The 456073-nt window shown below is 70.1% G+C and carries 390 protein-coding genes, 1 tRNA gene, 11 pseudogenes and 1 riboswitch (2 of these 403 only partly in view); of the genes and pseudogenes, 186 read left to right on the top strand and 216 right to left on the bottom strand.

The genetic code is table 11. The features are described from left to right. The 13 genes from ACT3UF_RS09345 to ACT3UF_RS09285 all read left to right on the top strand — a co-directional run. Positions 1-171, top strand: partial view of an SDR family NAD(P)-dependent oxidoreductase gene (locus ACT3UF_RS09345; RefSeq protein ID WP_442332161.1) — the final stretch only. It extends 591 nt beyond the left edge of the window; only the last 171 of its 762 coding nucleotides appear in the window; its start codon lies off the left edge, out of view; its stop codon occupies positions 169-171. A gap of 171 nt (positions 172-342) precedes the next feature. Beyond that, complete coding sequence (locus ACT3UF_RS09340) at positions 343-1368, top strand: LacI family DNA-binding transcriptional regulator (RefSeq protein WP_444599101.1); 1026 nt, start codon at positions 343-345, stop codon at positions 1366-1368. A 246-nt stretch (positions 1369-1614) separates the two neighbouring features. Continuing rightward, positions 1615-2925 (top strand): ABC transporter substrate-binding protein, encoded by a 1311-nt coding sequence (locus ACT3UF_RS09335; protein WP_442332159.1) that lies wholly within the window; start codon positions 1615-1617, stop codon positions 2923-2925. Between the two features lie 74 nt (positions 2926-2999). Further along, positions 3000-3977, top strand: coding sequence for a carbohydrate ABC transporter permease (locus ACT3UF_RS09330; protein WP_442332158.1), 978 nt, complete (start codon positions 3000-3002; stop codon positions 3975-3977). After that, positions 3970-4809: a carbohydrate ABC transporter permease gene (locus tag ACT3UF_RS09325; RefSeq protein WP_345081801.1), complete on the top strand. Its 840-nt coding sequence runs from the start codon at positions 3970-3972 to the stop codon at positions 4807-4809. The genes ACT3UF_RS09330 and ACT3UF_RS09325 overlap by 8 nt, the downstream gene beginning before the upstream one ends. A gap of 57 nt (positions 4810-4866) precedes the next feature. Continuing rightward, complete coding sequence (locus ACT3UF_RS09320; RefSeq protein ID WP_441446297.1) at positions 4867-5601, top strand: sugar phosphate isomerase/epimerase family protein; 735 nt, start codon at positions 4867-4869, stop codon at positions 5599-5601. Positions 5602-5689: 88 nt separating this feature from the next. Beyond that, positions 5690-6826 carry a Gfo/Idh/MocA family protein gene (locus ACT3UF_RS09315; RefSeq protein WP_441446298.1) on the top strand — a complete coding sequence of 379 codons (1137 nt, stop codon included), beginning with the start codon at positions 5690-5692 and terminating at the stop codon, positions 6824-6826. A 76-nt stretch (positions 6827-6902) separates the two neighbouring features. Then, a complete protein-coding gene (locus ACT3UF_RS09310; protein WP_441446299.1) occupies positions 6903-7355 on the top strand; it encodes an ArsR/SmtB family transcription factor in 453 nt (150 codons plus the stop codon). A gap of 155 nt (positions 7356-7510) precedes the next feature. Next, positions 7511-8632 carry a FecCD family ABC transporter permease gene (locus ACT3UF_RS09305; protein ID WP_441446300.1) on the top strand — a complete coding sequence of 374 codons (1122 nt, stop codon included), beginning with the start codon at positions 7511-7513 and terminating at the stop codon, positions 8630-8632. A 50-nt stretch (positions 8633-8682) separates the two neighbouring features. Next, positions 8683-9741, top strand: coding sequence for an ABC transporter substrate-binding protein (locus ACT3UF_RS09300; protein WP_441446301.1), 1059 nt, complete (start codon positions 8683-8685; stop codon positions 9739-9741). After that, positions 9738-10559, top strand: a complete 822-nt coding sequence (locus ACT3UF_RS09295; RefSeq protein WP_442332157.1) for an ABC transporter ATP-binding protein — start codon at positions 9738-9740, stop codon at positions 10557-10559. The genes ACT3UF_RS09300 and ACT3UF_RS09295 overlap by 4 nt, the downstream gene beginning before the upstream one ends. Positions 10560-10638: 79 nt before the next feature. Then, positions 10639-10986: a PadR family transcriptional regulator gene (locus ACT3UF_RS09290; protein WP_441446352.1), complete on the top strand. Its 348-nt coding sequence runs from the start codon at positions 10639-10641 to the stop codon at positions 10984-10986. A gap of 1 nt (position 10987) precedes the next feature. Continuing rightward, positions 10988-11980 (top strand): permease prefix domain 1-containing protein, encoded by a 993-nt coding sequence (locus ACT3UF_RS09285; protein ID WP_444601029.1) that lies wholly within the window; start codon positions 10988-10990, stop codon positions 11978-11980. 18 nt (positions 11981-11998) lie between these two features. On the opposite strand, the gene ACT3UF_RS09280 is transcribed toward ACT3UF_RS09285, so the two are convergent. Together ACT3UF_RS09280 and ACT3UF_RS09275 are read right to left on the bottom strand one after the other, a co-directional pair. Continuing rightward, positions 11999-12337, bottom strand: a complete 339-nt coding sequence (locus ACT3UF_RS09280; RefSeq protein WP_444601030.1) for a biopolymer transporter Tol — start codon at positions 12335-12337, stop codon at positions 11999-12001. Between the two features lie 11 nt (positions 12338-12348). Continuing rightward, positions 12349-12831, bottom strand: coding sequence for a pyridoxamine 5'-phosphate oxidase family protein (locus ACT3UF_RS09275; protein WP_444601031.1), 483 nt, complete (start codon positions 12829-12831; stop codon positions 12349-12351). 261 nt (positions 12832-13092) lie between these two features. On the opposite strand from ACT3UF_RS09275, the gene sbnA reads away from it, so the two are divergent. The 3 genes from sbnA to ACT3UF_RS09260 are packed head-to-tail and all read left to right on the top strand — an operon-like array spanning position 13093 to position 17569. Next, a complete protein-coding gene (sbnA, locus tag ACT3UF_RS09270) occupies positions 13093-14202 on the top strand; it encodes a 2,3-diaminopropionate biosynthesis protein SbnA (RefSeq protein WP_444601032.1) in 1110 nt (369 codons plus the stop codon). After that, entirely contained in the window at positions 14199-16091 is a 1893-nt protein-coding gene (locus ACT3UF_RS09265) for an FAD/NAD(P)-binding protein (RefSeq protein WP_444591951.1), read from the top strand. Before sbnA ends, ACT3UF_RS09265 begins: the two co-directional genes overlap by 4 nt. Then, positions 16088-17569 carry a Y4yA family PLP-dependent enzyme gene (locus ACT3UF_RS09260; protein WP_441445363.1) on the top strand — a complete coding sequence of 494 codons (1482 nt, stop codon included), beginning with the start codon at positions 16088-16090 and terminating at the stop codon, positions 17567-17569. The genes ACT3UF_RS09265 and ACT3UF_RS09260 overlap by 4 nt, the downstream gene beginning before the upstream one ends. A 19-nt stretch (positions 17570-17588) precedes the next feature. Here the strand turns inward: ACT3UF_RS09260 and ACT3UF_RS09255 are convergent, their stop codons facing one another. Then, positions 17589-18500, bottom strand: coding sequence for a TolB family protein (locus ACT3UF_RS09255; protein WP_444601033.1), 912 nt, complete (start codon positions 18498-18500; stop codon positions 17589-17591). A gap of 105 nt (positions 18501-18605) precedes the next feature. Next, positions 18606-19556, bottom strand: a complete 951-nt coding sequence (locus ACT3UF_RS09250; RefSeq protein WP_444601034.1) for a helix-turn-helix domain-containing protein — start codon at positions 19554-19556, stop codon at positions 18606-18608. Between the two features lie 9 nt (positions 19557-19565). Here ACT3UF_RS09250 and ACT3UF_RS09245 point away from each other — a divergent pair. Then, a pseudogene (locus tag ACT3UF_RS09245) lies at positions 19566-20315 on the top strand (zinc-binding dehydrogenase); the annotation flags it as partial. Between the two features lie 62 nt (positions 20316-20377). Next, positions 20378-21589, top strand: coding sequence for an MFS transporter (locus tag ACT3UF_RS09240; protein WP_444601035.1), 1212 nt, complete (start codon positions 20378-20380; stop codon positions 21587-21589). 218 nt (positions 21590-21807) lie between these two features. On the opposite strand, the gene ACT3UF_RS09235 is transcribed toward ACT3UF_RS09240, so the two are convergent. Further along, positions 21808-22857 (bottom strand): NAD(P)/FAD-dependent oxidoreductase, encoded by a 1050-nt coding sequence (locus tag ACT3UF_RS09235; protein ID WP_444601036.1) that lies wholly within the window; start codon positions 22855-22857, stop codon positions 21808-21810. A 48-nt stretch (positions 22858-22905) separates the two neighbouring features. Here ACT3UF_RS09235 and ACT3UF_RS09230 point away from each other — a divergent pair, with 48 nt between their 5' ends. The 3 genes from ACT3UF_RS09230 (at position 22906) to ACT3UF_RS09220 (ending at position 25209) form a co-directional block, all read left to right on the top strand. After that, positions 22906-23472, top strand: coding sequence for a helix-turn-helix domain-containing protein (locus ACT3UF_RS09230; RefSeq protein ID WP_441445358.1), 567 nt, complete (start codon positions 22906-22908; stop codon positions 23470-23472). Between the two features lie 165 nt (positions 23473-23637). Continuing rightward, on the top strand, positions 23638-24504 hold the full coding sequence (locus ACT3UF_RS09225) for a PrsW family intramembrane metalloprotease (RefSeq protein ID WP_444599103.1): 867 nt from the start codon (positions 23638-23640) through the stop codon (positions 24502-24504). 459 nt (positions 24505-24963) lie between these two features. After that, the gene (locus ACT3UF_RS09220; protein WP_441445356.1) at positions 24964-25209 is read left to right on the top strand and encodes a hypothetical protein; all 246 of its coding nucleotides are present in this window, start codon (positions 24964-24966) and stop codon (positions 25207-25209) included. Between the two features lie 279 nt (positions 25210-25488). On the opposite strand, the gene ACT3UF_RS09215 is transcribed toward ACT3UF_RS09220, so the two are convergent. Beyond that, complete coding sequence (locus tag ACT3UF_RS09215; protein WP_444608281.1) at positions 25489-25854, bottom strand: hypothetical protein; 366 nt, start codon at positions 25852-25854, stop codon at positions 25489-25491. Positions 25855-25935: 81 nt separating this feature from the next. On the opposite strand from ACT3UF_RS09215, the gene ACT3UF_RS09210 reads away from it, so the two are divergent. Both ACT3UF_RS09210 and ACT3UF_RS09205 read left to right on the top strand, forming a co-directional pair. After that, positions 25936-27594, top strand: coding sequence for an FAD-dependent monooxygenase (locus tag ACT3UF_RS09210; protein ID WP_444601037.1), 1659 nt, complete (start codon positions 25936-25938; stop codon positions 27592-27594). A gap of 190 nt (positions 27595-27784) precedes the next feature. Continuing rightward, positions 27785-28057 carry a type B 50S ribosomal protein L31 gene (locus ACT3UF_RS09205; RefSeq protein ID WP_441445353.1) on the top strand — a complete coding sequence of 91 codons (273 nt, stop codon included), beginning with the start codon at positions 27785-27787 and terminating at the stop codon, positions 28055-28057. Positions 28058-28082: 25 nt separating this feature from the next. On the opposite strand, the gene ACT3UF_RS09200 is transcribed toward ACT3UF_RS09205, so the two are convergent. From ACT3UF_RS09200 to ACT3UF_RS09160, 9 genes are all read right to left on the bottom strand, one after another. After that, positions 28083-28865 (bottom strand): NAD-dependent epimerase/dehydratase family protein, encoded by a 783-nt coding sequence (locus ACT3UF_RS09200; protein WP_441445352.1) that lies wholly within the window; start codon positions 28863-28865, stop codon positions 28083-28085. 94 nt (positions 28866-28959) lie between these two features. After that, positions 28960-29976, bottom strand: coding sequence for a GDSL-type esterase/lipase family protein (locus ACT3UF_RS09195; RefSeq protein WP_441445351.1), 1017 nt, complete (start codon positions 29974-29976; stop codon positions 28960-28962). 145 nt (positions 29977-30121) lie between these two features. Further along, the gene (locus tag ACT3UF_RS09190; RefSeq protein WP_441445350.1) at positions 30122-31294 is read right to left on the bottom strand and encodes a Gfo/Idh/MocA family protein; all 1173 of its coding nucleotides are present in this window, start codon (positions 31292-31294) and stop codon (positions 30122-30124) included. A gap of 181 nt (positions 31295-31475) precedes the next feature. Then, complete coding sequence (locus ACT3UF_RS09185) at positions 31476-33431, bottom strand: glycoside hydrolase family 35 protein (RefSeq protein WP_441445349.1); 1956 nt, start codon at positions 33429-33431, stop codon at positions 31476-31478. Positions 33432-33520: 89 nt separating this feature from the next. Beyond that, positions 33521-35536 (bottom strand): beta-galactosidase, encoded by a 2016-nt coding sequence (locus tag ACT3UF_RS09180; protein WP_441445348.1) that lies wholly within the window; start codon positions 35534-35536, stop codon positions 33521-33523. A gap of 80 nt (positions 35537-35616) precedes the next feature. Next, positions 35617-36966 (bottom strand): serpin family protein, encoded by a 1350-nt coding sequence (locus ACT3UF_RS09175; protein WP_441445347.1) that lies wholly within the window; start codon positions 36964-36966, stop codon positions 35617-35619. A 146-nt stretch (positions 36967-37112) separates the two neighbouring features. Further along, positions 37113-38045 (bottom strand): carbohydrate ABC transporter permease, encoded by a 933-nt coding sequence (locus ACT3UF_RS09170; RefSeq protein WP_441445346.1) that lies wholly within the window; start codon positions 38043-38045, stop codon positions 37113-37115. Next, on the bottom strand, positions 38042-38926 hold the full coding sequence (locus tag ACT3UF_RS09165) for a carbohydrate ABC transporter permease (protein ID WP_441445345.1): 885 nt from the start codon (positions 38924-38926) through the stop codon (positions 38042-38044). The genes ACT3UF_RS09170 and ACT3UF_RS09165 overlap by 4 nt, the downstream gene beginning before the upstream one ends. Next, complete coding sequence (locus ACT3UF_RS09160) at positions 38923-40161, bottom strand: ABC transporter substrate-binding protein (RefSeq protein WP_444599110.1); 1239 nt, start codon at positions 40159-40161, stop codon at positions 38923-38925. Before ACT3UF_RS09160 ends, ACT3UF_RS09165 begins: the two co-directional genes overlap by 4 nt. 459 nt (positions 40162-40620) lie before the next feature. Between ACT3UF_RS09160 and ACT3UF_RS09155 the strand changes: the two genes are divergently transcribed. From ACT3UF_RS09155 to ACT3UF_RS09145, 3 genes are all read left to right on the top strand, one after another. Beyond that, positions 40621-42318 carry a sodium:solute symporter family protein gene (locus ACT3UF_RS09155; protein WP_441445343.1) on the top strand — a complete coding sequence of 566 codons (1698 nt, stop codon included), beginning with the start codon at positions 40621-40623 and terminating at the stop codon, positions 42316-42318. Positions 42319-42340: 22 nt separating this feature from the next. Next, positions 42341-42679: a hypothetical protein gene (locus ACT3UF_RS09150; RefSeq protein WP_441445342.1), complete on the top strand. Its 339-nt coding sequence runs from the start codon at positions 42341-42343 to the stop codon at positions 42677-42679. A 347-nt stretch (positions 42680-43026) separates the two neighbouring features. After that, positions 43027-44574 (top strand): S10 family peptidase, encoded by a 1548-nt coding sequence (locus tag ACT3UF_RS09145; protein ID WP_441445341.1) that lies wholly within the window; start codon positions 43027-43029, stop codon positions 44572-44574. Positions 44575-44763: 189 nt separating this feature from the next. Here the strand turns inward: ACT3UF_RS09145 and ACT3UF_RS09140 are convergent, their stop codons facing one another. Beyond that, complete coding sequence (locus ACT3UF_RS09140) at positions 44764-46257, bottom strand: dihydrolipoyl dehydrogenase family protein (RefSeq protein ID WP_441445340.1); 1494 nt, start codon at positions 46255-46257, stop codon at positions 44764-44766. Between the two features lie 51 nt (positions 46258-46308). On the opposite strand from ACT3UF_RS09140, the pseudogene ACT3UF_RS09135 reads away from it, so the two are divergent. The 3 genes and pseudogenes from ACT3UF_RS09135 to ACT3UF_RS09125 all read left to right on the top strand — a co-directional run bounded on the left by ACT3UF_RS09135 (position 46309) and on the right by ACT3UF_RS09125 (position 50984). Beyond that, a pseudogene (locus ACT3UF_RS09135) lies at positions 46309-48280 on the top strand (glycoside hydrolase family 15 protein). A 90-nt stretch (positions 48281-48370) separates the two neighbouring features. Then, a complete protein-coding gene (locus ACT3UF_RS09130) occupies positions 48371-49849 on the top strand; it encodes an NAD-dependent succinate-semialdehyde dehydrogenase (protein ID WP_444599111.1) in 1479 nt (492 codons plus the stop codon). A gap of 157 nt (positions 49850-50006) precedes the next feature. Further along, positions 50007-50984 (top strand): hypothetical protein, encoded by a 978-nt coding sequence (locus ACT3UF_RS09125; protein ID WP_441445338.1) that lies wholly within the window; start codon positions 50007-50009, stop codon positions 50982-50984. Between the two features lie 50 nt (positions 50985-51034). Here ACT3UF_RS09125 and ACT3UF_RS09120 read toward each other — a convergent pair whose 3' ends face one another. From ACT3UF_RS09120 to ACT3UF_RS09105, 4 genes are all read right to left on the bottom strand, one after another. Beyond that, positions 51035-51622: a PTS sugar transporter subunit IIA gene (locus tag ACT3UF_RS09120; protein ID WP_441445337.1), complete on the bottom strand. Its 588-nt coding sequence runs from the start codon at positions 51620-51622 to the stop codon at positions 51035-51037. A gap of 167 nt (positions 51623-51789) precedes the next feature. Next, positions 51790-52638 (bottom strand): aldo/keto reductase, encoded by an 849-nt coding sequence (locus tag ACT3UF_RS09115; protein ID WP_441445336.1) that lies wholly within the window; start codon positions 52636-52638, stop codon positions 51790-51792. Positions 52639-52701: 63 nt separating this feature from the next. Next, positions 52702-53175, bottom strand: a complete 474-nt coding sequence (locus tag ACT3UF_RS09110; RefSeq protein WP_441445335.1) for an NUDIX domain-containing protein — start codon at positions 53173-53175, stop codon at positions 52702-52704. Beyond that, entirely contained in the window at positions 53172-53723 is a 552-nt protein-coding gene (locus ACT3UF_RS09105; protein WP_441445334.1) for a PTS sugar transporter subunit IIA, read from the bottom strand. The genes ACT3UF_RS09110 and ACT3UF_RS09105 overlap by 4 nt, the downstream gene beginning before the upstream one ends. A 124-nt stretch (positions 53724-53847) precedes the next feature. Here ACT3UF_RS09105 and ACT3UF_RS09100 point away from each other — a divergent pair, with 124 nt between their 5' ends. Beyond that, on the top strand, positions 53848-54804 hold the full coding sequence (locus tag ACT3UF_RS09100; RefSeq protein WP_441445333.1) for a sugar-binding transcriptional regulator: 957 nt from the start codon (positions 53848-53850) through the stop codon (positions 54802-54804). Positions 54805-54984: 180 nt separating this feature from the next. Here ACT3UF_RS09100 and ACT3UF_RS09095 read toward each other — a convergent pair whose 3' ends face one another. The 8 genes from ACT3UF_RS09095 to ACT3UF_RS09060 form a co-directional block, all read right to left on the bottom strand. Then, the gene (locus ACT3UF_RS09095; protein WP_441445332.1) at positions 54985-55881 is read right to left on the bottom strand and encodes an aminodeoxychorismate lyase; all 897 of its coding nucleotides are present in this window, start codon (positions 55879-55881) and stop codon (positions 54985-54987) included. A 153-nt stretch (positions 55882-56034) separates the two neighbouring features. Continuing rightward, positions 56035-57099 (bottom strand): hypothetical protein, encoded by a 1065-nt coding sequence (locus ACT3UF_RS09090; RefSeq protein WP_441445331.1) that lies wholly within the window; start codon positions 57097-57099, stop codon positions 56035-56037. A gap of 169 nt (positions 57100-57268) precedes the next feature. After that, positions 57269-57751, bottom strand: a complete 483-nt coding sequence (locus tag ACT3UF_RS09085) for a hypothetical protein (RefSeq protein ID WP_441445330.1) — start codon at positions 57749-57751, stop codon at positions 57269-57271. A 62-nt stretch (positions 57752-57813) separates the two neighbouring features. After that, the gene (locus ACT3UF_RS09080; protein ID WP_441445329.1) at positions 57814-59151 is read right to left on the bottom strand and encodes a DNA/RNA non-specific endonuclease; all 1338 of its coding nucleotides are present in this window, start codon (positions 59149-59151) and stop codon (positions 57814-57816) included. Between the two features lie 152 nt (positions 59152-59303). Next, positions 59304-60098, bottom strand: coding sequence for a hypothetical protein (locus tag ACT3UF_RS09075; RefSeq protein ID WP_441445328.1), 795 nt, complete (start codon positions 60096-60098; stop codon positions 59304-59306). Between the two features lie 115 nt (positions 60099-60213). Continuing rightward, complete coding sequence (locus ACT3UF_RS09070; RefSeq protein ID WP_441444022.1) at positions 60214-61500, bottom strand: galactokinase family protein; 1287 nt, start codon at positions 61498-61500, stop codon at positions 60214-60216. Next, positions 61497-62336 (bottom strand): nucleotidyltransferase family protein, encoded by an 840-nt coding sequence (locus tag ACT3UF_RS09065; protein WP_441444021.1) that lies wholly within the window; start codon positions 62334-62336, stop codon positions 61497-61499. The genes ACT3UF_RS09070 and ACT3UF_RS09065 overlap by 4 nt, the downstream gene beginning before the upstream one ends. A gap of 33 nt (positions 62337-62369) precedes the next feature. Then, on the bottom strand, positions 62370-63602 hold the full coding sequence (locus ACT3UF_RS09060) for an NAD(P)/FAD-dependent oxidoreductase (protein ID WP_441444020.1): 1233 nt from the start codon (positions 63600-63602) through the stop codon (positions 62370-62372). A gap of 159 nt (positions 63603-63761) precedes the next feature. Between ACT3UF_RS09060 and ACT3UF_RS09055 the strand changes: the two genes are divergently transcribed. The 6 genes from ACT3UF_RS09055 (at position 63762) to ACT3UF_RS09030 (ending at position 69430) form a co-directional block, all read left to right on the top strand. After that, the gene (locus tag ACT3UF_RS09055; protein ID WP_441444019.1) at positions 63762-64175 is read left to right on the top strand and encodes a DUF2695 domain-containing protein; all 414 of its coding nucleotides are present in this window, start codon (positions 63762-63764) and stop codon (positions 64173-64175) included. 93 nt (positions 64176-64268) lie between these two features. Beyond that, positions 64269-65771 carry a glutamate--cysteine ligase gene (locus ACT3UF_RS09050; RefSeq protein WP_441444018.1) on the top strand — a complete coding sequence of 501 codons (1503 nt, stop codon included), beginning with the start codon at positions 64269-64271 and terminating at the stop codon, positions 65769-65771. A gap of 17 nt (positions 65772-65788) precedes the next feature. After that, complete coding sequence (locus ACT3UF_RS09045; RefSeq protein WP_441444017.1) at positions 65789-66679, top strand: WXG100 family type VII secretion target; 891 nt, start codon at positions 65789-65791, stop codon at positions 66677-66679. A 54-nt stretch (positions 66680-66733) separates the two neighbouring features. Next, positions 66734-67609, top strand: a complete 876-nt coding sequence (locus ACT3UF_RS09040; RefSeq protein WP_441444016.1) for a hypothetical protein — start codon at positions 66734-66736, stop codon at positions 67607-67609. A 35-nt stretch (positions 67610-67644) separates the two neighbouring features. Further along, the gene (locus tag ACT3UF_RS09035; RefSeq protein ID WP_441444015.1) at positions 67645-68313 is read left to right on the top strand and encodes a hypothetical protein; all 669 of its coding nucleotides are present in this window, start codon (positions 67645-67647) and stop codon (positions 68311-68313) included. Positions 68314-68425: 112 nt separating this feature from the next. Then, on the top strand, positions 68426-69430 hold the full coding sequence (locus tag ACT3UF_RS09030) for a bile acid:sodium symporter family protein (RefSeq protein WP_441444014.1): 1005 nt from the start codon (positions 68426-68428) through the stop codon (positions 69428-69430). Between the two features lie 93 nt (positions 69431-69523). Here the strand turns inward: ACT3UF_RS09030 and ACT3UF_RS09025 are convergent, their stop codons facing one another. Continuing rightward, positions 69524-71326 (bottom strand): BCCT family transporter, encoded by a 1803-nt coding sequence (locus tag ACT3UF_RS09025; RefSeq protein WP_441444013.1) that lies wholly within the window; start codon positions 71324-71326, stop codon positions 69524-69526. Between the two features lie 212 nt (positions 71327-71538). On the opposite strand from ACT3UF_RS09025, the gene ACT3UF_RS09020 reads away from it, so the two are divergent. Continuing rightward, entirely contained in the window at positions 71539-72204 is a 666-nt protein-coding gene (locus tag ACT3UF_RS09020) for a DUF4352 domain-containing protein (RefSeq protein ID WP_441444012.1), read from the top strand. A 340-nt stretch (positions 72205-72544) separates the two neighbouring features. On the opposite strand, the gene ACT3UF_RS09015 is transcribed toward ACT3UF_RS09020, so the two are convergent. Beyond that, a complete protein-coding gene (locus tag ACT3UF_RS09015) occupies positions 72545-73042 on the bottom strand; it encodes a DUF2306 domain-containing protein (RefSeq protein WP_441444011.1) in 498 nt (165 codons plus the stop codon). Positions 73043-73145: 103 nt separating this feature from the next. Here ACT3UF_RS09015 and ACT3UF_RS09010 point away from each other — a divergent pair, with 103 nt between their 5' ends. Then, a complete protein-coding gene (locus tag ACT3UF_RS09010) occupies positions 73146-73802 on the top strand; it encodes a MerR family transcriptional regulator (RefSeq protein ID WP_441444010.1) in 657 nt (218 codons plus the stop codon). Positions 73803-73809: 7 nt separating this feature from the next. On the opposite strand, the gene ACT3UF_RS09005 is transcribed toward ACT3UF_RS09010, so the two are convergent. Further along, complete coding sequence (locus tag ACT3UF_RS09005; protein WP_444599115.1) at positions 73810-74613, bottom strand: hypothetical protein; 804 nt, start codon at positions 74611-74613, stop codon at positions 73810-73812. Positions 74614-74686: 73 nt separating this feature from the next. Between ACT3UF_RS09005 and ACT3UF_RS09000 the strand changes: the two genes are divergently transcribed. Beyond that, the gene (locus ACT3UF_RS09000) at positions 74687-75220 is read left to right on the top strand and encodes a hypothetical protein (RefSeq protein WP_444608280.1); all 534 of its coding nucleotides are present in this window, start codon (positions 74687-74689) and stop codon (positions 75218-75220) included. A gap of 36 nt (positions 75221-75256) precedes the next feature. Here the strand turns inward: ACT3UF_RS09000 and ACT3UF_RS08995 are convergent, their stop codons facing one another. Next, a complete protein-coding gene (locus ACT3UF_RS08995) occupies positions 75257-77812 on the bottom strand; it encodes a lamin tail domain-containing protein (RefSeq protein ID WP_444608279.1) in 2556 nt (851 codons plus the stop codon). A gap of 156 nt (positions 77813-77968) precedes the next feature. Between ACT3UF_RS08995 and hrpB the strand changes: the two genes are divergently transcribed. Next, complete coding sequence (gene hrpB / locus ACT3UF_RS08990) at positions 77969-80620, top strand: ATP-dependent helicase HrpB (protein ID WP_444608278.1); 2652 nt, start codon at positions 77969-77971, stop codon at positions 80618-80620. Positions 80621-80626: 6 nt separating this feature from the next. Here the strand turns inward: hrpB and ACT3UF_RS08985 are convergent, their stop codons facing one another. Further along, positions 80627-81274, bottom strand: coding sequence for a GOLPH3/VPS74 family protein (locus ACT3UF_RS08985; protein WP_444608277.1), 648 nt, complete (start codon positions 81272-81274; stop codon positions 80627-80629). 119 nt (positions 81275-81393) lie between these two features. Here ACT3UF_RS08985 and ACT3UF_RS08980 point away from each other — a divergent pair, with 119 nt between their 5' ends. Continuing rightward, the gene (locus tag ACT3UF_RS08980) at positions 81394-81861 is read left to right on the top strand and encodes a DUF3817 domain-containing protein (RefSeq protein WP_441444004.1); all 468 of its coding nucleotides are present in this window, start codon (positions 81394-81396) and stop codon (positions 81859-81861) included. Positions 81862-81972: 111 nt separating this feature from the next. Here the strand turns inward: ACT3UF_RS08980 and ACT3UF_RS08975 are convergent, their stop codons facing one another. Beyond that, positions 81973-83064 carry a hypothetical protein gene (locus tag ACT3UF_RS08975; protein WP_444608276.1) on the bottom strand — a complete coding sequence of 364 codons (1092 nt, stop codon included), beginning with the start codon at positions 83062-83064 and terminating at the stop codon, positions 81973-81975. Positions 83065-83093: 29 nt separating this feature from the next. Continuing rightward, a riboswitch (SAM riboswitch) is annotated at positions 83094-83210 on the bottom strand. A gap of 83 nt (positions 83211-83293) precedes the next feature. Between ACT3UF_RS08975 and rlmC the strand changes: the two genes are divergently transcribed. The 3 genes from rlmC (at position 83294) to ACT3UF_RS08960 (ending at position 86322) form a co-directional block, all read left to right on the top strand. Then, entirely contained in the window at positions 83294-84460 is a 1167-nt protein-coding gene (gene rlmC, locus ACT3UF_RS08970; protein WP_444599118.1) for a 23S rRNA (uracil(747)-C(5))-methyltransferase RlmC, read from the top strand. 63 nt (positions 84461-84523) lie between these two features. After that, positions 84524-85222 carry an SRPBCC domain-containing protein gene (locus tag ACT3UF_RS08965; protein ID WP_441444001.1) on the top strand — a complete coding sequence of 233 codons (699 nt, stop codon included), beginning with the start codon at positions 84524-84526 and terminating at the stop codon, positions 85220-85222. Beyond that, entirely contained in the window at positions 85219-86322 is a 1104-nt protein-coding gene (locus tag ACT3UF_RS08960) for an asparaginase (RefSeq protein WP_441444000.1), read from the top strand. The genes ACT3UF_RS08965 and ACT3UF_RS08960 overlap by 4 nt, the downstream gene beginning before the upstream one ends. 36 nt (positions 86323-86358) lie before the next feature. Here ACT3UF_RS08960 and ACT3UF_RS08955 read toward each other — a convergent pair whose 3' ends face one another. Both ACT3UF_RS08955 and ACT3UF_RS08950 read right to left on the bottom strand, forming a co-directional pair. After that, positions 86359-87705, bottom strand: a complete 1347-nt coding sequence (locus tag ACT3UF_RS08955) for an alkaline phosphatase family protein (protein ID WP_441443999.1) — start codon at positions 87703-87705, stop codon at positions 86359-86361. A 259-nt stretch (positions 87706-87964) separates the two neighbouring features. Continuing rightward, the gene (locus ACT3UF_RS08950; protein WP_441443998.1) at positions 87965-88387 is read right to left on the bottom strand and encodes a VOC family protein; all 423 of its coding nucleotides are present in this window, start codon (positions 88385-88387) and stop codon (positions 87965-87967) included. A gap of 214 nt (positions 88388-88601) precedes the next feature. Here ACT3UF_RS08950 and ACT3UF_RS08945 point away from each other — a divergent pair, with 214 nt between their 5' ends. Both ACT3UF_RS08945 and ACT3UF_RS08940 read left to right on the top strand, forming a co-directional pair. After that, a complete protein-coding gene (locus ACT3UF_RS08945) occupies positions 88602-89516 on the top strand; it encodes a sulfurtransferase (protein WP_441443997.1) in 915 nt (304 codons plus the stop codon). Beyond that, a complete protein-coding gene (locus tag ACT3UF_RS08940; RefSeq protein ID WP_441443996.1) occupies positions 89513-89992 on the top strand; it encodes a SufE family protein in 480 nt (159 codons plus the stop codon). The genes ACT3UF_RS08945 and ACT3UF_RS08940 overlap by 4 nt, the downstream gene beginning before the upstream one ends. A 24-nt stretch (positions 89993-90016) precedes the next feature. On the opposite strand, the gene ACT3UF_RS08935 is transcribed toward ACT3UF_RS08940, so the two are convergent. Further along, positions 90017-90886: a hypothetical protein gene (locus ACT3UF_RS08935; RefSeq protein WP_441443995.1), complete on the bottom strand. Its 870-nt coding sequence runs from the start codon at positions 90884-90886 to the stop codon at positions 90017-90019. 187 nt (positions 90887-91073) lie between these two features. On the opposite strand from ACT3UF_RS08935, the gene ACT3UF_RS08930 reads away from it, so the two are divergent. Then, positions 91074-92432 carry a M20/M25/M40 family metallo-hydrolase gene (locus ACT3UF_RS08930; RefSeq protein ID WP_441443994.1) on the top strand — a complete coding sequence of 453 codons (1359 nt, stop codon included), beginning with the start codon at positions 91074-91076 and terminating at the stop codon, positions 92430-92432. A 17-nt stretch (positions 92433-92449) separates the two neighbouring features. Here the strand turns inward: ACT3UF_RS08930 and ACT3UF_RS08925 are convergent, their stop codons facing one another. Continuing rightward, on the bottom strand, positions 92450-93133 hold the full coding sequence (locus ACT3UF_RS08925) for a TetR/AcrR family transcriptional regulator (protein WP_444608275.1): 684 nt from the start codon (positions 93131-93133) through the stop codon (positions 92450-92452). A 72-nt stretch (positions 93134-93205) separates the two neighbouring features. Here ACT3UF_RS08925 and ACT3UF_RS08920 point away from each other — a divergent pair, with 72 nt between their 5' ends. Together ACT3UF_RS08920 and ACT3UF_RS08915 are read left to right on the top strand one after the other, a co-directional pair. Beyond that, positions 93206-94060 (top strand): hypothetical protein, encoded by an 855-nt coding sequence (locus ACT3UF_RS08920; RefSeq protein WP_441443992.1) that lies wholly within the window; start codon positions 93206-93208, stop codon positions 94058-94060. 314 nt (positions 94061-94374) lie between these two features. Further along, positions 94375-94656 carry an HPr family phosphocarrier protein gene (locus tag ACT3UF_RS08915; RefSeq protein WP_441443991.1) on the top strand — a complete coding sequence of 94 codons (282 nt, stop codon included), beginning with the start codon at positions 94375-94377 and terminating at the stop codon, positions 94654-94656. 113 nt (positions 94657-94769) lie between these two features. Here the strand turns inward: ACT3UF_RS08915 and ACT3UF_RS08910 are convergent. The 3 genes from ACT3UF_RS08910 to ACT3UF_RS08900 form a co-directional block, all read right to left on the bottom strand. After that, a tRNA-Ser gene (locus ACT3UF_RS08910) sits at positions 94770-94855 on the bottom strand. A gap of 64 nt (positions 94856-94919) precedes the next feature. After that, complete coding sequence (locus ACT3UF_RS08905; RefSeq protein ID WP_441443990.1) at positions 94920-95780, bottom strand: universal stress protein; 861 nt, start codon at positions 95778-95780, stop codon at positions 94920-94922. A gap of 160 nt (positions 95781-95940) precedes the next feature. Continuing rightward, complete coding sequence (locus ACT3UF_RS08900; RefSeq protein WP_441443989.1) at positions 95941-96861, bottom strand: helix-turn-helix domain-containing protein; 921 nt, start codon at positions 96859-96861, stop codon at positions 95941-95943. Between the two features lie 522 nt (positions 96862-97383). Between ACT3UF_RS08900 and ACT3UF_RS08895 the strand changes: the two genes are divergently transcribed. Together ACT3UF_RS08895 and ACT3UF_RS08890 are read left to right on the top strand one after the other, a co-directional pair. Further along, entirely contained in the window at positions 97384-99516 is a 2133-nt protein-coding gene (locus ACT3UF_RS08895; protein ID WP_441443988.1) for a prolyl oligopeptidase family serine peptidase, read from the top strand. Continuing rightward, on the top strand, positions 99513-101639 hold the full coding sequence (locus tag ACT3UF_RS08890; protein ID WP_441443987.1) for a S9 family peptidase: 2127 nt from the start codon (positions 99513-99515) through the stop codon (positions 101637-101639). The genes ACT3UF_RS08895 and ACT3UF_RS08890 overlap by 4 nt, the downstream gene beginning before the upstream one ends. Here the strand turns inward: ACT3UF_RS08890 and ACT3UF_RS08885 are convergent. The 4 genes from ACT3UF_RS08885 to ACT3UF_RS08870 all read right to left on the bottom strand — a co-directional run bounded on the left by ACT3UF_RS08885 (position 101632) and on the right by ACT3UF_RS08870 (position 105066). Beyond that, positions 101632-102408, bottom strand: coding sequence for an SDR family NAD(P)-dependent oxidoreductase (locus ACT3UF_RS08885; protein WP_441443986.1), 777 nt, complete (start codon positions 102406-102408; stop codon positions 101632-101634). The two genes, ACT3UF_RS08890 and ACT3UF_RS08885, sit on opposite strands and share 8 nt — an antisense overlap. Positions 102409-102479: 71 nt before the next feature. Beyond that, positions 102480-103319, bottom strand: coding sequence for a MetQ/NlpA family ABC transporter substrate-binding protein (locus tag ACT3UF_RS08880; RefSeq protein WP_441443985.1), 840 nt, complete (start codon positions 103317-103319; stop codon positions 102480-102482). Between the two features lie 32 nt (positions 103320-103351). Continuing rightward, on the bottom strand, positions 103352-104053 hold the full coding sequence (locus ACT3UF_RS08875) for a methionine ABC transporter permease (protein WP_442332041.1): 702 nt from the start codon (positions 104051-104053) through the stop codon (positions 103352-103354). Then, positions 104050-105066 carry a methionine ABC transporter ATP-binding protein gene (locus ACT3UF_RS08870; protein ID WP_441443983.1) on the bottom strand — a complete coding sequence of 339 codons (1017 nt, stop codon included), beginning with the start codon at positions 105064-105066 and terminating at the stop codon, positions 104050-104052. The genes ACT3UF_RS08875 and ACT3UF_RS08870 overlap by 4 nt, the downstream gene beginning before the upstream one ends. A gap of 227 nt (positions 105067-105293) precedes the next feature. On the opposite strand from ACT3UF_RS08870, the gene ACT3UF_RS08865 reads away from it, so the two are divergent. The 6 genes from ACT3UF_RS08865 (at position 105294) to ACT3UF_RS08840 (ending at position 109999) form a co-directional block, all read left to right on the top strand. Next, entirely contained in the window at positions 105294-105584 is a 291-nt protein-coding gene (locus ACT3UF_RS08865) for a hypothetical protein (protein WP_441443982.1), read from the top strand. Position 105585: 1 nt separating this feature from the next. Further along, the gene (locus ACT3UF_RS08860) at positions 105586-106620 is read left to right on the top strand and encodes an ABC transporter ATP-binding protein (protein ID WP_441443981.1); all 1035 of its coding nucleotides are present in this window, start codon (positions 105586-105588) and stop codon (positions 106618-106620) included. 2 nt (positions 106621-106622) lie between these two features. Continuing rightward, positions 106623-107471: an ABC transporter permease gene (locus ACT3UF_RS08855; RefSeq protein WP_441443980.1), complete on the top strand. Its 849-nt coding sequence runs from the start codon at positions 106623-106625 to the stop codon at positions 107469-107471. A gap of 72 nt (positions 107472-107543) precedes the next feature. Then, positions 107544-108095: a hypothetical protein gene (locus ACT3UF_RS08850; RefSeq protein ID WP_441443979.1), complete on the top strand. Its 552-nt coding sequence runs from the start codon at positions 107544-107546 to the stop codon at positions 108093-108095. A gap of 66 nt (positions 108096-108161) precedes the next feature. Continuing rightward, the gene (locus tag ACT3UF_RS08845; RefSeq protein WP_441443978.1) at positions 108162-109331 is read left to right on the top strand and encodes a sensor histidine kinase; all 1170 of its coding nucleotides are present in this window, start codon (positions 108162-108164) and stop codon (positions 109329-109331) included. After that, on the top strand, positions 109328-109999 hold the full coding sequence (locus ACT3UF_RS08840) for a response regulator transcription factor (RefSeq protein ID WP_345081495.1): 672 nt from the start codon (positions 109328-109330) through the stop codon (positions 109997-109999). Before ACT3UF_RS08845 ends, ACT3UF_RS08840 begins: the two co-directional genes overlap by 4 nt. A gap of 93 nt (positions 110000-110092) precedes the next feature. Here the strand turns inward: ACT3UF_RS08840 and ACT3UF_RS08835 are convergent, their stop codons facing one another. The 5 genes from ACT3UF_RS08835 to ACT3UF_RS08815 all read right to left on the bottom strand — a co-directional run bounded on the left by ACT3UF_RS08835 (position 110093) and on the right by ACT3UF_RS08815 (position 114118). Next, positions 110093-111124, bottom strand: coding sequence for an ABC transporter substrate-binding protein (locus ACT3UF_RS08835; protein WP_441443977.1), 1032 nt, complete (start codon positions 111122-111124; stop codon positions 110093-110095). Between the two features lie 111 nt (positions 111125-111235). Continuing rightward, positions 111236-112081 (bottom strand): ABC transporter permease, encoded by an 846-nt coding sequence (locus tag ACT3UF_RS08830; RefSeq protein ID WP_441443976.1) that lies wholly within the window; start codon positions 112079-112081, stop codon positions 111236-111238. Then, positions 112078-112866, bottom strand: a complete 789-nt coding sequence (locus tag ACT3UF_RS08825) for an ABC transporter ATP-binding protein (protein ID WP_441443975.1) — start codon at positions 112864-112866, stop codon at positions 112078-112080. Before ACT3UF_RS08825 ends, ACT3UF_RS08830 begins: the two co-directional genes overlap by 4 nt. Before the next feature lie 181 nt (positions 112867-113047). Next, positions 113048-113539 carry a tRNA adenosine(34) deaminase TadA gene (tadA, locus tag ACT3UF_RS08820; protein ID WP_441443974.1) on the bottom strand — a complete coding sequence of 164 codons (492 nt, stop codon included), beginning with the start codon at positions 113537-113539 and terminating at the stop codon, positions 113048-113050. Between the two features lie 21 nt (positions 113540-113560). Next, positions 113561-114118, bottom strand: coding sequence for a dihydrofolate reductase family protein (locus ACT3UF_RS08815; RefSeq protein WP_441443973.1), 558 nt, complete (start codon positions 114116-114118; stop codon positions 113561-113563). A 158-nt stretch (positions 114119-114276) separates the two neighbouring features. On the opposite strand from ACT3UF_RS08815, the gene upp reads away from it, so the two are divergent. Together upp and ACT3UF_RS08805 are read left to right on the top strand one after the other, a co-directional pair. After that, positions 114277-114915 carry a uracil phosphoribosyltransferase gene (gene upp / locus ACT3UF_RS08810; RefSeq protein WP_441443972.1) on the top strand — a complete coding sequence of 213 codons (639 nt, stop codon included), beginning with the start codon at positions 114277-114279 and terminating at the stop codon, positions 114913-114915. Between the two features lie 591 nt (positions 114916-115506). Further along, positions 115507-116268 (top strand): winged helix-turn-helix domain-containing protein, encoded by a 762-nt coding sequence (locus tag ACT3UF_RS08805; RefSeq protein ID WP_441443971.1) that lies wholly within the window; start codon positions 115507-115509, stop codon positions 116266-116268. Positions 116269-117141: 873 nt separating this feature from the next. On the opposite strand, the gene ACT3UF_RS08800 is transcribed toward ACT3UF_RS08805, so the two are convergent. Continuing rightward, positions 117142-117897 (bottom strand): protein phosphatase 2C domain-containing protein, encoded by a 756-nt coding sequence (locus ACT3UF_RS08800; protein WP_444501852.1) that lies wholly within the window; start codon positions 117895-117897, stop codon positions 117142-117144. Between the two features lie 116 nt (positions 117898-118013). On the opposite strand from ACT3UF_RS08800, the gene ACT3UF_RS08795 reads away from it, so the two are divergent. From ACT3UF_RS08795 to ACT3UF_RS08780, 4 genes are all read left to right on the top strand, one after another. Then, a complete protein-coding gene (locus ACT3UF_RS08795) occupies positions 118014-119804 on the top strand; it encodes a MinD/ParA family ATP-binding protein (RefSeq protein ID WP_444608274.1) in 1791 nt (596 codons plus the stop codon). 63 nt (positions 119805-119867) lie between these two features. Then, a complete protein-coding gene (locus tag ACT3UF_RS08790; RefSeq protein WP_441443968.1) occupies positions 119868-122990 on the top strand; it encodes a DEAD/DEAH box helicase in 3123 nt (1040 codons plus the stop codon). Then, positions 122987-123823 (top strand): SWIM zinc finger family protein, encoded by an 837-nt coding sequence (locus tag ACT3UF_RS08785; RefSeq protein ID WP_441443967.1) that lies wholly within the window; start codon positions 122987-122989, stop codon positions 123821-123823. The genes ACT3UF_RS08790 and ACT3UF_RS08785 overlap by 4 nt, the downstream gene beginning before the upstream one ends. Before the next feature lie 5 nt (positions 123824-123828). Continuing rightward, a complete protein-coding gene (locus ACT3UF_RS08780) occupies positions 123829-125472 on the top strand; it encodes a serine hydrolase domain-containing protein (protein ID WP_441443966.1) in 1644 nt (547 codons plus the stop codon). Between the two features lie 294 nt (positions 125473-125766). On the opposite strand, the gene ACT3UF_RS08775 is transcribed toward ACT3UF_RS08780, so the two are convergent. Further along, positions 125767-127137 (bottom strand): serine/threonine protein kinase, encoded by a 1371-nt coding sequence (locus ACT3UF_RS08775; RefSeq protein ID WP_441443965.1) that lies wholly within the window; start codon positions 127135-127137, stop codon positions 125767-125769. 108 nt (positions 127138-127245) lie between these two features. Between ACT3UF_RS08775 and ACT3UF_RS08770 the strand changes: the two genes are divergently transcribed. The 3 genes from ACT3UF_RS08770 to ACT3UF_RS08760 all read left to right on the top strand — a co-directional run bounded on the left by ACT3UF_RS08770 (position 127246) and on the right by ACT3UF_RS08760 (position 129812). Then, positions 127246-127527 (top strand): hypothetical protein, encoded by a 282-nt coding sequence (locus ACT3UF_RS08770; RefSeq protein ID WP_441443964.1) that lies wholly within the window; start codon positions 127246-127248, stop codon positions 127525-127527. Between the two features lie 29 nt (positions 127528-127556). Next, positions 127557-128399: a hypothetical protein gene (locus tag ACT3UF_RS08765; RefSeq protein ID WP_441443963.1), complete on the top strand. Its 843-nt coding sequence runs from the start codon at positions 127557-127559 to the stop codon at positions 128397-128399. Between the two features lie 117 nt (positions 128400-128516). Continuing rightward, positions 128517-129812: an alkaline phosphatase family protein gene (locus ACT3UF_RS08760; RefSeq protein WP_441443962.1), complete on the top strand. Its 1296-nt coding sequence runs from the start codon at positions 128517-128519 to the stop codon at positions 129810-129812. 60 nt (positions 129813-129872) lie between these two features. On the opposite strand, the gene ACT3UF_RS08755 is transcribed toward ACT3UF_RS08760, so the two are convergent. The 3 genes and pseudogenes from ACT3UF_RS08755 to ACT3UF_RS08745 form a co-directional block, all read right to left on the bottom strand. Further along, positions 129873-130406 (bottom strand): hypothetical protein, encoded by a 534-nt coding sequence (locus tag ACT3UF_RS08755; RefSeq protein WP_441443961.1) that lies wholly within the window; start codon positions 130404-130406, stop codon positions 129873-129875. Between the two features lie 140 nt (positions 130407-130546). Continuing rightward, positions 130547-131365: pseudogene (locus ACT3UF_RS08750) on the bottom strand (alpha/beta hydrolase). A 45-nt stretch (positions 131366-131410) separates the two neighbouring features. Next, on the bottom strand, positions 131411-132721 hold the full coding sequence (locus tag ACT3UF_RS08745) for an MFS transporter (protein WP_444608273.1): 1311 nt from the start codon (positions 132719-132721) through the stop codon (positions 131411-131413). Between the two features lie 299 nt (positions 132722-133020). On the opposite strand from ACT3UF_RS08745, the gene ACT3UF_RS08740 reads away from it, so the two are divergent. Continuing rightward, on the top strand, positions 133021-134955 hold the full coding sequence (locus ACT3UF_RS08740) for a solute carrier family 23 protein (protein WP_444608272.1): 1935 nt from the start codon (positions 133021-133023) through the stop codon (positions 134953-134955). 267 nt (positions 134956-135222) lie between these two features. Beyond that, a complete protein-coding gene (locus ACT3UF_RS08735) occupies positions 135223-135660 on the top strand; it encodes an OsmC family peroxiredoxin (protein WP_444608271.1) in 438 nt (145 codons plus the stop codon). A 135-nt stretch (positions 135661-135795) separates the two neighbouring features. On the opposite strand, the gene ACT3UF_RS08730 is transcribed toward ACT3UF_RS08735, so the two are convergent. Continuing rightward, entirely contained in the window at positions 135796-136359 is a 564-nt protein-coding gene (locus ACT3UF_RS08730; RefSeq protein WP_441443956.1) for a DUF421 domain-containing protein, read from the bottom strand. A 59-nt stretch (positions 136360-136418) separates the two neighbouring features. On the opposite strand from ACT3UF_RS08730, the gene ACT3UF_RS08725 reads away from it, so the two are divergent. After that, the gene (locus ACT3UF_RS08725; protein WP_441443955.1) at positions 136419-137351 is read left to right on the top strand and encodes a hypothetical protein; all 933 of its coding nucleotides are present in this window, start codon (positions 136419-136421) and stop codon (positions 137349-137351) included. A 265-nt stretch (positions 137352-137616) separates the two neighbouring features. On the opposite strand, the gene ACT3UF_RS08720 is transcribed toward ACT3UF_RS08725, so the two are convergent. Continuing rightward, the gene (locus ACT3UF_RS08720) at positions 137617-139203 is read right to left on the bottom strand and encodes a solute symporter family protein (RefSeq protein ID WP_441443954.1); all 1587 of its coding nucleotides are present in this window, start codon (positions 139201-139203) and stop codon (positions 137617-137619) included. Beyond that, on the bottom strand, positions 139203-139574 hold the full coding sequence (locus tag ACT3UF_RS08715) for a DUF485 domain-containing protein (RefSeq protein ID WP_441443953.1): 372 nt from the start codon (positions 139572-139574) through the stop codon (positions 139203-139205). Before ACT3UF_RS08715 ends, ACT3UF_RS08720 begins: the two co-directional genes overlap by 1 nt. A 355-nt stretch (positions 139575-139929) precedes the next feature. Here ACT3UF_RS08715 and ACT3UF_RS08710 point away from each other — a divergent pair, with 355 nt between their 5' ends. Continuing rightward, positions 139930-141162, top strand: a complete 1233-nt coding sequence (locus ACT3UF_RS08710) for an XdhC family protein (RefSeq protein ID WP_441443952.1) — start codon at positions 139930-139932, stop codon at positions 141160-141162. 34 nt (positions 141163-141196) lie between these two features. On the opposite strand, the gene ACT3UF_RS08705 is transcribed toward ACT3UF_RS08710, so the two are convergent. Genes ACT3UF_RS08705 through ACT3UF_RS08690 form a run of 4 tightly spaced genes read right to left on the bottom strand, consistent with a single transcriptional unit; the run spans position 141197 to position 145650 of the window. Beyond that, positions 141197-141844 (bottom strand): nucleotidyltransferase family protein, encoded by a 648-nt coding sequence (locus tag ACT3UF_RS08705; RefSeq protein WP_442331995.1) that lies wholly within the window; start codon positions 141842-141844, stop codon positions 141197-141199. A gap of 20 nt (positions 141845-141864) precedes the next feature. Then, on the bottom strand, positions 141865-143937 hold the full coding sequence (locus tag ACT3UF_RS08700) for a xanthine dehydrogenase family protein molybdopterin-binding subunit (protein ID WP_442331994.1): 2073 nt from the start codon (positions 143935-143937) through the stop codon (positions 141865-141867). Then, on the bottom strand, positions 143930-145009 hold the full coding sequence (locus ACT3UF_RS08695) for an FAD binding domain-containing protein (RefSeq protein WP_444606244.1): 1080 nt from the start codon (positions 145007-145009) through the stop codon (positions 143930-143932). The genes ACT3UF_RS08700 and ACT3UF_RS08695 overlap by 8 nt, the downstream gene beginning before the upstream one ends. Next, entirely contained in the window at positions 145006-145650 is a 645-nt protein-coding gene (locus ACT3UF_RS08690; protein ID WP_444606245.1) for a (2Fe-2S)-binding protein, read from the bottom strand. The genes ACT3UF_RS08695 and ACT3UF_RS08690 overlap by 4 nt, the downstream gene beginning before the upstream one ends. A 143-nt stretch (positions 145651-145793) precedes the next feature. Here ACT3UF_RS08690 and ACT3UF_RS08685 point away from each other — a divergent pair, with 143 nt between their 5' ends. The 3 genes from ACT3UF_RS08685 to ACT3UF_RS08675 all read left to right on the top strand — a co-directional run bounded on the left by ACT3UF_RS08685 (position 145794) and on the right by ACT3UF_RS08675 (position 151018). Beyond that, positions 145794-146786, top strand: a complete 993-nt coding sequence (locus tag ACT3UF_RS08685) for a DNA topoisomerase IB (protein WP_444608270.1) — start codon at positions 145794-145796, stop codon at positions 146784-146786. Positions 146787-146840: 54 nt separating this feature from the next. Next, a complete protein-coding gene (locus ACT3UF_RS08680) occupies positions 146841-149429 on the top strand; it encodes an excinuclease ABC subunit A (protein ID WP_441443946.1) in 2589 nt (862 codons plus the stop codon). An 806-nt stretch (positions 149430-150235) separates the two neighbouring features. Continuing rightward, positions 150236-151018 (top strand): hypothetical protein, encoded by a 783-nt coding sequence (locus tag ACT3UF_RS08675; RefSeq protein WP_441443945.1) that lies wholly within the window; start codon positions 150236-150238, stop codon positions 151016-151018. 23 nt (positions 151019-151041) lie between these two features. Here the strand turns inward: ACT3UF_RS08675 and dnaB are convergent, their stop codons facing one another. Further along, on the bottom strand, positions 151042-152421 hold the full coding sequence (gene dnaB / locus ACT3UF_RS08670; RefSeq protein WP_345081390.1) for a replicative DNA helicase: 1380 nt from the start codon (positions 152419-152421) through the stop codon (positions 151042-151044). Positions 152422-152681: 260 nt separating this feature from the next. On the opposite strand from dnaB, the gene ACT3UF_RS08665 reads away from it, so the two are divergent. Continuing rightward, positions 152682-153152 (top strand): hypothetical protein, encoded by a 471-nt coding sequence (locus ACT3UF_RS08665; RefSeq protein WP_441443944.1) that lies wholly within the window; start codon positions 152682-152684, stop codon positions 153150-153152. Beyond that, a complete protein-coding gene (locus ACT3UF_RS08660) occupies positions 153149-153496 on the top strand; it encodes a PadR family transcriptional regulator (RefSeq protein ID WP_441443943.1) in 348 nt (115 codons plus the stop codon). The genes ACT3UF_RS08665 and ACT3UF_RS08660 overlap by 4 nt, the downstream gene beginning before the upstream one ends. A 171-nt stretch (positions 153497-153667) precedes the next feature. Here the strand turns inward: ACT3UF_RS08660 and ACT3UF_RS08655 are convergent, their stop codons facing one another. Both ACT3UF_RS08655 and ACT3UF_RS08650 read right to left on the bottom strand, forming a co-directional pair. Beyond that, positions 153668-154177, bottom strand: a complete 510-nt coding sequence (locus ACT3UF_RS08655) for a mycothiol transferase (RefSeq protein WP_441443942.1) — start codon at positions 154175-154177, stop codon at positions 153668-153670. 370 nt (positions 154178-154547) lie between these two features. Next, positions 154548-154904, bottom strand: a complete 357-nt coding sequence (locus tag ACT3UF_RS08650) for a GNAT family N-acetyltransferase (protein ID WP_444601023.1) — start codon at positions 154902-154904, stop codon at positions 154548-154550. An 87-nt stretch (positions 154905-154991) separates the two neighbouring features. Here ACT3UF_RS08650 and ACT3UF_RS08645 point away from each other — a divergent pair, with 87 nt between their 5' ends. After that, entirely contained in the window at positions 154992-156548 is a 1557-nt protein-coding gene (locus ACT3UF_RS08645; protein WP_441443940.1) for a pyridoxal phosphate-dependent decarboxylase family protein, read from the top strand. A gap of 76 nt (positions 156549-156624) precedes the next feature. Here ACT3UF_RS08645 and ACT3UF_RS08640 read toward each other — a convergent pair whose 3' ends face one another. Then, positions 156625-158394 carry a hypothetical protein gene (locus ACT3UF_RS08640; protein ID WP_441443939.1) on the bottom strand — a complete coding sequence of 590 codons (1770 nt, stop codon included), beginning with the start codon at positions 158392-158394 and terminating at the stop codon, positions 156625-156627. A gap of 102 nt (positions 158395-158496) precedes the next feature. Between ACT3UF_RS08640 and ACT3UF_RS08635 the strand changes: the two genes are divergently transcribed. Both ACT3UF_RS08635 and ACT3UF_RS08630 read left to right on the top strand, forming a co-directional pair. Further along, complete coding sequence (locus tag ACT3UF_RS08635) at positions 158497-159438, top strand: hypothetical protein (RefSeq protein ID WP_441443938.1); 942 nt, start codon at positions 158497-158499, stop codon at positions 159436-159438. 1 nt (position 159439) lies between these two features. Continuing rightward, complete coding sequence (locus ACT3UF_RS08630; RefSeq protein WP_441443937.1) at positions 159440-160228, top strand: ferritin-like domain-containing protein; 789 nt, start codon at positions 159440-159442, stop codon at positions 160226-160228. Positions 160229-160352: 124 nt separating this feature from the next. Here the strand turns inward: ACT3UF_RS08630 and ACT3UF_RS08625 are convergent, their stop codons facing one another. The 4 genes from ACT3UF_RS08625 to ACT3UF_RS08610 form a co-directional block, all read right to left on the bottom strand. Continuing rightward, positions 160353-160880: a hypothetical protein gene (locus ACT3UF_RS08625; protein WP_442332408.1), complete on the bottom strand. Its 528-nt coding sequence runs from the start codon at positions 160878-160880 to the stop codon at positions 160353-160355. A gap of 88 nt (positions 160881-160968) precedes the next feature. After that, complete coding sequence (locus ACT3UF_RS08620; RefSeq protein WP_441443935.1) at positions 160969-161658, bottom strand: response regulator transcription factor; 690 nt, start codon at positions 161656-161658, stop codon at positions 160969-160971. Beyond that, positions 161655-163232 carry a sensor histidine kinase gene (locus ACT3UF_RS08615; RefSeq protein ID WP_441443934.1) on the bottom strand — a complete coding sequence of 526 codons (1578 nt, stop codon included), beginning with the start codon at positions 163230-163232 and terminating at the stop codon, positions 161655-161657. The genes ACT3UF_RS08620 and ACT3UF_RS08615 overlap by 4 nt, the downstream gene beginning before the upstream one ends. 50 nt (positions 163233-163282) lie before the next feature. Beyond that, the gene (locus ACT3UF_RS08610) at positions 163283-166789 is read right to left on the bottom strand and encodes an efflux RND transporter permease subunit (RefSeq protein ID WP_444608269.1); all 3507 of its coding nucleotides are present in this window, start codon (positions 166787-166789) and stop codon (positions 163283-163285) included. Between the two features lie 149 nt (positions 166790-166938). Here ACT3UF_RS08610 and ACT3UF_RS08605 point away from each other — a divergent pair, with 149 nt between their 5' ends. Beyond that, entirely contained in the window at positions 166939-168300 is a 1362-nt protein-coding gene (locus ACT3UF_RS08605; protein ID WP_444608268.1) for an MATE family efflux transporter, read from the top strand. 65 nt (positions 168301-168365) lie between these two features. On the opposite strand, the gene ACT3UF_RS08600 is transcribed toward ACT3UF_RS08605, so the two are convergent. From ACT3UF_RS08600 to ACT3UF_RS08585, 4 genes are all read right to left on the bottom strand, one after another. Then, positions 168366-169580, bottom strand: a complete 1215-nt coding sequence (locus ACT3UF_RS08600) for a glycine C-acetyltransferase (RefSeq protein WP_444608267.1) — start codon at positions 169578-169580, stop codon at positions 168366-168368. Positions 169581-169731: 151 nt separating this feature from the next. Then, positions 169732-170799 carry an L-threonine 3-dehydrogenase gene (gene tdh, locus ACT3UF_RS08595; RefSeq protein WP_444608266.1) on the bottom strand — a complete coding sequence of 356 codons (1068 nt, stop codon included), beginning with the start codon at positions 170797-170799 and terminating at the stop codon, positions 169732-169734. 55 nt (positions 170800-170854) lie between these two features. Continuing rightward, the gene (locus ACT3UF_RS08590; RefSeq protein WP_444608265.1) at positions 170855-173008 is read right to left on the bottom strand and encodes an FAD/NAD(P)-binding protein; all 2154 of its coding nucleotides are present in this window, start codon (positions 173006-173008) and stop codon (positions 170855-170857) included. Between the two features lie 92 nt (positions 173009-173100). Next, entirely contained in the window at positions 173101-173808 is a 708-nt protein-coding gene (locus ACT3UF_RS08585) for a GntR family transcriptional regulator (RefSeq protein WP_444608264.1), read from the bottom strand. A gap of 192 nt (positions 173809-174000) precedes the next feature. On the opposite strand from ACT3UF_RS08585, the gene ACT3UF_RS08580 reads away from it, so the two are divergent. The 4 genes from ACT3UF_RS08580 to ACT3UF_RS08565 all read left to right on the top strand — a co-directional run bounded on the left by ACT3UF_RS08580 (position 174001) and on the right by ACT3UF_RS08565 (position 178524). Beyond that, entirely contained in the window at positions 174001-175023 is a 1023-nt protein-coding gene (locus ACT3UF_RS08580) for an NAD/NADP octopine/nopaline dehydrogenase family protein (RefSeq protein WP_444608263.1), read from the top strand. Between the two features lie 68 nt (positions 175024-175091). Beyond that, positions 175092-176570 (top strand): ABC transporter substrate-binding protein, encoded by a 1479-nt coding sequence (locus ACT3UF_RS08575; protein WP_444608262.1) that lies wholly within the window; start codon positions 175092-175094, stop codon positions 176568-176570. A 39-nt stretch (positions 176571-176609) separates the two neighbouring features. Then, positions 176610-177518: a carbohydrate ABC transporter permease gene (locus tag ACT3UF_RS08570; RefSeq protein WP_444608261.1), complete on the top strand. Its 909-nt coding sequence runs from the start codon at positions 176610-176612 to the stop codon at positions 177516-177518. Positions 177519-177522: 4 nt separating this feature from the next. After that, on the top strand, positions 177523-178524 hold the full coding sequence (locus tag ACT3UF_RS08565; protein ID WP_444608260.1) for a carbohydrate ABC transporter permease: 1002 nt from the start codon (positions 177523-177525) through the stop codon (positions 178522-178524). 188 nt (positions 178525-178712) lie between these two features. On the opposite strand, the gene ACT3UF_RS08560 is transcribed toward ACT3UF_RS08565, so the two are convergent. Further along, complete coding sequence (locus ACT3UF_RS08560) at positions 178713-181355, bottom strand: hypothetical protein (RefSeq protein WP_444608259.1); 2643 nt, start codon at positions 181353-181355, stop codon at positions 178713-178715. An 857-nt stretch (positions 181356-182212) separates the two neighbouring features. On the opposite strand from ACT3UF_RS08560, the gene ACT3UF_RS08555 reads away from it, so the two are divergent. The 3 genes from ACT3UF_RS08555 to ACT3UF_RS08545 are packed head-to-tail and all read left to right on the top strand — an operon-like array spanning position 182213 to position 185105. Then, positions 182213-183280, top strand: coding sequence for an ABC transporter substrate-binding protein (locus ACT3UF_RS08555; RefSeq protein ID WP_444601015.1), 1068 nt, complete (start codon positions 182213-182215; stop codon positions 183278-183280). After that, the gene (locus ACT3UF_RS08550; RefSeq protein WP_444601014.1) at positions 183277-184332 is read left to right on the top strand and encodes a FecCD family ABC transporter permease; all 1056 of its coding nucleotides are present in this window, start codon (positions 183277-183279) and stop codon (positions 184330-184332) included. The genes ACT3UF_RS08555 and ACT3UF_RS08550 overlap by 4 nt, the downstream gene beginning before the upstream one ends. Further along, a complete protein-coding gene (locus ACT3UF_RS08545) occupies positions 184329-185105 on the top strand; it encodes a heme ABC transporter ATP-binding protein (RefSeq protein ID WP_444601013.1) in 777 nt (258 codons plus the stop codon). Before ACT3UF_RS08550 ends, ACT3UF_RS08545 begins: the two co-directional genes overlap by 4 nt. Positions 185106-185142: 37 nt before the next feature. On the opposite strand, the gene ACT3UF_RS08540 is transcribed toward ACT3UF_RS08545, so the two are convergent. The 6 genes from ACT3UF_RS08540 to ACT3UF_RS08515 all read right to left on the bottom strand — a co-directional run bounded on the left by ACT3UF_RS08540 (position 185143) and on the right by ACT3UF_RS08515 (position 192844). Next, on the bottom strand, positions 185143-185997 hold the full coding sequence (locus ACT3UF_RS08540; protein WP_444601012.1) for a PHP domain-containing protein: 855 nt from the start codon (positions 185995-185997) through the stop codon (positions 185143-185145). Between the two features lie 61 nt (positions 185998-186058). Then, positions 186059-187477, bottom strand: a complete 1419-nt coding sequence (locus ACT3UF_RS08535; protein ID WP_444601011.1) for a sugar nucleotide-binding protein — start codon at positions 187475-187477, stop codon at positions 186059-186061. Positions 187478-187521: 44 nt separating this feature from the next. After that, complete coding sequence (gene rfbB / locus ACT3UF_RS08530) at positions 187522-188526, bottom strand: dTDP-glucose 4,6-dehydratase (RefSeq protein ID WP_444601010.1); 1005 nt, start codon at positions 188524-188526, stop codon at positions 187522-187524. After that, a complete protein-coding gene (gene rfbA, locus ACT3UF_RS08525; RefSeq protein WP_444601009.1) occupies positions 188523-189446 on the bottom strand; it encodes a glucose-1-phosphate thymidylyltransferase RfbA in 924 nt (307 codons plus the stop codon). The genes rfbB (ACT3UF_RS08530) and rfbA (ACT3UF_RS08525) overlap by 4 nt, the downstream gene beginning before the upstream one ends. Positions 189447-189575: 129 nt before the next feature. Next, a complete protein-coding gene (gene metE, locus ACT3UF_RS08520; protein ID WP_444606277.1) occupies positions 189576-191909 on the bottom strand; it encodes a 5-methyltetrahydropteroyltriglutamate--homocysteine S-methyltransferase in 2334 nt (777 codons plus the stop codon). Further along, on the bottom strand, positions 191906-192844 hold the full coding sequence (locus ACT3UF_RS08515; protein WP_193115767.1) for a methylenetetrahydrofolate reductase: 939 nt from the start codon (positions 192842-192844) through the stop codon (positions 191906-191908). Before ACT3UF_RS08515 ends, metE begins: the two co-directional genes overlap by 4 nt. Positions 192845-193123: 279 nt before the next feature. Here ACT3UF_RS08515 and ACT3UF_RS08510 point away from each other — a divergent pair, with 279 nt between their 5' ends. After that, positions 193124-193570 carry an adenylyltransferase/cytidyltransferase family protein gene (locus ACT3UF_RS08510; RefSeq protein ID WP_193115768.1) on the top strand — a complete coding sequence of 149 codons (447 nt, stop codon included), beginning with the start codon at positions 193124-193126 and terminating at the stop codon, positions 193568-193570. A gap of 225 nt (positions 193571-193795) precedes the next feature. On the opposite strand, the gene ACT3UF_RS08505 is transcribed toward ACT3UF_RS08510, so the two are convergent. The 7 genes from ACT3UF_RS08505 to ACT3UF_RS08475 form a co-directional block, all read right to left on the bottom strand. Beyond that, positions 193796-195319 (bottom strand): sugar transferase, encoded by a 1524-nt coding sequence (locus ACT3UF_RS08505; RefSeq protein WP_319021458.1) that lies wholly within the window; start codon positions 195317-195319, stop codon positions 193796-193798. Between the two features lie 322 nt (positions 195320-195641). Continuing rightward, on the bottom strand, positions 195642-196718 hold the full coding sequence (locus ACT3UF_RS08500) for a transglycosylase family protein (protein WP_193115769.1): 1077 nt from the start codon (positions 196716-196718) through the stop codon (positions 195642-195644). Positions 196719-196902: 184 nt separating this feature from the next. Further along, positions 196903-197694 carry an ABC transporter ATP-binding protein gene (locus tag ACT3UF_RS08495; protein ID WP_441446241.1) on the bottom strand — a complete coding sequence of 264 codons (792 nt, stop codon included), beginning with the start codon at positions 197692-197694 and terminating at the stop codon, positions 196903-196905. Between the two features lie 4 nt (positions 197695-197698). Further along, entirely contained in the window at positions 197699-199645 is a 1947-nt protein-coding gene (locus tag ACT3UF_RS08490; RefSeq protein ID WP_319021459.1) for an SIP domain-containing protein, read from the bottom strand. 74 nt (positions 199646-199719) lie between these two features. After that, complete coding sequence (locus tag ACT3UF_RS08485; protein WP_319021460.1) at positions 199720-200793, bottom strand: FecCD family ABC transporter permease; 1074 nt, start codon at positions 200791-200793, stop codon at positions 199720-199722. Beyond that, on the bottom strand, positions 200790-201869 hold the full coding sequence (locus tag ACT3UF_RS08480) for a FecCD family ABC transporter permease (RefSeq protein WP_193115771.1): 1080 nt from the start codon (positions 201867-201869) through the stop codon (positions 200790-200792). Before ACT3UF_RS08480 ends, ACT3UF_RS08485 begins: the two co-directional genes overlap by 4 nt. Continuing rightward, positions 201866-202936, bottom strand: a complete 1071-nt coding sequence (locus ACT3UF_RS08475; protein ID WP_441446239.1) for an ABC transporter substrate-binding protein — start codon at positions 202934-202936, stop codon at positions 201866-201868. Before ACT3UF_RS08475 ends, ACT3UF_RS08480 begins: the two co-directional genes overlap by 4 nt. Before the next feature lie 284 nt (positions 202937-203220). Between ACT3UF_RS08475 and ACT3UF_RS08470 the strand changes: the two genes are divergently transcribed. The 4 genes from ACT3UF_RS08470 to ACT3UF_RS08455 are packed head-to-tail and all read left to right on the top strand — an operon-like array spanning position 203221 to position 207020. Beyond that, positions 203221-204324, top strand: coding sequence for a helix-turn-helix domain-containing protein (locus tag ACT3UF_RS08470; protein ID WP_441446238.1), 1104 nt, complete (start codon positions 203221-203223; stop codon positions 204322-204324). After that, a complete protein-coding gene (locus tag ACT3UF_RS08465; protein ID WP_193115774.1) occupies positions 204321-205613 on the top strand; it encodes an alpha/beta hydrolase-fold protein in 1293 nt (430 codons plus the stop codon). Before ACT3UF_RS08470 ends, ACT3UF_RS08465 begins: the two co-directional genes overlap by 4 nt. Positions 205614-205644: 31 nt before the next feature. After that, positions 205645-206097, top strand: a complete 453-nt coding sequence (locus tag ACT3UF_RS08460; protein ID WP_193115775.1) for a hypothetical protein — start codon at positions 205645-205647, stop codon at positions 206095-206097. Beyond that, positions 206094-207020 carry a hypothetical protein gene (locus tag ACT3UF_RS08455; RefSeq protein ID WP_444608258.1) on the top strand — a complete coding sequence of 309 codons (927 nt, stop codon included), beginning with the start codon at positions 206094-206096 and terminating at the stop codon, positions 207018-207020. The genes ACT3UF_RS08460 and ACT3UF_RS08455 overlap by 4 nt, the downstream gene beginning before the upstream one ends. A gap of 15 nt (positions 207021-207035) precedes the next feature. Here ACT3UF_RS08455 and ACT3UF_RS08450 read toward each other — a convergent pair whose 3' ends face one another. From ACT3UF_RS08450 to ACT3UF_RS08410, 9 genes are all read right to left on the bottom strand, one after another. Beyond that, complete coding sequence (locus ACT3UF_RS08450; RefSeq protein ID WP_193115777.1) at positions 207036-208355, bottom strand: hypothetical protein; 1320 nt, start codon at positions 208353-208355, stop codon at positions 207036-207038. A 130-nt stretch (positions 208356-208485) separates the two neighbouring features. Then, positions 208486-208872, bottom strand: coding sequence for a hypothetical protein (locus ACT3UF_RS08445; protein ID WP_193115778.1), 387 nt, complete (start codon positions 208870-208872; stop codon positions 208486-208488). Beyond that, positions 208808-209839, bottom strand: coding sequence for a hypothetical protein (locus ACT3UF_RS08440; RefSeq protein WP_193115779.1), 1032 nt, complete (start codon positions 209837-209839; stop codon positions 208808-208810). The genes ACT3UF_RS08445 and ACT3UF_RS08440 overlap by 65 nt, the downstream gene beginning before the upstream one ends. Before the next feature lie 130 nt (positions 209840-209969). After that, positions 209970-211268: a hypothetical protein gene (locus tag ACT3UF_RS08435; protein ID WP_193115780.1), complete on the bottom strand. Its 1299-nt coding sequence runs from the start codon at positions 211266-211268 to the stop codon at positions 209970-209972. A 40-nt stretch (positions 211269-211308) separates the two neighbouring features. After that, the gene (locus ACT3UF_RS08430; RefSeq protein WP_441445929.1) at positions 211309-212739 is read right to left on the bottom strand and encodes an MFS transporter; all 1431 of its coding nucleotides are present in this window, start codon (positions 212737-212739) and stop codon (positions 211309-211311) included. Between the two features lie 89 nt (positions 212740-212828). Next, complete coding sequence (locus ACT3UF_RS08425; protein WP_441445928.1) at positions 212829-214130, bottom strand: M48 family metallopeptidase; 1302 nt, start codon at positions 214128-214130, stop codon at positions 212829-212831. 229 nt (positions 214131-214359) lie between these two features. After that, positions 214360-215397, bottom strand: a complete 1038-nt coding sequence (locus tag ACT3UF_RS08420; protein WP_441445927.1) for a hypothetical protein — start codon at positions 215395-215397, stop codon at positions 214360-214362. A 257-nt stretch (positions 215398-215654) separates the two neighbouring features. Continuing rightward, positions 215655-216308 (bottom strand): hypothetical protein, encoded by a 654-nt coding sequence (locus tag ACT3UF_RS08415; RefSeq protein ID WP_441445926.1) that lies wholly within the window; start codon positions 216306-216308, stop codon positions 215655-215657. A 139-nt stretch (positions 216309-216447) separates the two neighbouring features. Further along, complete coding sequence (locus tag ACT3UF_RS08410; RefSeq protein ID WP_441445925.1) at positions 216448-217881, bottom strand: aldehyde dehydrogenase family protein; 1434 nt, start codon at positions 217879-217881, stop codon at positions 216448-216450. A 138-nt stretch (positions 217882-218019) separates the two neighbouring features. Between ACT3UF_RS08410 and ACT3UF_RS08405 the strand changes: the two genes are divergently transcribed. Next, on the top strand, positions 218020-219075 hold the full coding sequence (locus ACT3UF_RS08405; protein WP_441445924.1) for a TlpA family protein disulfide reductase: 1056 nt from the start codon (positions 218020-218022) through the stop codon (positions 219073-219075). 15 nt (positions 219076-219090) lie between these two features. Here the strand turns inward: ACT3UF_RS08405 and ACT3UF_RS08400 are convergent, their stop codons facing one another. Further along, a complete protein-coding gene (locus tag ACT3UF_RS08400) occupies positions 219091-220593 on the bottom strand; it encodes a choice-of-anchor G family protein (RefSeq protein WP_441445923.1) in 1503 nt (500 codons plus the stop codon). Between the two features lie 374 nt (positions 220594-220967). Between ACT3UF_RS08400 and ACT3UF_RS08395 the strand changes: the two genes are divergently transcribed. After that, the gene (locus ACT3UF_RS08395; RefSeq protein ID WP_441445922.1) at positions 220968-221474 is read left to right on the top strand and encodes an arsenate reductase/protein-tyrosine-phosphatase family protein; all 507 of its coding nucleotides are present in this window, start codon (positions 220968-220970) and stop codon (positions 221472-221474) included. Here ACT3UF_RS08395 and ACT3UF_RS08390 read toward each other — a convergent pair whose 3' ends face one another. Genes ACT3UF_RS08390 through manA form a run of 3 tightly spaced genes read right to left on the bottom strand, consistent with a single transcriptional unit; the run spans position 221475 to position 224115 of the window. Continuing rightward, positions 221475-222620, bottom strand: coding sequence for a hypothetical protein (locus tag ACT3UF_RS08390; RefSeq protein WP_443420875.1), 1146 nt, complete (start codon positions 222618-222620; stop codon positions 221475-221477). After that, positions 222617-222904: a PqqD family peptide modification chaperone gene (locus tag ACT3UF_RS08385; RefSeq protein ID WP_443420876.1), complete on the bottom strand. Its 288-nt coding sequence runs from the start codon at positions 222902-222904 to the stop codon at positions 222617-222619. The genes ACT3UF_RS08390 and ACT3UF_RS08385 overlap by 4 nt, the downstream gene beginning before the upstream one ends. Further along, positions 222901-224115, bottom strand: a complete 1215-nt coding sequence (gene manA, locus ACT3UF_RS08380; protein ID WP_444608257.1) for a mannose-6-phosphate isomerase, class I — start codon at positions 224113-224115, stop codon at positions 222901-222903. The genes ACT3UF_RS08385 and manA overlap by 4 nt, the downstream gene beginning before the upstream one ends. Before the next feature lie 121 nt (positions 224116-224236). Between manA and ACT3UF_RS08375 the strand changes: the two genes are divergently transcribed. After that, complete coding sequence (locus ACT3UF_RS08375) at positions 224237-225070, top strand: nucleotidyltransferase family protein (RefSeq protein ID WP_441445918.1); 834 nt, start codon at positions 224237-224239, stop codon at positions 225068-225070. Here ACT3UF_RS08375 and ACT3UF_RS08370 read toward each other — a convergent pair. From ACT3UF_RS08370 to ACT3UF_RS08355, 4 genes and pseudogenes are all read right to left on the bottom strand, one after another. Next, positions 224970-225581, bottom strand: coding sequence for a VanZ family protein (locus ACT3UF_RS08370; protein WP_444608256.1), 612 nt, complete (start codon positions 225579-225581; stop codon positions 224970-224972). The genes ACT3UF_RS08375 and ACT3UF_RS08370 overlap by 101 nt on opposite strands. A 2-nt stretch (positions 225582-225583) precedes the next feature. Continuing rightward, on the bottom strand, positions 225584-227104 hold the full coding sequence (locus tag ACT3UF_RS08365; protein ID WP_444608255.1) for a sugar transferase: 1521 nt from the start codon (positions 227102-227104) through the stop codon (positions 225584-225586). A gap of 190 nt (positions 227105-227294) precedes the next feature. After that, positions 227295-227444, bottom strand: coding sequence for a hypothetical protein (locus tag ACT3UF_RS08360; protein WP_441445915.1), 150 nt, complete (start codon positions 227442-227444; stop codon positions 227295-227297). A gap of 277 nt (positions 227445-227721) precedes the next feature. After that, a pseudogene (locus ACT3UF_RS08355) lies at positions 227722-228039 on the bottom strand (IS3 family transposase); the annotation flags it as partial. Between the two features lie 4 nt (positions 228040-228043). Between ACT3UF_RS08355 and ACT3UF_RS08350 the strand changes: the two are divergent. The 7 genes and pseudogenes from ACT3UF_RS08350 to ACT3UF_RS08320 all read left to right on the top strand — a co-directional run. Then, a pseudogene (locus ACT3UF_RS08350) lies at positions 228044-228361 on the top strand (transposase); the annotation flags it as partial. A 121-nt stretch (positions 228362-228482) separates the two neighbouring features. Further along, on the top strand, positions 228483-229895 hold the full coding sequence (locus ACT3UF_RS08345; protein WP_444502887.1) for an IS1380 family transposase: 1413 nt from the start codon (positions 228483-228485) through the stop codon (positions 229893-229895). 543 nt (positions 229896-230438) lie between these two features. Next, positions 230439-231725, top strand: a complete 1287-nt coding sequence (locus ACT3UF_RS08340) for an ISL3 family transposase (RefSeq protein WP_444608114.1) — start codon at positions 230439-230441, stop codon at positions 231723-231725. Beyond that, positions 231726-232952, top strand: a complete 1227-nt coding sequence (locus ACT3UF_RS08335) for an acyltransferase family protein (RefSeq protein ID WP_444608412.1) — start codon at positions 231726-231728, stop codon at positions 232950-232952. Between the two features lie 58 nt (positions 232953-233010). After that, positions 233011-234312 (top strand): IS256 family transposase, encoded by a 1302-nt coding sequence (locus ACT3UF_RS08330; RefSeq protein WP_444607969.1) that lies wholly within the window; start codon positions 233011-233013, stop codon positions 234310-234312. A gap of 195 nt (positions 234313-234507) precedes the next feature. Continuing rightward, positions 234508-234636: a hypothetical protein gene (locus ACT3UF_RS08325; protein WP_443335418.1), complete on the top strand. Its 129-nt coding sequence runs from the start codon at positions 234508-234510 to the stop codon at positions 234634-234636. 31 nt (positions 234637-234667) lie between these two features. Beyond that, a complete protein-coding gene (locus ACT3UF_RS08320) occupies positions 234668-235165 on the top strand; it encodes a hypothetical protein (protein WP_429179881.1) in 498 nt (165 codons plus the stop codon). A 46-nt stretch (positions 235166-235211) separates the two neighbouring features. Here ACT3UF_RS08320 and ACT3UF_RS08315 read toward each other — a convergent pair whose 3' ends face one another. Next, positions 235212-236498 carry an ISL3 family transposase gene (locus ACT3UF_RS08315; protein ID WP_073884858.1) on the bottom strand — a complete coding sequence of 429 codons (1287 nt, stop codon included), beginning with the start codon at positions 236496-236498 and terminating at the stop codon, positions 235212-235214. 451 nt (positions 236499-236949) lie between these two features. On the opposite strand from ACT3UF_RS08315, the gene ACT3UF_RS08310 reads away from it, so the two are divergent. From ACT3UF_RS08310 to ACT3UF_RS08300, 3 genes are all read left to right on the top strand, one after another. Beyond that, positions 236950-237534: a phospholipase A2 gene (locus ACT3UF_RS08310; protein WP_114359131.1), complete on the top strand. Its 585-nt coding sequence runs from the start codon at positions 236950-236952 to the stop codon at positions 237532-237534. Between the two features lie 487 nt (positions 237535-238021). Next, positions 238022-238255 (top strand): hypothetical protein, encoded by a 234-nt coding sequence (locus tag ACT3UF_RS08305; protein ID WP_114359129.1) that lies wholly within the window; start codon positions 238022-238024, stop codon positions 238253-238255. Positions 238256-238546: 291 nt separating this feature from the next. Then, positions 238547-238780 (top strand): helix-turn-helix domain-containing protein, encoded by a 234-nt coding sequence (locus ACT3UF_RS08300; RefSeq protein ID WP_444608254.1) that lies wholly within the window; start codon positions 238547-238549, stop codon positions 238778-238780. A 5-nt stretch (positions 238781-238785) separates the two neighbouring features. Here ACT3UF_RS08300 and ACT3UF_RS08295 read toward each other — a convergent pair whose 3' ends face one another. Together ACT3UF_RS08295 and ACT3UF_RS08290 are read right to left on the bottom strand one after the other, a co-directional pair. After that, a complete protein-coding gene (locus ACT3UF_RS08295) occupies positions 238786-239496 on the bottom strand; it encodes an SOS response-associated peptidase (RefSeq protein ID WP_444592672.1) in 711 nt (236 codons plus the stop codon). 265 nt (positions 239497-239761) lie between these two features. Then, on the bottom strand, positions 239762-241174 hold the full coding sequence (locus ACT3UF_RS08290; RefSeq protein WP_444502887.1) for an IS1380 family transposase: 1413 nt from the start codon (positions 241172-241174) through the stop codon (positions 239762-239764). Between the two features lie 345 nt (positions 241175-241519). Here ACT3UF_RS08290 and ACT3UF_RS08285 point away from each other — a divergent pair, with 345 nt between their 5' ends. After that, complete coding sequence (locus ACT3UF_RS08285) at positions 241520-241897, top strand: hypothetical protein (RefSeq protein WP_143277994.1); 378 nt, start codon at positions 241520-241522, stop codon at positions 241895-241897. Between the two features lie 5 nt (positions 241898-241902). Here the strand turns inward: ACT3UF_RS08285 and ACT3UF_RS08280 are convergent. The 3 genes and pseudogenes from ACT3UF_RS08280 to ACT3UF_RS08270 form a co-directional block, all read right to left on the bottom strand. Further along, positions 241903-242709, bottom strand: a pseudogene (locus tag ACT3UF_RS08280) (IS30 family transposase); the annotation flags it as partial. Between the two features lie 53 nt (positions 242710-242762). Continuing rightward, positions 242763-244025: an IS256 family transposase gene (locus ACT3UF_RS08275; protein ID WP_193119625.1), complete on the bottom strand. Its 1263-nt coding sequence runs from the start codon at positions 244023-244025 to the stop codon at positions 242763-242765. 85 nt (positions 244026-244110) lie between these two features. Beyond that, positions 244111-244449 (bottom strand): annotated as a pseudogene (locus tag ACT3UF_RS08270) (helix-turn-helix domain-containing protein); the annotation flags it as partial. A 136-nt stretch (positions 244450-244585) separates the two neighbouring features. On the opposite strand from ACT3UF_RS08270, the gene ACT3UF_RS08265 reads away from it, so the two are divergent. Both ACT3UF_RS08265 and ACT3UF_RS08260 read left to right on the top strand, forming a co-directional pair. Next, positions 244586-244894 (top strand): MazG nucleotide pyrophosphohydrolase domain-containing protein, encoded by a 309-nt coding sequence (locus tag ACT3UF_RS08265; protein WP_444592690.1) that lies wholly within the window; start codon positions 244586-244588, stop codon positions 244892-244894. A gap of 396 nt (positions 244895-245290) precedes the next feature. After that, complete coding sequence (locus tag ACT3UF_RS08260) at positions 245291-245971, top strand: metal-dependent transcriptional regulator (protein WP_102237455.1); 681 nt, start codon at positions 245291-245293, stop codon at positions 245969-245971. Here the strand turns inward: ACT3UF_RS08260 and ACT3UF_RS08255 are convergent. From ACT3UF_RS08255 to ACT3UF_RS08245, 3 genes are read right to left on the bottom strand one after another with little or no spacing between them, the layout of a single operon-like run. Further along, on the bottom strand, positions 245947-246849 hold the full coding sequence (locus ACT3UF_RS08255; RefSeq protein WP_193107385.1) for a metal ABC transporter permease: 903 nt from the start codon (positions 246847-246849) through the stop codon (positions 245947-245949). The two genes, ACT3UF_RS08260 and ACT3UF_RS08255, sit on opposite strands and share 25 nt — an antisense overlap. Then, positions 246846-247589 carry a metal ABC transporter ATP-binding protein gene (locus ACT3UF_RS08250; protein WP_193107386.1) on the bottom strand — a complete coding sequence of 248 codons (744 nt, stop codon included), beginning with the start codon at positions 247587-247589 and terminating at the stop codon, positions 246846-246848. Before ACT3UF_RS08250 ends, ACT3UF_RS08255 begins: the two co-directional genes overlap by 4 nt. After that, positions 247586-248518, bottom strand: coding sequence for a metal ABC transporter substrate-binding protein (locus ACT3UF_RS08245; RefSeq protein WP_443336955.1), 933 nt, complete (start codon positions 248516-248518; stop codon positions 247586-247588). The genes ACT3UF_RS08250 and ACT3UF_RS08245 overlap by 4 nt, the downstream gene beginning before the upstream one ends. A gap of 212 nt (positions 248519-248730) precedes the next feature. Between ACT3UF_RS08245 and nrdI the strand changes: the two genes are divergently transcribed. From nrdI to ACT3UF_RS08230, 3 genes are all read left to right on the top strand, one after another. After that, the gene (gene nrdI / locus ACT3UF_RS08240) at positions 248731-249240 is read left to right on the top strand and encodes a class Ib ribonucleoside-diphosphate reductase assembly flavoprotein NrdI (protein ID WP_102237451.1); all 510 of its coding nucleotides are present in this window, start codon (positions 248731-248733) and stop codon (positions 249238-249240) included. Beyond that, complete coding sequence (gene nrdF / locus ACT3UF_RS08235; RefSeq protein WP_441446639.1) at positions 249237-250247, top strand: class 1b ribonucleoside-diphosphate reductase subunit beta; 1011 nt, start codon at positions 249237-249239, stop codon at positions 250245-250247. The genes nrdI and nrdF overlap by 4 nt, the downstream gene beginning before the upstream one ends. 300 nt (positions 250248-250547) lie before the next feature. Beyond that, positions 250548-250868: a histone-like nucleoid-structuring protein Lsr2 gene (locus tag ACT3UF_RS08230; RefSeq protein ID WP_193107389.1), complete on the top strand. Its 321-nt coding sequence runs from the start codon at positions 250548-250550 to the stop codon at positions 250866-250868. Between the two features lie 40 nt (positions 250869-250908). Here ACT3UF_RS08230 and ACT3UF_RS08225 read toward each other — a convergent pair whose 3' ends face one another. The 4 genes from ACT3UF_RS08225 to ACT3UF_RS08210 form a co-directional block, all read right to left on the bottom strand. Then, the gene (locus ACT3UF_RS08225; RefSeq protein WP_444608253.1) at positions 250909-251784 is read right to left on the bottom strand and encodes a tyrosine-type recombinase/integrase; all 876 of its coding nucleotides are present in this window, start codon (positions 251782-251784) and stop codon (positions 250909-250911) included. A gap of 58 nt (positions 251785-251842) precedes the next feature. Then, the gene (locus ACT3UF_RS08220; RefSeq protein ID WP_193119625.1) at positions 251843-253105 is read right to left on the bottom strand and encodes an IS256 family transposase; all 1263 of its coding nucleotides are present in this window, start codon (positions 253103-253105) and stop codon (positions 251843-251845) included. A gap of 314 nt (positions 253106-253419) precedes the next feature. Continuing rightward, positions 253420-253659 (bottom strand): hypothetical protein, encoded by a 240-nt coding sequence (locus ACT3UF_RS08215; RefSeq protein WP_193107391.1) that lies wholly within the window; start codon positions 253657-253659, stop codon positions 253420-253422. Next, complete coding sequence (locus ACT3UF_RS08210; RefSeq protein ID WP_193107392.1) at positions 253656-253907, bottom strand: ribbon-helix-helix protein, CopG family; 252 nt, start codon at positions 253905-253907, stop codon at positions 253656-253658. The genes ACT3UF_RS08215 and ACT3UF_RS08210 overlap by 4 nt, the downstream gene beginning before the upstream one ends. A gap of 277 nt (positions 253908-254184) precedes the next feature. Here ACT3UF_RS08210 and ACT3UF_RS08205 point away from each other — a divergent pair, with 277 nt between their 5' ends. The 6 genes from ACT3UF_RS08205 to ACT3UF_RS08180 all read left to right on the top strand — a co-directional run bounded on the left by ACT3UF_RS08205 (position 254185) and on the right by ACT3UF_RS08180 (position 259960). Continuing rightward, positions 254185-254616 (top strand): Hsp20/alpha crystallin family protein, encoded by a 432-nt coding sequence (locus tag ACT3UF_RS08205; protein ID WP_193107393.1) that lies wholly within the window; start codon positions 254185-254187, stop codon positions 254614-254616. Between the two features lie 350 nt (positions 254617-254966). After that, on the top strand, positions 254967-255974 hold the full coding sequence (locus ACT3UF_RS08200) for an ABC transporter substrate-binding protein (protein ID WP_193107394.1): 1008 nt from the start codon (positions 254967-254969) through the stop codon (positions 255972-255974). Between the two features lie 104 nt (positions 255975-256078). Continuing rightward, positions 256079-256744 (top strand): class I SAM-dependent methyltransferase, encoded by a 666-nt coding sequence (locus ACT3UF_RS08195; protein WP_193107395.1) that lies wholly within the window; start codon positions 256079-256081, stop codon positions 256742-256744. Beyond that, a complete protein-coding gene (locus ACT3UF_RS08190; protein ID WP_443337272.1) occupies positions 256716-257753 on the top strand; it encodes a FecCD family ABC transporter permease in 1038 nt (345 codons plus the stop codon). Before ACT3UF_RS08195 ends, ACT3UF_RS08190 begins: the two co-directional genes overlap by 29 nt. 106 nt (positions 257754-257859) lie before the next feature. Beyond that, positions 257860-259122 (top strand): IS256 family transposase, encoded by a 1263-nt coding sequence (locus ACT3UF_RS08185; protein WP_193119625.1) that lies wholly within the window; start codon positions 257860-257862, stop codon positions 259120-259122. Between the two features lie 91 nt (positions 259123-259213). Next, positions 259214-259960, top strand: coding sequence for an ABC transporter ATP-binding protein (locus ACT3UF_RS08180; RefSeq protein WP_444608411.1), 747 nt, complete (start codon positions 259214-259216; stop codon positions 259958-259960). 182 nt (positions 259961-260142) lie between these two features. On the opposite strand, the gene ACT3UF_RS08175 is transcribed toward ACT3UF_RS08180, so the two are convergent. From ACT3UF_RS08175 to ACT3UF_RS08160, 4 genes are read right to left on the bottom strand one after another with little or no spacing between them, the layout of a single operon-like run. Beyond that, complete coding sequence (locus tag ACT3UF_RS08175) at positions 260143-260922, bottom strand: ABC transporter ATP-binding protein (protein ID WP_193107400.1); 780 nt, start codon at positions 260920-260922, stop codon at positions 260143-260145. After that, positions 260919-262025, bottom strand: a complete 1107-nt coding sequence (locus ACT3UF_RS08170; protein ID WP_193119510.1) for a FecCD family ABC transporter permease — start codon at positions 262023-262025, stop codon at positions 260919-260921. The genes ACT3UF_RS08175 and ACT3UF_RS08170 overlap by 4 nt, the downstream gene beginning before the upstream one ends. Continuing rightward, the gene (locus ACT3UF_RS08165) at positions 262022-263107 is read right to left on the bottom strand and encodes an iron chelate uptake ABC transporter family permease subunit (protein ID WP_441446632.1); all 1086 of its coding nucleotides are present in this window, start codon (positions 263105-263107) and stop codon (positions 262022-262024) included. The genes ACT3UF_RS08170 and ACT3UF_RS08165 overlap by 4 nt, the downstream gene beginning before the upstream one ends. After that, the gene (locus ACT3UF_RS08160) at positions 263104-264078 is read right to left on the bottom strand and encodes an ABC transporter substrate-binding protein (RefSeq protein ID WP_193119511.1); all 975 of its coding nucleotides are present in this window, start codon (positions 264076-264078) and stop codon (positions 263104-263106) included. Before ACT3UF_RS08160 ends, ACT3UF_RS08165 begins: the two co-directional genes overlap by 4 nt. 197 nt (positions 264079-264275) lie before the next feature. Between ACT3UF_RS08160 and ACT3UF_RS08155 the strand changes: the two genes are divergently transcribed. The 3 genes from ACT3UF_RS08155 (at position 264276) to ACT3UF_RS08145 (ending at position 267502) form a co-directional block, all read left to right on the top strand. Then, positions 264276-265265 (top strand): siderophore-interacting protein, encoded by a 990-nt coding sequence (locus ACT3UF_RS08155; protein WP_193107403.1) that lies wholly within the window; start codon positions 264276-264278, stop codon positions 265263-265265. A gap of 247 nt (positions 265266-265512) precedes the next feature. After that, positions 265513-265806 (top strand): hypothetical protein, encoded by a 294-nt coding sequence (locus ACT3UF_RS08150; protein ID WP_193107404.1) that lies wholly within the window; start codon positions 265513-265515, stop codon positions 265804-265806. A 293-nt stretch (positions 265807-266099) separates the two neighbouring features. Next, positions 266100-267502 (top strand): IS3 family transposase gene (locus ACT3UF_RS08145; RefSeq protein WP_420866756.1). Its coding sequence is split into 2 segments (ribosomal slippage): positions 266100-266463 and positions 266463-267502, totalling 1404 coding nucleotides; the frame shifts between segments, so codons are not numbered across the junction. A gap of 144 nt (positions 267503-267646) precedes the next feature. Here ACT3UF_RS08145 and ACT3UF_RS08140 read toward each other — a convergent pair. After that, on the bottom strand, positions 267647-267847 hold the full coding sequence (locus tag ACT3UF_RS08140; protein WP_193119512.1) for a hypothetical protein: 201 nt from the start codon (positions 267845-267847) through the stop codon (positions 267647-267649). A 456-nt stretch (positions 267848-268303) separates the two neighbouring features. On the opposite strand from ACT3UF_RS08140, the gene ACT3UF_RS08135 reads away from it, so the two are divergent. Continuing rightward, positions 268304-269446, top strand: coding sequence for an AAA family ATPase (locus ACT3UF_RS08135; RefSeq protein WP_193107454.1), 1143 nt, complete (start codon positions 268304-268306; stop codon positions 269444-269446). Between the two features lie 273 nt (positions 269447-269719). Here the strand turns inward: ACT3UF_RS08135 and ACT3UF_RS08130 are convergent, their stop codons facing one another. Beyond that, the gene (locus ACT3UF_RS08130) at positions 269720-271132 is read right to left on the bottom strand and encodes an IS1380 family transposase (protein ID WP_444502887.1); all 1413 of its coding nucleotides are present in this window, start codon (positions 271130-271132) and stop codon (positions 269720-269722) included. A 176-nt stretch (positions 271133-271308) separates the two neighbouring features. Next, complete coding sequence (locus tag ACT3UF_RS08125) at positions 271309-272265, bottom strand: DUF6414 family protein (protein ID WP_444502774.1); 957 nt, start codon at positions 272263-272265, stop codon at positions 271309-271311. A gap of 82 nt (positions 272266-272347) precedes the next feature. Between ACT3UF_RS08125 and ACT3UF_RS08120 the strand changes: the two genes are divergently transcribed. Together ACT3UF_RS08120 and ACT3UF_RS08115 are read left to right on the top strand one after the other, a co-directional pair. Beyond that, the gene (locus ACT3UF_RS08120) at positions 272348-273502 is read left to right on the top strand and encodes a type IIL restriction-modification enzyme MmeI (protein WP_444592664.1); all 1155 of its coding nucleotides are present in this window, start codon (positions 272348-272350) and stop codon (positions 273500-273502) included. Positions 273503-273879: 377 nt separating this feature from the next. Continuing rightward, a complete protein-coding gene (locus ACT3UF_RS08115; protein ID WP_301470347.1) occupies positions 273880-275184 on the top strand; it encodes an IS256 family transposase in 1305 nt (434 codons plus the stop codon). A 262-nt stretch (positions 275185-275446) separates the two neighbouring features. Here the strand turns inward: ACT3UF_RS08115 and ACT3UF_RS08110 are convergent, their stop codons facing one another. The 4 genes and pseudogenes from ACT3UF_RS08110 to ACT3UF_RS08095 all read right to left on the bottom strand — a co-directional run bounded on the left by ACT3UF_RS08110 (position 275447) and on the right by ACT3UF_RS08095 (position 279041). Continuing rightward, entirely contained in the window at positions 275447-276733 is a 1287-nt protein-coding gene (locus ACT3UF_RS08110) for an ISL3 family transposase (RefSeq protein WP_073884858.1), read from the bottom strand. A gap of 43 nt (positions 276734-276776) precedes the next feature. After that, positions 276777-277196 carry a VanZ family protein gene (locus tag ACT3UF_RS08105; RefSeq protein WP_444608252.1) on the bottom strand — a complete coding sequence of 140 codons (420 nt, stop codon included), beginning with the start codon at positions 277194-277196 and terminating at the stop codon, positions 276777-276779. A gap of 90 nt (positions 277197-277286) precedes the next feature. Continuing rightward, positions 277287-277835, bottom strand: a pseudogene (locus ACT3UF_RS08100) (sugar transferase); the annotation flags it as partial. A 171-nt stretch (positions 277836-278006) separates the two neighbouring features. Next, positions 278007-279041 (bottom strand): IS30 family transposase, encoded by a 1035-nt coding sequence (locus tag ACT3UF_RS08095; protein ID WP_444608251.1) that lies wholly within the window; start codon positions 279039-279041, stop codon positions 278007-278009. A gap of 117 nt (positions 279042-279158) precedes the next feature. Here ACT3UF_RS08095 and ACT3UF_RS08090 point away from each other — a divergent pair, with 117 nt between their 5' ends. Genes ACT3UF_RS08090 through ACT3UF_RS08080 form a run of 3 tightly spaced genes read left to right on the top strand, consistent with a single transcriptional unit; the run spans position 279159 to position 281970 of the window. Next, positions 279159-280112 (top strand): glycosyltransferase family A protein, encoded by a 954-nt coding sequence (locus ACT3UF_RS08090; RefSeq protein WP_010550882.1) that lies wholly within the window; start codon positions 279159-279161, stop codon positions 280110-280112. 2 nt (positions 280113-280114) lie between these two features. Further along, positions 280115-280945 carry an alpha-1,2-fucosyltransferase gene (locus ACT3UF_RS08085; RefSeq protein WP_444608250.1) on the top strand — a complete coding sequence of 277 codons (831 nt, stop codon included), beginning with the start codon at positions 280115-280117 and terminating at the stop codon, positions 280943-280945. Beyond that, a complete protein-coding gene (locus ACT3UF_RS08080) occupies positions 280942-281970 on the top strand; it encodes a glycosyltransferase family 2 protein (RefSeq protein ID WP_010550884.1) in 1029 nt (342 codons plus the stop codon). The genes ACT3UF_RS08085 and ACT3UF_RS08080 overlap by 4 nt, the downstream gene beginning before the upstream one ends. A 62-nt stretch (positions 281971-282032) precedes the next feature. Here ACT3UF_RS08080 and ACT3UF_RS08075 read toward each other — a convergent pair whose 3' ends face one another. From ACT3UF_RS08075 to ACT3UF_RS07950, 26 genes and pseudogenes are all read right to left on the bottom strand, one after another. After that, positions 282033-282458: a polysaccharide pyruvyl transferase family protein gene (locus ACT3UF_RS08075; RefSeq protein WP_444608249.1), complete on the bottom strand. Its 426-nt coding sequence runs from the start codon at positions 282456-282458 to the stop codon at positions 282033-282035. Between the two features lie 45 nt (positions 282459-282503). Further along, positions 282504-283508 (bottom strand): annotated as a pseudogene (locus tag ACT3UF_RS08070) (IS256 family transposase); the annotation flags it as partial. Between the two features lie 48 nt (positions 283509-283556). Beyond that, positions 283557-284843: an ISL3 family transposase gene (locus ACT3UF_RS08065; protein WP_073884858.1), complete on the bottom strand. Its 1287-nt coding sequence runs from the start codon at positions 284841-284843 to the stop codon at positions 283557-283559. Positions 284844-284886: 43 nt separating this feature from the next. Continuing rightward, on the bottom strand, positions 284887-285219 hold the full coding sequence (locus ACT3UF_RS08060) for a transposase (protein WP_444608248.1): 333 nt from the start codon (positions 285217-285219) through the stop codon (positions 284887-284889). 33 nt (positions 285220-285252) lie between these two features. Then, positions 285253-285819: a hypothetical protein gene (locus tag ACT3UF_RS08055; protein ID WP_444608247.1), complete on the bottom strand. Its 567-nt coding sequence runs from the start codon at positions 285817-285819 to the stop codon at positions 285253-285255. A 99-nt stretch (positions 285820-285918) separates the two neighbouring features. Beyond that, positions 285919-287061 carry a glycosyltransferase gene (locus ACT3UF_RS08050; protein WP_138983781.1) on the bottom strand — a complete coding sequence of 381 codons (1143 nt, stop codon included), beginning with the start codon at positions 287059-287061 and terminating at the stop codon, positions 285919-285921. Continuing rightward, complete coding sequence (locus ACT3UF_RS08045; RefSeq protein WP_444608246.1) at positions 287054-288895, bottom strand: ABC transporter ATP-binding protein; 1842 nt, start codon at positions 288893-288895, stop codon at positions 287054-287056. The genes ACT3UF_RS08050 and ACT3UF_RS08045 overlap by 8 nt, the downstream gene beginning before the upstream one ends. Continuing rightward, entirely contained in the window at positions 288892-290055 is a 1164-nt protein-coding gene (locus ACT3UF_RS08040) for a glycosyltransferase (RefSeq protein WP_444608245.1), read from the bottom strand. The genes ACT3UF_RS08045 and ACT3UF_RS08040 overlap by 4 nt, the downstream gene beginning before the upstream one ends. A 1-nt stretch (position 290056) precedes the next feature. Then, positions 290057-291004 (bottom strand): glycosyltransferase family 2 protein, encoded by a 948-nt coding sequence (locus ACT3UF_RS08035; RefSeq protein WP_444608244.1) that lies wholly within the window; start codon positions 291002-291004, stop codon positions 290057-290059. Further along, a complete protein-coding gene (locus tag ACT3UF_RS08030) occupies positions 291001-292134 on the bottom strand; it encodes a glycosyltransferase (RefSeq protein ID WP_444608243.1) in 1134 nt (377 codons plus the stop codon). Before ACT3UF_RS08030 ends, ACT3UF_RS08035 begins: the two co-directional genes overlap by 4 nt. Next, positions 292127-293041 carry a glycosyltransferase family 2 protein gene (locus tag ACT3UF_RS08025; protein WP_010550891.1) on the bottom strand — a complete coding sequence of 305 codons (915 nt, stop codon included), beginning with the start codon at positions 293039-293041 and terminating at the stop codon, positions 292127-292129. The genes ACT3UF_RS08030 and ACT3UF_RS08025 overlap by 8 nt, the downstream gene beginning before the upstream one ends. Then, positions 293038-294315, bottom strand: coding sequence for an ABC transporter permease (locus ACT3UF_RS08020; RefSeq protein WP_444608242.1), 1278 nt, complete (start codon positions 294313-294315; stop codon positions 293038-293040). The genes ACT3UF_RS08025 and ACT3UF_RS08020 overlap by 4 nt, the downstream gene beginning before the upstream one ends. Before the next feature lie 8 nt (positions 294316-294323). Further along, the gene (locus tag ACT3UF_RS08015; RefSeq protein ID WP_444608241.1) at positions 294324-295484 is read right to left on the bottom strand and encodes a glycosyltransferase family 4 protein; all 1161 of its coding nucleotides are present in this window, start codon (positions 295482-295484) and stop codon (positions 294324-294326) included. Beyond that, a complete protein-coding gene (locus ACT3UF_RS08010; RefSeq protein ID WP_444608240.1) occupies positions 295475-297724 on the bottom strand; it encodes an N-acetylneuraminate synthase family protein in 2250 nt (749 codons plus the stop codon). The genes ACT3UF_RS08015 and ACT3UF_RS08010 overlap by 10 nt, the downstream gene beginning before the upstream one ends. Next, positions 297721-298428, bottom strand: coding sequence for an acylneuraminate cytidylyltransferase family protein (locus ACT3UF_RS08005; RefSeq protein ID WP_441444825.1), 708 nt, complete (start codon positions 298426-298428; stop codon positions 297721-297723). Before ACT3UF_RS08005 ends, ACT3UF_RS08010 begins: the two co-directional genes overlap by 4 nt. Next, positions 298425-299486: a hypothetical protein gene (locus ACT3UF_RS08000; RefSeq protein WP_441444826.1), complete on the bottom strand. Its 1062-nt coding sequence runs from the start codon at positions 299484-299486 to the stop codon at positions 298425-298427. The genes ACT3UF_RS08005 and ACT3UF_RS08000 overlap by 4 nt, the downstream gene beginning before the upstream one ends. Then, positions 299477-300490: a CgeB family protein gene (locus ACT3UF_RS07995; RefSeq protein ID WP_444592165.1), complete on the bottom strand. Its 1014-nt coding sequence runs from the start codon at positions 300488-300490 to the stop codon at positions 299477-299479. Before ACT3UF_RS07995 ends, ACT3UF_RS08000 begins: the two co-directional genes overlap by 10 nt. Further along, entirely contained in the window at positions 300487-301434 is a 948-nt protein-coding gene (locus ACT3UF_RS07990; protein ID WP_442332834.1) for a glycosyltransferase family 2 protein, read from the bottom strand. The genes ACT3UF_RS07995 and ACT3UF_RS07990 overlap by 4 nt, the downstream gene beginning before the upstream one ends. Continuing rightward, positions 301431-302996: a polysaccharide biosynthesis tyrosine autokinase gene (locus tag ACT3UF_RS07985; RefSeq protein WP_444592164.1), complete on the bottom strand. Its 1566-nt coding sequence runs from the start codon at positions 302994-302996 to the stop codon at positions 301431-301433. Before ACT3UF_RS07985 ends, ACT3UF_RS07990 begins: the two co-directional genes overlap by 4 nt. A 151-nt stretch (positions 302997-303147) precedes the next feature. Continuing rightward, positions 303148-304545, bottom strand: a pseudogene (locus ACT3UF_RS07980) (sugar nucleotide-binding protein). A 40-nt stretch (positions 304546-304585) separates the two neighbouring features. Next, on the bottom strand, positions 304586-305587 hold the full coding sequence (gene rfbB, locus ACT3UF_RS07975) for a dTDP-glucose 4,6-dehydratase (protein WP_444599215.1): 1002 nt from the start codon (positions 305585-305587) through the stop codon (positions 304586-304588). A gap of 29 nt (positions 305588-305616) precedes the next feature. Beyond that, complete coding sequence (gene rfbA, locus ACT3UF_RS07970; RefSeq protein ID WP_444502390.1) at positions 305617-306507, bottom strand: glucose-1-phosphate thymidylyltransferase RfbA; 891 nt, start codon at positions 306505-306507, stop codon at positions 305617-305619. Positions 306508-306559: 52 nt separating this feature from the next. Then, positions 306560-308311: a pyruvate dehydrogenase gene (locus ACT3UF_RS07965; protein WP_441444833.1), complete on the bottom strand. Its 1752-nt coding sequence runs from the start codon at positions 308309-308311 to the stop codon at positions 306560-306562. Positions 308312-308428: 117 nt separating this feature from the next. After that, positions 308429-308944 (bottom strand): hypothetical protein, encoded by a 516-nt coding sequence (locus ACT3UF_RS07960; protein ID WP_441444834.1) that lies wholly within the window; start codon positions 308942-308944, stop codon positions 308429-308431. A 65-nt stretch (positions 308945-309009) separates the two neighbouring features. Further along, entirely contained in the window at positions 309010-310344 is a 1335-nt protein-coding gene (locus tag ACT3UF_RS07955) for a hemolysin family protein (RefSeq protein ID WP_441444835.1), read from the bottom strand. An 81-nt stretch (positions 310345-310425) separates the two neighbouring features. Further along, positions 310426-311418, bottom strand: a complete 993-nt coding sequence (locus ACT3UF_RS07950) for a serine hydrolase domain-containing protein (RefSeq protein WP_441444836.1) — start codon at positions 311416-311418, stop codon at positions 310426-310428. A 195-nt stretch (positions 311419-311613) separates the two neighbouring features. On the opposite strand from ACT3UF_RS07950, the gene ACT3UF_RS07945 reads away from it, so the two are divergent. From ACT3UF_RS07945 to ACT3UF_RS07935, 3 genes are read left to right on the top strand one after another with little or no spacing between them, the layout of a single operon-like run. Further along, positions 311614-312702 carry a hypothetical protein gene (locus ACT3UF_RS07945; RefSeq protein ID WP_444599214.1) on the top strand — a complete coding sequence of 363 codons (1089 nt, stop codon included), beginning with the start codon at positions 311614-311616 and terminating at the stop codon, positions 312700-312702. Then, on the top strand, positions 312699-313454 hold the full coding sequence (locus ACT3UF_RS07940) for an ABC transporter ATP-binding protein (RefSeq protein WP_444592160.1): 756 nt from the start codon (positions 312699-312701) through the stop codon (positions 313452-313454). The genes ACT3UF_RS07945 and ACT3UF_RS07940 overlap by 4 nt, the downstream gene beginning before the upstream one ends. After that, positions 313451-314656: an ABC transporter permease gene (locus tag ACT3UF_RS07935; RefSeq protein ID WP_442332768.1), complete on the top strand. Its 1206-nt coding sequence runs from the start codon at positions 313451-313453 to the stop codon at positions 314654-314656. The genes ACT3UF_RS07940 and ACT3UF_RS07935 overlap by 4 nt, the downstream gene beginning before the upstream one ends. Positions 314657-314714: 58 nt before the next feature. Here the strand turns inward: ACT3UF_RS07935 and ACT3UF_RS07930 are convergent, their stop codons facing one another. Continuing rightward, a complete protein-coding gene (locus tag ACT3UF_RS07930; protein ID WP_444606290.1) occupies positions 314715-315797 on the bottom strand; it encodes a CAAX protease in 1083 nt (360 codons plus the stop codon). Beyond that, complete coding sequence (locus tag ACT3UF_RS07925) at positions 315794-316852, bottom strand: class II glutamine amidotransferase (protein ID WP_444608239.1); 1059 nt, start codon at positions 316850-316852, stop codon at positions 315794-315796. Before ACT3UF_RS07925 ends, ACT3UF_RS07930 begins: the two co-directional genes overlap by 4 nt. Positions 316853-317071: 219 nt before the next feature. Between ACT3UF_RS07925 and ACT3UF_RS07920 the strand changes: the two genes are divergently transcribed. Both ACT3UF_RS07920 and ACT3UF_RS07915 read left to right on the top strand, forming a co-directional pair. After that, the gene (locus tag ACT3UF_RS07920; RefSeq protein WP_444608238.1) at positions 317072-317494 is read left to right on the top strand and encodes a VOC family protein; all 423 of its coding nucleotides are present in this window, start codon (positions 317072-317074) and stop codon (positions 317492-317494) included. Positions 317495-317623: 129 nt separating this feature from the next. Then, positions 317624-318310: an NADPH-dependent F420 reductase gene (locus ACT3UF_RS07915; protein WP_441444843.1), complete on the top strand. Its 687-nt coding sequence runs from the start codon at positions 317624-317626 to the stop codon at positions 318308-318310. Between the two features lie 26 nt (positions 318311-318336). On the opposite strand, the gene ACT3UF_RS07910 is transcribed toward ACT3UF_RS07915, so the two are convergent. Then, positions 318337-319392: a lysostaphin resistance A-like protein gene (locus ACT3UF_RS07910; protein ID WP_444608237.1), complete on the bottom strand. Its 1056-nt coding sequence runs from the start codon at positions 319390-319392 to the stop codon at positions 318337-318339. A gap of 141 nt (positions 319393-319533) precedes the next feature. Between ACT3UF_RS07910 and ACT3UF_RS07905 the strand changes: the two genes are divergently transcribed. Together ACT3UF_RS07905 and ACT3UF_RS07900 are read left to right on the top strand one after the other, a co-directional pair. After that, positions 319534-320817 carry a sensor histidine kinase gene (locus ACT3UF_RS07905; RefSeq protein ID WP_444600891.1) on the top strand — a complete coding sequence of 428 codons (1284 nt, stop codon included), beginning with the start codon at positions 319534-319536 and terminating at the stop codon, positions 320815-320817. Further along, the gene (locus ACT3UF_RS07900; protein WP_444608236.1) at positions 320811-321524 is read left to right on the top strand and encodes a response regulator transcription factor; all 714 of its coding nucleotides are present in this window, start codon (positions 320811-320813) and stop codon (positions 321522-321524) included. Before ACT3UF_RS07905 ends, ACT3UF_RS07900 begins: the two co-directional genes overlap by 7 nt. Before the next feature lie 109 nt (positions 321525-321633). Here the strand turns inward: ACT3UF_RS07900 and ACT3UF_RS07895 are convergent, their stop codons facing one another. After that, complete coding sequence (locus tag ACT3UF_RS07895) at positions 321634-322929, bottom strand: mannose-1-phosphate guanylyltransferase (RefSeq protein ID WP_444592155.1); 1296 nt, start codon at positions 322927-322929, stop codon at positions 321634-321636. A gap of 29 nt (positions 322930-322958) precedes the next feature. Beyond that, positions 322959-323135 (bottom strand): hypothetical protein, encoded by a 177-nt coding sequence (locus ACT3UF_RS07890; protein ID WP_441444848.1) that lies wholly within the window; start codon positions 323133-323135, stop codon positions 322959-322961. A gap of 414 nt (positions 323136-323549) precedes the next feature. On the opposite strand from ACT3UF_RS07890, the gene ACT3UF_RS07885 reads away from it, so the two are divergent. From ACT3UF_RS07885 to ACT3UF_RS07875, 3 genes are read left to right on the top strand one after another with little or no spacing between them, the layout of a single operon-like run. Continuing rightward, positions 323550-324851 (top strand): hypothetical protein, encoded by a 1302-nt coding sequence (locus ACT3UF_RS07885; protein ID WP_444592154.1) that lies wholly within the window; start codon positions 323550-323552, stop codon positions 324849-324851. 37 nt (positions 324852-324888) lie between these two features. Next, positions 324889-325647 carry a glycosyltransferase family 2 protein gene (locus ACT3UF_RS07880; protein WP_444592153.1) on the top strand — a complete coding sequence of 253 codons (759 nt, stop codon included), beginning with the start codon at positions 324889-324891 and terminating at the stop codon, positions 325645-325647. Then, positions 325644-326174, top strand: coding sequence for a hypothetical protein (locus ACT3UF_RS07875; protein WP_444592152.1), 531 nt, complete (start codon positions 325644-325646; stop codon positions 326172-326174). The genes ACT3UF_RS07880 and ACT3UF_RS07875 overlap by 4 nt, the downstream gene beginning before the upstream one ends. An 18-nt stretch (positions 326175-326192) precedes the next feature. Here the strand turns inward: ACT3UF_RS07875 and ACT3UF_RS07870 are convergent, their stop codons facing one another. The 4 genes from ACT3UF_RS07870 to ACT3UF_RS07855 form a co-directional block, all read right to left on the bottom strand. Further along, the gene (locus ACT3UF_RS07870) at positions 326193-326615 is read right to left on the bottom strand and encodes an organic hydroperoxide resistance protein (RefSeq protein WP_441444852.1); all 423 of its coding nucleotides are present in this window, start codon (positions 326613-326615) and stop codon (positions 326193-326195) included. Positions 326616-326625: 10 nt separating this feature from the next. Further along, positions 326626-327111 (bottom strand): MarR family winged helix-turn-helix transcriptional regulator, encoded by a 486-nt coding sequence (locus ACT3UF_RS07865; RefSeq protein ID WP_441444853.1) that lies wholly within the window; start codon positions 327109-327111, stop codon positions 326626-326628. Between the two features lie 144 nt (positions 327112-327255). After that, the gene (locus tag ACT3UF_RS07860; RefSeq protein ID WP_441444854.1) at positions 327256-328281 is read right to left on the bottom strand and encodes an aldo/keto reductase; all 1026 of its coding nucleotides are present in this window, start codon (positions 328279-328281) and stop codon (positions 327256-327258) included. A 75-nt stretch (positions 328282-328356) separates the two neighbouring features. Next, the gene (locus tag ACT3UF_RS07855; protein ID WP_441444855.1) at positions 328357-329667 is read right to left on the bottom strand and encodes a thermonuclease family protein; all 1311 of its coding nucleotides are present in this window, start codon (positions 329665-329667) and stop codon (positions 328357-328359) included. 157 nt (positions 329668-329824) lie between these two features. Between ACT3UF_RS07855 and ACT3UF_RS07850 the strand changes: the two genes are divergently transcribed. After that, positions 329825-330313: a DUF2087 domain-containing protein gene (locus tag ACT3UF_RS07850; RefSeq protein WP_441444856.1), complete on the top strand. Its 489-nt coding sequence runs from the start codon at positions 329825-329827 to the stop codon at positions 330311-330313. A gap of 21 nt (positions 330314-330334) precedes the next feature. On the opposite strand, the gene ACT3UF_RS07845 is transcribed toward ACT3UF_RS07850, so the two are convergent. Beyond that, positions 330335-330496: a hypothetical protein gene (locus ACT3UF_RS07845; protein ID WP_441444857.1), complete on the bottom strand. Its 162-nt coding sequence runs from the start codon at positions 330494-330496 to the stop codon at positions 330335-330337. 454 nt (positions 330497-330950) lie between these two features. Between ACT3UF_RS07845 and ACT3UF_RS07840 the strand changes: the two genes are divergently transcribed. The 3 genes from ACT3UF_RS07840 (at position 330951) to ACT3UF_RS07830 (ending at position 333020) form a co-directional block, all read left to right on the top strand. Beyond that, on the top strand, positions 330951-331847 hold the full coding sequence (locus tag ACT3UF_RS07840) for an ornithine cyclodeaminase (protein ID WP_441444858.1): 897 nt from the start codon (positions 330951-330953) through the stop codon (positions 331845-331847). After that, a complete protein-coding gene (locus tag ACT3UF_RS07835) occupies positions 331844-332302 on the top strand; it encodes a GNAT family N-acetyltransferase (RefSeq protein WP_441444859.1) in 459 nt (152 codons plus the stop codon). Before ACT3UF_RS07840 ends, ACT3UF_RS07835 begins: the two co-directional genes overlap by 4 nt. 229 nt (positions 332303-332531) lie before the next feature. After that, positions 332532-333020, top strand: a complete 489-nt coding sequence (locus ACT3UF_RS07830) for a DUF4383 domain-containing protein (protein WP_444592151.1) — start codon at positions 332532-332534, stop codon at positions 333018-333020. Between the two features lie 40 nt (positions 333021-333060). On the opposite strand, the gene ACT3UF_RS07825 is transcribed toward ACT3UF_RS07830, so the two are convergent. Continuing rightward, positions 333061-334134, bottom strand: coding sequence for an erythromycin esterase family protein (locus tag ACT3UF_RS07825; RefSeq protein WP_441444862.1), 1074 nt, complete (start codon positions 334132-334134; stop codon positions 333061-333063). 72 nt (positions 334135-334206) lie between these two features. Between ACT3UF_RS07825 and ACT3UF_RS07820 the strand changes: the two genes are divergently transcribed. Both ACT3UF_RS07820 and ACT3UF_RS07815 read left to right on the top strand, forming a co-directional pair. Then, positions 334207-334575, top strand: coding sequence for an ArsR/SmtB family transcription factor (locus tag ACT3UF_RS07820; RefSeq protein WP_441444863.1), 369 nt, complete (start codon positions 334207-334209; stop codon positions 334573-334575). Next, positions 334572-336281 carry a SulP family inorganic anion transporter gene (locus ACT3UF_RS07815; protein ID WP_441444864.1) on the top strand — a complete coding sequence of 570 codons (1710 nt, stop codon included), beginning with the start codon at positions 334572-334574 and terminating at the stop codon, positions 336279-336281. The genes ACT3UF_RS07820 and ACT3UF_RS07815 overlap by 4 nt, the downstream gene beginning before the upstream one ends. Before the next feature lie 12 nt (positions 336282-336293). Here ACT3UF_RS07815 and ACT3UF_RS07810 read toward each other — a convergent pair whose 3' ends face one another. Continuing rightward, positions 336294-338930, bottom strand: coding sequence for an FAD/NAD(P)-binding protein (locus ACT3UF_RS07810; RefSeq protein WP_441444865.1), 2637 nt, complete (start codon positions 338928-338930; stop codon positions 336294-336296). A 147-nt stretch (positions 338931-339077) separates the two neighbouring features. On the opposite strand from ACT3UF_RS07810, the gene ACT3UF_RS07805 reads away from it, so the two are divergent. The 8 genes from ACT3UF_RS07805 to ACT3UF_RS07770 all read left to right on the top strand — a co-directional run bounded on the left by ACT3UF_RS07805 (position 339078) and on the right by ACT3UF_RS07770 (position 347814). Next, on the top strand, positions 339078-340115 hold the full coding sequence (locus ACT3UF_RS07805) for an amino acid ABC transporter permease (RefSeq protein WP_442332130.1): 1038 nt from the start codon (positions 339078-339080) through the stop codon (positions 340113-340115). Continuing rightward, positions 340112-341164 carry an amino acid ABC transporter ATP-binding protein gene (locus tag ACT3UF_RS07800; RefSeq protein ID WP_442332129.1) on the top strand — a complete coding sequence of 351 codons (1053 nt, stop codon included), beginning with the start codon at positions 340112-340114 and terminating at the stop codon, positions 341162-341164. Before ACT3UF_RS07805 ends, ACT3UF_RS07800 begins: the two co-directional genes overlap by 4 nt. Further along, on the top strand, positions 341161-342219 hold the full coding sequence (locus ACT3UF_RS07795; RefSeq protein WP_441444868.1) for a transporter substrate-binding domain-containing protein: 1059 nt from the start codon (positions 341161-341163) through the stop codon (positions 342217-342219). Before ACT3UF_RS07800 ends, ACT3UF_RS07795 begins: the two co-directional genes overlap by 4 nt. Continuing rightward, on the top strand, positions 342216-343187 hold the full coding sequence (locus ACT3UF_RS07790) for an LLM class flavin-dependent oxidoreductase (protein WP_442332128.1): 972 nt from the start codon (positions 342216-342218) through the stop codon (positions 343185-343187). Before ACT3UF_RS07795 ends, ACT3UF_RS07790 begins: the two co-directional genes overlap by 4 nt. Then, positions 343184-344560, top strand: coding sequence for an LLM class flavin-dependent oxidoreductase (locus ACT3UF_RS07785; RefSeq protein ID WP_441444870.1), 1377 nt, complete (start codon positions 343184-343186; stop codon positions 344558-344560). Before ACT3UF_RS07790 ends, ACT3UF_RS07785 begins: the two co-directional genes overlap by 4 nt. A gap of 345 nt (positions 344561-344905) precedes the next feature. After that, the gene (locus tag ACT3UF_RS07780; protein WP_442332127.1) at positions 344906-346186 is read left to right on the top strand and encodes a hypothetical protein; all 1281 of its coding nucleotides are present in this window, start codon (positions 344906-344908) and stop codon (positions 346184-346186) included. Positions 346187-346411: 225 nt separating this feature from the next. Beyond that, positions 346412-347326 (top strand): LysR family transcriptional regulator, encoded by a 915-nt coding sequence (locus ACT3UF_RS07775; RefSeq protein ID WP_441446277.1) that lies wholly within the window; start codon positions 346412-346414, stop codon positions 347324-347326. A 53-nt stretch (positions 347327-347379) separates the two neighbouring features. Further along, positions 347380-347814 (top strand): hypothetical protein, encoded by a 435-nt coding sequence (locus ACT3UF_RS07770; RefSeq protein ID WP_441446278.1) that lies wholly within the window; start codon positions 347380-347382, stop codon positions 347812-347814. A 1-nt stretch (position 347815) separates the two neighbouring features. Here ACT3UF_RS07770 and ACT3UF_RS07765 read toward each other — a convergent pair whose 3' ends face one another. Continuing rightward, entirely contained in the window at positions 347816-348100 is a 285-nt protein-coding gene (locus ACT3UF_RS07765) for a YciI family protein (protein WP_345076171.1), read from the bottom strand. Between the two features lie 369 nt (positions 348101-348469). Here ACT3UF_RS07765 and ACT3UF_RS07760 point away from each other — a divergent pair, with 369 nt between their 5' ends. Genes ACT3UF_RS07760 through ACT3UF_RS07750 form a run of 3 tightly spaced genes read left to right on the top strand, consistent with a single transcriptional unit; the run spans position 348470 to position 350387 of the window. Continuing rightward, positions 348470-348817, top strand: a complete 348-nt coding sequence (locus tag ACT3UF_RS07760) for an ArsR/SmtB family transcription factor (protein ID WP_345076170.1) — start codon at positions 348470-348472, stop codon at positions 348815-348817. Positions 348818-348819: 2 nt separating this feature from the next. After that, the gene (locus ACT3UF_RS07755; RefSeq protein WP_441446279.1) at positions 348820-350019 is read left to right on the top strand and encodes a serine hydrolase domain-containing protein; all 1200 of its coding nucleotides are present in this window, start codon (positions 348820-348822) and stop codon (positions 350017-350019) included. Further along, positions 350019-350387: a hypothetical protein gene (locus ACT3UF_RS07750; protein WP_442332126.1), complete on the top strand. Its 369-nt coding sequence runs from the start codon at positions 350019-350021 to the stop codon at positions 350385-350387. Before ACT3UF_RS07755 ends, ACT3UF_RS07750 begins: the two co-directional genes overlap by 1 nt. Before the next feature lie 9 nt (positions 350388-350396). Here the strand turns inward: ACT3UF_RS07750 and ACT3UF_RS07745 are convergent, their stop codons facing one another. Then, the gene (locus tag ACT3UF_RS07745) at positions 350397-351182 is read right to left on the bottom strand and encodes an alpha/beta hydrolase (protein ID WP_444502376.1); all 786 of its coding nucleotides are present in this window, start codon (positions 351180-351182) and stop codon (positions 350397-350399) included. Positions 351183-351268: 86 nt separating this feature from the next. Here ACT3UF_RS07745 and ACT3UF_RS07740 point away from each other — a divergent pair, with 86 nt between their 5' ends. The 5 genes from ACT3UF_RS07740 (at position 351269) to ACT3UF_RS07720 (ending at position 357740) form a co-directional block, all read left to right on the top strand. Beyond that, positions 351269-352711, top strand: coding sequence for an alpha-amylase family glycosyl hydrolase (locus tag ACT3UF_RS07740; RefSeq protein WP_345076166.1), 1443 nt, complete (start codon positions 351269-351271; stop codon positions 352709-352711). Between the two features lie 82 nt (positions 352712-352793). Next, a complete protein-coding gene (locus ACT3UF_RS07735) occupies positions 352794-353180 on the top strand; it encodes a hypothetical protein (protein ID WP_345076165.1) in 387 nt (128 codons plus the stop codon). Between the two features lie 69 nt (positions 353181-353249). Then, positions 353250-353609 (top strand): hypothetical protein, encoded by a 360-nt coding sequence (locus tag ACT3UF_RS07730; protein WP_442332123.1) that lies wholly within the window; start codon positions 353250-353252, stop codon positions 353607-353609. Positions 353610-354090: 481 nt separating this feature from the next. Beyond that, positions 354091-355917, top strand: a complete 1827-nt coding sequence (locus tag ACT3UF_RS07725) for an ABC transporter ATP-binding protein (RefSeq protein ID WP_444606591.1) — start codon at positions 354091-354093, stop codon at positions 355915-355917. Then, a complete protein-coding gene (locus ACT3UF_RS07720) occupies positions 355914-357740 on the top strand; it encodes an ABC transporter ATP-binding protein (RefSeq protein ID WP_442332727.1) in 1827 nt (608 codons plus the stop codon). Before ACT3UF_RS07725 ends, ACT3UF_RS07720 begins: the two co-directional genes overlap by 4 nt. Positions 357741-358032: 292 nt before the next feature. On the opposite strand, the gene ACT3UF_RS07715 is transcribed toward ACT3UF_RS07720, so the two are convergent. Next, the gene (locus ACT3UF_RS07715; protein WP_442332726.1) at positions 358033-358692 is read right to left on the bottom strand and encodes a GNAT family N-acetyltransferase; all 660 of its coding nucleotides are present in this window, start codon (positions 358690-358692) and stop codon (positions 358033-358035) included. Positions 358693-358750: 58 nt separating this feature from the next. On the opposite strand from ACT3UF_RS07715, the gene ACT3UF_RS07710 reads away from it, so the two are divergent. Beyond that, on the top strand, positions 358751-359380 hold the full coding sequence (locus tag ACT3UF_RS07710) for a pyroglutamyl-peptidase I (protein ID WP_442332725.1): 630 nt from the start codon (positions 358751-358753) through the stop codon (positions 359378-359380). A 390-nt stretch (positions 359381-359770) separates the two neighbouring features. On the opposite strand, the gene ACT3UF_RS07705 is transcribed toward ACT3UF_RS07710, so the two are convergent. The 3 genes from ACT3UF_RS07705 to ACT3UF_RS07695 all read right to left on the bottom strand — a co-directional run bounded on the left by ACT3UF_RS07705 (position 359771) and on the right by ACT3UF_RS07695 (position 361914). Further along, entirely contained in the window at positions 359771-359956 is a 186-nt protein-coding gene (locus ACT3UF_RS07705; protein ID WP_442332724.1) for a hypothetical protein, read from the bottom strand. A gap of 221 nt (positions 359957-360177) precedes the next feature. Then, a complete protein-coding gene (locus tag ACT3UF_RS07700; RefSeq protein WP_442332723.1) occupies positions 360178-361095 on the bottom strand; it encodes a rhomboid family intramembrane serine protease in 918 nt (305 codons plus the stop codon). A 90-nt stretch (positions 361096-361185) separates the two neighbouring features. Beyond that, the gene (locus ACT3UF_RS07695) at positions 361186-361914 is read right to left on the bottom strand and encodes a DNA glycosylase AlkZ-like family protein (RefSeq protein WP_442332722.1); all 729 of its coding nucleotides are present in this window, start codon (positions 361912-361914) and stop codon (positions 361186-361188) included. 49 nt (positions 361915-361963) lie between these two features. On the opposite strand from ACT3UF_RS07695, the pseudogene ACT3UF_RS07690 reads away from it, so the two are divergent. Both ACT3UF_RS07690 and ACT3UF_RS07685 read left to right on the top strand, forming a co-directional pair. Continuing rightward, positions 361964-362371, top strand: a pseudogene (locus tag ACT3UF_RS07690) (MMPL family transporter); the annotation flags it as partial. A gap of 139 nt (positions 362372-362510) precedes the next feature. Further along, positions 362511-363707, top strand: coding sequence for a hypothetical protein (locus tag ACT3UF_RS07685; RefSeq protein ID WP_442332721.1), 1197 nt, complete (start codon positions 362511-362513; stop codon positions 363705-363707). Positions 363708-363737: 30 nt separating this feature from the next. On the opposite strand, the gene ACT3UF_RS07680 is transcribed toward ACT3UF_RS07685, so the two are convergent. Both ACT3UF_RS07680 and ACT3UF_RS07675 read right to left on the bottom strand, forming a co-directional pair. Then, entirely contained in the window at positions 363738-364226 is a 489-nt protein-coding gene (locus ACT3UF_RS07680; RefSeq protein ID WP_442332720.1) for a lipoprotein LpqH, read from the bottom strand. 4 nt (positions 364227-364230) lie between these two features. Beyond that, complete coding sequence (locus ACT3UF_RS07675; protein ID WP_444608235.1) at positions 364231-364767, bottom strand: peptidylprolyl isomerase; 537 nt, start codon at positions 364765-364767, stop codon at positions 364231-364233. A 200-nt stretch (positions 364768-364967) separates the two neighbouring features. Here ACT3UF_RS07675 and ACT3UF_RS07670 point away from each other — a divergent pair, with 200 nt between their 5' ends. The 5 genes from ACT3UF_RS07670 (at position 364968) to ACT3UF_RS07650 (ending at position 371696) form a co-directional block, all read left to right on the top strand. After that, positions 364968-365762, top strand: a complete 795-nt coding sequence (locus tag ACT3UF_RS07670; RefSeq protein WP_444592141.1) for a hypothetical protein — start codon at positions 364968-364970, stop codon at positions 365760-365762. 46 nt (positions 365763-365808) lie between these two features. Continuing rightward, positions 365809-366456: a GNAT family N-acetyltransferase gene (locus ACT3UF_RS07665; RefSeq protein ID WP_442332583.1), complete on the top strand. Its 648-nt coding sequence runs from the start codon at positions 365809-365811 to the stop codon at positions 366454-366456. Between the two features lie 10 nt (positions 366457-366466). Then, positions 366467-367387 (top strand): tRNA glutamyl-Q(34) synthetase GluQRS, encoded by a 921-nt coding sequence (gluQRS, locus tag ACT3UF_RS07660; RefSeq protein WP_442332582.1) that lies wholly within the window; start codon positions 366467-366469, stop codon positions 367385-367387. Positions 367388-367476: 89 nt separating this feature from the next. Continuing rightward, complete coding sequence (locus tag ACT3UF_RS07655) at positions 367477-370614, top strand: YhgE/Pip family protein (protein WP_444608410.1); 3138 nt, start codon at positions 367477-367479, stop codon at positions 370612-370614. A 257-nt stretch (positions 370615-370871) separates the two neighbouring features. After that, on the top strand, positions 370872-371696 hold the full coding sequence (locus ACT3UF_RS07650) for an endonuclease domain-containing protein (protein WP_442332581.1): 825 nt from the start codon (positions 370872-370874) through the stop codon (positions 371694-371696). A 270-nt stretch (positions 371697-371966) separates the two neighbouring features. On the opposite strand, the gene ACT3UF_RS07645 is transcribed toward ACT3UF_RS07650, so the two are convergent. The 8 genes from ACT3UF_RS07645 to ACT3UF_RS07610 all read right to left on the bottom strand — a co-directional run bounded on the left by ACT3UF_RS07645 (position 371967) and on the right by ACT3UF_RS07610 (position 386071). Then, positions 371967-373352 carry a UDP-glucose dehydrogenase family protein gene (locus tag ACT3UF_RS07645; RefSeq protein ID WP_444599208.1) on the bottom strand — a complete coding sequence of 462 codons (1386 nt, stop codon included), beginning with the start codon at positions 373350-373352 and terminating at the stop codon, positions 371967-371969. Then, entirely contained in the window at positions 373349-375790 is a 2442-nt protein-coding gene (locus ACT3UF_RS07640) for a phosphotransferase (RefSeq protein WP_444599207.1), read from the bottom strand. The genes ACT3UF_RS07645 and ACT3UF_RS07640 overlap by 4 nt, the downstream gene beginning before the upstream one ends. Next, positions 375790-377766, bottom strand: a complete 1977-nt coding sequence (locus tag ACT3UF_RS07635; protein ID WP_444599206.1) for an ABC transporter ATP-binding protein — start codon at positions 377764-377766, stop codon at positions 375790-375792. The genes ACT3UF_RS07640 and ACT3UF_RS07635 overlap by 1 nt, the downstream gene beginning before the upstream one ends. Continuing rightward, positions 377766-379031, bottom strand: coding sequence for a glycosyltransferase family 4 protein (locus tag ACT3UF_RS07630; RefSeq protein ID WP_444599205.1), 1266 nt, complete (start codon positions 379029-379031; stop codon positions 377766-377768). Before ACT3UF_RS07630 ends, ACT3UF_RS07635 begins: the two co-directional genes overlap by 1 nt. Next, entirely contained in the window at positions 379028-380371 is a 1344-nt protein-coding gene (locus ACT3UF_RS07625) for a glycosyltransferase family 4 protein (RefSeq protein ID WP_444599204.1), read from the bottom strand. The genes ACT3UF_RS07630 and ACT3UF_RS07625 overlap by 4 nt, the downstream gene beginning before the upstream one ends. Further along, entirely contained in the window at positions 380361-381599 is a 1239-nt protein-coding gene (locus ACT3UF_RS07620) for a glycosyltransferase family protein (protein WP_441444635.1), read from the bottom strand. The genes ACT3UF_RS07625 and ACT3UF_RS07620 overlap by 11 nt, the downstream gene beginning before the upstream one ends. A 214-nt stretch (positions 381600-381813) precedes the next feature. After that, on the bottom strand, positions 381814-383196 hold the full coding sequence (locus tag ACT3UF_RS07615) for a UDP-glucose dehydrogenase family protein (RefSeq protein ID WP_444599203.1): 1383 nt from the start codon (positions 383194-383196) through the stop codon (positions 381814-381816). A gap of 112 nt (positions 383197-383308) precedes the next feature. Then, positions 383309-386071, bottom strand: coding sequence for an ABC transporter transmembrane domain-containing protein (locus ACT3UF_RS07610; RefSeq protein ID WP_444608234.1), 2763 nt, complete (start codon positions 386069-386071; stop codon positions 383309-383311). Between the two features lie 363 nt (positions 386072-386434). On the opposite strand from ACT3UF_RS07610, the gene ACT3UF_RS07605 reads away from it, so the two are divergent. Together ACT3UF_RS07605 and ACT3UF_RS07600 are read left to right on the top strand one after the other, a co-directional pair. Beyond that, the gene (locus tag ACT3UF_RS07605; RefSeq protein ID WP_442332610.1) at positions 386435-387151 is read left to right on the top strand and encodes a DsbA family oxidoreductase; all 717 of its coding nucleotides are present in this window, start codon (positions 386435-386437) and stop codon (positions 387149-387151) included. Continuing rightward, a complete protein-coding gene (locus ACT3UF_RS07600; RefSeq protein WP_444600885.1) occupies positions 387148-387354 on the top strand; it encodes a hypothetical protein in 207 nt (68 codons plus the stop codon). Before ACT3UF_RS07605 ends, ACT3UF_RS07600 begins: the two co-directional genes overlap by 4 nt. 120 nt (positions 387355-387474) lie before the next feature. Here the strand turns inward: ACT3UF_RS07600 and ACT3UF_RS07595 are convergent, their stop codons facing one another. The 7 genes from ACT3UF_RS07595 to ACT3UF_RS07565 form a co-directional block, all read right to left on the bottom strand. Further along, complete coding sequence (locus tag ACT3UF_RS07595) at positions 387475-388425, bottom strand: VOC family protein (RefSeq protein WP_444600884.1); 951 nt, start codon at positions 388423-388425, stop codon at positions 387475-387477. Between the two features lie 477 nt (positions 388426-388902). After that, positions 388903-390144 carry an amidohydrolase gene (locus tag ACT3UF_RS07590; protein WP_441444641.1) on the bottom strand — a complete coding sequence of 414 codons (1242 nt, stop codon included), beginning with the start codon at positions 390142-390144 and terminating at the stop codon, positions 388903-388905. A 245-nt stretch (positions 390145-390389) separates the two neighbouring features. After that, entirely contained in the window at positions 390390-391079 is a 690-nt protein-coding gene (locus ACT3UF_RS07585) for an NUDIX hydrolase (protein WP_441444642.1), read from the bottom strand. Positions 391080-391195: 116 nt separating this feature from the next. After that, on the bottom strand, positions 391196-392182 hold the full coding sequence (glpX, locus tag ACT3UF_RS07580; protein ID WP_441444643.1) for a class II fructose-bisphosphatase: 987 nt from the start codon (positions 392180-392182) through the stop codon (positions 391196-391198). A gap of 137 nt (positions 392183-392319) precedes the next feature. Beyond that, positions 392320-392769: a DUF2871 domain-containing protein gene (locus ACT3UF_RS07575; protein ID WP_441444644.1), complete on the bottom strand. Its 450-nt coding sequence runs from the start codon at positions 392767-392769 to the stop codon at positions 392320-392322. Positions 392770-392923: 154 nt separating this feature from the next. Then, complete coding sequence (locus ACT3UF_RS07570; protein ID WP_345076133.1) at positions 392924-393052, bottom strand: putative transporter small subunit; 129 nt, start codon at positions 393050-393052, stop codon at positions 392924-392926. 136 nt (positions 393053-393188) lie between these two features. After that, positions 393189-394922 carry a sodium:solute symporter family protein gene (locus tag ACT3UF_RS07565; RefSeq protein ID WP_345076132.1) on the bottom strand — a complete coding sequence of 578 codons (1734 nt, stop codon included), beginning with the start codon at positions 394920-394922 and terminating at the stop codon, positions 393189-393191. A gap of 545 nt (positions 394923-395467) precedes the next feature. On the opposite strand from ACT3UF_RS07565, the gene ACT3UF_RS07560 reads away from it, so the two are divergent. Next, positions 395468-396493, top strand: coding sequence for a Gfo/Idh/MocA family protein (locus tag ACT3UF_RS07560; protein WP_444600883.1), 1026 nt, complete (start codon positions 395468-395470; stop codon positions 396491-396493). A 248-nt stretch (positions 396494-396741) separates the two neighbouring features. On the opposite strand, the gene ACT3UF_RS07555 is transcribed toward ACT3UF_RS07560, so the two are convergent. From ACT3UF_RS07555 to ACT3UF_RS07535, 5 genes are all read right to left on the bottom strand, one after another. Next, positions 396742-397083 carry a hypothetical protein gene (locus ACT3UF_RS07555; RefSeq protein WP_444600882.1) on the bottom strand — a complete coding sequence of 114 codons (342 nt, stop codon included), beginning with the start codon at positions 397081-397083 and terminating at the stop codon, positions 396742-396744. Positions 397084-397105: 22 nt separating this feature from the next. Beyond that, entirely contained in the window at positions 397106-399532 is a 2427-nt protein-coding gene (locus tag ACT3UF_RS07550) for a glycoside hydrolase family 3 protein (protein WP_444600881.1), read from the bottom strand. A gap of 107 nt (positions 399533-399639) precedes the next feature. Next, positions 399640-400581, bottom strand: a complete 942-nt coding sequence (locus ACT3UF_RS07545) for a carbohydrate ABC transporter permease (RefSeq protein ID WP_345076128.1) — start codon at positions 400579-400581, stop codon at positions 399640-399642. Then, the gene (locus ACT3UF_RS07540) at positions 400581-401597 is read right to left on the bottom strand and encodes an ABC transporter permease (RefSeq protein ID WP_345076127.1); all 1017 of its coding nucleotides are present in this window, start codon (positions 401595-401597) and stop codon (positions 400581-400583) included. The genes ACT3UF_RS07545 and ACT3UF_RS07540 overlap by 1 nt, the downstream gene beginning before the upstream one ends. After that, a complete protein-coding gene (locus tag ACT3UF_RS07535; protein ID WP_444600880.1) occupies positions 401594-402784 on the bottom strand; it encodes a glycoside hydrolase family 5 protein in 1191 nt (396 codons plus the stop codon). The genes ACT3UF_RS07540 and ACT3UF_RS07535 overlap by 4 nt, the downstream gene beginning before the upstream one ends. 50 nt (positions 402785-402834) lie before the next feature. Between ACT3UF_RS07535 and ACT3UF_RS07530 the strand changes: the two genes are divergently transcribed. After that, positions 402835-403485: a TetR/AcrR family transcriptional regulator gene (locus ACT3UF_RS07530; RefSeq protein WP_345076125.1), complete on the top strand. Its 651-nt coding sequence runs from the start codon at positions 402835-402837 to the stop codon at positions 403483-403485. A 6-nt stretch (positions 403486-403491) separates the two neighbouring features. Here ACT3UF_RS07530 and ACT3UF_RS07525 read toward each other — a convergent pair whose 3' ends face one another. Further along, entirely contained in the window at positions 403492-405174 is a 1683-nt protein-coding gene (locus ACT3UF_RS07525; RefSeq protein WP_345076123.1) for an extracellular solute-binding protein, read from the bottom strand. A gap of 357 nt (positions 405175-405531) precedes the next feature. Here ACT3UF_RS07525 and ACT3UF_RS07520 point away from each other — a divergent pair, with 357 nt between their 5' ends. From ACT3UF_RS07520 to ACT3UF_RS07510, 3 genes are all read left to right on the top strand, one after another. Continuing rightward, the gene (locus tag ACT3UF_RS07520; RefSeq protein WP_444606571.1) at positions 405532-407127 is read left to right on the top strand and encodes a glycoside hydrolase family 30 protein; all 1596 of its coding nucleotides are present in this window, start codon (positions 405532-405534) and stop codon (positions 407125-407127) included. 70 nt (positions 407128-407197) lie between these two features. Beyond that, the gene (locus ACT3UF_RS07515) at positions 407198-407482 is read left to right on the top strand and encodes a hypothetical protein (RefSeq protein WP_444600878.1); all 285 of its coding nucleotides are present in this window, start codon (positions 407198-407200) and stop codon (positions 407480-407482) included. A 36-nt stretch (positions 407483-407518) separates the two neighbouring features. Beyond that, entirely contained in the window at positions 407519-408478 is a 960-nt protein-coding gene (locus tag ACT3UF_RS07510) for an ankyrin repeat domain-containing protein (RefSeq protein WP_345076119.1), read from the top strand. Between the two features lie 100 nt (positions 408479-408578). Here ACT3UF_RS07510 and xylB read toward each other — a convergent pair whose 3' ends face one another. Together xylB and xylA are read right to left on the bottom strand one after the other, a co-directional pair. Continuing rightward, positions 408579-409970 (bottom strand): xylulokinase, encoded by a 1392-nt coding sequence (gene xylB, locus ACT3UF_RS07505; RefSeq protein WP_444600877.1) that lies wholly within the window; start codon positions 409968-409970, stop codon positions 408579-408581. Positions 409971-410366: 396 nt separating this feature from the next. Further along, entirely contained in the window at positions 410367-411560 is a 1194-nt protein-coding gene (xylA, locus tag ACT3UF_RS07500) for a xylose isomerase (RefSeq protein WP_444608233.1), read from the bottom strand. Between the two features lie 165 nt (positions 411561-411725). On the opposite strand from xylA, the gene ACT3UF_RS07495 reads away from it, so the two are divergent. Together ACT3UF_RS07495 and ACT3UF_RS07490 are read left to right on the top strand one after the other, a co-directional pair. Then, a complete protein-coding gene (locus tag ACT3UF_RS07495) occupies positions 411726-412910 on the top strand; it encodes an ROK family protein (protein ID WP_444608232.1) in 1185 nt (394 codons plus the stop codon). A 493-nt stretch (positions 412911-413403) separates the two neighbouring features. After that, positions 413404-415071 (top strand): ABC transporter substrate-binding protein, encoded by a 1668-nt coding sequence (locus tag ACT3UF_RS07490; RefSeq protein WP_444608231.1) that lies wholly within the window; start codon positions 413404-413406, stop codon positions 415069-415071. Positions 415072-415227: 156 nt separating this feature from the next. Here ACT3UF_RS07490 and ACT3UF_RS07485 read toward each other — a convergent pair whose 3' ends face one another. Further along, positions 415228-416274: a LacI family DNA-binding transcriptional regulator gene (locus tag ACT3UF_RS07485; protein ID WP_345076112.1), complete on the bottom strand. Its 1047-nt coding sequence runs from the start codon at positions 416272-416274 to the stop codon at positions 415228-415230. 211 nt (positions 416275-416485) lie between these two features. Here ACT3UF_RS07485 and ACT3UF_RS07480 point away from each other — a divergent pair, with 211 nt between their 5' ends. Together ACT3UF_RS07480 and ACT3UF_RS07475 are read left to right on the top strand one after the other, a co-directional pair. Beyond that, complete coding sequence (locus ACT3UF_RS07480) at positions 416486-417469, top strand: acetylxylan esterase (protein WP_345076110.1); 984 nt, start codon at positions 416486-416488, stop codon at positions 417467-417469. After that, positions 417466-419625, top strand: a complete 2160-nt coding sequence (locus tag ACT3UF_RS07475) for an alpha-glucuronidase (protein WP_444608230.1) — start codon at positions 417466-417468, stop codon at positions 419623-419625. The genes ACT3UF_RS07480 and ACT3UF_RS07475 overlap by 4 nt, the downstream gene beginning before the upstream one ends. 18 nt (positions 419626-419643) lie before the next feature. Here ACT3UF_RS07475 and ACT3UF_RS07470 read toward each other — a convergent pair whose 3' ends face one another. The 9 genes from ACT3UF_RS07470 to ACT3UF_RS07430 all read right to left on the bottom strand — a co-directional run bounded on the left by ACT3UF_RS07470 (position 419644) and on the right by ACT3UF_RS07430 (position 431278). Then, positions 419644-421332: an immunoglobulin-like domain-containing protein gene (locus ACT3UF_RS07470; RefSeq protein WP_444608229.1), complete on the bottom strand. Its 1689-nt coding sequence runs from the start codon at positions 421330-421332 to the stop codon at positions 419644-419646. Beyond that, positions 421332-422084 (bottom strand): hypothetical protein, encoded by a 753-nt coding sequence (locus ACT3UF_RS07465; protein WP_444608228.1) that lies wholly within the window; start codon positions 422082-422084, stop codon positions 421332-421334. The genes ACT3UF_RS07470 and ACT3UF_RS07465 overlap by 1 nt, the downstream gene beginning before the upstream one ends. Before the next feature lie 70 nt (positions 422085-422154). After that, entirely contained in the window at positions 422155-423780 is a 1626-nt protein-coding gene (locus ACT3UF_RS07460) for an ABC transporter substrate-binding protein (RefSeq protein WP_345076106.1), read from the bottom strand. A gap of 130 nt (positions 423781-423910) precedes the next feature. After that, a complete protein-coding gene (locus ACT3UF_RS07455; protein ID WP_345076105.1) occupies positions 423911-424783 on the bottom strand; it encodes a carbohydrate ABC transporter permease in 873 nt (290 codons plus the stop codon). A gap of 10 nt (positions 424784-424793) precedes the next feature. Further along, positions 424794-425786: an ABC transporter permease gene (locus tag ACT3UF_RS07450; protein ID WP_444608227.1), complete on the bottom strand. Its 993-nt coding sequence runs from the start codon at positions 425784-425786 to the stop codon at positions 424794-424796. A 615-nt stretch (positions 425787-426401) separates the two neighbouring features. Continuing rightward, positions 426402-427562: an endo-1,4-beta-xylanase gene (locus tag ACT3UF_RS07445; protein ID WP_444608226.1), complete on the bottom strand. Its 1161-nt coding sequence runs from the start codon at positions 427560-427562 to the stop codon at positions 426402-426404. A gap of 89 nt (positions 427563-427651) precedes the next feature. Beyond that, positions 427652-428587 carry a carbohydrate ABC transporter permease gene (locus ACT3UF_RS07440; RefSeq protein ID WP_444600898.1) on the bottom strand — a complete coding sequence of 312 codons (936 nt, stop codon included), beginning with the start codon at positions 428585-428587 and terminating at the stop codon, positions 427652-427654. Between the two features lie 8 nt (positions 428588-428595). Then, a complete protein-coding gene (locus tag ACT3UF_RS07435) occupies positions 428596-429570 on the bottom strand; it encodes an ABC transporter permease (protein ID WP_441444280.1) in 975 nt (324 codons plus the stop codon). Positions 429571-429604: 34 nt separating this feature from the next. Then, positions 429605-431278 (bottom strand): ABC transporter substrate-binding protein, encoded by a 1674-nt coding sequence (locus tag ACT3UF_RS07430; RefSeq protein WP_444608225.1) that lies wholly within the window; start codon positions 431276-431278, stop codon positions 429605-429607. Positions 431279-431814: 536 nt separating this feature from the next. Between ACT3UF_RS07430 and ACT3UF_RS07425 the strand changes: the two genes are divergently transcribed. Continuing rightward, complete coding sequence (locus tag ACT3UF_RS07425; RefSeq protein ID WP_441444278.1) at positions 431815-432591, top strand: DUF624 domain-containing protein; 777 nt, start codon at positions 431815-431817, stop codon at positions 432589-432591. On the opposite strand, the gene ACT3UF_RS07420 is transcribed toward ACT3UF_RS07425, so the two are convergent. Then, on the bottom strand, positions 432560-433798 hold the full coding sequence (locus ACT3UF_RS07420) for an endo-1,4-beta-xylanase (RefSeq protein ID WP_444608224.1): 1239 nt from the start codon (positions 433796-433798) through the stop codon (positions 432560-432562). The two genes, ACT3UF_RS07425 and ACT3UF_RS07420, sit on opposite strands and share 32 nt — an antisense overlap. After that, positions 433798-436230, bottom strand: coding sequence for a beta-glucosidase (locus ACT3UF_RS07415; protein WP_441444276.1), 2433 nt, complete (start codon positions 436228-436230; stop codon positions 433798-433800). Before ACT3UF_RS07415 ends, ACT3UF_RS07420 begins: the two co-directional genes overlap by 1 nt. A 359-nt stretch (positions 436231-436589) precedes the next feature. Here ACT3UF_RS07415 and ACT3UF_RS07410 point away from each other — a divergent pair, with 359 nt between their 5' ends. From ACT3UF_RS07410 to ACT3UF_RS07395, 4 genes are all read left to right on the top strand, one after another. Further along, positions 436590-437828 (top strand): Gfo/Idh/MocA family protein, encoded by a 1239-nt coding sequence (locus tag ACT3UF_RS07410; protein WP_441444275.1) that lies wholly within the window; start codon positions 436590-436592, stop codon positions 437826-437828. Next, complete coding sequence (locus ACT3UF_RS07405; protein WP_441444274.1) at positions 437828-438574, top strand: ThuA domain-containing protein; 747 nt, start codon at positions 437828-437830, stop codon at positions 438572-438574. Before ACT3UF_RS07410 ends, ACT3UF_RS07405 begins: the two co-directional genes overlap by 1 nt. After that, entirely contained in the window at positions 438571-439653 is a 1083-nt protein-coding gene (locus ACT3UF_RS07400) for a Gfo/Idh/MocA family protein (protein ID WP_441444273.1), read from the top strand. The genes ACT3UF_RS07405 and ACT3UF_RS07400 overlap by 4 nt, the downstream gene beginning before the upstream one ends. Positions 439654-439771: 118 nt before the next feature. Then, on the top strand, positions 439772-440938 hold the full coding sequence (locus ACT3UF_RS07395) for a Gfo/Idh/MocA family protein (protein WP_441444272.1): 1167 nt from the start codon (positions 439772-439774) through the stop codon (positions 440936-440938). A 76-nt stretch (positions 440939-441014) separates the two neighbouring features. Here ACT3UF_RS07395 and ACT3UF_RS07390 read toward each other — a convergent pair whose 3' ends face one another. From ACT3UF_RS07390 to ACT3UF_RS07380, 3 genes are all read right to left on the bottom strand, one after another. Continuing rightward, positions 441015-442586, bottom strand: a complete 1572-nt coding sequence (locus tag ACT3UF_RS07390) for an aspartate:alanine exchanger family transporter (RefSeq protein WP_441444271.1) — start codon at positions 442584-442586, stop codon at positions 441015-441017. Positions 442587-442750: 164 nt separating this feature from the next. Beyond that, entirely contained in the window at positions 442751-443452 is a 702-nt protein-coding gene (locus ACT3UF_RS07385; RefSeq protein ID WP_441444270.1) for a maleylpyruvate isomerase N-terminal domain-containing protein, read from the bottom strand. Positions 443453-443529: 77 nt separating this feature from the next. Next, complete coding sequence (locus tag ACT3UF_RS07380) at positions 443530-444903, bottom strand: S-layer homology domain-containing protein (RefSeq protein WP_441444269.1); 1374 nt, start codon at positions 444901-444903, stop codon at positions 443530-443532. 443 nt (positions 444904-445346) lie between these two features. Here ACT3UF_RS07380 and ACT3UF_RS07375 point away from each other — a divergent pair, with 443 nt between their 5' ends. The 4 genes from ACT3UF_RS07375 to ACT3UF_RS07360 all read left to right on the top strand — a co-directional run bounded on the left by ACT3UF_RS07375 (position 445347) and on the right by ACT3UF_RS07360 (position 450052). Beyond that, on the top strand, positions 445347-446432 hold the full coding sequence (locus ACT3UF_RS07375) for a Gfo/Idh/MocA family protein (protein ID WP_441444268.1): 1086 nt from the start codon (positions 445347-445349) through the stop codon (positions 446430-446432). Positions 446433-446902: 470 nt separating this feature from the next. Beyond that, entirely contained in the window at positions 446903-448219 is a 1317-nt protein-coding gene (locus ACT3UF_RS07370; protein WP_444608223.1) for an extracellular solute-binding protein, read from the top strand. Then, complete coding sequence (locus tag ACT3UF_RS07365) at positions 448216-449220, top strand: carbohydrate ABC transporter permease (protein ID WP_444608222.1); 1005 nt, start codon at positions 448216-448218, stop codon at positions 449218-449220. The genes ACT3UF_RS07370 and ACT3UF_RS07365 overlap by 4 nt, the downstream gene beginning before the upstream one ends. A gap of 1 nt (position 449221) precedes the next feature. Further along, positions 449222-450052 (top strand): carbohydrate ABC transporter permease, encoded by an 831-nt coding sequence (locus tag ACT3UF_RS07360; RefSeq protein ID WP_444608221.1) that lies wholly within the window; start codon positions 449222-449224, stop codon positions 450050-450052. 54 nt (positions 450053-450106) lie between these two features. Here ACT3UF_RS07360 and ACT3UF_RS07355 read toward each other — a convergent pair whose 3' ends face one another. Beyond that, entirely contained in the window at positions 450107-451699 is a 1593-nt protein-coding gene (locus tag ACT3UF_RS07355; protein ID WP_444608220.1) for a DUF222 domain-containing protein, read from the bottom strand. Positions 451700-451908: 209 nt separating this feature from the next. Next, complete coding sequence (gene galB, locus ACT3UF_RS07350; RefSeq protein ID WP_444608219.1) at positions 451909-454635, bottom strand: beta-galactosidase GalB; 2727 nt, start codon at positions 454633-454635, stop codon at positions 451909-451911. Between the two features lie 183 nt (positions 454636-454818). On the opposite strand from galB, the gene ACT3UF_RS07345 reads away from it, so the two are divergent. Then, positions 454819-455592: an isocitrate lyase/PEP mutase family protein gene (locus ACT3UF_RS07345; RefSeq protein ID WP_444608218.1), complete on the top strand. Its 774-nt coding sequence runs from the start codon at positions 454819-454821 to the stop codon at positions 455590-455592. A 291-nt stretch (positions 455593-455883) separates the two neighbouring features. Here ACT3UF_RS07345 and ACT3UF_RS07340 read toward each other — a convergent pair whose 3' ends face one another. Continuing rightward, on the bottom strand, positions 455884-456073 hold the 3' end of the coding sequence (locus ACT3UF_RS07340; protein WP_345076085.1) for an NUDIX hydrolase. The gene runs 245 nt beyond the window's last position; the window shows 190 of its 435 coding nt (coding positions 246-435); its start codon lies beyond the right edge, outside the window; its stop codon occupies positions 455884-455886.

The following is a 456073-nucleotide window of genomic DNA, read 5'->3' as shown; positions in this document are numbered from 1 at the left end:
GCGAAGCTCGAGGGCCCAGCCGGGGAGGCGCTGCGGGCCCAGAGCCCGTTCGGACGGGTGGGGACGGCCGAGGAGGTCGCCGCCGCGATCCTCTACCTCACCTCCCCCGCCGCGCAGTGGGCCTCGGGCACGATCCTGGACCTCAACGGCGCCTCGCACCTGCGCACCTGAGTTCTGCCCACTGACCGTGCAGACCGGCCTTGCTGACTGACCGTGCTGACAGGAGGTGCAGACCTGGGATCTATCATGTGCGAATCCAGCGTCCCCGCCACCCGAGGCACCCTCCGCGCTGGCGATCCCCTCCGGCCCGGCCCGCACGCCGTCAGAACTGGAAGCATCCCTATGCCGCGGAAGTCCACTCGCCCGACAGTCGCCACCATCGCCGGTGACCTCGGCATCTCTGCCGCCACAGTGAGTTACGCGCTCAATGACAAGCCGGGAGTCAGCGCCGCATTGCGCGAGCGGGTCCTCGAGCACGCCCGCACCGTCGGCTGGACCCCGCACTCCGGCGCTCAGGCGCTGCGCCGCGGGCGCAGCGGAAACATCGGACTGGTGCTGGTCAGGGATCCCGAGGAAGTCTCCCGCGAACCGTTCTACTCCTCGGTCACCGCAGGCATCGAATCTGCGACGTCCGCCCATGGCTATGAGCTGATGGTCCGCTTCGTGACAGGCGGCGGCAGCCAGGAGGCCGAGGTGTTCCGCACCTGGGCACGCCAACGCCGAGTCGACGGGGTGGTGCTGCTCGACCTCGCCCAGGACGACCCTCGCCCGGCGCTGCTGGAATCCCTGAACCTCGCATTCGGCCTGCTCGGCCACTATCAGGGCCCCGAGAATTTCGTGAGGGTGGAATCTGCCGAGTGGCCGGACGCCCGCACGGTGATCGATCATCTCCTCGAGCGCGGTTACGACGGCTGCATCCAGCTCACGGGTCCGGCCGGCTACGCCCACGAGGAGCGCCGTCGCACCCGGATCCAGGAGCTGTGCGCCGAGCACGGGCTTCCCCACAGCTGGGCCTCCGGTCGCTACACGATCGACGGCGGGCGCTCCGCCTTCGCGCAGGCGGATTGCGCCGTGAGCGCCCGGCCGGCGATCATCGCCTCGAGCGACCTGCTCGCGATCGGCGCGCTGCGCAGCGCCCAGGAGGCCGGCATCGACGTGCCCCGCCAGCTGGGACTGATCAGCTGGGACGACTCGCTGATCGCTGAGGTGACCTCGCCTGCGATCACCGCCCTCTCCCGGCGCCCCTTCGAGATGGGGCACAGCGTCGGAGACCTGCTGGTGCGCCAGATCGAAGGCCAGGACGACATCGAGAAGGTGCTGGAGGTCGCTGAGGCGACGCTGATTCCCCGCGCCTCCACCGGCAGCTGAGTCCCGGCCCAGAGCCCCGCTCTGCTGTCGCCCCCGGCGGACACCAGCCTGCCGTCACCACCCGTCGGCACCACCCTGTTGACACACGATGCGTCTCGTGGCGATACTGACCGAATCGATTAAGTACTGAATCGATTCGGCAGCCACTCCGGCCACCGATCCAGCGAGCGACCTGCCGGCGATCCAGCGGGCGGTCCGCAACCCATCCGACCCGTCACAGCCGACGGTGCACCAAGGAGAACTCCGATGCGACGACGCACACTTCTGTCCGCAGCCCCGCTCGCCGCCGTGACCGCCGCGGGCCTCGCCGCCTGCGGCTCCGGCTCCGGCTCGGGCGGCTCGAACGACAGCCCGGACAAGCTCACCTACTGGGCCTCCAACCAGGGCACCAGCCTCGAGAACGACAAGGAGGTGCTCACCCCCGTCCTGGAGAAGTTCACCGAGGAGACCGGCATCGAGGTGTCCCTCGAGGTGATCGGCTGGGCGGACCTCCAGACCCGCATCCAGACTGCGATCACGTCCGGCCAGGGTCCCGACGTGCTGAACATCGGCAACACCTGGGGAGTCAGCCTCCAAGCCACCGGCGGTCTGCTCGAGCTGGGTGATGCCGAGTTCGAGGCGCTCGGCGGCCGCGACCGCTACGTCCCGGCCGCGCTCGCCACCGGCGGTGCGGTCGACACCGACCCCACCTCGATCCCGCTCTACGGCCTCGCCTACGGCATGTACTACAACGTGAAGATGTTCGAGGATGCCGGCATCGAGCCGCCCACCACCTGGGAGGAGATGGTCGAGGCCGCCAAGGCCCTGACCGATGAGGCCAACGGCGTGTACGGCATGTCCCTCGCCGCGGGCTCGTACACGGAGAACAACCACTTCGCGTTCATCAACGCCACCCAGAACGGCGCCGCCCTGAACACCGCGGACGGCAAGCCCTCCTTCACCGAGGACGGCGTGGTCGACGGCATCATGCGCTACCTGGATCTGATGCAGGAGCACAAGGTCGTCAACCCCTCCAACGCCCAGTTCGACAACGGCACGATGTCCGTCACCGCCTTCGCCAATCTCGAGGCCGCGATGATCATCAACCAGAACAATGCCAACGCGACCATCGAATCCAACGGGATGGCCCCGGAACAGTTCGCCGCGGTCCCCTTCCCCGCCCCGGCCGATGCCCCCAGCGACTGCGCCTCGCACCTGGCCGGCATCAACCTCGCGATCATGCAGGACACCGAGAACGTGGAGGGCGCCCTGAAGTTCCTGAACTTCATGACCTCCACGGAGACGCAGGCCGAGCTGGGCAAGCCCTTCGCCTCCCTGCCCGTGCTCGCAGACGGTGAGCCCACCTTCACCGAGGACACCGAGCAGGCCGCCATGTTCATGGAGATCTACGGCGAGCGCGCCGAGCCGCTGCCGCTGGTGCCGTGGGAGGACCAGTTCGAGACCTCCGTGGGCCAGGCGATGAACAACATGTTCGCCACCATCGCCACCGGCGGCACCGTCAGCCGCGAGGACGTCGTCACCGCCATGCAGACCGCGCAGGACTCGATCCGCATCTGAGGCTCCGAGGGGCCGACGGGGGCACGCTCCCCCGTCGGCCGCCGCGCGCCCGCCACCCCGACGAAGAGAGTCCCATGACCAGCCTGATCGCCCCGAAGGGCACCAAGGCGCCGCCGGAGCGTCCCGACCGGCCCAGCCCCCGACGCCCCCGCCATCACCTGTTCCCGTACCTGATCATCGCGCCCGCGATGCTGCTCGAGCTGCTGATCCACATCGTTCCGATGGCCACCGGGTTCTGGATGAGCTTCATCGAGCTGACCAAGTTCTTCATCCGCCGCTGGACCGAGGCCCCGTTCGCCGGGCTGGAGAACTACCAGATCGCGGTGGATCTGAACACCCCCGTCGGTCAGGAGCTGCTGAACTCCTTCCTGGTCACCCTCGCCTTCACGGCGCTGGTGGTGGGCATCAGCTGGGGACTGGGGATGGCCGCAGCCGTGGCCCTGCAGCGTCCCTTCCGTGGCCGCGGCATCTTCCGCACCCTGTTCCTGATCCCCTACGCCCTGCCGCTCTACGCCGCGGTGATCACCTGGAACTTCATGCTCCAGCGGGACACCGGCGCGGTGAACCATCTGCTGGTGGACCAGCTGGGCCTGATGGACCAGGCCCCGTTCTGGCTGATCGGCGACAACGCCTTCATCTCCGTCGTGGTGGTCGCGATCTGGCGCATGTGGCCCTTCGCGTTCCTCATGTTCATGGCCGGTCTGCAGTCGGTCCCCGGCGAGCTGTACGAGGCCTCCGCGATGGACGGCGCGAGCCCGCTGCGGCAGTGGCGCTCGGTGACTCTGCCGATGCTGGGCCCGGTCAACCAGACCCTGCTGCTGGTGATGTTCCTGTGGGTGTTCAACGACTTCAACACCCCCTATGTGCTGTTCGGCACCGCGCAGCCTCCGGCCGGTGACCTCATCAGCTTCCACATCTACAACGCCTCGTTCCTGTCCTGGGACTTCGGCGTGGGCAGCGCGATGAGCGTGCTGCTGCTGCTGTTCCTGCTGGCGGTGTCGCTGGTGTACCTCTACTTCACCCAGTGGAAGAAGGAGAAGCGCAATGCGTGAGACCGTCGGAGAGAAGATCTTCCGGATCATCGTGCTGATCGGGCTGACCGTGTTCGTCGCGGTGCCGCTGTGGGTCATGGTCACCACCTCGATGAAGCCGCTGGGCGATGTGCAGTCCGGGTTCTCCTGGATCCCCTCCACCATCACCTTCGCACCGTTCGTCGAGATGTGGTCGACGGTGCCGCTGGCCCGCTACTTCATGAACTCGCTGATCGTCACGACGGTCGCCACCGCGTTCAGCGTGGTCGTGGCGACCCTCGCCGCCTACGCCGTCTCCCGCTGGCGGTTCCGCGGCCGGGGCCCGTTCATGACCACGGTGCTGTCCACCCAGATGTTCCCCGGTGTGCTGTTCCTGCTGCCGCTGTACCTGATCTTCGTGAACATCGATGCGACCTTCGGGATCCCGCTGGTGGGCACCCGCATCGGGCTGATCATCACCTACCTGACGTTCTCGCTGCCGTTCGCGATCTGGATGCTGGTGGGCTACTTCGACGGCATCCCGCGGGAGCTGGACCAGGCCGGCAAGGTGGACGGCGCCGGCAACCTCACCATCCTGCTGCGCATCATCCTGCCCGCCGCCCGCCCGGGCATCGTGGCCGTGGCGATCTACGCCTTCATGACCGCCTGGGGAGAAGTGCTGTTCGCCTCCGTGCTGACCACGGAGGACACCCGCACCCTGGCCGTGGGCCTACGGCAGTACGCCACGCAGACCAACGTCTACTGGAACCAGGTTCTCGCCGCCTCGCTCGCGGTGTCGATCCCGGTGGTCGTGGGCTTCCTGATGATGCAGAAGAACTTCGTCGCCGGGCTCACCGCCGGCGCCGTCAAGTAGCCCCGCCTCTCCCCACCATCCATCCCCACCGCTCTTCCCGACCCCGAGAGGATCCCCATGGAGATCTCCGTCCAGATGTACAGCGTGCGCGAGGCCCTCGCGATCGACTTCCCCGGCACCGTCGCCCGCCTGGTCGAGCTCGGCCTCACGCACGCCGAGCCCTACCACCTGCTGGAATACCGCGATGAGCTGGTGCGCGCCCGGGAGCAGTTCCCGATCGACTTCCCCAGCGCCCACCAGTCCTTCCTGGGCGAGGTGGACTTCCCCGAGGTCCTCGAGGCCGCCCAGGCAGTCGGCGTGAAGTACCTGATCGACCCGTTCTGGAACCCTGAGGACTGGACCGACGCCGGCAAGGTGCGGGCGCTCGCCGAGACGCTCAACCGGCGCGCCACCGCTGCGGCCGAAGCAGGGATCCGCGTCGGCTATCACAACCACCATTTCGAGCTCGCCTCCCAGCTCGAGGGCCGCAGCGCCCTGGAGCTCTTCGCCGACGAGCTGGACCCGCAGGTCATCCTCGAGATCGACACCTACTGGGCGGCGGTGGGCGGCGCAGACCTCCCCACCCTGCTGGGCACCCTCGGCGAGCGCGTGCAGCTGGTGCACCTCAAGGACGGCGACCTCTCCGAGGACCCCGCCGCACAGCTGCCGCTGGGCTCCGGGAAGATGCCGCTGGCCCAGACCCTGGACGCCTCCGCACAGGTCGCCTACGGCGTGATCGAGTTCGATGACTTCGCAGGGGACATGTTCGAGGGCATCGCCGACTCGATCGCGCACCTGCGCACCGCCGTCTGACCGGGGCCACCACCCCAGCACTCCTGCGGTCCTGACCGCTCTGCTCATGCACGCCACACGCTTCTCTGCACCACGAAGGAATCCATTCATGACCGTTCAGCACGCCACCGGACCTGTCGGCGTCGGCCTCATCGGCGCCGGCACCATCTCCACCCAGTACCTCGAGCACCTCACCTCCTTCCCAGACGTGATCGTGCACATCATCGGTGATCTGATCCCCGAGGCCGCTGCACAGCGCGCCAAGGAATTCAGCATCCCCGCCTCCGGCACCACGCAGGACGTGCTGAGCCATCCGGAGGTCGAGATCGTCATCAACCTGACGATCCCCACCGCGCATGCGGAGGTCTCCCAGGCGATCGTGGCCGCGGGCAAGCATGTGTGGACCGAGAAGCCGATCACCACGGTTCCGGCCGACGCGAAGGCCCTGCTCGAGGCGGCGGAGCAGGCGGGCGTGCGGGTGGGGGGCGCCCCCGACACCGTGCTCGGTGCCGGCATCCAGACCGGTCTGCGCACTCTGCGCGACGGCTCGATCGGCACCCCGGCCAGCGCCCTGACCCTGTTCCAGTCCCCCGGGCCCGAGTCCTGGCACCCCAACCCCGCCTTCCTGTTCCAGGAGGGTGCCGGGCCGCTCTACGACATCGCCCCGTATTACGCGACCACCCTCGTGCTCGCCCTCGGCCCGGTCACCTCGGTCAGCGCCGTCGGCTCCAAAGCCCGTGAGCAGCGCACCATCGGCTCCGGCCCCAAGGCCGGAGAGGTCTTCGATGTCACCGTCCCCACCCAGGTCGCAGCGCTGCTGAGCTTCGCCTCGGGCCAGAATGCGACCGTGCTGCTGAGCTTCGACTCCCCGCACTCCCGCACCGGGTTCGTCGAGGTGTACGGCACCGAGGCGACCCTCGCCTTCCCCGACCCCAACGTCTTCGACGGCGACTCTGCGCTGACTCAGTACCGCGGCGAGGCGCCGACCCCGATCCCCGCCACCGGTGCCACCACCGGGCGCGGCCTGGGCGTGCTGGAGATGGCCCGCGCGATCCGCGCCGGAGTCCCGCACCGTGCGCAGGGCGAGATCGCCGCGCATGTGCTGGACATCATGGTGGGCATCGAAACCGCCATCGCCGAGGGCTCGATCGTGGAGATCAGCTCGACCTTCGCCGAGGTCGAGCCGATGCCCGCCGACTTCGACCCCTTCGCCGCGACGCTGGCGCGGGTTCCCGCCGACGCCTGAGGCGCCGGGCCCCACCCCGGCGTGCGCAGCGCGCCGGGGTAGGGCGGAGGTCGCGGCGATCGCTTACGTTGGTCCCATGACCTCCGAGCACCCCCTGCACGTCCGGGCCGACGACGTCGCCCCCGTCGATGAGGATCTCGTCGAGGAGCTGCGTGGCCTCCTCGGCGAGGTCAGCGGGTTCGTGCAGCTCGCCGAGAGGTTGGCGCTGCTGTCGGACCCCCGCCGCCTGCAGATCCTGTTCTGCCTGCACGCCCATCCCGGGGTCCGTAGCTCGGACCTCGCTCGGGCGATCCAGGCGCATGATTCGACCACCTCCCATGCGCTCGCGCTGCTGCGGGAGGCGGGCTGGGTGCGGGCGCAGCGCTCCGGGCGCGAGGTGCGCTACGAGCTGGCCGACGATCTCGCCCACGAGATCCTGCACGCCCTGGGCTCCGACCACCTGCCCGGCGTCGACCATGCCCACACCCATCCTCACGGCACTCCGGGTGGTGCACCGGACCACCCGAAGCGGGCTGCCGGGGGCCGCTGAACTGCCCTCAGCAGTCCCGGCGAGCCACCCTCCGCGGCGGGACCGCGCTGGGCTCCCGGTGCGGACCCCGGCAATCTCCGGCACGGCCCCTCGCGCGACCCTCCGATAGTTGTAAGGTCGTGCAAGTGATTCGGCTAGCGGAGGGAGGGTGCATCGTGCATGCAGCCCTCGGGAACCTGGAGATGGCGGACCCCTCCCTGTCCGACCAGCCACCTCACTCCCCCGATGTGCTCGGGGTGCGCTCTCGTGCTCGCCGGTCCGCCCTGGTGCTGGTAGGTCTGTTCATTGCTGGCGCGCTCAGCCTGCTGATCTGCCTCGGCGTCGGCCCGGTGTCGATCTCCCCCGGGATCACCGCGCAGGTGATCGCCCAGCACCTCGGGCTGCCGGTGACGGTCTCGTGGGAGGCCGCGACGGATTCCATCGTCTGGAATGTGCGTCTTCCGCGGGTGCTGATGGGGGCTGCCGTCGGCGCGTGCCTCGCGATCAGCGGCGCCGCCCTGCAGGCGATGGTGCGCAATATGCTCGCCGACCCCTACATCCTCGGGGTCTCCGGCGGCGCCTCCACGGGCGCCGCCGCCGCGATCCTCTTCGGAGTCGGCGCAGCGTTCGGGGAGTACGCGCAGTCCGTCCTCGCCTTCCTGGGTGCGCTCGCAGCGGCGCTGCTGGTCTTCGTCATCGCCCGGGCCGGCGGGCGGGTCACCTCGCTGCGGCTGCTGCTCTCCGGGGTGGCCGTCGGCTACGCGCTCACGGCCGTGACGAACCTGCTGATCTTCTCCTCAGACTCCGCCGAGGGCTCGCGTTCGGTGATGTTCTGGATGCTGGGCTCGCTGTCCCTGGCCCGTTGGAACGCTTTCCTGCTGATCGCGGTGCTCGCCGCCGTGCTCGGTGTGCTCGTGATGGTCTTCGGCGCCCGGGTGCTCGATGCGCTGAGCGCCGGGGACGAGATCGCGCATGGCCTGGGGATCTCGCCGGACCGCGCCCGGATCGGCTTCCTGCTGGTGGTCTCGCTGTGCACCGCGGCCGCGGTCTCCGGCGCAGGAGCGATCGGCTTCGTGGGCCTGGTGATCCCGCACCTGGCACGGCGCCTGGTCGGGGCGCGGCACCGGGTGCTGATCCCGGCGAGCGCTCTGCTGGGCTCCCTGTTCCTGCTGTGGGCCGACGCCTTCGCCCGCGTGGTCATGCAGCCCCGCGAGCTGCCGATCGGTGTCCTCACCGCGGCGATCGGTGCCCCTTTCCTGCTCCTGCTGGTCCGGCGCCTCTATTCGCGCCAGGGATGAGCGACGTGCTCCGTCCCCTACCCCGTCGCCCGTCCCGCAGAAGGAATCTCATGGAACGCACCGCCCGCCGCACCGCCGTCGGCCCCCTGAACCGGCGCACCGCACTGGCCGGACTGACCGGGCTGGTAGGGCTGGTCGGGCTCACCACCGCCTGCAGCTCCGATGCGGGAGACGCCGGCTCCCCCTCGGACGGCGCCTCCGGGAGTGACGCCGCAGGAGGCTTCCCGCTCGAACTCACGAACTGCGAGGCGACGCTGACCTTCGAGACCCCGCCGGAGCGGATCGTGCTGCTGGAATCCGCGCCGGTGACCACGCTGGACGGCATCGGGGTGCTGGACAAGGTCGTCTCCCGTGCCGGGGCCTTCCCGCTCGGCTACTACGGGGAGGATCTCACCGCCCGCATCGAGGCGATCCCGGCCCTGTCCGAGGACATCGACGCCTCCGGCCATCTGCTGATCTCCCAGGAGCTGGTGATCGCGCAAGACCCAGATATCGTCTTCGGTCTACCCGACGGGGTGACCCGAGAGGTGATGGCCGATGCAGGCGCCGGGGTCGTCGTCCAGGACATCTTCTGCGGCGGCGGGAGCGAACGAGCGAGCTTCGAGACGCTGTACTCGACGATCGGCACCTACGGCCGGATCTTCGATCGCGCCACGGAGGCCGACTCCCTGACCACCTCGCTGCAGGAGCGCGTCGCCGAGGTCTCCGATTCCGCACAGACCCTCACCACCACGACTGCTGCGGTGCTCTACCCCTCCCTCGGCGGCGGGCCGCTGTTCACCTACGGCGCCGGCTCGATGGTCACGGCGCAGCTGGACGCCCTGGGCATCGAGAACGTCTTCGCCAGCACCGCGGAGCGCGTGTTCGAGGTCAGCGCCGAGCCGCTGCTCGCGGCGGACCCCGACGTGCTGATCGTGCTCTACCAGGGCGAGGGCGACGGCATGGACCTCACCCAGGAGATGATCGCCCAGGATCAGCTCTCCGGCCTGCGCGCCGCACAGGAACAGGCGGCGCTGCCGCTGCTGTTCAACTTCGCCGAGCCCGCGTCGCCGCTGGTGGTGGACGGGTTGGAGAGGATCCACGAGTGGCTGCTCGAGCTCGAAGGATGACCTCCGACACCTCCTCCGGCTCCCAGGACGTGCCGGTCCTCGAGGCTCGCGGCCTCCGGCACTCCTTCGGCGCCACCGAGGTGCTGCGGGGAGTGGATATGACGGTCACGGACGGCGAGGTGCTCGGGCTCGTCGGCCCCAACGGCAGCGGCAAGACCACCGCCCTGCGGATCCTGCACCGCGCTCTGGTCCCGGACGCCGGGCAGGTGCGGCTCGCGGGCCGTGACCTGGCCGAGCACTCCGGACGAGAGCGGGCGCAGCAGATCGCGGTGATGGCACAGGAACTGACCGGGGAGGTCCCGCTGAGCGTCGCAGATGTGGTGCTGTTGGGCCGGGTCCCCCATGCCGGGGCCTTCGGCTCGACGACCGGCGAGGATCTACGGATCGCGACCGAGGCTCTGACCAGCGTCGACGCCCTGCACCTGGCGCGGCGCGAGTTCGGAATCCTCTCCGGAGGGGAGAAGCAGCGCGTGCTGATCGCGCGGGCGCTCGCCCAGCAGCCCCGGCTGCTGCTGATGGACGAGCCCACCAACCATCTGGACATCGGCTCCCAGCACCACGTGCTGCAGATCGTGCGCGAGCGGGGCCTGGCGACGGTCGTGGTCCTGCACGACCTGAACCTCGCCGCCCGCTACTGCGACCGGGTGATCGTGCTCGCGGACGGCATCGTGCTGGCCGACGGCCCTCCCCGCGACGCACTCGCAGCCGGGCTGGTCAGCGCCACCTATGAGGTCACAGCCGAACGCGCCACGGCCGACGACGGCACCCCCCAGTTCCTGTTCCGCGGCCGCGGGCCATCTCCCGAGGGCACCGTCTAGACAGCACCGTCTGGACAGCACCACCAAGACAGCACAGTCTCCTGGACAATGGTGTGTCGAGCACACTATGGTGTGGGGCATGAGCGAGTCCTTCGATCCCCATCTGCAGGAGCTTCGGCGCGGCACCGTCGTGCTGGCGTGCCTGCGACTGCTGCGCACCCCCGGGTACGGATACAGCCTGCTCGAGCAGCTCGAGTCACGCGGCTTCACCACGGATGCCAACACCCTCTACCCGCTGCTGCGGCGTCTCGAGAAGCAGGGGTTCCTGACCAGCGAGTGGAACACCGAGGACTCCAGACCCCGGAAGTTCTACGTCACCTCGGCCGACGGCACCAGCCTGGCCGAGACCCTCAGCCAGGACTGGGTCGATCTCACCCGGTCCATCGCCTCCCTCACCGACGATCCGGGCACGCCCGAGGAGAACTGACATGACCACCACCTTGACCGAGCGCTACATCAGCGCCACGACCGACTCCCTCCCGCTCGAGACCCAGAGCGACGTGCGCGCCGAGCTCGAGGCCTCCATCGCCGACGCCATCGAGTCGCGCCTCGAGCAGGGCGAGGACCCTGCCGAGGCCGAGCGCGCCGTGCTCACCGATCTCGGTGACCCGGTCGCCCTCGCCGCGAGCTACACCGACCGGCCGCTGCACCTGCTGGGACCGCGCTACTATCTGGCCTGGTGGCGGCTGCTCAAGCTCCTGCTGGCGATCGTTCCCGCCTCCGCCGTCGGCGGTGTCGCCCTCGTCCAGGTCATCATCGGCGCCCCGGTCGGGGAGGTCATCGGGCAGGCGATCAGCGTGGGGATCTCCGCCACCGTGCACCTGTTCTTCTGGGTGACGCTGATGTTCGTCATCCTGGAGCGCACCGGGGCGGACACCGGTCACGACTGGGACCTCGACCAGCTGCCGGAGCCGCGCCCCACGGGGGCGGGCCGCTCCGAGGTGGTCGCCTCGGTGGTGTTCGCCGGACTGATGATCGGCGCGGTGCTCTGGGACCGCTTCCGCGGATTCGTGCAGATCGACGGCCACGCCCGCGACATCCAGATCCTCCACCCGCAGCTGTGGCCCTGGGCACTGCTCGGCATGCTCGCGCTCCTCCTGCTCGAGGTCGGGCTCGCCGTCCTCGTCCATCTGCGCCGCGGCTGGTCCACGGGCCTGGCTGTCGCCAACACCGCTCTCGCAGTCGTATGGGTCAGCGTGATCCTGACCCTGTTGGGCAACGGGCTCCTGGTGAATCCCGAGTTCATGGGCCTCGTCCTCCCCAGCGACGGGGGCGGGCCGGACACAGCTCGCGTAGTCGTGGTCCTGTTCGTGCTGAGCATCCTCGGGGTCGCTGCGTGGGACATCATCGACGGCTGGCGCAAGGCCGGTCGCGAGGCGAAGCATCGGGCGACGTCCCTCGGGACCGGCCTGCCCGTCTGATCTCTCGCCCCGCGATCCTCACGGAGCGGAGGACCCCGTGACGTCCGTGGAGCGCAGGCGATCCAGGCGTTCGCCGGCGCGCTCCGCGCGGTCGTCCTCCGTCAACTCCCACCAGGCCTCACCGCGCTCCCCCAGGCCCTCCTTGGCGAGCTGGACCCGGTCGCGCCAGGCCCGCACCTCGCTGGGGTCCTGGGACCTGCCGATCGCGGAGCGGGCCCGTCCCAGCTCGGAGCGCAGGGGGCCGGTGATCTCCTCGGGGAGATCGGGGTCGGTGGCCCGCCACCGGCGGCCGCGCACCACGATGTATCGACCGTCGGCGGTCCGCTCCGGCCCCTCGCCGGCACCCGGGTCGCCCATGGCGTCCGTGGTCAGAGCTCGGTCGTGGCGGTGCCGCCGGGTGGGCGCTCCCCGGCCACCTTCGCCTTGAGGATCTGCGCGAGCCCGGCGGCCTTGCCGCCGGGCAGGCCCCAGAACTGCGCGGATTCGCCGCTGACCCGCAGCAGTCCCAGGCTCGGGTCCTCCGGACCGCCGGGGAAGTAGGCTTCCGCCCCCTTGGTCCACAGCTGCTCGACCAGGGCACGGTCCTCGATGAACTCCGCGCTCCCGGCCACCGACAGCCACGACCCTGCCTGCGAGATCGAGAGATTCACCTGCGGGCCGCTGCGCAGCGCCTCGGCCTGGCCACCCTGCAGTCCGACGAAGAACCAGACGTCCGCGTCATCGGTCACGCCCTGGATGGACAGGGGGTGGGACAGGAGCTTGCCGTTGGGAAGTGCGGTGGTGAGCATGACGATGTCGGCGTCGCGGAGCGTGTCCACGACGTCCTCCAGGGCCAGGGTGTCGTCGGTCATCAGGGATCCTCCCGCGTTGCCGGTGCTGTCCCCTCCGACGGTACAAGCCTCCTCCTGTCCCGCGTGCGGAACCGACCGTTCGGTACCGATGCCCACCCGGGAGCGAGGGTCTCCGGTGCACCGGCATCCCGCCCGCGCGCCTCCCGCCTGGGGCGGTTTCCTGCTAGCACACCCACCGTCCTCCAGCCGTCGCGCGAAGCGATACCAGAGAAGGTCGAGAACACCTCGGCACGAGCCTCGCGATGCCGTACTTTGACGATCGTGACCACACACTTCGCGCAGCCGGCCCCGGAGCCCGACCTCAGCACGCCCAGCGACGTCGCTCCCGGCATCACCGTCGGCATCTCCGCCGCCGTCGGCCGCACCCCCCTGATCCGTCTCGACCGCCTGTTCCCGGACTCCGGGATCGAGATCCTCGCCAAGCTCGAGTCCGTCAATCCCGGCGGCAGCACCAAGGACCGTCCGGCCCTGGCGATGGTGCGCGATGCCTTCGCGCGCGGGCACCTCGAGGCAGGGGGCACGGTGGTCGAGTCGAGCTCCGGCAACCTCGGGGTCGCCCTGGCCCGGGTGTGCTCCACGCACGGGGTGCACTTCGTGTGCGTGGTCGACTCCCGCACCAATGCCACCACGGTGGCCACCATCCGGGCGCTCGGCGGGCAGGTCGAGATGGTCACGGAGCCCGATCCGGAGACCGGGGACCTGCTCACCGCCCGCCTGCATCGCGTCGAGCAGCTGCTCGAGCAGATCCCGGGTGCGGTGAACCTCTACCAGTACGGCAATCCCGCGAACCCCGGCGCGCACGCGGCCGGCACCATGGCCGAGATCGCCGAGGCCACCGATCACCGCCTGGACGTGCTGATGGCGGCGGTGAGCACCACCGGCACGATCGCCGGGTGCACCGCGTACCTCCGCGAGAACTCCATGGACACCCGCACGGTCGCGGTCGACGCCGAGGGCAGCGTCCTGTTCGGGGGCACGGCCGCACCGCGCCCGCTGCCCGGATTGGGCGCGGGCGTGGTCACCGACATCTCCCGCACGGTCGATCCGGATCGCGTGGTGCGCGTCAGCGGGCTGGACTGCGTGGTCGGGGCGCGCCTGCTGGCCCGCCGCGAGGGCATCCTCGCCGGCGCCTCCACCGGCGGCATCGTCCACACGCTGGGCTCCCTGGTTCCCGAGCTGGCACCCGGCTCGCGGGTGGCGTTCATCGTCCACGACGGCGGCGTGCCCTATCTCAGCACGGTCTACGACGACGACTGGGTCGAGCGGACCCTCGGGGCCGACGCCGACGCCCTGACCGACGCCACCGCATCATTGCAGGCCACGGCATCCCGGCAGGCCACCGCGCGACGTGGAGGACCAGGGCGTCCATGAGCACCCAGGACACGCCGGGGACCGGCCCCGACGCGACCGGCCCGCGGCGACGGCTGGCCGTGGTGGGAGCGGGACCGAAGGCGCTGTTCGCCCTCGAAGCACTCGCGGCGCACCTCACCGCAGACCTCGCCGCCGGCACCGGGGCCGTCAGCACCGAGACCCCCGGCGCCGCCATCGTGGACGTGACCGTGCTGGACCCCGCCGGGCTTCCCGGGACCGGCGCCGCCTACGCCCTCGACCAACCGCCCTACCTCCGCCTGAACGTCACCGCGGGAATCCTCGATGCGCCCGCCACCGGGACGGGGACGTCGTTCCCCTCCTGGGTGCGCCGAGAGCACCCCGGGCTCGCCGAGGATCCGTACCCGCCGCGGGCCGTCGTCGGCGCCTATCTCACACAGCGGTGGGCATGGATGGAGGCCTCTCTGTCCCGGGTCGGCACCCTGCGCCACCACCGCTGCCAGGTCGTCTCGGTGGAGCCCCATGCTGGACGGTGGCGGGTCGGGATCGAGCAGCCCGCCACGGCCGACGGCGCGGAGTCATGGGACGCCACGGCCGACGGTTCGTCGCCCGGGCGCGCGGCGCCCACCCTGCTCGATCGGTTCGACGAGGTGCTCCTGGCCACCGGCCACGCTGCCCGCCACCTCGGCGCGCTCGCGAGGTCGTGGACCGGCCCGCTCCCCCTCCGACCTGCCGTGCTGCCGGTGGAGGCCATGCTCGGCCCCGAGCAGGTCCCGCCCGGTTCCCGGGTGGCGGTCCGAGGCGCGGCCCTGACCTTCCTCGACGCCGCGCTCGCCCTCACCGAAGGGCGGGGTGGCAGGTTCGACCCGCATCCCCGTCATGAGAGGACGATCGTCCACCTCCGGGGAGCGGAGGAGCCAGCCACCATCCTCCCGACCGCGCGCCACGGCCTGCTGCTGGACGCGAAACCCGATCCCGGCACGCCGCTGCCTCCCGCAGGCGCCGCCGTGATCGAGGACGGGAAGCGGCGTCTCCGGGCAGCGACCAGCTCCCAGGGGGAGATCGCCCCGGATGTGGTGCTCGATGTGGTGCTCGATGCCGCGACCGCCATGATCCGGGGAGCGGGCGCCTCCGCCGCCGAGCGGTACCGCGCGGTCGAGCACACCCTCGCCACCGGTGCCGAGCCCGATCTTCCCTCCGGCCCGGGCCGCGCCGAGCGCGCCCTGCGCCGCAGCGTGGCCGTGGCGGAGGGGGCCCGTGCGCCGGGCCCCGCCTGGGCGCTGGGCCGCACCTGGTCCGCGCTCTACCCGCTGCTCACCGCCGGCCTCCGCGGCAGCGACATGACTGCGGGCGAATGGGAAGCGTTTCGCCGCACCGCCCAGGTGCTGGAGCGTTTCGCCTTCGGTCCGCCGCTGGTCAATGCCCGCAAACTGCTGGCCATGCTCGATTCCGGTGCGGTGGACCTGTCCTGGCTCGATGCAGGCACCGCGATCGATACCCGCGGTCTCCAGGGGATCCCGCAGGGTGCCGGGGCCGCGGACCTCGTGGTAGATGCGGTGCTGTCCCCGCCCGGGGTCCTCGGGATCACCGACGAGCTCACGGAGAACCTGCTCCGATCGGGTCTCGTGAGCGTCCGCCCGGGACGACGCGGGGCGGTCGTCGATCCCGACGCCACCGCGCGCCGGGCCGACGGGAGCCGCGCGGAGGGGCTCGCGCTGCTCGGCCGCCCGACGGAGGACCACGTGATCGGCCACGACACCCTCAACCGGCACCTGCACACCGAGATCCGGCACTGGGCCGCTCGCCTCGCACGCACCCTCGTCTCACCCGTGGGCGAACCTGCGGCCGAGGCCGGTGTGCCGGGAGAATCCACTGCATACGCCACCGCGGCGAAGGTCGCCGCCGGAACGCACCGGGAGACCAGGGAATGACGACCGCACCGCGCACAGATGGCCTCCCGACGAACGACGCCCTGCATGAGGGGGACGACCTGCGCACGGGGTGCCAGGGCATCCCGTCCCTGTCGGCACGGCTCGAGCCGTGGATGCAGGAGCTGCTCGCGGATCCCACGGCGTGCGCGGCGCTGCTCGAGGAGCACGGCAGCCCGCTGAACGTGCACGACTTCAGCGCGCTCGCGCGCAACGCGGCCGAGCTGTCAGACGTCGCCGAATCCGAAGGCGTCGCCCTGCGGATCTTCGTGGCCCGCAAGGCCAACAAGACGCTCGGGCTGGTCCGCGCCGCGCACGCGGCCGGGCTGGGACTCGACGTGGGCAGCCATCGCGAGCTCTCCCAGGTCCTCGACCTCGGCGTGCCCGCCGGCGACGTGGTCGTCACCGCCGCCATCAAGCCGGCCCCGCTGCTGCGCTTCGCGCTGGATTCCGGAGCGATGCTCGTCCTCGACAACCTCGACGAGGCCGCCGCCGTCGAGGCAGAGATCGCCCGCGAGCCGCTCGCCCCGCCGCGGCCCGTCGCGCTGCGTCTCGCACCGACGCCGAGCGACGTCGTGGGTCCCACCCGCTTCGGCGAATCCGCCTCCACCTGGCAGGGCTGGGCCGGGTCCCGGGAGGTCTCCCGCGGCGGACTCCAGATCCAGGGGATCCACTTCCACCTGCACGGCTACGACCCTCTCGCTCGGGCTCACGCCCTCGGCGAGGCCCTCGGCCTGGTCGACTCGCTGCGGTCGAGCGGACACCCCGTGAGCTTCATCGACATCGGCGGCGGGATCCCTATGTCCTACCTCGATGATGCCGAGCAGTGGGCGGCGTTCTGGGAGGCCCACGACCAGCAGAGCGACGATCCGACGGATTCTCTGACCTGGCGCGGGGAGCCGCTGCGGCAGGTCTATCCCTACCACCAGCAGGTGGTGCGCGGTCAGTGGCTGCGCACTCTCCTCGGAGCGGAGGTGCAGCCCGGAGTCCGCGCCGCCGACGCGCTGCGGGAGCGGGAGCTGGAACTGCGCTGCGAGCCCGGTCGGTCGATGCTCGACGGCTGCGGGATGACCCTCGCCCGCACCGTGCAGCGCACCACCACCAGCGACGGGATCCCGCTGATCGGGCTGGAGATGAACCGCACCCAGTGCCGTTCCACCTCCGACGACTTCCTGGTCGACCCGATCCTGGTGAGGACCGGCGGGGAGCCGTCGGCCCCGGTGGAAGCGTTCCTCGTCGGCGCCTACTGCATCGAGGCCGAGCTGATCCTGCGCCGGCGCCTGAGCTTCCCGGGCGGGGTGGCGATCGGCGACGTGGTGGCGCTGCCGAACACCGCCGGTTATCTCATGCATATCCTCGAGAGCGCCTCGCACCAGATTCCGCTCGCCTCGAACGTCGTCAGCGGCCCGGACGGGATCCGGCGGGACCGCATCGATGCCGTCGCGCCGCAGCGCCCGTGGACGGACGCACCGCGCGACTGACCGGTCGCCGGGTCAGGGATCAGCCCTGCAGCGGATAGTCCACGTAGGCGATCCGGCGGGAGTCCGGGGCCCAGCTGTTCACGTTCATGGTGCCCTGCCCACCGAACACGGCGGTCAGATCACGGATCCCGTTGCCGTCGGCCGCGGCCAGGCGCAGGATCACCTCGCGATCCGCCGGGTGCCCTTCGGTGCCGGGCGGGAAGCTGACGTAGGCGAGGCGGGCACCGTCCGGGGAGAGGTGCGGGAACCAGTTCACGCGCTCATCATCGGTGAGCTGCTCCATCCCGGTGCCGTCGGGGCGCATGCGGAAGAGCTGGGCGTGCCCGGCCACGGTGCGGGACCGCTCGGAGTTGAGGTAGATCCAGGCCCCGTCCGGGGAGTACTCCGGGCCGTCGTCGGGGAACTCGTTGTCGGTGAGCTGGGTGCTCTCCCCGCCCTCAGCGCGGATCGTGAACAGGTTCGGAGGCACCCAGGACCCGTCAGAGCGCCGCTGGACGCCGGTGTAGGCGAGCGTGGCACCGTCGGGACTGACGCCATGCAGGTAGTGCAGGAGCCCGTCCCCGAGGGTGATCTGCTCGGCGGGGCCACCGGTGAGCAGGGCTCGGTAGATGTGGCTGTCGTCGGCGGAGACGAACACGTGCTCCCCGTCGGGATCGAGCACGTGGTCGTTGTTCAGGGGTTCCATGCCCTCGAGCGGGATCCGCTGCGGTGCACCGCCGGTCCGGTCCGGGCGGTCCAGGTCCCCACCGCCGTCCAGGTCGAGGCGGAACAGGTGGCCGTCGCCGTTGAGGATCAGCGCGGCGCCGTCCAGCGTCCAGTTCGGTGCCTCGTACAGCACCGCCTCGGACTCGTGAAGGATCTGGTCCTCCCCGGTCTCCACGTCGAGCACGTGGATCCGTGAGCGCTGTCCGGGGGCGAGGGCGCGTGGCATGGGAGTCCTTGTCGTCGACGATCCGCGCGGGGGCTGGGCTTCCATCGCCCCCCCGGTCCGGCTCCGGCACCCGGCTGCGGCATCGCTGGGCCCAGGCACAGCACCCTATCCGACCGTCGGAACCCCTCGACTGCCCGGAGGCGACCCGGGAGTCGCACCGGCGCTGGGGGTGCCGGAGGGGCCGGAGGCCGCCGGTGGCGCCGCCGCGGCGTCCGCGCGCTCAGCGCGCTGGGTCGCGGCCCAGCTCGCGAGCAGCCGCATGCGCTGCGCGGACTGCGAGCCGGGCTCGGTGGAGTAGACGATCACGGCACGGCCGGGCTCCGCCGTGATGGCGAGCTCCTCATAGGTGACGGTCAGCTCGCCGACCACCGGATGCTCGAACCGCTTGAGGCCGGAGCCGTGAGTGCGCACGTCATGTGCGCCCCACAGTCGACGGAAGGTATCGCTGCAGGTGGAGAGCTCTCCGACGAGGTCCTGCAAGGTCGCGTCATGCGGGATCTTGCCCGCTTCGACCCACATGCTGCTCACGCACATCTCAGCGAACCGGTCCCAGTCCGGGTAGAAGTCCCTCGATGCCGGATCGAGGAACTGGAAGCGGGCGAGGTTCGGGGAGCGCCCGCCCTCGCCGTCCCCGATCAGCGGAGCGTAGAAGGCGCGTCCCAGCTCGTTGGTCGCGAGCAGGTTCTGGTACTGGTCCCGCACGAAGGCGACGCCGTCGGTGAGGGAGTCCAGTGCCCATTGCAGGCCGGGCCGCACCGGGGCGGGCGTCGCGGCGCTGCGCCGTCGAGGCCTGCCGGAGGTGGGGATCCCGTCGGCCGCAGGTGCCAGATCCAGCAGGTGGATGCTCTCGGTCTCATCGAGCTGCAGGGCCGTGGAGACGGCGTCCAGCACGGAGGCCGAGGCGCCGGCGATCGCGCCGCGCTCGAGCTTCGCGTAGTACTCCACGCTGACCCCGGCGAGCATCGCGACCTCGCTGCGGCGCAGGCCCGCCACGCGCCGGTTGCCGCCTGCGGGCAGTCCCGCCTGCTGCGGGGTGACCTTCGCGCGGCGGGTCATGAGGAACTCGAGATCTGCCTCGAGGGCCACCCCTCCCGCTGTGTGAACGCCATCTTCGTGGACGGCGCGATCGGCACCCAGGCCGAGAAGGCCCGGATCCCCTTCGCCGACGGCACCCTGGTCGCCACCCCCGGCCGGCCCGACGCGGACCTCATCCCCTCACTGCTGGCCACCTCCGACGTGCTGGGCACCGGCTGGTTCGCGGCCGACGCCGCCCAGGCCGGCCCCGGAAGGATCGTCGCCGTGGTCGGTGACGGCGCCGTGGGCCTGATGGGAGTGCTGGCCGCGCAGCAGATGGGCGCCGAGCGCATCATCATCTTCAGCCGCCACCCGGACCGGAAGGCGCTGGCCCGCGAGCACGGTGCGACCGACATCATCACCGAGCGCGGTGACGAGGGCGTGACCCGGCTGAAAGAGCTCACCGGCGGGCTCGGCGCGCACTCCACGATCGAGGCCGTCGGCACCCAGGAGTCGATGATGCAGGCGATCCGCTCGACACGCCCCGGCGGCTCCGTGGGCTTCGTGGGCGTCTCGCATGATGTCCAGCTGCCGGGCGGTGAGCTGTTCTTCTCCGCCGTCCATCTCCATGGCGGGCCGGCTCCGGTGCGCCGCTACCTGCCCGAGCTGATCCAGCTGGTCTGGGACCGGAAGATCGACCCGGGCAAGGTCTTCGACCTCACGCTGCCGCTGGCCGATGCCGCCGAGGGCTACCGGGCGATGGACGAGCGGCGTGCCACCAAGGTGCTGCTCACCCTCTGACCTTCCGCCCATTCCCTGCTCTCTCCGCCCCCGGACTCTCTCCGCCCCCGAAAGGCACCTCCTTGACCGCGACGCTCCCGCCCACCTCGACCTCTGCCGCACCGACCGCCCTGCCCCCGGTGATCTACGTGCTGACCGCCGGGACCTTCCTCATGGCCACCACCGAGTTCGTCTTCGCCGGCCTGCTCACCTCGGTCGCCGGGGACTTCTCGGTGACCGTCGCCCAGGCGGGCCACGCGATCACCGTCTTCGCGGTCGGGATGATCCTCGGCGCGCCGACGATGGCGCTGGCCACCCTGCGCGTGCCCCGTCGCGTCACCCTCACCGCAGCGCTCGTGATCTTCTCCGCCGGCCACGCCGTCGGTGCGCTCACCGGCAGCTTCGGCGTGCTGCTGGGCACCCGCTTCGTCACCGCCGTGGCCACCGGAGCGTTCTGGGCGGTCGCCTCGGTCGCCGCCGTCGACGCCACCGGACCTCGGATCCGCTCCCGCGCGCTCGGCATCATGCTGGGCGGCGGCATGGTCGCCAACGTGCTCGGAGTGCCGCTCGGGGCGCTCGTCGGGCAGTTCATCGGCTGGCGCGGCACCTTCTGGCTGCTCGCCGTGCTCGCTGCCGTGCTCGCCGCGGCAGTGGCCCGGATGGTGCCGGCCGCGAGCAGGTCCGGGGCCCTCCCCTCGGTGCGGGCCGAGCTCGCGTCCCTGCGCTCGGGAAGGCTGTGGCTGGTGCTGGCGACCTGCGCGATGGTCACCGGCGGAGCGTTGTCGATCTACAGCTTCATCTCCCCGATCCTCACCGACGCCGCCGGGATCCCCGAGCTGGGGGTGCCGGTCGCACTGATGGGCTTCGGCCTCGCGGCACTGGTCGGCTCGATCCTCGCCGGCTGGATGGGCGACACCCGTCCGTTCGCCACCCCCGTGCTCACCGCGGCAGCGACGCTCGTGATCGCCCTGGCCCTGCTGCTGCTGCTCCCCGCGCAGCCGGCGCTGATGCTCCTCCTGTTCGTGCTGCTGGGGCTGGTGAGCCTCTCGGCGAACCCGGTGCTGGTAGGGCTCGCGAACCGCTACGGCGGCGAGGCCTCGACGCTCGCCACCTCGATGCCGACGGCGATGTTCAACCTCGGCACGGCGATCGGCACCGGACTGGCGGGGACGGCTCTCGGCAGCGGGCTCGGGGTGCAGGGGCCGCTGCTGGTCGGCGCCGTGGGCGCCGCGCTGGTCCTGGTGCCCCTGGGCCTGCTGGTGCTGCGTGAGCGGGGCCTGCGCCGGGTGCGCTGAGCTCCCCCGGTCACGCTGAGCACCCCGGTCACGCTGAGTTCACCCGGTCACGCTGAGCACCCCGGTCACGCTGAGTTCACCCGGTCACGCTCCACCGTTGCAAAGGCGGGGGAATGGGTCCCGCGTCCTCCATTCCGCCAGCTCTGCAACGTTCGACCGTGCGCACCGACCGCGCGAGCGCTCTACGGGGCGCGGCGTGCTCAGGCGGCGCGCCGGGCTCAGGCGGCGCGGCGCGCCCGGTGCGCGGCGATCGCCGCGTCGGCGTCGGCCATCACGAGCATGCCCTGGATGTGCCCGCCGGCGAGCGCACCGCCCGCGGCCGAGGCCCCGACCTGCGCCATGGGGTCCGCAGCGTTGCCCGCGACCCACACCCCGGGCACCTCGGTCGCTCCGGCGAAGCCGGTGGCGATCTTCTGGCCCATCCCGCCGGGCAGCTCCTCGATCTCGAGACCGAGGTCCTCGAGTCCGTCCAGCCGCGGGGTCATGACCGTCGCGACCGTGAGCACGGAGCGCGGCACCAGCTCGCCGCCCTCGAGCCGCACCCCGGTGATGCCGCCATCCTCGCTCGCGACGATCTCCTGGATCGGGGACTCGCGCACGGTGATGCCGAGCGCCTCGCAGCGCTCGCGGGCATCGTCGTCGATCTCGATCCCGGGCGCGAACACGGTGACGTCCTCGGTGAGGGCGCGGAACATGAGCGCCTGGTGGAGGGAGGCGGGCCGGGTGGCGATCACGCCGATCGCCTGGTCGCGCACCTCCCAGCCGTGGCAGAAGGGGCAGTGCACGAGTCCGCGCCCCCAGTGCTGGGCGAGTCCCGGGATCTCGGGCAGCTCGTCGCGGATCCCGCTGGCCACCAGCAGCTGGCGCGCGGTGAGGGTGCGGCCGTCGGCGAGGACGATCTCGAACCGCAGGTCGCCCTCCGCCGACGGTGCGGCGGCGCGTGCGGAGGCGACCTCCCCGGCGACGACGAGCCCGCCGTACTGCCGCACCTCGGCGCGGCCGCGGGCGAGGTAGTCGGCCGGAGGGGTGCCCTCGTTGCCGAGCAGGGCGTGGATCCCTTCGGCCGGGGCGTTGCGCGGGGTGCCGGAGTCGATCACGACGACACTGCGGCGGGAGCGGGCGAGCATCAGCGCGCCGTTCAGGCCGGCGGCCCCGCCGCCGATCACGGCGAGGTCGACGAGCTCGGCGGGCAGACCCTGGGACTGGGACTGGGACTGGGACTGGGACTGGGACTGGGACTGGGACTGGAGAGCGTGAGGTGCGTTCATGCTCGCCACGCTAGACACGCCTTGCCGCGCCTGCATAGCATCTTGCCCATGACGCAAACTTCTGAGGGTGTGGATGGCCTGGTGCGCCAGCGGCTGCGTGCCCTGCGCCACGCCCAGGGCCTCTCGCTCGGCGAACTCGCCGCCCGTGCCCACATCAGCCCCTCCACGCTGTCGAGGATCGAGAACGGGCAGCGCCGCCTGGCGCTCGATCAGCTGGTCACGCTCGCTCGGGCGCTGGACACCGGCCTCGATGAGCTGGTCGAGATGCAGACCGAGGAAGTGGTCTCCCACCCGAGCTCCGACCACGGCCTGGACACGCTCCGCTGGCGCATCCGCCACTCCCCCGACTCGGTGATCCTGCGCAGGCGAGTGACCGGTCCGCCGCCGGAACTGTCCCGGATGCGCGCCCATCCCGGACACGAATGGCTGGTGGTCCTCTCCGGGACGCTGACCCTGCTGCTGGGCGAGCGTCGCTACCGGGTCGGCACCAACCAGTCCGCCGAGTTCGACACGATGCTGCCCCACGCCTTCGGCGCCGAAGGCGGACCGGCGGACGTGCTGATGCTCGTGGACCCGGAGGCGCGAAAGGGGCACCGGGAGGACGATGCTCCCTGATCCCCCCTGGGCTCCCCGACTCGCGCCACCACGTTCCCCGGCTCACACGCCACAAGGCCTTCAGGACAGGAACCACAGGCGCATACTGGCCTTGACGCCGCCGCGATGACGACGCCTCACCCCGGGTGAGCGAGAGCCTCCCGCGACTGGACGAAGGATCTGGCGATGTCCACCCAGCCCATTGACGCATCACGGCCCACCGTCACAGCGCCGCACCCATCGGCCCCCGTCGCATACCCCTGGTACCTGCGGTTCTCGTGGCTCCTCACCCTGGGCATCGGGATCCTCGCCTATCTCGCGACTTTTACGATCATGCTCCTGACCAGGAACCCGACCTTGCTGCCCACCATCTTGCTGGTGGGCGCGGCGACGATCCCGCTCACGGTGCTGCTGCTGGCGCAGTCCAGCAAGGTGGGCGCGCTCGTGCCCACCCGGATCGTGCTGCTCACCGCCGTGCTGGGCGGACTGTTCGGGATCTGCGCCGCCGGTCTTGAGGAGGCCATCGCCGGACTCGTGCTCGGCAGGGCGTCGATCCTGCTGGTCGGCATCATCGAGGAGTCGGCGAAGCTGGTGGTGCCGCTGATCGTGCTGGCGCTGGCCCACCGGGTCACCCGCGGCGGCGGGATCGTCATCGGCATCGCCTCGGCCACAGGCTTCGCAGTGCTCGAGACCATGGGATACGGCTTCAACGCGCTGCTGTCGAAGAACGGCGGCCTGGGGGCGCTGGATGCGACGCTGGTGCTGCGCGGGATCCTGGTGCCGGCCGGTCACGTGGCCTGGACCGGCTCGATCTGCGCGGCGCTGTGGTACCTGGTCGAGACCACCCACAAGGGTCGCGGTGTGCTCGCCCTGGTCGTGTCCTACGTCGGCGCGATCATCCTCCACACCGCCTGGGATGCGACCACAAACGGCGTGCTGCACATCGCCATCGGGCTGATCAGCGTCGGGGTGCTCCTGTGGCTGATCATCGCCGCGCACCGAGCCTTCGTGCGACGCGCCACTGGCGAGGAGTCATCGCTCCGCCAGGGGTGATTGCAACATCAGATCCCGCCACGGATATGGCGTCGGGAATAAAGCACTGGGCTTCCCGGTTGTTCCCTGGTAGCGTCCTACGAGTTCATGGGTGGTCGAGCCTGTGAGCCGGACCGACGACGTGTCGTCACCTGGCGGAGAATCCCGCCACCTGGACGTGAGACCCGTCCACTCGATCACTGCGAACCCCGCAGCTCGCGCACTGCCATGACGGCAGCGCACCCCGAGCTCGCCTCGCAGGGCCTGCGCCCTCGCACCGCCTCCATCCCGCCGACTCGGCGGCCTCCCGTGGAGCTTCGCGACCGGTGCGCGCCACCGGCCACGGCCCGCCCCAGCGGCGCCCGGCCAGCGAACGTCCGCCCCAGCGGACAGCTCGCATCCTGCGCACCTCGCGCATCCCGGCACCCTGCCGGACCCAGACATCCGTCGGCCCAGGGCCGACTTCGAAGGAGTAGTCCCATGCAGTACCAGACCATGAATCCCGAGCATCGAATGCAGTCCCCCCAGCCGCATCTCGTCGTCTTCCGTGACCAGAGCGCGGGCCTGCGCTACCTCACCCGCTCCACGCGCACGTCGGAGCACACCACCACCTGGGAGGACGGGAACATCTATCCCGTCGTCGAGGTGGACCTGTCCTCCGCGGCGCACCTGGCGCGCCAGCAGGCGCGTCACCCCCAGCGTGAGCTGGCCGGCGCCGCAGCCTGAGTCGGGCCGGCTGAGCTGACCGGCTGAGCTGAGCTTGGCCGGCTGAGCTTGGCCGGCTGAGCTTGGCCGGCTGAGCTGAGCTTGGCCGGCTGAGCCGGGGCCCCAGGGGGCCGAGCCCCGAGCCGAGCCCTGAACAGAAGAGCGAGCCGTAGGTTGCGTCCCCCATAGAGCCGTATGAGGAGAGCAACCTACGGCTCGCTCGCCGTGGGCCATCCGAATCGGCCCCGGCCCGCCTGTTCAGGCGGGCCGGGGCCGAGTCAGGGTGCTGTGGGGGCCGGTTCAGGCCACCGCGGCCCCGCGCTTCTTGCAGACCAGGTCGAAGGCGACTGCAGCCAGCAGCACCAGGCCCTTGATGGTCATCTGCCACGAGGGATCCACGGCCAGGATCGACAGGCCGATGTTCAGCACGCCCCTGATCAGCGCACCGATCATCGCGCCCGAGATCTTGCCGGCGCCGCCGGTGACCGCGGCGCCGCCGATGAAGCAGGCGGCGACCGCCAGCACGATCGGGAGCCCGCCGGAGGGCTTCGCCAGCAGGTAGGCGAAGAAGCCCAGCACCACGACGCCCGCGGCGGCCTTGGCCCAGTAGACCTTCGCCGGCTCGACTGCGACCCCGTGCTTGCGCATCTCACCGCGACGGCGCAACCAGGACAGGATCAGGCCCGCGGCGCCGAGAGCGGCGATCAGCAGGGTGACGCCGTCACAGCAGGGGTCTACCGTGGCATCATGGCCCGCTCTCGAGCCGCCGCGAGACGAGGTGCCACCGTGATGAGCACGCCGGAACCACCACTGACAGAGACCGACGTGCTGATCGTCGGCGCCGGGCCGACGGGCGTGATGGCGGGCCTGGTCCTCGCCCGACGCGGAGTATCCGCCCTGGTCATCGACCCGAAACCGGGGCCCACCCGGGAGTCGCGGGCGATTGTGGTCCAAGCCCGGAGCATGGAGATCCTCGATCAGCTGGGACTTGCCCAGCCTGTGCTGCAGGATGGCCAGAGCGCCGCTGGCCTCCGCCTGCGCGGCGGGCGAGACCCGGCCGGGATCGAGTTCGCCGCCCGGCAGCAGGGATGGACCCCGTTCCCCGGCGCCCAGATCTTCGAGCAGAGCCGCACCGAGGCGCTGCTGGGCGAGACGCTCGCCACGGAGGGTCGACCGGTGCTGTTCGGGCACCGGCTGATCTCCTTCGAGGTGCAGGCCGCAGAGAGCGCTGTCAGACCGGAGGGGCTCGCCGAAGGGCCGGTCGAAGGGGCCGCCGAACGGCCGGTCGAGGCGCTCGTCGACGGTCATGCCGAGGGTCCGGTCGAGGCGCTGGTCGAGGGGCCGGACGGCCCGCTGCGGATCCGCTGCCGTTGGCTGATCGGAGCCGACGGGGCGAGCTCGCCGGTGCGCCACCAGCTGGGCCTCGACTTCGAGGGCGTGACCGACGATGCGGCTTTCTGCGTCGCCGATCTGCGCGGGGTCGAGGACGCCCCGCCCGATGCATTGTCGGTGCGTCTCGGCCAGGAGCGTTTCGCGCTCCTCTTCCCGCTGGGGCCGAACGGTCATGCGCGGCTGATCTGGCTGCACGGCGATGCCCACCCCGAGCAGGAGGAGGCTCTGGCCGGCGCACGGGAGGATCTCGGCATCCGCTATGAGCGAGTCGACTGGTTCTCTGCCTACCGGGTCCATCACCGGGTCGCCGCGGAGTTCCGGACGGGCCCGGTGTTCCTCGCCGGGGACGCGGCCCATGTGCACTCCCCCGTGGGCGGTCAGGGTATGAACACCGGCCTGCAGGATGCCCATCACCTGGCGAACCTGCTGGCAGATGTCACCGCAGGGCACCTCGACGAGGCGGCGCTGGACCGCTACGAGGACGAGCGTCGACCGGTCGCACTCACCTTGATCCGGGCGACCGACCGTGCCTTCGGGGCGATCGCCCGGACGGGCCGGCGCTCAGCCTTCCTGCGCCGACGAGGCCGGGATGTGCTCGCCGTGCTCGCGCCGCGGCTGCTGCGCACCCCGTTCGGTCCGTACGCCGCGGGGCTGCTCGGCCAGTACCGGATCCGGTACCACGCGGTCCCGAAGGGACAGTCGCCGCCGCGCTGGGCGCGCGACCGGGCCGTCGGCCTGCGACTGCCGCCGACGCAGGAGAACGCGGCAGCCCTGGGCGCAATGGCCTGGCAGCTGCACACCTACGGGATCGTGGCGGCCCGGCCCACCTCCGCGCCAGACTGGATCGAGGGACCGCTCACCTTCCCGCCGGACTCGCTCGGACGACTGCACGACGACCACCTGTACCTGGTGCGACCGGATGGTTACGTCGCCGCGTCCTGGCCCGTCCATGCCGGAGCGGTGGCAACAGCAGACGTCGACGCGGCGCTCGCGGCATACTGCGCGATCCGCTGAGCGGCGCTCACGGCGCACTGCGAGATCCGCTGAGCCGCTCACTCCGCCGCTGCGCTGAACGGCCCAGCCTCCCCATGACGACCGGTCCGAACCGCCCCGGACCCGGTCGGCTGGAAAAGTGCTCCCCCGAGCGGGAATACTCAGCCCCGCCCCACCGTTGAACTTTCAGTCATCAACGGAGGAGATCCTCATGCAGAAGAACATCCACCCCGACTACCGCCCCGTCGTCTTCCGTGACCGGAGCGCCGGGACCGCCTTCCTCACGAACTCGACTCGCACCTCCGAGCGCACCATGACCTGGGAGGATGGCCGCGAGTACCCGGTCGTCGACGTCGAGGTCTCCTCGGCCTCGCATCCCTTCTGGACCGGACGCGGTGGCGTGGTAGACACCGCAGGCCGCATCGAGCGCTTCCGCCGCCGCTACGCGGGCAAGGTCGTCACCGCCCACGGCGCCACGGCCTGAGGCCCGCGCACAGAGAGCGACCTGGTCAGGCCCCGGCACCGAGCACGTGCCGGGGCCGCCAGTCGAGCAGCTGCTGCGCCGCGTCGTCATCGATCGCGTGGGGCGCTGAGGTCACGGCGATCGCCTCGTAACGGCCACCGCGGTCCCGGTGCAGCGCAGCCCATACGGCGGCGACCAGGTCCTCGGGATGCATCGCTGCGTGCACCGTGCCATCGCCCATGCGCATCAGCTGCGCGTCCTTCTCCGGCTCGACCGGGGTCTTCCAACGCGGCCAGTCCTGCGCGGTGGTCGGGAACGCCAGCCGTAGAGAGGTCACCGCGATCGGCCCCTCCTCCGGAGTGGGCGCCTCACCCTCGGCCGAGATCCGCAGTGCGCTCTCGGCGAGGCGCTGGGTGAGCCCGTACAGCAGAGTCTCGTCCGGTGCCGCACCGGCCGGGACCGGGTCGATGCAGTAGCGGGAGAAGACGGACAGAGAGCTGATGTGCACGAAGGACCGGGCTCCGGACCGGCGGGCCATGCGCAGAGCGAGCAGCACCGCTCCGACGTTGGTCGAGATCGCCTCCGCCGTGCCGGGCAGCTGCTCGGCTTCGGTCCCCCGCGGCAGATGAGCGGCCAGATGGACCACCGCCTCGACCCCCTCGAGCGTTTCGGCGAGCGCGACAGGATCGTCAGCCGGCGCGACGATGTCGCGGACCCCGTCGACAGGTTCAGTGCTGCGGTCCAGGACGGTCAGCTCGTGCTGGTGCCGCCATGCCGCGACCAGGGAGCTGCCCACGCCGCCCTTGCCGCCGATGAGTGCGATGCGCATGGGGGCATCGTGCCACGACGGTTCCGACGGTTCTGACGGTTGCGACGGTTGCGACGGTTGCGACGGTTGCGACGGTTGCGACGGGGAGCGTGCCTCAGTCGAGCAGGCCCGCCAGCCGCGGCGCGAGCCGCTCGGCCATCACCCGATAGCCCTCCGCAGTGGGATGCAGCAGGTCGCCGAGGAGCTCCATCTCGTCGAAGCCGAGGATCTCGGTGCCGTCGATCAGGCTGATCAGCGGATCGAGGCGCTGCAGCACCTCGACGCTGCGATGGACCAGGTCGCGGATCTGACGCTGGGTGAGACCGACGGCGTTGGGCTGGTCCTCGCGGTGGGGACCGGCGGCGATCGAGCTCATCACCACGATCGGCGCCTCGGTCAGACGGCGCACGTAGTCGACGAAGCCGATCATCGCCGGGGGCAGGCTGCGCTCGGAGAAGGTGTTCGCGCCGTAGACGTTCGCACCGAGGCACAGGGTGACGAGATCGGGACGCGAGCGGCCGATGGTCTCGGCCAGCGGCGGGTCCAGGTGGCACTGCCCGGACATGCCCAGTGCCGTGAGCTCGTAGGAGTTCTGGGCGGCGACCAGCGCGGGCCAGGTCCCGGTGGGGCTGTCTGCCTGGTTGCACTGGGTGATCGAGCTGCCGTGGACAGCCCAGCGGGGGCCGCGGGGCGGGGCCGGGGCCAGCTGGGTGACGGAGTGCAGGAGCACCTGTTGGACAGTGGTCGGGGCGGCGTGAGGCAGCCGGAGCTCCACCCGGGCGAGCTTTCCCGGCAGCTCGATGCGAGCGGTCACGTTCCCACCGGCCTCCCGGGTCGCCACCAGCTCACCGTCCACCACGACATCCAGGCACCGCGCCGAATTCGCATGCGCCTCTGTGGTGGTCAGCTCGACCTCGAGGGCGCTGGCATCGGTGTCGACCGCCAGGCGCACCCCGTTGGGGATCCGTGCCAGCTCCTCGACCTCGGCGTTCATGATCCGCTCGAGCTGCGCCGGGGCCACCCGCCAGGGCTGGGCGCCGGCGGCCGTCTGAGTCCAGGTCGCGGCACCGGACCACGCTTCGGGAAGGTCGGTCGGCATCACGCGACGAGTGGTGGGGACGGCACTGGTCATCGGGGCTCCTTGCACGGCAGCGATGCCGTGGGCGGCGGGCTGAGATCCGACAGCGATGCTACAAGCCACGGTGCCGTCACGACCGCCTGCGCGACGACCGGAGCAACAGCGAGCGGGACCGCCTGCGCGGAGGACCTGACCGGGCTCAGACCTGCCCGTCGTCGAAGTAGTCGCGCAGTTCCTGCGGGACCGGCGGCACGTCCAGCGGCACCCCGCCGCTGCGGATCGACTCCGCGCCGTACACCCCGGTGGCCACGGCCTCACGTGCGGCAATGGCGGAGACCTCGGTGGTCCCGCCGGAGCGGGCGAAGCGCAGGAACTCGGCGACCAGGCTGGGATCGGCGCCGCCGTGGCCGCCGTCGGCCCGGGCGATGACCTCGACGGCGTCGGGCCGGCCGGGGCCCGAACGGCGCGATTCCCAGATATGGATCTGGTCCCCGCTGCCGTCCCCCATGTTCTCGATCCTGCCCGCGTCCCCGATCACCGTGTAATTGCGGAAGTAGTCGGGCGTGAAGTGACACTGCTGGTAGGAGGCGAGCACGCCGTTGTCCAGCGTCATGTTGAGCATCGAGATGTCCTCGACATCGATGACGGGGTTCAGCTCCTTCTGAGCCGTGGGTGGCCAGATGTCGGCGTCGTACCAGTCGCGCATCAGGCGGTCGGAGTTGTCGCGCCGATCGGTAATGTCGCCATAGACGGCGAGGTCACCGATGCCGGAGACCCGGCGGGTGTAGCCGCCGGCGAGCCAGTGGATCACGTCGATGTCGTGGGCGCCCTTCTGCAGCAGCAGGCTCATCGACTTCGCACGCTCGGCGTGCCAGTCCTTGAAGTAGAAGTCGCCGCCGGCACCCACGAAGTGCCGGCACCAGATCGCGCGCACCCGGCCGATGCGGCCCGAGTCGACGATCGCCTTCATCTGGCGCACCACCGGCATGTGGCGCATGTTGTGGCCGATGTACAGCCGAGCCCGCTTCTCCTTCGCGAGCGCGAGCATCGCGTCGGTGTCCTCGACGCTGATCGCCATGGGCTTCTCGCAGAAGGTGGGGATCCCCGCCTCGAGGGTGGTCAGCGCGACCGAGGCATGCGCGAAGTCAGGGGTGAGGATCATGACCGCGTCGACCTCATGGTCGGCCAGCAGCTGCTCGACGGTATCCACGGTCGGGATCTCCTCGCCGAGCGCTTTGCGAGCGTTCGCCTTGCCGAGCTCGCTCGGGTCGGCGACGACGGTGATCGCCGAGCCCTCCCCCGGCTGGTGGGCACGCAGGGCCAGGTAATGGCGGGATCCGAAGCCGATGACGCCGATCCGGAGGTCTTTCATGAGGGGACCGCTTTCGAGAGGAGCCGGGACAGCACCGCTTCATCGTCACAGCTTCGTGTGAGGAGCGCAGTGCCCAACTGTTGTTAACCGATTTACAGGTATTGTGGGAGCATTTCCGATCTGGGGCACCCTGTCAAGCAGAGCCGGTCGGGCCTGCAGTGTTCTGCAGGAGCGCGTGCTCTCAGTCGTCGGTGCGCCCGAATCGGTGCTCCGCGGCGAGCGCGAGCCGCGTGGGCTGCTTCTCGAGATCCAGCAGCAGCACCTCGTTGCGGCCCTCGCGCACCAGCGGTGCGGGGACGTAGAGGGTCAGCTGGGGACCGATGTTCCAATAGCGGCCCACGCAGAAGCCGTTCACGTAAGCCACCCCGTGGCCAGCGCCGGAGACGTCGAGGAAGGTGTCGGCGGGACTCTCCGCCTCGAAGGACGCGCCCACCAGCACCGGGAGCGCGTCGGCATCGGATGCTGCAGCGTCGTTGGCTGCAGTGGCGCGTGGTGCGGCGTCGGATGCTGCAGTGTCGGCCCCGGCGGTGAGCGCCGAGTGGGGCCCGGCCGTGAGCGAGGGAGCGGCCTCGAGCAGCGCGGCGAGCTCTGCCCCCATCTCCTCAAGCGGCCAGGAATCGGCCTCCCAGCCGTTGAGGAAGCGGATGGTCTGCCAGACACCGCCGAGGATGCCCTTGCGCTCCCCGAGCTTCGGTCCGAAGTTCACGCGTCCCAGGTTCTCCACCAGGATCTCGACGCGCACGGTGCGGCGCCCGCCGTCGGGCAGCAGCCGCCCGAGGAACGGGGTCAGCTCGATCGTGGCCGGGTCGATCTCGCTCTCCTCGTTGCCGACCACGCCGGTCGCCCCGAGGTAGACCCCGTCCACATAGACCCAGGCACGATCATGCAGGTCGTAGAGCTTCAGCGGGGAGATCTCGGGGCGTCCTTCACGCTCGACCGCCGCGATCTCGATCTCCCGGGAGAGTCGCAGAAGGCCCCGCTCCAGCCCGACATCCTCGAAGGCGGGCGGCGTGGGATGCACCTCGGCGGCGCGGGTGAACCGCTCGGTGCCGCGCAACGAGGCGAGCTTCTCGACCCTCACGTCTCCGGCAGGCAGAGTCGCCGGCTGCGCGACGAGCTCCAGCTGCTCGAGGTGCTCCTCGAGCGGGGGCAGCTCACGATGCTCCGCGATCACCTCCCGGAAGGCGCGGAACTTCTCGGTCAGCGCACCGTTCTCCGCGATCGGGGCGTCGTAGTCATAGCTGGTGGTGGTGGGCTGGAGGAAGCCGAAGTGGTTGGCACCGGCCTGCAGGCCGAAGTTGGTGCCGCCATGGGCCATGTAGAAGTTCACGCTCATGCCGTGATCGAGCATGTCGGCGAGCTCCCCGGCGGCGTCCCCGCCGGTCCGTTCGTGGTGCCCCTCGCCCCAGTGGTCGAACCAGCCGTTCCAGAACTCCATGCACATCTGCGGCTGGGCGGGCAGCTCCTCCTCGGCCATCGCCAGCACCTCCAGAGCACGGGAGCCGAAGTTCACGGTCGCGAGCGCGCCGTCGACCGCGCCACCGGTCAGCCACATCCGTGCCGGCCCGTCGGAGGTCACCAGCAGCTCCTCGATGCCGCGCGCGATCAGACCGTCGCGCAGGTGCGCGAGGTACACCGTGTCGTCACCGAAGCTGCCGTACTCGTTCTCCACCTGCACCATCACCACGTTGCCGCCGCGAGCCGCCTGTCGGTGGGCGATCACCGGAATCAGCTGATCGAACCAGGCGTCGACCAGCTCCAGATAGGGGGCGTTGCGGTTGCGCAGGCGGAGGTTGCGGTCCGCGAGGATCCAGCCGGGGAAGCCTCCGTTCTCCCATTCGGCGCAGATGTACGGGCCGGGGCGCACGATCGCGTCGAGGCCCTCCTCCGCGGCGATGTCGAGGAAGCCTCCCAGATCCGCGAAGCCCTCGAAGGTGGTGACGTCGCGGGCCGGCTGGTGCACGTTCCAGGCCACGTAGGTCTCCACTGTGTTGCAGCCCATCGCGACCAGGCGGCGCAGCCGGTCGCGCCACTGCTGAGGATGGACGCGGAAGTAGTGGATCGCGCCGGAGACCACCACATGCGGCTCCCCGTCACGGAGGAACCCGTCCGGGGTGGGCTGGAGCAGGGCAGTCATCGTCGAAGGTCCTCTCGGGTCACACGTCTTCCATCAGTGTCTCAGGAGCGGGCGGCAGGGCAGGCAACGCCCCGACGCCCCGCAGTCGCTCAGCTCTCGCGGATCACCGCGACAGCGCCGACGGGCACGGTGTGGGCGCCGTCCGCCTCGGTGTCGCGCAGCAGCTCCCGACCACTGACCTGCACCACCTGATCGCGATCGGAGTGGTTGAGCACGAAGAGATAGGTGGTGCCGTCCTCGGCGAAGCGGCGCACCGCCTCGACATCGCGGTGCAGGCCGGGCACAGTCGGTTCCACGCCCGCGGCGCCGACGACCTCCGCCACCAGCGTCTCGAGCCCCTCCGCCACCGGATGGGCGGCCACGTACCAGGCGGCGCCTCCCTCCTCCCCCACGGCATTGCGGGTGATCGCGGGCCAGCCGTGCAGCGGACCATCGGCCCAGGAGCGCATCGCTTCGGCACCCTCGAGGTGCGTCTTCTCGCTCCACATGTCCGCGGCGGTGCCGTCATCCAGGTGCAGGATCTCGCCCTCCTGCAGGGCGTAGAACTCCTCGGTGCGCACGCCCAGCAGGTCTCGGAATGCGCCCGGGTAGCCCCCGAGGTAGATGTGCTCGTTCTCGTCCACGATCCCGGAGAAGAAGGTGATCACGACCTGCGCTCCGGCACGGGCGGCCTCGTCCAGGCGCTCCGCCTCCTGGGCGCTGACCGTGTAGAGGGTCGGAGCGATCACCAGCTCGTAGCCCGTCAGATCAGCGCTGGTGGGGACGATGTCCACCCCGATGCCGAGGTCCCACAGCGCGGTGTACCAGCGCAGCATCTCCTCGCTGTAGCGCAGGGCCTGGGTGGGGTGGGAGTCCAGCTCGCTGGCCCACCAGGAGGGATAGTCCATGACCAGCGCCACCCGGTTCAGCACACGGCTGCCATGGACCGGGGCGAGGGACTCCAGGGCGCGGCCCAGAGCCACGGTGCCGCGCCACACGTCGGTGTCGCGCCCGCCGTGCGGGACCATCGCCGAGTGGAACTTCTCGGCGCCGGCCTGGGACTGGCGCCACTGGAAGAACATCACCCCGTCGGCCCCGCGAGCGACGTGCGAGAGGGAGTTGCGCAGCATCTCCCCGCGACCCTTGGTGCGGTTGCGGGGCTGCCAGTTCACCGCGGAGGTGGAGTGCTCCATGAGGATCCACGGGTCACCGCCGGCGACGCCACGGGAGAGGTCCGCGGCGAAGGCCAGCTCGATCTGGCCGCGCGGATCGGCCGCGATCAGGTAGTGGTCGTTGGCGACCACGTCCACGTCTCCCGCCCAGGAGTAGTAATCCATCCACTTCGTGGCGCTCGAGAGCATGAAGTTGGTGGTGGCGGGGACGTGCGGGGTGACTTCGCGCAGCACGTCGCGCAGCGCCCGGTAGTGGGTGAGCAGCTCGTCGCTCGAGTAGCGGGCGAAGTCGAGCTGCTGGGTGGGATTGGCGTAGGTGGGCGCGGCGCGCGGCGGCAGGATCTCCTCGAAGGAATCGTAGCGCTGGGACCAGAAGGCGGTGCCCCAGGCGTGGTTCAGCGCCTCGATGCTCTCGTAGCGCACCTCCAGCCAGCGACGGAAGGCTGCGGCGGCGTGGTCGGAGAAGTCATGGGGCACGTGACAGCCCAGCTCGTTGTCGACATGCCAGAGCGCGAGCGCGGGATGCTCCCGGTACCGCTCGGCCATCACGCGGGTCATCCGCAGCGCGTACTCGCGGAACAGAGGCGAGGAGACGGCGTAGGCCTGTCGGCCGCCCTGGCCGAGCACGGTGCCGTCCTCGGTGACCGGGAGGATCTCGGGGTGGTTCCGGGTGAGCCACGGCGGCGGGGAGGCGGTCGCAGTGGCGAGAGCGACCTTGATCCCGGCGTCGGCGAGGTCGTCCATCACCTCGTCGAGCCAGCCGAAGTCGTACTCGCCCTCGCGCGGCTCGAGCATGGCCCAGGAGAAGATCGCGACGCTGAGCAGACTCACGCCGGCCTCGCGCATCAGCTCGATGTCCTCGAGCCGGACCTCCCGGGGCCACTGCTCGGGGTTGTAGTCCCCGCCGTAGGCGATCCCGTCGACTCCGAGCGGCCAGGGGCGTGCAGCGGTCATGTCTCCTCCATTGCGAGAACGATCCAGAAGTGCGTGCGACCAGGCTAGTCGCCGGCACCGCTGCAGCTCGGGACTGTCCGTCAGCGGGTCTCGGTGGGATCGCCGATCCAGCCGACCACCAGCGGGGCGAGCGTGGAGCGCTCATAGGCGAGGAACAGGAAGGGCGAGTCCAGCACGAGCTCCTGGTCAGGGATCTGGGCGGAGGTCTCGGCCATCACCACCGCGGTCGCCGCGGCGGCCTCCATCCCCTGCTCGTCGATCGTGATCACGGCCTTCTGCAGCACCTCGTCGATCACCAGGTCCACCGCGCCGGTAATGCCCGAGAAGTCAGCCTCCTTGCCGAAGGCGTCGGTCATGCCGAGGCTCTTGAGCGTGTCCTTGAGCGCGGATTCCCAGCCGATGTCAAAGGCGGGGACGGCCAGCTGGGTGGAGGCCTGCGAGTCCTCGAGCCCGCTCAGCAGGGCGGCGAGACCAGAATCCTTCCCGGATGCGGCCTCCGCCCAGGCATCGAGGACGTCGGTGAGGTCACCGGTGGGCTGCACGAGCGCGAGCGCGAGGTCTTCGCCGTAGGTGCCCAGAGAGGTCGCCCGGCACACTTCGTCCTCGTACCAGGTGGAGGTGCTGCCGTGGAGCATCTCGGCGCTCAGCTCCGAGCCGTCCGCAGTGGTGAAGGTGCCGCCGCCCTTCGTGAGCTCCTCGGGCCAAGCGGCCTTCAGGTGCAGGGCGTTGACCAGCACGAGGCGGGTGTTCGAGTCCAGGATGCCCTCGGGGATCAGCTCTTCGATGAGGTCGTCGGTGGAGTCGGCGACCCACTCGTTGATCTCCTCCCGGGCCTGCTCACGCTCGGCGTCGTCGGTGAAGTCCGCCTCGAAGAGCCCGCTGCCGAACCAGGTGGCAAGGTCTTCGAGGAAGGTCTCCTGGATCTCGAAGCCCTCCTGGAGCCAGGTCCCGTTCACGAGCGAGGCACGGGCCGGCTCGGGCGCCTCGTCGTCATCGAGCTCCCGCTCCTCGTCGCCGACGGTGGCCAGCAGCTGCGAGAGCGTGTTCGCACCCTCGGCGAGGACCTCCATGCTCCCACCGAGCACCTCTTCCATCTGCTGGAGGGTCTGCCCGGCCGCCCCCATGCCGACCATCGTGAGCGCGACCTGCGCGGACAGCGGCGAGCAGACCGCGTTGACCTCCGCGCGGTCGATCGCGCCGAGCATCCTCGCGGTGAAGGGAATCGCGACGCCGCCGGCATCGTCCGCCGGGCCCGGCGCGGCCCGTGGCAGCTCCGCGGCGAGATCCGGGCCCTCGCCCTCATCCTGCCCTCCGCACGCGGCCAGGCCCAGGGCGAGAGGCGGCAGCAGCGCCGAGGTGGCCAGCAGCGAGCGACGGCGCACCTGGGGGCGCCGCAGCTCGGGGTGTGCGGAGGCAGAGGTGGTGCGCATGCCTCTATCGAACGATGCGCAGGCGCCCGTGGCAAGGGCCGACGCCTCCCGGCGCCTCACCGCCCCCACATGACGCTGGTCGGGCACCGGCGCCTGAGCATCGGTGCCCGACCATGGGTCAGGCTGTAAGGGTCAGGCTGTAGGGGTCAGCCCTTGACCGAGCCCTCCGTGAGGCCGCCGCGCCAGAAGCGCTGCAGCACCAGGATGAGGATCGCCAACGGGATCACCGAGAGCAGGGCGCCACCGATGGTGAGCTGGTAGAACTCCGGCAGCCGGTCCGTCTGGGCCCGCCAGTTGTCCAGGCCCAGGGTGATCGGGTAGAGCTTCTCGTCGGCCAGCATCACCAGCGGGAGCATGTAGTTGTTCCAGATCGCGACGAACTGGAACAGCAGGATGGTCACCAGAGCCGGGGTCAGCTGCGGCAGCGCGAGGCGATGGAACAGGCCCAGCTCCCCCACCCCGTCGATCCGGCCCGCCTCGAGCATCTCCTCGGGCACCGCGGCGCTCGCGTAGATCGAGGCGAGGAACAGCCCGAAGGGGCTCACCAGCGAGGGGATCAGCACCGACCAGTAGGTGTTGGTGATGCCCATCGAGCTGAACAGGAAGAACAGCGGCAGGGCGACGGCGGTGCCGGGGACCAGCACGCCTCCCAGGACCAGCGCGTACACGAAGTTCCGGCCCCGGAAGCGGTACTTGGCCAGGGCGTAACCGGCGGCGGTGGCGAAGTAGGTCGCCAGCACCGAGCCCACCCCCGCATAGAGCAGCGAGTTCAAGCCCCAGCGGGGAAAGATGCCGCCGTTGGCGTCGAGCACGGCACGGAGGTTCTCCAGCAACTGGAAGTCCTCGCCGAACCAGAAGCCGCCGGTGCCGAACAGATCCTCGGTGGACTTGGTGGCGTTGATCAGCACCCAGTAGACGGGGACCAGGAAGTAGAGCGCCACGATCACCAGCAGTGCGGTGATGATGATCGTGGTGGTGGGCTTGCGGCCCGCATCACGAGAACCGGCGCGGGAGTCCTTGGCCGAGTCCCTGCGACGCCCTGCGGGGCGAGTCGTGGTGGTGGTGTCGGCGGTGCTCATGAGCGCTTCTCCGTCCAGTTGGAGACTCCCAGCGCAACCGCCGAGAGCAGGAAGGCGGCCAGTGCGATGATCACGGACTGCGCCGCCGCCATGCCGATGTCGTTGTACTGGAATGCGAAGGCGTAGGCGGACATGTTCGGGGTGTACTCCGAGGTGATGCCTGCGCTCATCGTCTGCAGCAGCCGCGGCTCGGCGAACAGCTGCAGGGTGCCGATGATCGAGAAGATGATCGTGAGCATCAGGGCGGGGCGGATCAGCGGCAGCTGGATCGCCATCGCGACCCGGAACGAGCTCGCACCGTCGAGCTTCGCGGCCTCGTACAGATCACCGGGGATCGACTTCAGCTGCGCGATGATGATCAGCATGTTGTAGCCGGTGTAGGTCCAGGTCACGATGTTCGCGATCGACCACAGCACCATGCTCGGGCCCAGGAAGTCGACGTCGATCCCGACCACTGCGAGGACGTCGATGATCGGCGAGAGACCGGGGATGTACAGGAAGGACCACAGGATCGTGGCGATCACGCCGGGGATCCCGTAGGGCAGGAAGTAGGTGGCGCGGAAGAAGCCCGGCCACTTCGCCGAGGCGCTCTCCAGCAGCAGCGCCAGGATCGTGGCGGCCACGATCATCACGGTCACCTGCACCACGCCGAACAGGATCATGCGCCCGATCGACTCGATGAAGTTGACGTTGGTCAGCGCGGCGAGATAGTTGTCCAGGCCCGCGAAGACGCTCTCGGTACCGCCCTCGCCCAGCAGGCCCTTGCGCTCGACCCGGGTGAAGCTGTAGCCGATCGCCATGATGATCGGGATGATCATGGTGCCGATGAACAGGATCAGGAAGGGTGCCAGCAGCACCCATGGGGCAGTTCTCGATCTCATCGTGCCTCCTCCGCGTTCAGGCCGATGGTGCGCATGATCTCGACGATCTCCGTCTGCGCTGCGGCGAACATGTCTGCGAGCGGGACTTCGCCGGTGACGGCGGTGGTCATGCCGTCCCCGACGATGGCCTGGACGCGCTGCATCAGCGGTGCCCAGGTCCACTCGAGGTTCTGGCCCTCGGCCATCGGGACGATGACGTCTTCGTTGTAGTTCTGTCCGGAGAAGAAGTCGTCGGGCTGCTGGCGGATCTTCCCGATGTAGTCGGCCGCCGGGGACCAGCCGATGCCGGAGTGCTCGATCATGGCGTCGATCCCGGCGGGGTCGGTGCACATCCAGGTCAGGAACTCGAGCGCCTCGGCCGGATGCGCGCTGGTGGAGGAGACCGCTGCGGCCGATCCGCCGTGCCCGCCCGAGGCATAGCCGTCGGGCCAGGTGGGCATGGGCGCCACGGCCCATTTGCCCTCGCCGCCGGGGATGGTCTTGGCCAGCGCATCGGACCAGGACCCGCTGATGGAGGCGAGCACGTTCCCGTCGGCCGCCGCGGCGTACCAGGGGGTCGTGAACGAGCCGTATCCGGTGCCCACCAGCTTCTCGGCGAAGATGCGGTCCCAGTACTCGGCAACCCGCATCGAGGCGTCGCCGGTCATGTCGACGATCCAGCCGTCACCCTCGGGACGGAACCAGTTCGCGCCGGCCTGCATCACCCAGGCGATCGGGTGGGAGCCGTCGGAGGGGTCCAGGCTGATCAGCATCTTGCCGGCCTCGGAGACGATGCCCGCCGTCTCGTAGAACTCATCCCAGGTGGCGGGGACGGAAAGGCCCAGCTCCTCCTCGAGCACCTCGCGGTTGTAGAAGGTGGCCACGGGGCCGGTGTCCTGCGGGACGCCCCAGATGGTGTCGCCGACCTTCGCCTGGCTGATGGCTCCTGGATCGAACAGGGACTCCTGCTCGTCGAAGCCGTAGCGGGAGAGATCCACCAGGGCGCCGGCGAGGGCGAACTCGGGGATCTGGCGCAGCTCGACCTGGGCGATGTCCGGGCCGCCGCCGGCGGCGATGGCGGAGAGGATCTTCGCGTAGCCGCCGGTGTTGCCCCCGGGTATCCAGGTGGCGTCGACCTGGATCCGGTCCTGCGACTCGTTGAAGACATCGCAGACGTTTTGCAGGTCCTTGAGCCAGGCCCAGTAGGAGAGGTGCACCTTGCCCTCCGCGGGCGGAATGGTGGGTGCTGCATTCACCTCACCGGGGTTAGGCGGCGCGCAGGCGGCGAGGCCGGCGGCGACTGCCGCTCCGCCCCCCGCCAACGCGGCTCGGCGTGAAAGACGTGGCGTCATCGCTCTCCCTGTCACAATTCGTCGGTGAATTCCACCCGAGCATAGCGTCGATCCGGTGGATGGCAAGGATGCTACCGTGAACGTTCACGATTTGAGAAGGGGGCGCGATCCGGCGCGCCGCGCAGCCCCGCCGAGCCCCTCACCGCGCGCTGCCCCGGGCCCCGCAAGAGCCCCGCTCAGGGCCCCGCAGATGCGGTAAGCACCACACTGCCGCCCTCCTGGCCCGCAGTTGCCCGCATCCGGCGCCCATGACGAACTACCCGGTGGTAACGTCACGCTCCGGCACCTCCAGATGCCGCATCACCTGCGCCCGCCGCGGCCTTCGCCGCCACCGCGCCCTCCCCGTCCCCAAGGAACTGCTTCATGGTCGACCTCCGCCTCGACGCCCAGTGGATCGACTACGCGATCATCGCGTTGTACTTCGCCTTCGTGCTCGGAGTGGGCTGGTACGCCAAGCGCGGCGTCTCCACCTCCATCGAGTTCTTCCTCTCGGGCCGCTCGCTGCCCGCCTGGGTCACCGGCCTCGCCTTCATCTCCGCCAACCTCGGCGCCGTCGAGATCATGGGCATGTCCGCCACCGGCGCCCAGTACGGCATGCCGACCATGCACTACTTCTGGGTCGGCGCCGTCCCGGCGATGCTGTTCCTGGGCGTGGTGATGATGCCCTTCTACTACGGCTCCAAGGTGCGCTCGGTCCCCGAGTTCATGCGCATGCGCTTCGGCACCGGGGCGCACCTGGTGAACTCCATCAGCTTCGCCGTCGCGCAGCTGCTGATCGCCGGCGTGAACCTCTCGCTGCTCGCCACCATCGTGAACCGCCTGCTGGGCTGGCCGATGTGGGTGGGCCTCGTGCTCGCCGCCGCGTTCGTGCTGTTCTACATCACCGTGGGCGGGCTCTCCGCCGCGATCTACAACGAGGTGCTGCAGTTCTTCGTGATCGTCGCAGCGCTGCTGCCGCTGACCCTGATCGGCCTGCACCGCGTGGGCGGGTGGAGCGGGATGAAGGAGCGCATCGCCGGTGACGGCATGCTCGGCGAGGAGCAGCTGCACACCTGGCCCGGCCAGGCGCTCTCCGGCTTCGACAGCCCGGTGCTGTCCGTGGTGGGCATCGTGTTCGGCCTCGGCTTCGTGCTCTCCTTCGGCTACTGGACCACGAACTTCGTGGAGGTCCAGCGCGCGATGGCCAGCAAGTCGATCACCGCCGCCCGGATGACCCCGATCATCGGCGCCTTCCCCAAGATGCTGATCCCCTTCATCGTGATCGTCCCCGGCATGATCGCCGCGATCCTGGTCGGCGAGCTCACCGAGTTCAAGCAGCTGGACGTGGGCGGGGACGCGGCCGGTGCCGCGGCCACCGGCGTCACCTACAACGACGCCCTGCTGCTGCTCATGCGGGACGTGCTGCCCAACGGCCTGCTGGGCGTGGCGATCGCCGGCCTGCTCGCCGCGTTCATGGCCGGTATGGCCGCGAACATCTCCGCCTTCAACACGGTGGTCAGCTACGACCTCTACCAGCAGTACGTGAAGAAGGACGCGCCCGACGGCCACTACATGAAGGTGGGCCGCATCGCGACCGCCGCGGCCTGCGTGATCGCGATCTTCACCGCACTGATCGCCGGGCAGTTCTCGAACCTCATGGACTACCTGCAGACCCTCTTCGGATTCTTCAACGCCCCGCTGTTCGCGACCTTCATCCTGGGCATGTTCTGGAAGCGGATGACGCCGACGGCCGGCTGGGCCGGCCTGGTCTCCGGCACCCTCGCCGCCGTCGCCCTGTGGAGCGCCTCCACCTTCTTCGGCGTCTTCGAGCTGCCGGGCCAGGGCCTCGCCTTCGTGAGCGCCGCGACCGCGTTCGTCGTCGACATCGTGGTCTCGGTGATCGTCACCCGGTTCACCGCCCCGAAGCCCGCGCATGAGCTGAAGGGCCTGGTCTACTCGGAGACCCCGAAGGCAGACCTCGTGGATCCCGAGGAGAAGGACCTGCCCTTCTGGCGCCGTCCCGCCCCCATGGCCGGCATCGCCCTGGTCCTGGTCATCATCCTGAACATCGTCTTCGCCTGAGCGCGGACGGAAGAGAGAACCCATGAGCACACACAAGGATCAGAACCCGACCGCGGACCGCGGATCCGGCACCCCCGAAGCCGCTGCGGTCCGGACCGCAGGCGCCTTCGACATCCGCAACTTCATCGGCTCCCTGCTGGGCCTGTTCGGCCTGGTCCTGCTGGGGATGGGCCTGTTCGCCTTCACCCCCGTCGAGGCCGCGAAGACCGGCGGGCTGAACGCCAACCTCTGGGCGGGACTGGCGATGCACATCGTCGGGATCCTCTTCATCCTGTGGACGAAGCTGGACCCGATCCGGATGGTCGTGCGCGAGAACGAGGACGGCGCGGAGGAGCCCCGCGACATCGCGGCGCTCGACTGAGCACGTCCCTCCCTGGCCTTGCCCCACCTTCCTGGCCCCGGACACACCGGGCAGGAGCCAAGACCTCGCGGCGAAGGACGCGCTGGAGGAGCCCGGCCCCAGACACGCCGTGCGCTCGCCATCGAATCCACCGATATCTTCCGTTCCTGGAAGATATCGGTGGATTCGCGCGTTCCACGCCTGCGTGTCGCGGCGCGACGAGCCGCGGGCGACCGGGCCACCAGGTCACCAGGTCACCAGGTCACCCCACCAGGCACCATCCCCGGGTGCGCGCTCCCCACCTGGTCCTTGCCCTGCGCAGCTCGCATACCATCGATGCCGACACCGCATCCGATGAAGGAGCATGAGTGACCGACCAGCCCCGCCCCGCCAGCACCCACGAGAACACCGCCACCGTCCCGTCATCCGCCGCCGAGAAGCCCGCCCGTGAGGACCACCTGGTCACCACGCTGCACTCGCTCGCACTCCCCGACGGGACGCTCGACTACACGGCCACCGCCGGCACTGTGGTGCTGAAGGAGGAGCCCGAGGGCGAGGAGTACGGGCGCGGCGCCGCCTACGCGGAGCTGTTCTCCGTCTCGTATGTCGCCCAGGGCGTCGAGGGTGCGGGGCCGCGTCCGGTGATGTTCGCGTTCAACGGCGGTCCGGGCGCCTCGACGGTCTGGCTGCATCTGGGCCTGCTGGGGCCGCGCCGCGTGGATTCCGGGGATGCCGGCTCCCCGACCGCTCCCCCGCACCGACTGCTGGACAACCACGAGACGATCCTGCGCGACGCCGATCTCGTGGTGGTCGATGCGATGACCACCGGCTACTCCCGTCCCGCACCCGGGCAGAAGCCGGATCGCCATCACGGGCTCACCGCCGACCGCGATCTCATCGCCGCGTTCATCATCGACTGGCTGAGCCGCAATCAGCGCTGGACCTCCCCGATCCACCTGGCCGGGGAGTCCTACGGCACCACCCGCGCCTCCGCGGTCGCCGCGCACCTGATGGACCGCTACTACGTGGCCGTTGCCGGGATCGCGCTGATCTCCCCGGTACTCGACTTCGGCACGATCGTGTTCTCCGAGGGCAACGACAGCCCGTACATCCATTACCTGCCCACCTATGCCGCGATCGCCCATGCGCACGGCAAGCATGAGGGCCGGCTGCTGCAGGACGTGGTCGACGAGGCGGAGGCCTTCGCCGAGCAGGAGTACCCGGCGCTGCTCGCGGCCGGTCTGCGCCTGGCACCTGAGCAGACGCAGGAAGCCGCGGCCCGCATCGGCGCACTGATCGGGGTGGACCCGGACTGGGTGGAGCGCGCGGACCTGCGCGTGGAGCATCTGGCCTTCCTCGCCGAGCTGCTGCGCGATCAGGGCCTGGTCACGGGTCGCATCGACGGTCGCTTCACCGCCCCGGCCGGGAACGGGAACTCCGCGAGGATGGAGACCGATCCGTCGATCGATCAGCTCGCCCCGTCGTACACCGCGGCGATCAACCAGTATCTTCGCAGCGAGCTCGAGTTCTCCTCCGACGTGATCTACGAGATCATGTCCGGCCGTGTCCATCCGTGGAGCTACAAGGATTTCGAGAACCGCTCGGTCGAGGTCGCCTCGGACCTCTCCCGGCTGCTGCGGAAGTCCCCGCACACCAAGGTGCTGGTCTCCCACGGCTATCACGACGCCGCGACCCCGTTCCACGCCAGCGAGACCGTGCTCGCCCAGCTCGCGATCCCGCGCGAGGACTACAGCGAGCGGATCCGCATCGAGTACTACGAGGCGGGGCACATGATGTACTGCCACGAGCCCAGCCGGCTCGCCCTCTCGCAGCACCTGAGCGAGTTCGTCACCGGCGCGGAGCCCGCAGGCACTGACGACGCGGAGGCCGATGTGGACGCAGACGCCTCGGAGTGACCTGCCCGGACCGGGCGGCCCTGCTCGCGGAGCCGCCTCCTGCCCACCCAGTCGTGAGTTCCGTGCGGCTAGCGACCCCGGAACTGCACACTTCTCACGACTCGATCAGGAGTCAGCACCAGATCAGGTCTCAGCACGGCACTGCGCCTCACTGCGCCGCACCTCGCGTCTTCCCGACCCTGGCTGCGCTCAGCCCAGCAGCGGTGCCAGCTGCCCGAGCGTCTCGTTGAGCGCCTCGGTCGAGGAGGGGTGGGTCCAGATCCCGTTCTTGAGCTGGGTCGCGGTGGTGCCGGTGCGCATCGCGAGCGCGAGAAGGTTGATGACCTCCTGGGCGTCGACGTGGAACAGTCGCGCGCCGAGGATCTGATCGGTCTCCGCGTCGACCACGATCTTGACCAGGCCTCGTGGATCGGCCACCGCCTTCGGGCGCGGCATCGCCTTGATGGTCGCGACCTGCTGGCTCGCCACCAGGATCTTCCGCCCCTCGGCGAGCGCCTCGGTCTCGGTGAGGCCGACGGCCGCGAGCGGCGGGGTGAGGAAGATGGTGGTCGGCACCGCGATGCGGTCGGTGGTGGTGCGGCCGGACGCGCTGCCCCCGGACGCGCTGCTCCCGGAGGTGCTGTTCCAGGGCGCACTGCTCCCGGAAGTGCTGTTCCAGGAGGTGCTGCGGTTCCCCTCGCCGGTCAGCTGGGAGAGCACCACCCGGAAGTCGTCGAGGGACAGGTAGGTCTGCTGCTCACCGCCGTGCACGTCCCCGATCGCGAACACGCCCTCGGCGCTGGTGCGCAGGTGCTCGTCGACGGTGATCGCGCCGCGCTGGTCGGTCTCTATCCCCGCGGCCTCGAGCCCCAGCCCATCGGTGGCGGGGCGTCGGCCGGTCGCGAGCAGCACCGCGTCGGCCTCGATCCGCTGCTCGTGTCCCCCGCCGTCGGCCACCACGGTGGCGCCGGACGGGCCATCCTCGATCGCCTGCGCCGAGGCGGAGTTCAGCACGGTGATCCCGTCTCCCTCGAGCACGGCGGCGACCTCGCCGGCGACGTCCGCGTCCTCTCCGGGCAGCAGCCGCTCGCGACGGTTCAGCACTGTCACCTCGGCCCCGTAGCCCGCGAACATCGAGGCGAACTCGAGTCCGATCGGTCCGGCGCCGATGATCACGAGGCGGGCGGGGAAGGGGTCCACATGCTGCAGCGAGGTCGAGTCATGCACCCGTGCGGAGTCGAGGCCGGGCAGGTCCGGACGTACCGGAGAGGCGCCTGTGTTCACGATGACAACTGGCGCGGTCACGGCCAGGCTGTCCGCCCCGCCGGTGACCTCGACGGTGCGCTCGCCGGTGAAGCGGGCCCGGCCGTCGATCAGGGTGACGGCGTCGAGATCGGCGAGCATCGCATGGTTGACCTCGCGCATCTTCCCCACCACGGTGTCGCGGCGGGTGACGGCACGGGCCCAGAACTGCTGGGGGTCCTCGCCGTCCCGTCGCTGCTCGGCGTCGTGGATCAGGGTCTTGGTGGGCACGCAGCCGATGTTGATGCAGGTGCCCCCGTGCATGGACTCGAACTGCTCGATCACCGCGACCCGTCGGCCCGCGGCCCCGAGCGTGGCGGCGAGGGTCTTGCCTCCCTTGCCCCAGCCGATCACCAGGATGTCGAAGGAGAGGGTCTGGGCGGTGCGCTGCGCTGGAGCCATGAATCCATCGTAGACCTCCCCGATCCGCCCCCGCCGTGATGGACTGGCAGCATGGCTGCACCCCTCATCGAAGACCACGCCCGGCTCTCGGATCAGCGCACCACCGCGCTCGTCACGCGCGAGGGGGATATCGACTGGCTGTGCCTGCCGCGCTTCGACTCCGACGCACTGTTCTGCTCGTTGCTGGGGACGGAGGAGCACGGGCACTGGTCGTTGCGCATCGCCGACGGCGAGGTCCTCTCACGCCGCTACCTTCCCGGCACGATGGTGCTGGAGACCACGTGGCGCTCCCCCACCGGCACGGCGACGGTCACCGAATTCATGCCGGTCGCCGGAGGCGACGCCTCCACCCCCGAGGCGGAGAGCTCCGACTCGGCCTTGCCAGGCACCGGACCGGCGGACCAGTACGAGGACGGGGACCAGGACGGCGACCAGAGAGACGCTGAACCCGATGACGAGCGCGACGACGAGGGCGAGGCCTCGGGCTCTGCGTCCGGCTCCTCCCCCGGCTCTGCGGGGTCCCTGCGCGGTGACACCGAGGATCACGCCGATCTGGTCCGCCTGGTGCGCTGCACCGGCGGCGAGGTCGAGGTGGTCCAGGAACTGAAGATCCGGTTCGAATACGGGCTGGCAGCGCCCTGGGTGCGCCGGGGCGAGGATGTCGCCGGGGAGAAGGTGCTGATCGCGATCGCCGGCGGTGACGGGATCGCGCTGCACGGACCGGCGCTGACCGCCGGAGAGAACCGCTCCCATCAGGGACGCCACCGCCTTGGCGCCGGGGAGGAGACCGCCTGGGTCCTCACCTGGTTCCCCTCCTGGCTCGAGGTGCCTCCGGTGCAGGACACCCGCAGAGAGCTCGAGCGCACCATCGCGGAGTGGACGGGCTGGCTGGGACAGGTGCGGGTCGATGAGGAGCATGCCCAGCCGGTGGCCCGCTCCCTGCTGGTGCTGAGGGCCCTGACCCATCGCCGCACCGGCGGGATCGTCGCCGCGGCCACCACCAGCCTGCCGGAGGACTTCGGCGGGGTGCGCAACTGGGACTACCGCTTCTGCTGGCTGCTGGCTGCGGGACGCGGCGCTCTCGCTCGAGGCGCTGCTGACCCACGGGCACGTCGACGCCGCCGCCGGGTGGCGGGAATGGCTGCTGCGCGCGATCGCCGGGGATCCCGAGCGGCTGCAGATCATGTACTCGATCACCGGGGACCGGAACCTGCTGGAGCGGGAGCTTACGCACCTGCCCGGCTACGAGGAATCCGCGCCAGTGCGGATCGGCAACGGTGCCGCCGGTCAGTTCCAGGCCGACGTGGTGGGCGAGGTGATGATCGCCCTGGCGATGATGCGCGATGCCGGCGTCGAGGAGACGCAGTGGTCCTGGCCGCTGCAGAAGGCGCTCGTGCGCTTCACCATCGACCGCCTGGACGAGCCCGATCAGGGTATCTGGGAGATGCGCGGGGAGCCCGCCTTCTTCACCCACGGCCGGGTGATGGTCTGGGCGGTGTTCGACCGCGCGATCGATGCGGTGCGCCGCCATCACCTGCCGGCGAGCGCCGAGGATCTGGCGCTCTGGGAGCGGCTGCGGGAGCAGGTGCGCGAGGAGGTGCTGACCCGCGGCGTCGGCCCCGACGGCGCATTCACCCAGACCTACGACTCCACCGAGGTGGACGCCTCTCTGCTCCAGATCCCGCACACCGGGTTCCTGCCGGCGGATGATCCGCGCGTGCTCGCCACCGTCGCGCGGATCGAGCAGGACCTGCACGTGGAGAACGGGCTGATCCTGCGCTACCGCACCCAGGGCCAGGACGGCCTGCCCGGCGATGAGCATCCCTTCCTGGTGTGCTGCTTCTGGCTGGTCGAACAGTACGCCTCCTCCGGCCGCACGGCCGATGCCGAAGCCCTGCTCGACACCCTGCTGGCCGAGGAGTACGACACCGGGGCCCGCCGCATGGCCGGGAACTTCCCCCAGGCCTTCAGCCATCTGGGACTGATCCGGGCCGTGGATGCTCTGGCCGTGGCGCGCGCCTGACCGGGCGGCGCCCGGCCGGACGGTCGGCGAACGCTCGCACGGCGGGTGCAGACTGGGAAGGACCCCCGACGACCACAGGAGGAGCACCCCATGACCCACCGCCCTGCCCTCACCCCCGCCACGATCACCGAGCTGCTCGAGCGCACCCCGCGCAGCTCCTTCGTAGGCGGCAGCTTCCTCGGCGGCACGCCCTCGCTCGAGGTGATCGACCCGGCCACCGGCCAGGCACTCACGCAGGTCGTCGACGCCGACGCCGCAGCGATCGGCATGCAGGCCCTCGAAGCGGCGCACACCGCCCAGGAGGACTGGGCCGCGACCACCCCGCGGGAACGCTCGGAGATCCTGCGCCGCGCCTACGAGCTGTGCCACGAGCGGGCCGATGACCTGGCGGCGCTGATGACTCTCGAGATGGGCAAACCGCTCGCGGAGGCCTATGGCGAGGTCACCTACGGCGCGGAGTTCCTGCGCTGGTTCAGCGAGGAGGCGGTGCGCCTGCCCGGCCGCTTCCGCCACGCCCCGGCCGCAGACCACGCGATCGTGACGGTCGCCCGGCCCGTCGGCCCCACCCTGCTGATCACTCCGTGGAACTTCCCGCTCTCGATGGGCACCCGGAAGATCGCCCCGGCGCTCGCGGCCGGCTGCACCGTGGTGCTCAAGCCCGCCCAGAAGACTCCGCTGACCTCGCTCGCGCTGATGGCCATCCTCGCCGAGGCGGGTGTCCCGGACGGGGTGGTGAACTGCGTGGTGACGAGCGATTCGAAGGGCCTGTCCTCCACGCTGATGGCTGATCCCCGGCTGCGGAAGGTGTCCTTCACGGGCTCCACCGGCGTGGGCCGCACCCTCATCGCGCAATCCGCCGAGCACGTGCTGAAGACCTCCATGGAGCTGGGCGGCAACGCCCCGTTCCTGGTGCTGCCCTCCGCAGACGTCGACACCGCGGTGGAGGCGGCGATGCTCGCGAAGTTCCGCAACAACGGTGAGGCCTGCACTGCCGCGAATCGCTTCTACGTCCACTCCTCGGTGGCCGAGGAGTTCACCGCGAAGCTGGTCGAGCGCACCGAGCAGCTGGTCCTCGGCCCGGGCGCGGAGGCGGGGACCACCCTCGGCCCGCTGATCGACGAGGCCGGGCTCGAGAAGGTCGAGGAGCTCACGGCCGACGCGGTCGACCGTGGCGCACGGGTGCTCACCGGGGGCACCCGGAGCGAGGGTCCGGGCTTCTTCTTCCCGGCGACCGTGCTCACCGACGTGCCGCGCGAGGCGCGGATCCATCGCGAGGAGATCTTCGGGCCGCTGGCCCCGCTGACCGTGCTCGATGACGTCGAGGAGATGACCGCCGCGGCGAACGACACCGAGTTCGGGCTGATGGCCTACGTCATCGCGGAGGATCTCCGCGAGATCACCGCGGTGACCGGCCGGCTCGAATCGGGGATGGTCGCGGTGAACCTCGGGGTCGCCTCCGATCCGTCGGCCCCCTTCGGCGGGGTCAAGGAGTCCGGGCTGGGCCGTGAGGGCTCCCATGAGGGCCTCACCGAATTCCTCGAGACCACCTACGTGCGCCTGCCGCTGTGAACTGGTAGGACGTCGGCCCGCTCGTCGGAGGTCGGCGACAGAGATTTCAGCAATCGATTGCACCAGGGCTCGCGAGTCGCTACGGTCGTGCCGGAAGGTCCCATCAACGACCCCCGCCTCCGTCCAGAGCCGGGCGCGGCGACACAAGGAGCTCGACGTGCGCACCATCTCCCGATCCGCAGTTGCCCTGTCCACCATGGCCCTCGCCTCCGCCAGCCTCGCGCTCGGCGCCGGCAGCGCAAGCGCTGCCCTGACCACCTACTGCGACGGGGAGGCATCGGGCGTGACCGTCCCCGGCGACCTCGTCGTCGCCAAGGACTCCTCCTGCGTCCTGACCGACGTGACCATCGAGGGCGAGGTCCGCGTCCAGGCCGGCGGCGATCTCCTGGTCACCGACACCTCGGTCGCCGAGCGGGTGGTCGTGCAGGCTGATGGCTACTTCGATGGGACCGGCGCCGAGATCGGCGGCAACATCGTCTCCCGGGGCGGATACGGCGTATACCTCGACGCCTCCACCGTGGGCGGCAGCTACGTGGGCCGGGCGGCCGAGGACGCTGAGCCCTTCCTCTACTCCTATGACACCGCGATCGACGGCCGCGTCACCGTGGCCCAGGGACTCGTGCATCTGCAGACGGTGACCGTCGGCGGTCACCTGACCAGTGAGAACTCCCTCTACACGGATATCCTCGACTCCACCGTCGCCCGCGATCTCACCGTCACCAGCGCCGCCGAGGGAACCGCGCTGTGCGGCAGCGAGGTCGACGGCGCGGCCACCTACACCGGCAACGCCGGCGTGCAGATCGGGACCGGCGGCGCGCTCATCGACTGCGAGGACCCCAACTACCTCGGCGGAGACCTCACCATCTCGGACAGCACCGACGGGGTGGACGTCACCGACAACATCATCCGCGGCGACCTGACCGGCTCGGGCAACGACCCGGCGCCCACCGGAGCCGACAACCGGGTCCGCGGCGCAGCCAGCGGTCAGTTCGCCGAGCTGGCTCCGGCCGCTCGCACCATGAGCACCCAGTCCTCGACGCAGGATCACCAGCAGGAGCTGGACGACAAGCGCGCCGAGCGGCGCGGCTCCGCCGAGGAGGCCGCCGAGCTCTCGGGCCCGGCTGACCTGCGCTGATCGCCCCGGTGCGGTCGGCCTCTGCGAAGCAGCCGCAGCACCCCGGCGCCTCAGCCCGCGAGCCACTCCCGGGCGCGGCGCTCGAGATCCGCGTCATCGGTCGCGGCGAGCAGCTCGCGCACACCCTCGGGCTCCTGCAGCCGGGCCACCAGGTCCTGGAGCGCGGTGAGCTGGCTGTGCGAGTCGGAGAGCACCAGCATGACGATCAGCTCCGCCCAGATGGTGCGCTCCCCGGACGAGCCGATCTCACCGAACGCCACGGGGTCTCGCGGGATCGCGATGGCGAGACCCGGGGTCAGCACATGCTCCGGGTCGGTGTGCGGGATCGCCGCGGGCACCAGAGTGGGCAGGCCGGTGGGCTGCTTCGCCTCGCGCAGCAGCACCGCGGCTTCGAAGGAGTCGGTGACCGCGCCGATCTCCCGCAGCCGGGCGGACAGCGCCCTCAGCGCGACGGGAGCATCGTCTGCCTCGAGGCCGACGATCGCGGCGCCGGGCAGAACGGTCGCACCGCCCAGCGACACCTCCGCGGTGCTGTCACCAGCGGTGCTGTCAACGGCGGCGATGTCAACGGCAGGGTCGGCCGTGCTGTCAGCAGCAGCGTTGTCAGCAGGGGCGCCGTCGGCGCTGTCCTCGTTCATGCTCCGGCTCCTTCATGCGCCACACTGCGCTCTGCCTGCTCCACGACCTCAACGGTGAGGTGCGGTGGGCTGTCGATCCTGCGCTGTCCCGACGCCGGTCCTGTCCCGGCGCCGGCCGCAGCAGGATCCCCAGATCCTAGTGCGCGTCCTGCCCGGAGGGCGCCGGTTCAGGCGCCCTGGTGCCCGGCGAACTCATCAGGGTTCGGGCCCCGGCGGGCGCCGGCACCCTTGTCCAGCGCGTTGATCTGCGCGATCTCGTCCTCGGTGAGGGTCAGCTCGAGGGAGGCGAAGTTCGAGTCGATGCGCTCGGGGGTGACGGACTTCGGGATCACCACGTTGCCCAGGGCCAGGTTCCAGGCGATCAGCACCTGCGCGGGGGTGGCGCCATGGGCCTCGGAGATCTGGGTGATGACGAGATCCTCGAGCTCGCCGCCGCCCTGACCGAGCGGTGACCAGGACTGGGTGACGATGCCCTTGCCGGCATGGAACTGACGCAGCTCGGACTGGTGGAGGTACGGGTGCAGCTCGATCTGGTTGAGCACCGGCAGCACACCCGTCTCGGACTCGAGCGCGATGATGTCCTCGATTCGGAAGTTCGAGGTCCCGATCGAGCGGATCCGGCCCTGCTCCTGCAGCTCCACGAGCGCCTTCCAGGTCTCCACGGCGAGGCCCTTGGAGGGGGCGGGCCAGTGGATCAGGTAGAGGTCGAGCTCCTCGAGGCCGAGATCCTCCATCGTCGCGTCGAAGGAGGCGAGGGTCTTGTCGCGACCCTGGTCCTGATTGGGGACCTTAGAGGTCACGAACACCTCGTCGCGGGCGAGGCCGGAGGCCTTCAGGGCCTGGCCCACCCCCGCCTCGTTGTTGTAGCCGCGGGCGGTGTCCACGTGGCGGTAGCCGGCCTCGAGGGCCCTGACCACGACCTCCGCGGCGACCGCGTTCTCGACCTGCCACACGCCGTAGCCGAGCTGCGGGATCGAGCGGCCGTCACGGAAGGCGATGCTGGGCGAGGTGGTCATGATGCTCCTTGCTCTGGGGGCACGGCAGGTGGCCGCGTAGGTCAGCCCTTCCAGACTAGCGGCTCAGGCCCGGCTCACTCCCAGGGAGATCGGCCGGTCGCTGGGGTCGGACTCGAGCCAGCGGGCGAGCGCGGGCGGTTTCACGTCGTAGCCGCCGAGGCGGTCCAACGGCAGCCAGGCAGTGCCCGCCTGGCGGCCGTCCGGAGCGGTGCCCTCGCCGGGCTCCTCCCCCTCGGCCAGCCCGCACCAGTAGGCCACGTTGACCTGATGGAAGGGCGCGATCGGGGAGTCGTCGCGCACGCTCCGCTCGGTCATGAACTCGTACAGGCAGGCCACCTGATGCACCTCGACGCGTGCACCGATCTCCTCCTGGCACTCTCGGATCAGGGCGGTGGGCTGGTCCTCGCCGTGCTCCTGGCCGCCGCCGGGCAGCTCGAACATCTCGTGCCCGGCGGGGTGGACGTAGCGGTTCATGAGAACCTGCCGGTTCCGGACGATGAGCGCCTTCACGGCCACCCGGGGAGTCCTGGAGCTCATGCGCCGGCCCCCTCATTCCCGCTGGCGGGCGGGGCCTGATGCCCGGGCGGAAGGATGCTCGCCAAGCGCAGCTCGAACCGTCGGCGCAGCTCCTCGTCATCGGTGGCATCCAGCAGGTCCTGCACGGCGGTCTCGTCGCTGAGCAGGCCCATCAGCTGCTGCAACGCTGCGAGATGCTCACGGGTGTCGGTGAGCAGCGGCATCGCCACCAGGCGCACCTCGACGGTGCCCTCGCGGGTGCCCATCTCCCCGAACGTCACGGGGCGGGCGAGCGTCGCCACCGCGAGTCCCGGCGCCACCACGTGCTGCGGATCGGCATGCGGGATCGCGGTGGGGATCGGTGTGGGCAGGCCGGTGGGATAGGTCCGCTCCCGGGTGCGCAGCGCCTCGGGGAAGTCGACGGTGACCGCCCCGGCGTCCAGCAGCCGGCCCGCGAGGGAGAGAAGCACGTCCTCGCTGTCGGAGACGTCCAGGTGGGCCAGGACCACGGTCAGGACGAGGGGCGTGGCGGGCCCCTCGGCCGCAGGCGGCGTCGGATCTGTGCTCATGGTTCCTCCCCGGGTGGCGACCCCCTGATTCTGGCACCTTCCCGCCGCCCGCCTGCGTACCCTGGGCTGATCCGGCCGGGCGCGTCCTGCGCGCGCCGCCAACCCCATATGACCAGGAGTGCCCATGCCTGCCCCTCGAGACTCCGCCGTCGTGGTGCGGGCGGCGCGGCTCTATTACGAGCAGGGTCGATCACAGACGGAGGTCGCGCAGGAGCTGGGGCTGTCCCGCTCGAACGTCTCGCGGATCCTCACCCAGGCGCGGGACCGCGGGATCGTGGAGATCACGATCCATGACCCGGAGGGTCCGCCGCGCCGTGACGAGGCCCTCGAGGCGGCGCTGCGGGCCGCGTTCTCCCTCCGTGCGGTGCATGTGGTCTCCGCCCCGCGGGCCACGGCGATGGAGTCCGTGGCTCGCGAGGGTGCCGCGATGCTCGCCGAGCGGGCGGCGGGCGTGCGCAGCATCGGGGTGTCCTGGGGGCGGACGGTCCAGAACGTGGTCACGCAGCTGGAGACCCTCCAGCTGCGGCCCATTCCGGCGGTGCTGCCGCTGGTGGGCGGGCACAGCGCACTGGACCAGTTCGATTCCGGGGACTCCGTGCTGAAGGTGCTCGCCTCCCGTCTGGGGGCGACGCCGCAGACCCTCTACGCCCCGGCGGTGCTCGAATCTGCGACCACGGTGGCGACGCTGCGCGCCGAGTCCAGCATCGGCAGGGTGCTGGCGGCGGCCGCGCAGGTGGAGCTCGCGCTCGTGGGCATCGGCTCGCACGGGGTGCATTCCTCCCCGCACGTCCTCGAGCTGATGCGGCTGAGCGACTCCGAGCGGGCCGTCTTCGAGGCCCAGCAGCCGGTGGGTGATGTCTGCGGGCGCTTCATCGACGCGCACGGAGTGCCCCTGGGGGCGCCGACGGATCAGCGGGTGCTCGCGGTGACCTTCTCGGAGCTGCTGCGGATCCCCGAGGTGCTGGGAGTGGCCGCCGGGGCGGAGAAGGCGGAGGGGGTGCTCGGAGTGCTGCGCAGCGGAGCGATCGACACCGCGGTGTTCGACGTCGACCTCGCCCGCGAGGTGCTGGCCCGGGCCTGAACGTGCTGACGGACCGGACCGGACCGGACCGGCCGATTCCGAGCCAGATCCGGCCATTTCTGGCTCGGAATCGGCCGATCCTGGTGGCGCGCTACGGCAGCGCAGGGCGGGCGGCGGGCCGCGGCAGCGCAGGACGGACAGCGCGCCGCGGCAGCGCCGGGCGGTGGCAGCGCAGCGGCGTCAGGCCTGTCCCTTGAGCACGTGCTCGAAGCGGGCGGTGAGCTCGTGGTCCACCGGCAGCTCGGCCTCGTCGAGGTGGGTGATCGGGGCGGCCAGCCGGGTCGAGGACAGCAGCCAGGCACCGTCGGAGCCGGTCACGTCCTCCACGGTCATCAGCTGCTCTGTCACTGCGGCGCCCTCATGCTCGGCCAGCCAGTCGAACAGCGTTTTCACACTGGTTCCGGGGAGCACACCGGCACTGGCCGGAGTGGTGAGGAACTGCCCGTCGCGGCGCACCAGCAGCGTGGACGTGGGTCCCTCGAGCACATAGCCGTCGCTCGCGACGAACAGCACATCGGCCGCGCCGCGCCGCTTCGCTTCGCGCACGGCGGCCATGTTCACGGCGTAGCTGAGGGTCTTCGCGCCGGGCAGCAGCCAGGGGCTGGTCCCGGCGACGGCGGTGGACAGGCCGCGGTCCAGCGCCGCCACCCGCATCCCGGCCCGGTACGGGGTCCAGTCGTCGGAGACACGGGCGTGGATCCAGCAGGTGGGGACGCCGACGCCCTCGATGCCGCGGGTGTACATCACGCGCACGCTCAGCTCGGCGACCGGATCATGGGCGGCGATCGCGGCGTCGACAGCCTCGGACAGAGTGGCGAGGTCCGGTGCGGGCAGCTCGACCTGGGCGGCGCTGCGGGCGAGCCGCGCCAGATGGGGGCCGACGTTCACGGGCACGCCGTCGAAGGCGCCGATGGTCTCGAAGACGCCATCGCCGCGGGTCGCGACGAGGTCGGTGACCGACAGCTGTGGGACGGTCGCGTCGGCCAGGTGGAAGCGGGCGCCGCCGTCCGTCGGGGCGCCGGTGGCACCCGGGACGAGGACGAGGACCGGAGCGGGAGAAGGGCTGGTCGTGGTCATGTCACGGCTCCTGATCGGGGGGCCTCACGGGGGTGGAGGCGGTCCGTCCAGGGTAGACCCCCGACCGGGAGGGCACGCTGCGCCGGGGCCGAGAGGCTGCGCCAGGGCCAACGGGCCGCCATGGCGCCGAGAGGTCGTGCGGACCCCGATGGGTCAGGAGTGCCCGATGCGGTCGCCGATCACGGAACCGCTGGCAGCACCCGGGTCGAGCGCGTCGCCGAGCATCTCCAGCAGCCGCTCGAGCAGGGAGCGCGGCCCCTGCTCCCCGTCGTTCGTGATGCGTCCGGCGGGTCCGGAGCCCGCGCTCTGCGCAGGACCGTTCTCCAGAGCCTGAATACCCGCCGAGCGGTCACCAGCCGGCGCTCCCTCGCTGGCCCCCTCAACCCCGGCTTCCGCACCGGTACCGGACTCCCCGCCCGCGCCGCCGCCACCGGAGCCGCCGCCCGAGCCTGATGCGCCACCGGACCCGGAACCGCTGCCGGAGCCGCCCGCGGACTCGCCACCGCTGCCCCCTGCAGCGGAGTCCTCACCTGCGGCGTCCCCACCTGCGGAGTCCTCACCGCCAGCGCCCCCCAGCGCGGCGGGCTCGTCAGAGAGCAACGAATCCTGCGGGGTGATCTGACCGGATTCTCCGATCAGGTTTCCGAGACCGCCGGCGAGGCCGAGCCCGGCCAGCAGGCCCTCGAGCGCGAGACCCATCCCGATCGCGCTGCGGATCATGTCGGCGAGCAGGCCACCCAGCAGGCTGCCGAGGAAGGCGCCCAGGAACGCCGCGCACCCTTCCGGGGTGCTGAGCACCTCGCGCAGCAGCTCCGCGAAGGGGCCGCCCCGACCGGGGCCCGTACCGCGCAGCGCGTCCTCCACCATCCCGAGCAGGTCGCGCAGGAACTCTCCGGGGCTCGACCATCCGCCGCCCCCGGACCCGCCGCCGAATCCGCCGAGGGGGCCGTCCGGTGCGGAGGCGGCCTCCTGCTCGTCGGCATGCTGGGCGAGTCGGCGCGCCCGCTGGCGCAGCTCGACCTCCTGGTCCTGCAGGGAAGGACGCACGACGCCGGACCAATCGGCACGGAAGCGATCGGCGTCCTCTCCGATCCATTCGATGTTCTCGATGCTCGAGGTCAGCAGGGCCTCGAGGTCAGCGAGCGCTTCCGCTCGGCGCGAGTACACCGTCCCCATCGTCCGCAGAGCCTCGGTGTCCGCGCCCCAGAATGCGTTCATCAGCCGCCGGTCCCCTTCTTCATCCCCATGACCGGCCGCGCCGGATCCCCCACTTGTCGGTCCTACGGTAATGACTCCCCGACCCGAGGGCCATGGGGAGGACTACCCATGCTCCGGCCTGCACCGATGCCCGAGAGCAGGTAGCGGACAGGCCGTGCTCGCACAGCAGTCAGGAGCCCCTGAGCAGCTCCCGCACCCAGGAGGGCAGGCGACCCTCGCCGACGCGGGCGGCGAGCAGGTGCGCGTAGGCCGTGTCGATCCCCCCGCGCCCGTCGAAGCTGCCGGGGTCCCGGTCGTAGTTCATGTCCGTCTCGAGCCGGATCCGTTCCGGTTCCTGCGGGCTGCGGCTCGCCTCCAGCCGGAGGGAGACGAAGGCCTGCTCCTGCTCAGCGGCGGCCTGCTGGAGAGCATCCAGCAGCAGGGTGATCTGCGAGTCGGTCGCGAAGGCGGCATCGCCTCCGCCAGTGGTTCCGTCGCGGTCCGTGATCACGAGCCGGCCGGCCCATTCCTCGCCGTGAGGGATGAAGGCTGCTGCGACGGCAGCCCAGTCTTCGGAGAGCTCGAGCGAGCTCAGCAGCACCCCGGCGAGGTCATGGACGAGAGCGCCCTGGCGTGCCATCGGAGAGTCGGACGGAGGCGGGGTCTGGGTCATCAACGGAGATTCCTCCACACGGGTCGGTTCGCAGTGTCGTTCAGGAGTGCCGGTCAGGAGTGTCAGCCGGGGAAGCGGGCTCCGTCAGGATAATTGGGCAGGTGCTCCTCCACGATCTGCTCGCCGTTCTCGTGGATCCGCACGTCATAGCCGCTGGGCACGTACTCCCAGGGCTCGCTGCCCTGCTCCGGGCTGACGCCCTCGGGCTGCTCCTCGCCCCAGGTCACGCGGGTCTCGTACGAGTAGGAGCTGCCGTCGTCGGCGATGCCGTCGGCCATCAGCGATTCAAAGGAGTAGATGGTCTCCGCCCCGCTGCGGGCCTGGTTCACCTCATCCCACTGCCGGGTGTAGTTGATCTCCTCGCGGATGCCGCCGAGCTGGCGGGCCAGCATGTGCCCGGCGTTGAACTCGACCGGTTCGGAGGTGCCGTCCCCGGCCATGTCCCAGCGCTCGGCGATCTTCGACTGGATCGACTGGCTCCGAGACATCTCGCGGTCGACGATGACGTCGGGAACGTACATGTGCTCGGTGCGCCCCAGCTCATCGGTGCGATAGAAGGTCGAGTCGTTGACGTGATACGTCGCGTCGGGGAACACCTCGCGGAGGTTGGGGTTCATCTCCTTTCCCCCGCCAGTGGCCTCGATGTAGGTGATGCGGCCCTCGCCGTCGGTGTAATAGGTGCCGTGGTCTCCCACGTCGTAGGTGGTGTCCGGGGAGAGGTCGAGCGGGGCACCGTCCGCGTCCAGGCCGAACGGTTCGTCGTCCGCGACCGGGGCGAGTTCATGGTCACCGTCCACGGTGACGGTGGAGGCGGTCTCCGGTGGAATGAGCTCCATGCCGGAGTCGGGGAAGGCGAGCCCGCTCTCGCCGACCGCCGCGGAGACGTCCAGGGTGTTCACCGCAGCCCCAGCGGTCTTGGCATGCATGGTCGGCGGGACGCCCCCGGCCATCAGCCGGAGATCTGCGGCAGCGAGGGTCGCCATGGTGCCGACGGCGGCGGAGGCTCCGGCGCCCCGGAGCAGGTCGGTGCGGGATATGGGCGGTGGTGGGGATACGACGGGCGGCGCCGCGTCCCGGCCTCCTCCCCTGCCCGCAGGCCCCTCTCGTCCCACGCCGCCACCTCCGGCGGTTCCGGCGGAGGAGGTCTCGTCCTGTTCCCAGGCATGCGCATCGAGCTCTCGCTCCTGCTGCCGGAGCCGGGAGACGCGCGCGAGCAGTCCCGGGCGCACCTGACCGCTCCAGTCCGCGCGAAAGGACTCGGCATCCGGCCCGACCCAGTGGACGGCGTCGATCACCGCGCCGAGCCGAGCGGCGAGGTCGTCGATCCGTTCGCTGCCGCCGCCGAGAGCGCCGGCCGTCTGCCGCAGCACCTCGGTGTCTGCTCCCCAGAAACCGGTCACGTCATCTCCCCCGCTCGTGGCCACGTGGCATTCACGCTACGGAGCGGCGTCGTGCCGCGGGAATGGGGAGTTCTCCCCATCAGGCGTGGCGGCGCCGAGAGTTCACCGGTGCGCCACCGGACGGCCAGGGCGAACCTGGCCGCCCGCGGAGTTCAGCCTCCCAGCACCGCGATCACGCGGCCGTGCCGGCTCCAGGCGACGTGCGTCTCGAGCGGGTCACCGGGCACCTCGAGCTCCATCAGGTCCACGCGCGCGCCGACCGGTGCTTCACGCAGATCGGCGACGGCGAGCGCGCCGACCGGCAGGTCCGAGAGACCCGAGGCCGCAGGGTCCTGCAGGGGCACCTCGACGCCCTCGGCGAGCTCGGTCATGCCCAGCAGCTCGGCGAACAGGTGCTCGTCCATCAGCTGCTCCGCGGCGTCGGTGCGGGCATCCTTCGAATCCTCCGCGACCGGTCCCCGCTCGGCGAGCGTGACGAGGGTGGCCTCGAGCGCATCGGCGAAGCGCACCAGATAGGCGCCGAGGTCGGGGGCGGCCAGCTGCAGGGCGAGGTCCTCGCCGATGCCGTAGACCGCGCCGGGCGTGCCATCCGGGTCCAGGGCGAGCACCACGGCCGCCTCCGGCGTCTCGTACAGGGGGTAGAAGGAGGTCGCGTCGCCGAGCAGGGTGTAGGGGCCCACGTCGGTGCGGTCCTCGATCTGGAGGGTGAGCATCGTCAGCCCGCGCACGATCACCCCGCCCAGCTCGTCGGCGATCTGCTCGAGGGCGGGCGGCGGATCAGCCGAGACCTCCTCCTCGGTGACGGCGAGGCCGGGGATCGCGGCGGCGTCCTGCTCGTAGATGTTGACCAGCGAGGCCAGTCGGTCCAGGACCGGGCGCACAGAGGCCAGCGGCAGCACCTCGGCGTCGGTGGGCCAGGGCAGGGAGGAGTTCATAGGCGTGCTCACACGCTCAGTGTGTCACGCGGGAACGGGCCGGTTCAGGGCAGTGCCGGTGAGCCTGGGCTCCTACCGCTCGTCCCTCGCAGCACGTCGCCCAGGCAGGACCAGATCGCCTGGGCTCCTACCGCTCGTCCCTCGCAGCACGTCGCCCAGGCAGGACAGGAAGGCGTCGGGCCGCGCCGCCGGGGCGGGTGACCGACGCGGTGGCGCCCTGGCGCTCCGGGTGCGCGGCCCGGTAGGCCTCCAGCCAGCGCTGCCCGAACTCCTCGGCGCCGTCCGTCGGCACCAGCGCCCAGACACTGCCCCCGAACCCTGCTCCGAAGGCGCTCGCTGCATGGGCGCCCAGCTCGCGGGCGAGTCGCTGCAGCGCGATCGTCTCGGGCACCTGGTTGCGCAGGCCCTGCTCAGCACCGGACTGGGACTCGTCGACCAGGCGGCCGAACTCCTCGAGGTCCCCCTCCTCGAGGGCGACCGCGGCGGCGGGGATCAGTCTCTCCGACTCGGTGAGGAACTGGCTCAGGCGGCCTCGAAGGTACTCGTCCTCCGCGGTGAGCTCTCGCAGCCGGGCCACCGCCGCGGGACCGCTCGCGACTGCTTCAGCGAGGGTGCGATCTTCGCGCCCGGAGTCCTCGCGCCAGCGGCGCAGCGTCTCGGTGACGGCGAGGGAGACGCGGTTGTAGGCGCCGAGCGCGGCGCCGGTCTTCGCCGCCTCGACCCCGCTGACGGCGACCACGAAGGCAAGCTCGGGGCCGAACGCGATGGTGCGCTCGTGCCGCACCGGGCAGAAGGAGTACTGCACCAGGGCGTCCTGGACCCCGCAGAGCATGGCGGTGTGGTCCTCGCTGCCACCGAAGGTCCCGACCCCGCGGTAGCCCTCGAGAGCGCCGAAGCTCTGACCGTTCTCGACGGTGCCGAGGTACTCGCCGAGCTGCTCCGGGGTCGTGATCTCGGCGGTGAACGCTTCGTCGTCGGCGATGTCGGCCAGGTCGATCAGCGTCAGGGCGAGCCCGACCACGAGCGCTGAGGAGCTGGACATCCCGGCCGCGAGCGGGAGGGTCGAGCTGATCGTGATGTCCGCGCCGCGCAGACGGCCCGGGAAGTTCGCATCGAGCCGGTCGGCCACGGTGCGGACATAGCCGCCCCAGTGACCGTCGGCTCCGGCGGGGCGTGCCTCGCGGTGGTCGAGGTCGACGGTGACGGTGCTGCCCACCACCTCCGAGTGCACGGTCAGCACCCGATCCGGGCGGGCCGTGGCGGTGATGGTGTGGCCGGCGTCGACGGCGGCGAGCAGTGAGCGTCCCCCCGCGTAGTCGGTGTGCTTGCCGAGCACCTCGATGCGGCCGGGCACGAACCAGGAGACGGAATCCCCCTCGATCCCGGCGGCGAGCTGTGCAAGCACATCGCTCACAGCGCCACCTCGATCCCGGCGAGCGCCGCCTGGACTGCGGCGACGTCGCCGCGGGAGGACATGTCCAGCACACCCACCGCAGCGGGGACCACCGTGAACGCCTCTCCCTCCTCCAGCAGCAGGCGGACGGCGTCGATGATCTCGAGCTCCCCGCGCACCGACGGCTCGATGCGCTCGCAGGCATCGAAGATGGCGGGCGTGAACAGCCAGGCGTTCATCGAGACCGGGGCGTCCTCACCGTAGGCGGCGAGGGTCTCGTCATCGGGCTTCTCGACGATGTCGCGCAGGTGGCCCTCAGCATCGGCTGCAATCAGCGCGAAGGCTCGGATGCGATCGGCGGGGATGTTCGAGCTCCGGACCAGGGCGGCACGGTCGAAGCCGACCAGTGCGCTGCCGGGAGCTGCGGCGAGAGCGGCGAGCGCTTCGCGCGGGTAGTAGTTGTCGGAGTTCAGCACGATCACGCGCTGGTCTCCGGCGAAGTCGCGGGCGGCGGCGACGGCGTCGGCGGTGCCGCGAGGCTCGGCCTGGATCGCGGTGGTCACGCTCACCCGGCCGCCGCTGATGCGGGCGGCGTACTCGCGCAGCATGTCGTGCTCCGGGCCGATGACCAGGCACAGCTCCGTGACGCCGGCGTCGGCGAGGACGGAGATGACGTAGTCGAGGAAGGGGCGACCCACGTCGATCAGGGCCTTCACCCCGCTGGCGGCCACCTGGGCCTGCTGCTCATCGAGCTGTGCGGTGTCGTCCGCTCGGCGCATGCGGGTGCCGAGCCCGCGTGCGAGGATCACGGCCCGGGTGGGGGCATCTGCGGGGATTTCCTGGTTCTGATCAGCCACGCAGGAAGTGTACGGGGGGACTGCGCCGAGTTCTCAGCCGCCCGGGATGATCTGCTCCTCGAGCGAGTCCGCGGGGAGCTGGCCCTCCTGTGAGGCGGCGATGACGTCGCTGGCTCGGGGCACCGAGTCCCAGGTGTTCCACAGCAGCACGCCCTCGACCGCGCCGTCCTCGAGGTAGTACACGACCGCGGCGCTGCGCTCCGCATTCCACACCTCGCGCATCTCCAGCTCGGCGTCGAGTCGTCCCACCGCCTCGTACCCGTCGTCGAAGAGGTCGGAGAAGAACAGCGGCGTATAGGAGTACTCCTCCGGCGCCAGCGAGTCGTCCAGCAGGGCGCGCGCCATATTCCTGCCGGCGACGGTGCCGGAGGCCTCGGCATGGTCGACGTGCTCGACGTGTCGCAGCCCCAGCAGCGGGTCGTCGAACAGAGCGATGTCGCCGGCGGCGTACACATCCTGCTTGCTGGTGCGCAGCTGAGGGTCGACCACCACCGCCCCCTGCTCGAGGTCGATGTCCGCATGTGATGCGAGGGTGGTGTTCAGTGACGCGCCCAGGCCCAGCACGACGACATCTGCATCGAGGCTGCGACCGTCCTCCGCACGCAGCACGAGCTTCTCACCGGCATCGACTCCGGCCAGGCGGAATCCGGGCACCATGGTGATCCCGTGCGCGGTGAAGGTCTGCTGGACATGGTCGGAGATCGAGGCGGGGAACAGATGCTCCAGGAGCCGCTCTCCGGAATGGGCGAGGGTCACCGCAGCACCGGTGCGGGTCAGCGCCGCGGCGACCTCGGAGCCGATATACCCGCCACCGACCACCACGACGCGGGCACCGTCCACCGCGAGCCGGCGCAGATGCCGGTAATCCCCGACGGTGCGCAGGTAGGCGACCCGGTCATCGCGAAGCCCCGGGAGCCGACGGGGCGAGGCCCCGGTGGCCAGCAGCACCTTCCCGAAATGGGTGCGGTTCCCGCGGGCGGTGACCACGCTGTGGGAGGCGGGCAGGAGCTCGGTGACCAGGGTGCCGGTGAACAGCTCGGCGCCGGTCTCCTCCGCGGTGTGCAATTCCTGGCTGCGAGGATCGGGGTCCTCGCCATGCCAGAGGGCCTTCGACAGGGCCGGGCGGTAGACGGGAGCGTGGGGATCCGCAGAGAGGATCGCGATGGTGGCGTCGGGGTCCGCCTCACGGATCGCCCGGGCCGCTCGGTCCGCGGCGATGCCGCCTCCGATGATCACGTGGTCGTAGCGGTGCTTGAGGTCCGACATCGCAGGCTCCTTCGCCGAACGGATGGGTGCTGCCACGATATTCCGCAGCGGTCACTTCAGCAACGTCTCCGGCCCCGGCCTCTCCTCCACAACGCCTGGTCATCCACATCCCGAACCCGGACGCGGCGCTGCGGACGGCTGCGATGGTGCACTGCCGTCATGACCGATACACCGCTGACGGCGGCCGAGGAGATGCTGCGGGATCTCTCGGCTCAGCTGACCGACCCCGTCCCGCCCGAGTGCCTGCTGTGCTACGTGTTCCGCATGCTCGAGCACGGCTGTCGCGGGCTGCGCTGGGCCCGCCGCTACCGAGACCTGCGGGCGCCGCAGGCGACCGCTCTGGTGCGGCGCCTGCGCCAGGTGGGCGCCGGCTGCGACTGCGAGATCTTCTGGAACGGGTACGTCCTGCACGATGAGCATCTGGTGCGCACGATCCAGCGTGACCAGGACGGCCGTGCCCATCCCGGCGAGCTCGAGTACCCCGAGCTGATGCCGGCCTGCCAGGGTGCCCGGACGGGATCGACCCGGCCCTGCGCGCTCTGGAGACGGCAGGGCCGGTACCGGCCCTGGTGAGGTGAGACGATCACAATAGCCATCTGCATACGTGCCCGCGGTGCGGACGTGCTTGGATGAGCGCCATCATCCCGCCACCAACTGGAGGTCACCATGGGACGCGAGATCGGCAGCACCGAGTACACCCGTTCCCAGCGCACGCGCTACCGCCGGGAGCTGCGTCGGAACCTCGACCTCTTCGAGACCTTCCTGGACACGGCCGAGTTCGTGGACGAGGGAACCGTCGGGGTCGAGCTCGAGATGAACCTCGCCCAGACGGACACCATGGCTCCAGCCCTGATCTCCGATCTGCTGCTCGAGGATCTGGACGACGAGGACTACGTCCACGAGATCGGCCGCTACAACCTCGAGGCGAACCTGCCTGTCTCCCGCCCGCAGGGTGAGGGGCTGCGCGCCCTCGAACGCGAACTGACCGAGAAGATCGACCGCGCAGATGCCGCCGCCCAGGCCCGTGGCGCACGGGTGATCCCCATCGGGCACCTGCCCACCATCACCGAGGAGCTCTTCTCGGGCGACGAATGGCGCGCCCCGGGCGCCCGCTACGAGGCGCTCGAGAAGAGCGTCCTCGAAGCGCGCGGGGAAGAGATCTACCTGAGCATCGAGGGCGAGGGGAAGGGCAAGGGCCTGGACGCGACGTTCGACTCGATCGCGCCCGAATCCGCCTGCACCTCGATGCAGCTGCACCTGCAGGTCCCTCCGGAGCAGTTCGCCGCCGCCTGGAACGCCGCTCAGGCGATCGCCGGACCACAGGTGGCGCTCGCCGCGAACTCGCCCTTCCTGCTGGGCAGGCGGCTGTGGCACGAGACGCGCATCCCCACCTTCGTGCAGGCTCTGGACACCCGCCCGCCCGAGCTCGCCACCCAGGGCGTACACCCGCGGGTGTGGTTCGGCGAGCGCTGGATCACCTCGATGTTCGACCTCTTCGAGGAGAACGTGCGGCTGTTCCCGGCGCTGATCCCCGAGTCGCGGGAGATGGCTGAGGAACCCCTGCTCACCGAGGGCTCCTCACCGCGGCTGCATGAGCTCATGCTCCACAACGGCACCGTCTGGCGCTGGAACCGGCCGATCTACGACCCCGGCGTCGACCTCCCGCACCTGCGGCTCGAGAACCGTCTGCTGCCGGCGGGGCCGACGCCCGCGGACATGGCCGCGAATGCCGCGTTCTTCTACGGCATCCTCCACTCGCTGGTCCATGAGCGACGGCCGCTGTGGTCCCGGATGAGCTTCGAGCAAGCCGCCGAGGCCTTCCAGCAGTGCGCCCGGTGGGGCCTCGAAGCCCGGGTGCGGTGGCCCAAGGTGGGGAGGGTGCGCGTGGCGGATCTGCTGCTCGAGCAGCTGATACCCCAGGCCATGGAGGGACTGCGGAACCTCGGTGCGGATGCGGACGTGGTCGAGCGCTATGACGGCATCCTCTCCGAGCGTGCCCGCACCGGCCGCAACGGCGCCCGCTGGCAGATCGACACCGTCACCTCGCTCGAGCTGCGCGGTGCGACACGATCCGAGGCTCTGGCGGAGATGACCCGTCTCTACCGGTCCGCGGTGGACACCGGCGAGCCGGTGCACGCCTGGCCGGTCCCGGCCCGCCAGCGCGGCTGAACCCGGCTCGTCCCGCCGTGGCGACCGATGGGGAGCTCTCCCCATCGCGCCGTCCGCTCGGCGCGCTTACCGTTGCGAACCAGCAGTGGGCGCACCAGGCGCACGCAGGGTTCATCAGGGGGATATACGGACATGGGCGAGTTCTGGGGGCGGACACCGAGCAGCTGCAGGACCTCTACCGCGATTTCGAGCGGGGCTCGGACTCGATGGAGGACGAGTTCAAGCGCGTCGGCAACAGCATGTTCGCCTTCAACCGTCCGTCCTGGGAGGGGCCTGACGCCGATGCGTTCTACGCGGAGTGGGAGCGCATCTCGAACGAGGCGCGCGATCTCTACACCGCCATCGAGGAGATGGGACGCCAGCTGCGCGACGAGGCGCAGGAACAGGACGACGTCTCGGAACCCGAGGACGGCCTCTGGGAGACCCTCAAGGACCTCGGCGGCACGCTTCTGGCCGGCTGGGGGATCCTCACGGACACCGCCCAGGCGATCTGGGACGGGCTCAAGGAGGGCAGGATCGACTGGCCCGCCTTCCGAGAGGGTGGGAGCCGCTTGAAGAACTGGTGGAACGGCGCCGAGTTCGACAAGAAGCTCGGCCGGCTGCTCGAATCCAAGGGATTCAAGCGGATCTCGAAGCTCATCCCGATCGTCGACATCCCCCTCACGATCGACGGGATCATCAACGCCGACGATCCGGTCGAGGCCATCTTGGGCGTCGCCGGACTGGTGGGGTACATCCCCCACCCCGTCACCATCGGCATCGGACTGGTCGCCGACGTCATCTCGATCGCCGACTGGGCAGGCGAGGAGTTCTTCGACTTCGACCTGAGCCGCGAGGTCGGCGACTGGTTCTCCGACACGATGAACGACGGCTTCGACACCAAGCGCTGGAACCCCCTGCTCGTCTGACGAACCCCACCCTCCCGTTCCCACCACCGTTCCCACCCCGACCCCGAGGCAGAGATGACCACGCCGCACACCACCACCGATCACGACACCCTTCACACCCGCCGCTCCCTGAGCGCCGCGGCCTCCGTCCTGCGAGACGGCACGCGCGAGCGCGTCGAGCTCGGATCCTTTCTGGACGAGGAGCTCGCTGTCCTCCTGCAGGAGACCGGGCTCCCCGACTCCGAGGTGTGGATGCCCTGGGCGGAGCAGCATCCCGGCGGGGTCGAGGCCGGTGCCGCGAGCGTGCGACGGATCCTGATGCGTCGCCACCAGCTGGTCCCCGAGGCGGTCGCCGCCGAGCTCGAGGAACGTGAGCCCGAGATCGCCGATGAGGCACTGGTCGCAGATCCCACGACCGCCGGGACGCTCGTCCTGCGCCGCAGCGCCGTCGCGGTGACGACCGCGCTGCGCACGATCTACGTCGAGGACGCACCCCGGGAGCTGCGCTGCTACTTCTACCATCAGAGCGTCGGGGTAACCCTCGAGGAGACGGTGACCGCCGAGGGTCTCCACTCCTTCGCCGTCCTGCCCACGCCTGCAGTCGGCGAACGCCTCGTGCGGGTCGTGGACCCCCGAGGCGTCGCCTCCACAGACTCGGAGATGCGGGAGGTCTCCGCGGGAGCGCCGCCCGAGGAGTGGGGCGCGGGAATCGCCGAGGGCACCCGCCATCTCACCCAGGTCGTCACCTCGACCCCCGACAGCGCGACGGCCCGCAGCGCCTCCTTCCACGCCACCGACGAGGCCGTGCACGTGGTCGTCGCCGACTCCGTCACCGCCACCCCGGATGACTCCGCCGTGCTCCGGATCGCGCAGGTCGGGCCCGAGTCGCTGCGGGATGCCCTGGGCCAGCTCATCACCGGCGAGCACGCCGCGGCGCCCGACCCCGCGTGACCTTCCCCGGCGCCCCGATGCCATACTCGGCTCCCATGGCACAGCAGACTTCTCTCGGCCCTCGGCTGCAGCGATATCGCACGCGGGTCCCGATCCTCGCGGCGATCGGCTGGCTGAGCGTCGGGCCCTTGATCATCCTGGTCACGCTCGTCGTGGCCGGGGTGTGGAGGCTGCCGGAGCTGCTGCTCGTCACCCTCATCGGCGTCATCATCACCGCGGCCATGGCGGCATATCTGCTGTGGAGCGGCTCTGCGCATCTGGATGTACATGCCGGCGGCGTGGTGGTGGGGCGGAGCATCCTCGCAGGCCGTCCCCGGGAGCTGCGGTTCACCGAGATCCACCCGGCGACCCTTCGCGTGCACACGGGGATCGACAGCCTCCAGCCGACATGGGACCGTCGCTTCCGTCGCCCCTCGAGCGCCCACCTCTTCCTGGGGCCGGGGGCTGACCACGCCGTCAGCTTCCTGGGCCCCGACCGCGACTCCGAGCTCTCCGGCACCGCACGGCCCCCGGTCCCAGGACGCGGGATCATCGTGTTCGCCTCCCCCGCAGCGGAAGAGATCGCCGATCAGCTGCGCGCCGGGCTCGAGCGGGCGGGATGTCCTCCCCCTCTGGCCCGGGAGTACCTGCGGCACGGAGTGCGGAAGCTGCCCGGCAACGGGCTCCGCGCGCGGCAGGAGATCCCCGGCATGGAGTATCGCTGACCGCGGTCGGGACCGCGGATCGGTGCCGCAGGCTCGAGTGACGTGATCCACACGCGGCAACTGGTGGTCCACATCATGGGACGCCATCTCATCGGGCGATACCATGCGGGGCATGAGCACTCCATCCCCCTCGACCACGGAGACGCGACCCCCCGCTGCGTCCACCGCCCGCACCTCAGAGGACCGCTCCGCGCGCATCGCGGTGACCGTCTTCCCCGCCCTGATCCTCGCTGCCGCGGCCTTCGGCTTCTTCGTGCCGAGCGTCGATCAGTCGCTGGCGCAGTTCACCAGCATCTACCTGGGCATCATCATGTTCGCCATGGGCCTCACCCTCACGGTGCCCGACTTCGCCCTGGTCGTGAAGCGACCGCTGCCGGTCCTCATCGGCGTCATCGCCCAGTACGTGATCATGCCGCTGATCGGACTCGGCATCGCCGTGCTGCTGCAGCTCCCGACGGAACTCGCCGTCGGCGTGATCCTGGTGGGCTCCGCCCCAGGTGGCACCAGCTCGAACGTCATCGCCTACCTGGCTAAAGCCGATACCGCCCTGTCGGTGACGATGACCTCCATCTCCACGCTGCTCGCCCCGCTGTTCACCCCGATGCTGACCCTGTGGCTCGCGGGCTCCTACCTGCCCGTGGATGCCGGAGCGATGGCGATGTCGATCGTGAAGATGGTGCTCATCCCGGTCATCGGCGGCCTCGTGATCCGGCTGATCGCCGGCACGCTGGTGGACAAGATCCTGCCCGCGCTGCCGTGGGTCAGCGTCGCCGGCATCTCGCTCGTGGTCATCGCCGTGGTCAGCGGCTCCACCGAGGCGATCGTCACCGCCGGCGGCATCGTGCTGCTCGCAGTGGTGCTGCACAACGGCGTGGGCTACCTGCTCGGCTACTGGGCCGCCCGCCTCCTCCGCCAGGGCGAACGCGCCGCCCGCACCACCTCCATCGAGGTCGGCATGCAGAACTCCGGCCTGGCCGCGACGCTCGCCGCGAGCGCCTTCAGCCCGACCGCCGCGCTGCCCGCCGCGATCTTCTCGATCTGGCACAACCTCTCCGGCGCCGTGCTCGCGATGTACTACCGCCGCAGCGCCGACAAGCATCAGGTCGATCCCTCCTGATTCGCGCCTCCGGCACGCAGAAGGGCCGACGCACCGCTCTCGCGGGCGTCGGCCCTTCTGCGTCGTGCTCTCCCGCCGCTCAGCGGAGCTCGGTCAGCGGGACTCGTCCCGCCCCTGCTCCGGAAGTTCTGCCCTCGCGCTGCCGGTGCGCGAGGGCAGGGTCCCGGTTCCCACCGCCGACGGATCGGCGCCGTCCTCGGCGGACTCCTCGTAGATGTCGCTCATCACCGGCACCTCCGAGGTGAAGGTCGGCTCCACGACGTAGTCGTCAGTGTCGTACTCCTCGTCCTCCTCGCGGCGCTCGTACTCCTCCGGCGGCAGCACCTGCGCCCATTCCCGGGTGCGGATCGGCGGCAGCTCCCCGGCGTCCTCGCGGAGGGCTCGCAGCAGGGCGTACATCTGGAACCAGCCCATGATGAAGAACGGCAGTCCCACCAGGATGATCGTCGACTGCAGAGCCTCCAGCCCGTCGGAGCCCGAGAACACCAGCAGCGCAGCGGTGACCAGCGCGATCGCCACGCCCCAGAAGATTCGCTGACCCAGCGGGTTGAAGTCCTCGTGACCGTTGGCCATCGAGTCCGTGACCAGCGCGGCGGAGTCCACCGAGGTGACGAAGAAGATGATCACCAGGATGATCGCGATCACCGAGATGACGAACGCGCCCGGGTAGTGGTCGAGGAAGGCGAACAATGCGCCGGGGATGTCCCCGTCCTCGACCACCCGCTCGACCAGCCCGCCCTCGCCGTTGAGCTCGATGTCGAAGCTCGCATAGCCGAAGACGCCGAACCAGATCACGGAGAAGGCCGAGGGCACGGCGAGCACCCCGGCGACGAACTGGCGGATGGTGCGGCCCTTCGAGATGCGGGCGATGAAGATGCCCACGAACGGCGACCAGGTGATGGTCCAGGCCCAGTAGAAGACGGTCCAGGTGTTCTGCCAACCAGTGTTCGCGAAGGTGTCGTTCCACAGCGCGAGCTCCGGCAGCGCCACCAGGTAGTTGCCGAAGGATTCGATGGTGCCCTTGAGGATGAACAGCGTGGCACCACCGGCGAACAGCACGAAGAGCAGCAGCAGCACGGCGACGACGATGTTGAAGTTCGAGAGCACCTTGATGCCCTTGTCCAGGCCCATCGACACTGAGATAAGTGCGAGACCGCAGACCACGCCGATGATGATGAGGTTCCAGCCGGCGCTCTCGGGGACTCCGAACAGCTGGTTCAGCCCGCCGTTGATCTGCAGCGTCCCCAGGCCCACCGAGACGGCGATGCCGAACACGGTGCCGATGATGGCGATGATGTCGATCGCCTTGCCGAGGGGTCCGTGGATACCCTCACCCAGCAGCGGCTGGAAGATCGAGCTCACGCGCGGCGGCAGGTTCCGCTTGTGGATGAAGTAGGCGAAGCACAGTGCCGGCAGGGTGAAGATCGTCCAGGTGTGCAGCGTGAAGTGGTAATAGGTGAAGTTCATGGCGTCGCGCGCGGCGGCCAGGGAACCGGCCTCGATGCCGAGCTCGGTGGCGCGCGGTGGCGCGCCGAAGTGGCTGACCGGCTCGGCGACACCCCAGAACATGAGGATCGAGCCGATGCCGGCGGCGAAGAGCATCGCGAACCAGGCTCCGCCGGAGTGCTCCGGCGGTTCGTCATCCGGCCCCAGCTTCACGCGGCCGAAGCGTCCCGCCGCGATGACGATCAGGAAGGCCAGGAACACGGTGACCCCGAGGATGTAGAACCAGCCCAGGTTCGTCAGCAGCCAGTCCGAGGCGGCGTTGGTCGCTCTGCCCATGGGCTCGGTGAAGGCGATCGTGCCGACCACGAAGGCGATGATGACCGCCGCCGAGCCGAAGAAGATCACGGGTGAAGTGCGCAGTCGCAGCGCATCATGCAGTCTGGTCAGCATGGCCAGTCTCCTCGTGGTGCGGAAGGCGTCTGGTGCGGTAGGGCGTCGTAGGGAGCGAACTCGACCGGACCGTTGCGCCGTGGCGAGGCAGTCCGGCTCTCCGACAGTACCGCAGAGGTCGGTCTGGTCCCGGGGGAGTTCTCCCCATCGCGCGCCGGTGGACCTGCCGATACCGTGGGCACCATCAATCGAGCGTCATCGTGGAGGAGACCATGAGCAACCCCTACGGCGTGCCGAGCGCACCTCCGCAGAAGAGCCGTACCGGCCTGTACGTGGGCGTCGCCTGCGGCTGTCTCCTGCTGGTGACGATCCTGGTGGTGGTCATCGGCGTCGGTCTCTGGCTGTTCTCCCGCGACGGCGGCGGCGAGGACCCCACCAGCGGTCCCAGCACCAGCCAGACCCCGTCCGAGGATCCGACCACGGACGATGATCCGACGGATGGCCCCACCAGCGATGATCCGACCGACGACCCGATCGAGACGCCCAGCGACGATCCCTCGGCAGATCCCACCTCGAGCGCGGGTTCCTCGTTCTCGATCCATGTCTCCGCACCCTCGGAGGGCGCCACGCTGGACACCCAGGACGAGACCCTGGAGACCGAGAACGGGAAGTTCATCGGCGTCGCCGTGACCATCACCAACAACGGCACCGAGGACATCGGCCTGGCGGGCGCGAACTTCCGCTTCTACGACGACGCGGGCACCGATCATCCGTTGCGCTACGCCTCGTTCTCGACCTCGGGGCCGCAGGTGGCTCCCGGCGAAGAGGCGACCGCGCTGCTGTACGCGGATGTGCCCGAGGACATGGTGCTCGAGAAGATCAGCTACACCGATGAGGTGGGCACGGGTGGCGAGGAGCTCAGCTTCCCCGTGGGCTGAGCGACCGACCGGTCTGGACCGGTCCCCGCGCAGGCCACGAGCACATCACGCATCGCCGGCCGTCGCACTCAGGGATTGACCAGCCTCACCCCAGTGGTTTTTCCGGAAGCCGGGGTCTACTGGTCTCAACGCGTCACCGGAGGACCTGCCGACTGAGGAGGAAGCAGGCTCCGACAATCCGGGGGCGCGGGGGAAAGGGATGGCCCCGGCTCGTGGGGACGAGCCGGGGCACTTTTCTGTCCCGGGACACTTTTCTGTCCTGAGACACATTTCCTGTCCGGGGATCGTGATGCGCCATCCGAGACCGCGATGCGCCGTCCGCGGAGATCTCCGGTCGGTCTCAGACGCCGGTGCTGCTGAGATCACCCTGCGCGCGCTGCGGATGCTGCCCGGCCGTCCGCACCACGCTGACGTGGACGAGGAGCACGAGGGCGCCGACCCCGAGAGCGGTGATCACCACGATCAACGGCTCGCTGCGCAGCAGCTGCGGGATCAGCCGCGCCGGGACCAGGGCGGCGAAGGCGAAGGCTGCGAGGGTCCCGAGATAGGAGCCGATCATGAAGCCGCGATGGACGCCCACGTTCCCGGCACGGATCCCGAGGATCGCCACGACCATGCACACCAGGGTCCAGATCGACAGCCCGTGCAACCACGAGAAGCCGTCGGGCGCGATCCAGAAGCTCGAGATGCACACCGTGAGGATCGCCGCCACCCAGGTGACCCCGACCAGCCGATGGGCGAGGTCTCGGCGGCGACGCAGGATCTGCAGCGGACCCAGCACCAGCACGTAGGTGGCCGCGAGGGCATGCAGGGTGATCACTGGCGTGAAGGCGTCCATGGGGTGCACGATAGTTCCGCTATCCCATGCCGCGCCATCAAGATAGTTGCTGGTCGGCACACTATCCACGGTCGCCACGACGCACAGACCCGGAGGTCCTGCGATGCTGTTGGCAGAGCTGTCCGAGGCCAGTGGGGTCTCCACCGCCTCGATCAAGTACTACCGGCGCGCGGGGCTGCTTCCCGCCGGGGAGCGGCTCACCGCGACCCGGCAGGACTACGGGCCCGCCCATCTCGAGCGCCTCGAGCTGATCCAGGTCCTGCGGGAGGTCGCAGGGGCCCCGATCACCCGCATCGCACAGCTCACCGCGATCCTGGACGACCCCGAGCAGACGCTGCTCAGCGCACTCGGCGCGGCCCAGCTGATCGTCCTGGGCCTGCCCGTCGAGGAACCGGACACCGCAGCGGAGGGCCACCTGGAGCACCCGTCGATCACCCCGCTGCTCTCGCACCTGGGCTGGCCGGATGCACATACCGCACCGCGGTGGGCGCTGGATGCGCTCCTGCGCTCGCTCGAGAGCTGGGGGATGCCGACGGATCTCGAGACGCTGCGCCGCTACGCCGAGCCGATGGCCGAGATCGCTCGGGCCGACATCGCCTCGATCCGGGATCAGTCCGGGCAGCCCGGCACGGAGGTCAGCGACGACGTGCAGGTGATGCGGGCGGTCGCCGGCGCGATCGCCTTCGACCGGATGATCCAGCTGCTGCGCGCCCTCGGGCACACGTCGTACAGCATCCTGCGTGCCCGAGGCTCAGGCTGAGCTGACGTCAGTGCCGCAGGTCGATCCCGAAGACGCGCCGGATCTGCGCGACCGCATGCCGGGTGAAGCGGCGGTCCGAGGGTGTCGAGGCGAAGGGCAGCACCAGCCCGGGATGCTGCGGATGGGTGACCCGGCCGTGCGTGGAGCCCGGGGTGACCACGAACCCCGCGCCCTCCATCCGGCGCAGCAGCTCGCGCCGAGAGGTGGGGTGGCGGGTCCCCTGCCCACCCCGGGTGCTCGGTCCGGCCGCTGCCTCGGCGATGTCCAGGGCGGGTTCGTACTCCGCTGGCCGCACGGACAGTGCATAGCGGGTCGAGAACAGGCCGATCACGGCGTTGTCCGCCCGGCGCACCTGCACCACCAGCTCCGCGCGGAGGAAGTGGTCGCTCGCGCCGGCGTCCGCGGTCCAGGCGTCCTCCGGATCGGCGACCGTCTGCACGATCTGCTCCGAGGGCAGCCCGGCCACCCCGACGGAGCGGATGTCCGCGTCGGTGATCCGCAGCGGCCGCGGCACGGGGCGCGGGTCCTCGGCGCTCAGCGTGTGCACGGCGCCCGGCGGCGCGCTCGGCACCGGGCGCGGGAGCTCGACGGTGCGGGCACGGCGCTGCGGCAGCTGGGCCGACGGGCTTCGTTCCCCGGCCGTGGCCCGTTCCCGATCTGCGCCCTGATCCGCTGCCTGCTCGCTCCCCGGGTTCGTCTCGCTCCCGGGGGGCCGTCCGCTCGCGCTCCAGTCCACGGGCCGCACTCGCCGCGCGGGATCGCTGATCCCACGCAGGATCTTGGGGGTCGGCCGCGGTCGAGGTGTGCTCACCCCTGAGATGGTGGCATGCCGGAGCCGTCCGCTAGCGTTGCACTCGTCGACGTCGCCCTCCGTGAGGATCCGTGTGCCTGCTCGCTCCACCGTCATCCGTCCGTCCGCCGCCCGTCTCGCCGGGGCCCTGTTCGCGGTGACACTGCTCGCCGCCGGCTGCGGGGCGAGCGCGCCGGAACCGGAGCGGCCGCTTCCCGCCTCCGCGACCTCCGCAGCCTCCGACGGCGGCGGCACCTCCGATGGCGGTGGTGCCTCCGATGGCGGCGGACAGACTGCGGCCGAGGTTCCCCTGGAGCCGTATCCGGTCACTCCCGCGCCTGAGGGCTTCGTCCCGCCGGAGGCCTGCTCGGGTGAGGGCGCCTACCTCGGGAAGGTCGGGAGCACGGCCACGCCTGAGCTGCCGGAGCGGGCCGGGGAGACGCTCGCCATCGACGTGGTGGGCATCGAGGGCGAGGACGCCCAGCTCACGGCCACCGTCGGGGAGGGCAGCCCGCGGGAGGTCGAGGCGGTCACCCTCGGGGAGAGCGTGACCATCGATCTGTGGACGATCTCCGTCACCAGCGTCCGCGGGGACACCCAGCAGGTCGAGTTCGACCTCATCAACTGAGCGCCCCCGCGCCCCCGCGCACCCTCCGCTCGGGGCTCAGGCCAGGCGGGCGCGACGGACCAGCCAGAATCCGCCAGCCACGAGGGCCAGCGCCGTCGCAGCGATCGCCGCCGCGCTCACGCCGGTCCGGGCCAGCACTCCCGAGCGCGCCCCCTCGGAGCCCGCTTCGTCATCGGTGCTGACGGAGACCTGAGCACCGCCAGGGGCCTCAGCTACGGGACGGCCACCCTCAGCCCCGGAAGCTGCCGAAGGTTCGCCGCCATCGCTCGGCGTGGGCGCCGGCACAGGATCAGCATCCTCGCCAGCCTCCTCGTCGCCCTCCTCGTCACCCGCACCTGGTTCCGGGGCAGGACCGGGCTCCGGCGTCACCTCAGCCGCACGCTCGCATGCCGGATCCAGCAGACCGATCCCGCGCAGCGCGTACCCGTCGGTATCGGCGTCATCGGCGAACCAGGCCCGGCGCACGCCGTCGGTGCAGACCTCGGTCGGCTCAAGAGCTACGCCCTCATTCGCGAACTGGGCGGGCATGCCGTCGGCGCGGGCGAACACCGCGGAGGCAACCACCGGAGCGCCACCGAGCTGGTACTGCACGGAGACGCCGTCGAGGGCCTCGTCGGCGAAGGCCCACAGGATGTTCGAGGCGGCGTCATAGTCCAGTGCCATCAGGCCGGGCAGCGGAGAGGGCAGGGTCGCCACCAGCACGGCGTCGCCCCCGGACTGCAGGGCGAGGGCGTAGACGTCGCCGGTGTCCTCGAGGACCACGAAGGCGTAGGCCTCGGCGTCCGGGACCTCGGCGCCCAGCTGCGCGAAGGCGTGCACGGGCACCATCTCGATACCCTCGAGGCCACCGTTCGCGGAGGTCGCCGGCAGTACGGAGGTGAGGTCCCACTCGGAGACTGCGGTCAGCACGTCCCCCTCTGCGTTCGTGTCATAGGCGAGCACGGTGTTGCGGGAGGTGCCCTTGGCGGCGTTGTCCCGCTCTACGGAGAGGTAGATCCGCCCGTCAGCGCCCACGGAGACGCCCTCTCCGTCGGGCTCTCCGGTGCCATCGGCGAAGAGCGTGTGCTTGCCGCCGGTGGGCCAGCCGTCCGACTGCTGCCAGGTGCCGTCAGGCGCCGGGACCAGGCGCGAGATCTGGCCGGCATCGTTGTTGACACCCCAGAGCACCGTGCTGCCGTCCTCGAGGGTCTGCAGGTCCAGACCCGAGAGGTCCTCGCCCCACTCCCCCGCGTCGTCGAGGGCGGTGAGGTCCCCGTCGGTGGGCAGCGCCGTGGTGACCACGGGCTCGGCGGTGCCGCAGTCGTTCTCCTCGCCCGGGGTGGCGGCCCGGGAGGGGACGTGCTCGCCTCCGCACAGGGCGTTGGACTCGGTGACGTGCTCGGTCCAGGAGACCTGGCCGAGCAGCGTGCCGTCGGGGTCCTGCAGGCGCACCTGGTCCTCGCCGCCGAGTCCGTAGCCGAGGTCGTCGCCGGCGATCAGCAGCAGCGCACCCGGCGCGAGCACGGTGCCGGCGGGCAGCGTGTGGACGTGCTCGTCGTCGGAGTCGAGGATCCGGTGGCCGCTCAGGTCCACGGGCTCGGAGCCGAGATTCTTCAGCTCCACGAAGTCATCGCCGCTGGAGTTCGTCTCGTTGATGACCACATCGCCGCAGGCGTTCGGAGCCCCAGGGGTCAGGACGTGGCTCATGCCGAACTCGCCCTCGCCGCCGCCGCAGCGCTGCCAGGACGGGAAGGCGTGAGTGTCCTCCGGCCACTTCGCGGCGTCGACCAGGTCACCGTTCGGGGCGAAGATCCGTGCCTGGTCACCCTTGCCGAGCCCGAACGGCATCCCCTGGAACAGGTAGCGCTCACCGGGGGCGAGCTCGGTGCCAGCGGGCACGACGGCGGGGTCCTCGGCGGGGCGGTCCTTCTCGTCCAGCAGGTACCAGGCGGAGAGGTCGATCGTGCGGTCCGAGACGTTCATGATCTCGGCCCGGTCATCCCCTTCGGAGACGACCTCGGTCACGCGGATCGCCTCGGCGTCCGGGTGCTCCGCGGCGGCCGGCGGCGGGACGTACGGGCCGGAGTTCGCCGACCCCTTGGTGACCTCGGCGGAGGCGGTGACCTCGCCATCGATCACGATGTAGCTGGTGGGAGCGTGCTCGGTCCAGGCGAAGGAATCGATCAGCGTGGTGCCGTCGGCGGCGAAGAGCCGGGCGATGTCGGCCTTGCCGAGCCCGAAGTCGAAGCCGCCAGGGACCGCCTCCGCATGGTCGAGGACCAGGTGCTCGCCGGCGACGATCACGGTGCCGGCGGGGATCGTCCAGTCGCGGGCATCGTCGTCGTCCTTGAGGAACCAGCCGGAGAGATCCACCGGCCCGGCACCGGTGTTCACCAGTTCGATCCAGTCCTCGCCGCCGTCGGGGTCGTCAGACTCGACCTCGGAGATCAGCACGTCGGCCGGGGCGGCGAACGCGGGGGCCGACGGCGCGAGCACGACGGCGGAGACCAGTGGTGCGGACAACGCGAGAGCGCCGGTCAGCGCACCGAGACGGTGAAGCGCGGGACGCCGGACGGCGACGTCCGACGGCGAGGGGGCAGGGCTGGGGCGCACAGAGACTCCTGGGTCATCACGAGGGGGCCCACGCATCCCACCAGCGCGCGATGAACGGCGGCCGAGGCGCGCATGTCCGGAAGATGACGCCAGGCGGGCGAGCCCGAGAGCAGAGCCGAGGAGCACCCCCGCCCGCCGGCGCGGCATGATGGGAGGATGCCCGTCCCTCCGACCGTCCCGACCGCCCCGCACCGCTTCGACCTCGACGCCATCGGTGCGGGCTTGCCGGTCGCCGCCGCACGGGGCGAGCTCGAGGCGGCGGCCCGCAGCGGCGCGATGGTCGTCACCGCCCCGCCCGGCACCGGCAAGACCACGCTGGTGCCGCCGCTGGTCGCAAACCTCTCCGAGGGACTGACCCTGGTCACCCAGCCGCGCCGGGTCGCAGTCCGCGCGGCCGCGCGCCGTATCGCCCAGCTCGACGGCTCCACGCTCGGCGGGCCGGTGGGGTTCACGGTGCGTGGGCAGCGGGAGGTGGGCGCCGGGACGCGGCTGGAGATGCTCACCCCGGGGGTGCTGCTGAGGCGCCTGCTCGCGGAGCCGGAGCTGCCCGGGGTCGCGGCGGTGCTGCTCGATGAGGTCCACGAACGCTCCCTGGACACGGACCTGCTGCTGGGGATGCTCGCCGAGGCCCGCTATCTGCGCGAGGACCTGCTGGTCGGGGCGATGTCCGCGACGCTCGATGCCGCGGCGGTGGCGGGGGTGCTGGACGGTGCGGCGATCGTCGAGGTCCCCAGCGCTCTGCATCCGCTCACGGTTTCCTATGCCCCCTCCCCTGCCCCGCGGCTCGACGCCCGTGGCATCACACGGGAGTACCTGGACCATCTCGCCCGCACCACGGCCCGCGCACAGCGGGAGCACGGCACCGATGCACTGGTCTTCGTGCCCGGTGCGCGGGAGGTCGACGAGGTGGTCGCCCGCCTGCAGGGCCTGGTGGGGGACGAGGTGGAGGTTCTCGCCCTGCACGGCCGGCTCCCGGCCGCGCAGCAGGACCGTGCCACCGGTGGTCGGCGTCCCGGTGAGCTGCCACGCATCGTGGTCTCGACCGCGCTCGCGGAGAGCTCGCTGACCGTGCCGGGGGTGCATCTGGTGGTCGATGCCGGGCTCTCCCGGGAGGTGCGGCGGGACCGCGGCCGAGACATGTCGGGCCTGGTCACCGTCAGCGCCTCGCGCGCCGCAGCCGAGCAGCGCGCGGGCCGTGCCGCCCGTCAGGGCCCGGGCGCGGCGGTGCGGGTCTTCGCGCAGTCCGACCTGGCCGGGATGCCGGCGCAGTCCCCGCCAGAGATCGCCTCAGCGGATCTCACCGATGCGGCGCTGTCGCTGGCCTGCTGGGGAACACCCCGCGGGGAGGGCCTGCCGCTGCTGACCCCGCCACCGGCCGGGGAGATCGCCGCCGCAGAGGCGACCCTGTATGCCCTCGGTCTGGTCGATGACGAGGGCAGGCCCACGCCCTCCGGGACCCGCGTGGCCCGGCTGCCCGTCGGGGTGCGGGAAGCCCGTGCACTGGTCGACGGGGCACAGCGCCTGCCGGGCAGGGAAGCGGTCCGCACCGCCGCGGAGGTCGTCGCGGCCGTCTCCGACGACCATCGGCCGACGGGAGCGGACCTCCCGCGTCTGCTCGCGGACCTGCGCGCCGGCCGTGCCCCGGGCGTCGAGCGCTGGCGCCGCGAACGCGACCGCCTCACCCGCATCGCCCAGGGCTCCGCCGACGGATCCCGGAGCTCCTCAGAACGATCTCGAGGCTCCGCCGAGGGACGGCGCGACACTGCACAGGGACGCCGCAGCGCCGCAGCCCCGCTCCTCACCGCGACCGATGCCGCGCACCAGGCGGGGGCCGTCCTCGCCCTGGCACGGCCCGAGCGGATCGCCCATCGCACCGGCGAGGGCTCCCGCTCCTATCTGCTGGCCTCCGGCACCCGGGCCGCGCTGCCCGAGACCAGCGGACTGCTGGGCCGGGACTGGATCGCCGTCTGGGAGGTGCAGCGGGCGGAGGGCCGCGCGGCCGACGGCACCGGCGCGGTGATCCGCGCCGCCGCACCGCTGAGCGAGGAGGACGCCTTCCTCGCCGGTTCCGAGCTGTTGGTCTCCGAGCGCACCGCCCGCCTCGAGGGCGGGACGGTGCGGGCCCGGCAGCGACGCCTGCTCGGGGCGATCGAGCTGACCTCGACCCCGGTGACCGCGACCGCCGCGGACACGGTGCCCGCGGTGCTCACCGAGGTGCGCACCCGGGGCCTCGCGGGGCTGGCGATGAACGAGTCGGCTTCGGCGCTGCGTGCGCGGCTCGGGCTCGTGCATCGCGAGCTCGGCGAGCCCTGGCCCGCGATGGACGAGGCCTCCCTGCTGGAGAGGCTGGAGACCTGGCTCGCCCCGCAGCTCTCGGCCCGCACCACGAAGGTCTCCGGCATCGATGTCACCGGCGGGCTGCGCCTGCTGCTGCCCTGGCCGGAGGCGTCCGAGCTCGCCGAGCTGGTCCCGGAGCGGCTCGCGGTGCCGTCGGGGAACACGGCTCGCATCGACTATCCCGCGCCGGATGCCGAGGACGGCCGCCCGGTGGTGGCGGTCAAACTGCAGGAGCTGTTCGGCCTGGCCGAGACGCCGCGCCTGGTGCGGGGGCGGGTGCCGGTGCTGTTCCACCTGCTCTCCCCGGCCCGTCGGCCGCTCGCGATCACCGACGACCTGCGCTCCTTCTGGGACGGGCCCTACCGCGAGGTGCGCAAGGAGATGCGCGGCCGCTATCCCCGCCACCCCTGGCCGGAGGATCCGTGGACCGCACCCGCGACCGCACGGACGAAGCGCGCTGCGGGGCGCTGAACGAGATCAGGTCGCGATGCTCGCAGTGGTGGTCACCATCAACACGGCGGTCATGTCTTCCATGATCTTCTTGACGGCCTTTGCCGCCGGGTGGTTGATGTCCAGCGCCTTGATCCGCTGGTCGAGCTCGCGGCGGGAGAGGTCCGGCAGGTCAGTCTTGAGAATGCGGTGGGCGATGCCGAGGGCGCGCAGCAGCTCGAGCAGGATGCCGTCCTGCAGGCTCGCCGTCCCGGGATCGGCAACCGCGGCGGCGAGGCGGGCGCGCAGGGCCGTCTCGAGGGTGTCGTCGTGGGTCGGCCAGCTGGTGGTGAACCAGCCGTCCTTGCGCTGCACCGCACCCACGGCGGTGAACCCCTCTCCGATCACCTCGGTGAGGTCCATGGTGCGGTGGGAGATCACGTGGGTGACCTTCTTCCCGTCGAGCTCGGCGAGCGCGCCGAGTGCCTGATCCAGCACCGGGAGGCCCGTCGGCGCAGTGTCGCGCACCTGGATCTTCGGCGCTCGCTCCTCGCTGAGCGCGAGCTTCTCGCGCAGCGCCAGCTCCGCCACCGCGGCGGCGGCGAGCGCCTGCTTCCGGTAGGCGGTCGAGTCCTGGCGGCCCGCGTCGTTGGTCAGCAGCAGGAAGAGTTCTCCGGGGATGGTGTGCGTCGTCATCCCCCTACTGTGACGCTCGGCACGCGGCCGTGTCACCCCAGATCGTCCACCAGCGGGTCCGCCTTTCGTCGGGCCTCGCATCCAGCGGATCCCGAGCACCAGCTGGCACCATCGACCCCATGCGCCTGTTCTCGACTCCCTCCCGCCTCTACCGGGTGCTCGCCTTCGCCGAGATGATCACCTGGACCCTGCTGCTGGCCGGCATGTTCGTGAAGTACGTGCTGGAGTCCACCGAGCTGCTGGTGCGCATCGGCGGCGGGCTGCACGGCTTCACCTTCCTCTCCTACGGGGTGGTGACGGTGCTGGTCGCGATCGACCAGAAGTGGCGGCTGAAGGATCTGCTGCTGGGCATCGGATCGGCGATCGTCCCCTACCTCACGGTGCCCTTCGAGCGCTCGGCGATGCGACGCGGCCTGCTCAGCGACACCTGGCGGCTGCGCGAGGAGCGGGGCCGCACGGCACCGGAGCGCCTGGTCTCCCTCGCGCTGCGCCACCCGGTCCCGGCAGTGCTGATCGCCGTCGTCGGCGTCGCGATCGTGTTCTCGGTGCTGCTCTCCCTGGGCCCGCCCACCGAGTGGTTCGCCTGAACGATCAGCCTGCCCAGCGCTCGTTCAACCTGCCCAGCGCTGCTGAGAGGTGAAGCGCTGCTGAGCAGCGCAGGGCAGGCGTCCTGCTGAGCAGATCACCGCGAGCCCGCCTCAGCGAGGAGGCACGATCGGATCGATGCGCACCACCTCGCCGCCGCGCAGGTGGAGGCGGCTGATCTGAACCACCGGGGTGCGGTGGGAGAGCCGCGGGACCGGCGGCTGATCGGGCTCCGGCGGCAGAGCCTCTCCGAAGCACACCCCGCATCCCTGCACGGAGAGCGCCTGGGAGCGCCGTGCCTCCCAATCCACCTGTGCCGCATGCGCGGCCCGGATCCAGGGCCCGCCATGGGGCCGGCAGGGCCCTGCTCCGTCCTGCCCCTGCAGCGGGCACTGCGCAGGCCGGGCCGTGACCAGCAGGTCCAGGCCCTCGAGCTCCGGGACCCGAGGGTCGGCACCGGTGGGAATCACGTCCAGTCCGCCCGGCCCGATCCGCAGCACCGCCCCCTGCCCCTGCTCGACAGCGATCAGCAGGGCGCTCTCGAGCGCCTGATCCGGGTGGGAGGCGAACAGGTCCTCGCGGGCGGCGGCGGCCGGTTCGAACCAGTCTCGCTGGGTCCCGACCAGCGCTCCGAGGGCCACCGGCCCGCCACGGCGGCGCAGCGCGGCGGCCACGGCGGGCCGGCGGTACCAGCTCAGCGCGGGCGGACGGACGGCATTGGTCTTGCCCCCGGCCGGGGCACCTGCCCGAGCCCCTTCCCGGCTGGGTCGGGCGAGCTGCTCGGGCGGCTGCGTGCGCACCTCGAACGGCGCCTGGCCGCCGCTGAGATCGGCCACGATCATGCCCTCCGGACTGAGGGTGGGCAGCACCGGCCCCAGCGCCGGCACCACCAGCCAGGAATGCGCGAGCTCGAGCGGTCGCCGATCCCGCAGCGTGGACCGCACGATCTGCGGTGCGGGCGGGGTGGTGGGACGGCGCCGACGATAGACGAGCTCCTCCTCGCCCTCGTCGGCGCCTCCCTCGAGGTCCTGCTCGTCCTCACCTGTGAACTCGTTCCCGCCCGCGGAGAGCTGCACGTCGAGGAGCAGCTGCGGGTCCGCGCTCGCGGTGATCGGGCCGACGCCCGGCAAATCCAGCTCGATCAGCTGGTCGCGCCAGGTCGCGGCGAGGGGGTCGCTGTCCAGAGGGTCGTGGTCCGGGGTCATGTCTTCTGCCTTCCGACGTGGGCCCTCACGGGCCGCCTGACCGGACGAGCGGCTGCTCTCCGGCCGGGTCTTCCTCGACGGGCACCGAGTTCGGTTCCGGTTGCCGCGCGGCCTCTGTCGAAGAAGTGCAGCCGCGTCTCATGACCCTTCTGCGACGGTAGCGGAGGGGTCCGACAGTCGAAGCCCCCACCGGCGCCTGCCGCTGCCTCATCCCTCGTAGACTCCTGGGGTGCGGTGCCATCATTTCGAGTCCGGTGAGTGCAGGTCCTGCACCCTCCTGGACCTCCCCCGCCCCCGCCAGATCGCCGAGGGCCGTGACCGCGTCGAGCAGCTGCTCGCACGCTTCCTGTCCCCCGGCACCACCTGGGGCGCTCCGCTGCTCGGCGCCGACGCCGGATTCCGGGCACGCGGGAAGATGGCCGTGGCCGGCACCGCCCAGGAGCCTCGGCTCACCCTGCCCGGTCAGGCCCTGGGGGTCGATCTCAGCGACTGCCCGCTCTATCCGGACGGGGTCGAGGAGGTGCTCGAGGGGGCCAAGGCGCTGATCCGGCGGGCACAGGTGCCTCCGTATGACGTCGCCCGTCGCCGCGGCGAGATCAAGAACGTGCTGGTGACCGCCTCGCCCGACGGCGAGCATGTGCTGCGGCTGGTGCTGCGCAGCGAGCAGGCGCTCGAGCGGATCCGCGAGCATCTGCCCCGGCTGCTCGAAGCCCACCCCTCCGTGATCGCGGTCTCGGCGAACATCCATCCGGACCACACCACCGCGGTCGAGGGCGAGCGGGAGATCCCACTGGCCGGTGCCGCATCGATCGCCGTACGCACCGGGGACGTCACCCTGTTCGCACGCCCGCAGTCCTTCCTGCAGACCCACACCGAGGTCGCCGGGGCGCTGTACCGCCAGGCGGCGGAGTGGGTCGCGGAGATCGCCGTCGCGCACGAAGGATCTCCGCGGCTCTGGGACCTCTACTGCGGACTGGGGGGCTTCGCGCTGCACGCGGCACTGGCCGCCCCCTCCACCCGTGTCACCGGGGTGGAGGTCTCCGCGCAGGCCATCGAGGGAGCCCGCGAGGCCGCCGCCGCCCAGCGCATCGCGGCGAGCTTCCTCGCCGCGGATGCCACCAGCTGGGCGATCGAGACAGCCGCCGGTGCCGAGGGCCCGCCCGAGATCGTGATCGTGAACCCGCCACGGCGCGGACTCGGATCTCGCCTGGCCACCTGGCTCGAAGAATCCGGAGTGCGCGACGTCCTCTACTCCAGCTGCAACCCGGCGACCCTCGCCACCGACCTCGCCGCCATGCCCTCGCTGCGCATCACCGCCGGCCGCTTCGTGGACATGTTCCCGCACACCGAGCACGCCGAGGTCATCGTGCGGCTGCGCCGCACCGATCCGGCCTGACACCCACCCGGCTCCACCTGACCTGACACAGTGGGCCCTGTACATCGCCTTCGAAGGAGCTCCATGACCGCCACGCCCACCAGCCAGCTGACCGACGTCACCCGCACCGTCACCCTCTCCACGGACGGCAACACCGTCACGCTCGAGCAGACCTTCCCGGTGCACCCCGAGGAGCTGTGGTCCGCCCTCACCATCGGCTCGCACCTCGAGGTGTGGTTCGGCCGGGCGAGCGGCGAGGTGACCGAGGGCGGCCGCTACGAGCTGCCCGATATGGAGACCCGCGGCGCCGTGCTCGCCGTCGAAGAGCCCTCTCGCCTGCTGCTGAGCTGGGACGTCGGCAAGAGCACCAGTCAGCTGGAGCTGCTGGTCGCCCCGGTCGACGCATCAGGCGCAGCAGAGGCAGCACCAGCAGCAGGTGCCGATGAGGAGGGAGTCCAGGCAGCCCCCGCCGGATCCCGCTTCACCCTGCGCCACACCGTCCCGGATGACGCCCACTGGAAGACCTTCGGCCCCGCAGCCACCGGGCTCGGCTGGGATGCGGCGCTCTATGCGCTCGCGCTCCATCTGCAGGACCCGTCGGTGGACCTGATCCCCCAGCTCGGGGACTTTGCCGGCTCTGAGGAGGGCGAGACGTTCACCCGCTCGACCGCGGAGGCCTGGTTCGAGGCGCACGCCGCCACGGGGGCGGACAAGAAGCCTGCCCGCAAGGCGTCGGTGCGCACCGCTGCCTTCTACCTGGGCGAGGAGCCGGAACTGTCGTGACCAGCACGTCGGACCCCTCGCAGGCAGCACCGGACGGGTCGTCAGCACCGGTGGCGGCAGCGCAGGACGGTTACGCAGCACCGGCAGCGCCGACGGCGCAGGAAACAGCTGCCGTCACCCTGCTGACCCTCGGCGGCACCATCTTCATGACCCAGGGGGCCGACGGCGGGCATGCCGTCCCGGACGAGGCCGCCGGTCAGCGCCTGCGCGGGACGCTCGTGGACGGTATCGACCTGACCGCTCTGGCGATCGCGAACATCTCCTCCTCCGATGTGCGCCCGCGGCATCTGCGCGAGGTGCTCGAGCATGCCCGGCGCGCGGTGGACGAGGGCGCCGCCGGGGTGGTGCTCACCCACGGCACCGACACCCTCGAGGAGACGGCCTTCGTGCTGAACCGGTACTGGGACCGCCCGGCACCGCTCGTGGTCACGGGCGCGATGCGGCCGGCGAGCGTTCCGGGGGCTGACGGCCCGGCGAATCTGCGCGACGCGGTGCGCGCAGCGACAGCCCCCTCGGCCCGGGATCAGGGGGTGCTGGTGGTGTTCGACGGCCACGTGCACCTCGCGGACCAGGTCACCAAGGCGTCCTCCCGCTCCGTCTCCGCCTTCGCCTCCGCCCCGTCAGGGCCGTTCGCGATGGTCGACGAGGGCGACCTCCATCTGCTGCACCGGCCCTTCGACCGCGCCGCTCGGGTCATCCGGGAGAACAGCGTGCCCCCGGACCGGTTCCCCGAGGTCCCGATCCTGACCGCGGGCCTGGACGAAGACTTCACCCTGCTGGATCACCTCCCGCCGCACGCCACGGAAGGGCTCGTGATCGCCGGGGTCGGGATGGGGCACGTCTCCCCCGCCGCGATGCCGCGCCTGCGCCGCCTGCTCGAGGCGGGCACGCCCGTGGCTGTCGCGACCCGCATCGCCGCGGGCGGCACCTCCACCCACCACTACGCCTACCCGGGCAGCGAGGTGGACCTGCTGGAGGCAGGTGCGCTGATGACAGGGTTCCTGCCCCCGGCGCAGGCCCGTCTCCTCCTGCAGGTCCTCCTCGCCGACGATGCCGGCCCGGACCGGATCCGCGAGTCCTTCCAGGCCTACGCCAGCTGAATCCTCAGACTCGCGGCGCCTGCGCGAGCTGAGCCCTCAGACTCGGGCCCGCAGGATCTCGCCGAGCACGGCGCCGTCGGCCTCGGGGAACTCCAGGCCCAGCAGATGGGCGAAGGTCGCCGCCTCGTCGGGGACGGTGCAGCGGTGGAAGCGCACGCCCTCGGCGATGTCGGGGCCGGCCATCGCGAACACGGCCTGGATGTCCTGCTCGGGCAGGTGACCGTGCTGGGAGATGAGGAAGGTGTAGTCCTCGTCGAAGCGGCCGTACAGCGAGCGGCCCTCCCACAGGTTCTGGAAATTCGTGCCGCTGGTGCCCTCGAGCACGCCGAGGAAGGGGCCCGCGTAGCCGTAGTCCTCGGTCATGTCCGCCAGCGGGTGGAAGGCCGCGACGGGGATCTCGGGATCCTCGACCCAGTCCTCGACCAGGGCGAGCACCTTCTCGAGCGTGGTCTCGTCGGCCTCAGGGTTCAGATACAGCTGGCCGGTGAGCCCGCAGCCGTGCACCCAGGCGTCCCAGCTGCTGACGTCCCCGGACTCGTCGAGTCGCACGAAACCGCGCTCGACCAGCAGGTTGTTGCCGCGGAAGCAGCGGCCCACCTCGACGTGCCCGTGATCGGAGACGATCGCGACGTTGGTCTCCTCCGCGATGCCTGCGTCCTCGAGGGCGTCGAGGATCTCGCCGATCCAGCCGTCGACGCGCTCGAATGCCTCCTTGACCTCGGGGGTGAAGCGGCCGGTGGAGTGGCGTGCGGAGTCCACGTCGACCAGGTGCACGAACAGCACGTCGGGGCGGTCGGTGCGGAGGATGTCGGTGGCGACGGCGGTGTTGAAGCGGCCGAAGACCTGCTTGCGCTCCCAGCTGATCTCGCCCGCGTGGCGGTCCACGTACTCACGCCCACGGGGCGTGGAGGCGTCCCTCAGCACGGCGAGGGTCTGCTCGAGCCCGGCCCGGTCCCAGATCTCCGGCACCGCGATGTCGATCGAGGGCGACCAGCCGGTGACCGGCCAGCCCACGCTCGCAGTGGTGAGACCCTGCTCCTTCGCGAGGTCGAAGATCGTGGGGCTGGCGATGTCGCGCGCGTCCCAGAACCAGTCGGGCACGCGGACACCCGGGGAGACCTTCTCGTTGGCGTAGATGCCGTGCCCGTCGGCGGTGCGGGCGGTGGTCTGCGCGGTGTGGTTGGGGTAAGTCACCGTGGGGTAGATCGCCTCGGCGCTGCCCCAACCGCCGGCGAGGATGCGGGCGAAGTTGGGCAGGGTGCGGGCGAAGGGCACGTCGACGTCGCTCATCGCATCGACTGAGAGCACCACCAGGCGGCGGCGTCCATCGGGGGCGGTGCGGGCGGGGCTCTCGGGACGGGCGGTCTGGACGGTATCGCTCACGGGGACTCCTCAGGGGCGGCGCGGGTGGAAGCGCTCCCACGCTAGGAGCACCCGGTCACGCCCCGGGGACGCCGCGGTGAACGTGACGGGAACAGGTCCCTCGGATCCGTTCATCGTCGCCCGGGCCGCTCCACCCGTCCGGAGGTGGAACGGCCCGGAGTCAGGGCTCCGGCCCACGCGGGAGTGGTCGCCCACCGGGGGCGGTCGCTCACCGGAGGCGGCCACTCACCGGAGGCGGCCACTCACCGGAGGCAACTACTCACACGGAGCGGCACAGGCAGAACGGGTGGCCCGCCGGGTCGAGGTAGACCCGGAAGCCGCCCGATCCGGAGGGCTGATGATCGTGGACGACAGCGCCGAGCGCCAGTGCGCGCGGTTCTGCGGCGTCGATGTCCGAGACCGCGAAGTCCAGGTGGAACTGCTGGGGATGCTCCCCACCCGGCCAGGTCGGGCGCTGGTAGTCGTCGATGCGCTGGAAGGCGAGGGTGGCCTGCCCGCCTGGCTCGTCGGCCGAGATCCGGCCGGTCGGCGGCAACAGCTCGGCCCAGTCGGAGTCGCTGCCCTCCTCCACGCGCCAGCCCATGAGCTTCGCGTAGAAGGTCGCGAGCTGCAGCGCGTCGGGGCAGTCCAGAACGGTGACATCGAGCAGGGGGATGACGGGTTCCTGATCCGGGTTCTCCATGCGCCCACCGTAGGAGCCGGACGGGCGCATGGGAAGGGGTGCGGGCTGCCCGCTCCGAGCGCAGGGAGATGCGGCATGGACTCTCCGCCGCGAGCGAAGGGGGCGAGGCGAGGGCTGTCCGCCGAGGGCGAAGGGCTCGGTGCGCCATTGGCCGCGCTCCGGTGACAGACTGGGGGTACATGTCGCGCGCCATCGACCGTCGAAAGGTGAACTGATGACCGTTCCTGTTGATCCCACGCCTGCCCTGCAGGAGTACACCCACCCCGAGAAGCTGGTGACCACGCAGTGGCTCGCCGACCAGCTCGCCGCCGGGCGCCCTGATGGGCTCGTGGTCGTCGAGTCCGATGAGGATGTGCTGCTCTACGAGACCGGCCATATCCCTGGCGCGGTGAAGATCGACTGGCACCTGGATCTCAACGACCCGGTCACCCGCGACTACGTGGGCGGCGAGGGCTTCGCGAAGCTCATGGACGCCTCCGGCATCACCCGCGACACCACCGTGGTGGTCTACGGCGACAAGTCCAACTGGTGGGCCGCCTACGCCCTGTGGGTCTTCGAGCTGTTCGGCCATGCGGACGTGCGCCTGCTCGACGGCGGCCGTGCGGCCTGGCAGGCCGAGGGTCGAGAGCTGACCACCTCGGAGGACGGCAAGCCCGCCCCCACCAGCGGCTACCCCGTCATCGAGCGCGAGGACGCCCCGATCCGCGCCTACCGCGAGGACGTCCTGGACTTCCTCGGCGGGCCGCTGATCGATGTGCGCTCCCCCCAGGAGTACTCCGGCGAGCGCACCCACATGCCGGACTACCCGCAGGAGGGCACCGTGCGCGGCGGGCACATCCCCACCGCGCGCTCCGTGCCGTGGGCCCGCGCCGCCGCCGAGGATGGCCGCTTCAAGCCGCGCGCCGAGCTCGAGGCGATCTACCAGGGAGAGCTCGGTTTCGAGACCTCAACTCCCACGATCGTGTACTGCCGCATCGGAGAGCGCTCGGCGCACAGCTGGTTCGTGCTCACCTACCTGCTGGGCTTCGAGAACGTGCGCAACTACGACGGCTCCTGGACCGAGTGGGGCAACGGCGTGCGCCTGCCGATCGCGCAGGGCACCGAGCCGGGCGAGGTCCCCGCGCGATGACCGACGGCACGTCCACCTCCGACACTGCGTCCGGCGCAGGTCTCCCCGAGTCGTTCGCGGAGATCGCCGACGACTTCCACGCCCTGACCGGGCGGGATCGGCTGCAGCTGCTGCTGGAGTTCTCCCACGGCCTGCCCGCCCTGCCGGAGCGCTACGCCGAGCATCCCGAGCTGCTCGAGCCGGTCCCGGAGTGCCAGTCACCGATCTTCCTGATCACCGAGGTGGAGGGCACGGGCCGCGAGGCGACCGCGCGCCTGTTCTTCTCCGCCCCGCCGGAAGCGCCGACCACCCGCGGCTTCGCAGCGATCCTCGCGGAGGCGCTGGACGGCCGCAGCGTCGGCGAGGTGCTCGACACCCCGGAGACGGTCACCGGCGCGCTGGGCCTGGCCGAGGTGGTCAGCCCGCTCCGGCTGAACGGCATGGCCGGGATGCTCGCCCGGATCAAGCGCCAGCTCACGGTGAAGGCCGGCCTCTGACCTGACGAGGCTCTGTGCAGTGAATCAGAGCGGCGGGGTGCGGGGCGTGCCCCCCGGCGGCTTCTGCTCCCCGCCCGTCGTGCCGCGGTGGCCGTACCGTTCGTACGCCCTGCCCGCGGCGCGCTCCGCGCCCGAGCGCAGCACCCCGAAAGCCGCGCGTCCCGCCTCGGACTGCGCGAACTCGAAGGCCGATCGCGCCCGACGGCTGAAATCGGCGCGCTCCTCGGCAGTGGCGTGCTCATCCCCGGGGCCGCCGGCCGGCGAGGCGAAGTCCCCGTCGTCCTCGCCGCTCTCGACCCGGGCATGCCGGTCCCGCGCCACCTTCAGCTCGAGCGGCACCCGCACCTGCCGCACCAGGGCGGTGCGCATGTCCTCGCGGATCTGGGAGGCCTGCTCGTCCAGATAGTCGTCGAGCGCGATCGCCCCATCCTGCAGCGCGAAGGCCCTGCCCAGCAGGAACGACGCGAGATCAGAGGCGACCTCGGGCGAGAGGCCGTAGGCATCGGAGGAACCGCGCGCCTCGCGGAGCTCCACCGCGTCATCGCGCTCCAGCGGGCTGGGAGCGATGTCCACGGCGCTCAGCACGTCCTCCACAAAAGCGTGGAAGGCGGCATCCCCGGGCACATCGGCCTGGCGCAGCTCCACCCGGCTGGTCCCGTCGGGCAGACGCAGCCGGGAGATGCCCTCCCGCGCGAACTCATCCTTCGCAGCGCGGCGCAGCAGGCGCCGTGCGGCCCGCTCCAGATGACCGGCATCCGCATCACGGGAGATCTCCGGCGCGACCGCCCTCGCGTCGGCGATCAGGGAAGCACGGGCGCCCGAGGCTTCGGCGCGCCTGCGCACCGTGCCCGGCAGCGCGGCGAGCCGTTCGCGGAACGTGAAGATCTGCACCATGGGCGCACCTCCTGGAGGAGTAGGCGTGAGGTCCCCATCGTACGGACGCCAGAGCCGGAGGCCGAGACCTGAGACGGAACGGCCGGACACCGGCTTCCCGGCCGCCCGCCTCGAGGACTGATCCCTTCCGCGCGGCCCGGGTGCCGCCGAGTACGGTGAGGACACCCGACCCGAGGAGGACCCCGGCATGCCGATCGCCGCCCCCACCGCCGACGAGCTCATCACGCTGCAGGACGAGGCGGTCCGCTTCACCCGCGAGCTGATCCGCATCGACACCACCAACTTCGGCGGGAACGACCCCGCCACCTGGGGCAAGGGCGAGACCGAAGCTGCGGAGCACGTCGTCGCGGCGCTGCGCGAGGTGGGGCTCGAGCCGACGGTCATCGAATCTGCGCCCGGCCGCCCCAGCGTGATGGTGACGATCCCGGGCGAGGATCGCTCGCGCGGCGGGCTCATCCTCCACGGCCACCTCGACGTGGTGCCCGCGAAGGCGGAGGACTGGTCGGTGGATCCCTTCGCCGCCGAGCTGATCGACGGCATGATCTACGGCCGCGGCGCCGTGGACATGAAGGACATGGTCGCGATGCTGCTCGCGATCGCCCGCCATCTCGCCCGCACCGGACAGGTCCCTCCCCGGGACCTGATGTTCGCCTTCTTCGCCGACGAGGAGAACGGCAGCGTGTGGGGCGCGCAGTGGCTGGTCGAGAACCACCCCGAGCTGTTCGAGGGCATGACCGAGGCGATCAGCGAGGTGGGCGGATACTCGATCACCCTTCCCGAGAAGGAGACCGGCCAGGACGTGCGCGCCTACCTGGTCCAGACCGCCGAGAAGGGGATCGCCTGGGGGCGCCTGCGCGCCCACGGCCGGGCCGGCCACGGCTCGGTCCCGAACGACGAGAACGCGATCGTGCGCCTCGCCCGCGCGATCACCGCGATCGACGAGCACGAGTTCCCGATCGAGTTCATCGCCAGCGTGCGGGCCCTGTTCGACGGGATCACCGAGATCACCGGGGTGGGCTGGGACGAAGAGGACATCGAGTCGTTCCTGCCGTTGACCGGCGGGGCGCGCCACTTCGTCTCCGGCACCCTGCGCGACTCGGCGAACCTGACCATGCTCGACAGCGGCTACAAGGTCAATGTCATCCCGCAGACCGCGGAGGCCGGCATCGACTGCCGCTTCCTGCCGGGCCACCAGGAGCAGCTGCTGGAACTGCTGGACGAGCTGGTCGGGGAGCATGTCGAGGTGGTCATGGACCACATCGGCGTCTCGGTCGACTCGCCACGGGAAGGACCGCTGGTGGACGCGATGACCGCCGCCATCCAGGCCGAGGACCCGGGATCCCGGGTGCTCCCCTATGCCCTGAGCGCGGGGACGGACAACAAGCCGCTGAGTGCGCTGGGGATCACCGGCTACGGCTTCGCACCGCTCCAGCTGCCGGCCGATCTCGACTTCGCCCCACTGTTCCATGGAGTAGACGAGCGGGTGCCGGTGGACGCGGTGCGCTTCGGCGCAAGGGTCCTGCTGCGCCTGGTCAGCGACTGCTGAGCCGGCCGCTCAGACGCTCAGTCCTCGAGGGCGTCGTCCGGGTCTGCGGTGCGGCACAGCGCGAGCAGCTCGGCCGCCGCGATCGGATCCTCCGGACCGATCCCCGTGTACCAGCTGGGCGCGAAGGCCAGGACCGTCTCCAGCAGGGAGGTGGCGTCGAGCGACTCGCCTTCGGTGGCCCGCTGCTCGGTCTCCACCAGCCACTGCGCGGCCAGGGCCAGCGCCGAGCCCGCGATGGAGCGGCCTGCCGACTCCGTCCGCAGGCGGACAGGCACCCGATCGCCGAGGCGGGTCAGGGCTTCCCCGTGCAGCTTCGTCATCGTGTCGACCAGGATCATGAAGGTCCGGTGAGAGAACTTCCAGTCCAGCGCACCGCGCAGGAATGCATGATGCCGCTCGACATAGGCCACGAACATCCCGAAGCCGAACTGCACCGCGTCCTGCAGGCTCTGCTTCTCCTGGGAGAAGACGACCCCGCGCTTCCAGGCGGCATCGAACATCTGCTGGAGCATCGCACCCATCAGGTGATCGAGCCCGGAGAAGTGGCTGTAGAACGCGGCCCGGCTGACACCGGCTCGCTTCGCGAGGGCATTGACCGTCACCTCCCCGTCGAGGGCGGTGAGGTCTCGGGCGGCGGCGAAGATCGCGGCCTTGGTGCGTGCCGGTCGGGGATCCGGGGCGCGGTCGCTCATGCTGGGCATCTGCCCATAGTAGCCCCGAGAAGATGTCCAGGGCCTGCACCGATACGTCGACCACTGCGGCAGGATGGGGGCATGCGCTCCTTCCTGTCCGGCCTGACCGGACACCACCCGCCGCAGGGCCACCCGCTGCTGGAGGGACTGCGGGGACAGACGATCGTCCACACCCGTGTGGCCTCCCGCGGCACTTGGACCATCACGGCCAGAGGCTGGGTGCTGCAGTCCCGGATCCAGCAGCTGGACGGCCCCGCGCTGACTGATGATCCCCCGGCTGCCGTCGGCCTGCGAGACCCCCGTCTGGTGGGGGCCGCGATCCACGGCACCGAGCTGCTCGGCGACGGCCTCCTGAGGCTGGCCCTGCAGAGCCCGCAGGGCCCGCTGCGGCTGAGCACCGTCCCCCGCTGGAGGCTCGAGGCCCCGCGCGGGGCTCTGCTCCAGATCGCGGACAAGGGCGAGATCACCTCCCGCCCGGCCGGGCCGCCGCTGCACGCCACCCCTGCCGCCCTCGCCGAGCACGCCGCGTCCACCCGCAGCGGCATCGAGGAGCGCCTGCTGGCGATGGGTCGCGAGCAGTGGCTGCATCCCGGGCATGTGGTCACCGTCCTCGCGAATGCGGGGGCGCTGGACGATGCCGAGTTCGAGCGGCGCGGACCGCTGCTGCTGGCCCGGCTGATCGCCCGTGAGGAGATCCGGGCCGGTTTCGTGACCGCGGGCCGCTTCACCCCCTGGAACCTGCCGACCCAGGACATCATCGAGCACATCGCCACCACCTGGACAGCGATCGGCGGGCGTACACCAGACGCCGACATGATCGCGTGGTTCGAGCTGACCGACCTCGGCCGCGCGGCCCTGGGCCCCACCAGCGACCAGACCATGCCGCCGGGGATGTCGGGATACGACTCCCCCGGCGTAGTCGGCGGCGCCCGGTGAGCATCCCCCTGCGCTCCCCGGTGCCCGGGCCCTTCCTCGACGCTCGGCCTGACGCGCGGCCCGGCGCCCTTCCTGGGCGCGCTTCCCGCCGCCCCCTCGGCGCTCCCCCGATGCTTCTGAGCCCGACACCCCTGACGGTTCCCCTTCACGATAATCGTGGCGGACGCCCGGTCCGGGCCAATTCTGGTCGGCTGTAAGGTTTCTCTCTGGTCACCAGAACAGCTGGTGAACAGCGGCCGAACCATGGGCGAGTCACCGTCGGCGGGTGAGCGGCGTTACGCTGAGGGTCGTCCCACGTCGAGAAAGGCGTCCCGATGCCAGCACGTACCGTGAAGGTCGCGAGCACCAGCGGCCTCCATGCCCGCCCCGCGGCGATCTTCTCCCAGTCCGCCAGCGAGCAGCCTGTCGCCGTCACGATCGAGACGGCAGCCGGCGGCCCCGTGAAGGCCTCCAGCATCCTCATGCTGCTCACGCTGAACGTCGACCACGGCGACGAGGTCACGCTCCGCGCCGACGGCGAAGGCGCCGAGGAATCCCTCGAGAAGCTCGCATCCCTCCTGGAGACCAATCTCGACGAAGAGTTCCGGGACCGCTGATCACGCAGTCGCCTCGCGGGCATGCTCGCGAGGATGGGGCGCGGGTATGACGAAGGCCCCCGTCGAAATCCGACGGGGACCTTCGTGAACCTGGCATATCTCCAGGTCAAGAGCGGTAGCGGCGGGATTTGAACCCGCGGTGGCTATGAACCACACATCATTTCGAGTGATGCACCTTCGGCCGCTCGGACACGCTACCGTCGGACAGCTTAACTGCCACGGCACCGTGCGTTCAAACCCGCCGCCCGTGGACGCGAGTCACATCACTCGTCCGAGGTCCCCCGGACCACCGTGACATTGCCGGTGGCATGCAGCACGGTCGCCTGCGCGGTCGAGCCGACACGGCCGCGGCTGAGACCGCGATGGCCGAGGACCAGCATCCGGGCACCGTCCGCCGCAGCCAGGAGCCCTTCGGGCACGGTGCGGTCTTCGAGCATCCGCGCCTGGACCTCGAGTCCCTTATGCCGTGCGGCCGCTCGCGCCGCACCCTCGTCGAGCATCTCCCGCGAGCGGCTGCCTGCGCTCCAGGCCTCCGCCCCGCTGCCGTAGGGAGCGTGGCCCCCGATCTGGACATGGACCACCCGGAGCACGCAGCCCCAGGCCGCGGCGAGATCCGCAGCCACATCGATGGCCTCGCCCGCCGCCTCGGAACCGTCATAGGCGGCGAGCACAGGACCCGCCCGGTACTGATCAGAGCGGATCACCACGACCGGGCAGCCTGCGTCATGGAGGATGCCGCGGCTCACCGAGCCGAGCAGAGCACCCAGCACCACGCCGAGGCCCCGGGTGCCCACGACCAGCAGATCGGTGCTGCCGGAGATCTCCGCGAGCACCTCCCGCGGCATCCCCGCCAGCAGCTCGGCGGTGACCGGCACCTCCGGGAACTGTGCGGTGACCTTCTCCGCAGCGTCGTCGAGCAGGCGCCTGGCCTGATTGCGGGGCCCGGCCGGATCGATCACAGGGATGCCGGACATCCCCTGCCCGAGCAGCGGCCAGGACCAGGCATGGACGAGATGCACCCCCGAGCCGGTGCTCTGCGCGAGCTCGGCGGCCCAGCGCACGGCGGCCATCGCCGCGGTGGTGTCGTCGTATCCCACCACGATGTTCGAACCGGTCAGAACCATGACCCACACCTCCCTGTGCGGCCCACCGACAGTCACTCCACAGTACGCCGCCGCCTGCGTCCTGACGAGGAGCGGAGACCCGAGGGAACGCGCGGTCCGCACCTCGCGGGCAGCAGCTCGCGAAAGCACCTGGCGGGCAGCACCTGGTGGTCAGCACCTGTCAGTACATGCCCTCATCGTCCTCGTCGTCGTCGAGGTCCCCCCAGTCCCAGCGCAGCCCGAAGGTGCCCGGGCCGAAGCGGGCCTCGCTGACCTGGAGTCGATCACGACGGTCCAGCCGCACCGGCGTCACCGACTCCCCTGCCTCCGTGCGCCGATACCGCTCGCACCCCAGCGGCTTGCGATCACCTCGGAATTCGACCTCGAGGAGCACATCGTTCGCACGGCGAGGCACGCTGTACATCGCCGCGGTCAGGTCGGTGGCCTTCGCCTTCATCTCCACGCGATACGCGAGCGTCGCCACCTGGCCGGCGTCGAACATCCCGTCCACCTTCAGCTCCACGCCGTAGGCACGGTGCTCGGGCCACACGACCCGCCGGCCCACCGTGCAGCCTTCGAGAGGGATGAACTCGGGGGCCACGTTCGGCTCGGAGGGCTCGAGCAGATGCACTGCGGGAAGCCGGCAGGTCCCCGACTCGAGCGCACGCACGGTCAGTCGGTAGTCGAACCTCTGCACCTCGCGTGTCGAGTCGATGACGACGTGCTGGTGGAACACCCGTTCGTGGGCGTACTGCTGCGGTGCCTCGAACCCCAGCTCGCCGAGCGCTCGATGGAACACCTCTCGGCGGCCGCCCCGGCCCACGAAGCTGGCGGGCTGGACGGATCGTCCGCGCAGCCGCGGCGCACCTACCAGGTCCGCGAGCGCGTCCGGCGCCTTGCCCAGCAGCTCCTCGAGCGCCGCGACCACGCCCAGCGACTGCTCTCCGCCGGGCAGGCTGCGTCCGGACTGCCAGTTGCTCAGGGTTGCGACGCTCACCGGGCGGTGCCGGGAGCGCAGCCGTTGGGAGATCACGGTCAGGGACAGGCCGCTCTGCTCGATCGACTCGCGCAGCACGGAGGCGAAGCGTTCGCCCTCGCCCATCGCCACCTCCTCGCCCATCCTCTGCGCGCCGACGTTCTCGGACCTTCCGTCCGGCCTCGACGAATCTGCTCGTCCGGACAGCCGTTCACCATTTCTTACAAACCTCTAAAACCCTGAGCGTACCGTTCATGACGAACCTCACACCCGAGTCCCAGCAATGAGTGGAACGGAAGGTCAGAGCGCGATGCATCTTGCAGTCTCGTCTTGGCGCGGCTCTCCGGCTCACCGTGTGCTCGCCACTCGGCAGCTCCAGTTCAACCGGTCGCAGCGCTACGACCCCTCCCCGGCCACGATGGCTCATCGTCGAGCCACCGTCACGGTGAAGGGTGGCTCCATCATGCACCCGATCTCCCTGCGCAGTCGACCCTGCACGATGCCGTACGGCGACGGAGCCGTCGGTTCCCGTGATCCCTGAGCCGCAGCAGGGTGCCTGCCATCTGATACACCACGATCCATGAGGCCGACGTGACCGTGGGGTGACGCAGTTCGACGACACGGCCACCCCGAGAGGAAAGCCGCACCATGACTCAGCACACCGTCTCCCCGACGGACTCCGCCCGCATCCCCCTGGACAGATCCGCCTTCGCTCCGCCCCGCCCCGCCCCGCATGCCCTCGAACGCACCTTGTTCGACGACACCACGCCCGTCCCCTATCGCTGGCTCCGTGATTCCCGCGCCCCCGAGGTCATCGACCATTTCGCGGCGGAGAACGCGTACACCGACCAGCACACCGCCCACCTCGAGGCGCTGCGCATCGAACTCGCCGCCCGGACCGATCAGCCCACTCCCCACCTCGAGCTCTCCGCCCCGGTGCTGCTGGACGGCTGGTGGTACATCGACCGTGCAGATCCCGCCGACGGCGCGACCTTCTCCCGAGTCCGGGACCATGACTCACTGCGCGGCCCCTCCGGAACCCCGCAGATCGTCCCTGGCAGGCTTCTCGACGGCGAGAAGATCCTGATCGAGGACTGCGTGGGGACGATCGGCATCGCGATCTCTCCCGACCATCGGCTGGTCGCTAGGGCCGAGGCCTCGCTGGGCGGATGCCGCGTCATCGTCATCGACGCCGAGAGCGGCGAGGAGGTCGACCGCTCGATCGTCGGCGCCGGGCCGGATCTCGTGTTCTCGGCTGATTCCCGCAGCCTGCTGCACACTCGGCTCGACGATCTCGGCCGCCGCCATCAGGTCCTCTGCGACCAGCTGGGCACCCCGGCCGCGGAGGACGCGGTGCTGGTCGAAGAACGGGACCATTGGGCACAGCTCTCGCTGTCCCGCGCACGGGACGGCTCCGCGGCGCTGATCCGCTCCTCCTCCCCGACCGGCAGCGAGGTGTGGCTCGTCGACCTCAGCTCTCCCCGCACAGCGCCACGCTCGGTGACCGGTCGGGTCCGCAATGCGCATCCCGTGGTCGAGCACGCCGGGGACAGACTGCTGGTGATCACCGAGGAGCGCGGGAGCCGCCGCAGCGTTCTCCGCCAGGTCCCTCTGGGCGCCGAGGGGAAGCTGCCGAGCGGGCCGGCGCTGCTGACCGCTCGCGACGGCGAGCACTTCGAATCCGTCGAGGCCTTCGCCGGCGCCGTCGCCCTGCAGATGCGGTGCGACGGGCTCCCCGAGGTGCGGATCCTTCCGCGCTGCCCCGACGGCTCGCTCGACATCCTCGGCATGTATGTGATGGGACGCCGCGGCGAGCTGGATGCGGTGAGCATGGAGCCCACCCCGGACTGGCATCAGCGGACGCTGCGCTACCGGCTGGACAGCTTCCTCACCCCGCCCACGATCATCGAGCACGACCTGGACACCGGCGCCAGCACCGAGCTGCTGCGCGTCGATCTGCCCGGCTACGACGCCTCGCGCTACGTCGAGCGCCGGCTGTGGGCGACCTCGGCCGACGGCACCCGGGTGCCGATCTCGCTGTTCGCGCGGAGCGACGTCCCGGCCGACGGCACCGCCCCCTGCCTGCTCTACGGCGAGGGAGCTTTCGGCACCGCGGTCGATCCGATCCTGCAGCTCGAGACGCTGGCGGTCGCGGACCGCGGGGTCGTCATCGCCGTGGCGCACGTGCGCGGCGGCGGCGAGCTGGGCCCGAACTGGCACCGCCAGGGCCGAGGGCTCAGCAAGGCCAACTCCTTCGACGACTTCGTGGCGTGCGCGGATCATCTCGTCGCGACCGGTTGGGCGGCCGAGGGCAGGCTGGGTGCCGTCGGCGTCGGCGCCGGCGGTCTGCTGGTGGGCGCCGCGGCGAACCGTGCCCCGGAGCGCTTCCGGGCGGTGGTCGCCGGCACCCCCCTGGTGGATCCGCTGGAGACCCTGCTGGATTCCGAGGTGATGCTCACGCTCGAGGAATGGGCGGAGTGGGGCGATCCGGCGAGCGATGAGGCGACCTATCGCTCCCTGCGCGGATACAGCCCCGCGGAGAACATCCGTGAGACCGAGTACCCGGCGATCTTCGCCTGGACCGCGCTGGAGGGCACGGACGTCCCGGCAGCCTGCGCCGCGATCTGGGTCGCACAGCTGCGCGAGCGGGTCACCTCCGATCCCGCCCTGCGACCGATCCTGCTGCGCGCCACCGCCACCATGGGCTCCGCCGGCGACCCCCGGGTCGAAGGCGTGGCCTGGCTCCTCGACCAGCTGGGCGCGGCTACCCTCGGGGAATGACCAAGGAGCACCCCACCGCCCCCGTTTCGTCCCCCGCCCCCGTCAAGCGCCCCACCGAGCGGACCTTTCACGGCGACACCGTGGTGGATCCGTATGAGTGGCTGCGGGAGAAGACCGACCCCGAGGTGATCGCCCACCTCGAGTCGGAGAACGCCTACGCCGATGCCCGCACCGCCCATCTGGAGGGGCTGCGTGCGACGCTGGTGGAGGAGTTCATCGGCCACACCCAGGAGACCGACCTCAGCGTGCCGGTGCGCCGCGACCACTGGTGGTACATCACCCGCACCACGGCGGGCGATGATTACCCGAAGTTCACGCGGGTCGCCGATACCGGCACCCTGCCCCAGGTCGAACCGGGGGCGATGCTCGAGGGCGAGCAGGTTCTCCTGGATGCGCAGGCCGAGGCCAAGGATGCCGAGTTCTATTCGCTCGGCGGGCTGGCCCCGTCCCCCGACCACACCCTCTACGCCTCGGCGGTCGACACCGCAGGCGATGAACGCTTCACGCTCCGGGTCAAGGACCTCACCTCCGGGGAGATCATCGACGAGGCGGTCACGGGCGCCGGCTACGGGCTCGCCTTCTCCGCCGATCAGCAGTGGCTGTTCTATGCCCGGGTGGACGACTCCTGGCGCCAGCACCAGATCTGGCGGCACCGGATCGGCTCCGACGCGAGTGAGGACGTGCTGGTCATCGAGGAACCCGATGAGCGGTTCATGATCGGCTTCGACCGCTCGCGCGACGGTTCGACCCTGGTGATCCAGGCCGGTTCCACCTCCACCACCGAGGCCTGGCTGCTGGACCTCACCGACCCGACCGCGGCCCCCGTGCCCGCAGGCGGGCGCCGCGAGGGGGTGGACTACGGGGTCGAGCACGCCGGCGACCGGCTCCTGATCGTGCACAACGACGGCCACCGCGGCTTCGCCCTCGCCCAGGCGCCGCTCGCGGCGCCGGATGCCTGGGAGGAGCTGCTGGTCGCGGCCGACGGTGAGCGCCTGCTCGCGGTCGAGGCCTTCGCGAGCTTCGTCGCTCTCGAGCTGCGCAGCGGCGGGCTCGCGAGCGTACGGCTGATCCCTCGGGCGGCCGACGGGTCGCTGCTGGTCGCCGAGGCCGCCGACATCACCCACGGCGGGGAGCTGGACACCGTTGAGCTGGACGCGAATCCGAACTGGGACCAGAGCACGGTGCGCTATCAGCTCACCAGCATGCTCACCCCCACCACCGTCGCCGAACGGGACCTCGCCAGCGGCGAGAGCACCGTCCTGCGCGTCACCCCGGTGCCGCACTACGACCCCTCCCTGTACGTCGAGCGTCGCGAGTGGGCACGCGCCGAGGACGGCACCGCGATCCCGCTCAGCGTGGTGGCACGACGGGATGTCCCCGCCGACGGCACCGCTGCGGGCTACCTGTACGGCTACGGCTCCTACGAGGTCTCGATCGACCCGTCGTTCGTCCCCACCCGGCTCTCCCTGCTGGACCGCGGAGTGGTCATCGCGATCGCGCATGTGCGCGGCGGCGGCGAGATGGGCCGCGACTGGTACGAGCACGGCAAGCTGCTGGAGAAGAAGAACTCCTTCAGCGACTTCGTGGCCGCCGCGAAGCACCTCACCGACTCGGGCCTGGTGGCTGCGGGCCGGCTCTCCGCCGAGGGTCGCAGCGCCGGCGGCCTGCTCATGGGCGGCATCGCGAACCTCGCCCCGGAGCAGTTCCGTGCGGTGATCGCGGGTGTGCCCTTCGTGGACGCGCTGACCACGATCCTGGATCCCTCGCTGCCGCTGACCGTTGGCGAGTGGGAGGAGTGGGGCGACCCGCTGCATGATCCGGCGGTGTACGAGTACATGCGCGAGTACACCCCGTACGAGAACATCGCCGCGGTGGAGTACCCGGCGATCTTCGCCTCGACCTCGCTGAACGACACCCGGGTGTTCTTCGTGGAGCCCGCGAAGTGGGTGGCGCGCCTGCGCGAGACCGTCACCAGCGATCAGGCCGAGCGCCCGATCCTGTTCCGCTGCGAGATGGTCGCCGGGCACGGCGGCCGCTCGGGCCGCTACCGCAAGTGGGAGCAGCGCGCGGACGAGCTCGCCTGGCTGCTGGATCAGCTCGGAGCGACCGAACTCGTCAGCTGACCAGGTACCCGCCGTCGACGGGGATCTCGGCACCGTTGATCATCGAGGCGGCGTCAGAGGCGAGCCAGACGGCGACGTCGGAGACCTCGCGGGGCTGCGCGAAGCGGGAGAGCGGGATGCGGGCGAGCATCGGCGCGGCCTTGGCCGGCTGCTCGCCCCACACCGTCCGCCCCATATCGGTGAGCACCACGGTGGGGCAGATCGAGTTCGCGCGCACGCCGTGCTCGCCGAGCTCGAGAGCGAGGGTGCGGGTCGCCATGACCAGCCCGGCCTTGGCGGTCGAGTAGGCGTAGTGCTCGGCTAGGGGACGCAGCGCGGCGGCGGAGGCGATCGTGAGGATCGCCCCGCCGCCGGAGGCCGCCATCGCCGCCCCGGCGCGGGCGGCGAGCAGGGCGGGGGCCCGCAGGTTCACCCGCAGGGTCTCGTCGAAGTGCGCAGTATCCAGTGCTGCGACCGACTCGGGGTGGGAGAGGCCGGCGTTGTTGACCAGCACGTCCAGGCCCTCCATCAGGGCCGAGGCCTCGCCCCAGAGCCGGTCGGGGACGTCGGGGTCCGCGAGGTCCGCAGCGAGCACCGCGGTGACGATGCCGTGCTCCTCGGCGAGCCGCGCGGCCGGCTCCTCGAGCGAGGACGCGTCGCGGGCGCTCAGGACCAGATCGGCACCGGCGGCCGCGAAGGCGCGGGCGATGTCCGCTCCGATCCCACGGCTCGCACCGGTGATCAGGGCGCGGCGGCCGAGAAGGGGACGGGGCTGATCCTGGGAGGTCATCTCCTCAGGCTAGCGGCCGTCCCCTCGTCGGCTCAGACGGCTGGCGCAGAAGGCCGGTTCAGAGGGCCCGCTCAGAAGGCAGGGATCACTGCGCCGGAGTAGGTCTCCTCGAGGAAGGCGCGCACGTCCTCGGAGTGGAGCAGCTCGTCGAGCTTCTTCAACGCCGCGTTCTCGACGTCCTCGGTGCGGACCACGAGCATGTTGGCGTAGGGGTTGTCCTCACCGGACTCGAGGGCGAGGGCGTCCTCGGCGGGGCTGAGGTCCGCCTCGAGGGCGTAGTTGCCGTTGATCACGGCGATCGCGTAGTCGCCCAGGGTGCGGGGCAGCAGCGCCGCGTCGATCTCCTTGAACTCGAGCTGCTTCGGGTTCTCGGCGATGTTGTCGATCGTCGCCTCGGTGGGCTCGATCCCGTCCATGAGCGCCAGCAGGCCCTCGGAGGCGAGCAGGGCGAGGGCGCGGCCGCGGTTGGTGGGATCGTTCGGAACGCCGACGGCGGCGCCCTCCTCGATCTGATCGAGGCTGGTGAGCGACTCGGAGAAGATGCCCAGCGGCTCGATGTGCACGCCCTCGAAGGGGGTCAGCTCGTAGCCGTTCTCCGCGATCTCGGTCTCGAGGTAGGGCAGGTGCTGGAAGAAGTTCGCATCCACCTCGCCCTCGCTGAGCAGGCGGTTCGGGATCGGGTACTCGGTCTGCTCCTGCAGGTCGAGCTCGAGCCCGGCGTCGGCGGCGAGGTTGTCCTTGACGAAGGTCAGGATCTCCATGTGGGGCATGGGAGTGGCGGCGATGCGGATCGTGGTGGTGCCACTCTCCTCGGTCAGCGGGGCCTGCTCCTCCCCGCCGCAGGCGGCGAGGGTGAGGGCGGCCAGGCCGGCGCCAGAGGCGAACAGGGTACGGCGGGAGATGGTGCTCATGGCGGGGTCCTCCAAGGACGGTGGGGTGGGGTTCAGACGGTGCGGGCGCGGTGGTCGACCGCGCGGGCGAGGCGGGAGCCGAGCATCTGCACCAGGATCACGATGGCGATCAGCAGGATGACGGTCACGATGATCATCTCGGTCTGGTAGCCGGTGTAGCCGCGGTTGTACGCGAGCTGGCCGAGACCGCCGGAGTTCACGGAGCCGGCCATCGCGGTGTAGCCGATGACGGCGATCGTGGTGGTGGTGATCGAGCCGATGATGCCGGGCAGCGCCTCGGGGATCAGCACCTGGCGGATCACCTGCCAGCGGCTCGCGCCCATCATCCGCACCGCCTCGATCTTCCCGGCGGGGATCTCCCGCAGGTTCAGCTCGAACAGCCGGGCGGCGAAGGGCACCGCGGCGATGGTCAGGGCAATCATTGCGGCGTTCGGGCCGGTGGAGCGCCCGGTGATCGCGGAGGTGACCGGGATCAGCGCGATGATCAGGATGAAGAACGGGAACGAGCGCAGCACATTGACCACGAAGCCGACGACCTGGTTGATCGTGCGCACCAGGGGGGAGGCGGACCCTTCGGTCTCGAACAGGGCGATGCCCAGCGGCAGGCCCAGCAGCACCGTCAGCAGCATCGTCACGGCGGTCATGTAGAGGGTGACCAGAGTGGCCTCCCAGGGGCCGCCGTCCCAGCGGGTCAGCAGCGGGTTCGACAGCCACTCCTGCAGGATCTCGATCATGCGGTCACCTCCGTCGCGACCACGCCGGCCGCCTCGAGCTCGGTGAGGAAGGCGGCGAGCCCCTCGGCGCTGATCGCGGCGCCGGAGCTGTTGCGCAGGGCGAGCTGCACGCGACCCACCTGGCGGCCGCCGATGGTCTCGATGGTGCCGGCGACGAGCGTCGCCTCGGCCTCGTAGGTCTCGGCGAGCTGGATCAGGTCCTCTGTGGTGCGGAAGCGCTCGGAGTTCCCGTAGTCGCAGTTCACCACTAGGGCGTCGATGCCGGTGGGCGCCGGCGGCAGCGGGATCAGCTCGGCGCTCAGCGGGCCGTGGGGATCTGCGGCGACGTCGAGCAGGTCACCGGTCTGGGTGATCCGCCCGTCCTGGAGCAGGGTGACGGTGTCGCAGACCTCACGCACCACCCCCATCTCGTGGGTGATGATCACGACGGTGATGCCGAGGCGCTCACGCAGGTCACTGATCAGGCGCAGGATCTGGCGGGTGGTGGAGCCATCCAGGGCGCTGGTGGGTTCGTCGCACAGCAGCACCTTCGGCTCGGCGGCCAGTCCGCGGGCGATGCCCACGCGCTGGATCTGCCCGCCGGAGAGCTGCGCGGGGTGGTTGTGCTCGCGCCCGGTGAGGCCCACCAGCTCGACCAGCTCGGCCACGCGCTGCTGACGCTGCGCGCGGGGCACGCCGGCGATCTCGAGCGGGTGGGCGATGTTCTGGGCGGCGGTGCGGGAGTCCAGCAGGTTCGCGTGCTGGAAGACCATGCCGATGTTGCGGCGGGCGGCGCGCAGGGCGGCACCCTCCAGCGCGGCGATGTCGGTGCCGTCCACCTCGACGCGCCCGGAGCTGGGCTTCTCCAGCCCGGTCAGGCAGCGGATGAGGGTGGACTTGCCGGCACCGGAGCGGCCGACGATGCCGTGCACGCGGCCCGGCTCGAGGTGGAGGTCGATACCGTCGAGCGCGACGACGGGGTCTCCGCCGCCGGGTGCGGGGAAGACCTTCGTGAGGCTGTCGAGAGTGATCACCAGGGCAGTACAGCACCCGCGACCGGATGCACCGAAGCATCCCGTCATATGGCGAAACAAACGTCACAGACCTGCAGGTCCGTGTGTGGAGGAGGTCACGCCCGGGGCTCTGTAGAGACCTCCTGAAGCCTCGTCTGACATTTCTCATGGGTGGGCCATGACGTTCCCACTCCAGGCGGTGAGGTGGCGCCCTACTGGCCGGAGCCGGTTCTGGGGAGAGTGGGGGCATGACATCGACACACCGCACCGACCCTCCCGCCGACCGCTCCGCAGGTCGCTCCTCCGAGCGATCCGTCCTGATGGACCTCATGGCCTTCACCCCCTCCGCGACCCTCGGCCGCGAGCTGCTCGCCCTGTTCGCGAACCTGGCTCTGGTCGGGCTCATCGTCCTGGTGCTCCAGCCCGAGACCCTCGTCACCGCCGTCATGTTCGCCGTCGTCGGCCTCTTCATGGGGGTCCGACTGGTGGTCGGCTTCCGCACCCGTGGCTACGCCGCTGATCTGACGGGAGGGCGCTGAGATGACGACCCTCGATCAGAACCCCCTCCCCGTCGGCCCCGCCGCGTCGGGCCCCGGCCTCACCGACCAGGCGTCCATCGCTCCCGCCGCCATCGCTCCGACCGCCGATCCCGCCGCCGACGTCGTGCTGGAGGCACGCGGCCTCAGCCGTCGATATGGGCGGGGCAGGGACTCCTACCTGGCCGTCGATGGTGTGGACCTCACCCTTCGCCGCGGCGAGCTGTTCGGCCTGCTGGGCACGAACGGCGCCGGGAAGACCTCCACGCTCGAGGTGCTCGAGGGCCTGGCCCGACCCACCTCCGGCACGGTGAGCGTATTCGGTCACGACCCCTACCGTGAACGGCGCGCCGTACGCCCCCGCCAGGGGCTCATGCTGCAGACCGGTGGCTTCCCCGCAGACCTCACCGCCCTCGAGGCGCTGACCATGTGGAGCAGGACGCTGAGCACCCCGCGCCCCGTGCTGGACGTGCTGGCCGACGTCGACCTCACGGACCGGGCCAGCACCCGCATCTCCTCCCTCTCCGGCGGCGAGGTGCGTCGCCTCGACCTCGCCTGCGCGATCGCCGGCGACCCGGAGCTGCTGTTCCTCGACGAGCCCACCACCGGGCTGGACCCGGAATCGCGGGCCCGGGCCTGGGAGCTCATCGCCTCCCTCAAGGCGCGCGGCACCACGATCGTGCTGACCACGCACTACCTCGATGAAGCAGAGACCCTCGCCGACCGGCTCGCGATCATGCACCGCGGACGCATCGCGCGCGAGGGCACGGTCGCCGACGTCGTCGCCGGGCACGCCGCCCGGATCCGCGCCACGCTCCCGGCGAGCGCCCCCGCGCTTCCCGCCGTGCACGGTGAAGCCTTGCGCAGCCCCGAGGGTCACCTCGAGGTGTCCACCACCTCCCTCAATGAGGACCTCCACACCCTGCTCACCTGGGCACGCGGCGCGGGTGTCGAACTCACCGGGCTCGATGCCCGCGCCGCCAGCCTCGAATCGGTGTTCCTCGAGATCGCCAGCTCCACCCACACCCTCGAAGGATGATCATGACTGCCTCACCCGCCCTCGCGTCCGCTCCCCTCACCAGCTCCCCGCACTCCGCCTCCCCCGTGCGCCCCCGCCGCATTCCTCGCCTGCTGGGGCTCGCCGCCGCGGAGCTCTCCCTCCTGCGACGCAATCGCATGCAGCTCGGCACCGCCATCCTGCTGCCGCTCGCGCTGCCGTTCTTCTTCCTGCCGCTCGCGCAGAACGGTGCCTCCGGGGCCGCCCTGGCCAGCGTGCTCGGCACGATGTTCGTGATCGTGCTGCTGTTCGTCGTCTACTACAACCTGCTCTCGTCCTACGTCGCCCGCCGCCAGGACCTGGTGCTGAAGCGCCTGCGCACCGGCGAGGCCTCCGACGCGACGGTGCTCGCCGCGACGGCCACCCCGGCACTGCTGCTCGCCGCAGTGATGATCGTCCTCACCACGGCGCTCGCGATCCCGCTGCTGGATCTCCCGCTCCCCCAGAACCCTCTGGTGCTCGTCCTCGGCCTGGGTCTCGGCGCACTCATGCTGGTCCCGCTGGCCCTGGTCACCGCGAACATCACCCGCACCGTCGAATCCGCGCAGATCACCTCGCTGCCCGCGATGGCGGTCCTGATGATCGGTGCCGGCGGCATCCTGCCCGTCGAGCTCCTGCCCGACTGGGTGGCCCGGCTGATCACCTTCCTCCCCTCCGCCCCCATCACCGCGCTGGTGCGGCTGGGCTGGCTGGGCATCGACGCCGACGGAGCCGCTCTCGCCGGCCCCGATGCGTGGATGCTCATGGCCGGACAGACCGGGATCCTGCTCGGCTGGACCCTCGTCGGCGCCCTGATCGTGCGCGAGCACTTCCGCTGGGAACCGCGCGGCTGAGCCCGCTCCTCCCCACTGCACCTCTCCCCCACCACACCACGCCGCCACTGCGACACCAGACAAGGACATCTCTTGTTCCAGGACCTCCTCTCCCAGCTCCACACCCTCGTCTCCGGCCTCGAGCCATGGCAGCAGGTGCTCGCCCTCGTGCCCGCCGGCGCGATCCCGTTCATCGAGAGCTACTTCGGCAGCTTCCTCGGCGCCGCGCTCGGCATCCCTCCGGCGATCGCGATCCCCGCCGCCGTGGCCGGGAACCTGATCTCCACCTTCGCTGTGATCGCCCTGTCCGGCAGGGCCCGCGACGCTGTCACCGACGGCAGGAGCCGCCGCAGGGGTGGGATCCAGGCGGCGCCCAGTGTCGAGGCGGGGCCCGGCGCCGAGGCGGAGCGCGGGGTGAAGCCCTCGCGGTTCCGCACGAAGATCGCCGCCGCGCTGGACAAGTACGGAGTTCCGGGAGTCAGCCTGCTGGGACCGCTGCTGGTCGCCTCCCAGATCACGGGACCGACCCTGGTGGCCCTCGGCGCCACCCGCGGAAAGGTCTACCTGTGGATGGGCATCTCGATCATCGCCTGGGGCATCGCGTTCGGCCTCTTCGGCAGCCTGTTCCTCGCCACGATCGTCTGAGCGGATTCGAGCCGATAGGCTCCCGACCTGGCCGCCCTTCTGAAAGGTGGCCGCGAGAGGAATGACATGGAGTCGACCGTCGGCCGCCAGTGGAGCGTGTTCTACGCCTACACGGCCTGGACCGTCGTCGGGGTGGTGGTGCTGCTCCCGCTGGGTATCGCCCTGTTCCTGGACCTGCGGATCCCAGCCGCCTTCGCCGCCGCCCCGCTGAGCGCCGCGGCGCTGTGCGGGCAGATCGCGCTCGCCGCCTGGTCCGCCTGGCGCGCCATGGAGGCATGGGCCGCCGCCGACGCCTCCACCGCCCGGGACCGCTGGGGCATCCGTCAGGTGGGGACCCTCCCCTCCGACCTGTCGCTGGTGGCCGCCGCAGCCCCGTCGGCGCTGATCGCCGGGACCACGCTGCTCGGCGGCGGAGATCTCCGCTTGTTGATCCTCTCGCTGTCCGCGCTGGTCACCACGGCGACGATCCGGTGGCGTTGGGAGTTCGGCCTCGTCCTCACCCTGGGGTTCACAGCGGTGGCGGCGCTTCTGATGGGCTCCCTCCCGGCGAGCCTCCCCACCGGAATCCTCATGGTGGCGGCTGTGCTCACCACTCGGCTCTCGCTGTGGCTGGCGGCGATGGTGCGCGAGCTCGATGACGCCCGCCAGGCGCAGGCCCAGCTGGCCGTCGCCGAGGAGCGCCTGCGCTTCGCCCGCGATCTGCACGACGTCTCCGGTCGGGACCTGTCCGTGATCGCGGTGAAGGCCGAGCTGGTCGCGCAGCTCACCGAGCGGGAGGATCCCCGCGCGGTGGAGCACAGTCGCGAGGTCGCCCAGATCGCCCGCACCTCGCTGGCCGAGATCCGCGGCCTGGTGCGCGGCTACCGTGAGGCGGATCTGGCCACCGAGCTGCGCGGCACCGCCTCGCTGCTGCGCTCAGCTCATGCTGAGGTCACGATCCACGGCGAGGCGGACGACATCCCAGCACCGCACGCAGGCACCGCCGCCTGGGTGCTGCGTGAGGGCGGCACCAACATCCTGCGCCACGCGAACCCTTCCGTCGTGACGATCACCCTCACCTCCGGCGGTGTCACGCTGGTCAACGACGGCGCCCCGGGCGACGACGACGTCCACGAGGGCAGCGGGCTGACCGGGATGCGTGAGCGCCTCGGCACCGACTCCGCGCTGAGCATCCACCGCGAGCGCGGCACCTTCACCCTCGACGTCCGCTTCGATGCCGCAGGAGGCACCCGATGATCCCCGACCCCGTCCCTGCTGCATCTGCTGCCACGTCTGCGCACTCCGGTCCCGCTGCCGCCGCGCTGCGCGTGATCCTCGTCGATGACGAGAACCTGATCCGTTCAGCGCTCGCCACGATGCTCTCCCTCGAGGACGACCTCGACGTGCGCGGAGAGGCGGCGACGGTCGCGGACGGTGTGCGCCTGGCGCAGGCGGAGCAGCCGGATGTCGCCGTGCTGGACCTGCAGCTGCCCGACGGTGACGGCCTCGAGCTGGCCAGCCGGATCGGCGAGGTCTCCCCCGCCACGCGCTGCCTGATCCTCACCTCGCACGCCCGGCCCGGCTATCTGAAGCGTGCCCTGGCCCAGGGCGTGCTGGGATTCCTGCCGAAGACCACCTCGGCCGATCAGCTGGCCCGGGCGGTGCGCTCGGTCGCCGCCGGGCGCCGAGTGATCGACCCCGAGCTCGCGGCGGAGACGATCTCCTCCGGCGACTCGCCGCTCACCCCGCGCGAGGCGGACGTGCTCGAGTTCGCCGCAGATGGCGCGGCGATCGAGCAGATCGCCCGCCGCGCGCATCTGGCCGAGGGCACCGTGCGCAACTACCTCTCCAGCGCGCAGGCGAAGCTGCAGGCCGCGAACCGGCACGAGGCGGTCGCGATCGCCCGCCGCCAGGGCTGGATCTGAGGTTCGTCCTTTCCGGCGAGACAGCCGACCGTTGCGCAGTGGGCGTTCTGAGCGCCCAGAACGCCCACTGCGCAACGGTCGACAGCGTCGGGATCAGGCGCTCGCGCCCTCCGCAAAGCTCGCATCGACGATCCCGGCCACGTCGAGCGGCTCGGTGTAGGTGATCTGCTCCGCCTGGATCCACGCCGCCTGCATCGCCTCGAGCTGTTCGGGCTGCGGGGCGAGGTCGGGCAGGTAGGTGTACATCGGCGAGGCCTTGAGCACGTCGATCTCCTGGCCGAGGGTGTCGGCGAGGATCTGGTAGACCTCATCGGTCTGCACGCCGTCCTCCGAGAGCTCCTGGGCACCCTTGGCCAGCGCGGTGAAGAAGCCCTGGGCGAGCTCCGCGCCCACGAAGGTCTCCGAGTAGATCACGCCGGTGCCGGTGGTGCCCTGCTTGGGGACAGCGATCGGGGAGGCCACGCCCGCCTCCTCCATCGAGGTGGAGAAGGGCGCCGAGGGGGTCGCCGCGTCGATCGAGCCGTTGGTGATGGCGGGCTCCTGATCGGGGGTGGAGAGGTTGGAGATCTCCACGTCGGCCAGGGTCAGGCCGCCCTCCTCGAGCATGGCCGCGAGCAGGTAGCCGCCGGTCGCGCCGGGGCCGCCGGCGACGCCGATGGTGCGACCCTTGAGATCCGCGACGGAGGTGACCGAGCCGTCGTCGATGAGCTCCTGGCGGACCTCGAGAGCGGTGGGCGAGTTCTCGGGGTCGCCCGGAGAGATGCCCATCGAGCCGACGACCTTGAAGGCGAGTCCCTGCTCGAGCGCGTTGAACATGCCGGCGCTGACGCCCGCGACCATCACGTCGAGCTGGTTGTTCGAGAGCATCGGAATGCCGTCCTGCCCGGACTTCAGCGGGGTGAGCTCGAGGGTGATGCCCTCCTCCTCGAAGTAGCCCATCGCGTCAGCCACGTACAGCGGGGCGAACAGCGCCGAGGGCAGGTGGCCCACGCGCACGGCGCCGGAGCCGGAGCCGGCCTCGCCGCCGGCAGCGGGATCCTCACCGGTGACGGCGGAGCCGCAGGCGGCCAGGGCCCCTCCCACGGCGGTCGCGGAGGCGAGGGAGAGAAGGGTACGACGACGCATGACGTGCTCCTATGCAGGGGTCTTCGGGTGAGGTCTTCGGGTGGCTCTTCCGGTGAGGTCCTCGGAAGCGCGGGGTCTTCGGGTGTGCGGGATCTTCGGGTGGGGTGCCGCTCAGCGCTCGCGGCGCCAGGGCAGCAGCAGCTTCTCGGAACGACTGAGCACGGTGGTGACGGTCGCGCCGATGACGCCGATGACCACCAGGCCCACGTAGAGCTTCTCGGGGATGAACAGCTGCCAGGAGTTCCAGATCAGGTAGCCGAGCCCGGTGGTGGTCGCGCCCGTGAACTCGACCGCGGTGACCACCACCACGGCGGTGCCGGTGGCGGTCTTCAGCCCGGAGAACACGAAGGGCATCGCGCCGGGCAGGACCACGAAGCGGAACCGGTCGAAGCCCCGCGCGCCATAGGCGGCACCCGCCTCGAGCAGCTTGCGGTCGATCGCCCACACGCCGGAGACGGTGTTGATCTGCATGATGAAGAAGGTGGTGATGAAGACCGCGATGATCTTCGGCGTCTCGGTGGGGCCGAAGATCATCAGCAGGATCGGGAAGATCGCGATCTTCGGCAGCGGGTAGAGGGCCGAGAAGAGCGGGCCGAGCGCGGCGTTCAGCGCGCGTGAAGAGCCCATCAGCAGGCCCACCACGATCCCGGCGAGCGCCCCGAGACCACCGCCCACGAACAGTCGCATCAGGGTGGGGGCGGTGTGCATCCACAGCTCGCCGTCGAGGAGCATCTCGTACCCGGCGGTGACGATCTGCGTGGGCGGCGGGAAGAAGCGCGGGTCGATGACCTGGCCGCGCGCGCTGAGCTCCCACAGCACCAGCAGCAGGATCGGAGTGATGATCGACAGCACCAGATCACGGGTGGCCAGGGTGCGCTCGCGGGCGCGCTGCGCCGTGGCGGCGACCAGGGTGCGCTGCTCTCGATCGCCGCGCACAGGGGTATCGGTGGCGCTCATGCGGTCTCCTCGGCGGTGCGCGCATCCTCGCGCAGCAGGTTCCAGATGCGGGAGCGCAGCTCGCTGAACTCGGGGCTGCGCTCGATGTCGAAGGAGCGGGGGCGATCGAAGGGGACGGTGATGTCCTCGCGCAGGGTGCCGGGACGGCCGGACATCACGATCACGCGGTCGGAGAGGATGATCGCCTCATCGATGTCATGCGTGACCATCAGGACCGTCTTGCGCTCCTGCTCCCACAGGGCGATGAGCTCCTCCTGCATGAGCATGCGGGTCTGGGCGTCGAGCGCACCGAGCGGCTCATCCATCAGCAGCAGCGGGGAGCCGGTGGCGAAGGCCCTGGCGATCGCGACGCGCTGGCGCATGCCACCGGAGAGCTGGTGGGGGTAGGCGTCGGCGAAGTCGTCCAGCCGCACCCTGCTGAGCCAGTCGCGGGCGATGCCGGTGCGCTCCGCCTTGCCGATCCCGCTCATCCGCAGGCCGAATCCGATGTTGTCCAGCACCGTCATCCAGGGGAAGACGCCGTGCTCCTGGAACACGAACGCCGCAGGGATCCGCTGCCCTTCATCGGGCATCGTCACCGTGCCCACGGTGCGCTCCTCGAGCCCGCCGAGGATCCGCAGGAAGGTGGACTTCCCGCAGCCGGAGGGGCCGACGATGCAGGTGAAGGACCCCGGGTCGAGGGTCAGCGAGAAGTCCTCGAGGGCCCACACCGGATCCTGCCCGGAGAAGAAGACCTTCGAGACGTCCTCGGCGACCACGGCCGATGACGGCAAGCGTGCATTCATGACTGCTCCTCGACCTGCTCGATATCGGCGCCAGTGTAGTAGCGGCGTTCGAATGGCGAGATTCCAAGCCCACAGGCTGGACAGATCGTCCGAGCTCCTGTGGCACGATCGAACAGCCCGCCTCGACCGACGGCGACGTCGCGGAGCTGAAAGTCACCAGGAAGCGATCCGGTCCTCCAGATCAGACGATCGGATCAGGCTGTCCTCCCGCGGCCCGCTTCCGCCGCGCCCGGAAGAAGTCCCGCAGCAGGTCCCCGCATTCCTGGCCGCGCACCCCGGTGGTGAGCTCGACCCGATGGTTCAGCCGAGGCTCGCGCACCAGGTCATAGAGGGACCCGGCCGCGCCCGCCTTGGGATCCATGGCGCCGACCACCACTCGGTGCGTCCGGGCCAGCACGATCGCCCCGGCGCACATGGTGCACGGCTCGAGGGTGACCACGAGCGTGCAGCCGGTGAGGTTCCAGCGGCCGGTCACTTCTGCCGCGCGGCGCAGCGCGAGGATCTCGGCGTGGGCGGTGGGGTCCTCGTCGGCCTCGCGGCGGTTGCCGGCGGTGGCGAGCACCTCGCCGTCGGGGCCGACGACGACGGCGCCGATCGGGACGTCGGCCGGTTCGCGGTCGGCGGCCGCTCGGGCCTCGTCGATCGCCAGGCCCATCAGCTCGTCATCGGTCATGGGTCCATTGTCGCGCGCGCCTCAGGGACGCTCGCCCACCACCCGGTAGCGGGCCTCGAGGAAGGCTCCGTTGGTGCCGTGCTCGAGCAGCTCCAGGTCGAACGCGCCGTCCAGCAGCGGCTTCCCGGATCCGAGAGTCACCGGCGCGATCGAGACCAGCACCTCGTCGAGCAGCCCGGTCCGCGCGAACTCGGCGGCCAGAGAACCTCCCCCGACGATCCACACGGCGCCGTCCCCGGCGGCGGCCGCGATCCGCTCATGGTGTGACTGCGGGCTGCCCGAGACGATGCGGACCGTCTCCGCGGCGGGCTCGAGGTCGCGATGGGAGAAGACGAAGGTCGGCTTGTCGTACGGCCAGCCGTCGGTGTCCGCGAACTGCTCGGCGGGGTGGTCCAGGATCCACTGATAAGTGCTCCGCCCCATCACCAGCGCGCCCACCCGGGCGTAGAAGGTGTCGTAGTCCAGCAGGCTCCCCTGCTCGAGGGGCTGGGAGAGCAGCCAGTCGAGTCCGTCGTGCTCATCGGCGAGGAATCCGTCGAGGGTGACCGCGGTGTAGTAGAGGTGCTCGGGTCGGGTCATGGGGACGAGTATCCCTGCCCGGCGCTCCCGGGGGCTGGCCGTCGTCCGGGTTCTCGACCTCGTGGTTCCGCACCAGTTCGTCACGAGGAGGCCTGGCTCACCCCTCTCGCGGGGGCGGAACGCGCATGCGCGCCGCGGCGCTCCGGTAGATTCGCCTCATGCGCGTTCTCGAGATCGACCATCCGCTCGTCGCCCACAAGCTGTCGGTGCTGCGCAATCGCGCCACCCACTCCTCCGTGTTCCGGCAGCTCGCCGATGAGCTGGTGACCCTGCTCGCCTATGAGGCGACCCGGAACGTCGCCGTCGCCCCGGTGCAGATCGAGACCCCGGTGACCACGATGACCGGCACCCGGCTCACCAACCCCAAGCCGATGGTGGTGCCGATCCTGCGCGCCGGCCTCGGCATGCTCGACGGCCTCACCCGCCTGCTCCCCACCGCCGAGGTGGGCTTCCTCGGCATGCTGCGCAACGACGAGACCCTCGAGGTCACCACGTACGCGAACCGTCTGCCCGACGACCTCACCGGGCGCCAGTGCTTCGTGCTGGACCCGATGCTCGCCACCGGCCATACCCTCATCGCCACCTGCGAGTACCTCCACGAGCGCGGCGCCCGCGACATCACCTGCGTGACCCTGCTGGCCGCCCCCGAAGGGCTCAAGGCGATGGAGGAGCAGATCGATCCCTCGATCGACCTCACCATCGTCACCGCCGCCATCGATGAGAAGCTCGACGAGAAGGGCTACATCGTGCCGGGCCTCGGCGATGCGGGAGACCGCCTCTTCGGCGTCGTCGACTGACCTCACCGCCCCGCAGCACGTCGCACGATCTGCGCGCCCCCGCCCTCCGGTGGGGGCGCGCAGTGCGTCGGGGCGTTCCGGCGCCCGAGCATGCAGGGGACGCCTGCGCAGCACCTCTCCCACTATGGGCCTGTTTGCCCACGGACGCCCCCGCGCGTCGCGCGCTTCCGTGGCCACCGGTGGCGGCAGGTGACGTCGCATGACGGCAGGTGACGGCGGGTGACGCCGTGTGACGTCCCGCGGCGACGCCGTTCCACACTGTGAACACCCTCTTGCTCTCCGGGGTGGGGCGGGGCATGCTCCTCCTATGACCTCGATCGCCGCATTCCGCGAGACCACCCACCGGGTGGTCAGCTCCGCGATGCGCTCGATGATGTTCATGATGATGATGCCGATGATGCATCGTCAGCCGAGCCTCTAGAGCTCAAGACACCTCCAGGGTCGGCTGACAGGAGCCGGCCGGAAGGCGCGGGCTCCAGGTGCTACCGGGAGCACACCCCCTGAACGATCCGCCTGAGGGCGTCGATCTCCAGGGATCCCGGGTCCACCAGCCGCCGCGCTCACCGCGCCGCACCTCGGAGAACTCGCATCATGACCATCACCCTGGATCGCCCCACTCACCACACCGACCTCCGCTTCGCCGCCCCGCGCCCCCTGTACCGGGTCGGTGGCACCGCCCCGCGCCCCAGGGCCGCGGAGGATGCGGTCACCATCACCGTGTCCGTCACCCTGCCCGCAGGCACCGGCGACGTCGAGACCGCCCTGATCGCCGATGAGCTGCGCACCCGGGCTCAGCGCCTGGTCGCAGCCCGCGACGGTCGCACCACCGTCGCGGTGAACAGCCCGAACTCCTTCGCCGCTGCGGGCCGTACGGGCTCCCGCGCGCTGCCGCCCCGCAGCCAGGGGGTCGCCGCGGTCAGCCCGCTGCGTCCGCGCCGCACGGGCATCGTCTCGCCGAACGCTCCCGCCCGCCGGGATGCCGAGGCGGTGCGTCGGCGCACCCTGCAGGCCACCGCGGTCAGCCCGTCGAGCCCCTCGGCCGCGCCGGAGGACAGCCTGGTGATCGACCTGTTCGGGCGCCGGGTGCGGATCGACGGCCACGACGTGGACTTCACGTACAAGGAGTTCGAGCTGCTGGCCCAGCTCGCGCAGAACGCCCGCCGCACCATCTCCCGCACGGAGCTCATGGAGACGGTCTGGGTCGATGCCCCCGAGGAGACCGGCGAGCGCACGGTCGACGTGCATGTACGTCGGGTGCGCACCAAGCTCGGCCGCTACCGTCGCCTGATCTCGACGGTCCGCGGAGCCGGCTACCGGCTCGATCCGGGCAGCGACGTCGCGATCCTCGGCTGAGCGACGTATTGCGAGCTTGCGAGCGATAGGAGCCAGCCAACAGGCGCAGCCTGAGCGACGCATTGCGAGCTCGCGAGCGACAGGAGCCAGCCAACAGGCGCAGCCTGAGCGACGTATTGCGAGCTCGCGAGCGACAGGAGCCAGCCACCAGGCGCAGCCTGAGCAGTCGCCTGACGATTTCGGTCGCTTCCGAGCCACACCTGCACCGATTGTGGCTCGGAAGCGACCGGGATCCGCGGTGAGCGCGACACGAGATCCGCGGCGAGCTCCACAGCAGACTGGGCGCTGGGCAGGATATGAGAAGGGCATCTGCGGCACAGGCTGGGTCTGACGCAAAAAGCGACGAGCGGCCCGGAGCACTCAACCGACAATGTCGGGGGCTCGCGGACCGCTCGTCAGGCCTGTCGTCCGTCAGGGGTGGGTGCGGGCGAACAGGCGGACGGGCTGCCATAGGTGGGGGAACCTGGCATTGATGCCCGTCTGGCCGCTCCCCATGAGGGGGGTCTTGAGGAACGGCACATCTATAAAATTTTCAACGTCTTCCGACACTCGGAAGAGTATCAGCCGAATCGGGGATGGGCGCCACCCCCTGGCCGCCGAGCGGGAGCCCTTCCTGGCGTTCCCGTCGTGCTCCTGAGCATAGGCCTTCAAGCGGCCTCTGCAAACGCGGCAGCACTGAGTGTTCTTGCAGGTGACATGCAGGTTCGGCAAAGGTATTCCTCGGTGTCCCGCGCTTCAAGGGCGCGTCATGAACCGGGCAAATCGCCAGGCTGGAGGACGGTTCCCCGCCACCTCACGAAGTGCTGCAGACCACGCGCCCGAGGCCTGAACGGATGGTCGACACCCGGGGAGTTCCCAGCTTCAGGAGCGTCCTCACGGGCCGGTCAGGCAAAGTGTGAGGACGGTCGCATCATCGTGCAGCTTCCGGGGACGGCGAGCCGGGGCCAGCCCCGCTTCTGCGGCGCGCAGCTGGAGCAGCATCGCCCGCGGGTCCTTCGCCAGAGAGGCGGCGAGCGAGGCGTCGTCGTGCAGCCCCAGCAGGTCCACGGCACGGGTGACTCCGTCCGAGACCAGATGCGCCCTCGGCCAGTGCGCGAGCGGGCTGCTTCCCACGATCGCCTCGTCGGCCGCCTCCGGCTCGTGCCGAGCCACCCAGAAGCCGCCCGGCCTGTTGCGTCGCGCTTCGATCGCGTCGGCGGTCCGCTCGGAGCGCACCACCTCATCGACCCTGGTGTCCGTCACCCGCATGACCGCGCCGCCGCGGCCGTGGAGCAGCAAGGAGGAGTCGCAGAGCACCAGATGCTCCAGCTGGTCCCCGGCGCGTCGCACTGCGACCACGGTCGCCGAGGGCCCACCACGATCGAGATCACAGGTGACCTGGTGCAGTGCGCGCACGTCCTCGATCGCGCGGGCCAGCGCGGTCCGGAGCGGAACCGTCGGATCCTGGGCGTGCCCGAGCAGACGCGCGGCCAGGGCATGGGAGAACCAGCTGACCGAATGGCTGCAACCGGCTCGGAAGCGCCGCGGCACCCCGGCTCCGTCGAGCAGCACCGCGACCTCGCCGAGCACCCCGCCGGCGTCCTCATCCATCCCGGGGACCGCGGGATCGCTGAGCAATGTGGTGTGCACGCCGCCACTGTAGGTGAGCAACAGGGGGAGCACCCGGCCGTGCGCCCGTAGAGTGGTCCCGAACCAAGCCGCCCGTCCTCGGACGCGGCGGCGCTCAGTACGCGGAAGGAACCCAGATGATCGCGCAGGCGCGGATCACCTCCGATACGACTGCCACCGTGCACCTCGCCGACGAGACCGTCGAGGTCTCCGGCGCTGACCTGCCGGAGATCCGGGACCGGGTGAAGCAGGCCTTCATCACCTCCGCGAAGGCGACCGGGCAGGACATCGCCGTGGTGATCGTCGAGCCGCATGTTCGTCACCACCTGCTGGTGGAGCCGACGGGACGGATCACCGGCCGCGAGGCGGACGACCGCCCGCTGTACGGCCCCGGGATCGACGATCCGCTGATCGCCCCACCCACCGATGACACCGCGGACCTCAGCAGCATCGACCAGGCGGCGCTCCGCGGTCCGGTCACCGGTGAGCATGCGGCGATCGGCTCGCCAGCTACCGGTGAGCATGCCGCGATCGGCTCGCCGGCGACCGGGGAGCTGCCCACGGTGCGCCCGCACGGGGCCCGCCGCCGTCGGGCTGCCGCGATGCCTCCGTCGACGCTGCCCGCTGCCCGGGGCGGTTCGGGCCCGTCGGGCGTCTCCGCCGTATCCGGCACCTCGGCATCGCTCGCCGCCTCAGCCGGTTCCGGCCCGTCGGCCACCTCTGCCGTCTCGGCGTCCTCTGCCGCGTCTGCGCCGTCAGCCCTATCGGCCCCGTCGGCCCCGTCGGCGATGTCTGCTTCATCGGCCCCGTCGGCGATGTCTGCACCGTCTGCCCGGTCGGCTCTGTCAGCCCCGTCGGCTCCTTCGGCGGCGTCCGCATCGTCCGCATCGTCGGCGTCACCGGCACCGTCCTCTCGTCCCGCGTCGCGGACCGCGCAGGAGACGGCTCGGAAGCGTCCGCTGCCAGCCCGGACCGTTCCGGAGAAGGACGCCCACCGGCCCACACTCCAGGACCTGCAGTCCTCGACCTCCAAGCGCGAGAAGGTCAAGGCCACCCGCGGGGTGCCGGGCTTCATCACCCGTCTCACCGGCGGTGTGATCTCCCCGCGGCCGAACCGTCGTGAGCGGATGGAGACCGAGCGTCTGGAGCGGATCCGTCGGCCGCTCGAGGGCCCGCGGAACATCGCGGTGGTGAACCTCAAGGGCGGCGCCCACAAGACCACCGCGTCACTGATGGTCGCGGCGACCCTCGGCGTGACTCGTGGCGGAAACGTGCTGGCCTGGGACAACAACGAGACCCGCGGCACCTTGGGCTGGCGGGGCATCCCCACGGACCACCACCGCACCGCTGTGGATCTGCTCCACGACATCGAGACCCTGCGCGCCCCCGCGGCGAGCAATGCGGACCTCGATCCGTATGTGCGTCCCCAGGGCGAGATGCGGTTCGACATCCTCGCCTCCGACGAGGATCCGGGCTCGGCCGCCTCGATCGACGAGACCGCCTTCGCCGACCTCAACGACGCCCTCTCCCGGTTCTACCGGATCAAGGTCATCGACACCGGCAACAACGTGCGCGCCTCGAACTGGCTCGCCGCGGTCAAGAGCGCAGACCAGCTGGTCATCGTCTCGACCGTGCGCGAGGACACCTTCAACGCCGCGGCCTGGATGATCGATGAGCTGCGGGCGACCGGCCTCGCGGAGCAGGTCGACCATGCGGTCACGATCCTGTCCCACTCCTCCAAGGGGAAGTTCGATCCGACTCTGCGCAGCCGCCTGCTCGCCCACTTCGGCGCCCATACCCGCGCGGTCACCGAGGTGCCCTATGAGCAGCAGTTCGTGGACGGCTCCCATCTGGACTGGCCCCGGGTCTCCGCCAAGACGAAGGAAGCCTGGCTCGACGCGACGGCGCTGATCATCGACGGGCTCTGAGCGTTCGTCCACAGTCGGGCGCCCGGCCCGGCGACTGTCCGCCCCGCCGCATAGTCTGAGGTCATGCCTGTTCGCCGCCTGCACCTCGTCGTCGATGACGACCTGGGCCCTGCGCTGTGGGTGCGAGAGCAGACCGGGCCGGGCCGATCGCGCGCGCTCGAGGATCTCTCCGCCCTGCGCAGCGATGCCCCGCCGGTGATCGCCGAGGCCCTGGCCGACGCCCCCGACCTGCTGCGCCACCGGGTGCGGATCCCCGGCCGCGACGGCGACCGCCGGGTGCCCGCCCTGGCACTCGACGGTGCGGCGCTGACCGCGCTGGTGGGCGGGGCGTCCACGCTGCTCGAAGAGCGGTTCGGGGAGGATTTCACCGACCACCTCGCGTCCCTGATCAGCGATGGCGCTGCCGCCCGGCTCGCGGACGAGCTGATCGCGATGCCCGATCTGGTGGCCGCGATCGTGCTGGACATTCGCGCCCAGGCCCTGGTGGAGCAGCGCCATCTGCGGGCACGGGCCGAGGAACGCTACGGACGCCCGGTGATGCAGTGGCGCGCCCCCGACCGCGATGCGCCCCGGATGCTGCACGCCCTGGTCGACGGGCACGCACGGCATGCCTTCGCCGCACACCTGCGCCGCGTCCCGCCCCCGGCCGCAGACAAGCACGGAGTGCTGTGGGCGCTGGCCGACGAGGGCGAGCTGCGTGCAGACCTGCCCACCCAGCGCCGGATCACCGCCGCCTTCGACACCCTCGTGGACTCCGGCCGCCCGGGAGTGAAGCTCAGCTCCGGGGACAGCGAACTGGTGGTACGGCTGTTCGAGCCGCCCCTGGGCACCGCCTGGCCGCTGCAGACCTGCCTGCGGGAGCCCGACGGGACCGTGCATCCGGTCGCCGATCTGCGTGCGGTGGGCGATCTGAGCACCGCAGGCGCCGCCGAAGCCTCCGCCGCGGTGATGCGACTGGCCCCCACCGTGCGCGGCGCCGCCGTGGATGACACCGGCGTGGACTGGCTGCTGACCACCGCCGAGGCCTCGGAGTTCCTCTCCGGTGACACCCCCTCCCTCGAGGAGGCCGGGGTGACGGTGCTGCTGCCCCGCGACTGGACGAAGCAGAAGACGACGCTGCGCCCGCAGGAGGTCGAGGAGGAGCCTGGCGAGCGCAAGGGCTCCGGAGTGGGGCTCGGAGCGATGGTCTCCTTCCGCTGGCGGGTCGCCGTGGGAGAGACCGAGCTGACCGAGATGGAGATGGAGCAGATCCGGGAGGCGCAGTCCGAGCTCGTGCAGCTGCGCGGCCAATGGGTGCGCCTGGATGCGACCACCCTGCGCGCCGCGGAGAAGTTCCTCGACACCTTCGCGGGCCGCACCCGCGAGAAGCGGAAGCAGGTGGTCCCCCCACCGGTCCGCGGTGGCCACGTCGCCGCCCCGCTGCCACCCGCTCCGGTCCCGGCAGAGGTCGTGGGCCGCGCCCCCTGGCTGGAGATGTTCTCCCTGATCCTCTCCCCCGATGCGGCGGACGTCGACTTCGGGGTCTCCGCACTCGTCTCAGGGGGCAGCCACGGCCTGGCACGGCTGATGCCGGGCGGTGGCGGCGCGCCGCACTATCCACAGCCGCGCTCGCTGCGGGCCACGCTGCGGCTCTATCAGCTCGACGGGCTGAACTGGCTGTGGGCCCTGGACCAGCAGGGCCTCGGCGGGATCCTCGCCGACGACATGGGGCTCGGCAAGACGATGCAGGTGCTCGCGCTGCTGTGCCGGGAACGGGAAGGGCTGCCCGGTCAGGTCCCCCCGCAGGCCTCAGGCACCCAGCCTGCAATCCCCCAGCCTGCAGCCCTTCATCCTGGAGTCCTGCACCCAGCGGGCCCCCACATAGCGGGCCCTCAGCCCGTGGGTCCCACCCTGTTGGTGTGCCCGATGTCCGTGGTGGGGGCCTGGCAGCGCGAGGCCGCGACCTTCGCCCCGCAGCTGAAGGTGCACGTCCATCACGGCGGTGACCGACTGCGGGACGAGGCGTTCGTGAAGGGTGCCGCGGACCTCGACCTGGTGGTCACCACCTATTCGCTGCTCGCCCGCGACCTGCGGGTGCTCTCCGCCGTGCCCTGGCATCGCCTGGTGTTCGATGAGGCCCAGCACGTCAAGACCCCCGCCACCCAGGTCACCCGGGCCGCTCGCTCGCTGCAGGCCCCGCACCGGCTGGCCCTGACCGGCACCCCGGTCGAGAACCGGCTGGCGGACCTCCACTCCCTGATGGAGGTCGTGAATCCCGGGCTGCTGGGGAGCGCGAAGAGTTTCCAGGATCGGATAGCGACCCCGATCGAGGAGGAGGGGGACGGTGCCGCGATCAGCCGCCTCAAGCTCGTCACCTCCCCGTTCATCCAGCGACGGCTGAAGACGGACCGCTCGATCATCAAGGACCTGCCGGAGAAGATCGAGCTGACGCGGGTGGTGAACCTGACCCCGGAGCAGGCCGGGCTGTACGAGGCGATCGTGCAGGACCTGATGGTCCAGATCGACGGCGCCGAGGAGAAGAACCGCCGCACCCTGGTGGTCTCCGCCATCACCCGTCTCAAGCAGGTGTGCAACCACCCCACCCACTACCTGGGCGACGGGTCCCCGCTGGTGCGCGACGGCGAGCATCGCTCGGGCAAGCTCGAGCTGGTGGACGACCTGCTGGGCGCCGCCTTCGAGAAGGGCGAGAAGGTGCTGCTGTTCACCCAGTTCACGACCTTCGGGCACCTGCTGGTGCCGTATTGGGAGGAGAAGTTCGCGGAGCTGGGGGTGTCGTCGGCGCCCTTCCTGCATGGCGGGGTCTCCAAGCGGGATCGGGATCAGATGGTCGCCGAGTTCCAGGAGCACCGCGACCGGCCCGGGCTGATGCTGCTGAGCCTCCGCGCCGGCGGCACCGGCCTGACCCTCACCGCCGCGAACCACGTGGTGCACCTGGATCGCTGGTGGAACCCCGCCGTGGAGAACCAGGCCACCGACCGTGCCTTCCGCATCGGCCAGCGCCGGGACGTGACGGTGAGCAAGCTGGTCAGCGCCGGGACCGTCGAGGAGAAGATCGACACCGTGCTCCAGGACAAGCAGTCGCTCGCGGAGCTGACCGTCGGCCCCGGCGAGGACTGGCTGGCCTCCCTCGACAACGATCGCCTGTTCGACCTGCTCTCCCTCGAGGACGAAGAGGACGGGCTGTGAGCATCGAGCTGATCTCGCGCCGTGGCCCCATCGGCAAGGGCTGGCATGCCGTCGCCCTGCGCCAGGGGGCGGAGGATCTGCTGGGTGCTGCGAGGGTGGGCCGGGGCAAGGCCGACGCCCGCGCCGGAAGGGTGCAGTGGCTGGATGTCGCCGTGGGGGTCGCTCGCGGCGACGTCCTGGACGCCGACGGCGAGCTGTACCAGGCACGCCTCGAGCTGCCCGCCTTCCGGGAGGGTGACCGACAGGCGTTCCTGCAGGTCGCAAGGACTCGTCCCGAGCTCCCGGCCCGGATGGCCGGCGGGAGCTACCCGCAGGAGGTCGAGGCAGAGCTGGCGCGGTCCGAGGTGTCGTTGCTCCCGCGGAGTGCCGCCGAGCTCTCCCATGACTGCTCGTGCCTGGACTGGCCCGGGCCCTGCCGGCACGTGGCCGCGCTGCTGTACGTGCTGGTCGAGGCGGTCGACGAGCACCCGGTGCTGCTGCTGACCCTGCGCGGGCTCACCCTCGAGGACCTGGTGCCCACGGCGAGCGGCGGGGAACCGACGGGCGCTGCAGGGACGCCGGGCCCGTCCGAGGGGACGAACGCCGCCGGCCAGACGGGTTCGCCCGCAGGTGCGGAGCCCTCGGATGGCGCACCCGATGCCGTCAGCGCGGATGCCGTCGGTGCAGCGGCAGCGCCTTCCCCTCGAGCCCCCTTCGATCCCTCGCGCACCGATCCCGCGCCTCTGGCCGAGGTGCTCGGCGAGGAGGTCGCCGCAGTGATCCACAGCTTCTACACGGGCGCCGGAAGTAGCTGCACGGGCGCCGAAGAGACCCCTCCCCAGCCTTTAGAGTGAGAGCCATGCTTGAGACCAGCCACAGCGCCCCTGCTCTGCCCGATTCCGTGACCACCGCCGTCGCCGCGCTGTTCGACGATGCCGTCATCCAGCACCGCACTGCGGGAGTGACCTGGGCGATCATCGGCGGCCACGGCCACCAGCAGGCGGTGCTCGCCCACGGCGCCGCCGGAGCGCGGGAGCTCACCGGCGGCGTGCAGGCCGCCGGCTCCGGGCCGATGGAACGAGGGACCGTCTCCCGCATCGCCTCGATGACGAAGTCCTTCACCGCCGCGACCATCCTCGCCCTGCGGGACGAGGGCCGGCTGCGCCTGGAGGATCCCGTCTCCGCCTATGTCCCCGAAGCCGCCGGAGCCTTCGACCTCGCTGCCGACGACCGCGAACCCACCCTGCGCGAGCTGCTCACCATGAGCGCTGGGCTGGTGACCGACAATCCCTGGGGTGACCGCCAGGAGGCGATGACCCGGGAGGAGTTCGCGGCCATGCTGCGGGGCGGGCTCGGACACGTGCACCGTCCCAGCACCGGCTTCGAGTACTCCAACACCGGGTACGCGCTGCTCGGCAGGGTGATCGACGAGATCACCGGCAGCGACTACACCCACGAGATCCGGCGCCGCTTCCTCGAGCCGCTCCGCCTGGGCGCCACCGGCTGGTCGGAAGCCGAGATCGACACCGCGCAGCTGGCCACCGGGCACCGCCTGGCCGATCGCACCGACGCCAGCCGCTTCGAGCCCGTGCCGCTGGACTCCCCCGGCGTGTACGGAGCGATGGCCGGGCTGTTCTCCACTGTGGATGACGTGGCCGCCTGGGTGCGCTTCCTCGCCGCGGCCGACGCCCCCGACGCCGCGCAGCGCTCGACCGGCCCGCTGGCCACCGCCTCCCGGCGCGAGATGCAGCAGCTGTACCGCCACCAGGCGCTCCCGGCACATCCCGCCGTCCGCGGCACCTCCGCTGTCACGCCCGCCGTCACCGGCACTGCCGCCGCACCCGGCACCGCCGCCACCCCCACGAGTACCGGCGCCGCCGGCCCTGCCGCCTCTGCCGCCCTCTCGCCCGGCTTCGACCGGGTGCGCGGTTACGGATTCGGCCTGGTGGTCGAGGACTTCCCGGACCTCGGGCAGGTCATCTCCCATTCGGGCGGCTACCCCGGGTACGGCTCCTTCATGGTCTGGCACCGTGACTCCGGGGTGGGGGTGGTGGCGCTGGCGAACTCGAAGTACGCCCCGGCGACTCCCCTGTCGATGCAGACGCTGCGCCTCCTCCAGCAGGAGGTCCCCAGGCTGCTGGCCCGGCGCCCGGTGCAGGCCGCCGCCCGCACCCTCGAGGCGGCCGACGCGGCGCTGCGGTGGCTGTGCACGGACGATGACACCGTGGCCGAGGCCTGGTTCGCGGACAACATGGACCTCGACGTTCCCCGCGAGGAACGCCGACGCCGCTTCAGCGCCGCGCTCACAGCCTCCGGGGTCGAGATGGGGAGGCTCGAGCAGCTCCGCGTCCAGGACGCCCAGGTGCTCAGCCGTGCCCAGCTGCGCTGGACGGTGCCCGGCCGGGGCGACGGCGCACCCTCGCTGCGGATCGACCTGCTGATGGATCCTCGGCGCGGGGCGCTGCTGCAGTCGCTGGACACCATCGCCGTCGCCGCCCGCTGAGAGCGGTCGCGAGCTGAAGGTCGCCGCCCGCTGAAGACCGTCGCGGCCTGAGCCTCAGCCTGCACTGCGGCCTACGTGGCGATCTACGTGGCACCCACGGGCCGCCATCCCCTCTCAGCTGTCGCACAAGGACCGGCCAAGCGACAGTTCAGAGGGGATCGCGCGCGAGGAACACGAGAGGAACACGAGAGGCACTCCAGAGGAGGCGTCAGCACCAGCGAGCCTTCGCGCGCGGGGTACTCGAGAGGCACTCCGGCGCACTCGCGAGGTGGCGTCAGCACCAGCGAGCGCGTCTCAGGAGAAGGAGTAGCCCTCGCCGTCGGCGGCGAGGGTGCAGGAGAGGTAGTCACCGTCGGCGGTGAGCGCGATGATGCCCTCGTCCTCGGCGACGCACTCCTGCCCCGGCTCGACCTCGGCGAAGGAGGCATCGATGCTGCTGACGGGACCAGCCGTCCCCCCGAATGCGGAGGCGGGGCTGTCGTTGAAGACCATGAGCAGCACAGCCGCGACGATCACGCCTAGCACCAGCGCGGCCCCCGCCCCGAGCGCCACCGCGATCAAGGTGCCACGGTTGCGCGCCCCGTTCTGGCCGGTGAACCCGGTGGAGGTCTGAGTGGCGGTGAAGCCCTGGGGATTGAATCTGCCCGCCTGCTGCGGCGGGGTGCCCGGCGGGGTCTGCTGCGCCCACTGCGGACCGGTCTGCGGGGAGGGGGAGCCTGAGCTGAAGCCCTGCTGCACCTGCCCGGCACGGATCGCCTCGAGCGAGGACGGAGCGACCTGAGGTGCTGGGCGTTCGGGACGCGCGGCGCCGGGGGCGTTCTCCGGCATCGGGTCCAGGGTGTCGATGAACTCGAGCGGCGCGCCGTCGGCATGCGCCAGCGGATAGCCCTGCGGGACGCGCGGCAGATCGCGGCGCACAGACTCGGCGTCCTGGTAGCGATCCTCGGGCTGCGCAGCGACCAGGCGACGGATCACGGCCGAGAGCTTCGGGGTGACGCCCCGCAGGTGCTGGGTCAGCTCATCGGGGCGGAAGGCGCCGTCATGCAGTTTGATCGACCCATTGAGCGCGACCAGTGCGACGACCCCGGCGGCGTAGAGGTCATGGGAGGGTGCCGGCTCCGCCATCGAGAACAGCTCCGGCGCCATGTAGCCGGGGGTGCCGTTGACCATGCCCACATGGGTGAAGCGCACGTCGGTCTCGTGGACCGCGATGCCGAAGTCGGCGAGCCGGGAGGCGGGGTGAGCACGTCCGCGCGCCTCGAACATGATGTTCGCGGGCTTCACGTCGCGGTGGATCCAGCCCTCGGCGTGCACATGCGCAAGGCCGTCCAGCAGCTGGTCGAGGATCACCACCACGGCGGGTTCGCCGAGCTTGCCCTTCTTCTTCACGACGGACTCGAGCGTTCCCCCGGAGATCAGCGGCATCGCGATCACCACGTGCTCGTCCTCCGCGCCCCAGCCGTAGGGGGTGAGCAGGTGCGGGTGATCGAAGCTGACGCCCTTCTCGCGCACGAAGCGCATCAGGTCCGCGGAGTCGCGCTGTCGCAGGACCTTCGCAGCGCAGAGCTCCTGGGCCTTCGAGTCCCAGGCACGCCAGACGGACCCGGATCCGCCCTTCGCGATCAGGTCGATGAGCGCGAAGCGCCCGACAATAACGTCAGCCATAATATTTCCAGCATAACGTCAGAAAGCGGGGCGGCGTTATGCTGGCAGTGATCTCAGCGGTCCGGGGCACCCGCCCGTGACCCGTGCATCGCATCCGAGGGGGCATTCGTGAGCATCGTCGCCGGGAGCGTCATCGCCTTCGGCGGCGACCCCTTCTGGGACCCTGTCCCCTTCTCGTGGCCGCTGCTGCTGATCCTGATCGCCCTCTGCCTGCTGCTCACTCTCGGTGTCGTCGTCTGGCTGGTGGTCCAGCCGGAGGAGCCCGAGACCAGCACCAAGCCGCTGGTCGACAAGGCGGTCCGGCACGATCGCGAGACCGCGGCGACCATCCGGCGGCGGCTCGATGCGGACAGCGGCCGGGCCGACCCCGCGGACCCCGAGCTGAGATGACGGCCCGGGAGGCCCAGGAGGCCCCGGTCATGCGGCGACGCTCTCTGGCCGCGCTGCTCACCGTCCCCGGCGCCCTCCTGCTGACCACCGGCTGCGGCGGCCCTCGGCCGGTCCCCACCTCCACCGATATCGCCCGCGACCCGCTCGCCTCGCTCGACCCCGCCGTATGGAACGCGCGCTCCGCCCAGGAGCTGCGTGGCCTGAGCATCCAGGGCGCGGCCGAGGAGCTGGACGGCTGGGCCGATCTCAGCGCCGACGACAGCGTCCTCGACTCGGCTCGCGACCTCCTCACCACTTTCGTGAGCGCCGCCTATCTCGCGCCCGAGGACCTGCGCGGCCTGGACGACGAGGCCGCGCACGACCACATCGCGAAGAACTCCCCCGAGTTCTGGCGGGACGGGCTGCGCACGGCCTGGGACGACGGGAACCGTCTCTTCTATGCGATCGCGCTCGCCGAGCCGTTCCGCACCGTCGGCCGCCCCGCGCTCGCCGCCGGCTGGCACCGCACCGAGCATGAGGAGGGCCCAGCCCTCGCCCTCGGAGCCACCATCGCCTGGACCGCCATCGACACCGCGACCCGTGCCGTCGGGCTGTTCGCCTACCGCCTCGGGATCGTCGCCCAGATCGCCGAGGACGGCAGCGTCGCCGATGCCGCGATCCGCCTGACCATCCACGGCCTCGATGGCTGCGGGATCGCCGAGCAGGAGGGACTGCTGGTCCCGGCGCTCGCCGACGACGAGTTGCACCGCGCGGTGCAGAAGGCCACCAAGGAGGAGGTCCTCGCCTCTCCCCACATCCCGCTCGACGACCTCCTGGACCAGGATTCCCCGCTGTTCGCCGGGGACGATCTCACCTACGTCACCTGCGACTGAGCCTTCGCACACGCTGTTCATCTTGCGGTGGCCCGGTGCTCACCGGGCCCTCGTGTCGTGGCCAGAGGACCCTCCTATGGTTCCTGGACTGCTGTCGAGGACCTGAGGAGGTGTCCCATGAGCCGCTCTCGCACCCTGCTGCTCGCCGTCGACGGGCTCGATGAGAACGACCTCGAGATGCTCCGCGACGCCGCCGCGCCCGTTGACGGCGACAGCCGGTTCCCAGTGCTGTCACGGACCGTGCTCACCGGGATGACGGAGCTGCGGATCCGCCCGGGGGGACCCTCCGAGCCCGCACCGGCGCTCGCGAGCCTGATCACGGGGGCATCCGTCGCCCACACCGGGGTCGCCACCGCGGAGCCCTTCGCCCTGGACCGTCCCGAGAGCCGCTCCGCCTGGTATGCGAGCTCGATGGCGGCGCCCACCCTGTTCACGCAGGCGCATGCGGCAGGGCTGGTGACGGCGGCGCTGCAGTGGCCCGCGACCGCTGGCGCCGAGATCGATCTCTGCCTTCCCCTGGTCGAGGACCTGCACCGCTATCGCACTCGCTGGGAGATGGCGGTGGCCACCAGCTCGTCGCGGATGGTTGCGGAGCATCTCGCCCTCCGCCGCGAGGCCGGGGTCCAGCTCTCCCAGGTCCCTCCCGACGATCTTGTCGCCGAGATCGCCGCCGAGGCGCTCGAGCGCGGACACATCGATCTGCTCGCCGCACGACTGACCGGGCTCGCGATCACGCGCCGCACCCTCGGTCCCGGGACGGCACAGGCGCAGCGTGCCCTGCTGGACACCGCCGACGTCCTCGAGCAGATCCTCACCGCCTTCGCGCCCGTTGCCGAGGATCGGGTGCTCCTGGTGCCGGGGCGGCCGCTGATCCCCACCACCCTCCTGGCCCATCCCAACACGACGCTGGCGGCGCATGGCCTGCTCCGCGCCGAGGGGAACCGCCTGGAGGACGTCGATGCGCTGGTCTGGCCGGACGGCCCCCGCGGGGTGGTGCATGTACGGCGCGAGGCGGGTGCCGCGGCCCGCACTGACGCCCTCCGCGCGCTCAGCACTCTCAGCGAGGTCAGCGCGCATGGCCGGCTGTCGCTGCGGCAGGTGGACGACGGCGTGGGAGCCAGCGATCAGACCGATGTGATCGCGGTGCTCGAAGGAGACCGCGGGACAGTCTTCGGGCTCTCCGCCACGCATCGCTCGCTGGTGGAGGGGGACGACCCCTACTACGCAGGCCCATGCACGGTCAGCGACCCGTCGGCCGTCGCCGTCGTGCTCGCCTGCGGGCCGGGACTGCCGGCGAGCACCGTCGAGGGGTCATGGGCCGACCTCGGTGTGACGCTCGCGCACGCGATCGGGCTCAGCCTGCCCGGCGCGACCGCGGCCGGCATGAGCGCTCCGGCTGCAGCGACCGCCTGACCGCGGCTCCTGCCGAGGACAACCAGCGGGACGTGGTCTCCGCCGGACGACGACCAGTGCTCAGCGGGCGCGACGCGCTCCCCTGCCCAGGACGGCCCGGAGGCGGGCCAGGAGCCCGGGCGGCGGTGGGGCCAGCCGGTCCCGCAGCTCGTCGAGGGCGGGGGCGTGGTGCACGATGTGGTGGCGGCCGTCGTGCAGCGCCGGGTGCGGGGGCGGGCCGACGACCCCTGCGGGTGAGACCTCCAGCGAGCGCACGATGCGGACGCGGCGCGTGCGGTCGGCGTCCATCACCACCTCGAGGGAGTCCGGAGCAGCACCGAGCTCCGCGAGGATCTCGGCGCGCAGGCGTGCGAGGGCCGCATCGAGCGCTGCGGATGCTGCGGGATCGGCTCGCACGGCCTCGCCGATCGGCACCACCACCAAGTTGCCGTCCACGTCGATGATCCCGTCGATCACCTCGTGGCTCCCGACGGCGCGTCCCTGGTCTCGCAGCGTGAGCTGCTGCAGCACCAGCCGCAGGGTTCCTGCCGTGGAGTGCACGATCAGGGCGTCACGGATCTCTGCCAGCACGGAGCGGCTGCCGGTCCAGGTCATGCTCTCGCTGTGATGACTGCTGTCGCTGCTGCTGCCACTGCTGCTGCCATCACTGCTGCAGCTGTCATCGCTGCCGTCACTGCGGCTGACCCGCTGATCGCCTCGCGCCATGAGGCACAGGGTAACCGCAGGCGGTGAACTCAGTGAGCGGCGCCGCCGTCCATCCCCAGCGCGCCGCGCACCGCGGCGATCTGGAACCGGCGGGCACGCTGCGAGGCAGGTCCCTCCCCGCGGATCGCGACGGCGTGGGAGGCCTCCGGGATCTCGAGGTACTCGTGCTCGGCGCCAGCCGCGGTGAGCGCACTGTCCAGCCTCCGGGCATCGGCGATCAGCTCGTCGTGAGAGCCCGTGACGAGGTGCACCGGGGGCAGGGCGGACAGCCCTCCCAGCAGCGGGCTGAGGCGCGGCTCTGTGCGCGGGACCCCGCCCGCATACAGGCGGGCTGCGGTGCTCAGCTCCTCCAGCCCGTGCTCCTCCCGGCTGAGATCGACCCAGGGGGATTCGAGCAGAAGCGCGGCCGGTGCCTCGTGGGTGCTCTCGGCGAGCACCTAGGCGACTGCGAGGGCGAGTCCGGCGCCCGCGCCGTCCCCCGAGAGGACCCAGCGGCCGGGGCGCAGGATCGCTGCTTCGGCCATGCCGTCGAGGGCGTGGAGGACGTCCTCGATCGCGGCCGGGTAGCGGTGGCGCGGCGCCAGACGGTAGTGGATCATCGCGCCCGCGGCGCCGGAGCGTCGGGCGATCTCCTCGAGCCAGCTCCAGGTCTGCGGGCTCTCACCGCGCAGGTAGCCGCCGCCATGGAGGTGAACGATGGTTGCGGCCCCCGCGAGCTCCTGGTCGAGCCAGGTGACGGGCACCTGTCCGTGCCGACGGCGCTCCACCCGGGACGGGGCGGCGACGGCGCGCGAGGGCGTGGAGGGCCGCTGGGAGGCCAGGATGCGCAGGGTGCGGACGAGGCTCATAGGAGCATCCTGCCACGGAACCGCCTGTCGGCAGGGGTCTCCCGCTCAGGCCGCGATCTCGTCGTCGACCATCCGCGGGAGCGCCGCGCGGAAGCCCGAGACCGCCATCACCAGGCCGGTCGCTGCGAGGAACCACAGCACCGCGTCCGAGGAGCCGGTGGCTCCCAGCAGCGCGCCGGCCACGATCGGACCGAGCGCGGCCAGGATGTATCCATAGGGCTGGGCCATCCCGGAGAGCCGGGCCGTGACCAGCGGGTTCCGGGTGCGAGCGGGCAGCAGCGCGATCGCGGTGGGGAAGACGAAGCCGCCGATCCCCAGGACGCAGGCCCACAGCATCGGGCTCACGCCGGGCGCCAGCAGCAGACCGATGTAGCCGGCCGTGGTGAGCAGACCGAAGCCGCCCACGATCCAGCGCAGTCCGCGCACCTTCGCGATCACGCTCGGCATCACGAGCCCGCCCACCAGGCCCCAGCCTGCGATCACGGCGACGAGCACCCCGGCGCGGGCAGGGGTGACACCGGCGTCGGTGAGGATCTGCGGGAGCATCCCGAACTGGGTGTACGCATTCAAGGACTGCATCGAAAAGGTCACCATCAGCGCGATCGCGGTCGGCGAGCGCAGCAGCGAACCGCTGAGCTCCCCACGGGGCGGGGCCGGCGGGAAGTCGTGACCGGTGCGGGTCAGGACGATCGCCCAGACCACCACCGGGACCACCACGATGATCCCCCAGAACCGCAGCGAGTCCTGCCAGCCGTCGGCCGCACCTCCTGCGAGCGGCACCGCGAGAGCGGCACCGAGCGAGCCGCCGATCGCGAGCATCACGCTGTACAGGGTCATCAGCGCCACCGTGCGTGCCCCGCCGTGGAGCTTCACCCATGCCGGCACCAGCACGTTGCCGAGCGCGGGTCCCAGCAGACCCAGCACCGACAGCGCCACGAACACCGAGAACAGCTCGGAGACGGGCCGCAGCAGCAGCCCGATCGCGACCAGCACGAAGGAGGCGACGATCGCACCGGTCAGCCCCACCCGGCGGGAGATCGGGACCGCCAGCAGCCCCAGCACGCCGAAGGCGAGGCACGGCAGGGCGGTCAGCAGCCCCGAGGCGAAGGCGCCCTGCCCATAAGCGCCCACGACGCTCTCCATCAGGGGGCCGACGCCGGTCGCGCCGGGGCGCAGGTTCAGTGCGATGGTCGCGATGGCCAGCACAGCGAGCACGGTGCCGACGGCTGTGGTGCGCGCGGGGACCCGGGCCGTCGCGGCAGGGGCAGCCGGGGCAGCCGGGGCAGCCGCGGCGGCGCCGCCCTGAAGCTCGTCGGTCGGGCAGGGGGCGCTGTCGCGGGGCGGGGAAGTCGTCACCGCACCCTTCTACCCCGCCGGCGCAGGAGAAGCCACCTGTTGCCTTCGATCTCACCCGCTCCGCCTGCCACCGCTCTCATCCGCCGCTTCCCCCTGCCCCGCTCGACCGCTTGCCCATCCCCGCTCCGCCTGACCCGCTCCGCCTGACCCGCTCCGCGCGTCCCATCTCACCCCTCTCCCCCGCGGGCGCTCTGCTCCCACAGCGGCGCCGGGGCCTACTCTGGTGCGCGGCCGTCCCGTCGGCCCCGCCTCCTCCCCCACGTCGAGACCTCCACCCTCGACGGACCTCAAGGATCCTGATGACCACCGCCGCAGCGCAGAGCGTCCCCGCAGCCCGCACCCATCCCGTCGACCAGGTGCCGCCTCCTGCCAGGCTGGGCGTACTCTCCGTGCAGCACGTGCTGGCCTTCTACGCCGGTGCGGTGATCGTGCCGCTGCTGATCGCCTCGGGCCTGAACCTCACGGCCGAGCAGACCATCCACCTGATCAATGCGGACCTGTTCACCTGCGGCATCGCCACCCTGATCCAGTCGGTGGGCTTCTGGAAGGTAGGCGTGCGCCTGCCGATCATCCAGGGCGTGACCACCACCGCGGTGAGCCCGATCATCGCGATCGGCCTGGCCGCGACCGGCGGTGAGGGCGGCGCCGAGGGGCTGCCGATGATCTACGGCTCGATCATCGTGGCGGGTCTGTTCACCTTCCTGGTCGCCCCGTACTTCGCGAAGATCCTGCGGTTCTTCCCGCCGGTCGTGATCGGCACGGTGCTGACCACCATGGGCATCACCCTGCTGGGCGTCTCCGCCGGGGACATCACCAACTACGCCGAGGGCACGCCCGCCGCCCGCGACATCCTCTACGCCCTGGGCACCCTCGGGATCATCGTGCTGGTGCAGCGCTTCTTCCGCGGCTTCCTGGGCACCATCGCAGTGCTGCTGGGCCTGGTGATCGGCACCGTCGTCGCCGTGCTGCTGGGCGACACCTCCTTCAGCGGCGTCACCGAGGCGTCCGCCTTCGGGGTCACCACGCCCTTCTACTTCGGCATCCCCACCTTCTCGGTCACAGCGATCATCTCGATGATCATCGTCATGCTGATCACGATGGTGGAGACCACCGGTGACGTCTTCGCCGCGGGCGAGATCGTGGGCAAGCGCATCCGCCCCAAGAACATCTCCGAGGCGATCCGCGCCGATGGTCTGTCGACCCTGCTGGGCGGGGTGCTGAACTCCTTCCCCTACACCTGCTTCGCGCAGAACATCGGCCTGGTGCGACTGACCCGCGTGAAGTCCCGCTGGGTGGTCGCCGGGGCCGGCGTGCTGATGATCATCCTCGGCGTGCTGCCGAAGGCCGGCGCCGTGGTCGCGGCGATCCCCTCCCCCGTGCTCGGCGGCGCCTCCCTCGCCCTGTTCGCCTCGGTGGCGCTGGTGGGCATCCAGACCCTGTCCAAGGTGGACCTCACCGACAACCGCAACTCCGTGATCGTGGGCACCTCCCTGGGCCTGGCCATGCTGGTGAGCTTCAAGCCCGACATCGCGGGCGTGTTCCCCTCCTGGGCGCAGGTGTTCGTCTCCTCCGGCGTGACCGTCGGCGCGATCAGCGCGATCGTGCTGAATGTGCTGTTCTTCCACATCGGCCGCCAGCGCGGTGCGAACGTCGCCACCACCGCCGCGGGTGAGCGGATCGGCATCGACGAGGTGGGCGAGATGGACCGCGAGACCTTCGTGACCACCTTCGGCTCCCTGTTCAACGGCGCCACCTGGCCGCTCGAACGGGCCTGGGACGCCCGGCCCTTCGCCGACGCCCCCGCCCTGCGGGCCGCGATCGAGGACGCGGTGCTCTCTGCGGAGCGTGCCGAGCAGGACACGCTCGTGGCCAGCTACCCGGACATGGCCACCCTGGTCACGGCCGACGAGGAGCAGGCCGGCGCGATCAGCCAGGACGTCGGCTCCTTCGCACTGGAGAACCTCACCGAGGAGGACGTCGAGGCGGTGCGCGACCTCTCCGCCCGCTACGCCGAGAAGTTCGGCATTCCCTTCGTCGCCTTCCTGGGCCGCACCGACTCCTTCGCGAAGATCATCGAGAACGGGGTGCGGCGGTTGGACCACTCGTCGGAGCACGAGCGCCGGGTCGCGCTGACCGAGGTCGCGGAGATCGCCGGGGACCGCTTCGGGATCATGGTGGCCGACGCGAACCCGATCGGCTCCGCCTGGATCCGCAAGTTCGAGTCCCTGCAGTAAGCGCGCGGGCCGGAACGCTGCAGAGGGGCCGCCCCACCCACACGGCCCCGGCTCCGCTCGCATACCTCCAGTTCTGCTCCATGGCGACTCATGCGCGCGCCCGGATGAGTCCTGCAGGGCGCAGAACTCCGCCACGCACCGGCGCGGCAGCGCGTGCGGGCGCCTCAAGGACGAACGGTCCTTCCCGTTCGGCGCGGGCCGGGACTACGGTGGGAGGCGAGCGCCCTCTGCGGCAACGCGGGGCGACCATCGACCGAAGGAGTCACCATGCCCCGTCCCGTCACCTCCACCGCGTCCACCGCCTGGAAGGGCGACCTGCTCTCCGGTTCCGGCACCACCACCCTGGAGACCTCCCAGCTCGGCACCATGGACCTCAGCTGGAAGGCTCGCGCCGAGGAGTCCGCACAGGGCACCACCTCCCCCGAGGAGCTGCTGGGTGCCGCGCACGCCGCCTGCTACTCCATGCAGTTCTCGAACATGCTCGCCGAGAACGACACCCCTCCCACCGCGGTGGATACCAGGGCCGACGTCACCTTCAACATCGCCGAGGGCGGCATCACCGGGATCGCGCTGACGGTCACCGCGCAGATCGACGGGATCGAGGACGCCGACTTCCAGCGCATCGCTGAGGAGGCCAAGAGCAGCTGCCCGGTCTCGAAGGCACTCGCCGCCGTGAACATCACCCTGGAGGCGAAGCTCGCCTGAGCCTCGCCACCACCCGACGCTCCGGCGTCGGGCCCCGGCCCCGGCCCCGCACCTTCGCTGGTGCGGGGCCGGATGCTTGCGGACGTGCAGCGAGGCAGGCGCGGGTGCGACTGGCGTGGACGGGGGCGGACCCGCTCAGTGCATCAGTGAGCGAGGGATGATCTCCGCACCACGCACATTGCGCACCAGGCGCTCGTCGATCATCTCGCCGCGGCGCACGATGGTCAGCCCTCCGCGCGGCTCGAGGATCACCAGGTCGGTGTCGATCACGTGGCGCACGCCGCCGCGCCGCAGCAGCGTCAGCAGCTGCGTCTCGCGCAGCCCCAGATGGCGAAGATGCCAGCGGAGCACATGGCCATGGACCATCACCACCGTCGGCCGCGGCCCGCGCCGGGTGAAGATGCGGTCGACACCGAGCCGGAGCCTGCCCAGGAGGAACTCGAGCACCAGCAGGGTGGTCACCGCGATCAGCCCGCCCACCAGCGTCGGTGTGTTGCCGAGGATCGCGCGGGCGACGAGGGAGCCCAGCAGCGCCATCACCGCGAAGCTCAGCATCGACGGGTTCGCGCTGAGCCGTGGCCCGGCGACCTGGAGGATCAGGGTGAAGATCAGGTAGAGCACGATGCTCGCGATGAGCACGCCCAGCGCTCCCGCGGGCGACGCCCCGATCTGGAACCAGAGCTCCTCGAAGAAGGTCATGGGCCCATTCTCCCGCATCTCCCCGCCGCCCCGTCGCGGTGACGGACTACGGTCGGGGCATGCAGCCGATCCCCCGCCACTGGGCCACCATCCGCGAGACCGTCACCGTCCCCGGCGGGGACGAGTGGGCACTCACGATCCATGGCGCCTCCGACACCTCGCCCGAGGACGCCCAGCGCGATGCGCGTGAGCGCCTGCAGCGCGTGGCCGCGGCCGGAGGCCCCGAGCGACGGACAGACAACGGACTGGAGTACTACCCGCTGCGACGCCTTCCGGAGGAGCTGCTCGAGGAGCTCCACGGGCCCGACGACACCCTGATCGCGGCGATCACCCGCAACCGCTACGGCTCGGCGGTGCTGAACACCGATGCGGTGCTGATCAGCGACATCGACTTGGTCGAGCCGTCCTCGACGGACCGTGTGACGGCGGGCGGCGGAGGGCTGCTCTCGCGTCTGTTCGGCGGCCGCCGCGCGGAGGAGCTCACCGAGCAGCAGCAGGATCCGGACGCCTTCGGCCTGCGCTCACCGGGTCGTCGGGGGGAGCATCACGAGCGCACCCTGGCCCTGATCGAGGACTTCCGCGCCCTCCATCCCGAGCTGGGGGTGCGCACGTACCGCACCCGCAACGGCTTCCGTCTGCTGATCACCGGCAGCGGCGCGGCACCGTCGAGCGAGCGTGCGAAGAAGCTGATGGGGCAGGTGCGCAGCGATGAGCTGTACATGATCCTGTGCCGGGTCCACGACACCTATCGGGCGCGCCTGACCCCGAAGCCCTGGCGCGTGGAGGTGGACCGCTTCGAGGAGCTCGGCACCCGCACCGCGACCGATGACATCCACCGCGAGTGGGTGGAGCGCTACCGGACCGCCTCTGCGGAGGTGGCCGTGTGCCGGCTCCTGTCGAGCACCGGCCCCGCACCGGACCCCGTCGAGCAGCAGATCATCGACCTGCACGACCGGGCGGTGCGTCCGGAGTCGGGGCTGCGCCTGGCCTGAGCTCGCCCGGCCGATAACGGGTGGCGAGGTCCCTGCCTCGTGCGACAACCTCTTGCGCAGCTCGTCCGGCTCTTCGACCGCGACGCAGTCCACGGCAGGGTTACCGGTGAACGGCCCGGCGGCCGGGGATGCAGAGTTCTGCGCCCGCGAGGACCGATGCCGGATTCCGGATCGGTCCTCGCGGGCGCAGAACGTGGTCACTGGACCGTCGAGCCGCTGGGCAGCGCCGACATGCAGGGCTCCCCCGCCGGCCGCTCGCACCTGCTCAGTGGTCGATGGCCGCCTTTTCGGAGCCCGCACCGGTCATGGAGCGGACCTCCATCTCGGCCTGCTTGAGCTCGTTGTGCTCCGAGGAGGTCACCGAGCCGAGCCAGCCGAGGAAGAAGCCCAGCGGGACCGAGATGATCGCGGGGTTCGTCAGCGGGAACCAGGCGAAGTCGGCGCCGGGGATCATCGCCGTCTCGGAGCCGGAGACGACCGGGGAGAAGGTGATGAGGAACAGGGCGCTGAACAGGCCGCCGTAGATGCTCCACAGCGAGCCGCGGGTGTTGAACCGCTTCCAGTACAGGGAGTACAGGATCGAGGGCAGGTTCGCGCTGGCGGCGATCGCGAAGGCGAGCGAGACCAGGAAGGCAACGTTCTGCTCGGCGGCGAGGATGCCGCCGACGATCGAGACGGCGCCGATCACCAGCGCGGTGCGCCGGGCCACTGCGATCTCCTTCTTCGGATCGGCCTGGCCGCGCTTGATCACCCCGTTGTAGATGTCGTGCGCGAAACTCGCCGAGGCGGTGATCGTCAGGCCCGCCACCACCGCGAGGATGGTCGCGAAGGCCACCGCGGAGATGATGGCCATCAGCACCGTGCCGCCCACGGCATAGGCGAGCGCGGGAGCGGCGGAGTTCGATCCGCCCGGGAGGTCGCCGATCACGTCGACGCCCACCATGTAGGCGGCACCGAAGCCGAGCACCAGGGTGCACAGGTAGAAGAAGCCGATCAGGGCGATCGCCCAGACCACCGAACGGCGGGCCTCCTTCGCAGTGGGCACCGTGTAGAAGCGCATCAGCACGTGAGGCAGCCCTGCCGCGCCGAACACCAGCGCGATCGCGAGGGAGACGAAGCCCAGCTTCGAGGACCCGGAGGTGCCGTACTGGAGCATCGGCTCGAGGATCGCGGTACCGTCCGGATGCGCCTCCACCGCCTGGCCGAGCACCGCGGAGAGGTTGAAGCCGTTCAGGGCCAGGATCCACACGGTGGTGACGCCGACGGCGGTGATCAGCAGCACCGCTTTGATGATCTGCACCCAGGTGGTGCCCTTCATGCCGCCGATGAGGACGTAGAGGATCATGACGACGCCGACGACGGCGATCACGATCGACTGCCCGACCCGCCCTTCGATGCCGATCAGCAGGGAGACCAGTGCGCCGGCACCGGCCATCTGAGCGAGCAGGTAGAAGAAGGTGACCGCGAGCGTCGAGGTCGCGGCGGCGGTGCGCACGGGACGCTGGCGCATGCGGAAGCTGAGGACGTCCGCCATCGTGTACTTGCCGGTGTTGCGCAGCGGCTCGGCGACCAGCAGCAGCGCCACCAGCCAGGCCACCAGGAAGCCGACGGAGTACAGCAGGCCGTCATAGCCGTAGAGGGCCACGGCCCCGACGATGCCGAGGAACGAGGCGGCCGAGAGATAGTCGCCGGCGATGGCGATGCCGTTCTGGCGACCGGAGAAGGCACGGCCGCCGTGGTAGAAGTCGCTGGCGCTGGTGGTGGTCCGAGACACCCTGATGACGACCACCAGGGTGACGACCACGAAGGCCAGGAAGATCGCGATGTTGAGGACGGGATTGCCGAATTCCATCAGAGATCACCTTCCAGCTCGATGCGGATCTTCGAGGAGATCGGGTCGAGGGACTTGTTCGCGTGGCGGATATAGAGCCAGGTGATCAGGAAGGTCATGAGGAACTGGCTGAAGCCGAGGATGATCCCGAGGTTCAGGTTCCCCAGCACGTGGATCGACATGAAGCCCTCAGCGTAGGTGGACAGCAGCACGTAGGCCAGGTACCAGACCAGGAAGGCGATGGTCATCGGGATCGCGAAGCCGCGGAAGTTGCGACGCAGCTGGCCGAACTCCTCGGACTGCTGGACGGCGAGGAACTGTTCGGGGGTGGGGGACGACGGACTGCCGGGATCCGGCGTCGTCCCGGGGGACGCGTGGGACGGGGTGCTCACGGTGCACAACTCCTTCGTTCTGCGGGGACACCCAGTGGGGAGCAGGGTGTCGCTCGTGCGCAGTGACAGTAGCAGTTGTGATGGCGACCACAAGAAACGTTCGTCCGGAAAGCGTCGGGGCCGTCCTCACCCGCGCGCGACGTCGGAGCGGTGTTTCGAGAGCCCGTTGCTGATGGTGCCGCACGAGGGACCAGAAGTTTCGATGCCGGGGATCCGGCCGACGGGACATGCGGGGCCCGGCATGTCGCGCCGGCGCCGGACGCCCGGTTCCCGGGCCTCAGGCCACCCCATCCAGGCTCCCGGTCACCCGGTCGGGATCATCGATCCGGCGAGAGGTCGCGCATAGGGTGGGCCTGTGCTCGATGTCCTGGCGATCGCCCAGCAGCGGCTGACCTGTGCTTCCGACCCCGTGGCCTGTGCCGTCGCGACCATCGTCGCGACGCAGGGCTCGGTGCCCCGGCCCGTCGGCACCTCGATGCTGGTCGGCGCCGACGGCTCGCTGCACGGCTCCCTCTCCGGCGGATGCGTCGAGGGCGCGGTCCTCGAGGCCTGCCAGGAGGCGATGGAGACCGGGGACGCCGCGGTGCACCGCTTCGGGTTCAGCGAGGAGGACGCCTTCGCCGTCGGATTGATGTGCGGCGGCTCCCTGGACGTGCTCGTGCAGCCCTTCATGCCCCCGTCGGCCGAGGATTCCGAGGCGGTACGGAGCCTGCTGGGGCTCACCGTCGACGGGCGCCCGCCCGCCGCGTATGTCACGCAGGTGCCACGAGACGCCGCCCCGCCGCTGGCCGCCCTCGTGCCCGGCAGCGGACCGGACGAGGTGCGACAGTCACTCGCTCCGCTGCTCCCCGGCGCACAGCTCGCAGACGCCGTCTCCCAGGTCGCGGGGATGATCCGCGAGGGCCGCACCGGCACGATCCGGCTCGCCCCGCAGAACGAGGGCGCGCCATCGAGCGGGGGCACGCCACCGAGCGTGGGCGCCCCGCCGAGGGGTAGCGCGCCGCCGAGCGCGGGTGCACCGCCGAGCGAGCTCTTCGTCGAATCCCGCACCCGGCCGGCGCATCTGGTGGTGCTCGGAGCCAACGCCTTCGGACAGTCGCTGGTCGAGGCCGCCCGCCCGCTGGGGCTGCGGATCACCCTGTGCGATCCCCGGCCGGCGTTCACCGATCCGGCATCGTTCCCGGGCGCGGAGGTGGTGCGCGCCTGGCCCCACCGGTTCCTGGCCGACGCCGCCCAGTGCGGTGACCTCGATCCCCGCAGCATGATCTGCGTGCTCACGCATGATCCGAAGGTCGACGTGCCGGCTCTCTCGGCCGCGCTGGAGCTCGACGTCGCCTATGTGGGGGCGATGGGGTCCCGGCGCAGCGATCGTGATCGACGGGCCGCCCTGCGGGAGGCCGGGGTCGGGGAGGAGGCGCTGGCCAGGCTGCGCTCCCCGATCGGACTCGACCTCGGCGCAGACACCCCCGCGGAGGTCGCCGTCTCGATCCTCGCGGAGATCCTCGCCGTGCGCGCGGCCCGCGGGACGGTGGAGCCGCTGCGCGATGGGAGCGGGCCGCTGCACGTGAGCCGCGGCCCCCGCGCCTGAGGGGTCAGCCCGAGGCGCCCAGGCGCCTGAGGGATCAGCCCGGGGTGCCCAGGCGCCAGAGCTGCTCGGGGAGGTCGAGGTCCGCGCCGTCCTCGAGGTCCGTGCAGTCCACCAGCTGCACGAGCTCCCGCTGGCCTCGCAGCAGCTCGCGGGCCCCCACCTCGTGATGCGCGGCGTCCGCCGCGGCGGCGGTCCAGCGAGCGTCGAAGAGCACCGGATGGCCCCGGCGGAGCCGCCCGGAGGCGTCACGGTGCGCGGCGGCGGTGATCTCCCCGCGGCGGTGGGCGGCGAGCACCCGGGCCACCTCCTCGGCGCTCACCCCGGGCCGATCCACCGGGGTGACCAGCACGTCGCGGCCGGGGCCGATCGCGGCCAGGCCCCTCTGCAGCGAGGTCCCCATCCCCTGGCGCCAGTGCGGGTTCTCCCGCGCCTGCACGCCGGGGACTGCCGCCACCGCGGCCCGCACCCGTGCCGCCTCCGCCCCGATGACCACCACGACCTCGGCGCAGCCACCACCGAGCAGCGCCCCGGCGAGGTGCTCGACCAAGGTGAGGCCGCGCGTCACCAGCAGCGCCTTGGGGCCACGGCCGAGGCGGGTGCCGGCACCCGCGGCGAGGATCAGGCCGACGGGCGGCTCAGCCTCGCCCCCGGGCCGCGGGCGGTCGGCCCCGGGAACGCTCACCGAGGCAGGGCCGGGCGCGCTCACCGAGGCAGGAAGGCGCTGCCGAACACGGGCAGGTCACGCACCCGCACCCCGGTGGCGTGGTGGGCGGCGTTGGCGATCGCCGCCGCGGCACCGACGATGCCGATCTCGCCGATGCCGCGGGCACCGAGCGGTCCGGCCTGCGGATCCTCCTCGTCCAGCCAGTGCACCTCGAGGGAGCGGATGTCGGCGTTGACGGGCACGTGGTATTCGGCCAGGTCGTGGTTGACGACGTGGCCGAAGCGGGGATCGAGCTCGCCCTTCTCATGCAGCGCCATCCCCGCGCCCATGGTCATCCCGCCGAGGAACTGCGAGCGGGCGGTGCGGGGGTTGATGATCCGGCCGGCGGAGAACACTCCGAGCATGCGGTCCAGGCGGATCTCTCCGGTGTTCTCCTGGATGGCGACCTGTGCGAAGTGGGCACCGTAGGAATGCATCGCGAACTTTTCCTCGGCAGGGTTCTCCCCCGCCTCCCCGGTCGCTTCGGCGCCCTCGGCAGGCGCCTGGCCGTGCTCGCGGCGGAAGGTCTCCGCGGCGGCGATGACCGCCGCGCTCCAGCTGGCCATGCCGGTGGACCCGCCTGCGACGGTCGCGTTCGGCAGCGCGGTGTCGCCGATCTGCAGGGCGATCAGGTCCGGGTCCACCTCGAGGGCGTCGGCCGCGACCTGGGTCAGCGCGGTCCAGGTGCCGGTGCCGAGATCCGCGGCGCCGATGCCCACCTCGAAGGTGCCCGCCGCGTGACGGATCCGGGCGATCGAGCCGGGCTGGCGGGCGGCGGGATAGGTCGCAGAGGCGACACCGCTGCCGATCAGCCACTCGCCCTCCCGGCGCGCGCGGGGCCGCGGGTCACGCTCGCCCCAGCCGAAGCGCTCGGCACCCTCGCGCAGGCAATCGATCAGGCGGCGCTGGTTGAAGGGCAGGCCGGTGTCCGGGTCGAGCTCGGGCTCATTGCGCACGCGCAGCTCGATGGGGTCCACGCCGCAGGCCTCGGCGAGCTCGTCCATCGCGATCTCCAGGCCCACCATGCCGGGCGCCTCCCCGGGGGCGCGCATCCAGGAGGGGACGGCGAGGTCCAGCGGGAGCACCCGCTGGGTGAGGTGCCGGTGCTTGCCGGCATACATCTGGCGGGCGGGCTTGATCGCCTCCTCCGGGAATTCCTTGGTGCGGGAGGAGCTGGAGACGGCGTCGAGGGCGAAGGCGCTGATGGTGCCGTCGGCCCGGGCTCCGATCCGGAAGTGCTGCGAGGTGGCCGGGCGGTATCCGGTGATCGCGAACATGTGCTGGCGGGAGACCGCGTACTTCACCGCGCGGCCGGGCACGGTGCGGGCGGCGAGGGCCGTGAGCATCATGTCCGCGTGGGGCACGCCCTTGGAGCCGAAGCCGCCGCCGACATGGGGGCTGATGATCCGCAGCTGCTCGGGGTCGATGCCGAGCATCGGGGCGAGCGCCTCCCGGGCCGGGTGGACGCCCTGCGTGGAGGTCCACAGGGTGAGGTCATCGCCGTCCCAGCGCGCGATGGTCGTGTGGGGCTCCATCGGGTTGTTGTGCTCGAGCGGTGTGGAGTAGCGCTGGTCCACGACGATCTCGGCGGCGGCGAGCGCGGCCTCGACGTCCCCGGTCTCGACGTCATCGGCGCCGTCCTCCGGCTCCCGCACGTCCGGGTGATCGGGACGGAAGCGGGCATCGTGGGGAGCGGCCTCGGTCGTGATCGCGACGAGGTCGGCGGCGTGGCGGGCCGTCTCCGGGGTCTCGGCCAGGACGGCGCCGAGGTACTGGCCGTGGAACCCGATCCGGTCGTCCTGGAGGATCGCCAGCTCTCCGTCCTCGGTATCGGCCAGGCGGGGCGCGTCCTGGTGAGTGAGCACCCGTGCCACCCCGTCGAGGGCGAGCGCAGCGGCGGCGTCGATCGCGGTGACGCGGCCGCGGGCGATCTTCGAGCACAGCGGGTAGAGGTGCAGCGGGTTCTCGACGGGATGCTCGTAGGCATAGGGGGCGCGGCCGCGCACCTTGTCCGGACCGTCGATCCGCACCCGGCCGGTGCCGATCGCGGAGGCACGCAGCAGGTCACTCATCACGGGCCTCCTCAGGCTCCTCGGGCTCCTCGGCGAGACCTGCGAGCTGCGCGAGCACGCTCACCATCACGCCCTGGGCCATGGGCAGCTTGAACTCGTTGCCCTCGACGGGCCGGGCCTGCTCGAGCTCGGCGGCCGCGGCCCTGCGGAACGTCTCGCGGGTGGCGGGCGCCCCGGCCAGGAGCTCCTCGGCGCGGCGGGCACGCCAGGGGGCGTGGGCGACCCCGCCGAGGGCGATTCGTGCGGAGCGGATCCTCGGTGCCGTGGCGCGCTGTCCGGGATCGCCCGGCTCGGCGTCGCTCGGTCCGGGGTCGCCCGGCTCGAGGTCGAGCAACGCCGCGACCGAGACCAGCGCGAAGGCGAAGGACGCGCGATCGCGGATCTTGCGGTAGGTCGATCGCGCCGAGCGCACCGGCGGCGGCAGCTCGACGGCGGTGATCAGGTCGCCGTGCTCGAGCACGGTGTCGCGCTCGGGCTCGGCGCCCGGGAGGCGATGCAGGTCGGTGAGGGGGATCCGCCGTTCCCCGCCGGTGCCGAGCACCACCACGGTGGCCTCGAGCGCGGCCAGCGCTACCGCCATGTCGGAGGGGTGGGTCGCGATGCAGTGCTCGGAGGCGCCGAGGATCGCGTGATAGCGGGTGTAGCCGCCGATCGCGGAGCAGCCGGAGCCCGGTTCGCGCTTGTTGCAGGGGGTGGTGGCGTCCTGGAAGTACACGCAGCGGGTGCGCTGGAGCAGGTTCCCCCCGGTGGTGGCGGCGTTGCGCAGCTGACCGGAGGCGCCCGAGAGCAGGGCGCGGGAGAGCATCGGGTAGTCGCGGCGCACCCGGGGATCGGCGGCGAGGTCGCTGTTGCGGACCATGGCGCCCAGGCGCAGGCCGCCCCCGTCGAGCTCCTCGATGTCCGCGAGGTCCAGGCGGCCGAGGTCGACCAGCAGCTCGGGCGCAGTGATCCCGAGCTTGAGATGGTCCACCAGGTTCGTGCCCCCGGCCAGGTAGGTCGCGTCAGGCCGCTCCGCGACCGCGGCGACGGCGGCGGCGGGATCGCTCGCCCGTTCGTAGTCGAAGGGTCTCATCGTGCGTCCTCTCCGGTTGCGGCCTGCGCCGTCCGGTGCGCCGCGGGCTGCGCCGCCTGCTGCGCCGTCTGTGGCGCTGCGGGTTGCGCCGCCTTCCCCACCGCCTGCTGCACGGCAGCGACGATGTTGACGTAGGCGCCGCAGCGGCACAGGTTCCCGCTCATCCGCTCGCGGATCTCGTCCTCGGTGAGCTCGACCGGGCGGCCCGGATCTGCGTCCACCGGGCTCGCGTCCTCGGGATCGGCGCCTACGGGGTCCTCGGTGACCACGCTGGGGCGCCCGTCGGCCGCCTCCCGGAGCACTCCGGCGGCGGAGCAGATCTGGCCGGGGGTGCAGTAGCCGCACTGGAAGGCGTCCTGGTCCAGGAAGGCCTGATGGAGGTCGGAGAGCTCGCCGTCGGGTGCGAGCCCGTCCGAGGTGATGACCTCCGCGCCGTCGACGGAGACGGCCAGCGCCAGGCAGGAGTTGAGGCGCCTGCCATCGATGAGCACGGTGCAGGCGCCGCACTGGCCGTGGTCGCAGCCCTTCTTCGGGGAGGTGTTCTCGAGATGGTCGCGCAGGGCATCGAGCAGGGTGGTGCGGGGGTCCACGATCAGCTCATGCTGCTGACCGTCGATGACGAGGTGCACTGGATAGCCCATCGGGCGCCTCCGGATCGGGTCGGGATTCGAACCTACTGTCCTCGGAGGTGCTCGGCAACCGGTCGCGCGCGCACCGACCGATCGTTCGCCCGCGCTCTGGGTGCGGGTCCTACGATCCCGTCATCCGTTCCGGGAGGAGAGCCATGGCGCGTCTGCATCGGGTGTCCCCGGAGCGCGACCCGGGCCTGTCCCGCTCCCTGACCTCGCGGGGCACCGTGCGCCTGACCCGGCCCGACGGTCGCGTCGCGAGTGGCCGCGATCGGCGCCGCGTCGAGGCGCTGGTCATCCCGCCCGCCTGGAGCGAGGTGTGGATCTGCGCGGACCCCCTGGGGCACATCCAAGTGGTGGGCACCGATGCCGCCGGGCGCCGGCAGTACCTCTATCACCCGCAGTGGCAGTCCCGGCGCGGCCGCAGCAAGTACGAGCGGGCGCTCGACCTCGCCGAGACGCTTCCGAGGGCCCGCGCCCAGGTCACGCGGGCGCTGCGGGGCGAGGACCTCGACCGGGAGCGAGTGCTGGCCACCGCCTTCCGCCTGCTGGACCTCTCGGCCGTGCGGATGGGTTCGACGGCCTCCCTGCGCAGCGGGCGCAGCCGGGGCCTGACCACGCTGCAGCGCCGGCACGCCCGGGTCGACGGCCCGGTGGTGACGCTCGCCTTCCGCGGCAAGAACCGGATCGAGCATCAGCTGGAGCTGGAGGACGAGGACCTCGCCTCCTCGATCAGGCAGCTGATCGTCGGCGACCCGCGCACCCTCCTGCTGAGCTGGCGGGAGGGCCGCCGACGCCGCTCACTCACCCCTGCCCTCGTCAACGAGCACATCGCAGCCGTCACGGGTGGCGCCTTCACCGCGAAGGACTTCCGCACCCTGCACGGCACCGTGATCGCCGCGCAGACCCTCGCCGATATCGGGCCGGTGCGCGGTCGCCGTGCCCGTGCGCAGGCAGAGCGGGCAGCGGTGCAGGCCACGGCGAGCGCGCTCGGGAACACCGTGGCGGTCGCGCGCAGCTCCTACATCGACCCCCGGGTGCTGACCCGGTATCGGCGGGGGGGAGCTGCTGGCCGGGTCGCGCAGCCCGGAGGCGGCGCTGCGGGATCTGCTGCGGGGATGACCGTTGGGGATGACCGGTGGACATGACCGGTGGGGCATGACCGCACCCCGGGCACGGCCGCCGCTTGCTACGTTGGCGGGATGGATCTTCACGACCTCTCCCTGACCGGCGGCGATGACGGCTATGTGCACGTGCGCGGCGCGCGACTGCACAATCTGCGGGATGTCGATGTCGACCTTCCGCGCGGTCGGCTCGTGGCGTTCACCGGCGTCTCGGGCTCCGGGAAGTCCTCGCTCGCCTTCGGCACGATCCATGGGGAGTCCCAGCGTCGCTACCTCGAGTCGGTCGCGCCGTTCGCGCGCCGGCTGATCGGCAGCGCCGTGGACCCCCGGGTCGAGGCGGTCACCGGGATGCCGCCCACTGTCGCTCTCGAACAGCGCACCACGGCGGGCGGCACCCGCTCCACCGTCGGCACCACCACGAACCTCTCCAACGCGATCCGGCTGCTGTACTCGCGGGCCGGCGACCATCCGGCCGACGTCCTCGAGCGCGGCGCCGCCCTCCATGCCGCCCAGCACAGCGGCCTCCCCAGCGGCCGCCTGACCTCGGACTTCTTCTCCCCGAACACGCCCGACGGCGCGTGCCCGCGCTGCCACGGCGTGGGCGCCCTGCGCGAGCCCACGGAGTCCTCGATGGTCCCCGACGCCTCCGTCTCGATCGATGACGGGGCGATCGCCGCGTGGCCCGGGGCGTGGCTCGGCAAGAACTTCCGCGACATCCTCGCGACCCTCGGGATCGACATCCACCTCCCCTGGCGGGAACTGCCGGAGGAGACCCGCGACTGGATCCTCCACACCGAGGAGCAGCCGGTGGTGACCGTCGAACCGGTGCGCGAGCCCGGCCAGGCCCATGGCACCTACCAGGGGCAGTGGCGCAGCGTGGAGCGATACCTGCGCGACACGGTGGCGACCTCGAAGGCGGAGTCCTCACGCCGGCGCGCGCTCACCCACTTCGAGGTCTCCACCTGCCCGCTGTGCGAGGGGCATCGGCTGGGGCCGGACGCGCTGCGCGTCACCTATGCCGGTCTGCCGATCTGGCAGCTCACCGCGCTGCCGCTGGATGACCTCCTCGCCGCGCTGACCTCCCGCATCGAGGCGCTGCCCCGCGGCGAGGGCACCCCGGAGCAGGAGGCGGAGAGGATCCTGCTGCCCTCCGTGCTCCCGGTGCTGCGCACGATCGTGGGCCTCGGCCTCGGGCACCTCGCCCTGGATCGCCCGGCGGGCACCCTGTCCACCGGTGAGCTGCAGCGGCTGCGACTCGCCGCCCAGCTGCGCTCGGGCCTGTTCGGCGTGGCCTACGTGCTGGACGAGCCGTCGGCCGGGCTGCATCCCAGCGAGAAGGCGATGCTCCAGCACCTGCTGGACTCCTTCCTCGCCGAGGGGAACTCGGTGCTGCTGGTCGAGCACGACATGGCGCTGGTCGCCGACGCGGACTGGATCGTCGACGTGGGGCCGGGCGCCGGCTCCGACGGCGGCGAGGTTCTCTACTCGGGCGTCACCGAGGGGCTGGGCGAGGCGCAGGACTCGGTGACCGCCCGCTACCTCGACCCGGCACCGCTCGCGCTACGAGGATCCGACGACGTGCGCGAGCCCGGAGGCTGGCTCGAGATCGACGGGCTGAGCACGCGCACCCTGCGCGACGTGGACCTGCGCCTGCCGCTGCGGTCCTTCACCGCGGTCACAGGCGTCTCCGGGGCCGGCAAGTCCACGCTGGTCACGCACTGCCTGGGCACGATCCTCGGCGAGCGCGTGCGCACCACGGTGGCCGACGAGCCCGACCCGTCGGCCGACGGAACCGAGGTCGCCGCGCCCACCGACGCTTCCGGCGTCGCGGATGACCGGGTAGGGCACGGCGAGGTGCGCGGCGCCGAGGGCATCGACCGGCTCGTGCACATCACCCAGCGGCCGATCGGCCGCACGCCGCGCTCGTGCCTGGCCACCTATACGGGGCTGTTCGACCGGGTGCGGCGGCTGTTCGCCGGCACCCCCGAAGCGCGGGCGCGCGGCTGGGGCGTGGGCCGCTTCTCGTACAACGTCGCCGAGGGCCGCTGCCCCGAGTGCAGCGGCACCGGACACATCGAGGTGGAGCTCGTGTTCCTGCCCGGCTCCTATGCGACCTGCCCCCGCTGCCGAGGCACCCGCTACAACCCCGAGACCCTCGAGGTCCGGTGGGAGGGGCTGAACATCGCCGAGGTGCTGGGGCTGTCCGTGACGCACGCCCGCGAGGTGTTCGCCGCCGATCCGAGGATCTCGCGGGCGCTGGATGCGCTGCACGCGATCGGGCTGGGGTATCTCACCCTCGGCCAGCCCGCCACCGAGCTCTCCGGCGGCGAGGCGCAGCGGATCAAGCTGGCCACCGAGCTGCAGCGCACCGTGCGCGGGCACAGCGTGTACCTGCTGGACGAGCCCACCTCGGGCCTGCATCCTGCTGACGTGGATCTGCTGGTGAGCGAGCTGAACCGGTTGGTGGACGCCGGGCAGACGGTCCTCGTGGTCGAGCATGACCAGCGGGTGATCGCCCAGTGCGACCACGTGATCGACATGGGCCCCGGGGCGGGTGCGAAGGGTGGGCGGATCATCGCGCAGGGCGCTCCGGCGCAGGTCGCCGCGGCGGAGGCGAGCCTGACGGGGACGCATCTGCGCGACGCGGCCCGCGGCGGGGCCGGCTGAGCGGTCAGCTGCGCGGCGTGAGCTGTCCTTGCTCTGTAGCTCAGCGCGCCGTCGGAGCCCGTCCCTCAGCTCCGGCGGAACGGTCGGAGTCGGGATGATCACGGGCATGCCTGCAAGCGCCGGCTCGACGTCCGTCGCGTCCCTGTCCGCTCCGCGCGAGGTCGTCCCAGTGCGAGGTGCGAGCGCTCCCATGTAGTTGAGCACGGTGAGCAGGATGGACATGGCGCTGGCAACGACGGCGAAGTAGTTCCCGAGCACGAGGGCGGTGCCCATGCCACCGCTCCAGGTGTTCCGGAACAGCATCAGCTGCATGTCGAACAGGAGCACCACCAGCGCCAGCACCTTCGCCGCGTACGAGACCATCGCCCCCACCTGCCAGCCTCGGCCAACCTCCCGGTCACGGGCCATGCCCTTGACCCAGGGGTCGAACATGGTGGCGACCAGCAGCACGGACAGGATCTGGGCAGCGCCGAAGGCGGACTCCGAGACGCTCGCCCCCGACGTTCCCGCGGGAACGCTTTCGCCGCCGGTGGAGCGGGCGGCGGAGCTGGCACCGAGCTGCACCGATCGGCGGACGGCGCGATCGACGAGAAACGGCCCGGGACAGCGCACATACTCGGTCTGGTGAGCTGGGCGAGTGTAGTGTCCTGGCCACAGCGATATCTCGCGACGTCGTCGACGACGGGAGGGCTCACGGCCGGTTCGAGCTGCCAGAGCAGCTTCTGCGACCCGTGGTCTCGCCCTGATGGGCGACTGTCCCAACTCAGCGACCCAGATCTCGGAGAGGGTCATCCCAGGGAGGCTCCATGAACGCGAAAGTTGTGTGGGAGCCCTGGCCCACCGCCCCGGACGCGCCCGCCGGGTTGCTGCGCCCCGGCGCGGCCGCCCTCGGCATCCGCCACCAGGGGGAGCTGCGCGCCGTGCTGCGCCGCTGGGTCGGGGACAGCTCGAGGTGGTTCACCCGCTGGCCAGACGGCGGCCCGTCGGAAGCCCCGGCACCATCGATGTTCTTCGGCAGGGCAAGCAGCACCGACACCGCCGAGGCCTGGTTCGAGATGACCGGCGTCGACGGTCAGGACCAGGTGCTCGCCCGCGCCGCGATCGCGCCCGGGGAGGAACTGCGATGGCTCGATGAGCCGCCCGACGGCCCGCTCGGCGCTGTGACCGCCGGTCTCGCCGAGCTGACCTCCCGGGCGTTCGGACCGGGCACCGCGCCGCAGCTCCGCGACGGCAAGGTGCTCGCTCTGCCCGGGCCCGAGCTGCCCGGCCTCAGCGAGGACCTGCGCCAACGCTCGTGGCACGTGCGCGACCACCGCGGATCGGCAGGAGACTCGGTGCTCCGAGCCCTCGAGATGCCACCCCTGCGGGATCCGGAGGAGGACACTCTGCGGGCCCGGCGCGCCCACCTCGTCCGCTCGTCGGCCCCGCTGTCCGCACCGGGACTCATAGTGTGGCGCACCGGCGGCGTCCGCCTCTGGCGCGGCGGCGCGCATCCGCTGCTCGACGCCCCGGTCGCGCCGAGCGATCTCACGGAGGCCGAGTCGCTGCTCGCCGAACACGTAGCGGGCGAACCATTCGGCGACGCCTGACCGGGCGCGGCGAGTCGACCGGCTCAGCCGCTGAAGCCGCCGCCGGAGTGGGCCATGTCCTTGAATCGGGAGTAGTGGCCCTCGAAGGCGACCGGGATCGTCTTGGTGGCGCCGTTTCGGTGCTTGGCGATGATGAGGTCCGCCTCGCCGGCGCGGGCGGACTCCTTCTCGTAGTAGTCCTCGCGGTGGATCAGCAGGATGAGGTCGGCGTCCTGCTCGATCGAGCCGGATTCGCGCAGGTCGCTCATCATCGGGGTCTTGTCGGTGCGCTGCTCGCTGCCACGGTTCAGCTGCGAGATCGCGATGACCGGAACCTGGATCTCCTTGGCCAGGAGCTTCAGGGCGCGGGAGAACTCCGAGACCTCCTGCTGGCGGGACTCGACCTTCTTCCCCGAGCTCATCAGCTGCAGGTAGTCGATGACCACGAGCGAGAGGTCATGCTTCTGCTTGAGCCGCCGGCACTTCGCACGGATCTCCATCAGCGACATATTCGCCGAGTCGTCCATGAACAGCGGGGCGTCGGCGATGCGGCTCATCGCGCGGGCCATCGACTGCCAGTCGCGGTCATCCATCGAGCCATCGCGCATGCGGTTCATCGGCACCTGGGCCTCGGCGCTGAGCAGACGCATCGTGATCTCGGTCTTGTCCATCTCCAGGGAGAAGATCACCGAGGTCTTGCCGTTGTGGATCGACGCGGAGCGCAGCACGTCCATGCCGAGGGTCGTCTTGCCCATCGCAGGGCGGCCGGCGAAGATGATCAGCTGACCCGGATGCAGGCCCTGGGTGAGCTCATCCATCTCGGCGAAGCCGGTGGGGGTGCCAGTGACCTGGCCGCCGCGGTTCTGGGTGGCCTCGATCGCGTTGAGGGTCTCATCGATCACCTCGCCCAGCGGCAGGAAGTCCTCGCTCTGACCACGCTCGGTGACCGCATAGACCTGGGCCTGGGCCTCGTTGATGGCCTCCTCGACCTCGCCGCCGTCGGACGCATAGCCCAGCTGGACGATCCGGGTGCCGGCCTCGACCAGTCGGCGCAGGGTGGCGCGCTCGACCACGATCTCGGCGTAGTAGCCGGCGTTCGCCGCAGTGGGAACCATGTCGATGAGATCGGCGAGATAGGCGCCGCCGCCCACCCGGGCCAGCTCGCCGCGCTTGGAGAGCTCATCCGAGACGGTCACCAGGTCAGCAGGCTCACCGCGCCCGTAGAGGTCGATGATCGCCTCGAAGACCATCTCGTGGGCGGGCCGGTAGAAGTCGTTGCCGCGGACGATTTCGACCACATCGGCGATCGCGTCCTTGGACAGCATCATGCCGCCCAGCACGCCGCGCTCGGCGGGGAGGTCCTGGGGCGGGGTGCGCTCCAGGCCGCGGTCGGGTCCAGCTTCGAAGGCCTCGGTAGATGTCACCGAGCCAGTGTAGGAAGTCCGGCTGACCGTCGGGACGTGATCTCTGACGGATGGGGACGGCTGGTCCATGTGGAGGAGCGTTCCGCGGCCACCGGACCACCGGCGGCAGTGAGACTTGCCTCCTCGGCGAGGCATGCCTCGTCACGCAGGGGCCCACGGGAGTTCGCCCGGAACCCTTGACGGCTTGATCTGCACCAGAGGTACAGTGCCTATACGCACCGCACCATTGGTACACAGCCAATGGGAATCAGGAGGGCATCATGACCACCTCATCCGCATCTCCCCCGCCCGAGACGTCATCCCGCACCGACCGTGCGCACTCGACCTTGTTCCCCTACGCCCTCGCCGCGCTTGCGGCCACAGCGGTCGCACACCTGATCATCGGGCTCGCGGGCCACCGCATCACGGTGCTGACCACACTTCCTCTGCTCGTGATCGCGCTGGGCTATGCGACATACCTGGTGATCTACGGCCGGGCGCTGGGCCGTGTCCGCTATGGGCGCCTCGTCGCCCACGCCCTCACCTACGCGATCGTCAATACCGGCTACCTGCTGCACGCCTATGTGCTGATCGCGTCGGCCTCCCCTGCCATCCAGGGCGATGGTCACCTCGCTCTGAACGCCGGCTGGTTCGGCGCCACCTTCGGCATGGCCGGGTTCTGGGGGATCGGCCTGATCGCGCACGGACTGGCGGCGCTGCACGAGCGCGGCTTCGAGGCGCGACGCGCATGACCTCGCATACCGACCTGTCTGCGGAGGATGCCGAATGGGTCGAGGAGCTGGCCCGCTCCTGGATCGAGGTGTACAAGAAGTCCGCGACCACCCTCGCGCTGCTGCGGATCGTCGGCGAGCACGGTCCGATCTCGGCCACGGGGATCGCACCGCACTTCGCGAACGCCACGGGGTGGACACTCACGGATCGCGGTCTCTATCGCACGTTGCGGCGCCTGGCAGAGTCGGGGGTGCTCAGCCTCGAGAAGGTCGACGTGGCCCGCACCGGGGCGAAGCGTCAGGACTTCGCGCTCACTGCGATGGGTCGCGCCCATCTGGAGCGGATCGAGAACGAGCTGATCTGATCGTTCAGCTGGTCTGGACACCGAGCTGGTCCTGACATCGAGCTGGTCTGGACACCGAGCCGGCCCGGACACCGAGCTGGTCTGGACACCGAGCCGGCCCGGACACCGAGCTGGTCTGGACACCGAGCCGGCCCGGACACCGAGCTGGCCTGGGTACCGACGGGTCCGCGGTCACTCCCCCAGCGGCATCCCGAGCGCATAGGCCGTCTGAGCGAGGTGCTGGATGGCATCGTCGACGATACTCACCAGGCGTGCGCCCCGGGTGACGGGCGGATCCCACTGCTCGTCGATGATGTCGTCGAGAGCTGCCACCGAGAGGGTGTCGAGGTAGCTGTCCAGCGCGGCGAGCGTGGCGTGGACGTAGTCGATCAGTCCGGCGCCGTCGTCGACCAGGATCCGACGGGCCTCGGCGGGGGTGTGGCCGTAGCCGACAGCATCTCCGGCCGAGCCGAGGCCGAAGCGCTGGTCGAAGCCGTCCGCGGTCCACACCTGCTCGCCGTCGGCGAGATCGGCGAGCTGCACATCGATCTCGCGCCCGGTGTGCCAGAGCAGCCAGGCCACGGAGTTGGGGTGTCCACCGGGTCGGGCGTTGAGAGTCGCCGGGTTCAGCTGGTGGCGCAGACGCTCGGCGGCGTCGCGGGGGCGGGAGGTCAGGTCACGGAGGAGGTCGAGAGCGTCCATGTCCCGACGGTACTCCGCCGCACTCCATGGCTCACCCCTGTCGGACCGCGCGTACCCCTGCTCTCAGTCACCGGTCCCCGCTGCGAGCCAACCCGCCACCCCGTCAACTCGCCAGCCAGCCAGCCACCCCGTCAACTCGCCAGCCCGCCAGCCCGCCAGTCAGCCAGTCAGCCAGTCAGCCAGTCAGCCCGCCACCACTTCTCTGTCGCTGGTGACGGTTGAACGCTCCCCAGCCGTTCAAAGCTCACCAGAGACAGATTTCTGGTGGCGAGGGGACACCTGGTGGCGAGGGGACTTCTGGTGGCTAGAAGAGTGGAGATGGGGTGGGCCGGCACCGAGGCCGGGGCCGGGGCCAGCACCGGGGCCGGGATCAGTCCTCGACGATGACGCCGTCGGCCTGCTCGGGATGGCGCTGCAGCCAGCTCTCGATGAAGGGGCAGATCACCAGGACAGGCAACGAGATCGCCCTGGCCTCGGCGAGCGTGGTGCGCACGAGCACGGAGGCCACCCCTTCGCCCCTGTGCGCGGGGTCGGTGACGGTGTGGATCAGCTCGATCCGGTGACGGGTCCGCTCATAGATCATGATGCCCACGACCTCGCCGCCGCGCACCGCCTCGTAGCGTCCGATGGCTGGGTTGTCGCGGACCGCGATGGTCTCTTCCGGGCCGTGGACATGGTCCTCGACGTCGCTGCTGCTCAGCCGAGCTCCTTCCGGGGCTGCCTCCACGGTACGGCAGGGGCGCCGGAGCTGTCAGGGCACGGAGCGGGTCGGTTCCGCTCCGGCAGGAGGGTCCGGCGTGGGAGCATGCTGGGCGTGATCGAGAAAACCGCAGACAGCCCGTCCTCCCCCACCGCCACGGAGCAACCGGAGCCGACGGAGCAGTCGGAACAGGAGGAGCGGGCGGAGCCGACGGAACAGTCGAAGCAGACAGAGCAGTCCGAACAGTCGGAGCGATCGGAGCAGTCGGCCTTCGCCCGGGCCGCCGATGCCCTGCAGAGCCATCGCGCGCATTCGGAGGTCTGGGGAGACGAGCGCGAGGCGGTGAGCATCGCGCTGCAGTGGGCTGCCGCGCACACCACGGTCGCCACCGATCCGAAGACCACCGCCCGCAGCGCCGCCGCCCTGCAGGAGGACGTCGGCGAGACCGTCACCGAGGGCGGCATCGGGGCTGAGCGGGCGATGGAGCTGTTCGACCAGGTGCTGCTGCCCGCGACCCGCTCCGCCGAGGATCCGATGAACCTCGCCTACATCCCGGCCGCACCCACCCGGGCCGCGGTCGCCTTCGACTCCGTGGTCTCCGCCGCGAACGTCTTCGGGGGGATCTGGGAGAACGGTGCGGGCGCGATCTTCGCCGAGAACCAGGTGCTGCGGTGGCTCGCCGATCTGCTGGGCTGGCCCGCCGAATCCGCCGGGGTGTTCGTCGCCGGCGGCACCCACGGGAACCTCTCCGCGCTCGCGACCGCCCGCGACCACGCACTGCGGAGGCGCGGACGCCGGCCGGAGGGAGGCTGGGCCCTGGCCTGCGCCTCGACCGCGCACTCCTCGATCTCCTCGGCCGCGCGGCTGCTGGACATGGACCTGATCTCCGTGCCGGTCGATGATCGCGGGCATCTCACCGGCGACGCGCTCGAGCGCGCGCTCGAGGCCGACCCCCGGATCTGCGCGGTGGTCGCCTCGGCGGGGACCACCAACGCGGGCATCGTGGACGACCTCGCCTCCGTGATCGAGGCCGCCCATCGCCACGGCGCCTGGGTGCACGTGGACGGCGCCTACGGCGGGGCGGCCCTGGCGGCGCCGAGCGCCCGCGAGCGCTTCGCGGGGATCGAGCAGGCCGACTCCTTCATCGTGGACCCCCACAAATGGCTGTTCGCCCCCTACGACTGCTGCGCCCTGCTGTACCGGGACCCGCGCCCGGCCGCGGCGGCGCACTCCCAGCACGCCGCCTATCTCGACTCGATCGACCGCGGCGAGTCCAACCCCTCGGATCTCGCCGCGCACCTCTCTCGCCGCACCCGTGGGCTGCCGCTGTGGTATTCGCTCGCCACCCATGGCACGGCCGCGTACACCGCCGCCGTCGAGCGCTGCCTGGCGGCCTCCCGCACCGTGGCGCGCGCGATCGGGGAGACGGAGCATCTCGAGCTGCTGCTCGAGCCGGAGCTGTCGGTGGTGGTGTTCCGTCGGCCCGGATGGACGCCGGCCGACTATCGCCGCTGGTCGCAGCGGCTAGCGAAAGAGGGGACGCTCCTGTGCGTGCCCACCGCCTTCCAGGGGGAGGTCGCGCTGCGGCTCGCGTTCGTGAATCCGGCGACAGATCCGGCGGCGGTGATCGAGGTGCTGCGCACCACGATGCTGGCGGCCGACGGCAGCTGAGGCACCCGCACGCGGGGCGCCAGCAGCTGAGGCGCCAGCTGCTGAGGCACCGGCTGCTGAGGCGCCGGCGGGCCCCTCACTCCCCCGCCAGCTGCTCCTGCAGCGCGTCGAGCCGGGTGACGTCCTCGTCCCTGCCGAGCTGGGCCCAGCCCTCGCGGGCGCGACGGGCCGCTCGGCGCGCCTGCGCCTGCTCCCCCCGCGCGGCGAGCAGGTGGGCGTGGCGGTCATCGAGGTACGTCGCCCAGTAGCGGGCGCGGGCATCGTGGCCCGGGGGCATCTCGTCGATCGCCTGCATCGCCTCGCGGCGCCGCTGCTCGCAGTCCCGCTCCTCCACGCCCGTCACGCCACGTGCCAGGGCGTCGCCGGTGGCGATGAACAGGCCCACCCGGGCATCGACCCGATGATCCCAGAGCAGCTCCGTGGGCAGCACCGGGCGGCCGCCGTCCGGACGGGTGCGGCGCTCGACCGCGCGTGCCGCCGCGATGACCGGCTCGAGCTTTTCAAGGTCGAGCGCCCGCCGCAGCACCAGGGCGCTGGCCTCGAGCTCGGTGCGGATCAGCTCGCTGCGTGCCGCGGCCGGGGTGCTGAGGTCGTCAGCGAGGCGACGGGCAGCAGTGGCCAGCGTGCGCAGCTCACGCAGCGACGCGGCCTGCTCGCCCTGCCGCTCATGGATGCTGGCGCCCAATCGGGCGGCCTCGAGCAGCCCGTGCTGGTCACGCTGCCCTCGCGCGATGGTGCGCGCCTGCTCGAGAGGCACCCAGGCGGCCTCATAGCGCTCCGCCTGGACCCGCTGTGCGGCCACGGCGAGCAGCGGCTCGACGCGCAGCTCCTCGCGACCGAGGGTGCGCTGGAGGGAGACCAGCCTGCCCGCGGTGAACGAGGCATGCGCGGCGGCGCCGGCGGCCATCAGGGCCCGCAGCAGCGCGGTGATCAGCCCGATCCGCAGCGGCGGGTCCTCGATCTCGTGCAGGGCCTCGAGCGCCTCCAGCGCATGGTGCACCGCCTGCAGCGGATGCTCGATGCCGAGGGTGCGTGCCAGCACCGCATGCGCGCCGATGACGGTGCGGGCAGGGTCAGCGCGCGGCCCGTCGGCCTCGACCTCCGCCAGCTCGCTCAGCTCCAGGAGGTCCAGCGCGGCGGTGGTCGCACCCGGGAGGTCGCCCATGCCCTCGAGCGCCTGGGCGAGGTGCAGCCGCAGTTCCAGCTCCGGGTCGACCAGCAGCCGTTCCCGTACTGCGGGGAGCGCAGACAGCGCCGCTCGCAGCCTGGCCGCATCCCGTCGCGGATCCGGCGCGACGTCCCGCGGTCCGGGCAGCGAGGAGCGCGCGAAGGCGCGCATCACCACCAGCATCTCGGCCGACGCCTGCGGGGCCTGCCCTCGCCGACGACCACGGGAGGTGGGTGCGGTCTCGAGCGCCGCCCGGCTGAGTGCGCTGGGTCCCGACAGCGCGGGCTCCCGCTCGAGCAGGACGGTCAGCATCGCCGCCGCCTGCTCGAAGTAGCCCTGGCGGTGCAGCAGGGAGACCAGATCCGCGGTGTCATCCCTGATCCGGGACGGGTCAGCGCTCATCAGAGCTCCATGCAGCGCCATCCGCAGCAGATGGAAGCGGTCCGCAGGAGCGGCGGGAACCCGGCGGAACTCCCCCACCAGGCGGCGGGCGTCACGGGGGTGCTCGGCATGGAGAAGGTCGCTCGCCCGGTGCGCGGCCTCCCGGACGTCTCCCGGGTGCGGCAGCGGCAGCTCGGCAGGTCGCAGTGCGGCCCGGAACCGGCCGAGATCTGGCAGGCCGCTGCCGACCTCGTCACCACCGGGGCCCGGGAGCGAGGAGGCGCCAGAAGTGATCACAGACCGAAACCTACCAAGCGTCCATGCATCAGCCCACAGCCAGGTCTCCTCCGTACAATGACCGGGGCCCTCGAGGCCGCGACCGACGAGAAGAGGTAGAAGGTGGTTGTCGACCTGACAGGGGGCACGGCGGCCTCGACCCCTCACTCCCAGGTGCAGGATCCCCATGACGCCCGTGCACGCCCTGCCCGCGAGGGACGCTTCACGGGGCATCTCCACTTCGACGAGACCATCGTCCCGGTGCTGCACACGGACTTCGACGTCGCCGCATATGTGCGCAGGGGCACCGCACGGCTCGAGGTGGACACCGCGCTGCAAGCGACCGAGGAGCCGCTCGGCGAGGACCTGCGCCTTGCCCTCGGGGTGCTGCAGCGCCTGGAGTCCTCGGCGCTCGGGGAGTCGCGGGCGATGCTCGCGACCACCACCGGCAACGAGGCCCGGATCACCGCCTTCCTGGCCACCTGGCTGGTGGACCGCTTCTGGCAGTCCCGTGCCCTGCGCGATCTGCTCACCGGGGACCACGCCACCGACCGTCCCCGGGCCCGGCACCACCCACATCCACTGGCCGCGCTGCGCCGTCTCCATGTGGATCGGGTCCAACCGCTGCTGACTCCGGTGTGGAACGTGACGGCCGGCGAGGCCCTGCCCGCCGGCCATATGGCGCGCATGGCGATCCAGGAGGCGTCCCTGCAGGCGGCCCTGGTGGCGGTCTCGCGCCGGACCTCCGGGGAGGCGCGACGCGTCCTCGATATGGTCGCCGAGCGGCATCAGGCCGCTGTCGACTTCTTCGTCGCCGAGGCGATCGCCCGCCTCACCCGCTCTCGCGGTGAGGCCATCACGGCCCGGGCGCTGCTCTCGTTCGGCTCGCCGCTCGACGGCGGCGGGCTCATCGATCCTGACCTGCGCCCCGCCCTCGCCGTGCTCGGCGCGGACCCTCGCGATCGCGCTGCCCTGCGGCGCGCCCGGTTCGAGATCACCAGGCTCCTGCCCGGCCCCGATCTCCCGGACCCCTACCTCAGCTCTCTGCCCAGCACCGGAGTGTGACATGGCCTTCGACCTCGATCAGTTCGCCCAGACCTCGATCCCCGTGAAGTACGAGGACCTCGACTTCGACACCTTCGACACCCAGCCGCTGGATGCGCAGACCCTGCGCTCGCTGCGCTATATGTGCGACGTCGAGTACCACACCTCCTGCTTCCTGCGCGATCTGCTGGTCACGCCCTCCCACCGCGAGGAGGACGCCGGCGGCTTCATGACGATGTGGAACCGTGAGGAGTTCTGGCACGGGGAGGCGCTCTCGATGGTGCTCGCGCGGCACGGGATCATCGTCGACTACGACGAGATCAAGGCCAAGCGCGAGAAGCTGGGCTGGATGGGGGCGCTCGGGCCGCTCAAGCAGTCCGTGCTCACCAACCTCGCCGGGACCGACTTCGTCGCCGTGCACATGGTGTGGGGCGCGGCCAACGAGCTCTCGGCCGTGGCCGCCTACCGTCGGCTCTCCGCACTGACCGACCATCCGGCCCTGTCCCCTCTGCTGAAGCGCATCGCCCAGCAGGAGACCCGCCACGTCGCCTTCTACACCACCCAGGGCAGGGAGCGGCTCGAGGCCTCGCAGGCGGCGCAGAAAATCGTGCGCCTGGTGATGAGCCGGGTCTGGAAGCCGGTGGGCAGCGGCATGATGGACGAATCCGAGGTGGTGCACGTGATGAACCATCTCTTCGGCGGCAAGTCCTCGGAGCTGGACAAGCTCGACAAGCGGATCCAGAAGCTGCCGGGTCTGGACGGGCTGACCATCTTCCGCAGCGCCTTCGCCCGCCTCGGCATCCCCGCCTGAAGCGGCCCGGAGGGCCTGGAGCGGCGGGCGCGGTCAGCCGAGCTGGAAACGGTCAGCCGAGGCGCGGCTGCGCAGCAGAGGAGCGGTCAGCCGGGGCGGAGACGGTCAGCCGGGGTGGGGGCGGTCAGTCGTCGTCGTCATCATCGTCGGAGTCGTCGTCGTCCTCGCACTCCAGCTCGCCGTCGTCCCACTCGCAGACGCCAGAAGGGCGGGAGGGGGCGCTCTTGCTGCTGCCGGAGGAGGAGCTGTTCGACCCCGAGGAAGAGCTGCCGGAGCTGCCGGAGCTGCCGGACCCGCTGGATGAGCTGGAGGACGAGCCCGCGGAGCGCGGCTTCGGAGCGGGCGCGGGCGCAGGGGACGCCACGGGCTCCATCGTGCCCACCCCGGTGTCGGAGTGGATACCGCGCACCGGCTGTTCGGAGGCGGTGGGCGCGGGCAGAGCGACAGATTTTCCTGCAGGCTGCGCCCCTTCACTCGCAGGCTGCGCCGCGCTCTCCGACGCCGGGGCCTCCGCACCGCCCGCGACCGAAGTCTCTCCGACCGAGATCCCGGCCCGCGCCTGCGGGGCGTCATCCATCGAGGGCAGCACGGCGAGACCGATCACCGCGAGCGCGACCACCACGATGATCCCGAGGGTCCGCAGAATCTTCATGTCAAGCATGTTCGCCGCCGCCGATGAGGTGCTCGTGAAGGCGAGATGAGAGTCCTCTCATGAACGTAGTGGCCTGCGGTGACACAGCTCAGGCCTCAGGATCGACGATCTTGTAGCCAGCGCCGCGCACCGTCACCAGGCGGGCCGCGCCGAGCTTGCCGCGCAGGTAGCCCACATAGACGTCGACCACGTTCGAGGCGCCGTCGTAGTCGTAGCCCCACACCTTGGACAGCAGCAGGTCCCGGGTGAGGACCTGGTTCGGGTTCTCGAGGAACACACGGGCCATCGTGAACTCGCGGGAGGACAGCTCCACCGAGCGCGGCTGGCCGCCGGTCGTGCTGCTCGCGATCCGGGTGCGCAGGTCCAGCGACAGGTCCCCCAGCTGGAGGACGTCCGCGCTGACGGCGCCCGAACCAGCGGTGGCCTCGCGGGCGCGGAGCTTGACCCGGGCCAGCAGCTCCTCGAAGCGGAACGGCTTGGCGATGTAGTCGTTCGCCCCGCCCTCGAGGCCCTGCACCGTGTCATCCACCCCGGTGCGCGCCGTGACCATCAGGATCGGGATCTGCACGTCCATCGCGCGCAGCGCCTTGAGGACCTGGAAGCCGTCCATCCGCGGCAGGCCCACATCCAGGATCAGCAGATCGAAGTCGCCGCTGGAGCCGAGGTCGAGGGCGGAGATGCCGTCCTCCACCACGGTCGAGGCGAAGCCGTTGGCCTTGAGCCCGCGTTCCATGAACCGGGCGATGCGCGCTTCGTCCTCGGCGATGAGGATCCTCATCCCCTGTCCCTCCTCGATGCTGTGGTGTCGTCGGCGGCGGATGTCCGCACCCGCCTGTCAGTATCCCCGGTGGTGCCATCCTGGGTCCGTTCGTCCGCCGATGGCCCGTCCGCGAACTGCGGGAACACGATGGTGAACGTCGACCCCTGGCCCGGCTTCGAGAGCAGGCGCACCACCCCGCCGTGACCCTCGGCGATCGCGAGCACGATCGGCAGGCCGAGCCCCGAACCCGATCCCCGGCTGCCGTCGACCCGCGTGAATCGTTCGAAGATGCGTCGCTGGTCCTCGGAGCTGATGCCGATACCCTCGTCCTGCACGGTCACGTGGATCTCGGGGCCCTCCGGTCCCAGCACGCGGTCCACTCCGAACCGGATCCGGCTGCCCTCGTCGCTGTAGCGCACGGCGTTCGCGGCCAGCTGCACCACCGCCTGCGCGAGGCGCTGCTCGTCGGCGTCGGCCACCACGTCGACAGTGTGCTCGAGGATCCATTCGCGTTCCGCGATGTGCTCGATCCGGGCGAAGGCGGAACGGGCGAAGCCGGCCAGGTCCAGGGACTTCAGCCGCACGTAGTCGGGGCGCGCCGAGGCGGCGAGCTCGGAGAGGTCACCCACGACCCGCCCCATCCGGTCCAGCTCCTCGAGCGCGATATCGCGGGACTCGCGCACATCGTCGGCATCCTCGACGTCGGTGGTCTCCAGGGTGCCGCGCACGATGGTCAGCGGGGTGCGCAGCTCATGGCCGACGTCGCTCATGAAGCGGCGCTGCTCGGCGAAACCTGCCTGGATGCGGCCCAGCATGCGGTTGAAGTTCTGCGCGAGCGCCCCGATCTCATCCTGCTCCTCGGGGACCGGCACCCGATACTCCAGATCGTCGACCGTGATCTGCTCGGTGGCCGCACGGAGGTCCTCCAGCGGCCGCAGCAGGCGCCCCGTGACCACATAGCCCACCCACCCCGCGACCAGCAGCGTGATCACCGCGAGCCCGGCGAAGGTGAGGACGCTCTGCCACAGGTCGCGGCGCTGGGCACCGATGTCGTTGGCGACCACGAAGATCCCCTCGGAGTCATCTCCCTCGACGCTCACGGAGACGATCAGGACCTGCAGGTCCCGGCCGTGAGCCTCCATCGGGACGATCACCGCGGAACCCGGCTGATACGCGGCCAGCAGCTGCTCCAGCACCTGCGGGGACTCCGCGGACCCGCTCGGCAGCAGCGCGAAATCCTGCTCCCGGGGCTGATAGAGAGGCTTCCCATCCAGGAAGGTGATCACGGATTCATAGTTCGACGGCGCCGCGGAATCGGTCGCATGGAGCAGCACGCTGTCCACCGTGGTGTGGACGCGGCTGCCGTCCTCGTTCACGCTCTCGGCGATCAGGGTGAGCTCGCTGTGCTCCTGCCAGAGCTCCGCATTGACACGCGTCTCGAGCGCACGGAACTGCGCCGCATAGGTGAGCACCCCGGTGACGGCGAGGCCCACGGTCATGAACGCCATCATCGCCGTGAGCACACGGATGCGCACCGTGCGCCCTCGCGTGAAGGCGCCGACGGGGCGGGCGCGGGGGCGTTCCTTGGCCATGAGGGGAATGGTAGGCGAGGGGGCTGAGGCGGGGAGGGCCGCGCGTTCCGTCAGCCCCGCCCGAGCCGCCGCTTCACGATCCCGACCAGTCCGCCGCGCTCCTTGAGGGACCGGCGGCGGCCATGGGCGCCCGTCTCGAGGCTCGTGACCACGGTCCCACCGGGACGGTCAGCGCCACCGCGACGATCAGCGCCGCCAGGGTGGTCAGCGCCACCCAGATGGTCAGGACCACCGGGACGATCGTCGCGGCGAGCAGGGTCTGCTCCTGCCGGTCCGGCCTCGCCCCACGCAGTTCGCGCCTGCGACCGCTGCTCGGCCTCGCGGCGCTCCCGCTTCTCGTTCTCGGCCTGCGCACGGCTCTCGCGCAGCTGTCCCAGCCGCTCCTCGTCGCGCACCCGCCTGCGCTCCCCCGGGCCCTCGGCGATGCGGTAGAGCACCGGCACGATCACCAGGGTCAGCAGGGTCGAGGAGATCAGGCCGCCGATGACCACCACGGCCAGCGGCTGGGCGATGAAGCCGCCGTTGCCGGTGATGCCCAGCGCCATCGGGATCAGCGCGAAGATGGTCGCGGCGGCGGTCATCAGGATCGGGCGCAGACGCTTGGCCGAGCCCTGATGGAGGGCCTCGTCGAGCGTCATCCCGTCCCGTCGATACTGGTTGACCAGGTCGATCAGCACGATCGCGTTGGTGACCACGATGCCCACCAGCATCAGCAGGCCGATCATCGAGGGCAGGCCCAGGGGGACCCCGGTGATCACCAGCAGACCCAGGGAGCCGATCGCCGCGAACGGGATCGAGACCAGCAGGATCAGCGGCTGGATCAGGGACTTGAAGATCCACACCAGCAGCACGTACACCAGCAGGATCGCGGCGAGCATCGCGATGCCGAGCTGGCCGAAGGTCTCGTCGATGTCCGCCGCGGTGCCGCCGAGAGTCGCCTCGACGCCCTCGGGCAGCTCCGCGTCCTCGATCGCGGCGTTCGCGGTCGCGGTCGCCTGGGAGACATCCTCCGTCGCGGGGGTGAGCGAGACGGTGACGGTCTCCAGGGAGTCCTGGGTGGCGATCGAGGGGCGGGAGAGCTCCTCCTCGACGCTCGCCACGTCCGTCAGCGGGATGGTGCCCATCAGCTGCAGGTCCTGCAGCTGGGTGAAGGTGTCGACGCTCTCGCCGCCGGCGACGTAGATGTCCAGCTCGTTGTCGTCCAGGGTGATGGATCCGATCGCGCCGGGGAACATCTGCTGGGCGACCATTCCGATCACGGCCTCCTCGGTGAGCCCCATGCGTGCAGCGGCCTCCCGATCGACGGTGACCACGGCAGTGGGCTGGTCGGCCTGGAGATCGCTGCCCACCTCGGCCACGCCGCTGGGCAGCGGGTCGAGCTCGGCGAGGAGCGCATCATTCGCACTCTGCCGAGCCTCGGCGGTGGGTCCGGTGATGAGGATGTCCACCGAGCTCGAGCCGGTGGGCGAGGCGATGTCCGCGGCCTCGATGGTGCCAGGCTCGGGCAGGGCTTCGAGGGTCGTGACCATCTCGTCCAGCAGGGCTTCCTGATCCGCGTCGGGATCAGTGGTGATCGAGAAGCTGACCTCGTTGCTCGCAGCGCCGCCGAAACCGAAACCGCCACCACCGATGGTGGTCTGGACGGTCTCGACGCCGTCGACCTCCAGCAGCGCCTCCTCGCTCTCGGCGGCCTTGTCCGAGGACTGTGCGAGGCTGCTGCCGGCGGGGAGGGTCTGGGTGAGGGAGGCGATGTTCTGCCCGGTGTCGCCGAGGAAGCTGATGTTCACCAGTGGGATCAGGAACACGGTGCCCACAAGCACCAGGATCGAGGCGCCGACGGTGATCAGGCGGCGCGGGAGCGTGTCCAGCACCAGGCGCAGCACCGGGGCGTACATCCGGTGCAGCCAGGTGCTCTCCTCCTTGGCCTCGGCCCGCTCGCGTGCCGCGGTGACCTGCGCGGGATCGTCGGGGTCGACGTCCTCGTGGCCCTTCGGGGGCTTCAGGAACCAGTAGGCCAGCACCGGCACGATCGTCAGCGCCACCAGCAGCGAGGACAGCATCGCGATGCCGACGGTCAGGGCGAAGGGCCGGAACAGCTCCCCGGCCATCCCGGCGACCACCGCGATCGGCAGGAACACCACCACGGTGGCGAGCGTCGAGGCGGTGATGGCGCCGGCGACCTCCTTGACGCCGTCGAGGATCGCTCGGCGTTTGGTCTTGCCATAGGCGAGGTGACGGGTGATGTTCTCGATCACCACGATCGAGTCGTCGACCACACGGCCGATCGAGATCGTCAGCGCCGCCAGGGTGAGCATGTTCAGCGTGTACCCGGTGACGTACATGCCGATGAACGCGATCAGCAGCGAGGTCGGGATCGAGATCGCGGTGACCACCGTCGGCCGCACCCGGCGCAGGAACAGCAGGATCACGCCGACGGCGAAGAGCAGACCCAGCAGGCCCTCCTCGGCGAGCGCCAGGATCGACTCCTCGATGAAGGGTGCCTGGTCGAAGACGACGTCGGCCTCCGCGTTCCCGCCGACGCCCGAGAGAGTGTCCGCGAGCACCCCCTCGACGCCCTCGGAGACGTCCACGACGTTGCCGTCGACCGTCGCGGTGACCATCAGCACCAGGGACTCGCGCCCGTTGGTGCGGGAGATCGAGGTGGCCTCCTGCGTGGTGCGCTCGACGGTCGCGACCTCGGAGAGGGTGACCGGCTGAGCAGGCTGCTGAGGCTGCGCGTCGGGCTGCTGCTGGCCGTCCGGGCCCTGCTGGCCCTCCTCTGCCTGCTGGCCGTCCTCTGCCTGCTGGCCGCCCTCGGCGGGCATCAGCACGATCGCCTCGAGGCTCTCGATGCTCTCCACGCCCTGGCCGAGCACCACGTCCAGCGTGCGGTCCTCATCGACGACGGAGCCGCCGGGCAACGAGAGACCGCTCGCGTCCAGCGAGGTCGTGATGTCACCCTCGGCGAGGCCGTGCTCCGCCAGCGCGTCCTCGTCCGGGGTGATCCGCACGATCTCCTCGGGGGCGCCGATCACGGCGACCGAGGAGACGCCGCTGACGCGCTCGAGCTCGGGGGTCACCGAGGCCTCGAGCCGGGAGGCGAGGTCGGAGGGGTCCAGATCCGAGGAGACGGACAGCACCACGGCCGGCAGGTCGCTGGTGCCGCCGGAGATGACCTGCGGGTCGGCATCCTCGGGCAGCTGATCCTCGATGCGGGTCAGCGCGGCGTCGACCTGGTTCGAGGAGCGGGCGATGTCCGTGCCGTAGGTGAGCTCGACGGTGACCATCGACATGCCCGCCTGCGAGCTCGACGAGGTCGCCTCGACGTTCTCGAGCCCGCTCAGGGACTGCTCGACGGGAGCGGTGATCCGGTCACGGACCTGCTCGGAGGAGGAGCCCGGGGAGACGGTCATCACCTGGACCTGCGGGAGCGACACCGAGGGGATGAGCTCCTGGCGCATCGTGGTCATGACGAAGACGCCGATGATCGACACGGCGATGCACACCAATGCGATGAAGGACCGGTTGTTCAGGCTCAGCGTGGCCAGGCGGTTCATCCTGCTCCTCAGGGATCTTCTGCGACGGGGAGGAGCGGCCCACCACCGCACCTGCGGCCCTGGCTCCCAGTCCTCCGTGCGCACTCTCTCACGCGGACCTGAGCAGGCGGATCCGACGAACGTCGCAGGCCTCGTCGCACAATAGGAGGGTGACCGCCTCTCCTGCCCCCGACGACTCCCCCCACGAGGAGAACGCACGGCGGACGGTCGACCGCGACATCCTGCGCCTGGCGATCCCCAGCCTCGGGGCGCTGGTCGCCGAGCCGATGTTCATCCTCGTCGACTCGAGCTTCATCGCCCGCGTCTCCACCACCTCCCTGGCCGGGCTCGGACTCGCCTCGACCGTGCTCACCACGATCGTGGGCCTGGCGATCTTCCTGGCCTACTCGACGACGGCCGCCGTGGCCCGCTCCTTCGGCGCCGGGCGCACCCGCGAGGCGATCTCCCGCGGGATCGACGCCTGCTGGCTCGCGCTGATCGTCGGCACCGTCTCCGCCCTCGGCCTGCTGGTCGCCGGGGAGCCGATGCTGGCCGCCTTCGGACCCTCCGAGGAGGTGCTCGCCGAAGCGGTGATCTATCTGCACATCAGCGCCTACGGCCTGCCCGCGATGCTCGCCGTGCAAGCCGCGACCGGGCTCGTGCGCGGCATGCAGGACGCGAAGCTGCCCTTGGTGGTCGCCGTGGGCGGCGCGCTCGCGAACATCCCCCTGAACGCGATCCTGATCTTCGGGCTGGACCTCGGGATCGCCGGGTCCGCGATCGGCACCATCATCTGCCAGTGGGGCATGGCGCTCGCGCTGCTCGGTGTCATCATCACCCGCTCGCGGCGCGAGCAGATCCCGCTCACCCCGCACCTGAGCAACCTCATCGCGGTGGGTCGCGATGCGGTGCCGATGTTCGTGCGCACCCTCGGCCTGAAGGCCGTCATCATCACCGCCACCGTGGTCGCCACCCGGCTGGGCGATGTGCAGCTGGCAGCGCATCAGCTGACCACCACCGTCTTCACCGTGCTCTCGCTGGCGCTGGATTCCCTCGCGATCGCCGGCCAGGCACTGGCCGGCAGATACCTCGGCGCCTCCGACCCGCGCACCGTGCACGCGGTGACCCGGCGCCTGATGGTCTGGGGCGTGGGCGGGGGCGCCGCGGTCTCCGTGCTGCTGCTCGGGGCGAGCTATGTGGTCCCCGGGCTCTTCACCCCGGATGTCGCGGTGCAGGAGAGCCTGCGCGTCGCACTGTGGGTGCTGGTGATCACCCAGCCGATCGCCGGGTACGTGTTCGTGCTGGACGGGGTGCTGATGGGGGCGGGAGACGCCCCCTACCTCGCCAAGGTGGGCAGCCTGATCGCGATCGCGATCCTGCCCGGCGCCGCATTGGTGGCCTGGTGGGCGCCGGCAGGACCGCTGGGCCTGGCGATGCTGTGGCTGGCCTGCAACTTCCTGTTCATGGTGCTGCGCGCGATCAGCCTGGGGCTGCGGGTGCGCACGGACGACTGGATGCGACTGGGCGACTGAGGCCCGCCGCCCCGGGCTGGGCCTCGCCCGGCCTAGCCCGGCGCCGCCCCCGGCTCAGCGTTGTCTCAGCCCTGGACGGCAGCTCGCGAATCGACGAAGGCCTGCACCGCGGCCTCGACATCCTCTTCGGTGTGGGCGGCGGAGAGCTGCACCCGGATCCGGGCCTTGCCCTGCGGGACCACGGGATAGGAGAAGGCGGTGACGTAGACACCGTGCTCGAGCATCGCGTCGGCGATCCGGCCCGCGAGCGCCGCGTCCCCGAACATCACCGGCACGATCGCGTGCTCGCCCGGCAGCAGCTCGAAGCCCTCCTCGCCCATCCGCCGGCGGAACAGCTCGGCGTTGCGGAACAGGGTGCCGCGCAGCTCGGCGCTGCCCTCGACCAGCTCGAGGGCGGTGAGGGTCGCCGAGACGATCGAAGGGGCGAGCGAGTTGGAGAACAGGTAGGGGCGTCCCTTCTGGCGCAGCATCGCCACGATCTCGCGTCGGCCGGAGACGTACCCGCCGCTCGCGCCGCCGAGCGCCTTGCCGAAGGTGCCGGTGTAGATGTCGATGCGGTCGGAGACCCCGAAGTGCTCGGGGGTGCCCGCGCCGGTGGCGCCCATGAAGCCGACGGCATGGGAGTCGTCCACCATCACCAGCGCTCCGAACTCCTCGGCGAGATCGCAGATCCCCTCGAGCGGGGCGAGGAAGCCGTCCATGGAGAAGACGCCGTCGGTCACGATGAGGGTGCGACGTGCGCCCCTGCCCTCCCGCAGCGCCGCGACGGCCTCGAGCTGGGTGCGCAGGTCCTCGAGGTCGGCATTGCGGTAGCGGAAGCGGGCCGCCTTGGACAACCGGATCCCATCGATCAGGGACGCATGGTTCAGCTCGTCGGAGATGATCGCGTCGTCCTTCCCGAACAGGGGCTCGAACACGGCGCCGTTGGCGTCGAAGCACGAGGAGAACAGGATCGTCTCCTCGGTGCCGAGGAAGTCCGAGACGGCGGCCTCGAGCTCCAGGTGGAGGTCCTGGGTGCCGCAGATGAAGCGCACCGAGGCCATGCCGAAGCCCCTCCCGTCCAGGGCGTGCTTCGCGCTCGCGATGATCTCGGGATGGTCGGCGAGCCCGAGGTAGTTGTTGGCGCAGAAGTTCAGCACCTCGGCGCTCCTTCGACCCACGGGCCCGGCGGTGATCCGGCCGGCCTGCGGGGTGGTGATGACCCGCTCGTGCTTGAAGGTGCCGGCCTGCTCGATCTCGGTGAGCTCGGCGGTCAGCTGGTCCTTGAGGTCGGTGTACATCGGGGGTCCTTCCGAGGGTGTGCTCTGAAGCGGGGGTGGCGGGGTGCGGCCGGTGCGTGGACGCGGAGCGGCCGACGGGTCAGAGAGGTCAGGCTGGTCAGGCGGGTCAGGTGGGTCCGAGGAGTCGGACGGGTCAGAGGAGCCGGACGCGTCAGCCGTCCAGCATGCTCCAGTCCAGCACGACCTTGCCGGCGGTGCCGGCCTTCGCGATCTCGAAGCCGTGCTCCCACTCGGTGGCGGGGAGCACATCGGTGATGGTGCGGGTGATCGCGGCGCGCAGCGTCTCGGAGGTGCTGAGCATCGCGGACATCGCGTTCCAGGTCTCGAACATCTCGCGACCGTAGATCCCCTGCAGCGTGAGCATGCGGGTGACGACCATGGTCCAGTCGATCTCGAACTGCTGCGAGGGCAGGCCCAGCAGCGCGATCTTGCCCCCGTGGTTCATGTTCTCGATCAGCTCCTGCAGGGCCCGGGCCTGTCCGGAGATCTCGAGCCCCACGTCGAAGCCCTCTCGCATGCCCAGGCTGCGCTGAGCGTCGCGCACCTTCATGCTGGCCACGTCCAGCACCAGATCCGCGCCGCAGCCCTCGGCCATCGCCAGGCGCTCAGGGGAGACGTCCGTGATGGTGATGTAGCGGGCGCCGGCGTGGCGGGCGACGGCGGCCGCCATCTGCCCGATCGGGCCCGCGCCGGTGATCAGCACGTCCTCCCCCACCACCGGGAACTTCAGCGCGGTGTGCACCGCATTGCCCAGCGGGTCGAAGACGGCTCCGAGCTCGGGGCTGATCAGCTCCTCGCCGCCATCGTGCTCGTGCACCCACACGTTCTGGTGCGGGACCGTGACGTACTCCGCGAAGGCCCCGTCGCGCTGGACTCCCACGGAGCGGGTGCGGATGCACATCTGGCGCCGGCCGGCCCGGCAGTTGCGGCACATCCCGCACACCACATGGCCCTCACCGGAGATGCGGTCGCCGACGCGCACGTCGCTGACCTCCTCCCCCACCTCGACGACCTCGCCGTAGAACTCGTGGCCGGGAGTGAAGGGCACCGAGTCGCACATCGCCTCGGCCGAGGCATCCCAGGCCAGGATGTGCAGGTCGGTGCCGCAGATGCCGGCACGCAGCACCCGCACCTTGACGTCCCAGGCTCCGCAGCCGGGTTCCTCGACCGTCGTCCATTCCAGCCCGGCACCGGCTGCGACCTTGCGCAGTGCGCGCATTGCTCCTCCTCGTCCTCGCTCCCCGAGAGGGGAGCGCTGGTGATGTCCGTCCTGCTCAGACGCTCTCTTCGGAATGTTCCAGCTCCGGTTCCGCGGCCTCCGAGATCCTGCGGCTGTCGAGGCCGGGGACCAGTGCATCACGGGCGACCTCGTCGATCTCCCGCAGGAACCGGGAGTTCGTGCGCGCCAGCGGCTGCAGCTGCGTCCCCCACAGCAGGGACTCCAGGGGCACGCCGACGGCATACAGCCCTGCCTGCTCCTGCCCGCTGCGATCCAGCACGCGGTACGGGGGCGGCCCGACGTCGAGCGCACCGGTCTCCACCCCGGTGACACCGACGGCGGCGGTCGCCGCGGCCGTGGCAGTGGCCGTGGCCGTGGCCGTGGCCGTGGCCGTGGCGCGATCAGGGATCACGAAGGGGCGTGCCCGACCGTGGTCCCGCAGATCCTGCAGCAGAGGGTTCGCGCTGCGGCGGAGGTCCGCCGGAGGCAGATGCGCCTCGAGCAGGGCCCTCGCCCGGTGCTCGTGCCCCGGCACGCTGGTGGAGGAGGCCACGAAGCCTCCATCGCGCACCTCGACGTTCATCCGTGCCCCCAGCGGCTGGACCACGCCCGCCTCGACCAGCGCGATCAGCTCATCGATCCGACGGGCAGGAGGGCCGGAGGCCAGCATCCCCGCGAAGCCGCGGAACCATCCCTCGACATGATCCCGATACGAGGGGCCGCGCACCCCTCCGTAGCGCACCAGGGTGCGCAGCGGGCCCCGGCCGGCCCCGATCTGGACGCTCGCGCACTTCAAGGGGCTGTCCAGGCCGAGGTTCGCCTCGTGCACGTCGCGCCGCAGGTCCTCGAGCCACCAGCGTCGCAGCGCCTCCGGGGTCTCGAGCTCGATCCCGTCGAGCGGGCGATCCAGCGCACCCACCTCGAGGCGGTCGGCGGCCGTGGGGACGATCCGCGCGATGCTCTGCTCCAGCTCGGCGGAAGCCCAGTCGTGCTCCTCCAGGGCATCGAGGATCTCCTGCACCCCACCGGTGAGGGCGGCGGGACGCTGCCGGGCGAGCACTGTGTAGTGGAGCCGGGCGGCGTCCTTCATGATCGCCGGGTAGAGCTCGGTCAGGAAGTCCACGCCAGTCCCCGCGGCGGCCTGGTCGCGCAGCTCCGCGAGCAGCTGCGAGGTCTGGAAGTGCTTGGGGAAGACCGGCGTCATCTGCCCGAACCGTCCCTTGGCCCGGTAGGGGATCCCGCGCCCGGAACCGACCACCAGGTGCGGCTCCCGACCGCTGGGCAGGTACTCCAGGGCGTCGCGCCCTGTCGGATCGGCCCGGAACACGCCCCCGCGGCCGAGGGTAAGCAGGGAGAGGTAGTCGAAGAAGTTCATACCGAGGCCGCGCACGATCACGGTCTCCCCGGCCTCGAGGCCGTCGAGTTCGCGCTGGGAGATCGGGCTGGTGGGTCGGCCGTACCAGAGGTCCGCGGCGGTGGCGGACTCGGCGATCGCCGCGCCGCGCCCGACGGTCTCCGTGTCGGAGTGGCCGGTGGCGATCACGACGGCGTCCGCCTCGAGCGTCACGGGGCGGGGCGCCGCGGGGGACTCCGAGCGGGGCACTGCAGGGGCCGACGGCTCCGTGCCGATCCCGGCCGGCGGCCCCTCGCAGCGGACGTCGATCTGCCATCCCCGGGCCGAGGGGGCGAGTGCCGTCGCCGTGCCCTTCACGTGCTCGACCTCGATCTCCGCCGGCGCCTCCGCGAGATCCCGGGCATGGCACCACTCGAGGTATCCGCCCAGGAAACGGCGTGAGGGATGCGAGTGCGGGAGCATCCGTGCCGCCTCTGCGCGGTGCTGGTCGTCCAGCGGCCGCTGCGGAGAGCCGAGGTCGGTGATCTCACCGCCCGTGATGAGCCGTGCCCAGTCGTACAGGGTGGGACCGGGGCGCACCGGCCCGCGCAGCTCGACGCTCTCGTCGGTGAAATGGGTGGCGTCCGCGCACAGGGTGTTCATCAGCAGATGGGACGGCTGATCGGCGTCCCAGACGCGTCCGCCGCCGGGGCGATGGGGCTCCACCAGCAGGATCCGCAGCCCGGGCAGCGCGAGCTGCTGCGCATTGGCGATCAGCCGCTCGACCACGGCGATGCCGCGCGGGCCGCCGCCGAGCACCGCGACGGTGCGTCGGGGGGTGGGTGGGGGTGGGGGTGTGGCCAGGTCAGTCGTCATCGACTCCTCCATCTCCGGCACCGCAGCTGTGCGGGCGGATGGTGCGGTCCTGCGCGGGCGGGTTCTGCGGCTGCGATGCCGGCGAGGAGGCCTCAGCGAGCGCCGAGCTCATCGAGGGGAACGGCCATGGAGGTCGCCAGGAGCAGCTCCGCGTCGGGCACCGCACCTGCGAGGATCTTGCTGCGCGAGGTGAGGATCGAGGTGCGCGAGAGATCGCGGGCCTGCTGGGCGTCCGCCGCTCTGATGGCCTCGATCAGCGGGTGATGGCTGTGGGGGCTGGGGACCTGCCGTCCCTGGGCGAGGCGCACAGCCAGGAACCACTGGGTCTGCTCCTGCAGCTCACGGACGATGCGGGTCATCCGCGGCATCGCGGCGATCTCGGCCACCGCCACGTGGAAGCGGGTGTGCAGGGCGTGGTCCGGGGCCTTGCCGACCACCTCGTAGGCCTCGAGGTACTCCCGCTCGCAGGTCTCCAGGTGGTCGATGTCCGCGGAGGTGGCGCGCTGCGCCGCGAGCGATGCCGCGACCGGTTCCACCAGGCTGCGCAGCAGGTAGACCTGCTCCATGTCGGAGACGGAGAGCTGCGCGACCAGGGTGCCCCGCTGGGGCAGCACCCGCACGAAACCCTCGGCGGCGAGCCGACCGGTGGCCTGCCGCACCGGAGTCCGGCTGACGCCCAGCTCCTGAGCGATCAGCTTCTCGTCGATGACGGCGTCGGGCGCGAGCGCGGCAGAGAGGATCTCCCGCTTCAGATGCCGGTAGGCGACATCGGCGCGACTCTCTTTGAGGGGCAGCTCCATGTACGCAACCTAACTCAGATCGGGACCGGATGCCAGACTGAAATATTTGTTGGATCCACTCTTGACGCAACTGCAATTCACATGCCACTCTACCGACACGCTGTGGCACAGGCCACAGCCCGACGACAGGACGAGGCGAGCCCCGCGCTGCTGCGAGGACCATCGCCACTCCCCGGACCGACAAGGACACCGATGTCTCTTCTCGTGATCGGCGCCCCCCAGGCACTGGCCACCGCCGTGCTCGCCGCCGCCACCTCCGGCGAGCGCGTCCATGTGCTCGCCGAGGATGCGCCCGCGGCGCTGCCCACGCACGCCGACCGTGACGGTGCCCGGACCGAGATCGACCTGGTGACCTCGGTCGAGGACGCGGACATCCACGCCTGCGTGATCGTGGCCGAGGCGCGAGCACTGCCGGCGCTGATCAGCGCGCATCGGGCGCTGCTGGTGGGCCTGCCGGTCCTGCTTGCCCCCGGCGGCCTGGCCGGGGCCCTGCGCGTGAGCGCCCAGGAGGAGTCCCTGCTGGTCGCCGAGACCACCGGCTTCCCCGTCTCGGGCACCGTCGAGGGGAGCACCTTCCTGCTGCGCGGCCTCAAGCAGGGCATGCCGTTCGCCGCCGCGGACCACCTCCTCACCGGCTCGCTGCTGGCAGAATTCCGCCGCTACCTGCCCACACTGGTCGCCTCGGACCTGCGCACGACGTCGATGTCCAACACCAACCACATCATCCATCCGCCGATCACCCTGATGAACGCGGCGCGGATCGACAGCGCCGCCCCGTTCACCCTCTACCGGGACGGCGTCAGCCCCTCGCTCGAGCACCTGCTGGTGGCGGTCGACGAGGAGCGCCGCGCCGTCTGCCGCGCCGTGGGCGCGGACGACCGCTCGGGCCGCGAGTGGCTGCTGGAGTTCTACCGCGAGGGCGGCATGCAGGGCGAGAACCTCGTCGACTGCCTGACCAGCTACCCCGGCTTCGCCGACGTGGCCGGACCCACCACGCTGGACTACCGCTATCTGGCAGATGATGTGCCCCATGGCGTCGCCCAGTGGGCTGCGATCGGTCATCGCGTCGGGGTCGCCACCCCGGCCATCGACCAGCTGCTCGCCGTGCTCACCCTGCTCGTCCCCGCCGTCGACCTCCGTGCCGATGACGAGGGCCTCGAGCTGTTCCTGGCGCATCTCGAGCACCACCGACGCGTGCCCGTCCCCCAGCCCTGATCGCACGACCCGGCATCAGGACCCTCCCGACGCCCCCTCCCTTTTCCGCTCTCGATGAGGAGACACCCATGAAGAAGCCCGAGATGGACCAGCAGCTGCGCACCCTGGGATCACTCAAGGAGAAGCTGCGTCGCGGCGACATCGGCCGACGAGGCTTCCTCGCCGCCGCCGGCGCGCTCTCCGGCACCGCCCTGCTCGCCGGCTGCGGAGGCGGCGGGCCCCAGGGTCCTGGCGCCGGCGGCGGCGGTGCCGGGACGATCCCGCTGTACACGGTCGAGAACGATCCGGCCACCCTCGCGTTCTACAACCTGGCGATCGAGAGCTTCAACCAGGAGCATCCCGATGTCACGGTCGAGGTGACCGTCTACTCGGACTCCAACCAGGTGCAATACCTGACCACCGCCTTCCAGAACAAGGTGGACGTCGGCATCTTCTCCCCGGCGGTCTCGAACTTCACGGACTTCGCCGACGCCGGGCACCTGATGGAGCTCGACGACCTGGTCGCCGAGATCGGCGAGGACGACTTCCTGCCGGCCACCCGCATCCGTGTCTCCGGGCACGACTACGGCATGCCGCTGCAGAACAACGCCTCCCTCGTCTACTACCGCAAGGACCTCCTCGAGGGCGCCGGGATCTCGGTGCCGACCACCTTCGAGGACTATCTCGGCGCGATCGAGGAGCTCAACGGACAGGACGGCGTCAACGGCATCGCGATGGCCGTCGGCTCCACCGCCCAGCTGCCCCTGCAGTTCTTCGCGCCGTATCTCTACCAGTCCGGCAACGACTACTTCGACACGCAGGGCCAGCTGACCTTCGACCAGCCCGGGGTGCTCACCGCCGTCGAGCGCTTCGTCTCCGTCATGAAGAACGCTCCGACGTCCCTGCACAATGCCGCCTTCGGCGACATCGTCACGACCTACGCCGCCGGCCAGGCCGCCTTCGCGACCTTCCCCGGCCGCCTCGGGGTCAACCTCTACAACGACTACCCGGAGATCGCGGACGTCACCGGAGTGATGCGGATCCCGGCCGGCGACTACATGCCCGGCGAGCTCCACTTCGGCTCCGGCCAGCAGTACGGCCTCTACGCGGAGACCGGCGAGCCGGAGCTGGCCAAGGAGTTCCTCAAGACGCTCACCACGGGGGACGAGGCGGTCGAGTTCGCCAAGACGGTCCCCGGGCATCTGCTGCCGGCGCTCGAGAGCGTGCGGGTGCAGTTCGAGGAGGAGATCGCCTCCGCGACCGAGGGCTATCTCGCCGACAAGGGCGACTGGATCCAGACCTTCATGGACTGCGTGCCCCAGGCGATGACCGCATCCACCGCCATGGGTGCGGTCGAGGGCGGGGAGTTCCAGGCCAAGCGCACCAATGTCAACCCCTTCGCCCAGAACATCTGGCCCACCCCTGCCCATGACGGCGTCATGTTCCAGGAGATCCTCATCGACGGCCGCGCCGCCGAGGACGCCTGGAACGACTGCTGCGAGAAGATGCGCACCGCGGCCGACGAGTTCCACACCGCGAATCCGGACTGGGAGCCGGAGATCATCTGACCCGCTCCATCTCATCGCACCTCGACCGGAGGGGACCCCATGAACACCGTCACCGCCACCGCCGGACCCGCGGCAGTCGGCACCATTCGCACACCCCGGCGGCACAGCCGACACCGGCTCGCGCGGGTCCTCGTGCGGACGGTGCAGTACCTGCTGCTGATCCTCGTCGCGACCGTCAGCGCGTTCCCGCTGCTGTGGGCGCTGATCAACAGCGTGCGCCCCAACAGCGAGATCGTCTCGTACCCGCCGAAGCTGATCCCGCGAGAGCTCACGCTCGAGCACGTGCAGGCGCTCTTCGAGCTCTACAACTTCCAGGTGTACCTGTGGAACTCGCTGTTCGTCTCCGCCGGCGCGACCATCGGGGCTCTCGTGCTCGGCACCACGGCCGCCTACGCGATGACCCGCTTCGACCTCCCGGCGGTGCGCGCGATGAGCGTGCTCTCGCTGCTGGCCTATCTGGTGCCCGCGATCCTGGTGCTGATCCCGATCACCCAGTTCCTGTTCTCCAACGGCTGGGGCGACAACCGGATCGCCCTGACGGTCCTCTACATGGGCATCTTCCTGCCGTTCACGATCTGGCTGCTGCGCTCCTACTTCCAGGGCGTGGGGGTCGAGGTCGAGGAAGCCGCGATGATCGACGGCTGCTCACGGCTCGGGGCCTTCCTGCGGGTGGTCATCCCGCAGGCGATCCCCGGCATCGTCTCCACCGGCATCTTCACCTTCAACGCCACCTGGAGCGAATACCTGTTCGTCTCCTCCCTGATGACCACGAACTCGAAGCTGACCGCCAACCCCGCGGTGTTCCTGCTGATGGGGCACATGGGAACGACCTCCTGGGGGCTGCTGATGTCCGCCGCAGTGATCATCGTGCTGCCCGTGCTGCTGCTGTTCTTCGTCGCGCAGCGCTGGGTCGTCTCCGGCATCTCCGACGGATCCGTGAAGGGCTGACACCATGACCACGAACTCCCTGTCCACCCCATCCGCCCCGTCGGGACCCTCCGGCCGCACCTCCGCCCCACCACCCTCGCCCCGCGCGAAGCCCCACACCCTGCGCAGCCGGCTGCAGCTGGCACTCAAGGGCGAGAAGTCGCTGGCCTACCTCCTGGTGATCCCCGCGTTCCTGCTGGTCGGCTTCTTCGCCGTCTACCCCTTCGTGATCGCCCTGTGGAACAGCTTCTCCTCCGTGGACCTGTTCACCGGGCAGCGCACCTTCGTGGGCCTGGACAACTTCATCGCGGTCGTCCAGGACCCGTTCGTGCTCGCGGCGACCTGGCGCAGCGTCCTCTGGACCGTGTCGAACATGGTGCTGCAGGTGATCGTGGGTGTGCTGGTGGCGATGCTGCTGAACGTGAACCTGCGCGGGCAGCGCTTCGCGCGCACCCTGGTGCTGGTCCCCTACATGGTCCCGGCGATCGTGGCGGCGCTGATCTTCCAGTACATGTTCAACGACGTCACGGGCGTGGTGAACTACCTGATGCAGAGCACGGGCCTGATCGACGATCCGCTGGGCTGGCTGTCGAACCCCGACCTGATCATGACCACGGTCGTGCTGGTGAACGTGTGGAAGTACTCGCCGTTCTTCACCATCATCGTGCTGGCACGACTGCAGTCCGTCCCGAAGGATCTGTACGAGGCGGTCTCGATCGACGGCGGCAGCTGGTACCACCGCTTCACCACGGTCACGCTTCCCTCGATCATCCCCGTGGTGCTGGCCGGCTCGCTGTTCCGCACCATCTGGACGGCGTACGACTTCGACATCCCCTACCTGCTCACCGGCGGTGGCGGGCCGTCCGGCTCGGCGATCACGGTGCCGCTGGCGATCCGCTCCCTCGCCTTCGAGGCGCAGGAGTACGGCCAGGCTTCGGCGCTGGCGATCTACGCCTCGCTGCTGCTCGCGCTGCTCGCGGCGTACTACCTCTGGCAGATGCGCAAGAGCGACAGGCGCATGGGCTGAGCCGGACCGACTTCCGGAGTGCACAGAGCCCGGCCCCGGGCCCCCGTTACGGGGGCCGGGGCCGGGCTCTGTGCTGTGAATCGGTGTCCTGTCGAACGGCTCAGTGCGGTGCAGCGCGTGTGCGCCGACGACCCGCCGGGACGACGAAGTCGTCAGGATGATGAAGCGGCCATCTCACCGGCCGTCCCTCACCAGCCGCTGTCCTCCGAGATGTCCACCGTGAGGGTGCCGTCCTCGGCGAGGACCGCGGTCCCCGAGACGCGGACCGTCGAGGAGTCCGTCTCGTCGGTGGGTGCATCGTCCTCGCTCCAGCCCTCCTGCTGGTACGCGAAGGTGGCCTCGCCCGGGCTGTCGTAGCTGGACACGCTCCACCCCTCCTGCCTCGGCTCGATCTCGACGGTCGGGTAGGTGCCGATGGTCCAGGAGCCGGAGCCCTCGACCATCCCGCTGGCCCAGGCCGAGAACGGGCAGCCTTCGGGATCCGCCTCCGTGGACGTCGCGCACTCGTCGAGCGCCGTCTCGACCTGGGACTGGATCTCGGCGGTGCCGGCCTCGCTCAGCGTGTAGGTCGGCGCGGCGTGCAGCTCGTACCAGCCCTCCGGATCAGCGGGGACGAACACAGCGCTCTCCTCGGAGCCGATGAACTCCGAGACCTCCGGCAGGCTCACGGTGTACTGGCCCGGGAGCACGGCGGCGACGGCATATCCCTCCTCGGCGGCGAGGCTCTCCACCGGCACCTCCTGGCCGTTGACCAGGAGGGTGCTCGCCCCCTCCGGGATCTCCAGCGCGAGATAGGCGTACTCGGTCTCGCCCATCCGCCACTCGGGGAACACCAGCGCGGTACGGCCGCTGCGCTCCACGACGAAGTTCCGGGTGGTCCTCACACCGTCCTGGACCACCGTCGCGGTGACCAGCACGTCGTCGTCGCCGGACTCCTCGGAGTCGACGATCTCGAAGCTGCTGATGCGGTTCTCGGCGGAGCCGGCGATCGCGTTGGTCAGCAGCACCTGCTGGGCCGTCGGCGCGTTCGGGGCCGAGATCTCCACCGCCTCGGCAGCGTTCCCATCCTGCAGTGCGCCGAGATACGCCTCGACCCGCTTCTCCGGGGAGAACACGGTGGAGGAGATGACGTTGAACGCGATCGCGATCCCCACCAGCAGCACGAACGCGCCGCCCACAGCGATGCCGCCGCCGACCAGGAGCTTGCGCGCCTTCGGCGAGAGCGGCGCGGCAGGGGCGGGCTCCTGGCCGGGCGCGGCTGCGGGGGCCGCTGCGGTTCCGCCGCCCATCGGCACGGTGGCGTAAGGGCTGCCGGTCGTGGGCTGCGTCGTGGGCTGCACCGTCGAAGAGATGCCAGGGGCGAGACCCGCGGCACCGGCCTGCGGCGCGTCGTGCACGAGTGCGGTCGGGATGCCCTGCGCGTTCGGCGCCAAGGCGGCGTGACCGGCGGGGTCGCCCGCCGCTGCTCCGGTCGTCGCCTCTGAGGCACCCGCAGCGGGAGTCGAAGCACCCGCGCCGGCGAGGGCCGGTGCCAGGGGACGCCGGAACCAGGACAGCACCTTGGCCGGGATGACGGGCGCGGCCAGCGGGGTCACGAAGCGCGAGAGGAGCTCCACGATCACGCCTGCCAGGCTCGCGAGCAGCGGGGTCCAGGCGGCGAGTCCCACGGAAGCGCCGATCAGTTCACCCTCCCCGTAGGACCCGGAGTACCCCATGGAGGTCGAGAACCGCGCGAGGATCATGAGTCCGAGCGCGCCGAAGAAGTAGACCACGGGCAGCGCAGCCCACGAGATCGCGAGGGCGACCACATTGTTGGGGACCACCTGCCGCTGATGCTGCCACAGCAGCGCAGCCAGGAGCAGTCCGACAGGGATCAGCACCAGCGCGCCCAGCCATGCGTACCAGGGCATCGAGAAGACCGAGAAGAACTCGCTTCCGGTCACGCCGAACTCATCGAACAGCTCGGGACCGGTGATCGAGACGCCGAGCGCGGACAGCAGGTCCAGGCCCGTGAGGTAGGACAGGACGTAGCCGCCCAGCAGCGGCAGCAGCAGGATCACGTAGAGCATCGGCGGGGTCTCCCCGTCGATCAGCGCCTGGATGGTGGTGGCCACCGTGAGTCCTGCGAAGGCCAGCACCGTGACGATCAGCGCATGGGTGAGGGCGAGCTTGAAGCCCGCGGTGAGGTCGGTGACCAGCGGCCACCAGGCCGGGCGCGCGCGCAGGCTGATCCGACCGAGCGCGTGCGCCAGGGTGAGCAGGAGGAACGCGCCGAAGAAGGTGTCGAAGCCTGCCGCGTGCAGCCGCAGCGTGATGTCCTCGTCGACAGGGATCGGCTGCGCGAAGATCAGCGCGGCGATCACCGTGACCAGGGCGACCACGAAGCCGGCGAGGGCGGCGGAGACCCAGATGCCCAGCTTCCCGGCGGCCTGGCGGCGCTGCACGAAGCGGCCGCCGTAGAAGCTCAGCAGCACCATCACCACGGTGACCACGCCAGGCAGCAGGCGGATGGAGGCGCTGAGGCTCTCTCCGTCGAAGGTCTTGCTGAAGCCGAGGGAGCCCAGCATCGCCATCGCGACCAGCTGGAAGGGGAAGCGCAGCGCGGAGGCGAGGCCGCTGAGGGTCTCGTCCGGAGAGATGTCCATGCCCTCGAGCGTGGCCTGGACCGGGTTCCCCATGTCGGCGATCGCGGCTGCGATCGCGAGCAGCACGATCGCCAGGACGGAGACGAGGATGCCGCCGAGGTAGGTGATGCCACCGACCGCGAGCGACGGCAGCGGGTTGGACAGGCCGGCGGCGTCGAGCTTCTGCTTCAGCTGCTCAGGGGTCATCCCCGTGGCGACGACCGGGGCCGGCGCGACCCCCTGCGGCGCCGGGGAACCCGGGCCGACGGGAGCACCCTGGGGTGCCGGCGATCCGTGCTGAGGAGCAGACGCCGGAGTGCCGAACTGCGCGGCAGACGCCGGGGAGCCGTACGGAGGCGCGGAGGCCGGGGAGCCGTACTGCGGGGCGGGCGTCCCAGGCTGCGGCTGAGCACTCTGCGGAGGCTGCTGGCCGTACTGAGGAGCCGGCGGCGGGAGCGCGGGACCGCCCGCCGCCTGAGGTGCCGGGCCTGCCTGCGGCTGCGCCTGTTCCTGCGGAGGCTGCTGCTGCGGAGGCTGCTGCTGTGCCTGCTGCTGCGGGTCTCCGGCCTGCTGAGGCTCCTGCGACGGTCCTGCGGTGTGCGGCTGAGGATCCTGCGAATGCGGATCCTGTGACGGGTACTGTCCCCCACCAGGCACAGACATGTGCGTTCCTTCCGGGTCGTCGAGCGATTCGATGCGACGTGGTCCCAGATTCGACAGCGCAGCAGAGCGCGTCAGAGCGCGCTGCTTCTCCACAGTTCCCCACCCAGGTGTCCCCCACGACTCACCCAGGCTACCGATCGGTTGTGCGAAAGCCAAGGTCACCCCAACCACTGGACCGAGGGTGCAGGACCGCCATCACGCCCACCGCGAGAGCGGGTCGACGTCGAGCCGCACGACACCACTGGCGCTCCGCAGCGCAGCCGCAGCGCAGCCGCAGTGAGGACGATCACGGCACCGACGACCTCCAGCCTGCAGCGATGTCACTAAGGTTAGCCTCACCTTTCACCGAAGGTCGTCGTCATGCGGGTGCGCCCGCCCGTCCAGCAAGGATCCGCTTCCTCATGCCTCTGCCCCGCCGCCACCTGCTCGCCGCCGCCCCCGCTCTGGCCGCCCTCACCGCCCTGGCCGCCTGCGGGTCCGCCGAGCCCACGGACGCCGGCCGCGACGACTCGGGTCCCTCGGACGCAGGGGGCACCGGGGGCGCCCCGTCCGCCGGGGCACCGACGGATCTGCCCGAGGGCTGGACCTGGGTGGACGGCACGGGTGCCCCGACGGTCTCCGCAGCCCCGGCGCTGCCGGTCACCGTCACCGACGGCACCGGTGCTGAGGTGACCATCGAGGACCTCTCGCGCACCATCGTCGGCGGCGAGGACATCGCGGACATGCTCGCGGCGATGGGACTCTCCGCGCTGATCTACGCCGCCCCCACCAATTCCGTGGCCCCGGCCGCACTCGACGCCCCCGAGCAGTTCGAGTTCTCCCAGCAGACCGGCACCGAGGGGCTGCTCTCCGTGGACGGCACCTGCTTCCTCGGCAACAACGTCAAGCGTCATGGCGATGTCGCCGAGCAGTTCCGCTCCGCCGGGCTCTCCGCCGCGGTGGTCGACGACCAGCAGGCGGTGGCGGACAAGATCCGCACCGTCGGCACCTTCATCGGCGATCCTGAGTCCGCCGAGGAGCTGGCGGGCGCGGTCGAGGAGCAGCTGTCCCAGGCCTCCGCGGCCGCCGGGGACGCGGCCAAGGAGCTGCGCGTGCTGGTGGTGACCTCCTCCGGCGCGGGCGGCGCGAACGCGGTGGTGGGCACGGGAACCGCTGCCGCGGACATCCTCGAGGCCGTCGGCGCGGTGAACTGCGGTGCGGAGGCGGGCCTGCGCGGCTACTCGGTCGAGTTCAGCGACGAGGGCCTGCTGGATCTCGCCCCCGATGTCCTCATCACCGGCACCGGGGACCTCGAGGAGTGGGGCGGCCTCGAGGGCTTCCTCTCCGCCTTCCCCACACTCGCACAGACCCCCGCCGGGCAGGCCTCGAACTTCCTGCTCATGCCCAGCGAGCAGATCAAGGTCTCCGGTTCCGCCGTCGGTGCCGGGGCGCTCGCACTCGCCCAGGCGCTGGCCGACCTCACGGCGTGAGCCGCACCCGCACCGAGCGAACACGCCGCATCCCGCTCCTCACGGCACTCCCCGTCGCCGCAGGAGTGCTGCTGATCGCGATCGTGCTCGCGATCGGCTCCGGACCGATCGAGCTCACCCCCGCGACCGTGCTCGCGGTCACCGGGCGCGAGATCCTCGGCGTCGGCGCGGGCTCCGGGGCGCTCGAGACCACGGTGGTCATGGACCTGCGCATGCCGCGCGTGCTCTTCGGGACCCTCACCGGGGCGGCGCTGGCCGTCTCCGGCGCCGCCCTGCAGAGCCTGTTCCGCAACCCGCTCGCAGATCCCGGCATCATCGGCGTCAGCGCCGGCGCCTCCACCGGTGCCGTCGGCGCGATCGTGCTGCTGCCCCCGCTCACGGGAGCGCTGGTGGCGTGGATCGTGCCGGCCTCCGCCTTCGTCGGCGGTCTGCTCGCGACCGGTCTGATCTACGCCCTGGCCCGGCCGTCCGCAGGCACCGGCACCGCCCGGCTGCTGCTCGTGGGGATCGCCGTGGGCGCCGGTTTCGCGGCCGCCACCGGCTTCTTCACCTTCGCCGCCGATGATGACGAGCTGGAGTCCGTGGTGTTCTGGCAGATGGGCTCACTGGGCTCGATCACCTGGGTGCGGCTGGCGGTGGTGACGATCCCGGTGCTGCTGGGGATCGCCCTGCTGATCGCGCTCTCGCGGCGCCTGGACCTGCTCACCCTCGGAGAACGACAGGCGAAGCACCTGGGACTGGATGTGAACTCCACCCGCCGCCTGGTCATCGTGATCACCGCGCTGCTGACGGGCACCACCGTCGCCTTCACGGGCACCATCGGCTTCATCGGCCTGGTGGTCCCGCACATCGTGCGGCTGCTGTGCGGGCCCGGGCACCGCACCCTGCTGCCGGTCTCCGCCGTGCTGGGAGGGCTGCTGATCGTCGTCGCCGACACCCTCTCCCGGGTGGTCGCCCCACCGGCGGAGGTGCCGATCGGACTGTTCACCGCACTGCTCGGCGCGCCGTTCTTCCTCGCTCTGGTGCTGCGCTCGCGGGCGGTGCAGCTATGAGCGCAGCGACGGCTCCGGCGTCGTGCCTGCAGGTGCGCGAGGTCGGCTTCCGCATCGGCGGGGCGCAGCTCCTGGACGGGGTGAGCTTCGACGCCTCGCCCGGCGAACTGGTCGCACTGGTCGGCCCCAACGGGGCGGGGAAGTCCACCATGCTGTCCCTGCTGGCTGGGGACCTGGTGCCCTCCGAGGGCGAGATCCTGCTGGCCGGGACCGCGCCGCACCGTTGGCCGGCCAAACCCCTGGCCCGGCAGCGCTCGGTGATGACCCAGCAGCACGGCCAGGCGTTCTCCTTCACCGTGCATGAGCTGGTGGAGATGGGCCGCGCCCCGCACGACGCCTCGGACCGCGACGAGCAGCTCATCGCCGCCTCGCTCCGCGCCGCCGAGATCCAGGAGCTGGCCGAGCGCGATGTGACCACGCTCTCCGGTGGGGAGCTGGCTCGGGCGGTGTTCGCCCGCACCCTCACCCAGGACACGGCGATCGTCCTGCTGGACGAACCCACCGCGGCCCTGGACCTGCGCCATCAGGAGACCCTGATGCGGCGCGCCCGCACACTCGCGGACGACGGCCGGTGCGTGCTGGTGGTGCTGCACGATCTCTCCCTCGCGGCCCGCTACTGCGACCGGCTCGCCGTGTTCTCCGAGGGCGCGCTCACTGCTCTGGGAACGCCCGAGGAGGTCCTGACGCCGGAACGGATCGAACGGGTCTACCGCCAGCGGGTCACGGTGCTCGAGCATCCGGTGAGCGGACGGCCGCTGGTGGTGCCTCTCTGAACGCTCCGGGACCGTGGTCGACGACCGCGGCCCCGGGTCAGCGGCGCCAGAGCTCCTGGGGGGTGGCACCGGCCCGGAACCCGAAGGCCTCGACCATCGCGGCCGCCTCGGGGAACCCGTGGGCGAGGGCCCGGGGAGCATGCGCGTCGCTGCCGAAGCTGATCGCCCGACCTCCCTCCTCGCTCCACCACCGGGGCATCCACGGCCAGAGCCGTCGCGTGTTCATCTCCAGCGCGCGGCCGCTGCGGGCGATGGCGCGCAGCGCGGTGCGGAACTCGTCCTCGAAGTCCCGGGGATCGACGGGCCCCTCGAGCTCCTCGGGCCAGTACCGCAGGGCGTAGTCGAGGTGGGTGACGATCTCGAAGGGCTCGTCACCTGCCACCAGAGCCGGGACCCCGGCGAGGTAGCGGCGGATCACGTCGTCCGCCGGCAGGCGACGGAAGAGGGTGTCCGGCTCGGCGCGGCCCTCCTCGATCTCGAGGGTGTGGAGCGAGCCGAGCAGACGGTCGAAGCGGGAGAGGTCCAGCTGCTGCTGCACGGCCTCCAGGCGCAGGTGAGGCTGGCCGATCTCGAGCCCGGTGCCGATCCGCAGCTCGGGGAATGTCACTCGGCAGCGGTCGATGCTCTCGAAGTAGCCGTCGACGTCGAAGCGGGGGACGCTGACCCGACCGTCGGGCCCCAGCAGGTGGCGTTCGTGGTCACCGAAGTCCGCCGGGTCGCTGAACCAGGCGTCCTCGAGGTCGAGGTGCTCGGTGAAGAACAGCGCGGGCAGGCCGATGCGCATCGCGCGTGCGCAGGTGGCCTCCATGGTGCCGCGGGCGGCGGAGTCGGGGCCTCCCGTGTCCCAGGAGTACTCGCTGTGGACGTGACTGTCGGCGGGGAGGTGCGTCATGGCAGAAGGCTCCCACAGCGGTCGCTGCTCGGGATGATGGGCAGACGGTCCGAGACGGGAATCAGCGGCTCGGGAGTGCCAGGGATGCGGCGAGGTGATCCCGCAGCGCCGTGAGCTGGTCCCGCGGAGTGAGGCCGGTGGCCCGGAGTTTGGTGAGGTCGAGCGTCGAACTGGGTGGGCGCTGGGCGATGCGGTCCTTGCCGGCGTAGTACTCATGGGTGCTCACGGAGCTCACCCGCGCCGGGTCGTGGCCAGTCAGGGCGAAGACCTCGGCGGCGATGCGCGCCCAGCTGAGCGGCTCTCCGTCGTTCGTGGCGTTGTAGGTCCCGGGGCTCGGTCGGGTGGTGAGCAGGTGGTCGATCGCGGCGGCGAGGTCCACGGTGAAGGTGAGGCGGCCGATCTGGTCGTCCACCACAGCGGGGTCGATGCCGCGCTCGGCGAGGCCGACCATGGTGGCCACGAAGTTATTCCCCTCCCCGATCACCCAGCTGGTGCGCACGAGGTAGTGGTCCGGGAGGGTCGCGACGAGCTGGTCGCCGGCGGCCTTGGTCTGCCCGTACACCCCCAGCGGGCTCGGTGGCTCGGTCTCGTCGTGCACCGGGTGCGCGCCGTCGAAGACGTAGTCGCTCGAGACGTGCACGAGCGTCGCCCGGTGCGTGCGGGCCGCTTCGACCAGGTGGCCGACGCCGGTGACGTTCACCGCCCATGCTTCTCGTCGGCCTTCGGGCGTCTCGGCGGCGTCCACCGCAGTGTGGGCGGCGGCGTTGACGATCGTGCCGTACGGGGCGAAATCGAAGGCCTCGAGGGAGCCCGGATCGGCGAGGTCGAGCCGGTCGCGGCCGACGACGTCGACGTCGTGGCGATCCGACCACCGCGCGGCCAGGGCCCGGCCGAGCTGTCCTCCCCCACCGACCACCAGGGTGCGGTGCGGCGGGACCGGGACGACGTCCGCGAGCCGCGGGTGGGCGTGGTCCTTCGCCGAGAGCTCCGCCTGCTCCAGCGGGATCGGCCAAGGTATCGCCGCAGTCTCGTCGGCCAGGTGCAGGAAGGTGTACTGCGTCTGCGCGGCCGCGGACCAGTGGTCGTTGACCAGATAGGTGTAGGCGGCGGGTGCTTCGAGAGTCTGGAAGGCGTTGCCGACGCCGCGGGGCACGAAGATCGCGACCTCGGGAGTGATCTCGTGCCAGTACGTCGTCCCGAAGCTCAGCCCTTCCCGCAGGTCCACCCACGCCCCGAACACCTTCCCGGTGGCGACGGAGATGTACTTGTCCCAGGGCTCGGCGTGGATGCCGCGGGTGACCCCGACGGCCTGGTTGTAGGAGATGTTGTTCTGCACCGGCCCGAGGTCCGGCAGTCCCGCGGCGACCATCTTCTGCCGCTGCCAGTTCTCCTTGAACCAGCCCCGAGCATCCCCGTGCACGGGAAGATCGATCACCAGCAGTCCCGGGATCGGGGTGGTGCGGACTGCGAGCTCGGTCATGGGGTCCTCTCGGTCACGGGCTCGGACCGACGGGGCATCCGTGGTCACTGGCCGGCGAGCTGGTATTTCGCTTCAGTGGCTGCCTTCTGCGGTCGCCACCACTGTTCATTGTCGCGGTACCACAGGATGGTCGCCGCGAGGCCCGCCTCGAAGTCCCGGAACCGCGGGGACCAGTCCAGCTCCTCACGCAGTGCCGTGGCGTCGATCGCGTAGCGCAGGTCGTGGCCGGGGCGGTCGGTGACGTGGTCGTAGTCATCGCTCTCCCGGCCCATCATCTGCAGGATCAGCTCCACGACCTCCTTGTTGCTCTTCTCTCCGTCGGCCCCGATCAGGTACGTCCGGCCGATCTCCCCAGCGTCCAGGATCCGCAGCACCGCGCTGGAGTGGTCCTCGGCATGGATCCAGTCGCGCACGTTCAGCCCCGCGCCGTAGAGGCGGGGCCGGATCCCGTCGATCAGGTTCGTGATCTGGCGGGGAATGAACTTCTCCACGTGCTGGCGGGGGCCGTAGTTGTTCGAGCAGTTCGAGATCGTCGCCGCGACCCCGAACGAGCGCACCCACGCTCTCACCAGAAGATCCGACCCGGCCTTCGTCGCCGAATACGGACTCGACGGGTTGTACGGCGTGGACTCGGTGAAGCGCTGCGGGTCGTCCAGCGCCAGGTCGCCGTACACCTCGTCCGTCGAGATGTGGTGGAACCTGGTGCCGTGCCGTCGCACCGCCTCCAGCAGGGTGAAGGTGCCCACCAGGTTCGTCTGCAGGAACGGCGAGGGATCGGACAACGAGTTGTCGTTATGGGACTCCGCCGCGAAATGCACCACGGCATCGGCCGACGCCACCAGCGGATCCACCACCGCCGGATCGGCCACGTCCCCCACCACCAGCTGCACCCTCTGCGTCGGCAGATCGTCGAGAGAGGCTCGGTGACCGGCGTAGGTGAGCTTGTCCAGCACCGTCACGGTGTCATCGGTATGAGCCACGACGTGGTGCACGAAGGCGGAGCCGATGAAACCGGCACCGCCGGTGACCAGGAGCCGGCGGGCGGTCATGCCGATGCCCGCAGCGCCGCTGCCGAGGGGTGGAGGTGCAGCGGACGGTCCGCGATCTCGCGCTCGAGCGCGTCCAGCAGATAGCGGCCGTATCCGGACTTCATCAGCGGCAGTGCGCGCTCGCGGAGCTCGGCGTCGCTGAGGTAGCCCATGCGCCAGGCGACCTCTTCGGGAGCACCGATGGAGAGGCCCTGCCTCTGCTGCACGGTGCGGATGAAGTCGCCGGCGGCGGCGAGGTCGCCGAAGGTGCCGGTGTCCAGCCATGCCGTGCCGCGGGTGAGCACCTCGACGCTCAGGGCGCCGTCCTCGAGATAGCCGCGGTTCAGGTCGGTGATCTCCAGCTCGCCTCGGGCCGAGGGGGTCAGCGCCTTCGCGCGCTCCACGACCGTCTCGTCATAGAAGTACAGCCCCGGCACCGCGAGGTTGGACCGCGGGACCGTCGGCTTCTCCTCCAGGGAGAGGGCGCGGCCGTCCTCGCTCATCTCCACGACGCCGTAGGCGGTGGGGTCCTTCACCCAATAGCCGAAGACGGCGGCACCCTCGAGATCCTGGTGGCGTCGTAGCTGGGCCCCCATCCCCTGGCCGTAGAAGAGATTGTCGCCGAGCACCAGCGCGGCCTTCTGGCCGTCCAGGAACTCCTCACCGAGAGTGAACGCCTGGGCGAGGCCGTCAGGACTGTGCTGGACCGTGTACTGAAGGTTCACGCCGAAACGCTCTCCGTCGCCGAGCACCCGCCGGAAGGCGGCGCTGTCCTCCGGGGTGGTGATGACCAGGATGTCCCGGATCCCGGCGAGCATCAGTGTGCTCAGCGGGTAGTAGATCATCGGCTTGTCGTGAACCGGCATCAGCTGTTTGGAGACGCCGATCGTCAACGGGTGCAGTCGCGACCCCGTGCCGCCGGCCAGAATGATCCCTCGCATGACGTCAGTATGTCCGATTTGCCCGAAAAGGGGAAGGGGTCGACGGGCACGTCCGAAGGGGAGCTTCCCCCTCGCGCTGACAGGTCCGGCCGGCCCACCTGCGGCGGACCGGCCGGACCCGTCAGGAGCTCAGGCGCCGGCCGGGACCTCCGCGTCGGCGCGCACCTCGCGCACCGCCTGGACGAGGTGACGAAGACTGGCCTCGGTCTCGGAGTAGCCGCGGGTCTTCAGGCCGCAGTCAGGATTGACCCACAGCCGTTCAGGGCCCACCACGGCGCGTGCGCGGCGCAGCTGCTCGGCGATCTCTTCGGCGGCGGGGACGCGCGGGGAGTGGATGTCCCACACCCCGGGGCCGATGCCGCGGGGGAAGGCACCGGGGTCGATGGCTTCGAGGATCTCACCGCGCGAGCGGGCCGATTCGATCGAGGTGACATCCGCGTTCAGGGCGTCGATCGCGCCCACGACCACATTGAACTCGCTGTAGCAGAGGTGGGTGTGGATCTGCGTGGCGGTGTCCACACCGGAGGTCGCGAGGCGGAAGGAGCGCACGGACCAGTCGAGGTAGTCCGCGTGCTGCACCTCCCGCAGCGGGAGCAGCTCGCGCAGGGCGGGCTCGTCGACCTGGACGATGCTGATCCCGGCGGCCTCGAGGTCGGTGACCTCGTCGCGCAGGGCGAGGCCCACCTGGGCGGCGGTGTCCCCGAGGGGCTGGTCATCGCGCACGAAGGACCAGGCCAGGATGGTGACGGGGCCGGTGAGCATGCCCTTGACGGGGCGCGGGGTGAGCGACTGGGCGTAGGTCGCCCAGCCCACCGTGATGGGCGCGGGACGGTGCACGTCGCCGAACAGGATCGAGGGGCGGGTGCAGCGGGAGCCGTAGGACTGCACCCAGCCGTGCTCGGTGGTCGCGAAGCCCTCGAGGTTCTCGGCGAAGTACTGCACCATGTCGTTGCGCTCGGGCTCGCCGTGCACCAGGACGTCCAGCCCCAGCTCCTCCTGAAGGGTGATCACGCGCGCGATCTCCTCCTTCATGGCCTGCTCATAGCCGGCATCGTCCAGAGTGCCCTTGCGGTGGGCGGCACGGGCGGCACGCACCTCCCCCACCTGCGGGAAGGAACCGATGGTGGTGGTGGGCAGGTCCGGCAGGCCGAGGGCCTGACGCTGGGCCTCGGCCCGCTCCTCGTAGGCGACGCGCTCGGTGTCCGCGGACGTGACGGCGGCGGCGCGCTCGCGCACGGAGGGCACCTGCACGCCGTCGAAGGCGCGCGGCACGGAGCGCGGCCCATCGACCGCTCCGGGCTCGATGCCGCCGGCGGCGAGGGTGACGATCTCGATGATCTTCTCGTCGGCGAAGGCAAGGGTGGCCACGAGCTCGGCAGACAGCGAGGTCTCGAGCTCGAGCGTGTGCGGGACGTGCTGGAGGGACACGGAGGTCGACACGGAGATCGCGTCGGCCGCTCCCCCGGCCTCGGTGACGCGGCGGCGCAGCTCGGCCAGGCGGGCAGCGGCCGTCGGCAGCTCGGTGCGCCACACGGAGCGTCCCTCGACGAGGCCCGCGACCAGCTGCGTGGAGCCGATCCCGGCAAGCTGCTGAGCGCTGGGCAGCTCTCCGCGGGTGAGGTCGAGGTGCACAGCTTCGGCGCCGGTGGCGAGCAGCGCGGGCAGCAGATCGCCGATGCCTCCGTAGGGGGTGGTGACCAGCAGCTGCGGACGCGGCACCGTCTCGACGAGGCGGCCGATGGAGCGCTGCAGCGCGTCGGCGAGCTCGGGCTGGGCCAGGCGCTGATCGGCGGCGAGGGCGGGCTCGTCGAGCTGCACCCAGCCGGCGCCGGCGGTGTGCAGCGCATTCAGGAGCTCGGCGTACACGGCGACGACATCGTCCAGGCGGTCCAGCGGGTCGAAGCCCTCGGGCGCGCCGTCCTGCGCCTTGGCCAGCAGGAGCAGGGTCAGCGGACCCACCAGCACGGGACGGGTGCCGGTGCCGTCCTCGAGGGACTCGGTGAACAGGTCGACGATCCGGGTGGAGGCGAGATGGAGGTCGGTATCGGGGCCGATCTCGGGCACCAGGTAGTGGTAGTTGGTGTCGAACCACTTGGTCATCTCCAGCGGCGGCTGCTCCGCGGTGCCACGGGCGAGGGCGAAGAGCCCGTCGTCGTCGATCGTGCCGTCCGCACCCAGCACGGAGGCGAAGCGGTCCGGGATGATCCCGACGGCGAGCGCGGCGTCGAGCACCTGGTCGTAGAGGGAGAACGACTCGGGCGCGGCGCCGGCGGCGTCGAGGCCCAGCTCGGCCAGGCGCGCGCGGGTGGCGCGGCGCAGCTCGCGGGTGCGGCGGGCGAACTCGGCGTGGTCGATGCGCCCTGCCCAGTAGGCCTCCTCGGCCTTCTTCAGCTCTCGGGCGGGGCCGATGCGGGGGTAGCCGACGGGGGTGGCGGCGGGCAGCGGGGCGATCTGAGCGGTCATCGGGTCTCTCCTTGGGTGGTGGACCAGCGGTCCAGGTCGAGGTGATCGAGCACGTCGAGCGCGTCGCCGTGCGAGTTGAAGGTGTAGAGGTGCACGCCGGGGGCCCCGGCGTCGAGCACCCGACGGGCGAGGTCGACGGTGAAGCGCACGCCGATGCGGCGTCGCTCGACCTCGTCGGAGGCGATCTCCAGCTGGTGGAGGAGGTCGCGGGGCGCTTCGACACCGCTGATCGCGGCGAGGCGCTCGAGGCGGCGCGGGTTGGTGGCGGGCACGAGGCCGGGCACGATCGGCATCCGGATCCCCGCCTCGCGCGCCCGGGCGAGCAGACCGCAGTAGACGGAGGCATCGAAGAACACCTGGGAGATGGCGAAGTCCGCGCCTGCCCGCTCTTTGGCGACCAGCACCTCGGTGTCGTGGCTGGTGGTGGGTGATTCGGGATGACGATGCGGATAGGCGGCCACGCCGATGCTCACGCGGCCGCCGGCGAGGGTGGCGGTGCGCTCGTGCTCGATGGTGCGGATCAGCTCCACCAGGGGCCGCGCGAAGGGGATCTCGTCGTCCTCGAGGCTGTGCCCCTCGGACTGGTCGCCGCGCAGTGCGAGGATGCCGCGCACGCCGCGGTCCAGCAGCGCGTGGATGATCGTGGAGAGCTGCGCCCGGGTGGAGCCGATCGAGGTGAGGTGCACCAGGGGCCGCAGGCTGGTCTCGGCCAGCACGTGCTCGGTGACTTCGATGACGCGCGCGAGATTGCCGTGACGAGCACGGCTGGTCACCGAGACGTAGTCGGGTCCCGTCGCCTCGAGCTGCGCGATGGTCTCGCGCAGCCGCTCGAAGGACACATCGCTCCGCGCCGGGAACAGCTCGTAGCTGAGCGCAGGACGATGGCGCACCGGGGCGGTGCGCTCGAGCTCGGGCAGCGTCGTGGTAGCGGACATGACCGGAAAGCTACGAGCCTCCCGCGATCGCGGGAAAGAAAGATGTGCGCCTATGAACATCCTCGGCGAGCTGGTTCTCGCAGAGTCGCGCGGGTTCATACAGGACGCCGCAGAGCGTCATCCGGAGACTCATTCAGCCGCGCTGGTGCTGCGTCCGGCATGCCAGACCTTCCCCACGAATCGCGATGTCCGATTTACCCCTTTTTCCCTTTATGCCGGGTAGACTTGGGGGATGACCGGCACCTCAGCAATGTCGGCGGGACGGACCGGGAGGTCACTATGCGGATCGGATACGCAGCAGGAGCGTTCGACCTCTTCCATGTGGGGCACCTGAATCTGCTCCGCCGTGCCAAGCAGCACTGCGATGTGCTGATCGCCGGCGTGGTGAGCGACGAAATGCTGCGCGAGGTCAAGGGCATCGAGCCCGTGATCCCCACCGGAGAGCGTGCCGAAATCGTGCGCAACCTGCGCTTCGTGGATCGGGTCTACGTGGAGACCACCCCGTCGAAGCTCGATGCCTGGCGAGACATGCGCTTCACGCACTTCTTCAAGGGCGACGACTGGCGCGGCACCCCCAAGGGGCTCCTGCTGGAGGAGCAGTTCGCCGAGGTGGGGGTCGAGGTGCGATACCTCCCCTACACCGTCCACACCTCCAGCACCGCCCTGCGGCGGGCGCTCGCCGCGATCACCGCCTCCGCTGAGCTCCAGTCAGCCGGAGTCAGCTGAATCCTCCGACCAGCACTCCGCAGCATCCGGGACCCCGGTGATGACATGTTCATCACCGGGGTCCCCTTCCTCCGCACATGAGACGCTCGAGCCCCTTCGGGAGCCGCCGGCACCGTCGCCCACTCCCCCCGGCCCAGCCCTGCTCAGGACAGCGGAACGCCCCCGCATGAGGGCTCAGCACTTCCCTCACGCGAGGGCGTCACCCCGCCCCGGGGAAAGCGTCGCTCAGTACGCCCCTCGGGAGGCCAGCACGGCGCGCGCAGTGCGCACCAGGATCAGGAGGTCCTGCATGAAGGACCAGTTGTCGACGTAGAACAGATCCAGTCGAACGGTGTCATCCCAGGAGAGGTCGCTGCGACCGGAGACCTGCCAGAGCCCGGTGATCCCGGGCCGCACGGCCAGGCGCCGGTGCGCGTCCCCGTCATACCCGCTGACCTCCTGGGGCAGGGCGGGCCGCGGGCCGACCAAGCTCATGTCACCCCGCAGCACGTTCCACAGCTGGGGCAGCTCGTCGAGGGAATAGCGGCGCAGCAGCTTGCCCACCCGGGTGATGCGGGGGTCATCGGACATCTTGAACAGCACGTCGTTGCCGCGGTCGCGCGCGAGCTGCTCGAGCTCGGCCCGGCGGGCCTCCGCATCGACCACCATGGAGCGGAACTTCAGGAACTCGAAGGGTTCGCCGGTGCGGCCCACGCGCTGCTGACGGAAGATGACCGCGCCGCCATCGCCGAGGTGCACGAAGAGTGCCACGATGAGGAGCACCGGCGCCAGGATCAGCAGCAGCAGAGCGCTCGCGGCGATGTCGAACAGCCGCTTGCTCCAGCGCAGCGCCTTGCGGGCGCGCGGCAGGTCCATGTGCACCAGCGGGAGTCCGGCCACAGGCCGCATCCGGATCCGGTCGCCCGAGATCTCGCTGATGCCCGGGACCACGATGACTCCGACCTCGATCCCTTCGAGCTCCCAGGCGACGCGACGGAACTCCTCGGCGCTCGCCGACGAGCCGGCGGTGAACAGCACGACGTCAGGCTGCTGCGCGCGCACCAGATCCAGCAGCTGGGACTCGTCGCCGAGGATCGGCACGCCGGCGCCCTCGCCGCGGCGCGCATCGCTGATCGGGGTGATGGCACCGACCACGTCGTAGCCCAGCCAGACCTCTCGGGTCAGGGTGCGCACGATGCCGCGCACATGCCCGGTGGAGCCGACCACGAGCACCTGCGAGCGCAGGTGCCCCCGGGCGCGGGCAACGTTCACGCAGCGCCGGGCCAACACCCGTACCAGCAGCAGGAGCAGGGGACCCACCAGGAACAGGGCGACGAAGTAGGGGCGGGAGAGCGGGATATCCGCAAGGAAGAGCACCGCACCGGTGAGCCCCACCGCTCCGAGGCTTCCCACCAGCACGTTGCGGTAGATCTCGGGTCCAGCGGACACCAGTCGGGGGTTCGACGCGCCGGAGATCAGAATGGCGAGCATCCAGGCGGTGGCGATCACCACCGATGTGCGCACCACGTAACCGGAGAGGTTCGGAGCGGAATCCAGGAACGCGAGGTTCTGCCGGATCAGGACCGCGATCACGCAGGCCACCGCGAGCGCCAGGAGGTCCGCCGCGACGATCATGGAGACGACCAGGCGGTCATCGCTGCGGTCCTTGCGGCGAGGACGCGCGGACCAGGTGGAGGCTCGCAGCGGAGATCGACCGCCGAGCAGAGGGACCGAGGGTCCAGCAGCTTTGACTGTCTGCGGTAATGCCACGTGCACCTCTCAGCGATCGGAGCCGGGATGGAGCGGTCAGGCCCAGCACCGGGAGCGGGTCCGTCCGCACCATCGCGACCCACACCCATCTGATGTCCGTTTTGCCCTGCTTGTCCGGCTTGTCTGAAATGCGACTATACCTCTCCTCGTGGAGGAATGGGAGATGCACTGCACTCTGCGCCGCGAGGAGACCCCTCGGAACGAGGGGTTACGGCCACAGGGACGTCCTGGAAAGAGACAGCACGACGCAGCGCGCCAACCCCGAAGGGTCGGCGCGCTGCGTCAGGTGTCGGAGCTGAGCGGGGCTCCCGCCTGCGGCGGCTCAGCCGTTGAGGTGCTCCTGCAGCGCCTTCACGGTGGAGTAGCTGGTGCGGAAGTCCCACACGCCGTTGCTGCCGTGGCCGATCGCGGCACGGAGCTTCGCCGTCGTCTCGGCGCCGATCTTCCCGTCGGCGGTGGCACCGATCTTGGACTGCAGGGCCTTGATGTCGGCGGTCGAGAGCGAGCCGTCCTGGCTCACGCCCACCCAGGCCTCGAGCGCACGGGTGGTGGCCGGACCGAACTTCCCGTCCACGACGAGTGCGCCGCTGCTCGGCGCCGAGGGAGCCGGGGCGGTCGGTGCCGAGGGCGCGGGGGCGCTCGCGGCCGGAGCTCCGCTGTTGAGGAAGGACTGGAGCGCCTTCACGGTCGCGTAGTTCGAGCGGAAGTCCCAGGCGCCGTTGCCGCTCAGGCCCATCGCCGCACGGAGCTTGGTGGTGGTCTCGGCGCCGATCTTCCCGTCGGCGGTGGCACCGACCTTGGACTGCAGCGCCTTGATGTCGGCGGTCGAGAGCGAGCCGTCCTGGCTCACGCCCACCCAGGCCTCGAGCGAGCGGGTGGTCGCCGCCCCGAACTTGCCGTCGACCGCGAGTGCGCCGGGGCTGGTGCGCACGTCGTCGCGGGAGGCCGAGTCCTCGCGGCCGCCGGGCTGGGCGTTCGCATCCGCGCCACCGTTGGACCTGGTGAGACCTGCCCGCTTGCCGCAGGTGGGCCACGCTCCGGGGCCCTGCTCATGCAGGGTGCGCTGGGCGATGGCGATCTGCTCGGACTTCGTGGCCTGGTTCGCCTGGCTCGCGAACTCGTGGCCGCCGAAGGCCTTCCAGGTGGAAGGGGAGAACTGGAGCCCTCCGTAGTAGCCGTTGCCCGTGCTGATCGACCAGTTGCCGCCGGACTCGCACTGGGCGACCTTGTCCCAGACACCGGTATCGGCGGTGGCGACCCCGGCCCCGGAGATGCCCAGGCCGGCCGCGATCACGGCGCCGCCGGTCGCGGCCGCCATCTTCGGGGCCACGCGGAGGCCGTGGAAGTACACCGCGGAGCCGTCGGCACGATGGGTGGGGACACGGGCGGGTGCAGGCATTCGGGGGCTCCTGAGGACGGCCACGGGGGAAGGGGCGGGGAAGAGTGCGGCCGACGACGGGCGTCGACCCTCCCCCACCGTGCCCGTCCCACCAGCACTTCCGGTCAGTTCGATGCCAAGTCCGAGCCATTGCTTGGTGAAACTTTTACCGAGAATGGCACCTCGGAGAATGACACCCGGGGAATTATCGAGTACAAACCGTCGGGACCACCATGGGGGTGCCGGAGGCGGGATCGGGCACCACGAGGCAGTCCAGCGAGAAGACGTCCCGCAGCAGCGCGGGGGTGACCACGTCCTGCGGTGCCCCGGTGGTCACCACCTCGCCCTCGTGCATCACCACCAGGTCGGTCGCGTAGCGCGCGGCCTGGTTGAGGTCGTGGAGGACCACGACGAGGGTGCGCCCGTGCTCGTGGAAGCCCCGCAGCAGCTCGAGCAGCTCGTACTGGTGGGCGATGTCGAGGAAGGTGGTCGGCTCGTCCAGCAGCATCAGCTCGGTCTCCTGTGCGAGCAGCATCGCCACCCAGACCCGCTGCCGCTGGCCACCGGAGAGCTCGTCCACGAGGCGGTCGGCGAGCTCGACGGTGCGGGTGGCGGCCAGGGCGCGCTCGACGGCGGCGTCGTCCTCGTCAGTCCAGCGGCGCACCAGGCTGCGATGCGGGAACCGACCCCGCGAGACGAGGTCGACGACGGTGATCCCGTCGGGGGCGAGCGCGGTCTGGGGCAGCAGACCCAGCCGGCGGGCGACGTCCCGGGCGCGCAGGCGGTGCAGATCCTTCCCGTCCAGCACGATGCGGCCCGCCGACGGGGTCAGCACCCGCGCGAGCGACCGCAGCAGCGTCGACTTGCCGCAGGCGTTGGGGCCGAGGATCACGGTGAAGGAGCCGGGCCGGATCTGCAGGTCGAGGTCGCGTGAGATCGCCCGCTCGCCGTAACCGAGGGTCACCTGCTCGACGCCGAGCACCGGGCGTTGCCCCACGGGTTCAGGCGAGGACGCGGACATCGAACCCCCATCCCACGCTCGAGGCCGAGACGACCTCGAGACCGGCCCGGCGCACCAGCTCGTCGCGCTCGGCGCGGGTGCGCAGCCCCGCTTCGCCCCGGGCGAACGCGAGCAGATCGTCCTCGCACTCGTGCTCGTCCAGCGCCTCGTCCTCGAGCGCCTCGCCCACCAGCACCACGCGCCCGCCGCCGCAGGCCGCCCTTGCGGCGCGCAGCACCGCGATCGCGGCATCGTCCGGATAGCGGTCCAGCAGGTCCACCAGGAGATGAGCGTCCGCCGGGCTCGGCGACGGGGCGAACAGCCCCTGCTCCTCGACGGTGACGGCGGCGCCGGCGAGCCGTTCGCGCATCGCCTCGGCGTCCGTCGGATCCACCAGCACCGACAGCTCTGCCGCAGGTCGCGCACGGCGCAGGGCAAGGGCGATCTCGTCGGCCCCACGCCCCGAGATCCGCAGCGCGGACCAGTCGGCGAGCGCCTCCGCCTCCGCGAGCGGGCCGGCCAGGAAGACGGCACGGTCGGCCTCCGCCCGCAGCCGGTCCTGCCGCCGCTGGTGCCGGGTCGACGCCTCGACGATGCCGAGCCCCTCCAGCACCTGCTCGACGTCGGCGCCGACTCCGGTGCGCACGGCACGCAGCAGGCCGAGGATCGCGAGCTGCTCGAGCCCGTGGGGGCCGTCCAGCCGCAGGCGGTCCTCGTACCATTCGTCGCTCATCTCGAGCCCGCGGGCGGTGAAGACCCAGCACCAGGTGCCGGATGCCTCCCTGTCACGCCTGTCACGCTGCACGATCCCGATGGCCTCGAGATAGCGCAGCAGATGCGACAGACCGCTCTCGGAGCAGCCGCTGCGTGCGGCGAGCTCGGCGGTGGTCGCCGGGCCGTCGGCGAGGTGGGAGCCGAGGCCGATCGTGGCGGCGATCCGCAGCGCCATCGGGCCCACCAGCTCGGCGGCGTGGAGCAGATCCTCGTCCTCCTGGGGCTCGGCCCCGGGGGCCGACTCCTCCGGACCGGTCGCGGCCGCCGCAGCCGTCGCGACCTTCTCGATGGAGCCGTCGCCCGACGGCTCGGCACCCCCGGGGAGGGCTCCGCCGGTGGCCTCCGCGGGGCCCGAGGAGTCCGCGGCGGCGGGCCGGCGCCAGTACCCGGTGACGTCGAGCTGCTCGGGGTCGAGCTGCTTCTCACGGCGCAGCCAGCGGCGGAGCGGGGCGAGGGTCAGAGCCTCCCCCGCCGCCCAGGCGAACACCGTGCCCGGCCACCAGGGGGCGGCGCGGACGGCGTCGAACAGGAGGCTGGTGGACCCCGCCGGGGCGCCCTCGCGCACCAGCCAGGTGAGCTCCACCCCCTCCGGCACCGTCAGCTCCTGACGGTGCGAGTCCTCCCCCACCTCGACGAACACCTGCGCCCGTGCCCCCTCGGGGAACTCCTCGAGCCAGCGGCCGATCGCCGGCAGCGCGGTCTCGTCGCCCACGATCAGCGACCAGTCCGCCCCGCGGGGATGGGTGCCGGACATCTTCGGGCCGGCGATCTGCACGCTGTCCCCGACCTGCACCGTGCGCGCCCAGGCCGCTGCGGGCCCGTCCCCGTGCAGCACCAGGTCCACGTCCAGCTCCTGAGCGCCCTGGTCCCAGCGCCGAGCGGTGTAGGTGCGGGAGATCAGGTGAGGGTGGCGCGGCCAGTCGAGCACGCCGTCGAGCTGCGCGGGCACCAGGGCGACGGGCTCCTCGGGATGGCGCAGGAACAGCTTGAACTCGTCGTCGAAGCCGTCGGAGCGGAAGGCCTGCACGCGGTGGCCGGAGGGGGCGGTGTGCGCCGCCAGGCCGGGGCCGCCCAGGGTGACGCGGCGCATCGCCGGGGTCACGTCGACGGCGGCGCGCACCACCAGCTCGCGGGTGGTGATGGGGTAGAAGGTCCAGTCTCGCAGGGAGCGCACAGGGGTTCCTCTCGAACGGGGCGGGGTCAGGGATCGGCAGGGGCAGGGCGGGAAGGGAGGCGCAGGGGCGGGGGTCAGGGGCGCCGTCGGCGCCTCTCGCGCAGGATCAGATGGAGCAGGTAGCAGCCGCCGACCACGACGGTCACCAGGCCCACGGGCACCGGCTGGGGCAGGGCGTGCTGGCCCACCAGGTCGGCGGCGCCCAGCAGCACCGCGCCCAGCAGGGCGGTGGGCACGAGCGGGGCATCGCCCTGTCCCGCGAGGCGCCGGACGATCTGGGGCGCCACCAGGGACACGAAGGCGATCGGCCCGCAGGCCGCAGTGACCACGGCGGTCAGCGCCACGCCCGCGACCACGGCGACGGCCCAGACGCGCCGCCTCACCACCCCGTGAGCGAGGGCGACATCGTCGCCCAGCTCGAGCTCCCGCAGGGCCGGGGCGACGGTCGCGACGAGGGCGAGCAGCAGGCCGATGGCGAGCGTGCCCCACCGCAGCATGGTCGTGTCGACGCTCGCGAGGGACCCGGCTCCCCAGATCGCGGCGCCGAGGGCGATCTCGCGCCGCGCGACCAGCAGCAGATAGGAGTTCAGCGCGCCGAGCATGGAGGAGACCGCGATGCCGACGATGATCAGGCGGAAGCCCTGCATCCCGCGGCGGTGGGCGAGCACATAGATCACCAGCGCCGTGGCGATGCCGCCGGTGATCGCCCCGGCCGCGACCTGCAGGTAGCCACCGCCGAGCACGAGCAGCACCAGCAGCGCCCCGGTGTACGAGCCGGTGGAGAAGCCGATGATGTCGGGGCTGGCCAGGGGATTGCGGGTGAGGGACTGGAACACGGCGCCGGAGACGGCGAGCGCGGCGCCGAACACGAGGGCGGCGAGGGCTCGCGGGAGGCGCCAGTCCCGGACGATGACCGTGGTGATCTCGTCGCCCCGCCCGGCGAGCGCAGCGAACACCTGCTGCCCGGAGAGGCGGTAGTCCCCGAGCATCAGGGCGAGCAGGCTCACCACGGCCCCCGTCAGCAGCAGCACGGCGGACAGGCGCAGCGCCCGGCGCTCGAGGCGGAGCCGCACCGGGCCCAGGGCGAGGTGGAGGAAGCGGTCCCGGTGCGCCGAGAGCACGGCCGGGCGGCGGTCGAGGTCGGTCACAGCCCGCTCAGCCTCCTGCGCGCGCGCACCAGCACGATCAGCACCGGGGCGCCGACGAAGGCGGTGACCACCCCGGCGGGCATCTCCGCGGGCGCCACCAGGACACGTCCGAGCACGTCCGCGGCCAGCAGCAGCACGGCACCGCCGAGGGCGCTCAGCGGCAGCAGCCGCACCTGGTCCGGGCCCACGCACCAGCGGATCACGTGCGGCACCATCAGCCCCACGAAGCCGATCGGGCCGCAGATCGCCACCGCGCTCCCGGCCAGCAGGGTGATCGCCGCGATCACCGCGACGCGCACGGCGCGCACGGGCACGCCGTGGGCGATGGCCACCTCGTCCCCGAGCGCGAGGGCGTTCAGCGAGCCGGCGCAGGCCAGGGCCAGCAGCCCTCCGAGGCCGAGATACGGGAGCATCGGCAGCAGGTGGGCGGTGCCGCGGTTCTCGAGGGTGCCCACCGTCCAGGAGCGCATGGCGTCGAAGGTGTCGGGATCGGCGAGGGTCACCATCCCGGTGATGCCGCTGAGCACGGCGCCGAGGGCGAGGCCCGCCAGCACCAGGCGCAGCGGGTCGGGGCCGGAGCGGCCGGTCGCGCCGATGAGGTGCACCGCGACGGTGGTGAGCAGCGCGCCGGCGAAGGCGAACCAGGCATAGCCGCTGATGCCCACCACGCCCGTGAGGGCGATGCCGAGGGTGACGGAGAAGGCGGCGCCCGCGTCGACCCCGAGGATGCCGGTGTCGGCGAGAGGGTTGCGGGTCAGGGCCTGCACGAGCGCCCCCGCGACACCGAGGGCGGCGCCGACGGCGAGGGCGGTCAGGCTGCGCGGCACCCGCATGGACAGCACGATGTAGCGCTCGTCGGGATCCACGACGAGTTCCACCCCCAGCTCAGCGCGCAGCACGTCCAGGACGGCCACCTCCCGCGCCCCGACCGCGATCGAGCAGGCCACAGCCAGCAGCAGCAGGACGACCAGCGCCGCTGCGGTGAGGCCGACGGCCCGCCGACCGCGGCGGCGGGCCGGCCGAGCTGGGGCACCGCGGTGCGGCCGTCCCGGCGCCGCCGTGGTCGCCGTGCTCACCCGAGGACCGGCGCGACGGCCTCGGAGAACTTCGCGACCGTCCAGGGGGTCGAGAGCGCATTGGGGTAGTCGAAGCCCCAGGCGATGGGGAGGGTGCCGTCCTCGTCGGGCTCGATGATCGCGACCCGTCCCTCCTGCACGGCCGGCAGGGACTGGTACAGCTGGTTGGCCTCGAGCCACGCCTGTGCCTCCTCGGGCGTGCCGTGGCCTCCATGCTGGGCGATCACCACGAGATCCGCCTCGATCATGTCCAGGTTCTCGAGGCTGACGTCGCCCTGGGCGGCGGCGAGGGCGTCGGCCTGCGGCTGCGGGGCGAAGCCCCAGGACGTGGCGACCTCCTCGACGACGGAGCCGGTGTAGTTCGAGACGGAGATGCCGGCCTGCTCGCCGCGGTTGAGCACGAAGGAGAGGGTGGTGCCCTGCCATTCGGGGTGGGCGGCAGCGGTGTCCACGGCGAGCTGCTCGGTCTCCTCGACGACGCGCTCGGCGGTCTGCGCGAGGTCGAGGGCGAGGCCGACCCGACGGATCACGTCCCGCCAGTCGTACTCCCAGGACTCCTGGTCCTCGTAGGACTCCATGGTCAGGACCGGGGCGATCTGCGCGAGCCGCTCGAAGTCCTGGTCGAGGCTGCCGTAGGTGGTCGCGACGATGAGATCGGGGGCGGCGGCGAGGAGCTGCTCGAGGGGCAGGCCGGCATCGGCCCAGATGTCGTACTCCTCGACCTCGTGGCCCTCCATCGCCTCGCGCTGCCACGGGGTCCAGATCTCATCGGTGATCACCGGGAAGGCGCCGAGGGCGAGCACGGCCTCGAGGTCCTGGATGCCGGAGACGACCGCGATCCGGGAGGGACGCTCCTCGAGGGTGGTGGTGCCGAAGGGGGAGACCAGCTCGAGCGGGTAGGTGGTGGCGCCCTCACCGGCGGGCACGCGCGAGGCGTCCGGGGCGGCGGCGTCCTCCGCGGCCGCGGCGTCTCCGTCGGCGCCGGTGCCGCAGGCGGCGGCGAGGCCGCCGAGTCCGGCGGCGCCGAGGGCGGTGAGGGCATGACGGCGGGTGAGGTGCAGGGGCACGATGGGTCCTTCGCTCGAGAGGGTGCGCTGGGCGGCGGTCGACGCGCAGCCCCTAGTAAGGTAAGCCTCAGCTACATCGGTGGGACCACACGGAGGAGGCCATCACGTATCCGATCGCGACACCGGACCGCGGCGGCGCAGCGGCGACCACCCTGCCGCGCACCGTGCGCCTCCGCCCGCGCGTGCACGCCGAGGCCGATCTGGTGCTGTGGTGCCGCACCGGGTGCGCGCGCGTCGGAGTGTCCGACGCAGTGCCCGGTGCAGAGGAGGCACGCCCTCTCGCGGTGCCTGCCGACAGCGCCCTGCTGCTCCGCGCGGGGCAGCGGCACACCGTCGAGGTCCCCGCCGGGACGCTCCTGCATCCCGTCTTCCTGCCGCCGCGCGGCGCGCCCGGGACCGGTTCGCCGACAGGGAGCCCGGTGGTCGAGGTGGACCGGGGCCTCGCGGCCGCGCTGCTGGCGCTCTCCGTGGCGGGCACGACGGATCTGCGCCCCGCGGAGTCCCGCCTGCGGGCACTCGGAGAGGCGGTCCGCTCGCGGATGGCCGGCGGGGCCTCGCACCGGATGCGCCCTCCTCCCACCTCGCACATCGAATGGGTCACCAACCGGGACGAGCACGTGCTGGTGATCGCCGCCTTCGGGCCGGCCACCGTGATGGTCCGCGATGTGGCCGGGGGCTGCGCCGCGGTGGACCTGGCCGAGCACATGGCGCTCGCGGTGCCGCCGGGGGTGCCGCACCGGATCCTCACCCGGGAGGCGGGTGTCGCTCTGCCCGTGTTCCATCACGGGACCGGGCTCTCCCTCGACGGGGCGGAGGGGCGCATCGAGCTCATGTACCTGCCGGCGCGGACGCGGCTGCGCGCGGAGCATCATGCGGTCGCCGGCTCTTCGGCGCTGCGACCTCCGGGCTTCGACGAGACCGCGCTGCCGCGAGCGCTGGCCGGCCTCGTGCAGCGCACCGGCGTGCTGCGCCTCGACGGCGGCGCCCCGGCACCGGTGGACCTGCTGCGCGAGCGGGTGATCCGGGACCCGGCCGGGAGCTGGTCGCCGGCGACCTGGGAGCGTCTGGAGGGCGGCGCGACCGCGCCCTGCCCCCACCGTCGCACGCTCGAGCGCGCCGTCCGGGAGGCGACCGGCACCGGGTTCGTGAGCTGGCGGAACCAGGTGCGGGCGGAGCAGGCGGAGGATCTGCTCGCCGCCGGGATGCCGGTGAAGACGGTGGCCCGACGCATGGGCTTCGCCCACGCCAGCGGCTTCTCCCGCGCCTTCCGCCAGGTCACGGGTGCCGCCCCGGAATCGGTGACCCGCAGGACCGTCCCCGGGGATCTCGCACCGCCCCTCCCCCCTCCCGTCCCGCCCTGGCGGGCCCAGACCAGGAGCCGCCCATGACCCCCGCGACCGAGGACCAGCTGTTCCCCGCCGAGCTGTGGGAGCCGCTGCCCCGTCCTCCCGGACGCGAGGAGCCGACGCCGATCCGTCGGCGCGACGACACCGCGCACGGCAGCGCGCACGGCAGCGCGCACGACGCCGCTGACGGGGCGGGTCCGCACCTGCTCCGGCGCGAGGGCGAGGGCGCCCTGGTGCGCATCCGCCACACCGCAGAGGCGGCGAGCGCGGTGGCGCTGCAGGCGAGCGGCTGGTGGCACCCTTCCCCGGCGGATGCCTGCGAGCTGCGGCCGCAGGGGAACGGCCGCTGGGAGGGCGTGTTCGAGGTCCCCGCGGACTGGCGTGCGAGCTATGGGTTCGCAGTGCACCGCGGGCCCGGCGAGCCGCCGTGGCGCAGCGCCGGCATGAAGGCACCCGGCGTGGAGGTGGTGCCCGACCCGGGGAACCCGCGCCGGCACCGGGCCGGACGCGGCGGGGCGGCGCGCTCGGTCATCGCGCTCCCCGACGATGCACCCTTCGCGCCGAGCGCCGCGGAGACGGAGGGTCCCGGCCCCCGGGTGCTCCCGCTCGCCTCCCCGAGCGACGGGCCGCGCACCCGGTGGTGGGCCTCGCGCCCGGGGGACGCGGGCTGCGAGGGCCTCGACCCCGAAGCTCCGCTGCCCCTGCTCATCCTCACCGACGGCGCGCAGCACGTGGAGCATCTGGACACGCCGACGCTGCTCGCCCGAGGCGTCGCCGCCGGGGTGCTGCCGCCGCTGGCTGCGGTGTTCGTGGACTCCGGACCACAGCGCGGCGAGGTGCTCGGGGTACCCGGCGGGCATGCCCGGTGGATCGCGGAGCAGCTGGTGCCCTCCCTGCGTGCGTACGGTCTCGGCACGGGCCGGGGACGCGCGCGCGTGCTCGTCACCGCCGATCCCGCACGCACGATCGTCACCGGCTCCAGCTTCGGCGGCCTCACCGCACTCTTCGCCGTGGCCCGCGCCCCGCAGCTGATCGGGGCGGTGATCGCGCAGTCGGTCTCGCTGTGGCGCTATCCCGCGGGCGCCCTGACCGCGCCGCTGCTGCGCGCAGCCGCGCGCAGCACGTCGGGACCGCTGCGGCTGCGGCTCCAGGTGGGCCGGTACGAGGGGGACATGCCCGCCCGCTCCCGAGCGCTGCACGAGGGACTCGTCACCGGCGCCGCGCAGCACGGCACCGCCCTGGACGTCACCCTGGACGCACACAGCGGCGGCCATGACTGGGCCTGGTGGCAGCCGACGATGCTCCATGAGGTCGCCGCGCTGCTGCGCTGAGCACGCCGGGCCTTCCCGATATCCTCGACACGTGCCGCCCCCCGTCCGCCTCGCCCCCGCCGCCATGGCCTGGCGGCTGCTGGCGGTGCTGCTGTGCGTGGGGGTGCTGACGGTGGGCGGGCTGACCCGCTCGAACGATCTGTTCCCCTTCGGGGTCCTGGACCAGTTCTCCTCCGGCACCGACCCCGACGGAGAGGTGGTCAACACCTGCCTGCAGGGCATCCGCGGCGACGGAGAGCCCTTCGACATCCGCTTCGGACCGCGGAGCGTGGGCATCGAGCGGGCCGACGTGGAGAACAATCTCCCGGCGATCGAGTCCGACCCGCAGCTGCTGGCCCCGCTGGCCGCCGAGTACGACCGGCGTCACCCCGAGCAGGAGCCGCTGGATGCGCTGGTGCTGTGCCAGCGGATCACGTCCCTGCAGGGCGGCACCGCCCATGGCGAGGAGGAGCTCGTCGAGGTGGTCCGTTGGAAGGCCCCATGAGCACCACCTCTGCTGCGGCCTCCCGACCCTCGGGGGGCACCCGGCCCCGGTTGCGGTCGATCCTGTTCCCGGCCCTGCCCCTGGCCCGGATCCGGGTGCTGCGGGTGATCCTCTACGCCTTCGTGGTGCTGGATGTGCTGACCTTCTCGCGCGATGTCCTCGCCCACGCGAACAACGCCGGGTTCTATACGCCGCTCGCGCTCGCGCGCCTGCTGCACCTGCCGCCCGTCACCGCGCCGCTGGCGTGGACCCTGCTGGTGCTGATCCTCGCCGGGTGCGCGGCGGCGATCGCGGGCTGGCGGCCACGGCTGTCCGGCACGGTGGTCGCGCTCGCGTTCTGGCTGTGGATGCTCTACAGCAACTCCTACGGCTACGTCGCCCACGACCACATGGCGCTGATGGTGGCGGTGGCGGTGCTGCCGACGGTCCGGGGTGCCTCCCGCACCGGCCCGGAGAGCGGCGGCGCGCTGCCCGCGGGGGGCGATCCGGCGAGCGGCGGCGCCAGCGAAGCCGCCGGCTGGGCGCTGCGCGCGATCCAGCTCGCGGTGATCGCCACCTACTTCTTCTCCGTGGTCCCCAAGATCCTGTACTCGGGCTCGCTCGCGAACTGGGGCAACAGCGCGATCCTCACCTGGGCCTCGATCCGCCGCGGCAGCGGACTCGCGCACTGGCTGGTGGAGTTCACGCCGTGGGTGTTCGTTCCCGCCCAGTGGGCCGGGCTCGCCCTGGAGGCGCTCTCCCCGGTGGTGCTGTTCCTGCGCGGGAAGGCCCTCTACCTCGCCGTCGCGCTCTACCTGGGCTTCCACCTGTCCACGCTGGCGCTGCTGGGGATCCACTTCCTGCCCACCGCGATCTGCTGGGCGGCGTTCCTGCCGCTGGAGCGGCTGCGATGGCCGGGACGCAGAGCACAGCACTCCCGCTGAGCCCTGGCCGCCCGGTCACTCTCCGTCCTGGCAGACCGCGACCGACTCCCCCTCGAGGGGCCACGTGACGGTCTCGCGACTCCCGTCGTCCACGTCGATGCAGGTGACGATGTTCAGGAGGAGGCCCTGGGACAGCGCGATGTGCAGCTCCCCCGAGGGATCGAGCACGACGATCCCGTCGATGACGAAGGGAACGATCTGCGACGTCCCCGCGCTGCCGTCGGCGCCCGGCGCGGAGGTGAACACCGCGTACCCGGTGTCGCTCGTGATGTTCCAGGACGCGCTGATCCAGCGATCGATCTGGTAGCTCGACGGAGAGGTGACCTGCCAGGTCCCCGGCACTGCGGAGGGCTCCTCGGCATCCATGACCCCAGCGCTCCCGACGGGTCCATCGGGGCGGTCGTCGGTGAAGGCGAAGAAGGGGCACTCCGGCGGGGCCGCCACCGTGGCGGCCGCGCATTTCTCGAGGGTCGCCTCGACCTGTGCGGTGACCTCCTCGAAGCCCTGCGTGGAGAGCTCATAGCCCAGCACCGCCCCGGCTCGGCGCAGCTGCTCCCTCTGCATCGGGATGGAGACCTTCTCGACGACCGGGAACAGGCGCTCGCTGCGTGCGGGCAGCCCCAGTTCGTAGCTGCCCGGCAGCAGGCGCAGGATCAGGAGCTGCTGGCCGTACATGCCCTCCCGGCTCGGCTGCCCCGACAGCGGGATCGGGACCGCGTTGATCAGCAGCTCCCGGACCCCCTCCGGCACGGTAACCACGAACTCCGTCGCCACCACCGGTACGAGCTCCCACGTCGCCGGGGCGAAGGAGCTGGTGGCCTGGGAGCGCACGGTGAAGCTGGCCTGCTCGACACTCGTCCCCGAGCTCAGCGACGCGGTGACCGTGGCCTGCCCACCGCCGGTCTCGACGGCATCGATCGTGTAGGAGGTGATCCTGTCGGTCGCGGCACGCAGCACCTCCTCCGTGAGGGCGATATCGCTCGTCTCCGCGGAGTCCGCGAGGTGCTCGCGCACGGTCGCGACATCGCCGGCCACGAGCGCATCGAGAAATGCCCTCACCGGATCCTCCGGCGAGGCACCACCGATCAGCAGCCGCGGCAGCACCAGCACGAGGACGAGCACCGCGCAGATCGCACCGGCGAGCGCGACTCCGCGGCGGCGCGTTCGCCTACCGGAGCCAGGATCGGCGGCGCTGACACGTCCTGTGCCACCGCCGGTCCCGGTGGCGGGAATCTCGCCGGTGCCAGGCCCGCGCAGCGCGGCCGGCTCCCCCTCGGGCCGGGTCCAGCCCAGCGGGAGGGTCCGCCCGGTGGGGGCAGATTTCGACTCTTTCACGGTGCTCCCGGCTCTGGCTGTCGGACGGCTCCGGCCGACAGCGGGATGGGCACTGCCGGCGAGCGGTCCTCGATCGCGCAGCAGAATGTCCCAGGATACTCGGCCCGTTCATCGAGGGTTCCCGGAGACTTCACCGGGGCAGAGGTCGGTTCCCGGCGTAGCTCCAGGCCGAGAGCTCATATCCGCCGTCCACTCGGCGGATGCTCGCGCCGAAGAGCGCGGAGGTGGCGTGGACCGAACCCGGCATCGGCTCCGACGGCGTCGCCGCGCCGCCGTCCGGGGCGACGGCCGGCACGGCCAGGGACGGCGCTGACGGAAGCAGTGAAGTGGACGGCGTGGACGGCGTGGCGGGCGGTGAGGACGATGGTGAGGAGGCCGGTGCTGCCCGGACCGTCGGCGGCGGCGCAGAGCGGTCGGCGGGCGTGCTGACGGTGAACTCCGCGACCAGGTGCTCACCGCGGAACTTGAAGCTGTCCCCCAGCATGTTCACATAGTCGATCTCGGGCTGCCGGGTCACGCTCCAGGAGCCGACCGTCCCCTCCGGCAGGTCCACCGCGATCGGGCATCCCGCCGGCCGCGGGGAGGTGCTCTCGGTGCACTGCGCGATCTCGCTGCGGATCACAGATCTCACGCGCCTCGGCGGGCAGGCTGAGCCCGTAGTCGATGTCGATCATGCCGGTCTGCCACTGGCCGAGGACGGGCGGCACATAGATCACGCGGGGACGGGAGGTCAGGGGCGGCTGCGGCGGGGGCAGCTCGATCGCGTAGCTGCCGGGCAGGACATGCAGGACCACGCCGATCCGGTTCGCGCCGCGCTCGCTGAACAGCACCTCGGGGATCTCGAACTGCTGGCCGTTCAGCAGGAGGGAATCGGTCCCGGTCAGCGGGCTGACGGTCAGGATCGGCAGGTGGATGGGCTCCAGCTCCCAGGTGACCGGGGAGAAGGGCCCCGCGCTGGTCGCGTGCAGAGCCAGCACGGTGCGGTGCTCCTCGCGGCGGTTGCGGAGGGTGGCGGTGACCTCGGCCGAGGTGCCGTGGAGGTCGACCCGGTCGATCACATAGCCGGCGATGCCGCCCGCGGTGGCCCGGTGGACCGCGGCGCTGATCGCGATATCGAGGGTCCCCTCCACCGGGCGCACGTGGCGGCGCACCGTCTCCATGTCACCGGAGATCACGGCGTCGAGGTACTCCCGTGTGACGTCGTCGGGGCCCTCAAGTCGCAGCAGCAGCCAGGGCAGGGCGATGGGGAGGAGCCCGATCACGGTGATCGTCGCGATCGTGGTGCGCAGCCGGGACCTCGTGCGGATCCTCCGGCGGCGCGGCACACTGCCCTGGTGGCGGAGCGAGATCTCCGCACCGAGCCGCTCATCGGCGCTCCCCGGGCGGGGCGGGGTGGTCTGTGAAGCGGCCGCATCGATGCTGCCGGCAACGGGCCATCCCGTACGGATGATCCGGCCGGGCGTCTGCTTCCGCTCCGGGATCACATCGCGCTCCGAGGCCAATCTCTCGCGTGGAGGAAGAGTACCGCGAAGGCCTCCCGAGCGCACCGGGCACATCGGATCAGTACGGGCGCATCGGGTCAGTGCGGGCCAAGCCGGGTCAGCTCGATGAGGCTCAACCGCAGGCGTCCCAGGAGCTGGAGGTGACCTCGGCATCGTCGATGACGACGACCCCGTCGAAGTGACCGGTCTCCTCGTCGACGCAGTAGGCGTAGCTGAACGAGGCCGTGCTGCGCAGGGCCACGGCGAGCTCTCCGTCACCGTCGATGGTGACCGTGCCATCGACCTCGAAGGGCACCGTGATCGCAGCCGCCGCCCCGGCCTCATCCTGCACACCCCGGTCGGTCGCTGGATCCTCGGCCGACAGATCATCCGGAGTGAACTGGGCCGTCCCCTCCCCGTGCACCATCCATAAGAAGGAGTCCCCCGGGTGCACCTCGACGCGGGGCGGGTCCGTGAGGGTCCAGGTGCCCTGCGAGGCGGTGTTCGTGGAGGGTCCTTCCGGACCATCGGGCTCCGAGGCTGCGGGCTCTGGCGCAGCGGGCTTCGAGGGATCGGGCACCGCGAACGGACAGCCCTCGGGCGCCGACGAGGTGTCGGTCGCGCACTCCTCGAGCGCCGCGTCGATCTGGTGCTGCACCTCCTGCAGCCCGTCCTCGGCGAGGGTGTGCTGCAGGCCGTGGACGGGCTTGCGCCAGGTCCGGAAGGCGGGTGGGGCCTCGAGGGCGATCGGCTCTGCCTCCAGCCAGCGCCGCGACTCGGGCAGGGAGATCTCGTAGGTCCCGGGCAGGAGCTGCACCGTGATCCGTGACTCGTACGGAACGCCGGTGAGGCCGAGCTCGGCGACTGGGAAGGAGACGCCGTTGATCCCGACCTCCTGTGCCCCGAACGGCACGTCGATCACGAACTCGGGAAGTGCCACCGGCGCCAGCTCCCAGGCCAGAGGCGAGAAGGGGCCGGCGTCGGTGGCGGTCAGGGTGAAGGTGACCTCGCTGCGGGCCGCTGGGGTGTGGAGCGAGGCGGTGACGGTCGCGGTGTCGGCCGCGACCTCGACCTGCTGGATCTCGAACGACTCGAGGCGGTCGCGGGCCTCGCCGAGGACCTGCGCGGTGAGTGCTGCGGCGCTGGCGTCCGGGGCATCCTCCGTCTGTGCAAGCACGGTCTCCAGGTCGCCGTCGACCACGGCCTGGAGGAATTCGCTGATCACCCGCTCCGGCCCTGCGGTGCTGCTGAGCAGCCGCGGCAGGCCGACGAACAGGGCGACCACCAGCGCGAGCACGCAGCCGATCGCGAGCAGCCGCCGTGTACGGCGGGACCGGACTCGGAGGGCGGAACCCGACGGGCCAGCCATCGCCGCCCCATCGCCCCAGCCGAGCGGCAGCGCACGCCCCACCGCACGCTTACGTCCTCGCACCCCCATGCAATCCTCCCCGCGGGCCGCTTCCGGCGGCCTGCTACAGCGCGCCCTTGCCCGCCTTCTCCCGGGCGCGGTCGGCGAAGCTCACACCCATCGCGGCCAGGGTGAGCGCCATGATAATCACCAGCGCGATGGTGAACGCCTCGAGCCAGGAAGTGCCGCCCAGGGTGAGGGAGAAGATGATCCCGGGGATCATCGCGGTGCCGATCGCGGCGCCGGTGCGCTGGCCCAGCTGCAGGATGCCACCGGCGACGCCGCCGAAGCGCGGGTCCACGGAGTTCAGGGTGAGGGTCTGGTTCGGGGAGATGGTCATCCCCTGGCTGAGGCCCATCAGCGTCAGCGGTGCGGCCAGCCACCAGAACGCGATCATTCCGTTCTCCACGAAGCCGGTCAGCAGCGCGGTGCCGGCCAGGCCCACGAAGGCGACGCCGAAGCCCACGATCACCATCCGCCGCCCGAAGGTGAGCACGTAGCGGCCGGAGATCTGTGAGCTGATCGCGGCGGCGATCGAGGAGGGCACGCCCATCAGGGAGGCCTCGAAGGCGGTGTGGCCCAGATGCATCTGCAGGTACAGCGGCACGATGATCCACACGCTGGTGGCACCCAGGAAGTACACCGAGACGATGAGGATGCCGTTGCGGAAAGCTCTGTTGGCGAAGATCGCGGTGTCCACCATCGGGCTGCGGCCGGCCTGCCGGTAGCGCCGCTCCCACACCCACCACAGGCCCAGCATCAGCAGGCCGGCCGGGAAGGACATCCACACCAGCACGTGCCCGCCGCGCTCGAGGAAGGGCAGCATGACCCCCAGGATCGCCAGGCACAGCAGCAGCGCACCGACGGGGTCGAGATCCGGGCGCCCCTTCCCCCGAGACTTGTCGTCGGGGATGTACCTGAAAGCGCCGATGATCGCGATCACGCCGATCGGGGCGTTCATCAGGAACATCCACCTCCAACCCCAGTTCGGCCCCAGCAGCTGGATCAATGCGCCGCCGACGACCGGGCCGATCGCGGTGGCCACCGCGACCGTCGTGGCCAGCAGCGCGAAGGCCCGCGCCCGGTCCTGGCCGCGGAAGTGCTGCTGGATGAGGGCGACGGTCTGCGGGTTCAGCAGTCCGGAGCCGATGCCCTGCAGGATGCGTGCGAGGTTGAGCATCTCGACGTTCGGCGCCATGCCCGACAGCAGCGAGCCGAGGGTGAAGATCCCGACGCCGATCACGAACATCCGTCGGCGCCCGGTGGCGTCGCCGGCCCTCCCGGCCGGGACCAGCAGCATGCCGAAGGCGAGCGCGTAGCCGGAGATCACCCATTGCAGGTCGCCGGTGTCCGCCTCCAGGCCCTCGCCGATGGCGGTGAGGCCCACGTTGATGACGCTCACGGCGATCAGGGCCATGAACAGTGGGGCGAGGAGGACGGCGAGCAGGGGTTTGCGACGCACCGGAGGAGTCAGCGCGCTGGAGTCGGGGATCACCCGTTCACTCTATGCACTCAGTGCACTTCTGAGGAGGGTGGGGTGACCGGCGGGACAGCGGCGTGAGCCGGCCGGCCGTGAGGCGTGGGTCAGGACTGCTGCGAGGCGCCGTCGTCGGGGCCGGAGTCGGTCGGCGGCCGCGGCGCCGACTCGGCGAAGGGGCTCGCCCCCGTGCCCTCGAGCAGGCCGCGGGCGTCGTCCCGATAGGGACCGGCCGGGATCCCGTAGCGGGTGCGCTCGCTGAGCAGGGGCGCGGCGGTCTGCACCGTCCGTAGGGAAGGACGGCCCGGGAAGGGGACGCCCGTGAACCGGCCGAACTGCTCGCCGAGGCCCGCGGGGCGGGTGCGATCGGCCTGGTCGAGCAGGGCGAGGGCATCGGCCGGGCTCGGGAAGCGGGAGGACCACACGTGGCCCGGGGGCAGGAGCGAGGTGAACAGCGCGCCCGATGGGCGGAACCACAGCGAGCCGGGCTTGCTGCGATCGCGCAGGGCGTGGGCGCGCCAGGTGGTGATCGGGTGGGAGGAGCCCCAGTTGACCCAGTGCACGAAGAAGCTCGGGTCGGTCGCGGCACGGTCGGCGAGCTCGTGGACGTTAACCTCGGTGCCCAGGTACTTCCCGCCCGAGAGCAGCCCCATCACACCGGCGGAGCCCTCGGGCGCGAAGCTGTAGCCGAAGTTGTCGGCGGTGTACTCCTGAGAGCGGGACAGGGCCGGGCCCAGGAGCGGGACCAGGGAGAGCAGGTTGGTGAACAGCAGGCGGAAGTAGGAGACGTGGCCGGCGGCCAGGTGGCCCACCTCATGGCCGATCACGAACTTCAGCGCGTCGCGGTCACGGCCCTGACCGCCGACCTCGAACAGGTCCGAGTGCACCACCACGAAGCGGCGGAACCCGTGGCCGGAGGCGAAGGCGTTGATCACGCCGTTGCCCATGGTCACGTAGGCGTCCGGGACGTTGCGCATCCCGAACTGGGCGGCGGCCTCGGCCACCATCCGGTAGCCCTCGGGGAACTGGGTGGGGCTCATCCGCACGGAGGTCGCGCGCAGCTGGGCGTACATGATCGCGCGCACCCACCAGATCAGAAACGGCAGCAGCGGCAGCAGGAACACCAGCTGAATCACCAGCGGGAGCATCGAGGCGTACTCCCACGCCTTGGAGACCGCGTCCTCGCCCTGCTCGGAGTACAGCCAGATCGTGCCGCCGATCGCGCCGCCCCAGGAGAGGTAGCCGAGCACCGTCGCGGCCACGCCCACCCACAGCAGCGGAAGCTCCCAGGGGTGGCGGATCCGGCGCTGGCCGCGGACGCCGTGGGTGGTGGCGCCGTTGACCAGGGACGGCTTCTGCGGGGCCGAGGGCGTCGGTGACACCTGCGCGGCGGTGGGCGGATAGGTCATGGGGTACTCCTCGAGCGGTTCTGCTCACGGGGAAGGGTCGGTCGACCCGTGCGGGCCATGGTCCGACGGTAGACCCGCTAGCCCCGCCGCGCATCACCGATCGCGCTGGTCAGGCCCGATCATGGACGGGGGGAGGAGAATCCGACGACCTTCGTCGCGGTGGGGTCGTCCGCGCGGCCGATGGGGGTCGACGAGCGACGCACAGTCGCCGACGCTCGGACCCCGGCGCTCAGTAGGTGATGGTGATCGAGCCCGCGATGCGCTGACCCTCCACATTGGCGCCGTTCGAGGCCAGGCCCATCGTGCCGCCGAGGACCGCAGGACTCAGGTAGCTTCCGCCGCCCCCACCGCCGGCCCCCTGGGAGGCCGCCCGTTCCGACAGCACGCGAGTCACTCGCAGCGACGAACTCCCTGCGCTGCCGCCGCCGCCGTAGCCACCGCCGCCCGATCCGGAGACATGCAGGCTCAGCGTCGTCGCGCTCTGCACTCCGTTCCCACCGGCGGCGTTGAATCCTGCGCCCCCGGAGTTCCCGACGACGAGGTTCCTGGCATTCTCCGTCGTCCCGCTGGCGACCGCCACCGTACCGGCGGGGCCACCGGTGCCGGCCGTGCCGTTGGTTCCTGCCCGTCCTCCACGAGCCAGGACGTTCGTGGTGGAGTCGTTGGCAGTCGCGGTCCCGTCGGATCCGCTGGCGAGTGCGTTGCCACCGCGGGCCTGCATCCCGGTGAACGCTCCGCTCGTGGCGGAGCCGCCGCCACCGCCACCACCGCCCGCAACGATCACCGGGGTGTTGCCGAGCAGGATCGCTGACGCCCCACCACCGGACCCGCCGCGGCTGCGATTGGTCGTCCCCGTGCTGGGGAAGGCCGGACTGTCCCCGCCCTTTCCGTATCCGCCACCGCCGACGATTGCGGTGGCGCTGGTCCGTTGGCGAGACCCCCCGGCCCCCACGATCAGGCGTAGCGGCTGTCCAGGTGTCACGGCGATCTCCCCGGAGACGCGTGCGCCTGCTCCGCCCTGGGACTGGTCGATGCCGCCACCGCCGGCACCTTCGACCTGCACCCGCACCCGGGTGACGCCGGTAGGGACGGTCCACGTCGTGTCGCTGGCCTGCGCGCTCGTAAGCGCCGGGCGGGGCGCGGTGTACGTCCGCTCGAAGGAGGCGGCGATCGCGGGGGCGGCTGTCGCCGCCAGCGCGACCGGGGCCGCCCAGGCGGCGCCCTTGAGGACGTGTCGGCGGGCGGGCGTGGATTCGGAGCCGGTCATGGGCGCCTTCCTGGTGACGGCGGCACCCTCGAAGGCGCGCCGGGCGATCACAGCCCACACCCCGGTCGGAGCACGGGAGGTCCTTATCGGTAGCCAAGCTACGCTCTTGATCGTCGGACACTCAAGGGCTCAGATGCACTGTGCGCACGATGTGTCCCATGCCACGGATCACTTTGCGCGGGTATGACGGGAATGCCCATATCCGCTGGTCAACTGCCACCGAAGGAGCGCGCCGGCCCACCGAGGGTCGCCGTCGATCAGGCCGTCTTGGCCACCCGAGGCGCCGTCACGGCGATGTCGTCGCCGTACCGCGCCGTGCCCGTGATGCCGCCTGAGTCCACGACCCAGCGATAGCGGAACTGGATCTGGGTCCGCTGCGCGACTCGCGCCGTGACGACGTCGCCGGTGCGCAGCGTCTGGTTCCCGGAGGTCGTTTTGAACGTGATGGTGTTGCCCAGCACGGCGGACGTCGCAGTGTCCAGCACGCTGGCGGTCAACTCCGCGTTCCGAGCGTTCGCGTGATAGAGACTCGAGTCGAAGGCGAAGGTGTACGTTCCCGGCCCCAGGCACACAGCAGGACTGAGGAGTGTCGTGGTGGTAGCGCTCGCTGTGCTCGGATCGTCCTGCAGGAACGCGGCGTTGGCGAGATTGTTGGCGTTGCTCGCAAACCTCACCTGCGGGGCGCCCGCACTCCTCGTCTGCGTCCAGTTCTCGATGACCGCGTTGTTCGTCCCGGGCTTGAAGACAAAGCTCGACTGGATCTGCGCTGCTGTCTGCGGCGCGCACTCGAACGACGCCGCGTAGGCGGGAGCGGCGATGCCAGCAGCGACTGCGGGGGCCGCCCATACGGCACCCCTCATCAGCGCCCGCCGGTTCGGGTATCGGGTGCTGGCAGGGGTCGTGGTGTCCACCGGGGCTCCTCGCGAATGACTCGCAAGTCCTTCATCACTCGCGAGTAAGTTTGGAGTCTCGAGGCTATCAACCTGTTGCTGGCTCACCACCATGGACGTTGCTCATGCGACATCTCGCGCGGAGCGCGCCGCAACGACCTCAGCGGAACAGCCACCCGAGCAGAGCGCGCTTCGCCCCGCGGTACGGCGGGGTGACCAGCCGGAGGGTGTCGGGGCGCAGCGGCTTCTTCACGACGGGCTTCGCATGCGTGAACACCTCGAAGCTCGCGCGGCCGTGGTACTTCCCCATGCCGGACTCCCCCACCCCGCCGAAGGGCATGGTCTGGGAGCCGAGGTGGGCGAGGGTGTGGCCGAGGGCGAGGGAGCCCGAGGAGGTCTCGGCGGCGAACCGCTCCTCGACTTCGGGGTGGGGGCTGAACACGTAGGCGGTCAGCGGCTTCTCGCCCCCGTTGATGCGGGTGATCGCCTCGTCGGGCCCATCCACGGCGAGCAGCGGGAGGACGGGGCCGAAGATCTCCTCCCCCATCATGGGATCGTCCCAGTCCACGCCGTCGAGGATCGTCGGCGGGAGGTAGCGGTTCGCGCGGTCGGCTCCTGCGGTGCCGCCGATGACGGCCTTGTCGTCGTCGATCAGGGCCAGCACGCGGTCGAAGTGCTTCTGGTTCACCATGCGTCCGTAGTCGCGGCTGCGCTGGGGAGTGCGCCCGTACATCGAGGCGACGGCGTCCTTCAGATGGGGCACGAGGGCGTCGAGGGTGGAGCGCTCGGCCATGAGGTAATCGGGGGCGACGCAGGTCTGGCCGGCGTTGGTGAACTTCCCCCACACGATGCGGCGGGCGGTGGTGGCGAGGTCAGTGGCCGCGTCGACGAACACCGGCGACTTCCCGCCGAGCTCGAGCACGGTGGGGGTGAGGTGCTCGGCGGCGGCGCGGGCGACGATCCGGCCGACGGCGCCGTTGCCTGTGTAGAAGATCAGGTCGTAGCGCTGTTCGAGCAGGAGCGTGGTCTCCTCGACCGCGCCCTCGACGACCCTCACCCAGGCCGGGTCGAGGTGGGTGCGCACGAGGTGCGCGAGCGCGGCGGAGGTGGCGGGGGCGACCTCGCTGGGCTTGAGGATCGCGGTGTTGCCACCCGCGATCGCGCCGATCAGCGGGGCGAGCGCGAGGTTCACGGGGTAGTTCCACGGGGAGATGATCAGCGTGGTCCCGAGAGGCTCGCGGCGGATCTGCCCGCTGGAGGGCGCGAGCAGCAGCCCTGGGCCGAAGCGCTCCGGTCGCAGCCAGGCGCGGAGGTTCTTCCGCAGGTGCGCGATCTCCTGGGTGACGACGCCCAGCTCGGTGATCAGCGATTCGGTGCGGGACTTGCCGAGGTCCAGCTCGAGGGCCTTCAGCAGGCGGGGACCCTCGGCGCGGAGCCCGGCGGCGAGGGCGTCGAGCTGCGCGATCCGCGCCTCGAGCGACCGGGTGGTGCCGGCGTCGAAGGAGTCCCGCAGCGCGGCGACGTCGGCGAGGATCTCGCCTCGCCGGACGGCGTCGAGGGCGGTGGGAGCGGCCTGGTGCGCGGCAGTCGACATGGCTCCAGGGTAGGGCCGACGGGTCGCGATGCGCCGTGGGCGAACGGCTGGTCTGCCCCCGTTCCGGCGGGCGTCGATGCCCGACAATGGGGTCTGACGCCGTCCCGAAGGCCGGGCCGACGCGAGGAGGCTCCCCGAATGGCTGTGCTGCTGTCGGCACCGATCCTGCTGTCGATCACCCTGCTGATCTCCGGGCTCGCGAAGCTCGGTGCGCGCGAGGGGACCCAGGATGCGATGCGCTCGCTGCGCCTCCCGCTGCCGACGATGCACGCCTCGGTCGCTTCGGTGCTGCCGGTGACGGAGATCGTGCTCGCGCTCGCGATCTGGATCCCGGCCCCGCCGCTGCAGGTGCTGCTGACGGGGCTCGTGGCGGCTCTGATGTTCACCTATCTGGTGATCATCGCGCGGGCGCTGACCTTCGAGGAGCAGGTGCACTGCTCCTGCTTCGGCACCCTCGCCTCCCCCACCGTCTCCCGCACGACGCTGGTGCGGAACGTGCTCCTGAGCGTGCTGGGCCTGCTGGCCGTGGTCGCGGCGGCGAGCGGCGCGATGACCACTCTCCTGGTGCAGGCGCCGATGGGGCTGATCGGTCTCGGGATCGCGCTGCTGATCGCGATTGCGCTGACGGCCACCACGATCGGCGGCAGTGTCGCCGAGACCGATGCCGACGCCGCGACCGCTGCCTCCACTGCCGCGGCCGACGTGGACGAGGACGAGCTGCTGGACTACGAGCGCTCCCCGATCCCGGCGGCGGTCCTGCAGCAACCTGACGGCCGCCTGATCACCCTCACCCAGCTCACCGCGCAGCGCGCGGCGCTGCTGGTGTTCGTCACCGAGGGCTGCGGGCCGTGCGAGCGGGTGCTGGACCACGCCGAGGAGTGGATCGGCGAGCTGGAGCAGACGCTGCAGGTGCGGTTCGTGTTCTCCCGCCCGCTGGACCAGCTGCGCGAACGGACCACGGACCGCGTCACCGACCACGCCCTCCACGACCTGCAGTTCACCGCCCGCACCGCCCTCGGCGGCACGAGCGCGCCGAGCGCAGTGCTGCTGGGGGCCGACGGACAGCTCGCCGGCGGCCCCGTCAACGGCGGGAGCGCGGTGATCGAGTTCGTGCAGGAGATCCGAGAGCAGCTGGCAGAGGCGCAGCAGAGCCCCGTCGACGGCGAGCAGGAGATGGACTGGCCCGCTCCGTGAACGGGCCAGTCCTTCTCACGCGCTGCGCACCAGGTTCTCTCCGCCGCTTCCCCGTCCGAGGTAGACATCGAGCAGATCGATCCCGCCTGCGTCGACCGCGCCGATGTGCAAGGCAGCGACGTCAAACTGCCCGTCCAGAAGGGCCGCAAGATCATCCGGCACGGCACCGGGCTCGCCGTTCTGCGCATTGATGGTCAGCACCACGACTTCGGTCAGAACGGTGAAGAGCCCCTGCAGAAGGAGGTTGAGCGCCCCGGTGAGGGGCGTGAGCGCTCCGGCCGCAAGGATCGCGTCGCGGATGGTCGTTCCGATGACCGACAGGATCGCAGAGGTGAGCCCCAGGAGCGACGGCTGGACGGTCGCATTGCCGCTGACCAGGTCGGCGAGACTCCCGGTGATCGTGACAGGAATGAGGCCCAGGAGCCCCCGAACCCGGATGTCGACTCGGATCGCACCGAGGACGGCGTCGACAAGGGTTCCGACCTCTCGCGCAAGCGCATCGGTGGGCAGAGGAGCGTCGGTGAAGAGTCGAGTGTTCGGCGCGAGGCTGTTGAGCCAAGGGGACGCAGTGGTGCCCTCGTAGGCACCGCCCAGGAGTGCGCCGAGATCGACGGTGACCACTGCCGGGTTGGACAGTGCCAGCTTCACCGGCCGTCCGGCGCCAGCGGGGAGTTCCGCGGTGTCGAGCGACAGGCTGAGCGAATCCACTCGGAGCAGAGCGTTCACAACAGTAAGGCTGTTGAGCGTGTTCACCAGACCCGAGGTGAGCCCGCTGAGAGTGCCGTTGATGGTGCCGACCGTCGCACCGACCGTAGGCGATGTGAGTTCGGCCTTCAGATAGGAGACGAGGTAGTCGCGCTCCAGGTCAGCCGGCGGGTTGCAGAGCGAGCTGAACTGGGTCCGCCCGGCGACCGCACCGATCGAGAGCTCGGCGTCCGTCACGGCGGAGAGGAGGTCCGCGGTCCCGCTGCCGCCGATCTGGCTCACCACCGTATGGAGGTCGAGGGAGGCGAGCTCGGGCCAGCCGTCGGAGGGCTCGAGACGGATGGACCCGTCATCCGCGACCGCACCGCTGGCTCCGCGCACAGTGCCATCCTGGTTCGCGTAGCCGTACTGGTTGAGAACACCCGTGTCAGTGTTGAAGTTGAGCAGATCCGACAGCGTGTCGGCCAGGCCGGTGAGGTTCAACTGCACCGCGTTGAGGACGCCCGCGGAAAGCGGGTTGGTCTCCTCGTCAGAAGGCGGCGTCGTGGCGTCGACCTCGGCCGTGGCACCGTTGACCGAGGCGACGGCATCCAGATCCGCGGACAGGATCGAGCCGCTGAGAAGCCTGCCGGTGCCGGTGGAGTCGTAGAGAGTCCCAGCAGGGTCGCACTCGCCGGGGCTGGCCGCCATCGCCGGCGCGCTGAGCGAGAACGCAGCGACGGGGGTCGCCCAGGCCGCGCCCTTGACGAGGGAGCGGCGGGTGAAGGCGGAGTGTCCGACCTCGGCGGGGCGGACACGGGAGGGTGCGGTCACGGAAACCTCTTTCGGGCACAGGCGTTCCGGCGCCTCACCTCACGAGTGGCCGGGGCGCGTCCAGTGGACGACGGGGGACGCTTCGCTCCGGGCGCACCAGCGGGCGCCTTCCGAGGGAGGCGCTCTCAGGCGGACAGGTGCGACGGCGGACCGTCACGCCCCCGATATTGACATGCCCTCGGCGAATAGAAACGAGGGCGGTCACGATTCTTCATCTCCGACACCCTTCCGTGACCTTACCGCCCAGTAAGTTTTCCGCGTCGCCACTTTTATCTGGACATTTCTGACAAGTCACCTGTGGCGTCTAGTCTGTGCGCATGAGCTCTCCCGCCCCCGCGCACCGCCCTGAGCCGCAGCCACCCTCGGTCCTGTTCGTGTGCACCGGCAACGTCTGCCGTTCTCCCTTTGCCGAACATCTGCTGCGCGATCGACTGCCTGGCAACCGCGCCGTGAGCAGGGGCATCTTCGCCCTCGAGGGCAGTGCGATGGAGTCACAGATGGCGGGCGAGCTCTCCGCGCGCGGGGTCGACCCGCAGGGCTTTCGCGCCCGGCAGGTATCCGCCGCGGACCTCGGGGCGGATCTGATCCTGACGATGTCGCGTCGACAGCGTGCCTACCTTCTGGATGAATTCCCTGCCGCAGCCCGGCGCATCGGACATATGGGACACATTCCAGAACTCGTTCGGATGGCGTCGGAGAATCCGGACGCTCCGCTGAAGGAAATCATCTCCGCGTGGACGCGCCGCGCGATTCCCCCGGGCCTCGACGTCCCCGATCCCTACGGCAAGGACGCGGCGCAGGCGGCACGGACGGCCGCGCTGCTGACCGAACGGGTGGAGCAGCTGGTGCCGGTGCTGCGCCGGGGCATCCTCCCCCTCTGATCAGCCCTCACGGGCCCAGCCGTGGTCCACGAGCTCCGCGACCGTGCCGCGGACGAGGGCCGCGCTCTCGGGGTGCTCCCCGATCTCCTCGACCACCAGTTGCTCGAGCTGGTCGAAGGCGAGAGGGCCCGCGTCGGCGAGCAGGTCCCAGACCAGTCCCGCGAGGCCCGGCAGGTGGATCGCGCCGTGCTGGCCGAGCACGAACAGCCCGGACTCGACGGCGAGCGCCTGGCGGAACGGAGCGGCGGCGATCGTGCCGGGTGCCGGCACCGCGTCCTCGCCGCCGGCAGCATCGCTGGGCCGCGGCGCGATCTCGACCGTCTCGACGTGCTCGGGCGGCGGCAGGCGGCGCAGCAGCTCCTCGAGCTCGGCGGCTTCCCGGTAGCGCACCTCCAGAGCGCCGCCCACGGAGTCCAGTAGCTCGGCGAGCGCGGCGAGGCCTCCGGGCACCTCCCACAGGGAGGAGGTCTGCGGCACGATCCGGGTCAGTGCCTCGGACAGCGGCACCCGCGTCACCGAGGACCCCTCCCCCAGCCCGCCCTCGTCCTGGATCCGCTCGAGCAGCAGCACCATCGCCGGTGCCAGGGCGGCCGCTTCATCGGCGGCGCGCAGGCCCAGGCCCGGCAAGGCGAGATCCCGCTTCGCGCCGAGCTCCGGATCGTGCTTGGAGACGGGCTTGGGATACGGGGTGATCGCGAAGCTGCCGGGGGTGATGATCGTCAGCTCGTCGGTGAGATAGGCGCCGCCCCGTCCGAGCAGGGAGGAGGCGGTGGACTTCCCCGCCCCGGACGCGCCGACCAGCACGAGGGTGCCGAGCTCGGGGTGGCAGACGGCCCCGGCGTGGAGCAGCAGGCGGGTGCCGATCAGTCGGCGGATCACCTCGCGGGTGAGGTGGCCGGAGATGGTGTAGCTCGCCTCGGGCCGCGCCTGCAGCGGGACGGTCCCGGCGGGGAGGTCGCCGCCGGCGAGCGCGTAGTCGAGGCGGATCTGCGGCATCGCACCGTCGTCGTCGGCGGAAAGCAGGTGGGACCACAGGGTGTCGATCTCCTCGGCCACGGCCTCCAGGCCGGGCCCGAAGGTGAGCAGCACGCTGTGGCCGGCGACCTCGAGCCGGGTCGCGGCGATGGTGGTGGGCGCGGCGGTCACGCGGCGTCCTCCTCGATCGTCTCGAGAATCCCGCCCGTATCGAGCTCGGCGAGGAAGCTGGTGATGATCTGCTCGGCGTCGGCGGGCACGCCGTCGACCTCCTGCCGCAGCCGGTCGGCGAGCTCGGCGGGACTCGCCGCGCGGTCCGGCATCTCGGCGAGCAGCTCGAGCACGAGGGCGCCCACGCCCTGGATGCGGGTGATCGGCCCGTGGGGCAGCGCCCCCACCCACAGGCCCTCCCCGTCCCAGTCGCTGACCAGAGGGCGCAGCCGGTAGCGGGTCACGGGACGCTCGCCTGGACGAAGCGGCCGGAGCCGCCGGCGTGGAGCTGACCGGCGGCGGCGGGCACGAACAGGGCCTTGCCGGCGGTGAGCACGTGGCGGCCCAGGTCGCTCTGCAGCAGCACCTCCCCCTCGAGGCCGAGGAGGGTGCGGGGCCCGCCGCCGGGGACGCGGTGGCGGGTGCGGAAGGTGCCGGGCGGATCGGTGAGCGTCGTCAGCGACAGCTCGAAGTCATCGACGGGCGCGTAGTAGGCGACCGACGTCGCGTTCTGCCGCTCCGGCGCGACGCGCAGCGGCGGCGCGGCCTGCACGCTCACGCACTGAAGCATCTCGTCGGCGTCGACCTTCTTGGGGGTCAGTCCCGCGCGCAGCACGTTGTCGCTGGCGGCCATGATCTCCAGGCCCACGCCGTGCAGGTAGGCGTGCAGGGTCCCGGCGGGCACGAACATCGCCTCGCCGGGGCGGAGGGTGACGGGGTTCAGCAGCAGCGCGGCGACCACGCCGGGGTCGCCCGGGTGGTGCTCGGCCAGCAGCGCGACGGTCTGATCGATGCGCGGGGAGGGCGAGTGGCCGGACTCGGCACGAGCCCGGCATGCCTCGACGACCTGCTGGACCGCCTCGGGGTCCGGGCGCATCGCAGAGGAGACCAGGGTGCGGAACGCGGCGCGCATGCCGTGGGCGGTGGGACTGCGGGTGAGGAGGGTGTGGAGGCGGTCGGTGAGGTCGGTGCCGAGCCCCTGCAGGAGCGCGGCGGCGCGGCGCGGGGTGCGGAACCCGCACAGCGCGGTGAATCGGGTCAGCGCGATCAGCATCTCGGGCTTGTGGTTGTCGTCGCGGTAGTTGCGCAGCGGCGACTCGAGCGGGAGCCCGGCCGCGGTCTCCGCGGCGAAGGACTCCTGGGCGTGCTCGCGATCGGGGTGGACCTGCAGGGACAGCGGCTTCTCCGGCGCGATGACCTTCAGCAGATAGGGCAGTCGGGCGCTGAACGCGCGCTCCACGCCGTCGCCGAGCATGCGGCGCGGGTCCGCGGCGATCGCGGCGTCGAGCCCGGCGCCGGCGTCCTGCCCGGTGGCGAGGGTGGAGGGCGCCAGCGGGTGCGCCCCGTACCAGGCCTCGGCCCAGGGGGCGCCGTCGGCGGGACGGCCCAGGAACTCGGGGATCGCGGTCGTCGATCCCCAGTCGTAGTGCTGGATGCGGCTATCGAGCTCCCACACGTCCGCTCCCCCTTCCCTTCTCGTTCCTGCGTCCTTCTGCGCTCATGACGAGCGTCCTCGCGCCCGTCGGCGCCGCTGTCGATCCTGCGGCCAGGGGCCGACGGCTCCTACACTTCCCCCCATGACATCCCCTGTGCAGGTGCCGGTGCCCGTGCGTCTGCGCATGGCCCATGGCTGCCTCGACCATATTGCCCGAGGTGCGGGTGTGAGGATCCTGCATCTCAAGGGCGAGGCGCTGCATCCGCTGCTGGCCGAGGGCCGCGCCGGCTCCTCGGACTGCGACGTGCTGGTGGACCCGGCGCAGGTCGCGACGCTGGTGGCCGCGCTCGAGGCCGACGGGTGGGAGCAGGTGACCACCTTCGAGCACGGCAGCGTGTTCGCGCATGCGGCGACGTTCCACCATCGCGTGTGGGGCACGGCCGATCTTCACCGCGCCTTCCCGGGTCTGGACCGGGATGCGGCGGCGACCTTCGAGCAGCTGTGGGCGCGCCGGGAGAGTGTGGATCTCGGCGGCGCTGCGTGCGCGGTCCCGGATCTCACCGCGCAGAGGCTGGTGCTGCTGGTGCACGCCGCCCGCGATGCGAGCGGCCGCTCCCGTCATGACGTGCGCGTGGCCTGGACCGAGGTGGACGAGGCGGAGCGCGCGCGGATCGAGGGTCTCGCCGCCGAGCTCGGTGCCCAGGTGCCGCTCGCGCTCGCAATCGGTCGCCCGGAGACCGTGGAGGGCTTGCCCGGGGCGCGGGTGTGGCAGGCGGTGCACGACGGCGCCGCCCCGAGGGAGGTGTGGCGGGCACGCCTGCGGGACGCCGACGGCTCTTTGGCGAAGGCCCGGCTGCTGGTGGAGGCGCTGCAGGTCAATCGCGATCATCTGGGCCTCCGCCTGGGCCATGCCCCGTCGCGGCGCGAGGTGCGCCGGGAGTGGTGGGCACGCTGGGGCCGCTTCCTGCGCCGCTGAGCCCCGGCCGACGGGCCGACGCGTCGGCCGGCCGCTCCGTGCGGCGGTTCCGTGCGTGCCTCCCGGCGAGCCGTCGCACGAGCAGCCCGAGGCCGACGCCGAGCGCGGCCCCCGCGGTGTTGGCGAGGATGTCGACCAGGTCCTGCTCCCGCGTGCCGATCTCGCCCTGGTAGAGCTCGACCGCGATCGAGAGCCCCGCGCCGGCCGCCACCAACCACCAGGTGGGCACCAGCACGGCGAGCGCCGCGAAGAACGGCACGAACAGCGCCACGTTCGCGAGCGCCGCGAACATCTCCGGGGTGACCTGCTCACGCAGGCCCACGGCACCGGTGACGGCGTACCAGATCCGCACGTTCAGACGGTTCACGGCCCAGCCGTCCGAGGTCAGCAGCAGCGCGCCCGCGCCGAGCGGGTAGAGCAGCAGCACGAGCGCGGCGAGGAGGCGGAGGGGGCGGGGAAGGGCAGGGCCGGTGCGCTGCGCGGCCCCCGCCTCCGGGGCGAGCCGGGCCATCGTCAGTAGGCGCCCGAAGAGGCGAGCACGGCCTTGACCGTGCGCATGAGGATCTGGAGGTCCTGGGTGAAGGACCAGTTGTCGACGTAGTAGGTGTCCAGCCGCACCGTGTCCTCCCAGGAGAGGTCGCTGCGGCCGGAGACCTGCCACAGACCGGTGATCCCGGGGCGCACGTGCAGGCGCCGACGAGCGCCGTCGTCGTAGCGCTCCACCTCCCCGGGCAGTGCGGGGCGGGGGCCGACGAGGCTCATGTCGCCGCGCAGCACGTTCCACAGCTGCGGCAGCTCGTCGAGGGAGTAGCGGCGCAGGAAGCGTCCGGGGGCGGTGATGCGGGGGTCGTTCCTCATCTTGAACATGACCGTGTTGCCGCGGTCCTGGACGGCGCGCTCGACCATCTCGACCTTCACGGCCTCAGCGTCGGTGATCATCGTGCGGAACTTCAGGAACTCGAAGTGCTTCCCGTCGCGCCCCACGCGCTGCTGGCGGAAGATCACCGGTCCTCCGTCGTGGGCGCGGATGCGCAGCGCGATCATGGCCAGCAGCGGGGAGATCACGACGAGGACGAGCGTGGCGACGACCACGTCGAACAGACGCTTGGTCCAGCGCAGGGCCTGGCGGGCGCGGGGGAGATCCATGTGCACCAGCGGCAGGCCCGCGACGGGGCGCATCGTGACGCGGTCAGCGGAGATCTCGGTGAGGGCGGGCACCACGATGACGCCGATCCTCTCGTGCTCGAGCTTCCAGGCGGTGCGGCGGAACTCCTCGGCGCTCGAGGTGGACCCGGCGGTGAACAGGAGCATGTCCGGGGCGGCGGACTCCGCGATCGCCAGCAGGTCACGCTCCGCGCCGAGCACGGGGATCCCAAGCCGGGAGGAGTCGGCGATGCCTCCCGGGGTTACAGCACCCACGATGTCGTAGCCGAGCCACCGCTCCCGGTGCAGGGTCGCGGCGATCCCGTCGACGTGGCCGAGGGAGCCCACGGCGATCACCGACTGCCGGAAGGCCCCCCGCACGCGGGCATTGGCGAGACCGCGCCGCAGCAGCAGCCGGTTCAGCAGCAGCAGCGGCGGGCCCGCCACGAAGAACGCGAGGAAAAAGGCGCGGGAGAGCTCGAGATCCAGCAGGTAGACGAGCGCGCCGATGACGCCGAAGGCAGCGCCGGAGGCGTGGAGCACGTTGCGGTAGAGCTGGGGGCCGGAGGTGAGCTGGCGCCGGTCGTACCCGCCGAGCACCGCGATCGCGGCCAGCCAGCCCAGCGCCATGATCAGGGAGGCGCTGGCGACGTTCTCGCGAAGATCGCCGGCCGGCGGCAGGACGACCTGGCGGACGGCGAACGCGATGCCCACTGCCAGGGTGAGCGCGAGCACGTCCGCGAGGATCATGGCCGGGAGTGTCAGCAGGCGCAGGCGCGCCTCCGACGTGCGCTGGGTCCTCGTCGCGGCTCGACGGCGTGCCGCAGCGGTCCGCTCGGCGTCCAGCTCGGCCATGGTCCCCACTCCCAGGTCCCCGGGAACAGCGTTCAACAGCCCTCCACGGCTCATCGGCGACCACGGCCACCGTCTCACACCCTTCGCCGGACCGTTCGGCCCGACGCCCCGCCGCCTTGAGCGCCCGAAGGAGATAACGGGCGAAGCGACGCTTGGTTGCGACTTTAATGGTGGGTAACGAGGGATAAGCACAGTTGTTCGGAAATTGTGATCAGAGACGCTGGGCTCACCCTGGCGGCCACGCGACCGAGAGCGAGAGGTAGGTCCGTTGCGTGAGCGCGCGAGAGAGCTGGACCGGCTGCCGCGTGGTGCTCGGCGTGAGCGTGCCGGTGACGTCGGCGATGATCGCCTGGTTCGTGGTGGACCTCCAGCTCATCGGGCCGGGGCCAGCTCAGAGAAGCGGCCTGCGGATTCTCCCGGCGCGGGCCTCAGTGCCTCCAAGGGAGCAGCACCCACGGTAGTCGGATCGCCCAGAGGCCAGAGTATTGCGGTGCACCACGATTCAATCGCGTGCACGAGACACCCGGCCCACTAGCTCACGAATAGGGAAAACTGGCTCCATGACAGTCGACCCGCAGCTCATGCCCGCGCAGGCCGAAGCCTCTCAGCAAGCGCGCTCGGGACTGCCGCACGAACAGGTGACAGTTGGGGTTTCAGGCCGCGAGGTCCACGGCCGGGTTCATGATGGTCTCGTATTCGATGGGGGTCAATCGGCCCAGGCGGGCCTGTCGGCGACGGCGGTGGTAGGCACGTTCGATCCAGGTGATGATCGCGATCCGCAGCTCTTCTCGAGTTCGCCACCGCTCGCGGTCCAGGACGTTCTTCTGGAGCAGTGCGAAGAACGATTCCATCGCGGCGTTATCGCCGGCAGCGCCGACCTGGCCCATGGATCCGATGAGGTGGTGACGGTTCAGGGCGTGCACGAATTTCCGTGACCGGAACTGAGACCCACGGTCTGAGTTAAACCGAGTTCGGCTTAACTCAGATCATGGAGTCCAGTTCACCTCCTGGGTCTTCACTCAGAAGATCCGTTCAGCGGGACTGCTGCCGTCGTTCGGGACCGTCGGCGATGGCCTCGACAATGCGATGATGGAGTCGTTCTGGTCGACGATGCAGATTGAGCTGCTGAACCGGAAGAAGTGGAAGACGCGCATCGAACTCGCGAACGCGATCTTCGAGTACATCGAGGTGTTCTACAACCGTCGTCGACGGCACTCCTCCCTCGAGTACGCGACACCCCACGACTACGACCTCGCCCGCATCCCGCGGGCACTCACCACCACCGGAAGCTAGCCTCGAGATTTCACGGGGGCGCGGTCTTGGAGGGTGGACCAGATAGCGAAAGGCGCTCCTGGCCAGGGATAATACGGGTTGTCGAGACTCGCATTCATCCGCTGGAAGGAGCACCTTTCAGGTGTCCCACCCTACCTTGTTCTACTACCCTCGTCCGCGCGTGGACATCGCTGAGGTCCCGGCGGTCTCGCACGCCGGTGCGGTGCTGCTGACCGACACGATCCACGCCACCGGCCTGGCCGCTTCACTGCGGGAAGCGTTGACGCCGTGGACGAAGCCGCTGGCCGAGCATCACGGGTCGAAGGTGCTGCTGGATCTCGCCATGACGCTCGCGGTGGGCGGGGAAGTCGCCCGCGACACTGACCTGCTGCGGTGTGAACCGGGCCTGTTCGGCGACGTCGCCTCGACGCCGACGATCTCCCGCATGCTCACCACGCTCGCCCAGGACGCACCCGCCGTGATCGAGGCGATCTCTCGGGCCCGCCGGGCCGCGCGTGAACGAGCCTGGACTTTCGCCGGCGACCACTCTCCAGCCGCGAAGACCAGTGCGAAGAACCCGCTGGTCATCGACCTCGACGCCACCCTGATCAATGTCCACAGCGAGAAGGAGCAGGCCGCACCGACGTTCAAACGCGGCTTCGGCTACCACCCCCTCTGCGCCTTCCTCGACCACGGCCAGACCGGGACCGGAGAACCTCTCGCGATCCACCTCCGGCCCGGCAACGCAGGCTCGAACACGGCCAGCGACCACATCGCCGTGACCCGTCAGGCTCTCGCCCAGCTGCCGTCCGGACTGCTCTCCTCTGGCGGGCGGGGCTCGAAGAAGATCCTGATCCGCACCGATGGAGCCGGCGGCACCAAGGACTTCATCCAGTGGCTGACCACGCGGCGTCTGGCCTACTCGGTCGGGTTCTCCCTCCCCGCAAACACTCCTGGCGTGCTGGAACGTCTCGACGAGGCGAAGGCGTGGACTCCCGCCTATGACAGTGACGATGACGGGGTCCGTGAGGGCGCGTTCGTGGCGGAACTGACCGGGCTGCTGGACCTTTCCGGCTGGCCAGGCGGGATGCGGGTGATCGTGCGGAAGGAACGTCCCCATCCCGGAGCGCAGCTGCGGATCACCGATCACGAGGGGATGCGCATCACCGCGTTCGCGACCAACACCCCACGCGGACAGCTGCCCGTCCTCGAGCTGCGGCACCGCCGCCGCGCCCGGTGCGAGGACCGGATCCGCAACGCCAAAGACACGGGCCTGATGAAGTTTCCGCTGCAGTCCTTCACGCAGAACCAGATCTGGTGCCAGGTCGTCCAGCTCGCCTCCGAGCTTGTTGCCTGGATGCAGACCATCGCCTTCACCAGTGACGACGCCAGGAAGTGGGAGCCCAAACGGCTTCGCGCGCGGTTGTTCGAGGTCCCTGCGACCCTGGTGCGCCGCTGCCGGCACAAGGTCCTCCACCTCGCCCAGCACGCACCCGAAGCCGTGAAGGTCCTGACCGGCGTCAACCGGCTCCGCACCGCCGTCGCGCAGAACTGAGTAGCGAGCCCACCCGTCCCTACGACCCCCAGCACCTTCTCGGGAGTGGAACCCGACCGCCCGCAACGGACACTGCGCCGACCTGTCACGCCCGCATGCCAGAATCAGCAGCTGAACGCCGGCAACGACGCCGAACGCCCCCGCTCACCAACCCGATGAAACATCGAGGCTAGCGACCAAGAGTGGAAACCAAACCGTAGGGCAGGTCAAGATGTCACCTATTCGCGCGGCAGTCCCCTCCACCGGAGCAAAGACCCGTTTCATTCCTGAGATTCAAGGGCTTCGCACGCTGGCGCTGTTCCTAGTGGTCATCTATCACGTGTGGTTCCATCGGGTCTCCGGTGGTGTCGACGTCTTCCTCCTCGTCTCCGCATTCCTCATGACGGCGTCGGTGATCGCAGCAACTCGCCAGGGTCGGGGCTTCAATCCGGCTCTTCCCGGTTCGTGGTGATGGGGAGCGTCGCGTCGTTGACGTAGAACGGCTCGTGGTCCTGCTGTGATGGGTGTTGTCAAGACATCCGAATCTCAGAGGACCACGAGCCTGTGCACGAGAGTACTGGTTCGCAGCGTGATGCTGCGAGCACGATCTTCAACTTGCCCAATTACCGCGTCATCGATGCCGTCGACCTGCCCGACGGGGGCCGGCGGGTGGTGATCGCCTCGACCGTCCCGCCGGGCTGTCCGTCCTGCGGCGTGCTGGCGACGAAGGTCCATTCCCGCCGGTCACAGCAGGTCCGGGACGTTCCCGTCGCTGGCGCAGCGGTGGTGGTGTGGGCCAAGCGGCGCTGGTTCTGTCTGGAGCCGGCCTGTGCCCGGGGCACGTTCGCCGAGGCCACCGAGCAGATCCCTCGTTACGCACGCTCGACGACCCGACTGCGGGAAGAGGTCGTCTCGGCCGTGATCACCTCGGGCCGAGCAGCCTCCGAGGTGGCCCGGGCCCACGGCGTCTCGTGGTGGCTGGTCCAGTCCGCCCTCAGCGCCGCCGCAGTGGTCCTGCCTGACGTCGACGACGTGCGGGTAAGGCGTCTGGGGGTCGATGAGCACCGCTACCGGTCAGTGCGCTGGTTCCGCACCGACGAGGGCGCTTGGAGACGGTTCGAGCCGTGGATGACGACACTGGTCGACCTGGCCACCGGGCAGGTCCTCGGCATCGTCGACGGCAGGGACTCCAGGGCCGTCGGGGACTGGCTCGCGCAGCGCTCTGAGCAGTGGCGGGAGCGGATCGAGATCGTCGCGATCGATCCCTCGGCCGCGTTCCGCAAGGCGCTGCGGACCTGGCTGCCTCGCGCCGCGGTCTCGGTCGACAAGTTCCACCTGGTCAAGCTCGGGAACGACATGGTCACCACCGTCAGGCAGCGCCTGGCCCGCACCCATCGCGGTCGTCGGGGCCGCAAGGACGACCCGGCCTGGGCCCACCGGATGCTGCTGCTGCGCGGCGGCGACACCCTGACCCCGAGGGCGTGGGAGCGGTTGGAGAGGGTGTTCCGCACCGACGACCCCACCGACGAGCTCTCGGCCTCCTGGGGCATCAAGGAGCAGCTCCGACGCCTGCTGGCCACCGACACTCTCGCCCAGGCCTGGCAGGAGCGGATGCGGATGGGCTACTTCGTCCAGATCGCGAACATGCCCGAGGCCACGAAGCTCTACGACACCGTCGTGACCTGGTGGGACGCCATCGAGGTCCTCATCGTCACCGGCGCAACCACCGCGAAGGTCGAAGCGGGCAACACCGGCATCAAGAACATCAAACGCACCGGCCGCGGATTCCGCAACGCGGAGAACTACCGGACGCGTATCCTGCTCACCAGCGCCGCGAGAACCGTAGCGTGAATACCCGCCACAGCAGGGTCATTCACCACGAACCGCGAAGAGCCGCATTTCTGGTCGCTCTCGATCCAGGGGCAGGTATTCGTGCTGTGGGCGGTCACGCACCTCATCGCAGTCCTTGCGGCTCGGATCACGAAGATTCCACTCAGGGTGTGGCTGGCACTCGGGTTCGGCATCGTGTTCATAGGTTCCCTCACATTCAGCATGTACATGACTGAGGCCTCCCAGGAGCGGGCGTACTTCGATGTGCGGGCAAGACTGTGGGAGTTTGCGCTCGGCTCCCTCCTCGCGGTGATCGGGGAGGTCCGCATCCGTGCCTCCATTGCACGGCTCATGATCTACATCGGGGTCGTGATGATCGCGGCGTGTGGCTTCCTGCTGCCAGTTGGGACGACATTCCCAGGCATCGCGGCGCTATGGCCGCTGAGCGGAGCTGGCCTGATCCTCTTGGCGACCACGCGGCCAACATCCCGGCCCACGCTGTTGGCGCACCCTTGGCTGGTACGGGCCGGCGCCTACTCCTACGCCCTATATTTGGTCCACTGGCCGATTCTGGTGATCGCTCAATCCATGTCGAGCACGGGCCAGCTCGGCATCGCAGGAGGTACCGCCGTCCTTGCCTCATCGTGCGCGGTGAGCATTGCCCTCGTGCATGCGGTGGAGAACCCTCTCGCTCGGTTCCAGCGGTCAGGTTCGGTGTGGCGATCCGCAGGCGTCGTCGTCGCGATCTTCGCTCTCGGTGCCGCCATGCTGGTGGGGCTCAGACCCTATGTGGACAACCGTGCTGCAGCCGACCCCGGCAGCAGTGCGCGCCAGAGCTGGGCAGTGCTCGGCGGGGAGTGCGACACCGATCTGCTGGCCGAGTACTGCAGCGCGCTCCCCGGCTCTGAACCCGATGTCCCCAGGGTGACCTTCCTCGGCAGCTCCCACACCCAGCAGTACATGGCGGCGTTCACACCGACGATCGAACGTGAAGGATGGGCTGCGCAGGCGTATCTCCTCCCGGGTTGCCTGTTCCGAACCACCCCAGGAGAGGGGCGCGATCAGACCTGCTTCGAGGCATGGTCCGCCGCACGCAGCGGAGACCTGCTTGATGACACCGATGTGCTGGTCATCCTAGGAACCGCCAGCACCCCGGAGGGCGACCGCTCGAGGAATGATCAGAACCTGTGGATGACTCCCGGCGAGGGGGCGTGCAAGGGGCGCACCTTCCCGAGGATGATCTTCTAGACGAAGCAGTTCTGATCAAGGACCGGCGTTGGCTCGCTGGTTCGGGAAGGTACGCCCGATGCTCAAGATAGTCCCCGACTCCGACGAGGCCAATCAGAACGGGGCGAATCCGTCCGGCGAGTCGGTGCTCGACGCGCTTGCCCGTGACGGGGCGCGGCAGATGCTCGCGGCGGCGCTGCAGGCCGAGGTCGCCGCCTACGTCGATGCCGCGGCCGACGAGGTCGACGCCGACGGCCACCGGCTGGTGGTCCGCAACGGTCACCACGAACCGCGCGAGGTGACCACCGCGGCGGGCGCGGTGCCGGTCCGTGCTCCGCGGGTCAACGACAAGCGCACCGACGAGGCCGGGGAGCGACGTCGGTTCGCCTCGGCGATCCTGCCCGCCTGGGCCCGCAAGTCGCCGCAGGTGGCGGAGGTGCTGCCGCTGTTGTACCTGCACGGGCTGTCCAGCAACGATTTCGCCCCCGCGCTGGAGCAGTTCCTGGGCACCAGCGCAGGCCTGTCGCCCGCGACGATCACCCGGCTGACCGGCCAGTGGCAGGACGAGGCGACGGCGTTCAACACCCGGTCCTTGGCCGGCACGGACTACGTCTATGTCTGGGTCGATGGGATCCACCTCACCGTGCGGCTGTCTCAGGACAGGGTCTGCCTGCTGGTGATGATCGGGGTGCGTGCCGATGGCCGCAAGGAGCTGATCGCCCTGGCCGACGGGTTCCGCGAGTCCGCGGAGTCGTGGGCCGATCTGCTGCGTGACTGCAAGCGCCGCGGGATGGCCGCCCCGGTGCTCGCGATCGGCGACGGCGCGCTGGGGTTCTGGTCTGCGGTCCGCGACGTCTTCCCCACCACTCGCGAGCAGCGGTGCTGGTTCCACAAGATCGGAAACGTCCTGTCCGCGCTGCCGAAGTCCGCCCAGCCCGGGGCGAAGAAGGCCCTGGCCGAGATCTGGCAGGCCGAGGACCGTGCCCATGCCGAGACGGCCGCGAAGAACTTCGCCGACGAGTACGGGGCCAAGTGGCCCAAGGCCGTCGCGAAGATCACCGACGACCTCGCCGTGCTGCTGGAGTTCTACGACTACCCCGCCGAGCACTGGATGCACCTGCGCACCACCAACCCGATCGAGTCCACGTTCGCCACCGTGCGGTTGCGCCAGCGCGTGACCAAGGGTCCCGGCTCCCGCGCCGCCGGCGTCGCGATGGCATTCAAGCTGATCGAGTCCGCTCAGACCCGCTGGCGGGCCGTGAACGCTCCCCACCTGGTCGCCCTCGTCCGAGCCGGCGCTACCTTCGAGAAAGGCCGCCTCGTCGAACGCCCCGACGACCAGACCGATCATCGGCCAGGAGACCGCCAACAGGCGGCTTGATGCACCGAGCTATAGGGCTGGACATGCAGGCTCGAGGTGCGAAGTCACCCGTTGTCTTACCTACCGTCCGGTAGCCAGTGTCTCAACCGCCACGCTTTGGCATAGATCACGTTGTTCGTTATCCAAGTAGGTGCGCGCGAGCTCGCGGAATGGGGCTCGCACGCATCGCGCAAGAAACCGTCAACCGGAGGAATCATGGATCGGCGAAAGTTCTTCACCGCAACGTTCGTCGGGGCCGCCGCCGCAGAGATCGGCGAAGAAGCGGTCACAGTGCTCCAAGACATTCTCGGAGTGGGCGGCGTCGTCTCCGCCTGCTCTCTCTGACCCGTTCGTTGACCCGAAGGAATCCACTTTGATGGCAGATAACAGCGATGTCAGCGACTTCATTCCCCCGGCGTTCTCCTTCGCCCTCACGGGGCATCTTGCGACTGGGGCGGTCAAGGTTGTCGCAATTGCACTGCTGCTATGGGGGCTGGGTCTGACTGGGTGGACTGCAAGCTTTCCTGCTGGAACGGCGATCATCACGGCTGTGGTCGTGATGGTCGCCGTCGAGCTTGCCACGACCGGCGTGGAGCGAATCTTCGTTCTCCGTCACCGGCACCCGGACCCCGGAAGCGTCCCGATGACGGCGATTGTCGCCGTACTTCCGTTGCCGATCAGCTTCCTCATCGGACTGCTCTTCGGGCCGGCGTCCTCCGGGGCTCTGATCACGAGGGCTGTCACCACCGTGGTCTACTGGGCCGCCCTTGTCGTGCTAGAGCGCCCGTGGGTCGAAGGAGACACCCAAGCCGACATCCGCAAGAAGTACGAGCAGACGAACGCGATGACTGGGGAACAATTCCGGTCCGAGTGACCGGCTCTTCGCGGTTCGTGGTGAATGACCCTGCTGTGGCGGGTATTCACGCTACGGTTCTCGCGGCGCTGGTGAGCAGGATACGCGTCCGGTAGTTCTCCGCGTTGCGGAATCCGCGGCCGGTGCGTTTGATGTTCTTGATGCCGGTGTTGCCCGCTTCGACCTTCGCGGTGGTTGCGCCGGTGACGATGAGGACCTCGATGGCGTCCCACCAGGTCACGACGGTGTCGTAGAGCTTCGTGGCCTCGGGCATGTTCGCGATCTGGACGAAGTAGCCCATCCGCATCCGCTCCTGCCAGGCCTGGGCGAGAGTGTCGGTGGCCAGCAGGCGTCGGAGCTGCTCCTTGATGCCCCAGGAGGCCGAGAGCTCGTCGGTGGGGTCGTCGGTGCGGAACACCCTCTCCAACCGCTCCCACGCCCTCGGGGTCAGGGTGTCGCCGCCGCGCAGCAGCAGCATCCGGTGGGCCCAGGCCGGGTCGTCCTTGCGGCCCCGACGACCGCGATGGGTGCGGGCCAGGCGCTGCCTGACGGTGGTGACCATGTCGTTCCCGAGCTTGACCAGGTGGAACTTGTCGACCGAGACCGCGGCGCGAGGCAGCCAGGTCCGCAGCGCCTTGCGGAACGCGGCCGAGGGATCGATCGCGACGATCTCGATCCGCTCCCGCCACTGCTCAGAGCGCTGCGCGAGCCAATCCCCGACGGCCCTGGAGTCCCGGCCGTCGACGATGCCGAGGACCTGCCCGGTGGCCAGGTCGACCAGCGTCGTCATCCACGGCTCGAACCGTCTCCAAGCGCCCTCGTCGGTGCGGAACCAGCGCACTGACCGGTAGCGGTGCTCATCGACCCCCAGACGCCTGACCCGCACGTCGTCGACGTCAGGCAGGACCACTGCGGCGGCGCTGAGGGCGGCCTGGACCAGCCACCACGAGACGCCGTGGGCCCGGGCCACCTCGGAGGCTGCACGGCCGGAACGGATCACGGCAGAGACGACCTGGTCCCGCAGTCGGGTCGTCGAGCGTGCGTATCGCGGGATCTGCTCGGTGGCCTCGGCGAACGTGCCCCGGGCACAGGCCGGCTCCAGACAGAACCAGCGCCGCTTGGCCCACACCACCACCGCTGCGCCAGCGACGGGAACGTCCCGGACCTGCTGTGACCGGCGGGAATGGACCTTCGTCGCCAGCACGCCGCAGGACGGACAGCCCGGCGGGACGGTCGAGGCGATCACCACCCGCCGGCCCCCGTCGGGCAGGTCGACGGCATCGATGACGCGGTAATTGGGCAAGTTGAAGATCGTGCTCGCAGCATCACGCTGCGAACCAGTACTCTCGTGCACAGGCTCGTGGTCCTCTGAGATTCGGATGTCTTGACAACACCCATCACAGCAGGACCACGAGCCGTTCTACGTCAACGACGCGACGCTCCCCATCACCACGAACCGGGAAGAGCCGAGTGACCGGCGCTGACAGCGCCGGCCAGCAACTCCTCGGTCGAGTAGCGGAACACCGATGCGCAGGTCTTGGCAATTTCTCCGCCCGCAGAACGGAGAGCAGGCCCTTCGCGAGTTCTAGACCTCGGCGACCCTCACCCGCTGCACCCCGTCTCCCGAACTGTCCGGAGATCGCCATGTTTGCCGTTCACCATCCGGTAGCCATCTGGGCCAACGTTGTTGACATGTATCACACAATCACATATTGTGGAAGCGTGCAAAAAGGACGGACTTACCAGCGGGGGCGGCAATCTATGTTGTCACAACCACCCGAGGAAGCCTAACGTGAGGAGGGGTGATGGATACAGCGGTCCGAACAAGATTGTCTTTGAGTGTGCTAGCGTGGTTAACGATTATCGTATTGATGTTGGCGCTAGCGCCATCGCGGGCTGACGCGGAAACTACCGAGCACAGTTATACGCGCGACGGACTGACAGCAACCTGGAACTCAAGCGATTTTTCGGATCTAACTGTTACGGACACCCCCGCTACGGCCGAGTCCTCTGCCAGCAGTAAAGATAGCTACGTTGGTAATGCAATTATCGATGCATGGGAGTATTCTACATCTGCGCTTCAAGGTAGCGACCACAAGATAACCCCCTACGCACCCCCTAATGGGTGCAGCTATTCGCCGGACAGTTGGGGGGCAGCGAATTTTCGGCCCACATGTGATTCGCACGATATTTGTTACTCGAGCACCTCGGACCTTTCTCGTAAGCTTTGTGACCAGCGACTTCGTTATGGCCTTAGGGCCGCCTGTGATGCCGCATACCCGGACGGGAATCAGCAAGAGACGGCATGTTTGGGGGCAGCCAACACCTATTATCGCGCCGTACGCATATTTGGTAGAAGTCACTACGAGGGTACTGGAGACCCTGCTTGAATGGGGTGGGCATGAAGGCTGCGACCAACGCTGGTTTGGTAATTCTTATTTTCGGGCTCGTCCTGGCACTCGTATCATGCCTTTTCAATATGGTCACATCGGCCGACGGTGGCGGAGCCAACATAGGCGCGGGTATAGGCTTCATTCTGGGTCTCGCGTTAACTGTGGTTGGAGTGCTTTGCATTGGTGGTAGCGCAATTGCTTCCAAGGCGAGGCGGAAATAAGTGCTACCTCGTGCCTTCTCGTGATCGTCGGCGCACCATGCGGAGTCGCCCCTATCTCTGGATTTACTCTGAGGCAACCGCGCGGGTGTTTCGGAAAGAAGAAGTAATTGGTTCATGAGCACTCCAGCAACTTCAAAGAGCTCCTCTAGCGTGAAGGCTATAATGCCGGCTGGCAACCATGGGGGCGAATCGACGTCGCGGAGGCCCCGCAACGCGGGCGAGGGCTGACAGAAGCGGTTAGCACTACCGAGGACAATCTGCAGATGGCGAGCGCCCTGCTGCTGTGGCGCAGGGCGCTGGCGCGGCATCACCCGGGCAGGCTCTTCACGGCCATGACAGTGGCACTCGGCGCCAACCGTCTCGCGGAGGTCTCCTCTCTGCGGGCCGGGATTGAGGCGTATAACCCGGTCGGCTCCGACACGACGCGCTCCCGACCGCTGACAGTGCTGGCAGGCGATGTGGATGCAGCGAAGGGGCCGATCGGTGCGGCCCGTTAAGCTGCGCGGACGACGGTTTTGTGCCTGGCTGGGAAGCGTGCGACGAGAGCGGCCCATCGACCGTCGATCTGGATGCGACGCTGGTGACCGCGATCTGTAGGAAGCACGAGCAGATGAAGAGCCTGCTGTTGCTCCGGTAGCTGAGCCCCAATCCACAGGTCTTGACAATTCCTCGCCCGAGACCACCGCCATCTACGTCGGTCTGGACACCGCACAAGCGCGGATCGTCGTCAACGGGATCAGCCTGGTTGCTTGATCGCGGCTCACTCAGCGCAGAGAGGCCCCAAGGTAATGGATCGAAACGAAGTACTCAGCCGAAAGTTCATAACGCTTGAAGACCTGCAAGGAGTGCTATCGATCAGCCGCTCCCAGGCCTACACACTCGTGCGCACCGGCGACCTCCGGGCCCTTCAAGTCGGCGGTCGTGGCCAGTGGCGCATCGAACTCGTGGAGCTGGAGGCCTACATCGAGCGCCGCTATCAGGCAGTTTCCGCCGAGACCGCCGACGAGACTGCCACCGACTGAGCAGGTCAGTCGCGGGAGACCGGCTCGATGAGAGAAGGATCGTTTCGGTCGAGGGTGCGAACGTTGTTGACCTGGCGGTCCACCGGGACCGTGACGAGCTGCCCGGCGATCATGGTGGAGACGTCCTCGAGCTGCGCGAGTAACGGATCCTTCTGCTCGGCCTCGAGCTTGCCCGGGGCCAGCCACTCGGCCACCGCGTCCCCGGTCAGGAAGGCCGGCATCCGGTCGTGGACCTCACCGCCGGCGTCACGTGCCTCGCGCGTGACGATCGTGAAGGTGACGTCCCAGCCCTCGCCGTCCTCGCTCTTGCGCGCCGCGGTGAGGCCCGCGGCGTGCAGCAGCTCGCCGTCGGGGTGGTGGATGAAGAAGGGGTCCTTACCGCCGTCCTCAGCCTCGACCCACTCGTAGTAGCCGGTCATCGGCACGACCGCGCGGCCGCTGGAGAAGGGGCCGCGGAACATGCCGTTGGTCGCGATGGTCTCCATGCGAGCGTTGATCGGGCGGGGGCCCTTGTCCTTCGCCCAGGACGGGTGGAGCCCCCAGCGGGCCATCTCGAGCGTGCGGTGGAGCTCGCCCTCATCGTCGACGAACTCTCGCACGGCCGGCGCCTTCGTGCGGGGCGCGATGCTGTACACCGGATCCCACTCAGCCGCTCGGTCCTGGCTCGTCGCCAAATAGGCGTGAAGCAGCCCGTCACCATTATCGGGGGACGGCATCGTTCGGTTAGGAATTATTCTCCCGGCCGACTCGCTCTCGCGCGGCTGCCGCGCGAGATTGCGGTCCGGCCTGGGCTTATCTGATACAGCGGTTAGCCTCGATGTTTCATCGGGTTGGTGAGCGGGGGCGTTCGGCGTCGTTGCCGGCGTTCAGCTGCTGATTCTGGCATGCGGGCGTGACAGGTCGGCGCAGTGTCCGTTGCGGGCGGTCGGGTTCCACTCCCGAGAAGGTGCTGGGGGTCGTAGGGACGGGTGGGCTCGCTACTCAGTTCTGCGCGACGGCGGTGCGGAGCCGGTTGACGCCGGTCAGGACCTTCACGGCTTCGGGTGCGTGCTGGGCGAGGTGGAGGACCTTGTGCCGGCAGCGGCGCACCAGGGTCGCAGGGACCTCGAACAACCGCGCGCGAAGCCGTTTGGGCTCCCACTTCCTGGCGTCGTCACTGGTGAAGGCGATGGTCTGCATCCAGGCAACAAGCTCGGAGGCGAGCTGGACGACCTGGCACCAGATCTGGTTCTGCGTGAAGGACTGCAGCGGAAACTTCATCAGGCCCGTGTCTTTGGCGTTGCGGATCCGGTCCTCGCACCGGGCGCGGCGGCGGTGCCGCAGCTCGAGGACGGGCAGCTGTCCGCGTGGGGTGTTGGTCGCGAACGCGGTGATGCGCATCCCCTCGTGATCGGTGATCCGCAGCTGCGCTCCGGGATGGGGACGTTCCTTCCGCACGATCACCCGCATCCCGCCTGGCCAGCCGGAAAGGTCCAGCAGCCCGGTCAGTTCCGCCACGAACGCGCCCTCACGGACCCCGTCATCGTCACTGTCATAGGCGGGAGTCCACGCCTTCGCCTCGTCGAGACGTTCCAGCACGCCAGGAGTGTTTGCGGGGAGGGAGAACCCGACCGAGTAGGCCAGACGCCGCGTGGTCAGCCACTGGATGAAGTCCTTGGTGCCGCCGGCTCCATCGGTGCGGATCAGGATCTTCTTCGAGCCCCGCCCGCCAGAGGAGAGCAGTCCGGACGGCAGCTGGGCGAGAGCCTGACGGGTCACGGCGATGTGGTCGCTGGCCGTGTTCGAGCCTGCGTTGCCGGGCCGGAGGTGGATCGCGAGAGGTTCTCCGGTCCCGGTCTGGCCGTGGTCGAGGAAGGCGCAGAGGGGGTGGTAGCCGAAGCCGCGTTTGAACGTCGGTGCGGCCTGCTCCTTCTCGCTGTGGACATTGATCAGGGTGGCGTCGAGGTCGATGACCAGCGGGTTCTTCGCACTGGTCTTCGCGGCTGGAGAGTGGTCGCCGGCGAAAGTCCAGGCTCGTTCACGCGCGGCCCGGCGGGCCCGAGAGATCGCCTCGATCACGGCGGGTGCGTCCTGGGCGAGCGTGGTGAGCATGCGGGAGATCGTCGGCGTCGAGGCGACGTCGCCGAACAGGCCCGGTTCACACCGCAGCAGGTCAGTGTCGCGGGCGACTTCCCCGCCCACCGCGAGCGTCATGGCGAGATCCAGCAGCACCTTCGACCCGTGATGCTCGGCCAGCGGCTTCGTCCACGGCGTCAACGCTTCCCGCAGTGAAGCGGCCAGGCCGGTGGCGTGGATCGTGTCGGTCAGCAGCACCGCACCGGCGTGCGAGACCGCCGGGACCTCAGCGATGTCCACGCGCGGACGAGGGTAGTAGAACAAGGTAGGGTGGGACACCTGAAAGGTGCTCCTTCCAGCGGATGAATGCGAGTCTCGACAACCCGTATTATCCCTGGCCAGGAGCGCCTTTCGCTATCTGGTCCACCCTCCAAGACCGCGCCCCCGTGAAATCTCGAGGTTAGCTCTCCCGGCAGTGAGGGAGAAGGCAGCTTGTGGCACGGGATTCTGGCTCATCTTCACCCGCGGCAACGGCGCTCCGACGGGACTTACGCTGGTGTGCCACAAACGACGGCGGTCTCAACCGGTCAACGCACCACCCGCCTACTCTGTCAGGTCTTCGTGCCGTAGGTGCCATGTCTGCGGTAGCGAGACCCAGCGATGCCGCCCCCGTATCCTCGAGGGATGAACATGAGTCGTGGTCGCGCAGTTGGGAGTGCTTTCTCCGCGAAGGAGAAGACGGTGCTGGATCTTCTGTGCAGCGGGGATCACCCGTACCGTGAACTGGCTCGCGAGCAGCTCCGCGTCGCGTCGTGGGGTGGGTACCAGCTCGACGAGTGCGACTGCTTCCTTATCTCGGTTCCCAAGTTGCCGAAGGCAGCCCGGATCAGGCACGGTGGCGGACCGTTCTCTACCTTGGATGTCTCGCGCGCCGGAGAAGGGCTTGGCCAGCTCGATCTATGGGTCGTCGACGGTTACCTGCACTCCGTTGACTACATGACCTACGACGATCACGAGATGCTGCCTGACCTCGAAGATGACACTCTCGAGCCGCTCTACTGAGCCGTTTAGGCGAGCCTGCAAGCACGAAGTCGTTCGCGGCTGCTCAGCCAGTCAAGGACCTGGCGTGGACGTGTGTTGATCTTGTTCGCGATCTGATCGAGTTCGTCTTGAGTGAAGCGGTACAGGTCGGCGTTCTTCGCCAGGTACTGGCGTAGGAGCCGGTTGGTGTTCTCGTTCGAGCCTCGTTGCCACGGTGAGCGAGGATCGCAGAAGTAGACGTGGATGCCGAGGTCGTGGGCGAGTTGTTCGTGCTCTGACATCTCTCGACCTCGATCCCAAGTGATCGACCTCAACAGTGATTTCGGCATGCCGCGGAGGTTCTGGACGAGCGCGGCGCGGACGTCTGGGCCCTTGATGCCATCGAGCTTGACGAGGCGAACGATCCTGGTGGTGCGTTCCACGAGGGTTGCCACGGCGCTGGGGCGTCGCCCCATGACGAGGTCCCCTTCCCAATGCCCTACCTCGGTCCGGGTCTCGATCTGCTCTGGTCGATCATGGATAGAGACCATGTTCCGCAGCCGGCCCCGCCCGTGCCCGGTACGACGCGCTTTCCTCGAGGTGCGCATGCCGCGCCCCGACCGCAGATGCGTCTTCAGCGTCGAGGGGAGCGACAGGCGCGAGCTGATGTAGAGGGTCCGGTAGATAGCCTCGTGCGAGATCCGTACTCCCTGTGCTGAAGCCGGAGTCAGTCGGAGCCATGCCGCGATCTGCTGCGGCGACCAATCCGCCATCAGCTTCTCCTGCACGATGCTCCGCAGGTCATCGTGCGTTTCCAGCTTGCACGGCTTCGGACGCCTCGCGTTCTCCCAGGAGGTGTCAAGTTTTCTGTGTAAGGGGCCGGTCGAACAGCCTCTCTGCCGGGTGGTCAGAGCGGAAGTCGGTTGGGGAACTGAACGGCGAAAGCATTGAGGGCTTGATGCCATCCCTGAGTGCCGGTTCCGAGCTGGCCACCGCGGCGGGTCTCGATGTTCCGGATCCCCAGATAGACCAGCTTCATCGCCGCCTCGTCCGACGGGAATGAGCCCCTCGTCTTGGTGATCTTCCGGAGCTGGTAGTTGATCGACTCGATCTGGTTGGTCGTGTAGATGACCTTCCGAATCTCGGGGGTGAACGCCAGGAACGGGATGAAGTCCTCCCACGCGTTCCGCCACGCCAGCACCGCCCCCGGCGCCTTGCTGCCCCAGGCCTCGGCAAAGGCCTCCAGGGCCAGCTCAGCGGCCGCCACGGTGGCCGCGGTGTAGATCGGGCGCATGTCCTTGGCCATGGTCTTGCGGTCCGTGTAGGAGGCGTACTTCATCGCCGAGCGCAGCAGGTGGACCACGCAGGTCTGGACCACGGTCTCGGGGTAGATGCTGTTAACCGCGGCCGGCAGCCCGGTCAGCCCATCGCAGCACAGGATCAGGATGTCCTTGGTGCCACGGTTGCGAATCTCGGTGAGGACGTTGGCCCAGAACTTCGCGCCCTCGGTGGCCCCCAGCCATAGGCCCAGGACCTGCTTGCGGCCCTCCATATCGACGCCTACGGCGACGTGGCAGGCCTTGTTGGTCACGACTCCGCCGTCGCGGATCTTGAGCCAGATCGCATCGATGTAGACGATCGGGTAGACCGACTCCAGGGGCCGGGACTGCCACTGGGCGACCTCGTCGGTGACGACGTCCGTGACCCTGGAGATCGTCGCGGCGGAGACCTTCGAGCCGTAGATCTCCTCGAGATGGGAGCCAATGTCGCGGGTGGTCATCCCGCGGGCATACAGCGACAGGACCATGTCCTCGACCCTGCCCAGTCGGCGGGTCCGCTTGGGCACGATCACGGGCTCGAACGAGCCGTTGCGGTCCCTGGGGACGGTGAGCTGCACTGGGCCCTGGAGGGTATGGATGGACTTGGTGGTCTTGCCGTTACGGGAGTTGCCCGTTCCGGCGCCGGCAGGGTCGCCGGACTCGTAGCCGAGGTGGTCGCTCATCTCGGTCTCCAGGGCCCGCTCCAGCACGGCCTGGGTCATCCGGGACAGCAGCTCCTCGACCCCGTGGCGGCCCTCTCCGAGGTCTTCGGCGGCGTTGACGAGGGCGTCGACCTGGTCGGCGCTCAGCACGCCCGCAAGAGGGTTCTGGGCATCAGCAATCTCGGTCATGTCATCGGTCCTTTTCAGAGGCGAGCCCGCAGGTCACACCTCGGTTAGAGACCGGACCCTTACACAGCTAATGAAACACCCTCTTCTCCCACGCTCGTCGATCGGCTGCCGCAGCCCGGTACTGCGTAGGTCCACCGTTACGGGCGATCTCCCGCGAGACAGAGGAAGCAGACCGGCGCAGGCGAGTCGCGATAGCGCGCGCGGAATCACCGGCCGCGAGTCCGCGGGAGATTTCCTCTCGTTCAGTGAGCGACAGTCTCAGCGGTGCCCGTGAACGCGCTGCCGGGCGGATCCCGCCGGTCACTGCCAGGAGCCGACGCACCGCCTCACGGTTGCAGCACACAGCCCGGGCGATAACCCGGACCGGCTCGCCCGCGCGCCATCGTTCCCATACCGCGTCCTGCTGTTCGAGACTCAACACCATGCCCGGGCCTCCTCGCCGATCTATCCGCATGCTTCCACCACTGGGTGGTGCGTTGACCGGTTGAGACCGCCACCCTTTATGGTTCACGCGTTCTCTCCTGTCGAGAGGGGTGCCTCTCGGCGCATAGAGTCGGGTGATGCACCTCAACGACATGGCCATTCGCGTAGAGAAGATGTCCGCCCAATATGCCGGTATCCACGGCATTGACCGGTCACCCGAGTGGGCTCTGCTCAAACTGACCGAGGAAGTTGGCGAGCTGGCCCAGGCTCATCTCACCGCGACGGGCCAGTCCAAGGATCGAGGCTTGGAGGCTGCACAGCAGCGCCAGATTCTTGCCGAGGAGCTTGGGGACGTGATCGGCATGTGCCTGGTGTATGCGCAGCAGCGGGGCATCGATCCAGAAGATGCTGTCGCACAGAAGTGGTTTCAACATGAGAGGGGCTGATCCCGACCGGTCCCGTTCGGGGGTCGCTTCGTCTCTGTTGCCCTACTCCGTGCCGCGATGGACCGCTTATGGCACGGGCGATAGTCGGCGGTCGCGAGCGAGTAGGACCGTCACGATGAGCAGGAGACTGAGAACTGGGGCGATCGCGAAGTAGCCCGCTTGCGCTGACCGCTCATCGACCAGCTAGCCGATGAGCGGAGCAGCAACAGGGGTGCCTAGATTGCCGGGGGAGAGATTCATTCGGCTGAGCATTGTTCTCAGGGTTCTGCGTCAGTGCCGGATGAGGCGCGGGCCCGGGACGCACCTCACGGTCGATGCCTACTACGTGAGTCCGTGGCGCGCCGAAGCCTCGAGTTCTATATAGCTAAGTTGAAGCTTCGAGGCTATCGTCGTGCCATGTCCGTCGATGAGCTGTCTGCGAGTGCCCAGAACTATCTGAAGGCGATCTGGGGGTTGTCCGAGTGGAGTGACGAGCCAGTGACGTTGAAGCTCATCGCGCAGCGGACCGGTGTTGCCCTGTCGTCCGCTTCGGATGCGGTGCGGAAACTGACTGAGCAGGGTCTTCTGTCTCACGCGAGGTATGGCTCGGTCGAGTTGACGGAGGTCGGTCGTTCGTACGCGCTGGTGATGGTGCGGCGGCATCGCTTGATCGAGACGTTTCTGGTGGAGACCCTCGGGTATCGGTGGGACGAGGTCCACGAGGAGGCCGAGCAGCTCGAGCACGCCGTCTCGGACTTGATGGTGGAGAGGATCGATGACGTTCTGGGTCGCCCCCGGCGTGACCCGCACGGTGATCCAATCCCTGCAGCGGACGGAACAGTGACCGTGCCTGATGCGCGGCGTCTCACCGACGTCGGAGCGGAGGGCAGGTTTGTGGTCGAGCGGATCTCGGACACGGACCCGGCGATGTTGCAGTTCTTCGAGTCCCAGGGCATCGGAGTCGGGGCCACGCTTGTGGTCGCGGCGGGAGCGCCGTTCTCCGATGCGCTGGAAGTTCGTTCTGGAGAAGTGGGCTCGCCAACGTTGCTGGGACGCTCTGCGACAGATGCCCTCTACGTCTCTGCGGGGCCTACCTGATCCTCACGCCGGCGAGCCGTATCGCGTCGATACCGGCGAGCTCCGACCTTCTTGCTGAGCAGGCCGTGCTTGGGACTGATGAGGTAGACGAGTGCGAAGGCGCATCCCTGGGTGAGGACGACGAGGCCGCCGGGTGAGGCGTCGACCCAGTAGCTGATGTAGATCCCGACCACGGAACAGAGTGACGAGAGGACCGGCGCGATCACGAGCATCCGCCCGAAGCGGTCGGTGAGCAGGTAGGCCGTCGCTCCGGGAATGATGAGCATCGCGACGACGAGCACCACTCCCACGACCTGGAGAGCGGCAACTGCGGTCAGCGCCAGAAGACCCAGCAGCAGCGCGCCGAGGAATCGGGGAGACAGGCCGATGGCGTGGGCGTGTGTCGGGTCGAAGGCATAGAGCGTGAGGTCGCGACGTTTGAACACCAGGGCGATGAGAGCCACGGTTGCCAGGATCGCGATCTGGACGAGATCTGCGCGGGAGACGCCGAGGATGTTGCCGAAGATGATGTGATTGAGGTCGGTCTGGCTGGGTGTGACCGAGATCAGGACCAGCCCCAGGGCGAAGAGAGTGGTGAAAACGATGCCGATGGCCGCGTCCTCCTTCACGCGGCTCGTCCCACGGACGAGACCGATCATTCCGACCGCCAGGAACCCGAAGACGACCGCACCGATGGCGAAAGGGACGCCGAGGATGTAGGCGATGACGACTCCGGGGAGGACGGCGTGAGATACGGCATCCCCCATGAGCGACCATCCGATGAGCACCAGCCAGCACGACAGCAGTGCGCACACCACGGCAGCGATCACGGTCGTGACGAGCGCACGGGTCATGAAGTCGTAGGAGAGCGGCTCGAGGAGCCAGTCGAGCGGGGTCATGCGGCACCCTCCTGCTGCAGAACGTCCAGACCGAAGGCGAGAGCGAGCCTCTCGGGCGTGAGGGCCTCGTCCACCGGGCCGTGGAAGAGGATGGTTCGCAGCAGCAGCACGGCGTCGTCGGCCAGCTGCGGCAGAGCATGGAGGTCGTGGGTGGAGACAAGGACGGTGCGGCCGTCGTCCGCGAGTGCGCGGAGAAGATCGACGATGGTGGCTTCGCTGCGCTTGTCGACGCCGGCGAAGGGCTCATCCAGCAGCATGATCCGTGCGTCTTGGGCGATCCCGCGGGCGACGAAGGCGCGCTTCTTCTGCCCGCCGGAGAGCTGGCCGATCTGCCGATTCGCGTACTCCGTGAGCTCCACCCTCTCCAAGGCTTCGTCCACAGCGATGCGGTCAGCGGGCCGAACACGGCGCGTGGCGCCCTGGTGGCCGTACCTTCCCATCATCACGACGTCTCGGACAGAGACGGGGAAAGCCCAGTCGACGTCCTCGCTCTGGGGGACGTATCCGACGAGCCCTCGCCGCCTGGCCTGCGCCGGCTGCGCGCCATTCAGCAGGACGCTGCCTGCTTCAGGCCGGACCATTCCGGTGATCGCCTTGAACAAGGTGGACTTCCCGGAGCCGTTCATTCCGATCAACCCCGTCACCGCACCCGCCCGCACCGCAACAGATACGTCGTCGAGGGCGAGCACATCGCCGTAGCGGACGGTGACACCTTTGACATCGATCGCCGCTGTCGTCATGAGTCCTCCCCGGTGAGTCCCGCAGTGATGGTGTCCGCATCGTGGCGGATCAGATCCAGGTACGTGGGCACCGGGCCACCTTCCTCGGAGAGCGAGTCCACATACAGCGTCCCTCCGAAGCGTGCATCCGTAGCACCCACGACCTGCTGCATGGGGTCGTCGGAGACCGTCGACTCGCAGAACACGGCGGGGACCTCGTTCTCGTCGACGAACTCGATCGCGGATGTGATCTGCTGCGGAGTGGCCTGCTGCTCGGCGTTGACGGGCCAGATGTACTTCTCGGTCAGCCCAGCATCTCGGGCGAGGTAGGAGAATGCGCCCTCGCAGGTCACCAGCGCTCTCTGGCTGGTCGGAAGACTTTCGAGCTCGCCCGTCAGGTCATCTTGGACCTGCTGGAGCTGCTGCTTGTAGGTCTCCCCGTTCCTCTCGTAGTCCTCAGCGTGTTCCGGGTCGAGATCGCTGAACGCCGCGACCATGTTGTCGACGTACACCTGCACGTTCTTCGGGCTCATCCAGGCGTGCGGGTTGGGCTTGCCCGCGTAGGCGTCCCCCGCGATGTCGATGGGATCGATCCCCTCCGAGACCACGACATGAGGCACATCGACTTCCTCGACGAACTGGCCGAACCACACCTCCAGGTTCAAGCCGTTGTCCAGGATCAGGTCGGCATCCGAGGCCTTCCGGATGTCTCCCGGCGTCGGCTCGTACCCGTGGATCTCCGCGCCAGGCTTCGTGATCGACTCGACCACGAGATGGTCGCCCGCAACATTCTCCGCGATGTCCTCCAACACGGTGAACGTCGTCAACACCACCGGCTTCCCACTGTCGGCAGCATCCTGCCTGGCTCCACCTGAGCAGCCGGTGAGCACCAGCGCCGCACTCGCAACGACCGCGCCGAGCACAGCCTTCCATCGCCCTCGCACCTGCATCAGTGACCTCTCTCCGCTCACGACCACACGCGTGGTCACTTCTAGACGCCCAGATCCTAAGGTTCGACACGCCGAAGTTTCAAACCCGGCGTGGCGTACGCTTGAGGGCCGTCGGGCTTGATATCACTACATGTGGCACCCCCGCGGAGTGCGGACCCAACATCTAGTAGTTCAAGGTCGGGTCGAGTGTGACGACGACGAAGGAGGGATCGATGACGGCAGGCATCGAGCGCGCAGCACCGGGACTCGGAACACGTGACCTGACGCCACAGGAGTCCGCAGATCTCGTGTTCTTCTCCAGCGTCTCCGAGAACACGCTGCGCTTCGTGGAGAGGCTGGGGCGGCCTGCGGTGCGGATCCCGCTCCGACCCCGCATCGAGGGCATGATCCGCGTATGCCGCCCCTTCGTTCTGGTGGTCCCCACCTACGGCGGCGGCGAGCAGGCCGGGGCCGTACCGAAGCAGGTCATCGCCTTCCTCAACGATCCCGCCAATCGTGCTCTGCTGCGCGGGGTCATCACCGCAGGCAACACCAACTTCGGCGAGCACTACTGCCTCGCCGGCCCAGTCATCTCCCGAAAGTGCGGCGTCCCAGAGCTCTATCGCTTCGAACTCCTGGGCACCCAGCGCGACATCGAGCGCGTGAACGAAGGGCTCGACCGCTTCTGGGCACGAACCGCCACGACGAACGACAAGAACAACGAACAGAGGAGAACAGCATGACCGCCACAACAGCCGTAGAAGGCTCCATCACCCCTCCGGCATACCGACACCACCCCAGCGCACCGCTGCGTCCGATCAACTGGAACCGCGTGAGCGACGAGAAGGACCTCGAGATCTGGAACCGCCTGACCGCGAACTTCTGGCTGCCCGAGAAGGTGCCCCTGTCCAACGACCACCAGGCCTGGCAAGCACTCGCGCCCCATGAACGAACCCTCACCATGCGAGTCTTCACCGGCCTCACCCTGCTCGACACCGTGCAGGCCACCGTCGGGGAGATCTGCCAGATCCAGGACGCCCGCACAGAGCACGAGGAAGCCGTCTACACCAACATCGCCTTCATGCAGTCCGTCCACGCCCGCTCGTACTCCTCGGTGTTCTCGACCCTGACCAGTACCCGAGAGATCGATGAGGCCTACCGCTGGGCGATCGGCAACGACCTGCTTCAAGCGCGATGCAAGAAGGTGCTCCAGCACTACTACGGGCCCGACCCGTTAAAGCGGAAGGTGTCCTCCACCCTGCTCTCCAGCCTTCTGCTCTACGCCGGCTTCTACCTGCCGCTGCACTTCTCCGTGCACGCCACCCTGACCAACACCGCCGACATGATCCGACTCATCCTGCGCGACAAGGCCGTGCACGGCTACTACTCGGGCTACAAGTACCAGCGCGGCCTCGAGGCTCACCCCAACCGCCGCGACGAGATGAAGGAGTTCACGTACACCCTGCTCGAAGAGCTCTACGAGCTCGAGCTCGACTACTCCGGCGAGCTCTACGAACCCCTCGGGCTAATGGACGATGTCGCCGCATTCGTGCGCTACAACGCGAACAAATCCCTCATGAACCTCGGCTACCCGGCACGGTTCACCGCCGACGAGACGTCAGTCAGCCCAGAGATCCTCGCCGCGCTCGCCCCCAGCGCCGACGAGAATCACGACTTCTTCAGCGGAAGCGGATCGTCGTACATCATCGGCAAGGCCGAGCACACCAGCGACGACGACTGGGACTTCTAGACACGCAGACTCACCTGTCGGACTCGAAGCGGTACCGCGCTTGCCCCGGATCGCTACGACCCGGGGCAAGCACTCAGCGCAGACCGTGCTGCGGCAGACCTGAACCCGTCCGCAGGTCTGCCGCAACGGCTCGCCTGGCCACTCGCACTCAGATCGAATGCCAGCGTGAATCTTCCGCACATTGCTGAACCTCCGTTGGGTCGATGGAGAGAGTCTAGGACGGAGCAGTAAGCAGGGTTCTTGGAGATCTGTTCGGTACTATCGCGCTATTCAGTCCAGAACCATGCAAGGAGCACAAGAATGGCGCGCAAGACTCAGGTAATCCTCACCGACGATACTGACGGCTCGGAAGCCACCGGCACGGTGAGCTTCGCCCTGGATGGCGTCTCTTACGAGATCGACCTCAACGACGACAACGCCCAGCAGATGCGCGAACAGCTCAGCGAATGGACCAGTAAAGCCCGCCGTGTCGGGGGACGACGTATCCCCGGCACCCGAGGTGTGGGTTCCTCAAGCGATGCTGGCAAGATTCGCGCCTGGGCGAACCAGAACGGTTACGAGGTCAGCGAACGGGGCCGTATTCCCAAGGAGATCCGCGACGCGTACGACGCAGCGCACTGACCGCACCGACCCGTCGAGAGCGGCGCTCAACTGGCTACGACTACTGGCCGGTGAGTAGACGCGCTGCTGACGGCGCTGCGGATGCGGCTCGGAGGTGCGCGGCGGAGGCTTTGAGGTAGATGCCGGTGGTGGCGATGCTCTCGTGGCCCAGGAGTTGCTGGACCTCGGAGATGGGAACACCAACGTCGACCATCGAGACGGCGTAGGTGTGGCGGAGCGCATGGGCTGCTTCACCGTCGGGTTTGACGATGCCGGCGCGTGCGTAGAGCCGATTGATCCGGTAGGAGATCGTGTCGCGGGTTAGTGCTCGGCCATCGGGTCGAATGAGCAGGGGAGTCGTGTCGGCATCGCCTGCGGCGTGCTCTGCCCGCCAGGCCAGGTAGATGTCGATCTGCGCGGCGACGCCGGGGTCTAAGGGGACGGTGCGTGCCTTGCGGCCTTTGCCGAGCACTCGCAGGGAGGGCTCGTCGCCCGGGCGGTAGTCCAGGAGGCGGAGGCCGGCGGCCTCGCTCGCGCGCAGTCCGCCGGCCGCCAGGATCAGCACGATCACCACGTCCAGCAGCGGCGCTGCCGGACGCGCCTTGGGGTCCTCGGCCTGCGCTGCGGCAAGGAGTGCAGAAATCTGGCCATCAGTGAACGCCACCGGCAGGCGTGATGGGGTGCGGGGTGCTTGGATCGCGGCCATAGGGTCTACTGGCAGACGGGACTCCAGGACGAGGTACCGGCACAGCCCGCGCAGAGTCGTCACCAGGCGACGGCGAGTGGCCGGTGCGAGCTCGGCGTTGTTCATCTCCGCCAGTGCAGCTTTGATCACCGGCCCCGTAAGGTCCTGCACCCGCACAACGGAGCCCAACTGTGCCTCCAGATAGCGTTTCCACGAGGCAAGATCGCCGCGATAGGCCTTCGCCGTCTCCACGCGGAGGTGTCAAGTTTTCTGTGTAAGGGGCCGGTCGAACAGCCTCTCTGCCGGGTGGTCAGAGCGGAAGTCGGTTGGGGAACTGAACGGCGAAAGCATTGAGGGCTTGATGCCATCCCTGAGTGCCGGTTCCGAGCTGGCCACCGCGGCGGGTCTCGATGTTCCGGATCCCCAGATAGACCAGCTTCATCGCCGCCTCGTCCGACGGGAATGAGCCCCTCGTCTTGGTGATCTTCCGGAGCTGGTAGTTGATCGACTCGATCTGGTTGGTCGTGTAGATGACCTTCCGAATCTCGGGGGTGAACGCCAGGAACGGGATGAAGTCCTCCCACGCGTTCCGCCACGCCAGCACCGCCCCCGGCGCCTTGCTGCCCCAGGCCTCGGCAAAGGCCTCCAGGGCCAGCTCAGCGGCCGCCACGGTGGCCGCGGTGTAGATCGGGCGCATGTCCTTGGCCATGGTCTTGCGGTCCGTGTAGGAGGCGTACTTCATCGCCGAGCGCAGCAGGTGGACCACGCAGGTCTGGACCACGGTCTCGGGGTAGATGCTGTTAACCGCGGCCGGCAGCCCGGTCAGCCCATCGCAGCACAGGATCAGGATGTCCTTGGTGCCACGGTTGCGAATCTCGGTGAGGACGTTGGCCCAGAACTTCGCGCCCTCGGTGGCCCCCAGCCATAGGCCCAGGACCTGCTTGCGGCCCTCCATATCGACGCCTACGGCGACGTGGCAGGCCTTGTTGGTCACGACTCCGCCGTCGCGGATCTTGAGCCAGATCGCATCGATGTAGACGATCGGGTAGACCGACTCCAGGGGCCGGGACTGCCACTGGGCGACCTCGTCGGTGACGACGTCCGTGACCCTGGAGATCGTCGCGGCGGAGACCTTCGAGCCGTAGATCTCCTCGAGATGGGAGCCAATGTCGCGGGTGGTCATCCCGCGGGCATACAGCGACAGGACCATGTCCTCGACCCTGCCCAGTCGGCGGGTCCGCTTGGGCACGATCACGGGCTCGAACGAGCCGTTGCGGTCCCTGGGGACGGTGAGCTGCACTGGGCCCTGGAGGGTATGGATGGACTTGGTGGTCTTGCCGTTACGGGAGTTGCCCGTTCCGGCGCCGGCAGGGTCGCCGGACTCGTAGCCGAGGTGGTCGCTCATCTCGGTCTCCAGGGCCCGCTCCAGCACGGCCTGGGTCATCCGGGACAGCAGCTCCTCGACCCCGTGGCGGCCCTCTCCGAGGTCTTCGGCGGCGTTGACGAGGGCGTCGACCTGGTCGGCGCTCAGCACGCCCGCAAGAGGGTTCTGGGCATCAGCAATCTCGGTCATGTCATCGGTCCTTTTCAGAGGCGAGCCCGCAGGTCACACCTCGGTTAGAGACCGGACCCTTACACAGCTAATGAAACACCCTCCTCCACGCTGATCGTGCGACCAACGGCACGCCGCTCAGCGATCCAGTCCCGGGCCGCATCTTCGAAGAACTCGCTCATCCGCTCACGCTAGAGCGCGACCCGGCCCCGACCACGACGACACCCCGGCCTAGTACGCATAATCTTGATTATGCGCACTAGACGGGCGGCTCCCCCAAGGCGTCTCCGCTCGTGCGCCCACTCCGGGGCTGCCGGCCTCGCGGCGGGATCGGATTACGAGATGAGCGTGAGGTACTGCTTGCGGGCGCGCATCGAGTGGATGATCTCCTCGGTGCCGTCATCCCAGATCAACACCACCAGCTCGAGAAGACGGGCATGAGTGTCGAACCCCAGGCGCAGCTCGCGTTGCGGGTTCTCCTCATCCAGTGGCGCTACGTAGACCGCAGTGCTGGCCGCGTGAATGGACTCCTCGGGAGCAATGTCGTGCTTGAGCGCTGAGGGCCGGACCCTCACGCGGTCGTCCACTCTCGCACTGCTCGACGGATCGCTTCGGAGCGATTCAGGTGCTCGCGATCAGCGCGCTGCATCAGCGAGGAAATCTCTTCGTCGGTGAATCGCACCGGCACAACCTGTGCCGCTTGCTCACCGCGAGTGGGCCGTCCGCGCTTGCGCAGCTGCTCCACGTCGTAGCCAGCTTCGGCTTCAGCAACCCAGGCATCGACCTGATCCTCGGGGACCTCATTACCTTGCATCTTCCTCATGCCGGATATTGTAATACGTATATCGATGGCATAGCTAGCCCGGGCCATGCGCGACCTAAGCACAATGGGCTGCACAAGCCGTCGTTCACCGAGGCGCGCGGCGCACCCGGGGGCGCCCGACCCTGCTGTGGGAGGGCAGCTAAAGCAGCCGCTATGGGCAGATTTCAAGGCTGGCACTCTCCGGGGGAGAGTGCTAATCTGCTCGCAGTTGAGTCGAAGGGACTCAAGGTTGGTAGGCCACCATTCCCGGAGGTGGCCGCGACAGGAAGGAGACATCATGGCTACCTACGACCCGTTCCGTGAGATGGAGCGTCTCGCGAGCAACTTCCTCGACCCCGGGCGACGGGGCCCTCGGCAGATGCCGATGGACCTGTATCGCGCCGGCGATCACTACGTTCTCTCCGCTGACCTGCCGGGCATCGATCCCGGGTCCGTCGATGTCGATGTCGATGGACAGCTGCTGACCATTCGCGCCGAGCGGACCCTCGCGACCGATGAGCAGGCGCAGTGGATCACCCGCGAGCGCACGGGAGGAACCTTCCTGCGCCAGCTCAGCCTCGGACAGGGACTGGACACCGAGCGCATCGCCGCGAGCTACGACAACGGCGTGCTCAGCGTGACGATCCCGATCAGCGAGAAGGCCAAGCCCCGCAAGATCGAGATCACCACGCAGAACACTCCCCAGCAGATCGAATCCTCAGCGACCTGATCACTCGATCACCCTCACCGAAGGCCCCCGGCTCCCCGCGAAGCCGGGGGCCTTCCGGCGCTCAGGAAGCCAAACAACCGGAACCGCCGCCCACTTACTCGCGATGATGATCAGCACGGTGCCGAGCTGCGCAAGCAACAGGTCCGCATAACTTCGACTATGCGCATCAGCTTCCGGGGCTCCCCGATCGACCATCCCCCACCCGCAGCGGAGCGACGGATGGGTTGCCGAGGACGACAGGCGTGGAGATTAACGTACGGCGCGGCGAGGCGCCGGTGTCGTACGGATCACCTCAACTCGAGGCCTACCTGTGGTCAGAGCCGCGTCCATGCGCGACATATACTCATGTCATGCGAATGATTCCCATTACCCGTATGGCTGTGGTGGCATCTGTTGTGGTGCTCGCGGCTTGCAGTTCCCCCTCGGCCGACCCCTCCTCTGATGACAGCGTGGCAGCGGCTCAGCTGACCAGCTGCGGGCTTGAACTGGCGTTCGATCGCGTGCCCACGCGTGCGGTCACGCTGGAGCAGGGATCGACCGAGATGATGTTGGCGCTCGGGCTTGGTGACTCGATGGCGGGTACCAGCTACCTGACTGACGCTGTCGCGCCGGAGTTCGCAGATGCTTATGAGCAGATCCCGGTACTGGCCGATCAGTACCCGACGGCGGAGCAGCTTCGCGGGGCGGATCCGGACTTTGTCTACTCGATGCGGGCCTCTGCGTTTGCCCCCGATGCGGTGGGAGAACGCAGCGAGTTGCGTGACCTGGAGGTCCCGGCGTATCTGTCGTCGAACGACTGCGAGGACCCGAACTTGGTCTCTGCCGAAGGAGGCTTCGAGCAGATCTTCGCTGAGGTGACCGATATCGCGACGATCTTCGATGTGGCCGACCGGGGCGAGGATCTGATCGACGCGCAGCAGGAGGTTTTGGATCAGGTGGCTGCCTCGGCTCAGGCTCTGGACGGGGTGGAGGTGGCCTGGATCTACTCCACTATTAACGGCGCTCCCATCGTGGCCGGAAATGCCGGCCTACCGCAGACGATGACCGAGCTCGCCGGCGCCGAGAACGCCTTCGATGATCTGGACGCCCAGTGGACCGAGACCAGCTGGGATCAGATCTCCCAGCGTGATCCTGATGTGCTGGTGTTGGCTGACCTCTCTCGCGGCCTGGACGGCGACAGCGCACAGGACAAGATCAAGACCCTGCGTGCTGACCCGGTCACCGCGCAGCTCGCTGCGGTGCGGGAGGACCGGATGGTCGCGATCCCAGCTACCGAGATGGATCCGTCCGTGCGAAGCATCAATGCGCTGGAGACGTTGTCAGAAGCATTGGTCGAGCTTGAGGGGGCTCACCGATGAGCAGGGGTGTCGATGCTGTGGCCGAGTGGGCCCGCGATCATCTGGAGAGCTGGGACCGGCAGCAGGCCTCGTACATCAACCGGCGCGAGGACCGGTTCGCCGTGATGCTCGACGTGCTGGCCGAGACGGTTCCCGAGGACGCTTTGGTAGTGGACCTCGCATGCGGTCCGGGGTCGATCTCGGATCGGGTACTGCGGAGATTCCCGCGGATGAGCTGTCTTGCTGTCGATTACGACCCGATGCTGCTCGAGCTCGGTCGACTCGCCCTGGCCGAGCACGGTGATCGGGTGACCTTCCGCGAGGCGGATCTCTGGGACCCGACGTGGATTGAGGCTCTGGGTGGTCGGCGGCCGCACGCGGTGCTGTCCTCGACCGCGTTGCACTGGCTGCCGGCCGATGTGCTGAGCCGGGTCTACCGCGAGGTGGGCGAGCTTCTGCTCCCTGGCGGTGTGCTGATGAACGCCGATCATCTGCGTCAGCTCGAGGGGCGTCCGTTGTTCGAAGAGCTGAGTCGCCGGGATGACGCGGCTACCCAGGCTCGCGATCAGGCATCCGGCGCGCTGACCTGGGACACTTGGTTTTCTCGAATCGCTGATCACCCTCACTTCGCGCCCCTTCGTTCCGAACGGGAGCGCCGCTTCGCGAACAGACCGCCGAACCCGGATCTGAGCGCCGCGTTCCATGTCGCCGCGATGCGTGCCGCGCAGTTCCGCGAGGCGGGGCCGATCTGGCAGCACCTCGATGACTTCGTCATCCTCGCGCAGCGCTGAGCGGGTTCGCCAGATCGCGACGGTACTCGGCGCGTGGCTGGTGCTCGTCGCAGGCGTTCTTGTGTCGATCGTGGTCGGTGGCGGTGAGATCGGATGGTCAGAGACGCTGCGATCGCTAGGGAGCCACATCGGCCTGCCGGTGGAGCCGTTGTCGACGTTGGCCGATTCGGTGATCTGGCAACTTCGAGCCCCCCGTGCGCTCATGGCTGCGGTGGCCGGTGCTGGTCTAGCGACCTGCGGCGCGCTCTTGCAGGCGGTCACCCGAAATGCGTTGGCGGAGCCCTACCTTCTGGGCATCTCCTCGGGGGCCTCGACCGGGGCTGTTTTGGTGATGGTCACCGGGCTCGGCGCGGGGGCACTTTCCCTGGCGGCGGGCGCCCTGGTCGGCGGGTTGGTCGCTTTCGGGCTGGTCCTCGCCCTGCTCGGGCAGCACGCCTCAAACACGGGACGACTGGTCCTGACCGGGGTCGTGGTCGGGCAGCTTTTCACCGCGATGACATCGTTGGTTCTGCTCGGGTGGGGCGACGCGGACGCCGCGCGTGGCTTGACGTACTGGCTGACCGGGTCACTGGCAGCCGCGCGCTGGCCTGCTGTCGCGTTATGTGTCGGGGTAACCGTCATTGCCCTGGTGGTGGCACGACTTATCGCATCCGACCTCGATGCCTTCGCTTTCGGTGCCGTTGCCTCCGCTTCGCTCGGGGTGCCTGTGACCGCGGTGCGGAGCATCGCGCTGGTCGCCACCGCTGCGGTGACGGCGGTCGTGGTGTCCGCTGTGGGGGCGATCGGTTTCGTCGGCTTGATCGTCCCGCATGCGGTCCGTGCCCTGATCGGTCCCCAGCATCGGCGTCTGTTGCCCGCCAGTGCGTTCGGTGGCGCAGTCTTTCTCCTGCTAGCTGACCTGGTTGGGCGGATAGTTCTCGCTCCGCGGGAGCTGCCTGTGGGAGTGATCACTGCACTGATCGGTGTTCCGGCCTTCTTGATCGTCTTGCGCCGTAAGGAGCGGACATGACCCTGTCGCTACACGGCGAGCAAGAGGGTGTTTCATTAGCTGTGTAAGGGTCCGGTCTCTAACCGAGGTGTGACCTGCGGGCTCGCCTCTGAAAAGGACCGATGACATGACCGAGATTGCTGATGCCCAGAACCCTCTTGCGGGCGTGCTGAGCGCCGACCAGGTCGACGCCCTCGTCAACGCCGCCGAAGACCTCGGAGAGGGCCGCCACGGGGTCGAGGAGCTGCTGTCCCGGATGACCCAGGCCGTGCTGGAGCGGGCCCTGGAGACCGAGATGAGCGACCACCTCGGCTACGAGTCCGGCGACCCTGCCGGCGCCGGAACGGGCAACTCCCGTAACGGCAAGACCACCAAGTCCATCCATACCCTCCAGGGCCCAGTGCAGCTCACCGTCCCCAGGGACCGCAACGGCTCGTTCGAGCCCGTGATCGTGCCCAAGCGGACCCGCCGACTGGGCAGGGTCGAGGACATGGTCCTGTCGCTGTATGCCCGCGGGATGACCACCCGCGACATTGGCTCCCATCTCGAGGAGATCTACGGCTCGAAGGTCTCCGCCGCGACGATCTCCAGGGTCACGGACGTCGTCACCGACGAGGTCGCCCAGTGGCAGTCCCGGCCCCTGGAGTCGGTCTACCCGATCGTCTACATCGATGCGATCTGGCTCAAGATCCGCGACGGCGGAGTCGTGACCAACAAGGCCTGCCACGTCGCCGTAGGCGTCGATATGGAGGGCCGCAAGCAGGTCCTGGGCCTATGGCTGGGGGCCACCGAGGGCGCGAAGTTCTGGGCCAACGTCCTCACCGAGATTCGCAACCGTGGCACCAAGGACATCCTGATCCTGTGCTGCGATGGGCTGACCGGGCTGCCGGCCGCGGTTAACAGCATCTACCCCGAGACCGTGGTCCAGACCTGCGTGGTCCACCTGCTGCGCTCGGCGATGAAGTACGCCTCCTACACGGACCGCAAGACCATGGCCAAGGACATGCGCCCGATCTACACCGCGGCCACCGTGGCGGCCGCTGAGCTGGCCCTGGAGGCCTTTGCCGAGGCCTGGGGCAGCAAGGCGCCGGGGGCGGTGCTGGCGTGGCGGAACGCGTGGGAGGACTTCATCCCGTTCCTGGCGTTCACCCCCGAGATTCGGAAGGTCATCTACACGACCAACCAGATCGAGTCGATCAACTACCAGCTCCGGAAGATCACCAAGACGAGGGGCTCATTCCCGTCGGACGAGGCGGCGATGAAGCTGGTCTATCTGGGGATCCGGAACATCGAGACCCGCCGCGGTGGCCAGCTCGGAACCGGCACTCAGGGATGGCATCAAGCCCTCAATGCTTTCGCCGTTCAGTTCCCCAACCGACTTCCGCTCTGACCACCCGGCAGAGAGGCTGTTCGACCGGCCCCTTACACAGAAAACTTGACACCTCCGCGAGCAACTCACCTACTCGGTACGGGGACGCCTACTGCCGATCCTGGACGGGATCGACTTCACTGCTACCCAAGGCAAGGTCACGGGGCTACTTGGCCCGAACGGCTCCGGCAAGTCGACGCTGCTCCATATCCTGGCGGGCGTGTCCGCTCCCACATCCGGGCAGGTAAGAGTCGGAGATCGACCATTGAAGGAGCTCCCTCGCAGGGACCGAGCCCGTCAGCTGGCCATGATGGAGCAAGCCAGCGACACCGACACCGATCTCACTGTCGCCGATGTTGTCGCCCTAGGCAGACTGCCCCACCGAGCACGCCTAGCCCTCGAGAGCCCGCACGACGTCGATGCCTGCGACCTGGCATTGAGCTCAGTGGGGATGACGGGAACCGAGCGCCGGCGCTGGCGGACCTTGTCCGGTGGAGAGCGCCAACGAGTACACGCAGCCCGTGCACTGGCACAAGAACCCGCCGTGCTACTGCTGGATGAGCCGACAAATCACCTGGACATCAAACACCAGCACCAGCTGCTGTCAATGCTGAACCAGCTGACGAGCGGTGGTCTGACGGTCGTTGTAGTCCTGCACGATCTCTCGCTGGCAGCCCAATACTGCGACCAAGCGGTGGTCCTGGATAGCGGCCGAGTCCACGCAGCGGGTGAGATCGCCGAGGTGCTGACCTCCACAACCCTACGCAAGGTCTTCGGCGTCGAAGCACAGATCGCGCGTGCAGGCGAACGCCTGTCGGTCCAGATCCTTGGGGTCACCGGGCCGCTACCCGCTGCCTGACCGGCTCCGCCCAAGCCACAGGCTGGTTACCCCTGATGCCACCGGCTACCGCGGGGCGTGCTCCCGTGCCAACGAGACCCAAAGGTCGGGCGAGCGCTCAGTAGGGCGCATACCTCTGATTATGCGCACTGAGCGCAATCGTCCCCGATCGCTTCTGAGCCCCGAGTAGCGTGCTCCCCCGCCTATGTAGCGGTGGGGATGACCAGTGGGGTGCCCGTGACGGGGTCATCGATGACCATGGCGGGAAGGTCGAAGACGTCCCTGACCAGGTCGGCGTCGATGATGTCTTTCGGTGCTCCGCGGGCCACGATGCGGCCATCGCGCATCGCGACGATGTGGGAGGCGTAGCGGCAGGCGTGGTTGAGGTCGTGGAGGACCGCGACGACGGTGCTTCCACCGCGGTGGAGCTTTGAGCACAGGTTCAGGACGGCGATCTGGTGAGCGATGTCGAGGAAGGTAGTGGGTTCGTCTAGGAGGAGGAGGTCGGTCTCCTGGGCGAGGACCATCGCGATCCACACGCGTTGGCGTTGTCCCCCGGACAGTTCGTCCACGAGGCGGTAGGCGAGGTCTGTCGTGCCGGTCGCCTCGAGCGCCTGGTCGATGACCTCGAGGTCGTGGGGGGTGTTACGGGCCAGGAACCCTCGGTGGGGGAAGCGACCACGAGCGACGAGGTCTCGGACGCGGATGCCGTCCGGGGCGATCGCGCTCTGCGGCAGAAGGCCGAGGATGCGCGCGATCGCGCGGGAAGACATGTCCTCAAGGTTCTTGCCATCGAGGCTGACGATGCCTGCTGTGGGTTTTAGGAGGCGGGCCATCGACCGCAGCAGAGTGGATTTGCCACAGGCGTTGGGGCCGATGATGACGGTGAACGAGCCGTCGGTGACGGAGATGTCGAGGTCCTGAATAACGCTGCGGTCGCCGTAGCCGATGGTGGCGTGGTCGACCTGGAGGCGTGTGGTCATGACCGTCCCTTCCGTCCTTCGTGGATGAGGAGCCAGACGAGGTAGGCCCCGCCGAGCGATACCGTGACGACGCCGACGGGTAATGGTGTCTGGGGGTGGATGCGTTGGGCAATGTAGTCGCTGCCCAGCAGGAGGAACGCTCCGACAAGGGCAGCGGGGCCGATGGCGACGCCACTGTCGTGGGTCAGGCGCCGAGCGATCTGGGGGGCCGCCAACGCCACGAACGAGATCGGGCCTGCGACCGAGGCGACGACCGCGACGGCGGAGATCCCCACGACGATGAGCAGGATGCGAGTGGTCTCGGTCCGGATGCCCAGCGAGGTCGAGAGGTCATCCCCCATCTCCAGCAAATGCATCCGCTCGGAGAGCACCGTGGCGAAGACTGCGATGAGGAGGACGGCCACGGCGGAGAGGCGGACGTGGCTCCAGGACAGACCGTTGAGGGATCCTGCTCCCCAGATCGCGACGCGCATGGCGTCCTCCACCTCCGCGCGCAGGATGATCCAGGTGTTGACCGCTGAGAGCATCGCGGAGACACCGATACCGACGATGATCAGACGGAACCCGGGGAGCCCGGCTCGGGCACCCGTTCCCCGGGTGCGGGCCAGCAGGTAGACCGCGAAAGCGGTGAGGATCCCACCGAGGAGAGCGCCGCCGGCGGTGCCCAGCGAGGACCCGCCGAGGAACAGGATGACGACCAGCGCGCCCGTGTAGGAGCCGGTGCCGAACCCGATGATGTCCGGGCTTCCCAGCGGGTTGCGGGTGAGGGACTGGAAGATCGCGCCGCCGATACCGAGGGATGCCCCGAGCAGGACAGCGACCAGTGCTCGCGGTAGCCGCCACTGCCGGACGACCAGGATGTCGCCGGCGTCCCCAGTCCCCAGGAGCGCGCCGATGACGCGGCCGGCGGGGATGGGGACCTCACCGGTCCCGACGGATACGACGAGCACGAGGGCAGCCGCCAGGAGAATCACGAGCGTGACAATCGCCTTGCGAACCGTCAGGTGCAGGACACCCCCGAGGCGGGTGGGGACGGGGATCACCCGGGGCCCCCGTGCCTTCGGTGTCCTCGTGGTGGTTGCGTGGGTTGTCGGTGTGGTCATAGGCCTGACACCGCCCGGGTACGGACCATGGCGATCAGCACGGGCGCGCCGAGGAACGCGGTGACGACTCCGACGGGCATGCCACCGGGGGTCGCTACGCGCGCGAGGACATCGGCGCCGAGGATTAGGCAGGGGCCGGCCAGTGCCGAGAGTCCGAGGATCCACCCCTGGTGGGGGCCCACGATCCACCGGATGATGTGAGGCACCATGAGGCCGACGAATCCGATGGGACCGGCGATCGCCGTGGCAGCACCGCAGGCCGTGGTGATGCCCAGGATCCCCAAGAGGCGCGCCCGCAAGAGCGGGACGCCGAGCGTGGTGGCGAGATCATCTCCCAGGGCGATGGAGCTGAGGTAGCGCGCTGCGGCGGCGGCGGCAAGCAACCCGATCGCGACGAACGGGAGGGCCTGCAGCGTCGGCCCTATACCCCGCACGGCGAGGGAGCCGGCGCTCCAGGTGCGCATCGCATCGAACGCTCGGACATCCAACAGCGTGATCGCCGTGGTCAGGCCCGTCATGACCGCGGCGAAAGCCACGCCGGCCAGGGTCAGTCGGATGGGGTCGGCGCCCCCGCGGCCGGCCGCCCCGATGGCAAGGACAGCCACCGTCGCGATGAACGCCCCGATCACGGCGCACCACAACTGGCCCTGCATCCCGCCGATACCGAGCAGGGACACGCCGGCAGCAACCGCTACCGCGGCTCCGGCGTTGACCCCGAGGATGCCGGGATCGGCCAGTGGGTTACGTGTGAGGGCCTGGACGAGGGCTCCGGCAACCGCGATCGCGGCCCCCACCGCGACCCCGGCAACCGTGCGTGGAACCCGGGAGCCCCACACCACCTGATGATCGATCACGGACATGTCCGTGGATAGGAGCGCGTCCACGACTGTCCCGGGTGAGATCGAGCGGTCCCCCACCACGAGGCTTGCCATCACCGCGACGACAGTGAGAGCGCCGAGGGCGGGAGGGGCGATCGCCCGGATCACGGGTGGCCGTGAGACCACCTCGAGCTGCTGCGTGGCATCGGCGGGGGGTGTTGGGTGGGTGGCCGCGGGGTGGCGAGAGGCCCGTGGGGACGTCACGGGATGATGCGCTCGGAGTCCTCCAGGACGGCCGCGAGCTCGTTCAGCCACGCGGTCTGCGCGACGTAGGTGTAGGCCCGCTTGTCGTCCCAGGTTCCGATCTGGTCGGCCTCGACGGCGGGCAGGGACAGCCACAGCGGGTTCTCCTCGTACCCGACCGACGTCTCGGCCTGAAGGATCACATCGGCGGGGTAGTCCGCGATGCTCTCCCAACTCACCTCGGCCCAGGAGGACTCCTCCGGGGCCTCGGGGCCCACGAGCGCCACGCCATCCTCAGCGAGCATGTTCAGCACGCCAAGGGTGGTGCTGGTGTAGATGACGTCTCCGGTGGTGTTGAACGCCAGGACTGTCAGGTCCGGCTTCTGTCCGGTGACCGTCCGGAGCCGCTCACGAGCGGCATTGAAGTCCTCTTCGGCCGTCGCGATCTCGCTTCCGTCGCTGTCGGCCCCCAGCGCCTGGGCCAGGGCACGGTATTCTTGGATCATCTCCGGCGGAGTTCCACCCATGCGAATGGGCAGGAACGGCGCGACCTCGGTGGCCTGGTCCCTCACCTCGTCCTCCCACCAGGTCCACCCCGTTCCCTCCTGGTTCCCGACCCCGATGATGAGGTCAGGCGCTGCAGCAGCGAGCTTCTCAAGGCTGAGCTCACCCTCGAGCCCCAGGACATTCAGCGCATCAAGATCCAGGTCCCCTTTGCCCGACCCTGTGGCGCCGAACCCGAAAACCCCGACCGGCTCGATGCCGTACGGCTGCAGCGCCGCCGCGGAGTAGATGTCCGCGACGATCCTCACCGGGGCCTGGTCCAACGAAATCGTGACCCCGTCGTAGTTCGCGGGAGTAAAGGAGAAAGCCTGCTCACCACCAGGGCCGGGGTCCTGTTCACTGGCGGACTCGGACCCCGAACACGCGGCGAGACCGAGCACGCTCAGGCCCGAGAGGCTGGACAGGGTGAGGAAGCGACGACGCTGCATCGGACTCTTTCGATCGGGATGGGGCCACCTCGCTGATGAACCAGCGAGAGGACACGTAGGACAAAGTGGAGCCCGCGCAAGTGCGCTGCGACCACACCATGGCTAGTGCAAGGATAGGCTAACCTAAGTAACACAGGTCGGCCTCCACTCACGTGATGGCACCCGTCCCGACCTGCCCCGACGTTCAGGAGCACCCCATGCCACGCCCGACGGCTACCGCGTTCGAGGCCGAGGTCACCGCGATCGAGGACCTCAGTCACTCCTTCCGCCGAGTCACGCTCAGTGGCGCCGGGATGGAGGGCTTTGGCATCGAACATCACCCCCAAGACCTCCGCTTCAAATTGATCATCCCGCCCGGCGACGGCGCCCCAACGTTCGATCTCCCCTCGTTCCTCGCCAACCACGAGGATCCTTCGCTGTCCTGGTACCAGGCGTGGCTACAGCTCGACGAGGACGTGCGTGGATCCATGCGCACCTACACCGTGCGGGAGTGGCGCGACGCCGAGCGTGAACTGATCGTCGACATGGTCCTGCACACCAGCGAAGCCAGCGATGGGGGTCCTGCGAGCAACTGGGCCACCGCAGCGGAGATCGGTAGCCGCCTGCACGTGATCGGACCCGCTCGAGATGTGCCCCGAGGTCGAGGTGGCATCGAGTTCGATCCCGGCACGGCCCGTCACCTCCTGCTCGCCGGTGACGAGACCGCCGTCCCGGCCATCGCCTCGATCCTCGAGTCCCTCACCCAGCCCCCATTCGCCGCAGAAACCCTCACCGGACACGTGATCCTCGAAGTCCCGCACGCCGGAGACATCCTCACGCTCGACGTCCCCGCCGGCATGGAGGTGACCTGGCTCGTTCGAGGTGAACGCGACCACGGTGACCTCATGCGCGCAGCCGTCCGCGAGACCGTCCAGCCCGCTCCCGATAGCGACGCCCAGGCAGTTGACCTCGACGACATCGATATCGACGCGACCATCCTGTGGGACGTCCCTCGGGCCCTGAGCGGCGCAGCCCGCAACAGCGGGACCGACACTCCCCAGGGTGAGCGCCCGTTCTACGCCTGGATCGCTGGTGAAGCCGCCGCCGTCAAAGATATCCGGCGCTACCTTGTCCAGGACATCGGGATTGACCGCCGCCAGGTCGCATTCATGGGCTACTGGCGAAAAGGCCGCGCCGAGGGTTCCTAACCCACCCCAGGAGGAATAAGCGCATGGGGAGGCGCCGTGGGTGCAGCAACAGGGGCGCCTACCGCTGTTTCGCAGTTCTCGGAGCGATGGGGGGGGTGACTCGGGGTCCGGCTCTCCTGATCGCCGCGCGTAGTGCTCGGCCCGTCGGACGCGGAGCCAACCGCAACGCCTCTCATACACTCAATGACGTCCCATCTGGCCAAATAGGGGTACGCAGGATAGGCCGACCACAGCGAGAGGACACCTAGTGAGCACGCCGAGTGAGCGCCTCGAGGCAGAAATCTGGCTCGAGGCAAACTCCCCCGAGGTGGCGCCGGAGGCGAAAGACAGGTTCTTCGCCGCAGTGCATGAGTACTACACCCAGTACCCCACCGCCGACCGCAGGCCCGACATAGCCGCGATCCTCCGCGAGGATGACGAGGCGTTCACACTGATCCTCCGCGCCGTCCTATCCGAGGACGCATCTCGGGCACCTGCTGCCGAGGACGTCCCCGCGGTCCCCAGCGCGAGCTATTCACACATCGGTGCTGAATCGCCCTAACGACCGTTGCCGTTGGCGACCCTCCGTAGTCGTTCGGCGTCTCAACCTGCCAGAGGTACCCCTGCAGAGAAAGGTAACGGTGGATGATCACGGACGATCACTAACCAGCGCCACTCGAGCGACCCGTCCTCCCACCGTGCCGACCCCACCACTCGGAGTATCCCTGCGTGTCAGGGTGAGTTGAGACCAGTGGTTCATAGCAAGTCCGCCTTCGCAGGGCGAGATCAGGAACGACCCCGATGAGCATCTCGACTCTCTCCACGCTGCCGTCGTCGACCCGCGATGATGGGTCCATGAGCAGTTCGCATCCCCGCGCCGATGGTCCGCGCCGTCGCCGGTTCACGCCCGAGCAGAAGCTCGCCCACCTGGCCGCCTACGAGGAGGCCTGCGAGCAGCAGCAAGGCGGTGCCTACCTGCGCCGCGAGGGCCTGTATTCCTCGTTGATCACCGAGTGGCGGCGGCTGCGCGATGCCGGCGTGCTGCAGGGCAAACAGCCCGGGCAGGCGATCGGCCGGCCCAGCAAGGAGCAGGCCGAGATCGCCCGGTTGCGGCGCGAGCTGGAGACGACCCAGCAGCGCCTGGATCGCACCGAGACCGCGCTGGAGATCATGGGAAAAGCACGCGCGCTCTTGGAGGACATCTCCGAGAGCGCGGATACCGAGACCAAGCGCAACAAGCGCTGATGAACGCCTACACCGACCTCACCGTCCAGGGGACACCCACCCGGGCCGCGTCGGTCTTGACCGGCATCTCGCGGGCGACAGCCAGTCGCCGGCAGCAGCGCCCGGGGCCACCCGTGCCGCGGGAGGTGGTGCCGGCCAACCGGCTCTCGCGCACCGAACGGGCGAGGGTGCTTGCGGTGCTGACCAGCGACGAGTTCGTCGATGCCACCCCGATACAGATCTTCGCCGAGTTGCTGGACCGTGGGATCTACCTGTGCTCGGTCTCCACGATGTATCGGGTACTGCGGGAGAACACCCTGGTCACAGAGCGTCGCAGGCAGGCCAGGCATCCGGCGAGGGCGATCCCCGAGCTGGTCGCCACGGCACCTGGGCAGGTCTATTCCTGGGACATCACCAAGCTGCCTGGCCCGGTCCGGGGCGTCTACTACGACGCCTACGTGATGATCGATATCTACTCCCGCTACCTCGTCGGCGTCCACGTCCACGCCCGCGAGTCCGGGCCCCTGGCCGAGGAGATGATGCGCGAGGTGTTCGCCATCCACGGCATCCCCGAGGTGGTCCACGCCGACCGCGGCACCTCGATGACCTCGAAGACCGTCGCGACGCTGCTCGCCGATCTGGAGGTCACCCGCTCGCACTCGCGCCCGAAGGTCTCCAACGACAACCCCTACTCCGAGGCCTGGTTCAAGACGCTGAAGTACGCCCCGGTCTTCCCCGACCGATTCGGCTCTCTCAGCGATGCCAGGGCGTTCATGGACGCGTTCCGCGACCGCTACAACCACGAGCACCACCACGGCGGTCTGGGCCTGCACACGCCGGCGGAGGTTCACTACGGCCTCGCCGCCGCGAAGGCCGCCGACCGCGCCGACGTCCTCAACACCGCCCGGAACGCCCACCCCGAACGGTTCAGCACCCCAACTGCCGTCCCGAAGATCCTCACGCTGCCCGACGCAGCCTGGATCAACAAGCCCGCCAACCACGACGACCAGCAGGCCTACCAGACCGCCGCCTGACTCCCACTGGCCTCATTCACCTTGACAAATTCCGTATGCGCAGCATGGCGGGTGGAGGTGAGCCGCAGGGTCAGGTTCCCCTTCATGGGGTGCACGGATCGCGCCCCCGCACTCCCCCGACAACGTCTACGGGTGTCGCCGCCATTACGGCCCCACAGGCGTGGGTGCGTGCAACTCGGTGCTTGTGAGGCCAACCTCGGCGAGGGCCGCCCCCAGGGTTATGAACGGAAACGGGCCGACCGTCACTTCATCCCGGGCGCTGGTGCAGGTGATCCATGCGCCCTCGGCGTTCGTGGTAATCGTGAGCGCGTCACCATCGCGGTCAGTGAACTCGCTGATGATCATGGATCCTCCGGGCAGCGCTCATAGATTCGAGCAGGTGTCATAAGGGCGGCGGCGAAACTCCACCACCCTGGTCGCCGACCATCGACCTGCCAGTTCGGGGCGAACCACCATTCGGATTGCGACAAAATCTGCCGACTCCCGGCAGCGCGAGGCCGCCCGGAGCATTAGGACCCCTCACGGCCAGCGGGGCGTCAGGACCGTGCTCGGCGTACTGTCCCGGAAGGGTCGACAACCTACCTATCGGTGCACGCCTTCGTGCAACGCGTCGGAACGTCAGAGCCAGAATCGCGGCCATGAAAACGCCGAGCGACCCATGGTTCGAGAACGATGCGCCGACGCAGTCAATGCCGCGTCGCCACCAGGGTGGCGTCTGACCGGCGCGCGAGACTAGTGTTGCCACGACCCGGCAGCCTTTTGATCCCTTTGCATTCGAGCGTATTCCTTTATACTCTTTGGATGTTGCGAAACTTGTTCAGGCCATCGTTCGGCACCTACCCCCACCTCCTGGTAGGCCGCGATCAGCTGCTCGACGAATTCGAGGACACCTTCGACGGGCTCCTCGATCCCGCCGGTCTGACGATCCTCCTGTCCGGGCAGCGAGGGATGGGAAAGACCGTGCTGCTCGACTCATACCGGCGAGCCGCTGAGACCGCAGGCTGGCTGGTCATCACCGAGAGCTCCAGCAACGGGCTCCTCGAGCGCCTCACCCGAGACCACCTCCCGCGCCTGCTCCAGAAGCACTCCGACAAGTTGCCGTCGCAGCTCGAGTCCGCGAGTGGCACCATCGGTCCCCTCGGAGGCGGTGCGTCCTGGACCGAGCGCTACCCCGCTGAGTCCACCCTCCGCTCCCAGATCACCGAGCTCACCGATGCCCTCCAGCCCTCCGGTCGAGGCCTCGTGATCACGATCGACGAGGTCCAGGCCACCGATATCGAAGATCTCCGCAAGCTAGGCGAGATCATCCAGTACGGCCGTCGAGAGGAACGACTGCTCGCTTTCGCGGCCGCGGGGCTCTCCACTCCCATCGAGGAACTCCTCGACCATCCCGGGGCGACGTTCCTGCGCCGCGCAGAGCACCACCCCATCGGCCGCGTGAGCCGCGCTGATGTTCGAGCCGCCCTCGCGGGAACGATCGCCGATAGTGGCCGCGAGATCGACATTCAAGCCCTCGACGTCGCAGCTGACGCCGTCGACGGATACCCGTTCATGATCCAGCTGGTGGGCTACCACGCCCTCAAAGCCCACCAGACCGCCGACACCGTGACTCCCGAGGACGTGACCGCCGGGATCACAGCCGCCCAACGGCGCCTCGGCCGACACGTCCATACCCCCGCCCTGCGGCCGCTATCGAGCGTTGATCGCACATACCTGCTCGCCATGGCCCAAGACAACGGCCCATCCCGCACCGGGAAGATCGCTGAGCGCATGGGCGTGAGCGCCCAATACGCCGGCGAGTACCGCCGACGGCTCATCCGCGACGGCATCATCGAAGCCGCTGGCCACGGACAAGTCCGCTTCACCATCCCCTACACCGCCGACCACCTACGCGAGCACGCCGCCCACAACGCCCTGGAAGGCCTCACCGACGAGGACGCCTGACCCATCCCAGCCAGCCTCCCCTCCCATGGTGCGAAGAGACCCTCAAAAACCCGCTGAACTGCAACCGACCAGGAAGATCGCATAACTTCTAATATGAGCACTAGCCTCGATGTTTCATCGGGTTGGTGAGCGGGGGCGTTCGGCGTCGTTGCCGGCGTTCAGCTGCTGATTCTGGCATGCGGGCGTGACAGGTCGGCGCAGTGTCCGTTGCGGGCGGTCGGGTTCCACTCCCGAGAAGGTGCTGGGGGTCGTAGGGACGGGTGGGCTCGCTACTCAGTTCTGCGCGACGGCGGTGCGGAGCCGGTTGACGCCGGTCAGGACCTTCACGGCTTCGGGTGCGTGCTGGGCGAGGTGGAGGACCTTGTGCCGGCAGCGGCGCACCAGGGTCGCAGGGACCTCGAACAACCGCGCGCGAAGCCGTTTGGGCTCCCACTTCCTGGCGTCGTCACTGGTGAAGGCGATGGTCTGCATCCAGGCAACAAGCTCGGAGGCGAGCTGGACGACCTGGCACCAGATCTGGTTCTGCGTGAAGGACTGCAGCGGAAACTTCATCAGGCCCGTGTCTTTGGCGTTGCGGATCCGGTCCTCGCACCGGGCGCGGCGGCGGTGCCGCAGCTCGAGGACGGGCAGCTGTCCGCGTGGGGTGTTGGTCGCGAACGCGGTGATGCGCATCCCCTCGTGATCGGTGATCCGCAGCTGCGCTCCGGGATGGGGACGTTCCTTCCGCACGATCACCCGCATCCCGCCTGGCCAGCCGGAAAGGTCCAGCAGCCCGGTCAGTTCCGCCACGAACGCGCCCTCACGGACCCCGTCATCGTCACTGTCATAGGCGGGAGTCCACGCCTTCGCCTCGTCGAGACGTTCCAGCACGCCAGGAGTGTTTGCGGGGAGGGAGAACCCGACCGAGTAGGCCAGACGCCGCGTGGTCAGCCACTGGATGAAGTCCTTGGTGCCGCCGGCTCCATCGGTGCGGATCAGGATCTTCTTCGAGCCCCGCCCGCCAGAGGAGAGCAGTCCGGACGGCAGCTGGGCGAGAGCCTGACGGGTCACGGCGATGTGGTCGCTGGCCGTGTTCGAGCCTGCGTTGCCGGGCCGGAGGTGGATCGCGAGAGGTTCTCCGGTCCCGGTCTGGCCGTGGTCGAGGAAGGCGCAGAGGGGGTGGTAGCCGAAGCCGCGTTTGAACGTCGGTGCGGCCTGCTCCTTCTCGCTGTGGACATTGATCAGGGTGGCGTCGAGGTCGATGACCAGCGGGTTCTTCGCACTGGTCTTCGCGGCTGGAGAGTGGTCGCCGGCGAAAGTCCAGGCTCGTTCACGCGCGGCCCGGCGGGCCCGAGAGATCGCCTCGATCACGGCGGGTGCGTCCTGGGCGAGCGTGGTGAGCATGCGGGAGATCGTCGGCGTCGAGGCGACGTCGCCGAACAGGCCCGGTTCACACCGCAGCAGGTCAGTGTCGCGGGCGACTTCCCCGCCCACCGCGAGCGTCATGGCGAGATCCAGCAGCACCTTCGACCCGTGATGCTCGGCCAGCGGCTTCGTCCACGGCGTCAACGCTTCCCGCAGTGAAGCGGCCAGGCCGGTGGCGTGGATCGTGTCGGTCAGCAGCACCGCACCGGCGTGCGAGACCGCCGGGACCTCAGCGATGTCCACGCGCGGACGAGGGTAGTAGAACAAGGTAGGGTGGGACACCTGAAAGGTGCTCCTTCCAGCGGATGAATGCGAGTCTCGACAACCCGTATTATCCCTGGCCAGGAGCGCCTTTCGCTATCTGGTCCACCCTCCAAGACCGCGCCCCCGTGAAATCTCGAGGCTAGATTATGTCCGCATCGGAACACTCCCAGCCCACCCATCGGTGGGTCAGGGTCTTAGAAGATCGCGACCGCGTCAACGATGACGGCAGGGCCCTCGATGTAGTAGCTCGCCTCCCCCAACTCCCATGTGGGGTCGAACTGCGGAATGAGCGATTCCGTGAGGTCATCCATGTGAGTGCGCAGCATCGTCCGCATGGTGCGTTCCCACCCGTGCAGAGTCCACTTCTCGGTCGATATGAATCCATCGGTGGGATCGTCCCCGACGAACTCTCTGACGACGCCGACTACCGTGACCTCGCCCTCCACAGAGTCGGTGGCGGCGGCGCCGGCGCCGATGAAGTGACGAGGCTCGCAGTTGACGTACACACTCCACGGGGCGTCGTCACCATCGAGCTCCAGCTTGAACAGGGTCGGGATTTCGGGAATCTGGTTGCGTAGGTAGACCGCTTTGAGGATCTCCTTGGCCTGCGTTGGGACGTCTTCGGCGTCAGCGTCTGCTTCCGGCTCGTCTTCGTCTAAGCTCTCGTCGTCAGTCTTATCGCGAGAGCGTTTCGAGAAGAGTTCATCGATGTCGACGTCCTCGCGCTGCACGAGCTGGAGGACGACGTTCATCATCTTCCCGACCGAACTAACCGGGCTCAGCTTCATAGTGCCCGCCAACTCGACGAGCTGGTCTCGGCTGGCCACCCATCGCTCATCCCCGTCCCCCGGACGAGGGAGCACCGTCAGGGCGGCCTGCTCTTCGGCCTCCATGGAATCGAGGACCTTGCTGAAGGTTGACTTCTCTCCGACCTCGAGGACGTAGGCACTCTGCAGCTCGACGCTGTCACCCAGCTGCCCTTCAAGACCCACAGGAAGACCGACCGCCTGGAGACCCAGCTTCGCTCCTCCACTGCGAGTCGTGCTGGTTCGGGCCACGACCTCAACACGATGCGGGATCTCAATGTCGTGATAGTCGGCGTGATCGTAGAAGTCGGTACGGTTAAGGTACTGAGGATTACGTAGCGGCATGCCTCAGTGTCTCAGCGAGACGTGACAGTCGAGCACACGAGAACGCGGCTACCGGGTGGGCCGACCTGGGATCATGTTTCCCATGAGTCAGAAGCCCCTCGTGCTGTCCGATATCCGCTCCCGAGCTGGTGCCTTCGTGGCGCAGTGGAGAGAGGCCGAGGGGTACGAGCGCGGCGAGGCGCAGTCGTTCGTACGCGATCTGCTACGGGTCTTCGGGATCACCCGCTCCACGGCGGCGGTGTACGAGAAGCGTGCGCAGCGTGCCTCCACGGGCGGGCAGGGGTACATCGACGCACTGATCTCGGGGACCGCACTGGTCGAGATGAAGTCCGCGGGCTCTGATCTGGTCAAGGCTGAGGCGCAGGCGCTGGACTACATCGAGTCGCTCACCGAGCATGAGCGCCCGGATTTCGTGATCACCAGTGATTTCCGCAGGTTCCGGCTACTGGATCTCTCGGTCGAGGCCGGCGAGGACGGGCTGCTCGAGTTCGGGCTCGAGGAGCTGCCGGCGCACGTGGAGGATCTGATGTTCCTGGCCGGCTACCGGCGCGCGAAGTTCGGCTCGGCCGAGCAGGAGGCCGCGTCGATCAAGGCGGCGCAGCTGATGGCCCAGCTGTACGAGCACCTGGAGTCCACCGGCTACGACGAGCACCAGGCGTCGATCTTCCTGATCCGCACCCTGTTCTGCCTGTACGCCGACGACTCCGGTCTGTGGGAACGGGACCTGTTCTCCCGCTACATCGAAGAGCGCACCAGCGAGGACGGCTCCGACCTCGGCGCCCAGCTCGCCACCCTCTACCAGGCCCTGAACAAGCCAGAGGACAAACGCTACGGGCGCGAGGACGACCTGATCATGGCGTTCCCCTACGTCAACGGCTCCGTATTCGGCGAGCCCGTCGACATCCCCTACTTCGACCGTGCCTCCCGCGAGCTGCTGCTGCAGGCCGCGTACTTCAACTGGTCCAGCATCTCTCCGGCGATCTTCGGTTCCCTGTTCCAGGCCGTGAAGTCCAAGAAGGCTCGCCGCAAGCTGGGTGAGCATTACACGACCGAGACGAACATCCTCAAGCTCATCAAGCCCTTGTTCCTCGACGAGCTCGAAGAGCGCTTCACCAAGGCCTACGCCAAGAAGCGGGAGCTGGAGAAGCTGCTCGACCACTTGGGGTCGCTGACGTTCTTCGATCCTGCCTTTATGCGCAAGTCGGATGTCTCACGAGACATTGGAGCAGCCGCATAACCTGCTCGCGGCGATGAAGCTTGACTAGAGCGTCGGCACGGCCTTCCTCAACCTGGACGACTACCTCGCGCCTACGGCGAGCCCACCCAAGCGCGCCTCAGTCCACACTTTGCTCCGAAGGCACTGACGCATCATCAAGCGCCGCTGCGACGGCGGCGAACTCCTCAAGCGCAGCGGTAAGGTCCTCGACGATCTCGCGGGCGATTACCTCGGGTGCTGGCAGATGGTCGAGGTTTTCGAGAGGAATGATCAGAACCTGTGGATGAGTCTCGGCGGGGTGGCGTGCAAGGGGCGCACCTTCCCGAGGCTGATCTACAAGGAACGAAGACTCTGATCAAGAACCGGCGTTGACGCGCTGGTTCGGGAAGGTACGCCCGATGCTCAAGATAGTCCCCGACGATTCCGACTCCAACCAGGCCGGGCCGAACCCGCCCGGCGAGTCGATGCTCGATGCGATCGCTCGCGACGGTGCCCGGCAGATGCTCGCGGCCGCGTTGCAGGCCGAGGTCGCCGCCTACGTCGACGCCTCGGCGGACGAGGTCGACGACAACGGCCACCGGCTGGTGGTGCGCAACGGGTACCACGCCACCCGCGAGGTGACCACCGCGGCCGGTGCAGTACCGGTCCGTGCCCCACGGGTCAACGACAAGCGCACCGACGAGGCTACGGGTGAGCGGAAGCGGTTCGCCTCGGCGATCCTGCCCGCCTGGGCGCGCAAGTCCCCGCAGGTGGCCGAGGTGCTGCCACTGTTGTACCTGCACGGCCTCTCGTCCAGCGACTTCGCCCCGGCGCTGGAGCAGTTCCTCGGCTCAGCCGCGGGCCTGTCACCGGCAACGATTACCCGCCTGACCGGCCAGTGGCAGGGCGAGGCGGCCGCGTTCAACACCCGGTCGCTGGCCGACACCGACTACGTCTACGTCTGGGTCGACGGGATCCACCTCAAGGTCCGCCTGAACCAGGACAAGATCTGCCTGCTGGTAATGATCGGCGTGCGCGCCGACGGCACCAAGGAGCTGATCACCCTCGATGACGGCCACCGCGAAAGCACCGAGTCGTGGGCCGACCTCCTGCGCGACTGCAAACGTCGCGGGATGGCCGCCCCCGTGCTCGCGATCGGGGACGGCGCACTGGGGTTCTGGTCCGCCCTCCGCGACGTCTTCCCGACCACCCGGGAACAGCGCTGCTGGTTCCACAAGATCGCCAATGTGCTCAACGCCCTGCCCAAGTCGGCCCAGCCGGGGGCGAAGAAGGCACTGGCCGAGATCTGGCAGGCCGAGGATCGTGAGCACGCTGAGGCTGCCGCGGCGGTCTTCGCCGACGAGTACGGGGCCAAGTGGCCCAAGGCCGCCGCGAAGGTCACCGACGACCTCGACGTACTGCTGGAGTTCTACGCCTACCCCGCCGAGCACTGGATCCACCTGCGCACCACCAACCCCATCGAGTCGACGTTCGCCACCGTCCGGCTGCGCCAGCGTGTCACGAAAGGGCCCGGGTCTCGCGCCGCTGGGATCGCGATGGCATTCAAGCTCATCGAGTCCGCCCAGACCCGCTGGCGCGCCGTGAACGCACCCCACCTCGTCGCACTCGTCCGCGCCGGAGCGATATTCGAGAAAGGACAACTCGTCGAACGCCGCGACCACTCCGACACCCTCGAATCAGGGCCGGATCAGCGAGTCGCCTGAAACTTCTCATCCGCAGATCGTGACACAATCTCACCCTCCTGAGAGGGTCCGACTGGATCTGCGATCCGAACCCTCTCATTGGCACCCTCTAGGCTATAGCAACTGCAACTGCAGGAGTTCACAATCGCTATTCATGATGCGACTCTTCTGAATCCGTGCCACCTTCTTCTCGCTGATCACGAAAAGCCGTAGCAACAGCCACCGTTAGGGCGATAACCGGCTCTTCGCGGTTCGTGGTGAATGACCCTGCTGTGGCGGGTATTCACGCTACGGTTCTCGCGGCGCTGGTGAGCAGGATACGCGTCCGGTAGTTCTCCGCGTTGCGGAATCCGCGGCCGGTGCGTTTGATGTTCTTGATGCCGGTGTTGCCCGCTTCGACCTTCGCGGTGGTTGCGCCGGTGACGATGAGGACCTCGATGGCGTCCCACCAGGTCACGACGGTGTCGTAGAGCTTCGTGGCCTCGGGCATGTTCGCGATCTGGACGAAGTAGCCCATCCGCATCCGCTCCTGCCAGGCCTGGGCGAGAGTGTCGGTGGCCAGCAGGCGTCGGAGCTGCTCCTTGATGCCCCAGGAGGCCGAGAGCTCGTCGGTGGGGTCGTCGGTGCGGAACACCCTCTCCAACCGCTCCCACGCCCTCGGGGTCAGGGTGTCGCCGCCGCGCAGCAGCAGCATCCGGTGGGCCCAGGCCGGGTCGTCCTTGCGGCCCCGACGACCGCGATGGGTGCGGGCCAGGCGCTGCCTGACGGTGGTGACCATGTCGTTCCCGAGCTTGACCAGGTGGAACTTGTCGACCGAGACCGCGGCGCGAGGCAGCCAGGTCCGCAGCGCCTTGCGGAACGCGGCCGAGGGATCGATCGCGACGATCTCGATCCGCTCCCGCCACTGCTCAGAGCGCTGCGCGAGCCAATCCCCGACGGCCCTGGAGTCCCGGCCGTCGACGATGCCGAGGACCTGCCCGGTGGCCAGGTCGACCAGCGTCGTCATCCACGGCTCGAACCGTCTCCAAGCGCCCTCGTCGGTGCGGAACCAGCGCACTGACCGGTAGCGGTGCTCATCGACCCCCAGACGCCTGACCCGCACGTCGTCGACGTCAGGCAGGACCACTGCGGCGGCGCTGAGGGCGGCCTGGACCAGCCACCACGAGACGCCGTGGGCCCGGGCCACCTCGGAGGCTGCACGGCCGGAACGGATCACGGCAGAGACGACCTGGTCCCGCAGTCGGGTCGTCGAGCGTGCGTATCGCGGGATCTGCTCGGTGGCCTCGGCGAACGTGCCCCGGGCACAGGCCGGCTCCAGACAGAACCAGCGCCGCTTGGCCCACACCACCACCGCTGCGCCAGCGACGGGAACGTCCCGGACCTGCTGTGACCGGCGGGAATGGACCTTCGTCGCCAGCACGCCGCAGGACGGACAGCCCGGCGGGACGGTCGAGGCGATCACCACCCGCCGGCCCCCGTCGGGCAGGTCGACGGCATCGATGACGCGGTAATTGGGCAAGTTGAAGATCGTGCTCGCAGCATCACGCTGCGAACCAGTACTCTCGTGCACAGGCTCGTGGTCCTCTGAGATTCGGATGTCTTGACAACACCCATCACAGCAGGACCACGAGCCGTTCTACGTCAACGACGCGACGCTCCCCATCACCACGAACCGGGAAGAGCCACGTAACCCCCAGTGCAGCACCGAGCGTATTGGTGAGCACGTCCACCACGGTGGCATCCCGTGTGCCGATCGCGGCCTGATAGGTCTCCACCGCCGAGCTCATCGCTGCTCCCAGCAGGATCCACCACCAGGTGGGCACCAGGACGGCCAGGGCAGCGAAGAACGGGATGAACAGCAGCACGTTCATCGCGTCTGCGAACATCTCCGGGGTGATGACCCCGGTCAGCCCCAGCGGCTTGGTGACCGTGATCCAGATGCGCACGTTCAGGCGGTTAATCGCCCAGCCGTCCGTAGTGAGCAGGATGGATCCGGCCGCGAGCGGGTACAGCAGGATGATCAGTACGGCCACCAGCCGCAGGGCGGTCCGCCCTCGGCGCGGGCCGGCACCTCGCGAACCAGAGGGGTGCCCCGGCGGTGCCGGGCTGCGGGCCACCACAGTTCAGTACGCGCCGCGGGCGGCCAGCACGGCCTTCACCGTGCGGCCCAGGATCTGCAGGTCCTGAGTGAAGGACCAGTTGTCCACGTAGTACGTGTCCAGCCGCACCGTGTCCTCCCAGGACAGCTCGCTGCGACCGGAGACCTGCCACAGCCCGGTGATGCCCGGGCGCACTGCGAGCCGCCGATGAGCGTCGGTGTCGTATCCGGAGACCTCGTGCGGCAGGGCAGGGCGCGGACCCACCAGGCTCATGTCGCCGCGCAGCACGTTCCACAGCTGCGGCAGCTCGTCCAGCGAGTACCGGCGCAGCACGTGACCGGACTTGGTGATGCGCGGATAGTTCGACATCTTGAACATCACGGCGTTGCCGCGGTCCTGCTGCTCCTTGTTCATGTGCGCCAGGCGCTGCTCGGCATCGGGCACCATAGACCGGAACTTCAGAAAGCTGAACGGCTCCCCTTCCCGGCCCACGCGCTGCTGCTGGAAGATGACCGGGCCACCATCGGCGGCTTTGACGGCAATCGCGATGACGGCCAGCACCGGCGAGAGCACCGGGGCCTACCCCCGGTTCGTGGACACGGGGGTTGTTTACGCTGCGAGCGCGAGTTTATCGGTGTAGGTGCGTTCGTAGGTGTTCGGGGACTGGTAGCGGCACCAGGAGTGGCGGCGCTTGGTGTTGTAGCGGGTCAACCAGCGGAACATCGTGCGGCGGGCGGGGTGGTGTCAATGCGTCGAAGCAACATGGGGCTCGCCGGCCAGTAGTCGGGCGAAGGATTCTGTCGGGGTCAGGAAGCCGAGTCGGCGGCGGGGGCGGTTGTTGATCTCCTCCGCGATGGTGGTGAGGTAGGGCTGGTGATCGGGGATCTCGGTGCCTTTGGGGAGGTACTCGCGGTAGAGCCGGTTGGTGTTCTCGTTGCCGGGTCGTTGCCAGGGCGAGTGTGGGTCGGCGAAGTAGACCGGCATCTGTGTGGCCAGGGAGACCTTCACGTGCTGCGCCATCTCGCTGCCCTGGTCCCAGGCCAGCGACGCCTTCATCATTTCGGGCAGGGCGTTGAAGTACTCGATGACCGCGTCCGCGGTCGGTTCGGCGTGTTTGGAGGGCAGGGCCAGCAGCCCGGTGAACCCGCTCATCCGCTCCACCAGCGTCGCTGCGCACGAGGTGCCGTTCTTCCCGATGATCAGGTCGCCCTCCCAGTGCCCTGGCACGCGCCGCTCGGCGGCGTCCTCGCCCCGCTCCGCGATCGGGACCATGCCCACGATCGGGCCGCCCCTCGTCCGGCCTGTCGTGCGGGGTCGGCGCTTGGTCCGCTTGGACTGCAAGAAGATGCCCCGCCGGGCGAGCTCGCCCTTGGGGAGCGCGTAGATGTACTGGTAGATCGCTTCGCCGGAGACGGTCTGGCCGCGTGCGTCGGGAGAGTTCGCCATGCGTTCAACGGTCGGGTCTGCGGCCTCCAGGCGCAAGCGGCCCGCGATCTCGTTCGGCGTCCAGGACGCGGTGAGGTCCGCGTCCACCCTGGCCTGCAGCACCGGGTCCTTGGCAACCTTCCGCTGCTGCGGACGGGCCCGGCGACGCTGCGCTCTCACGTCCGCGGTCACGGCCTGGTAGCCGCGGGTCTTCGTCGAGTTCCGGTGGAGTTCCCTGGAGATCACCGAGGGACATCGCCCCAGGTGACGAGCGATCCCCCGCACGGACCAGCCCGCTTTCGACGCTGTCGAGATCTCCGACCTGTCACTGAACGTCAGCCCCACTCGCGCCACCCGTGCACCTCACCGATCAGACCCCCGCAAACCGGGAGTGTTGCCTCGACGCTATGACACCGCCCACGTCACCCGCCGACTAGGATCAGGTGACTCCGACATGAGAGAAGAGGTCAGGTGCCTACAACCCCGGACAGCACCGCCGATGTCACCGTCCTCGTCGTCGCCTATGCGCATCAGGACTTCGTCGCCGCGTGCTTGGAGAGCATCCGCCAGCAGACCGTGGCACCTGCACGAGTCGTCATCGCGGACGACTGCTCGCCCGACGGCACCGTCGACGCCGCTCGCAGCTGGCTGTCGGCGCATCCGGATCTCGCCGCCCGTACCGAGCTCCGGCCGAACCCGGAGAACCTGGGCCTCAATCCGACGCTGAACAAGCATCTGGCGGAGGTGACGACCACCTACTTCACCTACATCTCCGCCGATGACGTGATGCTCCCGGACCGGATCGCCCGCCACCTGGAGCTCATGGAGGAGTCCCCCGACGCAGCCCTCGCCTACAGCGATGCGATCGTCGTCGACGAGCACGGCGACACCCTCTTCGACACCTCGAAGACGGAGTTCCCGTGGCCGGAGGATTCAGAGGTGCGCTCGCATCCGTTCGCCGAGCTGCTGTCCCGCAACTGGATGCCGGCGGCCTCCCTCTTCCTCCGCACCGAGACCCTCCGCTCCGCCGGCGGATACCGCCAGGACCTCTTCTACGAGGACTTCGAGCTGCTCGTCCGCCTCTCCCGGGACCATCGGTTCGCGTGGACGGACGATGCCCTCGTCGGCGTCAGGAGGTTGAGCACCTCGCTCGGCGCGACCGGATTCGTGGGCACGAGCCCTCGGTTCATCGTCGCCCTCGACGCGGCGCTCGCGCACTATGAAGGTGCTGAGCGGGAGCTCGAGCGCACAGCGGCGGCCAAGAGGTGGGAGCTGGCCAAGCGCGCCTATCGCAGCGACATGGGGCGTCGTCAGTCGTTCCGGATGCTATGGGCTTCCCGTCACGGCGCATCGAGTCCGCTCGCGGTCGCGAAGCACCTCCTGGGATGGGCTCTCCGCTCCGCGTCCCCTCGACGCACGGCATAACGATGCAGGCTCTCCTCCGGCCGCTGCTCGACAGGGTGCGCCAGCGCGCCGACGCACCCGAGGTGCAGTTCACCCCGCCCGCAGTGCGAGGAGGGAACATCCTCTACTACTGGCAGTGGGCCCACCTCCGCCGCGGACAGGGAGCTCGAGCATCCGTCCTCGCGACGGAGCACATGACGGCATGGCTCGACGAGTTCCCGGCACTGCGCAATCTGACCGTCCCCGCCTCCGACGTGAAGCTGTTCGACCGCCGGCTCTTCGCGACGCGCCACCACTTCGGCATGACCTTCACCGCCGAGCAGAATCTCGAGTTCAGCCGCTGGCTGCTCGAGAGCGCCCCCGGCTTCCAGGAGCGGCTGCGCTCGATCAGCACGCAGATCGACGACAGGACCTGCGTGATCAACGTGCGTCGCGGGGACTACTACTCCGTGCCCGAGTACCGCCGGGAGTTCGCGATCGACATCCCCGCGCACGTGACGCAGGCTCTCACGATCCTCGCCGGCGCCGGGCGAGACACCGACGACCTCCTCATCATCTCGGACGACGCGCAGTGGTGCCGCCAGGAGCTCGCTCCGCTCCTCCCGACGGCGCCCCGATACCTGCAGGACCGTCGCTCGATGTTCGACGACCTCGCAGCACTCGTGAGCTCCCGCAGTCTGGTCCTCGCGAATTCGACGTTCTCGTACTGGGGCAGCTACCTCGCGCGAGCACTGCACGAGGACCATCTCGCGATCGCGCCGCCGTACCACCAGCGGGTCGCCGGGGGAGGAGCGATGGACGATGTCTTCGATCCTCGGTGGCCGCGCACCGAAGAGACCAGGAGTCCCGCATGACCAGCACTCCTCCGGCCGACGAGACGACAGCGGAGACGAGCGATCGCATCGTGCCGCTGTTGAGCGTGATCATCCCCTGCCATAACGGCGCAGCCACCCTCGGCCTGCAGCTCCGCGCTCTCGCTCAGCAGGCATCGCCGCCTCCCTTCGAGGTGCTCATCGTCGACAACAGGTCGGCCGATCACCCTGACCGCGTGGTCGACAGCATCAGGGAAGCCCTGCTCGCGAGCGGCGCCACCGAGGTCCGCGCTGTTCCGGCCTCCGCGGAGGCCGGAGCGTCCTACGCACGGAACGTCGGGGCGGCGCACGCCCAGGCGGATCGCCTCGTGTTCTGCGATGCCGACGACTGCGTGTCCGAGCACTGGTTGCGCGATGCGGCGCAGCTCTTCGAGCAGGCACCGGCCTTCTCCGGGAGCGCCCTGCCCCTCGTCGACACGGAGTTCGGGTCCGACGTCCCTGCCCTGCAGCGATGGATCGATGCGGACAGGCCGGAGAAGCCGATGCTGGTCGCGCAGCAGCCTCTTGCGATCCCGATCCTCATGGGAGGCGACTTCGGCATCACGAAGGCCCTCTATGTCGAGCTCGGCGGGTTCGACCAGTCATTGCCGGCGGCCGGCGAGGACAACGACCTGGCCGTCCGGATCCGGCAGGCCGGCCATGGAGCATGGGAGACGCATTCCCTGCGCATCGCCTATCGGAAGCGACCGGCGAGCGATGACGAGCACCGGCGGAACCGGCATGCGGCGCGCACGCATGTCCTGCTCTGCGTCCGCTACGGGGCTCTCCGTCGCTCTGCCTTCGTCGGCGGGCTCCGCCTGCCGATCTCGACAGCGAAGCTCCTCGCCTCGGCGATCCGCATGGCGCTCGTCCCGTCTCGCCGGGACTTCCCCGGACTCCGCGGACGAGCAGCAGGCATCCTCGGGTTCTGGGAGGGCCTCCTCCTCTTCGGCGTGCTGCGCCGGACCCCTGCTCCTCGGCTCGGCGTCGGCCTCGCACCCGACCCTCCGCCCCGATCCGCGATGTGACGCTCGCCCGGCTCCGGTCGGAGCAGTCGACGGCTCACCGCAGGAGCGGCGATCCCCCTCCCTCAGCGGCGACGTTGGAGACGCCGTCGGATGTCGGGAAGATGCGCCGCCCCGAGCGACCACGGGCGCACCTCTCGCCCGACGGACTTGCGAAGAACCACCAACGACTGCTCGAGCTCCGCGATCCTTCGGGATACCTCGTCAGGACTCGCGAGGGCTGTGCGGTCGCGCAGCTCGTCGAGGGTCTCGGTTCCGTCCAGAGTCGTCTGCCGATCCCGCTCAGGGACGACAGCGCTCTCGTGATCGAGGAACTTGAACTCAGCGCCGACGACGACGGGCTCCAGCATCGCCCAGGCGGCGGGGATGCCGTAGGAGTCCGCCACGATCAGTCCATGGAGCGACGTGGTGACGACCGCTTCGCATGCTGAGAACTGACGAGCGACGTGGCGGGGCGACTGCGTGACGTCGATGTCCTTGGGAGGTGTCAAGTTTTCTGTGTAAGGGGCCGGTCGAACAGCCTCTCTGCCGGGTGGTCAGAGCGGAAGTCGGTTGGGGAACTGAACGGCGAAAGCATTGAGGGCTTGATGCCATCCCTGAGTGCCGGTTCCGAGCTGGCCACCGCGGCGGGTCTCGATGTTCCGGATCCCCAGATAGACCAGCTTCATCGCCGCCTCGTCCGACGGGAATGAGCCCCTCGTCTTGGTGATCTTCCGGAGCTGGTAGTTGATCGACTCGATCTGGTTGGTCGTGTAGATGACCTTCCGAATCTCGGGGGTGAACGCCAGGAACGGGATGAAGTCCTCCCACGCGTTCCGCCACGCCAGCACCGCCCCCGGCGCCTTGCTGCCCCAGGCCTCGGCAAAGGCCTCCAGGGCCAGCTCAGCGGCCGCCACGGTGGCCGCGGTGTAGATCGGGCGCATGTCCTTGGCCATGGTCTTGCGGTCCGTGTAGGAGGCGTACTTCATCGCCGAGCGCAGCAGGTGGACCACGCAGGTCTGGACCACGGTCTCGGGGTAGATGCTGTTAACCGCGGCCGGCAGCCCGGTCAGCCCATCGCAGCACAGGATCAGGATGTCCTTGGTGCCACGGTTGCGAATCTCGGTGAGGACGTTGGCCCAGAACTTCGCGCCCTCGGTGGCCCCCAGCCATAGGCCCAGGACCTGCTTGCGGCCCTCCATATCGACGCCTACGGCGACGTGGCAGGCCTTGTTGGTCACGACTCCGCCGTCGCGGATCTTGAGCCAGATCGCATCGATGTAGACGATCGGGTAGACCGACTCCAGGGGCCGGGACTGCCACTGGGCGACCTCGTCGGTGACGACGTCCGTGACCCTGGAGATCGTCGCGGCGGAGACCTTCGAGCCGTAGATCTCCTCGAGATGGGAGCCAATGTCGCGGGTGGTCATCCCGCGGGCATACAGCGACAGGACCATGTCCTCGACCCTGCCCAGTCGGCGGGTCCGCTTGGGCACGATCACGGGCTCGAACGAGCCGTTGCGGTCCCTGGGGACGGTGAGCTGCACTGGGCCCTGGAGGGTATGGGGCTCTTCGCGGTTCGTGGTGAATGACCCTGCTGTGGCGGGTATTCACGCTACGGTTCTCGCGGCGCTGGTGAGCAGGATACGCGTCCGGTAGTTCTCCGCGTTGCGGAATCCGCGGCCGGTGCGTTTGATGTTCTTGATGCCGGTGTTGCCCGCTTCGACCTTCGCGGTGGTTGCGCCGGTGACGATGAGGACCTCGATGGCGTCCCACCAGGTCACGACGGTGTCGTAGAGCTTCGTGGCCTCGGGCATGTTCGCGATCTGGACGAAGTAGCCCATCCGCATCCGCTCCTGCCAGGCCTGGGCGAGAGTGTCGGTGGCCAGCAGGCGTCGGAGCTGCTCCTTGATGCCCCAGGAGGCCGAGAGCTCGTCGGTGGGGTCGTCGGTGCGGAACACCCTCTCCAACCGCTCCCACGCCCTCGGGGTCAGGGTGTCGCCGCCGCGCAGCAGCAGCATCCGGTGGGCCCAGGCCGGGTCGTCCTTGCGGCCCCGACGACCGCGATGGGTGCGGGCCAGGCGCTGCCTGACGGTGGTGACCATGTCGTTCCCGAGCTTGACCAGGTGGAACTTGTCGACCGAGACCGCGGCGCGAGGCAGCCAGGTCCGCAGCGCCTTGCGGAACGCGGCCGAGGGATCGATCGCGACGATCTCGATCCGCTCCCGCCACTGCTCAGAGCGCTGCGCGAGCCAATCCCCGACGGCCCTGGAGTCCCGGCCGTCGACGATGCCGAGGACCTGCCCGGTGGCCAGGTCGACCAGCGTCGTCATCCACGGCTCGAACCGTCTCCAAGCGCCCTCGTCGGTGCGGAACCAGCGCACTGACCGGTAGCGGTGCTCATCGACCCCCAGACGCCTGACCCGCACGTCGTCGACGTCAGGCAGGACCACTGCGGCGGCGCTGAGGGCGGCCTGGACCAGCCACCACGAGACGCCGTGGGCCCGGGCCACCTCGGAGGCTGCACGGCCGGAACGGATCACGGCAGAGACGACCTGGTCCCGCAGTCGGGTCGTCGAGCGTGCGTATCGCGGGATCTGCTCGGTGGCCTCGGCGAACGTGCCCCGGGCACAGGCCGGCTCCAGACAGAACCAGCGCCGCTTGGCCCACACCACCACCGCTGCGCCAGCGACGGGAACGTCCCGGACCTGCTGTGACCGGCGGGAATGGACCTTCGTCGCCAGCACGCCGCAGGACGGACAGCCCGGCGGGACGGTCGAGGCGATCACCACCCGCCGGCCCCCGTCGGGCAGGTCGACGGCATCGATGACGCGGTAATTGGGCAAGTTGAAGATCGTGCTCGCAGCATCACGCTGCGAACCAGTACTCTCGTGCACAGGCTCGTGGTCCTCTGAGATTCGGATGTCTTGACAACACCCATCACAGCAGGACCACGAGCCGTTCTACGTCAACGACGCGACGCTCCCCATCACCACGAACCGGGAAGAGCCGGGTATGGATGGACTTGGTGGTCTTGCCGTTACGGGAGTTGCCCGTTCCGGCGCCGGCAGGGTCGCCGGACTCGTAGCCGAGGTGGTCGCTCATCTCGGTCTCCAGGGCCCGCTCCAGCACGGCCTGGGTCATCCGGGACAGCAGCTCCTCGACCCCGTGGCGGCCCTCTCCGAGGTCTTCGGCGGCGTTGACGAGGGCGTCGACCTGGTCGGCGCTCAGCACGCCCGCAAGAGGGTTCTGGGCATCAGCAATCTCGGTCATGTCATCGGTCCTTTTCAGAGGCGAGCCCGCAGGTCACACCTCGGTTAGAGACCGGACCCTTACACAGCTAATGAAACACCCTCTGTCCTTGACACCCTCGATCGCTCTCAACCGCTTCATGAGCGAACGGTCGCGATGAGTGATATGCGCGGCGACACCGAGCTTCCACTTCTTCTCGGAGGCAGGGACCAGCTCGCGCATCAGAAGGCCAGGATCTCCGAACGCCACACCCTCCGGACGTCCCATCTTCTCCCACGTGAGCCGTCCTCGAAGGGCGAGAACCTTCGCGTCCATCGGCAGGGTCGCTTCGTCGCCGAAGGAGCCTGTCCCCCAGATCACTCCGGTGAAGTCCTCCGGGAGCACACCGAGGATGGATCCGACACCGGCCAGTTCGACATCATCCGGCGCCCGGAGGACGGGGACGATCCCATACCGGGGGAGGATGAACGGCGTCAGCAGATCCCCGAAGTTGGGGTCCTTGCTCCTCCACCATGTGTCGACGACCGTGCATCGAGGGCGCAGATCCCCGGAGAACTGGTAGCCGGCGACGCGCGAGGCGACTCGCATGACCCGACGGACCCTCGAGTTGTATTCGAACATCAACCCTTCTCACACATCCATTCTTCAGGTTCCACCTCGGGGGCACCGGGGTCGACATATGCCGTCGCCTCCGGCCGGACACGACTCTCCATGCATCGATCACACCTGCGCAATATCACGCAGATGCGCAACGCGGACACCGAATTCATTCTCCATGGAGTGCTCCTTCGCGAACGAAGACGCACTCATCGACTTCCTTCTCACCTCGTCCGCTCCCGCATAGAGATCTCGGGCCTGCGCGAGGAGTCCACGTCGGTCTCCGACCGGGACCGCCCATCCGACATCGTGGCGCTCGACCAGCGGCCGGAACGCATCATTGGCGAACCCCAGGACAGGGACACCCAGAGCGAACGCTTCGATATAGGTGCCCGCAGGGTCCCCCTGAGGGTAGGGGAGCACCATGACATCGATATCATCTCGCACCTCCGGGACCCATTCCTCCGCGAAGGGCAGATCCCCTGTGAAACGGACGCCTTCTCCCGCTTCGGCCTCCAACGCCGACCGTAGAGCCCCGTCACCGAAGACGGTCATCTCCACCTCCACACCCTCTGCCCTCAACGCCTCGACGAGGTCGATCGCATAGCCGGGCCCCTTGATAGGAATGTGACGGCCTGAGAATCCGAGCTTCAGCGCACCGCGCCGAAGAGGCCGATCGTGCGGGACGACACGCAGGTCGGACTCCGTGATCCGATGATCGAAGAAGAGGATCGAGGGCGTCGCCAGTCGTCGCACCGATTCCCACGCCGCATATCCGTTGCACTGGAGACCGGCGGCCCTCCGCAGCGAGCGGCGAAATTCCGGGAAGCGACGAGCGTGGCCGACGGCGATGCGCGCTCTCCCCTGAACAGTGGCGTCCTGCATCGACTCGATCCGGAGTCTCTGGCGAGCGCCGTTCTCGAGCGTGAAGACCGTGCGAGCCGCATCCCATGCGAGCAGCGGGTAGTTGCGCGGCGTGTGGAGTGCGAGCGCGACAGCCGGCGCGACGGCCTTCGCCGCGACGACCGGGTCGGCGTAGGAGACGATCCCGAACGGAAGATCATGCCTCTCGACGATCTCATGCAGAGGAATGGCTTCCAGGGATTCCGATCGCCGCACCGGAGCCGACACCACCACCTCGCCCGGCCACCGGCGAGCGAATTCGCGTACTCCGGAGAGGGTCTTCGCTGCTATCGCCCATCGCCCATCACCGTCCTCGAAGACGGGATCCGCCTGAACGAGCAGGAGCTTCGGGAGGTCACCCATCGGCGTCACCGCTCAGATCCCCGAGCCGGACGAGACGAGCAAAGTCATCGTTGGACCGCTGAAGATCAGCGAAGCTACCGCGCCCCGCTATCTCTCCATCCTTGAGGAAGACCACCATGTCGACATTCTTGATGGTGGAGAGTCGATGCGCGACGATGATGACCGTCACCTCTCCGGACAGCGACTCGATGGTCTCGGTGATACGACGTTCGGTCTCGTTGTCGAGTGCTGAGGTCGCCTCGTCGAGCACCAGCAGCTTCGGCTCCAGATAGAGAGCCCGGGCGATACCGACGCGCTGCCGCTGTCCGCCCGACAGTCGAGTTCCCCACTCGCCCGCACTGGACTCCAGCCCCTCGGGCAGCTGCACGATGACATCGGACAGCTGAGCGCGCTCCATGGCCGTCGCGAGCACCGCGCCATCCTCATCTTCGACAGGAACGTCGAAGAGGATGTTCTGCCTGACGGACTCTTCGGTGAGATACACGTCCTGCGCGACCATGGCGACGTTCTGCTGCCATCCGGGCACGTCATCGCTGATATCACGGCCGTCGACGCGGATCGTCCCGGCAGTCGGCTCAAGGAGCCCGAGGACGAGATCGACGAGCGTCGTCTTCCCCGCCCCCGACCCTCCGACGAATGCGACGCTCCGGCCGAACGGAATAGTCAGGTCCACTCCCTTGACGACTTCGTCGGCCGCATCCGGGTAGGAGAATCTAACTCCATCGAGAGTAATATCCCGCGCAAACGGGGTGGCATCTGCGCGCCGTTCGACGTCCTCACCCGCACCGATGGCTTGAAGCTCGGAGTAGACGATCTTCAGCGACTCCCTGCCGAGACGGAATCCATTGACCGCCCCCACGAGCATCGAGATGTTCGGCAGCAGGCGGAAGCCGGCCGCGACGAACAGCGCCAGGGATCCGATCGCGACCGCCCCAGAATCGTAGGAGAGGCTCATGACCATCACCAGGCCCACTCCGACGATGAACAGGATCTCGAGGATGTACTTCGTCACCGCACCGTAGTAGTTTCCCTCGCGCGAGGCCTGCTCCACCGAGGCGACGCCGTGCTCGAACCGCCCCACGAAATATTCGGAGGAGTGCCTCAGCTTCACCTCTTTGAATCCGTTGAGACCCTGGAGGCCGGCGATGGTCGCCTCGACGGATCCCGACATCATCGCCTCACCTGCTCGCGACACTCGCGGTCTGACGATGCGCACATACAGGAGCGACGCAACACCGAAGTAGACAAGCGCGACAACTGCCTGCAGCGGGGTGGCGACGAGAAGGGCGACAGCGATCGCGATCACCGTCAGCCCTCCGGAGACCAGGATGATCAGCCCGTTGATGACTGAGCTGAACGTCACCCCGACAGCGGTCGTCATCGTCCTGTAGACCTCGCCGATGGAACGCCGCCTGAACTGCGCATAGGGCGACCTCATCACCGTTCGGAAGATCCTTACGGACAGCCGGACCCTTTCCTGGGCGACAAAGCCCGACTGCCACCAGTTGAAGGCCATGGCGCAGATGTCCTTGACGATGAAGAGTCCGACCACGGCACCGACCAGCAGGAGGGTGAAAGCACTACGACTGGGCTCTCCGACGATACGCCACACCACTCCGATCGCCCCTTCGTCGATCGGCGCTCCGGTGGCGATGTTCACGAGAGGGAGGACGGTGACGATGGCGGCCGTCTCCATCAGCGCCAGAAGGCCCGCCACCGCGGCTGCGATGATCAGCTTGATCTTCGTCTCTCGCCGCAGGATGGCATTGACCATCCTCGCGATGCCGGGCTCCTTGGATGCATCGTTCCGGCTACTCGACGCCACCGACATCATGCGCTCACTCCGCTCATTCTTCCTGCTTCAATCCGCAGAGCATCCACAAAATGCTCCTCGGAGAATCTCGCCGCTCTGTCGATGATCCTCGTCCGCTCTTCTGGAGGGTTCTCGTCGAAGCGGTGCACCGCCTCCCGGATCGCCTCCGCCGTCGGCTCCTCGAAGAAGAGCCCGTTCACGCCCTCCTCGACGGTGTCGAGGTATCCGCCGGCGCGGAGCGCGATCGTCGGCACGCCGTGGGCGCCGGCCTCGAGAGGGGTGAGCCCGAAGTCCTCGTGGCTCGCGGCGACGAGGGCGCGCGCGTTGCCGTAGGCCCAGCGCATCTGCGCATCGGAGAGGCCCTCGACGAGGCGGACGTTCTCGCCCGCGAGCTCCACGAGGCGCTCCTTCTCGGGTCCCTTGCCGATGACCAGCAGGCGTTCGTCGGGCAGACCGCCGAACGCCTCGATCACGCGGTCGACGTGCTTGTAGGGCTGCAGGCGGGAGACCACGAGGAAGTGCCCGCCCGCCGTGCCGTCGGCCCCGGCCCAGCCGGCGAGCTCGGGGATCGGCTCCTGCTCGCCCTCGGCGACGGCGGGGCTGAAGGGCGGGAAGAGGGTCGGCGCATCGATCCGGTAGACGCGGCGGATCCTCTCGCGCACGACGGACGAGTTCGCGAGGTACCGGTGCGCGGTCATCGCGGCGCGGCGGTCCCAGATCTTCAGCGCCGGCGTCAGCACGCTGAGCAGCAGGCGCTTGGGGTCGAGCCTGCCCGCGTCCCCCAGATAGTCCTCGGGGAGGTAGAGCCAGCGCGCCGGCGAGTGGCAGTAGACGATCTTCCGGCCCGCGGTCGGGAAGGCATGCGCCCAGCCCGAGGAGGAGGCGATGACGACGTCGGCGTCGATCCGCATCCGCGAGGAGGCCGCTGCGAGGAGCGGCAGGGCGATGCGGGGATCGCGTCGGAAGGGACCGATGCTTTTGAGGCCGCTCGTGCGGATCCGCATGTCGCGAAACTCGGGATAGGTCTGGTCCGGCGCGTAGAAGAGCGTGTGGATCTCGGCGTCGGGGAACGCTCGGGCGAGGGACAGCACCACGCGCTCGGCCCCGCCGCGCTGGGTGAGGTAGTCGTGGGCGATGGCGATGCGGGGGTGCGCAGTGGAGGTCGGCCGACGGGCGGTCATCTCAGAAGACCTCCTTCGCCGAGGCGGGAGCGCGGTAGCCGGAGAGCGCCGCTCCTTCCACGGTGAGCGCCACCAGCTTTCGCGAGATCACCCCCGGGGTCGCGCGGATGATGCGGTCGACGGCGCGTCCGCAGCGGGCGGCGCCCGCGGCACGGGTGACGACGGCAGAGGCTCGGACCAGCAGGTTCCATGCGCTCATCGGCGGGATGGCCGACGGCAGGCCCGCGTCGCCGTGCTCGGCCTCGAAGATCCTGCGCGCCGACCCGGAGTGGGCCGCGCGGCGTGCTCGCGATTCGGTGGTCACCGCGGCGACGCGGTGCGTCGTCTCGAGCGAGGGCGCGATCGTGACGGGGAAGCCCGCCCGCACGATGCGGTACCCGTAGTCGACGTCCTCCCACCCGTAGAGGCGGTAGGCGGGGTCGTAGGGACCGACCTTCTCCCACACGGCGCGCGTGATGGAGCAGTTTCCCGCCCAGTACCGCCACCGGAGCTCCTCCGGAGCGCGGTAGGCGGAGGCCCGGAAGTCCTTGTCCGCGGCCCTGCCGTAGACCGTGGAGTAGGCCGTCTCGTCGTACTGGTTGAGGCACAGCCCGATCGCTCCGCCGTCTCCGTCGCGATGGGCGGCGACGTGCTCAGCGACGTACGAGTCACCGGGGACGAGGTCGTCGTCGCAGCGGATCAACACCTCGCCGCGCGCGGCCTCGAACCCGGCGTTCAGCGCCGCGACCCGCCCGCGATTCTCCGGAAAGACGATGCTGCACACCGGGAAGCGATCCTCCGCGGCGAGCAGGGCGACAGAGCCGTCGTCGACGCCGTCGATCACGACGATCACCTCGAAGGCGGGCATTCCGCCGTCCTGGCCCGCGAAGGAGTCGAGCAGGGCGGGCAGGCGCCGGGCGCCGCGATAGGACGGCACGATGATGCTGGCGATCGGGGTCTCGTCGGTCACCGGGAGGCCTCCTGAGGATTCGTCGGATCGATGGGGCGCGCGCCGTCCGCGGGGCGGCGGCCCAGGTCAGAGAGCTGGGCGAGGAGCTCGGCGACGCGTCGTCGGCCGGCCGCCGGGGAGAACTCCTGCTCCCAGCGCGCTCGCGCGGCATCGGCCTGCTCGTAGCGTCCGGAGGTGTCGGAAGCGCTGGAAGAGTCAGAATCGGCGAGCGCCGCGGTGATCGCTGCGGCCAGGGCGCCGTCGTCTCCGGCGGGCACGACCCACGGGTGGTCGGTTCCGGCGACCTCGGGCAGCGCGCCGACGTCGGTGATCACGAAGGGCACGCCGGCGGCCATGGCCTCGGCGACGGTCATGCCGAAGGACTCCGGCCAGATCGAGGGGAACACGGCGAGGTCGATGGCGGCGAAGAAGTCCTCGCGGTCGATCCAGCCGGGCTGATCGACGTGGTCGGCGATCGGAGCGAGCGCACCGCTGATCGCGCGGTCGTCCTCCTCCGTCCCAAAGCGGTTCTCCCCCGCCAGCAGTAGGCGCCCGTCTCCTGCGCCTGCGGCGATGACCTGCGACATCGCGTTGGCGAGCACGTCGACGCCCTTGTCCCTCGTGATGCGGCCCAGGTAGCCGACACGGCGCGGAGCGACGTTATCGTCCGTCGGCTCCCGACGGGCGATATCGACGGTCCAGTTCGCGAGGACCCGCGCCCCGGGGATCCGCTGCGCCATGAACGAGGACGGGACGAGCGTCGCCCGGGCGCCGAGGCGGGCTACCTGCACCGCAACCTTCTGCAGGCCCGTCGGGAGGATGTGCAGGTGCACGATCCGGGGGCCGATCCCGGCGGTCGCGGTGGAGGGGACGAGGCCGTTGCACCACAGCGGGATGCGCCGGTTCCGCAGGCGCCAGCGCAGGAGGGCGAGCATATAGGCGCGTCGGCCCTGCGCCGGGAGGACCACGGTCTCGAATCCGCGCTCCGCGGCCTCGGCGACGAGGTCGCCCGGCCCCGACGGGCCGATCACCAGCACCTCGATGCCGAGCCCTCGCAGCGCTTCAGCGATGTTGAGGAGCATGACCTCACCGCCGCCGATGTCGCCGTTGTTGGTGGCGATGGCGAGGACAGCCTTGTCTCGCTCACTCACCGGCGTCCTCATCCTCTCGGAGGAGCTTGCGCGGCGGAGTGCTGCCGCCCCGGTAGGCGAGCGCACCTGCGACGCGGCCTGCTGCCGCGACAGCGCGCGAGATCTGCGCCTTGTCGGGCGACCGCTGCGCCGCGGATGCGCGAAGAGCCCGGGCTGCCGTCTTCGCCGCGTCGGCGAGCGTGGAACGGACCGTGTAGGTCGTGCTGTCGTAGAGGGGGAACCTTCGGGCCATCAGCACTCGGCCCTTCCCGAGCTGGAAGCGCTTCTTCACGGACGCCCCGGCGCCGCTGAGCGAGAAATGGACCTCCGCATCATCGATATAGGTGATGGGGTAGCCCGCCTCCTGGACGCGCCAGGAGAAGTCGACATCGTCGAATCCGTAGCGCGGGAGGGACTCGTCGAACCCGCCGACCGCGAAGTACGCGGATCGGCTGATGGCGAAGCACGCGCCGCCGATATGCGGAAGGTACGAGGTTGCGATGAGCCCCTGGCCATAGAGGTCCCCCGTGCGGGAGCCGTCCGGTGCGAAGGCGATGATCCTGCCTCCGGCGAGCACATCTCCCGTCGCGCCTCGCGCCAGGGCGGCGACCCACCCCGGCTGCACCTCGTCGTCGGCGTCGCAGTAGGCCAGCAGCCGTCCGGCGGCCGCTCGGGCACCGGTATTGCGTGCGCCGGGGATCCCGGGGTGCGCCGACCCGTCCACGAGCCTCGCATCGACTGAGGCATGGCCGTCATTCGCGATCCACTCGCGCACCACGTCGGCGGTTCTGTCGGTCGATCCGTTGTCCACGACCACCACCTCGAACGCCGGGGCGTCCACCTGGGCATCGAGCGCGGCCAGCTGCCGGCCGATGCGTCGCTCCTCGTTCAGCGCGCAGATCACTACGGTGACCTCGATGTCGGTCATGACGCTCCCTCTGCAGACGCAGTCGATCGTGATGGCGGTCGTGTCCCGGCGCTCTCGGCCTCGCCGCCCAGAGGCGTCGAGAGGCGGTAGACGGCGACTCCGAGGACCAAGCCCCAGACGCTCGTGAAGAAGACCTCGCCGAGGCGCGTCGAACAGATCAGCAGGGCGACGCCCGCCGCCTGCACGACATACTGATCGCGCGGCACGCGCCCCGCGAACGGTCGGATCATCACGAGGACGGTGACGGCGACGGCGAACACCAACCATGGCCAGCCGCCCTCGACCAGCGCGGACCAATAGGAGTTGTGGAAGAACCAGGTCCGGTCTTCAAGCACGGCGTAGGCCTCGCCGAGGCCCTGGCCGAAGAACCCGGACTCGCCCACCTTGATCTCCGAGGCCGCGTCGATCCGGGCCCGGAGCTCATCGCTGCCGTCGCGATCCGAGAACACTCCGACCTGCGAGTAGTCCTCGGCAAGAAGGTTGACGATGAAAGCGGTGACCGCTCCGAGCACCCATTTGCCGGCGACCGGGAGGCGGGGCGCAAGGAGGATCCACACGATCCCGGCGATGAAGGCGGCGATGGAGGTGCGCGACCCGGTCAGCCACATCGTCGGCACGCTGAACGCGATGACGGCGGCGACCCCGACCTTGGTGCGGACCACTCCGAGCATGAGGAGGCCGACGATCGCGTAGGTCAGGCCTGCGACGTTCTTGTCGCCGATGAGGCCGGTGAGATAGCCGCCGTAGTTGTCCTGCACGAGGCCGGCGTAGAACAGGGGCACGTTGATCACGGTGACGAGGAAGGCGCCGAAGGTCGCGGAGCGCGCATCGAGCCTCCCGCTGCCGAACATGAGCGCCATCACGAGGACCGCAGAGATCCGCAACAGACGCGTCTCCCATTCCGCCGCGAACTCCGTCGGGTCCGCGAACAGGGACACCATGCCGATGTAGAAGAGCGCGATGACGAACAGCGGGGCGAGCAGCTGGAGGTTTCCGAGAGCGCGCTGGGGCCTCCTGGTCAGCCCGACGACGCACATCAGCGCGAGCACCAGGTGGGCCAGAGGGATCGGGCCGATCGAGGAGATCGGCAGACCGCCGCCGGCGGTGACCAGCGCGAAGAGAACCATCTCCGGGATCCGGATCGATCCGATGTCCTTCGCCGCCCGCCGAGCCTCGGTACGGAGCCGGCCGGTCAACGTGCCCGTCCCACTACCGGTGCGGGAGCCGGTGCCGGTACGAGGGCCGACGCCCGTGCCCGTGCCCGATCGCCCCATGGGGGTCCTCACAACGGACCACCGCCCAGCGCCGCGTCGTAGACGACGGCGATCGCCGCGCACATGCCGGGCAGCGTGCCATGCGAGTCAGCGTCAGTGCTTGTCGCCACGAGGGCGCGACGCCCCGGCCGCTCCCCCACCTCCAGCCCCTGCTCCACGATCCTCCGCGCGATCTCCTCCGCCGGCAGCGCCCCCGGTGCTCCAGCACCCCCGCCGCTCGCCACCAGGCACCGCTCCGGCACGATCTCGCCGTTCCCGCCGACGTCCGTCGCGACGACGCCGAGGCCGTGGGCGACGGCGTCGAGGAGCGTGTACGAGAGGTTCTCCCAGACGGAGAGCTGCACGACCACGTCGTGGGCTCGCAGTGCCTCGCCCGCGTCCACGTGGCCGGGGAAGTCGATCCGGTCCTCGAGGTGGAGGGAGTAGGCGAGGGTGCGCAGCGCGCCCTCCTCCAGTCCGCGGCCGGCGATCGTGAGTCGGGCCTCGGGGTGCTCGCGGGCGACGTGGGCGAAGGCCTGCATCAGCTGGTCGATGTTCTTCTCCGGGGCGAGGCGCGCGAGGGACAGCACGCGCAGGCCCGCGCGGGGCTGCGGGGTGGGCTGCGGGGCGTCGACGCCGTTGCGGATCACAGTGAGCTTCTGCCCGCTCCCCCACTGCGCCGCGACCTGCGCGGCGGTGGAGTCGCTGACGGCGATCACCCGGTCGGTGCGCAGCAGGCGGGCGCGGTGCGCGCCGGCCTTCACCCGGGCCTGCAGGTCGCCGTCCTGGTAATAGCCGCGCACCCCGGAGATCCCGTGCTCGGTGGAGACCAGGCGGATCCGCTCCCCGCGGCCCGCACGCAGCCCGGTCACCGCCGCGACCCCGGCGAGGTCCGCGAAGGCGAGATGGGTGTGCAGCAGGTCGGGGCGCAGGCGCTGCAGGGTGCGGCGGATCGTGCGCACCGCGACGGCGGTGCCGTCGGCGGGGGAGACGGTCCCGGTCACCACGGGCGTGCCCTGGGCGCGCAGCGCCTCGGCGAGCGGCCCCTCGGGGCACAGCACCACGAGGCGCCAGCCGGGGATCCCGGCGCGGGCGGCGTCGAGCACATGCCGCGCCACGCCGCCGAGGTCGGCGACGGGCACGCACCACAGCGCGAGCGTCTCCTCGACGAGCACTTCGCTCAGAACCATTCCTGCAGCCGATCCAGGGCCACGAAGAAGCCCTCTCCGGTGTTGACGTGCCCCATCCATATCTCCGGGATGAACGGCGCGTCAGGGGCGAGGCGGTCCATGCGCTCGGCGAGGTCCTTGAAGTCGACCTCGCCCTCGCCCACCTGAACGCCCTCGCCGTCCACGCCCACCGAGTCCACGATGTGCAGGTGCTCGGTGTGCGGGCCCATCAGGTCGATGTACTCGCTGAAGGGGCGGTGGTAGAAGTTCGCGGCGAGCTTCGAGTGGGACACGTCGAAGGTGAGGCGGCGGCCGTAGGTCTCGCAGAACCACACCGTGTCCTCGGGCTCCATGAACAGGTTGTGGAACTGCTGACCGCCCATCAGCCATGGGAACGGCGGGACGGTCTGCGGAGTCAGGCGCACCCCGGCCTCGTCGATGCGCTCAAGGCCCTGCTGCACCCGCTCGTACAGCGGGTAGCGCTCCTCTGCGCGCAGGTGACGATCGGGCAGGAAGCCGCCCATCGTCACCACGACGATCGGATCCTCCTCGCAGGTGAAGTGCTCGCGCATGGCGCGGGTCTGATCGATGACGCGCTGAACCTCGTGGATCGAGCGCTCCCAGATCGCGTCATCCGGGGAGGCGAGGTCGATGAGGAAGTCGCCGGGGTACAGGTCCGGGGCGTGCACGGTGAAGGACTGCGGCAGCTTCTCACCCGTTGCGAAGAACTGGCCCAGCTCGAGGTCCATGTCCTTCCCGCTCTGGTGGAACTCGAGGAAGTCCGGCTCGGACACCTCCAGCAGTGCGCGGAAGTCGTGGAAGCGCACCGGCAGGCCCCAGGGGCGGTGGAAGCTGTAGTCGCTCCGGGACTGCGGACGGCCCGCGAGGTCGCCGGGGTAGAAGAAGTCCCCGGCAGGCACGTCGCGATGCAGGGTGACGCCGAGAAGTGCCTCCCGGCGATGGGGCTGCAGGCCGCGGCCGGGGCTCTTGACCTCGACGTCCGTCGCGGTGACGACGTCGCCGATATGCAGATCCCGTGCGGCCACGAGCGACTTGGCGAGGTTGACTCGGTTCATCAGCTCTCCGGTGGAGACCTCGCGCGGCTTGTCGGTACCCAGAGCCTCCTCCACCTCGCGGATCTGGCGGACCATCGTTGAGAGCTCCTCGGGCAGCAGGGAGACCTTATGGTCGGTGCCCTCGAGGGTCTTGTCGAGCGTCACGTGCTTCTCGATGATGTTCGCCCCGCGGGCCACCGCGGCGACCGGCACGTGCCAGCCGCGTTCGTGGCCGGAGTAGCCCACCAGGCAGTCGCCGAGCTCGGCGAGCCGCTCCATGTACCGCAGGTTCAGGTCCTTGTAGGGCGCGGGGTAGGTCGACTGTGTCTGCAGCAGGGCAAAGGGGGCGCCCTGTGCGCGCAGCACGTCCACCGCCGCGGTGATCTCCTGTTCGCTGCTCATACCGGTGGAGACGATCATCGCCGCTCCGAAGCCGGCCACATGGCCAAGGAGGTCGTGGTTGGTGAGATCCGCAGAGGCGATCTTGTAACCAGGCATCCCGTAGCGGTGCAGCGCACCGGCGGAGGGGATGTCCCAGGGCGTGCAGATCACGTCCATGTCCCGCTCAGCACAGTGGTCGAACACGCGATACATGTCCTCCACTGACAGGGAGTACTTGCTCAGCAGGTTCATCGTGTACTGCGGACCCAGGTCCTCACCGGCGTCCCCGGCGCTGCTGGTGCGGTAGAGCGCCTCCATATCCCGCAGCTGGAACTTCACGGTATCCACACCGGCTGCGGCGCACTCGTCCACGAGCTGCTTTGCGAGCTCGACCTCGCCCTGGTGGTTGTTGCCGATCTCGCCGATGATCAGCGCCGGATGGTCCTCGCCCACGGTGCGGCGGCCGATGGTGAGGGTGCGAGTGTTGGGGGTCGCGATCGCGGTGAGCCGGCCGCGCTCGTCCACCACCGGGATGCGGTCCACGCCGCGCCCGAATAGTGCGGTGATCTCCTCCACGGGGGCGCCGGGGGCGACCGCGACGAAGTCGGGGTTCGCGGCGTCCACGGCGGGGGCGCCGAGGTCCGGGGTGGGCTGGGCCACCAGCCAGCGGCGGAGATCCCCGTCGCTGAGGGTGCCCCGCACGGTGCCGTGCTCGTCGACGAGGAACACCACCCGGGACTGGTTTTCGGTGATGCGGCGCAGGGCGTCGAGGACTGTGGCCTGCACGTCCACCGTGTAGGGCGCGGTCTGGCGGTCGAGGATCACGTGGTTCTCCATCCGAGTCGGGTGAGCATGCTCTCTGCGGCGGCGACGTCGGTGAGGGTGTCGATGTCCACGCCCTCCACCTCGTCCAGGACGAACAGTCCGGTGCGGCCGCCGATGCGGTTCTCATGGGTGCGGTAGATGTGCGGCGCCGTGACGTACAGGCTGCCGTTCTCGAAGTAGTGGAGCTGCTCGGGGGTGAGCTCCTGCCGGCGGGGCCGGGCGGTGACGTCGTAGGCGGGGCGGGCGCTCTGTCCGGCGGATTCCGGCAGTCGCCAGAAGAACGGCGATTCGGGGACGACGCCCACCAGGGAGTCCACCGCGGTGCGGCGGAACTGGGCGATGGCGCGGCGGATGGTGTCCGGCCGGCGCACCGGGGAGGTGGCCTGCAGCAGCACCACCGCGTCCAGCTGCGCACCGTCACCCTCGACGACGTCCATGGCGTGCAGGACGGTCGGCTCGGTGGGGGCGGTGTCGCCGGCGAGCTCGGCCGGGCGGTCGATCACGCTCGCGCCGTGCGCGCGGGCCACGGCTGCGATCTCGGCGTCCTCGGTGGAGACGGCGACGATCACCTCGCCGTCACCGCGGGCTTCGAGGGCCTGGGCGATGGTCCAGGCGATCAGCGGCTTGCCTCCCACGGGCAGGAGGTTCTTGCGGGGGATGCCCTTGGAGCCGCCGCGGGCGGGGATCACTGCCAGCACGCTCATGCGGGGCCCTCGAGCACCTGGGCGATGACGCGGGAGGGTTCGTCGGCCGGGACCTGCGGGGGCGGGGTGGGCTCCCCTCCGAAGCGGCGCATCCCGTAGCGGTCCCAGAACTCGTGCATCCAGGCGGGGGCCTGGATGGCGTCCACCCACGCGGGCAGGCCGCGCATCGCCGCCTCGAGCACGCCGGTGGAGAACACGCCCACCACCGGGTTGCGCAGCTCATGCAGCGAGAGGGCCGGATCCTGGAACTCGATGCCGCGCCGTCGCATGAGGGAATGCGCGCTGCGGGAGAGGACGTCCGTCTCGGCCGGGTGAGGGCGGTACAGGGCGTTCTCGCGACGGCAGAAGCGATAGGCGGTGCCGGCGGTGATGCGTCGCGGCAGCTCCGCGCCGTGCATCTGGCCCAGGAACACCATCTGCTCGTCGATCTCGTCGCCGAGTTCGTCGGCGTCATGGCCTGCCTGCCACAGCAGCTGAGAGCCGACGGTCCGAACCTCGAGATCGTCACGACCCGAGCGGTAGAACTGGGCGTCCGCATCGCTCCAGGCGAGCAGGGTGGTGCGGGGCGGCAGCGGCGGGGCGAAGGGGGTGAGCGCCCCGTGCTGCACGACGGCGGCCGGGATGTCGTGCTCGAGCGCCCAGGCGTGGGCCAGGCGGCCCACCTGCAGGTGCCAGCCGATGCTGAGCACGGAGGCGATGCCGCGGGTCTCCAGCAGCTCGCGGGGTGAGGCGACGGTCTGCCGTGTCCATTCCTCGCCGGTGAGTTCGGGCAGGTCCACAGCGGCCGGGGCGAGCACGTCCACGGCGACGCTGAGGTAGGGCAGGGCGGTGAGCAGGCTGATCCGGGAGGTGGGGGACGCGGAGTCCACCGCGATCAGGATCCGGTTGCTGGTCTCGGCACCGTCCCGGGAGTGCAGCACCAGGCTCGGCTGCTGCGGGGCATCGCCGCGGCGGGAGCGGATAGCCCCGGTGACGGTGTGCTTGAGCTGGCGGGCGCGGTGGCGAGACGTCTGCCATTCCTGCCAGCGCTCGAGGCTGCGGGGGTGGATCAGTGCCATAGGGCGTCGACCTCCTCGAGGCGATGGTCGAAGGTGTGCTCGGCCAGGGTGCGTCGGCGACCCGCCTCGCGCATCCGCTCGGCCCAGGCGGTGTCGTGCAGGGCGCGGCGGGCGAGGTCGGTGAGCTCGTCGATGTCGTGCCAGACGGCCACCTCGGTGTCCACCTCGTAGAACTGGTCCACGTCATCGCGGTCCACGAGCTGTACGCCGCCCATGCCGGGGATCTCGAACGTGCGCATGGCGTGGCCGTTCTGGAGGCCGTGGATGGCCACGGCCGCGGCTGCCTCGGCATGGATCTGGTAGGCGCGCTCGAGCGGCACCTCCCGGGAAGAGGTGAACGGGGGGCGCTTCCAGGAGAAGGTGCGGGCCCGATCGATCACGTGGCGGGAGAAGTCGCGGCCCCAGGCGTGGACGGGCAGGCCCCGCTCCCCCAGGGTCTGGAGAGTCTCGAGGCGGTTGTCGTAGCCGGAGCCGATGAACACGATCTCGCCAGAGCGGTGCCCGGTGGGCGCGGCGCGGTGCGGGTCGAAGGCGTTGGGGACGAAGTGCGCGTCCACTCCGCGGCGCTGCAGCTCCTCGGTCTCGGAGCGCGCGTAATCCACCACGGGGCCCACGGAGCGCAGGAAGTCTTCGGTGTAGTCATGGCGGTGCAGGTCGTCGTACAGCCACAGGATTCGCGGGGTGTCGTCGAGGGCGTCCCAGAAGCGGTCGTCGAGCCCGTCACCCTTAATGATGACCACCCTGTCCGGCTGGACGTCGCGCATCATCGCGATCACCCGATCGGTGAGGCGGCGATTCTCCGAGCTCTGGCGGTCGGTGGCCAGGCGCAAGCGTTCCGGGAGCTGCACGGTCGCCTTGAGGCGCACCTTCTCCGCCATGGTGTCGTAGGCGTCGTACCGCGCGGTGTGGACCTCGTAGCCGCGGCGGGCGAAGGCATCACCGATGCTCTGCCAGTAGCCGTGGAAGGAGGGGGAGATCAGCAGCAGCCGAGGTGTGGTGCTCATCGTGGCAGCTCCGTCCCGGCCTGGTGGATCAGCTGCAACTCCTCGCGGGCCACGGCGAGGGGGCGCACGTCGCGCCCAGCTGCTCTTCTGCCAGCATTCCACACCAGGTTCGCGCCCGTGGCCAGGGACATCCCAGCTCGCAGCAGGTGCAGATTGCCGTGCTTGCGGGCGTAGCGCATGCGGGCGCCCACCAGCCAGCGGCGCCGTCGCTGCTCATTGCCCGAGGACGCGCCGCCCACGTGGCAGACCTCGAGGTCCGCGTCGAGCAGGGAGGGGATCCCCGCCCGGCGCAGGCGCAGCTGGAGATCGACTTCCTCCGTGTACATGAAGTAGCCCTCGTCGAAGCCGCCGATGCTGCGTACCTGCGTGAGCGGCAGCAGCAGAACGGCTCCGGAGACCCAGTCCACGGGGATCATCCCGGCGCCGCGCTCGGCGTCGAGGTCGTGTCCCACGGCGCGGTGCAGCACATCGCGGTGGCGCTGGGAGGCGAGCGGGACCAGCCATTCGACGACCTGGTGGCCGATGGTCGGGAAGTATCGGGCGGAGTATCCGGAGCTGCCCTCGGGGCTCACTATGCGGCAACCGACCACGGCCGGCTGCCACGGCGCGGCATGTGCCAGCAGTGCGCGACAGAAGCCCTCTGGGATCTCGAGGTCGGAGTTGAGCACCAGGGCGTGCTCGATCGCCGGAGTCTGAGCCAGTGCGGCGAGGCCGGTGTTCACGGCAGCACCGAAACCGCCGTTGGCCTCCCGGCGCAGCAGTTCGACCCCGTCGGGGAGGTCGCCGGCGTCGACCGGCTGGGGGCTGGCGTCATCGACCACCACCACCCGGGCAGCTCGATCCGCGGTGGTGACCGAGGGGCCGGCCAGTGCGGTCAGCAGGGGCAGCACCGGGGCGATGTCGCCGTGCACGGGGATGACCACCCCGAGCTGCTCGAGGGTCACTCCTGTTCCCGGTCCGCGGGAGCGGCGCGGCGGCGCCGGGAGCGCTGGGGCGGTTCGGTCGGGCTGGACGTCGCGGGAGCGAGCGGCTCGGCAGGCCCGTCGGCCTGCTCGACGTCCACATCCTCGGCGTCCGGTACGAGCGCGCCGTCGTCGTAGCCGGTGGCGGCGCCGTAGCCGTAGGTGCCGTAGGCGGCGTACCCGTATTCGGCGTCGCCGTAGGCCAGGCGGGTGAAACGGCTCGCGGATGCGCGGTTCAGGACCACGCCGTAGACCTTCGCGCCGATCCCGCGGATCGCCTCGACCGAGCGGGTCAGGCCGATCATCCGGCTCTTCCCGGGCACGCCTATGAGGATCGCGCCGTCGGCGTGCCGGGCCAGCAGCTGCGCATCGGTGACCGCGAGCACCGGGGGCGCATCGATGATCACGAAATACTCGCGGGAGAGTTCCGTGATGAGCTCCTTCATGCGCCGGGAGCCCAACAGCTCGGAGGGGTTCGGCGGCACCTGCCCGGCGGGCAGCAGCGTCAGCTTCGCCACCGAGGAGTGCTGTGCGGCGTCCTCGAGGCTCACCGAGGCGGCCAGCAGCTGCGACAGACCGATCGCACCGTCCACGCCGAACTGATCGGCCACCATCGGGCGGCGCAGGTCCGCATCGATCAGGAGGGTGGGCTGACCGGCGCGGGCCATCACCCGGGCCAGGTTCGCGGCCACCACGGACTTGCCCTCGCCGGGGGCGCTCGAGGTGACCACGATCGAGCGCGGAGGCTCGTCCACATCCACGTACCGCAGATTGGTGCGCAGCTTGCGGATCGCCTCCCGGGCGCCGAAGGCCTTCGGCTCCGGCAGCGTGCCGTCCTTCGCCCGGATCATCTCCTTGGCCTCCGGCAACGTGCCCAGGACCGGCAGATCGAGGGCTTCGGTGATGTCATCGGCGGTACGGATCCGCGAGTCGTTGCGATCGCGCAGCCAGGCGACGCCGAGCGCGATCAGCAGCCCGGCCGCCGCGCCGGCGGCGAGATACCGGTTGCGGTCCGGGGAGACCGGCGCACCTGGCACCACGGCGTTCTGGTACGTGGTCAGCTGCACGCTGACCGCAGCGTCCTCGTTGCCGCCGGTCTCGAGCGCATGAGCTTCCGCGGCGGTCGCCTCGACTGCTGCGTTGGCGATCGCTGAGGCCTCCTCCGGAGAGCCTGCCGTCGCGCTCACCGTGATGATCGGGGCGTTGGGGTCCAGCTGGGTCTGGAGGGAGCCGGCGACGGCATCGGGGTTCGAGGAGAGGCCCAGCTCGTCCACGATGGTCTGTCCCACCGCCCGGGTGTTGAACAGCGGCAGGTACGACTGCGCCTTCGAGTACTGGAACTGCATGTTCCCGCTGGCCTGTTGGATCGGGTTGCCGGCCTCGTCCGTCTGCGCGCTCGCGGAGACATAACCGAGAGCACTGGCGGAGTAGACCTCCGGTTTCGTGTACGAGAAGCCGAAGCCAGCGGCGGCACCGATCACGGTGATCACCACGAGCAGGAGCAGGTTGCGCAGAAGCAGCCTGAGGAAGTCTTCGATGGTCACCGGCACTCACCGTTCACGCTGCAGAAGGGGGGGGTCCGGGCCATCGTAAGTGAGCGCGGCAGAACTCTGTCCGGTTCGACCACGACCAATGGTCACGACTTGGGAACCTGTGCCCCGGATGAGCCGCTACTCACCGGTAACGGGCTCGTCGTCAGCGCTTGAGGTGCTCTCCCAGCGCCGCGAACTGGTCCCTGGGAACGCAACCCGCCTCGCGGATCTTCGAAAGGTCCAGCGTCGACTGCGCCGGGCGCGGCGCGATACCGGTCTTGCCGGTGTAGTACTCGGCCGTGGTCACGGGCCGCACCCGCGCGGGATCGTGGCCGGTGAGCGTGTAAACCTATGCGGCGATGCGGGCCCAGCTGACGGGCTCGCCCTCGCAGGTGACGTTATAGGTCCCCGCGGCGGGGCGAGCGGTGAGCAGGTGATCGATCGCAGCGGCGAGATCGGTCGTGAAGGTGAGCCGGCCGATCTGGTCATCGACCACGGCCGTGTCGATGCCGCGCTCGGCAAGGCTCGCCATCGTGGCCACGAAGTTGCTGCCCTCACCGATCACCCAGCTGGTGCGCACGATGTAGTGCTCGGGCAGTGAGCCGGCCAGCTGATCGCCGGCAGCTTTGGTCTGCCCGTAGACACCCAGCGGACTCGGCGGCTCATCCTCGTGGTGCCGCTCGGCGGTGCCGTCGAAGACGTAATCGCTCGAGACGTGCACGAGCGTGGCGCGGTGGGTACGGGCAGCCTCGACCAGGCGCGCAACAGCGGTGACGTTCACGGCCCAGGCCTCGCGCCGGCCCTCGACGGTCTCGGCAGCGTCGACCGCAGTGAACGCGGCGGCGTTGATGATCACGCCGTAGGGCGAGAAGTCGAAGGCATCGAGGCTCGAGGGATCGACGAGGTCCAGGCGGGTGCGGTCCACGATGTCGACGTCGGCCCGCCCGGCCCAGAGCGCGGCGAGGGCTCGGCCCAGCTGGCCGTTCCCGCCGGTCACCAGGGTGCGGCGCGGCGGGACGGGCACCACATCGGCCAGGCGCGGGTGGTGCTGGTCCTTGGCGGAGAGCTCCGCTTGCGGCAGCGGGATCGGCCAGGGGATCGCGGCGGTCTCATCGGCCAGGTGCAGGAAGGTGTACTGCGACTGCGCCGCCGCAGTCCAGTGGTCATTGACCAGGTAGGTGTAGGCGGCGGGCGCCTCTAGAGTCTGGAAGGCGTTGCCCACACCGCGGGGCACGAAGATCGCCACGTCGGGGGTGATCTCGTGCCAGTAGGTCGCACCGAAGCTGAGCCCCTCGCGCAGATCCACCCAGGCGCCGAACACGCGGCCGGTCGCGACCGAGATGTACTTGTCCCATGGCTCGGCGTGGATCCCGCGGGTCACGCCCACGGCCTGGTTGAAGGAGATGTTGTTCTGCACCGGCCCGAAATCGGGAAGTCCGGCCGCGAGCATCTTCTCCCGCTGCCAGTTCTCCTTGAACCAACCCCGCGCATCACCATGCACGGGCAGGTCGATCACCAGCAGGCCCGGGATCGGGGTGGGGTGGACAGCTAGCTCGGTCATGAGGTCCTCTCGATGGCGCGGCGGCGGGAGGTCCGTGCGGTCACTGACCGGTGGCCTGGTACTTCGCCTCAGTGGCAGCCTTCTGCGGACGCCACCAGCTCTCATTGTCTCGGTACCAGTCGATCGTCGCCGCCAGGCCCGCCTCGAAGTCCTCGAACCGTGGGGACCAGCCCAGCTCCTCGCGCAGCGCGGTCGCGTCGATCGCATAGCGCAGGTCGTGCCCAGGGCGGTCGGTGACGTGGTCGTAGTCCCCCTCGTTCCGGCCCATCAGGCGCAGGATCAGCTCGACGACCTGCTTGTTGTTCTTCTCCCCGTCGGCCCCGATGAGATAGGTGCGGCCGATCTCCCCCGCCTCGAGGATCCGCAGCACCGCGCTGGAGTGGTCCTCGGCGTGGATCCAGTCGCGCACGTTCAGTCCCTCCCCATACAGGCGGGGGCGGATCCCGTCGATCAGGTTCGTGATCTGGCGCGGGATGAACTTCTCCACGTGCTGGCGCGGGCCGTAGTTGTTCGAGCAGTTCGAGAGCGTCGCCTGCACCCCGAAAGACCGCACCCACGCCCGCACCAGCAGGTCACTGCCCGCCTTCGTGGCGGAATAGGGGCTGGAGGGGTTGTACGGGGTGGTCTCGGTGAACCGCTCGGGCGTATCGAGGGCGAGATCGCCGTACACCTCGTCGGTCGAGATGTGATGGAACCGCGCCCCGTGCCGGCGCACCGCCTCCAGCAGCGTGAAGGTCCCGATGAGGTTCGAGGCCAGGAACGGCGCAGGATCGTGCAGGGAGTTGTCGTTGTGGGACTCGGCGGCGTAGTGCACCACGGCGTCGGCCTGCGCGACCAGCGGATCGACCGTCGCCGCGTCCGCCACGTCCCCCACCACCAGGCGCACCCGGTGCTCCGGCAGTCCGGCGAGGGAGGAGCGATGCCCTGCGTAGGTGAGCTTGTCGAGCACCGTCACCGTGTCCTCGGTGTGCGCGATGACGTGGTGGACGAAGGCGGAGCCGATGAACCCGGCCCCTCCCGTGACGAGCAGATGACGCGACATGGACGTACCTCCAGAACAGGACCCGCGGGTCAGGGATGCACGGGGTGGTGGGCGCGCTCGCGGGCGAGCACGTCGAGCAGATAGCGACCGTATCCGGATTTCACGAGCGGCTCGGCCCGTTCTCGCAGCTGCTCATCGTCGAGATAGCCCATCCTCCAGGCCACCTCCTCGGGAGCGCCGATGGTCAGGCCTTGTCGCTGCTGGACGGTACGGATGAACTCACCAGCGGCCGCGAGATCGTCGAACGTCCCGGTGTCGAGCCAGGCGGTACCGCGGGTGAGCACCTCGACCTGCAGGCTGCCCTCGTCCAGATACATGCGGTTCAGGTCGGTGATCTCCAGCTCCCCCCGCGGGGAGGGCTTCAGGGCTCTGGCCCGCTCGGTCACCGTCTCGTCGTAGAAGTACAGCCCTGGCACGGCAAGGTTCGAGCGCGGCTGCGCAGGCTTCTCCTCGAGCGAGAGCGCGCGGCCGTTCTCGTCCATCTCGACCACGCCGTACGCGGCAGGATCCTTCACCCAGTAGCCGAACACTGCCGCGCCTTCCAGGTCGCTAAAGCGGCCCAGCTGTGCGCCCATCCCGTGCCCGTAGAACAGGTTGTCGCCCAGCACGAGCGCGGCCTTCCCGCCTTCGAGGAACTCCTCGCCCAGGGTGAAGGCCTGTGCGAGCCCGTCCGGGGAGGGCTGGACCGTGTACTGCAGGTTCACGCCGAAGCGGTCCCCATCGCCCAGCACTCGCTGGAAAGCAGACTGGTCCTCCGGGGTGGTGATGATCAGGATGTCGCGGATCCCGGCGAGCATCAGCGTGCTCAGCGGGTAGTAGATCATCGGCTTGTCATAGACAGGCATCAGCTGCTTCGAGACACCGATGGTCAACGGGTGCAGCCGCGAGCCGGTGCCCCCGGCGAGGATGATTCCGCGCATGTGGCCAGTATGTCAGCGTTCCCCGGTGGAAGGGTCGGCGCCGCAGGCAGTGTCACCGCGGCATATTGCGCAGGTTCGTCGCCGCCATGTCGATCATCCGGCCCACACCGCCGCCGAGGACGATCTTCGTCGACGCCGCCGCGAATCCGCGGATCTGCTGCGCGGTGATCTTCGGGGGCATCGAGAGGGCGTCCGGGTCGGTCACCACATCGATCAGCACCGGGCCGGGCGTCGCGAGCGCCTCGGCGAGCTGCTTCTTCAGCGTCTTCGGGTCGGTGATGCGTACCGCGCCGATGCCCACTCCTTTGGCGATCGTCGCGTAGTCGACGTCCTCGTGGTCGGTGCCGTAGTCCGGCAGGCCCTCCACCAGCATCTCGAGCTTGACCATGCCGAGGCTGGAGTTGTTGAAGACGACGATCTTGGTGTTCAGCTGATGGAGCTTCACGGTGAGCAGCTCACCCATCAGCATGCCCAGACCGCCATCCCCGCTCATGGAGATCACCTGGCGCTGCGGGAATGCCATCGAGGCGCCGATCGCTTGCGGGAGCGCGTTGGCCATCGAGCCGTGGTGCCAGGAGCCGAACAGGCGACGCTTCCCGTTGGGGGTGATGTAGCGGGCGCCCCAGACGTTGCACATGCCGGTGTCCACGGTGAACACTGCGTCCTCCTCGGCGAGCGTGTCGAGGGTCGCCGCGAGGAACTCCGGGTGGATGGGCGTCATCTTCTCGACGTTCTTCGTGTACGCGGCGACCACCCCGGTGAGCGCCTTGTGGTGGGCCTTGAGCATGCGGCGCAGGAAGCGGGAGCTCTTGGTCCCGGTCAGCAGCGGCAGCACGGCCTGCAGGGTGAGGGCCACGTCGCCGTGGACGGCGAGGTCCAGCGGCACGCGCCTGCCCAGCCGCGACGCCTCCGCATCGATCTGGACGATCGTGGGCGGCTGCTTCCCGTCGGCTCCGGGGAGGAACTCCGGGTAGGGGAAGTCGGTGCCCAGCAGGATCACCAGATCCGCCTCATGCATGGCGTCGTAGCAGGCGCCGTAGCCGAGCAGCCCGCTCATGCCCACGTCATACGGGTTGTCGTACTGCATGAACTCCTTCCCGCCGAAGGCGTGGCCGATCGGGGCCTTGACCTGCTCGGCGAGCGCGAGCACCTCCTCACGGGCGTCGCGCACCCCGGCCCCGGTGAAGAGGGTGACGGTGCTGGCGGCGTCGATCAGCTCGGCGAGGCGGCCGACGGGGGCTGCGGCGGGCTGGACCCGGCCGAGGTCCGTGGCGAGGTCCTTGGTGAGCGGGCCGTCCACCTCCTGGTCGGCGACATCGCCGGGGACCACCAGCACGGAGACGCCGCTCTTGGCGATCGCGGTCTGCACGGCGATGTGGAGCAGCCTCGCGCCGTGCTCGCCGGAGTTGACCATCTCGCAGTAGTGGGAGCACTCCTGGAACAGGATCTCGGGATGCGTCTCCTGGAAGAAGCCGGTGCCGATCTTGCCCGAGGGGATGTGGGAGGCGATCGCGAGCACGGGAGCGCCGTCGCGGTGGGCGTCGTAGAGGCCCTGGATCATGTGGGTGTTGCCCGGGCCGCAGGACCCGGCGCATACGGCGAGCTTCCCGGTCAGGCGGGCCTCGGCGCCGGCGGCGAAGGCTCCGGCCTCCTCATTGCGCACGTGCACCCACTCGATGCCGTCGGTGGTGCGCACGGCGTCCACCACAGGGTTCAGGGAGTCCCCGACCACCCCGTAGATGCGTTCGACGCCGAGGCCACGGAGCTGGGTGACGAGGAGCTGGGCGAAAGTGCTGCGGGCCATGGTGGTGCCTCCAAGGGTGATGAGTCCGGATGGGCACCGTCCGGGGCGCAGTGCCCGACCCCACCACCCTACCCTCGCACCGGCAGGAGCTCGGGTGCAGGCCTGGACGCGCTCGGCTCAGCGCTCGGCGTCGCCGCTGAACTGCTCGTAGGCCCTGAGGATCTCTGTGAGGGAGGGGTGCAGCAGCGCCGGGTCCAGGCTGAGATTCTCACCGGGCAGGCTCACCCGCAGCCGGTCGTTCCCCTCCCCGGTCTGTCGCCTCAGCTCCGTCTCCGCGTAGGGGATCTCGAGAGGCGGGCCGTCCCCGGTGGTGCGGCGCACGCCGTGCGGCGTCAGCACCAGCAGGGAGGTGTCCGGCGCAATGGGGATGTCTGCGGACTTCTTGGCCAGGCCACTCAGAATCCGAGGCATCACGACAGCGCTCGCAAGGCCGTAGGCGCCGCCGATGATCGCCAGCAGCAGGCTGCGGGGCTCCATGACGAACAGGGCGACGGCGACGATGACCGCACCGACGAGAAGGCTGGTGCCGATGAGCAGCGGCTGCATGCGCCGCATCTTCTCGGCGCGTGCCGCCGCGCTCTCTCGGTTGAAGTACACCGTCAGGTCATCGCCGGTGCCGTAGTTCGAGTGCATGGTCCGGAAGTATGCCAGCCGCACCATATGGTCGGAGGCCTCAGTCGCCGACCGGCGCGAAGAGCTCAGTCGCCGACCGGCTCCTCGAGCGAACTCTCGGCGGCCGGTTCCTCGGCGGGGCTGAACCGCACCGTCTGCACCCGGCGCTCGTCGACCTCGACCACCTCGAGCAGCCCTCCCTCGACCTCCACGCTGTCGCCCGCCACGGGGATCCGGCCCAGCTGGGCCATCACGAAGCCGCCGACCGTCTCGTAGCCGCCGGTGTCGGGCAGGGCGATGTCGGTGGCGGATTCGAACTCCTGCAGGATCAGCCCACCCTCGAAGGTGCCGTCGGCCGCGAGGATCCGGTCCAGACCGCCGGGGACGGGCCAGCTCTCACGGTCGAACTCGTCGTAGATCTCGCCCACCAGCTCCTCGAGCAGGTCCTCGAGGGTCACGATGCCGTCGGTGCCGCCGTACTCGTCCACCACCACCGCGATCTGGTCGGCGTGGGCGCGCATCCGGTTCAGCGCCTCGAGCACCTGGACGGTGCCGGGGATGTGCTCGATGGGACGCACCAGCTCCGACAGCAGCGTCTCGCCCGGCTCCTCGACCAGCAGCATGTCGCGCACATGGACGAAGCCGAGCACGTCATCGACGTCCTCCCCGGTGACGGGGTAGCGGGAGAAGCCGGTCTCCCGGATCTCCTCACGGACCTGCACGACCGACCGCTCACCGTCGAGGAAGCGCACCTGGTGGCGGGGCTGCATGACCTCGACCACCGTGCGCTCGGACGCGTCGAAAACATCGGCCAGGACCCGCGACTCCGCCTGGTCCAGCGCCTCCGAGCTGCGCACCATCGACTTGATCTCCTCCGCGGAGACCGACTCCCGATTGGCGTGAGGATCCCCGCCCAGCAGGCGCACCACGATGTTGGTGGAGGTGGACAGCAGCCAGATCACCGGGCGCATGAGCTTCCCGAAGACACTCAGCGGGGGGCCGACGATCTTGGTCATCGCCATCGCGTTCTGCATCGCCAGCCGCTTGGGCACCAGCTCGCCGAACACGAGCGAGAGGTAGGCGATGACCAGGGTCATCCCGATCAGCGCGACCGTGCCGGCGCTCGACTCGGCGAGCCCCAGCTCGGTGAGCATCGGGACCAGCGAGGGGGCAATGGTGGAGGCGCCATAGGCGGAGGAGAAGAACCCGGCGACGGTCACGCCGATCTGCACGGCGGAGAGGAAGAGGTTGGGGTCGCGCACCATCTCAGCGGTGCGCTCACCGCCGGGGCCGCTCTCCTCGAGCTGCTTGATCTGCGATTCGCGGAGGTTGACGATCGCCATCTCGGTGCCGGCGAACAGGCCGCCGACGAGCACGAAGGCGAAGACCAGGCCGAGGTTCAGGAGCGCTGTCCAATCCATGGGGCAACGCTACCTGGGGGCGGAACCGGGAACTGGGCTGATCCTGCGCGTCTCACCGAATGCGCACACCGTTGCTGCAGTTCACAGCAGCGGCAGCAGCTCCTGCCAGACGGCGCGGAGGATCTCGGCGGCGCTTCGGCCCTCGAGCCGCGAGGTGACGGTCAGGACGGCGTCCTGTTCAGGAAGCACGATGAGCAGCTGGCCCATCGCGCCGTCGGCCCGCCAGGCACCGTCGGGCGTGCACCGCCAGATGCCGTAGCCGTAGTGAACGCTCTCGGGCTCGGCGTCCCCGGTGTCCACCCAGTTCTGCTCGGCGTGCATCGCGTCGATCCAGGCGGCTGGGACCAGCTGCGCCCCGTCGTGCTCCCCGCGCTGGAGCAGGAGCCTCCCGATCCGCGCCAGCTGCCCGCTCTTGAGGTGCAGCCCGCTCGCACCCCAGCTGTAGCCGTCGCGGGTGGTGTGCCACTGGGGGTTGAGGATCTCGAGCGGTTCGAACAGCCGCGGCATCAGCCAGTCGCGCAGGCTCTGCCCGGTGCGCTCGCTGAGCACCCGCGAGAGCAGCAGGATCGAGCCGTTGGAGTACTCCCACCGCTGGCCTGGCTCGGCGACCAGGTCGGTGCTGAGGAACAGGGAGGAGAGGTCGGCGTGATCGCGCTGCTCGTCGAGGAAGCCGAGCACCGGGGAGCCGGAGGTCATGGTCAGCAGGTGGCGCAGCCGCACCTGCTCGATGCCGCTGCCGTACCCGCCGCTCGGCGCGGGGAGATGGTCGACCAGCAGGTCCTCGGGGTCCAGCAGCCCTTCCGCGGCGGCGATGCCCACGGCGAGCGCGGTCACCGTCTTGGACACCGAGTAGATGTTCTCGGCAGTGTCCCCGGCGAAGCGGTGGCTGATCTCCGCGTGGCCGACGCGGTGCAGGTGCAGCGCGCGCACGCCGAGATCCTGTTCGAGGATCCGCTGTCGCAGCGGGAGCAGCAGCAGCTGATCGGGGACGGCAGGACTGGCAGTGGCAATCGGAGTGGCAGGGGCAGGCGGAGTGGAGGTGACGGCAGGGCTGGCGGCAGCGGCGGCGTTCATGGGAAGACCGTACCGCCCGCCCCGCACTCCGGGACCCCCGGATCTTCCCCGGATCTCCACCAAAGTTGGTGGTCAGGGTGTTCCATACCGGGAAGAATGAGCGCACTGCAGGTGCCGAGCACCTCCTCACGCTGATCGCAGCACCGCAGTCCCTTCCCCCGTCGGCACTACCGTCGACCTGAACGAAAGGCGCCCATGGACGCCCTGCGCCGCTACGTCTTCCCCGTGATCTGGATGCTGATCCTCGGCCTGATCGCCCTGGCCCTGGTGAAGATGGCCTTCTTCCCCGCCGGCGCCGACGCCGCGGGCGAGGATCCGCTCACCCCCGGTGCCGATTTCGATCAGTACGCCGTGGTCAGCGTGGAGACCGCAGACCTCTCCTCCGAGCTCGTGCTCCCGGCGATGGTCCAGCCCGATGCCGGCAGCGCACTGAAGGCCACCACCGACGGCGAGATCAACAAGATCTGGCTGAAGAACGGCGACGCCGTCGAGAAGGGGCAGCGCATCCTGCAGGTGCGATACGAGGTCGAGCCGGAGATCGTCGACCTCCCCGCGCTGCCGGTCGGGGAAGACGGTGAGGAGGGCGAAATCGCCGCACCGCAGCCCGCGCCGCAGCCCGCCGCCGCAACCGAATACCGCTACGTGAACCTGGTGGCGACCGCCTCCGGTGTGCTCAGCGGGATGGAGCTCGCCGAGTGGGATGCGCTGGCCAAGGGCGACACCGTCGCGACCATCTCCCCCGGCACCTACTCGATCGTCGCCGACCTCACCCCCGAGCAGCAGCTGTCCCTGCTGGACGTGGAGCTGAATGCGACCGCCGAGCTGCCCAACACTCCGGATCCGGTGGCCTGCACCGCACCCGCCATCACCGAGGACTCCGAGATCGAGGAGCCCGACGCTCCGCCCGCGCCCGAGGTCGATCCCTTCACCGGCGAGGTGATCTCCGGGGGCGATGCTGGGGTCTCCGCCGCACAGCTGGTATGCCCGGTCCCTGCTGAGGCTCGGGTGGTCCCGGGTCTGAGCGTCGAGGTGACCGTGGACCTTGGCACCCGCACCGGCGTGCTCACCGTCCCCACCACCGCCGTGGAGGGCGAGGGCACCGCCGGCACCGTCTACGCACTGGATGAGGCCACCGGTGAACCGGTCGCGATCGAGGTCGTGCTCGGGATGCGCGGCGATGGGGCCGTCGAGGTCACCGGGGGGCTCGAGCAGGGCCAGGAGATCCTCGAGTTCGCGCCCGGCATCGACGGCGCCGACGACTCGATGAACGTGGAGATGTGGTGAGCGCGCCTCTGCTCGAGCTGCGCGATCTGCGCCGCTCCGTGCGCCTGCCCAGCCGGGAGGAGCTGCACATCCTGCGCGGCATCGACCTCACGGTCGAGGCCGGGGACCATGTGGCGATCGTCGGCCGCTCCGGTTCCGGCAAGACCACTCTGCTGAACCTGCTGGGCCTGATCGACCACCAGAGCGGCGGCGAGCTGCTGTTCGACGGGGTGGACGTCTCCCGGCTCGGGGAACGCAGGCGCGCCCGCATGCGCGGCGCCTCGATCGGCTTCGTCTTCCAGCAGTTCAACCTGTTGGACAAGCGCACCGCGCTCGAGAACGTGATGATGCCGCTGATGTACGGCACCGCTGGCCAGTTCTGGCGGCGGGAGAAGCTCGCCCTGGAGATGCTCGACCGGGTGGGCCTGGCCGACCGTGCGCAGCAGCAACCCTCCCGTCTCTCCGGCGGCGAGCAGCAGCGAGTGGCCGTGGCCCGTGCCCTGGTGCGCAAGCCCCGGCTGATCCTGGCCGATGAGCCCACCGGAGCTCTCGACGTCACCACCGGCGAGGCGGTGATGGCGCTGCTGGACGAGATCGCGCGCGACTCCGACGCCGCACTGGTCACCATCACCCACGACTTGCAGGTCGCCGCGATGTCCCGGCGCTCGTTCCTGCTGAACGAGGGCACTCTGCACGACGTCGGCGGGGCCGACGCTCGCGGGGCGCTGTCGGCGACCGTGGGAATCCGCGCCGGACGGGAGGCGGTGGCATGACCGGCCTGATCGCCTCGATCGTCGAGGCCTACGGCGAGCTGCGCGTGAACAAGGGCCGCATCCTGCTGTCCCTGATCGGGGTGGCGTTCTCCGTCTTCGCGCTGACCGCGGTGATGGGCGGCGGCGGCATGCTCACCAGCGCCCTCACCCAGTCCACCGAGACGTGGGCGGGACGCGATACGACCCTGACGATCTACCCGGCAGGCTCCGCGGCCGAGGTCACCCCCGAGGAGCAGGATGCGGTGGTGCTCGAGCAGATCGAACGGCTCGGCATCGACCAGCGCACCCGCCGCATCAACGACTCGCTGCGCGTGCAGACCCCGCATGGCGTGAAGTCGGCGCAGCTGACCGGGGTGGACCCCGCCTACGGGAACATCTACCGCACCACGGTCGCCGACGGCCGCTGGCTCGCGGACTCCGACGCCCGCCGCCTGGCCCCTGCACTGGTGGTCAACGCGCCGATGTACGAGCAACTGGGACGCCCGGACCTGGGGACCGAGCCGGTCACGATCTACGGACCCACGGGAGCGACCGACTCCGACCAGGCGATCGTGGTCGGCGTGCTCCCCGCGGCCGAGGAGACGGACTGGGGACTGCAGGCGTACGTCGCCGCCGGCAGCATGAGCGCGCTGCCCGGCCGGACCGAAGCCCCGGTGGTCTCCGACTACATCCTGTGGGTGCCGCCGGAGCAGGCCGACGAGATCCGCGAGCGCCTGGGCGCCTCGCTGCGGAACACCGCGGTGGGATCCTTCGAGGTCCATCCGAGCTCGATGTCCGCCGAGGATCTGGGCTTCCCGGTGCTCGCCTATGCGGTCATCGGCGTGGCGCTGGTGATCCTGGTGCTCGGCGCCCTGGGCCTGGTGAACATCTCCCTGGTCACGGTGCGCTTCCGGGTGCGGGAGATCGGGATCCGACGCTCCTACGGCGCCACCGGCGGCCGGATCTTCGTGGGCGTGCTGATGGAGTCGGTGGTCGCCACGGTGCTCGCCGGCGCGGTGGGGGTGACCGGCGCGATCGCCCTGGTGAAGGCCCCGTTCGTCTCCACCTTCTTCAGTGGTATCGGGCTGGTGGAGCTGCCTCCCTTCCCGGTGGAGGCGGTGGTGGTGGGCCTCGGTGCGGCGACCCTGGTGGGTGTCCTCGCCGGCGCCCTCCCCGCGCTGATCGCCACCCGGATCAAGGTCATCGACGCGATCCGCAGCTGAGGAAGGGCAGGCCCGTCAGTCCCCGTCAGTCTTGGGGCAGCGCCGCAGGTGTGACAGGTCAGATCAGCACGGGCCCCGGAGCCGGTGCATCCGCAGCCCGGCCGACGGGCTCGAGCAGGCGCAGCCCCTCGCGTCGGCTGATCATCACGACGATCAATGCTGTGAGCAGCAGGGCCGCGACCGCGGAGGCCGCTCCCCCGGCGAGGGCCGCGTCATCGAGGCCGGCGAATGATCCTGCACTGGCCAGCTCGTCATAACCGGCAGCCGCCCCGTGATCGGCGAGCGCCGCGGCCGAGGTGCCGGGGGCGGCCACCGCGGCGCTGAGCGCCGAGGCACCGGCACCCGCACCGGTGCCGGCGGCGAGCGCGGAGACGATCAGCGAGCCCACGGTGAGCGTGAGGGTGAGGATGATCGACAGCTCGAGGCCGCCGCTCTTCCAGGCGAGCACCGCGGCGGCGAACGCCAGGGCGAGCGCCGGGATCACCACGGCGGGTGTGAGCTGACGGCCGATCAGCGAGACCCCGGCGACGACCACGAAGGGCACCACGGGGCTGCGCAGCCAGGTGCCGACGGCCTGGAGGATCATGCCGCGCAGCGCCAGTTCGAGGCCCACGGCCTGGAGCGGGGCCAGGACCAGCACGATCACCACCACCAGCAGCAGCTGGAGCACCGAGACTCCGCCGCCCGGAGCACCCGCCGACTCTCCGGAGCTGGCGAGATGACCGGCCACCGCGGCGATCGCGACCGTCGCCAGCGCCCCGGCCGCCACCCATGCGCCGAGCGGGCTCAGCAGGTCACGACGGAACCGGGCAGCGACGGACCAGGCCGGGCCCAGAGGCCGCCAGCCGCCGACGCGCACTCCCACGATCCCGGCAGGGAGCCACAGGGAGCCCATCAGCAGCGCGAGCACCGCATCCAGCGGACTGGTGGGATCACCGCTGGTCACGCCGATGGCGACGTTCACGCCGGGCGCGAGGGCAAGCACCAGGATCATCAGCACGAGCAGCACGGAGGCCAGCACCACATAGGCGATGAGAGCCGCGACCACGGTCAGCAGCGGCCGTAACCGGGCCGACCATTCGGGCCGCAGCGTCGCGAGCCGGTGATAAGGGGTCGGACGCTCGGTCCCGAGAAGATTCATGCGGCGTTCTCTGCACTCTCGTGAGGGCGCGCGAGATCGGCGCCGGCGGGGTGGGCGGTGCTGGCTGTGCTGGCAGTGCTGGTGGGATTGGCAGTGCTGGCAGTGCTGACTGTGCTGGCAGTGCTGGCAGAACTGGCAGTGCTCTCGCTGAGGTGCTGGCGGCGGGCCTCGTAGGCGCGGGCCTGCGCGGCATGGGCCTGGGAGGCTGCGGCCGACAGGCCGAGATCCTCGATGCTGAGCGCGTGGGCGAGCGGACCGAAGGGACGGTCGCTGCGGACCCGCCCGTCGGCCGTGAGGTGCACCAGCTCGCCGGAGTCGAGGAGTCGCCAGGCGGGATCGTCGTCCAGGGGTTCGCTCGCGATGACGACCGAGCGTGCCCCGCGTGGGTCCTCACTGCGGGCGCGCACGGCGAGCGAGTCCGAGGACTGCTCGAGGGCGTCATCCCGCGTGTCCACGACAGCAGGGCGATCGAGGATCCACAACTCGTTGGTCGCGGGCAGACGCACGGCGACGAGCTCCTCCCCCTTCATCACCAGGACGTTCACGGAGTAGACGGGGACATGACCGGCGATCCAGCACAGCGCGGCGGTCACCCCGGCGCGCAGGTCACCGCCGTGGGCGGCCACCTCACCGGTGATCAGCGCGGCCATCCACTCGCTGTCGGTCGAGCCCTGGACGTAGTGGGCGGTGCCGAGCGCGGCGACCCGCTGCCGCATCTCCTCGGTGATCTCCAGGACCCCGTTGTGGGCGGAGATGATGCCGTCCTGCAGGAACGGGTGCGTGTTCTCGTCGCAGTGCCCGGTGCCGGAGGAGAGACGCAGGTGGGCGAGCATCGCGCGGGAGCGGAGCGTGGTCGCGAAGCCCGTGAACGCTTCCGATGCGTACGCCGCGACGGGGCGCTTGCGGATCCGGGGCTGTCCCTCCTCATCGATCCATCCCAGGCCGGTGCCGTCGGCGTTGAAGCGCGACTGGTTCAGCAGGGAGTAGGGCGCATCGAGCAGCCACAGATCGGCGGTGACGGGGTGGTCGGAATGAAGAGCGAAGAGTCGGCACATGACCCGTCCACTCTAGAACTCCCTGGCTGAGGGTGCAGTGAGCGTCACCACGAGCACCGTGTTCCGCGCACCTCGTCCGTCCCGCAGCGGTGCCGGGGAGCCGCCCGCTCCTCAGCCCGGCAGAAGCACTACCCCCGACGCTGTTCCGTCCGTCGGCCGCCGGTGGCACGATGACCCGCACGAGGGATCGCAGCGCGACCCCGCACCTGAGGAGGAACCATGCCCAGTTCCACGCCGTACATCTCGTTTCCCGGCAATGCCGCCGAGGCCATGTCGTACTACCAGGAGGTCTTCGGGGGCACCCTCGACGTCATGACGTACGGCGACAACCCCATGGAGGGCATGCCGTTCACCCCTCCGCCGGAGTCCATCGCCCATGCTCAGCTGCAGGGAGGTCTGGTCACGCTCGCCGGTGGCGACGACATCGGCGAGAGCCCTCAGCCGCTGGACGGCTCCGCCTACTCCCTGATGGTCATGCCGAGCTCCGTGGCAGATGCCCGAGCCCTGATCGAGAAGCTCACCTCCACCGGCGCCAGCATCGAGCTCCCGTTCGAGCAGGCTTCCTGGGGCGACCACTACGGGCAGGTCAAGGACCGCTTCGGCGTTCTCTGGCAGATCGACGTCCCTGCCTCGCAGAGCTGAAGCGCCCGCACTGCCGGCCACCCACCGCTGGGCGAGCTCATGCAGGGTGAGCTCAGGCAGGCCCGGCGGGCGAGCGCGAGTCCGGTCACGTCCGGGAAGGTCGCGCCCGCCCGGCGCGTTGCTGGGGGCATGAACTCCTCCCTCCCCCGCACCCTTGGCATCCTCGGCGCTGGCAAGGTCGGCACCGTGCTGGCCCGCCTGGCCCTCGCCGCCGGACACGAGGTGCTGATCTCGGGCTCCGGTGACCCCGCCGAGATCGAGCTGATCACCGAGGTCCTCGCCCCCGGGGCCCAGGCCGTGACCACCCGGGAAGCCGCCGAGCGCGCGGATCTGGTGATCCTCGCGCTGCCACTGGGGAAGCACGCCTCGATCCCCGCCGACGCCCTCCAGGGCAAGCTCGTGGTGGACGCCATGAACTACTGGTGGGAGACCGACGGGATCCTCGAGGAGTTCTCCCATCCGGGCGCCTCGACGAGCGAGTTCGTGCAGGGTCTGCTGCCCGGCGCGACCGTGGTGAAGGCTTTCAACCACATGGGCTATCACGATCTCGAGGACCTCGCCGGCCGTGCCGCACCCCGGGCCGCGATCGCGATCGCGGGCCCCTCCCCGCAGGCCGAGACCGTGGGCGCGCTGGTGGAGGAGCTGGGCTTCGATCCACTGCTGATCGGCCCCCTCGCCGAAGGGGTGCGCCTGCAGCCGTTCAGCGAGGCCTTCGGCAGCAGCGGCGACGCCGCGACGCTGCAGGAGATCGTGGACCGCTTCCCTCAGACCGAGCACGGGCGCGAGGTCATGGCGGCCCTGGGAGAGCGGGTCTGAGCTGAGACGCTCCGAGTCACGACGTTCTACGCCGCGAGGGTCTGCACGCTGCCGCGCTGCGGCTCCCACAGGCCCAGGCCGGCGCGCCGCGAGTACCACCACCAGATCCCGGCCGAGAGCAGCAGCATCGGCACCATCGCCAGCACGAACCCGAGCAGCTGGACCTCTCCCTGCTCGGTGAATCCGGGGATCAGCGGCGCGATCGCGAACAGGGTCCAGTTGTTGGCGGCGTGCAGCAGGATCGGGATCTCCAGCCCTCCGGTCTTCCAGGCCAGCAGCCCCATCACGATCGCGAAGACGGCGATGTCGATCTGGCCCAGCCAGTTGTAGCCGTGGCCCAGCATGAACAGCGGCACCGGGACCAGGATCCCGATCAGCGGCCATCGCAGCCAGGTGCCGAGGAGCTGCATCGGCAGGGCCCGGAACGCGAACTCCTCCCCCGCGCTCTGCAGCGGGGAGAGCAGGAGCGCCAGCAGCCAGGCGATGATCACGCCCGCCTCGAGCGGCGGCATCACGATCGCCTCGCGCTCCAGGATCAGGTTCAGCACCAGGTTCAGCAGCACGTACACCGGCACCACCACGAGCGCGGCGCGGCCCAGCAGGCCCCAGCGGAACCGTCCTGTCACCGAGAGCGCGATCCCGGCGCGACCGTACCCGGCGAGGGTCCCCACCAGCACGGCCGGGATCAGCAGCGCCAGCATGCCGAGGCCCATCAGCTGCTCCACGGGGTTCAGCGGATCCATCAGGGTCGTGCTGGGGGCCAGGTTCGGCCAGATCACGCTCGCGATCACCAGCGGCGTGAGCAGTTGGAGGTTCATCACGACATAGACCGCGAAGGCCACCACGATCGTCACCAGGGGACGCCACCAGTAGCGGCGGTGCGGGATCGCACGAGCGGCGCGATGGTAGGGCTGCGAGATCGCACCGGAGCCGCGCTGGGAGATCTGAAGGCTCGCAGGGGCAGTGCCGTGGGAGACGCGAGTGTCCATCGCCGGCAACGGCCCCGCGGTGCTGCAGAGCTCGCTGGCAGCAGCAGGAGGGGAGGACGGCGGGGACGGGGGAAGCAGAGCGTGCTCGTTCATGCCTCGATCCTGTCTGTCCCGTCGGCCGCTCCGCATCCGCCCCGCGTCGGGGCCGCCCTGACCGATCGACCGACCCTGCCGGCCACGCCATCAGCCGCGCGGACGATCCGTCAGCCGCCTCCCGCTCTCTACGCTGGCTCCATGACCCTCCCCGTCCTGCACCCCTCGGCCGCACCCTCGGTGCGCAGCCCGCACCAGTGGGCGATCGCGGTGGTGCAGAGCCTCGTCGGCACGGCGCTGGGACTGCTGCTGTTCCTGATCAGCTTCGGGTCACTGCTGATGGAGTTCTCCGACCAGCCTCCCGGCGGCCTGGTGGCGCTGTACGCCGTCGATGCGCTGGTGGGGATCGTGGCGACCCTGGCGATCGGGCCGCTGCGTTTCCTGCGGCCGGGGCGGCTGCACAGCGCGGCCCATCTGCTGCTGGCCGCTTCTGTCGGGCTCAGCGTGTGGTCGATGCCGGCCGCGGCGCTGGCCCTGTACCGGATCGGGCTGCGACGCCGCACGGTGCTCGATGTCGGGGCGGTCCTGCTGGTCGCGGGCACCTCGCTGGCGACGCTGAGCCTCGATGCCCGGCTCCGAGGCGATGAGCCGGATGTCCTCGTGCTCTCCGCGGTGGGGGTGATGGTGGTGCTCGCGCTGATCCCGCTGCTGATCGGCCACGTGGTGGGAACGCGCCACGAGCTCCTGACCTCTTGGCAGGAACGGGCGGCCTCGGCGGAGCGGGAGCGGGAGACCGCCCAGCGGGAGCGCGCCGCCGCCGAGCGGGAGGCCACCGCCCAGGTGCGGGAGCGGGAGGCCGACGTCGCCCGGGTGCGCGCCGAGGAGCGGGCGGCGCTGGCCCGCGACATGCATGACAGCATCTCCCACCACCTGGCCACGATCGCCATGCATGCCGGCGCCATGGCCTACCGCGAGGACCTCTCCCCGGAGGCGCTGCGCCGTTCCGCGGGGACGGTGAGGGACGCCGCGCAGCAGGCGAACCGGGAGCTGCGCACGGTGCTGACGGGGCTGCGCAGCACCGAGGGTGATCAGCCGCTCGCCACCGCTCCGACCCTGGAGGGCATCGTCGAACGATGCCGGGAGGAGGGGCAGGAGGTCGCGCTGCGCTGGGAGGGCCTGACTGCGGAGGATCTCCTCACCAGCGACCGCAGCACGGTGGTGGCGCTGGCCCGGATCCTCGGCGAGGTCACCGTGAACGCCGCCAAACATGCTCCGGGCACCCCGCTGCAGGTGGAACTCCTCCGCTGTGACCAGCGGGTGGTGCTGCGGGCCCGGAACCCGCTGCCCTCCGCGCCGGTGACGGCGGCGACGTCGACCGGTCACGGGCTGCTCGGGGTGCAGGAGCGGGCACGCCTGCTGGGCGGCGAGGCGCGGTACGGCGCGAGCGACGGGATCTTCGAGGTGGAAGCATGGATGCCATGGTGAACAGTGCCGAGGATCAGGATCATGCCGTCGAGCGCGGGGTGCGGGTGCTGCTGGTGGACGATGAGGCGCTGATGCGCGCCGGCCTGCGGCTGATGATCGACGGTGCGCACGGCATCGTGGTGGTCGGGGAGGCGACCGATGGCGAGTCAGCCCTCGAGCAGATCCGCTCCCTGGCCCCCGATGTGGTGCTGATGGATATCCGCATGCCCCGCATGACCGGGCTCGAGGCCCTGCAGGTTCTCCGCACCGAGGGCAGCGCGGCCAGGGTGGTGATGCTGACCGCCTTCGACACCGACAACTTCCTGCTGGAGGCGCTGCGCGCCGGTGCGGTGTCGTTCCTGCTCAAGGATTCCCCGCCCGAGGAGGTGGTGCAGGCGGTGCTCGACGCCGCCGGCGATCGACCGCGCTTCTCGCCCGAGGTGCTCACGCGCCTGGTGCGGCTCGCCGCCTCCGGCACTGGCGGTTCCGCCGCCGCGGAGGTCGGGACGACCGACGGCACCGAGACCGCCCCCGCTCCTGCGGGCATCACCGAGCGTGAGTGGGAGGTGGCGCGGCTGGTCGCCCGTGGGCTCGCCAATCAGGAGGTCGGAGAGAGCCTGTTCATGTCGGTCGCCACGGTGAAGACCCACCTCGGCAGGCTCTATCACAAGCTGCAGGTCACCAACCGGGTTCAGCTCGCGATCCGGGTGCTCGAACTGGGTGGCTGACGGGGGCCGGCTGGGGTCGGAGATCAGAGGTCAGAGACGACCGTGGCTGCGGCATCAGCGCGTCGTCGACGCAGCATCGACGCAGCACGGACGCAGCGGCAGCCCCGCGTCAGCGCAGGTCGTCGCGGCCGCGGTCGCTCAGCTGGGCGACCAGTCCAGCGAGCCGCTGGGCGTCGTCGTCGGCGATCACGAGCAGGGCATCCTCGGTGTCGACGATGCTGATCCCCTGCACTCCGACCAGCGCGACGAGGCGGTCCGTGGATCCGTAGACCGTCGCCGTGGAGGACAGCGCGGCGACGGCCTGGCTCCCCAGCACCCGGACGTCGGAGTCTGCAGCGCCGACCGCACGAGCGCCCAGCACGGGGACCCGACCGTCGGCCGAGGCGGAACCGCTCGCGCCGCCAGTGGCAGCACCTGAGCCGGGGCCGTTCTCCCGCAGCTGCCGGGCGAGCGCCGCGAAATCGCCCACGTCATCCCAGCCGAAGGTCGCGGGCACCACGGCCACCTTGCCCGCGGCGGCGAGCGGCTCGGCGAGCGCGTGATCGATCGCGATGCTGGTCAGACGCGGCCAGGTCTCGGCGAGCACCCGGTCGTAGTCCGCCGTGCCATGCACTGCGGCGATCTCCCGCACACCGGCGGCGAGACCAGGGATCTGTGCGGCCAGCTCGTCGAGCAGCACCCGGGCGCGCACCACGAACATGCCGGCATTCCAGAAGAACGTGCCCGCGGTGAAGAACTGCTCCGCGGTCTCGCTGTCGGGCTTCTCGACGAAGCGGGACACCGGCCGAGCACCGGTCGCATGCAGGGCCGCGGCGCCACCGTCCGTGCCGCCGACGGGCCCGGCGTCCCCGCCCTGCTCGATATATCCGAAACCGGTCGCCGCATGAGTGGGCTGGATGCCGAGGGTGACCAGGTAGCCGAGCTCGGCGGCACGCCGTGCCGCTGTGACCGCCTCGCAGAAGGCCTGCTGATCGGTGATCAGATGATCCGCCGCGAACGACCCGATGACCGCGTCGGGCTCCTCGCGCTCCACCAGCGCGGCAGCCAGCGCGATCGCCGGCATCGAGTTGCGTGGGGACGGCTCGACGAGGATCCGTGCCGAGTGCGTCGGGTCGCCGCTCTGCGCCTTGTCCTGCGCCTCGCCCTGCCGCGCGCCTTGCACGCCATGCCGCCCCCGGGGGATGCCCACCTGCTCCTGCACCGCAGAGACATGAACCGCGCCGGTGACCACGATCGGCGAGCGGTCGGCGAGCGGCACGAGCCGCTGCACGGTCTGCTGCAGGAGCGAGGACCCGCTGCCGGTGAGGTCGAGCAGGAACTTGGGACGAGCGCGGCGCGAGAGCGGCCAGAGCCGAGTACCGGCACCGCCGGCCGGGATGATCGGAACGAAAGGAGCCTGCGACATGCGGCGAGCATATCCAGGCCCCGACGGGCTCACAGACTGGTCACGAGCGCCACGATGGCGACCACCAGTGCGGCCGCCCCCAGCCACATCACCCACGGAGGGATCCCTCCGGGCTTGGCGGTGACGTTGGTGATGTAGATCGAGATGACCCAGGCGACGCCGAGCACCGCCGCGAGGACCACCAGCACCACGGTCAAGGCACTCATGCCTCCACCCCGTATTCCCAGTCGGGCACTGTTTCCTCCGTCATCCCAGTCCTGCCTGCATGGAAACCCGCAGTCTATCCGGGGCAGCAGTCTATCCGGGGCAACTGCCTCGGCAGCTGCCTTCGCAGCCGCCCCGGAGACGGTGCGGTGCACGGCGCCCACGGGCGCTCGGAGGCGAGCTCTCGAGGGCAGGAGTTCACGATCCCGAGAGACCGCCGCCACCTCTCGAGCTGCGCACTGACCGCCCCCCCTGGTCGATGCGGCCGGCCCTGTCACGGGGCCGGTCGCATCGACATCGGCTCACCAGGCGCTCTCGTAGGGCCCGGGAGCAGAGCGGCATACTGTCAGCGCCTCGCCTGCTCTGGTCACCCCGCAAGCTCGCGGCACACTCCCGCCGATGAAAGGCCGCCTCCGATGACGACACCCCCGTCCCGCACGCTCCTCGTCCTCATCGCCGGACCGATCGCCGCGGGCAAGAGCGCCGTCTCCCGGGCTCTCGCCAAGGCGCTGCGAGCCGACGGGCACCAGCTCGCGCTGGTGGAGCTGGACCAGATCGCGGACATGGCGCGGCCGACGCTCCCGGACTGGGCCGACGCCCACCGCATCTTCGCCTCGGTCACCACCCAGTGGCTCGACGCAGGCCTGGACCTGGTGATCGCCGAGTCCGTGAGCAGCCGCAGCGAGTTCGATCTCGTGCTCAGAAACGTTCCCGCGGGAACGCCTCTGCTCACGGTGGTTCTCACCTGTGCTGTCGAGACCGCACTGTCCAGGGCTTTGACTGACCCGACCCGCGGGGTCTCCCGGCAGGAGGGTCTCCTGCGCCGCGTACATGCCGAATGGGCACAGCAGAAGCCGCTGATCCCGGCCGACGTCGTACTCGATACCGCCGCTGTGCCGCTCGCCGAGAGCGTGGACCGGATCCGTGCCACGCTCACTGCGCATCTGCCACGAACCGACCGGCAGAGTTCGGTCGACGAGCTGATCGCCGAGGCAACCGCAGCAGACGTGGACGGCTGGGGCTTCGGCTGGCTGGACGGCCGCGCCGCGGAGGAGCGTCCGGACTGGGGCTACGCCGGGCTGCTCGCCGAGGCGGTGGCCGGTGCCGAGCTCGCGATCGATCTCGACACAGGGGGCGGGGAGGTGCTCGGGCAGTGCCCGCGCCTCGCCGCTCAGCAGCACGTCACCGAGTCCTGGCCGCCGAATGCCGCGCAGGCCCTAGCACTGCTGGGCCCGCGCGGGGTGCAGGTGCATGAGACCGAGCCCGGCGCCCGGATCCCGTTGCCCGATGGCACCGCAGATCTGATCACCTCCCGCCACCCGGTGCGCCCGGACTGGCCGGAGATCGCCCGCGTACTCGCCCCGGGAGGCGAGTACCTGGCCCAGCATGTCGGCCCGGGCTCCGCCTTCGCGCTGATCGAGCATTTCGTCGGGCCCACCACCGAGGCTCAGCGCCGCGGCCGCCACCCCGAGGACGAGGCCGCCGCGGCGGAGGCCGCGGGACTCGAGGTCACCGTGCTGCGCACCGCGCGCCTGCGGATGGAGTTCTTCGATGTGGGGGCCGTGGTGTGGATCCTGCGGAAATGCGTGTGGTGGGTGCCGGACTTCGACGTGGACCGCTACCGGGAGCAGCTGCTCGCGATGGACGAGATCATCCGCCTCGAGGGCTCCTTCGTCGCCCACTCCACGCGGCACCTGCTCCGGGCGCGGCGGCGCTGATCCCTCGGTGCGGATAACGTCTGCAGGTGTGGAGACCATGACACCGACCTGTTCCGTCGTCGTGCCCGTGCGGGACGACGCGCGCGAGCTGCGCGGGTTGCTGAGCGCCCTCGCCCAGCAGACGGAGCCGCCGCTGGAGATCATCGTGGTGGACAACGGCTCCCGTGACAACAGCGCCGCCGTGGCCCGCTCCGCGGGCTGCATAGTCCTGACGCACCCGGTGCCGGGCATCGCCGGGGCGGCGGCGCTCGGGTACGACGCCGCTCGCGGTGACCTGATCGTCCGCTGCGATGCCGACAGTCGGCCCCCGCCGGGATGGCTCGCCGCGCACCGGCGGGAGCACACCGCCGCGGCCCCCGGCACGGTGATCGTCACCGGGCCGGGCCTGTTCCGCCTTCCTCGGCCGTGGGCGGGGCTCGTCTCTGCCGTCTACGTCGGCGGATATCTGCTGCTGACGGCGGCGGCGCTGGGTCACTTCCCGGCGTTCGGCACCACGATGTCGATGCCGCGGTCCTGGTGGGAGCAGGCGCGGGAGGGGGCCTCGCGCAGCGCGGAGGTGCACGACGACATGGACCTCTCGTTCCAGGTGCGGCCGGGCCAGAGGGTGCAGTTCTCGCGCGAGGTCGGCGTCACCATGTCCTCGCGGGCACTGGCCCTGGACCGCGGCCAGCTGCTGCGCTGGCGCCGGGCCGCGCTCACCCTCCGTCGCAACTGGCGTCGAGAGCGGCCGTGGGAGCGCTGGGTGGCACGGTGTCGCGGGTCCCTCACCGTCACCGCGGCGCGGCCCGGCAGATGAGCGGCCGCGCAGCGGGCGTCGCCCGATCGGTGGCGCTGCTGCCGGTGCGGTGGTCGGGGTTGGCACTGGCCCTCGGCTTCGCCCTCACCGGCCATTGGGTGGAGGTGGCGGTGTCGATGCTGGTCGCGCTCGCGCAGGTGGTGGCGTGGCGGTCGGGCTTGCCGATCCGCTGGGAGATCGCGACCTCGCTGGCGTGCCTGGTCGCGGCGATCAGCTCGTTCCTGCTGCTGTACGAGAGGCTTCCGTGGTGGGACCTGCCCGTGCACGCAGCACTCACCGGCCTGCTGGCCGTGCTGGTGGCGCGCGTGCTGCACCGTTCGCGGCCGCCGGCGGCGAGGGTGATCACCACCGGGGCGCTGCTGGCGGTGGTGTGGGAACTGATGGAGCTGGCCGGCCACCGCTGGGTGGACCCCACCGTCCACGTCGCCCCGGCGGACACCCTCACCGATCTCCTGGCAGGGTTCGCGGGGACCATGGTCGCCGCACTGCTGTGGGGCCGACGCGCGGCCGTCACGGAGAATTCATGACGGCCGCCGGGGCGCGCTTCAGTCGTCCGAGACGGTGACGGTCACCTGGATGTTGCCGCGGGTGGCGTTCGAGTAGGGGCATACCTGGTGGGCGGCGTCCGCGAGCTCCTGCGCCTGCTCGTGCGCGAGGTTCGGGATGACCACCTCGAGCTCGACGGCCAGCTGGAAGCCTCCGTTCTCGTCCGGCCCGATCTGCACCCGTGCGCCGACGGTCGAGTCGGTGACATCGGCCTTGTTCTGGCGTGCGACCAGGGTCAGCGCGGAGTGGAAGCAGGCGGCGTAGCCGGCGGCGAACAGCTGCTCGGGATTCGCGCCCGCGCCGGTGCCGCCCATCTCCTTCGGCGTGGCCATGTCGAGATCCACCGCACCGTCCACAGTGCGGACGTGACCGTCGCGGCCGGAGCCGGTGGACAGGGATTCTGCGGTATAGAGGGCCTTCATGGGATCTCCTTCATCGATTCCGGCCGGGGCCGGGTGGTTCCTCCGGCGGGGACGCCGGGGGCTCGGTGGCGGCGACGGTGTGCATCGTCCGGGTGAGCGCCTGCAGGGTGTCGATCAGCTCTCGCGCCGCGGCGATGCTGCCGAGCCCGGTGCCTTCGGCGATGCACGCCGGGACGTGGGCGAGCTCATCGCGCAGCTCGCCGCCGCGAGCCGTGAGCACGACGCGCACCACCCGCTGATCCACCTCGCCGCGCGTGCGCTGCACGAGACCGGCGGCCTCCATGCGGCGCAGCATCGGCGAGAGCGTCCCGGAGTCGAGCTGGAGGGTCTCCCCCAGCGCCGAGACGGTCTTCTCCTCGTCGCTCCACAGCACCACGAGCACCAGGTACTGGCCGTAGGTCAGCCCCCAAGGCTCGAGCAGGGCCCGATACGCCTGGGTCGTGGCCCGCTGGGCCGCGTAGAGGGAGAAGCAGACCATCTCATCCGTCGTCGCCATGCGGAAAGAATTGCACACAATTAAATTGCGCACGACCTTTTAGACGCGACTGTGGCCACCGCCGCGCCACCGCGCCACCGTAGGCGGCGCCACCCGGGCACGGCGCCGCCGGCCCGCGCGGCGCTCGGCCCCCGGTGGAGCGGGTCAGCGGCGAGAGCCCGGGGGCCGTCCCGGGACGCTCTCGCTCGGCGCCAGCGCACCCGAGACCTGGTGGGGGACGTACGGCGCCTCGAGCGCAGCGATCTCGTCGACCGTGAGCTCGAGGTCGAGCCCGCCGAGAGCACTATCGAGATGGCTGATCTTCGTGGCGCCGATGATCGGGGAGACCACCGGATCCTTCGCGAGCAGCCAGGCCAGTGCCACATGCACGCGCTCGACGCCGCGGTCCTCGGCGATCCGCGCGACGTGCTCGACGATCGCGCGGTCCGTGTCCTCTGTCGAGTCGTACTTCGTCTGCGCGGTGGCGTCGGTGCGGGCGCGTTCGGTGTCCGCGTTCCAGTCGCGGGTGAGGCGCCCGGCGGCGAGCGGGCTGTACGGGGTGGAGGCGACGCCCAGCTCCCGCAGCAGCGGCATCATCTCCCGCTCCTCCTCGCGGTAGAGGAGGTTGTAGTGGTTCTGCATCGAGATGAATTTCGTCCACCCGTTCACCTCGGCCACGTGCTGCGCCTGCAGGAACTGCCAGGAGAACATCGCCGAGGCGCCGATGTAGCGGACCTTGCCCGAGCGCACCACATCGTCCAGGGCGCGCATCGTCTCCTCGATCGGGACCGTGTAGTCCCAGCGGTGGATGATGTAGAGGTCGATGTAGTCGGTGCCGAGCCGCCGCAGGCTGGCCTCTACCTCGGCGAGGATCGCCTTGCGGGAGAGACCGGCGCCGTTGGGCCCGTCGTGCATCCGCCCGTGCACCTTGGTGGCAAGCACGATCTCGTCCCGCTTCGCATAGTCCACCAGCGCCCTGCCGAGGATCTCCTCGCTGCGGCCGATCGAGTAGACGTTCGCGGTGTCGAAGAAGTTGATGCCGACGTCGAGGGCGTGCCTGATGACGGGGCGGGCCGCATCTTCCTCGAGCACCCACTGGTGGATCCAACTCTCGGGGTCCCCGAAGCCCATCGCGCCCAGACAGAGGCGCGAGACGTCCAGACCAGCGCTGCCGAGCTTCACATACTCCATGGCGTGCTCCTCCTGCTGGGTGCATCCGGGCCGCGACTGCCCGGCGGGCCCATCCTCGCATCAGCCGCGAAGCGGTCAGCTGCACTTCCGGAAGGTCTTCCCTCCGGGCATGCCGTATCGCTTACCCGTGTACCCGCCGGCGTCGGCGTGCGGGATCTCGGGCCCGTACGGGACGCAGCTCGAGCTCGACGGGGATCCAGATCCGTTCGAGCCGCCCCGGCCCGAGGACTTCCCTTCGGAGGACGAGCCGCCAGAGGACCCAGAGCTGCCCGAGCCGCTGCCGGAACCACCGCCCGAGCTGGACCCTCCGGACGAGGAGCTCTTCGACCCGGAGCTCGAGCTCTTCGACCCGGAGTTCGAGCTCTTCCCGGCAGGCTGCTGCGCGGTCGTGGAGGCGACGGGCCGCTTCGGCTTCTCCCGCTCCTCGCGCTCCTTGCGCTCCTGTTCCTCCCGTTCCAGACGCTCCTGCTCCTCGCGTTCCAGGCGCTCCTGCTCGAGGCGCTCCTCCTCCTTGCGACGCTCCTCCTCGAGGCGCTCCTGCTCGATCCGCTCCTGCTCCTCGTCGTAGGCGATCTTCAGCTCGTCGAAAGTGGTGTGTGCGGACTCCGCCTGCTCGCGCAGACCGCCTGCGTCCTCACGCAGATCCTGGAGATACGACTCGAGCAGCGGTCCGGCCAACACCGCATTGCCCAGGCCGGGCAGACCGCCGACGTCGAGGCCTGCGATGAAGACATCCAGCTCCTCGAGCACGCTCGTCGCGCCGGCGAGCGCATCGCCCGGGTCGCCCTCCACCGTCGTCGGCACCTGATCCACAGCGGCGCCCTGGGCCTGAAGCTGCGAGGGAAGGGTGCACTCGATCTCCGCCGAGAACAGACCCACCTGACTCTCGCGTGCCTCCAGCGATGCCTTCTCCACCTCGGGCAGGAAGCGATCATTCGGGGCGAAGTAGACCGGCACTCCCAGCCCTGCCGCAGCGATCTCCGCGTTGATCAGCGATTCCGATTCATAGACCGTGGCCAGAGTGCGGTCATAGCGGTCCAGGCGCTCCTCGTCGTACTCGAGTTCGATCTCCGTTCCAGCGGGCAGCCGCTCGGTAAGAAACGCTGTCGCCTCGGGCCCGAGGCACTGGACCTCTTCGTCCGGGTGCTTGGTCTCGGGGGTGTCCACGTTGAGCAGCCGAACGGTGGTCTCCTCGCCATCGATGAGCGCCACGAGGGTGTCGCCATCGATCACCCGCACCACCTCACCCCGACGGTCGCCGTCCCCGCCGAACGCAGCGAACGCCGTCGCGCCGACGAGAACGATGCCGATGAGGGCCGCACCCCTGACCGCCCACCAGCGGACACCCCTGACCGGACTCAGCGGCGCACCGCTGTGCATGCCCATGACCACCTGTGACGCTCCTTAGCTCACCTGACAACTCCTCCCGTGAGCATCCCCCAGGTGGCTGACTCTGGGACACGTGCCGGCCGTAAGTACCCGACCTCACACTCGTGACATGGCAAGCTGTCCGCCGCCCCTCCCCACAGGAAGCAGCTCCACGATGCCCACCTCGCACGATCTCGCCATCCCACTTGGTCACGCCCGGATGCTGTTCGCAATGCTCTCGACCCCGAAGCTGCGCCGCGGTCTCGCCCAGCTGCTGGCGGGCGATGGACCTTCGGAGGATCCTGCGGTGCGTGGGCCGCTCTCCCGGCTCGGCTGGCTCGCGAGCGACGGCGAGGCCGATGTGGCGACCCTGCGCGAGATCACCGAGGCGCTCGGCGTGATGCGTTCCGACGAGGCGATCCTCGCGGCAGGCAGGCTGGAGGGGATCCCGGTGAAGACCGAGGAATCACGCGCGGTGAGCAGCCGGATCGCGCAGATCGTGTTCGAGCGCGTCGGGTCGGAGCGCACCCTCACCGAGGGTGAATTGAACGCCGCGATCGCAATGTTCGCCGCGGATGTCGCCCTGGTGCGGCGGGATGCGGTAGATGCGGGAGTGCTGACCCGTTCCGCCGACGGTGCTGCCTACCGTCTCACCGCCGAGTGACCGCTGGTCGTGCCCCGCGGGTCAGCCGCCGAGGTTCTTCTTGAGCAGGTGGATCACTCTTCTGATCACCGGCAGGCCGAAGAGCACGACGACCCACAGCATGCTGATGTTGTAGCCCATGGCCCTCATGGCGATGATCGCGAAAACCGCTACGCCGATGAAGGGGACGAGCATCGCGATCACCCGGCTGATCGTTCCGCGAGTGCCCCGGGTACTCCCTTCGCTCGACGTCCCGGTGAAGCTCGATGTCCAGGGAGAGTTCTGACCGCGGCCTTCCGAGTTCGCAGCATCTCCGGTGGCATCTCCGAAACGAGGCGCCATCGACTCCGCATCCTGCGCGCCGTCTCTTCCGTGGGGGTCCGGCTCCGCTGCGGGCCAGGAGTCCCGAGCGCCCCGGGGGTTCTGCGGGACGTCGGAGGAGAAGTCGGAAGAGAAACCTCCGGAGTCTCGCCCTCCGCCCGGTGTTCCACCGCCGCTGCGGTCCCCTCCACCCAGCCAGGACGGGTCCCCACCCGGTCCGTGATCGTCGTTCCCCCATCGATTCGTCATGCGAATACTGTAGGCGCCCGGGCCGCTCCCCGAGCTCGCATCTCGGTGTCCCACTGCGCGCTGCGGGCGTGCGCGATACGGTCGACGGATGCCCCATCTCAGCGATGACCAGGTCCGTGATCTCCTCCCCTCCCCTGCGCGTGCGGTCGAGCTGATGCGCGAGACGCTCCTCGCCCTGGCCGATGGCTCCGCCTCAGTGACTCCGAAGTCCCAGGTGATCCATGAGCAGGGTGGGTTCGCGAACGCGATGCCCGCGGCCTGGCCGGAGCGCGGACTGCTGGGAATGAAGTGGGTGGTGGTCACGCCCTCGAACCGTGCCCGCGGCAAGGACATGATCGGTGGCCTGATGGTGCTCTCCGGGGCCGACGGCACCACCCGCGCCACGTTGGATGCCGCCGAGCTGACGGCCCTGCGCACCGCCGCGGTCACCGGTGCCTCGCTCGCCCTGGACGGGCGGCCGATCACCTTCGTCGGCACCGGCGTCCAGGCCCGCTCCCATGCCCGGGTCATCGAGGCGCTCGGTCGCGGCCCGCTCACGGTCTGGGGACGTCGCCCGGAGGCCCTCGAGGAGCTCACCGCCTGGTGCGCCCAGCACACCCCGGACCTCGAGCTGCGCACCACCACCGACCGCGCTGCCGCCCTGGACGGGGCGGGCGTCGTGATCAGCGGGCTGCCGATCGGGCTGACGGGCACCGCGCTCGCCCCCGGCGAGGTCGCCCCCGACACCACCCTGCTCCCCGTGGACTACGCCTCGGTGGCGGGCGCGGAGATCTCCCGCACGGGCACCGTGGTCGCGGACGATCCGGCGCAGTTCGAGGCACTGCGCCCGCTCAAGCACGGAGCGGACTACCCGCACGCGACCGGTGCCACCGGCGATCTGCTGCGCAGTGGTCGGCCCGAGGGACTGCTCGTCGTGCAGAACCTGGGCTCGGGCCTCGGCGACGTGGTGCTCGCCGACGTCGTCGCCCAGGCGGCCGGCGCATGAATGCACTGAGCATCCGCCCGCTCACGGAGGAGCTGGTCGAGGCGATGTCCGTAGCGAAGCCGGGCTGGGGTTCCGCCGCTCCGGCCTGGCTGGAGAGCATGCGCGCGGGTCGCAGCACCCTCCTGGTCGCGGTCGACGGCGAGGACCCGGTCGGGGTGGCGCAGCTGGTCCACGACGAGATCCCCGAGGCCTGCAACGTCGGCGTCCTGGAGTCGCACCGCGGCCGGGGCATCGGCGCGGCGCTGATGCGCGAGGCCGAGCAGCTCGCTGAGCCAGCCGGGCGGCTCCGCCTCGGCGTCGGCACGGACAACCCCGACGCCCGCCGGCTCTACGAGCGGCTCGGTTATCGCGGGCTCGGCGAGCTCGTCACCACGACCTACGACTACATGGACGACGAGGGCGTGCGCCGCACCGCCACGGAGACCGACGAATGGATGGAGAAGGACCTGAGCTGACGCGCGCCGCGCCTCCCGCCGCGCGGCGCCATCGCCTCTCCGTCCCGTCACCCCTCCGTCCCGTTGCCCTTCGTCCCGTCGGCCCCTTCCACGCCGTTCGACACGGGCGTACTCTGAAATCCACAGCGTCGAGCGGATCACCCGCTTCCCAGCCGTGCGGTCGGTGCGAGCACCGCCCCGGCCGACCCGTCGGAGCTCCTGCACGGAGCACACGAACGGAGGGACAGACATGTTCATCGACGGCCCCGTCCACCCACCCCTGACCCGCGCGGACGACGACCCCGCGCGCGCACCCGTGAGGTGGGCCGCGATCATCTGCGGGATGTTCTTCCTCGCGATCGGCTTCGCAGGATTCTTCCCCGGCTTGACGTCGAACTACAACAACATCGAGATGGGCTACGGCTCCGAGGCGATGGTGCTGGGCATCTTCCAGGTGTCCGCGTTGCACAACCTCGTCCACCTGCTCTTCGGCGCCGTCGCCATCGCGCAGTCGAGGTTTCCGTACTCGGCGCGCCGGATCCTGCGCATCGGCGGCGGCCTCGCCGCAGTGCTGTGGCTCTTCGGCCTGCTCGTCGACCCGAACTCGTACTCGAACTTCCTGCCGCTGAACCTCGTCGACACCTGGGCGTACTTCGTCCTGGCGATCGTCATGATCGGGCTCTCGTTCCTCTCCGGCGACGTCACGCCCGCCACAGCGAAGGCCGACCACCGCTCCTGAACGTCGGCCATGGGCCGACGACGCGCGTGCTCCGACGCCCCTACCGCAGCACGGCGCGCGTCGCCGTGGCATCCGCCGTGCTGCCTGGCAGGTGGATGAGCGCCGAGAAATCGGTGGAGGCTCTGCGCACCTCGAAGGTGTCCCGCACGGCCCGTGAGTCAGTGAACAGGGACGTGTCCACCTGCCAGCCGATGAACCGGCGGGGGCCGGGGTGCACGAACTCCTCGCTGGTCACGACGGCTCGGCCGAGCTCGGCGAGCGCGCGGTCGGTGGTGTCCGCGTGGACCGGCGGCAGCGGCACCGCCGCGTAGTCGTCTCTGCCGGTCGAAGGGTCCACAGCCCGGCATTCACCCTCGCCGCACAGCATCCCCACTGGCACGTACCGCTCCCCGAGCGCCTGGTCGATCAGGTGCCCCATCGTCGGTCCGCCCCAGCCCTCGGGGTTCCGGGCGAGGTGCTCGTTGTGCGCCCAGAGCACGGTGATCCCGTGGCGGGGCAGGTTCTCGAGCAGGGTGTCGGCCATGTGGGCCTCGCGGCGGTGCAGCCGGGTGAGGTCCGGCGCGAGCAGGTACGCGTCGGCGTGACGGCGGAGATTCTGCGCGAGCGCCGCCGTCTGCGGATCTCCGTCGGCCTCGAGCGTGCGGCACACCTGCACCAGCGCGCTCACCCCGTCGGCCGTGAGCGCATCGCGAGCAGCGACCGCGCGCAGCGCCGGCGCCTGTGCACCCCTCTCGAGCAGCGCGCGAGCGGTGCGATAGGGCTTGGAGATGTCGACCCCGAGGAACCGGGGTCGCCCCGCTGTGGGGAGGGTCGCGATGATCTGCTGCAGGGTGCGCAGGCCATCCCGGATGGTCGTGGTGTTCCAGAGCGAGCTGCCCAGGTCCCAGGCGGCGTCGAGGTCTCCCCCTCCGCGCAGCGCGGCATCGACCTGCAGGCCTACCGTGAAGGACTCCTCGAATGCGAGCATCGCGAGGCTGCCCGTCCGGGCCAGCTTGTGGATCATCTCGAACTTCAGGGCGAACGCCTCAGCGGTTCCGTGCGTGGGCTCCCCCAGCCCCAGCACCGCGTCCTCCGCGAGGCCCGAGAGGAGTCTGCTGACGAGGGAGGCGCTCATACGGACAGCTTTCCATCACGTTGGTCACCATCGCGTGCGACCCGCACTCCCCCGCGATATGATGATTTCATCATGCCACTATCTCAGAGCCAGCGTCCCCTCTACGAGGTCAAGGCCAACCTGTTCAAGGGGCTCTCCCACCCGTTCCGCATCCGCCTGCTCGAGCTGCTCGCCGACGCCGACGAAGTCAGCGTCGCCGCGCTCCAGGCCGAGACCGAGCTCGAGGCCTCCCACCTCTCCCAGCATCTGGCCGTGCTGCGTCGCCACCACCTGGTGACCTCCGAGCGTCGCGCGAGCCACGTCTACTACCGCCTGGCCGATCCGCGCATCCGCGAGCTGCTGGCGGTGGCCCGCGCCCTCCTGCTGAACATGCTCAGCGAGGACCGTGCACGGCTGGATGCCGCCCAGAGCCTGCCCGAGATCAAGGCGGCACAGCGATGACCGCCCCCGCCCTCTCCGCGCGTCTGCGCACGGCATTGGTGCGCTCCCGCGGCCTGTGGCCCGCCCGCGAGGACTACCGCCTGCTGCCGAAGACCTGGCGGAAGGACCTGCTCGCGGGCGTGACCGTCGGCATCGTCGCGCTGCCGCTCGCGCTCGGCTTCGGCGTCAGCTCCGGCCTCACCGCGGAGCAGGGGCTCATCACCGCGATCGTCGCCGGACTGCTCGCCGCCGTGTTCGGCGGCTCGAACGTGCAGGTCTCAGGGCCGACGGGGGCCATGGTGGTGGTCCTGGTCCCGATCGTCGCCAACTACGGCGTGGGCGCGATCGCGGCCGTGACCCTGCTGGCCGGGCTGATCGTCACGGTCACCGGACTGCTGCGCCTGGGGAAGGTCGTCTCGATCATCCCGTGGCCGGTGATCGAGGGGTTCACACTCGGCATCGCCTGCATCATCTTCATGCAGCAGATCCCGCTGATCACCTCCGCGGATCCGGCCGCGCCGGGCGAGCACAGCTCGAACGCCCTGGTCGCCGCCGCGCAGTCCCTCATCGCCGCGGACCCCGCCTACCTGCTGTGGGCACTGGGGGCGGTGGCGATCGTGGCGGCCTGCATGGTGATCGCGCCCCGGATCCATCCCTCGATCCCCGGCTCCCTCATCGGGATCGCCGTCGTCGCACTGCTGGCCGTGCTGATCCCCGGTCCGCTGGCCACGATCGGCGCGATCCCCGCGAGCCTGCCCGCCCCCTCGCTGCCGCGCATCGATCCCGAGCTGCTGGGCGTGCTGCTGCCGGCCGCCGCCACCGTCGCGGCGCTCGCTGCGATCGAGTCGCTGCTCTCCGCGCGGGTGGCCGGCTCCATGGCGGACACCGGCGCCTTCGACCCCGACCGCGAGCTGGTGGGACAGGGGATCGCCTCGATCGGCGCGTCCCTGTTCGGCGGCATGCCCGCGACCGGCGCGATCGCCCGCACCTCGGTGTCGATCCGCGCCGGGGCCCGCACCCGCGCAGCCTCGATCGTGCACGCGCTGGTGCTGCTCGCGGTGGTGTACGTCGCGGCCGGACCGGTGGGGATGATCCCGCTGGCGGCCCTGGCCGGGGTGCTGTTCATGACCGCGATCCGGATGGTGCGCCTGGCCACGGTGCGGGCAATCATGACCTCCACCCGCTCCGATGCCTGGATCTTCGCGATCACCGCATTGATCACCGTGTCCTTCGACCTGATCGTCGCGGTGCTGATCGGCGTGACGCTCGCAGCGGTCGTCGCCCTGCGCGCCGCCTCCCGCTCGACCGGCGTGACGCTCGAACCGATCCGCGCAGAGCAGCCCAGCGAGCTCGACACCTCGATCGTCGCAGTCCGCTTCCAGGGACCGCTGTTCTTCGTCTCTTCCGAGCGGGTCTTCGAGACGGTCATGGGAGTGGGCGAGGTGACCGTGGTGATCCTGCGGCTGGCCCGCCTCGAGCGGGTCGACGCCTCCGGCGCCCAGGTGCTGGCAGAGCTCGTGCGCGGGCTCGAGCGGCGCGGCATCACGGTGCTGATCAAGGGGGTGCAGGACAGCCACAGCTCCCTGTTCCGCCAGGTCGGAGTGCTCGCGGCACTGCGCCACCACAAGCACCTGTTCGTGGACTTCGACAGCGCGCTCGAGCACGCGAGATCGCACGTGGAGCGGGCGCGCGCCGCGCAGCCGCCGTCCGCCGTCGCGGGATCCTGAGGCGGCAACCTCTCAGGCGACGCGCACCAGCTCCCGGCGGAGCCGGCTCAGCTCATCCCGGGTGCTCCACCCGCTGAACAGACCGGCTCCCGGCTCGAGCTCGCGCCCCTCGGCGAGGGTGCCGACCCGCACGGGCTCGTAGCCGATCAGATGCAGCAACCGGCCCACGGCATCGGCGGCTCGCTGATCGTCGGCCGCCACGGCGATCGCCCGCCGCTGTGGATCGCCGTCCTCGCGGCCGTGGTCCTCGACGTCGTGATAGCCGATGTGGTTCAGGGTCTTCACCACGTGCGCCGCGGGCAGGCGGGCCGCGAGCAGCTCGCTCGTGGACAGCAGTCCGTCGAGGTCGCCGAGCTCGGCGCGGGCGGCCGCGACCGCGGCGGCGTCCGCCTCGCCCCAGGGATTGGTCGCGTCGATCACCACGACGTCCTGGAATGCGGCGGGCTCGAGGGCGAGGGCGACATGCAGAGGCACCGTGATCGCGACGACGTCGCAGCTCAACGCGAGGACGTCGGGGCCGACGTGCCTCGCACCGGGCAGCCTCGCGGCGAGCGCGGCAGCCGGGGAGCGCCCGGCCACGGTGACCTCGACACCGCGGCGCAGGGCGGCGCGGGTGAGGGCGCTGCCGATCTTGCCCGGGCCCAGCACCCCCAGGCGCGGAATGCGCGCCGTGCGCGGGACGGTCGCCCCGGCGGACTCCACCGCCGGCTCCACCGCCAACTCGACGGCCGGCTCCACGGGCGACTCGAGGGGCGACTCGATGGAGAGGGTCGCCGTGCTCGGCCGCGCCGTCTCGCCGTGGCGCAGCGCGCCGTGACGCAGCGCGGCATCCAGCAGATCGCGGGCGAGGGCATCGTTGCGACGGTGGCAGGGGGCGTTGGTGCGAGGGCGGGCGAACGCGCCGACGGGCAGCTCGGAGGTCCAGGGGCCGACGGCCCACAGCCGAGGCTGCGCCTGGCCGTCCGGTCCGATCACCCGGTGGTGGGAATCGACCTCGAGCGTGCCGGGTGAGGCGGCGGACTCCTTGCCCACCGCCGTCCCACCGCCGGTCACGAGGTCCCGCAGCAGCGGATTCGTGGACTCGGCCAGGGACGGCTCGGGCAGGAAGGCGTCGACCAGGGCGTCGGTCGTGACGCGCACGCCCGCCCCGCCGCGCGCAGTGAACAGGCCGGAGGCCTCGTCGGCGCTGACCCTCACCTGCGGTCCCAGGAAGTGGACCACCCCGGCACGCTCGAGCGCGAGCAGCTGGTGCAGGCGGTGCGGCGGGGGCCCGGAGTCGACGAAGCTGAACAGTGAGTGCCACCAGCGCGGGTAGCCGCCGGCCTCGCCGCCGCGGAGCCGTGCGGCGGGCAGCTGATCCACGAGCACGCCGTGCAGGCGCAGCAGCAGCTGGAACAGAGCCCGGGCGGAGCTGACGTCCCCGTGGGTGCGGGAGCGGAGGTCGTGCTCGATGTGACGCACCACGGCGTCGCGGGTGACCCGCGGATGGGCATCGCCCTCCAGCCAGGACAGTGGACGGTCCAGCCAGTCGAGGGGCTCCTCACCAGGGGCTGCGAGGGGCGAGGCCGGCACCCAGCGGTGGATCTCTGCGGCGATCAGCGGCACCACGTCGGCGCGGAAGTCGAGGAGGCCGTCGGCGTCCTCCCGCTCGCGCAGCGCCTCGGGGGTGACATGCACGAGGTCGCCGAGCCCAGCGGGCTCGCCCTCGTCGCGGACCTTCGAGTGGTAGGGCACCCCACGGCGCGATCCCACCCAGAGCCGGGGCTCCCGGCCCGAGGGGACATAGTTCAGGCGCCCGTGCTCTCCCGGTCGCGGATCCGGCGTGAACACTCCCCCGCGCCCCTCGGTGAGCAGCGCCATCAGGTCGATGAAGGCCAGGCCCATGCCACGCACGATCACGTCATGCCCGGGGGCGAGGAGGTCCAGCTGCGCGTCGGAGGCCTGGGACGGCGCGAGATAGGTGCCGCCGTGGCGGCGGGCGAAGGAGGACAGCTGGTGCCGGACGGCCGACGGGCGCGCATCGGTATGTCCCGCGGCCAGGAGCAGCAGGTCCGCGCGCAGCGGGTCACGGTCCTCGAGCTCGACCACCCAGCCCGCTCCGTCGACCGCGGCGGTGGGGCGCACCACCGTGGGACGGACCGCGGGAGGGCGCACCGCGGTCGCCGTGGTGCGGTGCACGGTGACCGTGACCGCCTGCGGCAGTCGTGTGAGGACCTGTCCGAAGAACCATTCGAGGTAGAGCGCCTGCACACGCCGGCTCGGGAAGTCCGCGGCCTGCAGCGCCTCGATCTCGGCGAGGCGCTCGGTGCCGGCGGTGGGTGCCTCGATGGTGCCGCGACGGATCCCCTCGGCCCACTCCGCGAGCGAGGGGCCTGCCTGGACGGGGCCGGCGCAGTCGACCGTGTCATCGGGATAGATCGAGACGTCCGCCGCGCGCGAGTTCATCAGCAGCAGCGGGCTCTCCGTGGCCCGCCAGATGCGTCCGGCTCCGGGCATGTGCGGATCCACGATGTCGACCTGCAGCGGGGCGTGCGCGAGGGTCTCGCACAGCGCGGCATTCGCGCCGAGCCGCTCGAGCACGCCGATCGCTCGCGGTCCGCCGCCGATGATCGCCAGGCGCGTGCTCGCTGCCCTGATCGAGGAGTTCATCCGTCGGGATCCCTTCTGAGGTGCTTCTGTGTCATACCGTGACGATCCATAGCCGCCGCCTTGCATGTTCATTAGATTGGCTTATACCGTCGGGTCCTGCAAGCCCGGACCACGCTCCGGTTCACGTTCCGTCACGGAAGGCACCTCATGACCTCGTCCGTCGTCTCCCCTGAGACCGCACGCCGCACGCCCCCGGCCACCCACGCCGCCGGGCATGCCCCGGCGAGGGGACCGCACGAGATGTCGTGCCCGAACGGCCAAGCACCGCCCGAAGACCTCTCCCACCTGCGGGTCGTCCCAGCCCGGCATCCTGGCCGCGTGGTGCTCGCGGTGGTCGTCGGCCTGGTCGTCGCCGCCGTGCTGTACTCCTTCGTCACCAACCCGAGGTGGGAGTGGGGCGTGGTCGCCCAGTGGTTCTTCGCGGAGTCGATCATCCGCGGACTGCTCGAGACGCTGAAGCTGACCGTGCTCGCCGGCGCCCTGGGCTTCAGCCTGGGACTCCTGCTCGCCCTGATGCGCCTGTCCCCGTCGGCCCTGATCTCGGGTGTGAGCTGGACGTTCTCCTGGGTCTTCCGCTCCACCCCGCTGCTGGTGCAGCTGCTGCTCTGGTACAACCTCGGCTACCTGTACGAGCAGGTGCGGCTCGGGATCCCGTTCACCGATGCGACCTTCTTCGAAGCACGCACCAGCGACCTGATGACGCCGATGCTCGCCGCGGTGCTGGGCCTGGGCCTGCACCAGGCGGCCTACTCCGCAGAGCTGATCCGCGGCGGCATCCTCTCGGTGGACCAGGGCCAGCTGGAGGCGGCGAGCGCGCTCGGCATCCCCGCCCGAGACCGTTCGCTGCGGATCGTGCTGCCGCAGGCGATGCGCGCGATCCTGCCGCCCGCCTTCAACGAGATCATCGGCCTGGTCAAGGGCACCTCGATCGTCTACGTGCTCGCCCATGCGGAGCTGTTCTTCACCATCCAGCTGATCTACGGCCGCACCCAGCAGGTACTGCCGATGCTGCTGGTCGCGACAGTCTGGTACGTGGTGATCACCTCGGCGCTGTCCGTCGGCCAGTACTACATCGAGCGCCACTACTCCAAGGGGGCGGTGCGCACCCTGCCACCCACCCCGCTGCAGTCGCTGCGCGCCCGCCTGGCCCGCTTCCGCCCCACCCCGACGGGAGCCCCCGCATGAACCTGCTGACCCGACTCCCCCGCCGCCGCAGGCCCGGCCCCGCCCCGGCGCTGAGCAGCGCGCCGCGCAGCGCGCCGATCTCGGTCGATTCCGAGCCCGGATCCGCCGATATCGGCTCAGAACCGTCCGATCTGGCCGATCTCGATCTCGCCGATCTCGACCGTCGGGCCGTCGACGCGGCGGACACCGCCGCACCCGGCCACCGGCGCGGCGGACTGGTCGAGATCCGCGGCGTGCACAAGTCCTTCGGGGACCTCGAGGTGCTGCGCGGCATCGACCTGCGGATCGAACCCGGCTCCGTCACCGTGATCCTGGGCCCCTCCGGCTCCGGGAAGTCCACCCTGCTGCGCACCATCAACCACCTCGAGCCCGTCACCGAGGGCCTGGTCAGCGTGGACGGGGAGGTCATCGGCCACCGTCGCGAGGGGAACCGGCTGCATGAGCTGCACGAACGGGAGGTGCTGCGCCAGCGCACCGCGATCGGCATGGTGTTCCAGAGCTTCAACCTCTTCGCCCACATGACGGCGCTCGCGAACGTCGCCGAGGCGCCCCGGCGCGCTCTCGGGGTGCCCCGGCGCGAGGCCGAGGCGCGCGCCCGGGAACTGCTCGCCCTGGTGGGGCTCTCCGACAAGGAGCGTGTCTACCCCCGTCAGCTCTCCGGCGGGCAGCAGCAGCGGGTTGCGATCGCCCGGGCCCTCGCTCTGCGGCCGAAGGTGCTGCTGTTCGACGAGCCCACCAGCGCACTGGACCCCGAGCTGGTCGAGGAGGTGCTGGCGGTGATCCGGTCACTGGCGCGTGCTGGCACCACGCTGGTGATCGTCACCCACGAGATCTCCTTCGCCCGCGACGTCGCCGACACCGTGGTCTTCATGGACCACGGCCGGATCGTCGAACAGGGACCACCCGCGGAGGTCCTCGACCACCCACGCCACGAACGCACCCGTTCGTTCCTGCAGCGGGTGCGCACCGGCGAGGGCGTCCCCGTCGCCGCAGCTGCCCTGCCTGACCTTCCTGACCTGCCCCACCATCATCCCGAGGACCACTCATGACCCATCGCTCCCAGCCCCACCGCACCCCGTCCCGCTCCACGCTGCCTCCCCGCACCCCGTCCCGCCCCACGCTGTCACGCCGCACCCTGGCAGCGTCTGGCCTGCTGCTGCCCGCCGCCCTGCTCGCGGCCTGCTCCGATCCCGCTCCTGCCGCCATCGCTGGCAACGACTCAGGCTCCGGCTCTGCGGCGTCCGACGGCGGCGGGGCGAACGCGGGAGGCATCGACACCTCCGGCACCCAGGAGCTGATCCGCGCCACGGCTGATGAAGAGATCGCCGCCCTGCTGCCACCTGAGGTCGCCGAATCCGGCGTGCTGCGGGTGGGCATCAATGGCACCAGCGCCGCACCGCTGTCCTTCCTCGCCGATGACAACCAGACCTACATCGGCTCCGAGATCGACATCGCCCGCATCGTCGCGGACAAGCTCGGCCTCGAGTTCGAGCTGAAGCTGACCACCTGGGAGAACTGGCCCCTCAAGCTCGAGGCCGGAGAGTTCGACGTGGTCCACGCCAACATCGGCGTCAACGCTGAACGGCTGCAGAAGTTCGACTTCGCCTCCTACCGCGCGGCCTACATGTCGTTCCTGGTCAAGAAGGGCGCGGACTTCTGGCTCGAGGACGCCGACTCCCTCAGCGGACGCATCATCGCCGTCGGCAACGCCACCAACCAAGAGCGGATCCTCACCGACTGGAACGCCGAGCTGGAGTCGGCGGGCAAGGAGCCCGCGGAGCTGAAGAACTACTCCACCGACGCCGACACCCTGCTCGCCCTCGGCTCCGGACGCGTCGACGGCTACATCTCCCCCTTCGCCTCGCTGAGCTTCATCGCGGCACGTCGTGATGACTTCGAGCTGCAGGGGCGGATCAATGCCGGTTGGCCCGACGAGACCCTGGTCGCCGGAACCTTCGCCGGCGGCAGCGGTCTCGCCGCCCCGTACGCGGCGGCGCTCAACGCCCTGATCGCCGACGGCACCTACGGCAAGGTCCTCGAGCGCTGGCAGCTGAGCGAAGAAGCGCTGACCGAATCCCGCGCCCACACGAAGGAGAACCCGTGAGCACCACCACCCATGAGCTGCCCGGGCACCCCGCCGCAGCCTCCGACCGGGCACTGCCCGTGCTCGCCGTCGACCTCGTCACCGATCCCGCCCTGCTGGGCGGCCTCGCGGACCTGGCCCGCGGCCTCGAGAACTCCGGCATCGGTGCCCTGACCCTCAGCGACGGCGGCCTGCACCCGATCCATGTCGCCTCCCATCTCGCGCCGCTGACGGAGCACATCGGCCTGCTGCCACGCACCGACGCGGTCTACGTCGAGCCGTTCCACCTGGCCACCCAGCTGATGAGCCTCGATCACCTCAGCCACGGCCGGGCCGGCTGGCTGCTGAGCGCCGAGACCGACCCGGGGGTGGCCGCGACCGTCGGCCGCGCCGTGCTCGACCTCGACGCCACCGCCCGCGAGGCGGCCGACGTGCTCGAGGCCGCGCGGCGCATCTGGGACTCCTGGGCACCGAACGCGGTGGTGCGCGACGTCGAGCGCGGGCTGTACGTGGACGCCTCGCGCCTGCAGTACGCCGACGTCGAGGCCGAGACGTTCTCGGTGCGCGGCCCGGCGATCACCCCGCGCTCCCCGCAGGGGCTGCTCCCGGTGCTGGTCGCCGATGCGGATCGCGCCGCCGCCGGCGAGCGCGTGACGGCTGAGCTGGCCGACGGGCGGGTGCTGGACCTGGACGTCTCCGGCGGTGCGCTCTCTGGCGCCGTGAGCACTCTGATCCGGGAGGACACCACGCGCACCTCCGACGCCGCCTCGGTGCGGCTGGTGCGCCTGGTGGGCCTGGACCTCGCGGCCGATCCCCTGGGCACGGTCGCCGAGCTCGCCACCGCCCTGCGCGCCGAGGGCCTGATCGCCCCGGGCCCCTCCTCCGGGCAGGACCTGCGCACGCAGCTCGGGCTCGAGCCTGCACCGTTCCGTCCCGATCCCGCACGGCGCGGCGACCGCGCCCGCCTGTCCCGCGAGGAGTCCGCATGACCACCGCCCCGTCCCTTACGCCGACTGAGGCTCCGCTCTCTTCGGAGGCCGCCGCGCTCGCCACCGGCCCGGCCGAGCACCCGCTGCACCCCGACCACACCCCCACCGGGCAGCTCGCCTTCGGCGCGTTCTTCCAGGGAGTGAACTCCTCGACGATCTGGCGCCTGCCCTCCAGCGGCGATCAGGTGGCATGGGAGTCCTTCGAGGCGCTGGTGCGCACCGCGGAGCGTGGGAAGTTCGCGGCCTTCTTCCTCGGCGAGGGCCTGCGGCTGCGAGAGCACCGCGGGGTCCCCTTCGAGCTCGACGTCGCCGGACGCCCCGACGCGCAGACCCTGCTCGCAGCCCTCGCCGCGGTCACGGAGAGGATCGGGCTGGTCGCCACCCAGAACACCACCTACAACGATCCGGTGGATCTGGCCCGACGCCTGCAGACCCTCGATCTGCTCTCCGGCGGCCGGGCGGGCTGGAACATCGTCACCACGGACAACGCCTGGACCGGGGAGAACTTCCGCCGCGGCGGCTACCTCGCTCACGCGGACAGATACGTCCATGCCGAGGCGTTCGTGCAGATCGCCGAGCAGTACTGGCGCGGCGAGCAGATCACGCACGACGGCCCCCACTACTCGGTACGCGCTCAGGGCGAGCTGCCCCGCTCCCCGCAGGGCCAGCCGGTGCTGTTCCAAGCCGGGGCCTCCCCCACCGGGCAGGACTTCGCCGCCCGCACGGCGGACGTCATCTTCTCCCCGCACGGCTCCCTCGAGGCGGCGGTCGAATTCCGCCGCAGCATCGTCGAGCGCACCGTCGCCGCCGGCAGGGACGCGGGCTCGGTGAAGATCCTCCCAGGGGCGGAAGTGGTGCTCGCCCCCACCGAGGCCGAGGCCGAGGCGAAGATCCGCTGGGTGCGCGACCTGCAGATCGGCCCCGAGCAGGCCATCGCCCTGCTCGAGCAGTACTGGGGCCGGGACCTCTCCGCCTTCGATCCCGACGGGCCGCTCCCGGACGTGCCGCCGGAGGTGGTCGAGTCCGGGGTGACCCGCGGGGCCGGCTTCCAGTTCGCCAAGGCCGAGGAACTCACCCGCGCCTGGCGCGAGGAGGCCGCGGAGAAGGGCCAGTCCATCCTCGAGTTCGCCCGCACCAAGGCCGGCGCCCGGCGCGGCACCTTCAGCGGCAGCTACGACGCGGTCGCCGATCGGCTGGTGGAGTTCGCACGCCTGGGGGCGATCGACGGCCTGAACATCACCCCGTGGCTGATCCCCTCCGGGCTCGACGACATCGTGGACCACCTGATCCCTCGCCTGCAGGAGCGCGGGGTCTATCCGGCCGACTACGCGGGGGCCACGCTGCGCGAGAACCTGGGGCTGCCGCCGGTGTGAGGGGCTAGGTGGGCGGGGCTGTGCGGATGGGGCTGTGTGGATGGGGCTGTACGGATGAGGCCCCGTGGATGAGGCCAGGTGGATGGGCCCTGCGCATCGAGTCGTGAGTTCTGTACCGAAAGGCTGCGTTAGAGGCACAGAAGTTACGACTCGATGCCCCGGCGGCCCCTACCCTCACCGTCCAACTTCCCCGGCCACGCCAGCGCATAGTGCCTCGCAACAAACCGATCACGAATTATTTCGACGCCAGATTTTCCTCTGGTCGGGCACCGAATGTCGGTTCTGCGCGAGACACTCATGAGGATGTGGCAGCACGAAGCCGCCCCCTAGCTCCCGGAGCACCGAATGACGAATGAGATCGAAGTGATCAGCGACGGCGATGGACTCGCCGTGCTCGGTGCTCCCGGGGACGTCGACGCCTTCTTGACGTCATTCGGTTTCGAGTCCCGCGAGCTCGAGCTCCACCGGCTCGGCCCGTCGTATAAAACCTCTGCAGGCATGCTGAACGCCGGGGCTGGGGTCGCGGCGAACTCGGGCCGCTGGATGAAGCTCACGTCGGAATCCTTCGCCGCGTCGAAGGCTCTGCCGCTCGTCAAGAACGCCTCCACCGGGAACCTCCACGCCACCCTCCGCGCGTCGAGCGGCCAGTTCGCCAAGAACCTGCAGTTCGTTGCGGGGCCGGCATCCCTGCTCAACCCCGCCGCCCTCGCCGCCGCCGGAGCGGTCATGTCGCAGATGGCGATGCAGGAGGCGATCGAGGAGATCGGCGAGTACCTCGCCGTCATCGACGAGAAGATCGACGACATCCTGCGTGCGCAGAAGGATTCGGTGTTCTCGGACATGATCGGCGTCGACCTCATGATCGAGGAAGCCATGACGGTTCGCGACGAGGTGGGCCGCGTCTCGGAGGTGACCTGGTCCAAGATCCAGAACTCCGCGCTGACCCTCGCCACCACCGAGGCTTATGCGCTGCGGCAGATCGATGCGCAGGCGGAGAAAGTCGAGAAGGCGAGTGTCGCGGACCTCGCCACGAAGGCGAAGGCCGCCGAGTCCACCGTGCGCGAGTGGCTCGCCGTGCTCGCGCGCTGCGTCCAGCTGCAGGATGCCCTGGCGGTCCTTGAGCTCGATCGAGTCCTCGACAGCGCGCCGGAGGATCTCGACCGCCACCGCCTCGGACTCCGCGCGGCACGGGCAAAGCGCCTCGCGCTGATCCACCGCACGACCGAGGAGCTGCTCGAGCGCATGAACACCACCATCCGTCGGGCCAACGCCAAGGTCCTCCTGTCCCCGCGGCCGGCTCGCGCGGCGGTCACCTCCAGCAATCTCGTCGTGGGCCGAGTGCTCGACTTCCAGACGGCCCTGGAGATCGAGGACGGCCACGACTCCACAGATGCGAAGCGATGGCGGACGGCAGCCGGAGAGGTGCGCGACAAGGTCGTCAGAACCGGCGTTGACGGCGCCGGCGCAGCGATCCAGTTCGGTGGCGACACCGCGGGTCGCGTCCGCTCCGGGGCCGGTCGCTTCTCGGAAGGCGCCCGCGCGTTCCGCGAGGCCGTCCGTCGCGAAGACCCCGAGGCGAGTGACGAATCGGCGACCGCGCAGCCGGTGGACGAGCAGGCCAAGTAGCTCGCCTCACCGCATATAGCAGCTCGATGCTGCGGGAGAACCTGAGTCCTCCACCCCACCGAGCCGTAGGAAACGTGCCGCAGATTCCGCTTCGGGGCACGTTTCCTACGGCTCGCTACATCCCGCTGCACCTGACCAGCCGAGTCGTAGAGTGCCCGACCCCCAGAAGGAGCGCTGTGCCCGAACCCATAAGCCAGGCTTGCCACCCGCGCCTAGGATGGGGTCATGGATCCACGTCGCCTGCTCATCTTCCGCACTGTGGTGCGCAACGGCTCGATCGGTGCCGGCGCCCGCGAGCTGGGCTGGACCCAGCCCGCGGTCTCCCAGCACCTCGCCGCGCTGGAGAAGGAGGTGGGCACCCAGCTGCTGCTGCGCTCCTCCGCCGGCATCACGCCGACGGAGGCCGGCACCCGCCTCGCCGCGCATGCCGAGGCGATCGCCGCGCAGCTGCATGCCGCTGAGGAGGAGCTCGCCGACATCACGGCGCTGCGGCGCGGGACGGTGAAGTTCGGGACGTTCCCGTCGGCCGCGGCGATGCTGCTGCCGCCGGTGCTGAAGCGGCTCTCCGAGACCGCTCCGGATCTGGACGTGACCTTCGCGGAGCTCGAGCCGCCGGATGCGGTGGTCGCGCTGCGCGAGGGCGAGCTGGATCTCGCGCTGGTGTTCCGCTACCCGTGCAGCGACATCGGCGATGAGGGCACCCTGGAGTGGACCCCGCTGATGGAGGACCGCGTGATGGTGGTGCTGCCGCGCGACCACCCTCGGGCCGAGGATCCGGACCTCACCCTCGGCGACCTGGCGAAGGATCCGTGGATCGCGGGCTGCGAGCGCTGCCGGGCGAACCTGATCTCCAGTGCGCGCCGCGCCGGCTTCTCCCCGCAGGTGCGCCACTCCACCGATGACACGATCGTGGTCCAGCAGCTGATCATGCATGGCGGCGGCGTCGCGCTGATGCCGGAGACCGCCCTCGAGGCGGCACCGTCGGCCGATCTGGTGGTGCGTGCCATCCCGAACCTCGACAACCGGATGATCGGGCTGCTGAACCGTCGCGGCGCGCTCGCGATCCCGGCAGTGGGCGCCCTGCGGGATGCGCTGGTGGCTGAGACCACCGAGCGCCTGGACACGGCGGTGATGATCTGAGCCCCCGCACGGCCGGCGGTGCCCCGGCACGTACCTGGGTGCGGCCGGGCCTGATGCTCATCGGGGGCCTGCTGCTGGCGGTACTGCTGCTGCTCGCCGACCAGTGGATCGCCGCGATCGCTGTCGCGCTGTTCTCCGTCTTCATGGCGTACTGGACCAGCCCACTGCGCTCCGGCCCGCACGTTCCGCTGGCCGAGGCCCGCACGCAGGGACCGGGCACCGCGATCATCCTGTGGGCACCCGGCAACCCGCTCTCGGCCCGCCTGCAAGCGGCGATCCGCGGCCCCCGCCAGGACGTGGCCTGGGTGAACGTGTTCCGCGACCCGCACGCGCAGGAGCTGCTGACCGCGCACGGCGGCACGGGCGCACTGCCGCTCGTGCTGCTCGGCGAGCAGACGATCGCGAACGCAACCGCCGGGATGCTGCTGGACCTGCAGGAAGCCGAGCAGCGGCGTCGGACCGAGGGCGGGGACGTCGGCGAGCGCTGACTCAGGCGCCGGGCAGCTGCCCGATCACGACGGTCCACTCGCGCACGCTGCGGTCCGCGATGACCCGCTCGCGCTTGAAGGGGTCGCCGTCGAGCTTGGCGAGCGCATCCTCCGCGGAGTCCGCGAGGAGGATCAGCAGCGCCCCGGGCTCGCCGCTCAGCGGGCCGGACAGCAGCAGCGTCCCTTCGCGGTGCAGCTCGGAGAGGTGCTCACGATGCTCGGGGCGGAAGGTCGCGACGCGCGAGGCGTCATCGATGTAGGTGTACTGAACGGCGAAAGCGGCCATGGCTTCTCCCTGGGGCGGGGGCCGACGCCGGTGCGCGGCCCGTAGTTATCTGGGTTCATCGTCCCGCATCTGCGCGGGTCACGCGGGGTCGTCCAGGAGACCGCATCTTTCCTTTTCCGTAATTACGGATATAGTGGGTCTCGTTCCCGACCCGCAAGGAGGCCCGACATTCCCGTCGCCCCCGCCCCCGCCGAGCTCCTGGAGCGGCTCTCCGCCCTCGAGGCACGGGTCGCCGAGCTCGAGGGCGAACGCAGCGACGCTCCATCACCGCCCCGCAGCACCACCGCGAGCGATGCGGGCGACAGCGCGCCCGAGGATCCGTTCTGGGCGCTCGCCTCGCTCAAGGAGCACCTGCCCGCACCGGGCGGGGTGCTGCTGACCGGCGCGGTCGATGTCGGGGCGGGACATCTGGAGTACCAGTGGGCGCGCCCCACCGAGCACCTGCTGGAGACGGACTGGCAGCAGCATGCGGAATCCGTCGGCGCCCTCGGCCATCCCCTGCGGATGGCGATCCTGCGTCGGCTGCTGGACGGCGAGCACACCGTCGCCCAGCTGGTCGAGGAGCTCGAGCTGGGCTCCACCGGCATCGCCTACCACCACCTCTCCGCTCTGCAGGCAGGCGGCTGGGTACACTCGCCGCGCCGCGGCAGCTGGGCCCTGCTCACTCCCCGCGTGATCCCCCTGCTGACCATCCTCATCGCCCTCGAGAGGGGCTGAGCGTGAACTCCCCCCGGCCCGCCAGCCCTCACGACCCCGCGCCCGAGACCACCGCTCCTGCCGATCCCGCCGAGCCGGTCGGCCCCGCCGCTCCGGCACCCACTGCATCGGCACCCTCAGGCCCGGTCACCCGCCGCACGGTCCTCGCGGCAGGGATCCCGGCCGTCGTCGGTCTCGTCGGCCTGGGGGCACTGACCAACCCCCGCCCCGCGAGCCTTGGAGACCCCATCGGAGATCAGCAGCTGACCAGCGCCCTCGCCCCGCATCTCAGCGGCCACCGACGGGTCGCCGTCGCCTACCTCGACGGCAGCGGCAGCCCCCGCTTCGCCGGCTTCGGGGCCGACGAGACCAGCGAGTTCGAGATCGGCTCGATCTCCAAGACCTTCGCCGGCGCACTGCTCGCCGAGGCGATCACCCGCGGCGAGGTCACCGCGGAGACGACCGTGGCCGAACTACTCGGGGCGGAGGCCGCGGGCAGCGAGATCGCGGGCGTCACCCTCGCCGAGCTCGCCACCCACACCTCGGGGATGCCGCGCCTGGCCCTCGCCGCGCTGCCCGGCTCGATGGTCGCGAACTTCCTGCGCAAGGACCCGTATGCGCGGCGGGATGCCGCACAGGTGATCGATGATGCCCTGGGCAGCGCTCTCACCGGGCGGGGCGAGTTCGCCTACTCGAACCTGGGCGTCGCCCTCCAGGGCCAGCTGCTGGCCCGCGCGGCCGGGACCGACTATGCCTCACTGCTCACCGAGCGGATCCTGGACCCGATGGAGCTGAGCGGCACCTACGCCCCGATCCTTCCCGAGCACCTGAGGGAGTCGGCGACCCGGGGCCGAGGGAAGAACGGCCTGGCGCAGGCCGCATGGACGATGTACGGCAGCGCTCCAGCGGGCGGCATCCGCTCCACCGCGAAGGACATGGCAACCTACCTGGCCGGCACGTTCGACGGTTCGGCGCCCGGCGCGGCCGCCGCCTCGGAGGTCCTGCACAGGGTCGACGAGACCGAGAACATCGGCATGAACTGGTTCCAGGAGGACTTCGGCGACGGCACCTGGCACACCTTCCACAACGGCATGACCGGGGGCTATGCCTCGTTCGTGGGGTTCACGCCGGAGACCGGGCGCGGGATCGTGCTGCTCACCGATACCTCTCGCAGCCTGGATGCCCTCGCGATGGACGTGCTCACCAAGCAGGTGGCGCTGTGATGAGCCTGCTCCCGCTGCTGGTGGGACTGCTCCTGGCCGCGATGCTGCTGACCTCTCTCGTGTCCCTGCTCCGCCACCACCAGCATCCGTGGCGGATCCTCGAGCGGGCGCTCGGCAGTGCGAGCCTCCTTGCGATCATCGGCGTGATCGGGATCGTGCCCGCGTCGCTGTGGTGGGTGCCGTGGCTGCTGACGCTGCTGCTCGCCGCCGGTGTAGTCGTCGCCTGTCGGCGCCTGCTCACCCAGGCTCCGCCTGCTCAGCCCTCCCGGCGCCAGGCGACTGCCCTTTCCGCGCCGAGCCGCTCGAACCTCATCACGGAAGGGCTGCTCTACCTCGGACTGCTGGTCATCGCGCTGGCCGCAGGCTGACCCGGTCGCTCAGCTGCGGAGCGGCAGCCAGTCGAGCACGTCCTGGATGCCCTGGTCCCAGAACTCCCAGGTGTGCGCGCCGGGGCGCAGCCGGGAGCTGAGCTCCACGCCCTGCTCCTCGGCGGCGGAGAGGAAGCGACGGTTGTGGTCTAACAGCTGATCCTCGGTCCCGCAGTCCAGGAACAGAGCCGGCAGAACCGCCGGATCGGCGGCGCCGAGCAGGCCCAGCAGATCGTCCTGCGTCTCGGCGATATCGCGTCCGGCCCAGATCCGCTCGGCGAGATGGCCGGTGTTCAGATCCAGGCTCAGCGAGGCAGGGTCCAGCGCACCGGACAGGCTCGCCGCGGCCGCGAACCGCTCCGGATGGTTCAGCGCGAGCTTGAAGGCCCCGAAGCCGCCCATCGACAGGCCCGCCACGAAGGTGTCCTCCCGCGCGGTGGAGACGCGGAAGGTGCGAGCGATCAGCTGCGGCAGCTCCTCGGTGATGAAGGTCCAGTACTTCTCCCCCACCGCTTCGTCGGCGTAGAAGGAGCGGCGCACTTCGGGCATCACCACGGCGATGCCCTTCTCGGTCGCGTAGCGCTCGATCGAGGTGCGGCGCTCCCAGATCGTGCAGTCGTCGCTCAGCCCGTGCAGCAGGTAGAGCACCGGCACACCGCGCTCAGCGCCCGCCGCGGAGCCGTCACCGTCGGCCCCTTCCATCCCGATACCGGCTGCGGCCTGCGGCATCAGCACCACCATCGAGGTGCCCATGCCGAGGGATTCGGAGAAGAAGTCAGTGCGCATGCGGATCATCGGTGATCGCTCCTGGGTCGGTACCGGCAACGTGCTGGATCCATTGAACACTCTCCCGCCCATGACGGCCCGCTTACGATGGCGCCATGACTACCGTGCCCGCTCCGTCCTGGATCCGCGATGCCATCTGCTGGCAGGTCTACCCGCTGGGCTTCTGCGGCGCACCGCGCGTGCGCACAGACCTCGGCGGCGAGGGCTACGGCGGGGCCGACGGGGAGAACGTGGTGCACCGTCTGCGCCGCCTGGACGGCTGGCTCGACCACCTGGTGGGCCTCGGTGCGAACGTGCTGCTGCTGAACCCGATCTTCGACTCCGTCTCCCACGGCTACGACACCCTCGAGCATCGCCGCCTCGACCCGCGGCTCGGCGACGAGGACGATTTCGACGCCCTGATCACCGCCTGCCACGCCCGGGGCGTCCGGGTGGTCCTCGATGGGGTGTTCAACCACGTCTCGGACAGTCACCCGGTGGCGCGGCAGGCGATCGCCGCCGGCCCGGGCACCGAGGACGGCGCCCGGATCCGCTGGTCCGGCACCAGCCCCTACGGCTTCGAGGGGAATGCGGACCTCATCGAGATCGATCTGGCCGACGCCGTCATCCAGGACCGCGTCGTGGAGATCATGGGCCTCTGGCTCGATCGCGGGGCCGACGGCTGGCGGCTGGACGCGATGTACGCGGCAGGGGCCGAGGCCTGGGCGCCGATCCTCGAACGGGTGCGGGCCGCGCATCCCGAAGCGTGGATCCTCGGCGAGGTCATCCACGGCGACTATCCGGCCTTCGCCGCCGCGTCCACTGCGGATTCGATCACCCAGTACGAGCTGTGGAAGGCGATCTGGTCCGGGCTGCGCGATCACAACCTGTTCGAGCTCGCCCACGCCCTGGGTCGCCACCAGGAGTTCCTGGAGGCCGAGGGCGGGGCGCATCCGCAGACCTTCGTGGGCAACCACGACACCACCCGCATCGCCTCCCAGCTCACCGACGGGCGAGACCTCGCCGCAGCCTTCGCGCTGCTGGCGCTGCTGCCCGGGATCCCGACGATCTACGCCGGGGATGAGTTCGGCGCCACCGGTATCAAGGAGGAGCGGGTGGGAGGGGATGACGCGATCCGGCCCTGGTTCCCCGGCAGCCCTGAGGAGGTGGTCGCCGCGGCCGCCGCCGCGGACAGCGCCCCGGGCGGGCCCCACCACCTCACTCTGCTGAAGCCCGACGCCGCGGAGCGCATCCTGGAGGTGCATCGCCGGCTGTTCTCGCTGCGCCGCCGGGAGCCATGGCTCGTGACCGCGTCGGTGCGCGTGGAGGAGGACTCGCTCGAGAACACCTGGGTGCAGATCGTGCTCACGCCCGGGGAGGGGGACAGCGCTGACGGGGTGCCGCCCTCGCCACTCACCCTGGTGCTGAATCTCGGGGACGAGGACCGACCCGCGCCAGGCGAGGTGCTCGAGGTGGTCAGCGGCGCGGACATGCTCGACGGCGTCGGCCCGGCGGCACCCGGCGTGGTGCCCGCACACGGCATCGCCGTGGTGCGGTGATATGGGGCCGCTACCCCGTCGATGACGGGCCGGACACACCGGACGGTGAACCGTCGGCCTGCCCGTAACCTACGATTCGGACATGATCATCGCCGGTCGCATACTCCTGCTCGTCGTGTCGTTCGTCCTGTTCGGGTGGGCGCTGGCCCTGTTCGTCACGGGAGGCACGACACGGGTCATGCTGGAGGAACGCATCGATTCGGAGCATTTCACGGCGGTGATCGCGGAGATCAAGTGTGGATCTGTGGCCGAAGGATTGAACTCCCACGTCATCTACGACGTCATCGATACCGTGGACGGCGAAGAGGCCGGAGCGGTCAGCGGCCCCACGGGGAGCGGCAATGAGCTCCTGATCGGGCAGTCCTGCGAGTCGTTCCGGAGCGCGCGGTCGACGGGGATCACCTTGCTCGCGGCCCCCACGATCGTTGCCGGTGTGGGCGGGTTCGCGCTGTCGTCTCGACGGAAGTAGGCGACCGCCTCACCCCACCCCGAAGCAGCGCCTCCGCGGCCACGCACCCCTCCGTCGTAGGCTCGTCCCATGAGCATCGCGATCAAGCCCGCCGAGTCCGTGAACACCGCCCCCGTCGTCGCCCTCGGGCTGGTCGGAGGCTGGCTGACCGCCCGCGAGACCGGCATCCGGCCGCTCGGCGGCGTGGTGCTCGCCGCCGCCGGGCTCTACGCGGGCCGCAGCTGGCTGGCCCGTCGCGGCCCCGCCACCACCGCCGTGCTCGGCGCGACCTACGTGGTCGGCTTCGGGCTCTCCCACCCGCTGGCCAAGAAGATCGGCCCGTGGCCGGCGGTGCTCACCGTCACCGCCGCAGCCGCCGGCGCCGCCGCACTGCTCTCCGACGCCGCGTACAGCGGATGGCTCCCCGCCGAGCCCGACGCCGACGCCTGAGCTCGAGTCCAAGCCCAAGCCCAAGCCCAAGCCCAAGCCCAAGCCCAAGCTTCCCCCGCCCCGCCGATCCCCTCCCAACTGTCGTTGCGCCGCCCCGCGAGCGACAGTTCAGAGGGGATGGCTCACCGCTCGTGCATCCATCCCCTCTGAGCTGTCGTCCGACCACCCTCGTGGCGACAGCTGAGAGGGGATGCCCGGCTCCGGGCGCGGGCGGGGAGAGCTGAGGGGATGCCCGGCTCCGGGCGCGGGCGGGAGAGCTTCTGGGCAACTCCGGGCGCGGGCGGGAGAGCTGATGCCCGACTCAGCATGAGGGCTGGGAGAGCTGAGGGGAGGCTCGCGATGCGGGAACGGAATCGGTCACGGCTCCGGTCGCGCTTCAGAGGAATGCGCTTAACAGGTTTCCATCGTTGAGATAGTTGACTAAGCTAAGCCTCCGGTCCGAACGTCGGGCCGCCCGATCCCCCCGAGGTTCTCTCCCCCCATGCTCGGCACCATGCGCCGTCTCTGGCAGACGGTCCGTCCGATCCGCTTCCGCCTCTATCTCGGCCTGCTCAGCGCCATGACCGCGTCAATCGTGGCGCTCATGATCCCTCAGGTCCTCGAGTACATCGTCAATCGGCTCGACTCCGACGCGACCTCCGTCGTCATCTGGACCGGTGGCGCGATCGTGCTGGCCCTCGGCATCGTCGAAGCCTCCCTGATCTGGATGCGCCGCACCTTCGCGGTCGCCCCCTCGACCACCGTCGAGAAGCAGATCCGGGTGGACTTCTACCGCAAGGTCCAGAACCTGCCGGTCACCTTCCATGACGGGTGGGGCTCCGGCCAGCTGCTCTCGCGCATGCTGAGCGACATCAACCAGATCCGCCGCTGGATCGCCTTCGGCATGATCATGGCCGTGACCAGCATGGTCACCGTCGTGGTGGGCATGGGCCTGCTGGTGCGCTCCTCCGCGATCCTCGCGCTGATCTTCTTCTGCGCCGCGGTGCCGGTGACGGTGATCGCCTATCGCTTCAACCGCTCCTACTCCGTCCTCTCCCGCCTCTCGCAGGATCAGAACGGTGACCTCGCCACCACCATCGAGCAGTCCGTGCAGGGCATCCGGGTGCTCAAGGCCTTCGGCCGCGGGCCGACGGCCCTCGAGGGCTTCACCGAGCAGGCCGAGGAGCTGCGCCGCACCGAGGTGCGCAAGGCGACCGCTATCGCCCGCTTCGACATGTTCATGTTCATGCTGCCGGAGCTCGCCCTCGGCGTGGCCCTGCTGGTGGGCCTGCACCTGACGGCCTCGGGGTCGATCTCCACCGGCCAGCTGGCCTCCTATTTCGCGACCGCCACCCTGGTGGTGGGTCCGGTGCGGATGCTCGGCATGCTGCTGGGCCAGGCAGTCAACGCGACCACCGCCCTGGACCGCCACTACGAGGTGATGGACTCCGCCGAGGCCATCACCTCCCCTGCCTCTCCGCAGCGCCTCGATCCCGCCGCCGCCACCGGCGCGGTGCGCTTCGAGGGCGTCCACTTCCGTTACGAGGACGCCCCGGACCACATGCCCGACGTGATCAACGGAGTGGACCTCGAGATCCGCCCGGGCGAGACCATGGCACTGGTGGGCGTGACCGGCAGCGGCAAATCCACCCTGCTGCAGCTGGTGCCGCGCCTGTACGACGTGACCGCCGGCGCGATCACGATCGACGGCATCGACATCCGCGAGCTGGACCTGATCAGCCTGCGCACCCTCACCGCAGTCGCCTTCGAGGACGCCACCCTGTTCTCCGACTCGGTGCGCGAGAACGTGCTGCTCGGCGCAGATCAGTCGCTCACCGCAGAACAGGCCGAGGACCTGCTCCACCTCGCTCTGCGCACCGCGGATGCCACCTATGCGTACGAGCTGCCCGAGGGCGTGGACACCCGCATCGGCGAAGAGGGCATGAGCCTCTCCGGCGGCCAGCGCCAGCGCCTGGCCCTGGCCCGTGCGATCGCCGCCCGCCCCGCCGTGCTGCTGCTGGATGATCCGCTCTCCGCTCTGGACACCAAGACGGAGGAGACCGTCACCGAGCGCCTGCGAGAGGTGCTCAGCGGAACCACCACGCTGATCGTCGCCCACCGCAGCTCGACCGTGGCCCTTGCGGACAGGGTCGCCCTGCTCGACGGCGGCCGGGTGGTCGCCGTCGGCACCCATCACGAGCTGATGGCCACTTCCGCCCGCTACCGCTGGGTGATCGCCAACCAGGCCGAGGAACGCCGCCGCGACCAGGACATCGAGACCCTCACCGGCGAGCTCGAGCTCCGCGCGATCCAGGAGGAGGGCCGATGAGCGCCCCCGCAATGAAGAACCAGCGCCCGGACCAGAACGACCCCGAGCACCAGACTTTCAACGACGCCGAGAACACCGCTTCGCGGAAGCGCTCCTTCGCCCTGCTCGGCGAGCTGATCTCCCCCGTCAAGGGCCAGTTCGTGGGGATGGCCATCATGGTCGTCTTCGCGCAGCTCGCCGTGGTGGCCGGCCCAGCGATCATCGCCTGGGGCATCGACCACGGCCTGCCATCCCTGGTGGCCGGGGACTCCGGCCCCGCGTTCCAGGCCGCGGCGCTGGCCGTCGGCGCCGCGATCGTGGGCGGCGTGCTCACCTACGGGTACGTGCGCCAGTCCGTCGTCGTCGGCCAGAAGATGCTGCTCGCGCTGCGCCGGAAGGTCTTCCGCTTCACCCAGAAGCAGGACCTCGAGTTCCACGAGTCCTACACCTCGGGCCGGATCGTCTCCCGCCAGACCTCCGACATGGAGGCGCTGCGCGAGCTGCTCGACTCCGGCGTGAACGTCATGGTGGGCGCCTCGTTGTCGATGGTGTTCACGATCGTGCTGATCGTGACCATGGACCCGGTGACCGGCCTAGTGATGCTGCTGATGCTGATCCCCTGCGTGCTGCTGACGATCTGGTTCCAGAAGCGCTCCCGCATCGAGTACCGGGCGATCCGCACCCATTCGGCGCGGCTGATCGTGCACTTCGTCGAGGCGATGGCCGGGATTCGCGCCGTCAAGGCCTTCCGCAAGGAGGAGCGCAACCAGGCTGAGTTCGACACCCTCGCCCAGGACTACCGTGACGCCTCGATGCGCTCGATCAACGTGTTCGGCATCTACCAGCCCGCCCTGCGCGTGCTCGCCAATGTGACCATCGCCGCGGTGCTGGTGGTGGGTGGATTCCGGGTGATGTCCGACGATCTGCAGGTGGGTGTGCTGGTGGCGCTGGTGCTGTACTCACGGCGCTTCTTCCAGCCGGTGGACGAGATCGCGAACTTCTACAACGCCTTCCAGTCTGCGGTGGCCGCGCTCGAGAAGATCGCGAACCTCCTCGCGGTGCAGCCCCACGTGAAGGAGTCCGAGACCCCCACCCCGCTGCTCGCCGCGAGCGGCCAGGTGGACTTCGAGGACGTCTCCTTCCGGTACAGCGAGGATGGCCCGCTGGTCCTGCAGCCGATGGACCTGCACATCCCCGCTGGGCAGACGGTCGCCCTGGTGGGCCAGACCGGCGCCGGCAAGTCCACCGTCGCGAAGCTCATCTCCCGCTTCTACGACGCGACCGACGGCAGCGTGCGCCTGGACGGGGTGGACCTGCGGGACATCTCCATGGCGGATCTGACCCGTAACATCGTGATGGTCACCCAAGAGGCGTACCTGTTCTCCGGCACCGTCGCGGACAACATCGCCCTCGGCAAGCCCGGCGCGAGCCGGGAGGAGATCGAGGCCGCGGCCCGCGCGATCGGGGCCGACGAGTTCATCGAGAAGCTCCCCTACGGCTACGACACCGACGTGAACAAGCGCGGCGGGCGGGTCAGCGCCGGGCAGCGGCAGCTGATCTCCTTCGCCCGGGCCTTCCTCGCCGACCCGCGGGTGCTGATCCTCGACGAGGCCACCAGCTCGCTGGACATCCCCAGCGAGCGAATGGTGCAGGAGGGGCTCACGAAGCTGCTCGGTCGGCGCACCTCGCTGATCATCGCCCACCGCCTGACCACCGTGATGATCGCGGACCGGGTGCTGGTGGTGCACGGCGGCGAGGTCGTCGAGGACGGCTCCCCCACGGAGCTGGTCGCCCAGGGCGGTCGCTTCGCCGCGCTGTACCAGGCCTGGCAGGACTCGATGTGACGCATGGCCGGGGCGGGTGCACCACAGCACCCCGCCCCGGCCCGGCCGAGCCGCGGCCCCCTGAGTGAGCGGCACCGCCCCCGATGCGGTCCCCGCGGGCGGCCGCCCCGGCAGGGCTGATGCGCATCCACTGGCGCTGAGCCAGCACACATCCCCACATACCGGGTCGAATGCTGGCTGAGCGCCACTGGATGCACCGGCCACCCCCGGCCCGGCCCGGTTCGGCCCGCCCAAGCCGGTTCGGCCAGCCCGAGCCGGTCAGGCCCGCCAGGTCACGCCAGGTCACGCCCGGTCACGCCCCCAGCATTGCCCGGAGCTCCTCGGTGAGGCCGCCGATCTGCACCCCCGTGCTCGGCCGGCGGAAGGTCTCGGGCGTGACCAGGAACCGCTGCTCGAAAACGGTCGACCCGCGCAGTGTGGACACCTGAGTGCCGTTGTCGACGTAGCCGCAGGAATGCGAGACGCCGAAAGAGGCATCGTTCCCGACCGCCGCGGCGGACTCGGCCCGCAGCGCCCCGAGGTGGTCGAAGGCGAGCACCAGCATCGCCTGCCGCATGAGCTTCCCGTAGCCGTTCCCGTGGGCGTCCAGGGTGAGCCAGGATCCGGAGCTGACCACGCGCCTCTCGGCGAAGCGGGTCGCGGACATGTCCTGGCATCCGATGAGCCTGCCCTGCGCCCACACCCCGAACGGGAGCGTCCACGACTCCGGCTCGATCCCGCTGCGCAGCCGCCACTGGAAGGCCAGCGCGTTGCGGACCCGCTCCTCGGTCTCAGCCCGGTACCAGGGGAAGACCGCCGGGGACTGCGGGTCCTCGAAGATCGGCCGACGGAGCAGCGCCGCGTACTCGGGCAGATCAGCATCGGCGAGCGGGCGCAGGGTGAGGCCACCGACGCGCAGCACCAGGCCGAGAGGCGGATACAGGGTGGCGAGGTCGTCGAGGGACGTGGTCATCGGCCCAGGCTAGAGCCACGGCGCATCGCCCGCCTCTGCTTTTCCCTAGGCTGTGCCCATGACCACCGACGTGCTGCTGAGCGGATTCGCGCCCTTCGACGGAGCGAGCGTGAACGAGTCCTGGGAAGCGGTGCGCGGCGCGGCACCGCTGCTGCAGGACCGGGGGCTGACGGTCGAGACCCTCGAGCTGCCGGTCGAGTTCGGTCGGGTCGGGGAGCTGCTCGCCGCGGCGGTGCGGGAGCACCGGCCCTCACTGGTGGTCGCCGTCGGTCTCGCCGCAGGGCGCGCAGGGATCACCCCGGAACGGGTCGCACTGAACGTGCGCGATGCGCGGATCCCGGACAACGCCGGCGCGAGCCCGGTGGACCAGCCCGTGGTCGCAGGCGGCCCGACGGGCTACTTCAGCACCCTGCCGATCAAGGCGATGGTCGCCGCGCTCACGGCCGACGGGGTCCCGGCCGCGGTGTCCCAGACGGCCGGCACCTACGTGTGCAACGACGTCTTCTACGCGCTCCAGCACCTGCTGGCGACCGACCCTGAGCTCGCCGACACCCGCGGCGGCTTCGTCCATGTGCCGTCGGCCGACGTGGTCGACGCCCCGTCCGGGGCTCGCGCCCTGGCCCGGATGGTCGAGGTGGCGCTGCACACCGCGGGCGATGCGGCCCTCGCGGGCGGGGCCGAGCACTGAGCCGGGGCTGAGCGTCGAGGCGGCCGCGCCCGGACACCGCGTCGGCCCCGGGGTCGGCATCGCGCCCCGGCCGCCGCGTACATCGGCATCGCGCCTCAGCCGCCGCCTCCGCCTATCGCCCTGTGGCGGCCCTTGTCAACAGTTCGGCCCGACTCGGGACAAGATCGCGCCTGACGCTGTGCACAACCGGTGCATCTCGCCGCACGTCGGCTCGAGAACGCCGTCCTTCCACCCCGCCGACAGAGTTATCCACAACGTTTTCCACAGGCGTGGACGAATGACAGACATGTAGTTCCGCAGGTACAGCGGAGAACCCGGGCGTGTCGTCGGCCCCGCTCTCTGCGACCGTCGTCGCCACGCGACCTCGCTGCGCCGCCCCTCGACGACCCCTCAGGCTCCCGCATCACCCCAGGTCATGGAATCTTCGGGAGGCGGCAGCGGGGTGCCTCCCGGCCGGGTGGAGCGGTGCTCGGGCTGGTTGCGCGGCAGCGACTCGACGGTGAGCATCCGCACGCCGCTCGGGAGCGCCCTGACTCGTCCCCACTGTCCGTCCACAGCCGATCCCCGGTTATCCACAGCAAGATCGTGCAATCCCCAACGGTCGACAGAGTTATCCCCAATTCTGTCCACATCTGGGGAAAACCACATCCGTGTAGTTCCCCCATCGCCTCACCGGGCGGGTGCAGTCCGTGCTACAGGGGTCGGGAGAGCCCGGATGACGAACGGGTCGGGGCGGCCTGCTCGCCGCCCCGACCCGTTCCGGTGCTCCGTCCGCGCCCGCTCCCGGACGCGCGATCTCACGACATCGGCACCGTGAGCGTCTTGAGGACGATCAGCGCGACGCACAGCACGAGTGCGGCCACCACCACGCCGGAATGCACGAGGGCGGAGCGTCGAGCCAGCACCTCGCGGTCCGCGCCGGCGGTGGCCTTCGGGCGCAGCGCGAACATCCCCGCGGTCACCGCGGCACCGAGCACCAGGCCCCCCAGGTGGCCCTGCCAGGAGATGTTGGGGACGGTGAAGGTGATGACGAGGTTCAGACCGATCAGCAGGAGGATCTGTGCGGTCTGCCCGCCCAGGTGCCGATTGACCACGAACATCGCGGCGAACAGGCCGAAGACGCCGCCGCTGGCCCCGAGGGTGCCGGTGAACCAGGACTGGCTGATCGGATCGGCGATCACGTACACGGCGGTGTGCCCACCCAGCATCGAGGCCAGGTAGATCGCGGTGTAGCGGACATGGCCGAGGGCCTGCTCGAGGTACTGCCCCACGATCCACAGCGCGTACATGTTCAGCGCCAGGTGCAGGATCCCGCCGTGCAGGAAGCCAGCGGTGACGAAGGTCCACGGCATCAGCAGCGCCCGGAACGGCGCGAAGATCCCCAGCTGCTCGACGAGCCCCGGCGCGAGCATCTGCCCGAGGTAGGCCAGCACGCACAGGGCGATCACGGTGTACGTGACGTACGGGGTGCGCTTGCCCATGCGAGCGCCCATCGCGTTCCGCGGCCGGGTGGAGGCCTGCTGCCGGGAGATGTCCCGCTCGCAGTCCACGCAGAGCACCCCCACAGAGGTGGGCCGCTGGCAGTCCGGACAGGCCGGACGGTCACAGCGCTTGCAGCGCACGTAGCTCACCCGGTCGGGATGCCGGGGGCACACCGGCGGCGCCTGGGGGTCCGGTTCGTCCTCGGCGCTGTAGCCGTAGCTGGGTCGTTCCATGCTCTCATTCCACCACGCGGGCCTGTGCCGCCCCCGAGTGGACAGAGGCACGACCCCATGGGCCCTACGGAGTCGGCGCCCGGCCGCCTTTCACGCCACGGTGTACGGGAACGCCGCGAAGAGCTTCTCGAATCGGCGATGCTGCGTCGGGCTCACATCCCGCAGCTCCTCGAGCACGAGCTTGCGCCGACCCGCCGTGCCCTTGCGGCTCCAGACGCCCACCACCTCGCCGCGGCGCAGCGCCGCCCGCTTGAACACGCCGTTGTTGCCGGGGACCAGCGCGCGATGTCGCTCCTGGTCCATCAGGAAGAGCCGGTCGCGATAGCCGAGCACCAGCTCGTCGAAGCCGGGCAGCAGCAGCTCGCGCACGGTCTCCTTCTCCGCCTCCGCGTACTCCTGGAGCAGACCGGGCCTCCACCACAGTCGCTCCCCGTCGCCGCCGCGGGCCGCGTCGACGGTCGCATGGAGCCGGCCGTGCCGGTCCGCATAGCCGCTCTCCAGCGCGTCCTCGATCTGCGGCAGCGCGGCGCGGATCGACCCCAGCGGCAGCTTCGACCACCAGGCGAGGTCCCGCTCCCCCGCCGGTCCGTGACTGCTGAGGTAGCGCCGGGCCAGTTCGGCTGCGGCCGCGGCGTCGTCGCCGTTGAAGGCGCCCTCGAGGTCGCTGCCGGCGGGCAGCCAGGTGCGCGCCAGCACCACCGCGGTCTCCCCGTCCTGCCACGGGCCGTAGGCGGCGATCCCGCCGGTGATCATCTCCACCAGCGGGTGGTATCCGCGCCCCTGGTCGGTGCGGATCCCGGCCGCCTCCCACGCGGCCATCAGCTCCTTGCGCAGCACCCCGCGGCCCGTACCCGGCACCGACCGCTCCGCGGCGATCGGGCTGGGGCTGTGGGCCGGCCGCCTGCTGCTGGACATCCCGGCGCTGGACGTCACGGTGCCGCTGCTGGCCTTCCTGTTCCTGGTCGCGCTCTGCGTGGACTACACGATCTTCCTGGTCCACCGCGCCCGCCACGAGGCGGGGACGCATGGCACCACCCGGGGCATGGTGCGCGCCGTCGGCTCCACCGGCGTGGTGATCACCAGCGCGGGCGTGGTGCTCGCCGCCGTCTTCGCGGCACTCGGCGTGCTGCCCCTGGTGGTGCTCGGCCAGCTGGGCCTGATCGTGGGCCTGGGGGCGCTGCTGGACACCCTGCTGGTGCGCACCGTGCTGGTGCCGGCGCTGTTCGCCCTGCTCGGCGAGCGCATGTGGTGGCCCTCCCGCCCGGCGCGGCACTGAGCCACCGCGCCGAGGGGAACGGGCCGACGGGCGGAGCGCAGGAGGTGATCTCTCCGGCACTCCGCCCGTCCCGCTTCGTCGACGGGAGGAAGAAAGTTACCGTGACCTGAGACCCCTCTCTTCTCGACGAAAGCGCTCCATGACGTCCCGACGCCACCTCCCCGCCCGGTCCGCTTCCTCTCTCGCCCGCCGCGGGGTGCTGCTGTCGGGACCGGCCCTGCTGCTGGCCGGCTGCGGGCTGCTGCCCTCCGGCGACTCGCGTGCGCCGTCGGCAGGTGGCGACGGTGCGGCGGAGGTGACCGACGAGCCCGGCGCCTCCACCCCGCCTCCCGGCAGCGCCGCGACCCTGGAGTTCGACGTGATCGAGGTGGTCGACGAGATCGCCGCGGGCAACCTGATGTCCCGCGTGGAGGACTCCGAGACCATGATCCACCCCTTCGCCCAGGCCACCGTGGTGGCCTCGACGCTGCTGGAGAGCCTCACCGCCGAGCAGTACACGGCCCTGACCGGTCAGGAGGCCCCGCCGGCCGACGGCGGCGCCGAGGGCGAGGGCGGTGAGGCGCAGCCCGCCACCACGCTGCTGCCCGGCACGATGAAGAGATTCCTGCTCACGGCCTGGGAGTCCACGGACCCGGACTGGAGGCCGACGCCGAGCCGCCTCGGCACCGAACTCCACATCACCCACGCCGGGAACGAGGCGATCCGCCTGGGCCGGGCGGAGAAGGGCGATGCCGAGCGCAGCGGGATCGTGCTGGCGGTCGTGGACGCCGACCCGGCCCCGGATGCGGTGGCGCTGCGGGCCGAGATCGAGGGCGGCCTCCAGGAGCTGTCCCTGGTGGACGGCTCCGTGATCGCGACCCCGGCCCCGCGCATGTACACGCGGGGGCTCGAGGTGGAGGTCTCCGACGCGGACGTCATCGACATCTCGGTGCCCGACGGTTTCGGGCAGGACGTGATGACCCTGCACGGCACGGTGGAGGAGGCCTACCTCTCGCCGTTCGTGGACTCCGGGCTGGAGCACGGGGGGCACCTGGGCTGGGCCGAGGAGGGCGAGATCCATCTCGTGGTCCCGCTGACCTGGGACCGCGACTTCTCCTCGAACGTCGAGGAGCTCACCGAGGTGGTGCTGGTGCTCCCCGACGGCACTGAGCTGCGCCCCGCACAGGACCAGTCGCGGATGTTCGGCAGTGCGCACCGCCGCCCGATCGCCACCTTCACCGTCCCCGCCTCGCTGGAGTCCGCGACCGTGCAGATCATGCCGCGGTTCGGTCAGGTGCTGGACGAGGACTTCGAGCAGGTCGAGGAGCCGCTCACCGCCACGCTGACCTTCGCGTGAGGGACGCCCCCGCCGAGGGGGACGGCCGTCTCAGCCGCAGCTGACCGTGAGCGTGAACCGGGTGGTGGCCTGGTCGTTGGAGGTGCCGGTGAGCGTCCCCGCGCCCTCGATCTCGTAGGTGTCCCCGTCGACGACGACCTCGGTGGAGGGCACCCCGACCCCGCCGGTCGTCGCGGGTGAGTACAGCAGCGTCCTGCCGTCGGGCAGGGAGAAGCGGGCGGAGGCCACCTGGGGATTATGGTCCGGATCGGCGATGACGGCGCTGATCCCGGTGGAGCGGCTGGGGTTCTCCGTACTGATGTCCCCGATGCGCAGATGCATGCTGCCGTCGATCCGTTCGCAGTCCACGATCCCGGTCTCGAGCTCGACCGGCTCCCCGCCGAGGGTCGCCTCCCAGCGCCCGCCGCTGGGCTCGCGCCCGGCATCAGAAGCGCCGCCGACATCCCCGCAGCCGGCCGGGGCCAGGACTGCCAGGACGCCGACGGCGCACAGGATCGATGAGCGCTCGAGGACGCTCATGGGGTCACTTCTCGATGGTCACCGAGGAGATGACGACGTCCTCGAGGGGACGGTCGCGCATATCGGTCTTGACGCCCTCGATGGCGTCGACGACCTTCTTGGAGTCCTCGTCGGCGACCTGGCCGAAGACGGTGTGCTTGCCCTGCAGGTGCGGGGTGGGGCCGACGGTGATGAAGAACTGCGAACCGTTGGTGCCGGAGGGCTTGCCGGTCAGCGCGTTGCGGCGCTTGCCGGCGTTGGCCATCGCGAGCACATAGGGCTCGTTGAAGTTCTTCTCCGAGATCTCGTCATCGAAGTTGTAGCCGGGGCCGCCGGTGCCGGTGCCCAGCGGGTCGCCGCCCTGCAGCATGAAGCCGGAGATGATGCGGTGGAAGATGACGCCGTCGTAGAACGGACGGGTGACCTTCTCGCCGGTCTCCGGGTCGGAGAACTCGCGGGTGCCCTCAGCGAGGCCCACGAAGTTCTCGACGGTCTTGGGGGCATGGTTCGGGAACAGCTCCATGCGGATGTCGCCATGGTTGGTGTGAAGAGTTGCAAACATGGCGACATCCTCCCACATGGGACGCCTGGCCGACCGACTGGACGGGCACCGCGCACCTCTGCTTCTTCTCATCTGCTGTGAGCGTGCAGACTCGCTCACGTTAGAGTTGTGCCACACGGGTTCGTGACGGTCTTCCGACTGTCCGGGCCCAGGGACCACCGTCGGCCCGACCCGACGGATTCGACCGAAAGGGGAACCCCATGGCGCTGACCACCAAGCGGGAAGCCAAGAAGGCTAAGAAGCACGCCGCGAAGACGGCTGATGCCGCGAGTGCGACCAGCCAGAACGCCCAGAACGCCGTCGAGGAGCTGCAGAAGCTCGCCGCTCAGGTGGGCCCCGTGGTGTCCGAGGGCGCTCGCGAGGCTCGTACCCGTGCCACCGAGCTGTACGACCACTACGCACCCGAGGCTCAGCAGAAGCTGCGCGAGCAGTCGGACAAGCTCCGCGACCAGTCGGAGAGGTTCTCGCAGAACCTCGGCCCGCGTGCGGACAAGATCCGTCACGACGTGCAGGACGACTACATCCCGCGCGCCCGCAAGACTGCCGAGACCACCGGCACCGTCCTGAAGGCCGCCGTCGACGCTGCCCGCAAGGAGCTCGACAAGGGCCAGGGCAGCATCCGCTCGGCCGTCCTCGAGCCGACGCCGCAGCCCAAGAAGAGCCGTGCCGGCAAGGTGCTGCTCATCCTGGGCCTGGCCGCCGCGGGTGCCGCCGCCGGCTACGTCGTGTGGCAGAAGACCCGTCCGGTCGAGGATCCGTGGGCCCCGCCCGCCGACTTCGCCCGTGCGCACTACCCGGCGTCCGCCGCGAATGAGTCCGACTCCTCGACCGTCTCCGACACCGTCGGCTCGGCCGATGCCGGTGACGTCGCCTCGGCCCTGAAGGGTGAGGACCGCTCCTCCGACGTGGAGCCCAAGGAGGTCAAGGTCGATTCCGATCCGGACGCCTCCTCAGCCGACGACGAGAAGCGTGGCAACCACCGCGGCGACTCCTGAGTCCGCGCCTCGGTGCTTCACGAGTGAGCGCCTCACGGAGCAGTCCGTGAACCACAGCGCGGCGGTCCCGTCCCCGGACGGTGACCGCCGCGCTGTCGTCATCTCCGGGATCGTCACCACCCGCCTGCGCCTGGCACCGGTGCGCGCGGAGGATCTCGAGGAGCTGTTCACGCTGCACTCCGATCCCCGCGCCTTCGCCGAGGACACCACCGCCCCGCTCACGCAGCTCGCCCAGATGCGGCAGGTGCTCGCGCAGTGGTGCAGCGCGTGGGAGCGGGACGGGCTGGGGTACTTCACGGTGCGGGCACGGGCTGCGGCGGAGCCCGACGCCCGGTGCGAGTCGCCGCGCGGCGGCCCACAGGGTGCCGATGGCGGGGCCGAGGAACTGCCGGCAGGCCTGCTCGGCGTCGTGGGTATCACCGCTCTGCGAGCCGGCGACTCCGAGCTGCTGAGCGCCTACTGGCGACTGGATCCCGGGATGACCGGCCGAGGCGTGGCCAGCGAGGCGATGCGCGCCGTGCTCACCGATCCGCACCGCGGACCGGGCGGTCGCGAAGTGATCGCGGTGACCGCCTCCCGCAACCTCACCTCGCGCACCCTCGCGGCCCGCCTCGGCTTCCGCCCCGCGGCGGCTGCGCGCCCCGTGCCCGGCGGGCGGGTGGGCGATGTGCTGCTCGTGCGTCCCGCTTCCTAGACTGGCCGGCATGCCTGCCGCCCCGAACCCGCCCGGCGCGGGCCGCTACGCCCCCTCCCCCAGCGGTGACCTGCACCTGGGGAACCTGCGCACCGCGATCCTCGCCTGGGCACTCGCCCGCCGCACCGGCCGCGCCTTCCATCTGCGCGTCGAGGACCTGGACCGGGTCAAGGAGGGCTCCGAGCAGCGACAGCTCGAGGATCTCGCCGCACTGGGGATGGACTGGGACGGGGAAGTAGTCCGCCAGTCCGAGCGGGGGGCGGCGTACGACGAGGCCATCGCCCGCCTCGAGGCGCAGGGACAGGTCTTCGAGTGCTACTGCACCCGCCGGGAGATCCTCGAGGCTCCCAGCGCCCCGCACGCTCCGCCCGGCGCCTACCCCGGGACCTGCCGTGACCTCACCCTCGCCGCGCGCGAGCAGGGACGACAGCGGATGCGGGAGCTGCGGCGCGCACCGGCCCTCCGACTGCGCACCGAGGTGGAGTCGTGGCAGATCCACGATCTCTGGGCGGGAGAGGTGACGGGCACGGTCGATGATCTGGTGCTGCGGCGCGGCGACGGCGTGGTCGCCTACAACCTGGCCGTGGTGGTCGATGATGCCGCAGCGAGAGTGGACCAGGTGGTGCGGGCTGATGATCTGCTCAGCTCGGCTCCACGCCAAGCGCATCTCGCCCAGCTGCTGGGCCTGCCGGAGCCGGGTTATGCGCACGTCCCGCTCGCGGTGAACTTCGCCGGGGCCCGGCTCGCAAAGCGCGATGGCGCGGTGACGCTGCGGGATCGTCTGGCACGCGGCGAGAGCGTGCCCGAGGTCATGGGCCGGATCGGGAACTCGCTGGGGCTGCGCGGCTGCCGTGCTGCGGCCGACGTTCTCGAGCGATGGGACCCGGCCGCATCGCCGCGGCATCCGTGGGTGGTCGAGCTGCCGGGCTGACCCTGTCGGTGTCTGCGGGCGTTTGCCGCACCACACTTATTGCCGAACAGTAACACTTCTCGATACACAAATGTATCGTGTGCGGCGTGATGCGACTCCTCCGTGCACTCCTCTCTGCCCTGTCCACCGTCCTCACAACTGCCCGCCGCGCTGTGTCCTCGGCCGTCGGCGTCCTGGGCGGTGCGCTCGCCCGCGCCCTCGGAGCGACCGGTCGCGGGCTCTCCGCCGTCGGCCGCGGAGCCCTGGCCCTGCTGCCCGGTGAGTGGAAGAAGCCGATCGCGGCACTGTTCGTGACCGGCCTTGCCCTGGTCCCATTGATCTACTCGGGCAACATGACCTGGTCGTTCCTCGATCCGAGCAACAGCCTCGACCAGATCACCGCCGCCGTGGTGAACGAGGACGAGGGCGCCACGGCCACCTCCCCGGACGGCGAGGAGAGCGAGCTGAACGTCGGCGCGGAGTTCACCGACACGCTCCTGGACCTCGACAAGGAGACCGTGTACCGCTTCGTGGAGGTCTCTCCCGGTGAAGCTCATCGTGGCCTGGCGGACGGCACCTACGGCGCGACCGTCGAGATCCCCTCGGACTTTTCGGCGAACATCGCCTCCCTCGGCGGCGATGCCGAACACGCGGCTCCGGCTCTGCTCACGGTGACCACCAACGACTCGGTGAACTACGTGGGCGGCAACTTCACGAAGTCCGTGGGGACAGCGCTGACCGATTCGCTGCGCTCGAGCGTGCTCGAGCAGTACCTGGGCCAGATCTACGTGGGCTTCACGACCATCCACGACGGCTTGGGCGATGCCGTCGACGGCGCCGGCGAGCTCACCGACGGTGCCACCACCCTGCACGACGGCACCGGAGACCTGGTCGACGGCAGCACCGAGCTGGCTGACGGCACAGCACAGCTGGTGGATGGCGGTGCGGAGCTGGCTGACGGCACGCACGCCCTGCACTCCGGGAGCCTAGACCTGGTCGTGGGCCTCGACCAGCTGAGCACCGGCGCGGTCACCCTGCGCGACGGGACCGCGACCCTCGACGCCGGCGCCCGCGAGCTCCGTACGGGCCTGGTGACCCTCGACGAGAACGGACAGCCGCTGCGCAGCGGGGCCCAGCAGCTCGCCACCGGCACCTCGGAGCTCGCGACCGGCGCGGGCACCCTCGCCGACGGCGCCGGGCAGGTCGCCGAGGGCACCCGCCAGCTCGACGAGACCGTCACCGCCGCGCAGCAGCGCGCCGACGAGCTCGGCGTGACCCCCGAGAGCGTGCAGCGCACCAGCGAGGACCTCGTCACCGCGATCGACGCTCTCGAGGGCATCGCCACGGACCTGCCGGGACGACTCGCCGACCCGGTCACCGCCGCCGGCACCGTCTCCGAGACGGCCACGACCCTCGACGAGACCGTGACCAGCCTGGACGAGACCGCGCAGAACCTCGACCAGACCACGACCGACCGCACCGAGGACGCCCGCACCCTGCGCGACGCCGCCTCCACCATCGGTGAGGACGCCACCGCACTGGACGAGGACGTGCAAAGCGCGCACGAGGCCACCACCACCGCCTCCGAGAGCGCCGCCACCAGCGAGCAGAGCGTCCGGGACTACACCGAGGAGGTCGATGTTCTCGCCGCACGCTGCGAGGCCTCCGGCGCCGACGCCTCCTTCTGCCAGGACCTCACAAGCACGGCGGACTCCTCCCAACAGGTGCGCGACGACGCCGAGCAGGCCTCCGTCGACACGGCCACGGCCCAGGAGGCCACGGGCACCGCGGCCGAGCAGTCGACCGACATCGCCGGCATCGCTTCGGACATGACCGGCTCCGCGGAATCGATGGTCACCTACACCGAGGGGCTCTCCGAGACCACCTCGACCCTCGCCCGGGGCACCTCCTCCCTCTCCGAGGCCACGGGGACCCTCGCCGAGGACACCTCGACCCTCGAACAGGACCTCAGCACCCTGCGCGACGACGCCGTCTCGGCCGCTCCCTCCCCCGAGCAGGGGACGAGCGCCTCCGACCTCGCTACAGACCTCGCGCAGCAGGCCCGCACCGCAGCGACGGCCCTGCCCGAGGCCTACGGCGCGCTCGAACAGGGCGCGCAGGACGCACGCCGCCTGAACACCGGCGCCCAGGAGGTCGCCTCGGGCGCCGACCGGCTCGCCGAAGCGAGCGGCACTGCGAGCGACGGCGCACAGACCCTCTCCGGCGGGGTCACCCGCTACACGGACGGGGTGGGCACCGCCCGCACCGGTGCCGAACAGCTCTCCGGAGGCACCGGTCAGCTAGCCGACGGCGCCCAGCAGCTGGTCGACGGGACATCCGAGGCCGGAGACGGTGCGCAGCAGCTCGCCAGCGGTGCCGGACAGCTCGTGGATGGTGCCACGCAGCTCCACGACGGCGCGACACAGGTCGACGACGGGGCGACCGAGCTGGCCGACGGCGCGGTCGCCCTCGACGACGGGGCGGGCGAGCTCGCGGACGGCTCGGAGGAGCTGCGAGACGGGCTCGCCGAGTCCCAGGACGACATCCCCGCCTACACCGACGACGAGAGCGACGCGCTCTCGGAGACAGCCGCAGAGCCTGTGCAGATGAGCTTCGAGCGCGCCCATGAGCTCACCCGCTTCGGCGAGGGCCTGGCGCCGCTGTTCCTCGCGATCAGCCTCTGGGTGGGCGGCATGGCCATCTTCCTGATGATGCCGCCGTTCTCCTCCCAGGCCGCCGCTCGCGGCGTGGGCCCGGTACGACTGCTGGCCGGTGGCCTGGTGCCCGCACAGCTGCTGGGCCTGGTGCAGACCGCCATCGCCGTGGGAGCCCTGTACTTGCTGGTGGGCGTCTCGATGAACGACCTGCCCCTGATGATGGGCCTGGCGGCGTTCACCTCGGTGGTGTTCGTGGCGCTGAACCACGGCTTCGGCGCCCTGTTCGGGCCGGTCGGGAAGTTCGTGGCGCTGGTGCTGATCGCAATGCAGATCTCCGGTGCCGGGGGCACCTATCCGGTCTCGACGCTGCCGCAGTTCTTCCAGGTGATCCACCCGTATCTGCCGATGACCCACGCCGTGGACGCCTTCCGCGGAGCGATCGGCGGAGGCTGGATCGACCCCGCCGGGGATCTGCAGTGGCTCGGCGGGTGGCTGCTCCTCGGCATCGCCCTGGGCCTGGCCGGCGCGCTGAAGGAGGGGCGCCGGGCCTCGGCCCAGACACCGGCATATGGTGACACCGGCGCATGGTGACACCGGCACGAGCACATGCTGACACCGGCACATGGTCGGGTACCGGCGCAGGAGCGATGACTATGCCTATTTCGCCGTACTGATCGCCCTGACGCCAGCACTCGACCATTATCCGGCCAGAAATGACCGGGGCGGTCAGTGAGAGGCCGGGGATGCCGCTGCTGCGCCGGCAACGGATGCTTCCTCCACGGCGGTGCTCCCTCCACAGCGGAGGTTCTCGGCCCTCGTCCGCACCAGCTTTGACCTGTACTGCAGGTATGAGAATCCCCGGTATCGCACACAGATCAGATCTCCCGGGTCTCGGCATCACCGACGCCACTCGTCGGCGACTGCTCCGACAGGGGCAGATGAGGCGGGTCGGCACCTGGTACGTGACCGACGAGGCCCCTGAAGCCCTCGTCGCCCTGCTGGAACAGGGAGTGCGACCCACCTGTGTCACCGCAGCGGAACAGCACGATCTCTGGGTGCCCCTGCACACGGGAGATCACGTGTACCGGCCCCGAGGCCTCGTACCCGGCGCCCCCGGCTCGGGCCTTGTGAAGCACGGCTCCGAGATGAGGATCTGGCCGGACCGCGACCCGGACGCTGATCTGCCGCTGGCCCTTGCGCACGCCGCACGGTGCCTGTCCGTTCGTGACACGGCGATCCTCGTGGAGTCCGCGCTGAATCGGCGAAGCATCACGATGCACGAGGTGCAGCGTCTCCTCGCCTTCCTTCCCGCTGCGCGGCGGGCCCAGCTTGGCAGGGTCTCGCCGCTCGCCGAGTCCGGGACGGAAACAGCGGTGAGATGGTGGCTGGAGTCGCTGCACATCCCGGTCACGCCCCAGGTGCAGATCCCGGGAGTCGGCCGCGTCGATCTGAAGCTCGGCGCGAGCTGGATCATCGAATGCGACAGCGTGAGCTTCCATCACGATCCCCAGCAGTACCATCGGGACAGAGCTCGTGACCTGCGGCTCCAGGCTCGGCGCTACATGGTCACCCGGCTCACCTGGGAGCAGGTCTTCCTCGATTGGGAGGAGACGGCATCCCAGCTGCTGGCGATCATCCGCCGGCGCGACCACCGGCGGCCGCTCGCCGGATAATGGTCGAGAACCGGCGGCCGCTCGCCGGATGATGGTCGGGAACTGGCGTGTGGGCGACATCTACGACGATATCGCCGTACTCATCGCCCTGGCGCCACTACCCGACCAAGCCCCCAGCACCCGACCACCGGCCACCCCCTGGCCAAACCTCCACTACCCGACCACCGGCCAGCCCCTGACCAGGCCTCCAGCACCCGACCAGGCAGCGGTACCTGAGCAGCGCCCGCACGGCCGGAGATAGCTGGTAGGCAGGAGCGGCTGTGCTCATGCTCAGGCCAGGGCGGGCTCCCGCTCGGTGATGGGGGTCGCCGGCAGGGCACTGGCCCGGCCCAGGGAGCTGATCTCCCAGCCGGCGTCGCGCCACTGCCGCGGGTCGAGCACGTTGCGGCCATCGATCATCCGCGTTGCCGCGACCAGGCCGGCCGCACGTACGGGGTCGAGGTCGCGGTATTCGTCCCACTCGGTGAGCAGCACGGTCAGCTCCGCTCCGCGCAGTGCCGAGGAGGTGTCCGGCTCGAACTCCACCAGTCCGCCGAGGCGGCGTTCGGCGTTCTGCAGCGCCTTGGGGTCGGTGACCGTGACCATGGCCCCGGCGGCACGCAGGCGGCAGGCGACGTCGAGCGCCGGGGAGTCCCGGGTATCGTCGCTGAGGGGCTTGAAGGCTGCGCCGAGCACGGTGATCCGGCGTCCGGTGAGGTCTCCGAGCATCTCACCGGCGAGCGTGACCACCCGGGCGCGGCGCCGCTCGTTGACGGCATCGACCTCGCGGAGGAAGCCGAGGGCCTCCCCCACGCCGTTGTCCTCGGCGCTGGCGAGGAAGGCGCGGATGTCCTTGGGCAGGCAGCCGCCGCCAAAGCCGACCCCGGCTCGCAGGAACTTCGCGCCGATGCGGTTGTCCATGCCGATCGCGCGGGCCACGTCGGTGACGTCTGCCCCGGTGACCTCGCACATCTCCGCCACGGCATTGATGAAGGAGATCTTGGTGGCGAGGAAGGCGTTGGCCGAGGCCTTGACCAGCTCGGCGGCCTCGTACCCCATCACCAGGCGGGGTGCTTCGCGTTCGAGGATCCGGGCGTAGACGGCGTCGAGCATCGCGACGGCCTGCGCGGCGACGGGGTCCTCGGTGTCGTGCACGCCGTAGACGAGCCGGTCGGGGTCCAGGGTGTCCTTCACGGCGAAGCCCTCGCGCAGGAACTCGGGGTTCCACATCAGGGTCACGCCCTCAATCTGCTCGAGGCGGCCGGCGAGCATGCGGGCGGTGCCTGCGGGGACGGTGGACTTGCCGACCACCAGCGTCGGCGCACCGCCGCGGACGGGCAGCACCTCGGCGAGCGTGTCGACCGCGGCCTCGAGGTAGGACAGGTCGGCGCCGAAGCCGTCGGCCTGCTGCGGGGTGCCGAGGCCGAGGAAGTGCACGTCGGCGTCGGCGATGTCGGCGTAGTCGGTGGTGAAGCGGAGCAGATCGGCGTCCAGGCCACGGGCGAGGATGTCCTCGAAGCCGGGTTCGTGGAAGGGGGCGCGCCCGGCCTGGAGGGTGGCGATGCGCTCGGCGTCGATGTCGAGGCCGACCACGTCGTGGCCGAGGTCGGCCATGGCGGCGGCGTGCACCGCACCGAGGTACCCGACTCCGATGACGGAGATCTTGGTGGTCTTCACGACATGCTCCTTTCGAGGTGGGCGACGGCGCCGCCCAGTGGGGTGTCCTCTGCCGCGGGTGCGGGGAGGGAGGCCCGGGATGCAGGGCCGGGGCCGGCCGGGTCGAGGGAGGCGGCGAGGATGCGGGCAGCGCCGCGCCACCGTGGCCGGAAGGCGTAGACGCAGGCGAGCCGGGCGATGGTGCCGCTCTCGTAGGCGGCGAGGGTCTCGGGTGGGATGCCGCTGCGCGCGGCGGCCCGGTCGATCTCGTCGCGGACCACGGCGGCCTGCTCCTCGGTCCAGATCCCCTGCAGCTCGCGCCAGGTGGCGTGCGCGCGGAGGTTCGCGGCGTCGAGGGCGGGATCACCGGCGGTCGCGGTGTCGACGTCCAGGAGGGCGGGACGGTCGCCCTCCTGCCAGAGGATCTGCTTGTCGTGCAGGTCGCGGTGGATCAGGGCAGGCCGCTCGACGTCTTCCAGGCGCAGCAGCTCCCTGCGGGCCAGCGTCAGGGCGCGACCGCGCAGGACGGCCCCGGCGGGATCGACGGCATCGGCACGTCCACCCCAGGCCTCGAGCACCTCGGCCTCCGCCGCTGGTCCGTGGAGGGTCGCGGTTCTCGCGCGGTCGCGGGAGGTTTCGACGGCGGTGGTCCAGGCATCGAGGGTCTCGCGCCAGGCGCGGCGCCAGGTGCCGTCAGCGGTGGGGAGCCCGTCGTGCAGGAGGTGTCCGGGCAGCTCGGCGAAGGTGACGGTGTCGTCGTCGGCGTCGAGCACCCGGGCGGTGCGGAAGGGGCCCTCAAAGGCGGTGGAGCGGTCGATGGCCTCCAGCAGCGGTGCGGCACGGCCGGGGCGGACGATCTTCACGTAGCGGGTCCCGGCGTGCTCGCCCTCGCTGCCCTCGCCTCCCTCGAGGCGGACCACGGCGCGTTTGCCGGGCCGGTGCGAGACGACGGTGCCGCTCGGATGCTCTCCGAGCACGCGGGCCAGTGCGGGCAGGCGCGGGTCGGTGCCGTCCTCGAGCACGGTGACCTGGCCGGTGGCGGGGTCGAGGCGGGCTGCGCGCAGTCGGGCTCCAGAGCGGGTAGGGGCGCTGTCCTCGAGCTCGAGGGGCAGGCCGCGGCCGTCGTCGGCCCACGCACGGTGCACGGTGAGCACGCGTCCGTCATGGGTGACGGTGGTGGGGACCAGGCGCTGCTGCTCCCCTGTGCTCGGGGCCGCGGGGGCCGGGGCGGGCAGAGGCAGGCGGCCGGGCCATTCGAGGACGATCTCGGCGAGCGCGAGGCGCCGCTCGACCCGCTCCATCCAGTCATCGCGGTGACGGCGCAGCGGGTCCAGGGCGGAGGAGAGCAGGGCGCGGGCGGTCCAGGCTGCAAGCTCGGTGCTCGGCGGCAGGCCGAGGTGGCGGGTGTAGCCGCGGAGGAAGGCGGTGGCCTGCTCCTCGACTCCGGCGAGCAGGCAGGAGGCGATCCAGGAGCCGAGGTCAGCACTGCGCGGCCCGAGGCCGGAGCGGTCCAGGTCCACCACGCGCAGGGGCAGGTGCCCTTCGCCAGGGACGGCGGTCTCGTCGACCGAGATCAGGACCTGGTCCGGGGAGAGGTCGCCGTGGATCAGGGCCAGGGGCCCGTCGGTCGTGAGCGTCGCGCGCAGTCGCTGCGTGAGCTGCTCGACCTGCTGTGCGCGGTGCGGCAGCAGCTCGGCGACGGCCTCTGCGGTGGCGGGGACCAGGTCGCCGATGCGGGCTGCGGGCAGGTTGTGCCCGGAGACGTCGGCGGCATGCAGGCGGGCGATGATCTCGCCGAGCCGGGCGGCGGCCGGCATCGAGTGGGGATGGCAGGACAGCCCCGCAAGATCTCCCTGGCCCCACTGCCCACCGATCAGCACCGAGGGGCGGCCGCGCCAGCGGCGCTGGGCGACGGTGGGCAGGCCCAGCTCCCGCCAGCACTCACCGACCCGCAGCAGGTCATCCAGCGGCCTGGCCGCGATGCGCAGCACCTCGCCGGAGTCGGGCAGGAGCAGCACGGCGTGGCGGCCGGGGTTGTAGCTCAGCACCCGCAGGGCGGTCTCGTCTCCGCATCGGTGCAGCAGGCGGTGGATCTCGCGGCCCAGCCGCGGGTCGCTGTCGAGACCGCCGCTGAGCAGGTACGGGCCGTCGGCTGTGGTGGTGTGCTCGAGGATCTCCGTCCCGCTGCGCTCGGCGCGGTGCAGGATGTTGCCACGCTTGTCGCGGGAGGCGACCAGCTGCACCCAGCCGACGCCTGCGAGATCCTGCCCCCGCGTCCCGGCGGGGACGGTGGCGCGGTAGGAGACGAGCACCGAGGCGGTGGGCTTGATGCGCACCCGGTCCAAGGTGATCTCGCGCCCCAGCAGGGTGGACAGCTGCTCGGGTTCCAGCAGCACGGCGGCTCCGGGCAGGCGGGCGTGGTCGCTGAGAAGCTGCAGCGGAGTGGCGGTCATGGTCATCACCGGATCTCCTGTCCCTTCGGCTGTGGGGCGTCGAGGGCCTGTTCCGCGGCGCGCTGCTCGACGATCCAGCGCGAGTAGTGGGAGTCCGGATCGGCGGCGAGCTGCGCCGGGGTGCCGTCCTCGAGGATCCGGCCGTCCTCGAGCCAGAGCACCCGGTCCAGCCCGGCCACGGTGGTGGCGTCATGGGTGATGGAGATCGTGGTGCGGGAACGGGCGAGCTCGCGCAGCGACTCGTTGACCTGGGCCTTCGCGGCCGGGTCGAGGCCGGTCGTCGCTTCATCCAGCACCACCACCGGGGCACGGCGGATCATGGCGCGGGCGATCGCGATGCGCTGGCGCTGACCGCCGGAGAGGGTGTCGCCCCGGTTGCCGAGCACGGTGTCGTAGCCCTCCGGCAGGCCCATGATGAAGTCGTGCGCACCGGCGCGGCGGGCGGCCTCCTCGATCTCGGCAGGCGTGGCGTCGCGCCTGCCGAAGCGGATGTTCTCGCGCACGGACTCGGTGAACAGCACCGACTCCTGAGGGAGGATCGCCACGTGGCGGCGCAGATCGGAGAGGCTCACCGAGCGGGTGTCGTAGCCTCCGATCCGGATCCGTCCCTCCTGCGGCTCGTTCAGACGCAGCAGGTAGGAGACCAGCGTCGACTTCCCGCCGCCGGAAGGGCCGAGGATCCCGAGGTGCTGACCGGCGGGGATCCTCAGGTCCAGGTCCTTGAAGAGGGGGCGGCCGTGACCGTCGGGCGAGGTGATCGAGGAGAACTCGACGGTGCCGCGCACGTGGCGCATCGGCACCGGGCGCTCGGGGTCGGCGATCTCGATCTCCTCGTCCATGAGGTCGGCGATGCGCTCCCCGGAGGCGGAGGCGCGGGCGATCCGGCCGGTGTACTTGGCCATGTCGCGCAGCGGCTTCATCGCGATCTTCAGGTAGGTCAGGAAGAGCACCATGTCGCCGGGGCTCATCACCCCTCGCAGCACCTGCAGGCTGCCGACGACCAGCACGGTGCCCTGTGCGATGCCCACCAGCACGTCGGTGGCGCGCTCGAGGCCGGCGGCCAACTTCTTGGCCTTCACCCCGGCCTTCATGGCCTTCTCGTTGCCGCCGGCGAACTCGTGGGCGACGGTCTTCTCCAGGCCGTAGGACTGGACCACGCGGATCGCGCCGAGCGCCTCGGCGGCGGCGCCCACCAAGGAGCCCTCGCCCTTACGGGTGCTGCGGGAGGCGCGCACGATCTTCGGGGAGGAGCGACGGGACAGCAGCAGGTAGATCAGGCCCGTGGCGATCACGATGCCGGAGAGGAAGGGATCCAGGATCACCATCACCACCAGCAGCACAGCGAGCGTGATGACGTTGCCGATCAGCGGCAGCCCCGCGGTGACCGCGACGTCCTGCAGCCTCCCCACGTCCCCTACGAGGCGCTGTGAAGTGTCTCCGATGGAGGCGCGCGAGTGGTACCGCAGCGACAGCGCCTGGATGTGGTCGAAGACCCGGGTGCGCAGCTCGGTGGCGATGCGCGCGCCGACCTTCGCGAAGGAGATGGTGGCGAGGTAGTTCGAGCCCGCACGGCCAGCGATGATCATGGCCAGGCCCAGCGCCGCGGCGATCACCGTCTGCTCGATGTTCAGGCCGAAGGGTGAGGCGTCCGAGGGCAGGTCAGCGCCGAGCGCCGAGGTCACGGCGTCCACCGCGTACTTCAGCGGCCAGGGCTCGAGCACCCGGAAGGCGACGTCGAGCAACAGCCCGATCATGCCGACCAGGCACAGCAGCAGGTGGCGCGGCAGGTGCGGGCGCACCACCTGGAGGGTGCGGCGCAGGGCCGAGGGATCCAGGCGCTCCTTCTTCGGCACCGCCGAGGTGCCCAGGAGGCGGCGCAGCAGGGGCGTGCGTTCGCTGCGAGGTGCGGGATCGTGCGGGGCGGGGTCGCGCGGTGCGGGGTCGCGCTGGTCGATCCCGGTGCGCGAGGTGCCGATGGCCATCAGGCACCCACCTCGGCCAGGCTCGTAACCTGAGCGGGGCTCGCAGCCAGGACCGGACTCCGTGCCTCTGCCGGGCTCGCAGCCTCCACCTGGCGCAGCAGCTCACGGCAGCGGATCTTCCAGTCGTGCTCGCGCACGGCCGTCTCGCGGGAGCTCCTGGCGAGGTGGGCGCGGTGGGCAGGGTCGGCGGCCAGCTCGTCGAGGGCGGCGGCGAGCTCGTCCACGTCCCCGGGCGCCACCAGCACGCCCAGCTCGCCCTGGCCGAGCAGCGCCGGGATGGTGCCGATCGCGGAGGCGACCGTGGGCAGTCCCGCTGCGAGGTACTCGTAGACCTTCAGCGGGGAGAAGTAGTGCTCCCCGGCCGGGTAGGGGGCGGTGGCGATGTCCAGCTCGTGGAGGATCTCGGGCACCAGCTCGGGGGCGACGGCGCCGCGGAAGCGGACCCTCCCTGCGATGCCGAGCTCGGCGGCGAGCTGCTCGAGCTCCTCCTGCTGCGGGCCGGTGCCGCAGATGTCCAGGCGCAGGTTCTCGCGGGTGCGGGCGAAGGCACGCAGCAGCACATCGGTGCCATGCCAGGGCTTCAGGGTGCCCACGAAGCCGACGGTGACCGGCGCCTCCGGGCCCGGCGCGGTGACGGGGCGGCTGCCGGGGGTGATGCGGCGGGTGTTCACGCCGTTGGGGGTGACGACCACGCGGGCCGGGTCGGCGCCCTCGTCCAGGGTCCACTGCGCCACGGCCTCGCTCACGCAGGAGACGAGGGTCACGCCGCGCAGCTGGCGCCGGGTCGCGGCGAGCGCCCCGGCCTCATCGGCCAGGCTCCGGTGCTGGCGCTGCTCGGCGATCAGCGGCGCGTTGACCTCGAGGATCGAGGGAATCGGGGTGACCGGGGCGGTCGCGGTGATCGCGGGAATCGGGGTGGTTGCCGGGCCTGCAGGTGTCGAGAGCCGGGCGGCGGTGTCGGAGAACAGGGAGTAGCGCTCATAGACCAGGTCGAAGCCGCCGGCGGCGATCTCCTCGGCGATCGCGGCGGAGGCGGCGGCGACGGCCTGTTCACGCTCCGCGCCGCTGCCCTTGGGCAGGCGGTGGCGGCGCACCTCGAGGTCGGCGAGGTCGGCGGGGATGTCGTCGTTCACGCGGGTGCAGAAGACGGTCACCTCGTGGCCGTCGGCCCGGAATGCGCGGATGACCTCCTGGACGTGCACGGAGGCTCCCTTGGTGCCGAACACTCCGATGCCGGGGTCGAGCAGGGCGTAGGCGATCCTCATGACAGGGTCCTTCCGGCGGGGGCGATCGGCTGGGCGGCCGACGGGGCAGCGGCGGGCGAGAGCGCCTGCGTGGCCCGCTGCAGCGCAGGCAGCTCGATCGGCTGGGTGAGGATGTTGCGATGCGCGGAGCACTCGGCGAGGGCGCGCAGTCGGCGGGCCTGGGAGCGGGAGTCGTACTCCGCGGCGACCAGCTCCCGGGCGGCGTCGGTGAGGGCGAGCCGGTCGGTGGCGGGATCCAGCGCCTCGCGGACGGCGTCAACCAGTGCGGTCGTGTCCCCGGTGGGGACCAGCCAGCCGGTGCGGCCGTCGATGATCACCTCGCCGACGGCGGTGACGGAGGCCGCTACGCACGGGATGCCGGTGGCCATGGCCTCGAGCAGCACGGTGGGCAGCCCGTCGGCATTGCCGTCGGCCCCGATCACGAAGGGGGCCACGAACAGGTCGGCCACGTCCAGCAGATGGCGCACCTCCTCCTGGGTGCGCGGTCCCAGCAGCCGGACCTGCTGCTGGAGTCCGAGCTCGGCGATCTTCGCAGCGAGCTCGTCGCGCAGCGGGCCGTCGCCGACGATCTCGGCGCGCACCTCGCGGCCTTCCTCGCGCAGGGCGCGGACGACGTCGATCAGCTGGTCGAAGCCCTTCTTCTCGACCAGGCGCCCCACCCCGAGCAGGAGCGGCACCTCGGCGAGGCCTGTGCGGCCGCGGTAGGGGAAGCGCTCGAGCTCGAGGCCGTTGCGCACCAGCTCCAGGCGGGCGGTGTCCCGGGCGCCGAAGCGGGCGTGCAGGTGGCGGCGGTTGTACTCGCTGATGGTGACGGCGTGGTCCGCGTCGCGCAGCTTGCGGGCGAGGTCCTCGTCCTCCACGTCGCGGTGGAAGATGTCCTTGGCGTGGGCGGTGAAGGAGAAGGGCAGGTCCGTGAGCAGGCCGGCCAGGCGCGCGACTGTGGTCGCCATCGAGGCGAAGTGGGCGTGGAGGTGGCTCACGCCGTGCTCGCGGGCGAGCATCGCGACGGCGAGCGCCTGCTCGGCGTCGTCGACCCCGGCGCGCACCAGCTCTCCGAGCTGCGCGGCCATGCCCGGTGCGAGCTCCGGATCGGCCATCGCCGCACCCCACACCTCCCAGAGGCGGCGCGGGCTGGAGGAGCGGCCCACCTGGATGACGGGGGCCTGGACCCGGGCGAGCTCGGGGTGGAAGCGGGCGTCGATCGGGGGTCGCAGGGAGAAGATCACGATCTCCTCGCCGGCGGCCTCGCGGGCCAGGATCTCCGAGACGATGAACGTCTCCGAGAAGCGGGGGTACATCTTCAGGACGTAGGCGATGCGGTGGGGATTCTCAACCGACATGGCGGGACACCTCCGGGTGGGCGGGGACGGAAGCGGGCAGGAGCTGGGCGGCCAGAAGCGGGGTTGGCAGAAGCTGGGCGGCGAGGTGGGCGACGATGGCGAGCCCGCCGAGGTCGATGTGGCCGCGGTCGGTGCGGCCGGTGACCGAGCGGCGCCACCAGGCGGAGATGTCCTCGCTGGTCAGGGTCTCGGGGTCGCAGGTCTCGACGGCGCCGACGGCGGCGAGGGCCTGGGCGCGGCGCGGCTGTTCCTGGCGGCGGCGGTGGCGGGGCACGACGAGGGCGGGGGTGTCGGTCGCCATGACCTCGGCCATCGTGTTGTAGCCGCCCATGCACACCACCGAGACGGCCTCGGCGATCAGCTCGGGGACGTCCGCGGCGCTGCGGATCACGGTGGTGGCCTCGCTCGTGGCTGTGGCCAGCGCACGGATCTCGGCGATCTCCTGCTCGGGCATCTGCGGCCCGGTGATCAGCAGGTGCTGATGCCCTTTCGGAAGCTGCGCACTCGCGGCGAGGCGGGCGAGCTCCGCGCCGTCGGAGCCGCCGCCGAGGACGGTGAGGACGTACGGAGGGGGCGGCTTCGGCGAGGTGCGGCCGGGGGTCGCCGGGCGGGCGGCGGGTCGGCCGTGGGAGAGATAGCCGGTGGGGGTGGCCAGTCGCGCGAGTGCAGGCGGCAGCTCGCCGGTCAGGCGCGGGTCGTAGACGTGGTGGTCGCCGTAGACCCAGACCGCATCGAGGTAGGAGGCCACGTGTTCGGCGCCGCCGAGGGCCTCCCATTCGGCGCTGGCGACCCGCGGAGAGTCGAGCACCTCCCGCAGGCCCAGCACGGTGGCGGTGCCGCAGGCACGGAGGTTCGCGAGCACGGGCTCGAGTTCGCCGTCGATGCCGAAGGGGTGGCGGTCGGCGATGAACAGGTCCGGCTTCAGAGCGGTCAGCGCCGCGTCGATGGTGGCGCTGCGCAGGTCCCGCAGGGCATCCGGTTCCATGCCGAGGCGGCGCGGGCCGTACCCGCTGCGGGTGCGGGTCATCCCGGGCAGCACCAGCCAGTCCCAGCCCTCGGGCAGCGGGTCGCGGCCGGCGTCCGGATGGCCGGCGATCAGCAGACCGCTGACGCCGCCGCCGGTCAGCGCCGGCAGCTGCTCGGCGAGCGCATAGGCGAGGGCGCGGTTGCGGCGGGCATGGCCCAGTCCCACGGAATCGTGGGAGTACAGCGCGATCGTGGTGTCCATCGGACTCTCCTGCTCGTTCGGTGACGATCTGAAGGATGCCGAGCGGCCATGAGGAGTCGATGAGTCGTCGATGAGGAGGCTCTCATCCCGTTCACCGGCCTGTGACCAGGGGTGACGGCGCTTCCATGAGGTCGAAGCCGGTAATGCCCGTGCTCGGCGGCTCACGGTACCGTCGCCCGGGGTGAGGCCGAGGAGAGGCCAGGGTGAGGCCGGGTCAGAGCAGAGCGGGGACCGCCGGTATCGAGGCAGCAGGCTGCTGGAGTGCGCTCGAGTCAGCGCGGCCGAGGGAGCGGAACTCCCAGCCGGCCTCCGCCCAGCGCCGAGGCTCGAGCACAGTGCGGCCGTCGAGCATGCGCGGCACCGCCACCAGGTCAGCGGCCCAGACCGGGTCGAGGTCGCGGTATTCGCGCCATTCGGTGAGCAGCAGCGTCAGCTCCGCGCCACGCAGTGCGGCGGCCAGCTCCGCCTCCACGGTCAGGCCCGGCACCCGCTGGGCGGCGTTGGCGAGGGCCTGCGGATCGGTGACCGTGACGCGCGCTCCCGCCTGCATCAGCCGGTCGGCGACATCGAGGGCCGGGGAGTCGCGCACATCATCGCTGTCGGGCTTGAAGGCTGCGCCGAGCACGGTGATCCGTCGGCCCTCGACCCCGCCGAGCATCTCGCCGGCGAGCTCGACGGTCCGGGCCCGGCGACGCTCATTGATCAGGTCCACCTCGCACAGGAAACCGAGGGCCTCCCCCACACCGTGCTCCTCGGCGCTGGCGATGAAGGCACGGATGTCCTTGGGCAGGCAGCCGCCGCCGAACCCCACCCCGGCGCGCAGGAACTTCGCCCCGATACGGTCATCCATCCCGATCGCCCGAGCCACGTCGGCGACATCCCCGCCTACGGCCTCGCACATCTCGGCGATCGCGTTGATGAAGGAGATCTTGGTGGCCAGGAAGGCGTTGGCGGAGGCCTTGACCAGTTCGGCGGTCTCATACCCCATCACCAGGCGGGGCACCCCGGCCGCGAGCAGCGCGGCATAGACCGCGTCGAGCATCGCGATCGCCGCCTCGGCCTGCGACCCCTCGGGCTCGCGCAGCCCGTAGACGAGCCGGTCCGGCTCCAGGGTGTCCTGGACCGCGAAGCCCTCGCGCAGGAACTCGGGGTTCCACAGCAGCTGCACGCCCTCGATCTGCTCGACCTGATCGGAGAGCCGACGGGCGGTGCCGGCGGGGACGGTGGACTTGCCCACTACCAGCGTCGGCGCGCCTCCACGAGCCGCGAGCACCTCGCGCAGGGAGTCGAGGGCGGATTCGAGATGCGAGAGGTCCGCGCCGAAGCCGTCCTTGCGCTGTGGGGTGCCCAGGCCCAGGAAGTGCACCTCAGCCGGCTCGAGCTCCGCATAGTCCGTGGTGAAGCGCAGCCTGCCGCTGCGCAGCCCCCGGCGCAGGATCTCCTCGAAGCCTGGTTCGTGGAAGGGTGCTCGCCCTGCCTGGAGGGCGGCGATGCGGTCGGCGTCGATGTCCAGGCCGATCACCTCGTGGCCCAGCTCGGCCATGGCGGCCGCATGCACCGCTCCGAGATATCCCACTCCGATCACGGAGATCACCATCAGCGTCGCTCCCTCCTCGCCGACCCCGAGCGGGCCAGGCCCTGTGTGCACCGTGGCAGGCACAGGTGACGTCGAAGTGACGCGGCGATGGAAGGCAGGGAAGGAGCTGGGGTCAGCGGGAGGTGTCGCCCGTGGCGCGCATCCACGCCGCCAGCCAGGAATCCGGATCCTCGGCGAGCTGCCCGGGGGCGCCGTCCTCGGCGAGCACGCCGCTCTCGAAGCACAGCACCCGGTCGGCATCGAGAACCGACTGCGGCTGGTCACTGCTGACCAGAGCGGTGCGCCCGGCGGTGAGGGAGTCCAGTGCTCGATGCACCGATTCGTGGTCGGCGGGAGCCAGCTCGGCATCGGCGCCGTCGAGCAGCACCACCGGGGCGTCACGCAGCAGCGCCCGGGTGATCGCGATCCGACGACGCTGCCCATCAGTCAGCGCAGCACCTCGGCGCGCGAGGACGGTGTCGTAGCCCTCGGGCAGCAGGGTGATGAACTCATCGGCACCGCTGCGGCGAGCCGCCTCGACGACCTCATCATCGGTGGCGCCCGGCCTGCCCACCCGGATGTTCTCCCGCACGGTCTCGCTGAACAGCGCCGATCCGCGCTGCACCACGGACAGTGCGCTGCGCAGATCCGCCAGGGCGAGGGTGCGGGTGTCGTAGCGATCCAGCAGCACCCGCCCGCTGTCGGGCTGGTCCAACCGCAGCAGATAGGACAGGAGCGCGGAGGCCTCGGTGCCGTCGCGCCCCACCAGGGCCACGTGCTGACCGGCCGGGATGATCAGCGAGATGTTCTCGAACAGCGGGCCCCGCGGCCCAGCGGTGCTGAGCGCCGAGTACACCACCTCACCGCGCAGCGCGCCGAGAGCCTGGGGGCGAGCGGGCTCGGAGATCACCGCACGATGCTCGAGCAGCGCCCCGATCCGGTCCCCGGCGGCAGCGATGGCTCGCAGCCCGGTCGAGTGGCGGACGATCTCGCGGGCCAGGACCACAGCGATCAGCACAGCGGCGATCACCATCGTCAGCTCGCCGGGGGTCATGGTGCCGGCGTTCATGCGCCAGCCGCCCAGGAGCAGCGCTGCGCCGACGCCCAGCCCGGCGATCAGCTCGCCGAGGAAGTCGCCGACGGCGCTGCTGCGACGGGCGACAGCGTGCGAGCGGGCGGAGCGACCGCCGAGCTCGGCGAGGCTGCGCTGAGCCCGCTGTTCGAGCCCGTAGGACTGGATGGTGCGGGTGGAGGCGAGCAGCTCGTCGGCGGTTTCGGCGAGGCGTGCCCCGTCGGCTTCGGCAGCCGTCTCCTTCCGTCGCTGCGCGGACTGGGCAATCCGCGCCACCAGTGCGTAGAGCCCCGCAGTGACCAGCACGATCGCGGCGGCGATCGGTTCCACGACCAGCATCACCACGGTCAGGGAGGCCAATGCCAGCAGGCCTGCCGCCAGGCGCGGACCGGTGTGCGCGACCAGGTCGCGCAGTCGTGCCACGTCGTCGATCAGCAGGGAGCCGGTGCGGCCGAGGCCTTCGCCGTCGCGCCCAGGGCCGAGCAGATGGACATGACCGAGCAGGCGACCGCGCAGTGCGGTGGCGACGTGCCCGCCGATCCGGTGCAGGGCGCCGACCGCGAGGGCACGGAATCCTGCCTGCAGGGCCACCAGGGCAGCCAGCGCTCCGGCGGCGAGCAGCAGAGCGGTGACGGGGTCGCCCCCGATGCCGGTGGGGGCAGTGGAGCCGGCGCCGGCCGCAGCGAGCGCGGCATCGATCGAGTATTTGAGCGGGAAGGGCAGGGCGACGAGAGTCCAGATGCTCAGCACCAGGGCGCCCAGGCCGACGATCAGCGTCGAGCGGTGGGCCTGCAGATCGGGGAGCACGAGGTCGAGGGCGGCGCCGAGGGTGCCGGCTCGCCGGGCCTGGTCTGCGGTGGGCGCGGGGTCCGTGGTGGACGCGGGATCCGCGGTGGACGCGGGATCCGCGGTGGACGCGGGATCCAGCGTCAGCGCGGGCCGCGGCGGAGCCTGAGTCTCGACGAGGCTCGGCGACTGCCCGGCAGGTTCACGCACCGGCTCTGGCTCCGGCAGGGACTCAGGCCCGGCCACGGGCTCGGGCTCCGCAATCGGCTCCGACACACGCACTGGCGCTGGCTCGGGCTCGGGCTCGGGCATTGGTTCAGTATCGGACTCGGGCTCGGGCACGAACTCGAACTCCGGCTCCGGCTCCGGCTCCGGCTCCGGCTCCGGCTCCGGCTCCGGCTCCGGCTCCGGCTCCGGTGCAGCAGCATCGCGGATGACCTGCCAGCGCTCCGCAGATTCGGGGTCCTCGGGACTGACTGCCACCGGCTCCCCACGCGGCTCGGGGTCGGGGCCGGGTGGGAGAACCGGGATCTCGTGGGTGGACGGCGTCGGCTCACCCGCTGGGTCCTGGACCCAGAGGTCAGCGGGAATAGCGTCCTCCGCTGCGGGGCGCGATACCTCCTCGACCGCGAGGTGCGGCGACCTCTCCCCCGCGGAGTCGCGGGCTGCGGGACGTCGGAACGGACGTGCCGTGGCACGGGGCGCTCGTCGCAGCCGGACCCCGCGCAGGGACGGAGAGGTGGGGCTGTGCGGAGTCGCCTCTGCCGCGCTGGTGTCGGCATCGACGTCGGCACCGGCGGGATCGTCGGCCGGAGCAGCCGGCTTCAGGAGTTCGAACCTTCCTGGTGCGGCCGCGTGCACGGTCTCATCCGCCGCGCCCGGCGCATCCCAGGCATCCCGCGCCAGCTCATCCGACCAGGTCGGCGGTGCGGTGCGACGTTTCGGGGAGCCGATCTCGATCCATGCGGGCTCTGCGGCCGTCTGCTCGGTGTCCCTGGCGTTCCGGAGGGGGACGTCGGGGGTGGCGTTCGTGTTCATGCGCTCTGCTCCTCCTGGCATCGCTGGGCAGCCCGGCAGGTCACAGCGACTGCGGGGCTGTGGTGCGGGGCGCGGTGGTTCACGGTGGTCATGGCGGTCCTGAGAACGTCGGGTAGCGATGCCCGGAGGCACGGACCGGGGCGGGAGGCGCTCCAGTCTGTCATCGTCCGTGGCAGTGCCCATGCTGGACGGGCTCGGTGAACCCCAGGTGAGACGATGATGAGGACTTCCTCAGTCTGCGCCAGGAGCGGAAGCGCCCACCCCACCCCGTCTCGCCCCGCCCTTTCGAGGGCCCGCGCAGCAGAATTTTCAAGGAAAGTGGTGGCCGTGTCACCACCCCCGAACCGCTGACGGAGGATCCCGATGACCCAGAGCCCTGAGAGCCGGACCGCACCGAGCGAGCCCACCGAGCCGCTGATCACGATCGACGTATGGACCGACGTGGTGTGCCCGTGGTGCTACATCGGCGAGTCCCGCCTGCACGATGCGATCGAGGCGGAGGGCCTCAGCGACCAGGTCCACGTGCGCGCCCACTCCTTCGAGCTGGATCCGACCTCGCCCACCGACAGCGTGAAGGACAACATCGCCCACCTGGTCGAGGCCAAGGGCATGGACGAGGCGAAGGTGCGCGAGATGGAGGCGCAGATCCAGGAGATGGCCCAGGAGATGGGCCGCGAGTACGTCACCGGGCGGCCGATGGCGAACACCCGCGGCGTGCACCGCGTCATGCAGGCCATCGGCGAGGCGCACGGCATCGACGCGGCGACGGACTTCTTCATGCAGCTCCAGCGCGGCTACTTCACCGGCACCATGAACCCCTTCGAGGCCGAGACCGTGATCGCCCGCGCCGTCGAGGCGGGCCTGGACGAGCAGGCCGCCCGCGCCGCGCATGCCGGCGAGACGCACGATGACAAGGTCGAGGCAGAGGTGCGCGAGGCCGCGTCGATGGGCGCGCGCGGTGTGCCGTTCTTCCTGTTCAACGACAAGTACACCGCCCCCGGGGCACTCCCCACGGAGTCCTTCCGTCAGGCGCTGCGGCAGATCGCCGACGAGGCCCGGGCCGAGCGGGCCCAGGCATGAGCATCATGCAGCACGGCACCGGCAGCACGGCCGACGGGGCCGACGCGACAAGGGACGGCGCCGCGGCGACGGCGGAGGCTGCACTCGCGGCACCTGCGGCGGAGACGACCGATGCCCCCGTCGCGCTGACCTCACTCACCTCCCTGCTGGGCGGGACGATCCAGGGCGGGACGAGCTGCGAGGTGGACGGCACCTGCGACTAGCGCGACCAGGCCAGCGTGAGCTCGACGCTCACCCGCACCCAGCCGCACGAAGCCGCACAGAAGAAGGGACGCCCGGATGCGCCACTGGGGCGCGTCCGGGCGTTCCTCTGTCCTCGCTGATCAGCGGGCGAGCAGCTCCTCGGTGCTGGTGCCGGGCAGGCTGAGGGTGACCGGAGTCCCCCAGGGGTCCTGGACCGAGATGGAGCGGCCGTCGTCGGCGAATCCGATGCCCGCCCTGGTGAGGCGTGCGGTCAGCGCGTCGAGGTCCACCCGGGCCGGGAGGGTGATGGCGACGTCGGCCAGCCCCAGGCCTGCGGCGCGCGGACCGGCACCGCGGCTGTTCCAGGTGTTCATCGCGACGTGGTGGTGGTATCCGCCGGCCGCGGCGAACAGGGCGCCGGGATGGTTGCCCGCGGTGACCTCGAAGCCGAGGGTGTCGATGTAGAACCGGCGTGCGGCGTCCACGTCACCGACCTGCAGGTGCACGTGGCCGACGATTCCCGGGCGGATCCCCGGATCGGCCTGGACGTCCTCGGTGAGGTGCTCACCGAGATACTTCTGCGGGTCGATGAACAGGGAGTCCATGGCGACTTCGCCGTTGTTCCACTGCCACTGGTCGCGGGGGCGGTCCCAGTACAGCTCGATGCCGTTCCCCTCGGGGTCGGCGAAGTAGAAGGCCTCGGAGACGAGGTGGTCGCCGGTGCCTGCGAAGCGGGAGTGGGGATCCTGGGCGGCACGCAGCACGGTGCCGGCGAGCGCAGTCTGGTCCTCGAAGAGAAAGGCGGTATGGAACAGTCCGGCCTGGCCGGGGTCCACGGCGGGCAGACCGGGGGTGGCCACCAGCCGCACGAAGGGGACGTCCCCGCGGCCGAGGATGCGGTGGACCTCGCCGTCCACCCGCGCTCGCTCCTCGATCGGGCTCAGCGCGAGGGCGTTCTCGTAGTAGGAGCTCATCAGCTCGATGTCACCGACGCGCAAGGTGACGGCGTCCATCGCGAGATCACCGGAAAGGTGCCGCTCATCCACTGCGTCGCTCTCCGTGCCGGTGGCGGTGAGGGGGGAGGAGATCATGGCGATCCTTTCGATCGAGGGGTCGATGGATCCATCATCCCCCGAGTTGGTAGAAAATTCAACCAGAGCGGACTGTGGAGTGGCTCATGGGCGATGACCTGAGCGGCACGCCGGGCTGTGGCGCGAGATGCAGAGGCGGGCGGCAGGCGCCGGTGCGGGCGCTCGCGCGGACGTTCGCGCGGACGCTCGTGGAGGCCCTCCGGAAAGGGTTCAGGGCGGTGAGCTCAGCTCACCGCCCTGTCCCCAAGTCTGCTCTCCCCTGCCGACTCGGGGCCCTCCCGACCTCGACCCTCGAGATGCTCGAGGGGAGGCGTGGGCTCCACGATAGGCGGCCCGACGATACTTGTTCCGGGACCTAGTTCCCTCGCTGTGGAGGCTCACACCACCGACTGGAACGAACGTTCCTGCTGGTCACACCTTCGCATCAAGGGTCCGAGTCGAGCCCGCAGACCCGGGGAACGGCCGGTTCCCGCTCCCTCAGGCGGGCGTCCCGGTCACGTCCGGACGCGCCGCATGAGCCGCGGCGAGCTGCTCCGCCCGCTCGAGGAGCGCGGCGCGGGAGCCCGCGGTGGTGGCGACGTCGCGGATCACCCAGGCCATCGCCACTGCGGCGTCGTCCATCAGCCGGTAGCCCTCCACGGAGGCGGCATGACCCGCGAATTCACGGGTGTGCAGCGCTCCCCCGGCACCGCTGATGCCGACGAAGGGGTGGAGGCCGGGCACCCGCTGCGTCACGTTGCCCATGTCGGTCGAGGCGGCCATGACACCGAGCGAGCCGTTCAGCGGCCGGCCGAGTCGCTCCATCGCCGCATTCCAGGCGGCCCCCAGCACCTCATCCTGGCGCAGCGGCTCGTAGACGGGCTCGGTCTGCTCGATCTCGAGGCTGGCGCCGGTCGCGACCGCACCCGCCTCGAGGCAGGCGAACAGCTGGTCGCGCAGCGCTTCGAACTCGGGCATCGTCAGCGCCCGGCATTCGAAGTCGACCACGGCGGTCTCGGGGACGATGTTCGTGACCCCGGACTGCTGCGGAACCAGGGCCAGGCGCTGGCCGTCCTTGATCCGCTGGCGCAGCAGACCGGCCGCGACCTGCGCGACCACCGCGGCGTCATTGGCGTTGATGCCGTCGGTGGGATTGGCGGCGGCGTGAGCGCCGCGACCGGTGTAGGTGGCGCGCCAGCGGCCGACGGCCTGGCTGGTCGAGCCCAGCACGTCATAGGTGTCCGTGTGCGGAGTGGGGTGGCTCATCAGTGACAGGTGCACACCGTCGAAGATGCCGCGCTCGATGAGCAGCTGCTTGCCTCCTCCGTGCTCCTCCGCGGGGGTGCCGATCACCTGCAGCGTCACGTCCAGCGTGGGGACGAGCTCCGCGAGTGCCAGCGCGGCACCGAGCGAGGCGCCGGCGATAAGATTGTGCCCGCAGCCGTGGCCGATCCCCGGCAGCGCGTCGTACTCGACGCACAGCGCGGCCACCAGGGAGCCGGAGCCGAGGGTGGCACGGAAGGCCGTGGGCAACTCGGCGATGCCCCGCTCGACGGTGAAACCGGCCTCCTCGAGGAGTCCGGCGCAGCGGTCGTGGGCGCGGCGCTCCTCGAAGGCGGTCTCCGGATCCGCGTGGATCGCGCGGGCGAGGGCATGGACCTGCTCGCGCTGGGCGCCGTAGGCGGCGGCGAGGGTGTCCTCGGCGAGGTCTGGCTGGGGGGTGGTGGCGTCATCAGTCACCCGCTGATCCTGCCATGATGCCCGCCCAGGCGGGCGCGCTCGGAGCGCGCCGCTCGGGCTGGAGCGTCAGAGGGCCAGAGCCAAAGGGCCACGGTCAGAGGGTCAGCGGGTCACGGTCAGCGGGTCAGCGGGTCACGGTCAGCGGGTCAGCGGGTCAGCGGGTCAGCGGGCCAGGGTCAGCAGGCCGGACGCTCAGAAGGCCGCAATTACACCCCGATCACGGGGACGACGCCGCAGCTGCGGCCTCAGTCGCCGTTGCGCAGCAGCGGCGGCACCAGGTAGCTGCCCTGACCCGCGCAGTAGAGGCGCGCCGGGCGCCCCCCGGTGGGTGCGGCATGCCGGTCCAGCTCCACGAGGAAGCCGTCGGTGCGGGTGGCCTTGCGGTGGAAGTTGCCGGCATCCAGGGTGGTCCCCCAGACGCTCTCGTAGACCCCGCGCAGCTGCGAGACCGTGAACTCCTCGGGCAGGAAGGTGACGGCCAGGGTGGTGTACTCCAGCTTGCTGCGCGCCCGTTCGATCGAGGATTCGAGCACGGCGGCGTGGTCGAAGGCCAGCGTGACCTCGCCGAGGTCCTCGAGCGCCCACCAGCGGGCATCGGCCACGTCATCGCCGCGACGGGGATCCGGGAGATCCGCGCCGAGCGCCATGAAGGACACCGAGACGACGTGGCCGCGGGGGTCACGCCCGGGGGTGCCGAAGGTCCGCACCTGCTCGAGATGGACGGCGCCGCTGCCGAGCGAGGCCTCATCGGACAGCACCCGGTAAGCGGCCGCATCGAGATCCTCGCCGTGCTGGATGAATCCGCCGGGAAGCGCCCAGGCACCTCGGTGGGGCTCGTCCTCGCGCTGGATCAGCAGCACGTTCAGCACGCCGTCCCGGAGGGTCAGGACGGTGAGGTCGACGGCGACGTGGATCTCGGATGCGGTGGGAGCCATGTGTCCAGATTAAGCATAGTTATGGTCAGATTGACTTCAACTGCAAGGCGACTCACAGGTAGCCACCGCACGGTCGGCCTCCGAGCTCCGGCACCGAGTTCAGTCCACCGCGGAGCTCAGTCGGTGAGCCAGCGGTCCCACTTCTCCGCGCGGTGCTCGGCCTCCACGATGCGCACGGTGCCGGAGGTGGAGCGCATGACGATCGACTCGGTGACGATGCGGTCTCCTCGGTATCGCACGCCGCGCAGCAGGTCGCCATCGGTGATGCCGGTGGCCGCGAAGTAGCAGTTATCCGTCGCGACCAGGTCATCTGTGGTCAGCACGCGGTCGAGATCGTGCCCGGCGTCGATCGCCTTCTGCTTCTCGTCATCGTCGATCGGGGCCAGCCGGCCCTGGATCATGCCGCCGGTGGCCTTGACCGCGCAGGCGGCGATGATGCCCTCCGGGGTGCCTCCGGTGCCCAGCAGCATGTCGACGCCGGCGCCGCGGGCCGCCGCGATGGCCCCTGCCACGTCGCCGTCCATGATGAACTTGACGCGCGCCCCGGCCGCCCTGATCTGCTCGACCAGCGGTTCGTGCCGCGGCCGCTCGAGGACGCACACGGTGACCTGGTTGACCGGCTTGCCGAGCGCCTTGGCGACCAGCTTGATGTTCTGCTCGATCGGGAGCCGGAGGTCCACGAACTCCGCGGCCTCCGGGCCCACCACCATCTTCTCCATGTAGAACACGGCCGAGGGGTCGTACATGCTCCCCTTCTCGGCGACCGCGAACACCGCGAGCGCGTTGTTATAGCCCAGCGCGGTCAGTCGGGTGCCGTCGATCGGATCCACCGCGACGTCGACATCCGGGCCGGTGCCGTCGCCCACGGACTCACCGTTGAAGAGCATGGGGGCCTCGTCCTTCTCCCCCTCGCCGATGACGACGGTGCCGTTCATCTGCACGGTGTCCATGAAGGAGCGCATCGCGTCGACCGCTGCGCCGTCGGCCCGGTTCTTGTCCCCCGCACCGACCCAGCGCGCTCCGGCGATGGCGGCCGCCTCGGTCACCCGGACGAGTTCAAGGGCGAGGTTGCGGTCGGGAGCATTGGAGGCGGGGGTGATCATGAGGTCTCCTCGTCGTCGAGTTCAGGGCGATGTCATGGCCCGAACCTGCCGTCTCGACAGGCCGAGCGGTGCCTGACGTGCTCCTCGGACTCTACCCGGAGCGGAGTGCGCGCGAGGAGACTCGGGGCCCCTCGCCCTCAGGCGGTGACGGACTCCCGCTCCGCTGCCACGGTGCGGTCCTTGAGGGCTGCGCGCAGGGAGACGAACAGGGCGAACAGTCCCACGGTGAGGATGATGTGCCCGAGGCCCGCGATGCCGGGGATCGCGGCGGTGGTGGTCGCGGGGTCCTGGCCGTCGAGGGTGAGGATGCCGCGCACGGCCTGCATCACCACGGTGAGCAGCAGGCCGATGTTGTAGGTCCAGTAGAATACCGTGAAGGAGCGGCGGCCGGTGAGGGAGAAGACCGCGTCCAGAGCCAGCACGATCAGGAAGACCAGCATCCCCAGCGCTAGGAAGTGGGTGTGGAGGGTGCTGAGCTGGGTGTCGACCCCGAGAGCGTCGGTGGCCTTGGTGTACTCGCGGTAGAAGAGGCCGGAGGCGACGCCGAGGATCATGTAGACGAATGAGGTGCTGAGCAGTCGGTTCATGTCATCAACACTAGAAAGCGTGCCGAGTCCTGTGATCGGCCAAAGGGTTGATCTGCGCTGGTCCGTGCAGGACGGCGCCCGCCGTCCCCGACAGTGCGGGGGCGACGGGCGCCGTCGTGGTGCATGGCCCGGGACCGGGTCAGACAGTCCCGGATCAGACGATCATGCGGCCTTCGTCGCGGGCTTCCTTGGCGTCCTTGGCGAAGCCGCGGACGATCGTGATCAGGATGCCGAGCACGAGCACGGGCCACATCAGCACGTAGATGGTGAGCAGAGCGGTCATGACTGTTCTCCTCTCAGAGGGTGCGGACCGGCCGGAGCACGGTCACGCGGGGGACGGAGCGGCGGCCGGTCCGGTTGCCGCGAATGGATGGCGCAGCCGCCACGAAGGGGTGGCGCAGTTGCCGTGGACGGGCTGATCAGCTGTCGGTCGAACGCCCCACAGCAGCGGTGGCGCCCGGGAGGTCGATGTCCTCATCGGCGGTGAGGGTCTCGTCGTCGAAATCGCCGGTGACCTTGCGGATCGAGGAGAAGTCGAAGTTCTGCGTCGACCGGAAGCTCAGCAGGTAGCAGACCAGGAAGGAGACCGAGTAGGCCACCAGCGAGCCGGAGAGGGTCTCGAAGTCGCGCAGGTAGCCGAAGCCGAAGGGCAGCACTGCGAGGATGGAGACGACGCCGACGATCACGGCCACGCGCTTCCCGAAGAAGCCGAAGCTCATGATGCCGAGCACCACGCCCACGCCGATGATGGCGAGCAGCTCGACCACCAGTGCCCAGGCACCGGTGATCGGGATCAGCGTGAACCGCACCGGCAGGAACACCACCAGGGCGGCGATCACGGAGAGCGTGAACGCCTTGTTGGTGACCTTCTTCCAGTAGAAGGAGGCGATGACCGGGAACACCAGGCAGCCCCACAGCGCGCCGACGAAGACCAGCAGGTCCAGGATGTTGAACTTCGCCGTGGCGAAGTACAGGGCCAGGCCCGTGGCGACGATCATCGTGAGGCGGCCGATGAGGATCATCAGCTTCGGGTTCACGTTCTTGCGGCCGACGGACTGGCCGTAGATGTCTGTCATCACGATCGAGCTGAGCGCGGCCAGGTCGGAGTCTGCAGTCGAGGACAGCGAGCCGATGATCATGATGAATGCGAGCGCGACCAGCGCGACGGGCAGGTAGGTGCCCACCATCTGCGGCATCAGGTTGTTCACATCGCCGCCCATGGGCTCGACGCCCAGGTACAGCGCCATCACGCCCAGCATCCCGATCCCGATCACGGTCGCGCCGTAGCCGATCGTGGCGGTGATGAAGGTGGGCTTGATGAGGTCCTCGCGCACGGCGAAGAGGCGCTGGGCGATGGTCTGGTTGCCGATCGCGTAGGCGAGCACGGCGGCGATATACGGCGCACCCTGGTTCATGAAGGCGTCGGAGGAGAAGAAGCTCTCCTGCTGCGGCGTGACGTGGCCGGCTGCCACACCTTCGGCGAATATCGACGGGCCGCCGGCGAGGAGGAACACGGCCGGGATGATGATGACGGCAGCGCCGAGCATCGCCACCACCTGTGCGAAGTCGGTGAGGACGGAGGCGCGGAAGCCGGACCACAGGGTGTACATCAGGACCCCGGCGGCGATGATGAGGATGCCGTGACCGAAGTTCAGCGGGGAGAGCATCGCGATGATCGCGCCCCCGGCGATGAAGTTCGAGGTCAGGGAGATGACCGAGCCGAGCACGTTGGAGCCGGCGAGCATCAGCTGCGAGGAGCGGCCGTGGCGGGCGTACATCACCTCGGCGAGGGTGTGGGCGCGCGGGGCGACTTTGCGGATCCGCTTGCCGAAGGGGTAGATGAACAGGATCATCAGCGCCCCCCAGAGCCCGTAGTGGATGGGGCCGGAGACGCCATAGGTGTAGCCGGCGGTGACCGAGGCGTACATCGAGGACGCCCAGATCCAGGTGGCGGTCATCGAGGCGGCGGAGACGCCGAAGCCGATCTTGTTGCCGGCGGTCATGTAGTCGTCGGCGTTCTCCTTCTTGCGGGAGATGGAGACGGACATCCACATCGTGGCGCCGTAGAACAGGATCAGAAGGAGCAATACTCCGACGATTCCGAGCTGGACGATCTCACCTGAGGGCGCGGGCGGCACTGGGCTTCCTTTCATTGCGGACAACTGGTCTCCTGCAACCGGTCATCCGCGCACGCTGCTCAGAGCGCGCTGGCATCAGGGCGGAGCCCTGCGGGGCCGACCGGCAATCGACCCCCTCGCACGAGCCGTTCTTCGTCCACCCGGGCGGCGCCTGGCGCCTGCTCCGGGGACGGGACGGCGGCCGCAGCTCTTCGGCCCTCCCGGGACGGTCCGCGGCTCACATCGCACGTGGAGCCGTATAGATACTCGCACAGTGCATGCCGCTTGGCTACCGCGTGGGTAACATATCGATAAACCATGCAGGTCACAGCGGGTAAACTTTTTGTCGGACAAACTGATTCCGGGTAGCTTTTCGGTCGATCTGCATGTCGATGCACTCTGCGTTCCCCTCGCCTGCTCGCCTGCATCCTTCCCGTCTGCTCGCCCGCCTCCTCCCCGTCTGCACCCTCCCCAGAAGCGTCGAATGCATCCGATGGCATCTACTCGCTCTCCCGCAGACGCCCCACGTAAAGTGCGGACATCGACGTCGGTCGCATCGGTGCGGCCAGAAATGAGGAGACATGAGCGCCAGGCGCATCGGACTGATCGGGTGCGGCGACGTCTCGGTCGTGCACTTCGAGGCGATCCGGGACATCGAGGGACTCGAGCTGGTGGGTGTCGCCGACACTGACCCGCAGGCGCTCGCCCGCGCCACCGAGGCCACCGGGGTCCCCGGCTTCACCAGCACCCAGGAGCTGATCGATGCCCTGAAGCCCGACGCGGTGCACGTGACCACCCCGCACGACGAGCACATCGACCCCACCCTCACCGCGCTGGCCGCCGGGGTGCATGTGCTGCAGGAGAAGCCCCTCGCGCACACCCTCGAAGAAGGACAGCGCCTGGTGGACGCCCTGAAGAGCGCGGGTCCCGATGCTCCGAAGGTGGGCATCTGCTTCCAGAACCGCTACAACCTCGCCAGTGAGCGCCTGCGCGAGCTGCTCGCCTCCGGTGAGCTCGGCGCGGTGCGCGGGGCCTGGGCCTCGGTGGTGTGGACCCGCAGCGCGGACTACTACCGTGCCAAGCCCTGGCGCGGCACCTGGGCGAATTCCGGCGGTGGCCTGCTGATCAACCAGGCGATCCACACCCTGGACCTGGTGCAGTGGCTGCTGGGCGGCGTGGAGCGCACCGACGGGCATGTCGCGACCCGCAAGTATGGGGACGTGATCGAGGTCGAGGACACCGCGGAGCTGCTGCTGCATCACCCGGGCGGCGTGACCACCTCGTTCTACGCCACCCTCACCGCGCCCCAGCACCGCCCCGTCGAGGTCGAGCTGGACTGCGAGAATGCCTACGTGACGCTGCGCGGCGGCACCGATGGCGGGCTCACCATCCGCTGGGCCGACGGGCGAGTGGACACGATCGGCGAGCGCTCGGTCACCTCCGGCGGCCGCTCTTACTGGGGCGTCTCCCACGAGCTGCTGATCCGGGACTTCTACGAGCACCTCGAGGACCCCGAGCCCTTCTGGATCGGTCCGCAGGAGGCGATGGCCTCGCTGGAGATCCTCAAGGAGGCCTATCGGCTGAGCGGCGTGGGCGCGGGCGCCTGAGCTCTCCGTCCTGAACCCGGTGGCCTGAGCTCTGCGGCGACCGCAGGACCGCAGGCCCCCTGCCTTCCGGGCCCCGTCGACGCACCGACGGGGCCCGGACTGCTCCGCCGGCGCGGCGCTGGTCGACGAGTTCGGGCTTGCAGGACTCCGGGCTCGCGGCCGAGCAGCAGCCCGGGCCGGGGCACCTGTCCATCGCGACGGCGCGGAGGAATCGCTCGCCCTAGCCCTCTGCGACCAGTTCTGTCTCCTCAGCCGCGGGAGAGCTCGACGGAGCGCACCGTTGTATTGCCCTTGGTGTCCACGAAGACCAAGTTGCTCCCCACCCGGTAGTTGGATGCTGCATTGTTCGCAATCCTGAAGGTCTTCATCCGCTCGTCGAAAGTTCCGTCGAGATAGGTCTCAGTCACCGTGATCCTGAGCTCGTTCTCACTGCCCGGCAGACGGGTGACGACGGCGATCATCCCGTTGGCGCCCAGCACCTCGCTGTTGGCGGCAAGGCCCGTGATCTCCGGGGCGACGGGCTCGGCGCTCGGCGCGTCGGCTGCCTGACGTCCTGCCTGCGCTTCGATCGCGATGCGGAGCGTGTCCACCCCTGTCGCGGAGTTCGGCCGCTCACTCCTCGCGGCGCTCCACGATGCCACTGCGCAGCAGGTAGCGCAGCACGTTGCTCGCCGTGCGCTGCATCTCCCCCAGGGTGAGGCCGTCCTCGCGGGCGAAGGAGTCCATGATCGCGTCGTCCCGAGTGGTCCCGAAGTGGACCTTCGCCCCGGGCATCAGCACATCGACCTGCGCCCGCACTCGGTAGGCGCTGTCGCGCAGGGCCGGGAAGTGCGGATCGGGCTCGTTGCGCATCCACCAGTCGGTGACGACATTGCCGTCGTAGCCCCACTCCCCGCGCAGCACCGTGGTGACGAGGTCGTAGTGGTAGTGACCCCACACCCCGTTGATGCGGTTGTACGAGGTCATGAGGTTCTGCGGGGGCGCGACACGGACCAGGATCTCGAAGCCGCGCAGGTAGATCTCCCGCAGGGCACGCTCGGAGACCCGGGAGTCGCTCACGGTGCGCTGGGTCTCCTGATTGTTGGCGGCGAAGTGCTTGGGGCAGGCGGAGACCCCCTGGGACTGCACCCCGGCCACGATCGCACTCGCCATCGCTCCGGTGAGCAGAGGATCCTCCGCGAAGTACTCGAAGTTCCGCCCGCACAGGGGATCGCGGTGGATGTTCATCCCGGGGGCGAGGATCATGTCGGACCCCTTGTCGAGCATCTCCTGACCATGCAGCACCGCCAGCTCGCGCACCGCCTGGACATCCCAGGAGGATGCGAGCGCGGTGCCGCACGGGAGCAGCGCGGCGATCGTCGCCAGCCGCAGCCCGGAGGGCCCGTCGGTCGTGGTCGCGGGCGGAATCCCGCGACTGCGCAGGGCTTCGGTCACCCCGCCCAGCGTTCCGGCGTTCCCGGGAGCCCCCAGGGGGCTGTCCATCACGAGGTCGCCGTAGGCGAGGCTCGTGAGCTCCTCGGGGCTCAGCGTCGCGACGAAGTCCGACAGCTCCGCACGCCCGGCGAGCACATCCTCGAAGCTCACCTCAGAGCTTCCCTCCGCGCCCTCGACGAGGTCGAGCGCAGGCGGGAGCCGGTCCAGGATCCGCTGGGCGAGATCGACGCTTGCGGTGGGCACCGGCTCCCAGCTCACCTGCGCATCGCCGCCCTCCCCGCGGCGCACCACCATCCGGTCGAAGCCGTGGCCGGGCTGGACCGCGGCGACCTCCTCCAGCTGCCGCACCACTCTCAGCTCCCCGACCTGGACCGAGCCGACCAGGGCTGCCTGGCGCACGTCGGTGCCGACGAACACGCGGTACTCCCCCGGCTCGAGCACCCAGGCGCTGCGGTGTCCGGTCGCGCCGGTGTCGTCGTAGCTGGCCAGGTCCTCGAGCTGGACGGTGAGGGGAACGTTCTGGTTCTGGCCGGGCTCGAGCTCGGTAGTACGGGCGAAGGCGGCGAGGGAGCGGGCAGGCTTCGACAGCGCGCCATCCGGGGCCTGGACGTAGAGCTGGACGACCTCGGAGCCGCTGCGCGCTCCGGTGTTGGTGACGGTGGCCTGCACGGACAGTCCGGCGTCGGTGGCTGCGACTCCCGACGCGGCGATCTCGAAGGAGCTGTAGCCGAGCCCGAAGCCGAAGGGGAACAGCACCTTCTCCTGTGCGAAGGTCTCGAAGTAGCGGTAGCCGACGAAGATGTCCTCGACGTACTCGCTCACCTCCGGGTCACCGAAGTTCCCGGCCGAGGGGTAGTCCTCGTAGCGGTGGGCGATGGTGTCGGTCAGGCGTCCGCCGGGCTCGACCACCCCGGTGAGCACGTCGGCCGCGGCGCGCCCGCCCTCCATCCCACCGGACCAGGCCAGCAGCACTGCGGAGAGCGGGAAGTCCTCGACCCAGGAGAGGTCGATGACGTTGCCGGTATCCACCAGCACCACGGTGCGCTCGAAGCTGGTGGTGACCTGGTCCAGCAGCTCTCTCTCCGCGGTCGAGAGGTAGTACGCGCCCGGCTCGAGGACGTTGTCACGGTCCTCGCCGGCTGCCCGGCCGATCACCACCACGGCGCTGTCATTGCGCGCGGCGGAGGCGGCGATGATGCCCGCCGCGAGCTCCGGCTCGGGGAAGGAGCGGGGCCACTGCCCCCAGTCCTGGCCGGGATCTGCGGGATGCTGCGCGGAGAAGGCCTCGTAGAGGGCGGCGAGCTCCTCGTCGACGATGACCTCGCCGCCCTCCCGGAGGGAGTCCAGCAGGTTGGTGACATACGGCGGGTTCACATCGCCGCCGGAGCCGTAGCCCACCGCGATCCAGTCCTTCTGGATGCGGCCGAAGACGGCCACCCGCGAACCCTGTGACAGCGGCAGCACGCCGTCGTTGCGCAGCAGGATGGTGCCGCGGGCGGCAAGGGAGCGGGCTCGGGAGGCCAGCTCGGGGTCGACGCGCTGCTCTGCATCGGGAGCAGCGGCGGTCACGGCGGTGGAGGTCTGCGAGAGCAGGGTGTCGGTCATGGTGCAGGCACTTTCGTCAGCGGCACCGCCAGAAGCGGGCCGCGGGATGGAGCAGGCCGATGACGGGCCAGGGGTGAGGAAGGGCAGGGGCCCCGGGTGATGCAGGGTCAGCCCTTGATCGCCCCCGTGAGCACACCCTTGGTGAAGAACCGCTGCGCGAAGGGATAGACGATGAGGATCGGGATCGTCGCGACCACCACGATCGCCATCTGCACGGTCTGGGCAGGCGGGGCGGGACGGTCCGGGGCCTGGAGATCGCTCATCGCATTGCCCTGGACGACGTACTGGTTCAGCACCAGCTGGATCGGCCACTTCGTGGTGTCGTTGATGTAGAGCAGGGCGTTGAAGAACGAGTTCCAGTAGCCGACGGCATAGAACAGGGCGATCACCGCGAGCACCGCCTTGGACAGCGGCAGCACGATCGAGCCGAAGATCCGGAACTCGCTGGCCCCGTCGATGCGAGCCGACTCGAGCAGCTCGCTGGGCAGCTCCATGAAGAAGTTGCGCATCACGATCATGTTGAAGGCGCTGATCAGCCCCGGCAGGATCAGTGCCCAGTAGCTGTCCAGCAGGCCCAGCTGCTTGATCAGCAGGTAGTTCGGGATGATCCCGGCGCCGAAGAACATCGTGCACAGCACCAGCACCATCGCGCTCTTCGCATAGGGGACATCGCGGGTACGGGTGAGCCCATAGGCGAGCGTCGAGGTGAACAGCAGCGACAGCAGGGTGCCGACGATCGTGATCCCTGCGGTGACCAGCAGGGACCTGGTCACCACGCCGCCGGCGAAGATCGATTCATAGGCCGCACTGGAGAACGACGTCGGGATCAGCTGCCCGGAGGTCACGGAGCCGGCGTCGGCGAAGGAGAACAGGATGACGTACAGGAACGGGTAGAGCATCACCACGGCGATCATCGCGATGGCCGCCACCTTCAGCGCCTGCATCGTGGGCGAGGGGGTCCCCATCCAGGGCGGACGCCCTGGGGATCGGCGGGGGCCCTTCGCGCGGCGGGGCGCGGCGGGCTGGGCGATCTGGTCGATGACGGCCATCAGAAGATTCCTCCGGTTCCGAGGCTCTTCGCGATGCGATTCGCGAAGATGACGAGGACAGTGGCGATGACGCCCTTGAGCAGTCCGGCGGCCGCGGAGAGCCCCCAGTCACCGCCGGCGATGCCGCGGAAGTAGACGAAGGTGTCCAGCACCTGCGCCGCATTCGCGCCGACAGCGGGCTGTTGCAGCAGCAGTTGTTCGAAGCCGACGGTCAGCACGTTGCCCACGGTGAGGATGAGCAGCAGGGAGATGACGGGCACCAGGCCGGGCAGGGTGATGTGCCACATGCGCCGCCAGGAGCCGGCGCCGTCGGTCGCGGCGGACTCGTACAGCTCGGTCGGGATCGCCGAGATCGCGGCGAAGAAGATGATCGTCCCCCAGCCGATGTCCTTCCAGATCACCTGGCTGACCACGAGGATCTTGAACGTCTCGGGGTTGGTCATGATGTTGACGCCGTGGATCCCGATCGCCTCGAAGAGCTGGGCGACCGGGCCCGCACCGCCGAGGATCTTCTGCCAGATCGCGATCACGATCACCCAGGAGATGAAGTGCGGCAGGTAGACGACGGTCTGGATGATCCGCTTGATCCCCTCCCCCAGCAGGGAGTTCAGGAACAGCGCCAGGATGATCGGTGCGGGGAACGCGAAGACGATCTGCAGCAGCGAGATGACCAGGGTGTTGACGACGGCGCGCAGCACTTCGTCGTCGGTGAAGAGGTTCGCGAAGTTCTGCAGTCCCACCCACTCGGACTCGAAGACGCCCCGGAACGCGGAATAGTCCTGGAAGGCGACCACATTGCCCGCGAGCGGGACATAGGCGAACAGCAGGAAGAACAGCACACCGGGCACGATGAACACATACATCTGCCACTCGCGCTTCATCCGCTGCCACCGGGACCGGGACCGAGGGCGCGGTGGCCCCGCAGGTGGCTCGGGGTGCGTGGGACTCTCCTCGGGGACGCTCGCGACCGCCTGCGCGATCGCCGGGGACTCGACGTCCCGTGCTCCGATGCTCATCGAAGGATTCCTTCCTGGGCCGCGCCGGGGGCGCGGGTGGTGGGTGAGGGGCTGGAGATCCCCGGGAGCGCGTCGAGAACGGCCTCGCGCGGGGTGCACCGGGCGACGGGCAGGTTCTCGAGCAGCTGGTCGAAGATCTCCTGGGCGTGCGAGGGCGCGGGTCCCTGCTCGGACGTCCCCCAACCAGCGGCGAAGCGGATGATCTCCTCCCAGCGCTCGGGTGGGGTGATGATCTGCGGCGAGGTGCCGCGGGCGATCTTCTTCCAGGTCCAGAACGTCCAGGGGATGTCGTGCTGCTCGAACAGGCCGAACGCGTCGGAGTACCACTGATCGTCGTTCTCACCGCTCTCCCCCATCCACAGCGGAAGGCCCAGCCGGTCGCGAAGATCGAGATGCTGCTGGATGCTCTGAGTCGTCGGTTCCGACCAGTACTTGTGGAAGTGGACGCAGGAGTTCTCGTCCCAGATCTGATCGATCCCCTCGAAGCGGGTCGCCCAGTTCCAGCCTTCGATGGAGAGCAGATGGTGGGGGTCCGCCTCGCGGATCACCGCGATCACGTCGCGGTAGAACTCCGCCAGCCGCGGCACCAGGGCTGCGTGCTTCTCCGGCAGCGGTTCGTTGAGCAGGTCATAGGCGCTGACGGTGGGCTCATCGGCATAGCGCTGTGCCAGCAGCCGCCACAGGCGCAGCCCCTGCTGGTAGGCGGCGGGGTCGGTGAAGAGCTCGGGCAGGCGACGCGGTGAGTCGTCGATGTTCTCGCCGGTCTGGCCTCCGGGGGCGCCGTGGAGGTCCAGCACGCAGCTGATCCCCGCCGCGCGGCACCAGTCGATCGTGCGATCAACGTGCGCGATGCCCTCGTCGATCAGATCGTGGCCGTCGAACAGCGCGCGGGCATTCAGCGGCAGCCGCACATGGTCGAAACCGGCAGCCGCGATCTGGGTGATGTCCTGCGCCGTGAGGAAGCGCGCTCGATACTTCGCCCAAAACTCCGCGGCGGCGGCGGCCCCGAGCAGCTCGGTGACGAGCTGCTCGATGCGGCGCGGCGAATCGACCGGTCCCTCCAGGTCCCACATATATCCCTCCGGCAGCAGCCAGCCACCCAGCCCCATGCCGCGCCGGAAGGGGAGCGCTCCCTCAGGAGCGACGATGCTCGCCCCCTCGCGCCGGTAATACCTCGACTGCGTCATCCCTGGTCTCCTGTTCCTGGCCATCGAGCGGAGGCGCTAAGGTGCCGAACATGCCCAGCGCCTCCATGGATCCGGCCGATGCCTCCCTCGGCCCCCGAGCTCGTCGCTCTGCGCTGCGCCGCAAGGAGATCCTCGAATCCGCCGCCCGCACCATCGGCCAGCGCGGCTACGCGGGGGCCACGCTGGCGGCGATCGCCGAAGATGTCGGCATCTCCGCCCCGAGCCTCCTGCACCACTTCCGGAACAAGGAATCCCTGCTCACAGAGCTGATCGACTACCGTGACGACGTCTCGCGGGACATCGGGGGAACGTCCTTCGACGCCGGCGGGCAGGCGGCGCTGGACCACCTCGGCGACACCGCCGCCGCCAACACCGCCAACCGCGGGCTGACCCAGCTGTACGCGGTGCTCCTCGGCGAATCGATCACCGAGGGGCATCCCGCGCAGTCCTACTTCCGGGATCGTCTCGCGGGGCTGCGGGTCATGGTGCGCGACGCGATCCTCACCGCCGTCGCGGATCCGACGATCGCCGAGGCCGATGTCCTGGAGACCTCGGCGGCGATCGTGGCTGTGATGGATGGCGTGCAGTACCAGTTCCTGCTCGACCCCGGCGCCGTGGATATGACCGCGGTGACCCGTCGCACCATCCGGGCCCTGCTCGCCGACCTCAGGAGCGGCTCCGCGATGGGCGATGAGCACTGACATCGCTCAGGACGCCTCGTCGAGCGCTGCGGTGTACTCGTCGCAGAGGGTCTGCCCGCCGCCGCTGAGCCATGCCTCGCGGTAGGCCGCCAGCTCGCTGAGCGGGCGCCGACCGGTGATGAAGCCGTTGCGATAGTCCTCGTTCAGAGAATCCAGCTTCGCGTTGAGGGTCGCGGCGCTGGGTGCGATGGTCCCGGCCACCGGGTTCGGGACGGTCGCCGAGACGAGCTGCTCCATCGTGGTGCGGAAGTTGTCGACGTAGTCGGTGAGGGTGGCGCCGATCGAGAAGATCGGCGAGTTGAAGGCGCCCAGCCACTGCAGCGCCGCCCGGTCCGCGTCGGCCTGCTCGTCCTCGAGCCCGACGACCTCGTGGTCCGGTCCGAACTCATAGTTCACGCCCTCGGTGCCGGAGCCGATGAACAGGGCCTCCTGGGAGCCGAAGGGGGCACGCCAGTAGTTGATCACGCCCAGCAGGGCGTGCAGGCGGGCCTCGTCCTCGGCGGCTTCGGCGGAGATCGCGACGATGCCCCAGTAGCCGTCGTCGCGCTGGATGACGATGTCCCCGCCATCGAAGGCCGGCGGCACGAAGAACTCGGGCTCGGCCTCCGGGGTGGAGTCGACGACCTGGCCGATGATCGGGTTCCCGAAGAAGCCGTTGAAGGAGTCGATGGTCAGGGCGATCTGCCCGGTGGTGAATAGATCCGGCAGTTCGCCGCCGATCCCGTCGGGGTGGATGACCCCGGCATCCCACAGCTGCTTCTCGAACTCCATGACCTGCTCGAAGGCATCGGTCATCAGCACATTGGTGACCTTGCCGGCGTCATCGAGCTGCCAGGTGGTGCCCGCGCGGAACATCCACTCGAACATGGCCTGCTCGTTGCCGCCGATCGTGGACATGCCCCAGATCTGCTTGCCGTGCGCGGTGCCGAGGCCGGCGATATCGGTCATCACCTGCAGCCACTCCTCCGCCGTGGACCCCATGGAGTCGTGACCCGCCAGACGCATCAGGTCGGCGCGAACGAGCGGGAAGTTGGTGAGGAAGGGGTTCTCGTTCGGGACGCCGTAGATGTGGCCGTTCTTCGCGGAGACCTGCCAGGCGTTGGTGGAGACGTTGGCCAGGTTCGGCCACTTGAGGATGTTGTCCCCGGAGAGCACCTCGGAGAGGTCCGCGAAGGCTCCATCGGCGAGCGCGCGCTGGCCGATCGCATCGGTGTCCTGCACGAAGGACAGATCCGGCACCGAGCCCGAGGCGATGGTGGTGGAGAACTTGTCGTTGTATCCGTCGGCCGCGGTGAGCGTGGGGGTGAAGGTGACGTTCAGCCGCTCCTCCAGGGCCTGCCAGTACTCGTTCTGCTCGCGAGGGCGCGGCGGTGCGCCCCAGAGGACCTGGAAGGTGGTGACCTCGTCGCCGGTGCCCGGCGCTTCGTCGACGGAGGTGAAGTACTCCTTCAGGGGCGAGGTGAAGATCATCGGCATGCCTTCCACCTCGGAGGCGATGCCGCCCTCCGGGACCGGAGGCTCGACGTGGGTGGGCAGCGTGAGCGCCTGTTCCTCGAAGCCGCCGGAGCCGGATCCTCCTCCGGAGGAGCTGCCGCAGGCGGCGAGCCCGCTGACGGCGAGGGCGGTCGCGCCGAGTCCGAAGACGGCACGGCGGGAGGGGCGGAACGGGCGAGGCGAAACGTTGGTCATGACGCTCTCCTTTGAGGTCGACAGGAACGGGATCAGCCAAACACCTAACGAACGTTAGGCGTTCATGTCGAGGAGCGTACAGGGACGCCGCAGGCTTGTCTGTGACTCCGGTCGTCACGATCGGGTAACGGCTTCCGACGGAATCTCGCGCGCGCGAGCAGGTCTTTGATCACACCCTTGACCTGGTGTTCTGTACAGACTCGGGGGCTGGCGGCCTGCCCGCCGAGCACGCTAGCGTCGGCGCCGTTCCATCCCGGCCACCCGTTAGAGGGCGTTCTCCTCCCTCCCGCGGCGCCGGGTCGCACAGCACCGACCACCGCAGAGCAGCGGTGGCGATCGCTCCGGAAAGGGCACCCCATGACCACTCGTCATCCCCGTCGCACCCTGCTGGCCACCCTCGGTCTCGCCGCCGGGGCAGGTGTCCTCGCACCTGCCGCCGCGGGGGCCGACGGGCCGCCCGATCGATCAGATCCGCGGGGCCGCTCCGTCGGCGCCCTCTCTCGCGGTCAGGACCGGGCGCCGGGGCGGAGGGGCATGCTCGCGCAGCAGCACCGCGTGGACCGCACCGGCGGGGTGGTGGCGACCCACGGCGAGCGCGAGATCGTCTGGGAGCAGGTCGCCACCACCGCCCAGACCAGCTCGGCAGTGATCGACGTGGACCCTGAGGATCCCGGCCATCCCTTCGAAGGCTTCGGGCCGGCGCTGACCCATTCCGCGGCCTGGCTGCTGCTGCGGATGCCACGCCCCCGCCGCCTGGAACTGCTCCGGGGGATGTTCTCCCCCACCGGTCCGCTGCGCCTCACCGCCCTGCGGATTCCGCTCGGGACCAGCGACTTCGCCCCTGACGCTGGAGCCTCGACCTACTACACCTTCGCCGACGAGCAGGGCCCGGCGGATGATCCGCTGGCGCATTTCGACATCAGCCGTGACGAGGAGACGATCCTGCCGGTGCTGCGGGATATCGTCGAGATCGCGGGGACCCTGAGCGTGGTCATCTCGCCGTGGTCCGCTCCCGCGTGGATGAAGACCAGCGGTTCACTCATCGGTGGCCATCTGCTCGACGATGGGGCGACCCGGCAGACCTGGGCGAACTATCTCGCCCGCTCCCTGAAGGCCTACGAGCAGGCCGTCCCTGGCCTCACCGTCAGCGCGGTCACGGTGCAGAACGAGCCGCTCCACGAGACAGCGCAGTACCCCTGCATGGGAATGACGGCGGAGGTGCAGGCCGAGGTGATCGGCCAGCTGCTCGGAGAGCTCGACCAGCGCGGCTCGTCGGCGGTGGTGCTGTCCTACGACCACAACTGGGACCGGGTGGACTACCCGATGGCGGTGCTCGACGAGCTCCGCGCCACCGGACTCGACGATCCCGGACGGGTGGGCGCGGCGTTCCATGCGTACGCCGGAACTGCCGACGCGGTGGACCCGCTGCACGAGGCGCATCCGGAGGCTCCGCTGTGGTTCACCGAGCAGAGCGGCACCCAGGATCCCGCGAAACCCTATGAGGGCGACTTCGCCGACGGGATCTGGTGGATGTCCAACCAGCTCTTCCTGCCTGCGCTGCGTCATCACCACCGCGGCGTGATCCTCTTCAACCTCGTGCTCGACCAGGACGGCGGACCGGGACCGGCGACCTTCACCAACGGCACCGGCCTGTTCCAGATCGAGGAATCCACCGGTGAGCTGATCCCGAATGCGGAGCTGTACGTGATGGCCCACCACAGCCGGTTCCTCCCTCCGGGCACCCCGACCGTCGCCTCCACCGCCCCGCTGGGCCTGCCGAACGTCGCGGCACGGCGGGCCGACGGCTCCCTCGTGGTGGTCCTGCACAACGACGCTCCGGCGCGGGCCGTCACGGTCCGTGCCGGCGACCGGGTGCTCACGGCCGAGCTGCCGGGCTGGACACTCGCCACTTTCGTGCTGACCGAGCACCAGCGGGTGCGCGGCGGGCGGTGAACCCTCGACGGTGCGCGGCCAGGCGGTGAACGGGCGTGCGGCGAGCAGTGCCCGGCACTACTCTCACCCCATGGCAGAGCATCCCGCGACCGGCGGGCACCGGACACACCGCTCGGGCGGATATGCCCTGGCCTTCGGTCTGCTCGCCATCGCGTGCGCGCTGATCCCGGTGATCGGTGACCTGGTCGCCGTGCCCATCGCGGTCGTCGCGGTCGTCTGCGGCGTCGTCGGCGTCGGCCACCACGACGCCGGCCGGGCCCCGCGGATGCTCCCCGCACTCGCGGGTGCCATCCTGGGCGCCGTGGCGCTGCTGCTCGTAGTGGTGGGACTCATCGCGACGAGTCCGCTGGGCTGATCCTCGTCCGGGACGCCGGCGCTCTCGTTCTTCGCAGTGCCGGACGAGCTGGTGGTGTGGCTGGTCGAGCAGGGCGCCGACATCAACCAGCCCGACGCGTACGGCGAGACCCCTCTGCATCATCACGCGGGCTCCTGGCGCGGCAACCCGACGCTGATCCTGCAGCTCGGCGCCGACCTCCATGCCCGCGACGCCAGCGGACAGACGGCCCTGTTCGGGGCCATGATGCATCCCGGGCACGTGCGCACCCTCCTCGAGGCGGGCATCGACGTCAACGCCCTGGATCAGGAGGGCGAGACCGCCCTCGAAGCTCGCCTGCGGCGCACGAGCACCCACGAGATCACCGAGGTCACCGAGTCCGTGCAGCTGCTCCTCGCAACTGGGGCGCAGATCCCCGAGGGGATCGGCGAGGAGGTGCGCGCCCTCAGCGAGGACTTCGAGCGGATCCGCGAAGATTATGCCCCCGAGTCCGTCGAGGAGACGGGCGCCGCCGTCCAGGAGCTGTGCCGGCTCTTCGGGGTCGTGCCGGCCGCGGAGGTCGTGCGCCACGACGGCACCTCCCCCATCGACACCCGCGCGGACTCCCCCGTCGAGCAGTTCTCCGAGCTCTGGGATCTGCTGGTTCCCGGCATGGGACCGGCCGACACCGTGCAGGGCGAAGCCGTGCGCATCGTCGGCCGCGTGACCGCCGAGATCCATGGCACCGGCGGCGCGAACTGGGATACGGAGTTCGCGCGCATGATCACTGCGCTGCCCGCGCTGCTGAGTGCCCATACCGCCTCCGCAGCACAGTCCACCGCAGCAACGGCCACCACCGCAGACGCCTCCGGGACCTCGCCCGAGCTCGCGGCTGCCGAGCTGGCAGAGCTGGCCCGTGCGATGCGCAGCGGCGCGGCCGACGACATCGAGCTCGCGCGGCTACGAGACCTCGTCGTCGCCTGGGTGGCTCGGCACCCGGCACCGATCACCCTGCCGCCGCAGTCCTACCGCAGATAGCAGTCTCCTCGCAGGCAGCGGTCACCGCGGGTGCGCGTGGAGCAATGCTCAAGGAATCGTGCTCGAGGAAGGGTGCGCGACGAGGGGTGCCGCGTGTCCGTCAGCCCCAGCTCTCGGTGCGGTCCTTCAGCTCGCGGTACGCGCCCAGCACCTCAGGCGTGGGCTCGGCGCCGACGGTGCGGGACCCGCTGAGCCTCCAGGTCGGCGCTTCGCCAGCGCCGGAGAGCGCCCAGGCGGCCTGGCGAGCCGCACCGAGGGCGACGTACTCCCCCTCGGGGGCGATCGTCACCTCGCGGCCGAAGATAGCAGGAGCCAGCTGCTGGACGGCCTGGCTGCGGGCAGCGCCGCCGATCAGGGTGATGCGGGCGGCGGCGGTGCCGGTGCGGTCCTCGAGCGCAGCGATCCCGTCGGCCAGCGAGCACAGCAGTCCCTCGACATAGGCGCGAGCCACGTCCTCCCGGGTCGTCGCCGTGCTCATCCCGGTGAGGGTGGCGCGGGCGGTGGGACGGTTCGGGGTGCGCTCACCGTCGAAGTAGGGCAGCAGGGTCACCCCGTTCGCGCCGGGCACGGAGGCCAGCGCCAGGCGGGAGAGCTCCTCGTGCTCCACCCCGAGCAGCGCCCGGGCGGCCTCGAGGATGCGGGAGGCGTTGATGGTGGTGGTCATCGGCAGGAAGTTGCCGGTGGCGTCCGCGAAGCCGGTGACGGTGCCGCTCGCATCGCCGGGCCGGGTGGGGCTGACCATCGCGCAGACGCCGGAGGTGCCGATCGAGACGGAGACGTCGCCAGGGCCCTGCGAGAGGCCGAGCGCGGCACCCATGTTGTCGCCGGTGCCGGCGGCGATCACGGCGCCGCGGGCGGTGCGGGCCATGACCTCCTGGGGGGCGCCGGGCAGGCGGGGCAGCGCGAGTGCGGTGCCCAGCGCCCGCTCGGCCAGCTCGGGCGCCCAGGCCTCGGTGCGGGTGGAGTAGTAGCCGGTGCCGGAGGCGTCGCCGCGGTCGGTGAAGGGCGCGGCGCCCTGCTCGGCGAGATGGAGGGAGACGTAGTCATGCGGGAGCAGCACGCTGGCGGCGCGCTTCGCGTTCTCCGGTTCGTGGTCCCGCACCCAGCGCAGCTTGGAGGCGGTGAAGGAGGCGACCATCAGGCTGCCGATCTCCTCGACAGAGGCCTCCGGCCCGCCCATCTCCTCGATCAGGGTCTGGGCCTCGGGCGCGGAGCGGGTGTCGTTCCACAGCAGCGCATCGCGCACCACCTCGCCCTGTGCGTCCAGGAGCACCATGCCGTGCTGCTGGCCGCCGACGGATACCGCGTCGGCACGCTCCAGCAGCGGGCCGGCGGCCTCGTCGACCGCCGCGAGCCAGGCGCGGGGATCGACCTCGGTGCCCTCGGGGTGGGCGGCGCGGCGCTGCTCGAGGACCTCACCGGAGTCCGCATCGACGAGGAGGGCCTTGGTGGCCTGGGTGGAGGAGTCGATGCCGAGGACCAGGGGTGCCATCAGAGGGCCTTTCCGTCGTGAGTGCTGGAGCGGAGCGTGCTGGAGCAGATGAGTGCTGAACACATGGGTGCTGAACAAGCAGTGCAGCAGTGAAGTGGCGCTGGGGCGAGGATATGCCCCGCAGCGGAGCCGCGTGCCGGGTGCCGGGTGCCGGGTGCCGGGTGCCGGGGGTGCCGGGGAGCCGAGCCGCCGAGCGATCCGGACGCAAGGCGCGAGCCGGGCGCTGCGCGAGCCGCTCCCGACGATTGTGCGCTGAGGACCTATATCGGTGTCCCGTATAGGTCCTCAGCGCACATTCCCGCGGTGGTCACGCAACGATCACGCGATCACGCAGAACTCACGGGAGCTCGGGAGCTCGAGTGAGGCGGGCGAGTCGAGTGACGCGGGTCAGTCGGATCAGGCGCGGAAGCCGATCAGGTGCTGCATGGCCAGCTGCTGCAGGCGCACGAAGCCGAAGTTGCGCTCGCCGGCCTTGTCCGCGTCGAAGTCCTCGAACGTGGAGCGGTCCGCGAGCAGGTCCGCGAGGGACTCGCCCTCGGCGAGGGTCGGCTCTGCGAGCTCCTCGATGCCGGAGTACTTCAGCGCCTCCTGGACCTCGGAGTCCTGACGGAACGCGAGAGCGCGCTCCTTCAGCATCAGGTACATCTCCATGTTCGCCGCGGCGGAGTCGTACTGACCCTGCTCGTGCTCGGTGCGCGAGGGCTTGAAGTCGAAGTGACGGGCACCCTCGTAGGCGCCGGGCTTCGACGGGAAGCCGTTCTCGAGCAGGTCGACGGTGAAGAACGCGGAGATCAGGTCGCCGTGGCCGAACACGAGGTCCTGGTCGTACATCGGGCCGTGCTGGCCGTTGAGGTCGATGTGGAAGAGCTTCTCGCTCCACAGCGCCTGGGCGAGACCGTGGGTGTAGTTCAGGGTCGCCATCTGCTCGTGGCCGGTCTCGGGGTTGATGCCCACGATGTCGCCGTGCTCGAGCTGCTCGATGAAGGCCAGAGCGTGGCCCACGGTGGGCAGGAAGATGTTGCCGCGGGGCTCGTTGGGCTTGGGCTCGAGGCCGATGCGCAGGTCGTAGCCCTTGTCCTTGATGTAGCCGGCCACGGTGTCCAGGCCCTCGCGGTAGCGCTCGAGCGCGGCGAAGAGGTCCTTGGAGCCGTCGTACTCCGAACCCTCACGGCCGCCCCACATCACGAAGGTGCTCGCACCGAGCTCGGCGGCGAGGTCCACGTTCGCGAGGACCTTGCGCAGGCCGAAGCGGCGCACGTCGCGGTCGTTGGAGGTGAAGGCGCCGTCCTTGAAGACGGGGTGGGCGAAGGTGTCGGTGGTGACCATCTCGATCACGAGGCCGGTCTCGTCGGTGACGGACTTCAGCTGGTCGATGATCGTCTGGCGCTCGGCGGGGGTCGCGTCGAAGGGGACCACGTCGTTGTCGTGGAAGGTGAAGCCCCAGGCGCCGAGCTCGGAGAGCTTGCGGATGTGGGCGCTCAGCTCGAGCGGCGGGCGGGTGGCGGAACCGAACTGGTCACGGGCCTCCCAGCCGGTGGTCCACAGACCGAAGGAGAACTTGTCGTCGCGAGTGGGGGTGGGGGCGGCCATGGAAGGCTCCTTCGTCGTTGCGTATGGCGTGCTCTCGGCGGGCTGTCATCGCCGCGCCGCTGTTAGTAAGTTACAGTAACTAACGCAGTCGTGCCAAGCTGTTCCCAGATATTCCGGGTCAGCATGCCGCCGCTGCCCGCATCGGAGCCGGCGAAAGGGGCACAGGTGCAGTCCACCCATCTGCGTGAGCACAACCTGTCCATCATCCTCAGCACGCTGGCCACAGCCGCCTCGACCGCCTCCCCGCTCTCCCGCGCCGGGCTCGCCAAGCACACCCGGCTCACCAAGCCGACCGTCTCCAAGCTGGTCGAGGAGCTGGTGGGCGCGGGGCTGGCCGAAGAGGGCACACCCATCTCCGCCGGGGCCGGGCGGCCGATGGTGCCACTGACCCCCGCCCGCGGCACGCTGCTGGCGATCGGGCTCGAGATCGCCGCCGATCACGTCGCCTGCCTCGGCATCGACCTGGCCGGCGAGGTGCTGAGCCATCGGATCGAGTACCGGAAGGTCACCGCGACCTCCGCCGAGGAGTCGATCGACCTCGCCGCCGAGCTGGTGGGCAAGGTGCGCGCCGACGCCGGCGACCTGCCGGTGGTCGAAGTGGTCGTCGCCGTCCCCGGCCGCATCGCCCCGGACGACGGACGGGTGCTCTCCGCCCCGAACCTGGACTGGACCGAGGTGCCGCTCGTGGGGCGGCTGATCGCCCATCCGGAGCTCGCAGGCCTCTCGGTGCGCGCCCAGAACGACAACCGCCTCTCCGTGCTCACCGAGATCGATCATCGTCCCGACGAATCCTTCATCTACCTGCGCGGTTCCACCGGCATCGGCGGTGCGGTGGTGCTCGACGGAGCCCTCATGACCGGCGCGCACGGCTGGGCCGGCGAGTTCGGGCACACGGTGATCGAGCCGGGTGGCGCGACCTGCCGCTGCGGCCGCCAGGGTTGCCTGGAGGCGTACGTCTCGTATCACGCACTGCGGGAGCGGGCGGGGCTCAGCGACGACATCCTCATCGAAGACCTGGTCGATGCGCTCGCCCTGACTCGGGACCGTGCCGAGGTGATCGGCATGATCGGGCGCTCGCTGGGCCTGGCGATCGCCAATGCCCTGAACGTGCTGGACCTGACCACCGTGGTGCTCTCGGGATACCTGGCGCCGATCGCCGACGAGCTCGAGCCGGTGATCCGCGAGACCGTGGAACGCCACGCTCTGGCGGTCGAGGCCGGCCCGGTGCTGATCGCGCGCTCGGACGGCCAGCTCGACCCGGCCCTGCAGGGCGCGGCGCGGGCGGCGCTGCAGCCGGTGTTCAGCGCCCCCGGCGCATGGATCACCCGGGCTCACCCCTTCGCAGGCTGATCCCTCGGCCGCGGCGGCGCGGTCGACAGCCGCACCGTCCGCCCCGCCGGACAGAGCGAAACTTCGCGAGCCCGCCGCTCGTCCCGACAGCCCACCAGGGCAGGGATTGTCGGCCCCACCACCGACAATCTGACATCGTGCAGCAGGAAGTTTTCGAGCGGTTTTCAGAGCTGGGGCGTCGACGCCGCAGCAACACCCCAATCCCGCTGACCTGCAGGTGTGCAATATGGCCGCCCGATTACAACGTTTACCAAGAAGTCCTTGACGGCTCGTCGGCCACTCTTTACCCTGAGAGCGAACCCCCTCTGGACTACTTGTTTTCGAGAAACTTTTCATTCTCTGAGGGGAGGGATGATCCGCGGCAGGGACGCTGCGGAGCACCCCTCCGTGATGAGCTCCACCGCCGCCGGCTCACCGCAGAACCGGCGACGGATGCTCGGCCTTTCACGGCGCTCCATGAATCCGATATCTCATCACTCCCCAGGAGTTCCCGATGATCACAGCTCGCTCACCGCTCACCAGCCGCCGCGCCTTCGTGGGCCTGACCGCCGCGACGCTCGGCTCACTCACCCTCGCCTCGTGCGGAGGATCCGAGGACGCCGAGGTCGACCCCGCCTCCCAGAATGTCGGCGCGATGGAGACCTTCGAGGCCGATCAGCAGTTCAAGGCCACCGAGCCGATCACCGTCTCGATCCTGTGGACGGACTGGCCCGAGCAGCCCGTCAAGGAGACCTGGCAGGTCTTCGACCGCATCAAGGAGCTGACCAATGTGCAGCTCGAGCTCACCCATGTCCCCTTCAGCGACTCCGTGGAGAAGCGCAGCCTGCTGATCAGCGCGGGTGATGCGCCCACGATCATCCCCCTGATCTACCGCGGCGACGAGACCCCCTTCGTCTCCTCCGGCGCGATCCTGCCGATGAGCGACTTCGTCGAGCACATGCCCAACTTCCGCAAGTACGTGGAGGAGTGGGACCAGGCCGAGATGGTCGAGAACCTCAAGCAGGCCGACGGGAAGTACTACATGCTGCCGGGCCTGCAGGAGGTCTGGGTGCCCTCGTTCTCCCTGATCATCCGCAAGGACGTCTGGGAGGAGATCGGGATCGGGATCCCCTCGACCTGGGATGAGGTCCACGAGGGGCTGCAGGCCATCAAGGAGAAGTACCCTGACTCGCTCCCGCTGGCCGACGGCTTCGAGGGACAGTCCCTGATCAACTACGGCGGCTACTCCTTCGGCACCCGGGCCGGCTGGGGCTTCGGGGACGGGACGATCGGCGGGCAGGACGGCGAGCCGCTGCGCTACGCGGCGACCACCGAGGAGTACAAGGCGATGGTCGAGTACTACCGCACCCTGGTCGCCGAGGGCCTGCTGGACCCCGAGACCCTGACCGCCGCGAACGACGGCAGCGGTGCCGGCGGGGTGGCGGAGAAGTTCGCCAAGGAGACCTGCTTCGCCGCCTCCGGCTCCTCAGGCACGGCCATCGAATTCGCACAGGCCCTGGACGAGACGGTCGGGAAGGGTAACTACGACCTCCAGCTCATCCCGCCGCCCGCCGGGCCGGGTGGGAACATCATGGGGCCGCGCAACTTCTGGCATGGCTTCATGCTCAACTCCGAGATCGCGGAGTCCGAGAACTTCCTCGCGATCCTCCAGTTCCTGGACTGGCTGTACTTCAACCCGGAGGCGCGCGAGATGCAGCGCTGGGGCATCGAGGGCGAGACGTACACCAAGTCCGAGGACGGCACGATCGAGCTGGCGGACGGCTACTCCCTGGACTCCTTCGACCTGAACGTCGGCGCGGGCACCGACCTGCTCAAGGACCTGGGCTTCTCCACCTTCATGGCCGAGGCCACCGAGTCGCGGGCGCTGAAGGAGTCCTACAACTCCGCGGCGTTCACCGAGTACATCGACGGGGTGCTCGAGAACCTCGAATCGATGCCGCCGTGGGCTCCGGCACCGCTCGAGGAGGCGGAGCTCGAGCAGGCTTCCCTGATGGCGACGCCGTTGAAGGACGCCGTGGACACCGCCACCCTGCAGTTCATGCTCGGTGACCGTGACATGGGGGAATGGGACGCCTTCGCCGCGGAGCTCGAGGCCTCCGGGCTGCAGAACTACATGGACCTGATCAACGGCGCCAGGGAACGGTTCCTCGAAAGCTCCTGAGCAGGCACCGGCATCAGGGACGGCGCGCTCCGGAGGTCAGGAACCCTGCTCCCCCTCCGGAGCCGTCGGCTCCCGCGCAGTCTTCGGCACCCACGCAGTCGTCGGATCCCGCGGAATCGTGGACTCCCACTGGGCCGTGGTCTCCCGCTGGGCCGTCTACTCGCGCGGAGTCTTCGGCTCCCGGGGGGCCGTGGACTCCCGCTGGATCAGCATGGTCTCGAGCTTGAACGGATGGGCGAAGAGACCCGGGTCCGAGGACAGCGCCAGCAGGCGCTCGATCGCGACCTGGCCCATCGAGAACAGCGGCTGGCGCACCGCGGTGAGCTGCGGGTGCGTCCACTGCGCGATCATCGTGTCGTCGAAGCTGATCACGCTGAGCTGTTCGGGTACCTCCACCCCGAGCTGGCGCGCGGCGCGCAGGGCTCCGACGGCGAGGGTGTCTGCGACGGCGAAGATCGCGGTGGGCGGCTCGGGCAGCTGCAGCAGGCGCTCGGCGCCGCGTTGGCCATCCTCGTAGGAGAAGTTCCCGTGCGCGATGAGGTCCCGCTCCCACTGCACTCCGGCGGCGCCGAGAGCGGAGTGGTAGCCCTGGAGCCGCTGGCGCGCGGGGATCGAATCCTCCGGGCCGGCGAGCACGCCGATCCGTCGATGGCCCTGGTCCACCAGGTGCTGGACCGCAGTGGTGCCGCCTTCCCAGTTGGTGGCCGAGATGGTGACGATGCCCTTGACGTCGGGGTCGATGGAGACGGGGTCGATCGCGATCAGAGGGAGCGAGAGATCCCGGCTCCAGCGCGCGTGCCGAGCGCCGATCGGGGTGGTCACCAGCACCACTCCCTCGACGCCGCGGGAGGCGACCTCGGCCATCCAGGCTCGCGAGAGGCCGGCGGAGGTCTGGTCGCCGCTGACGACGATCAGGTCCACGTCGGCGCGGTGCGCCGCCTGCTCCGCCCCTTCCAGCACCTGGAGCGAATACGGGCTGGTGAGCGTGTCGAAGTGGATCAGCGCCGAGCGGCGCTTGTCTCCTTCGCGGCGTTTGGGCTGGTAGCCCAGCTCCCGGGCGGCCTCGGCCACGATCTCGCGAGTGCGGTCACGCACGTCGGCGCGACCGTTCATCACCTTCGAGGCGGTCGCGAGCGACACCCCGGCCTTCTCCGCGACCTCTTTCAAGGTGACCCGACCGGTTCGCGTCTCGCTCTGTGCCATGACTTCACCTCTCCCGTGCCCGGGGTGCTCCGCCGTTGGAGCACCGAGTCGCACCTTAACCCGCGCGAACGAACCTTGACCGGTCAGCACGCGAACTCTAACCTGGTCCCACCTTAACTTTCAGTTCATTATTTCGCCAGTTTTCGCTGGTTTCGCCACGCGGGAAGCGGTCGTCGATGACCACCCCGCGCACTCCTTGGAGGCATCCCCCATGGCCCTGTTCGACATGCCCCTTGAGGCCCTGAGGGAGTATCGCCCCACGCTCGAGGAACCCGTGGATCTCGAGGACTTCTGGGACCAGACCCTGGGCCGGGCCCGCGCGGCCTCCGCCCCGATCCTCGCGCAGGAGCGAGTCGAGAACGGACTCACCCTCGTCGACACCTGGGACGTCACCCTCGCGGGGCACGACGGCACCCCGGTGCGAGCCTGGTACAACCGGCCAGCCGGGGTCGATGCGGGTCTGCCGGTGATCGTCGAGTACCTGGGGTACGGGGGTGGCCGCGGCGAGCCACTCGAGCGCCTGGCCTGGGCCGCTGCCGGCTACGGGCATCTGCTGATGGACTCGCGCGGACAGGGCTCGGGTTGGGGCGCCGGCGGTCACACCGCCGACCCGGCCGGCTCGGGACCCGCCGCCGCCGGGGTCATGACCCGCGGCATCGACTCCCCGCACACCTCGTATCTGACCCGTCTGCTGACCGACGCCGCCCGCGCCGTCGATGCCGCTCGCGTCCTGACCGGCGCGGACGGCAGGGTGGTCGTCACCGGCAACAGCCAGGGCGGCGGGCTCGCGCTCGGTGCCGCCGGGCTGGTCCCCGACGTCGACGCGCTGATGACCAACGTCCCCTTCCTCACCCACATGCGCCGCGCGACCGAGATCACCGATGCCGACCCGTATCAGGAGATCGTGCGCTACCTGGCGGTCCATCGAGGGCTCGAGGAGCAGACCTTCCGGACCCTGGCCTACGTCGATGCCCTGCATCTGGGCCGCCGCGCGACCGCGCCGGCGATGTTCTCGGTGGCGCTGCGCGACGTCATCTGCCCGCCCTCCACCGTATTCGCCGCCTACAACCTCTACGGAAGCGCGACGGGGACCGATCCGGAGCGCGAGATCGTCGTCTACCCCTTCAACAACCACGAGGGCGGCGGTCCCGCTCAGCAGCGCCGCCAGCTCGACTGGCTGCGTGAGAATCTGTGAGCCCCGCACCCGCCGAGCGAGCTGACCACGCTGGCCCCGCTGAGTCCGCTGGCCCCGCTGAGCCTGCCGACCACGCTGGCATTGAGGAACCCGCTGATCTCGCGTGGCTCGGCGCGCACGCGGCGGCGCGTCTGCCCCGCGAGGTGCAGCTGCATGCCGGCGGGCCCCTGGCGGGGACCGTCGGCGCCGAGGTGGAACGGCTGCGCGACCTGGCAGAGGGCACGGCCGGCACCCTGCGCCTGTACGACCTGCCCGCCGCCCGTGACGCCGGCATAGAGGCGGCGGTGCTCGAGGAGCTCGCCGCGGCCGGCCCCGAGGCCTATGCGCTGCGGGTCGAGGGCGAGCACCTCTGCGTGATCGCCGGCGGGGATCGCGGTCTGCTGCATGGGTTCTACGCGGTGGTGCTGGGGCAGGCCACCGCAGTGGTCCACACCACCGACGCAGCCGACGCGACCGACAGCACAGACAGCACAACCGGCACCGGCAGCACAGCCGGCTGGACCCTGCGCGCTCCCGCGCAGGCGATCCGGATGCTCGACCACTGGGACAACATGACCGTGCATTCCGTGATGGGGCAGGTGGAGCGCGGGTACGCCGGCGGCTCGTTGTTCTACGAGGACGGCGAGCTGCGTGAGGACCTCACCCGGGTGGAGCAGTATGCGAGGCTGCTGGCCTCGATCGGCATCAACCGGGTCTCGCTGAACAATGTGAACGTCCACGCCCGCGAGGCCACGCTCCTGACGTCTCGGCTGAACCAGGTCGCGCGGCTCGCGGAGGTCTTCCGGGGCCAGGGCATCTCGGTCCACCTCGCCGTCTCCTTCGCCTCGCCGATCCTGCTGGGAGGCCTGACAACCTCCGATCCGCTGGACGCCGAGGTCCAGGACTGGTGGGCGGCGACCGCCGAGGCGGTCTATGCCGCGATCCCCGACTTCGGCGGCTTCGTGGTCAAGGCGGATTCCGAGGGACAGCCCGGCCCCTTCGCCTATGGCCGCGATCATACCGACGGGGCGAACCTGCTGGCCCGCGCCCTCGCACCCCACGGCGGTGAGGTGTTCTGGAGGGCGTTCGTCTACGACCACCACCAGGACTGGCGCGACCGCAGCACGGACCGTGCCCGCGCCGCCCACGATCACTTCGCCCCGCTGGACGGCACCTTCGACGACAACGTCATCGTGCAGGTCAAGCACGGCCCGCTGGACTTCCAGGTCCGGGAGGCCGTCTCCCCCGTGATCGGGGCGATGCCCCGCACCCGGCTCGCGGTCGAACTGCAGATCACCCAGGAGTACACCGGGCAGCAGAAGCACCTCTGCTATCTCGCCCCCTGGTGGAGCGAGAACCTGCGCTTCCCCTTCGGGAACTCCGACCCCGCTGCCGCGGAGGCCAGCGCTCCGACCGTCGCGCAGATCGTCGCCGGCACGGCCGAGCGTCCGGGCGGTGTGGTCGCGGTCTCCAACGTCGGCGCCGACGCGTTCTGGACCGGGCATCCGCTCGCCCAGGCCAACCTCTTCGCTCTGGGCCGGCTGGCCTGGGACCCCGACCTCTCCCCGCAGCAGATCCTCGAGGAATGGATCGGAGCGACGTTCGGCGCCGATCCGCTGGTCGCCGAGGTGCTGGAGGATCTGCTGGGCGAGTCCTGGCAGCTGTACGAGAGCTACACCGCCCCGCTGGGGGTGGGATTCATGGTGCGTCCCGGTCATCACTACGGCCCCGACGTGGATGGCTACGAGTACACCCCGTGGGGCACCTACCACTTCGCCGATCGTGACGGCCTCGGGGTGGACCGCACTGTCGCCACCGGCACGGGCTTCGCCGGACTGTTCCCCGAGCCCTGGGCCTCGCTGTACGAGTCACCGCAGACGTGCCCTGACGAGCTGCTGCTGTTCTTCCACCATGTGCCGTACACGCATCGCCTGCACAGCGGGAAGACCGTCATCCAGCACATCTACGACTCCCGGGCCGACGGCTACGAGCGGGTGCTCCAACTGCGTCCGCGCTGGCAGGAGCTCGAGGGCAGGGTGCCCACTGCGCTGCATGAGCGGGTCACGGCGCTGCTGCACGAGCAGGAGCGCTCCGCCGAGGAGTGGCGCGATCAGCTGCGCACCTACTTCTTCCGCGCCTCGGGGATCCCCGACGAGAGCGGGCGGCCGATCCACTGACCTGGCCTGCTGCGCGGGTCAGGACCCGTCGACGACGACCGTGAAGCTCACGGCGGCCGCGAGGCCGGCGGCGAGCGGGCCCCGGCCGTCGTCGGCCTGGACCTGGATGTCCTGCGGTCCACGGCGCTGCGGGTCGAAGCCGGTCACGACATAGCCGCCGTGACCGGGCAGCAGCTCCTCCCCCAGCAGGCCATCGTCGAAATCGGCGCTCACCCGCAGCCCGGCCAGGTCGAGGTCCTCCCCGCACCGGTAGCGCGTCCTGCGCGGGGGCCGGTCGATGTGGAGGCGCAGCAGGTGGGCGCCGCGCAGTGCGGCGTGCTCGAGCACCGTGATGCCGATGACGCCTCCGTGGCGGATCACCCCGCGCGCCAGATGGTATTCCGGGGTCTGCCACGGCAAGGGCGTCCACTCCCCGGAGTCCAGGGACGGCGCCCAGTAGGGGCTGAGCTGCTGCTCCCAGGGCTCTCCGGCCGGTGAATGCTCCCACTGCTGATCCGCCCAGAGGTACACGCCGCCTCGCGGGTCCCCAGGATTCGCGCGGACGACCATCGGCGCCTCCGCATATCGCGTCCCCGCGGCCCGGCGGGTGATCGCCGGCGCGACGAGCTCCCAGTCCTCCGGTGGGGCGAGCACCTGCGCGGCCCGCTCCTGGTAGATGTCGTCCCCGCCGTCGGCCGACGAATACGGTCGCACCGCGTCGCCGGTGGAGACCCGATCGCACACGAAGCGGTGATAGCCCGCCCCGTCATCGCCTCGCACGGTCCCGGCGTCGAGGGTGCCATGGCCGGGGCGACCGCTCAGCACCCGGGCAGGCGAGAAAGTGACGAAGTCACGGGTCAGCGCGTACATCGTCACGTTGCGGGTCAGCGGGAACCGACCCCCGGTCCGGTCCTCCCGGAAGGAGGTCCCCGGCGGGTAGAGCGACGACGTCCAGGTCACGACGTAGGACCCGAGCTCGGGCGCCCAGATCGCCTCGGGGGCGAACGCCATCCCCGCTTCGGGCGGTGCGACCAGCACATGCCGCTGAGCCGACCAGGTGCGCAGATCTGATGACTCCCACACCTCGAGGTGGCGGCTCGCTCCGCTCTGCGCCCAGTCCCACCCCCGCCACCCGTGCTCGGGAGCGTCGACGTTGAGATCGGTCGCCACCAGGAAGAAACGGTCACCTTCCGGCGAACGCACGATCGACGGGTCTCGGACGGCGTGCATCCCGGCAGTGGATCTCAGCACGGCGCGCCCGCCGTTGACCGCCCGCCACGCCGTCGGGTCATCACCCTCGCTCACTGCGAAGTACAGCTGCTGGCCGTCGTGGCTGTTCGAGCGGGCGAAGTTCACCATGGCGTAGCGCGAGGTCTCCGCCAGCTCGATCGCGGGCAGGACGGTGACCAGGAACTCCCGCTGCGCAGATCCTTGCGGCAGGCGGAGGGTGGCGAGGAGGGAAACCTGCACCGGGCCCGCACCCGGGGGTGGCCGGCGGACGACTCCCGGGGCCCTCCCGTCCTGCTCATGATCGCTGACGACGTCCGGCGCCGACGAGGACCAGCTCAGCGAGGCCTGCGGAGCTCCCGGGAGAGCATCGGGCAGGCAGAGGTGTCCGCGCACCCCCTCAGCTCCGGGGACACAGAGCTGTTCCAGGAGCTGCTCCGGGAGCACCTCTGGGCTCACCGCAGCAGTCACCACCCCGGATGCGCCTGGTGGACGGGGCATCAGTCCGTCGCCGCCCGCTGTTCGAGGGCGGTCAGCAGCGGCGCCGCAGACCTGTCGAGCAGGACCACCAAGGGGGCGGCCACGAAGAGCAGCACCCATTCACCGATGACGGTCACCACCAGCACGCAGGCCACGGCGACCAGCAGGATCCCGAGGACGCCCCGTCCCGAGACGCCGACGGCGCCGAGGGCATACCGCCACAGCGCAGCGCCGCCCGCAGTGAACCTCGCGGCGATGACGCTGCCGATCAGCGCGACCGCGGCGAGGGCACCGAGCAGGACCAGACCGGGCAGATCCGGTCCCGTGAGTCCCTGCAGGGCACCGGCCGCCAGCACCAGGGCCGCCACCACGCCGACCGGGATCCACAGCGCCGCGGCCTGCCGCAGCGAGTGGCGGATCCCCCGTGCGAGCCGCCGCAGCGGTCGGATGTCGGTGGTGAGGTCCTGGCCATGGACGGCATGGACCGTCCCGATCAGCAGCATCCCGAGCACCCAGGTCAACACCGGAATGCCGCAGATGCCCACCAGGGTGCCCTGGGTGAGCACGAGAGCGGCGAGGGGCAGCGCACCAGCCACCGCGAGTCCCGCTCCGAGTGCGAAGAGGTTGTAGATGACGAAGGTGCCGCGCCAGATCCCCCGCTCATGGTGATCTCGGCTCGCCGTCGTCGTCTCCACCCGACCCGACGTTCCCACCCGGCCCGTCGGTCCCACCCGGCCCGACGTTCTCACCTGGCCCGATTCCACGGTGCTCATGGGCATCTCCGTCCGTCTCGCAGGGAGGCCCCGGCGCCGACTCAGGTGAGCCGGCACCGGAGCCAGGGCATCAGCCGCCGAAGGACTCCTGCGCCTCATGGACGATGTCCATGTACTTCGTGGCGCCGTTGTCGTCGCATTCGGTCGCGAAGGCGTCCCACTCCCCCACGTCACGCTGGCCCGTCACGAACTTCAGCGTGTTCTGATCCACGAAGTCCTTCAGCGGGGTGGCGACCAGGGTCGCCTCCTCGCGCTGGATCTCGTCCATCGGGTACGGGGGCAGCGGATCGATGACCTCGTGGGTCTCCGCGGTGCGCTGCTGCCAGTCGACCTCCTCCTCGTTCATGGTCGAGCGGAGCAGGTCCGTGGTCCCGCCATAGGCGAAGACGCCGCCGGAGAAGCCGAAGTCGGTGCGGAGGTCCTTGGTCCCCTCAGGGTTCAGCCCCAGGAAGTTCACGCCCTCCGCGGGCACCCGCTTGTCCCCCTCACGCTTGAAGGTGACTCCCTCGACGCCCCACTTGGAGAACTCCTGGCCCTCATCGGAGTACCAGAGCCAGTCGACGAACTGAAGCATGGCGAGGAACTTGTCGTCATCGGCCATCTGGGCGTTGAACATGACGCCGTTCTCGAGGCGGGAACCGCCCATCACCGCACCGAGCGGCCCACCGGGCAGGAGCATCTTCTTCACGACGGTCTTGCCCTCGCCGAACTCCTCGTCCAGGCCCGTGCGGCAGTCGATGATCGTCTGCGAGTTCGTGGAGATCGAGAAGGACTTGCCGGTGACGAACTTCCGCACCGCGGCGTCGTCGTCCTGGGTGAACCCCTCGGTGTCGATCAGCTTCTCCTCGACGCCGGCGGAGAACCATTCGAGCATCGCGAGGTACGCCTCCTGCTGGGGACCGAAGACGAGCTCCTCGGACCCCACCTCCTTGCGCACCACGCCATCGCCGAAGCCCCACCCTGCGGAGACCCCGAACGTCGAGGCCACGAGCCCGAGGAGGTTCGCTCCTTCAAAGCGGTCCGAGAGCGGCCACATGTCCGGGTGCGCCTCGTGCACCTTCCGGTACACCTCGGTGAGCTCCTCCCAGGTGGTCGGCTCCTCGAGCCCGAGCTCCTCGAGGATGTCCACGCGGTAGGCGAGGGTGTAGTCCGGCCAGACCTCCTCATGCAGCCCCGGCAGCACGTAGTACTTGCCGTCCTGCTGCTTGAGGCGTTCGATCTCTGCTTCCAGCCCCCACTTCTCGACCTTGTCCATGTAGTTCGGCATCTGGTCGACGTAGTCGCTGATGGGGAGGATCGCGCCGGCGGCGACGAAGGCGGTCTCCTGACCCGGGTACGTCTTGGGGATGATGTACGGCGCATCTCCGGCGCTGACCAGGAGCGAGCGCTTCTGCTCGTAGTCCGACATCGGGATGACCGTGGGGGTGAGGGTCACGTTGGTGCGGGTGGTGACCTCTTCCCAGAACAGCCAGTCCTTGCGGTACGGGTAGGCCGGGTTGTCGCTGTACATGAGGCCGATCTCGAAGGGCTCCGACGCCTTGAACGTGGTCCCCACGCCGTAGTCGTCCATCGAGCCGGTGCTCACCTCGCTCACGTCGACCGGCTCATCGCCGCCTCCGCTCGAGCAGGCGCCGAGCGCCAGGGTGGTGCCGAGAGCCGCGCTTCCGGCGGCCAGGAACTTCCGTCGAGTGAACATGGGAGATCACCTTTCATCATCGAAGAGGTCGAAGAGGTCGAGCGGGATACTGCAGTGGAGTGCTGCATCGAAGTGCTGCAGCGGAGTCCTACGGAGGAGTCCTGCAGCGGAGTGCTGCAGGGAGCAGCGGCTACTGCTTGACCGAGCCGAGCATCACGCCCGACACGAAGTAGCGCTGCACGAAGGGATAGACGCACAGGATCGGCAGGACGGTGAGCACCATCGTCACGGCCTTGATGTTCGAGGAGATCTGCGTCTGCGCATCCGCCGAGGCGGCCGCGACGTCCGAGGTCTGGCTGGTTCCGGCGATCATGTTGCGCAGGTACATCGTGACCGGGAACAGCTCCTTGTCACTGAGGTAGAGGAACGCCTGGAACCAGGAGTTCCAATGGGAGACCGCGTAGAACAGCAGCATCGTCGCGAGGATCGCCTTGGACAGCGGCATCACGACCCGCAGCAGGATCCCGTAGGTGGTGAGGCCGTCGATCGCGGCGGCCTCTTCTAGCTCGAGCGGCATGTTCTCGAAGAACGCCTTCATCACGAGCAGGTTGAAGATGCTCACCGCATTCGGGATCACGATCGCCCACATCGTGTTCATGATCCCCAGGGAGCTGATGAGGATGTAGTTGGGGATGATCCCGCCGTTGAAGAACATCGTGAACACCGCGATCCCGATGAACAGCCCGCGGCCGCGCAGCCGGGCCCGAGAGATCGCATAGGCGTACATCGTGGTCAGGACCAGCGAGATCAACGTCGCGACGATCGTGTACACGACGGTGTTGCGGTAGTTCACCCAGAACAGGCGGTCGGACATGACCACCTTGTAGGTGTCGATGTTGAACCCGATCGGCAGCAGGTTCACGCGGCCGGAGACGATCGCGGATTCGCTCGAGAGCGACTGGGCGATGATGTTCACGAACGGGTAGAGCGTCAGGAAGACGACGCCCAGCAGGATCACGACGTTGGCGGCGGTGAAGATCTTGTAGCCACGGGAGGTTTTCATAGCGTTCCTCTCACCACAGGCTCGCGCCGACCACGCGGCGAGAGATCCAGTTGGCGGACAGCACCAGGGTCAGGCCGATCACGGATTCGAACAGGCCGATGGCGGTGGCATAGCTGAAGTTGTTGGAGACCAGGCCGACGCGGAAGAGATAGGTCGCGATCACATCCGCCGTCTCGTAGGTCAGGGGGTTGTACAGCAGCAGGATCTTCTCGAAGCCGACGGCCATGAAGGTGCCGATGTTCAGGATCAGCAGCGTGATCATCGTCGGGGTGATCCCCGGCAGGGTGACGTAGAGGGTCTGCTTCCACCGGTTGGCCCCGTCGATCGTGGCGGCCTCGTAGAGCTGGCTGTCCACCTGGGTCAGGGCTGCGAGGTAGAGGATCGTTCCCCAGCCCACCGTCTGCCACACCTCGGAGGTGACGTAGAGCGTGCGGAACCAGCCCGCCTGCTGGATGAAGTTGATCGGCTCCACCCCGAAAGCCCCGATGACCGAGTTGACGGTGCCGTTGAGCGAGACCAGCTGCATGACCATGCCGGCGACGATGACGATCGACATGAAGTGCGGAAGATAGGAGACCGTCTGCACGAAGCGCTTGAACCAGCTCTTGCGCACCTCGTTGAGCAGCAGCGCCAGGATGATCGGCATCGGGAAGACGATCACCAGGGACAGCACGCCCAGCACGATGGTGTTGGTGAAGACGCGCCAGAACGCCGGGTCCTCCATGAACATCACGATGTAGCGCAGGCCCACCCAGTCCTCGCCGAACATCGACCCGCCGGGCCGGAAGCGGCGGAACGCGATGATGTTGCCCGCCATCGGCAGGTACTTGAAGATCACCAGGTAGATCAGCGGCAGGGCCAGCAGGGAGTAGAGCCGCCAGTCCTTGCGCACATCCCGCCACAGCGAGCGCTTGCGCGCCACCGGGACGGTGCCCGGTCGGGGCTCGGTCGGGGGCGGGGCTGTGGTCGGAGCCGATCCGGCAGCAGCACTGTGTTGCGTCACGCTCTAGGCACCTCCTCATAGATTCCGGGATGAGCCGGAGGGGAACGGGCTGCGACGGCAGGACCTGCTGCGCGCGGATCGACCCTCCGGGCGTCGCCGACACGACCAGCAGTGAAGGCGGGGTGAGAGGCGGCAGCATCGTCGTCATTCCCACCAGCGGGCGAGAAGTTTCGGAAACTTCACCGCACTGGGAAGACGCTATCCAATGGCGTCGCTCACGTCAAGAACGATTTGCGAATTGACCGCGGCGAGACGTCGATAACCGCTTGACCTGGCATGACAAGGATCAGCGGGCGGCCCGCACCCAGAGCCCACCGCGTTCCGCCACGCGAAAGGCCAGGAAAGCTTCTCGCAACAACAGCGCCTGCTCTCAGGTCGTCCTCCGGCCGGCCAGGACCACGAACCGACGAGGGAGACAGGCGAGAGACGGGCGAGAGACGGGCGGGAAAAGGGAGAGGGAAGGGCGGGAGAAGGGCGCCGGAGGCCGCAGCGCGCACGACGGAGGAGGGCGCCCGATCCTCAGATCGGACGCCCTCCTCCGTCATACGGCCCTGGGTCATGCGCGAGCCCTGGGTGGTGCGCGAACCCTGGGTGGTGCGAACCCCAGGAGCAGCGTCAGCGCCGCAGCGCCGGGTGCCCTGCCCGCCCGCTCGCTGCGGCGAGCGCGTCCTGCACGGCGTAGTAGGCGGGCTTGCGGGAGTAGTCGTCCCACAGCACGGTCGCCGCGCCCTCACCGGGGAAGGTCCCGGGCACCCACGAGTAGCGATCCAGCACGCCCCACAGGGTCAGCGACGAGCAGCCCTCCACGGACAGCGCCGCTTCGGTCACCCGGCGGTAGTACTCGGCCTGCTGCGCGAGCTGGGCCTCCGTCGGCTCCTCACCCTCGACCACGTCCATGCGCACATCGAGCTCGGTGATGGCCGTCTGCAGGCCCAGATCGGCGAAGCGCTGGAGGTTGTCGGCGAGATCCCCCGGGAAGCCGTAACGGATCGACAGGTGCCCCTGGGTGGAGAAGCCGTGGACCGGGACCCCGTCGGCCAGCAGCTCCTGGATGAGCGCGTAGTAGGCATCGCTCTTGGGGTTGATCCCGTCGACGTTGTAGTCGTTGAAGAACAGCAGCGCCTCCGGGTCCGCGGCGTGAGCCCAGCGGAAGGCGTCGGCGATGATCTCCGTGCCCAGCTCGCGGATCCAGATGTTGCCCTCGGTGCGCAGGATGGCGCTGTCGTCGAAGATCTCGTTGACGACGTCCCACTGCTGCATGCGCCCGGCGTAGCGGCCGACCACCGTCTCGATGTGCTCCTTGAGGATCGCCCGGAGCTCCTCGGGCGAGAAGCCGCCCTCCGTCAGCCAGGCGGGGTTCTGGTTGTGCCACATCAGGGTGTGACCGCGCACGACCTGGCCGTTGGCCTCCGCGAACTCCATGATCGCGTCCGAGTCGACGAAGTTGTACTCGTCCCGGGCGGGGCGCATGTGGTCCCACTTCATCTGGTTCTCGGCCGAGAGCGAGGTGAACTCTGCCGCCAGCAGCTCGCGGTAGGGCTCGTCGGCGGTGAACGGATCGGGATAGGGCTGGCTCGTGTGGTGACCGCCGCCGGCGACGGCGCAGCCGATCTTCAGGGTGCTTCCGGCGGCGAAGGCGAGGTTGTCCTTCTTCGCGAGGCCCGGGGGCTTGGCCTGCCCGTTCCCGGGAACCCCGCCCGGGGCGGCGGCGGCGGGTGCGGCGACCGCGAGCGTGGTCGCGACAGCTCCGGCGGTGAGGATCTGGCGGCGTTTCATGGTGTCTCCTTCGACGTCATCATCGGGGGAACTGCGACTGCTCGTGCAGGCGCCCCGCCGGCCGCGGACGGCAGACGGGGCGCGAGGGTTCAGCCCTTGACAGAGCCGAGCATGATGCCCGAGACGAAGTACCGCTGCACGAAGGGGTACACGCAAAGGATCGGGATCAGGATCAGGATCATCGTCACCGACTGGATGTTGGCGTTGATGGCATCGACGCTGCCGCCCGAGGCCGCGGCCCCCTCCGACGCTGCGGTGGAGGCCCCGGCTATCAGGTTCCTCAGGAACAGGGTCACGGGGAACAGGTCCGTCTTGTCCAGGTACAGGAAGGCGGCGAACCAGTCGTTCCAGTACTGCACCGAGTAGAACAGCACCATCGTGGCGATCACCGCCTTGGACAGCGGCAGCACGATCCGGAAGAAGATCCCGAACCAGCTCAGGCCGTCGATATGCGCGGCCTCCTCGAGCTCCGTGGGCAGGTTCTCGAAGAACGCCTTCATCACCAGAAGGTTGAAGACCGACAGCGCCGGCGGAAGGATCACCGCCCACATCGTGTTCTTCATCCCCAGCGAGGAGATGAGCACGTAGTTCGGGACGATGCCGCCGTTGAAGAACATCGTGAACACGGCGATGCCGATCAGCAGGCCGCGCCCCTTGAGGTGCTTCTTCGAGAGCACATAGGCGTAGGAGGTGGTCAGCACCATGGCGATGGTCGTGCCGATCACGGTGTAGACCACGGTGTTGCCGTAGGCGCGCCAGAAGTTGTCGTTGTTGGCGACCACCTTGTAGGTGTCGAGGTTGAAGCCGACAGGGAAGAGGTTGACCTTGCCCGCGTTGATCGCACCCGCTGAGCTGAACGACTGGGCCAGCAGCATGACGAACGGGTACAGCATGAGCGCGCACATGAGGACCAGCACCGTCATGTTCACGACCGTGAAGACCTTGTAGGACGTGGAGTCCTTAATCCGGGAGGTCCGGGGGGCGACTGCGCTCTTGGAATTCTTGCGCGGCGCATCCGGGGCCATTGCTTCGATCACCACAGGCTCGTCCCCACCAATCGCTTCGAGATGTAGTTGGCGGACATGACCATCACGAAACCGATGATCGCCTGGAACAGGCCGATGGCCGCCGCATAGCTGAGGTTGTTCGACACCAGACCCACGCGGTACAGGTACGTCGAGATGACGTCACCGGTGGAGTAGGTCATGGGGTTGTACAGCAGCAGGACCTTCTCGAAGCCGACGTTGAGGAAGTTGCCGATGTTGAGGATCAGCAGGGTGACCATCGTCGGCCGGATCCCCGGGATCGTCACGTGCCAGGTCTGCTGCCAGCGGTTGGCCCCATCGATGCGTGACGCCTCGTAGAGGCCGTCGTCCACCGCGGTGAGCGCGGCGAGGTACAGGATCGTGCCCCAGCCGACCGTCTGCCAGGCCTCGGAGGCGACGTAGATGAACCGGAACCATTCAGGCTTCTGGAGGAACGAGACTGCGTCCCCGCCGAAGGCCTCGGTGATCTGGTTGACCGTGCCCTGCAGGGAGAGCAGCTGGTAGACCATGCCGACCACGATCACGACCGAGAGGAAGTGGGGCAGGTAGCTGATCGACTGCACGATCCGCTTGAAGTGCGTGCGTCGCACCTCGTTGAGCATGAGCGCGAGGATGATCGGCAGCGGGAAGCAGACCACCAGGGTCATGCCGCCGATGATCGCCGTGTTCGTGAAGACGTTCCAGAACGCGGGATCGTGGATGAACATATCCACGTACAGCATCCCGACCCATTCGTCGCCGAAGATGCTGCCTCCGGGCCGGAACCGTCGGAAGGCGATCACATTGCCGAGCATCGGCAGGTATCGGAAGATCGCCAGGAAGATCAGTGGGGCGATCGCGAGGGTGTACAGCGGCCAGTCGCGCCGGAGCGACCGCTTCCAACCTCCCGGTCTGCGTTTTGGGGCCGGGGGCCGCGGCGCAGGTTCCTGCGCCGCGGTCTCCCGAGTCTCCGTCAGTGTCATGACCTCAGCTCCTCCGTCAGTGCCTCGGTGCCATTCACCCGTTCGCCTCAACGAAGCGGTCACGTGCCTTGTTGAGCAGCTCGAGGTAGCGCGGCAGGCCCGCTGCCTCCAGCTCGCCCTTGAAGGCGTCCCATTCGCTCATGTCGCGCTCGCCCATGATGAACTGAAGGGTCGCCGTGTCCACGGAGTCCTTGATCGGGGTGGCCAGCAGCGAGGCCTGCTCGAGCTCGGTCTCGTCCATGGGCTTGGGCGGGTACGGATCGCGCGGGGTGCGCGTGGAGAGGACATTGTCGATGTACTCGACGAACTCGGGGGTGCTGTAGGACTCCTTGAGCTCCCGGGACTCAGTCGACTCAGCGGGGAAAGTCGAGAACCCGAGGTCCACGTTGATGTCCGTGCCGGCGCCGGTGTTGATGTTGAAGCTGTCGAGCGAGAAGCCGTCCATCAGTTCGATGGCGCCGTCCTCGGCCTTGGTGTAGTTGACGTCCTTCTCGCCCCAGCGCAGCATCTCGCGGGCATCCGGGTTGTAGTACAGCCAGTCGAGGAACTGCAGGGTGGCCAGGAAGTGCTCGGACTTCGTGATCTGCGAGTTGAGCATGAACCCGTGCCAGAAGTTGCGCGGCTCGACGTGCTCGCCGGCCGGCCCTGCGGGCGGCGGGATCAGGGTGACGGAGTGATTGCCCTCGCCGACGGTTTCGTTCAGTGCCTGGCTGAACTCGATCGCGGTGCCGGAGGAGCCGGAGGCGGCGAAGCAGGTCTCGGCCGCGAACTTCTCGGCGACCGACGCCGCACCGGAGCCGTCGTTGGAGGCGGTGAGGGACTCCCGATCCAGCAGGCCGTCCTCGACCAGGGTCCGGAACAGCTCGATCATGGTCTTGTACTCGTCTGTGATCGCAACGTAGGTGAGCTTGCCGTCGGGGCCCTCGATCGAACCGTCGCCGAAGCCCCAGCCGCCCTTGGTGAGCCAGGCGTGGGAGGCGAAGTTGAAGAGCGCGCCGCCCTCGAAGCCGTCGGCCAGCGGGGTCGAGTCGGGGTACTTCTCCTTGATGAGCTTGAGACCCTCGTGGAGTTCGTCCCAGGTGTTCGGCACCGCGCCGGTGACCTCCTCGAAGACATCCTTGCGGATGACCAGGCTGAAGACGGGCACCGAGACCTCCTGCAGGCCCGGCACCATGTAGTACTTGCCGTCCTCCTGCTTGAGGTTGTCGATCATGTCGGCGAGGTCCCATTCCTCGACGTACTTCTGGAAGTTCGGCATCTTGTCCACGTAGTCGCTCATCGGCACGACGGCGCCCGAGGAGACGAACGGGGCGTCCTCGCCGGTGTAGACCAGCGGGATCAGCGTCGGCGCGTCACCAGCGCTGATGAGCAGGCTGCGCTTCTCGGTCGCATCGCTGAAGGGGATGTGCGTCAGCGTGATCTCGACGTTCGTGAGCTCCTTGATGTGATCGAAGAGCCGCCAGGTGTCCTCGACGGGGACCTCGGGCCAGTCGGTCCACAGCATGCTGACCTGGATCGGCTCGGTGGCCTTGAACTGGGTGTCCGCGGCGTAGTCGTCCATCGCGCCCACGTTCTGGGACTCGACGTCGACCTCCTCACCGGAGTCGGAGCCGCAGGCGGCCAGCGCCACCGTGGCGAACGCGGCGGCGGAGAGTCCGACGAAGCTGCGTCGGGTCGGCGCGAAAGGGAAGTGGCGGGACGTGTTCATTGCCGTCTCCTCATGAGGGTCGGTGCCGGACCGGGTGGTGCGGCGTGGGCGAAGCGGGTCGAACCGGTGGTGCGGTACGTCGAGGCTCAGGTGCCGACAGGTCACCGGAGGTGGCTGAGGGACTGGCCGAACTGAGTGGATGAAGCTCTCGTGCGGGGCTCGCGCCGGCGACTATGCCGGAGGAATTGCCGAGAATTTCGTCAAGCTTTCGCTGTGACACACAACTTAGCTGGGGATGTGATCCTGGTCAAGAAGTTCACGAAAGTTTGAAAAGAACGCGTCCGTGCCAAGCAAAGCAGACTTGGCCTGGCCACTTGATGCCCAATCGCTCGCACGACCGCCCCTCAGGCAGAGCCTGCGAAGGTAACATTCCTGCAACTAGGGCTCGACAGGGATCGAAAGTTTCGTTGAGAATGGGGTTCCGTCGATCTATGGCGGCAGACTGCAGTGCTCTGGGCACTGCGACAGCACTGCAGTGCTCTGGGCACTGCGACAGCACTGCAGTTCTCTGAGGACTGCGATCTCCAGGAGGAGCAATGACGCCACCCCGCCGCCCGCGAGGGATGTTCACCGAACTCACCGAGGGCGTCTACTGGTTCCTGGTGATCGACGTGATGCTGGTGCTGGCCGCCGTGCCGACCCTGCTGGTGTGGACCCTGCTCTCCCCCGGGCCGCTGAGCTCGCCGGTGTTCGTGATCGCCGCGCTGCCGCTGCTGCCGGCCATCGCCGCGGCCCTGTATGCCTGCCGCGCCTGGCGCGAGGACCAGGAGCTGGTCCCGGCGCGTCAGTTCCTGCGCGGGTACCGGTTGAACGCGCTGGACAGCCTCCGGGTGGGCGGCCCAGTGGTCCTCGTGCTGGCCCTGGCGGCGTTCAACCTCACCTATGCCGGTGCGGCCGGGACCAGCATGCTCAACATCGTCTTCCTGGTGCTGGGCGCGGCCGCACTGCTGGTGCTGGCACGGGCGCTCTCGATCATCTCCCGCTTCAGCTTCCGGGCCCGGGACGTCTTCCGGCTCTCGGCCTTCACCCTCCTGGTGAAGCCGCTGTCCACCCTGGCGCTGGTGTCGCTCGGCGTGCTGACGCTCGGGATCATCCTGCTGATCGGCGAGTTCATGCTGCTGTTCACGGCATCACTGCTGGTCTTCGCGCTGTGGGCCTCGGAGCGGAAGATCGCGGCGATGCTCACCGAGCAGTTCGTCAGCCCCGCAGGCGGCCCTGCGGTAGCCCCCGAGGCAGGCCCTGCTGGCGGCCCTGCGGTCGGCCCCGAGGCAGGCCCTGAGATCAGCTCTGCGGAGAGCTCTCCGCAGGACTGAGCTCCTGATGCCCGCCCCCTCGAGGGATCGTGAACTCCACGGACTCCCCCGCCTCCCCCGCAAGGTCGAGCCGGTAGTCCCCGGCGAAGCCGCGGACCGTCAGGACGCCATCCGCATCGCTGCGCAGCGGATGACTGCCAGTCCACCACTCCTCGCTGATCAGTGACTTCAGTGCGTGGTAGCTCGGCTTGGGGGTGCCGTCGGCCCGCACCAGCCCGGCGGGGGCGCCGAGCCAGGCACCGGCGTCGCCGAGCCCCCAGTAGGTCAGTGATTCGACGGCTGGCTGGGCGAGCACGGTGCGGTAGTGGCGCACCAGCTCATCGGCCTGCCGCTCCTCGCCCTCGGGCGTGGACGGCCAGGAGTCGACCACGTAGTCGTTGAGGTCGACGATGTGCGCGGGCATGATGTGGCCGGAGAGCAGCGTGGTCTCGGTCAGCTGGACCGGGAGGCCGAAGCGGGAGAAGCGCCCGATCACCTCCGCGATCTGCTCCTCGCCGCGGTAGCCCTTGTGCATGTGGGTCTGCACGCCGATCGCGTCGATCTCCAGCCCGGCCTCCAGGCACTCCTCGATGACGTCCTCGAAGGCGGAGGAGAGCTCGAAGTCGTTCAGCACCAGCCGGGCCGTGGGATCCGCGGCGCGGGCGGTCTCGAACGCGAGGCGGATGACATGCATCCGGCCGCGCGCCTGGGCCAGCCGGGTGACGGCATTCTCCTCGGCCTCGAACACCGGCAGGATCACGGTCTCGTTGATCGCATCCCACTGGTCGATCAGGCCCGCGAAATCGGTGGCATCGCGGGTGATCCGGTGACGGATCGCCTCTTCCACCTCCGCGGGCTCCTTCTCGAGCAGCCAGGTGGGGGCGAGGGTGTGCCAGAGCAGCGGATGGCCCTTCAGGCGCACGCCGTGCCCGCGCAGTCCCTTCGCCAGGCGGCGCAGCCTCTCGGTGTCCGGGGCGCCGGGGGTCTGCTCGAACCAGCGCCAGTAGAAGGGCAGGGTGGCCATGTTGAACAGGTCCAGCCACAGCCTGGTGTGCTCGTCGGGCTCCTCGGGCTGGAGCTCGAAGCCGGAGCAGCCGAAGCCGAAGTCGTGGGAGACCTGTTCGACGCGGACCTCCTCCCCTGCCCGTGCCGTGCCCTGCTCGTCCACGAGCCGGAGGCGGAAGGTCTCGGTGCGTTCGGCCATCACGGCCTGCTGCGCGGTGGTCATCACAGACCGCCTCCCATCACTGCTGCCGGGGCGCCCGCTGTCATCGGGTCCTGCGCGCGCAGCGCGACCGGGGACACGGTGGCCGGGGTGTCCAGGACGTGCCGGCCGGGGCTGAGGACCCGCACCTCGCCCTCGATCCGGAAGGAGCCCTCGAGGGTGACGTCCTCGCTGCTGGCGCCGAGCCGCACCCGGAACTCGCCGGGCTCGACGATGCGCTGCAGGTCGGGGCCGGTGAAGGAGGTGCGGTCGGCGTGCAGCTGGAAGGTCACGCGCGTGCTCTCCCCGGCGGCGAGGCCCACCTTGGTGAAGCCCACTAGGCGCTTGAGCGGTCGCACCACGCTGGCGACGGGGTCGCTGAGGTACAGCTGGACGACCTCCTTGCCGTCGCGGTCCGAGGTGTTGGTGACGGTCGCGGAGATCTCGATGGTGCCGTCCGCTGCGATCTGCGGGGCGGAGAGCTCGAGCGCGGAGTACTCGAAGCGCGAGTAGCTCAGGCCGTGGCCGAAGGGGAACAGGGGCTTGGGGTCGAGGTTCGAGATGCCGTCGCTCTCCCAGGCCAGCACCGGGGCGAGGTAGGTGCCGGGCTGTCCGCCCACCCCGTTCGGGATGCCGATGGGCAGGCGACCGGAGGGGTTCACCCGGCCGGAGAGCACCCCGGCGATCGCGCTCGCGCCCTCTTCGCCCGGCATGAACGCCTGCACGATCGCGTGGGCACGGCCCTTGTAGGCGCCGAGCGAGTACGGGCGGCCGGTGACGAGCACCAGCACCACGGGCGTGCCGGTGGCGAGCACCGCCTCGACCAGCTCGTGCTGGGCTCCGGGCAGCTGCAGGCTCTCGACGTCGCAGCCCTCGCCGGAGGTGCCGGCGCCGAACAGCCCGGCGAGGTCGCCGACGGCGACGACGGCGAGCTCGGCAGCCTGCGCCGCTGCGACGGCCTCGGCGATCCCGGAGGTGTCGGGGCTGATGAAGTCCGTGCCGGCGGTGGTGGTGAGCGACGCGCCGGGGAACTCCGCGCCGAGCGCCTCGGTGAGGGTGGGCACGTGCACGGAGGTGCCGTTGTCCTCGAGCCGGGACAGGACGTGGTTGGTGAAGCTGTAGCAGCCCAGGAAGCTGCGGGGCTGCACGGCGGCAGGGCCGATCAGGGCAATCGACACAGGACCAGCGGGGCCAGCGAGGCCCTGCGCGTCATCCGCTGCGGTCAGCGGGTGCGACGGCGTCAGCGGGAGCAGCTCGTGGGAGTTGTCCAGCAGGATGATGGACTCCTCGGCCATCCGCCGAGCGAGTGCACGCCCCTCCTCGGAGTCGAGCTCGATCGCCTCACCGGTGGTCGCGGCGTCGAAGTGCGCGTCGAGCAGGCCCAGCTCGACCTTCTGGCGCAGGATCCGACGCACCGCGGTGTCCAGCACCTCCAGCTCGAGATCCCCCTCGCGCACGGCGGCGGCGAGGTGGGGGTAGGTGGTGGTCTCGGGCAGCTCGATGTCGAGCCCGGCGCGGAGGGCGGCGAGCGCCGCACCCCGGTCATCCTCGACCACACGGTGCATGGACTGCAGGAAGCTCACGGCCCAGTAGTCGGCGACCACGGTGCCCTCGAAGCCCCAGGTGTCGCGCAGCAGCTCGGTGAGCAGCCAGTGGCTGGCGGCGGGCGGGGTGCCGTCGATGTCTGCATAGGAGTTCATCACGGAGCCGACCTCACCGTGGCGCACGGCCATCTCGAAGGGGACCAGGTCCATGTCGTGCAGCTCGCGCATCCCGATGGAGACGGGGGCGTGGTTGCGGCCCGCGCGGGAGGCGGCGTGGCCGGCGAAGTGCTTGAGGGTCGCGATGGTGCCGGTGGCCTGCAGGCCGCGGACGTACCCGGTGGCGAGCACTCCGGTGAGATAGGGGTCCTCCCCCATAGTCTCCTCGATGCGTCCCCAGCGGTAGTCGCGCACGATATCCAGCACCGGGGCGAGTCCCATATGGGCGCCGATCGCGCGCATATCGGTGCCGATCCGTTCGCCCATCTCGCTGATCAGGGCAGGGTCGAAGCTTGCGCCCCACGCGATCGCGGCGGGATAGGTCGTGGCCCCATGGGCCATGATGCCGGTCAGGCATTCCTCGTGGACCAGGGCCGGGATGCCATGCGGGGAACCCGCGACGACGGCCTGCTGCATCGTCCGCAGGTTCTGCACTCCTTCCTCGCCGTTCAGCGGGGCGCTCCCGTAGGGGCGGGTGAGATGGCCGAGCCCGTCCTGGACCGCGGCCTCGAAGGGGTCCCGGCCCGCCTCGAAGGTGGACTGCATGGGGGCGAAACCCTCGGCGTCCCCGAGCGTCGGCCGCTTCCAGTAGCTGCCGAGCTGGGCCGCCTTCTCCTCGAGGCTCAGCTCCGCGAGCAGCGCGTCGACGCGCTGCTCGGTGCTGAGGCTCCGGTCATTCCACAGCGGAATGGTCATGACGCTCCTTCGCACGGCCCGTGACGGTTGCGGTGGGCGAGGCGACGACGACGTCGACCCGCTCCCCGCGTCTGCGTCCCGGAGGCATTTTCGATCTAGGTTTAGCAACCTTTTCGGTTGCTTTCGGTGGCGCGAGCGTACGACAGGGGGGATCATGGGGTCAACAGCCTCTCTCCGATAGGGTGAGTACACAGCATCCCGGGACGGCCCTAGCGTCCAGGAATGCGCTGTCATAGGCTCAGAACGCTGGTCGTAACGATTCCTTGCGCCAGCTTCGACTGCGGACGCCCGCGTCCCGGACGCCTCACAGGCGAGACTCATTCCGTCCGAAACTTTCACTCAGGAGTAGTGCTTCACCGATGACCACGACGCAAGCCCGCACCGGCACCCTGAACGTCGGCATGATCGGCTACGGCTTCATGGGCGCCGCCCACTCCCATGCCTGGCGCAATGCCCACCGCTTCTTCGACCTGCCGCTCACCCCGCAGCTGCGCACCCTGGCCGGGCGTACGGAGAGCTCCCTGGTCGCCGCCGCCGAGCGCTACGGATTCGCGCAGACCACCACCCGCTGGCAGGACGTGATCGAGGATCCCGAGATCGATGTCATCGACATCTGCACCCCGGGCGATACCCACTACGAGATCGCGATGGCCGCGCTCGCGGCGGGCAAGCACGTGCTGTGCGAGAAGCCCCTGGCGAACTCGGTCGAGCAGTCCGCGGAGATGACTGCCGCCGCAGTCGAGGCGCGTGCGAAGGGCGCCAGATCGCTCTGCGGCTTCTCCTACCGTCGCACCCCGGCGCTGGCCTACGCCCGCCAGCTGATCAGCGAGGGTGCTGTCGGCGAGATCCGCCAGATCCGTGCCCAGTACCTCCAGGACTGGCTCGCCGATGCGGAGTCCCCGATGACCTGGCGGCTGGACAAGGAGAAGGCCGGCTCCGGAGCGCTCGGCGACATCGGCGCGCACATCATCGATCTCACCCAGTGGCTCACCGGGCAGCAGATCGCCTCGGTCTCCGGCACCCTGGAGACAGTGGTCGCCACCCGTCCCGCAGCCGGCACCGCGCAGGGTCTCGGCGGCAAGGGTGACGCCTCCGCCGAGCGCCAGAACGTCACGGTCGACGATGTCGCCCTGTTCACCGCCCGCTTCGAGACCGGTGTGCTCGGCTCCTTCGAAGCCACCCGGATGGCGCAGGGCCGCAAGAACGCGATGCGTGTGGAGATCAACGGCGCCGACGGCTCGATCGCCTTCGACTTCGAGCGGATGAACGAGCTCGAGGTCTACGACGCGACGGCCCCGGCCGGACGTCAGGGCTTCACCCGCATCCTCACGACCGAGCCCGAGCACCCCTACGCCGCGGCCTGGTGGCCCACCGGGCATGGCCTGGGCTATGAGCACACCTTCACCCACCAGATCGCGGACCTCGTCACCGCGATCGGTGAGGGCACCGACCCCTCCCCCTCCTTCGAGGAGGCGCTGCAGGTCCAGCACGTCCTCGCCGCGGTCGAGACCAGCTCCAGCAGCGGCAGCAGCTGGACCCGCATCGACCCGATGAACATGACCACCACCACGACCCCCACCACGGAAGAGACCGCCTGATGACCACCACTCGCACCTGCCTCGTCGTCCGCGGCGGCTGGGACGGGCACCAGCCCGTCGAGGCCACCGACCTGTTCATCCCCTTCCTCGAGGAGAACGGCTTCACGGTCCGGATCGAGGACTCCCCCGCGATCTACGCCGCCGCGGAGTACATGGCCACGGTCGACCTGATCGTCCAGTGCAACACCATGAACTCCATCGAGCGGCCCCAGTTCGAAGGGCTGCGCGCCGCGATCGAAGCGGGCACCGGCATGGCCGGCTGGCACGGCGGCATCGCCGACTCCTACCGCAACGAGTCCGACTACCTCACCCTGATCGGTGGCCAGTTCGGCTGCCACCCGGGCAAGCACCCTGACGAGCGCACGGGCGAGCAGGCCGACAACTACGTGCCGTACACGGTGAACATGCTCCCCGCCGCCGCAGAGCACCCCATCACCCAGGGAATCACCGACTTCGACCTGGTCACCGAGCAGTACTGGGTGCTCGCGGACGACTACTGCGATGTTCTCGCCACCACCACCCAGAAGGTCCGCGAGTGGGACCCCTGGCACCGTGAGATCACCTCGCCCGCGCTGTGGACCCGCCAGTGGGGCGAGGGCCGGATCTTCGTCTCCACCCCCGGCCACCGCGTCGAGGTGCTCGAGGATCCCAACGTCCGCACCGTGATCGAGCGCGGCATGCTCTGGGCCGCCCGCGGCTCCGAGCAGCCCTACGGCGACCACGTGAAGGCGGAGGCGACCCGATGAAGGTGGGCATGATCGGCTGCGGCGTCATCGCAGCCCAGTACCTGGCGACCTTCGGGCACCTCCCGGATGTGCAACTGGTGGCGGTCGCGGATCTCGACGCGGCACGCGCGGAGGCAGTCGCCGCTGAGCATGAGGGCGTGCGCGCCCTGAGCGTCGATGCGCTGCTCAGCGATCCCGAGGTGGACACGGTGCTGAACCTGACCATCCCCGCGGCGCATGCCGAGATCGATCTGAAGGCGATCGCTGCGGGCAAGCACGTCTACTCCGAGAAGCCCTTCGCGGTCACCACCGAGGAGGGGCAGGCGGTGCTCGCCGCCGCCGCGGACGCGGGAGTGCTCATCGGCTCCGCGCCCGACACGGTGCTGGGCACCGGTACCCAGACCGCCCGCGCCGCGATCGACGAGGGCCTGATCGGCCTGCCCATCGCCGCCACCGCCACAATGGTCTGCCCCGGCCACGAGCGCTGGCATCCGCAGCCCGACTTCTACTACAAGCCAGGCGGCGGTCCGCTGCTGGACATGGGCCCGTACTACATCCATGCGCTGGTCACCCTGCTGGGCCCGGTCGCCGCGGTGATCGGCGCGGCCAGCCGCGCACGGGACACGCGCACCATCGGCTCCGGCCCTCGCGCCGGGGAGTCCATCCCGGTCAGCACCGACACCCACGTCACCGGGGTGCTCGTCCACGAGTCCGGGGCGCTGTCCACGCTGGTGATGAGCTTCGACGCGGTCGCGACCTCGATCCACCCCATCGAGATCCATGGCAGCCAGGGCACGCTTGCGGTCCCCGACCCGAACCACTTCGCCGGCGAGGTCTCGATCCGACGCCTCGACGGCAAGGACTGGGAGGTGCTTCCCGTCTCGGCGGGCTACGAGGGCGCCTCGCGCGGGATCGGGCTGCAGGACATGGCGATGCGCGATGAGCAGCTGCGGGCCAGCGGCCAGCTCGGTCAGCACGTCCTGGAGACCATGAACGCGGTGCTCGAGTCCGCGCACTCGGGGACCCGGGTGGAGATCGCGAGCACCTGCGAGCGCCCGGAGGCGGTCGCCCTGCTCTCGCTCGCGCCTTCCGCGCCCTGACCGACCACCCCGAGGGACTGCGGGAGCGGGGATCGCCCTCCCGCAGTCCCGCCAGATCGCTCACCCGCCGTCCCGTCCGCTCGTAGACCCGTCACCCCGCCGGAAAGGCACCTCCTCCATGCTCTCCATCGGCATCATCGGCATCGGGAACATCTCCCGCGCCCATCTGGCCGCTTATCTCGAGTTCCCGGACGAGGTGCGGATCGTCGGCCTCGCAGATATCGATCCGGCCAAGGCCGAGGCCTCCCGCGCCGCGCATGGCCTGGACGGCCCGGACGGGGCGCGGGTCTACGACACAGCGGGCGCGATGCTCGCCGCGGAGGACCTGGACCTGGTCTCGATCGCCACTCCGCCGGGCACGCACTGCGCGCTGACCGTGGAGGCGCTCGAGGCCGGGGTGCATGTGATCGTGGAGAAGCCGATGGCGCCCTCGCTCGAGGAGTGCGACCGGATGCTCGACGCGCAGCGACGCTCCGGCAGGCTCCTCTCGGTGGTCGCCCAGAACCGCTTCCGGGATGATCTGGCCCAGCTGAAGGCCGTGCTCGAGACGGGGAGGATCGGCCGCATCGCCCATGCCCGGATCGCCTCGGCGTGGTGGCGTGGCCGTTCCTACTACGACCTGTGGTGGCGCGGGACCTGGGCCTCCGAGGGCGGCGGGCCCACGCTGAACCACGCGATCCACCACCTCGACCTCACGCTGTGGCTGCTGGGCCGTCCCCAGGCGGTCGCGGCGATGATGACCAACGCCGGGCACGACAACGCCGAGGTCGAGGATCTCTCCGCGGCGATCCTGCAGTACGAGCGGGGGCTGGCGGAGCTGACCAGCTCGGTGGTCCATCACGGCGAGCAGCAGGAGGTCGTGATCCAGGGTGAGCATGCCCGGATCTCCCAGCCCTGGACGGTCGCGGCGGAGACTCCCCGCCCCAACGGCTTCCCCGAGACCGGCGGGAACCGGGAGCTGGTCCGGGAGCTCGAGGCGCTCGCCGCGGCGCAGGTCCCGCTCGCGCACACCGGCCATGCCGGGCAGATCGGGGATGTGCTCGCCGCGCTCCGGGAGGAGCGGGCCCCGCTGATCGACGGGCAGGCGGGGAAGGACGCGATCGAGCTGGTGACCGCGATCTACGCCGCGGCGATCGAACGCCGCACGATCGATCTGCCGATCCTGCCCGAGGACCCCTGGTACCACGCGGGCACGCTCGTCCAGCGGGCCCCGCACTTCTTCGAGAAGACCGCCTCGGTGCGGTCGCAGGAGGGCGAGTCGATCATCGGCTCCACCCACGCGTAGAGGACTCCATGGCCCTGCGCGCGCGGGTCAAGGGGCCGACGGGACCCGGGTCCGACGGGTCACGGGCGCTGCCGCGTCACAGGTTCCAGATGACGGGGACCAGCAGGATCTTCACCACGATGGAGAAGGCGAACAGCGTGGCGTAGGCGGCCTCGATGCGCTCGTCGGCCCGTCGGGCGTTGGCGGCCTCGAGCACCGCCGGCTGCCCGAGGAAGCCGGCCACCGCGCCCGCAGCGCGCGGGGCCGAGAGGTCCAGCACCCAGCGTCCGGCGATCACCAGGGTGAGGCAGCCGAGCGTCGCGACGACTGCGGAGAGCACCGCCGCCCGCCATGCGGTCGGTGAGGCGAGCATCGCGGCGACCGCCGGTCCGGCGGTGAGGCCGAGCCCGGCGAGGAAGAGCAGCAGTCCCAGCTGGCGCAGCGTGCGGTTGGCGCTGCCCGGCAGCGCCCACACCACCGGGCCGGTGCGGCGCAGGGCGCCGAGCACCATTCCCACCAGCAGCGGGCCCGCGGCCGGGCCCAGGGAGAAGCTGCCGCCGCCGGGCATCGGGAGGCTCACCAGGCCCAGCGCCACGCCGAGCATCAGGCCGAGCCCGAGGGAGAGCACGTCGAGCTCTCCCGCCTTGCGGTCCGAGTCGCCGAGGAAGGCGTGGACGGCATCCAGGCGGCTGCGGTCCACCACCACGGCGAGGCGGTCGGCCGGTTCGAGGACGAGGTCGTCGCGGGCCAGCAGCTCGAGGTCGCCGCGCCGCACCCGGGTGACCACCGCGCCGAAGCGCACCGGCAGGTTCAGCTCGGCGATCGAGCGGGAGGCGAGGTCCGGGTTGGAGACGGTGAGCCGGGTGAACTCCACCAGCGAGCGGTCATGCGCGATGTGCCGGTCGCTGGTCTCGCCGAGCACCGCGGTGACGGCCTCGACCTGATCGGGCAGGCCGACGGCGACCACCTCGTCCCCGACCAGCAGATCCTCTCCCGGCACGATCACCCGCACCCTGTCGTCGCGGCGCAGGTAGGAGAAGCGCACCTGCTGCTGGTGCCACTGCGGGACATCCCTCAGGTTCACCGAATGCTGCACGCGCACGGTGGTGGAGGCCAGGCTGGTGCCGGCCAGCGCCGGGGTGTCCTTCCGTCCCGGCCAGGCGCGGGTGACGATGCTCGAGACCAGCACGATCCCGACGATCACACCGATCGGGTACCCGAAGGCATAGCCCACCGAGGGGCCGGAGGTGCCGGTCAGGCGCGAGGCGGCATCGAGCGCGGGGGCAGCGGTGAGCGCGCCGGTGAACAGGCCGAGCGACAGGTCTCGGGTCAGGCCCAGCACCTGGCCGAGCACGAGGGTCGCGGCCGCGGCGAGCACGGTGCTGAGGGTGGCGGCCGCGAGCAGCGGGAGCTGACGGTTCAGGGAGCCGAAGAAGGCGGCACCGGCGGAGATCCCGACGGTGTAGACGAACAGCGCCAGGCCCAGGGTCTGGACGATCTCCATGCCCGCGCCGAGGTGCGGGGCGATCGCGGAGAGCGCGAGACCCGTGAACAGCGCACCGGCGGCGCCGAGGCGGATCCGGCCGAAGGGGATCGCGCCGAGCAGGGCACCCGTGGCGACGACCAGGAACAGCGTGAGGAGCGGGCTCCCCTCGAGGACGTCGATCACGGTGAGCCTTTCCTGTGCCCGCCGCGGAGCACCGGATCCGGACGCGGTGTGCGCGGGCACCGCCTATGGAGTGGCCTCCCACGATAGACCCGGCGTGGGGCGCCCGTGCAGCGGAGTTGTGCGAGGTCACGGCCGCGACTGACCGTGACGAAGGGCGTGGGTGCTCAGCCGAAGGACAGCGGCAGCATCTGCCCGCGCGGACCGAGGGCGTCGAGCTCTGCCTGCTCGGCCTCCGTGGCGGGACGTCGGCCGGTCGCGATCCGCAGCGCGTCGGCGTCGGTCCAGGTTTCCGGCAGGCGCAGCCGCAGTCGCCGCTCGACCATGTCACGCGAGGCGGCCGAGGACGCGGCCGGTGGGCCCGCGACAGGTCCTCCGTCGCCCGCAGTCCCCTCGATCGGGCCTGAGTGCTCGATCAGATCGAGGTGGTGCAGGGTCCACTCGAGCACGTGAGCGCTGAGATAGTCGCGCACGGTCAGAGTCTTGCCGTGCGTGGAGACCGGCAGGTCAGGATGGGCGAGCAGGGCGGCGCGCCCGGCGGCAGCGCCGACGTCCTCGAGGTGGCCGCGCAGCAGGGCGGGGTCCTCGTAGGCGGCGGCGAGCCTCACGGTCAGGGCGGCCCGCGGATCGTGGCCCTGCCCGTCGGGCGGGATCGGTCGAGGGGTCCAGAAGCTCAGAGCGTCCGCCGTGGGCGCCGTCTCCGCCGGAGTCGCGAGGGCGATCAGCACATCCTGCGCACCGAGGACCAGATGGCACAGCAGATCCCGCACCAGCCAGCCGCGGCAGCCGGAGGGACGATCCAGGGCGGCGTCCGGAAGCGCGGTCGCAGCGTTGCGCAGCGCCGTCCAGCTGAGGGTGAAGAGGTCCACGCGCGGCACGCTAGCAGCAGGGGCGCGGCTCCACCTGGTCGACGACCGGGCGCTCCGCGTCCCTGCTGCTGGGCCGGTCAGAACTTCTGCGAGTACCGGTGCAGGAATGCGGCCATCGCATCGCGCTTGACGGGCTGGGCCGGCCGATACGTGCCGTCGGACCAGCCTGTCGAGATCCCCGTGGACTTCATCCATGCCATCTCGCGCGCGAACATCTGACCCGGTCGCACGTCCGTGAACGGCGACCTGGTCGGCGCGGAGTAGGCGGGCTTCCCGGCGAATCGGTAGAGGAAGGCCGCCATCGCATCACGGTCGATGGCCTGCGTGGGCCGGAAGGTCCCGTCGTCCCACCCGGTGGTGATGCCCTTCTGATACGCCCAGATGATCGCCGTGTAGTGCTCCTGACCCGGCCTCACGTCCCGGAACGGGGACCGGCTCGGCAGGGACACCTTCGGGGATCCCTCCATCCGGTAGAGGAACGCCGCCATCGCATCCCGGTTGACCGGCTGCAGGGGTCGGTACGTGCCGTCGGACCACCCGGTGGAGATCTTCGCGGACTTCATCCACGCCATCGCCTGATAGTGCTCCTGGCCGTGCCGGACGTCCTTGAACGGTCCCGCGGGAGTGCTGGGCTTCGACGGTGCCGGCGCGCCGCCGATCATCTGCCACAGCGCGGTGCGCTCGGCCTCGCTGGAGAGGGTCAGGTCGTAGTTGCTCTTGATCGAGATGTAGCGCTGGGCGTAGGCGGGCCAGGCCGCCTTGTTGCTCGGCTTCCACTGCGCGGGGCCCCGAGACCCCTTCGAGCGGTTCTCCGACGCGGAGACGGCGGCCAGGACCAGCGGGTCATGGGAGAACTGCAGGCGCTGGTCCGCGTGCCAGCCCTTGGCGCCGTTGTTCCAGGCATCCTGCATCGCCACGATGTGCTCGATGTCCAGGGAGGAGGCATCGGTGGTGGTCCTGCCGGCATAGGCCTCGTACCAGCGGCCGCCTGTGACCCTGCAGTCACCCGCGTTCCAGCGCACGTCGCCGTTCACGGCGTCCCGGATCAAGGTGATCTCGCGGGCGTCGCAGCCCTTCTTCGGGGCGAGAGCGCGGGTCACATCCGGCTCCTTCCAGCTGCTCGCCGTGTACGAATCCCATCCGTACCAGCTGCGCAATCCGCGGCTGCTGCCCTTCTGTGCGGTGACCACACGCCAGGACTTGTAGAAGTGGTCGCGGTGGTATCCGGAGTCGGCACCGTTGCGATCGACCGCCATGGTGGAGAGTGCGCGGCGCGCATCGGTGACGGAGAGCAGCCCGGGCTGTGCCTTGTCCAGCGGCTCGGCATGCGCAGGTCCGGCGCCGAGACCGGGGAGGAGCGCGATGCTGAGGAGAACGGTCAGCAGGATCGTCCAGGCGCGGCGGAGCCTGACGGGCACCGCCGAGGCAGGCAGAGAGGTCGACCAGGGCACGAGGGCTCCTTCGGACGTGGATCCCTGAGGACCCGGGGGAATGGTGGACTTGCGGGTGCTGCGAGCTCCTGGCCGTCGCCGTTGACGGAGGCGCTGAGCGACATGTGTCGCTGGACGTCGGAGCGGGTGCTTCGGAGAGTCCAGCCGGATCATAGGCCAGCATCTTCTGCACACGCGACTCCAACCCCTGGTCAGACCTTGGTTCCCCGGCTCGGTCCGACTGTTTGCCACAGAATCCCTGCTCTCCCTCCAGCCCCTGCCCGAACCTGGCAACATCCGGCATATAGCGGCGACGGCGAGCGTGATGCATGACACTGACCCGGTAGCCACCCAGCGGCGCCACTGGCGACACCGCCCCGCGATGGCGCGGTCCGACGCCGGCCCGCCTGGGCCCGGGGCGGCCGATGCCGTCCTGCCGCCCCCTCCACCGAAAGGACCTCCCCATGGCTGTCTCCGAAGGAGCCAACTACGCCCCGGACTCGATGCCGAAGCCTGTCGTGGAGCCCGGCGAGTTCGTCTTCGCCGCGATGCACCTCGACCACGGCCACATCGGCGGGATGACCCAGGGCCTGCTGGACGCCGGCGGCACCCTGAAGTGGGTCTACGACCCCCAGCCCGAGCGCGCCGCCGCGTTCAAGGAGAAGTTCCCCCAGGTCGAGGTCGCGACCAGCGAAGAGCAGGTCCTGACCGACCCCGAGGTCCATCTTGTCGCCGCCGCCGCAGTGCCCGTCGATCGCGCCCCGCTGGGGATCCGCGTGATGGAGGCCGGCAAGGACTACTTCACCGACAAGACCCCGCTGATCACCCGCGAGCAGCTTGCTCAGGCCCGCGATACTGTCGAGCGGACCGGCAAGAAGTACGCCGTCTACTACTCCGAGCGGATCCATGTCGAGGCTGCCGTGCTGGCCGGTCAGCTGATCGACCGCGGCGCGATCGGGAAGGTCCTCCAGGTCCAGGGCATGGGCCCGCACCGCATGGGGGACCCGTCCTCGCGTCCCGACTGGTTCTTCGAGCGCGCCCGCTACGGCGGCATCCTCACCGACATCGGCAGCCACAACTTCGAGCAGATGCTCGCCTTCACCGGCTCCGACGATGCCGAGATCCTCTCCAGCTCGATCGGCAACTTCGGCAACCCCGAGCACCCCGAGCTCGACGACTACGGCGACGCACACATCGCGCTCTCCAGCGGCGCCACCGGCTTCGTCCGCGTGGACTGGTTCACCCCCGCCGGGCTGCGCACCTGGGGTGACGGTCGCACGTTCATCCTCGGCACCGAGGGCTACATCGAGCTGCGCAAGTACGTCGACGTCACGACCGACAACGGCGGCGGCCAGGTGATCCTGGTCGACGGCGAGGGCGAGCACCGCATGAACGCCACCGGCGAGGTGGGCTACCCCTTCTTCGGGGAGCTGATCCTGGACGTGCTGAACCGCACCGAGAACGCCATGACCCAGGAGCACGCCTTCAAGGCCGTGGAACTGGCGATCACCGCACAGGAGCGGGCCCGGGAGCTCACCGGCCGCGCCTGACCCCACCTGACCGGCGCCCAGCGACCGGCGCCGCCCCGCCCCGCCCCGACACCCGGCTCGCGGCTCGCGGCTCGCGGCTCGCGGCTCGCGGCACCCTTGTCGCGGCGCCCTTCTCACGATCCCGGTCGATTCCGAGCCAGATGCCCCACCGATCTGGCTCGGAATCGACCGGGATCGTTCTGCGTGCAGGGCGCGCCGAGGAGTCCGCAGCCCGTCGGCCTCTCGCCTCCACCTGTCCGGACTGCACCGCCCACACTGCTTCTCGCGAAAGTTTTCTTCGCTTCCCAGGGCCCCGCGGCGCGCCTCTCCGCCGACACCCCGACGCGCTGTGCGCACGTCACGACGGGCTGAGACACGAATGCTCCCCCTCCCGCTTGACCTGTGGCAGTAAGAGGGATTAACTTAACGGCACCGACATTAGTTTCCGAAATCTTTCAGTCAAGTGTCGGTCCGTGACCCTGGAGGCAGCAATGATGCAACCCACCCGCCGCGCAACTCTCGCGGGCCTCGGCCTGGCGATCCCGTCCCTCGCCGTCCTCAGCGCCTGCGGAGGCGGCACGCAGCCCAGCGGTGGAGGCGGCTCGCCCTCGAGCCTCTCCGTCTGGGCCCTGACCGGCGCCAAGCAGGACACCTACCAGGCGTCCTTCGATGCGTGGGACGAGGCGAACCCCGACAACCCCTTCGCCGTCGAGTACTTCGCCAACGACTCCTACAAGGAGAAGATCCGCACCGCGATCGGCTCCGGCAACTCCCCCACCCTGGTCTTCAACTGGGCCGGCGGCACCCTGGCCGACTACGTGGCCAACGAGGCGGTCGTGGACCTCACCGGCAAGGTCGACGACGTGCTCTCCCGCACGATCGAGTCGATCGGGAAGGTGGGCCAGGTGGACGGCGCCCAGTACGGCGTCCCCAACAACGACACCCAGCCGGTGATCCTCTACTACAACACCGCCCTGTTCGAGGAGCACTCCGTCACGCCGCCCACCACCTGGGCCGAGCTGATGACCGCGGTGGAGACCTTCTCCGCGGCCGGCATCACCCCGCTCTCCCTGGCCGGGCAGAGCATCTGGCCGGAGCTGATGTACATCCAGTACCTCACCGACCGCATCGGCGGCGAGGGCGTCTTCCAGAAGATCGTCGCCGGCGAGGCCGATGCCTGGTCCGATCCGGCGATCACCTCGGCGCTCGAGGCGATCATCGAGCTGAAGGACGCCGGCGCGTTCGGCAACGCCTTCGGTTCGGTCGCCGCCGACGCCGGTGCCGACGCCGCCCTGATCCACACCGGACAGGCCGCGATGCTGCTGCAGGGCAGCTGGGTCTACGGCACCTTCAAGCAGGACGCACCGGACTTCGTGGCCGAGGGGAACCTCGGGTTCCTGAACTTCCCGGCGAAGGACGGCGGCGCGGGCGATCCCGCCAACGTGGTCGGCAACCCGGCCAACTACTGGTCGGTCTCGGCCGCTGCCGAGCCGGAGATCCAGGAGCTCGCGATCAAGTACCTCAACGAGTTCAACCTCAACCAGGACATGGTCGACAACTTCCTGGCGATGGGTGCGATCCCGGCGGTCTCCGGGCTCGAGGAGTCCTTCGGCGGGCTGGATGACGAGGCCTTCCTGTCCTTCGCCTACGACATGGTGCTGAACGCTCCGCACTTCCAGCTGTCCTGGGACCAGGCCCTGTCCCCGGCCCCCGCGCAGGAGCTGCTGAACAACCTCTCCCGCATCTTCCTCGGAGAGATCCAGCCCGAAGAGTTCGTGTCCAACATGAATGCGACCCTGTCGGCATGACCGCCGGGCAGTCGCACGCACCCCGCACCGGTGCCGACGCTGCCGCTGCCGCCACCTCGGCCGACGAGGGCACCCCGCCCTCGTCGGCCCACCCGGGCGGGAGCGTCGGCCGCTCCGGCGATCGTCGGCACCTGCAGACCGGACCCAGCAACTGGCTGCTGGTTCCCGCCCTGAGCTTCTTCGGGGTGTTCGCGCTGCTGCCCCTGGCCGGCGTGGTGGTGCTCTCGTTCTTCGCCTGGGACGGACTGGGCACGCCGCAGTTCGCCGGCCTCACCGCCTGGTTCCAGGTGTTCCAGAATCCCGTGACGCTGAACGCCATGTGGCTGACGCTGCTGATGACGGTGCTGAGCTACGCGGTGCAGTTCCCGCTCAGTCTGCTGCTGGGCGTCTTCATGGCCGGGCACCAGCGCTACCGCGAGGTGTTCTCGGTGCTGTACTTCCTGCCGCTGCTGTTCTCGGCGGCGGCCACCGGCATCGCGTTCAAGGCGCTGTTGGATCCGAACTTCGGCATCTCTCGTGCCTTCGGTCTGGACTTCCTCAGCCAGGACTGGCTGGGCTCGCCGACCTTCGCCTTCTACACCCTGATCATGGTGATCTCGTGGTCCTTCGTACCCTTCCACTCGCTGCTGTATCAGGCGGGCGTGCGGCAGATCCCGACCTCGATGTACGAGGCGGCCACGCTCGACGGCGCGGGGAGGGTGCGGCAGTTCTTCAACGTCACCCTGCCGCAGCTGAAGTACACGATCGTCACCAGCTCCACCCTGATGCTGGTCGGCTCGCTGACCTACTTCGACCTGGTGTTCATCCTGACCGGTGGCGGGCCCGGCAATGCCACCCGCATCCTGCCGCTGGACATGTATCTGACCGGATTCCGCTCCTACCAGATGGGCCCGGCCAGCGTGATCGCCGTGATCCTGGTGGCCGTGGGACTGACCCTGTCGCTGATCCTGAACCGCGTCTCGGGCGCGGATCGCATGGAGAGCCAGATGGAGGGCGCCTGAGATGAGCACGAGAACACATCGCTCCCCCAACGTCGTCGGCGGCCTGCTGGGCTTCGCCTGGCTGCTGGTGATCCTGGTGCCGATCTACTACATCGTCGTCACCAGCGTGCGGCCGCGCGAGGACTACTTCTCCTCGAACCCGCTGTCACTGCCCTCCGAGTTCACCCTCGAGCCGTTCCGCTATGTGCTCGAGAACGACTTCCTGCGCTACTTCGCGAACTCGGTGTTCGTCACCGTGATCACGGTGGTCGCCGTGGTGACCGCCTCGCTGCTGGCCAGCTACGTCATCGTGCGCTCACGGACGCGCCTGGCGAGATTCAGCCAGAAGCTGTTCCTGATGGGCATCGCGATCCCGCTGCAGGCCACGATCATCCCGATCTACTACCTGATCGTGCAGCTGGGCCTGTACGACACCCTCTGGGCGCTGATCCTGCCCTCGATCGCCTTCGCCATCCCGATCACCATCCTGATCCTGACCAACTTCCTGCGGGACGTGCCAGGGGAGCTCTACGAGTCGATGACCATCGACGGCGCCAACGACTGGCAGATGTTCCGCTCACTGGTGCTGCCGCTGGCGAAGCCGGCCGTGGTCACCGTGGGCATCTATGACGCTCTGCAGGTGTGGAACGGGTTCCTGTTCCCGCTGGTGCTCACCCAGAGCTCCGACAAGCGTGTGCTGCCGCTGTCCCTGTGGGCCTACCAGGGCGAGTTCACGGTGAACATCCCGGCCGTGCTGGCCGCGGTGATGCTCTCCGCACTGCCCATCCTGGTGCTCTACATCGCGGGCCGTCGCCAGCTGATCAGCGGCCTGACGGCGGGCTTCAGCAAGTAGTCCTGTGCGGCAGGCAGCCCCGCGCCGCAGGCACGCCCCGCACCGAGGCCGACCTCAGGCGGCCAGCTCGATGATGCTCTGACATAGCGCATCGACGCAGGCTGCGAGGTGGAAACCGTCGCCAGCGGTGGTCGCGGCGATCCGTCCTGGATCTAATTCGGGCGAGGTCGCCGCGGCCGTTCTCCTGCCATCCGACGCCGGGGTGTCCAGGTGGCCGGAGTCCGCTCCAACGGGGTCTTCCCGAACAGGTTCTTCTCGAAACCGCAACTGTTCGAGCATGGCCGGCCAACGGGCCTGTACCGGTCTCCCGGTGCTGTCGAGCACCTGGAACCGTCGGTGGTGCAGTGAGAGGCGAGCAGAATCGAGCAGCATCCGCATCCCACCCTCGTGGACCATCACATGGTGGCGACGGCAGAGGAGCGCGAGCCCTTCAATATCCGTAGGACCGCCCCGGGACCACGGGAGCAGATGGTGAGCGTCGAGATGCTTGACCTGGTGACAACCGGGAAAGGTGCACGTGGCGTCCCGCAACCGCAGCGCCCTGCGCTGTACACGGGAGGCCAGACGCTGTGACCTGCCCAGGTGCAGGACCTCGCCACCCGCGTCCGTGATCACCACGGCGACCTTGCCGGTGCAGGCCAGACGCTCCGCGGTGGCGACTTCGAGCGGCCCCGCTCCGAGCACGCCGCACCGTGGGGGCGTTCCCGCGGGAACGTCGTCGGGCGGTGCGGGTGGCGCGGGTGGCTCGTCCACGGGAGTGTCCGGAGCCGAGGCCGTTGGCGTTCCCGCGGGAACGCTCTGGGCGAGCGCCTCGGCGCTGACCTGCACGATCACCAGATGCCTGTCCTCTCCGGAGCGGTCATCGGGCTCGGCATCGAGGTAGGTGCGGGCGAGGCTGTGGAGCGCATCTGCTTTGCGCTGCTCGAGTGTCGCGGTGGTGGTGATCTCGGCTGCGCGTTCTGAGGCCGAGTCGGTTCCCGCGGGGTCCGACTCGGTCTCCCTCAGGGCGTCTGACGGTGAGGGCGCGGTCGGTGCCGAGCTCTCGGGTGCGGGCGGCTCGCTTCCGTCTCGATCCATCGCGAGCTCCAGGGCTGCCAGCACTTCTGCCCCGAGTTCCGCCGGCAGCACCGCGCGGATCTCGATCATGCCGTCCTCGCGCACGAACCAGGCGGCCTGCCGGGCGGCGTCCTGTCCCAGACGGATGCCATCGACCGCACGGACGCCGGCGATCGTGCGGGACAGCTGCGACGCCGTCATCCCCCGGGCCATCTCGACCAGCAGCTTCTCGTCGACCCTGTCCGCGACGCGGGTCATCTCGCGGACCTTCGAGTAGGAGAGGCGCCCGGCTCGGAACTCCTTCACCGTCAGCGGCATCGACGGCAGCGCTCGAGCCACCCGCACATGCTCTCGCGCGGTGCCAGGCGCCATCGAGCAGGACCAGGACAACCAGTGCGCCGTCGACTTCAGGCCGACGAACCAGCCCACCGCGCCACGAGCCTCGAACTCACCGACCATCAGCAGCAGCTCACAGGTCGCCGCCGCGATCGTCGCTGCCTGCTGCTGGATGCGCTCACCCAGGGACTCGGCGGCGACACGATTCAGCGGTGCGGGCTCGGCACCGCCAGGGGACAGCGGAACGAGGGTCATGACGGTCTCCCACCTGCAGGTGATCTCGGGTCCGTCACCAGCCCATCAATCCCTCGTCGCCTCCGCTACCGGTCCTCCGGGAATGTGGAGAGCACGGCCCTGTGGAGGAACCGTCGGGTTCAGAACGGTGCCCGCTGTCAGGCTCGGGACTCCCCGCCCCGCTGGGCTCAGCACAGCCCACCTGCGGGGGCGCAGGAGCTCCCGCACCGTCACCTGTGCAGCTCAACCACCACTTCCGCGCTCTCGAGCCCGTCGGTGCTCAGGATGACCCGCAGCGAGCTCGTCGCGCCAGCCTCTCCGCGCACGATGGCCAGCGCCTTGCCGCTGAAGGCCCTGCGCTCCGGGGAGGGGAAGGCGTTCAAGTCGGTGGGGTCGCCGTTGTCGGTGGCCACCAGGGTGCCCGGCCCCTCCACCGTGAAGTGCAGCAGGTGGTCGGCGGTGGGCACCTCGTTCCCGTCGGCGTCCAGCACCTGTGCGGTGAGAAAGGCCAGGTCCCGGCCGTCGGCGACGATGCGGTCGCGGTCCGCGGCGAGGGCGAGGCGGGCGGGGGCGCCGGCGGTGCGCATGACGTCCTCGGCCCAGGGGGCGCCGTTCCGGTAGGCCTGCACCCGCACCTCTCCTGGCGCGTAGACCACCTCGTCCCAGCGCAGCCGGAACTGACCTGGCTGCATGGCGCGCAGGCCCTGGGAGATGCCGTTGATAAACAGCTCTGCCTCATCCCCCGAGGTGAACACATGCACCGGGGTCACCTCCCCCTCCCGACCCGGCCAGGTCCAGTGGGGCAGCAGGTGAGCGGTGGGCACGCCGGGTCGCCAGTGCGCGCGGTAGAGCCAGAACCGGTCTTTGGGGAATCCGGCCAGGTCCACGATGCCCGTATAGGAGCTGCGGGCGCTGTAGTACGGGGTTGGTTCGCCCAGGTAGTCGAAGCCGGTCCACACGAACTCCCCGGCCACGAACGGGGACCGCTCGAGCGAGGCGAAGACCTTCTCGGCGGTCGAGCCGAAGTCCACCGCGTGGAGCTCGTAGGCGCTGACCATGCAGGTCGCGTCGTCGGCCCCGGCACCGTCCCGTGCCGGGTTGCTCTGCCCTTCCGCGACGGGGAACAGGTAGGTGCCGCGGGTGGACAGCGCGGAGGAGGTCTCGCTGCCCATGATCGGCGTGTCGGGGAAGGCCTCGCGGAACCGGCCGTACTGGGGTGGGGTGCGGATCCGGTCGGTGCCCTCGAACACCGGCTCCTGCCGGATGCCCTCGCCCTGATAGTTGATGCCGATGACGTCGACCTCGGCGGGCAGGGGCATGTGCGGCTTCGCGTAGTTCATGGCCGTGGTGGTCAGGCGGCTGGGATCCTCCTCGTGGGCGATCTCGACCAGCCGCCGTGCGACCAGGGCGCCCTCCTGTTCCGTGTACTGCTCGCCGACCTCGTTGCCGATCCCCCACAGGATCACGGAGGGGTGGTGGCGGTCGCGCCGGATCATCGCCCGCAGATCCGCCTCGTGCCAGTCCTCGAAGATCAGGTGGAAGTCCAGATCGGTCTTGCGGGCGTACCAGGAGCCGAACACCTCGTCGAGCACCAGGATGCCCATCCGATCGGTGAGGTCCAGCAGCTCCGGAGCGGGCGGGTTATGGGCCGTGCGCAACGCGTTCGTCCCCATCTCTCGCAGGATCTCGAGCTGCCGCTCGGCGGCGCGCTCGTTGAATGCCGCGCCGAGGGCCCCGAGATCATGATGATTGTTCACGCCCTGGATCCGGATCCGCTCACCGTTGACGAGCAGACCCTCGTCGGCGTCGAACTCGATCCGACGCACGCCGAAGGGCGTCTCGACCTGGTCCACGATCTCCTCGCCCCGGCGCAGCGTGGTGACCGCGAGATAGCGATGGGGATGCTGGGTGGGCGGCGGGCCCCAGAGGGAGGGCGCGTCGATCCGGGCCGACGCGGCGGTTCTCGCCGCAGCTCCGGGCCCGACGGCGACGGTGACCGGCTCGATCCGGGCGACGGGGGCGACGGGGGCGCCGCGCTCGACGAGGGCTCGTTGTCCGACGGGGACGCAGTTCTCGACAGGGTCGCCATCCGCGGCGGGGGCATCGTGTTCGGCGGGTGAACCGGGGATCTCGAAGATTTCCGTGGTGACCTGCACGGTGACCGGATCCGACCCGGTGTTCTCGAGTGCCACCTCGATCTCCACGACAGCGGACTCAGCGCCCACCTCGGGGGTGGTGATCGTCGTGCCCCAGTGCGCGACGGCGACCGGGGAGGTCTTGACCAGCCAGACATTGCGGTAGAGCCCTCCGCCCGGGTACCAGCGGGCCGAGCGGGGCGGGTTGTCCAGGCGGATCGCGAGCAGGTTCCGTCCGCCCGGGACGAGGTGAGGGGTGAGGTCCAGGCGCCAGCTGTTATATCCGTAGGGCCAGCCGCCCACGAGGGAGCCGTTCAGCCACACCGACGTATAGGACATCGCCCCGTCGATGTCCAGGTGGATCGAGCGGCCCGCGTCCTCCACCGGGATCTCGAGCTCGCGGCGGTACCAGCCCACGCCCCAGCTCTCCAGGCGCCCCATGCCGCCGTGAGGGCCGTCGACGAGGAAGGGCCCGGCGATCGCCCAGTCGTGGGGCACGGCGACCCGCTGCCAGTCGCTGTCGTCCAGTGCCGGGTCTGCGGCGTCAGGGGCCACGGGCGGCTGCTGGTCCGGTCGCTGCGTATGCCGCGCGGGATCGCGGAGGAAGGGGTTCGCACCGGGCAGGATCCATGGCCGCAGACCGGTCTTCGCGGCGTCGTGGCGCACCTGCTCGGGGCGGGCATCGGCGTCCTTGCCGTCCTGCGCCTCGCCGAGCTCGGGCCACGGCACGTAGTCCAGGGCACGGTCGACCTGGTCCGGCGCCACCCGGCGGAACCGCCAACCGGTCTCGAGGTGGAGTCGTTCACGGGGCGTGGGCGTCATGGGGATCGCTCTCCGGGAGCTCGCGGATGGGGTCTCACCCGTCGATGGGTGCGCAGTGTCGGAGTATATCGGGAAGCGCTTTCGCAGGGTTTCCGGGCTGCGGGATGAACGCGATCGACAGGCGTCTTCTCACCGACTTCCTCGACGCCTATGGTGGCAGGACCGACCCTTCAGGAGGCCACCATGTCCCACACCGCTGACCGTGCCACGACGCTCGCCGCACTGCATGACTCCGGCGAGGTGCTGGTCCTTCCCACCGTCTGGGACGTCTGGAGCGCCCGGGTCGCCGTGCAGGCGGGGTTCCGCGCACTCACCGTGGGCAGCCACCCGGTGGCGGATTCCCTCGGCAGCGCCGACGGCGAGAACATGGACTTCGCCGACTACCTCGCGGTGGTCGCGCGGATCACCGGGGACGTCGAGGTGCCCGTCAGCGCGGACGTCGAATCCGGCTACGGCCTGGACCCGAAGGAGCTGATCGAGCGTCTGCTCGAGGCCGGCGCCGCAGGAGCGAACATCGAGGACGTGGTCCACGGGGAGGGGAAGCGGGTCCGCGATCGGCAGGAGCACGCCGACTACATCGCCGCAGCCCGCAGTGCGGCCGACGCCGCCGGGGTGCCGTTCGTGCTCAACGGACGCACCGATGCGGTCAAGCTCGGCACGGACGTCTTCCCGGACCCGCTGGCGGAAGCTGTCGAGCGCATCCAGCTGATGGAGGGTGCCGGTGCCCGCGCCGTGTACCCCGTCGGGCTGACCACCGCGGAGCAGGTCACCGCACTCGTCGGCGCGGTCTCGGTGCCGGTCAACGTGACCGCCCATCCGGTGACGGGCCACGGTGCCGGCACGCTGTCCGCCCTGACCGAGCTCGGCGCACGCCGCATCACCTTCGGGCCGCTGTGGCAGAAGTGGCTCGCCGAGGTCTCGGCGGGGCAGCTGGCCGAGTGGGTCGCCTCGGAGTGAGCGGAGCCAGCACCTGGCGCCCCGCGGGACCTCATGCAGGACGTGCGCAAAGCCCTCACCCTCGGAGAAGTGACGTTGCCGCCGTGCTCACCAGGCCCCCGGACTGATCCAGCTTTCCGGCACCCCGGCCGACGGTATTGCTCGGCTCGGCACCAGCCGGGACCTCGTGCCAGACCACGCCCGCAAGACCGTGCGGAGGCAGCTGGACCAGCCGAGCTGACGCCACGAGAGCCCGCACCATAAACGGCCCTCCGTGAACCGGTCTCACCGTTGTGCTGCGCAATGCCGAGCTCAGTCGGACAGCGCTCTGCCGATGAGTGCGCCGAAACCTCCAGCGAGGACGTGAGCATCATGCAGAGGGAGCCACCAGCACGTCCAAGTGACCGGCCCGCCGCCGCTCGACGGGTCACGCTCAGCTCCGGACCACCTCTCCTCCGCTGGATACTCGTCCACCTCGACTCTGAAGTAGTGACGCACAGCG

The sequence above is a fragment of the Brachybacterium sp. AOP24-D1-21 genome, assembly GCF_052378665.1.
Taxonomy (GTDB): domain Bacteria; phylum Actinomycetota; class Actinomycetes; order Actinomycetales; family Dermabacteraceae; genus Brachybacterium.
The sequence above is the reverse complement of the archived record's forward strand: the minus strand, read 5'-3'. Positions and strand labels throughout refer to the sequence as shown.

Bases quoted from the DNA above. Each gene is read 5' to 3' on its own strand.
- ACT3UF_RS09340 (WP_444599101.1), top strand. From the start codon at position 343: ATGCCGCGGAAGTCCACTCGCCCGACAGTCGCCACCATCGCCGGTGAC.
- ACT3UF_RS09335 (WP_442332159.1), top strand. From the start codon at position 1,615: ATGCGACGACGCACACTTCTGTCCGCAGCCCCGCTCGCCGCCGTGACC.
- ACT3UF_RS09330 (WP_442332158.1), top strand. From the start codon at position 3,000: ATGACCAGCCTGATCGCCCCGAAGGGCACCAAGGCGCCGCCGGAGCGT.
- ACT3UF_RS09325 (WP_345081801.1), top strand. From the start codon at position 3,970: ATGCGTGAGACCGTCGGAGAGAAGATCTTCCGGATCATCGTGCTGATC.
- ACT3UF_RS09320 (WP_441446297.1), top strand. From the start codon at position 4,867: ATGGAGATCTCCGTCCAGATGTACAGCGTGCGCGAGGCCCTCGCGATC.
- ACT3UF_RS09315 (WP_441446298.1), top strand. From the start codon at position 5,690: ATGACCGTTCAGCACGCCACCGGACCTGTCGGCGTCGGCCTCATCGGC.
- ACT3UF_RS09310 (WP_441446299.1), top strand. From the start codon at position 6,903: ATGACCTCCGAGCACCCCCTGCACGTCCGGGCCGACGACGTCGCCCCC.
- ACT3UF_RS09300 (WP_441446301.1), top strand. From the start codon at position 8,683: ATGGAACGCACCGCCCGCCGCACCGCCGTCGGCCCCCTGAACCGGCGC.
- ACT3UF_RS09295 (WP_442332157.1), top strand. From the start codon at position 9,738: ATGACCTCCGACACCTCCTCCGGCTCCCAGGACGTGCCGGTCCTCGAG.
- ACT3UF_RS09290 (WP_441446352.1), top strand. From the start codon at position 10,639: ATGAGCGAGTCCTTCGATCCCCATCTGCAGGAGCTTCGGCGCGGCACC.
- ACT3UF_RS09285 (WP_444601029.1), top strand. From the start codon at position 10,988: ATGACCACCACCTTGACCGAGCGCTACATCAGCGCCACGACCGACTCC.
- ACT3UF_RS09280 (WP_444601030.1), bottom strand. From the start codon at position 12,337: ATGGGCGACCCGGGTGCCGGCGAGGGGCCGGAGCGGACCGCCGACGGT.
- ACT3UF_RS09275 (WP_444601031.1), bottom strand. From the start codon at position 12,831: ATGACCGACGACACCCTGGCCCTGGAGGACGTCGTGGACACGCTCCGC.
- ACT3UF_RS09265 (WP_444591951.1), top strand. From the start codon at position 14,199: ATGAGCACCCAGGACACGCCGGGGACCGGCCCCGACGCGACCGGCCCG.
- ACT3UF_RS09260 (WP_441445363.1), top strand. From the start codon at position 16,088: ATGACGACCGCACCGCGCACAGATGGCCTCCCGACGAACGACGCCCTG.
- ACT3UF_RS09255 (WP_444601033.1), bottom strand. From the start codon at position 18,500: ATGCCACGCGCCCTCGCCCCCGGACAGCGCTCACGGATCCACGTGCTC.
- ACT3UF_RS09250 (WP_444601034.1), bottom strand. From the start codon at position 19,556: ATGACCCGCCGCGCGAAGGTCACCCCGCAGCAGGCGGGACTGCCCGCA.
- ACT3UF_RS09235 (WP_444601036.1), bottom strand. From the start codon at position 22,857: ATGAACGCACCTCACGCTCTCCAGTCCCAGTCCCAGTCCCAGTCCCAG.
- ACT3UF_RS09230 (WP_441445358.1), top strand. From the start codon at position 22,906: ATGACGCAAACTTCTGAGGGTGTGGATGGCCTGGTGCGCCAGCGGCTG.
- ACT3UF_RS09225 (WP_444599103.1), top strand. From the start codon at position 23,638: ATGTCCACCCAGCCCATTGACGCATCACGGCCCACCGTCACAGCGCCG.
- ACT3UF_RS09220 (WP_441445356.1), top strand. From the start codon at position 24,964: ATGCAGTACCAGACCATGAATCCCGAGCATCGAATGCAGTCCCCCCAG.
- ACT3UF_RS09210 (WP_444601037.1), top strand. From the start codon at position 25,936: ATGGCCCGCTCTCGAGCCGCCGCGAGACGAGGTGCCACCGTGATGAGC.
- ACT3UF_RS09205 (WP_441445353.1), top strand. From the start codon at position 27,785: ATGCAGAAGAACATCCACCCCGACTACCGCCCCGTCGTCTTCCGTGAC.
- ACT3UF_RS09200 (WP_441445352.1), bottom strand. From the start codon at position 28,865: ATGCGCATCGCACTCATCGGCGGCAAGGGCGGCGTGGGCAGCTCCCTG.
- ACT3UF_RS09195 (WP_441445351.1), bottom strand. From the start codon at position 29,976: ATGACCAGTGCCGTCCCCACCACTCGTCGCGTGATGCCGACCGACCTT.
- ACT3UF_RS09190 (WP_441445350.1), bottom strand. From the start codon at position 31,294: ATGAAAGACCTCCGGATCGGCGTCATCGGCTTCGGATCCCGCCATTAC.
- ACT3UF_RS09185 (WP_441445349.1), bottom strand. From the start codon at position 33,431: ATGACTGCCCTGCTCCAGCCCACCCCGGACGGGTTCCTCCGTGACGGG.
- ACT3UF_RS09180 (WP_441445348.1), bottom strand. From the start codon at position 35,536: ATGACCGCTGCACGCCCCTGGCCGCTCGGAGTCGACGGGATCGCCTAC.
- ACT3UF_RS09175 (WP_441445347.1), bottom strand. From the start codon at position 36,966: ATGCGCACCACCTCTGCCTCCGCACACCCCGAGCTGCGGCGCCCCCAG.
- ACT3UF_RS09170 (WP_441445346.1), bottom strand. From the start codon at position 38,045: ATGAGCACCGCCGACACCACCACCACGACTCGCCCCGCAGGGCGTCGC.
- ACT3UF_RS09165 (WP_441445345.1), bottom strand. From the start codon at position 38,926: ATGAGATCGAGAACTGCCCCATGGGTGCTGCTGGCACCCTTCCTGATC.
- ACT3UF_RS09155 (WP_441445343.1), top strand. From the start codon at position 40,621: ATGGTCGACCTCCGCCTCGACGCCCAGTGGATCGACTACGCGATCATC.
- ACT3UF_RS09150 (WP_441445342.1), top strand. From the start codon at position 42,341: ATGAGCACACACAAGGATCAGAACCCGACCGCGGACCGCGGATCCGGC.
- ACT3UF_RS09140 (WP_441445340.1), bottom strand. From the start codon at position 46,257: ATGGCTCCAGCGCAGCGCACCGCCCAGACCCTCTCCTTCGACATCCTG.
- ACT3UF_RS09130 (WP_444599111.1), top strand. From the start codon at position 48,371: ATGACCCACCGCCCTGCCCTCACCCCCGCCACGATCACCGAGCTGCTC.
- ACT3UF_RS09120 (WP_441445337.1), bottom strand. From the start codon at position 51,622: ATGAACGAGGACAGCGCCGACGGCGCCCCTGCTGACAACGCTGCTGCT.
- ACT3UF_RS09115 (WP_441445336.1), bottom strand. From the start codon at position 52,638: ATGACCACCTCGCCCAGCATCGCCTTCCGTGACGGCCGCTCGATCCCG.
- ACT3UF_RS09110 (WP_441445335.1), bottom strand. From the start codon at position 53,175: ATGAGCTCCAGGACTCCCCGGGTGGCCGTGAAGGCGCTCATCGTCCGG.
- ACT3UF_RS09105 (WP_441445334.1), bottom strand. From the start codon at position 53,723: ATGAGCACAGATCCGACGCCGCCTGCGGCCGAGGGGCCCGCCACGCCC.
- ACT3UF_RS09100 (WP_441445333.1), top strand. From the start codon at position 53,848: ATGCCTGCCCCTCGAGACTCCGCCGTCGTGGTGCGGGCGGCGCGGCTC.
- ACT3UF_RS09095 (WP_441445332.1), bottom strand. From the start codon at position 55,881: ATGACCACGACCAGCCCTTCTCCCGCTCCGGTCCTCGTCCTCGTCCCG.
- ACT3UF_RS09090 (WP_441445331.1), bottom strand. From the start codon at position 57,099: ATGAACGCATTCTGGGGCGCGGACACCGAGGCTCTGCGGACGATGGGG.
- ACT3UF_RS09085 (WP_441445330.1), bottom strand. From the start codon at position 57,751: ATGACCCAGACCCCGCCTCCGTCCGACTCTCCGATGGCACGCCAGGGC.
- ACT3UF_RS09060 (WP_441444020.1), bottom strand. From the start codon at position 63,602: ATGTCGGACCTCAAGCACCGCTACGACCACGTGATCATCGGAGGCGGC.
- ACT3UF_RS09055 (WP_441444019.1), top strand. From the start codon at position 63,762: ATGACCGATACACCGCTGACGGCGGCCGAGGAGATGCTGCGGGATCTC.
- ACT3UF_RS09050 (WP_441444018.1), top strand. From the start codon at position 64,269: ATGGGACGCGAGATCGGCAGCACCGAGTACACCCGTTCCCAGCGCACG.
- ACT3UF_RS09040 (WP_441444016.1), top strand. From the start codon at position 66,734: ATGACCACGCCGCACACCACCACCGATCACGACACCCTTCACACCCGC.
- ACT3UF_RS09035 (WP_441444015.1), top strand. From the start codon at position 67,645: ATGGCACAGCAGACTTCTCTCGGCCCTCGGCTGCAGCGATATCGCACG.
- ACT3UF_RS09030 (WP_441444014.1), top strand. From the start codon at position 68,426: ATGAGCACTCCATCCCCCTCGACCACGGAGACGCGACCCCCCGCTGCG.
- ACT3UF_RS09025 (WP_441444013.1), bottom strand. From the start codon at position 71,326: ATGCTGACCAGACTGCATGATGCGCTGCGACTGCGCACTTCACCCGTG.
- ACT3UF_RS09020 (WP_441444012.1), top strand. From the start codon at position 71,539: ATGAGCAACCCCTACGGCGTGCCGAGCGCACCTCCGCAGAAGAGCCGT.
- ACT3UF_RS09015 (WP_441444011.1), bottom strand. From the start codon at position 73,042: ATGGACGCCTTCACGCCAGTGATCACCCTGCATGCCCTCGCGGCCACC.
- ACT3UF_RS09010 (WP_441444010.1), top strand. From the start codon at position 73,146: ATGCTGTTGGCAGAGCTGTCCGAGGCCAGTGGGGTCTCCACCGCCTCG.
- hrpB (WP_444608278.1), top strand. From the start codon at position 77,969: ATGCCCGTCCCTCCGACCGTCCCGACCGCCCCGCACCGCTTCGACCTC.
- ACT3UF_RS08985 (WP_444608277.1), bottom strand. From the start codon at position 81,274: ATGACGACGCACACCATCCCCGGAGAACTCTTCCTGCTGCTGACCAAC.
- ACT3UF_RS08980 (WP_441444004.1), top strand. From the start codon at position 81,394: ATGCGCCTGTTCTCGACTCCCTCCCGCCTCTACCGGGTGCTCGCCTTC.
- ACT3UF_RS08975 (WP_444608276.1), bottom strand. From the start codon at position 83,064: ATGACCCCGGACCACGACCCTCTGGACAGCGACCCCCTCGCCGCGACC.
- ACT3UF_RS08965 (WP_441444001.1), top strand. From the start codon at position 84,524: ATGACCGCCACGCCCACCAGCCAGCTGACCGACGTCACCCGCACCGTC.
- ACT3UF_RS08950 (WP_441443998.1), bottom strand. From the start codon at position 88,387: ATGGAGAACCCGGATCAGGAACCCGTCATCCCCCTGCTCGATGTCACC.
- ACT3UF_RS08945 (WP_441443997.1), top strand. From the start codon at position 88,602: ATGACCGTTCCTGTTGATCCCACGCCTGCCCTGCAGGAGTACACCCAC.
- ACT3UF_RS08940 (WP_441443996.1), top strand. From the start codon at position 89,513: ATGACCGACGGCACGTCCACCTCCGACACTGCGTCCGGCGCAGGTCTC.
- ACT3UF_RS08935 (WP_441443995.1), bottom strand. From the start codon at position 90,886: ATGGTGCAGATCTTCACGTTCCGCGAACGGCTCGCCGCGCTGCCGGGC.
- ACT3UF_RS08930 (WP_441443994.1), top strand. From the start codon at position 91,074: ATGCCGATCGCCGCCCCCACCGCCGACGAGCTCATCACGCTGCAGGAC.
- ACT3UF_RS08925 (WP_444608275.1), bottom strand. From the start codon at position 93,133: ATGCCCAGCATGAGCGACCGCGCCCCGGATCCCCGACCGGCACGCACC.
- ACT3UF_RS08920 (WP_441443992.1), top strand. From the start codon at position 93,206: ATGCGCTCCTTCCTGTCCGGCCTGACCGGACACCACCCGCCGCAGGGC.
- ACT3UF_RS08915 (WP_441443991.1), top strand. From the start codon at position 94,375: ATGCCAGCACGTACCGTGAAGGTCGCGAGCACCAGCGGCCTCCATGCC.
- ACT3UF_RS08905 (WP_441443990.1), bottom strand. From the start codon at position 95,780: ATGGTTCTGACCGGTTCGAACATCGTGGTGGGATACGACGACACCACC.
- ACT3UF_RS08900 (WP_441443989.1), bottom strand. From the start codon at position 96,861: ATGGGCGAGGGCGAACGCTTCGCCTCCGTGCTGCGCGAGTCGATCGAG.
- ACT3UF_RS08895 (WP_441443988.1), top strand. From the start codon at position 97,384: ATGACTCAGCACACCGTCTCCCCGACGGACTCCGCCCGCATCCCCCTG.
- ACT3UF_RS08890 (WP_441443987.1), top strand. From the start codon at position 99,513: ATGACCAAGGAGCACCCCACCGCCCCCGTTTCGTCCCCCGCCCCCGTC.
- ACT3UF_RS08885 (WP_441443986.1), bottom strand. From the start codon at position 102,408: ATGACCTCCCAGGATCAGCCCCGTCCCCTTCTCGGCCGCCGCGCCCTG.
- ACT3UF_RS08880 (WP_441443985.1), bottom strand. From the start codon at position 103,319: ATGAGCACCATCTCCCGCCGTACCCTGTTCGCCTCTGGCGCCGGCCTG.
- ACT3UF_RS08875 (WP_442332041.1), bottom strand. From the start codon at position 104,053: ATGATCGAGATCCTGCAGGAGTGGCTGTCGAACCCGCTGCTGACCCGC.
- ACT3UF_RS08865 (WP_441443982.1), top strand. From the start codon at position 105,294: ATGACATCGACACACCGCACCGACCCTCCCGCCGACCGCTCCGCAGGT.
- ACT3UF_RS08860 (WP_441443981.1), top strand. From the start codon at position 105,586: ATGACGACCCTCGATCAGAACCCCCTCCCCGTCGGCCCCGCCGCGTCG.
- ACT3UF_RS08855 (WP_441443980.1), top strand. From the start codon at position 106,623: ATGACTGCCTCACCCGCCCTCGCGTCCGCTCCCCTCACCAGCTCCCCG.
- ACT3UF_RS08845 (WP_441443978.1), top strand. From the start codon at position 108,162: ATGGAGTCGACCGTCGGCCGCCAGTGGAGCGTGTTCTACGCCTACACG.
- ACT3UF_RS08840 (WP_345081495.1), top strand. From the start codon at position 109,328: ATGATCCCCGACCCCGTCCCTGCTGCATCTGCTGCCACGTCTGCGCAC.
- ACT3UF_RS08835 (WP_441443977.1), bottom strand. From the start codon at position 111,124: ATGCGTCGTCGTACCCTTCTCTCCCTCGCCTCCGCGACCGCCGTGGGA.
- ACT3UF_RS08830 (WP_441443976.1), bottom strand. From the start codon at position 112,081: ATGAGCGCCACCGATACCCCTGTGCGCGGCGATCGAGAGCAGCGCACC.
- ACT3UF_RS08825 (WP_441443975.1), bottom strand. From the start codon at position 112,866: ATGAATGCACGCTTGCCGTCATCGGCCGTGGTCGCCGAGGACGTCTCG.
- tadA (WP_441443974.1), bottom strand. From the start codon at position 113,539: ATGACCGATGACGAGCTGATGGGCCTGGCGATCGACGAGGCCCGAGCG.
- ACT3UF_RS08815 (WP_441443973.1), bottom strand. From the start codon at position 114,118: ATGACCCGACCCGAGCACCTCTACTACACCGCGGTCACCCTCGACGGA.
- upp (WP_441443972.1), top strand. From the start codon at position 114,277: ATGCGCGTTCTCGAGATCGACCATCCGCTCGTCGCCCACAAGCTGTCG.
- ACT3UF_RS08805 (WP_441443971.1), top strand. From the start codon at position 115,507: ATGACCATCACCCTGGATCGCCCCACTCACCACACCGACCTCCGCTTC.
- ACT3UF_RS08795 (WP_444608274.1), top strand. From the start codon at position 118,014: ATGATCGCGCAGGCGCGGATCACCTCCGATACGACTGCCACCGTGCAC.
- ACT3UF_RS08790 (WP_441443968.1), top strand. From the start codon at position 119,868: ATGCCTGTTCGCCGCCTGCACCTCGTCGTCGATGACGACCTGGGCCCT.
- ACT3UF_RS08780 (WP_441443966.1), top strand. From the start codon at position 123,829: ATGCTTGAGACCAGCCACAGCGCCCCTGCTCTGCCCGATTCCGTGACC.
- ACT3UF_RS08775 (WP_441443965.1), bottom strand. From the start codon at position 127,137: ATGGCTGACGTTATTGTCGGGCGCTTCGCGCTCATCGACCTGATCGCG.
- ACT3UF_RS08765 (WP_441443963.1), top strand. From the start codon at position 127,557: ATGCGGCGACGCTCTCTGGCCGCGCTGCTCACCGTCCCCGGCGCCCTC.
- ACT3UF_RS08760 (WP_441443962.1), top strand. From the start codon at position 128,517: ATGAGCCGCTCTCGCACCCTGCTGCTCGCCGTCGACGGGCTCGATGAG.
- ACT3UF_RS08755 (WP_441443961.1), bottom strand. From the start codon at position 130,406: ATGACCTGGACCGGCAGCCGCTCCGTGCTGGCAGAGATCCGTGACGCC.
- ACT3UF_RS08740 (WP_444608272.1), top strand. From the start codon at position 133,021: ATGACCACCGCCGCAGCGCAGAGCGTCCCCGCAGCCCGCACCCATCCC.
- ACT3UF_RS08735 (WP_444608271.1), top strand. From the start codon at position 135,223: ATGCCCCGTCCCGTCACCTCCACCGCGTCCACCGCCTGGAAGGGCGAC.
- ACT3UF_RS08730 (WP_441443956.1), bottom strand. From the start codon at position 136,359: ATGACCTTCTTCGAGGAGCTCTGGTTCCAGATCGGGGCGTCGCCCGCG.
- ACT3UF_RS08725 (WP_441443955.1), top strand. From the start codon at position 136,419: ATGCAGCCGATCCCCCGCCACTGGGCCACCATCCGCGAGACCGTCACC.
- ACT3UF_RS08720 (WP_441443954.1), bottom strand. From the start codon at position 139,203: ATGGAATTCGGCAATCCCGTCCTCAACATCGCGATCTTCCTGGCCTTC.
- ACT3UF_RS08700 (WP_442331994.1), bottom strand. From the start codon at position 143,937: ATGAGTGACCTGCTGCGTGCCTCCGCGATCGGCACCGGCCGGGTGCGG.
- ACT3UF_RS08695 (WP_444606244.1), bottom strand. From the start codon at position 145,009: ATGAGACCCTTCGACTACGAACGGGCGAGCGATCCCGCCGCCGCCGTC.
- ACT3UF_RS08690 (WP_444606245.1), bottom strand. From the start codon at position 145,650: ATGGGCTATCCAGTGCACCTCGTCATCGACGGTCAGCAGCATGAGCTG.
- ACT3UF_RS08685 (WP_444608270.1), top strand. From the start codon at position 145,794: ATGGCGCGTCTGCATCGGGTGTCCCCGGAGCGCGACCCGGGCCTGTCC.
- ACT3UF_RS08680 (WP_441443946.1), top strand. From the start codon at position 146,841: ATGGATCTTCACGACCTCTCCCTGACCGGCGGCGATGACGGCTATGTG.
- ACT3UF_RS08675 (WP_441443945.1), top strand. From the start codon at position 150,236: ATGAACGCGAAAGTTGTGTGGGAGCCCTGGCCCACCGCCCCGGACGCG.
- ACT3UF_RS08665 (WP_441443944.1), top strand. From the start codon at position 152,682: ATGACCACCTCATCCGCATCTCCCCCGCCCGAGACGTCATCCCGCACC.
- ACT3UF_RS08660 (WP_441443943.1), top strand. From the start codon at position 153,149: ATGACCTCGCATACCGACCTGTCTGCGGAGGATGCCGAATGGGTCGAG.
- ACT3UF_RS08655 (WP_441443942.1), bottom strand. From the start codon at position 154,177: ATGGACGCTCTCGACCTCCTCCGTGACCTGACCTCCCGCCCCCGCGAC.
- ACT3UF_RS08630 (WP_441443937.1), top strand. From the start codon at position 159,440: ATGGCCTTCGACCTCGATCAGTTCGCCCAGACCTCGATCCCCGTGAAG.
- ACT3UF_RS08625 (WP_442332408.1), bottom strand. From the start codon at position 160,880: ATGAAGATTCTGCGGACCCTCGGGATCATCGTGGTGGTCGCGCTCGCG.
- ACT3UF_RS08620 (WP_441443935.1), bottom strand. From the start codon at position 161,658: ATGAGGATCCTCATCGCCGAGGACGAAGCGCGCATCGCCCGGTTCATG.
- ACT3UF_RS08615 (WP_441443934.1), bottom strand. From the start codon at position 163,232: ATGGCCAAGGAACGCCCCCGCGCCCGCCCCGTCGGCGCCTTCACGCGA.
- ACT3UF_RS08610 (WP_444608269.1), bottom strand. From the start codon at position 166,789: ATGAACCGCCTGGCCACGCTGAGCCTGAACAACCGGTCCTTCATCGCA.
- ACT3UF_RS08600 (WP_444608267.1), bottom strand. From the start codon at position 169,580: ATGTACACCGACCTCAAGGACCAGCTGACCGCCGAGCTCACCGAGATC.
- tdh (WP_444608266.1), bottom strand. From the start codon at position 170,799: ATGCGCGCACTGCGCAAGGTCGCAGCCGGTGCCGGGCTGGAATGGACG.
- ACT3UF_RS08590 (WP_444608265.1), bottom strand. From the start codon at position 173,008: ATGACGACTGACCTGGCCACACCCCCACCCCCACCCACCCCCCGACGC.
- ACT3UF_RS08585 (WP_444608264.1), bottom strand. From the start codon at position 173,808: ATGGAGCTGCCCCTCAAAGAGAGTCGCGCCGATGTCGCCTACCGGCAT.
- ACT3UF_RS08580 (WP_444608263.1), top strand. From the start codon at position 174,001: ATGTCTCTTCTCGTGATCGGCGCCCCCCAGGCACTGGCCACCGCCGTG.
- ACT3UF_RS08575 (WP_444608262.1), top strand. From the start codon at position 175,092: ATGAAGAAGCCCGAGATGGACCAGCAGCTGCGCACCCTGGGATCACTC.
- ACT3UF_RS08570 (WP_444608261.1), top strand. From the start codon at position 176,610: ATGAACACCGTCACCGCCACCGCCGGACCCGCGGCAGTCGGCACCATT.
- ACT3UF_RS08565 (WP_444608260.1), top strand. From the start codon at position 177,523: ATGACCACGAACTCCCTGTCCACCCCATCCGCCCCGTCGGGACCCTCC.
- ACT3UF_RS08560 (WP_444608259.1), bottom strand. From the start codon at position 181,355: ATGACCCCTGAGCAGCTGAAGCAGAAGCTCGACGCCGCCGGCCTGTCC.
- ACT3UF_RS08555 (WP_444601015.1), top strand. From the start codon at position 182,213: ATGCCTCTGCCCCGCCGCCACCTGCTCGCCGCCGCCCCCGCTCTGGCC.
- ACT3UF_RS08545 (WP_444601013.1), top strand. From the start codon at position 184,329: ATGAGCGCAGCGACGGCTCCGGCGTCGTGCCTGCAGGTGCGCGAGGTC.
- ACT3UF_RS08540 (WP_444601012.1), bottom strand. From the start codon at position 185,997: ATGACGCACCTCCCCGCCGACAGTCACGTCCACAGCGAGTACTCCTGG.
- ACT3UF_RS08535 (WP_444601011.1), bottom strand. From the start codon at position 187,477: ATGACCGAGCTCGCAGTCCGCACCACCCCGATCCCGGGACTGCTGGTG.
- rfbB (WP_444601010.1), bottom strand. From the start codon at position 188,526: ATGACCGCCCGCCGGCTCCTGGTCACCGGCGGTGCCGGTTTCATCGGC.
- rfbA (WP_444601009.1), bottom strand. From the start codon at position 189,446: ATGCGAGGGATCATTCTGGCCGGCGGCACGGGGTCGCGACTGCACCCG.
- metE (WP_444606277.1), bottom strand. From the start codon at position 191,909: ATGACCGCTCAGATCGCCCCGCTGCCCGCCGCCACCCCCGTCGGCTAC.
- ACT3UF_RS08515 (WP_193115767.1), bottom strand. From the start codon at position 192,844: ATGTCCGCTACCACGACGCTGCCCGAGCTCGAGCGCACCGCCCCGGTG.
- ACT3UF_RS08510 (WP_193115768.1), top strand. From the start codon at position 193,124: ATGCGGATCGGATACGCAGCAGGAGCGTTCGACCTCTTCCATGTGGGG.
- ACT3UF_RS08500 (WP_193115769.1), bottom strand. From the start codon at position 196,718: ATGCCTGCACCCGCCCGTGTCCCCACCCATCGTGCCGACGGCTCCGCG.
- ACT3UF_RS08465 (WP_193115774.1), top strand. From the start codon at position 204,321: ATGACCCCCGCGACCGAGGACCAGCTGTTCCCCGCCGAGCTGTGGGAG.
- ACT3UF_RS08455 (WP_444608258.1), top strand. From the start codon at position 206,094: ATGAGCACCACCTCTGCTGCGGCCTCCCGACCCTCGGGGGGCACCCGG.
- ACT3UF_RS08425 (WP_441445928.1), bottom strand. From the start codon at position 214,130: ATGACCTATCCGCCCACCGCCGCGCAGGTGTCACCGACGCCCTCGGCC.
- ACT3UF_RS08420 (WP_441445927.1), bottom strand. From the start codon at position 215,397: ATGACCGGCTCCGAATCCACGCCCGCCCGCCGACACGTCCTCAAGGGC.
- ACT3UF_RS08410 (WP_441445925.1), bottom strand. From the start codon at position 217,881: ATGTCGACTGCCGCGCACCAGGCCGCTCCCACCGCCCTCGACGCCGTC.
- ACT3UF_RS08405 (WP_441445924.1), top strand. From the start codon at position 218,020: ATGGCTGTGCTGCTGTCGGCACCGATCCTGCTGTCGATCACCCTGCTG.
- ACT3UF_RS08375 (WP_441445918.1), top strand. From the start codon at position 224,237: ATGACATCCCCTGTGCAGGTGCCGGTGCCCGTGCGTCTGCGCATGGCC.
- ACT3UF_RS08370 (WP_444608256.1), bottom strand. From the start codon at position 225,581: ATGGCCCGGCTCGCCCCGGAGGCGGGGGCCGCGCAGCGCACCGGCCCT.
- ACT3UF_RS08360 (WP_441445915.1), bottom strand. From the start codon at position 227,444: ATGAGCTGGAGGTCCACCACGAACCAGGCGATCATCGCCGACGTCACC.
- ACT3UF_RS08330 (WP_444607969.1), top strand. From the start codon at position 233,011: ATGCTCAAGATAGTCCCCGACTCCGACGAGGCCAATCAGAACGGGGCG.
- ACT3UF_RS08325 (WP_443335418.1), top strand. From the start codon at position 234,508: ATGGATCGGCGAAAGTTCTTCACCGCAACGTTCGTCGGGGCCGCCGCC.
- ACT3UF_RS08320 (WP_429179881.1), top strand. From the start codon at position 234,668: ATGGCAGATAACAGCGATGTCAGCGACTTCATTCCCCCGGCGTTCTCC.
- ACT3UF_RS08310 (WP_114359131.1), top strand. From the start codon at position 236,950: ATGGATACAGCGGTCCGAACAAGATTGTCTTTGAGTGTGCTAGCGTGG.
- ACT3UF_RS08305 (WP_114359129.1), top strand. From the start codon at position 238,022: ATGGCGAGCGCCCTGCTGCTGTGGCGCAGGGCGCTGGCGCGGCATCAC.
- ACT3UF_RS08300 (WP_444608254.1), top strand. From the start codon at position 238,547: ATGGATCGAAACGAAGTACTCAGCCGAAAGTTCATAACGCTTGAAGAC.
- ACT3UF_RS08295 (WP_444592672.1), bottom strand. From the start codon at position 239,496: ATGCCGTCCCCCGATAATGGTGACGGGCTGCTTCACGCCTATTTGGCG.
- ACT3UF_RS08285 (WP_143277994.1), top strand. From the start codon at position 241,520: ATGAACATGAGTCGTGGTCGCGCAGTTGGGAGTGCTTTCTCCGCGAAG.
- ACT3UF_RS08275 (WP_193119625.1), bottom strand. From the start codon at position 244,025: ATGACCGAGATTGCTGATGCCCAGAACCCTCTTGCGGGCGTGCTGAGC.
- ACT3UF_RS08265 (WP_444592690.1), top strand. From the start codon at position 244,586: ATGCACCTCAACGACATGGCCATTCGCGTAGAGAAGATGTCCGCCCAA.
- ACT3UF_RS08260 (WP_102237455.1), top strand. From the start codon at position 245,291: ATGTCCGTCGATGAGCTGTCTGCGAGTGCCCAGAACTATCTGAAGGCG.
- ACT3UF_RS08255 (WP_193107385.1), bottom strand. From the start codon at position 246,849: ATGACCCCGCTCGACTGGCTCCTCGAGCCGCTCTCCTACGACTTCATG.
- ACT3UF_RS08250 (WP_193107386.1), bottom strand. From the start codon at position 247,589: ATGACGACAGCGGCGATCGATGTCAAAGGTGTCACCGTCCGCTACGGC.
- ACT3UF_RS08245 (WP_443336955.1), bottom strand. From the start codon at position 248,518: ATGCAGGTGCGAGGGCGATGGAAGGCTGTGCTCGGCGCGGTCGTTGCG.
- nrdI (WP_102237451.1), top strand. From the start codon at position 248,731: ATGACGGCAGGCATCGAGCGCGCAGCACCGGGACTCGGAACACGTGAC.
- nrdF (WP_441446639.1), top strand. From the start codon at position 249,237: ATGACCGCCACAACAGCCGTAGAAGGCTCCATCACCCCTCCGGCATAC.
- ACT3UF_RS08230 (WP_193107389.1), top strand. From the start codon at position 250,548: ATGGCGCGCAAGACTCAGGTAATCCTCACCGACGATACTGACGGCTCG.
- ACT3UF_RS08220 (WP_193119625.1), bottom strand. From the start codon at position 253,105: ATGACCGAGATTGCTGATGCCCAGAACCCTCTTGCGGGCGTGCTGAGC.
- ACT3UF_RS08210 (WP_193107392.1), bottom strand. From the start codon at position 253,907: ATGAGGAAGATGCAAGGTAATGAGGTCCCCGAGGATCAGGTCGATGCC.
- ACT3UF_RS08205 (WP_193107393.1), top strand. From the start codon at position 254,185: ATGGCTACCTACGACCCGTTCCGTGAGATGGAGCGTCTCGCGAGCAAC.
- ACT3UF_RS08200 (WP_193107394.1), top strand. From the start codon at position 254,967: ATGCGAATGATTCCCATTACCCGTATGGCTGTGGTGGCATCTGTTGTG.
- ACT3UF_RS08195 (WP_193107395.1), top strand. From the start codon at position 256,079: ATGCTCGACGTGCTGGCCGAGACGGTTCCCGAGGACGCTTTGGTAGTG.
- ACT3UF_RS08190 (WP_443337272.1), top strand. From the start codon at position 256,716: ATGACTTCGTCATCCTCGCGCAGCGCTGAGCGGGTTCGCCAGATCGCG.
- ACT3UF_RS08185 (WP_193119625.1), top strand. From the start codon at position 257,860: ATGACCGAGATTGCTGATGCCCAGAACCCTCTTGCGGGCGTGCTGAGC.
- ACT3UF_RS08175 (WP_193107400.1), bottom strand. From the start codon at position 260,922: ATGACCACACGCCTCCAGGTCGACCACGCCACCATCGGCTACGGCGAC.
- ACT3UF_RS08170 (WP_193119510.1), bottom strand. From the start codon at position 262,025: ATGACCACACCGACAACCCACGCAACCACCACGAGGACACCGAAGGCA.
- ACT3UF_RS08160 (WP_193119511.1), bottom strand. From the start codon at position 264,078: ATGCAGCGTCGTCGCTTCCTCACCCTGTCCAGCCTCTCGGGCCTGAGC.
- ACT3UF_RS08155 (WP_193107403.1), top strand. From the start codon at position 264,276: ATGCCACGCCCGACGGCTACCGCGTTCGAGGCCGAGGTCACCGCGATC.
- ACT3UF_RS08140 (WP_193119512.1), bottom strand. From the start codon at position 267,847: ATGATCATCAGCGAGTTCACTGACCGCGATGGTGACGCGCTCACGATT.
- ACT3UF_RS08135 (WP_193107454.1), top strand. From the start codon at position 268,304: ATGTTGCGAAACTTGTTCAGGCCATCGTTCGGCACCTACCCCCACCTC.
- ACT3UF_RS08125 (WP_444502774.1), bottom strand. From the start codon at position 272,265: ATGCCGCTACGTAATCCTCAGTACCTTAACCGTACCGACTTCTACGAT.
- ACT3UF_RS08120 (WP_444592664.1), top strand. From the start codon at position 272,348: ATGAGTCAGAAGCCCCTCGTGCTGTCCGATATCCGCTCCCGAGCTGGT.
- ACT3UF_RS08115 (WP_301470347.1), top strand. From the start codon at position 273,880: ATGCTCAAGATAGTCCCCGACGATTCCGACTCCAACCAGGCCGGGCCG.
- ACT3UF_RS08085 (WP_444608250.1), top strand. From the start codon at position 280,115: ATGCAGGCTCTCCTCCGGCCGCTGCTCGACAGGGTGCGCCAGCGCGCC.
- ACT3UF_RS08080 (WP_010550884.1), top strand. From the start codon at position 280,942: ATGACCAGCACTCCTCCGGCCGACGAGACGACAGCGGAGACGAGCGAT.
- ACT3UF_RS08060 (WP_444608248.1), bottom strand. From the start codon at position 285,219: ATGACCGAGATTGCTGATGCCCAGAACCCTCTTGCGGGCGTGCTGAGC.
- ACT3UF_RS08055 (WP_444608247.1), bottom strand. From the start codon at position 285,819: ATGTTCGAATACAACTCGAGGGTCCGTCGGGTCATGCGAGTCGCCTCG.
- ACT3UF_RS08050 (WP_138983781.1), bottom strand. From the start codon at position 287,061: ATGGGTGACCTCCCGAAGCTCCTGCTCGTTCAGGCGGATCCCGTCTTC.
- ACT3UF_RS08045 (WP_444608246.1), bottom strand. From the start codon at position 288,895: ATGATGTCGGTGGCGTCGAGTAGCCGGAACGATGCATCCAAGGAGCCC.
- ACT3UF_RS08040 (WP_444608245.1), bottom strand. From the start codon at position 290,055: ATGACCGCCCGTCGGCCGACCTCCACTGCGCACCCCCGCATCGCCATC.
- ACT3UF_RS08025 (WP_010550891.1), bottom strand. From the start codon at position 293,041: ATGACCGACATCGAGGTCACCGTAGTGATCTGCGCGCTGAACGAGGAG.
- ACT3UF_RS08020 (WP_444608242.1), bottom strand. From the start codon at position 294,315: ATGGGGCGATCGGGCACGGGCACGGGCGTCGGCCCTCGTACCGGCACC.
- ACT3UF_RS08015 (WP_444608241.1), bottom strand. From the start codon at position 295,484: ATGGTTCTGAGCGAAGTGCTCGTCGAGGAGACGCTCGCGCTGTGGTGC.
- ACT3UF_RS08005 (WP_441444825.1), bottom strand. From the start codon at position 298,428: ATGAGCGTGCTGGCAGTGATCCCCGCCCGCGGCGGCTCCAAGGGCATC.
- ACT3UF_RS08000 (WP_441444826.1), bottom strand. From the start codon at position 299,486: ATGGCACTGATCCACCCCCGCAGCCTCGAGCGCTGGCAGGAATGGCAG.
- ACT3UF_RS07995 (WP_444592165.1), bottom strand. From the start codon at position 300,490: ATGAGCACCACACCTCGGCTGCTGCTGATCTCCCCCTCCTTCCACGGC.
- rfbB (WP_444599215.1), bottom strand. From the start codon at position 305,587: ATGTCGCGTCATCTGCTCGTCACGGGAGGGGCCGGGTTCATCGGCTCC.
- rfbA (WP_444502390.1), bottom strand. From the start codon at position 306,507: ATGCGCGGAATCATCCTCGCCGGGGGCACCGGCTCGCGGCTGCACCCG.
- ACT3UF_RS07965 (WP_441444833.1), bottom strand. From the start codon at position 308,311: ATGGCCCGCAGCACTTTCGCCCAGCTCCTCGTCACCCAGCTCCGTGGC.
- ACT3UF_RS07960 (WP_441444834.1), bottom strand. From the start codon at position 308,944: ATGCACTCGAACTACGGCACCGGCGATGACCTGACGGTGTACTTCAAC.
- ACT3UF_RS07955 (WP_441444835.1), bottom strand. From the start codon at position 310,344: ATGGATTGGACAGCGCTCCTGAACCTCGGCCTGGTCTTCGCCTTCGTG.
- ACT3UF_RS07950 (WP_441444836.1), bottom strand. From the start codon at position 311,418: ATGAACGCCGCCGCTGCCGCCAGCCCTGCCGTCACCTCCACTCCGCCT.
- ACT3UF_RS07945 (WP_444599214.1), top strand. From the start codon at position 311,614: ATGGACGCCCTGCGCCGCTACGTCTTCCCCGTGATCTGGATGCTGATC.
- ACT3UF_RS07935 (WP_442332768.1), top strand. From the start codon at position 313,451: ATGACCGGCCTGATCGCCTCGATCGTCGAGGCCTACGGCGAGCTGCGC.
- ACT3UF_RS07930 (WP_444606290.1), bottom strand. From the start codon at position 315,797: ATGAATCTTCTCGGGACCGAGCGTCCGACCCCTTATCACCGGCTCGCG.
- ACT3UF_RS07925 (WP_444608239.1), bottom strand. From the start codon at position 316,852: ATGTGCCGACTCTTCGCTCTTCATTCCGACCACCCCGTCACCGCCGAT.
- ACT3UF_RS07920 (WP_444608238.1), top strand. From the start codon at position 317,072: ATGCCCAGTTCCACGCCGTACATCTCGTTTCCCGGCAATGCCGCCGAG.
- ACT3UF_RS07915 (WP_441444843.1), top strand. From the start codon at position 317,624: ATGAACTCCTCCCTCCCCCGCACCCTTGGCATCCTCGGCGCTGGCAAG.
- ACT3UF_RS07910 (WP_444608237.1), bottom strand. From the start codon at position 319,392: ATGAACGAGCACGCTCTGCTTCCCCCGTCCCCGCCGTCCTCCCCTCCT.
- ACT3UF_RS07905 (WP_444600891.1), top strand. From the start codon at position 319,534: ATGACCCTCCCCGTCCTGCACCCCTCGGCCGCACCCTCGGTGCGCAGC.
- ACT3UF_RS07900 (WP_444608236.1), top strand. From the start codon at position 320,811: ATGGTGAACAGTGCCGAGGATCAGGATCATGCCGTCGAGCGCGGGGTG.
- ACT3UF_RS07895 (WP_444592155.1), bottom strand. From the start codon at position 322,929: ATGTCGCAGGCTCCTTTCGTTCCGATCATCCCGGCCGGCGGTGCCGGT.
- ACT3UF_RS07890 (WP_441444848.1), bottom strand. From the start codon at position 323,135: ATGAGTGCCTTGACCGTGGTGCTGGTGGTCCTCGCGGCGGTGCTCGGC.
- ACT3UF_RS07885 (WP_444592154.1), top strand. From the start codon at position 323,550: ATGACGACACCCCCGTCCCGCACGCTCCTCGTCCTCATCGCCGGACCG.
- ACT3UF_RS07880 (WP_444592153.1), top strand. From the start codon at position 324,889: ATGACACCGACCTGTTCCGTCGTCGTGCCCGTGCGGGACGACGCGCGC.
- ACT3UF_RS07875 (WP_444592152.1), top strand. From the start codon at position 325,644: ATGAGCGGCCGCGCAGCGGGCGTCGCCCGATCGGTGGCGCTGCTGCCG.
- ACT3UF_RS07870 (WP_441444852.1), bottom strand. From the start codon at position 326,615: ATGAAGGCCCTCTATACCGCAGAATCCCTGTCCACCGGCTCCGGCCGC.
- ACT3UF_RS07865 (WP_441444853.1), bottom strand. From the start codon at position 327,111: ATGGCGACGACGGATGAGATGGTCTGCTTCTCCCTCTACGCGGCCCAG.
- ACT3UF_RS07860 (WP_441444854.1), bottom strand. From the start codon at position 328,281: ATGGAGTATGTGAAGCTCGGCAGCGCTGGTCTGGACGTCTCGCGCCTC.
- ACT3UF_RS07855 (WP_441444855.1), bottom strand. From the start codon at position 329,667: ATGGGCATGCACAGCGGTGCGCCGCTGAGTCCGGTCAGGGGTGTCCGC.
- ACT3UF_RS07850 (WP_441444856.1), top strand. From the start codon at position 329,825: ATGCCCACCTCGCACGATCTCGCCATCCCACTTGGTCACGCCCGGATG.
- ACT3UF_RS07840 (WP_441444858.1), top strand. From the start codon at position 330,951: ATGCCCCATCTCAGCGATGACCAGGTCCGTGATCTCCTCCCCTCCCCT.
- ACT3UF_RS07835 (WP_441444859.1), top strand. From the start codon at position 331,844: ATGAATGCACTGAGCATCCGCCCGCTCACGGAGGAGCTGGTCGAGGCG.
- ACT3UF_RS07830 (WP_444592151.1), top strand. From the start codon at position 332,532: ATGTTCATCGACGGCCCCGTCCACCCACCCCTGACCCGCGCGGACGAC.
- ACT3UF_RS07825 (WP_441444862.1), bottom strand. From the start codon at position 334,134: ATGAGCGCCTCCCTCGTCAGCAGACTCCTCTCGGGCCTCGCGGAGGAC.
- ACT3UF_RS07820 (WP_441444863.1), top strand. From the start codon at position 334,207: ATGCCACTATCTCAGAGCCAGCGTCCCCTCTACGAGGTCAAGGCCAAC.
- ACT3UF_RS07815 (WP_441444864.1), top strand. From the start codon at position 334,572: ATGACCGCCCCCGCCCTCTCCGCGCGTCTGCGCACGGCATTGGTGCGC.
- ACT3UF_RS07810 (WP_441444865.1), bottom strand. From the start codon at position 338,930: ATGAACTCCTCGATCAGGGCAGCGAGCACGCGCCTGGCGATCATCGGC.
- ACT3UF_RS07805 (WP_442332130.1), top strand. From the start codon at position 339,078: ATGACCTCGTCCGTCGTCTCCCCTGAGACCGCACGCCGCACGCCCCCG.
- ACT3UF_RS07800 (WP_442332129.1), top strand. From the start codon at position 340,112: ATGAACCTGCTGACCCGACTCCCCCGCCGCCGCAGGCCCGGCCCCGCC.
- ACT3UF_RS07795 (WP_441444868.1), top strand. From the start codon at position 341,161: ATGACCCATCGCTCCCAGCCCCACCGCACCCCGTCCCGCTCCACGCTG.
- ACT3UF_RS07785 (WP_441444870.1), top strand. From the start codon at position 343,184: ATGACCACCGCCCCGTCCCTTACGCCGACTGAGGCTCCGCTCTCTTCG.
- ACT3UF_RS07780 (WP_442332127.1), top strand. From the start codon at position 344,906: ATGACGAATGAGATCGAAGTGATCAGCGACGGCGATGGACTCGCCGTG.
- ACT3UF_RS07775 (WP_441446277.1), top strand. From the start codon at position 346,412: ATGGATCCACGTCGCCTGCTCATCTTCCGCACTGTGGTGCGCAACGGC.
- ACT3UF_RS07770 (WP_441446278.1), top strand. From the start codon at position 347,380: ATGCTCATCGGGGGCCTGCTGCTGGCGGTACTGCTGCTGCTCGCCGAC.
- ACT3UF_RS07765 (WP_345076171.1), bottom strand. From the start codon at position 348,100: ATGGCCGCTTTCGCCGTTCAGTACACCTACATCGATGACGCCTCGCGC.
- ACT3UF_RS07750 (WP_442332126.1), top strand. From the start codon at position 350,019: ATGAGCCTGCTCCCGCTGCTGGTGGGACTGCTCCTGGCCGCGATGCTG.
- ACT3UF_RS07745 (WP_444502376.1), bottom strand. From the start codon at position 351,182: ATGATCCGCATGCGCACTGACTTCTTCTCCGAATCCCTCGGCATGGGC.
- ACT3UF_RS07740 (WP_345076166.1), top strand. From the start codon at position 351,269: ATGACTACCGTGCCCGCTCCGTCCTGGATCCGCGATGCCATCTGCTGG.
- ACT3UF_RS07735 (WP_345076165.1), top strand. From the start codon at position 352,794: ATGATCATCGCCGGTCGCATACTCCTGCTCGTCGTGTCGTTCGTCCTG.
- ACT3UF_RS07730 (WP_442332123.1), top strand. From the start codon at position 353,250: ATGAGCATCGCGATCAAGCCCGCCGAGTCCGTGAACACCGCCCCCGTC.
- ACT3UF_RS07725 (WP_444606591.1), top strand. From the start codon at position 354,091: ATGCTCGGCACCATGCGCCGTCTCTGGCAGACGGTCCGTCCGATCCGC.
- ACT3UF_RS07720 (WP_442332727.1), top strand. From the start codon at position 355,914: ATGAGCGCCCCCGCAATGAAGAACCAGCGCCCGGACCAGAACGACCCC.
- ACT3UF_RS07715 (WP_442332726.1), bottom strand. From the start codon at position 358,692: ATGACCACGTCCCTCGACGACCTCGCCACCCTGTATCCGCCTCTCGGC.
- ACT3UF_RS07710 (WP_442332725.1), top strand. From the start codon at position 358,751: ATGACCACCGACGTGCTGCTGAGCGGATTCGCGCCCTTCGACGGAGCG.
- ACT3UF_RS07700 (WP_442332723.1), bottom strand. From the start codon at position 361,095: ATGGAACGACCCAGCTACGGCTACAGCGCCGAGGACGAACCGGACCCC.
- ACT3UF_RS07695 (WP_442332722.1), bottom strand. From the start codon at position 361,914: ATGGCCGCGTGGGAGGCGGCCGGGATCCGCACCGACCAGGGGCGCGGA.
- ACT3UF_RS07685 (WP_442332721.1), top strand. From the start codon at position 362,511: ATGACGTCCCGACGCCACCTCCCCGCCCGGTCCGCTTCCTCTCTCGCC.
- ACT3UF_RS07680 (WP_442332720.1), bottom strand. From the start codon at position 364,226: ATGAGCGTCCTCGAGCGCTCATCGATCCTGTGCGCCGTCGGCGTCCTG.
- ACT3UF_RS07675 (WP_444608235.1), bottom strand. From the start codon at position 364,767: ATGTTTGCAACTCTTCACACCAACCATGGCGACATCCGCATGGAGCTG.
- ACT3UF_RS07670 (WP_444592141.1), top strand. From the start codon at position 364,968: ATGGCGCTGACCACCAAGCGGGAAGCCAAGAAGGCTAAGAAGCACGCC.
- gluQRS (WP_442332582.1), top strand. From the start codon at position 366,467: ATGCCTGCCGCCCCGAACCCGCCCGGCGCGGGCCGCTACGCCCCCTCC.
- ACT3UF_RS07655 (WP_444608410.1), top strand. From the start codon at position 367,477: ATGCGACTCCTCCGTGCACTCCTCTCTGCCCTGTCCACCGTCCTCACA.
- ACT3UF_RS07650 (WP_442332581.1), top strand. From the start codon at position 370,872: ATGAGAATCCCCGGTATCGCACACAGATCAGATCTCCCGGGTCTCGGC.
- ACT3UF_RS07640 (WP_444599207.1), bottom strand. From the start codon at position 375,790: ATGACCATGACCGCCACTCCGCTGCAGCTTCTCAGCGACCACGCCCGC.
- ACT3UF_RS07635 (WP_444599206.1), bottom strand. From the start codon at position 377,766: ATGGCCATCGGCACCTCGCGCACCGGGATCGACCAGCGCGACCCCGCA.
- ACT3UF_RS07630 (WP_444599205.1), bottom strand. From the start codon at position 379,031: ATGAGGATCGCCTACGCCCTGCTCGACCCCGGCATCGGAGTGTTCGGC.
- ACT3UF_RS07625 (WP_444599204.1), bottom strand. From the start codon at position 380,371: ATGTCGGTTGAGAATCCCCACCGCATCGCCTACGTCCTGAAGATGTAC.
- ACT3UF_RS07620 (WP_441444635.1), bottom strand. From the start codon at position 381,599: ATGGACACCACGATCGCGCTGTACTCCCACGATTCCGTGGGACTGGGC.
- ACT3UF_RS07615 (WP_444599203.1), bottom strand. From the start codon at position 383,196: ATGGTGATCTCCGTGATCGGAGTGGGATATCTCGGAGCGGTGCATGCG.
- ACT3UF_RS07610 (WP_444608234.1), bottom strand. From the start codon at position 386,071: ATGAACACGAACGCCACCCCCGACGTCCCCCTCCGGAACGCCAGGGAC.
- ACT3UF_RS07605 (WP_442332610.1), top strand. From the start codon at position 386,435: ATGACCCAGAGCCCTGAGAGCCGGACCGCACCGAGCGAGCCCACCGAG.
- ACT3UF_RS07600 (WP_444600885.1), top strand. From the start codon at position 387,148: ATGAGCATCATGCAGCACGGCACCGGCAGCACGGCCGACGGGGCCGAC.
- ACT3UF_RS07595 (WP_444600884.1), bottom strand. From the start codon at position 388,425: ATGATCTCCTCCCCCCTCACCGCCACCGGCACGGAGAGCGACGCAGTG.
- ACT3UF_RS07585 (WP_441444642.1), bottom strand. From the start codon at position 391,079: ATGGCTCCCACCGCATCCGAGATCCACGTCGCCGTCGACCTCACCGTC.
- glpX (WP_441444643.1), bottom strand. From the start codon at position 392,182: ATGATCACCCCCGCCTCCAATGCTCCCGACCGCAACCTCGCCCTTGAA.
- ACT3UF_RS07575 (WP_441444644.1), bottom strand. From the start codon at position 392,769: ATGAACCGACTGCTCAGCACCTCATTCGTCTACATGATCCTCGGCGTC.
- ACT3UF_RS07570 (WP_345076133.1), bottom strand. From the start codon at position 393,052: ATGACCGCTCTGCTCACCATCTACGTGCTGATGTGGCCCGTGCTCGTG.
- ACT3UF_RS07565 (WP_345076132.1), bottom strand. From the start codon at position 394,922: ATGAAAGGAAGCCCAGTGCCGCCCGCGCCCTCAGGTGAGATCGTCCAG.
- ACT3UF_RS07560 (WP_444600883.1), top strand. From the start codon at position 395,468: ATGAGCGCCAGGCGCATCGGACTGATCGGGTGCGGCGACGTCTCGGTC.
- ACT3UF_RS07550 (WP_444600881.1), bottom strand. From the start codon at position 399,532: ATGACCGACACCCTGCTCTCGCAGACCTCCACCGCCGTGACCGCCGCT.
- ACT3UF_RS07545 (WP_345076128.1), bottom strand. From the start codon at position 400,581: ATGGCCGTCATCGACCAGATCGCCCAGCCCGCCGCGCCCCGCCGCGCG.
- ACT3UF_RS07540 (WP_345076127.1), bottom strand. From the start codon at position 401,597: ATGAGCATCGGAGCACGGGACGTCGAGTCCCCGGCGATCGCGCAGGCG.
- ACT3UF_RS07535 (WP_444600880.1), bottom strand. From the start codon at position 402,784: ATGACGCAGTCGAGGTATTACCGGCGCGAGGGGGCGAGCATCGTCGCT.
- ACT3UF_RS07530 (WP_345076125.1), top strand. From the start codon at position 402,835: ATGCCCAGCGCCTCCATGGATCCGGCCGATGCCTCCCTCGGCCCCCGA.
- ACT3UF_RS07525 (WP_345076123.1), bottom strand. From the start codon at position 405,174: ATGACCAACGTTTCGCCTCGCCCGTTCCGCCCCTCCCGCCGTGCCGTC.
- ACT3UF_RS07520 (WP_444606571.1), top strand. From the start codon at position 405,532: ATGACCACTCGTCATCCCCGTCGCACCCTGCTGGCCACCCTCGGTCTC.
- ACT3UF_RS07515 (WP_444600878.1), top strand. From the start codon at position 407,198: ATGGCAGAGCATCCCGCGACCGGCGGGCACCGGACACACCGCTCGGGC.
- xylB (WP_444600877.1), bottom strand. From the start codon at position 409,970: ATGGCACCCCTGGTCCTCGGCATCGACTCCTCCACCCAGGCCACCAAG.
- xylA (WP_444608233.1), bottom strand. From the start codon at position 411,560: ATGGCCGCCCCCACCCCCACTCGCGACGACAAGTTCTCCTTCGGTCTG.
- ACT3UF_RS07490 (WP_444608231.1), top strand. From the start codon at position 413,404: ATGATCACAGCTCGCTCACCGCTCACCAGCCGCCGCGCCTTCGTGGGC.
- ACT3UF_RS07485 (WP_345076112.1), bottom strand. From the start codon at position 416,274: ATGGCACAGAGCGAGACGCGAACCGGTCGGGTCACCTTGAAAGAGGTC.
- ACT3UF_RS07480 (WP_345076110.1), top strand. From the start codon at position 416,486: ATGGCCCTGTTCGACATGCCCCTTGAGGCCCTGAGGGAGTATCGCCCC.
- ACT3UF_RS07470 (WP_444608229.1), bottom strand. From the start codon at position 421,332: ATGCCCCGTCCACCAGGCGCATCCGGGGTGGTGACTGCTGCGGTGAGC.
- ACT3UF_RS07465 (WP_444608228.1), bottom strand. From the start codon at position 422,084: ATGAGCACCGTGGAATCGGGCCAGGTGAGAACGTCGGGCCGGGTGGGA.
- ACT3UF_RS07460 (WP_345076106.1), bottom strand. From the start codon at position 423,780: ATGTTCACTCGACGGAAGTTCCTGGCCGCCGGAAGCGCGGCTCTCGGC.
- ACT3UF_RS07455 (WP_345076105.1), bottom strand. From the start codon at position 424,783: ATGAAAACCTCCCGTGGCTACAAGATCTTCACCGCCGCCAACGTCGTG.
- ACT3UF_RS07445 (WP_444608226.1), bottom strand. From the start codon at position 427,562: ATGAAACGCCGCCAGATCCTCACCGCCGGAGCTGTCGCGACCACGCTC.
- ACT3UF_RS07440 (WP_444600898.1), bottom strand. From the start codon at position 428,587: ATGGCCCCGGATGCGCCGCGCAAGAATTCCAAGAGCGCAGTCGCCCCC.
- ACT3UF_RS07435 (WP_441444280.1), bottom strand. From the start codon at position 429,570: ATGACACTGACGGAGACTCGGGAGACCGCGGCGCAGGAACCTGCGCCG.
- ACT3UF_RS07430 (WP_444608225.1), bottom strand. From the start codon at position 431,278: ATGAACACGTCCCGCCACTTCCCTTTCGCGCCGACCCGACGCAGCTTC.
- ACT3UF_RS07425 (WP_441444278.1), top strand. From the start codon at position 431,815: ATGACGCCACCCCGCCGCCCGCGAGGGATGTTCACCGAACTCACCGAG.
- ACT3UF_RS07420 (WP_444608224.1), bottom strand. From the start codon at position 433,798: ATGACCACCGCGCAGCAGGCCGTGATGGCCGAACGCACCGAGACCTTC.
- ACT3UF_RS07415 (WP_441444276.1), bottom strand. From the start codon at position 436,230: ATGACCATTCCGCTGTGGAATGACCGGAGCCTCAGCACCGAGCAGCGC.
- ACT3UF_RS07410 (WP_441444275.1), top strand. From the start codon at position 436,590: ATGACCACGACGCAAGCCCGCACCGGCACCCTGAACGTCGGCATGATC.
- ACT3UF_RS07405 (WP_441444274.1), top strand. From the start codon at position 437,828: ATGACCACCACTCGCACCTGCCTCGTCGTCCGCGGCGGCTGGGACGGG.
- ACT3UF_RS07400 (WP_441444273.1), top strand. From the start codon at position 438,571: ATGAAGGTGGGCATGATCGGCTGCGGCGTCATCGCAGCCCAGTACCTG.
- ACT3UF_RS07395 (WP_441444272.1), top strand. From the start codon at position 439,772: ATGCTCTCCATCGGCATCATCGGCATCGGGAACATCTCCCGCGCCCAT.
- ACT3UF_RS07375 (WP_441444268.1), top strand. From the start codon at position 445,347: ATGGCTGTCTCCGAAGGAGCCAACTACGCCCCGGACTCGATGCCGAAG.
- ACT3UF_RS07370 (WP_444608223.1), top strand. From the start codon at position 446,903: ATGATGCAACCCACCCGCCGCGCAACTCTCGCGGGCCTCGGCCTGGCG.
- ACT3UF_RS07365 (WP_444608222.1), top strand. From the start codon at position 448,216: ATGACCGCCGGGCAGTCGCACGCACCCCGCACCGGTGCCGACGCTGCC.
- ACT3UF_RS07360 (WP_444608221.1), top strand. From the start codon at position 449,222: ATGAGCACGAGAACACATCGCTCCCCCAACGTCGTCGGCGGCCTGCTG.
- ACT3UF_RS07355 (WP_444608220.1), bottom strand. From the start codon at position 451,699: ATGACCCTCGTTCCGCTGTCCCCTGGCGGTGCCGAGCCCGCACCGCTG.
- galB (WP_444608219.1), bottom strand. From the start codon at position 454,635: ATGACGCCCACGCCCCGTGAACGACTCCACCTCGAGACCGGTTGGCGG.
- ACT3UF_RS07345 (WP_444608218.1), top strand. From the start codon at position 454,819: ATGTCCCACACCGCTGACCGTGCCACGACGCTCGCCGCACTGCATGAC.